Annotated in this window: 438 protein-coding genes, 15 tRNA genes, 2 other RNA genes and 45 pseudogenes (1 of these 500 only partly in view); 231 read left to right on the forward strand and 269 right to left on the reverse strand. The window is 35.0% G+C overall.

Going from position 1 to position 461,373, the window contains the following annotated elements; translation table 11 throughout:
• The first annotated feature begins 74 nt into the window (after positions 1-74).
• Both hemE and ABWU73_RS00010 read left to right on the forward strand, forming a co-directional pair.
• Positions 75-1,016, forward strand: coding sequence for a uroporphyrinogen decarboxylase (gene hemE, locus ABWU73_RS00005; RefSeq protein WP_410529792.1), 942 nt, complete (start codon positions 75-77; stop codon positions 1,014-1,016).
• A 68-nt stretch (positions 1,017-1,084) separates the two neighbouring features.
• Positions 1,085-2,278 carry a pyridoxal phosphate-dependent aminotransferase gene (locus ABWU73_RS00010; protein ID WP_010082012.1) on the forward strand — a complete coding sequence of 398 codons (1,194 nt, stop codon included), beginning with the start codon at positions 1,085-1,087 and terminating at the stop codon, positions 2,276-2,278.
• Between the two features lie 45 nt (positions 2,279-2,323).
• Here the strand turns inward: ABWU73_RS00010 and ABWU73_RS00015 are convergent, their stop codons facing one another.
• Positions 2,324-2,812, reverse strand: a complete 489-nt coding sequence (locus tag ABWU73_RS00015; RefSeq protein ID WP_006280043.1) for a hypothetical protein — start codon at positions 2,810-2,812, stop codon at positions 2,324-2,326.
• Between the two features lie 488 nt (positions 2,813-3,300).
• Between ABWU73_RS00015 and ABWU73_RS00020 the strand changes: the two genes are divergently transcribed.
• The 15 genes and pseudogenes from ABWU73_RS00020 (at position 3,301) to ABWU73_RS00090 (ending at position 15,469) form a co-directional block, all read left to right on the forward strand.
• The gene (locus ABWU73_RS00020; protein ID WP_264329475.1) at positions 3,301-4,515 is read left to right on the forward strand and encodes an MFS transporter; all 1,215 of its coding nucleotides are present in this window, start codon (positions 3,301-3,303) and stop codon (positions 4,513-4,515) included.
• Positions 4,516-4,590: 75 nt separating this feature from the next.
• A complete protein-coding gene (locus ABWU73_RS00025) occupies positions 4,591-5,820 on the forward strand; it encodes an MFS transporter (RefSeq protein ID WP_010962993.1) in 1,230 nt (409 codons plus the stop codon).
• Positions 5,821-5,955: 135 nt separating this feature from the next.
• Positions 5,956-7,176 (forward strand): MFS transporter, encoded by a 1,221-nt coding sequence (locus ABWU73_RS00030; protein ID WP_010081954.1) that lies wholly within the window; start codon positions 5,956-5,958, stop codon positions 7,174-7,176.
• A 40-nt stretch (positions 7,177-7,216) separates the two neighbouring features.
• Positions 7,217-8,494 carry a serine hydroxymethyltransferase gene (gene glyA, locus ABWU73_RS00035; RefSeq protein ID WP_209472475.1) on the forward strand — a complete coding sequence of 426 codons (1,278 nt, stop codon included), beginning with the start codon at positions 7,217-7,219 and terminating at the stop codon, positions 8,492-8,494.
• A 481-nt stretch (positions 8,495-8,975) separates the two neighbouring features.
• Complete coding sequence (locus ABWU73_RS00040; protein WP_264373738.1) at positions 8,976-9,149, forward strand: hypothetical protein; 174 nt, start codon at positions 8,976-8,978, stop codon at positions 9,147-9,149.
• Positions 9,142-9,801 carry a RadC family protein gene (locus tag ABWU73_RS00045; protein ID WP_065094945.1) on the forward strand — a complete coding sequence of 220 codons (660 nt, stop codon included), beginning with the start codon at positions 9,142-9,144 and terminating at the stop codon, positions 9,799-9,801. The genes ABWU73_RS00040 and ABWU73_RS00045 overlap by 8 nt, the downstream gene beginning before the upstream one ends.
• Before the next feature lie 102 nt (positions 9,802-9,903).
• Positions 9,904-10,233, forward strand: a complete 330-nt coding sequence (locus tag ABWU73_RS00050; protein ID WP_265017780.1) for a helix-turn-helix domain-containing protein — start codon at positions 9,904-9,906, stop codon at positions 10,231-10,233.
• Between the two features lie 22 nt (positions 10,234-10,255).
• The gene (locus ABWU73_RS00055) at positions 10,256-10,630 is read left to right on the forward strand and encodes a helix-turn-helix domain-containing protein (RefSeq protein ID WP_007549999.1); all 375 of its coding nucleotides are present in this window, start codon (positions 10,256-10,258) and stop codon (positions 10,628-10,630) included.
• A gap of 303 nt (positions 10,631-10,933) precedes the next feature.
• The gene (locus ABWU73_RS00060; RefSeq protein WP_265017781.1) at positions 10,934-11,065 is read left to right on the forward strand and encodes an ankyrin repeat domain-containing protein; all 132 of its coding nucleotides are present in this window, start codon (positions 10,934-10,936) and stop codon (positions 11,063-11,065) included.
• Between the two features lie 9 nt (positions 11,066-11,074).
• The gene (locus ABWU73_RS00065) at positions 11,075-11,281 is read left to right on the forward strand and encodes an ankyrin repeat domain-containing protein (protein WP_353273299.1); all 207 of its coding nucleotides are present in this window, start codon (positions 11,075-11,077) and stop codon (positions 11,279-11,281) included.
• Positions 11,281-11,349, forward strand: a pseudogene (locus tag ABWU73_RS00070) (hypothetical protein); the annotation flags it as partial. The gene ABWU73_RS00065 and the pseudogene ABWU73_RS00070, both read left to right, overlap by 1 nt.
• A gap of 27 nt (positions 11,350-11,376) precedes the next feature.
• Positions 11,377-12,209 (forward strand): annotated as a pseudogene (locus ABWU73_RS00075) (IS5-like element ISWpi1 family transposase).
• Positions 12,210-12,295: 86 nt separating this feature from the next.
• Positions 12,296-13,127: pseudogene (locus ABWU73_RS00080) on the forward strand (IS5-like element ISWpi1 family transposase).
• 105 nt (positions 13,128-13,232) lie between these two features.
• Entirely contained in the window at positions 13,233-14,114 is an 882-nt protein-coding gene (locus ABWU73_RS00085) for a DMT family transporter (RefSeq protein WP_264373742.1), read from the forward strand.
• 47 nt (positions 14,115-14,161) lie between these two features.
• A complete protein-coding gene (locus ABWU73_RS00090) occupies positions 14,162-15,469 on the forward strand; it encodes a UDP-glucose dehydrogenase family protein (protein ID WP_264711462.1) in 1,308 nt (435 codons plus the stop codon).
• Between the two features lie 27 nt (positions 15,470-15,496).
• Here the strand turns inward: ABWU73_RS00090 and ABWU73_RS00095 are convergent, their stop codons facing one another.
• The 9 genes and pseudogenes from ABWU73_RS00095 to ABWU73_RS00135 all read right to left on the reverse strand — a co-directional run bounded on the left by ABWU73_RS00095 (position 15,497) and on the right by ABWU73_RS00135 (position 26,679).
• A complete protein-coding gene (locus ABWU73_RS00095) occupies positions 15,497-16,633 on the reverse strand; it encodes an MFS transporter (RefSeq protein ID WP_264951477.1) in 1,137 nt (378 codons plus the stop codon).
• 127 nt (positions 16,634-16,760) lie between these two features.
• Positions 16,761-17,813, reverse strand: a complete 1,053-nt coding sequence (locus ABWU73_RS00100) for a threonine aldolase family protein (protein WP_264373745.1) — start codon at positions 17,811-17,813, stop codon at positions 16,761-16,763.
• The gene (locus ABWU73_RS00105) at positions 17,810-18,859 is read right to left on the reverse strand and encodes a threonine aldolase family protein (RefSeq protein WP_265017877.1); all 1,050 of its coding nucleotides are present in this window, start codon (positions 18,857-18,859) and stop codon (positions 17,810-17,812) included. The genes ABWU73_RS00100 and ABWU73_RS00105 overlap by 4 nt, the downstream gene beginning before the upstream one ends.
• Positions 18,843-20,636 carry an ABC transporter ATP-binding protein gene (locus ABWU73_RS00110; RefSeq protein ID WP_265017783.1) on the reverse strand — a complete coding sequence of 598 codons (1,794 nt, stop codon included), beginning with the start codon at positions 20,634-20,636 and terminating at the stop codon, positions 18,843-18,845. The genes ABWU73_RS00105 and ABWU73_RS00110 overlap by 17 nt, the downstream gene beginning before the upstream one ends.
• A complete protein-coding gene (locus ABWU73_RS00115; protein ID WP_264711466.1) occupies positions 20,637-21,626 on the reverse strand; it encodes a phytanoyl-CoA dioxygenase family protein in 990 nt (329 codons plus the stop codon).
• A gap of 4 nt (positions 21,627-21,630) precedes the next feature.
• Positions 21,631-23,307, reverse strand: a complete 1,677-nt coding sequence (locus tag ABWU73_RS00120; RefSeq protein ID WP_264373748.1) for a WG repeat-containing protein — start codon at positions 23,305-23,307, stop codon at positions 21,631-21,633.
• A pseudogene (locus ABWU73_RS00125) lies at positions 23,268-24,473 on the reverse strand (radical SAM/SPASM domain-containing protein); the annotation flags it as partial. The gene ABWU73_RS00120 and the pseudogene ABWU73_RS00125, both read right to left, overlap by 40 nt.
• A 10-nt stretch (positions 24,474-24,483) precedes the next feature.
• Positions 24,484-25,821, reverse strand: a complete 1,338-nt coding sequence (locus ABWU73_RS00130; protein ID WP_264704179.1) for an IS110 family transposase — start codon at positions 25,819-25,821, stop codon at positions 24,484-24,486.
• A gap of 141 nt (positions 25,822-25,962) precedes the next feature.
• Positions 25,963-26,679, reverse strand: a complete 717-nt coding sequence (locus tag ABWU73_RS00135) for an ankyrin repeat domain-containing protein (protein WP_265017837.1) — start codon at positions 26,677-26,679, stop codon at positions 25,963-25,965.
• A gap of 119 nt (positions 26,680-26,798) precedes the next feature.
• Here ABWU73_RS00135 and glpX point away from each other — a divergent pair, with 119 nt between their 5' ends.
• On the forward strand, positions 26,799-27,722 hold the full coding sequence (glpX, locus tag ABWU73_RS00140) for a class II fructose-bisphosphatase (protein ID WP_007302771.1): 924 nt from the start codon (positions 26,799-26,801) through the stop codon (positions 27,720-27,722).
• Between the two features lie 245 nt (positions 27,723-27,967).
• Here glpX and ABWU73_RS00145 read toward each other — a convergent pair whose 3' ends face one another.
• The 3 genes from ABWU73_RS00145 to ABWU73_RS00155 form a co-directional block, all read right to left on the reverse strand.
• A complete protein-coding gene (locus ABWU73_RS00145; RefSeq protein WP_320109414.1) occupies positions 27,968-28,426 on the reverse strand; it encodes a transposase in 459 nt (152 codons plus the stop codon).
• A 10-nt stretch (positions 28,427-28,436) separates the two neighbouring features.
• Positions 28,437-28,733, reverse strand: a complete 297-nt coding sequence (locus tag ABWU73_RS00150) for a transposase (protein WP_265017838.1) — start codon at positions 28,731-28,733, stop codon at positions 28,437-28,439.
• A gap of 326 nt (positions 28,734-29,059) precedes the next feature.
• Positions 29,060-29,989 (reverse strand): patatin-like phospholipase family protein, encoded by a 930-nt coding sequence (locus tag ABWU73_RS00155; RefSeq protein WP_265017839.1) that lies wholly within the window; start codon positions 29,987-29,989, stop codon positions 29,060-29,062.
• On the opposite strand from ABWU73_RS00155, the gene ABWU73_RS00160 reads away from it, so the two are divergent.
• Positions 29,988-30,509 carry a phospholipase D family protein gene (locus tag ABWU73_RS00160; RefSeq protein WP_265017840.1) on the forward strand — a complete coding sequence of 174 codons (522 nt, stop codon included), beginning with the start codon at positions 29,988-29,990 and terminating at the stop codon, positions 30,507-30,509. The genes ABWU73_RS00155 and ABWU73_RS00160 overlap by 2 nt on opposite strands.
• Here the strand turns inward: ABWU73_RS00160 and ABWU73_RS00165 are convergent, their stop codons facing one another.
• From ABWU73_RS00165 to ABWU73_RS00180, 4 genes and pseudogenes are all read right to left on the reverse strand, one after another.
• Positions 30,510-30,728: a hypothetical protein gene (locus ABWU73_RS00165; protein ID WP_265017841.1), complete on the reverse strand. Its 219-nt coding sequence runs from the start codon at positions 30,726-30,728 to the stop codon at positions 30,510-30,512. It abuts the gene before it with no gap.
• A gap of 60 nt (positions 30,729-30,788) precedes the next feature.
• Positions 30,789-31,325 (reverse strand): ankyrin repeat domain-containing protein, encoded by a 537-nt coding sequence (locus tag ABWU73_RS00170; protein ID WP_265017842.1) that lies wholly within the window; start codon positions 31,323-31,325, stop codon positions 30,789-30,791.
• 12 nt (positions 31,326-31,337) lie between these two features.
• Positions 31,338-32,291, reverse strand: a complete 954-nt coding sequence (locus tag ABWU73_RS00175) for a contractile injection system protein, VgrG/Pvc8 family (RefSeq protein ID WP_265017843.1) — start codon at positions 32,289-32,291, stop codon at positions 31,338-31,340.
• A pseudogene (locus ABWU73_RS00180) lies at positions 32,292-32,501 on the reverse strand (tail protein X).
• Between the two features lie 104 nt (positions 32,502-32,605).
• Here ABWU73_RS00180 and ABWU73_RS00185 point away from each other — a divergent pair.
• From ABWU73_RS00185 to ABWU73_RS00200, 4 genes and pseudogenes are all read left to right on the forward strand, one after another.
• Positions 32,606-33,694 carry an IS481 family transposase gene (locus tag ABWU73_RS00185; protein WP_264329420.1) on the forward strand — a complete coding sequence of 363 codons (1,089 nt, stop codon included), beginning with the start codon at positions 32,606-32,608 and terminating at the stop codon, positions 33,692-33,694.
• Between the two features lie 35 nt (positions 33,695-33,729).
• Positions 33,730-34,029, forward strand: a pseudogene (locus ABWU73_RS00190) (IS110 family transposase); the annotation flags it as partial.
• On the forward strand, positions 34,026-34,247 hold the full coding sequence (locus ABWU73_RS00195; protein WP_265017817.1) for a hypothetical protein: 222 nt from the start codon (positions 34,026-34,028) through the stop codon (positions 34,245-34,247). The pseudogene ABWU73_RS00190 and the gene ABWU73_RS00195, both read left to right, overlap by 4 nt.
• Positions 34,248-34,260: 13 nt before the next feature.
• Complete coding sequence (locus tag ABWU73_RS00200; protein ID WP_265017816.1) at positions 34,261-35,274, forward strand: hypothetical protein; 1,014 nt, start codon at positions 34,261-34,263, stop codon at positions 35,272-35,274.
• A gap of 66 nt (positions 35,275-35,340) precedes the next feature.
• Here ABWU73_RS00200 and ABWU73_RS00205 read toward each other — a convergent pair.
• Positions 35,341-35,414, reverse strand: a tRNA-Arg gene (locus ABWU73_RS00205).
• Between the two features lie 151 nt (positions 35,415-35,565).
• On the opposite strand from ABWU73_RS00205, the gene ABWU73_RS00210 reads away from it, so the two are divergent.
• The 4 genes from ABWU73_RS00210 (at position 35,566) to ABWU73_RS00225 (ending at position 38,168) form a co-directional block, all read left to right on the forward strand.
• A complete protein-coding gene (locus ABWU73_RS00210; RefSeq protein ID WP_265017815.1) occupies positions 35,566-36,303 on the forward strand; it encodes an ABC transporter ATP-binding protein in 738 nt (245 codons plus the stop codon).
• Positions 36,304-36,443: 140 nt separating this feature from the next.
• Positions 36,444-36,611, forward strand: coding sequence for a twin-arginine translocase TatA/TatE family subunit (locus tag ABWU73_RS00215; RefSeq protein ID WP_006013840.1), 168 nt, complete (start codon positions 36,444-36,446; stop codon positions 36,609-36,611).
• Positions 36,612-36,737: 126 nt separating this feature from the next.
• Entirely contained in the window at positions 36,738-37,391 is a 654-nt protein-coding gene (locus ABWU73_RS00220; protein ID WP_007302768.1) for an exopolysaccharide biosynthesis protein, read from the forward strand.
• Between the two features lie 114 nt (positions 37,392-37,505).
• Positions 37,506-38,168 carry an exopolysaccharide biosynthesis protein gene (locus tag ABWU73_RS00225; RefSeq protein ID WP_265017814.1) on the forward strand — a complete coding sequence of 221 codons (663 nt, stop codon included), beginning with the start codon at positions 37,506-37,508 and terminating at the stop codon, positions 38,166-38,168.
• Positions 38,169-38,193: 25 nt separating this feature from the next.
• Here the strand turns inward: ABWU73_RS00225 and ABWU73_RS00230 are convergent, their stop codons facing one another.
• Complete coding sequence (locus ABWU73_RS00230; protein WP_265017813.1) at positions 38,194-39,390, reverse strand: hypothetical protein; 1,197 nt, start codon at positions 39,388-39,390, stop codon at positions 38,194-38,196.
• Between the two features lie 319 nt (positions 39,391-39,709).
• Here ABWU73_RS00230 and ABWU73_RS00235 point away from each other — a divergent pair.
• Both ABWU73_RS00235 and ABWU73_RS00240 read left to right on the forward strand, forming a co-directional pair.
• Positions 39,710-40,101: pseudogene (locus ABWU73_RS00235) on the forward strand (recombinase family protein); the annotation flags it as partial.
• Positions 40,102-40,170: 69 nt separating this feature from the next.
• Complete coding sequence (locus ABWU73_RS00240; protein WP_353285527.1) at positions 40,171-41,331, forward strand: recombinase family protein; 1,161 nt, start codon at positions 40,171-40,173, stop codon at positions 41,329-41,331.
• Positions 41,332-41,848: 517 nt separating this feature from the next.
• Here ABWU73_RS00240 and ABWU73_RS00245 read toward each other — a convergent pair.
• The 5 genes and pseudogenes from ABWU73_RS00245 to ABWU73_RS00265 form a co-directional block, all read right to left on the reverse strand.
• A complete protein-coding gene (locus ABWU73_RS00245) occupies positions 41,849-43,345 on the reverse strand; it encodes a collagen-like protein (protein WP_341810250.1) in 1,497 nt (498 codons plus the stop codon).
• 513 nt (positions 43,346-43,858) lie between these two features.
• Positions 43,859-44,014, reverse strand: a complete 156-nt coding sequence (locus tag ABWU73_RS00250) for a hypothetical protein (protein WP_153296799.1) — start codon at positions 44,012-44,014, stop codon at positions 43,859-43,861.
• A gap of 17 nt (positions 44,015-44,031) precedes the next feature.
• A pseudogene (locus ABWU73_RS00255) lies at positions 44,032-45,618 on the reverse strand (peptidase M2); the annotation flags it as partial.
• Between the two features lie 3 nt (positions 45,619-45,621).
• A protein-coding gene (locus ABWU73_RS00260) for an IS5 family transposase (protein WP_156518237.1) occupies positions 45,622-46,385 on the reverse strand; the annotation gives its coding sequence in 2 pieces (ribosomal slippage) (positions 45,622-46,031 and positions 46,031-46,385; 765 coding nt in all).
• A 42-nt stretch (positions 46,386-46,427) separates the two neighbouring features.
• On the reverse strand, positions 46,428-48,269 hold the full coding sequence (locus ABWU73_RS00265) for a hypothetical protein (protein ID WP_341811079.1): 1,842 nt from the start codon (positions 48,267-48,269) through the stop codon (positions 46,428-46,430).
• Between the two features lie 250 nt (positions 48,270-48,519).
• On the opposite strand from ABWU73_RS00265, the gene ABWU73_RS00270 reads away from it, so the two are divergent.
• The 3 genes from ABWU73_RS00270 to ABWU73_RS00280 all read left to right on the forward strand — a co-directional run bounded on the left by ABWU73_RS00270 (position 48,520) and on the right by ABWU73_RS00280 (position 51,445).
• Positions 48,520-48,592: transfer RNA gene (locus tag ABWU73_RS00270), tRNA-Val, on the forward strand.
• Positions 48,593-48,603: 11 nt separating this feature from the next.
• Complete coding sequence (locus ABWU73_RS00275) at positions 48,604-49,515, forward strand: cation diffusion facilitator family transporter (RefSeq protein WP_083250476.1); 912 nt, start codon at positions 48,604-48,606, stop codon at positions 49,513-49,515.
• 52 nt (positions 49,516-49,567) lie between these two features.
• Positions 49,568-51,445, forward strand: coding sequence for a hypothetical protein (locus ABWU73_RS00280; RefSeq protein WP_138264899.1), 1,878 nt, complete (start codon positions 49,568-49,570; stop codon positions 51,443-51,445).
• On the opposite strand, the gene plsY is transcribed toward ABWU73_RS00280, so the two are convergent.
• From plsY to recA, 6 genes are all read right to left on the reverse strand, one after another.
• Complete coding sequence (gene plsY, locus ABWU73_RS00285) at positions 51,436-52,014, reverse strand: glycerol-3-phosphate 1-O-acyltransferase PlsY (protein ID WP_010963004.1); 579 nt, start codon at positions 52,012-52,014, stop codon at positions 51,436-51,438. The two genes, ABWU73_RS00280 and plsY, sit on opposite strands and share 10 nt — an antisense overlap.
• Before the next feature lie 12 nt (positions 52,015-52,026).
• Positions 52,027-53,493 (reverse strand): alanine/glycine:cation symporter family protein, encoded by a 1,467-nt coding sequence (locus ABWU73_RS00290; RefSeq protein WP_155969383.1) that lies wholly within the window; start codon positions 53,491-53,493, stop codon positions 52,027-52,029.
• A 1-nt stretch (position 53,494) separates the two neighbouring features.
• Complete coding sequence (locus tag ABWU73_RS00295) at positions 53,495-54,838, reverse strand: alanine/glycine:cation symporter family protein (protein WP_038199325.1); 1,344 nt, start codon at positions 54,836-54,838, stop codon at positions 53,495-53,497.
• A 22-nt stretch (positions 54,839-54,860) separates the two neighbouring features.
• Positions 54,861-55,631 (reverse strand): CDP-alcohol phosphatidyltransferase family protein, encoded by a 771-nt coding sequence (locus tag ABWU73_RS00300; RefSeq protein WP_015589351.1) that lies wholly within the window; start codon positions 55,629-55,631, stop codon positions 54,861-54,863.
• Positions 55,628-56,320, reverse strand: a complete 693-nt coding sequence (locus tag ABWU73_RS00305) for a phosphatidylserine decarboxylase (protein ID WP_007548750.1) — start codon at positions 56,318-56,320, stop codon at positions 55,628-55,630. The genes ABWU73_RS00300 and ABWU73_RS00305 overlap by 4 nt, the downstream gene beginning before the upstream one ends.
• Before the next feature lie 187 nt (positions 56,321-56,507).
• Positions 56,508-57,575, reverse strand: coding sequence for a recombinase RecA (recA, locus tag ABWU73_RS00310; RefSeq protein ID WP_265024078.1), 1,068 nt, complete (start codon positions 57,573-57,575; stop codon positions 56,508-56,510).
• Positions 57,576-58,199: 624 nt separating this feature from the next.
• On the opposite strand from recA, the pseudogene ABWU73_RS00315 reads away from it, so the two are divergent.
• A pseudogene (locus ABWU73_RS00315) lies at positions 58,200-59,161 on the forward strand (J domain-containing protein).
• On the opposite strand, the gene ABWU73_RS00320 reads toward ABWU73_RS00315, so the two are convergent.
• Both ABWU73_RS00320 and ABWU73_RS00325 read right to left on the reverse strand, forming a co-directional pair.
• Positions 59,129-60,418, reverse strand: a complete 1,290-nt coding sequence (locus ABWU73_RS00320; protein WP_022626401.1) for a bifunctional folylpolyglutamate synthase/dihydrofolate synthase — start codon at positions 60,416-60,418, stop codon at positions 59,129-59,131. The pseudogene ABWU73_RS00315 and the gene ABWU73_RS00320 sit on opposite strands and share 33 nt — an antisense overlap.
• Complete coding sequence (locus ABWU73_RS00325) at positions 60,415-61,005, reverse strand: phospholipid-binding protein MlaC (protein WP_341810253.1); 591 nt, start codon at positions 61,003-61,005, stop codon at positions 60,415-60,417. Before ABWU73_RS00325 ends, ABWU73_RS00320 begins: the two co-directional genes overlap by 4 nt.
• Positions 61,006-61,121: 116 nt before the next feature.
• Here ABWU73_RS00325 and ssrS point away from each other — a divergent pair.
• From ssrS to ABWU73_RS00340, 3 genes are all read left to right on the forward strand, one after another.
• Positions 61,122-61,282, forward strand: a non-coding RNA gene (ssrS, locus tag ABWU73_RS00330) — 6S RNA.
• 19 nt (positions 61,283-61,301) lie between these two features.
• A complete protein-coding gene (locus ABWU73_RS00335) occupies positions 61,302-61,763 on the forward strand; it encodes a type II toxin-antitoxin system RatA family toxin (protein WP_010963012.1) in 462 nt (153 codons plus the stop codon).
• 54 nt (positions 61,764-61,817) lie between these two features.
• The gene (locus ABWU73_RS00340) at positions 61,818-62,522 is read left to right on the forward strand and encodes a DsbA family protein (protein WP_265017807.1); all 705 of its coding nucleotides are present in this window, start codon (positions 61,818-61,820) and stop codon (positions 62,520-62,522) included.
• Positions 62,523-62,551: 29 nt separating this feature from the next.
• Here ABWU73_RS00340 and ABWU73_RS00345 read toward each other — a convergent pair whose 3' ends face one another.
• Complete coding sequence (locus ABWU73_RS00345; RefSeq protein ID WP_006279425.1) at positions 62,552-62,830, reverse strand: DUF2671 domain-containing protein; 279 nt, start codon at positions 62,828-62,830, stop codon at positions 62,552-62,554.
• Between the two features lie 250 nt (positions 62,831-63,080).
• Here ABWU73_RS00345 and ABWU73_RS00350 point away from each other — a divergent pair, with 250 nt between their 5' ends.
• A complete protein-coding gene (locus tag ABWU73_RS00350) occupies positions 63,081-63,728 on the forward strand; it encodes an O-methyltransferase (protein ID WP_010081993.1) in 648 nt (215 codons plus the stop codon).
• Position 63,729: 1 nt separating this feature from the next.
• Here ABWU73_RS00350 and ABWU73_RS00355 read toward each other — a convergent pair whose 3' ends face one another.
• Positions 63,730-64,383 (reverse strand): glutathione S-transferase family protein, encoded by a 654-nt coding sequence (locus ABWU73_RS00355; RefSeq protein WP_010081992.1) that lies wholly within the window; start codon positions 64,381-64,383, stop codon positions 63,730-63,732.
• A 107-nt stretch (positions 64,384-64,490) separates the two neighbouring features.
• Positions 64,491-64,607: pseudogene (locus ABWU73_RS08120) on the reverse strand (WPE palindromic element domain-containing protein); the annotation flags it as partial.
• Between the two features lie 236 nt (positions 64,608-64,843).
• Between ABWU73_RS08120 and ffs the strand changes: the two are divergent.
• The 7 genes from ffs to dnaN all read left to right on the forward strand — a co-directional run bounded on the left by ffs (position 64,844) and on the right by dnaN (position 71,151).
• Positions 64,844-64,933: signal recognition particle sRNA small type (ffs, locus tag ABWU73_RS00365), an RNA gene on the forward strand.
• A 21-nt stretch (positions 64,934-64,954) separates the two neighbouring features.
• Complete coding sequence (dnaX, locus tag ABWU73_RS00370) at positions 64,955-66,556, forward strand: DNA polymerase III subunit gamma/tau (protein ID WP_010963016.1); 1,602 nt, start codon at positions 64,955-64,957, stop codon at positions 66,554-66,556.
• 3 nt (positions 66,557-66,559) lie between these two features.
• Positions 66,560-66,892: a YbaB/EbfC family nucleoid-associated protein gene (locus ABWU73_RS00375; protein WP_010963017.1), complete on the forward strand. Its 333-nt coding sequence runs from the start codon at positions 66,560-66,562 to the stop codon at positions 66,890-66,892.
• A gap of 589 nt (positions 66,893-67,481) precedes the next feature.
• A complete protein-coding gene (locus ABWU73_RS00380) occupies positions 67,482-68,168 on the forward strand; it encodes an acyloxyacyl hydrolase (protein ID WP_265017806.1) in 687 nt (228 codons plus the stop codon).
• 318 nt (positions 68,169-68,486) lie between these two features.
• Positions 68,487-69,380: an RNA polymerase factor sigma-32 gene (locus ABWU73_RS00385; RefSeq protein WP_264329481.1), complete on the forward strand. Its 894-nt coding sequence runs from the start codon at positions 68,487-68,489 to the stop codon at positions 69,378-69,380.
• Positions 69,373-69,870: an invasion associated locus B family protein gene (locus ABWU73_RS00390; protein ID WP_006279310.1), complete on the forward strand. Its 498-nt coding sequence runs from the start codon at positions 69,373-69,375 to the stop codon at positions 69,868-69,870. The genes ABWU73_RS00385 and ABWU73_RS00390 overlap by 8 nt, the downstream gene beginning before the upstream one ends.
• A 123-nt stretch (positions 69,871-69,993) precedes the next feature.
• Positions 69,994-71,151 carry a DNA polymerase III subunit beta gene (dnaN, locus tag ABWU73_RS00395; RefSeq protein ID WP_038199350.1) on the forward strand — a complete coding sequence of 386 codons (1,158 nt, stop codon included), beginning with the start codon at positions 69,994-69,996 and terminating at the stop codon, positions 71,149-71,151.
• 79 nt (positions 71,152-71,230) lie between these two features.
• On the opposite strand, the gene truA is transcribed toward dnaN, so the two are convergent.
• Complete coding sequence (gene truA / locus ABWU73_RS00400) at positions 71,231-71,968, reverse strand: tRNA pseudouridine(38-40) synthase TruA (RefSeq protein WP_010963021.1); 738 nt, start codon at positions 71,966-71,968, stop codon at positions 71,231-71,233.
• A 71-nt stretch (positions 71,969-72,039) separates the two neighbouring features.
• A pseudogene (locus ABWU73_RS00405) lies at positions 72,040-72,162 on the reverse strand (IS630 transposase-related protein); the annotation flags it as partial.
• 119 nt (positions 72,163-72,281) lie between these two features.
• Here ABWU73_RS00405 and ABWU73_RS00410 point away from each other — a divergent pair.
• Together ABWU73_RS00410 and ABWU73_RS00415 are read left to right on the forward strand one after the other, a co-directional pair.
• A pseudogene (locus ABWU73_RS00410) lies at positions 72,282-73,114 on the forward strand (IS5 family transposase).
• Positions 73,115-73,200: 86 nt separating this feature from the next.
• Positions 73,201-74,033: pseudogene (locus ABWU73_RS00415) on the forward strand (IS5 family transposase).
• Between the two features lie 251 nt (positions 74,034-74,284).
• Here ABWU73_RS00415 and ABWU73_RS00420 read toward each other — a convergent pair.
• The 3 genes from ABWU73_RS00420 to ABWU73_RS00430 all read right to left on the reverse strand — a co-directional run bounded on the left by ABWU73_RS00420 (position 74,285) and on the right by ABWU73_RS00430 (position 76,916).
• Positions 74,285-75,043 (reverse strand): cytochrome c1, encoded by a 759-nt coding sequence (locus ABWU73_RS00420; protein ID WP_010963022.1) that lies wholly within the window; start codon positions 75,041-75,043, stop codon positions 74,285-74,287.
• Positions 75,044-75,411: 368 nt separating this feature from the next.
• Positions 75,412-76,641, reverse strand: coding sequence for a cytochrome b (locus ABWU73_RS00425; protein ID WP_006280242.1), 1,230 nt, complete (start codon positions 76,639-76,641; stop codon positions 75,412-75,414).
• Positions 76,642-76,745: 104 nt separating this feature from the next.
• The gene (locus ABWU73_RS00430) at positions 76,746-76,916 is read right to left on the reverse strand and encodes a J domain-containing protein (protein WP_010082675.1); all 171 of its coding nucleotides are present in this window, start codon (positions 76,914-76,916) and stop codon (positions 76,746-76,748) included.
• A gap of 68 nt (positions 76,917-76,984) precedes the next feature.
• On the opposite strand from ABWU73_RS00430, the gene ABWU73_RS00435 reads away from it, so the two are divergent.
• Positions 76,985-78,514 carry an N-acetylmuramoyl-L-alanine amidase gene (locus ABWU73_RS00435; protein ID WP_353285489.1) on the forward strand — a complete coding sequence of 510 codons (1,530 nt, stop codon included), beginning with the start codon at positions 76,985-76,987 and terminating at the stop codon, positions 78,512-78,514.
• 19 nt (positions 78,515-78,533) lie between these two features.
• Here the strand turns inward: ABWU73_RS00435 and ABWU73_RS00440 are convergent, their stop codons facing one another.
• Positions 78,534-78,785, reverse strand: coding sequence for a J domain-containing protein (locus ABWU73_RS00440; RefSeq protein WP_223823149.1), 252 nt, complete (start codon positions 78,783-78,785; stop codon positions 78,534-78,536).
• Positions 78,786-78,954: 169 nt separating this feature from the next.
• On the opposite strand from ABWU73_RS00440, the gene ABWU73_RS00445 reads away from it, so the two are divergent.
• On the forward strand, positions 78,955-79,518 hold the full coding sequence (locus tag ABWU73_RS00445) for a NifU family protein (protein ID WP_022626407.1): 564 nt from the start codon (positions 78,955-78,957) through the stop codon (positions 79,516-79,518).
• Positions 79,515-80,741: a histidine--tRNA ligase gene (gene hisS / locus ABWU73_RS00450; RefSeq protein WP_010963026.1), complete on the forward strand. Its 1,227-nt coding sequence runs from the start codon at positions 79,515-79,517 to the stop codon at positions 80,739-80,741. The genes ABWU73_RS00445 and hisS overlap by 4 nt, the downstream gene beginning before the upstream one ends.
• A 20-nt stretch (positions 80,742-80,761) precedes the next feature.
• On the opposite strand, the gene surE is transcribed toward hisS, so the two are convergent.
• The 8 genes from surE to rseP form a co-directional block, all read right to left on the reverse strand.
• Positions 80,762-81,514, reverse strand: a complete 753-nt coding sequence (surE, locus tag ABWU73_RS00455) for a 5'/3'-nucleotidase SurE (RefSeq protein ID WP_341810256.1) — start codon at positions 81,512-81,514, stop codon at positions 80,762-80,764.
• A 1,295-nt stretch (positions 81,515-82,809) separates the two neighbouring features.
• The gene (gene ffh / locus ABWU73_RS00460; RefSeq protein ID WP_151808007.1) at positions 82,810-84,153 is read right to left on the reverse strand and encodes a signal recognition particle protein; all 1,344 of its coding nucleotides are present in this window, start codon (positions 84,151-84,153) and stop codon (positions 82,810-82,812) included.
• Positions 84,138-85,697, reverse strand: a complete 1,560-nt coding sequence (locus tag ABWU73_RS00465; RefSeq protein ID WP_264329484.1) for a proton-conducting transporter membrane subunit — start codon at positions 85,695-85,697, stop codon at positions 84,138-84,140. Before ABWU73_RS00465 ends, ffh begins: the two co-directional genes overlap by 16 nt.
• A 303-nt stretch (positions 85,698-86,000) precedes the next feature.
• The gene (locus tag ABWU73_RS00470; RefSeq protein WP_264329485.1) at positions 86,001-88,883 is read right to left on the reverse strand and encodes an FAD-dependent oxidoreductase; all 2,883 of its coding nucleotides are present in this window, start codon (positions 88,881-88,883) and stop codon (positions 86,001-86,003) included.
• Positions 88,884-88,928: 45 nt separating this feature from the next.
• Positions 88,929-89,360 (reverse strand): 3-hydroxyacyl-ACP dehydratase FabZ, encoded by a 432-nt coding sequence (gene fabZ, locus ABWU73_RS00475; protein ID WP_010082082.1) that lies wholly within the window; start codon positions 89,358-89,360, stop codon positions 88,929-88,931.
• Positions 89,361-89,364: 4 nt separating this feature from the next.
• A complete protein-coding gene (locus ABWU73_RS00480) occupies positions 89,365-89,916 on the reverse strand; it encodes an OmpH family outer membrane protein (protein WP_209472492.1) in 552 nt (183 codons plus the stop codon).
• Positions 89,917-92,253 carry an outer membrane protein assembly factor BamA gene (gene bamA / locus ABWU73_RS00485; RefSeq protein WP_138264850.1) on the reverse strand — a complete coding sequence of 779 codons (2,337 nt, stop codon included), beginning with the start codon at positions 92,251-92,253 and terminating at the stop codon, positions 89,917-89,919.
• Between the two features lie 8 nt (positions 92,254-92,261).
• Positions 92,262-93,380 carry an RIP metalloprotease RseP gene (gene rseP / locus ABWU73_RS00490; protein ID WP_010082085.1) on the reverse strand — a complete coding sequence of 373 codons (1,119 nt, stop codon included), beginning with the start codon at positions 93,378-93,380 and terminating at the stop codon, positions 92,262-92,264.
• Positions 93,381-93,479: 99 nt separating this feature from the next.
• Between rseP and ABWU73_RS00495 the strand changes: the two genes are divergently transcribed.
• Positions 93,480-93,758, forward strand: a complete 279-nt coding sequence (locus tag ABWU73_RS00495) for a succinate dehydrogenase assembly factor 2 (RefSeq protein ID WP_006279484.1) — start codon at positions 93,480-93,482, stop codon at positions 93,756-93,758.
• On the opposite strand, the gene ABWU73_RS00500 is transcribed toward ABWU73_RS00495, so the two are convergent.
• The 3 genes from ABWU73_RS00500 to ABWU73_RS00510 all read right to left on the reverse strand — a co-directional run bounded on the left by ABWU73_RS00500 (position 93,733) and on the right by ABWU73_RS00510 (position 96,092).
• On the reverse strand, positions 93,733-94,059 hold the full coding sequence (locus ABWU73_RS00500) for a cell division protein ZapA (RefSeq protein ID WP_010082086.1): 327 nt from the start codon (positions 94,057-94,059) through the stop codon (positions 93,733-93,735). The genes ABWU73_RS00495 and ABWU73_RS00500 overlap by 26 nt on opposite strands.
• A 72-nt stretch (positions 94,060-94,131) precedes the next feature.
• Entirely contained in the window at positions 94,132-94,410 is a 279-nt protein-coding gene (locus ABWU73_RS00505) for an HU family DNA-binding protein (RefSeq protein ID WP_010963035.1), read from the reverse strand.
• A gap of 29 nt (positions 94,411-94,439) precedes the next feature.
• The gene (locus ABWU73_RS00510; RefSeq protein WP_012673366.1) at positions 94,440-96,092 is read right to left on the reverse strand and encodes a 30S ribosomal protein S1; all 1,653 of its coding nucleotides are present in this window, start codon (positions 96,090-96,092) and stop codon (positions 94,440-94,442) included.
• Positions 96,093-96,231: 139 nt separating this feature from the next.
• Between ABWU73_RS00510 and trmB the strand changes: the two genes are divergently transcribed.
• Positions 96,232-96,897 carry a tRNA (guanosine(46)-N7)-methyltransferase TrmB gene (trmB, locus tag ABWU73_RS00515; RefSeq protein ID WP_012673367.1) on the forward strand — a complete coding sequence of 222 codons (666 nt, stop codon included), beginning with the start codon at positions 96,232-96,234 and terminating at the stop codon, positions 96,895-96,897.
• Positions 96,898-97,373: 476 nt separating this feature from the next.
• On the opposite strand, the gene ABWU73_RS00520 is transcribed toward trmB, so the two are convergent.
• A complete protein-coding gene (locus ABWU73_RS00520) occupies positions 97,374-98,021 on the reverse strand; it encodes a heme exporter protein CcmB (RefSeq protein ID WP_010963039.1) in 648 nt (215 codons plus the stop codon).
• A 106-nt stretch (positions 98,022-98,127) separates the two neighbouring features.
• Between ABWU73_RS00520 and ABWU73_RS00525 the strand changes: the two genes are divergently transcribed.
• Positions 98,128-98,520: a TraR/DksA family transcriptional regulator gene (locus ABWU73_RS00525; RefSeq protein WP_010963040.1), complete on the forward strand. Its 393-nt coding sequence runs from the start codon at positions 98,128-98,130 to the stop codon at positions 98,518-98,520.
• 296 nt (positions 98,521-98,816) lie between these two features.
• Positions 98,817-99,960: pseudogene (locus ABWU73_RS00530) on the forward strand (transposase).
• Positions 99,961-99,969: 9 nt separating this feature from the next.
• On the opposite strand, the gene ABWU73_RS00535 reads toward ABWU73_RS00530, so the two are convergent.
• Complete coding sequence (locus ABWU73_RS00535) at positions 99,970-100,179, reverse strand: hypothetical protein (protein WP_015589377.1); 210 nt, start codon at positions 100,177-100,179, stop codon at positions 99,970-99,972.
• 131 nt (positions 100,180-100,310) lie between these two features.
• On the opposite strand from ABWU73_RS00535, the gene der reads away from it, so the two are divergent.
• The 5 genes from der to ABWU73_RS00560 all read left to right on the forward strand — a co-directional run bounded on the left by der (position 100,311) and on the right by ABWU73_RS00560 (position 104,835).
• Positions 100,311-101,636 carry a ribosome biogenesis GTPase Der gene (gene der, locus ABWU73_RS00540; RefSeq protein ID WP_341810258.1) on the forward strand — a complete coding sequence of 442 codons (1,326 nt, stop codon included), beginning with the start codon at positions 100,311-100,313 and terminating at the stop codon, positions 101,634-101,636.
• Complete coding sequence (locus tag ABWU73_RS00545; protein ID WP_015589379.1) at positions 101,633-102,154, forward strand: disulfide bond formation protein B; 522 nt, start codon at positions 101,633-101,635, stop codon at positions 102,152-102,154. Before der ends, ABWU73_RS00545 begins: the two co-directional genes overlap by 4 nt.
• Positions 102,129-102,671, forward strand: a complete 543-nt coding sequence (locus ABWU73_RS00550) for a demethoxyubiquinone hydroxylase family protein (RefSeq protein ID WP_006279362.1) — start codon at positions 102,129-102,131, stop codon at positions 102,669-102,671. The genes ABWU73_RS00545 and ABWU73_RS00550 overlap by 26 nt, the downstream gene beginning before the upstream one ends.
• Positions 102,672-103,251: 580 nt before the next feature.
• The gene (gene mraY / locus ABWU73_RS00555; RefSeq protein ID WP_151807633.1) at positions 103,252-104,232 is read left to right on the forward strand and encodes a phospho-N-acetylmuramoyl-pentapeptide-transferase; all 981 of its coding nucleotides are present in this window, start codon (positions 103,252-103,254) and stop codon (positions 104,230-104,232) included.
• A gap of 6 nt (positions 104,233-104,238) precedes the next feature.
• Positions 104,239-104,835 carry a ribonuclease HII gene (locus ABWU73_RS00560; RefSeq protein ID WP_010082329.1) on the forward strand — a complete coding sequence of 199 codons (597 nt, stop codon included), beginning with the start codon at positions 104,239-104,241 and terminating at the stop codon, positions 104,833-104,835.
• Between the two features lie 3 nt (positions 104,836-104,838).
• Here ABWU73_RS00560 and virB9 read toward each other — a convergent pair whose 3' ends face one another.
• From virB9 to ABWU73_RS00575, 3 genes are all read right to left on the reverse strand, one after another.
• Positions 104,839-105,621 (reverse strand): P-type conjugative transfer protein VirB9, encoded by a 783-nt coding sequence (gene virB9 / locus ABWU73_RS00565; RefSeq protein WP_010082330.1) that lies wholly within the window; start codon positions 105,619-105,621, stop codon positions 104,839-104,841.
• Positions 105,622-105,806: 185 nt separating this feature from the next.
• Positions 105,807-106,262 carry an outer membrane lipid asymmetry maintenance protein MlaD gene (locus tag ABWU73_RS00570; protein WP_010082331.1) on the reverse strand — a complete coding sequence of 152 codons (456 nt, stop codon included), beginning with the start codon at positions 106,260-106,262 and terminating at the stop codon, positions 105,807-105,809.
• A gap of 2 nt (positions 106,263-106,264) precedes the next feature.
• Entirely contained in the window at positions 106,265-106,579 is a 315-nt protein-coding gene (locus tag ABWU73_RS00575; RefSeq protein ID WP_007548590.1) for an NADH-ubiquinone oxidoreductase subunit NDUFA12 family protein, read from the reverse strand.
• A 64-nt stretch (positions 106,580-106,643) separates the two neighbouring features.
• Between ABWU73_RS00575 and ABWU73_RS00580 the strand changes: the two genes are divergently transcribed.
• From ABWU73_RS00580 to purF, 3 genes are read left to right on the forward strand one after another with little or no spacing between them, the layout of a single operon-like run.
• Positions 106,644-108,110, forward strand: a complete 1,467-nt coding sequence (locus tag ABWU73_RS00580) for a proton-conducting transporter membrane subunit (RefSeq protein WP_341810259.1) — start codon at positions 106,644-106,646, stop codon at positions 108,108-108,110.
• A 53-nt stretch (positions 108,111-108,163) separates the two neighbouring features.
• Positions 108,164-109,267 (forward strand): rod shape-determining protein RodA, encoded by a 1,104-nt coding sequence (rodA, locus tag ABWU73_RS00585; RefSeq protein WP_264329487.1) that lies wholly within the window; start codon positions 108,164-108,166, stop codon positions 109,265-109,267.
• Between the two features lie 25 nt (positions 109,268-109,292).
• Entirely contained in the window at positions 109,293-110,678 is a 1,386-nt protein-coding gene (gene purF, locus ABWU73_RS00590) for an amidophosphoribosyltransferase (protein ID WP_264329488.1), read from the forward strand.
• A 27-nt stretch (positions 110,679-110,705) separates the two neighbouring features.
• Here the strand turns inward: purF and ABWU73_RS00595 are convergent, their stop codons facing one another.
• The 9 genes from ABWU73_RS00595 to rsfS form a co-directional block, all read right to left on the reverse strand.
• Positions 110,706-111,215: a DNA-3-methyladenine glycosylase gene (locus ABWU73_RS00595; RefSeq protein ID WP_264329834.1), complete on the reverse strand. Its 510-nt coding sequence runs from the start codon at positions 111,213-111,215 to the stop codon at positions 110,706-110,708.
• 60 nt (positions 111,216-111,275) lie between these two features.
• Positions 111,276-112,193, reverse strand: coding sequence for a hypothetical protein (locus ABWU73_RS00600; RefSeq protein ID WP_253303502.1), 918 nt, complete (start codon positions 112,191-112,193; stop codon positions 111,276-111,278).
• Positions 112,194-112,270: 77 nt separating this feature from the next.
• Positions 112,271-113,251: a Holliday junction branch migration DNA helicase RuvB gene (ruvB, locus tag ABWU73_RS00605; RefSeq protein ID WP_010963048.1), complete on the reverse strand. Its 981-nt coding sequence runs from the start codon at positions 113,249-113,251 to the stop codon at positions 112,271-112,273.
• Positions 113,248-113,820 (reverse strand): Holliday junction branch migration protein RuvA, encoded by a 573-nt coding sequence (ruvA, locus tag ABWU73_RS00610; protein WP_010082382.1) that lies wholly within the window; start codon positions 113,818-113,820, stop codon positions 113,248-113,250. The genes ruvB and ruvA overlap by 4 nt, the downstream gene beginning before the upstream one ends.
• An 813-nt stretch (positions 113,821-114,633) precedes the next feature.
• Positions 114,634-115,251 (reverse strand): transposase, encoded by a 618-nt coding sequence (locus ABWU73_RS00615; RefSeq protein WP_265017804.1) that lies wholly within the window; start codon positions 115,249-115,251, stop codon positions 114,634-114,636.
• A gap of 1 nt (position 115,252) precedes the next feature.
• Complete coding sequence (locus ABWU73_RS00620; RefSeq protein ID WP_264329437.1) at positions 115,253-115,582, reverse strand: transposase; 330 nt, start codon at positions 115,580-115,582, stop codon at positions 115,253-115,255.
• A gap of 398 nt (positions 115,583-115,980) precedes the next feature.
• Complete coding sequence (gene tyrS / locus ABWU73_RS00625; protein WP_341810260.1) at positions 115,981-117,231, reverse strand: tyrosine--tRNA ligase; 1,251 nt, start codon at positions 117,229-117,231, stop codon at positions 115,981-115,983.
• Between the two features lies 1 nt (position 117,232).
• Positions 117,233-117,472 (reverse strand): hypothetical protein, encoded by a 240-nt coding sequence (locus ABWU73_RS00630; RefSeq protein ID WP_010963049.1) that lies wholly within the window; start codon positions 117,470-117,472, stop codon positions 117,233-117,235.
• Entirely contained in the window at positions 117,463-117,780 is a 318-nt protein-coding gene (rsfS, locus tag ABWU73_RS00635; protein ID WP_006279567.1) for a ribosome silencing factor, read from the reverse strand. The genes ABWU73_RS00630 and rsfS overlap by 10 nt, the downstream gene beginning before the upstream one ends.
• A 179-nt stretch (positions 117,781-117,959) precedes the next feature.
• Between rsfS and ABWU73_RS00640 the strand changes: the two genes are divergently transcribed.
• Genes ABWU73_RS00640 through ABWU73_RS00650 form a run of 3 tightly spaced genes read left to right on the forward strand, consistent with a single transcriptional unit; the run spans position 117,960 to position 119,822 of the window.
• Positions 117,960-118,577 carry an AAA family ATPase gene (locus ABWU73_RS00640; protein ID WP_022626414.1) on the forward strand — a complete coding sequence of 206 codons (618 nt, stop codon included), beginning with the start codon at positions 117,960-117,962 and terminating at the stop codon, positions 118,575-118,577.
• Between the two features lie 34 nt (positions 118,578-118,611).
• Positions 118,612-119,058, forward strand: coding sequence for an RNA pyrophosphohydrolase (locus ABWU73_RS00645; RefSeq protein ID WP_007548581.1), 447 nt, complete (start codon positions 118,612-118,614; stop codon positions 119,056-119,058).
• Positions 119,055-119,822 (forward strand): TatD family hydrolase, encoded by a 768-nt coding sequence (locus ABWU73_RS00650; protein ID WP_353285490.1) that lies wholly within the window; start codon positions 119,055-119,057, stop codon positions 119,820-119,822. The genes ABWU73_RS00645 and ABWU73_RS00650 overlap by 4 nt, the downstream gene beginning before the upstream one ends.
• A 27-nt stretch (positions 119,823-119,849) precedes the next feature.
• On the opposite strand, the gene mdh is transcribed toward ABWU73_RS00650, so the two are convergent.
• From mdh to ABWU73_RS00685, 7 genes are read right to left on the reverse strand one after another with little or no spacing between them, the layout of a single operon-like run.
• Positions 119,850-120,800 (reverse strand): malate dehydrogenase, encoded by a 951-nt coding sequence (gene mdh, locus ABWU73_RS00655; RefSeq protein WP_264329490.1) that lies wholly within the window; start codon positions 120,798-120,800, stop codon positions 119,850-119,852.
• A 3-nt stretch (positions 120,801-120,803) separates the two neighbouring features.
• Positions 120,804-121,376: an NADH-quinone oxidoreductase subunit C gene (locus ABWU73_RS00660; protein WP_007548576.1), complete on the reverse strand. Its 573-nt coding sequence runs from the start codon at positions 121,374-121,376 to the stop codon at positions 120,804-120,806.
• The gene (locus tag ABWU73_RS00665; protein ID WP_006279574.1) at positions 121,369-121,875 is read right to left on the reverse strand and encodes a NuoB/complex I 20 kDa subunit family protein; all 507 of its coding nucleotides are present in this window, start codon (positions 121,873-121,875) and stop codon (positions 121,369-121,371) included. Before ABWU73_RS00665 ends, ABWU73_RS00660 begins: the two co-directional genes overlap by 8 nt.
• Before the next feature lie 3 nt (positions 121,876-121,878).
• Positions 121,879-122,232, reverse strand: coding sequence for an NADH-quinone oxidoreductase subunit A (locus tag ABWU73_RS00670; RefSeq protein ID WP_006279576.1), 354 nt, complete (start codon positions 122,230-122,232; stop codon positions 121,879-121,881).
• An 18-nt stretch (positions 122,233-122,250) separates the two neighbouring features.
• Positions 122,251-122,619 carry an HIT domain-containing protein gene (locus ABWU73_RS00675; protein ID WP_010082356.1) on the reverse strand — a complete coding sequence of 123 codons (369 nt, stop codon included), beginning with the start codon at positions 122,617-122,619 and terminating at the stop codon, positions 122,251-122,253.
• A gap of 3 nt (positions 122,620-122,622) precedes the next feature.
• On the reverse strand, positions 122,623-122,880 hold the full coding sequence (locus ABWU73_RS00680; RefSeq protein ID WP_006279579.1) for a hypothetical protein: 258 nt from the start codon (positions 122,878-122,880) through the stop codon (positions 122,623-122,625).
• A gap of 16 nt (positions 122,881-122,896) precedes the next feature.
• Positions 122,897-123,655 (reverse strand): hypothetical protein, encoded by a 759-nt coding sequence (locus ABWU73_RS00685; RefSeq protein ID WP_264329491.1) that lies wholly within the window; start codon positions 123,653-123,655, stop codon positions 122,897-122,899.
• Positions 123,656-123,838: 183 nt separating this feature from the next.
• Here ABWU73_RS00685 and ABWU73_RS00690 point away from each other — a divergent pair, with 183 nt between their 5' ends.
• Together ABWU73_RS00690 and ABWU73_RS00695 are read left to right on the forward strand one after the other, a co-directional pair.
• A complete protein-coding gene (locus ABWU73_RS00690) occupies positions 123,839-125,368 on the forward strand; it encodes a UDP-N-acetylmuramoyl-tripeptide--D-alanyl-D-alanine ligase (protein WP_264329492.1) in 1,530 nt (509 codons plus the stop codon).
• A 50-nt stretch (positions 125,369-125,418) separates the two neighbouring features.
• Positions 125,419-126,369, forward strand: coding sequence for a complex I NDUFA9 subunit family protein (locus tag ABWU73_RS00695; RefSeq protein ID WP_012673411.1), 951 nt, complete (start codon positions 125,419-125,421; stop codon positions 126,367-126,369).
• Positions 126,370-126,377: 8 nt separating this feature from the next.
• On the opposite strand, the gene ABWU73_RS00700 is transcribed toward ABWU73_RS00695, so the two are convergent.
• Positions 126,378-126,451, reverse strand: a tRNA-Arg gene (locus tag ABWU73_RS00700).
• A gap of 1,124 nt (positions 126,452-127,575) precedes the next feature.
• Here ABWU73_RS00700 and ABWU73_RS00705 point away from each other — a divergent pair.
• Positions 127,576-128,511: pseudogene (locus tag ABWU73_RS00705) on the forward strand (terminase); the annotation flags it as partial.
• Between the two features lie 22 nt (positions 128,512-128,533).
• Here the strand turns inward: ABWU73_RS00705 and ABWU73_RS00710 are convergent.
• Positions 128,534-129,366 (reverse strand): IS5-like element ISWpi1 family transposase gene (locus ABWU73_RS00710; RefSeq protein ID WP_341811078.1). Its coding sequence is split into 2 segments (ribosomal slippage): positions 128,534-128,997 and positions 128,997-129,366, totalling 834 coding nucleotides; the frame shifts between segments, so codons are not numbered across the junction.
• A 55-nt stretch (positions 129,367-129,421) separates the two neighbouring features.
• Here ABWU73_RS00710 and terL point away from each other — a divergent pair.
• Together terL and topA are read left to right on the forward strand one after the other, a co-directional pair.
• A pseudogene (gene terL, locus ABWU73_RS00715) lies at positions 129,422-129,946 on the forward strand (phage terminase large subunit); the annotation flags it as partial.
• A 276-nt stretch (positions 129,947-130,222) separates the two neighbouring features.
• Complete coding sequence (gene topA / locus ABWU73_RS00720; RefSeq protein ID WP_341810261.1) at positions 130,223-132,673, forward strand: type I DNA topoisomerase; 2,451 nt, start codon at positions 130,223-130,225, stop codon at positions 132,671-132,673.
• Positions 132,674-132,851: 178 nt separating this feature from the next.
• Here topA and ABWU73_RS00725 read toward each other — a convergent pair whose 3' ends face one another.
• Positions 132,852-133,679 (reverse strand): rhodanese-related sulfurtransferase, encoded by an 828-nt coding sequence (locus ABWU73_RS00725; RefSeq protein WP_264329495.1) that lies wholly within the window; start codon positions 133,677-133,679, stop codon positions 132,852-132,854.
• Between the two features lie 129 nt (positions 133,680-133,808).
• Between ABWU73_RS00725 and ABWU73_RS00730 the strand changes: the two genes are divergently transcribed.
• Positions 133,809-135,407 carry an ABC transporter permease gene (locus tag ABWU73_RS00730; protein ID WP_264329496.1) on the forward strand — a complete coding sequence of 533 codons (1,599 nt, stop codon included), beginning with the start codon at positions 133,809-133,811 and terminating at the stop codon, positions 135,405-135,407.
• A gap of 10 nt (positions 135,408-135,417) precedes the next feature.
• Here the strand turns inward: ABWU73_RS00730 and ABWU73_RS00735 are convergent, their stop codons facing one another.
• The 8 genes and pseudogenes from ABWU73_RS00735 to ABWU73_RS00770 all read right to left on the reverse strand — a co-directional run bounded on the left by ABWU73_RS00735 (position 135,418) and on the right by ABWU73_RS00770 (position 142,415).
• Positions 135,418-136,188, reverse strand: coding sequence for an Rpn family recombination-promoting nuclease/putative transposase (locus tag ABWU73_RS00735; RefSeq protein WP_264329497.1), 771 nt, complete (start codon positions 136,186-136,188; stop codon positions 135,418-135,420).
• Positions 136,185-137,732, reverse strand: coding sequence for a group II intron reverse transcriptase/maturase (gene ltrA, locus ABWU73_RS00740; protein WP_265017700.1), 1,548 nt, complete (start codon positions 137,730-137,732; stop codon positions 136,185-136,187). Before ltrA (ABWU73_RS00740) ends, ABWU73_RS00735 begins: the two co-directional genes overlap by 4 nt.
• Positions 137,733-137,769: 37 nt before the next feature.
• Positions 137,770-137,913 (reverse strand): hypothetical protein, encoded by a 144-nt coding sequence (locus tag ABWU73_RS00745; protein WP_173862902.1) that lies wholly within the window; start codon positions 137,911-137,913, stop codon positions 137,770-137,772.
• Between the two features lie 454 nt (positions 137,914-138,367).
• Positions 138,368-138,613, reverse strand: a pseudogene (locus ABWU73_RS00750) (PD-(D/E)XK nuclease family transposase); the annotation flags it as partial.
• Between the two features lie 261 nt (positions 138,614-138,874).
• A complete protein-coding gene (dxr, locus tag ABWU73_RS00755) occupies positions 138,875-140,038 on the reverse strand; it encodes a 1-deoxy-D-xylulose-5-phosphate reductoisomerase (RefSeq protein ID WP_070356952.1) in 1,164 nt (387 codons plus the stop codon).
• An 82-nt stretch (positions 140,039-140,120) separates the two neighbouring features.
• The gene (locus tag ABWU73_RS00760) at positions 140,121-140,618 is read right to left on the reverse strand and encodes a hypothetical protein (RefSeq protein ID WP_182367341.1); all 498 of its coding nucleotides are present in this window, start codon (positions 140,616-140,618) and stop codon (positions 140,121-140,123) included.
• Positions 140,619-140,938: 320 nt separating this feature from the next.
• A complete protein-coding gene (locus ABWU73_RS00765; RefSeq protein WP_006279859.1) occupies positions 140,939-141,640 on the reverse strand; it encodes an ABC transporter ATP-binding protein in 702 nt (233 codons plus the stop codon).
• Entirely contained in the window at positions 141,633-142,415 is a 783-nt protein-coding gene (locus ABWU73_RS00770) for an MlaE family ABC transporter permease (protein WP_015589313.1), read from the reverse strand. The genes ABWU73_RS00765 and ABWU73_RS00770 overlap by 8 nt, the downstream gene beginning before the upstream one ends.
• 583 nt (positions 142,416-142,998) lie before the next feature.
• On the opposite strand from ABWU73_RS00770, the gene rpmF reads away from it, so the two are divergent.
• From rpmF to ABWU73_RS00785, 3 genes are read left to right on the forward strand one after another with little or no spacing between them, the layout of a single operon-like run.
• Positions 142,999-143,181: a 50S ribosomal protein L32 gene (rpmF, locus tag ABWU73_RS00775; protein ID WP_010962967.1), complete on the forward strand. Its 183-nt coding sequence runs from the start codon at positions 142,999-143,001 to the stop codon at positions 143,179-143,181.
• A gap of 10 nt (positions 143,182-143,191) precedes the next feature.
• Positions 143,192-144,229 (forward strand): phosphate acyltransferase PlsX, encoded by a 1,038-nt coding sequence (gene plsX, locus ABWU73_RS00780; protein ID WP_209473375.1) that lies wholly within the window; start codon positions 143,192-143,194, stop codon positions 144,227-144,229.
• Positions 144,222-145,178, forward strand: coding sequence for a beta-ketoacyl-ACP synthase III (locus tag ABWU73_RS00785; protein ID WP_264329457.1), 957 nt, complete (start codon positions 144,222-144,224; stop codon positions 145,176-145,178). The genes plsX and ABWU73_RS00785 overlap by 8 nt, the downstream gene beginning before the upstream one ends.
• Before the next feature lie 20 nt (positions 145,179-145,198).
• Here ABWU73_RS00785 and ABWU73_RS00790 read toward each other — a convergent pair whose 3' ends face one another.
• From ABWU73_RS00790 to mnmE, 4 genes are all read right to left on the reverse strand, one after another.
• Positions 145,199-145,345, reverse strand: coding sequence for a hypothetical protein (locus ABWU73_RS00790; RefSeq protein ID WP_264723884.1), 147 nt, complete (start codon positions 145,343-145,345; stop codon positions 145,199-145,201).
• Between the two features lie 613 nt (positions 145,346-145,958).
• Positions 145,959-146,975, reverse strand: coding sequence for an NAD(P)/FAD-dependent oxidoreductase (locus ABWU73_RS00795; protein WP_264329456.1), 1,017 nt, complete (start codon positions 146,973-146,975; stop codon positions 145,959-145,961).
• 168 nt (positions 146,976-147,143) lie between these two features.
• Positions 147,144-147,231: transfer RNA gene (locus ABWU73_RS00800), tRNA-Ser, on the reverse strand.
• Positions 147,232-147,278: 47 nt separating this feature from the next.
• On the reverse strand, positions 147,279-148,814 hold the full coding sequence (gene mnmE / locus ABWU73_RS00805) for a tRNA uridine-5-carboxymethylaminomethyl(34) synthesis GTPase MnmE (RefSeq protein ID WP_264329455.1): 1,536 nt from the start codon (positions 148,812-148,814) through the stop codon (positions 147,279-147,281).
• A 131-nt stretch (positions 148,815-148,945) separates the two neighbouring features.
• Here mnmE and nuoI point away from each other — a divergent pair, with 131 nt between their 5' ends.
• The 4 genes from nuoI (at position 148,946) to infC (ending at position 152,188) form a co-directional block, all read left to right on the forward strand.
• Positions 148,946-149,428, forward strand: coding sequence for an NADH-quinone oxidoreductase subunit NuoI (gene nuoI / locus ABWU73_RS00810; RefSeq protein WP_174515692.1), 483 nt, complete (start codon positions 148,946-148,948; stop codon positions 149,426-149,428).
• Positions 149,429-149,543: 115 nt separating this feature from the next.
• Positions 149,544-149,759 carry a hypothetical protein gene (locus tag ABWU73_RS00815; protein ID WP_155969049.1) on the forward strand — a complete coding sequence of 72 codons (216 nt, stop codon included), beginning with the start codon at positions 149,544-149,546 and terminating at the stop codon, positions 149,757-149,759.
• On the forward strand, positions 149,756-151,657 hold the full coding sequence (gene thrS / locus ABWU73_RS00820) for a threonine--tRNA ligase (protein ID WP_264329454.1): 1,902 nt from the start codon (positions 149,756-149,758) through the stop codon (positions 151,655-151,657). The genes ABWU73_RS00815 and thrS overlap by 4 nt, the downstream gene beginning before the upstream one ends.
• A gap of 12 nt (positions 151,658-151,669) precedes the next feature.
• A complete protein-coding gene (infC, locus tag ABWU73_RS00825; protein WP_065094376.1) occupies positions 151,670-152,188 on the forward strand; it encodes a translation initiation factor IF-3 in 519 nt (172 codons plus the stop codon).
• Between the two features lie 28 nt (positions 152,189-152,216).
• On the opposite strand, the gene nuoF is transcribed toward infC, so the two are convergent.
• Positions 152,217-153,470, reverse strand: coding sequence for an NADH-quinone oxidoreductase subunit NuoF (gene nuoF / locus ABWU73_RS00830; RefSeq protein ID WP_264329453.1), 1,254 nt, complete (start codon positions 153,468-153,470; stop codon positions 152,217-152,219).
• 19 nt (positions 153,471-153,489) lie between these two features.
• Positions 153,490-153,562: transfer RNA gene (locus ABWU73_RS00835), tRNA-Lys, on the reverse strand.
• Positions 153,563-153,903: 341 nt separating this feature from the next.
• Between ABWU73_RS00835 and ABWU73_RS00840 the strand changes: the two genes are divergently transcribed.
• Together ABWU73_RS00840 and ABWU73_RS00845 are read left to right on the forward strand one after the other, a co-directional pair.
• Positions 153,904-153,979 (forward strand) — tRNA-Ala (locus ABWU73_RS00840).
• Positions 153,980-154,191: 212 nt separating this feature from the next.
• Complete coding sequence (locus tag ABWU73_RS00845; RefSeq protein ID WP_341810263.1) at positions 154,192-155,694, forward strand: magnesium transporter MgtE N-terminal domain-containing protein; 1,503 nt, start codon at positions 154,192-154,194, stop codon at positions 155,692-155,694.
• A gap of 85 nt (positions 155,695-155,779) precedes the next feature.
• On the opposite strand, the gene ABWU73_RS00850 is transcribed toward ABWU73_RS00845, so the two are convergent.
• On the reverse strand, positions 155,780-156,868 hold the full coding sequence (locus ABWU73_RS00850) for an IS481 family transposase (protein ID WP_264329420.1): 1,089 nt from the start codon (positions 156,866-156,868) through the stop codon (positions 155,780-155,782).
• A 115-nt stretch (positions 156,869-156,983) separates the two neighbouring features.
• Here ABWU73_RS00850 and ABWU73_RS00855 point away from each other — a divergent pair, with 115 nt between their 5' ends.
• Both ABWU73_RS00855 and ABWU73_RS00860 read left to right on the forward strand, forming a co-directional pair.
• Entirely contained in the window at positions 156,984-157,289 is a 306-nt protein-coding gene (locus ABWU73_RS00855) for a hypothetical protein (RefSeq protein WP_264329450.1), read from the forward strand.
• A 99-nt stretch (positions 157,290-157,388) separates the two neighbouring features.
• Positions 157,389-157,823: a hypothetical protein gene (locus ABWU73_RS00860; protein ID WP_209472434.1), complete on the forward strand. Its 435-nt coding sequence runs from the start codon at positions 157,389-157,391 to the stop codon at positions 157,821-157,823.
• Positions 157,824-157,893: 70 nt separating this feature from the next.
• Here the strand turns inward: ABWU73_RS00860 and ccmE are convergent, their stop codons facing one another.
• The 8 genes from ccmE to ABWU73_RS00900 are packed head-to-tail and all read right to left on the reverse strand — an operon-like array spanning position 157,894 to position 164,847.
• Positions 157,894-158,286 carry a cytochrome c maturation protein CcmE gene (gene ccmE, locus ABWU73_RS00865; protein WP_174515681.1) on the reverse strand — a complete coding sequence of 131 codons (393 nt, stop codon included), beginning with the start codon at positions 158,284-158,286 and terminating at the stop codon, positions 157,894-157,896.
• Positions 158,270-158,407 (reverse strand): hypothetical protein, encoded by a 138-nt coding sequence (locus ABWU73_RS00870; protein WP_209472432.1) that lies wholly within the window; start codon positions 158,405-158,407, stop codon positions 158,270-158,272. Before ABWU73_RS00870 ends, ccmE begins: the two co-directional genes overlap by 17 nt.
• On the reverse strand, positions 158,404-159,276 hold the full coding sequence (locus ABWU73_RS00875) for a biotin--[acetyl-CoA-carboxylase] ligase (protein ID WP_209472430.1): 873 nt from the start codon (positions 159,274-159,276) through the stop codon (positions 158,404-158,406). The genes ABWU73_RS00870 and ABWU73_RS00875 overlap by 4 nt, the downstream gene beginning before the upstream one ends.
• 4 nt (positions 159,277-159,280) lie before the next feature.
• Positions 159,281-160,666 (reverse strand): NADH-quinone oxidoreductase subunit N, encoded by a 1,386-nt coding sequence (locus tag ABWU73_RS00880; RefSeq protein WP_209472428.1) that lies wholly within the window; start codon positions 160,664-160,666, stop codon positions 159,281-159,283.
• Positions 160,663-162,105, reverse strand: a complete 1,443-nt coding sequence (locus ABWU73_RS00885) for a NuoM family protein (RefSeq protein ID WP_264329448.1) — start codon at positions 162,103-162,105, stop codon at positions 160,663-160,665. Before ABWU73_RS00885 ends, ABWU73_RS00880 begins: the two co-directional genes overlap by 4 nt.
• 3 nt (positions 162,106-162,108) lie before the next feature.
• Positions 162,109-163,956 carry an NADH-quinone oxidoreductase subunit L gene (nuoL, locus tag ABWU73_RS00890; RefSeq protein ID WP_022626390.1) on the reverse strand — a complete coding sequence of 616 codons (1,848 nt, stop codon included), beginning with the start codon at positions 163,954-163,956 and terminating at the stop codon, positions 162,109-162,111.
• 4 nt (positions 163,957-163,960) lie between these two features.
• The gene (nuoK, locus tag ABWU73_RS00895; RefSeq protein WP_010962953.1) at positions 163,961-164,269 is read right to left on the reverse strand and encodes an NADH-quinone oxidoreductase subunit NuoK; all 309 of its coding nucleotides are present in this window, start codon (positions 164,267-164,269) and stop codon (positions 163,961-163,963) included.
• Positions 164,260-164,847, reverse strand: coding sequence for an NADH-quinone oxidoreductase subunit J (locus ABWU73_RS00900; protein WP_010962952.1), 588 nt, complete (start codon positions 164,845-164,847; stop codon positions 164,260-164,262). Before ABWU73_RS00900 ends, nuoK begins: the two co-directional genes overlap by 10 nt.
• A 212-nt stretch (positions 164,848-165,059) precedes the next feature.
• Here ABWU73_RS00900 and ABWU73_RS00905 point away from each other — a divergent pair, with 212 nt between their 5' ends.
• Both ABWU73_RS00905 and ABWU73_RS00910 read left to right on the forward strand, forming a co-directional pair.
• Positions 165,060-165,488: a hypothetical protein gene (locus tag ABWU73_RS00905; RefSeq protein ID WP_010082321.1), complete on the forward strand. Its 429-nt coding sequence runs from the start codon at positions 165,060-165,062 to the stop codon at positions 165,486-165,488.
• 127 nt (positions 165,489-165,615) lie between these two features.
• Positions 165,616-167,532, forward strand: coding sequence for an ATP-dependent helicase (locus tag ABWU73_RS00910; protein ID WP_264329447.1), 1,917 nt, complete (start codon positions 165,616-165,618; stop codon positions 167,530-167,532).
• A 154-nt stretch (positions 167,533-167,686) separates the two neighbouring features.
• Here ABWU73_RS00910 and ABWU73_RS00915 read toward each other — a convergent pair whose 3' ends face one another.
• The 7 genes from ABWU73_RS00915 to ABWU73_RS00945 form a co-directional block, all read right to left on the reverse strand.
• Positions 167,687-167,899 carry a hypothetical protein gene (locus ABWU73_RS00915; protein WP_065094389.1) on the reverse strand — a complete coding sequence of 71 codons (213 nt, stop codon included), beginning with the start codon at positions 167,897-167,899 and terminating at the stop codon, positions 167,687-167,689.
• Between the two features lie 162 nt (positions 167,900-168,061).
• A complete protein-coding gene (locus ABWU73_RS00920) occupies positions 168,062-168,283 on the reverse strand; it encodes a hypothetical protein (RefSeq protein WP_353285491.1) in 222 nt (73 codons plus the stop codon).
• Positions 168,284-168,308: 25 nt separating this feature from the next.
• Positions 168,309-168,461 (reverse strand): hypothetical protein, encoded by a 153-nt coding sequence (locus ABWU73_RS00925; RefSeq protein WP_353285492.1) that lies wholly within the window; start codon positions 168,459-168,461, stop codon positions 168,309-168,311.
• 15 nt (positions 168,462-168,476) lie between these two features.
• Positions 168,477-168,680 (reverse strand): IS5 family transposase, encoded by a 204-nt coding sequence (locus ABWU73_RS00930; protein ID WP_007549940.1) that lies wholly within the window; start codon positions 168,678-168,680, stop codon positions 168,477-168,479.
• Between the two features lie 91 nt (positions 168,681-168,771).
• Positions 168,772-169,938, reverse strand: coding sequence for an aspartate kinase (locus ABWU73_RS00935; protein WP_353285493.1), 1,167 nt, complete (start codon positions 169,936-169,938; stop codon positions 168,772-168,774).
• A gap of 92 nt (positions 169,939-170,030) precedes the next feature.
• Positions 170,031-170,231 (reverse strand): hypothetical protein, encoded by a 201-nt coding sequence (locus ABWU73_RS08125; protein WP_010962949.1) that lies wholly within the window; start codon positions 170,229-170,231, stop codon positions 170,031-170,033.
• Between the two features lie 133 nt (positions 170,232-170,364).
• On the reverse strand, positions 170,365-171,054 hold the full coding sequence (locus tag ABWU73_RS00945) for a hypothetical protein (RefSeq protein ID WP_265017770.1): 690 nt from the start codon (positions 171,052-171,054) through the stop codon (positions 170,365-170,367).
• An 80-nt stretch (positions 171,055-171,134) separates the two neighbouring features.
• On the opposite strand from ABWU73_RS00945, the pseudogene ABWU73_RS00950 reads away from it, so the two are divergent.
• Positions 171,135-171,967 (forward strand): annotated as a pseudogene (locus ABWU73_RS00950) (IS5 family transposase).
• Here the strand turns inward: ABWU73_RS00950 and ABWU73_RS00955 are convergent.
• Positions 171,947-172,750, reverse strand: a complete 804-nt coding sequence (locus ABWU73_RS00955; RefSeq protein WP_265017769.1) for a hypothetical protein — start codon at positions 172,748-172,750, stop codon at positions 171,947-171,949. The pseudogene ABWU73_RS00950 and the gene ABWU73_RS00955 sit on opposite strands and share 21 nt — an antisense overlap.
• A gap of 135 nt (positions 172,751-172,885) precedes the next feature.
• On the opposite strand from ABWU73_RS00955, the gene ABWU73_RS00960 reads away from it, so the two are divergent.
• A complete protein-coding gene (locus tag ABWU73_RS00960; RefSeq protein WP_010082345.1) occupies positions 172,886-174,160 on the forward strand; it encodes an APC family permease in 1,275 nt (424 codons plus the stop codon).
• Positions 174,161-174,373: 213 nt separating this feature from the next.
• Here the strand turns inward: ABWU73_RS00960 and ABWU73_RS00965 are convergent.
• Both ABWU73_RS00965 and ABWU73_RS00970 read right to left on the reverse strand, forming a co-directional pair.
• Positions 174,374-175,326: pseudogene (locus ABWU73_RS00965) on the reverse strand (IS110 family transposase).
• Between the two features lie 320 nt (positions 175,327-175,646).
• The gene (locus ABWU73_RS00970) at positions 175,647-176,090 is read right to left on the reverse strand and encodes a hypothetical protein (protein ID WP_265017768.1); all 444 of its coding nucleotides are present in this window, start codon (positions 176,088-176,090) and stop codon (positions 175,647-175,649) included.
• Here ABWU73_RS00970 and ABWU73_RS00975 point away from each other — a divergent pair.
• Both ABWU73_RS00975 and ABWU73_RS00980 read left to right on the forward strand, forming a co-directional pair.
• Positions 176,081-177,250 (forward strand): IS4 family transposase, encoded by a 1,170-nt coding sequence (locus tag ABWU73_RS00975; protein ID WP_264329432.1) that lies wholly within the window; start codon positions 176,081-176,083, stop codon positions 177,248-177,250. The genes ABWU73_RS00970 and ABWU73_RS00975 overlap by 10 nt on opposite strands.
• A 240-nt stretch (positions 177,251-177,490) precedes the next feature.
• A complete protein-coding gene (locus tag ABWU73_RS00980; protein WP_010962945.1) occupies positions 177,491-178,525 on the forward strand; it encodes an aspartate-semialdehyde dehydrogenase in 1,035 nt (344 codons plus the stop codon).
• 646 nt (positions 178,526-179,171) lie between these two features.
• On the opposite strand, the gene ABWU73_RS00985 is transcribed toward ABWU73_RS00980, so the two are convergent.
• Together ABWU73_RS00985 and ABWU73_RS00990 are read right to left on the reverse strand one after the other, a co-directional pair.
• Positions 179,172-180,497, reverse strand: a complete 1,326-nt coding sequence (locus tag ABWU73_RS00985; RefSeq protein ID WP_341810265.1) for an IS4 family transposase — start codon at positions 180,495-180,497, stop codon at positions 179,172-179,174.
• Between the two features lie 350 nt (positions 180,498-180,847).
• On the reverse strand, positions 180,848-181,348 hold the full coding sequence (locus ABWU73_RS00990; protein ID WP_264329445.1) for a Smr/MutS family protein: 501 nt from the start codon (positions 181,346-181,348) through the stop codon (positions 180,848-180,850).
• A 92-nt stretch (positions 181,349-181,440) separates the two neighbouring features.
• Between ABWU73_RS00990 and rlmB the strand changes: the two genes are divergently transcribed.
• From rlmB to ABWU73_RS01010, 4 genes are all read left to right on the forward strand, one after another.
• Positions 181,441-182,205, forward strand: coding sequence for a 23S rRNA (guanosine(2251)-2'-O)-methyltransferase RlmB (gene rlmB, locus ABWU73_RS00995; RefSeq protein WP_038199241.1), 765 nt, complete (start codon positions 181,441-181,443; stop codon positions 182,203-182,205).
• 79 nt (positions 182,206-182,284) lie between these two features.
• Positions 182,285-183,007, forward strand: a complete 723-nt coding sequence (locus ABWU73_RS01000; RefSeq protein WP_010962942.1) for a Bax inhibitor-1/YccA family protein — start codon at positions 182,285-182,287, stop codon at positions 183,005-183,007.
• A complete protein-coding gene (locus ABWU73_RS01005; RefSeq protein WP_010082343.1) occupies positions 183,008-183,544 on the forward strand; it encodes a cytochrome c oxidase assembly protein in 537 nt (178 codons plus the stop codon).
• A 170-nt stretch (positions 183,545-183,714) separates the two neighbouring features.
• Complete coding sequence (locus ABWU73_RS01010; protein WP_038199239.1) at positions 183,715-184,692, forward strand: quinone oxidoreductase family protein; 978 nt, start codon at positions 183,715-183,717, stop codon at positions 184,690-184,692.
• A gap of 356 nt (positions 184,693-185,048) precedes the next feature.
• Here the strand turns inward: ABWU73_RS01010 and ABWU73_RS01015 are convergent, their stop codons facing one another.
• The 3 genes from ABWU73_RS01015 to ABWU73_RS01025 are packed head-to-tail and all read right to left on the reverse strand — an operon-like array spanning position 185,049 to position 186,104.
• Positions 185,049-185,522, reverse strand: a complete 474-nt coding sequence (locus tag ABWU73_RS01015) for a transposase (RefSeq protein ID WP_250296353.1) — start codon at positions 185,520-185,522, stop codon at positions 185,049-185,051.
• A gap of 49 nt (positions 185,523-185,571) precedes the next feature.
• The gene (locus ABWU73_RS01020) at positions 185,572-185,982 is read right to left on the reverse strand and encodes a transposase (protein WP_151807722.1); all 411 of its coding nucleotides are present in this window, start codon (positions 185,980-185,982) and stop codon (positions 185,572-185,574) included.
• A complete protein-coding gene (locus tag ABWU73_RS01025) occupies positions 185,967-186,104 on the reverse strand; it encodes a hypothetical protein (RefSeq protein WP_209452472.1) in 138 nt (45 codons plus the stop codon). Before ABWU73_RS01025 ends, ABWU73_RS01020 begins: the two co-directional genes overlap by 16 nt.
• 122 nt (positions 186,105-186,226) lie before the next feature.
• Between ABWU73_RS01025 and ABWU73_RS01030 the strand changes: the two are divergent.
• A pseudogene (locus tag ABWU73_RS01030) lies at positions 186,227-187,209 on the forward strand (IS4 family transposase); the annotation flags it as partial.
• Between the two features lie 364 nt (positions 187,210-187,573).
• Entirely contained in the window at positions 187,574-188,899 is a 1,326-nt protein-coding gene (locus ABWU73_RS01035; RefSeq protein ID WP_264339118.1) for an IS4 family transposase, read from the forward strand.
• Between the two features lie 12 nt (positions 188,900-188,911).
• On the opposite strand, the pseudogene ABWU73_RS01040 reads toward ABWU73_RS01035, so the two are convergent.
• A pseudogene (locus ABWU73_RS01040) lies at positions 188,912-189,782 on the reverse strand (IS110 family transposase); the annotation flags it as partial.
• A 216-nt stretch (positions 189,783-189,998) separates the two neighbouring features.
• On the opposite strand from ABWU73_RS01040, the pseudogene ABWU73_RS01045 reads away from it, so the two are divergent.
• The 4 genes and pseudogenes from ABWU73_RS01045 to ABWU73_RS01060 form a co-directional block, all read left to right on the forward strand.
• Positions 189,999-190,406: pseudogene (locus ABWU73_RS01045) on the forward strand (IS4 family transposase); the annotation flags it as partial.
• A 157-nt stretch (positions 190,407-190,563) separates the two neighbouring features.
• Positions 190,564-192,177, forward strand: coding sequence for a hypothetical protein (locus ABWU73_RS01050; protein WP_010962938.1), 1,614 nt, complete (start codon positions 190,564-190,566; stop codon positions 192,175-192,177).
• A gap of 177 nt (positions 192,178-192,354) precedes the next feature.
• Complete coding sequence (locus ABWU73_RS01055; protein WP_022626382.1) at positions 192,355-192,702, forward strand: IS630 transposase-related protein; 348 nt, start codon at positions 192,355-192,357, stop codon at positions 192,700-192,702.
• 167 nt (positions 192,703-192,869) lie between these two features.
• Positions 192,870-193,205, forward strand: a complete 336-nt coding sequence (locus tag ABWU73_RS01060; RefSeq protein ID WP_049973597.1) for a transposase — start codon at positions 192,870-192,872, stop codon at positions 193,203-193,205.
• A 416-nt stretch (positions 193,206-193,621) separates the two neighbouring features.
• Here ABWU73_RS01060 and ubiB read toward each other — a convergent pair whose 3' ends face one another.
• Together ubiB and ABWU73_RS01070 are read right to left on the reverse strand one after the other, a co-directional pair.
• Entirely contained in the window at positions 193,622-195,052 is a 1,431-nt protein-coding gene (gene ubiB, locus ABWU73_RS01065; RefSeq protein WP_070356945.1) for a 2-polyprenylphenol 6-hydroxylase, read from the reverse strand.
• Positions 195,049-195,789 carry a metal ABC transporter ATP-binding protein gene (locus tag ABWU73_RS01070; protein ID WP_038199232.1) on the reverse strand — a complete coding sequence of 247 codons (741 nt, stop codon included), beginning with the start codon at positions 195,787-195,789 and terminating at the stop codon, positions 195,049-195,051. Before ABWU73_RS01070 ends, ubiB begins: the two co-directional genes overlap by 4 nt.
• On the opposite strand from ABWU73_RS01070, the gene ABWU73_RS01075 reads away from it, so the two are divergent.
• Positions 195,781-196,662, forward strand: a complete 882-nt coding sequence (locus tag ABWU73_RS01075; protein ID WP_264329442.1) for a zinc ABC transporter substrate-binding protein — start codon at positions 195,781-195,783, stop codon at positions 196,660-196,662. The genes ABWU73_RS01070 and ABWU73_RS01075 overlap by 9 nt on opposite strands.
• A gap of 232 nt (positions 196,663-196,894) precedes the next feature.
• On the opposite strand, the gene ABWU73_RS01080 is transcribed toward ABWU73_RS01075, so the two are convergent.
• Positions 196,895-197,368, reverse strand: a complete 474-nt coding sequence (locus ABWU73_RS01080; protein WP_250296353.1) for a transposase — start codon at positions 197,366-197,368, stop codon at positions 196,895-196,897.
• 49 nt (positions 197,369-197,417) lie between these two features.
• Positions 197,418-197,828 carry a transposase gene (locus ABWU73_RS01085; protein ID WP_151807722.1) on the reverse strand — a complete coding sequence of 137 codons (411 nt, stop codon included), beginning with the start codon at positions 197,826-197,828 and terminating at the stop codon, positions 197,418-197,420.
• Between ABWU73_RS01085 and ABWU73_RS01090 the strand changes: the two genes are divergently transcribed.
• Positions 197,820-197,948 carry a hypothetical protein gene (locus ABWU73_RS01090; protein WP_353285494.1) on the forward strand — a complete coding sequence of 43 codons (129 nt, stop codon included), beginning with the start codon at positions 197,820-197,822 and terminating at the stop codon, positions 197,946-197,948. The two genes, ABWU73_RS01085 and ABWU73_RS01090, sit on opposite strands and share 9 nt — an antisense overlap.
• Positions 197,949-198,155: 207 nt before the next feature.
• On the opposite strand, the pseudogene ABWU73_RS01095 reads toward ABWU73_RS01090, so the two are convergent.
• The 3 genes and pseudogenes from ABWU73_RS01095 to rpmG all read right to left on the reverse strand — a co-directional run bounded on the left by ABWU73_RS01095 (position 198,156) and on the right by rpmG (position 200,056).
• Positions 198,156-199,380: pseudogene (locus tag ABWU73_RS01095) on the reverse strand (IS4 family transposase).
• Between the two features lie 174 nt (positions 199,381-199,554).
• Positions 199,555-199,830, reverse strand: coding sequence for a helix-turn-helix domain-containing protein (locus tag ABWU73_RS01100; protein WP_264329441.1), 276 nt, complete (start codon positions 199,828-199,830; stop codon positions 199,555-199,557).
• A gap of 25 nt (positions 199,831-199,855) precedes the next feature.
• Complete coding sequence (rpmG, locus tag ABWU73_RS01105) at positions 199,856-200,056, reverse strand: 50S ribosomal protein L33 (RefSeq protein ID WP_010082633.1); 201 nt, start codon at positions 200,054-200,056, stop codon at positions 199,856-199,858.
• A gap of 149 nt (positions 200,057-200,205) precedes the next feature.
• On the opposite strand from rpmG, the gene ABWU73_RS01110 reads away from it, so the two are divergent.
• The 8 genes and pseudogenes from ABWU73_RS01110 to ABWU73_RS01145 all read left to right on the forward strand — a co-directional run bounded on the left by ABWU73_RS01110 (position 200,206) and on the right by ABWU73_RS01145 (position 208,361).
• The gene (locus tag ABWU73_RS01110; protein ID WP_264329440.1) at positions 200,206-201,969 is read left to right on the forward strand and encodes a ribonuclease E/G; all 1,764 of its coding nucleotides are present in this window, start codon (positions 200,206-200,208) and stop codon (positions 201,967-201,969) included.
• 86 nt (positions 201,970-202,055) lie between these two features.
• Complete coding sequence (gene dnaK, locus ABWU73_RS01115) at positions 202,056-203,978, forward strand: molecular chaperone DnaK (protein WP_264329439.1); 1,923 nt, start codon at positions 202,056-202,058, stop codon at positions 203,976-203,978.
• A 79-nt stretch (positions 203,979-204,057) separates the two neighbouring features.
• On the forward strand, positions 204,058-204,342 hold the full coding sequence (locus ABWU73_RS01120) for a BolA family protein (protein ID WP_010962929.1): 285 nt from the start codon (positions 204,058-204,060) through the stop codon (positions 204,340-204,342).
• A gap of 7 nt (positions 204,343-204,349) precedes the next feature.
• Positions 204,350-205,583, forward strand: a pseudogene (metC, locus tag ABWU73_RS01125) (cystathionine beta-lyase).
• A complete protein-coding gene (locus ABWU73_RS01130) occupies positions 205,558-207,105 on the forward strand; it encodes a UDP-N-acetylmuramoyl-L-alanyl-D-glutamate--2,6-diaminopimelate ligase (RefSeq protein WP_264329829.1) in 1,548 nt (515 codons plus the stop codon). Before metC ends, ABWU73_RS01130 begins: the two are co-directional and overlap by 26 nt.
• A 165-nt stretch (positions 207,106-207,270) precedes the next feature.
• Positions 207,271-207,600, forward strand: coding sequence for a transposase (locus ABWU73_RS01135; protein ID WP_264329437.1), 330 nt, complete (start codon positions 207,271-207,273; stop codon positions 207,598-207,600).
• 1 nt (position 207,601) lies between these two features.
• The gene (locus ABWU73_RS01140) at positions 207,602-208,219 is read left to right on the forward strand and encodes a transposase (protein ID WP_209472876.1); all 618 of its coding nucleotides are present in this window, start codon (positions 207,602-207,604) and stop codon (positions 208,217-208,219) included.
• 7 nt (positions 208,220-208,226) lie between these two features.
• The gene (locus ABWU73_RS01145) at positions 208,227-208,361 is read left to right on the forward strand and encodes a hypothetical protein (RefSeq protein ID WP_256437791.1); all 135 of its coding nucleotides are present in this window, start codon (positions 208,227-208,229) and stop codon (positions 208,359-208,361) included.
• 36 nt (positions 208,362-208,397) lie between these two features.
• Here ABWU73_RS01145 and ABWU73_RS01150 read toward each other — a convergent pair whose 3' ends face one another.
• From ABWU73_RS01150 to uvrA, 3 genes are all read right to left on the reverse strand, one after another.
• On the reverse strand, positions 208,398-209,129 hold the full coding sequence (locus ABWU73_RS01150) for a ComF family protein (protein WP_264329435.1): 732 nt from the start codon (positions 209,127-209,129) through the stop codon (positions 208,398-208,400).
• A gap of 121 nt (positions 209,130-209,250) precedes the next feature.
• Positions 209,251-209,718: a hypothetical protein gene (locus ABWU73_RS01155; protein ID WP_264329434.1), complete on the reverse strand. Its 468-nt coding sequence runs from the start codon at positions 209,716-209,718 to the stop codon at positions 209,251-209,253.
• A 181-nt stretch (positions 209,719-209,899) separates the two neighbouring features.
• Positions 209,900-212,695 carry an excinuclease ABC subunit UvrA gene (gene uvrA, locus ABWU73_RS01160; RefSeq protein WP_264329433.1) on the reverse strand — a complete coding sequence of 932 codons (2,796 nt, stop codon included), beginning with the start codon at positions 212,693-212,695 and terminating at the stop codon, positions 209,900-209,902.
• 239 nt (positions 212,696-212,934) lie between these two features.
• Between uvrA and ABWU73_RS01165 the strand changes: the two genes are divergently transcribed.
• Positions 212,935-214,104 carry an IS4 family transposase gene (locus tag ABWU73_RS01165; RefSeq protein ID WP_264329432.1) on the forward strand — a complete coding sequence of 390 codons (1,170 nt, stop codon included), beginning with the start codon at positions 212,935-212,937 and terminating at the stop codon, positions 214,102-214,104.
• 267 nt (positions 214,105-214,371) lie between these two features.
• Here the strand turns inward: ABWU73_RS01165 and ABWU73_RS01170 are convergent, their stop codons facing one another.
• From ABWU73_RS01170 to ABWU73_RS01180, 3 genes are all read right to left on the reverse strand, one after another.
• The gene (locus tag ABWU73_RS01170; RefSeq protein WP_010962923.1) at positions 214,372-214,512 is read right to left on the reverse strand and encodes a hypothetical protein; all 141 of its coding nucleotides are present in this window, start codon (positions 214,510-214,512) and stop codon (positions 214,372-214,374) included.
• A 50-nt stretch (positions 214,513-214,562) separates the two neighbouring features.
• Positions 214,563-215,075 carry a hypothetical protein gene (locus ABWU73_RS01175; protein WP_264329431.1) on the reverse strand — a complete coding sequence of 171 codons (513 nt, stop codon included), beginning with the start codon at positions 215,073-215,075 and terminating at the stop codon, positions 214,563-214,565.
• Positions 215,076-215,170: 95 nt separating this feature from the next.
• Positions 215,171-218,269, reverse strand: coding sequence for a phosphoribosylformylglycinamidine synthase subunit PurL (locus tag ABWU73_RS01180; RefSeq protein ID WP_341810268.1), 3,099 nt, complete (start codon positions 218,267-218,269; stop codon positions 215,171-215,173).
• 99 nt (positions 218,270-218,368) lie between these two features.
• On the opposite strand from ABWU73_RS01180, the gene ABWU73_RS01185 reads away from it, so the two are divergent.
• The gene (locus tag ABWU73_RS01185; RefSeq protein WP_264329429.1) at positions 218,369-221,167 is read left to right on the forward strand and encodes a WPE palindromic element domain-containing protein; all 2,799 of its coding nucleotides are present in this window, start codon (positions 218,369-218,371) and stop codon (positions 221,165-221,167) included.
• A gap of 125 nt (positions 221,168-221,292) precedes the next feature.
• Here ABWU73_RS01185 and ABWU73_RS01190 read toward each other — a convergent pair whose 3' ends face one another.
• The gene (locus ABWU73_RS01190; RefSeq protein WP_250296353.1) at positions 221,293-221,766 is read right to left on the reverse strand and encodes a transposase; all 474 of its coding nucleotides are present in this window, start codon (positions 221,764-221,766) and stop codon (positions 221,293-221,295) included.
• Between the two features lie 184 nt (positions 221,767-221,950).
• On the opposite strand from ABWU73_RS01190, the pseudogene ABWU73_RS01195 reads away from it, so the two are divergent.
• Positions 221,951-222,782 (forward strand): annotated as a pseudogene (locus ABWU73_RS01195) (IS5-like element ISWpi1 family transposase).
• Here ABWU73_RS01195 and ABWU73_RS01200 read toward each other — a convergent pair.
• From ABWU73_RS01200 to ABWU73_RS01230, 7 genes are all read right to left on the reverse strand, one after another.
• Positions 222,762-222,923: a hypothetical protein gene (locus ABWU73_RS01200; RefSeq protein ID WP_264329870.1), complete on the reverse strand. Its 162-nt coding sequence runs from the start codon at positions 222,921-222,923 to the stop codon at positions 222,762-222,764. The pseudogene ABWU73_RS01195 and the gene ABWU73_RS01200 sit on opposite strands and share 21 nt — an antisense overlap.
• A 205-nt stretch (positions 222,924-223,128) precedes the next feature.
• Positions 223,129-225,402, reverse strand: coding sequence for a polyribonucleotide nucleotidyltransferase (gene pnp / locus ABWU73_RS01205; protein WP_353285495.1), 2,274 nt, complete (start codon positions 225,400-225,402; stop codon positions 223,129-223,131).
• Between the two features lie 14 nt (positions 225,403-225,416).
• Complete coding sequence (gene rpsO, locus ABWU73_RS01210; protein WP_353285496.1) at positions 225,417-225,689, reverse strand: 30S ribosomal protein S15; 273 nt, start codon at positions 225,687-225,689, stop codon at positions 225,417-225,419.
• A 12-nt stretch (positions 225,690-225,701) separates the two neighbouring features.
• Positions 225,702-226,040, reverse strand: a complete 339-nt coding sequence (locus tag ABWU73_RS01215; protein WP_231115842.1) for a hypothetical protein — start codon at positions 226,038-226,040, stop codon at positions 225,702-225,704.
• A gap of 7 nt (positions 226,041-226,047) precedes the next feature.
• Positions 226,048-226,536 carry a transposase gene (locus ABWU73_RS01220; protein WP_341810269.1) on the reverse strand — a complete coding sequence of 163 codons (489 nt, stop codon included), beginning with the start codon at positions 226,534-226,536 and terminating at the stop codon, positions 226,048-226,050.
• Positions 226,537-226,585: 49 nt separating this feature from the next.
• Positions 226,586-226,996: a transposase gene (locus tag ABWU73_RS01225; RefSeq protein WP_151807722.1), complete on the reverse strand. Its 411-nt coding sequence runs from the start codon at positions 226,994-226,996 to the stop codon at positions 226,586-226,588.
• Positions 226,981-227,118, reverse strand: coding sequence for a hypothetical protein (locus tag ABWU73_RS01230; protein ID WP_209452472.1), 138 nt, complete (start codon positions 227,116-227,118; stop codon positions 226,981-226,983). The genes ABWU73_RS01225 and ABWU73_RS01230 overlap by 16 nt, the downstream gene beginning before the upstream one ends.
• 122 nt (positions 227,119-227,240) lie before the next feature.
• On the opposite strand from ABWU73_RS01230, the pseudogene ABWU73_RS01235 reads away from it, so the two are divergent.
• Positions 227,241-228,223 (forward strand): annotated as a pseudogene (locus ABWU73_RS01235) (IS4 family transposase); the annotation flags it as partial.
• Between the two features lie 193 nt (positions 228,224-228,416).
• Here the strand turns inward: ABWU73_RS01235 and ABWU73_RS01240 are convergent.
• Positions 228,417-229,356: pseudogene (locus ABWU73_RS01240) on the reverse strand (IS110 family transposase).
• Positions 229,357-229,572: 216 nt separating this feature from the next.
• Between ABWU73_RS01240 and ABWU73_RS01245 the strand changes: the two are divergent.
• Positions 229,573-229,980: pseudogene (locus ABWU73_RS01245) on the forward strand (IS4 family transposase); the annotation flags it as partial.
• A gap of 7 nt (positions 229,981-229,987) precedes the next feature.
• Here the strand turns inward: ABWU73_RS01245 and ABWU73_RS01250 are convergent.
• Positions 229,988-230,531 (reverse strand): annotated as a pseudogene (locus ABWU73_RS01250) (DUF6444 domain-containing protein); the annotation flags it as partial.
• 497 nt (positions 230,532-231,028) lie between these two features.
• Between ABWU73_RS01250 and ABWU73_RS01255 the strand changes: the two are divergent.
• The 4 genes from ABWU73_RS01255 (at position 231,029) to lepB (ending at position 234,842) form a co-directional block, all read left to right on the forward strand.
• On the forward strand, positions 231,029-232,054 hold the full coding sequence (locus ABWU73_RS01255) for a Fe(3+) ABC transporter substrate-binding protein (protein WP_010082338.1): 1,026 nt from the start codon (positions 231,029-231,031) through the stop codon (positions 232,052-232,054).
• A 203-nt stretch (positions 232,055-232,257) separates the two neighbouring features.
• Positions 232,258-233,145, forward strand: a complete 888-nt coding sequence (locus ABWU73_RS01260) for an aspartate carbamoyltransferase catalytic subunit (RefSeq protein WP_006280416.1) — start codon at positions 232,258-232,260, stop codon at positions 233,143-233,145.
• Positions 233,146-233,191: 46 nt separating this feature from the next.
• On the forward strand, positions 233,192-233,323 hold the full coding sequence (locus tag ABWU73_RS01265) for a hypothetical protein (protein ID WP_255317428.1): 132 nt from the start codon (positions 233,192-233,194) through the stop codon (positions 233,321-233,323).
• A gap of 772 nt (positions 233,324-234,095) precedes the next feature.
• A complete protein-coding gene (gene lepB, locus ABWU73_RS01270) occupies positions 234,096-234,842 on the forward strand; it encodes a signal peptidase I (protein WP_007548756.1) in 747 nt (248 codons plus the stop codon).
• Positions 234,843-234,849: 7 nt separating this feature from the next.
• Here the strand turns inward: lepB and hscA are convergent, their stop codons facing one another.
• From hscA to iscU, 4 genes are read right to left on the reverse strand one after another with little or no spacing between them, the layout of a single operon-like run.
• Positions 234,850-236,598, reverse strand: a complete 1,749-nt coding sequence (hscA, locus tag ABWU73_RS01275) for a Fe-S protein assembly chaperone HscA (RefSeq protein ID WP_264329630.1) — start codon at positions 236,596-236,598, stop codon at positions 234,850-234,852.
• A complete protein-coding gene (locus ABWU73_RS01280) occupies positions 236,576-237,028 on the reverse strand; it encodes an iron-sulfur cluster co-chaperone HscB C-terminal domain-containing protein (protein ID WP_319633799.1) in 453 nt (150 codons plus the stop codon). The genes hscA and ABWU73_RS01280 overlap by 23 nt, the downstream gene beginning before the upstream one ends.
• A complete protein-coding gene (locus ABWU73_RS01285; RefSeq protein WP_264329632.1) occupies positions 237,021-237,425 on the reverse strand; it encodes a HesB/IscA family protein in 405 nt (134 codons plus the stop codon). Before ABWU73_RS01285 ends, ABWU73_RS01280 begins: the two co-directional genes overlap by 8 nt.
• Positions 237,426-237,435: 10 nt before the next feature.
• Positions 237,436-237,828, reverse strand: a complete 393-nt coding sequence (gene iscU / locus ABWU73_RS01290) for a Fe-S cluster assembly scaffold IscU (RefSeq protein WP_182319561.1) — start codon at positions 237,826-237,828, stop codon at positions 237,436-237,438.
• A 203-nt stretch (positions 237,829-238,031) separates the two neighbouring features.
• Here iscU and ftsY point away from each other — a divergent pair, with 203 nt between their 5' ends.
• Positions 238,032-238,943 (forward strand): signal recognition particle-docking protein FtsY, encoded by a 912-nt coding sequence (ftsY, locus tag ABWU73_RS01295; RefSeq protein ID WP_253303012.1) that lies wholly within the window; start codon positions 238,032-238,034, stop codon positions 238,941-238,943.
• Here the strand turns inward: ftsY and radA are convergent.
• From radA to ABWU73_RS01340, 9 genes are all read right to left on the reverse strand, one after another.
• Entirely contained in the window at positions 238,930-240,273 is a 1,344-nt protein-coding gene (gene radA / locus ABWU73_RS01300; RefSeq protein WP_353285497.1) for a DNA repair protein RadA, read from the reverse strand. The genes ftsY and radA overlap by 14 nt on opposite strands.
• A gap of 899 nt (positions 240,274-241,172) precedes the next feature.
• Positions 241,173-241,928 carry a putative folate metabolism gamma-glutamate ligase gene (locus ABWU73_RS01305; protein WP_341810270.1) on the reverse strand — a complete coding sequence of 252 codons (756 nt, stop codon included), beginning with the start codon at positions 241,926-241,928 and terminating at the stop codon, positions 241,173-241,175.
• 1 nt (position 241,929) lies between these two features.
• Positions 241,930-242,418 (reverse strand): dihydrofolate reductase, encoded by a 489-nt coding sequence (locus ABWU73_RS01310; RefSeq protein WP_264329634.1) that lies wholly within the window; start codon positions 242,416-242,418, stop codon positions 241,930-241,932.
• The gene (gene folP / locus ABWU73_RS01315; protein WP_209472574.1) at positions 242,415-243,695 is read right to left on the reverse strand and encodes a dihydropteroate synthase; all 1,281 of its coding nucleotides are present in this window, start codon (positions 243,693-243,695) and stop codon (positions 242,415-242,417) included. Before folP ends, ABWU73_RS01310 begins: the two co-directional genes overlap by 4 nt.
• Positions 243,692-243,910, reverse strand: a complete 219-nt coding sequence (locus tag ABWU73_RS01320) for a dihydroneopterin aldolase (RefSeq protein ID WP_022626368.1) — start codon at positions 243,908-243,910, stop codon at positions 243,692-243,694. The genes folP and ABWU73_RS01320 overlap by 4 nt, the downstream gene beginning before the upstream one ends.
• Positions 243,911-244,116: 206 nt before the next feature.
• The gene (locus ABWU73_RS01325) at positions 244,117-244,773 is read right to left on the reverse strand and encodes a CADD family putative folate metabolism protein (protein WP_022626367.1); all 657 of its coding nucleotides are present in this window, start codon (positions 244,771-244,773) and stop codon (positions 244,117-244,119) included.
• A gap of 70 nt (positions 244,774-244,843) precedes the next feature.
• Positions 244,844-244,920, reverse strand: a tRNA-Ile gene (locus ABWU73_RS01330).
• 42 nt (positions 244,921-244,962) lie between these two features.
• Positions 244,963-245,286, reverse strand: coding sequence for a thioredoxin (gene trxA / locus ABWU73_RS01335; protein ID WP_209472576.1), 324 nt, complete (start codon positions 245,284-245,286; stop codon positions 244,963-244,965).
• Between the two features lie 116 nt (positions 245,287-245,402).
• Entirely contained in the window at positions 245,403-246,023 is a 621-nt protein-coding gene (locus tag ABWU73_RS01340; protein ID WP_015589270.1) for a ribonuclease D, read from the reverse strand.
• Positions 246,024-246,203: 180 nt separating this feature from the next.
• Between ABWU73_RS01340 and ABWU73_RS01345 the strand changes: the two genes are divergently transcribed.
• Positions 246,204-246,276, forward strand: a tRNA-Gly gene (locus ABWU73_RS01345).
• Positions 246,277-246,762: 486 nt separating this feature from the next.
• On the opposite strand, the gene ABWU73_RS01350 is transcribed toward ABWU73_RS01345, so the two are convergent.
• Positions 246,763-246,906, reverse strand: a complete 144-nt coding sequence (locus ABWU73_RS01350; protein WP_353285498.1) for a hypothetical protein — start codon at positions 246,904-246,906, stop codon at positions 246,763-246,765.
• Between the two features lie 33 nt (positions 246,907-246,939).
• Here ABWU73_RS01350 and ABWU73_RS01355 point away from each other — a divergent pair, with 33 nt between their 5' ends.
• From ABWU73_RS01355 to ABWU73_RS01385, 7 genes and pseudogenes are all read left to right on the forward strand, one after another.
• A complete protein-coding gene (locus ABWU73_RS01355) occupies positions 246,940-247,305 on the forward strand; it encodes a transposase (protein ID WP_155969141.1) in 366 nt (121 codons plus the stop codon).
• Positions 247,306-247,338: 33 nt separating this feature from the next.
• Positions 247,339-247,983: pseudogene (locus ABWU73_RS01360) on the forward strand (IS630 family transposase); the annotation flags it as partial.
• Positions 247,984-248,055: 72 nt separating this feature from the next.
• On the forward strand, positions 248,056-248,340 hold the full coding sequence (locus tag ABWU73_RS01365; RefSeq protein WP_038198869.1) for a transposase: 285 nt from the start codon (positions 248,056-248,058) through the stop codon (positions 248,338-248,340).
• Between the two features lie 147 nt (positions 248,341-248,487).
• Positions 248,488-248,703, forward strand: coding sequence for an IS3 family transposase (locus tag ABWU73_RS01370; protein ID WP_245836010.1), 216 nt, complete (start codon positions 248,488-248,490; stop codon positions 248,701-248,703).
• Positions 248,685-248,807 (forward strand): hypothetical protein, encoded by a 123-nt coding sequence (locus tag ABWU73_RS01375; protein ID WP_285534504.1) that lies wholly within the window; start codon positions 248,685-248,687, stop codon positions 248,805-248,807. Before ABWU73_RS01370 ends, ABWU73_RS01375 begins: the two co-directional genes overlap by 19 nt.
• Positions 248,788-248,952 (forward strand): DDE-type integrase/transposase/recombinase, encoded by a 165-nt coding sequence (locus ABWU73_RS01380; RefSeq protein ID WP_156768648.1) that lies wholly within the window; start codon positions 248,788-248,790, stop codon positions 248,950-248,952. The genes ABWU73_RS01375 and ABWU73_RS01380 overlap by 20 nt, the downstream gene beginning before the upstream one ends.
• Positions 248,942-249,106, forward strand: a complete 165-nt coding sequence (locus tag ABWU73_RS01385) for an IS3 family transposase (protein ID WP_264329637.1) — start codon at positions 248,942-248,944, stop codon at positions 249,104-249,106. The genes ABWU73_RS01380 and ABWU73_RS01385 overlap by 11 nt, the downstream gene beginning before the upstream one ends.
• 240 nt (positions 249,107-249,346) lie before the next feature.
• Here ABWU73_RS01385 and ABWU73_RS01390 read toward each other — a convergent pair whose 3' ends face one another.
• The 3 genes from ABWU73_RS01390 to rpmE form a co-directional block, all read right to left on the reverse strand.
• Entirely contained in the window at positions 249,347-250,714 is a 1,368-nt protein-coding gene (locus ABWU73_RS01390) for a hypothetical protein (protein WP_264329638.1), read from the reverse strand.
• Positions 250,715-250,797: 83 nt separating this feature from the next.
• The gene (locus ABWU73_RS01395; RefSeq protein WP_006280584.1) at positions 250,798-251,592 is read right to left on the reverse strand and encodes an NAD kinase; all 795 of its coding nucleotides are present in this window, start codon (positions 251,590-251,592) and stop codon (positions 250,798-250,800) included.
• 38 nt (positions 251,593-251,630) lie between these two features.
• Entirely contained in the window at positions 251,631-251,834 is a 204-nt protein-coding gene (gene rpmE / locus ABWU73_RS01400) for a 50S ribosomal protein L31 (RefSeq protein ID WP_007548602.1), read from the reverse strand.
• A 128-nt stretch (positions 251,835-251,962) separates the two neighbouring features.
• Between rpmE and fabD the strand changes: the two genes are divergently transcribed.
• Positions 251,963-252,943 carry an ACP S-malonyltransferase gene (fabD, locus tag ABWU73_RS01405; protein ID WP_264329639.1) on the forward strand — a complete coding sequence of 327 codons (981 nt, stop codon included), beginning with the start codon at positions 251,963-251,965 and terminating at the stop codon, positions 252,941-252,943.
• Positions 252,944-252,982: 39 nt separating this feature from the next.
• Here fabD and gpmI read toward each other — a convergent pair whose 3' ends face one another.
• From gpmI to ABWU73_RS01440, 7 genes are all read right to left on the reverse strand, one after another.
• The gene (gene gpmI / locus ABWU73_RS01410; RefSeq protein WP_264329640.1) at positions 252,983-254,503 is read right to left on the reverse strand and encodes a 2,3-bisphosphoglycerate-independent phosphoglycerate mutase; all 1,521 of its coding nucleotides are present in this window, start codon (positions 254,501-254,503) and stop codon (positions 252,983-252,985) included.
• Positions 254,504-254,536: 33 nt separating this feature from the next.
• Positions 254,537-254,608, reverse strand: a tRNA-Asn gene (locus ABWU73_RS01415).
• A gap of 515 nt (positions 254,609-255,123) precedes the next feature.
• The gene (purH, locus tag ABWU73_RS01420) at positions 255,124-256,635 is read right to left on the reverse strand and encodes a bifunctional phosphoribosylaminoimidazolecarboxamide formyltransferase/IMP cyclohydrolase (RefSeq protein ID WP_264329641.1); all 1,512 of its coding nucleotides are present in this window, start codon (positions 256,633-256,635) and stop codon (positions 255,124-255,126) included.
• Between the two features lie 80 nt (positions 256,636-256,715).
• Positions 256,716-257,615 (reverse strand): methionyl-tRNA formyltransferase, encoded by a 900-nt coding sequence (gene fmt / locus ABWU73_RS01425; RefSeq protein ID WP_264329642.1) that lies wholly within the window; start codon positions 257,613-257,615, stop codon positions 256,716-256,718.
• A gap of 12 nt (positions 257,616-257,627) precedes the next feature.
• Complete coding sequence (gene rplT, locus ABWU73_RS01430) at positions 257,628-257,993, reverse strand: 50S ribosomal protein L20 (RefSeq protein ID WP_006279340.1); 366 nt, start codon at positions 257,991-257,993, stop codon at positions 257,628-257,630.
• Positions 257,994-258,013: 20 nt separating this feature from the next.
• Complete coding sequence (gene rpmI, locus ABWU73_RS01435) at positions 258,014-258,220, reverse strand: 50S ribosomal protein L35 (protein WP_007548610.1); 207 nt, start codon at positions 258,218-258,220, stop codon at positions 258,014-258,016.
• 98 nt (positions 258,221-258,318) lie between these two features.
• Positions 258,319-258,762 (reverse strand): PAS domain-containing protein, encoded by a 444-nt coding sequence (locus ABWU73_RS01440; RefSeq protein ID WP_010962890.1) that lies wholly within the window; start codon positions 258,760-258,762, stop codon positions 258,319-258,321.
• 165 nt (positions 258,763-258,927) lie between these two features.
• On the opposite strand from ABWU73_RS01440, the gene alaS reads away from it, so the two are divergent.
• Positions 258,928-261,597 carry an alanine--tRNA ligase gene (alaS, locus tag ABWU73_RS01445; protein ID WP_264329643.1) on the forward strand — a complete coding sequence of 890 codons (2,670 nt, stop codon included), beginning with the start codon at positions 258,928-258,930 and terminating at the stop codon, positions 261,595-261,597.
• Between the two features lie 186 nt (positions 261,598-261,783).
• Positions 261,784-261,927, forward strand: a complete 144-nt coding sequence (locus ABWU73_RS01450; RefSeq protein WP_153801319.1) for a hypothetical protein — start codon at positions 261,784-261,786, stop codon at positions 261,925-261,927.
• Positions 261,928-262,658: 731 nt separating this feature from the next.
• Here ABWU73_RS01450 and ABWU73_RS01460 read toward each other — a convergent pair.
• Positions 262,659-264,194: a lysine--tRNA ligase gene (locus tag ABWU73_RS01460; RefSeq protein ID WP_010082403.1), complete on the reverse strand. Its 1,536-nt coding sequence runs from the start codon at positions 264,192-264,194 to the stop codon at positions 262,659-262,661.
• Positions 264,195-264,302: 108 nt separating this feature from the next.
• Here ABWU73_RS01460 and ABWU73_RS01465 point away from each other — a divergent pair, with 108 nt between their 5' ends.
• The 8 genes from ABWU73_RS01465 (at position 264,303) to rsmD (ending at position 280,057) form a co-directional block, all read left to right on the forward strand.
• Complete coding sequence (locus ABWU73_RS01465) at positions 264,303-264,599, forward strand: type IV secretion system protein VirB3 (protein WP_007548615.1); 297 nt, start codon at positions 264,303-264,305, stop codon at positions 264,597-264,599.
• 9 nt (positions 264,600-264,608) lie between these two features.
• A complete protein-coding gene (locus ABWU73_RS01470) occupies positions 264,609-267,014 on the forward strand; it encodes a VirB4 family type IV secretion/conjugal transfer ATPase (RefSeq protein ID WP_010962886.1) in 2,406 nt (801 codons plus the stop codon).
• Positions 267,007-269,571: a type IV secretion system protein gene (locus tag ABWU73_RS01475; RefSeq protein ID WP_213863603.1), complete on the forward strand. Its 2,565-nt coding sequence runs from the start codon at positions 267,007-267,009 to the stop codon at positions 269,569-269,571. The genes ABWU73_RS01470 and ABWU73_RS01475 overlap by 8 nt, the downstream gene beginning before the upstream one ends.
• Positions 269,572-269,580: 9 nt before the next feature.
• The gene (locus ABWU73_RS01480; RefSeq protein ID WP_208571613.1) at positions 269,581-271,968 is read left to right on the forward strand and encodes a type IV secretion system protein; all 2,388 of its coding nucleotides are present in this window, start codon (positions 269,581-269,583) and stop codon (positions 271,966-271,968) included.
• Positions 271,965-274,943, forward strand: coding sequence for a type IV secretion system protein (locus ABWU73_RS01485; RefSeq protein WP_265017760.1), 2,979 nt, complete (start codon positions 271,965-271,967; stop codon positions 274,941-274,943). The genes ABWU73_RS01480 and ABWU73_RS01485 overlap by 4 nt, the downstream gene beginning before the upstream one ends.
• Before the next feature lie 89 nt (positions 274,944-275,032).
• Complete coding sequence (locus ABWU73_RS01490; RefSeq protein WP_265017759.1) at positions 275,033-278,764, forward strand: type IV secretion system protein; 3,732 nt, start codon at positions 275,033-275,035, stop codon at positions 278,762-278,764.
• A complete protein-coding gene (locus tag ABWU73_RS01495; protein ID WP_253303722.1) occupies positions 278,754-279,386 on the forward strand; it encodes a hypothetical protein in 633 nt (210 codons plus the stop codon). Before ABWU73_RS01490 ends, ABWU73_RS01495 begins: the two co-directional genes overlap by 11 nt.
• Before the next feature lie 122 nt (positions 279,387-279,508).
• On the forward strand, positions 279,509-280,057 hold the full coding sequence (rsmD, locus tag ABWU73_RS01500) for a 16S rRNA (guanine(966)-N(2))-methyltransferase RsmD (protein WP_182319544.1): 549 nt from the start codon (positions 279,509-279,511) through the stop codon (positions 280,055-280,057).
• On the opposite strand, the gene ABWU73_RS01505 is transcribed toward rsmD, so the two are convergent.
• From ABWU73_RS01505 to ABWU73_RS01515, 3 genes are read right to left on the reverse strand one after another with little or no spacing between them, the layout of a single operon-like run.
• Complete coding sequence (locus tag ABWU73_RS01505; RefSeq protein ID WP_006279274.1) at positions 280,015-280,347, reverse strand: hypothetical protein; 333 nt, start codon at positions 280,345-280,347, stop codon at positions 280,015-280,017. The two genes, rsmD and ABWU73_RS01505, sit on opposite strands and share 43 nt — an antisense overlap.
• 4 nt (positions 280,348-280,351) lie before the next feature.
• Positions 280,352-280,942, reverse strand: coding sequence for a COQ9 family protein (locus ABWU73_RS01510; protein ID WP_010082414.1), 591 nt, complete (start codon positions 280,940-280,942; stop codon positions 280,352-280,354).
• A 6-nt stretch (positions 280,943-280,948) separates the two neighbouring features.
• The gene (locus ABWU73_RS01515) at positions 280,949-282,502 is read right to left on the reverse strand and encodes a Mur ligase family protein (protein ID WP_264329646.1); all 1,554 of its coding nucleotides are present in this window, start codon (positions 282,500-282,502) and stop codon (positions 280,949-280,951) included.
• Between the two features lie 774 nt (positions 282,503-283,276).
• Between ABWU73_RS01515 and ABWU73_RS01520 the strand changes: the two genes are divergently transcribed.
• The 4 genes from ABWU73_RS01520 (at position 283,277) to ABWU73_RS01535 (ending at position 285,250) form a co-directional block, all read left to right on the forward strand.
• Positions 283,277-283,399 carry a hypothetical protein gene (locus ABWU73_RS01520; protein ID WP_007549233.1) on the forward strand — a complete coding sequence of 41 codons (123 nt, stop codon included), beginning with the start codon at positions 283,277-283,279 and terminating at the stop codon, positions 283,397-283,399.
• A gap of 96 nt (positions 283,400-283,495) precedes the next feature.
• The gene (locus ABWU73_RS01525; protein WP_155969176.1) at positions 283,496-283,855 is read left to right on the forward strand and encodes a ferredoxin family 2Fe-2S iron-sulfur cluster binding protein; all 360 of its coding nucleotides are present in this window, start codon (positions 283,496-283,498) and stop codon (positions 283,853-283,855) included.
• Positions 283,856-283,857: 2 nt separating this feature from the next.
• On the forward strand, positions 283,858-284,889 hold the full coding sequence (locus tag ABWU73_RS01530; RefSeq protein WP_264329647.1) for a hypothetical protein: 1,032 nt from the start codon (positions 283,858-283,860) through the stop codon (positions 284,887-284,889).
• Positions 284,873-285,250: a cytochrome c-type biogenesis protein CcmH gene (locus ABWU73_RS01535; RefSeq protein ID WP_010962876.1), complete on the forward strand. Its 378-nt coding sequence runs from the start codon at positions 284,873-284,875 to the stop codon at positions 285,248-285,250. The genes ABWU73_RS01530 and ABWU73_RS01535 overlap by 17 nt, the downstream gene beginning before the upstream one ends.
• Positions 285,251-285,594: 344 nt before the next feature.
• On the opposite strand, the gene ABWU73_RS01540 is transcribed toward ABWU73_RS01535, so the two are convergent.
• Together ABWU73_RS01540 and ABWU73_RS01545 are read right to left on the reverse strand one after the other, a co-directional pair.
• Positions 285,595-285,813: a transposase gene (locus ABWU73_RS01540; protein ID WP_065095234.1), complete on the reverse strand. Its 219-nt coding sequence runs from the start codon at positions 285,811-285,813 to the stop codon at positions 285,595-285,597.
• Between the two features lie 266 nt (positions 285,814-286,079).
• Positions 286,080-286,901, reverse strand: a pseudogene (locus ABWU73_RS01545) (IS982 family transposase).
• 133 nt (positions 286,902-287,034) lie between these two features.
• Here ABWU73_RS01545 and ABWU73_RS01550 point away from each other — a divergent pair.
• The 3 genes and pseudogenes from ABWU73_RS01550 to uvrB form a co-directional block, all read left to right on the forward strand.
• Positions 287,035-287,271: pseudogene (locus tag ABWU73_RS01550) on the forward strand (transposase); the annotation flags it as partial.
• A 42-nt stretch (positions 287,272-287,313) separates the two neighbouring features.
• Positions 287,314-288,077 (forward strand): IS5 family transposase gene (locus ABWU73_RS01555; RefSeq protein ID WP_156518237.1). Its coding sequence is split into 2 segments (ribosomal slippage): positions 287,314-287,668 and positions 287,668-288,077, totalling 765 coding nucleotides; the frame shifts between segments, so codons are not numbered across the junction.
• A 475-nt stretch (positions 288,078-288,552) separates the two neighbouring features.
• Positions 288,553-290,460 (forward strand): excinuclease ABC subunit UvrB, encoded by a 1,908-nt coding sequence (gene uvrB, locus ABWU73_RS01560; protein ID WP_264329648.1) that lies wholly within the window; start codon positions 288,553-288,555, stop codon positions 290,458-290,460.
• A 180-nt stretch (positions 290,461-290,640) separates the two neighbouring features.
• Here uvrB and ABWU73_RS01565 read toward each other — a convergent pair whose 3' ends face one another.
• From ABWU73_RS01565 to ABWU73_RS01605, 9 genes and pseudogenes are all read right to left on the reverse strand, one after another.
• Complete coding sequence (locus ABWU73_RS01565; RefSeq protein ID WP_341811041.1) at positions 290,641-293,466, reverse strand: hypothetical protein; 2,826 nt, start codon at positions 293,464-293,466, stop codon at positions 290,641-290,643.
• 30 nt (positions 293,467-293,496) lie between these two features.
• Positions 293,497-293,718, reverse strand: a complete 222-nt coding sequence (locus tag ABWU73_RS01570) for a hypothetical protein (RefSeq protein WP_264329650.1) — start codon at positions 293,716-293,718, stop codon at positions 293,497-293,499.
• 326 nt (positions 293,719-294,044) lie between these two features.
• Positions 294,045-295,436, reverse strand: coding sequence for a hypothetical protein (locus tag ABWU73_RS01575; RefSeq protein ID WP_265017886.1), 1,392 nt, complete (start codon positions 295,434-295,436; stop codon positions 294,045-294,047).
• Between the two features lie 397 nt (positions 295,437-295,833).
• Positions 295,834-296,554, reverse strand: a pseudogene (locus tag ABWU73_RS01580) (hypothetical protein); the annotation flags it as partial.
• Between the two features lie 77 nt (positions 296,555-296,631).
• Positions 296,632-296,736, reverse strand: a pseudogene (locus ABWU73_RS01585) (WPE palindromic element domain-containing protein); the annotation flags it as partial.
• 117 nt (positions 296,737-296,853) lie between these two features.
• Entirely contained in the window at positions 296,854-298,347 is a 1,494-nt protein-coding gene (locus ABWU73_RS01590) for a DegQ family serine endoprotease (RefSeq protein WP_264329652.1), read from the reverse strand.
• 3 nt (positions 298,348-298,350) lie between these two features.
• On the reverse strand, positions 298,351-299,223 hold the full coding sequence (hflC, locus tag ABWU73_RS01595) for a protease modulator HflC (protein ID WP_010962867.1): 873 nt from the start codon (positions 299,221-299,223) through the stop codon (positions 298,351-298,353).
• Between the two features lie 2 nt (positions 299,224-299,225).
• Positions 299,226-300,260 carry an FtsH protease activity modulator HflK gene (hflK, locus tag ABWU73_RS01600; RefSeq protein ID WP_010962866.1) on the reverse strand — a complete coding sequence of 345 codons (1,035 nt, stop codon included), beginning with the start codon at positions 300,258-300,260 and terminating at the stop codon, positions 299,226-299,228.
• 82 nt (positions 300,261-300,342) lie between these two features.
• Positions 300,343-300,558, reverse strand: coding sequence for a hypothetical protein (locus ABWU73_RS01605; RefSeq protein ID WP_264711420.1), 216 nt, complete (start codon positions 300,556-300,558; stop codon positions 300,343-300,345).
• A gap of 155 nt (positions 300,559-300,713) precedes the next feature.
• Between ABWU73_RS01605 and walE1 the strand changes: the two genes are divergently transcribed.
• The 4 genes from walE1 (at position 300,714) to ABWU73_RS01625 (ending at position 303,673) form a co-directional block, all read left to right on the forward strand.
• Complete coding sequence (walE1, locus tag ABWU73_RS01610) at positions 300,714-302,237, forward strand: actin bundler (protein WP_265017756.1); 1,524 nt, start codon at positions 300,714-300,716, stop codon at positions 302,235-302,237.
• A gap of 441 nt (positions 302,238-302,678) precedes the next feature.
• Positions 302,679-303,014 carry a divalent-cation tolerance protein CutA gene (gene cutA, locus ABWU73_RS01615; protein WP_253303679.1) on the forward strand — a complete coding sequence of 112 codons (336 nt, stop codon included), beginning with the start codon at positions 302,679-302,681 and terminating at the stop codon, positions 303,012-303,014.
• Positions 303,005-303,079: transfer RNA gene (locus tag ABWU73_RS01620), tRNA-Gln, on the forward strand. The genes cutA and ABWU73_RS01620 overlap by 10 nt, the downstream gene beginning before the upstream one ends.
• 18 nt (positions 303,080-303,097) lie before the next feature.
• On the forward strand, positions 303,098-303,673 hold the full coding sequence (locus tag ABWU73_RS01625) for a hypothetical protein (RefSeq protein WP_010962863.1): 576 nt from the start codon (positions 303,098-303,100) through the stop codon (positions 303,671-303,673).
• 15 nt (positions 303,674-303,688) lie between these two features.
• On the opposite strand, the gene ABWU73_RS01630 is transcribed toward ABWU73_RS01625, so the two are convergent.
• From ABWU73_RS01630 to recG, 5 genes are all read right to left on the reverse strand, one after another.
• On the reverse strand, positions 303,689-303,976 hold the full coding sequence (locus ABWU73_RS01630) for a hypothetical protein (protein ID WP_007549783.1): 288 nt from the start codon (positions 303,974-303,976) through the stop codon (positions 303,689-303,691).
• A 227-nt stretch (positions 303,977-304,203) separates the two neighbouring features.
• Positions 304,204-304,902, reverse strand: a complete 699-nt coding sequence (locus tag ABWU73_RS01635) for an IS4 family transposase (protein WP_353285499.1) — start codon at positions 304,900-304,902, stop codon at positions 304,204-304,206.
• A gap of 59 nt (positions 304,903-304,961) precedes the next feature.
• Positions 304,962-305,372 carry a hypothetical protein gene (locus tag ABWU73_RS01640; protein WP_353285500.1) on the reverse strand — a complete coding sequence of 137 codons (411 nt, stop codon included), beginning with the start codon at positions 305,370-305,372 and terminating at the stop codon, positions 304,962-304,964.
• A 116-nt stretch (positions 305,373-305,488) separates the two neighbouring features.
• Positions 305,489-305,674, reverse strand: a complete 186-nt coding sequence (locus ABWU73_RS01645; protein ID WP_264329655.1) for a hypothetical protein — start codon at positions 305,672-305,674, stop codon at positions 305,489-305,491.
• 594 nt (positions 305,675-306,268) lie between these two features.
• Positions 306,269-308,290, reverse strand: coding sequence for an ATP-dependent DNA helicase RecG (recG, locus tag ABWU73_RS01650; protein ID WP_264329656.1), 2,022 nt, complete (start codon positions 308,288-308,290; stop codon positions 306,269-306,271).
• A 296-nt stretch (positions 308,291-308,586) separates the two neighbouring features.
• Here recG and ABWU73_RS01655 point away from each other — a divergent pair, with 296 nt between their 5' ends.
• Positions 308,587-309,384 carry a hypothetical protein gene (locus ABWU73_RS01655; RefSeq protein WP_209472619.1) on the forward strand — a complete coding sequence of 266 codons (798 nt, stop codon included), beginning with the start codon at positions 308,587-308,589 and terminating at the stop codon, positions 309,382-309,384.
• A gap of 12 nt (positions 309,385-309,396) precedes the next feature.
• On the opposite strand, the gene miaA is transcribed toward ABWU73_RS01655, so the two are convergent.
• Complete coding sequence (miaA, locus tag ABWU73_RS01660) at positions 309,397-310,290, reverse strand: tRNA (adenosine(37)-N6)-dimethylallyltransferase MiaA (RefSeq protein ID WP_264329657.1); 894 nt, start codon at positions 310,288-310,290, stop codon at positions 309,397-309,399.
• A gap of 75 nt (positions 310,291-310,365) precedes the next feature.
• Here miaA and ABWU73_RS01665 point away from each other — a divergent pair, with 75 nt between their 5' ends.
• The 5 genes from ABWU73_RS01665 to ABWU73_RS01685 all read left to right on the forward strand — a co-directional run bounded on the left by ABWU73_RS01665 (position 310,366) and on the right by ABWU73_RS01685 (position 313,980).
• Positions 310,366-310,836 carry a hypothetical protein gene (locus tag ABWU73_RS01665; RefSeq protein ID WP_010082479.1) on the forward strand — a complete coding sequence of 157 codons (471 nt, stop codon included), beginning with the start codon at positions 310,366-310,368 and terminating at the stop codon, positions 310,834-310,836.
• 118 nt (positions 310,837-310,954) lie between these two features.
• The gene (locus ABWU73_RS01670) at positions 310,955-311,542 is read left to right on the forward strand and encodes an L-threonylcarbamoyladenylate synthase (RefSeq protein ID WP_006280292.1); all 588 of its coding nucleotides are present in this window, start codon (positions 310,955-310,957) and stop codon (positions 311,540-311,542) included.
• A gap of 17 nt (positions 311,543-311,559) precedes the next feature.
• Entirely contained in the window at positions 311,560-312,381 is an 822-nt protein-coding gene (locus tag ABWU73_RS01675) for an AAA family ATPase (RefSeq protein ID WP_038199127.1), read from the forward strand.
• Positions 312,382-312,454: 73 nt separating this feature from the next.
• Positions 312,455-313,249, forward strand: coding sequence for a hypothetical protein (locus ABWU73_RS01680; protein ID WP_022626354.1), 795 nt, complete (start codon positions 312,455-312,457; stop codon positions 313,247-313,249).
• Positions 313,250-313,317: 68 nt separating this feature from the next.
• Positions 313,318-313,980, forward strand: a complete 663-nt coding sequence (locus ABWU73_RS01685) for a hypothetical protein (RefSeq protein WP_010082435.1) — start codon at positions 313,318-313,320, stop codon at positions 313,978-313,980.
• On the opposite strand, the gene ABWU73_RS01690 is transcribed toward ABWU73_RS01685, so the two are convergent.
• The 7 genes from ABWU73_RS01690 to ABWU73_RS01720 all read right to left on the reverse strand — a co-directional run bounded on the left by ABWU73_RS01690 (position 313,977) and on the right by ABWU73_RS01720 (position 319,167).
• Positions 313,977-315,473: a proton-conducting transporter membrane subunit gene (locus tag ABWU73_RS01690; protein WP_010962853.1), complete on the reverse strand. Its 1,497-nt coding sequence runs from the start codon at positions 315,471-315,473 to the stop codon at positions 313,977-313,979. The genes ABWU73_RS01685 and ABWU73_RS01690 overlap by 4 nt on opposite strands.
• A gap of 114 nt (positions 315,474-315,587) precedes the next feature.
• A complete protein-coding gene (locus ABWU73_RS01695) occupies positions 315,588-315,842 on the reverse strand; it encodes a hypothetical protein (protein WP_264329658.1) in 255 nt (84 codons plus the stop codon).
• 11 nt (positions 315,843-315,853) lie between these two features.
• Complete coding sequence (locus tag ABWU73_RS01700) at positions 315,854-316,225, reverse strand: holo-[acyl-carrier-protein] synthase (RefSeq protein ID WP_010082456.1); 372 nt, start codon at positions 316,223-316,225, stop codon at positions 315,854-315,856.
• Positions 316,222-317,490, reverse strand: a complete 1,269-nt coding sequence (gene proS, locus ABWU73_RS01705) for a proline--tRNA ligase (protein WP_022626352.1) — start codon at positions 317,488-317,490, stop codon at positions 316,222-316,224. Before proS ends, ABWU73_RS01700 begins: the two co-directional genes overlap by 4 nt.
• 102 nt (positions 317,491-317,592) lie before the next feature.
• Positions 317,593-317,940, reverse strand: a complete 348-nt coding sequence (locus ABWU73_RS01710; RefSeq protein ID WP_010962849.1) for a hypothetical protein — start codon at positions 317,938-317,940, stop codon at positions 317,593-317,595.
• Positions 317,937-318,590, reverse strand: a complete 654-nt coding sequence (locus ABWU73_RS01715) for a hypothetical protein (protein WP_209472625.1) — start codon at positions 318,588-318,590, stop codon at positions 317,937-317,939. Before ABWU73_RS01715 ends, ABWU73_RS01710 begins: the two co-directional genes overlap by 4 nt.
• A gap of 412 nt (positions 318,591-319,002) precedes the next feature.
• On the reverse strand, positions 319,003-319,167 hold the full coding sequence (locus ABWU73_RS01720) for a hypothetical protein (RefSeq protein ID WP_162829040.1): 165 nt from the start codon (positions 319,165-319,167) through the stop codon (positions 319,003-319,005).
• A 181-nt stretch (positions 319,168-319,348) separates the two neighbouring features.
• Between ABWU73_RS01720 and ABWU73_RS01725 the strand changes: the two are divergent.
• From ABWU73_RS01725 to ABWU73_RS01735, 3 genes and pseudogenes are all read left to right on the forward strand, one after another.
• Positions 319,349-320,604, forward strand: a pseudogene (locus ABWU73_RS01725) (IS4 family transposase).
• Positions 320,605-321,044: 440 nt separating this feature from the next.
• Positions 321,045-321,572 (forward strand): c-type cytochrome, encoded by a 528-nt coding sequence (locus ABWU73_RS01730; protein ID WP_010082469.1) that lies wholly within the window; start codon positions 321,045-321,047, stop codon positions 321,570-321,572.
• A gap of 1 nt (position 321,573) precedes the next feature.
• Entirely contained in the window at positions 321,574-322,335 is a 762-nt protein-coding gene (locus ABWU73_RS01735; protein ID WP_012673268.1) for an alpha/beta hydrolase, read from the forward strand.
• Between the two features lie 175 nt (positions 322,336-322,510).
• Here ABWU73_RS01735 and trpS read toward each other — a convergent pair whose 3' ends face one another.
• The 5 genes from trpS to ABWU73_RS01760 all read right to left on the reverse strand — a co-directional run bounded on the left by trpS (position 322,511) and on the right by ABWU73_RS01760 (position 327,685).
• Positions 322,511-323,509, reverse strand: a complete 999-nt coding sequence (trpS, locus tag ABWU73_RS01740; protein WP_006280207.1) for a tryptophan--tRNA ligase — start codon at positions 323,507-323,509, stop codon at positions 322,511-322,513.
• 17 nt (positions 323,510-323,526) lie between these two features.
• Positions 323,527-324,096 (reverse strand): nucleotide exchange factor GrpE, encoded by a 570-nt coding sequence (locus ABWU73_RS01745; RefSeq protein ID WP_012673267.1) that lies wholly within the window; start codon positions 324,094-324,096, stop codon positions 323,527-323,529.
• A 61-nt stretch (positions 324,097-324,157) separates the two neighbouring features.
• Positions 324,158-325,144 (reverse strand): polyprenyl synthetase family protein, encoded by a 987-nt coding sequence (locus ABWU73_RS01750; RefSeq protein ID WP_265017748.1) that lies wholly within the window; start codon positions 325,142-325,144, stop codon positions 324,158-324,160.
• Positions 325,145-325,154: 10 nt separating this feature from the next.
• Positions 325,155-325,475, reverse strand: a complete 321-nt coding sequence (rpsP, locus tag ABWU73_RS01755; protein ID WP_006279266.1) for a 30S ribosomal protein S16 — start codon at positions 325,473-325,475, stop codon at positions 325,155-325,157.
• Positions 325,476-325,876: 401 nt separating this feature from the next.
• The gene (locus tag ABWU73_RS01760; RefSeq protein WP_264329660.1) at positions 325,877-327,685 is read right to left on the reverse strand and encodes a peptidylprolyl isomerase; all 1,809 of its coding nucleotides are present in this window, start codon (positions 327,683-327,685) and stop codon (positions 325,877-325,879) included.
• A 331-nt stretch (positions 327,686-328,016) separates the two neighbouring features.
• Between ABWU73_RS01760 and ABWU73_RS01765 the strand changes: the two genes are divergently transcribed.
• Positions 328,017-328,619 (forward strand): cell cycle transcriptional regulator TrcR, encoded by a 603-nt coding sequence (locus tag ABWU73_RS01765; protein WP_010082495.1) that lies wholly within the window; start codon positions 328,017-328,019, stop codon positions 328,617-328,619.
• A 199-nt stretch (positions 328,620-328,818) separates the two neighbouring features.
• On the forward strand, positions 328,819-330,222 hold the full coding sequence (gene rho, locus ABWU73_RS01770; RefSeq protein ID WP_007549497.1) for a transcription termination factor Rho: 1,404 nt from the start codon (positions 328,819-328,821) through the stop codon (positions 330,220-330,222).
• A 166-nt stretch (positions 330,223-330,388) separates the two neighbouring features.
• Here the strand turns inward: rho and ABWU73_RS01775 are convergent, their stop codons facing one another.
• Both ABWU73_RS01775 and ABWU73_RS01780 read right to left on the reverse strand, forming a co-directional pair.
• Entirely contained in the window at positions 330,389-330,865 is a 477-nt protein-coding gene (locus ABWU73_RS01775; RefSeq protein ID WP_006279800.1) for an RDD family protein, read from the reverse strand.
• Between the two features lie 22 nt (positions 330,866-330,887).
• Positions 330,888-331,424 (reverse strand): RDD family protein, encoded by a 537-nt coding sequence (locus ABWU73_RS01780; RefSeq protein WP_264329661.1) that lies wholly within the window; start codon positions 331,422-331,424, stop codon positions 330,888-330,890.
• A gap of 145 nt (positions 331,425-331,569) precedes the next feature.
• Between ABWU73_RS01780 and icd the strand changes: the two genes are divergently transcribed.
• The 3 genes from icd to nth all read left to right on the forward strand — a co-directional run bounded on the left by icd (position 331,570) and on the right by nth (position 334,987).
• Positions 331,570-332,988 (forward strand): isocitrate dehydrogenase, encoded by a 1,419-nt coding sequence (gene icd, locus ABWU73_RS01785; RefSeq protein WP_010082497.1) that lies wholly within the window; start codon positions 331,570-331,572, stop codon positions 332,986-332,988.
• Positions 332,989-333,070: 82 nt separating this feature from the next.
• On the forward strand, positions 333,071-334,327 hold the full coding sequence (locus tag ABWU73_RS01790) for a molecular chaperone DnaJ (RefSeq protein WP_265017749.1): 1,257 nt from the start codon (positions 333,071-333,073) through the stop codon (positions 334,325-334,327).
• Positions 334,328-334,348: 21 nt separating this feature from the next.
• Positions 334,349-334,987 carry an endonuclease III gene (gene nth, locus ABWU73_RS01795; RefSeq protein WP_209472633.1) on the forward strand — a complete coding sequence of 213 codons (639 nt, stop codon included), beginning with the start codon at positions 334,349-334,351 and terminating at the stop codon, positions 334,985-334,987.
• 117 nt (positions 334,988-335,104) lie between these two features.
• Here nth and dapE read toward each other — a convergent pair whose 3' ends face one another.
• A complete protein-coding gene (gene dapE, locus ABWU73_RS01800; RefSeq protein WP_010082500.1) occupies positions 335,105-336,301 on the reverse strand; it encodes a succinyl-diaminopimelate desuccinylase in 1,197 nt (398 codons plus the stop codon).
• Between the two features lie 42 nt (positions 336,302-336,343).
• On the opposite strand from dapE, the gene ABWU73_RS01805 reads away from it, so the two are divergent.
• Entirely contained in the window at positions 336,344-337,600 is a 1,257-nt protein-coding gene (locus ABWU73_RS01805; protein ID WP_264329664.1) for an iron-containing alcohol dehydrogenase, read from the forward strand.
• A 170-nt stretch (positions 337,601-337,770) separates the two neighbouring features.
• Here ABWU73_RS01805 and ABWU73_RS01810 read toward each other — a convergent pair.
• The 9 genes from ABWU73_RS01810 to gltX form a co-directional block, all read right to left on the reverse strand.
• Positions 337,771-337,843: transfer RNA gene (locus ABWU73_RS01810), tRNA-Met, on the reverse strand.
• Positions 337,843-339,135 carry an adenylosuccinate lyase gene (gene purB, locus ABWU73_RS01815; protein WP_010962833.1) on the reverse strand — a complete coding sequence of 431 codons (1,293 nt, stop codon included), beginning with the start codon at positions 339,133-339,135 and terminating at the stop codon, positions 337,843-337,845. Before purB ends, ABWU73_RS01810 begins: the two co-directional genes overlap by 1 nt.
• A complete protein-coding gene (locus ABWU73_RS01820; protein ID WP_138344574.1) occupies positions 339,132-339,365 on the reverse strand; it encodes a hypothetical protein in 234 nt (77 codons plus the stop codon). Before ABWU73_RS01820 ends, purB begins: the two co-directional genes overlap by 4 nt.
• On the reverse strand, positions 339,362-339,595 hold the full coding sequence (locus tag ABWU73_RS01825; protein ID WP_182282649.1) for a hypothetical protein: 234 nt from the start codon (positions 339,593-339,595) through the stop codon (positions 339,362-339,364). Before ABWU73_RS01825 ends, ABWU73_RS01820 begins: the two co-directional genes overlap by 4 nt.
• 6 nt (positions 339,596-339,601) lie before the next feature.
• Positions 339,602-340,156 carry a 50S ribosomal protein L9 gene (gene rplI, locus ABWU73_RS01830; RefSeq protein WP_006279792.1) on the reverse strand — a complete coding sequence of 185 codons (555 nt, stop codon included), beginning with the start codon at positions 340,154-340,156 and terminating at the stop codon, positions 339,602-339,604.
• Positions 340,157-340,163: 7 nt separating this feature from the next.
• Positions 340,164-340,439, reverse strand: a complete 276-nt coding sequence (gene rpsR / locus ABWU73_RS01835) for a 30S ribosomal protein S18 (protein WP_007548890.1) — start codon at positions 340,437-340,439, stop codon at positions 340,164-340,166.
• On the reverse strand, positions 340,439-341,212 hold the full coding sequence (locus tag ABWU73_RS01840) for a 30S ribosomal protein S6 (RefSeq protein WP_010082465.1): 774 nt from the start codon (positions 341,210-341,212) through the stop codon (positions 340,439-340,441). The genes rpsR and ABWU73_RS01840 overlap by 1 nt, the downstream gene beginning before the upstream one ends.
• A gap of 48 nt (positions 341,213-341,260) precedes the next feature.
• On the reverse strand, positions 341,261-344,590 hold the full coding sequence (dnaE, locus tag ABWU73_RS01845; RefSeq protein ID WP_341810304.1) for a DNA polymerase III subunit alpha: 3,330 nt from the start codon (positions 344,588-344,590) through the stop codon (positions 341,261-341,263).
• Between the two features lie 668 nt (positions 344,591-345,258).
• A complete protein-coding gene (gene gltX / locus ABWU73_RS01850; protein WP_253303429.1) occupies positions 345,259-346,581 on the reverse strand; it encodes a glutamate--tRNA ligase in 1,323 nt (440 codons plus the stop codon).
• Positions 346,582-346,795: 214 nt separating this feature from the next.
• Between gltX and ligA the strand changes: the two genes are divergently transcribed.
• A complete protein-coding gene (gene ligA, locus ABWU73_RS01855; protein WP_264329666.1) occupies positions 346,796-348,784 on the forward strand; it encodes an NAD-dependent DNA ligase LigA in 1,989 nt (662 codons plus the stop codon).
• Positions 348,785-348,822: 38 nt separating this feature from the next.
• On the opposite strand, the gene dapA is transcribed toward ligA, so the two are convergent.
• The 10 genes from dapA to ABWU73_RS01905 form a co-directional block, all read right to left on the reverse strand.
• Positions 348,823-349,704, reverse strand: coding sequence for a 4-hydroxy-tetrahydrodipicolinate synthase (dapA, locus tag ABWU73_RS01860; protein WP_264329667.1), 882 nt, complete (start codon positions 349,702-349,704; stop codon positions 348,823-348,825).
• Between the two features lie 9 nt (positions 349,705-349,713).
• Positions 349,714-350,196, reverse strand: a complete 483-nt coding sequence (gene ssb, locus ABWU73_RS01865) for a single-stranded DNA-binding protein (protein WP_155969077.1) — start codon at positions 350,194-350,196, stop codon at positions 349,714-349,716.
• A 67-nt stretch (positions 350,197-350,263) separates the two neighbouring features.
• Positions 350,264-350,337 (reverse strand) — tRNA-Arg (locus ABWU73_RS01870).
• Positions 350,338-350,350: 13 nt separating this feature from the next.
• Complete coding sequence (locus ABWU73_RS01875) at positions 350,351-351,157, reverse strand: hypothetical protein (RefSeq protein WP_264329850.1); 807 nt, start codon at positions 351,155-351,157, stop codon at positions 350,351-350,353.
• A 4-nt stretch (positions 351,158-351,161) separates the two neighbouring features.
• Positions 351,162-351,770, reverse strand: coding sequence for a hypothetical protein (locus ABWU73_RS01880; RefSeq protein ID WP_065094800.1), 609 nt, complete (start codon positions 351,768-351,770; stop codon positions 351,162-351,164).
• 4 nt (positions 351,771-351,774) lie between these two features.
• The gene (locus ABWU73_RS01885; RefSeq protein WP_015589193.1) at positions 351,775-353,214 is read right to left on the reverse strand and encodes a hypothetical protein; all 1,440 of its coding nucleotides are present in this window, start codon (positions 353,212-353,214) and stop codon (positions 351,775-351,777) included.
• Between the two features lie 361 nt (positions 353,215-353,575).
• Complete coding sequence (locus ABWU73_RS01890) at positions 353,576-355,321, reverse strand: type I secretion system permease/ATPase (RefSeq protein WP_015589192.1); 1,746 nt, start codon at positions 355,319-355,321, stop codon at positions 353,576-353,578.
• Between the two features lie 690 nt (positions 355,322-356,011).
• Positions 356,012-356,803, reverse strand: a complete 792-nt coding sequence (lgt, locus tag ABWU73_RS01895) for a prolipoprotein diacylglyceryl transferase (protein WP_264329669.1) — start codon at positions 356,801-356,803, stop codon at positions 356,012-356,014.
• Positions 356,804-356,809: 6 nt separating this feature from the next.
• The gene (smpB, locus tag ABWU73_RS01900) at positions 356,810-357,259 is read right to left on the reverse strand and encodes an SsrA-binding protein SmpB (protein WP_007548863.1); all 450 of its coding nucleotides are present in this window, start codon (positions 357,257-357,259) and stop codon (positions 356,810-356,812) included.
• A gap of 120 nt (positions 357,260-357,379) precedes the next feature.
• Entirely contained in the window at positions 357,380-359,422 is a 2,043-nt protein-coding gene (locus ABWU73_RS01905; RefSeq protein WP_265017750.1) for an ankyrin repeat domain-containing protein, read from the reverse strand.
• Positions 359,423-359,490: 68 nt separating this feature from the next.
• On the opposite strand from ABWU73_RS01905, the gene ABWU73_RS01910 reads away from it, so the two are divergent.
• The gene (locus tag ABWU73_RS01910) at positions 359,491-360,021 is read left to right on the forward strand and encodes a Na+/H+ antiporter subunit E (RefSeq protein ID WP_010962821.1); all 531 of its coding nucleotides are present in this window, start codon (positions 359,491-359,493) and stop codon (positions 360,019-360,021) included.
• Here the strand turns inward: ABWU73_RS01910 and ABWU73_RS01915 are convergent.
• On the reverse strand, positions 360,014-360,430 hold the full coding sequence (locus tag ABWU73_RS01915) for a hypothetical protein (RefSeq protein ID WP_010082489.1): 417 nt from the start codon (positions 360,428-360,430) through the stop codon (positions 360,014-360,016). The two genes, ABWU73_RS01910 and ABWU73_RS01915, sit on opposite strands and share 8 nt — an antisense overlap.
• Before the next feature lie 304 nt (positions 360,431-360,734).
• Between ABWU73_RS01915 and purN the strand changes: the two genes are divergently transcribed.
• Positions 360,735-361,301 (forward strand): phosphoribosylglycinamide formyltransferase, encoded by a 567-nt coding sequence (gene purN / locus ABWU73_RS01920; protein WP_264329499.1) that lies wholly within the window; start codon positions 360,735-360,737, stop codon positions 361,299-361,301.
• 2 nt (positions 361,302-361,303) lie between these two features.
• Here purN and ABWU73_RS01925 read toward each other — a convergent pair whose 3' ends face one another.
• Genes ABWU73_RS01925 through ribF form a run of 4 tightly spaced genes read right to left on the reverse strand, consistent with a single transcriptional unit; the run spans position 361,304 to position 365,376 of the window.
• The gene (locus ABWU73_RS01925; protein WP_264374012.1) at positions 361,304-362,614 is read right to left on the reverse strand and encodes a M16 family metallopeptidase; all 1,311 of its coding nucleotides are present in this window, start codon (positions 362,612-362,614) and stop codon (positions 361,304-361,306) included.
• Positions 362,601-363,941, reverse strand: a complete 1,341-nt coding sequence (locus ABWU73_RS01930) for a M16 family metallopeptidase (protein ID WP_264329501.1) — start codon at positions 363,939-363,941, stop codon at positions 362,601-362,603. Before ABWU73_RS01930 ends, ABWU73_RS01925 begins: the two co-directional genes overlap by 14 nt.
• Positions 363,942-363,970: 29 nt before the next feature.
• A complete protein-coding gene (gene lspA, locus ABWU73_RS01935) occupies positions 363,971-364,447 on the reverse strand; it encodes a signal peptidase II (protein WP_006279329.1) in 477 nt (158 codons plus the stop codon).
• Positions 364,444-365,376 carry a riboflavin biosynthesis protein RibF gene (gene ribF, locus ABWU73_RS01940; protein WP_264329502.1) on the reverse strand — a complete coding sequence of 311 codons (933 nt, stop codon included), beginning with the start codon at positions 365,374-365,376 and terminating at the stop codon, positions 364,444-364,446. Before ribF ends, lspA begins: the two co-directional genes overlap by 4 nt.
• A 68-nt stretch (positions 365,377-365,444) precedes the next feature.
• Here ribF and grxC point away from each other — a divergent pair, with 68 nt between their 5' ends.
• The 5 genes from grxC to ABWU73_RS01965 all read left to right on the forward strand — a co-directional run bounded on the left by grxC (position 365,445) and on the right by ABWU73_RS01965 (position 370,941).
• Positions 365,445-365,783, forward strand: a complete 339-nt coding sequence (gene grxC / locus ABWU73_RS01945; RefSeq protein ID WP_007550037.1) for a glutaredoxin 3 — start codon at positions 365,445-365,447, stop codon at positions 365,781-365,783.
• Positions 365,784-365,898: 115 nt separating this feature from the next.
• Complete coding sequence (locus ABWU73_RS01950) at positions 365,899-366,771, forward strand: hypothetical protein (protein ID WP_264329503.1); 873 nt, start codon at positions 365,899-365,901, stop codon at positions 366,769-366,771.
• An 874-nt stretch (positions 366,772-367,645) separates the two neighbouring features.
• Positions 367,646-368,245 carry a peroxiredoxin gene (locus tag ABWU73_RS01955; protein WP_012673206.1) on the forward strand — a complete coding sequence of 200 codons (600 nt, stop codon included), beginning with the start codon at positions 367,646-367,648 and terminating at the stop codon, positions 368,243-368,245.
• On the forward strand, positions 368,232-369,179 hold the full coding sequence (gene trxB / locus ABWU73_RS01960) for a thioredoxin-disulfide reductase (RefSeq protein ID WP_264329504.1): 948 nt from the start codon (positions 368,232-368,234) through the stop codon (positions 369,177-369,179). The genes ABWU73_RS01955 and trxB overlap by 14 nt, the downstream gene beginning before the upstream one ends.
• 85 nt (positions 369,180-369,264) lie before the next feature.
• Positions 369,265-370,941 (forward strand): ankyrin repeat domain-containing protein, encoded by a 1,677-nt coding sequence (locus ABWU73_RS01965; RefSeq protein ID WP_265017752.1) that lies wholly within the window; start codon positions 369,265-369,267, stop codon positions 370,939-370,941.
• Here ABWU73_RS01965 and ABWU73_RS01970 read toward each other — a convergent pair.
• From ABWU73_RS01970 to ABWU73_RS01980, 3 genes are read right to left on the reverse strand one after another with little or no spacing between them, the layout of a single operon-like run.
• Positions 370,886-371,809 (reverse strand): tyrosine recombinase XerC, encoded by a 924-nt coding sequence (locus ABWU73_RS01970; protein WP_264329506.1) that lies wholly within the window; start codon positions 371,807-371,809, stop codon positions 370,886-370,888. The two genes, ABWU73_RS01965 and ABWU73_RS01970, sit on opposite strands and share 56 nt — an antisense overlap.
• A gap of 2 nt (positions 371,810-371,811) precedes the next feature.
• Positions 371,812-373,191 carry a dihydrolipoyl dehydrogenase gene (lpdA, locus tag ABWU73_RS01975; RefSeq protein ID WP_264329507.1) on the reverse strand — a complete coding sequence of 460 codons (1,380 nt, stop codon included), beginning with the start codon at positions 373,189-373,191 and terminating at the stop codon, positions 371,812-371,814.
• Positions 373,184-374,293, reverse strand: a complete 1,110-nt coding sequence (locus ABWU73_RS01980; RefSeq protein WP_265038569.1) for a PQQ-binding-like beta-propeller repeat protein — start codon at positions 374,291-374,293, stop codon at positions 373,184-373,186. Before ABWU73_RS01980 ends, lpdA begins: the two co-directional genes overlap by 8 nt.
• A 359-nt stretch (positions 374,294-374,652) precedes the next feature.
• On the opposite strand from ABWU73_RS01980, the gene ABWU73_RS01985 reads away from it, so the two are divergent.
• From ABWU73_RS01985 to ABWU73_RS01995, 3 genes are all read left to right on the forward strand, one after another.
• The gene (locus tag ABWU73_RS01985; protein ID WP_264329509.1) at positions 374,653-374,946 is read left to right on the forward strand and encodes a transposase; all 294 of its coding nucleotides are present in this window, start codon (positions 374,653-374,655) and stop codon (positions 374,944-374,946) included.
• A 262-nt stretch (positions 374,947-375,208) separates the two neighbouring features.
• Positions 375,209-375,358 carry a hypothetical protein gene (locus tag ABWU73_RS01990; protein ID WP_285520262.1) on the forward strand — a complete coding sequence of 50 codons (150 nt, stop codon included), beginning with the start codon at positions 375,209-375,211 and terminating at the stop codon, positions 375,356-375,358.
• Positions 375,328-375,579, forward strand: a complete 252-nt coding sequence (locus ABWU73_RS01995) for a hypothetical protein (protein ID WP_022626339.1) — start codon at positions 375,328-375,330, stop codon at positions 375,577-375,579. Before ABWU73_RS01990 ends, ABWU73_RS01995 begins: the two co-directional genes overlap by 31 nt.
• A 106-nt stretch (positions 375,580-375,685) precedes the next feature.
• On the opposite strand, the gene ABWU73_RS02000 is transcribed toward ABWU73_RS01995, so the two are convergent.
• The 7 genes from ABWU73_RS02000 to ABWU73_RS02030 form a co-directional block, all read right to left on the reverse strand.
• Positions 375,686-375,772, reverse strand: a tRNA-Ser gene (locus tag ABWU73_RS02000).
• 31 nt (positions 375,773-375,803) lie between these two features.
• The gene (locus tag ABWU73_RS02005; RefSeq protein WP_010962809.1) at positions 375,804-376,610 is read right to left on the reverse strand and encodes a DUF2163 domain-containing protein; all 807 of its coding nucleotides are present in this window, start codon (positions 376,608-376,610) and stop codon (positions 375,804-375,806) included.
• Positions 376,611-377,046: 436 nt separating this feature from the next.
• Entirely contained in the window at positions 377,047-379,026 is a 1,980-nt protein-coding gene (locus tag ABWU73_RS02010; protein ID WP_010962806.1) for a porin, read from the reverse strand.
• A 207-nt stretch (positions 379,027-379,233) separates the two neighbouring features.
• Positions 379,234-380,055, reverse strand: coding sequence for a 3'-5' exonuclease (locus ABWU73_RS02015; protein WP_341810277.1), 822 nt, complete (start codon positions 380,053-380,055; stop codon positions 379,234-379,236).
• A complete protein-coding gene (gene era, locus ABWU73_RS02020) occupies positions 380,048-380,932 on the reverse strand; it encodes a GTPase Era (RefSeq protein ID WP_010082484.1) in 885 nt (294 codons plus the stop codon). Before era ends, ABWU73_RS02015 begins: the two co-directional genes overlap by 8 nt.
• 250 nt (positions 380,933-381,182) lie before the next feature.
• The gene (cydB, locus tag ABWU73_RS02025; protein WP_010962802.1) at positions 381,183-382,205 is read right to left on the reverse strand and encodes a cytochrome d ubiquinol oxidase subunit II; all 1,023 of its coding nucleotides are present in this window, start codon (positions 382,203-382,205) and stop codon (positions 381,183-381,185) included.
• The gene (locus ABWU73_RS02030; protein ID WP_006280502.1) at positions 382,198-383,604 is read right to left on the reverse strand and encodes a cytochrome ubiquinol oxidase subunit I; all 1,407 of its coding nucleotides are present in this window, start codon (positions 383,602-383,604) and stop codon (positions 382,198-382,200) included. The genes cydB and ABWU73_RS02030 overlap by 8 nt, the downstream gene beginning before the upstream one ends.
• A gap of 227 nt (positions 383,605-383,831) precedes the next feature.
• On the opposite strand from ABWU73_RS02030, the gene ABWU73_RS02035 reads away from it, so the two are divergent.
• The 3 genes from ABWU73_RS02035 (at position 383,832) to ABWU73_RS02045 (ending at position 386,509) form a co-directional block, all read left to right on the forward strand.
• Entirely contained in the window at positions 383,832-383,960 is a 129-nt protein-coding gene (locus ABWU73_RS02035) for a hypothetical protein (RefSeq protein ID WP_341810278.1), read from the forward strand.
• A gap of 660 nt (positions 383,961-384,620) precedes the next feature.
• On the forward strand, positions 384,621-385,241 hold the full coding sequence (locus tag ABWU73_RS02040) for a superoxide dismutase (RefSeq protein ID WP_010082437.1): 621 nt from the start codon (positions 384,621-384,623) through the stop codon (positions 385,239-385,241).
• Entirely contained in the window at positions 385,238-386,509 is a 1,272-nt protein-coding gene (locus ABWU73_RS02045) for a M16 family metallopeptidase (protein WP_341810280.1), read from the forward strand. Before ABWU73_RS02040 ends, ABWU73_RS02045 begins: the two co-directional genes overlap by 4 nt.
• Positions 386,510-386,515: 6 nt before the next feature.
• On the opposite strand, the gene ABWU73_RS02050 is transcribed toward ABWU73_RS02045, so the two are convergent.
• Positions 386,516-386,833: a hypothetical protein gene (locus ABWU73_RS02050; RefSeq protein ID WP_010082444.1), complete on the reverse strand. Its 318-nt coding sequence runs from the start codon at positions 386,831-386,833 to the stop codon at positions 386,516-386,518.
• Positions 386,834-387,024: 191 nt separating this feature from the next.
• Positions 387,025-387,240 (reverse strand): annotated as a pseudogene (locus ABWU73_RS02055) (tRNA-guanine transglycosylase); the annotation flags it as partial.
• 79 nt (positions 387,241-387,319) lie between these two features.
• Here ABWU73_RS02055 and ABWU73_RS02060 point away from each other — a divergent pair.
• A pseudogene (locus ABWU73_RS02060) lies at positions 387,320-387,745 on the forward strand (helix-turn-helix domain-containing protein); the annotation flags it as partial.
• Positions 387,746-387,804: 59 nt separating this feature from the next.
• Positions 387,805-388,893 carry an IS481 family transposase gene (locus tag ABWU73_RS02065; protein WP_264329420.1) on the forward strand — a complete coding sequence of 363 codons (1,089 nt, stop codon included), beginning with the start codon at positions 387,805-387,807 and terminating at the stop codon, positions 388,891-388,893.
• 15 nt (positions 388,894-388,908) lie between these two features.
• On the opposite strand, the gene ABWU73_RS02070 is transcribed toward ABWU73_RS02065, so the two are convergent.
• From ABWU73_RS02070 to ABWU73_RS02080, 3 genes are all read right to left on the reverse strand, one after another.
• Positions 388,909-389,181 (reverse strand): hypothetical protein, encoded by a 273-nt coding sequence (locus tag ABWU73_RS02070; protein WP_341810282.1) that lies wholly within the window; start codon positions 389,179-389,181, stop codon positions 388,909-388,911.
• Positions 389,171-389,434 (reverse strand): hypothetical protein, encoded by a 264-nt coding sequence (locus ABWU73_RS02075; protein WP_007552904.1) that lies wholly within the window; start codon positions 389,432-389,434, stop codon positions 389,171-389,173. Before ABWU73_RS02075 ends, ABWU73_RS02070 begins: the two co-directional genes overlap by 11 nt.
• A gap of 509 nt (positions 389,435-389,943) precedes the next feature.
• Entirely contained in the window at positions 389,944-392,037 is a 2,094-nt protein-coding gene (locus ABWU73_RS02080; RefSeq protein WP_265017746.1) for a hypothetical protein, read from the reverse strand.
• Positions 392,038-392,174: 137 nt separating this feature from the next.
• On the opposite strand from ABWU73_RS02080, the gene ABWU73_RS02085 reads away from it, so the two are divergent.
• Positions 392,175-393,530 (forward strand): phosphomannomutase/phosphoglucomutase, encoded by a 1,356-nt coding sequence (locus ABWU73_RS02085; RefSeq protein WP_264329525.1) that lies wholly within the window; start codon positions 392,175-392,177, stop codon positions 393,528-393,530.
• A 106-nt stretch (positions 393,531-393,636) separates the two neighbouring features.
• On the opposite strand, the gene ABWU73_RS02090 is transcribed toward ABWU73_RS02085, so the two are convergent.
• The 4 genes and pseudogenes from ABWU73_RS02090 to ABWU73_RS02105 form a co-directional block, all read right to left on the reverse strand.
• Positions 393,637-394,365, reverse strand: a complete 729-nt coding sequence (locus ABWU73_RS02090; protein WP_264329524.1) for an Rpn family recombination-promoting nuclease/putative transposase — start codon at positions 394,363-394,365, stop codon at positions 393,637-393,639.
• Complete coding sequence (gene ltrA, locus ABWU73_RS02095) at positions 394,362-395,909, reverse strand: group II intron reverse transcriptase/maturase (RefSeq protein ID WP_006280223.1); 1,548 nt, start codon at positions 395,907-395,909, stop codon at positions 394,362-394,364. Before ltrA (ABWU73_RS02095) ends, ABWU73_RS02090 begins: the two co-directional genes overlap by 4 nt.
• Before the next feature lie 37 nt (positions 395,910-395,946).
• Complete coding sequence (locus ABWU73_RS02100; RefSeq protein WP_173862902.1) at positions 395,947-396,090, reverse strand: hypothetical protein; 144 nt, start codon at positions 396,088-396,090, stop codon at positions 395,947-395,949.
• A gap of 454 nt (positions 396,091-396,544) precedes the next feature.
• Positions 396,545-396,790 (reverse strand): annotated as a pseudogene (locus ABWU73_RS02105) (PD-(D/E)XK nuclease family transposase); the annotation flags it as partial.
• A 210-nt stretch (positions 396,791-397,000) separates the two neighbouring features.
• Between ABWU73_RS02105 and ppdK the strand changes: the two are divergent.
• On the forward strand, positions 397,001-399,736 hold the full coding sequence (gene ppdK, locus ABWU73_RS02110) for a pyruvate, phosphate dikinase (RefSeq protein WP_264329838.1): 2,736 nt from the start codon (positions 397,001-397,003) through the stop codon (positions 399,734-399,736).
• Positions 399,737-400,032: 296 nt separating this feature from the next.
• Here ppdK and ABWU73_RS02115 read toward each other — a convergent pair whose 3' ends face one another.
• The gene (locus ABWU73_RS02115) at positions 400,033-400,527 is read right to left on the reverse strand and encodes a hypothetical protein (protein ID WP_010962761.1); all 495 of its coding nucleotides are present in this window, start codon (positions 400,525-400,527) and stop codon (positions 400,033-400,035) included.
• 205 nt (positions 400,528-400,732) lie between these two features.
• On the opposite strand from ABWU73_RS02115, the gene carA reads away from it, so the two are divergent.
• The 36 genes from carA (at position 400,733) to ABWU73_RS02295 (ending at position 421,573) form a co-directional block, all read left to right on the forward strand.
• Positions 400,733-401,824 (forward strand): glutamine-hydrolyzing carbamoyl-phosphate synthase small subunit, encoded by a 1,092-nt coding sequence (gene carA, locus ABWU73_RS02120; protein WP_264329533.1) that lies wholly within the window; start codon positions 400,733-400,735, stop codon positions 401,822-401,824.
• Positions 401,825-401,938: 114 nt separating this feature from the next.
• Positions 401,939-402,021: transfer RNA gene (locus tag ABWU73_RS02125), tRNA-Tyr, on the forward strand.
• A 4-nt stretch (positions 402,022-402,025) separates the two neighbouring features.
• Positions 402,026-402,096, forward strand: a tRNA-Gly gene (locus tag ABWU73_RS02130).
• 78 nt (positions 402,097-402,174) lie between these two features.
• On the forward strand, positions 402,175-403,347 hold the full coding sequence (gene tuf / locus ABWU73_RS02135) for an elongation factor Tu (RefSeq protein ID WP_353285501.1): 1,173 nt from the start codon (positions 402,175-402,177) through the stop codon (positions 403,345-403,347).
• A 14-nt stretch (positions 403,348-403,361) separates the two neighbouring features.
• Complete coding sequence (rpsJ, locus tag ABWU73_RS02140) at positions 403,362-403,682, forward strand: 30S ribosomal protein S10 (RefSeq protein ID WP_012673184.1); 321 nt, start codon at positions 403,362-403,364, stop codon at positions 403,680-403,682.
• A gap of 9 nt (positions 403,683-403,691) precedes the next feature.
• Positions 403,692-404,414 carry a 50S ribosomal protein L3 gene (rplC, locus tag ABWU73_RS02145; protein WP_006279218.1) on the forward strand — a complete coding sequence of 241 codons (723 nt, stop codon included), beginning with the start codon at positions 403,692-403,694 and terminating at the stop codon, positions 404,412-404,414.
• 2 nt (positions 404,415-404,416) lie between these two features.
• Complete coding sequence (gene rplD / locus ABWU73_RS02150) at positions 404,417-405,031, forward strand: 50S ribosomal protein L4 (protein WP_012673183.1); 615 nt, start codon at positions 404,417-404,419, stop codon at positions 405,029-405,031.
• Complete coding sequence (locus tag ABWU73_RS02155; RefSeq protein ID WP_341810284.1) at positions 405,028-405,315, forward strand: 50S ribosomal protein L23; 288 nt, start codon at positions 405,028-405,030, stop codon at positions 405,313-405,315. Before rplD ends, ABWU73_RS02155 begins: the two co-directional genes overlap by 4 nt.
• Position 405,316: 1 nt before the next feature.
• Entirely contained in the window at positions 405,317-406,141 is an 825-nt protein-coding gene (gene rplB / locus ABWU73_RS02160) for a 50S ribosomal protein L2 (protein WP_015589143.1), read from the forward strand.
• A gap of 3 nt (positions 406,142-406,144) precedes the next feature.
• Positions 406,145-406,429 (forward strand): 30S ribosomal protein S19, encoded by a 285-nt coding sequence (rpsS, locus tag ABWU73_RS02165; RefSeq protein WP_006279181.1) that lies wholly within the window; start codon positions 406,145-406,147, stop codon positions 406,427-406,429.
• 5 nt (positions 406,430-406,434) lie between these two features.
• The gene (gene rplV, locus ABWU73_RS02170; RefSeq protein WP_007549821.1) at positions 406,435-406,782 is read left to right on the forward strand and encodes a 50S ribosomal protein L22; all 348 of its coding nucleotides are present in this window, start codon (positions 406,435-406,437) and stop codon (positions 406,780-406,782) included.
• A 39-nt stretch (positions 406,783-406,821) separates the two neighbouring features.
• On the forward strand, positions 406,822-407,436 hold the full coding sequence (gene rpsC / locus ABWU73_RS02175; protein WP_010962753.1) for a 30S ribosomal protein S3: 615 nt from the start codon (positions 406,822-406,824) through the stop codon (positions 407,434-407,436).
• A gap of 14 nt (positions 407,437-407,450) precedes the next feature.
• Positions 407,451-407,864, forward strand: coding sequence for a 50S ribosomal protein L16 (gene rplP, locus ABWU73_RS02180; RefSeq protein WP_010962752.1), 414 nt, complete (start codon positions 407,451-407,453; stop codon positions 407,862-407,864).
• Positions 407,865-407,875: 11 nt separating this feature from the next.
• The gene (gene rpmC / locus ABWU73_RS02185) at positions 407,876-408,079 is read left to right on the forward strand and encodes a 50S ribosomal protein L29 (protein ID WP_006279350.1); all 204 of its coding nucleotides are present in this window, start codon (positions 407,876-407,878) and stop codon (positions 408,077-408,079) included.
• Entirely contained in the window at positions 408,072-408,308 is a 237-nt protein-coding gene (rpsQ, locus tag ABWU73_RS02190; protein ID WP_007549925.1) for a 30S ribosomal protein S17, read from the forward strand. The genes rpmC and rpsQ overlap by 8 nt, the downstream gene beginning before the upstream one ends.
• 13 nt (positions 408,309-408,321) lie before the next feature.
• Positions 408,322-408,681, forward strand: coding sequence for a 50S ribosomal protein L14 (gene rplN, locus ABWU73_RS02195; RefSeq protein ID WP_006279348.1), 360 nt, complete (start codon positions 408,322-408,324; stop codon positions 408,679-408,681).
• A complete protein-coding gene (rplX, locus tag ABWU73_RS02200) occupies positions 408,681-408,998 on the forward strand; it encodes a 50S ribosomal protein L24 (RefSeq protein ID WP_006279347.1) in 318 nt (105 codons plus the stop codon). Before rplN ends, rplX begins: the two co-directional genes overlap by 1 nt.
• A gap of 6 nt (positions 408,999-409,004) precedes the next feature.
• Entirely contained in the window at positions 409,005-409,538 is a 534-nt protein-coding gene (gene rplE / locus ABWU73_RS02205) for a 50S ribosomal protein L5 (RefSeq protein WP_264329535.1), read from the forward strand.
• Positions 409,539-409,554: 16 nt separating this feature from the next.
• The gene (gene rpsN, locus ABWU73_RS02210) at positions 409,555-409,863 is read left to right on the forward strand and encodes a 30S ribosomal protein S14 (protein ID WP_006279345.1); all 309 of its coding nucleotides are present in this window, start codon (positions 409,555-409,557) and stop codon (positions 409,861-409,863) included.
• A gap of 21 nt (positions 409,864-409,884) precedes the next feature.
• Positions 409,885-410,280 carry a 30S ribosomal protein S8 gene (gene rpsH, locus ABWU73_RS02215; protein WP_007551150.1) on the forward strand — a complete coding sequence of 132 codons (396 nt, stop codon included), beginning with the start codon at positions 409,885-409,887 and terminating at the stop codon, positions 410,278-410,280.
• Positions 410,281-410,296: 16 nt separating this feature from the next.
• Complete coding sequence (gene rplF, locus ABWU73_RS02220) at positions 410,297-410,842, forward strand: 50S ribosomal protein L6 (protein ID WP_264329536.1); 546 nt, start codon at positions 410,297-410,299, stop codon at positions 410,840-410,842.
• A gap of 5 nt (positions 410,843-410,847) precedes the next feature.
• A complete protein-coding gene (gene rplR / locus ABWU73_RS02225; RefSeq protein WP_006279867.1) occupies positions 410,848-411,219 on the forward strand; it encodes a 50S ribosomal protein L18 in 372 nt (123 codons plus the stop codon).
• Between the two features lie 12 nt (positions 411,220-411,231).
• Positions 411,232-411,744 (forward strand): 30S ribosomal protein S5, encoded by a 513-nt coding sequence (gene rpsE, locus ABWU73_RS02230; RefSeq protein WP_010962748.1) that lies wholly within the window; start codon positions 411,232-411,234, stop codon positions 411,742-411,744.
• A 3-nt stretch (positions 411,745-411,747) separates the two neighbouring features.
• On the forward strand, positions 411,748-412,218 hold the full coding sequence (rplO, locus tag ABWU73_RS02235; protein ID WP_006279863.1) for a 50S ribosomal protein L15: 471 nt from the start codon (positions 411,748-411,750) through the stop codon (positions 412,216-412,218).
• Between the two features lie 3 nt (positions 412,219-412,221).
• Positions 412,222-413,550 (forward strand): preprotein translocase subunit SecY, encoded by a 1,329-nt coding sequence (secY, locus tag ABWU73_RS02240; RefSeq protein WP_010962747.1) that lies wholly within the window; start codon positions 412,222-412,224, stop codon positions 413,548-413,550.
• A complete protein-coding gene (locus ABWU73_RS02245) occupies positions 413,547-414,188 on the forward strand; it encodes an adenylate kinase family protein (RefSeq protein WP_007550178.1) in 642 nt (213 codons plus the stop codon). The genes secY and ABWU73_RS02245 overlap by 4 nt, the downstream gene beginning before the upstream one ends.
• Before the next feature lie 59 nt (positions 414,189-414,247).
• The gene (gene rpsM / locus ABWU73_RS02250) at positions 414,248-414,616 is read left to right on the forward strand and encodes a 30S ribosomal protein S13 (RefSeq protein WP_010962745.1); all 369 of its coding nucleotides are present in this window, start codon (positions 414,248-414,250) and stop codon (positions 414,614-414,616) included.
• A 24-nt stretch (positions 414,617-414,640) separates the two neighbouring features.
• Positions 414,641-415,027 (forward strand): 30S ribosomal protein S11, encoded by a 387-nt coding sequence (rpsK, locus tag ABWU73_RS02255; protein WP_015589137.1) that lies wholly within the window; start codon positions 414,641-414,643, stop codon positions 415,025-415,027.
• A 21-nt stretch (positions 415,028-415,048) separates the two neighbouring features.
• Positions 415,049-416,116 (forward strand): DNA-directed RNA polymerase subunit alpha, encoded by a 1,068-nt coding sequence (locus ABWU73_RS02260; RefSeq protein ID WP_012673178.1) that lies wholly within the window; start codon positions 415,049-415,051, stop codon positions 416,114-416,116.
• A 7-nt stretch (positions 416,117-416,123) separates the two neighbouring features.
• A complete protein-coding gene (gene rplQ, locus ABWU73_RS02265; RefSeq protein WP_007550873.1) occupies positions 416,124-416,552 on the forward strand; it encodes a 50S ribosomal protein L17 in 429 nt (142 codons plus the stop codon).
• A gap of 23 nt (positions 416,553-416,575) precedes the next feature.
• Entirely contained in the window at positions 416,576-416,926 is a 351-nt protein-coding gene (locus tag ABWU73_RS02270) for a YraN family protein (RefSeq protein ID WP_012673177.1), read from the forward strand.
• Between the two features lie 41 nt (positions 416,927-416,967).
• Positions 416,968-417,528 carry an ATP synthase F1 subunit delta gene (gene atpH / locus ABWU73_RS02275; RefSeq protein ID WP_010962742.1) on the forward strand — a complete coding sequence of 187 codons (561 nt, stop codon included), beginning with the start codon at positions 416,968-416,970 and terminating at the stop codon, positions 417,526-417,528.
• Positions 417,525-419,066, forward strand: a complete 1,542-nt coding sequence (gene atpA, locus ABWU73_RS02280) for a F0F1 ATP synthase subunit alpha (protein WP_182320407.1) — start codon at positions 417,525-417,527, stop codon at positions 419,064-419,066. The genes atpH and atpA overlap by 4 nt, the downstream gene beginning before the upstream one ends.
• A 9-nt stretch (positions 419,067-419,075) precedes the next feature.
• Positions 419,076-419,570 carry a transcription elongation factor GreA gene (gene greA / locus ABWU73_RS02285; protein WP_007549342.1) on the forward strand — a complete coding sequence of 165 codons (495 nt, stop codon included), beginning with the start codon at positions 419,076-419,078 and terminating at the stop codon, positions 419,568-419,570.
• A gap of 6 nt (positions 419,571-419,576) precedes the next feature.
• A complete protein-coding gene (gene ribB, locus ABWU73_RS02290) occupies positions 419,577-420,221 on the forward strand; it encodes a 3,4-dihydroxy-2-butanone-4-phosphate synthase (RefSeq protein WP_007549343.1) in 645 nt (214 codons plus the stop codon).
• Positions 420,222-420,292: 71 nt separating this feature from the next.
• Positions 420,293-421,573: a M48 family metalloprotease gene (locus ABWU73_RS02295; protein ID WP_265017741.1), complete on the forward strand. Its 1,281-nt coding sequence runs from the start codon at positions 420,293-420,295 to the stop codon at positions 421,571-421,573.
• A 27-nt stretch (positions 421,574-421,600) separates the two neighbouring features.
• Here ABWU73_RS02295 and ABWU73_RS02300 read toward each other — a convergent pair whose 3' ends face one another.
• Entirely contained in the window at positions 421,601-421,930 is a 330-nt protein-coding gene (locus tag ABWU73_RS02300) for a TrbC/VirB2 family protein (RefSeq protein ID WP_155968336.1), read from the reverse strand.
• A gap of 94 nt (positions 421,931-422,024) precedes the next feature.
• Complete coding sequence (fabG, locus tag ABWU73_RS02305; RefSeq protein ID WP_015589136.1) at positions 422,025-422,759, reverse strand: 3-oxoacyl-[acyl-carrier-protein] reductase; 735 nt, start codon at positions 422,757-422,759, stop codon at positions 422,025-422,027.
• A gap of 266 nt (positions 422,760-423,025) precedes the next feature.
• Here fabG and ABWU73_RS02310 point away from each other — a divergent pair, with 266 nt between their 5' ends.
• The 4 genes and pseudogenes from ABWU73_RS02310 (at position 423,026) to ABWU73_RS02325 (ending at position 425,756) form a co-directional block, all read left to right on the forward strand.
• The gene (locus ABWU73_RS02310; RefSeq protein ID WP_353285502.1) at positions 423,026-424,546 is read left to right on the forward strand and encodes an HlyD family type I secretion periplasmic adaptor subunit; all 1,521 of its coding nucleotides are present in this window, start codon (positions 423,026-423,028) and stop codon (positions 424,544-424,546) included.
• A 142-nt stretch (positions 424,547-424,688) separates the two neighbouring features.
• The gene (locus tag ABWU73_RS02315) at positions 424,689-424,982 is read left to right on the forward strand and encodes a transposase (RefSeq protein WP_209473078.1); all 294 of its coding nucleotides are present in this window, start codon (positions 424,689-424,691) and stop codon (positions 424,980-424,982) included.
• Between the two features lie 139 nt (positions 424,983-425,121).
• Positions 425,122-425,602, forward strand: a pseudogene (locus ABWU73_RS02320) (IS3 family transposase).
• Positions 425,592-425,756, forward strand: coding sequence for an IS3 family transposase (locus ABWU73_RS02325; RefSeq protein WP_080717614.1), 165 nt, complete (start codon positions 425,592-425,594; stop codon positions 425,754-425,756). Before ABWU73_RS02320 ends, ABWU73_RS02325 begins: the two are co-directional and overlap by 11 nt.
• A gap of 341 nt (positions 425,757-426,097) precedes the next feature.
• On the opposite strand, the gene ABWU73_RS02330 is transcribed toward ABWU73_RS02325, so the two are convergent.
• Together ABWU73_RS02330 and ABWU73_RS02335 are read right to left on the reverse strand one after the other, a co-directional pair.
• Positions 426,098-428,710, reverse strand: a complete 2,613-nt coding sequence (locus ABWU73_RS02330; protein ID WP_265017738.1) for an ankyrin repeat domain-containing protein — start codon at positions 428,708-428,710, stop codon at positions 426,098-426,100.
• A gap of 160 nt (positions 428,711-428,870) precedes the next feature.
• Positions 428,871-429,734 (reverse strand): annotated as a pseudogene (locus tag ABWU73_RS02335) (integrase core domain-containing protein); the annotation flags it as partial.
• A gap of 58 nt (positions 429,735-429,792) precedes the next feature.
• Here ABWU73_RS02335 and ABWU73_RS02340 point away from each other — a divergent pair.
• Positions 429,793-430,625, forward strand: a pseudogene (locus tag ABWU73_RS02340) (IS5 family transposase).
• A gap of 25 nt (positions 430,626-430,650) precedes the next feature.
• On the opposite strand, the pseudogene ABWU73_RS02345 reads toward ABWU73_RS02340, so the two are convergent.
• The 5 genes and pseudogenes from ABWU73_RS02345 to bioB form a co-directional block, all read right to left on the reverse strand.
• A pseudogene (locus ABWU73_RS02345) lies at positions 430,651-430,878 on the reverse strand (helix-turn-helix domain-containing protein); the annotation flags it as partial.
• 133 nt (positions 430,879-431,011) lie between these two features.
• Complete coding sequence (locus ABWU73_RS02350) at positions 431,012-431,314, reverse strand: hypothetical protein (protein ID WP_265017737.1); 303 nt, start codon at positions 431,312-431,314, stop codon at positions 431,012-431,014.
• Positions 431,315-431,477: 163 nt separating this feature from the next.
• Complete coding sequence (locus tag ABWU73_RS02355; protein WP_353285503.1) at positions 431,478-433,868, reverse strand: ankyrin repeat domain-containing protein; 2,391 nt, start codon at positions 433,866-433,868, stop codon at positions 431,478-431,480.
• A 186-nt stretch (positions 433,869-434,054) separates the two neighbouring features.
• Positions 434,055-435,776: an ankyrin repeat domain-containing protein gene (locus ABWU73_RS02360; protein WP_353285504.1), complete on the reverse strand. Its 1,722-nt coding sequence runs from the start codon at positions 435,774-435,776 to the stop codon at positions 434,055-434,057.
• A gap of 578 nt (positions 435,777-436,354) precedes the next feature.
• Complete coding sequence (gene bioB / locus ABWU73_RS02365; RefSeq protein WP_410541772.1) at positions 436,355-437,305, reverse strand: biotin synthase BioB; 951 nt, start codon at positions 437,303-437,305, stop codon at positions 436,355-436,357.
• 24 nt (positions 437,306-437,329) lie between these two features.
• Between bioB and ABWU73_RS02370 the strand changes: the two genes are divergently transcribed.
• The 7 genes from ABWU73_RS02370 (at position 437,330) to ABWU73_RS02400 (ending at position 444,133) form a co-directional block, all read left to right on the forward strand.
• Positions 437,330-438,466: an aminotransferase class I/II-fold pyridoxal phosphate-dependent enzyme gene (locus ABWU73_RS02370; RefSeq protein ID WP_065095354.1), complete on the forward strand. Its 1,137-nt coding sequence runs from the start codon at positions 437,330-437,332 to the stop codon at positions 438,464-438,466.
• Positions 438,463-439,116: a hypothetical protein gene (locus ABWU73_RS02375; RefSeq protein WP_065095355.1), complete on the forward strand. Its 654-nt coding sequence runs from the start codon at positions 438,463-438,465 to the stop codon at positions 439,114-439,116. The genes ABWU73_RS02370 and ABWU73_RS02375 overlap by 4 nt, the downstream gene beginning before the upstream one ends.
• Positions 439,079-439,774: a methyltransferase domain-containing protein gene (locus tag ABWU73_RS02380; protein WP_264373952.1), complete on the forward strand. Its 696-nt coding sequence runs from the start codon at positions 439,079-439,081 to the stop codon at positions 439,772-439,774. The genes ABWU73_RS02375 and ABWU73_RS02380 overlap by 38 nt, the downstream gene beginning before the upstream one ends.
• Before the next feature lie 42 nt (positions 439,775-439,816).
• Positions 439,817-440,580 (forward strand): IS5 family transposase gene (locus ABWU73_RS02385; protein WP_156518237.1). Its coding sequence is split into 2 segments (ribosomal slippage): positions 439,817-440,171 and positions 440,171-440,580, totalling 765 coding nucleotides; the frame shifts between segments, so codons are not numbered across the junction.
• 92 nt (positions 440,581-440,672) lie between these two features.
• Positions 440,673-441,284: a dethiobiotin synthase gene (gene bioD / locus ABWU73_RS02390; RefSeq protein ID WP_065095357.1), complete on the forward strand. Its 612-nt coding sequence runs from the start codon at positions 440,673-440,675 to the stop codon at positions 441,282-441,284.
• Positions 441,281-442,561, forward strand: coding sequence for an adenosylmethionine--8-amino-7-oxononanoate transaminase (bioA, locus tag ABWU73_RS02395; RefSeq protein ID WP_065095358.1), 1,281 nt, complete (start codon positions 441,281-441,283; stop codon positions 442,559-442,561). The genes bioD and bioA overlap by 4 nt, the downstream gene beginning before the upstream one ends.
• Positions 442,562-442,816: 255 nt before the next feature.
• Complete coding sequence (locus tag ABWU73_RS02400) at positions 442,817-444,133, forward strand: hypothetical protein (RefSeq protein WP_156518013.1); 1,317 nt, start codon at positions 442,817-442,819, stop codon at positions 444,131-444,133.
• A 548-nt stretch (positions 444,134-444,681) separates the two neighbouring features.
• Here ABWU73_RS02400 and ABWU73_RS02405 read toward each other — a convergent pair.
• A complete protein-coding gene (locus ABWU73_RS02405; RefSeq protein ID WP_065095360.1) occupies positions 444,682-446,775 on the reverse strand; it encodes a hypothetical protein in 2,094 nt (697 codons plus the stop codon).
• A gap of 8 nt (positions 446,776-446,783) precedes the next feature.
• Positions 446,784-448,175, reverse strand: coding sequence for a hypothetical protein (locus ABWU73_RS02410; protein WP_065095361.1), 1,392 nt, complete (start codon positions 448,173-448,175; stop codon positions 446,784-446,786).
• A gap of 338 nt (positions 448,176-448,513) precedes the next feature.
• Between ABWU73_RS02410 and ABWU73_RS02415 the strand changes: the two are divergent.
• Positions 448,514-449,298, forward strand: a pseudogene (locus tag ABWU73_RS02415) (IS5 family transposase).
• Positions 449,299-449,306: 8 nt separating this feature from the next.
• Here the strand turns inward: ABWU73_RS02415 and ABWU73_RS02420 are convergent.
• The 3 genes and pseudogenes from ABWU73_RS02420 to ABWU73_RS02430 all read right to left on the reverse strand — a co-directional run.
• Positions 449,307-449,495 (reverse strand): annotated as a pseudogene (locus ABWU73_RS02420) (transposase); the annotation flags it as partial.
• 20 nt (positions 449,496-449,515) lie between these two features.
• Positions 449,516-450,037, reverse strand: a complete 522-nt coding sequence (locus ABWU73_RS02425) for a pyrimidine dimer DNA glycosylase/endonuclease V (protein WP_065095448.1) — start codon at positions 450,035-450,037, stop codon at positions 449,516-449,518.
• A 20-nt stretch (positions 450,038-450,057) separates the two neighbouring features.
• On the reverse strand, positions 450,058-450,954 hold the full coding sequence (locus ABWU73_RS02430) for an Rpn family recombination-promoting nuclease/putative transposase (RefSeq protein WP_264328549.1): 897 nt from the start codon (positions 450,952-450,954) through the stop codon (positions 450,058-450,060).
• 97 nt (positions 450,955-451,051) lie between these two features.
• On the opposite strand from ABWU73_RS02430, the gene ABWU73_RS02435 reads away from it, so the two are divergent.
• The gene (locus tag ABWU73_RS02435) at positions 451,052-451,981 is read left to right on the forward strand and encodes a helix-turn-helix domain-containing protein (RefSeq protein ID WP_065095428.1); all 930 of its coding nucleotides are present in this window, start codon (positions 451,052-451,054) and stop codon (positions 451,979-451,981) included.
• A 49-nt stretch (positions 451,982-452,030) separates the two neighbouring features.
• Positions 452,031-452,942, forward strand: coding sequence for a helix-turn-helix domain-containing protein (locus ABWU73_RS02440; RefSeq protein WP_065095427.1), 912 nt, complete (start codon positions 452,031-452,033; stop codon positions 452,940-452,942).
• 92 nt (positions 452,943-453,034) lie between these two features.
• On the opposite strand, the gene ABWU73_RS02445 is transcribed toward ABWU73_RS02440, so the two are convergent.
• From ABWU73_RS02445 to ABWU73_RS02505, 13 genes and pseudogenes are all read right to left on the reverse strand, one after another.
• Positions 453,035-453,631 carry a hypothetical protein gene (locus tag ABWU73_RS02445; RefSeq protein WP_341810182.1) on the reverse strand — a complete coding sequence of 199 codons (597 nt, stop codon included), beginning with the start codon at positions 453,629-453,631 and terminating at the stop codon, positions 453,035-453,037.
• An 11-nt stretch (positions 453,632-453,642) separates the two neighbouring features.
• Positions 453,643-454,560, reverse strand: coding sequence for a patatin-like phospholipase family protein (locus tag ABWU73_RS02450; RefSeq protein WP_341810181.1), 918 nt, complete (start codon positions 454,558-454,560; stop codon positions 453,643-453,645).
• 27 nt (positions 454,561-454,587) lie between these two features.
• Positions 454,588-454,821 carry a hypothetical protein gene (locus ABWU73_RS02455; protein WP_065095424.1) on the reverse strand — a complete coding sequence of 78 codons (234 nt, stop codon included), beginning with the start codon at positions 454,819-454,821 and terminating at the stop codon, positions 454,588-454,590.
• 60 nt (positions 454,822-454,881) lie between these two features.
• Positions 454,882-455,347 (reverse strand): annotated as a pseudogene (locus ABWU73_RS02460) (ankyrin repeat domain-containing protein).
• Between the two features lie 81 nt (positions 455,348-455,428).
• Entirely contained in the window at positions 455,429-456,373 is a 945-nt protein-coding gene (locus tag ABWU73_RS02465) for a contractile injection system protein, VgrG/Pvc8 family (RefSeq protein WP_065095423.1), read from the reverse strand.
• A complete protein-coding gene (locus tag ABWU73_RS02470) occupies positions 456,374-456,583 on the reverse strand; it encodes a tail protein X (protein ID WP_065095422.1) in 210 nt (69 codons plus the stop codon).
• On the reverse strand, positions 456,580-456,927 hold the full coding sequence (locus ABWU73_RS02475; RefSeq protein ID WP_065095495.1) for a phage tail protein: 348 nt from the start codon (positions 456,925-456,927) through the stop codon (positions 456,580-456,582). The genes ABWU73_RS02470 and ABWU73_RS02475 overlap by 4 nt, the downstream gene beginning before the upstream one ends.
• Complete coding sequence (locus ABWU73_RS02480) at positions 456,927-459,227, reverse strand: phage tail tape measure protein (protein ID WP_065095402.1); 2,301 nt, start codon at positions 459,225-459,227, stop codon at positions 456,927-456,929. Before ABWU73_RS02480 ends, ABWU73_RS02475 begins: the two co-directional genes overlap by 1 nt.
• Positions 459,228-459,327: 100 nt before the next feature.
• Positions 459,328-459,585 carry a phage tail assembly protein gene (locus tag ABWU73_RS02485; protein ID WP_065095401.1) on the reverse strand — a complete coding sequence of 86 codons (258 nt, stop codon included), beginning with the start codon at positions 459,583-459,585 and terminating at the stop codon, positions 459,328-459,330.
• Positions 459,586-459,729: 144 nt separating this feature from the next.
• On the reverse strand, positions 459,730-460,020 hold the full coding sequence (locus ABWU73_RS02490; RefSeq protein WP_065095400.1) for a type II toxin-antitoxin system RelE family toxin: 291 nt from the start codon (positions 460,018-460,020) through the stop codon (positions 459,730-459,732).
• The gene (locus ABWU73_RS02495) at positions 459,996-460,232 is read right to left on the reverse strand and encodes a hypothetical protein (protein ID WP_065095399.1); all 237 of its coding nucleotides are present in this window, start codon (positions 460,230-460,232) and stop codon (positions 459,996-459,998) included. Before ABWU73_RS02495 ends, ABWU73_RS02490 begins: the two co-directional genes overlap by 25 nt.
• A 122-nt stretch (positions 460,233-460,354) precedes the next feature.
• On the reverse strand, positions 460,355-460,861 hold the full coding sequence (locus ABWU73_RS02500) for a phage major tail tube protein (RefSeq protein WP_065095398.1): 507 nt from the start codon (positions 460,859-460,861) through the stop codon (positions 460,355-460,357).
• Positions 460,862-460,872: 11 nt separating this feature from the next.
• Positions 460,873-461,373, reverse strand: partial view of a phage tail sheath subtilisin-like domain-containing protein gene (locus tag ABWU73_RS02505; RefSeq protein ID WP_065095403.1) — the final stretch only. 687 nt of this gene lie beyond the right edge of the window; only the last 501 of its 1,188 coding nucleotides appear in the window; the start codon falls outside the window, past its right edge; the stop codon is at positions 460,873-460,875.

Consider the following 461,373-nt stretch of genomic DNA (forward strand, 5'->3'; position numbering starts at 1 on the left):
TGGAAAGCGGCAAAACAACAATAGCGAAAATTATTAAGAGAAATGAGCCGGGTGGAAGAGTGCCTATCTGGCTAATGCGTCAGGCTGGCAGGTCTCTTCCTGAGTACCGCAAAGCAGTAGAAAATATGAATAATTTTATGGAGATATGCTACAACACAGATTTAGTGACAGAATTGACGTTACAGCCGGTGACAAGATTTGACATGGATGCGGCGATAATTTTTTCAGACATTTTAATAATAGCTGATGTTTTGGGTTGTGACGTGAATTTCGTACGCGGTGTAGGTCCAATAATAAAACCCGTGGAAAGTCCTAAGGAATTGAAGGGTCCACAAGAAATTGAAACTAAAACCTTACCAATTCTAAACGCTATAAAAAAAGTCAGAAGCCAATTACCAAAAGAAAAATCTCTCATAGGATTTGCTGGTGGACCATGGACAGTAGCCTCATACATCATAGAAGGTGGGAGCAGCAAAACTTTTTCCAAAGTATTAAATTTTTATCCTTCGTGTTTGAAGGAAATAATTGAACGAATAACGGAAGTAACGATTATTTATCTAATTAAACAGATAGAATTTGGAGCAGATGTTATTCAGCTATTTGACAGTAATGCTGGTGCGTTATCGGAACCATTGTTTAAAGAATATGTTATCGAACCAACAAAGAGAATTATCTTGGCAATAAAGGATAGATTTTCTGATTTTCCAATAATAGGTTTTCCAAGGTCTGCTGGAAATCTTTATAAAGATTACTGCGAACAAACAGGTGTATCTGCAGTAAGTATAGATTATAATGTTCCAATAAAATGGGCGAAAGCGAATCTAAACATCCCTCTACAAGGAAACCTTGATCCTAATCTTTTAGCCTATAATAAAACGGAAGCAATCAAAGAAGCAAAACGTATAATAGATTGCTTTAGAGATTTACCCTTCATATTTAATCTCGGACATGGAGTACTCCCTGATACTCCAGTTGAAAATATTGCTGCATTGGTAAACCTGGTAAAAAGCTACTAATACAATACACAAAATTCTAGCTTTTTTGTTGTACGGGGTTTATCATTTGAATTTAGCTTCAGTAAGATATGTCAGACCTTGCAAAAAGAATGTCCCTAATAAAACCATCACCTACGATTGCTGTAACTGATAAGGCAAATAAGTTGAAAAATGAAGGAAAAAAGATCTGTGTTTTAGCTGCAGGAGAACCGGATTTTGATACTCCAGATCATATAAAAAAAGCAGCTATTCAAGCAATAAGTGAAGGTAAGACTAAATATACTGCTGTTGATGGAACGCGTGAGCTGAAAGAAGCAATAATTAATAAGTTAAGAAAGGATAATAACCTCGAGTACACGCTTAACCAAATCTGTGTTGGTACAGGTGCTAAGCAGGTGTTATTCAATTTGTTCATGGCAACAATTAACTCTGGAGATGAAGTTATTATTCCAGCTCCTTATTGGGTTTCATATGTTGATATGGTAAGTCTTTTTGGCGGCTTGCCAGTTGTAGTAGAATGCAAACAAAATTTTAAACTGACAGCGGAATTATTGAAAAGCAGGATAACTAAAAAAACTAAATGGTTAATTCTTAACTCACCGAACAACCCTGCAGGAGCTGTGTACACATGTGATGAATTGAAAGACATAGCACAAATATTGCTTGAATATCCACATATGAATGTCGTTACAGACGATATTTATGAGCATATAATATACGACGAAAAGTTTTTTACTATCGCTCAGGTTGAGCCGAAGCTTTATGATAGAGTTTTTGTAGTCAATGGAGTATCAAAAGCCTATGCAATGACAGGCTGGAGAATAGGGTATATTGCAGGTAGAAGTGATGTGGTAAAAGCTATCTCTACGCTGCAGTCTCAAAGCACTTCTAATCCAAATTCGATAGCACAAGCAGCAGCAGCAGCAGCATTAAACGGTGATCATAGTTTTTTGAAAGAAAGAACAAGGATTTTTAAGAGTCGTAGAGATTTTATGGTGAAAGAGCTAAATTCTGCCCCGGGATTATCAGCGTCTGTTCCACAAGGTGCGTTTTATTTATTTGTCTCATGTGAAGGATTGCTCAGTAAAAGCACAAAAAGTGGTAAGATAATAAATAATGATTTAGATTTTACTGAATACTTACTGGGAGATCATTTGGTTGCTGTGGTTCCAGGAATTGCATTTGGTCTAGAAAATTTTATCAGAATTTCTTATGCAACCTCTCAGGAACAATTAGAAATTGGATGTGATAGTATTACTAAAGCGTGCCAGGAGTTAAAATGAAATAGACTATCCATAAGTTGTATATTTTGCCATACTTCGCCAAGGTTATTTTGAATGTTCTAACTTGTGTTTTTCTATGGAAGGCATTTTTATTGATTGAGCAAGTGTCTTTCTAATATTGAATTCCTCATTTTTTTCATTTTGTTGCAGTAAGTTAATGTTATTTATTTTATTTACTAAATCTTTCCCCTTTTCCAGAGTCTTTAAATCACTTTCGTTAATGTGATGTTCATTGTAAAATTCTGCAACAATTTCTTTTCTTTTCGGATAAGTATTTAAAAATTCCGACACCTGATGTTTAGCAACAGCTTGAATAAATTTCTTATTAAATCTTGAATCGTTATATAGATCTTCTAAATTTTCATCGTAGTGTTTTGCTTCATTTACAGCAAGCTTTATTATCTCTTCTATACCACTTAGAAGTTTCCTATACAATTTGTCGTATCTATTGCCTAGCACGTGTGTAGCGAATGTTTGTTCAATGTATTTTGTTATGTAATTTTGCAGCGTATTATCTATCGTGCTTATATTCATCAGCCTGCTTTAATATTATATTAACTATTTTACACATAAAAAGGTTAATATTGAATTAATAGAATACTTCTGAAGTCAAATTTTACTGAAAATTATGGTATTTAAGATATAATTGTCAGCATGAAATAAAAACATAAATAAAATGGATCTTGTAACAAAAGTGAAGCTCAAGATAAAGATGAATAAGGGTAAAATCATAAATATACTTATCATTTGTGGTGTAATTTTTTTCATATACCTTATTCATGAGCCAGTTGTAGATATGGTAGAAAAAATTATAAGTAAAATAAAAGGTCTCTTTTAAAAATAGAAAAAGTGAACTTTTTCCATCATCCAAACTTGAACCTGGAAAATTTAGTTAATGCATAAACTACTTATGTTGGCTATGAGTTCAACTGTATAAAATTCCGGTAAATTAAAATAAGTATTCATAAAAATATTGTTTTCTATAAACAGAGTATCTATAATGCTAGCTTTGGGGTAAAGTATTGCAGAGGAATTTTTTAATCTGGTTGTTGGCGTCACTGTTTTATGCATACCAATATATATTACGCGTAATTCCAAATATTATAATTCCTGAATTGGTAGTAAGGTTTAATATAGGAACAACAGAAATAGGACAATTTTGTGGACTGTATTATGTAGGTTATGTGTTAGCACATATTCCTGTAGGTATTCTTTTAGATAGATTTGGTTCTAAAGTTGTTATACCGATTTGTATTGCATTAACATCTTTAGGTGCTTTACCTTTAGTCAGTTCTAATGATTGGAGTTATTCTATTATTGGAAGAATAATTACTGGTATTGGATCCTCTGCTTCAGTACTTGGACTCTTTAAAATAATAAGAATCTATTACCATAGAGAAAAATTTGCCATGATGTTCAGCATATCGGTTATTATTGGCATTTCAGGTGGTGTATTTGCCACCAAACCATTACATGTCTTACTTGATAAGTTTGGGTGGGATTATTTATTTACTGTGTGTATAATGCTTGGATTATTGCTTGCTTTAACTACCTTTATATCTATACCTAAAGTTGGCACCTCAGACGAAGAATTAAATATTAAAAATTTAAGCAAAGTTATATTTAATAAAGATATTTTATTGATAGGTTTGTTTGGCGGTTTTATGGTTGGACCATTAGAAGGCTTTGCAGATACGTGGTCCGCAACATTCTTGCATGAGATGTACGCTATAGATAGACACATTGCATATAGCATTTCAAAATGGATACTAATAGGCTTTGGCTTTGGGCATTTATTACTTCCTTACATATTAGCAAAAAATCCAACCAAGCACTATGAAATAATAATTTCTTGTGCTATGGCCATGATAATTGTGTTCTTATTACTTTTTATATGCAATATTAGTGAACTCCTGGCATGTATATTACTATTCATTATTGGTCTTGCTTCTGCATACCAAATTGTTTTTACTGCTAAAGTTGTAAGTTGTGTAAAAAACGAAGCAGTAGCAAGTGCAGGATCTGTAGGTAATTCCATAGTTATGAGTTTTGGTTATTTTTTTCACGTCATTATTGCAAATATAATGAATTTTTATTGGAACGGTGAAATTATCGATGGAAAGCCATTTTATGGAACTGATGTAATGGTTAAGTCTATGTTAATAATACCTATATGCCTACTAATAGGAATGATAGGCTTTTGGTTACTTAAAGTTATAAGCTGTAAAAAGAGCTAAGCAGATTTAGATGATTAATATAGTATTGTTTTTTATAACTAAAGTATCTATAATCCTAAATTTTAGCTGAGATTCATGTTGCAGAGGAATTTTTTAATCTGGTTGTTGACGTCACTGTTTTATGCATACCAATATATATTACGCGTAATTCCAAACATAATTGCGCCTGAATTAATAACAAAATTTAACATAAGTATTGCAGATGTTGGCCAGTTTGGTGGGTTATACTATGTAGGCTATACGCTAGCTCATATACCTATTGGTCTTTTCCTTGATAGATTTGGACCAAAGTTTGTTTTACCTGCTTGTACCGTTTTGACATTTACCGGAACACTACCGCTTATATGCTTTGATGAGTGGAGTTATTCAATAATTGGAAGAATAATTGTGGGAATTGGGTCATCCGCTTCGGCAATTGGAATCTTTAAAGTTGCAAGCATGTATTTTGCGCAAGAAAAATCAGCAAGAATGGCCAGCTTATCTATAATTATAGGAATTTTGGGAGGGATATGTGGCGGGTTACCTTTAGACTTCTTACTCGATAAATTTGGCTGGAATTATGTTATCTATACATTCTCAGCATTTGGGTGTTTACTTGCTCTGTTGCTGTTCTTAGTAACGCCTGAAAGCAATGCTCAACAGGAAAAAGTTAGCATTAGAGACTTAAAAAACATACTTTTCAACAAGCATATTATTCTAATTAGCTTTTTTGGTGGACTCATGGTCGGTCCAATGCAAGGTTTTGCCGATGGTTGGGTGAAAGCATTCTTTTTTGAAGTATATAAAATGAATGAAGACTTGGCATCTTCTCTCTCTTCCGTAATATTGATAGGAATGTTAACAGGATCATTCTCTTTGGCTTATTTATTGGAAAAATATAAAAATAAGCATTATGAAGTAATAATTGCATGCTCATTTGCAATGATCGCTAGTTTTCTTTTGCTTTTTACTCAGATTGGTGGCTTGTATGTTGTATTACCTACGCTTTTTATTATTGGCTTCACATCTGGATATCAGGTGGTTACCATTTACAAAGCGATAAGTTATGTAAATAATAACTTAGTAGGCCTGGCTACAGCTGTGTCAAACATGATAGTTATGGTTTTTGGCTATTTTTTTCACACTGGGATCGCAAAAATAGTAGATTTGTGTTGGGATAGAACAATAATACAAGGAAATCCTGTGTATGGTGCTGAATTGCTGATAAAAGCAACATCAGTTATTCCTGTATGTTTGCTGGTGGCTGTTTTTGGGCTCTTATGGTTAAAAAATAAAGATTTTAGAGAAGTTGATTGTAATAAGTAGATAATTTATCGAAGGCTCGTATGATAAAATCGTTAGATGTACTAATTTAAGGCTCTTGTTATTATGAAATATAATACTTTATTTTACTTTGATATTTTTGTTTTAATTGTAATTGGGTTTTATTAGGTGGTAGGTATGTCGAAAAGTAATTTTTTTGTATGGTTGATAGTATCTCTTTTCTATGCATACCAGTATGTGTTACGTGTCATGCCAAACATAATTGCGCCTGTATTAATAACAAAATTTAATATAAGCATTGCAGATTTAGGGCAATTTAATGGTCTCTACTATGTGGGATTTACACTAGTTCATATCCCTGTTGGTCTTTGTTTTGATAGATTCGGTCCAAAAATTGTTTTACCTATTTGTGCTGTCTTGGTATCTATTGGAACATTACCTCTTGTGTGCTTTGATGAGTGGTATTATTCAGTATTAGGTAGAATAATTGTTGGGATTGGCTCGTCTGCGTCAGTAATAGGAGTATTTAAAGTTGCCAGTATGTATTTTCCGCGAGAAAAATCAGCAAAAATGGCAAGCATATCTGTTATTATAGGGCTATTAGGGGCAATATATGGTGGTCTACCAATAGAACTTTTGCTTGATGAGTTTGGTTGGAATTACGTAATTTATATTCTTTCAGGGTTTGGTTTCTTACTCGCTTTATCTTTATTTTTAGTTATTCCTTACAATGCTTACGACTTTCGAAAAGAAAAAATTAGCATGAAGGATCTAAAAACTGTGCTTTTCAATAAATATATCATTCTAATTAGTTTTTTTGGTGGCTTAATGGTAGGTCCACTAGAAGGTTTTGCTGATGCTTGGACAAAAGCTTTTTTATGTGAGGTATATCAAATGGCCGGTGATCTAGCGTCTTCAATTTCTTCTGTTATATATGTAGGATTTGCAGCTGGATTGCTCTCTTTTGCTCACATATTAGAAAAATATCCAAATAGACATTATGAAGTTATTATTGTCTGTTCCTTTGCAATGATTGCTAGTTTCCTTTTACTTTTTACACAGGCTGGCGGATTGTATATTGTATTGCCTGCACTTCTTGTTATAGGTTTCGCTTCTGGATATCAAATAGTAACACTGTACAAAGCATTAAGTTATGTAAATAATAACTTAATAGGATTAACTACAGCTGTGTCAAATATGATAGTCATGGTTTTTGGCTATTTTTTTCACACTGGGATCGCAAAAATAATAGATTTGTGTTGGGATAGGACAGTGATACAAGGAAATCCTGTGTATAGTGCTGAATTGCTGATAAAAGCAACATCTATTATTCCTGTATGTTTGCTGATAGCTGTTTTTGGGCTCTTATGGTTAAAAAAGCAGGATAAGCAGTCTTAAAATTGCTTGTGCATCTTAAAATTAAAGCGAGGTTTGATCTATGATGAGTGTTTTAAAAAAAATCTGTGGCTCTAAAAATAGTTTAAAGTCTTTTGATAACGAGGTTTATCAGTCTATAGAAAAAGAATTACAACGCCAAAAATCACAATTGCAATTAATTGCATCAGAAAATTTTGCAAGCAAAGCGGTAATGGAGGCACAAGGCTCTTTTCTGACTAATAAATACGCAGAAGGTTATCCAGGTAAAAGATATTACTGTGGTTGTGAGCATGTGGACAAAATTGAAAGTCTGGCTATAGAAAGACTTTGTAAGTTGTTTGGTGTTAAATTTGCAAACGTTCAACCTCATTCTGGTTCTCAGGCAAACCAGGCGGTATTTGCTTCACTGCTTACTCCAGGCGATACAATACTTGGATTATCACTGAGTTGCGGTGGGCATCTAACTCATGGTGCGGCACCAAGCCTTTCTGGTAAATGGTTTAAGTCAATTCAATATACAGTGAATAAAGACACTTACTTGCTGGATATGGATGAGATAGAAAAGCTGGCGCTGGAGCATAAACCGAAATTGATCATAGCTGGTGCTTCTGCTTATCCAAGAAAAATGGACTTCAAACGCTTTCGCGAGATTGCAGATAAAGTTGGTGCTTATTTGCTTGCAGACATTGCTCACTATGCAGGGCTTATTGCAGCGGGCGAATATCCATCCCCTGCTGAATATGCACATGTTATGACTTCCACGACTCACAAAACTTTGCGTGGTCCTCGTGGTGGAATAGTGATGACCAATGATGAAGCATTACACAAAAAAATTCAATCCGCAGTTTTTCCAGGATTGCAGGGCGGGCCACTTATGCATGTGATAGCTGCAAAAGCTGTTGCATTTAAAGAAGCATTAGCACCAGAGTTTAAGACTTATAGCAAGAAAGTCGTGGAAAATGCGAAAGTGCTGGCTCAAGAATTGCAAAAGCATGGACTTGACATTATAACCGGTGGCACTGACTCTCATATAGTGCTAGTTGACTTAAGATCGCAGAAATTAACTGGAAAAGACGTTGTAGATAGCCTTGAGAGAGCCGGTATTACCTGTAATAAAAACTCTGTACCATTTGATACAGCAAAGCCGACCATCACTTCAGGGCTCCGTTTTGGCACCGCTGCTGAGACAACACGCGGACTTGAGGCAGAAAATTTTAAAGAGATAGCTGGTCTAATAAATGAAGTAATTCAAGGATTAATCAGCGGAAATAGCTCAAGTGTCGAAAAAGCAGTAAAAGCTAAAGTTGAAAGGATTTGTAGTAATTTTCCTATTTATTAATTTATGTGGTGTCATCCAAGTAGCTGGTAGAAACGAAAAAACTTACTTGACACCCTTCGCCAGCCCTCTTATCATGAAACTGAAGGTATTCATTTATCTTCAATCTGTGCAGATTAAACGACAACAGTATTACGTAATTGGCGTCTTATTTTTAATTTTTTGCACTATGCGCACCCTACGTCTTCACAACATTTCTGGGTTTTTACCTATATAAGCTGAAACGCGCTTATAAAGCGTTTAAGACAGTATAGCACGCCAATTTGCAGGATTAGAGAGTGACAACTAGCTAATACGGGATTTCTTTTGCCTTTTTTTCTGCTTAGTAAATTTCTTAAACATTTAAACTAAGATGAGTTGCATTTAAAAGCAGCTAAATTGCAGTGTTTAAGACTTAAAAAACGCCAATACTGAAAATAGACAATGACTGGGGCTTCTTTTGCCTTTTTTTCGTTTGGTAAATTTCTTAATGTTTGTAGCTAACATGAACAAACATTTGAGAGTAACTTCTGCTAGTAGGGTGTCATCCCAGTGCCCAAGCAACAAGGACAACATTGCAAATTTAGAGTTCAAAAGGGTTATTCCTCGAGAACTACTGCGTCAGAAAGCTGGCGCTGAATTTGTATATAATGTTGATCTTGGAGGTTTTTATGAATAATAGTGAGAGAAAAGAGAAATTAGAAACTCGTATTCTATCAAGTAGAGGTAGGTCTTTACTTGACCATGAGCTACTGGAACGTAATCTATCTGCGTGTGCAGAAGGAAGAGAAGTCGCTAAAAGGCTAATGGAGCTCTTTAGTAGTTTAGGAAGGGTAATTAATGCTGATTTTTATGAGCTAAAAAATGTTACAGGAATGAACGATGGAGCAATAGCAAGTATCTTTTGTCTGAAAGAGATTTTTGATAGGATACTGAAAGGTAAGTTAAAAAAATTGTCAATTCTTGATAATAGAGAAGAGCTACTAAAATACTTTAAAGCAGCAATAGGGCAGTCACGAAAGGAAAGCTTACGAGTAATATACTTAGATCGAAGTGATCATTTAATATATGAGTATATTCAAGACTGTGGAACTATAGACAGAGTACCTCTGTATGTCAGGGAAATAATAAAACAGGGATTACTGATTGATGCAGCATCTGTTGCAATTTCACACAATCATCCAAGTGGAGATATAGAACCTTCAAAGGAGGATGAGGATAACACACTTACATTAGCTGCAACCTGTGAAAATGTAGGAATGAAATTAATAGATCATATAATCGTAACACAGAAAAGCCACTTTAGTTTTTATGACAGTGGTTTATTGTAATCTGTAGACCGGAAGGAAAGTTCTCCAACTTTCCTTCTTTTTTTCACTTTATAAATTAAAAAATTCAATATAAGCTTGAACAGCTAAAATTAGTAATGAAAGGTGGAATTAGGCAAAAAAATAAAAGAGCTTAGGTTATACTGTGGTTTGACACAAACTGAATTAGGAAAAAGAATAGGTGTTTCATATAGACAGATACAAAGGTACGAAAATGGTTCAAATTGCATTTTAGCTAGTAGACTATATGACTTAGCAAAAGCCCTATCGATTGATGTTGCTGATTTTTTTACTGATGTGCATGACGACTCACATGAAGCTTATGATGAGGAGATATTAAAATTAGTTAAAGGATACAATGAAATTAAGAGCAAAAGGTTACGTAGTGTAGTTTATATATTGGTAAAATCTTTTTCTCAAAGTGATAATACATAGTTAATATTATCTGATACGTAAAATGACTATACAACATCCTATCGATAAACAAATAGGGGAAAGAATAAGGAAAAGAAGGCTAATGTGTGGTTTTAGTCAAAGAGACTTAGGAAAAAAGCTTGAAATTTCATTTCAGCATGTACAAGGATATGAAAGCGGAGAGATTAGGCTTGTAGTTGATAGGTTATATAAATTAGCAGAAGTACTATCGGTTGATATGTCGTATTTTTTTACCAAAGCCTCTGAAGATTTACATGATAAGGCCTTCCATAGCGATGTAGGCAGCGAAGAAATATCAAGGCTAGTGAGGGAATATAGAAAAATTGAGGATGAAACTCTGCGTGACATTGTTCATTTAGTGATTAAGGCTCTTGCTAATACAGGCTTTAAAGCATAAATTCTCTCCTTGAATCGTTGAAGAAAACTTAAACTTTCATTTTCTTCATCATTTTGCTTTTGATTTTCTTTCACTTTGATGCGTGTAGTTATACCCTACACAAAGTATAATGTTTTAAAAATAAAAACCTGCACCATAAAATATTGAGATTTAGAATATTAACTTATAAAGTCTTTTCGGCAGTTTTAGTGAGGGTTTATTAGCAAGGATGTTGGAGGTTAGAAATGACTATATCTGAAGGTGTAATACAGGGTATAAGGCATAATGATAAGAACGAGATAGGGGAATGATTTTTTGGTCAAGATGGCTTTGCATCATCCAGCTAAGTTTGATAGCTTAGAAGTAACAAAATTTTTAGTAAATAATAAAGGTGTAAGTTTTAACACTAAAACTAATGACGAAAACAAGCCTATTCATATTGCAGCTGATTTTTGAAATATTGATATTGTAAAGTTTTCTCTTAATCAGGGAGTAGAAGTTGGTACAAAAGGTAAAAACAATTGGACTCCTTTGCATTATGCTACCAATAAAGGATATCTAGGAATTGTAAAGCTTCTAATAGAAAAGCAACAACAAGAATCATTTATTAATAATTCTAAAACTACAGATCAGTCTACTATGCTGCCAAGGAAGGACATTTACCATCTGTAGAATTTCTCATAGAAAAAGGAGCAAGAATTGATATTAGAGGTTGTCCGGAAACAAGTAAAAGGCTATAATATCTGAAATTTTAGTACGGGGTAAAGATGAGAAAAAAGTATCCAACAGATCTAAGCGAAAGGGAATGGGCAAGAATAGAAAAACACTTCAGAGTATCATACAAGAAAGGAGGAAGGCCGCCAAAGTATAGCAAAAGAGAAATATTAGAAGCAATTTTCTATGTATTGCGTACAGGGTGTTAATGGCGGTATTTACCAAATGATTTTCCGCTATGGAAGACTGTGTATGAGCAGTTCAGGCAATGGAAGAAGCAGGGAATTTTTGAGAAAATGAATTATGAAATTACAAAATATAGTAGAAGAAAAATAGGAAGGAATGAGCAGCCGAGTGCCTGTATAGTAGATAGTCAATCTGTAAAGACTACAGAAAAGGGGGGATCAAAGGCTATGATGGAAGTAAAAAAGTAAAGGGTAGAAAAAGGCATATAATTACAGACACTCAGGGTTTTATACTAGGTTGTTACGTAGGCGCTGCTAACGAAAATGATAGAGATGGTATTAAAATAGCATTAAACAATATGAGAACAAAATATACTAAAGTTAAAAAAATGTGGGCTGACATGGGATACCAAGGAAGAAATTTAAAGAATCACATAAAGGAAGAATATGACATAGATATTGAAATTGTTAAAAGGCCTCCATGTAGATTTTGGGTGCACAAAGATACGCCACCTGAGCTACTACCAACAAGAGAACAAGGGTTTAAAGTACAGCCAAGAAGATGGGTTGTAGAAAGGACTTTTGCTTGGGTTAATAGGAATAGAAGGCTATCGAAGGAGTATGATTTACTCACAACATCCACTGAGAATTTCATATACCTAGCTATGAGTAGGGTTATGTTAAAGAGGGAATATGCTTGAATTTACTTGTTTCCGGACAACCTCTTAGAGGTTGTCCGGAAACAAGTAAAAGGCTATAATATCTGAAATTTTAGTACGGGGTAAAGATGAGAAAAAAGTATCCAACAGATCTAAGCGAAAGGGAATGGGCAAGAATAGAAAAACACTTCAGAGTATCATACAAGAAAGGAGGAAGGCCGCCAAAGTATAGCAAAAGAGAAATATTAGAAGCAATTTTCTATGTATTGCGTACAGGGTGTCAATGGCGGTATTTACCAAATGATTTTCCGCTATGGAAGACTGTGTATGAGCAGTTCAGGCAATGGAAGAAGCAGGGAATTTTTGAGAAAATGAATTATGAAATTACAAAATATAGTAGAAGAAAAATAGGAAGGAATGAGCAGCCGAGTGCCTGTATAGTAGATAGTCAATCTGTAAAGACTACAGAAAAGGGGGGATCAAAGGCTATGATGGAAGTAAAAAAGTAAAGGGTAGAAAAAGGCATATAATTACAGACACTCAGGGTTTTATACTAGGTTGTTACGTAGGCGCTGCTAACGAAAATGATAGAGATGGTATTAAAATAGCATTAAACAATATGAGAACAAAATATACTAAAGTTAAAAAAATGTGGGCTGACATGGGATACCAAGGAAGAAATTTAAAGAATCACATAAAGGAAGAATATGACATAGATATTGAAATTGTTAAAAGGCCCCATGTAGATTTTGGGTGCACAAAGATACGCCACCTGAGCTACTACCAACAAGAGAACAAGGGTTTAAAGTACAGCCAAGAAGATGGGTTGTAGAAAGGACTTTTGCTTGGGTTGATAGGAATAGAAGGCTATCGAAGGAGTATGATTTACTCACAACATCCACTGAGAATTTCATATACCTAGCTATAAGTAGGGTTATGTTAAAGAGGGAATATGCTTGAATTTACTAGTTTCCGGACAACCTCTTATTAGTTTTGTAGTAAAATTATATGAGTACATCATATCTATTAAATCAGAAGCTTTATGGATTATAGACTGAGAGTTATTTGTTTGGGGTTATCTGGTTTATACTTAGCTTATTTAGTAGTGTAGCTAATGATACTATATCAAAATATCTAAGTTTACATCTTCAGAGTTTTGAAATAATTTTTTTCCGCTTTCTGTTTACCACTATTACCCTTGTACCTTTTATGTTTTACTATGGAATAGAAGCTTTTAAAACAAGTCAAATATCTATTCAAATAACTAGAGGTGCATTATTGTTTTGTGGAACGGTCTTATGGACCTATGGATTGAGTACTTTCCCCATAGTAACTGCAACGATTATAAGTTTTTCTGTACCATTATTTGTTATACTTCTTGCAATCCCTTTACTAAACGAAAATATAATTTGGCAAAGATGGATAGTAACTATTATTGGTTTTGTTGGTATTGCTATTACTATCAAAGCTCATAGTGAAGACTTTAATCCTAAAATTCTTATTTTTATTGTATCTGCATTAATCTTTGCTATATTAGACATACTTAATAAGAAACTTGTGATAAAAGAGTCAGTAATAAGTATGTTATTTTATTCAGCTCTAACGACAACTATTTTTTCTACTCCACCTTTGTTATTTTATTGGCATATGCCTTCCTTGTTGGAATTAGTATTACTGCTGATTCTGGGAATTAATTCAAATCTAATTTTGCTCTTTATCTTAAAAGCTTTTACTCTTACTGATGCTACTGCACTTGCACCTTATAGGTACATAGAGCTAATAATTTCTGCAATAGTAACATACGTTATATTTAATGAATTACCTGATAAAAGTGCTTTATATGGTACTTTGATATTAATATCTTCAACCTTATTTATAATTTATTCGGAAAGTAAGGCAATTAAGCAAAATAATGTAACAACAAAAGTTTATGACTCTCATTGTTAATGGTATTTATTTTAGATGCTAAGCTATATTTTTAAGGTGATAATAAAATGCACATAACTATTATAGGAGTAGGGTATGTAGGCTTAGTATCTGGTACAATGTTATCGGAGCAGGGCCATAAAGTTGATTGCATTGACATAAATACTGAGAAGATTGAACTTTTGAAATCAGGGAAAATTCCTCTATATGAACCTGGATTAGCAGATTATTTAGAGAATAATATAAAGTCACAAAGGATAAGATTTTTCGATTCGTATTTTCAAATAAATCCCAATACAGAAGTAGTATTTATAACTGTAGATACTCCATCAGACTCCCTAGGAAATGCAAATTTAAAGAATGTATATAATGCAGTAAGTGAAGTTTCTGAGAGAGTTAATCAAGATTGCTTAATAGTGATAAAGTCAACTGTTCCTCCTGGTACTGCAGAAAATATACATAATTATTTATCTAATAAGGGCTATAACTTTGATTTGGGGGTGAATCCAGAGTTTCTCAAGCAAGGCTCTGCAGTATCAGATTTTTTATACCCAGATAGGATAATAATAGGAGTAAAAACTAAGCTAGCTAGGGCAAAACTAGAAGTTATATATAGACCATTTATAGATAAGAATATTCCGTTAATAGTCACTGATACAGTTACTGCTGAAATGATTAAATATGCTTCTAATGCTTTTCTAGCAACAAAGGTTGCTTTTATCAATGAGATGGCAGGTTTATGTGAGCTATTAGGAGCAGACATTGACCTTTTAGCTAACAGTATGGGAATGGACCATAGAATAGGTAAGGAATTTCTCAAAGCTGGTCCAGGATTTGGAGGATCATGTTTTCCTAAAGATTTGTCAGCTTTAATAAGGCTTGCTGAAGACCACAATGTTAAGCTACAAATTTTAAATTCAGTTAAGGAATCTAACTATAATCATATAACAAACATTGCTAAAAAGGTAGAATATCTATTAAATGGAGTCCAAAATAAAAAAATAGCAATATGGGGGCTAACTTTTAAGTCTGGTACTGATGATGTAAGAAATAGCCCAGCTATAGATATTGCACAATTGTTAGTGAATAACAAGGCTAAAATTACTGCATATGACCCAATGGGGATGGATAATGCTAGGCAAGTTCTAAAGGATATAGAGTACGCGGACAATGCTATAGGGGCTGCAAGGGACGCGGAAGCCTTGTTATTGTTAACGGAGTGGAAAGAATTTAAAAATCAAGATTTTGCAAGTTTAAAGAGTATTATGGCTGCACCTAATGTTTTTGATTTCCGTAATTTATTAGATAGCGAGCTGTTACTAAGATATGGTTACCATGTTTATTCCTTGGGTAAAAAATCTATCTACAAAGTTTAACTGTTGAGAAATTTTTTTTACACCGCTTTACTTAGTTTTTTTAAGATCTTTGCTTGATAGTATGGAAAAGCAAACGAGTGCAACAACAGAGCAAATGGAAAAAAATGAAAACATAATACTGTTACCACAGTGCTTAACAAGTACTCCTAAGAGCACGCATGAAAATATTGAACTTGCAATATACCCAAATAATCCTGTTAAGCTTACAATTGCACATACATTATTTTGTGGAGCAATTTCTACAGCTATAACACCTGTCAGTACTTGCACTCCAAATATAAAGAATCCTGATAAGATTGCACCAAGGTTCATAAGAATTATGTTTTGACCAAAGTTCATTGCAATAAAAGTGAGTGCTATACCCAACATGTAAAATAATGCCAGCAAGCTTCTATTTTGAAAGAAGTACATATCACTAATTCTTCCTGTGATTAAAGTTCCAAGGATTCCACCTAAATCATATACACCTGTTATTAGTGAGGATTGTACAAGAGAAATTTGTAATTTATCCCTTAAAATTATAGGAAACCAAAAGAAGATTCCCATTTTTATAATATAAGCACAAAAAGTAGCACAACATAGAAACCATATGGAACTTGTTACCTTGATACCTATTTGAGATTTATGCACCTTATAATAGGTAGTAAAGTTGGCAATTTCTTTGTAATATGCTTTTAATATTATATAAATTCCAAAAAGTAAGCATAAGAGACCAGAGTACAAAAATGCACTCTTTGCATCATACATTTTTATTATACTTGGTAATACAATTAAAGTAATACAAGAACCAAGTTGCTGAGATGCGCTCATAACTCCCCATGATGATGCAATTGAAGAGATGCTAGAGTTTGTAACCATAAACTTGGTAATAGCTGGCCAACCTAACCCTTGTGTCCAAGCTAATAATATTAATGTTAACAGTAATAAAGTTAGATTATTATATGATAAAGTTATACCAATGGTTAATAATCCAGTTGCAATATTGCATAGCCCAAACATAAATAATGGATTATTTTTGGAGTCCATGATTATTCCATTAACAAATTTTGATACTCCATAAAAAAAAGAAAAGCAGGCAAAAAAATAGCTTAATTTTACATGGTCAGTATCTATTAACAGTGGTAGAGCAATTGGTATACTTTGTCTTGATAAATAAAGCAGCATATATCCACAGAAGAATAGTAAATATTGAAAGAAGACAAAGTTCACACCTATTCCCAAATAGCTCTATGCAGATGCTAGCATAATACTATATTGGTATAATATTGTTTGACAAGAAGTTTGCAAACAATTAGTGCAGAAAATTACTTAGTATCTTTCTTATAGCAGATACAGTAGCATTAATATCTTCATAGCTTATATCTCTATGTGTTATAGCTCTGATTTTACCTTTGATGTTAGCCATTCTAATTCCATAATTTGTCATTAGTACGTTTATTAATTCTTGAGTAGATATACAATTAGTACGTAATGAAAAATACGCTATATTAGTTTTATACAGGTCGATATCAATTATAACTTGATCTATGGAGTCTAGGCCTTCTATAAGGTGCTGCATTTTTTTATGATCTTCTTCTAAAGAATTTACATTATTATGTAGAGCATATAAACATGCAGCTGAAATAATGCCAGCTTGGTGCATACCTCCGCCAATTTGAAACTTATAGTACCAAGCTTTTTCAATAAACTCTTCACTTCCAAGCAATATTGCGCCCATTGGAGCACCTAATCCTTTACTAAAATCAATGAATACCGAATCAAAATAACTTGCATACTCCTTTGGAGATATTTTAGTATGAGCACAAGCGTTGAACAGTCTTGCTCCATCTAAATGAGTGAATACGTCATTCTCTTTACAAAGACTTGAGATCTCTTGAATATATTCTAAAGGCCACACAGCTCCACCACCAAAATTTGTCGTTTGTTCGATAGAAACAAGCCCAACTCTCGGAATATTTCTTAAACTAGGACGAGTAATAAACTCAACAATTTGTTCTCCAGTAAATATTCCTCTCGTACCTTTGATGGGCAAAGGAGTGGCATGTGCCTGGGCTGCGATCAAGCCAGATTGTACTATAAGCGGATGTGAAGTTTCATCAAGCAGCAAGTAATCACCAGGTCTTTGAATGTGTACTTTATAAGCAATTACATTGGACATCGTTCCTGAAATCAAAAAGATTCCTGCAGGTTTACCTAATATTTTACATGCGGTTGCCACTAATTCGTTCACAGTTGGATCTTCACATGCAGCTTCGTTTCCAACTTTTGCTTTAGCCATCGCTTCCCTCATTTTAGCTGAAGGGTCAGTGTTTGAATCGCTAAAGAAATCTATTTTTATTCTCATATTAAATTTAACACAACCTCCTTTATAATTTCAGCAGCTTTCATGATGTCTGTTTCCTTTGTGCCAAGATGGGTAACTGCTCTTATATGAGACTCGATCCAAGGAAAAAGCAATAAACCATAAGCTTGGCACTTACTCAAGAAAACCTCATTAGTTACATTTAGTGCTTTTATACTAAAGCTTACTATATTAGTTTCTGGATAAGGTAGTACCAGTTTTATGTGTGGAATTTCTTTAATCTTATCTGCAAACAATTTAGCGAGCTTATTATCTTCTTTAAGCCTAGAGATATTATTCTGTAGTACGTATTTTGCTGCATTAGCACAATACCCTATCTGATGATAACCACTACCTAGCCAAACCTGTAGCTTTTTAGCCCTTTCAATTATCTCTCTTTTACCCATAAGCATTGAACCAAAAGGAGCGCCAAGTCCTTTAGTAAAAGAAAAGCTCATTGTATCCACATATTTAGCATAATCTGCTAAAGCAATATTTGTTTCGATATGAGCATTAAATATTCTCGCACCGTCTAAATGAAGATTTACATTGTGAGCTTTTAAAAAGTGATATAACTCGACTTGTTTTTCAAAAGGATAAATTTTACCATTAAACCCATTTATACTATTTTCTATAGAAACAAGACTCACCTGAGCAAAAATTTTATACCTCGGCTTAGAATTAATAGCATATTCTACTTCATCAACATCTAAGATTCCGCTATTATTTCTAATACAATTAAATACGATATTATTTACTTTTGCATTGCCTGCGCTATCGAAAAAATTAACGTGATAATTATAATGAGTTATTAGTTCATCACCAGGACTTGTTTGACTGGCAATGGCTAATCTATTTGCAAGCATACCGCTGGTTACAAATAATGCTTCTTCTACTTTGAATAATTGTTTGCAATATTCTGATAAGTCATTACAGCTTTTGTCTTCACCATAAGCAAAATCTCCAACAATTGCATTACTTATTGCATTTATAATGTTGGAGCTCTGCAGAGTTGTAGTGTCACTTCTCAGATCAATAATTTTTTCCATCTTCTTTTTCGACATTCAAACAACCAATTTGAGCATTCCAAAGTTCCTTGTAAAGACCTTGCTTAGAAACTAGTTCAGCGTGTTTACCATCTTGGACAATTTTTCCTTTGTTAAATACTATAATTCGATCCATGTGTAAAAGTGTAGAAATACGGTGTGCTATAGTAATCGTAGTTTTATTTTGCATCAGTTTAAATAAACTCATTTGAATTGTTTTTTCTGTTATAGAATCTAACTGACTAGTTGGTTCATCGAGAAATAATATTGGAGCGTTTTTTAAAAATGCCCTTGCTATTATTATTCTTTGTCTTTCTCCTCCAGATAGCTTGATGCCTTTTTCTCCAACTGTAGTTCCATATTGATCTGGTAGAGTCATAATGAAATCGTGAATACCAGCTAGCTTTGCAGCTCTCATTATTTCTTCGATAGTAGATTGAAGTCTACCATATATGATGTTTGCTAAAATAGTATCATGAAATAACAATGGGTCTTGAGGTATTACAGATATTTGTTGCCTCAAAGAACTCTGTGTAACTTCTGATACTATTTGATTATCAATCTGTATATTACCTTTTTTAACATCAAATAGCCTTAGAATTAAGTTTATAAAAGTAGATTTACCACCTCCAGAATAACCAACTAGACCTACCTTTTCGCAAGGATTAATGGTAACTGAAAAATCTTGAAATAATGGCTCCTGACCTTCATAAGAAAAAGAAACATTATTAAACGTTATTCTTCCACTTAATAAATTTAATTCTTTAGCATTTTCCTTATCTTGAATTTCTGGTACAGTAGTCAAGATTGGCAATGCATCTGAAACTTTGCCAAAATGAGTAGAAAATTGGGTAAGATTCCTAGTTAGATGGTTAAGAAACTCTATAATTGATACATTAATTCCAAGTACAAGAGCAATATCTCCTATTGCGATCTTGTTCAATTGATAATCATGAATTAAAAAGTACAAGTTTACTGCTTGGAGTATATCAAATGAATAGCCATATATAAACCAAAGCCAAAAGTATGCCCATTGTAATTTTTTCTCTGCAATAGTTCTTTTCTTGCATATTTGAAAAAATTTGTGTCTCTCATGTGCTTGCTGAGAAAATAACCTTACTGATATAACATTTAAAATACTATCTGCTATACTAGCTATTACTTGTGAATTTTGTTTAGAGTAATTATCAGCTAATTCAGTAAGTACACGAAAGCTGAAAATCGAGACTAAAATAAAAATGTTTACCCAAGTGAATGTAGCGATTGCAAATTTTATGTTTACTAATGATAAGGTATAAATAGCTAAGACTAATGCTATGCTGTAACCGAAAAAACAATCTATAAGCAATCTTATTAACTCTATCACACTATCCATTAAGTTACTGACCTTATGTACTAAGCTTCCAGATAAATTGTTCTGATAATAGGAATGGTCTTGTTGGAGTAGCCTACAAAAAGATATATCAGCTATCTTTTGACGCATTAAGGTAAACATTCGAATGTCAACAAAATAGCCATAGAATCTAAAAGCAGTAGTGATAAGTAATGCCATACCAAGATAAGCGCTTACAGGTAATAAAAGATTTTCAATTACATTACCTTCCTGATATTTTACAGCTGTATCTAGAATATTTTTTACTAAATACTTTCTAAAAGACAAATCAACAGCTACCACCAGGGCAACTAAAGACATTATAAGTACATTAAGCTTGAATTTAGATACTATATTCAAGATGAACATCAATACACATTTGAAGCTATCAACTCTACTTCTGTTCATTTACAATGCTAGCTCCACTACGGTGACTTTTTTATTGAGAAATACAAGTAGTGAAAACCATAAATTTTTGTATATTTTTCCTGAGATGTCTCCAGCATCATGTAGTGCTGATGCTTGATTCAGAATAAGTAGCTTATATAAATCTCGCTTAGCCTCAGTAGTGTCGATCTCAGAAATATTTGTAGTTGTGTCTGTAATAAAGGCTAACCAGCTCTTGATAAGTTCTTCCATGTTTTTTACTTTTATACTTTCCTGGTAGCAAAATAATGACAAGCATTTTCTCAGTATAGATTCTGTTAACTCACCACAATTGAGTATACCAAAAACTGAAGGCTGAGGTTTTGGCACATAGGGAAGATCTTGATCTTTTATAATCCACCTTGTTACATAAGCAAATCTATCTTTAGCATCTGTATTCTTATCACTACCATGCCATAACCGTGAATCAAAAACTATCGCATCTCCTGATGAAATAGGTAGTGACTTAATTTTATAATTTTCTCGGTTATCTGAGTACTGATCAAAAAAATATGGATACCAAAAATCAACTAAAGGTTGTATTTCCCATTTATGACTGTTTTCTATAATTTGTAGTGCACCTGAAGTTTCACTGACATTATTCAAAGCTAACCAAACGGAAAAGTGGTAAGGATCATTAAAACTATAGGAGATGTCTTGATGGAAGGGAACTGCATCTATTAAATCAGCAGTTTTACATATAACATTTGATTTTTTCTGCAGTATCTGACACTGAAGTGACTTTTCAAGGTAATTTTTAATAATTTTATCTAATGCTTGAGATATAATTCTAGTTACTTGAGATAACATGCCCCATCTGCCGGTACAGTTTAAGTAGTCAGAAGTTGAAACACTTAGTTCTTGGGATAGCTTTGATATTTTATTTGTTATATCACTTAAAGACTGAGTTATTAGTTCTAAAGGAACCAGATTTTTGATAATAAAAAAACCATTTTTTTGTAGTATTTTCATATGATTAACACCTGACATCAATGACTGATAAGTAATCTGTTAAAGGTACAACAGAAGAAATTTTGAATCCTTTTACTTGTTTGAGTATTTTTTCCCAATCGCTTAATGTTCTTAGTTTACCTCCTGTTTCAACCATTACATTAATATCTACAGAGCCTCCAGCTGGAGAGCGGTAATCTAAAATAGTTTCTATCAATAAAATACGAGATATTCCTTTGACCAATTTTAAATAAGATAATACTTTATCATCATCATAATGCTGTAGAAAGCAGCAAAAGACACCTAATTCATAATTTGTAGCTGATAGTTCTTCCTGAGTTATAAGTTTGACTTTTAAATTTTCTACTAACTGTCTTGGTACTTTATGTTCGTTATATAGGCCTATAGAACCTTTATTGTGTATATCAGAATAAGCAAGAAATAAAGAATGTACACCAAATAGCAATATATTCTTAGCATCATCTATATTAATTCTAGAATTAAACTCTTTAGTATCAAACCTAGAATATCCTAGCAATGCTTGGTAAAACGCTATTTTCTTATCTTCTGATGCTTCTCTTTCCTTAAAAGATTCAAATGAAGAGATTGACTTCTGTTTTAGTATATCGGCAATCTTTAACCAATTCTTTTCAGCTGCAACTCTCACCCACATTGTTGCAGCTTTAGACAAAAACGGTATTTCCTTAAAGCACTTACCTTTTGATGATAGTTGCCATAAGTCCTTGTCCTTATCGTAATCAATAAACCCTATTTCCCACAACGCCCTTAACAGCCTTTCTAGATTTGGTACGATAATGTTTAACTTTTTAGATAAAACCGGCATAGTTGCAGGTAAAATATTTAACAAATCAAGTTCAATAGCAACGTTTGTTAGGTACGTTTTCCAAAAGGCTGAAAGTTCTGCAGAAATCCTATGCACTTGAGATTCTTTACCTAAATCAAAAATATTAAACTTTACATTTCCGGTAATATCGATTTGTCCTAACACACCTTCAAGAGTTTCAACTTTTGCCATCCCATTATAGAATGCTTCTACCATTTTAAATCTCTGCTGGTAAACAGGATCACCATTAATATCTATATGAAACCAACCATGTTGATCTTCTGCAATAGAATACCCTTTATGAAAAACATTAAGTTTTTTATACCATTTATTATGTACTAACTTTCCATGATGATTAATATGTGTAGCTTTGCCATCCTTATAGACTACAGCGATACCATCCTTAAAATCTCCAACATAATCATATTCCTCCTGATAAATCCTGTTGCCATTTAAATTAATATGAAAACATTTATCATGTCTTCTAACTACACAAGCATCTTCCTGATAATTTCCAATCCATTGATACGACTGTTTGTATACTCTACATCCAGATGAATCAATATGGTAACACCCTGTATCATCTTCTACGGCCGCTCTATTAAAGTAGAATCCAAAAGTTTTTAGAAATCTATGATGATAAACTGCTTCTCCTCTCACATTGATATGATAAGCGCCTATCTGATCATAAACCGGTGCAAGACCGGGCTCATGAAATTTACCAACCTTTATAAACCTATTTTCATACAAAGGATTTCCTAGCAACTCGTGAAACCTCTCACACGGTGAAATTTTAATAGATCTAAGATTATCTTTGATTAATTGATCAAAGGTTTTCTCATGTTGCATGTTTTGCATAATTTGTAATTTAAATAATTTTTTTGTAAGCTTAGGTACTCACTACTCTGCCATATTTCCTCGAGTTTAACCTCATTAACATTACCAAAATTTCCTAATGTCTTACGGAGTTCATCTGGGGCACAGCAAGGACTAAACTTTCCTTCATTGTTTATCCATGCTTCTTTACCTAAAAATGGGCATTGACCACCTGGAGCCAAATCCTTAATACCTTCTTGAGAAAGGATTGTGAAATTTTCTAATTTTATCTTTTTACCATTTGGCAATAGCATATTATCTCTAAGTTCGTATAACCTTCTCACCTCCGTGTTCCATCTACTAATTGCTAACTCATCTCTTCTCATAGATAGATCCTTAATTTCCTCAAAATGTGCCCAAAGATGATGTCCTTTAACTCTATCTATGCCATTTTTTATGGCCATCTTAACTATGTCATAGAGTTCATGTAAATTACTTTCCAAAAATGTTAATTGTAAAGTAACGGTACACCTTTCACCTGTATTGCTAAAGTATTTATCTCTAACTTCAAGAAAAGTTTTTAAATTTTCTGTCACTACTTCCCATTTTGAACCTTTCATGATTCTTTCATGAGTTTCTTTGGTTGCCCCATTCCAGGAAATCTTAACATCAGATAAAATTGGTACCAATAGTTCAGCCCATTTTCTAGCTCCTTTAATAGGAAAAGAACCATTGGTCGTGAGGTTAAGCTTAAGGCCGAACTCATGGCACAAATTGATTATTTCATCAAAGCTTTTGTACATTAAAGGTTCACCCATAGTAGAAGGAATGATTTCCCTTAAAGGTGTGCCAGCTGCTTCCTTAATTACTTTTCTGATAGTTTCTATCGACAGTATCTTAGGTTTTATTCCTTTAGCTTTCTTTTCTTCTTTAACTTTGCTGTATGGTGAAAAACATTCGCACATTATACAAGCAAAATTGCAGTAATCTGGATTAGTATCAAAAGTAATTCTCCAAGGACCGGGTTTAACAGCTACTGATTTGCCTTTCTTTTCAATAGCATCACGGTAAATCTTGTTAAGTTTCTCAATATGCTCACTCATAGAAGGTATATTTCCATTTTCAGTATAAGGATAGCCTTTTTGGGTAAGTTTACTATATAACCCCTGATCTGTAGATAGGATTTGCATTTTTTCTGATAAACTACTCCTAAGAAACTCACTCAACTAACTCTTCTTGTTGAACTAATATGTAGCCAAATTCGCTCGCTTTTTTGATCAAATTTTTTACAGTTCTATCTTTATAGCGTGTTTCATAGTATTCCATTCCTTTTTCTACATATTCCTGTCCGTATTTGAGCATACTATAAAATATGCATGCCATTTTTCTTGCAGTAGCTGTTATTGCTTTTGGTGCTCCTAGTCGTTTTTTCAATCTTCTGTAGTATGCACCCAACGCACTTTTACTATTTCCTACAGAATGAGCAGCTATTCGCAAAGCATTTGCAGCACGGTTAATGACTTTACGTGTTCTTGTGTTAAACACTTTTTCCCCTGTAACTTTATTAGCAGGACTGAGTCCCAACCACGATGAAAAGTGCTTTTCTGTTGGCCATTTACTATGGTTTATACCAACTTCTGAAATTATGGTTTGTATACTTAATACATCAAATCCAGGAATTTTAGTGAAATCCATACCAGTTATTCGGTGCAGTTCCTCATACAAAGCAAAGCTTGGCTTACTTTTGCTATTTTTATTCTTTTGCTTACTTAGCTGTTTGCTTTCACAAGACTTTGTTTCAAACGTTTTATAATAGGCTTCAATATTTCTATCACATTCTGCTATTTTTTCTTGATAAATATTATATAGTTCAAATTCTTGCTTTAGCGTGAATAAGTGTTCCTCTCTATAGTCACCAGCTAACGCTTTTGCAATAGTAGACTGATCATTTTTCATTCGCACGTCCCTGAATTCTGCCAATTTTTCAGAATCTCTTTCGCCTTCAATTATAGCTTCAATGATTTTCATACCAGTTATCCCAGTAATATGACTAATAACCTTGTGTAATTGTATATTCATTTGAATTAATGCCTTCTGCATACGCAGAATATGTGTAGATGCACTTTCAGTGAGATTTTTGCGTTGCCGCACGTAACTGCGCAATACACACATCTGATTATCTGGCCTAAACGATCCATGAAGCAGTCCGTAGCTATGCAGTTGTTGGAGCCATTGGCAATCTTGAACGTCAGACTTCCTACCAGGTACATTCTTTACATGCCGTGCATTTACCAATCTTACCTCGAATTTGTATGACTCAAGTATTTGAAATAAAGGAATCCAATATACTCCTGTTGATTCCATAGCTACTGTTGTAACTTTACACTTTTTCAACCACTGTGCTAAGTTATGAAGGTCTTCAGTAAAGCAGCCAAATTTCTGAACGCGTTGTTCATCTCTTCCTTCAGGTACACACACATAGTGTACAGCTGAACCAATGTCTATTCCTGCTGCATTAGGATTCACTATTTCTAATTTACTTTTTGCTTTTTTCATGGTAACTCCTGCATATAATTTGTAATAGGGAAACGCTTCAGCTTGGAACGGTTGATAGTACAATCTCCTAACCGAGGTAGTCTAAATGACTCCATCAATGATTTGACCGTTCCTTCCAAAACCATGCTTGCATACGGGCACTTAGGCACCATTGAAAATGTCGGTCATAACTGCAAAGGCGCTCCCTGTACAACTATACTTGAAAACTACTAAAAACTTAAATTTGTGTGTTTCTTTCTGATTTGACAGATTTCGTCTGTTCGATGCTGGTATACCTGTCATATACTTTAAAAGTAACTTAACTTTTGGTAGGTCGCCATCTACAGAGGCATTACTCAAAGCCTGAACTTTCTCTTCTCCAGTAAATCTTTTGTTATTCAAGAGTATCTTCATAACTTCAGTGCTCTCATTGTGAGGAGCTGTGTTAAGAACCTCTAGTATTTTCGTATGATCTATGTAATCTAAAAATATCTCAAACTCTTGAACTTTACCTTCATTAACGGCGGTCAACAAAGCATTAGATTTTCTTTCTTGATCAAATTTATCGCTATCCAAAAATATCTTTATAACGTTAGGTTTTCCACCTGATACAGCGTAATCTAATACAGTTTTAGAAGTAGTATCTCCAATATCAATTTTAATATTTGACTTTGCGAGCAATTCAACAATTTTTGGAAATGTATCATAATCATTTAAAATACTGCTTTTCCCTGAGCGGAGAATATCCATAAACAAATCACAAATCTTTGCATCTGTTGGCCCACTTTGTTTTAGCTTCTCACCAAATTCCTGAGCAGCTATATTAGGATTATCAGTTACAAATTTCTTTACATCTTCATAAGTTAAATTACCGATCATATTCAAATCTTACTATTATTGCTATACGCTTATTATATCAACTTTTTCATTATTCAGTCAAGTAATCTTGCAGTATCAAATGGCATGATATATATTGATTTATGATTCTCGAGCAAATGATAGAAGATTTAGCCTATAAGTTAGTGAAAGTAACCGAAGCTGCAGCACTTGCTGCATATAAATTGGCAGGCCTTGGTAATGAAAAAAAGGCCGATCAGGTTGCAGTTGATGCAATGCGTACGGTGCTAAACTCAATGGAAATAAATGGTACAATTGTGATTGGGGAAGGGGAGAGGGACGAAGCACCGATGCTATATATCGGAGAAAAAGTTGGCACAGGAAGTGGCCCTGAGATTGACATCGCTGTTGATCCACTTGAGGGCACTACGATTTGCGCTCATTATAAACAAGGGGCAATGTCTGTTCTTGCTGCAACAAAAAAAGGTAATTTTTTACATGCACCTGATGTTTATATGGAAAAGATAGCAGTGGGAAAAAATCTCCCAGAGGGTGTAGTCTCACTAAAAAATAGGATTGAGAAGAATCTGGACAATTTAGCCAAGGCAAAAGGATGTAAAGCAAGTGATCTTATAGTAACTGTACTTAAACGTGAAAGACATGATGAATTAATAGCAAAAATTAGGAAGCTAGGAGCAAAAGTGAAATTAATAGATGATGGTGATGTTGCAGCCATAGTTTCGCTAATAAATGGCAATCACGATATGTATATCGGCACAGGAGGAGCTCCAGAAGGAGTGCTTGCAGCAGCAGCGCTAAGCTCAATCGGTGGGCAGATAGAAGGAAGATTAATATTTGACACGGATCAATTAAAAGAAAGAGCAAAAAATTTGAATATCACTGACCCAGAAAAAATCTACACCGTGAAAGACATGGCAAGAAGTGAATCAGTGTTCATTGCAACTGGAGTAACAAATGGAGAGTTTGTGGATGGAGTAAAGTTTGGCCAAGATATTTGTCTGACTAATTCATTAATAATATTGCCTGGTAAAGTAATAAAAATACAAACAAAATCAATATCTTAAACATTTGTCATATGCTAATTATAAAATTTTTATAGAAGGAAGATACTTATAATTGTCTTAAAAAAATGAATTTACATATTAATTTTAGCTTTACAACATTTGGCATTAAGTTATAGTTAAGTAGTAATACTAAGAGGTGCTTAATGTTTAGTTCACTAATTGATTTTTTTACTAATACGTCTAAAAAGAAAAGTTCTCAATCTGAAGAAAATAATCATTCTTTCTCTAAGAGCCTGTCTTCAAACTCAAGAATGAGCTAATTTGTGAAGCATAATAGTGATCATATTAAAAAAGATGTTATTTTTTGAAGTGAGAGGAGAATGCTCATAATCCTTACTCATACGTCTAAAATTGGAGAGCCAAGCAAAGGTTCTCTCAACAATCCAACGTTTGGGAATAACCTGAAATCCTGTATCAACTATTTTCTTGGTAATCGTCAATAAACATCCAGTTTCCAATAAGCAGAGGTTTTGCAATTTACCTGTGTATCCTTGATCAGCAAAAAACTTATGTAATGTTGGAGCTTTGCATTTGGCTTGAACAAAAAGATTTAGTGCACCATCACGATCTTGAACACTTGCACTATGAACATCAGCCGCAATAATTAGGCCCACTGTATCTACAACAATATGACGTTTTCTACCCTTTATTTTTTTGCCAGCATCATATCCTCTGGAACCCCTTTTTGAGTAGTTTTTACTGATTGGCTATCTATTATCCCACTGATGGAGTTTCATTCTTACCAATTATCTCTCTTACTTTTTTAACTAGAAAATCATGAATCTCTTGCCATATTCCACTTTTTTTCAATCGCGAATTACAACTATACACTGTTTTCCATGGTGGAAAATCTTTAGGCAGTTGTCTCCATTGACATCCTGTTCTCATCATATAGCAGATTGCGTTAATAATTGTTCTAATACTATGTTTTCTTGGTCTGCCGGTCTTTTTAGGTTCAAAATATAGCTCTATTATCTTCCATTCTTTGTCACTTATATCGCTTGGGTACATTTAAAATATATCTTATAACACACTTCTTAACTCCTTTCTACTTAGTTTGAAGACAGGCTCTTAGATTTTGCTGCTAATTTGCGTTAACTTCTTTAATGTTTTTAAAATTGATGCTGATGGTTAGTACTGGCTAAATTGAACGCTGGTGTGGCAACTGTCAGTAAAAATGCTAATCTCTTGCTCCCTATATTGGATTTAATTTTTTTATTTTTCTTTTCAGTTTTTTGAAGCCATTTTTGAAGTAGTATTTTTGGCTTAGCTTCTTGAAACACTTTTTTGGAGAGGCGATATCCCTTGTTACAGAATTTTTTTGGCATTTCTACGTATCAAGATAAAATATCACAGAATTTATCGACTACTTTTTGGTTACCTTCTATCATTGCCTTTGCCTCTTGCTGAAGAGATTTGATATTTTTTGATGTAATATTATCCATCTCAGCTGATGCTATTTTCAATTGTGATTGTATACGTATATATTTATCAGCTATAACTTGATCAAGTTGGTAATTTACTGCATCTAAACTTGAGGCAAACATCATATTCAGTAATGGCTTGATCCAGCCTATTTTTCCAAATCTTCTTGAATTAACATATTCTATGCTTCTATCTGTTCTTCCAGTACCTATCGATAACAGTAGAATATCATCATTAGGAAATAACCTCTTACCACTTGCATATGCACAAGCCGCTGGATTATTGGCAAAAACCCCTCCATCCACTAATACCATTTCCTTTTGGTTGATTTTAAGATATTTAGGTACAAAGTAAGTAGGTGATGCAGTTGTAGCTCGTAATGCATCTTTCAATTTGATAAAATTTCTATCTTCTTTCCAGCTCTTGAAAAAGAAAGGACGGTTGTTATGAATATCATAACTTGTTATCAGTACCTTACTTAAAGTGTTTTGTAGAGTATCATCACCAAAATATTTTTCTAATATCGATTCGATGTTTTTGTGTGGGTATTGTGCACAATTAAGCCAAGAAAATATTGATCTTCTCAAAAATGAAGACTTAAAAATATATGCTCCGTACTCTTGGTAAAGCTCAACTAAATCATTGGCTGAATATTGGGGATTGCCCTGTTCATCTTTTTTACATAATCCTGCTACAACAATTCCACCGGTTGAAGTACCTGCCATTAAGTCAAAGATCTGGGAAATTGTCTTCCTTGCTCTCTTTTCTATTTCTGCTAAAATTATTGCTGGTATGATGCCCCTTATGCCTCCGCCATCTACTGAAAGGATATATTTAGTCATGTTTAGATATTTATTGATTTTATTAACTTGTTCTCTTTTATCAGGTTGTGTTTCTTGTCCAACTACTACTGTATGTTTCACTCCTGGGGAAAATTGCACCAATCTAATAATTGATTCTGTGGATCATGCTAAAAAATCCGTGTTGGTTCAGGCATACCAATTTACCTCAAAGCCTATTGCTGAGTCCTTGATTCAAGCCAAAAAACGAGGTGTAGAAGTTAAGATAATTCTTGATAAGTCGCAAATTCATTCAAAATATAGTGTCATCAACGAGTTATTTGAGCAAGGTATTAAGATTTATATTGATTTCAAACCAGCAATCGCTCACAATAAAGTCATGATTATTGATAACCAAAAAATTATAACTGGATCTTTCAATTTCTCTGACGCCGCACAGAAAAAAAACGCTGAGAATCTACTAATTATAACAGGAGATCCTCCATTAGTCGAGCAATACATCAAAAACTGGAAGGATCGTCAATTTCAATCTGATGCTTATACGCCATTAATAGAAAATTGATTACTCACATTTTAAGTTGCTAGCTTTAAAATCATCCAACTCTTCAGAAAGATTTTTCACCCTTTCCTCAAGTACAAGAACCTTTTCCATTAAACCATATTCTATTAGCTTATCGTGAAGTTGTACCCTTGAGTCTAACTTGGATAACCACCATATGAATGCTACGGTTTGGATTAATAACGTGATAATTACTGTAATTGGGATTTTTTGATTTTGCATGTTTCTCCTAACTGTGTAATAAAAAACTTTCAACTACTTCTTGTTTCCAGTTACTAAATATTACTGCTCAGATTTGTGTTCCTTTTCAGCATTATAGAGCAAGTGTATAATTTCATCGTATGGTTTATCTTTATTGTGCCGTGATCTTAGTACAGCTACATCTCTTGGATTTTTTCCATCTTTATTTCTGATTGTAGGATTTGCACCTTTCTCCAATAAAAGCCTTATTATTTCTAAATCTCCTCGATATGCAGCATTGTGAAGTGCTGTACTTCCATACCCGTTGATAATATTTACATTAATTCCTTCGTCTATCAAAAACTTGACAACTTCTAAGCATCCTTCTCCTGCAGCATAATGTAATGTAGTAAGTTTAGAAATTTGCATATCTATATCTAATAAATTTTTTACTGAAAACTTCACAATTTCTAAGTTACAATTTTCAGATGCAATCCGCAGTATTGTTTTATAATTGTCTGTAGCTTTTGTTCTCATATAACAACAGGTAATAACAACACATATTATCATTGTTATACACCACCAAAAATGTAGCTTATTTCTTGAGTCTCTATTCATATTCAATACTTTTTTCAACATTAAACACTTGTTTTACTGATTTTCCTTTAACGTTGATGCTGATAACACAGTGTGATAACCTGAACCATCTAATACGTGTTCTGCTCTGTTAACTATCCATTCACCATCTACCGCTTGATTAAAAGCTATAAGATTAAGTTTCGCTTCTGCAAATAGTTCTGGATTACCAGGTATAGTGATATCCAATACTGCATTATTTCGCTTTAGTTGTTTTAATTTAGCATTTGCTGCACTTAGTGCTGATTCTACATTAGAGTAAAGCGTCTGTATAGTATAACTTGGACTACCAGAGCCAACTGTTTCTGATATAGTTTCACCTTTTTCATAGCTATGCCACTTTGCCACTACTGAATTATACTTATCACGTACGGTAAAATGCACTTTCCAGTTAATTGTATCTTGAGGTCTAATAGTCGTTGTTCCTAAAGCTTTTCCTGTGGCTGATTTTGCCATATTCTTTGAAATAAACAATATATACCCACCAGCTAATTTTGCCATTGCTTCACGCTCTGTTGCGATCTTTGTTAACAGACTTATATCACTTTCATCTGCCTGATTAATATGGGGTATCAATACATTCTTAAATTCCTCAGCGACTTTGTATCCATATCCATGTTTTTGGGCTATTTCTTTTACTAAGTTTTCTATGGTAATTTGGCGCCATTCTTTTGATACTTTTGCCTTCAAAGATATTCTTAAATTTGTTGCATGAGCTTTGATTAGTAGAGTCTTAGGTGGACCCTGTATAGTCACTTCGTTGACTGTATATATACCCATTGGAAAGATTCCAAATTCCTTATAACCTAGTGCTATGTTCAATTCATTCGGAATATCTATGTCTTCATCCCTGTAATCAACACACACTTCAACTACATCATCTATTATTCCTGATTCATCTGTAAGGTGCAATGATATAACTCTATCTTTAATTGATTCACATTTATCTATTATAAAATCTGGCTGCATTTATTCCCAGACCTTTAATTTTGACTTTTGTACTGTTTTCTTAATAGTAGGAAGCTTTATCTTTAATCCTGCAGGCAAAAAGCTTCCGTATTCTGCCAAACCTAAGTTCTCTGCTAGTACTAATTCCACTACTCCATCAGTAAATCCGTAATGTTTTCAGCAAATCAGATCTAGCATTTCTCCTTCTTTGGTTAAGTAATATATAGTCATCTATAGCTTTTTAAACTCAAACTAAATTGTAATAGTTCAGACTTGATCTGACAGGCGAACAAAGTAAGATAAAAATATGAATAAATTTTAAAGGAGTGTCAGATATGAGTACAACACAAGAAAAAATACTAAAACCAAAGTTGGGATTGCTAGAACTTGCAAAGCAATTAGGAAATGTATCACAGGCGTGTAAGGTAATGGGATATTCAAGGGATACATTTTACCGCTTCAAAGAACTGTATGAAAAAGGAGGAGAAGAGGCTTTACACGAGATAAGCAAAAGCAAGCCATTATATGCAAATAGGGTATCGGAGGATATAGAAAAAGCAGTAATTGAAATAGCAATAGAATTTCCAGCGTATGGACAAGAAAGAGCAGCAAACGAACTGAAAAAGAGAGGAATTCTCATCTCTGCAAGTGGAATAAGATCAGTGTGGCAAAGAAACGATCTTGAGAATTTCAAAAAGAGGTTAAAGGCATTAGAAGCAAAAGTAGCTCAAGATGGCATTATCTTAACAGAAGAGCAGATAACAGCTCTAGAGAAGGCTAAGGAAGAAAAAGAGGCCCATGGAGAAATTGAAACAGAACATCCAGGATACTTGGGTAGCCAAGATAGCTATTATGTGGGTAATATCAAAGGTATTGGACGAATTTACCAACAAACCTTTGTTGATACCTACTCTAGAGTTGCTTTTGCTAAGCTTTATACAGAAAGGACTGCTATTACAGCTGCAGACCTTCTCAATGATAGGGTGATACCGTTTTTTGATGAACAGAAAGTATCATTGCTACGCATTTTGACGGATCGTGGTACAGAGTACTGTGGCAGACCTGAAAATCACGCTTACCAGCTGTATTTGGGGGTAGAAAATATTGATCATTCTCGAACCAAAGCTCGTTCTCCACAAACTAATGGCATCTGTGAAAGGTTCCACAGAACTATGCAAGATGAATGCTACAATATTATCTTCAGAAAGAAAATTTACACCTCTTTGGCAGAGCTTCAGCTAGATGTAGACCATTGGGTGCATTCTTACAATAGATCTCGACCGCATTCAGGTAAATATTGCTATGGTAAGACACCTATGCAAACCTTTTTTGATAGTATGCATATTGCTTATCAGAAAAATATTGATAGCATTAAACAGGATGCTGATTTTGGTTTTGACTTTGTCAATTCTTCTGTCAGTTAATTCACGCCTGTCAGATCAAGTCTGAACTATTACACATTAACCGTGCTGCAAATGCTTTGCGAATAGCTGCTCATTCTGTAGGAAATAGTAAAAGTGCGTTGGGTGCATACTACAGAAGATTGAAAAAACGACTAGGAGCACCAAAAGCAATAACAGCTACTGCAAGAAAAATGGCATGCATATTTTATAGTATGCTCAAATACGGACAGGAATATGTAGAAAAAGGAATGGAATACTATGAAACACGCTATAAAGATAGAACTGTAAAAAATTTGATCAAAAAAGCGAGCGAATTTGGCTACATATTAGTTCAACAAGAAGAGTTAGTTGAGTGAGTTTCTTAGGAGAAGATGGTATAAGAAATCTTCTAAAAATAATTGAAGAAGGGAAATTATCACTCAGAGAACAACTTCAAATAGATTCTGAGTTTAAAGTCGACTTCAGCAATTCTGATCACAATAAATATCTCTCAAGCTGTGTAATAATTGCACTGCTTAGATCAGCATTAAGTAACACGCCTAATTTGGGAGGGAATAGAGCGGACCAGCAGTAGTGGAGAAACTGCTGTGCTAAATAGCAATGACGTTAGAAAGTGGTATCAACGTATAGCGAGAACAATAAACTCAATCAGTTTTGAAGACTTACAAAGGGATTTAAATAAGCAAAAAACTAGTTTTCAAAGCAAGTGTGGACAAGGTACTGTGTTAGGAAACGCATTGCTAGAGTGTGCAATTCAAAATGAGAATTTCAATGTAATAAAATTACTCTTAGAAAATAGAGTGACCGTTATTAATGCAATCAGTCAAGAAGACAGTTATTACGTTAGCAAAATTGAAGGAGACAAACCTATATTATGCTTTGTTGTCTCTTACACTGATGATGACAATGCTGAGATTCTGAGCACGTTACTGCAAAGTGTTAATGCAGAGCAATCAAAACTAGATCCTGAAAGTGAATTGTACAGATTATATCAACAGTTAAAGGATGATGCATTCTGCACTGCTTCTTCAAAAAAGAATTCTGTAGCAGCAACAGCACTGATACAAAATGATCGAGAAATAATTGTGCCGCATGGATCAGCAACAAATAAGGAACAAGAAACATTCCACATAGAAACAAATAGTGTATCCAATAGTAATAGAAATGTTATTAGTAGACCTGTAGCAACAGTGCTCCCTGTTAGTACTAACGATGATAATCATAATAACAAAAATGAAGCACCTGTATCAACAAGGACTGGCCCAACTGTCACACCAAATAATGATAAGAAAGCTAACGGCTTTGTAGAGGCTCAATTTTCTCCACCACATGAAAAAGAAACTAAATACAAAAAAAGTAAGGAGAGTTTTTACGCCTCATTAAGGAGTGATGTTGTTGGAGTTGTTATTGCAGGATTGTTTGTTGCTGCTGCTGTGATGGTTCCATCTTTAGCTGGTGCATTAGTTTGCAGTGTCCTAGCTATTTTAGTTGTAATAGTAACTGGATTACATGTAAAAAATTTTACACTTCCAAGTTACAGCGAAATGAGAGAAAATAAGGTTGAACCTGTAAATTCAAGTTTGAGAAACCATGCAATCTAGCTCCTAGAATCACTTTTCAAACCAATTATAATTTCTTGATTGTTAAACCACTTTATCAAAATTAAGTGGGACTAGTGCGATTCGAACGCACGGCCTTCGGATTAGGAATCCAACGCTCTATCCTACTGAGCTATAGTCCCATGTCTTCTGCTATTTATGCAAAATTATAGCAAAAAGTCTCGCATTTTTCTAGGCACCCTGTACAATTAATTCACAATAATAAAAAATATTTCTGTATTTCTTGAATGTAATACTGTTATATTTAATAATACGATTCCAATTGAAAGATTAATGCTAGTTAACAATATTAGTTACTTTTATAGTAATCAAGATGGCTTTGCTTTAAGCAACATCAACATTCAAGTGAAGAAAGGAAGTGTTGCCTGTTTACTAGGTCATTCTGGCTGTGGCAAGTCAACAATTCTAAAATTAATCGCAGGAATAGAAAATCCAAAATCTGGAACCATTGTTATAAATGGTAAATTAGTTGCAAGTAACAAAGTGTCAATTGCTATAGAGCGTAGAAATATCGGATTGATTTTTCAGCATTCTGCATTATTTCCTCATAAAACAGTAATAGAAAATATAACTTTTGCTATTTGCAGTACTTCTAAGAAAGAAAAATACCTTACTGCATTGGAAATCTTAAAGCTATTTAATATAGAAAAATATGAAAACATGTACCCTCATGCTTTATCAGGAGGACAGCAACAATTAGTTGCAATAGCAAGAGTAATGGCGCAAAATCCTGATGTTGTTTTGCTCGATGAACCATTTTCTAATTTAGATATACTGCTCAAATATCGAATAAGGCACCATATATTGTCACTTTTTAGAAGCAAAAATATTCCTGTACTCATGGTAACTCATGATCCGCAAGAAGCGTTGAAAGTTGCAGATTTTATTTACGTGATGAAAAATGGTAAAATTATTCAATCAGGAGTTCCTAGCTACATATACCACAGACCTAAAGATGATACGTTAGCAAAATTTTTTAGTGAGCTTCCTTTTACTCTACAACTAAACTAAACTTAATGTTAGGCTAAAACTATTATAAGATAATTAAAAACTCTTGATTTATAATTCAATAAAAGTGATATAATTTATGTATCACTTGGCTTCAGTCAAGTTTTAATACCTAAAAGTTAATATTTTCAACGGAGGTACAAATGAGTTTAGGTCCATGGCAGCTGTTTCTAGTCTTAATAATAATCTTAGTTCTGTTTGGTGCAGGTAGGTTACCACAAGTTATGGGTGATTTAGGCAAAGGCATTAAAAACCTTAAACAAGAACTTAAGGATTCAGAGAAACTATCATCTAATGAACCAGATCGTTAGCTTCCTTATGTTTCGTGACACGCACTAAAGTGCGTGTCATTTGTTTAAACAAGGCTAAAGAATTGAAGAGGTATGATTGAAGTACAGTAATAATTATGTTAGTTAGAATGTTATTAAAGGTTAATCGTGGAAGAAAGTGAGAAATTGACTGAAGATAAAAAATTGGCCTCTGATATTCTAAAAGAGGTTGCAGATACCAATAACAACGATAGTGATAAAGTAACATTGTTCGACATCAAAACAGCTTTACATGAGCGTGGTTTTGGTATTTTAATAATCATCTTCTCTTTACCGCTATCAGTACCTATACCTGTTCCACCTGGCTATACAACCATTCTTTCTATACCTTTAATCTTATTTTCACTGCAGCTTCTATTTGGGTTTGATTCTCCTTGGATGCCTAATTGGCTAGAAAGGAAATCTTTTCAACGTTCAACACTAGCTCTCGTGGTAGAGAAAACTTCACCTATATTAAAAAAAATAGAAAAGTTCATGAAACCAAGAATGTCTTTTATTTTTCTTGGTCCGGGTGAAAAGATTCTAGCTTTTATGATGTTGCTTTGTGCAATAATAATAGCTCTTCCATTACCTTTTACTCACTTCCTTCCTGCAATTGGTATAACTCTTATTTCACTCGGCATTATGGGTAAAGATGGATTTTTATCTACGTTAGGAGTGTTAGTTTCATTCTGTGCGTTATTGGTTACCCTTATTGTAATAGTTAAAGGACCAAAACTTATAGCCGGAACACTTTCTCTTCTTAAAAGCCTTATAACTTAAAAGCTTTACAACACTTTAATAAAAGAATGAAGTACAGCATGAAATGAATAATCGATATTGAAATATAGCAATAACTATGTTAGTTAGAAGTTATATTGTTATTAAAGGGTAACTGTGGAAAAAAGTGAGAAATTGACTGAAGATAAAAAATTGGCCTCTGATATTCTAAAAGAGGTTGCAGATACTAATAATAACGATAATGATAAAGTAACATTATTTGATATTAAAACAGCTTTACATGAGCGTGGTTTTGGTATTTTAATAATCATCTTCTCTTTACCGCTATCAGTACCTATACCTGTTCCACCTGGCTATACAACCATTCTTTCTATACCTTTAATCTTATTTTCACTGCAGCTTCTATTTGGGTTTGATTCTCCTTGGATGCCTAATTGGCTAGAAAGGAAATCTTTTCAACGTTCAACACTAGCTCTCGTGGTAGAGAAAACTTCACCTACATTAAAAAAAATAGAAAAGTTCATGAAACCAAGAATGTCTTTCATTTTTCGTGGTCCTGGTGAAAATATTTTAGCATTTATAATGCTGCTTTGTGCATTATCGATAGCAATCCCACTTCCTTTAACTAACTTCATTCCTGCAATTGGTACAACTCTCATTTCACTGGGTATCATGAGCAAAGATGGATTTCTCTCTATAATGGGAGTATTAGTATCATTGTGTGGGTTATTACTTACTCTTGTCGTAATAGTTAAAGGACCACAGCTTATATTTGGAGCATTTTCTTTTCTAAAAAGCTTTGTATATACTATGATATAACCATAGTATATTTAAACTTAAAAGATCAGCAATTTGCTCGTGAAAGGATTTTAAGACCATAAGATTGTTCTATATGTTTCTTCAGTTCCTCTCTTTCCTTTTTATTGAGTGGATGCTCTGAATAATAAACTTCCCCACTTATTTTGAAAGAAAATGTTACCTTTTTGTTTTGGAACATTACTTTAGCTGATTGAATAGATTGTAGTATATTGCCAATAGATGACTTTAAAATATGTAACTCTGGTGCAATAGGATCATACGGCTTTACACTCAAAGTAAGATATGTATTACTATTTTTGAAATAATCTGACTTAAAATTTAACTCAAATATACAAATATTAGGGTCAGAACCCTCTATACATGCTTGAAGAAATTTATGCACTTGTAGTGGAAAGTTCTTATCCTGTATATTTACAAAAGTACATTCGCAGTTAAAATAACCACTTACAATACTATTTGCTATTTCCACAGCTTTATTAGTATTTTTAGCACAGAGATTAACCTTTGTACCATCAAGCGAAAAATCTAAAATCATCCACTCAGGTTTATGACCATGAACAACTTTGTTTGAATTAAGCAGTAAATCCATGTCACTTCCTCGACGTACAAACATATATATTCGATCTTGATGATGGAAAAAACCCTGCAACTGGTCATCATCTTTAAGTATCTGCTCTACGGCTTCTTGTGACATAAATTCCTTAAATGAAGTATTTATTTGTCTTGGTGATTTCTGTAGAGCAAATGATACGAAACCTTTCTTTTGTACTTTATCAAAGTGATAGACAAATTTTAGAAGTTTGCAATTTATGTGAAATAGTAAAAACAATAAGGATCTTTTATCATACTTAGTGTTATTTTTTATCAGGTATGATCTCATTAACTCTTGAGTAAGGGCAAATCTTGCTACTTCACTGACTGTAGCCTCAAGCTTTGTACAATCAAAGTAGCTAATGAGATAATAGTTAAAAAGAGAGTCAGAGTAACTGGTAAGTATCTTACGTTTTTGTTGAGTGGATCTATCGTCATAATCTCCGTCCTGAAAAAGTTGTCCATTTAAATGATTTTTAAAGCAATGCTGAAAAATGATGCTCAGTTGTTTACCAGAAAGGGAATCTAACCAAGATTGACGTATATTATAATCCTGAAAACGTTCTAGTAAAAGGTTGACCGGAACTTCTAAATCACTTTCCCAGAATTCGTAACTTGGATGAACATTCATACCATATTAAATAAGCTATATTATACATAATATGACAATTCAAGCAAAGATTTTTTGGACATAATTTTTTCAAATCTTGTATATTTAATTAGGGAGAATTTGTGTAAACTAGATAGCTTTCTTAAATGGAACATAAGGTGTGCATTGGTTTAGTTTAATAGAAGTCTCCTAACCTATAAAAAAATTCACAGAAAGAAAAACATGCAAAAAGGGGAATTAACTATTAATTGCCGTTATGAACCTCACAGGTTGGCGGGTACATATTTGGCAAATGCTTATGAACAATTATTGAAATGTAAAACAAAGGAGGTAGAAGAAAATGACAACGGTAAGCTTGTATGCAAGAGTTTCATCAAGACAACAGGCACAGGAGAATACAATAGAGAGTCAGATTGTAGAATTGGAGCGTCGCATTGGTAGTGATGGACATGAGTTATTAGATGAGCATAAGTTTGTCGATAATGGTTATAGTGGATCAAATTTAGAACGTCCTGGCTTAGAGAGTTTACGTGATAGAGTAGCAGAAGGTAAGATTGATAAGATATATATTCATTACCTGATCGGTTATCACGCAAATCTGCATACCAAGCGCTCTTACTCGAAGAGTTTAGAAAAGCAGGTTCAGAGGTTGTTTTCTTAAATCATAAATTTGAGGATAACCCAGAATCTAATATGTTTTTAGGAATTCAAGGATTAGTAGCAGAGTATGAACGTGCAAAGATTATGGAACGTAATCGCAGAGGAAAACTTCATGCAGCTAAAACTGGCCGTATCAGTGTAATGAGTAATGCACCTTATGGTTATCGCTACATAGCAAAACATGTAGGTGAAGGAAGTGCTCAGTTTGAGATTAATGAAGAAGAGGCAAATGTAGTACGCAAAATATTTAATTGGGTTGGTCAAGAAAGAATAAGCATCAATGAAGTTATACGTAGACTTAGCGAGATATCGGTAATAACACAAACAGGAAAGGAACGTTGGAAAAGAAGTACTATCTGGAAGATGTTAAGAAATCCTGCTTATATAGGACGAGCAGCTTATGGTAAAACTAAGGCATGCTCGAAGCCACAAGTAAGGAAATCAAAAAAAGGAACTTGTGGTAAACTCAAAAATGGTCATTTTAGTAATGATAAAGAGAACTGGATTTACGTTCCAGTGCCAAAAATAATCAGTGATAATTTATTTGATTCAGTGCAAGTACAGCTAACTGAAAATAGGCAAAGGGCAAGAGCTCGAGAAAGAAAAGAAACTTTTTTGTTGCGGAGTTTAACAGTATGTCAGCGTTGCCAATATACTTATTGTGGTGTATATAGTAGAAATAAACGTTATTCTTACTACCGTTGTTCTGGCTCCAGGTTTAATGGCAACAGAATATGTGACAATAAATCAATACGCACTGATGTATTAGATGCAGTTATATGGGAAGAAGTCAAGAGTATACTAAAAGAGCCAGATAGGATTGCAAATAAATATCAACGTAGATTGTCAGAGAACAAAAAACCTCTACATAATCAAACACGTGAAAAGCAAGAAAGTAAGTTAAGATTAAGTATAAAAAAATTTATAGATAGCTATGCCAAAGGGTTTATAAGCCAAGAAGAATTTGAGCCAAGAATTACAACAATGAAACAGCATTTAAAAGAAATTGAGGAGGAAAAAGAAAAAGTACTTGATCAAAAGAAATTACAACAAGAATTGAGCCTTGTTACAGATAGCTTGAAAAACTTTTCCTCAAGTGTTGAATCAAAACTTGATCTGGTAGATTGGCAGACTAAGCAAAATATTATTAGAATGTTAATTCATCAAATTGAAATCAATCACAATCACTTGTATATAGTATTTCGCATAAAAAGTCTTGCAAACTTTGATCAAAATAGCCATAATAGAATTATGCAATGTTGTACTAGTCGTACAGACACTGGGATCCAGGAATTTTATTAAGTTAGTAAGCATAAAAGTAGCCGTTTTATGTTAAAATACAACATTTTAATGATTATGAAAAGGCTGGATTCCAGCGGGCTTTGTTGCATCGCTAGCTATGATGGATTAAAGATAAAAAAGATGGAGAATATCAGTAGCTTATTATTCTGGTATTTATAATAAGAACGGTCAGTGAATACCTAAATTTGAGTAAAAGAAATTTCACTACCACTCACTAATCTGGCTAAAATTCAAGAATTTCAATGCTTTAGCTATTTTCAATAGAATTAAATTTATTAATATAAATAATAAATTACTATTCTTAAATTTGATCAGATTGATTGCAAAAAAACAAGATTTTCAATAGGTTGCTTATAATTCTAACTATAGTTAGCCTTTCATAAGTAGCGATGCAACAAAGCCATTCCAGCGTCACGCGCTGGAATGACATTGTAGGGTGTTATCCGAGTCCTTTTTCCGTCATCAGAGGACCATATGACGTCATCCAAGTAGCGTGACTACTTGGATCTAAGCTGTATTACCAAGTCCAATTAAGTGCAGCATCATCACTTGTTGGAGGCTCAAAATACGGTTGTGACATTTCCTCTTGCACAGCTCTTTTAAATTCTGGACTTTGTATGCTTATCTCTGTTACATGCTCTTGTAAGGCTTTCTCAGTAGCTATTTCAGCAGCTGTTGGACTTTTACCATCTGCTCCTGTCTCCCCTTTTAGCCCTTTACCTCCTAAGAACACCTTTGCTGTTTGATCATTTTTGTCACCATACGCTGTGTCAGTAGCATCAAGAAATCCTCCTAATTTATCTACTAAAATTGATTTGTCGCCGTCTTTTGCATCAAATATAGCATTCACGACATCTTTCGCTGCAGCTTTTGTTTTAAGCTCTGTAGCTTTAACAAAAGCAGTCTCTGCAGCAGTTTTAGTGTAAACTTCATCGGCTGGAGCAGCTTTAATATATACCTTATTTGTAAAATCAGGAGAAGCAGTTATAGCATCCACAACAGGCTGTTTTACTACTTCTGTTTTTAGCGTATCTGTAAGTCCTAAAGTTTTAACAAATGCATCATCAACACCTTTTTTGGTATAGATACCTTTATCATCATCACCTTTTGCTAATTCTGGTATTAAAGCATCCACAACAGCTTTTTCTGCAACTTTTGTTCCAAGATCTGCAGTTTTAAGAAACGTGTCATCAACACCTTTTTTAGTATAGATACCATTATCATCATCACCTTTTGCTAATTCTGGTATTAAAGCATCCACAACAGGCTGTTTTACTACTTCTGTTTTTAGCGTATCTGTAAGTCCTAAAGTTTTAACAAATGCATCATCAACACCTTTTTTGGTATAGATACCTTTATCATCATCACCTTTTGCTAATTCTGGTATTAAAGCATCCACAACAGCTTTTTCTGCAACTTTTGTTCCAAGATCTGCAGTTTTAAGAAACGTGTCATCAACACCTTTTTTAGTATAGATACCATTATCATCATCACCTTTTGCTAATTCTGGTATTAAAGCATCCACAACAGCTTTTTTTGCAACTTTTGTTGCAAGATCTGCAGTTTTAACAAACGCAGTATCTGCATCATTTTTAGTGTATACTTTATCGGTAAAATCAGTAGAAGCAATTATAGCATCCACGACATCTTTCGCTGCAGCTTTTGTTTTAAGCTCTGTAGCTTTGACAAAAGCAGTGTCTGCATCAGTTTTAGTGTAAACATCTGCAGTATTAGCTTTGTTGGCTAGATCAGCTGCACCAGCTTTCTCTCCTAGCTCAGCATCGACGTAATTCTTGTCAGCTTTTTTTGCCAACTCATCATTTACATTTCTTTTAGTGTAAACATCTGCAGTATTAGCTTTCTTTCTCAACTCATCATCCACACCTTTTTTAGTATATATACCTTTATCATTAGCACCTTTATTGAGTTCCACTATCAATTTTCCTAAAAAATTTTTGTTAGTTGCAAGGTTTTCTATTGTATCTATTGTACTCAATTTTTCACTCAACGCCATATCACCCTCCATTAATTACAAAAACCATAGCATGCATGAAAATAGTATAATTTTCGTTAATGTTAGATTTTACATAAGATTTCCTTGAAACTTGTTGTTTCAGAATTCTTCTCTTGTCATTCAAGTGTGTAGCAGATGATGTCATTCCAGTCTGGAATCCAGCCTTTATTATGCAGCCACTTATTTAAAGTTAAGTTTTCTGGATCCCAGTGGGCTTTGTTGCATCGCTAGCTATGATGGATTAAAGATAAAAAAGATAGGGAATATCAGTAGCTTATTATTCTGGTATTTATAACAAGAACGGTCAGTGAATACCTAAATTTGAGTAAAAGAAATTTCACTACCACTCACTAATCTGGCTAAAATTCAAGAATTTCAATGCTTTAGCTATTTTCAATAGAATTAAATTTATTAATATAAATAACAAATTACTATTCTTAAATTTGATCAGATTGATTGCAAAAAAACAAGATTTTCAATAGGTTGCTTATAATCCTAACTATAGTTAGCCTTTCATAAGTAGCGATGCAACAAAGCCATCCCAGTGTCTGGGCACTGGGATGACACCGAAGGGGCTACTCGGATGACAAACCCTGTCATTCCAGGGCGTGACGCTGGTTTCCATCCAAGACGGCAGTGCTTGACACTGGAATGACAAGAAGAGGGCACTGCCCTCCTTGTATGTATTAGATATAGGCCGAGTTGTGGTCGTGATAAATGTGATCGCTTGCGCAATCGAACATTTTCACAAAACCATTCTCTAGATAAAGATTATATTCGTGATGTTGATCTGATAATACAATATTATCTTGCTCCCCTGAATTGAAATGACTTGAATCTGACAGCAATTCGTAATTTGGATTATCTATTTTACTAATGCTGTTTATTACTTTGCCATTACCACTTGATATAGCTAAACTATAACTATCACCATCCTTCATTATCTTGATGGACACCTTATCTTCAGGTAACACTATAAGCTTCTTTGTGCCACTATCGTGGATTACGAATTTGCCTTTTTCAAAATAGTATTTGTCTTCCGGCAAAGCACCAACCTTATAATCTGATGTGTGCAGTTTGTTCCAAAAATATAACACAGATTGCTTTTCTGCTCCTTCCGCTCTATCATACAAGGCTTTCACATCATTATAATTTATCGTTACATTTGCCTTATGCTTCCCTTCTGAGTCCTGCTCGTAGCTCTTTTCTATTTTGAGAATTGTGTCTTTTAATACTACCTGTTCTTGCTCTTTCTCCTCCACTGAAGCTGACCTTTTTGCCCTTGTTGGGATTTGTGGCTGATCAGACTGCATTTCACTATTGTCGTTTGATGCAGTTTTCTCTTCAGCAGCTTGTGCAACAACATTAGTAGTACTATGAACTTCTGTCTTAGTTTCACTTACTTGCCCTTTTGGACTTTCGGTTTGTTTCTCTTTTGTAAATATTCTCTGATAGTCCGTGTAGCCTCTATTAGTATCACCGATATCGCCACTGCCTTGATCAAAAGTTATTTTTTTACTTCCATTTCCCATATCTTCAATTTCAACTTGAGGAGAAACAGATGCTAGGAAATCGTTATAACTGTAGTTGTAGTCAGCAGAAAAGAATATTTTCCCTTTGAAATTGTGAAAGTTATTAGACAACATTCCAATTTCTTCATCACCATCAAACAATTTTACTTTAGTGAAATATGTTTGATCTTTTATTCTAACTATTTCACCGCTGGAGTTTCTTTGTATGTGATAATCATTTGGGTCGTACTTTATAGCAAAAAGTTTGCCAGAGCCATATTTCTCTAAGTTTATAAGGCCCACATTTACATGTTTATGGGAATAATCTCTCTTTTCATATTCATGTGCAAATATTGGATCTATGTATCTATATTCATCTGATATATTTGGCATACCTATTGGATGTTCATTTCCATCTTTCGTCACCGGAACAAGCTTATATGTTCCGTCTTTTTCCACTAATTTTAGATGAGTAATACTTTGTGGTAGTTGAAACCTTACATTTGCTCCATGGTCATGAATAAATAGATCACCTTTTTCGGTAATATAAAAGCCCATATTTTTGAATGTATGTAAATTTTCGCCTCCTTGTTTTACAACCGCTTCGTGTACATCGTCGTCTGTCCTATCTGTTCCCTTATTATCCAGTAGTTTTCCTTTTTCTACGATTACTCCATTTGCCTTTTGCTCATCAGAATATTGGGCATGCTCTGAATCCTGATGATTCAAAATTTTGGTACCTCTAAGAACCTGTCTTGAAAGGAGTTAAGCAGCTAATTTAGTAAGCATAGAAGTAATCATATTAAATAAGATATTGTTTTTTGAAGTAAGAGGAGAATGCTCGTAATCCTTGCTCATGCGTCTAAAATTGGAAAGCCAAGCAAAGGTTCGTTCTACAATCCAACGTTTAGGAATAACCTGAAATCCTGTATCAACCAATTTCTTGGTAATCGTTAGCAAACATCCAGTTTCCAACAAACATCGATTTTGTAATTTACCTTTGTATCCTTGATCAGCAAAAAACTTACGTAATGTTGGAGCTTTGCATTTAGCTTGAATAAAAAGATTGGTAGCACCATCACGATCCTGAATGCTTGCGCTGTGTACCTCTGCAGTAATTACAAGACCTAGTGTATCTACAATAATATGGCGTTTTCTACCCTTTATTTTTTTACCGGCATCATATCCTCTTGATCCCCTTTTTGAGTCGTTTTCACTGATTGACTGTCAATTATACCTACTGAAGGTGTTTCATTTTTACCAACCATTTTTCTTACCTCTTTTACTAGCATGTCATGTATTTTTTTCAATTTTCCATTATTACGCCACCTGATAAAATAGTCATACACCGTTTTCCATGGGGGAAAATCCTTTGGTAGCATTCTCCACTGGCAACCACCCCTCATTATATACCTTATTGCATTAATAATTGTTCTGATGTTATGTTTTCTTGGTCGTCCTATCGCTCCTTGTGCAACATAGGGCTCTAAAATTTCCCATTCCTTGTCACTTATATCACTTGGATACAATTTACCCTCCTATTTTTTGCTTACCTCATCATACTCTTTTCTTTATTCCCTTTCAAGACAGGTTCTAAGGAGCAGAGAATCTAAATCTTTTTGGATGTGTCCAGTGCTAGGATGCAACAATTCATTTTCATGTAAATGCGCTTCATCAAAGTATTCATCGCGTTCAACTGTTCTGCCATCTATTAGGGAAGCTTTATAATGACCATTTTCTTTTGTAACTGCCATGTAAGCACCGCCTTCGTATGAAACATTTAAGTTGTGCAATATATCCTCAAAAACGAAAGTTTCTTTAGTTTGGCCTTCAACTTGCTTAAAAAATCCTGATTCGCTCAATAATTCTCCAAGCTTTGTATTTCCGTCATATATAGACAGTGCACCCATATCTCCTTGACCATGAGCTTGCATAGAAAAAATCTTACCTTCTTGTAGATCAATATGATTTGTACCTCTTATCAAGTTTGAATCGATGTTGATCATCTCTCCTAACATCTTTTCTACGTCGATGTTCTTAGTCGCTTTTACTTGTTCTAAGCCAGTGTTTATGGTTTTATCAAGTAAGGTACTTTTTAATTCCTCATATTTGGAGGGAATTGAATAATATTTGTCTGAATACTCTTCGTAAGAAATCTTCCCTTCGCTATATTCTTTATTTATCTTGGGATATTCCATTTGCCTCTGCTCATCCAGATTTTTTAATGCATCATCATAAGCTTTCTTTAAATTTTCATCATACTTTGATAGCATTCTAAAAGCCTGATTTTTATACTCTAGACTGTTTCGGTACTCATTACCTTGTTGGTCAGAGTAAGTTAGTTTATCCTGTCCATCGGAAGTTTTTACTACCTTGAGGAAATGATATTCCTTTGATATATCAAATGTATCATTTGTTGCCCTATTTATAGCACGAGCAACATCATAAAATGCAACGTGTTCTACAGGAGAAAAACTTCCAACGTTTTCTCCATCCATTTTTTCTATATTTGCTTTATAGTAGGATACGTTTTTAATTTCTCCACCCACTATTTCTTGACCAATTGCTATGAAATCTCCTTTTGTAACTTGCAAAGCGTTGAGATGTTCCATTGCAGTTTCTGTATCATTCTCAGCAAGCCAACTTTTGAAGTCAGTATCGTGTCCTTTTATGTCTTTCAAGAAACTTTTTGACTCATCTGAGTTACCTTGACGTAAAGCATCTAGGTAGTCTCTTAATAAACTAGGATCTTTTTCCTGTAAGTACATTATCAACGCATGACCTGTTTTATAAACCAAGCTATTTGCTTCGCTGTCCTTTGAGTATTCTAAACTTAAAATTTTATCTAAATCCAAATTTGCAGCTTCAGTTTTGTCGATACTTGATCCTTGAGAATTGAATTTATGATCTGAATGATGCTCAAAGTAGTCTGCAATTCCTTCCATTAATACTGTAGGTAAAGATTTGCCTCCTGTAGCCAAGTAAGTTAAACCATGTGCAAATTCATGCTGAAGGTTATGAATGCCACCTTGCTGGTAGACGTACATTTCAGCAAAAACGTCAGCTTTCCCTTTGTAGTAACATTTACCACCTTCGTCTCCAAGGTAAGAACCGAAACGCTCGCTTCCGCCAAGGTGAGTGTAATCATCCTTGTCATCAAACATGTAAATTTTAAATGTTTGTTCTGAACTGCCGCGTTCTAACTCGAATGCGTTTTTAAAATTAGTAGCTGTTTCTCTTATCTCACTTTCAATGTTAGCAACTTTACTTGCTCTTAAATTGTGAGAATAAACCTCTACTTTAATATTTAAATCTTCAACTTCTATAACATGTGGCGAATTAAACCCTTTGCCGTTATTGTTGAAATATTCTGCTTTAGTTATATTTTTATTTACTTGTTGACTAATTGTCATAATTTTAACCTCTAATTTGCTGATCTTTCAATATCAAGCATAAAGTAATTTCCCTAAAAAAAACGTAAATCCCTGTATTAATATAATTTATATCTTAATAAATAAAGTATAGATAGTTAACTTAATATGTAAAATTTAGAATATGGCTGAAATTCTATACAGCTATATTCCGGAATCACATTGGACAAGGACAAAAGCAAAGTGGTTTATTGACTTTCATTCCACCAAAGCACTATACTAAAACCACGATGGGTAATTAGCTCAGTTGGTAGAGCACTTGCTTGACGTGCAAGCGGTCGCTGGTTCGAACCCAGTGTTACCCACGTTTTTGTTTATGAAAAGATTTTATATGACAGCAGTGCATAACGGTAAACACTCAGCAGCGCAGTCCAAGCGCTTAATCTATTCCATAATAATAGTTGCGATAACAATGTTTATGGAAATAGTAGGTGGAATAATTTCACATTCGCTTGCTCTATTATCAGATGCAGGGCATATGCTCACTGACCTCTTCGCCTTGGTTTTAAGCTGGTTAGCACATAGGTTTTCAGCTAAGAAATCCGATTTGCAGAGATCATACGGATATCATCGGTTGCAGATAATTGCAGCATTTGTTAATGGTTTAACTCTATTCCTCATTGCAGTAATCATTATAATTGAGTCAATAAAGAGGTTTATTTTTCCAGTCAATGTTGAGTGGAAAGTAATGTTAATAATTGCTACACTCGGTCTTGTCTCTAACATAATAGTCTTTTTTATATTACATAGTAAATGCGAGAGCAATATAAACATAAAAAGTGCTGTACTACACGTTATAGGAGATATTTTAGGTTCTGTAGCTGCTATACTTGCATCTATAATTATCATGCTTACTGGATGGCAAATAGTAGATCCAATCTTATCAGTATTTGTTAGTGTGATAATTCTAAATAGCGGCTATAAAATTCTCAAAAATTCTTGCCATATACTCCTTGAAGGTACGCCTGAGGGTATATCTGCTGAAGAGATAAAAAGTAAGATCACATCAGAATTACCTGAAGTGATAGATGTGCACCACATACATACATGGTCGCTGTCTGATAATTATTTTATAATTACCATGCATGCTAAAATAAAGCAAAATGTGCAGCACACCAATGTTTTATATGAAATAAAAAAAATATTGCTAGATAAGTTCGAGATAGCACACTCTACAGTCGAGATCGAATACGATGAGTGTGCGGATAATAAGATACTTAAACATTGACGTTTTAAATTATTATGCTATTACTAGAGTGTAATGATGTTGAAGGTAAGCTATGATAGGTATTTCTCAAATACAATTTCCTTCAAAGGATTCTAGTAAGCTAAAATTTGTTAGCTACTTTGGAGCTTTTGTCTCGTTAAGCATTATCACTAATCCTGTTAATGTTCTTTTTTCTCTTGGTACTATGTTCTTCAGGTCTGAAATTAAAACTCTTTATATCTACAAAGAAATAAAAACGGCAAAACAGCAAAAAATGAGCAAAAGGGAATATTGGGAAATATTTTTTAAAAACAATACAATCAAGGTAGCAGCCTTCCTCTTGTTTTCTGCTTTCATAACATATCTAACTTTCACTACCACTTTCTTGCTTATTTCGTTACTGGGAACTATACCACTTACAATGCTATTAATTTTATTGCAGAGTGAACTAAGGCCAAAAGATTTTAACCCATTTACGCTGCTTAAAGCTTCTATAAATTTCTTTTTGGAAGGTATAAAAGAGAATTTACGTGGTATGGTTAATAGTTTTGATGTTAAGCTTGAACATTTACTGCCCCATCAATTAAATGATGATATCATTAAAAATATTGATAAATTAAAAGGTAAGTATAGTGAACAAGTACCTGAAGACGTAATCAAAAATGATGAATATATTCAATTCATTGGATATATAAACAATTCATATGAGTTTAGTGATGAGGATAAAGGAAGAGTAATTGCATTTTTAGATGACTTTTGCAAAGATGATCAAAAGCATAGCTCCGGCTTTACAGGTGGGCAGGTTCTGCTTTTAGTTTTAAGGGCTTGCAATGATGGAGACGGAGAAGCCGTTAAGAGTAAAAAGGATGCATTGATTTCTAATTTAATTGATAGCCAAACTTTCTCTAGAAAAGAGCGAATTCCTAACACTTGCTTCACCGGTATTATCTATAGAATGTTAAGCACGCTAGAGGGTATTCATCCTGATCCAGAAATTAGATTTACTCCTCCAAGGGAAATGTTGCTCTCAGAAGCACAAAATAAAGCACGTGAGTTTATGTTAGACAGGTTAAAAAACAAGAAAAACAATAAAGAAATTCTTAAGGCTTGGTATGACGTTCAAAATGGTTATGAAGACGATGAAAGTCAAAAAATAGTTGATGATTTTATTTCAGAAGTAAGTATTCCTTTAATGAGAAAATTATTGAGTATTACTTCTCAATATAGTGAACAAATTGTGCTGACGTTAATGAAAAATATTAGCTCTATAAAGTTAAATAAATTACAATGTTGTGAGCTGGTTCAGCACATGAGAAATAAACTGCAGGAGCATGATTTAGATGACCAAGAAAGTTTACTCGAAAACATCGGAAAAAAAGTATTCTTAGAGCTATTAAATCGAGATCTACTCGAGACAGATTTTTCTCTCAAGGATTCATCTTTGGATGGAGCTAAGAGAATAGCTAATAAGATAATAGAAGAAGAAGTAGCAGAATTTAAATTAAAGGCTGAGAAGACTATTGAAGGTCAGATAATTAGCATGTTAGATGGGTTAAGAATGCTCCCAAGAGAAAAAAGATGTTATAGGGTATATGTAGAACTCAGTAAAAATAACGAAAATGATAAGGAAAAAATAAAGAAAATTTTGCAAGAAAGGTTAAAAGTAACAAAAGCAGCAATGGATGAAATGTTAAAAAAAGGAGCTTCACATAAGCTAGAGTTAGAAATTGAAAGTGTATATGAAGGAAATAAAGATCACGTTACTCAACTTTATGAAAAAATAAGAGAAACAAAAAAGGAATTCATTGAAGATGGTCTTTTAACACCTCAAGAAGTAGAGAATATAACAAAAGCAAAAATCATAGACTTAAACAAAGAGGACAAAATCATACCGTCAAGCAATTTGTCTCGTAGTTTAAGTGTCAATAATTTGGCAGTACATTATCTATAAAATTTATACTCTTTACCTTGCAGAAGATTCACAATATTTCTGTGGTGTTTTAGGAAGACCAGTGCTCCTATAATTAGTAATGTTAAGAACAAATTCCTCTGAAAAAAAAAGGACCATGCTACAGCCGTTGAAGTAGCACTGAGTGAAGCAAGGGAAGAGTATCTAAAGGCAAGAAAGACTATTATCCAAATTATTACGAATACTAAAGTAATATCGATGTTAAATGCTATCAGTATCCCTAGAGTGGTTGCAACGCCCTTTCCTCCACTGAATTTTAGCCAAATAGGAAACATGTGTCCTAAAACTGCTAAAATTGCAGATACATATATATAAAAATCGTTATTATCACAAAATTGTTGTGCTATATAAACGGCAATAAATCCCTTAAAGGAATCCAGAAATAATGCCAAAGCAGCAAGAAATTTATTTCCCGTCCTTGCAACGTTTGTAGCACCAATGTTTCCTGAACCTACTTCTCTTAAGTTTATCCCTTTTATTCTTGTAATGATTAAGCTAAACGGTATTGAACCGAGTATGTAGGACAGTATAAGGACTACATACTTTTCCATTATACCAAGAACCTAATTAATTTTATTATTCCTCAGCCTTTTTAGGTAGCACTGAACTTCATCGTTAATCTGATTACTAAACAGTATAAGCGCTGTCATGTTGATGAGAGCTAAACAAGAGAATAAAGTTCCACCGATATTGGCAATAGCCATTATATCTTTAGAAAGACCAGAGAAAAACGCCACAATTATTACCGCTATGCGGTATATCACTATACTTTTTGCACCGAATAAATATAGCCACCCCATTTCACAACAATATACAAACGAAATTACTGAAGAAAATGCAAACAAAGGAGCAGCTACTGTTAGAAGGATAGGAAACCATGGAGAAACTGTCTCAAATGCTTTGTGAGTAATTAATATTCCCTCACCAACACCTGTTTGGTATGCACCTGTTATTACTATTGTTATTCCTGTTAAACAGCAAATTAACATTGTGTCAAAGCATGGTTCTATCATAGCGACTAGTCCAGTTCTTACTGGTTCTTCATCTTTAGTTGTTGCATGAGTAATTGAAGCAGAACCAACACCTGCTTCGCTGGCAAAGATTGCCCTTTGAATTCCAGCAACAAATGCTCCTACCATCCCTCCGCCAACAGCATTGAAATCTATCATAGTGGAAAATAATATTTTCAACGTATAACCAAGGTTATGAATATTAAATGCAATAATAATAATACAACTAAAGATATATATAAGTGACATAATAGGCACTAGTGCAGAAGATACTCTAGCTATCCTTTTAATTCCGCCAATAATCACTAGAGCAAGCAGCGCAGAAATTATGGAAGAAAGAAACCAAGAGTGACCATCTACCCAACTTGAATAGCCAGATAATATTGAAACCATTTGGTTGGTTTGAAACGCTACACTTCCACCAAGACCTGATAATACAAAGAATACTGCATACATGGCAGCCAGCACAATACCAAGTTTTTTAAATCCAAATTCCTCCAGACCATTCCTTATATACTGAAAGGGACCACTAAACAATTGGTCCTGATCTTCTGTTCTATGTCTAAACGCCAACGTTACCTCAGCAAATTTTGCTGACATACCAAAAAAACCTGTAATCATCATCCAAGGCACCGCTCCTGGTCCACCCATTGAAACTGCAATTGCGACTCCAGCAACAGTTCCAAGGCCTACTGTGCTTGAAAGTGCAGTCATAAATGCCTGAAAATGCGTAATATGACCATCATGGTGATTCGTGTCATATTTTCCACATAAAATAGCAAACGCATGCTTAAACATTCTTATGTTGAGAAATCCAAAACGTAATGTTAGAAACACATAACCAAAAACTAGTAGAAGGATTATAAATGGCACGTAAAGGATCTTGAAAAACAGTACTTCATTCATGAAGTTATTTATTCCATTCAACACAGCGTCATAACTTTCGTAAAAACCTGAAGCAGCGTACACATCATTAAACAATAGGCAAAATAACACCATACAAAGCAATCTATAAATCATGTTAATACCCTTTAGAATTGTAATAAGAATCTATTGTATTCAAAACTTCCCTTCTTAGTAGATATATTGCAACAGCATTTGGAATCATAAGGCACATAAACAAACTGTCACCTAGATAAGATATAAATTCTATATTCTTTGACATACAGCTGATATACACTGAAACCACTATAAGAATTTGGAACGGTATCAGTATTTTTTTACTACCAAATAAATACAGCAAAGCAACTTCACAGTAGTAACAATAAGCTATTATTGTGGAAAATGCAAAGGAAAACATCATTAGCGGAAAAACTAACTTGCTGAACAAGGGCAAAGCTGTTGAAAATATCGAACTAATTAGTGTAATATCACCCACGTTATCAGTGCTATGCATACCAGTGATAATTATCACAATACCAGTCAAAAATGAGATTAATATTGTGTCTATAAGTGGTGCAATCATTGCAACGCACCCAACTTTAATTGGATCTTCTTCTTTTACAGCTGAATGTGCTATAGCTGCTGTTCCGGTACCTGCTTCGTTAGCAAACACTGATCTTCTCACTCCGGCTATTAATCCGCTCAATACTCCGCTTCCTATAGCTGATTTATTGAAGATATCTTGGAATATTATGGATAGAGCATTCAGCAAATTACTTCCGTTTACATAAATTAAATATATACACATACCCACATATAGCACTATCATAATTGGTGCTAAGCTCGTTGAAACGAAAGCAATGCGCTTTATTCCTCCCAATATTACAATAAAGACAAGCAGGGATATAATAATGGATGCGTTGTATTCTAGGAGGTTATTTGATAGTGCTGCTATTTGATTTGCTTGAAATGGTATACCGCCCAAAATCATTGCAATAAGTAGCATAATCGCATAAGTGAAGGCAAGAAATCTACCAGTTTTTGCAAATCCAATTTTTGCAAGCCCGTACTTCATGTAATAAAAAGCCCCGCCAGTTGTATTTTCAGAGCGATAAGTAAATGCAAGCACCACCTCGGCAAACTTTATCGACATACCAAGTATTCCGGTAATTACCATCCAAAAAACTGCACTTGGGCCCCCTATTGTGATAGCTATTGCAACTCCTGATATTGTTCCAAGACCAACTGTTCCTGAAATTACTGTTGCAAACGCTTGAATATGAGTGATTATGCCATTGTTGCTGTTATTACACTTTAGATTGAATAGCGTCTGTATTCCATATTTAAGTAACCTAAAGTTAATGAATTTGAACTGGGCAGTACAAAAGATTCCAGTTGCAATTACCCAAATAATTATAAATGGAATGTTGAATATCTTTATATACAGAAATGAATTTAATAGTTCACTTATCTTCAAAATCATGCAGTTTTCTATTTTTTGTTAGCTAACGAGTTTTATATGTAAAATATATGTAAAACCCGATGCTTATTGGAATAGTAAGTGTATACACTATACCTAAAATTGGTAGAGTCATCCAGGGCTTACTGATGAAAAATACAATAAGTACTCCAAAAAATGACACAAATATATAGGATAGGCTTTTGGGAATATAAATATATTTTGCAGAGAAAGTTGGAATGTGACTTATCGAAAAAAATGAAATGGCCAGAAAGTAACAAGCTACGTTTCTTGTGTTAAAAAATCGCTCTATGAGAAGTAAGTATTCACTCTCATGAGATTGAAAGGTAATAATTATTGGTAACAAAGAAAGTAAAGCACACACTGGAGCTGGAACACCAGAAAAGAAAAATTTTTCCCAGTATGGTTGTTCTGAGTGTAGCGAAACATTAAATCTTGCAAGTCTTATTGATATGCAGATTACGTATATCATTACTAAAATCCAACCTATGACTTTGATTTCGTTTAGCTTCCAAAAATACAAAAGAAATGCAGGCGCTGCACCAAAATTTAGAAAATCTGCAAAAGAATCAAGCTGGGCTCCAAAATCGCTAGTTGATTTTAGAATTCTAGCTATTCTGCCATCCATTCCATCTATTATTGCTGCAATGATGATAAAAATTACTGAGAATTCCCATTGTTCATTAAATGTAAATTTAAGTGAAGTGAGACCAGAACATAAACCCAATAAAGTTATAAAGTTTGGGAATAATTTAGTAATAGGTAAGAATCTACTGTTACTTCCATCGTTATTCATATAACGTCAAAAGTAAGCTTCTCTTGAACGTTTTCCTTATTTAAGTTTGCTATAATTGTTTCACCACCAATAACAGTTTGCCCTTCTGAAACTCTGACTTCTGTATCAGCAGGAACATAGATATTCACTCTACTGCCAAACCTTATAATTCCAAACCTTTCACCTGCTTTTACGTTCTGGGATATTCCTAAATTACAAACGATACGACGTGCAATTAATCCAGCTATTTGCTCCACAATAATTTCTTTCCCCTTTTCGTATTCAATTACAATAACCTGCTTTTCATTTTCATTACTAGACCTATTGCTCATTGCGGATACAAACTTGCCTTTTTTATAACTCATTTCCTTTATCGTACCAGATATTGGTATACGGTTCACATGGACGTTCAAAACACTTAAAAATATGCTAACAAGCGTAAACTTCTTCTCCTCTCCGTTTTCTGCTGATAAAGGATAATTAACTTCTTCAATTTTTGAAATCACACCATCAGCAGGACTTAATATAAGATTCTTATTGTTTGGCACAGCTCTTGCTGGATCACGAAAGAAATAAGTACACAATAATGTCGGAAACAAGCACGTAACGCCAAACCCCCAAGATATAGAGAATGCTATACACGTTACTATAAAGGAAACTACTATAAATGAATAACCTTCCCTGTTTATATTAGGTAAACCAAAACACATAATCTTATTAACAATAACCTATTGTTAACAATTTATCATTTATAATTTCTCATGAAAAGCTTTTTTTAACTGCTTCAGCAAAGTCTTTTTGATACAAGGTAACATTACAGATTGTTATATTAGCACATAGAATTACCGTCATACTGTAACAACCCGTCCAACACAAAATCTAATGCCTAAGTTTAGATCAGAAAACTGATTCTTCTAAAAGTTGCTCACTATCCTCGTCTATTATGATAGAATTATCATGATTTCTGAGTAAATCTCTGATTTTCGTTTCTATTTCATTTGCGACTTCTTTGTTTGTTTTTAGGTAAGTTTTTACATTCTCTCTTCCTTGCCCAAGACGTGTGTTGTTATATGAATAGTAAGCGCCTGCTTTTTCAAGCACACCAAGCTTTGCTCCCATATCTATTATTTCTCCGAGTTTTGATATACCTTCATTGTACATTATATCAAATTTCGCTTCTCTAAATGGAGGAGCAACTTTATTTTTTACAACTTTAACTCTTGTTTCATTACCTGTAATATTTTCTTTGTCTTTTATTACACCAACTTTTCTTATATCAAGCCTTACAGAAGTATAGAATTTTAATGCATTTCCACCCGTGGTAGTTTCAGGATTTCCATACACTACTCCTATTTTCATACGAATTTGATTAATAAATATCAATATACAGTTCGCTTTTGAAACGGCAGAGGTTAGTTTCCGTAGCCCATGACTTAGAAGCCTTGCTTGCAGCCTCATATGTTGATCACCCATATCACCTTCAATTTCAGCTCTTGGAGTTAATGCTGCGACAGAGTCAATAACTATCACATCAACCGCACCAGAACACACTAAATACTCAACAATATGCAACGCCTGCTCTCCAGTGTCTGGTTGTGAAATCACTAAATCATCAGTGCTTACCCCAAGTTTACGAGCATATAAGACATCCAATGCATGTTCTGCATCGATAAATGCGCATGATCCTCCTTTTTTTTGTGCTTCAGCAATCACGTGCAAGGCAAGAGTGGTTTTACCAGAACTCTCGGGGCCAAATATTTCAATTATACGCCCTTTTGGCAGACCTCCAACACCTAGAGCCGAATCAAGCGCAATTGATCCTGTGGATATTGTGTCTATTTTTTCTACAGGGTTTTGCTTCAACTTCATTATTGCACCTTTACCGAATGCTTTTTCAATCTGGCTTATTGCGTTATCTAGCGCTTTTTGTTTATCACTATTTCTTTCTTCTGGGTTACTTGCCATAGATCATTTATTAATTTATATAATTCTCTATGATAATCAAACGCGAATAACCTGCCAAGGTTTTTCTAGTATTTATGTATTATTTCAATGAAAAATATTAACGTTTTCATAAAGCAGATATTTGTTTGCCTTCGTTAGTAACACACTATACTTTAGTGTACGAACGTTGCAATTTGCAGCATAGCAGGTGGTGTCATCCAAGTAGCCAACACTGAAATGACTAAATTCGAAATGGCTACATGAATTTATTGTAAATTACTACCGTATAAGGTGCGATGCAACAAAGCCATTCCAGTGTCAGCTACTTGAATGACACCTCTTAGATGGGTCAGCTACTCAGATCTGCCATGAAAACTGCAACCCTAAATGTTGGAGCACTGTCGTACACTAAGCGCTGTAATGACAATTTTAGTCGCTTCATACACTTATCATGCTAGTCATAACAGAAATAATTTTTACCAAAGATATTTATGAAATAATTGACATAGTTTGGAAATATGTATATTATAGAACATTAATAGTTAGTTAATTTGTAGGTGTAATGTGGCTAGAAATGTTTTGAATGAAAATGAGTACCACGCTTTAAAGCAGTTGTTTTTAACATTTAATATTCAAAAGGAGGATGTGGTAAATTCTGACATTAAGAATATTAAGAAAAAGCTTAGTCAACAATACCGTAAATTATCGTTAAAATATCACTCAGATAAAAACCCAAACAATAAAGAAGCGGAGGAGAAATTTAAGGTTATTGCATTAAATAAGCCATTTTTTGAAGAATTTATAATAGAGCCATTGGAGAAAGGTCTCAATAAAAGAAATAATTTAATAAAAGAATTACGCGGTAAGTTGTGGAGTCGCAGTTATGAAGAATTGCAAAAATACTTAGATGATAAGTGCAGAAATAAACTCTATAATAAGCAGCAGTCAATTAACAATAATGTAACTGCTTATGTAAAATATTCTTCTTATTCAAATCTCTTAGGAGTTCTTTTAGTATCCTTCACATCAATTGCATTTTTAATAATTAATGGTATTTCTTCTAATGTACCAATAGCAGTAGGTTTTCTTGCTCCCTTGTTAGCAGGATCTATTTTAAATCTAGCTGTTAAGAGCATTTATACTAGAAATGGGAAAGAGTTTAATCATCAGACTAATATTTTATTATTGTTTAACTTTGACCAAGAATGCGAAAATTTTTCAAAGAGTGATAGGACTAAATTAAAGTGGCTAAAAAATTCAGTTATTTTGAGCAACACAATCTGTACATCTTTAATGTTTTTCGGTATGGGATTAGATTTAGTTGCCAACGGCTTTGGTATAACTAACTCTATGATGTTATCCGGCTTATTACTTTCATTACCTTCACGCTTTTAATTGTTACTTCACCTATTTTAAATGCTGCAAGTAATTATATTCTCAAAAAGACAGCTATAAATTCAATTGAGGAGCAATTTAAAGGTGATGATCAGTTTATAGAAGTCGATAACGAAAAGCCAAGCAGTACTATGAGCAATCAAAGTTATTTCCCCATCGGTCAGTTAATATCATCAAAGTTAGCTATTCTCCATAGCGAAGTCTCTAGCTAGGAACAATGAGCCACAGATTAGTATGGTTTTGACGTTTTGGGTAGAGGCTTTTAATATGTGATTTGATATTGCATCGCCAATTGATTCACATTCAACTGCTTTTATTCCTATGTTATTGGCTTTTTCCCTAATCAAATTTGTATTTGTTGCTTTAGGTTCAGACTTAACACAAACCGCACATAGTAGCTTGATATATGGCTTTAAGTGCTCTAAGAACTCTTCCACATTTCTGTTACTAGTAACACCAAAAACCATATAAATACCTTCAGCAAAATTATCTTTTACCCACTGAGATAGTACTCTAGCACCATCATTATTGTGTGCACCATCTAAAAATAATTGCCAATCTTTCGGTAGTAGGAAAATTAAATTACCTTCTTTTATAGACTCTAGCCGTGCAGGCCAATAAGTGCACTGTAAACCTGAAGTGATATCCTCTTCTCCAATATCAAATTCATACTTTCCACTTAAAATACTACATGCTGCAATAGCATTGCCTGCATTAATCACCTGATGATCACCCTTTAAAGATGGCAAAGGAAATTCTATTGATTGAATAGCTGATTGAAAAACCATTTTGTTGTTCTTTTTTTTGCAATTCCATTCAAGACCTCCTCTATACAAGGGAGATTTCTTATTTATTGCGTGGTGTTCTAGCGTGTTCACTATAGATTTTTCTTGCGGTGCTATTACGCAAGGAACATTAGGTTTCATTATTCCAGCCTTTTCACCTGCTATAATTTCTACAGTAGGGCCAAGATATTCCGTATGATCAAGTGCAATGGAAGTAATTATTGTTAAAATCGGATTATCTATAACATTTGTTGCATCAAGCCTTCCACCCATACCCACTTCAACTAAAGTTATATCGGCTTTATGACGAGAAAAAGCTAAAAAAGCTGCAATAGTTGCAGCTTCAAACAGAGTGATAGGTTGTTCTGCAATTACTGCACGACATTCTTCTAATAAGCTATATAATTCATTATCGTCGATATAGCTGCCGGCTATCACTATCCTCTCATTAAAACTCACTAAATGTGGAGAAGTGTATGCGTGTACCTTATACCCTGCTGCTTGCATTATATATCTTATAAATGCTAGTGTTGAGCCTTTCCCATTAGTTCCAGCTATATGAATTACGGGAGGCACTTTTTTCTCGGGGTTATCTAGTTTGCTAAGAAAGCCTTTTATGCGATCAAGAGAAAAATCATTCGGCCTGCTACCAAGTGGCTTAGGCCAATGAGGCATATATATCATGGATTGTTATTGCATTTTAATTCAGCTATAACGCTTGCTATGCCATGCGTGTCGATTTTTTCACTAAATTGATAACGTTGATTAATAGCAATACTTATTCCACTCATTACAACATCACTTATCAAGAAAGAACTGTTATTTTTAGTAACTTTAAAATCAATATTTGTAAATTCTTCATCACCGTAAGAAAATCTTATACCAATTAAGCAAGTTTCATCGTCAACTGCTTTTGTACTCATTATGATCATTTCACTATCATGCATGTATTTATATAAAATTTTAACGCACAAACGCGTAAGATACACTTCATACTCTCTTAAAAAATCTTCTTTTTCTTTTTGTTTAACTAAAGCCCAATGTTTTCCTATGACGAATTGCGATATTCCTTTGAGGTTAACATTGTTTTGAATGACCTCCTGAAGCTTTTTTTGCACACATTCCCGGTTTTTTTTATTCTCCTTTGTAGATATACCATCCACTTGTTGCTTCATAGTATGCACAAAAATTTTGTGATCTGTACAATTAGTGTAAGCACTTGAAGAAATTACAATAAAAACAATGATAGTTAAAACTTTAGTAATGTTCATAAGATATATTTATTAGCTATGATACTTAGAATGCAAAGTTTAATAAAGATTAAATAATAATCGCTAGCTTTAATATATCTATAGACACACCTTGTATAAATCATCTACAATTAATTAAGGGTCTGTTCTATGCGTTATGAGTTAAGTTAAATTTCCCGAGCGATAATTTCTAGTCAAGGGAATTGCCTCTGTTAATTTCGTTGAAATTGATACGCGATGCCCACCTTAACTTTAGTCTCAGGAATCTACTAAGGCTGACGGTAGATACGGATCCTATTTTGATTGGTTTAACATTTATGCTTCATCAATACAAAGAACAGGGTGTTTTCCTATGTTTGCCTAATGAAGTATTCCAAATTGTAATTGATGTTGAAAGGTATCCTGATTTTGTTCCTTGGTGCAAAGCCGTTTATATAAAAGAAAAAATTAACAACCAAATGGTTGTGGATCTCCTCGCAGCTTTTCATGGAATTAAAGGTAGATATACATCAGAAGTTACTTCTCTTTCTCCAAGTGGAACAAATGAAGGTTGGATAAAAGCTGTATCATCAAATGGAATATTTAAACATCTATACAATGAATGGCAATTCATTCCCATAGATGAAAATAAAACTATGGTAAAGTTTTATATAGAGTTTAAGTTTAAGTCCAACTCATTTTCCACTTTATTAAACTCAGTATATAAGTATACACAAAGTAAAATAATTGCTGCATTTAAAGATAGGGCTGAAAGCCTTGCTAAACAAAAGTTATCTTGACATTATTAATATAAATGTATAATTTTTTTTAGTAAGTTAAGTGTTTATATTGTAATGATTTTTAGACTATTGTTTTTATTAATTTTCATAAGTGTTAATTCTTATGCAGTTGTTAAGCAAGATTTATCCGATAACCAATACATTCAAAAAAAACCCAATGAAATAACATCAAATGAGCTATTATCGCCATTACCTAATGATAAATTATTAGGAGATCCAAAAGCACCAATTCTAATGATAGAATATGCTTCATTAACTTGTTATCACTGCTCTCTTTTTCATAGGAATGTTTTTCCTAAAATTAAAGAGAAATATATAGACACAGGTAAGATGTTATATATATTTCGTCATTTTCCTTTGGATTACAGAGGGCTAAAGGCTGCAATGCTAAGTCATTGCTACGAAAAACAAGAAGACTACTTTAATTTTAACAAAGCTGTTTTTAACTCAATAGATTCGTGGAATTACTACAATTTAAGTGATTTGACTTTACTACAAAGAATTGCTGCACTAAGCAACTTAAAGCAAGATACATTTAACCAATGCATTAATGATAAGAAAATAATGGATAAAATCGTAAATGATAAATCACTGGCAATTAATAAACTTGGTATCACAGCCACTCCAATATTTTTCATCAAGCTTAACGATGATAAATCATATATAGAGCATAATAAAGTTAAACATGGAGGGTATAAAGAGCTGAAATATTTCACTAATGTGATAGATAAATTATATGGAAAAGCTATAGTGAAGTAATACCACTGTAGCTTACCATATAAAAGACTCTATGCTGAGTCATTGTTTTTCACTACTGTTTGTTGTTTTTTACGCTCAAACTCTCTTTTTTTACTGTGCCAAGTGTAGTAATACATAGCGATTTTATTCTCTATTAATACTATTGTCCCATCATAAAACTGAACCATATCCATAACTTTTCTCTGAGCTTCATCAAAACGTTCTTTATACTTTTCACGATAAGCTGGATTATGTAGTAACATAACCCCTTCATTCTTGTTAGATTTTTTGTTTAACGTTTCAACTTCACCAGCAATAGTATAAGACATATAACCCCCTCTAATTGATTATAAAAATTATATTTTAAAAAGAGAAATGCGCATAAACAATCCCTTTAATTCTAGCATAATAATCGACTGTTTATTATACTAGTTAACTATAGTACGATATATAATAATTTTTGTCACTTAAAATTTTATACTATGAAATAATAACTTAAAATAAATGTTTTTATTATTTTAAACTATATTATTATATTTATAAATTGTGTATGAATTAAGTCTCCCTAATTTATAATATATGCGTAATAATTTTAGTATAAAATTGTCATACATAAGAAATCTATTTGCAAAAGAATATAAAAAAATAGAAGAATATTGTATTCTTGAAAAAAAGCAACATATTCAAATTGGCCCTGAAGAAGGAAAGCTATTAAGTTTATTTATAAAAATCCAAAAAATCAAAAGTATTGTTGAGATTGGCACGTTATACGGTTACTCGTCGATTTGCATGGCAAAAGCTCTACTAAAAGACGGTCATATATATACAATAGAAAATAATCCTCAACACTCAAGAATAGCAAAAAAAAATTTTAGTGCTTTTAATCTAAGTGATAAAATTACTCTAATAGAAGGCGATGCACTGGAAAAAATTAATGAATTATCAGCAAAAGCACCATTTGACATGATATTTATTGATGCTGACAAAAGTAGTTATCCTAAGTATTTAGATTGGGCAGAGTCATACATTAAACAAGATGGGCTAATCGTTGCAGATAACACTCTACTGTTTAACACAGTATTTTTAGAATCGCCTCCAAAAGAAGTATCAGAAAAATCATGGCATGCCATGAGGGAGTTTAATAATAGATTATCAGATGAAAAAAAATATTTCTCTATATTGATTCCAACTGATGAAGGAATGACTGTAGCTTTAAAGCTAACATAAGTTAAAAATCAAGGTCAGCATAATGTTTAGGAGGGATTAAACCAGAAATCCTCTCTAATAATATCTCACGAAAACAAGGCTTTGATTTAACAATGGAGTACCATTCTTTTAAAATTTTACTTTTTTCCCATGGAAAACTACTTACATAATCCATTACGGAAATATGCGATGCTAAAGTAATATCAGCTAAAGTGAACTTATCAGTTGCAAGCCAAACGTTCTTGTTAATTAAGTGTTCGGTGTATTCCATATGGCAAGGCAGGTTATGCTGAGCTGCATGAAGAAATCTAGAGTCAGGGCTGCGGTTAGTAATTACTTTTTCATTCATAATATACTTAGTAACTTCATTGTAAAATTTGTTATCGAACCAATTGATTAGAGCGCGTATTTTAGACTTAATAATAGTGGATGAACCAAGTAATTTGACGTCGCTATTGTAAGTCTCTTCTATATATTCACAAATGGCATTACTATCCGCTATTACAAAGTTATTATCTATTAACACTGGTACTTGCCCGGTTGGATTGATCTCCATAAATTCATTCCGCTTTTCCCACGGATTTTCATACACTAGATCACAGCCTAATTTTTTTTCTTTTAGAAAAGCTCTAACTTTTCGTGAAAATGGACAAAGAGGAAAATGATATAAAATCATAATGTTCCTCTTTTGTTATACCAATATCCTTTTTTTGTTACTCTATGGCTTGACCTACAACTGTACGAACTTTCTTTGTAGTCCACAGAAGTTTGCGTAGCAGGTAGTGTCATGCAAGTAGCTGACACTGGAATCCAGTTCTTGTTATACAATTGCCTAGTGCGCTCATTTACAGTTAAGTTTTCTGGATCCAAGTAGTCAAGCACTGGGATGACATCCTTTTCGGTAAAAATTGCTCTTATATCACAACATTCATACAGCTGTATGCCTAGGCACTGGGATGACATAAATAAGCGCTGAAATGACATAAATAAACATTGGAGTGACAATCTTGTAGTGACTTGCATGACAACTAACTTTTTGTTTACTTCAAAATAGCACTGTAAAAAATTTAACATATCAAATTATAGAGCTAATATAGGATATACCTTGCTAAATAAAAAAAAAAGTATAATATTTTATAAGGTATGCAGGCAAAAACTCTGTAATTTGGTCAGATCAGAAATGAAGCAGCCATATCAGAACCTTTTTGGGTTGCATACCTATTTCATTATTTGTTTTATCCGAGGCTATGAATATAGCATTAAAACATCGTCCTAGTAGCTTCAAAGATCTAGTAGGTCAAGATATATTAGTGCGTGTATTAGAAAATGCTTTTATTTTAAACAAAATCCCACAATCTATACTGCTCTCTGGTAGTAGTGGAGTTGGTAAAACCACCACTGCAAGGATAATAGCTTTATGTTTGAATTGTTCCCTGGGGCCAATTTTTGAACCTTGCGGATCATGTGAAAATTGTCTAGCAATAAAAAATTCAAGCCATCCAGATGTAATTGAAATCGATGCAGCAAGTCACACTAGCATTGACGATATTAAAGTAATCCTGGGAGATATTTGCTATTCACCTATAAGCTCTAAATTCAAAGTCTACATTATAGATGAAGTACACATGCTATCTAGCAGTGCATTTAACGCATTACTTAAAACCCTAGAAGAGCCACCATCTAGTGTAAAGTTCATTTTAGCAACTACGGAAATAAAAAAGATACCAATAACTATTATTGCACGTTGTCAAAGATTTGATTTACACAACATTCCTGTAGCTAAAATAGTGGAACGTTTAAATGATGTTGCACAAAAAGAGAGTTATTCCATTGAAAAGGGAGCATTAGAATTAATTGCACGACACTCTGGAAATTCAATGCGTAACGCCTTGTTTTTGATGAATCAAGCAGTGCTATATAGCAAAGATGGTGCAATATCCACTAAAAATGTGACAGACATACTTGGCCTAGTGGATAAAGATATTATATTTGATCTATTAGGGGCAATATTAGAAGGTGATTTACAGAAAGCTCTATCAGTGTTTGACAAGGCGGTAAAAACAGCAAACCCACTTAGTATTTTTGAAGGTCTATTGCAAACAATTCAGTTAGTATGCCGTTTTTTGATTACAAAAGAGATTGATAATGCAGTTACAGAGCATGAAAAGAATAGGATAAAAGATTTAAGTATAAAGAGATCTTTAATATTTTTTTCGAGATTGTGGAAGATGTTGCTTAAAGGTATTCAAGATATAAAAACTTCAACATGCAACGATGTTGCTGCTGAAATGATGTTAATTAGCCTCTGTTATCTTTCTGATCTGCCTTCTCCGGAACAGGTGATCAAAAAAGTTCTTTCGCAGAATGTAGAGCAAGGAAATAGACAGGGCAGACCTGTTGCACCTTCCCCCTCTGTCATCCAAGTAGCTGACTACTCGGATCCAAAAAAATATGTGGAAAGTAAACAACAACCCCACTCTGTCATCCCAGTGCGTGACACTGGGATCCATGTGGAAAATAAACAACAAAATTACGATTTTGATAAGATTTTGCAACTATTAAGGCGAAGTAACCAAATTTATCTTTACAAACAACTGTGTAATAATCTACAATTAATAGATTGTAAACCTGGATATTTAAAATTAAAAGCTGTATCTAAGTTGGATAGTAATTTTTGCAATGATTTAAAAAATTACTTAAACCAGGTGACTCAGCAAGAGTGGGTTGTTGCAGTTGATACAGGTTATATAAACAGGGAAGTGAGTAATTTAAATTATGCACCTGCAGTTAAGGATATCCTTGACACGTTTAAAGGTGCAAAAGTAGTTAATATAGAAAATAAGGAGTAAGTTGTGGATTTTAGTCAAATAATGAAACAAGCGCAAGAGATGCAAAAAAAGCTTGCAGAAGCTCAAGAAAAATATGTTGGAAAAGAGTTTCAAGGTATTTCTGGTGGTGGCAAAGTTTCTGTATTAGTGGAAGTCATAAAAATAGGTAGCTATAAAGCTAAAAAGGTGAACATAGACTTAGAACTTATGAGAAATGAGGAAAAAGATATAGTAGAGGATTTAGTAACAGCAGCGTTTAATGATGCCGTTAAAAAAGCAGAAGAAGATATGGCGAATGCAACTTCTGATCTTGCAGGTATGATGGGTTTACCATCTGGGTTTAAACTTCCTTTTTGAATTTACTACTGAAGTTTCTTTTAGTGTAAGTATTTTTTTTCTAATATTCCCAACGCTAGTACTTCTTCATATAATGTACCTATACTAGCATAGCCCTACGTCATACCGTGATTCATTCCACAACTGTACAAACATTGCAATATGGCACATAGTAAACGATGTCATTCCAGTCTGGAATCCAGCCTTGCCGTAATCTCATCAAGAACATTGTGTTTTAACATAAAACGGCTACTTTTATGCTTACCAACTTAATAAAATTCCTGGATCCCAGACTGGGATGACAAGAAGATGGTACTTGGATAAGAGGCATTGCCCTCCTGGTAGGCCCAAATTGCAATGTTCGTACAGTTGTGGATTTCTCATCCGCTAACAAGCAGCGAGATGACGAGGTCTTTCGATAGTAAATCTTACCTGTGTTAGCTATACCAAAAAATCAAAAGTCGTATTTATTCATTAATAAAATCTTTGTCTTCTCCTAAAAATTAGTTAAAATGTAGAATATTTTGTGTTATTAAGTTAGCACTTGACTTAACTTTAGTTGTTACTTAGACTGCTAAAGTGGAATTTTAATTTTTTTACGAGGACAATTATGCATTATAAAAAGTTTTTTTCAGCAGCCGCTTTAGCAACGTTGCTAAGTTTATCAAACTCTGCTTTTTCAGATCCTGTTGGTTCAATAAGTGATGAAGAAACTAGTTACTATGTTCGTTTGCAATACAACGGTGAAATTTTACCTCTTTTCACAAAAGTTGATGGTATTACCTATAAGAAAGACAATAGTGATTACAGTCCATTAAAAGCGTCTTTTCTAGCTGGTGGTGGTGCGTTTGGTTACAAAATGGACGACATCAGGGTTGATGTTGAAGGAGTTTATTCATACCTAAACAAAAATAATGTTACAGATGCAAGATTTACGCCAGATACTATTGCAGACAGTGTAACAGCAATTTCAGGGCTAGTTAACGTTTATTACGATATAGCAATTGAAGATATGCCTATCACTCCATATGTTGGTGTTGGTGTTGGTGCAGCGTATATTAGCACTCCTTTGAAAGACGCTGTGAATGATCAAAAAAGTAAATTTGGTTTTGCTGGTCAAGTAAAAGCTGGTGTTAGTTATGATGTAACTCCAGAAGTCAAACTTTATGCTGGAGCTCGTTATTTCGGTTCTTATGGTGCTAATTTCGATAAAAGCGGTGGTGAGAAAGACAAAGGAGGATATACAGTCCTTTACAGCACTGTTGGTGCAGAAGCTGGAGTAGCGTTTAATTTTTAGTCTATCTCAGTCTTGTTATCCCAGTGGGTTTTTTCTTGTCATTCAAGTAGCATGACACTGGGATCTAGAAAAAAGAAATGTGGATTCCAGTGTCAAGGCACTGGAATAACACTATTTGCTATGTGTTTAAGCTATAACGTTTACCATTGTACTGGTAGAATATCATCTAAAGTTACATAATGTTATCCAATTAGCTAACACTGCGGCCTACTGTCTCCAAGAAATTAGATGGAAAATTTGTACTTTTTTCAAATCAAAGCTTGAATTTTTGCTGGAAAATCAATATATTATATGCATGAAGTTTTAATTTAAGTTGTTATGTTGACCCCAATGGCAAGCTTATGTGTCGATAGCAGAACCAATCTCATGCAATATATTGCTAGGGTGCGAAAATTTCCCATGCTGTCTCAAGAGGAAGAAGTACAACTAGCAAAAAATTGGAACCAATACAAGGATATTTCTTCTGCTCATAAATTGATTACCAGCCATTTGAATTTGGTAGTGAAAATTGCAATGAAATTCAAAAATTATGGACTATTGTTGATGGACCTGGTCATGGAAGGGAATATGGGTTTAATGCATGCAGTAAAAAAGTTTAATCCTGATTTAGGGTTTCGTTTTTCAACTTATGCAGTGTGGTGGATTGAAGCTTCAATAAAAGACTTTATATTGAAATCTTGGTCATTTGTGAAAATAGGCACAACGCAAGCACAAAGAAGATTATTTTTTAGTTTACGTAAAATAAAAAAAAGAATTTTACAGTATACAAACAGAGAAACTTTAAATAATGAAGAAATAAAAGCAATATCTAATGAGCTTTCTGTATCCGAAGGAGATGTTATACAAATGAATTACCGTTTGGCTTGTAAGGATCAGTCGCTAAACGATTGCATAAAAATAGGTGATGACTCTAAAAGGGAGTTACAAGATATGATCCCATGTAACTTGGTCAGTCAAGAAGTAACCTATCAGAATCATGAAGAAAAAGAATTAAAAGAAGCAATTTTAAACAATGCACTAGCGAGCCTCAACGAAAGGGCAAGAGACATTTTTATCAGTAGATATTTGTCTGAAAACATTCAAACTCTGGATGAACTTAGTAAAAAATATTGTGTTTCAAGAGAAAGAATAAGGCAGTTGGCTGAGCAGGCGATGGCTAAGGTAAAACAATATATACAATCTGAAAGTTTGAAATTTTGTTTGCATGCGTAGTTTTTTTATATTTCTAATATTTTTTTCGATAGGCGCTTTTGCATCGGTTAGTGATGTACAATTGAAGGAAAAATATAAAGATTGGCTCGTGTATACTGCATTGGAAGATGGAGAGAAAGTATGTTATATTGTATCCTATCCTAAAAAAAAAAGCGAATATTATACAACCAATCGCAAGCCGTATGTAATGGTTAGTTATGTTGATAAAAAAGCAGATGAGGTAAGCGTTACCTCTGGTTTTCAGTATGATAAGGAGCCTGTAGCTCTCAATATCGACAAAAAAATTAAATATACACTGCCCATAATACAGGGAAGTTTTGCGTGGGCAGAGCATACAAAAATAGATCAAGATCTCATTCTAAAAATGAAGCAGGGATTATCAATGGTAGTTAATGGAAAAACAAAAACAGTGACCATTGATGATACTTATTCCCTACTTGGTTTTCAAAAAGCGTATCAAAAAATGCATGATTTATGCCATACAAAGTAAATTATTGTAACAGAATACCCAGCTATAGTATAAACTAGACTACTCTTTCAATGGAAATATAAATAGCACTTTACTTTATATGGGATGTGGATATCATTTAAAATATATTTTTGAGAGTTAGCAATGTCAGAGGTTGCAGGTGTAGATACAGAAATCAAAAAGCAAAATTCTGTGTGCGAGCAGATGCGTTTTAGCGTGAGCCGCACAAGTCTTTTAAATACATTATCCAGAGTAAGTGGAGTGGTTGAAAGGCGTAATGCAATAGATGTTTTGGCGTGTATAAATATCAAAGCACAACACGGCAGCATAAAATTAATGGCAACTGATCTTGACATTTCAATGTTTGCCTCACTTGCTGCAACCGTATTAACAGAAGGAGAAGTAAAAATTTCAGCGCATACTTTACATGACATAGTGAAGAAGTTACCCGCTGATTTGGATGTCAATTTTGAAGTAAACAACCAAGGAAAATTATTGATGTCTTGCGGAAATGCAAACTTTTCTTTACCGAATGTAGTTTCAAGCAGCTTTCCTGCTCTTGAAGAAGACAATTATAAACATGATTTTACTCTACTAAATACAGACCTGATAGACTTATTAACTAAAACAAAATTTGCTGTATCACTAGATGATACAAGGTATAATTTAAATGGAATATATCTACATACAGATGAGCAATTTCTGTACTGCGTTGCAACTGATGGCCATCGTTTATCATGTATAAAGAGGCCAAAGCCTGGGAACATCAATGGCGAATTTGGTGTGATCATTCCACGTAAAACTGTTATGGAGCTGTTAAAAATATTGGACGATTGTAATGAAATTAAAGTAAAACTCTCAGACAGAAAAATCAAGTTTACATGCGGTGAATATATTCTAATATCAAAATTAATAGATGGAACTTTTCCAAATTATAAAGCAGTTATTCCAGCATCTCAAGATAAGCATATGATTATTGAAAGTAAAAAACTTTCAGACGTTATAGATCGAGTTTCCGTTGTTGTATCTGATAAAGTAAAATCTATTAAATTCTCACTACAAGAAAAGCTGCTAACTCTGCATTCAAACTCCCAAGAGTGCAGTGATGCAACTGAATCCATAGAAGTGGACTACAATGAAGCCCCTATAGAAATAGGGTTCAACTCGCGTTATTTACTTGATGTTCTATCCTGCATAAAAAATAAATGTAAGTTTAGCTTAGCCGATGGTAATAGTGCTACAATTATCACTGATGAAGACGATTCAAGTGCATTATATGTAGTAATGCCAATGAGAACTTAAACTCGTCATCTCGCTGCTTGTTAGCGGAATCTGGAGATACCGTGGCGGTATGGCACTTATTTCACTAGCTTTTATTAAATTAGTAATCTATCTTTACCAAATATAAGCCAAAAGGTGGTGCAGTAACTCCAGCGGCACTTCTTTTGCATTGGTTTAATATATTTAGCATTTCTTGCGGATTGGTTCTATTTTTTCCAAATTCAACTAAAGTACCCACAATAATCCTCACTTGGTTATGTAAAAAGGAAATAGCAGATATTTTGATGTGTATATGATTCCCATTTTGTATTATATCGATATCATCAATTGTTCTTATCGGATTTGCGGCTTGACAATCTTTTGAACGGAAACTTGAAAGGTCATGTTTTCCAAGTAGATGTTTAGCAGCTTCACGCATAATATTTACATCAAGTGGGCTAAACACTTGCCATACATAACCCGTCTCCAGAGCGGCAGGAGCATAGCGATTAACTATTCTATATTCGTAATATCTTTTTTTTGCTGAAAACCGTGCGTGAAACGCATCATCTACAACTTCTGCATTAAGCACGACTATAGGAATTGATTTTAAATGATAGTTTATTGCATTCCTTATTCTATAAAGCTCAAATTCCTTTTCCATATCAAAATGAGCAACTTGTCCTAAAGCATGAACTCCTGCATCAGTCCTGCCACCACAGTACAAAGTAACTTTCTCACCACTAAAATTAAATATAGCATTTTCTATCTTCTCCTGGATTGAGTTAGCAGAGTGTTGCTGTTTTTGCCAACCAGAGAAATTACTACCATTATATTCTACCGTTATTTTGTATCGCACTGCATTACATCAAGCTCTATCTAAAATAGTCATTTTCTATCTTAACATAATTTATGGTCAAGCCTACAGTGCTGCCACTCCCATAAAGTAGTTCGTCCAATCTTAAATCTTGCTGCCACTGCTTCTCTGCTTTCTCCTTCGTCTAGCGCCTCCATTGCTTTTTTTCTTAAATCATAACTATATGCTGCTGGCATTCAACCTCCTTATCATTATCTATCCTTATCACATCCGGACTTCTATGAAAAGAGCTATAAGAGGTTGTCCGGAAACAAGTAAAAGGCTATAATATCTGAAATTTTAGTACGGGGTAAAGATGAGAAAAAAGTATCCAACAGATCTAAGCGAAAGGGAATGGGCAAGAATAGAAAAACACTTCAGAGTATCATACAAGAAAGGAGGAAGGCCGCCAAAGTATAGCAAAAGAGAAATATTAGAAGCAATTTTCTATGTATTGCGTACAGGGTGTCAATGGCGGTATTTACCAAATGATTTTCCGCTATGGAAGACTGTGTATGAGCAGTTCAGGCAATGGAAGAAGCAGGGAATTTTTGAGAAAATGAATTATGAAATTACAAAATATAGTAGAAGAAAAATAGGAAGGAATGAGCAGCCGAGTGCCTGTATAGTAGATAGTCAATCTGTAAAGACTACAGAAAAGGGGGGATCAAAGGCTATGATGGAAGTAAAAAAGTAAAGGGTAGAAAAAGGCATATAATTACAGACACTCAGGGTTTTATACTAGGTTGTTACGTAGGCGCTGCTAACGAAAATGATAGAGATGGTATTAAAATAGCATTAAACAATATGAGAACAAAATATACTAAAGTTAAAAAAATGTGGGCTGACATGGGATACCAAGGAAGAAATTTAAAGAATCACATAAAGGAAGAATATGACATAGATATTGAAATTGTTAAAAGGCCTCCATGTAGATTTTGGGTGCACAAAGATACGCCACCTGAGCTACTACCAACAAGAGAACAAGGGTTTAAAGTACAGCCAAGAAGATGGGTTGTAGAAAGGACTTTTGCTTGGGTTAATAGGAATAGAAGGCTATCGAAGGAGTATGATTTACTCACAACATCCACTGAGAATTTCATATACCTAGCTATGAGTAGGGTTATGTTAAAGAGGGAATATGCTTGAATTTACTAGTTTCCGGACAACCTCTAAGAGGTTGTCCGGAAACAAGTAAAAGGCTATAATATCTGAAATTTTAGTACGGGGTAAAGATGAGAAAAAAGTATCCAACAGATCTAAGCGAAAGGGAATGGGCAAGAATAGAAAAACACTTCAGAGTATCATACAAGAAAGGAGGAAGGCCGCCAAAGTATAGCAAAAGAGAAATATTAGAAGCAATTTTCTATGTATTGCGTACAGGGTGTCAATGGCGGTATTTACCAAATGATTTTCCGCTATGGAAGACTGTGTATGAGCAGTTCAGGCAATGGAAGAAGCAGGGAATTTTTGAGAAAATGAATTATGAAATTACAAAATATAGTAGAAGAAAAATAGGAAGGAATGAGCAGCCGAGTGCCTGTATAGTAGATAGTCAATCTGTAAAGACTACAGAAAAGGGGGGATCAAAGGCTATGATGGAAGTAAAAAAGTAAAGGGTAGAAAAAGGCATATAATTACAGACACTCAGGGTTTTATACTAGGTTGTTACGTAGGCGCTGCTAACGAAAATGATAGAGATGGTATTAAAATAGCATTAAACAATATGAGAACAAAATATACTAAAGTTAAAAAAATGTGGGCTGACATGGGATACCAAGGAAGAAATTTAAAGAATCACATAAAGGAAGAATATAACATAGATATTGAAATTGTTAAAAGGCCTCCATGTAGATTTTGGGTGCACAAAGATACGCCACCTGAGCTACTACCAACAAGAGAACAAGGGTTTAAAGTACAGCCAAGAAGATGGGTTGTAGAAAGGACTTTTGCTTGGGTTAATAGGAATAGAAGGCTATCGAAGGAGTATGATTTACTCACAACATCCACTGAGAATTTCATATACCTAGCTATAAGTAGGGTTATGTTAAAGAGGGAATATGCTTGAATTTACTAGTTTCCGGACAACCTCTAAATCGTGAAAAAGAACTGCTCATTAAGTGCTGTTTGCTTAATAAATTTACTGACATTGGTATGGCTAAATTCGAAATGGCTACATGAATTTATCGTAAATTATTACCGTATAAGGTACGATGCGACAAAGCCATCCCAGTGTCAGCTACTCGGATGACACCGTCATAAAGGAACCAGTGTTAGCTACTTGGATGACAACCATTGTGCTTGAGGCAAAATTGACTATCACTTCTTTTTATAGAGCTTGCTCCAAACTTTGTTGTTAGTTAATACAAAAAACACTGTTAAAATTATAAAATACGCCACTACTTTTAATCCAAGTTTATGCCGGCGCTCTAATTCTGGCTCTGCTGCCCATTGTAAAAAATTTATCACATCATACGCCATATTTTCAACTGTGGCTTGCCTTGCACCATCATATTCCACCATTCCTTCAGAAAGTGGTGGCGCCATAGCTAATCTGCCTGTTGGAAAATACGAATTAAAATATAAATCATTTTCATCGTGTTCGCCGTTTTGATAGCCTGTTAACAATGAATAGACATAATTTGCACCATCATGCCTTGCTTTAATAATTAATGATAAGTCTGGTGGGACTGCACCATTGTTGCTTGCTGCAGCTGCTTCTTTTGTATCAAAAGGCGCAATAAAATAATCCGAAGGTACTCCAGGTCTGTCAAACATTTCACCCAAATCATTCGGACCATCTTTAACTTGATAAGAAGCTGCTATTTGTTTTACATCTTCTTCAGAAAAACCGACATCTTGCAAATTACGAAATGCTACCCTATTCATTGAATGACAAGCAGCACAGACTTCTTTATACACTTTATAGCCACGCTGAATTGACTCTCTATCGAAAGATCCGACAATTCCATCAAATTTCCAGTCTATTTTCTTATTTGGTGATGATTTAAATTCTTCTGCAGATATAAGACTAGATAGAAATAACATGCAGAAGATTGCAAATACATTAGATCCCATGCATAACCACTGTTTTAGTAAATTTCGAATTGATGTCATGCAAGTAGCTGACACTGGAATCCAGCTTATTTCATCACTGACATTATGGTTATCATGCACTCCTAGAATCTGTTGTCCATTGCATGATTTGTAAGTATTTTTATACCTGGATCCCAGTGTCAAGCACTGGGATGACAACGGAAGATAGTGGAATGACACTGTGTGTTGTATACAACGTTCATACAATTGTGTACATGATGCTGGAATCCATTTATTTTTTTTCTGGATCCCAGTGTCAAGCACTGGGATGACAAAAGAGGGCTCTGGGATGACAGAAGAGAGCTCTGGGATGACAGAGAATTTTGTAAGAGATCTGCTTTGAATTGACATCACCTCATCTCCGGCACAGAATCACTTAAGGTTTTTGGTGGTTCTTTTGGCTTTTCATACTTACTAAGCAGTGGTAAAACTATCACAAAGTATGCAAAGTAATAAAGAGTAGATAGCCTACTCATAGTGATGTAAGGCTCTTTTACCTCTTGTCCTCCAAGCCAGGCAAGAAGTACAAAATTTATTGCAAAAACCCAAAAAAATTTCTTAAACACCGGGCGATAAGCACCACTTTTAACTTTTGATTTATCAAGCCAAGGTAACAAAAACCACACTAAAATAGACGCAAACATGGTAAGCACACCAGTAAGTTTATCTGGAATTGAACGTAGCATTGCATAAAAAGGTAAAAAATACCACTCTGGCACTATATGTACCGGAGTGACCATAGAATCAGCTTCTATATAATTGTCTGGATGCCCAAGATAATTGGGAGCATAGAAAACAAATGCGAACAAAACTACAAAAAACAGACCAAAAGTTATGCAATCCTTGACTATATAATAAGGATAGAGAGGGATGGTATCCTTATCTGATTTTACCTCCACTCCACTTGGGTTACCAGAGCCAAACCTATGCAGAGCTATCACATGAAGCATAGCTAAAGCAATAATAACAAAAGGCAGAAGATAATGCAGAGCGAAAAAACGGTTAAGTGTTGGGTTATCCACTGAAAAACCACCCCATAACCATATAACTATTTTATTGCCAATTAAAGGTATAGCAGAAAATAAGTTGGTTATAACTGTTGCACCCCAGAAACTCATTTGTCCCCAAGGCAATACATATCCCATAAAGGCAGTTGCCATCATTGCAAAAAATATAAATATTCCAATAAACCACACCATCTCTCTCGGTCTTTTATAAGATCCGTAATATAATCCACGCATTATATGAACATAGACTACCATAAAGAAGAGCGATGCTCCAACAGCGTGAGTGTAGCGTATTAACCACCCGTAATTCACATCTCGCATTATGCGCTCTACACTATTAAACGCATAATCAACATGCGGAGTGTAGTGCATAGCAAGAAATATACCTGTTATTATTTGTAAAATCAGCGCTATACCAGCCAAAGAGCCAAAGTTCCAAGCATAATTTAAGTTTTTTGGCACTTGGTAAGAAGCAGTGTGTCTTAGAAAAGAAAATATAGGCAATCTATATTCTATCCATCCTAATATGCCTTTTTCTTCTTTTATTGTTTCTTTTTTGTTATCTTCCTGCATAACTTAAACCTTTCTGAACACATGTCCATTGCTACTTTTATCTTATTTTTTTATTGTAGCAACTTATCCTTTACGCACAAATAAAAACTTTAAAGCAATATTAATTACCTCTTCAGCAACCTGTCACGTGCTGCGTTTAATTTTTGTGCAAAATATTCCGAGCCTCCTTTATCTGGGTGAACTAATTTCATTAAATTTTGATATGCTTTATTGATTTCATTTTGGTTCGCTCCAGAATCTATTCCTAGCACTTTAAATGCTCCATCTCTGAACATGTTACTACTACCAGACTAGTATGATTTTGTCTTGTAAATTTATTCAACAACCCTATTCTAACTATATAATGAAAAATTATCTACAAAGTGTTTATGAAGATGGTATGAAAATCCAACTATCTAAAGTCAACAAATATTTATTAGTTTTACTGATTACTGTCTCAGCATTTCTCATATCTGGGCAAGTATCCAGTTCAAGCAATATCGAGAATGATTTTCAAAATTTACAAGAAAAATTACCATTATTGAAAGATCAGGATTTGTTATTTTTAGATCCAGCTTCAGCTTTAAATTATGGTGATAGGGCAGGTAAAAAAGTGTTAATGGTTATAGTTCACCATACTGAAACATCAACACTAAAAGGTACAAAAGATACGCTGAATGCTAGAGGATTGTCAGTTCATTTTATTGTCGATAGGGATGGCAGCATCACCTTAATGGTTCCATTAGAGAAAGAAGCATGGCATGCTGGTATTAGTTATGCAAGAGTTAAGGTAGATAGTAAGCTTGAAGAGTTACGGAAGCTTAACAACTATTCTGTAGGTATTGAAATTGTAAACACAGGACTTGAGCCTTTTCCGGAAGAGCAAATGAGATCTGTTAAAGAGCTGATTTTATACCTTATGGAGCGTTTTAAAATTAAAAGGGATATGATATTTAGTCATTCTGAAATAGGAACTATAGTGTATGATCCAGAGCTTGGCTATACAATGCGTAAACCAGATCCACACAAATTGTTTGATTGGGAGTTATTAGAGAAAAATGAAATTGGATTGCACATAAGTGACAGAATAAACCCTAAAGATGCTAAACACAAAATGGGCAAAACATTGTATAAAGCAGGTGATAGAAATGAAGGTATTTTGAAATTAAAACAAAGGCTGAACAGATTTTTCTATAAGATAGAACCTTGGAATGATAAGAAAGGTAATGTAATTTTTCCTGATAATAATGCTGATTACTCAGATGAGTTTGATGAGAATTTTGTATGGGTTATTTATCAGTTTTCAATACATAATTTACCAAGAGAAATTAGAAAAGATCTACCTCTTAAACTAGAACAAGCAGATATATTTCCTGAATTCTTTAGTGAATATAGTCATGGCATTTCTTCTAGTTATCTAACCTTTAGTGAAAAAATTAAATCGACTCTACAACCATGTTTAAGCAAAGTAGATTATGAGAATTTATTATCTTCTCTTGCACAATATGAGAATAACATTTCTCCTGATGCATCTACCACTTTAATGTACAAAATTAAGTTATACTATGATTCTTATTTAAGATATCGCATATGGTCTTCACTCTATAAACCATTTAAGCTTAATGTATTGGAAGAGTTAGAGATTTTAAAGAGTGGAGTGTTATCTTTAAAATCACTAGATAGCTCTAAAGCTGCAGAAGTTTCCAGTTTAATTGATAGCTTTAAAGTAGATATTTCTTTAGAATTTCAGGGTTTTGAAAAACAGTGGTTTCAGGAGTTTAAGAATGCTTGGAGACAAGAATTTATACCTTCCCTGGAAGAACAGATAACATGGACTGCACTACATGAAGCAATATTGGAGTATTTAGAAAAAGCAAAGGAAGAAATTCGTTAAACGAAAACTTTTTTTAAGATCACTTTTTTAACAATTTATCACGTGCCGCATTTAGCTTTTGCGCAAAATATTCCGAGCCTCCCTTATCTGGGTGAACTAATTTCATTAAATTTTGATATGCTTTATTGATTTCATTTTGACTTGCCTCAGGATTCAGCCCCAGTATCTTTAATGCTTCATCCTTGGACATGTTATCACCAGTGTAATTTTCAGTATAACTTCTACTGCTACTAAATTCGTTCAAAAACTTACTCAATATAGAGTTCATCATGAAACTCATATTATTTTTTTTTGTCAGGAAAAGAAAAAATATAACAACGCTAGGCAAGACAAATGTAATTACTATGAATACTAAAAAAAGAAAAAAGATGAATGACATGTATATTTTTTTATCATTTTATGATTAAATAGTAACAATTATAATTGTCATGGTAAATAACATGTTCATCCAGATTGAAGAAACACCAAACCCAAATACGCTAAAATTCCTTCCTGGATTTGAAATTTTAAACGAAGGAGAAACTGCTGATTTTTCAAATGCGAATGAGATAAAAAATTCTAAACTAGCAGCAAATCTTTTTCAAATAGAGCATGTGGTAAGAGTATTTTTCGGTCATGATTTTATTTCAGTAACAAAATTGGATGGAATTAATTGGGATATATTAAAAGTAGAAGTTTTAACTACAATCATGAATCACTTTACTTCTGGTGGAAAAGCACTAGATAAAGAAGAAGTGAATGATCCAGATGAAGAATTTTTTGATAAAAATGATATAGAAATTGTAAATAGAATAAAAGAATTGATGGAAAGTCATATCAAACCTGCAGTTGCTCAAGATGGTGGCGATATCAAATTTCGTGGCTATAAAGATGGAATAGTTTATGTTGAGTTGCAAGGAGCTTGCTCTGGATGCCCAAGTGCTGCAATTACTTTAAAGCAAGGAGTGCAAAATATGCTGAGCTACCACATACCAGAGATTGCAGGTATAGAGACCACACTATGACTAATCAAACGGTTAGAGGAACAAAAGATCTCCTGTTTGATGAATGGTACAAGTTTAAATACATAGAGCAAACAGCAAACAGAATCTCAAGTTTATACGGCTTTTTGCCCGCCCAAACTCCAATATTTGAGTGCACGGAGGTTTTTACAAAAACCTTAGGTGATAGCTCAGACATCATCACTAAAGAGATGTATAGCTTCAATGATAAAGGGGGAAAGAGCATAACTTTACGTCCTGAGTTCACTGCAGCGATTGTCAGGCTACTCATTGAAAAAAAACTGCAAACACCGATAAAATTATTCTCAACAGGACCTGCATTTCGCTATGAAAGACCGCAAAAGGGAAGACAAAGGCAATTTCATCAGATAAATTTTGAGGTTTTTGGCATAGAAGATCCAAAAGCTGATATTGAATTGATATCACTCGCTCAGCACTTACTAACTGAATTTGGCATCAATAAAAATGTAAAGCTGGAAATCAACTCTTTAGGTGATGGTGAAACAATAACTAAATATAGAGAAGCTTTGATCTTATACTTTACAAAGTATCAAAATGATCTATCAGAAGATAGCAAAAATAGGTTGATCAAAAATCCACTCAGAATACTGGATTCCAAGGATGAGAAAGATAAATCAATAATTTCTGATGCGCCTAAAATCAGCAATTATTATACGAAAGAGTCCTCAGATTTCTTTGAACAAATACTAAATGGATTAACAATTCTTGATATACCTTATACCGTAAACAATAAACTAGTTCGAGGTTTGGATTATTATTGCCACACAGTGTTTGAGTTTGTTACAGAGGATTTAGGTGCACAAGGGGCAGTTTTTGCCGGTGGAAGATACGATAATTTAGTATCTTCAGTAGGTGGAAAACACACTCCAGCAATAGGATTTGCAGGGGGTATTGAGCGCATAATGGAGTTAATCAATTATTCTCCGAAAGAAGAGCGACCTATTTACCTAATTCCAATCGGTAGAGAGGCTGAAAAACATGCTTTAACACTTGCAAATGAATTGCGCAGAAATGGTTTATATGTAATCTATGAATATAGCGGAACGCTCAGAACCCGAATGAAAAAAGCAAATCAAGCAAATGCTAAAGCTGCTTTAATCTTTGGCGATGAAGAATTGAGTAGTAAAACTTTAAAGATTAAAAACATGGATACAGGTGAAGAAAAAATAATTGCTCGCGATAACACAATAGAAAATATCTATTAGGAGCAATGCAAATGTTTTTCTCAGTCAGCTATAGAAGAAAATTCGTCTGCACAAGAATTTTTCATAGTATTCAAAGTATTATAATCTGTAAAATCTAATTTTACCGGTGTAATAGTAATAAATCCTTCTTTTATTTTATTTATACTACCACTGCCTGAGTGCTCTCGAGACCAATTTAAGCTAAAAGAGCCATTCGAATTTTCAGTAAAAGTTAAATCCCCATCAATGTTATATTCACCTTGTTCAGCAAATTCTACTCCTTTTACTTTTTCCGTAGCAGGAAAATTTACACTCATCACTATGTTTTTAGGCCAACCAACCTTAACTAGCTTGGCAATAACCTTTGGTGCAAAAACCTTTGTATTGTGCCAGTCTATTTTATCATGATAAACTTGGCTCAGCGCAATAGAAGGTATAGACCTTGCAGCACCTTCCATTACAGCACCAATTGTTCCTGAATAACAAATATCGTCCCCGACATTTGATCCAATATTTACTCCGGACAATATTAAGTCTGGTTTTTTATTCATAACTTTATTTAGCGCAATAATGACACAATCTGCAGGAGTACCAGACACACTAAATTCCCTTTCACTATGTTGTTTTATTCCAATAGATTGTTTCACTGGATAATCAAGAGATCTTGCAGCTCCGCTTCTATCAGTATCTGGTGCCACTATCCATATTTCTGACGCAAAATTCCGTGCAACCTCTTTGAGTAATTTTATTCCTTCACTTCCAAAGCCATCATCGTTTGTTATCAATATTATCATATACAATACTCAGCTATACAGCTCCAAATTATGTAAACCACTGGCTGTAAATAAACTCATGAGGCTTTAAGTTTCTTTGCATAACTGTGGACTGTAACAAAGAACCTGCTGTAAATCAATAGATTTCTTGCACAGGCCATAACTGTCATTACAATAGAAACGAAAAAACTTACTTGACAAACTCCGCCAGCCCCCTTATCATGAAACTGAAGCTATTTATTTATCTTCTCTGTACAGATTAAATGACAAAAAAACTCACGTATCTGGCGTCTCATGTTTAATTTTTTGCACTATGTGCACCTTATGTCTTTATCAAACTTCTACCTACATAAGCTGAAACGCGCTTATAAAGCGTTTAAAACATAAAAAAACGCCATACTTGAAAGTATAATGTAAGTAATTAGCCAACTACGGGGCTTCTTTTGCCTTTTTTTCTGTTTAGTAAATTTCTTAAATATTTATAGCTAAACGACAACCGTCATCCCGCTGCTTGTTAGCGGGATCTAGAGATACCGCGAATGAATCGCGGTATGACGTAGGACTGCTGTCATTCCAGTCTGGAATCCAAAAAAAAGGATGATGTCATCCCAGTGCCCTGACTACTTGGATCCAGTTTTCTTTACAAATTCACAAAAAGTGCTTCATTCTATAACGCAAAACCCATACTCACCAAACCCAATGCATTACTTGCAATTAAGTTTCCTGGATCCAAGTAGTCAAGCTACTCGGATGACACCCTTTTGGATGGAGACCAGTGTCAGCTACTTTCATGACACCATTCTTTTTCCTGGATCCAAGTAGTCAGGGCACTAGGATGACAAGAGAAAGAGGCTACTGGGATGACAGCTACCCTGACAATCGTCATCCCGCTACGTGTTAGCGGGATCTAGAGATACCACGGCGGTATGACGGTTCGCAGCGGTATAGTAACTCGTCATCCCGCTGCTTGTTAGCGGGATCTCTTGTTAGCGGATGAGATACCGCGAATGAATCGCGGTATGACGGTGTAGATAGTATCCCGCTGCTTGTTAGCGGATGAGATACCGCGAATGAATCGCGGTATGACGTGTTGAAACAATCCGATAAGGTAAGCCTCGTCATCCCGCTACGTGTTAGCGGGATCTAGAGATACCGCGGCGGTATGACGTGTTGCTTGGGTCAGCTATAGTATTTCTTAAAATTAATAATAAATTTCTTGGCTAGCAAGAAGCTGTAAATTTTTTTGCGAGACCTAAGCCGCTTTTGATATAGCTAAAGGTTTACTGATGATTTGTCTCATTCCACTACCTGCTGACTTACTTTCTGCTTAGCATATCCATCAAATCAGATTCTTTGAGTTTACTATGGTCAACTTTACTGAACTTATTTACCATAGAGCTCATTTGATTATACTGCTTAATTAGAAGATTAATGTCAGTTACAGTTGTTCCGGACCCCTTAGAAATTCTAAGTCTTCTTTTGCCATTTAAAATATCTGGATTTTGCCTTTCTTTTTCAGTCATTGAGTTTATGATGGCTATATATTTTTTCACTTTATTGTCATCTGGCACACTGCTACTTAGCTTTTTTGTAAATGAACTAGGAATGAATTTCATTATGTTGCTAATGCCATCCATTTTACTCAGAGTTTTTAACATTCCCACTAGGTCGTTTAGGTCGAATTTACCTTTTTTCACTTTCTTTTGTAACTTATCAATTTCTTCCTGACCAACAATCTCAGCAGCTTTTTCAACCAATGAGACAACATCACCCATGCTAAGTATTCTTTTTGCAATTCTATCTGGATAAAAATCATCGAGGTCACTTAATTTTTCACCACAAGCAATAAATTTAATTGGACAATCGGCGATCATTTTCATAGAAAGAGCAGCACCACCACGTGCATCACCATCAACACGGGTAAGAATAATGCCGGTTACACCTATTACCTCATTGAATGATTTGGCAATGTTGACTGCATCCTGGCCTATCATTGCGTCGGCTACTAAAATAACTTCTGCAGGTGAAGCTATTTCCTTTACGGCTTTCAACTCATTCATCATATTATTGTCAATATGAAGCCTGCCTGCAGTGTCTAGTATTAATACATCATAATTATCGTTCTTTGCTGCTGCCAGTGCCCTTTTTGTAATTGTAATGGGCTTCTCATCTATTACTACAGGTAAAGTTTGCACATCTATTTGTTTACCTAGCACTTCAAGTTGTTTCTGGGCAGCAGGCCTATAAATGTCTAAAGAGGCAAGCATCACTTTTTTCTTTTGCTTTTTTAGTTTTAAAGCAAGCTTTCCTGAGGTAGTTGTTTTACCTGCACCTTGTAAGCCCACCATCATAATCACAGCAGGGGGTTTAACTGCTAGATTTAAGTCACTTTTCTCTGATCCGAGAACTGCAACTAAATTATCCTGTACAATTTTAATTATCATTTGTGCTGGAGAAACACTTTTTATGACTTTTTCCCCAATCACTTTATCTTTAATGTCGTTGATGAATTTTTTTGCAACTTCAAGTGAAACGTCAGCTTCAATTAAGGCTATGCGTATTTCACGCATGGCAAGATTAAAATCATCTTCAGAAATGATTGACTTTCCTCTCAGTTTACTAAATACAGAATTTAAACTTTCAGTTAACGATTTAAACATAATAGCATTAGTAGAATACTCATTAAAAAGAGAGAAGAAGCTGAAACAAAACTCACTGAGTTATAACTCAGCACTTCTTTAAGTTTAGTAATATTATTAAAGTATAAACCAACAAGTGGATTAGTCAAGTTTTGCACTACGCTGGCAAACATTTCTCTAGTTTTAGAGACTAACTGATTGAACAGCAAGATAATATAGGGTATGAAAGCTCTAAAAATCCAATCAACATCCATTTTAAAATTTACTCTCGGGTAAAATAACTTGCGTAAAGGAATAAACAATAAAGTGGTACATAGTAATAAATTAAATTGCGACCAAATATTTTTTGTGTTGTACACAAAATCGAAAATCGAAGGTTTATTGTAAATAGGTAAGTAAGGATTGCCAGCGATTACGCATATAAATGCTAAAATAATCATAGTCATTTTGCCTCCTCTCTCTGCTAAAGGTTTTGACTTACTTTTTGCAATAAATAAGTAATAAAGAAACTTTAGCCCCACGCTTAAATGAAGCAGCAAATTTAGAAGCTTATATAAATTTTTATACCCTTTTAAGGCAACAGTGTTCATTTCAATTTCAGCTGTGATATATGATTTACTGATAAATCCAACGGTTCCAGGAAATGCAGCCATTGTAAGTATTGCGATTATAGCACACATGCCTTCCACTGACATCAGTTTACCCACTCCATTAAAACTAATTGTTTTTGTTTGTGAAATAATCGAATTACTGACCACAAACAATAATGATTGATAAACAAGAGAGAAGATTATATGCAGTATCAAAATTGGTATTGCTTTTTCCGAAGGACTGAGCAAACTTCCTGCAATAATCAGCAAGCCCATTTGTCCTACAACGTTATAGCATAAAAATCTGCGAATATTTTGCTCAAGAGAAGCAAATATAATGCTGTAAATTGCAGTGATGGCGCCTACAAGCGCTAATATTTCAGTACAATCTTGCCATAGGTTATAAGTGTGTAAAAGCATCACTAAAAAAGAGACTTTAGTGGTAAATAAAGAGAGATATGTGGTGCCATGTAGCGATGCAGCAGGATATGCATCAACAACCCAAAATGAAAAAGGAAAACAAGCGCAGTTTATCAATAAACCCAAAATTATCAGGTTAGTGCTTTGAAGTGCCAATCCTGCTATTAATATAACTCCAACGAAAAAGTGTACACAAGCGTACCTTATTGCAGGTCCACTATCTCTACAGCTAGCTGCGATAATAAAAAATGCACTGATGGTCATTAATTCACAGAATATTATAACCAATATCATATGTTCAGATAAAACTGCATAAAGTGAACTAATAGTGTAAGCAGCAAAAGATAGCATCTCTGAAAAAGTCAAATTTTGTGCTGGTAGAACAGCTAAAAATGCAACTGATAAAAAAGATATTAGTATGGTACGAAAAGATAAATCAAAATCTAGAATTGGGAGAGACCAATTTACTGCAATGCTCAAATTTTCAGGTAATTTTAGGACTATAACTATTAATACAGTCAGTAGAAGTAACAGTGACGATTTATAAAGTTGCACAATAATTAAAACCAATATGGTTTATGCTATCTCAATATATGAATAAAATCAATTTGCATATTAACCACTAATTAAACTAATTATCATATAATTATATCAGAGTTTAGAGGGTTATAGAGAAACCGGTCAGATTAGGTTTTTAATCTAATCTGACCGATAGCTTTAATAGTGAGGTAAGCTTTAATATAGCACTCCTAATTCATAACGCTACACTCGTGCATAATTTATTTTTAATTTGTGCACGAGCGTTAGTAAATTGTTTACTTTTTGAAATAAAATTTGGCATCACTTTAATATTGAGACTTAGTAAACCTCAGTAGGTCTGCCAGTTGGGCCCATAAGAATTATTTGCTCGCCTTCTCTTAAGTGTCTGCATAAATTAGTGGAGCCGCCGATTTCCAGCACAATAGTGGAAATAATTCCTTTTTTTTTGTCTACTTCAGTGCCGGTTATGGCTATACCTTCTATAGCAAGGTTTGTATTATTGGCTTTTCTGCCATTGGTTTCAAAATTTTGCAATCTAAAGAATTGCCCAGGCTTAAAATTCTTTGCCGCAAGTGGTGCTTTAATCACTATTTCTATCACTTTATCTGTTAAATATTGAACTTTTATGACTTTTGCAGCGAATTGCTCTTTGATTCTATTGAAGAATTCTTTGTTAGCCAGATCTTCAATGCTTGACCACGCATTTTTTTTCTGGCCCACAACATCACACACTGGAATGACAGAAACGAAGCTATTAACTCTATTCAAAAGCTGGGAAATAATAGGGTAGCCGTTCTTAGCACTTGCCATAGCTTTCACGACGCTGCCACTATACGAAGGGTGAAGATCACCAAAAAAGCTGATTGTTTTATTGCCTTGCTTATACACTAATATTCTATCTTTATTTTGCATTTTAGGAGAAAATATTGGGTCTATTTCTTTTCCTGATGAATTCAAATGAGTAAAATACCCATTACTTAATTTAAAATGCTTTTTATCTTCTGTTGCAATAACTGTATTTGGCTCAGTACCTGCTGCTATAAAAATAGAACGTGCTTTTATACGTTTGATTTCGCCGGATTTTGTGTCTATCAGTTTTATTAATTCAGCATGGTTATATTTATCCGTCACAACTTCAACTGGCTCTAAGTTTTCAATAAAGTAAATCCCTTCTGATAATGCGTTTTGCACCTCTTCGCTATTTAATCGATAACTTGGTGAATCTTTTAGCTCTTTTCTATATATAACTTTCACTCCCCCGAGGCTCTGCATTAACTCTAATATTTTTATTTCTCTATTCTCTTTTTTTGCTAACTCTTGCTCTGCTTGGATCAACTTTGCGTGCGATATGAGCTCATTTGCAATTTTGTGTTCTTCTTCTGTCCAATCTTTTTCAACACAGTCCTTTCCATACTTATCAACTAATATCTCATAACGAAGAAGAAATTTTTCTACTTGAATTGGATAATACGCTAAAGCTTCAGTGGCAGTGTCAATCGCAGTAAGCCCCGCACCTATGACAACTATCGGCATACGAACTTGCAGATTTGCTATAGAATCAAATTTAAGAGCGCCAGTCAGTTGTAACGACATCAGAAAATCAGATGCCATGCGTACTCCACGAGCTAGTATGTTTTTTATTTTGATCATTCGTGGCTTACCAGAGCCAAGTGCTAGGGCGATGTGATCAAAACCCGAGTTGAACGCGTCATCAACATTAATCGTGCCACCAAAACGAATGCCTCCATAAAGTGCGAAATGCTCACGTCTTTCCAGCAGTAATCTAATAATCTTTAAGTAATTCTTATCCCACCGAGAAGTAATGCCATATTCTGCCACCCCACCAAACCCTCCTGCCGTGCGTTCACTCAATTTTTCGTGTTTGAAATCTTTAATTAGCTGGAAATTATCGATCAAAGGTTCAATCTTTAGTCCATCAATGGTGATAACGTTATGCCCATCATTCAACAAATGATGAGCTAAATTAAAACCAGCAGGACCAAGGCCTACAACTAGAACGTTTTTTCCGGTGTTTTCTCTTGGCAATGAACGCTGAAAATTTAAAGGATTCCAACGGCTGAGCAGAGAATATATTTCAAATCCGTACGGTAAACTGAGCACATCATCCAGAATCCTTGTTTCAATTGCTGGCACATTTACGGGTTCTTGTTTTTGATATATGCACGAATTCATGCAGTCATTGCATATTCTGTGTCCAGTAGCCGCGCATAATGGGTTATCTATCATCACAATTGCAAGACTTGCTATGCTGTACCCTTCGCTTTTCACCAGATTCATTTCTGATATTTTCTGCTCTAGTGGGCAGCCGTGCAGTTCAACTCTAAGTGGAGACTTTTTGAAAGTATTGTCATCATTAATTAGCCCCTTTGAGCAGCTGTCCTTATTTTGCTTATGACAAAATATGCAGTAGTGAGCATTATCTAGTGCTTTATTCAAACTTACCTTTTTGCTTGTTAGATCAAAACCGTATCGTCTTTTTACTTCATTTGAATACAGCACTTCAACTTTGTCTACTTCTTTTTTAGAAAATGGTATGAGGTTTTCGTGGTCAATTTTTTTATGAATACTGAATAATATACTCTGTTTATTTTTCACTCTCCACGCTGCATATTGTGCCGCAAGTTCTATTTCCTCTTTGTGATTTTCTTTATCTTCAAACCAATGCATCACCTGCTCAGCGAAATTTTTTTCTGTTGTTGGCAAAGTGAGAAAAGGACTTAGTTTGTTAGTAATATTTATATTCGCCACATTAGTGTATTTCTTCAATGCATAGCGTTGGACAAATAACCTTTTGCATTTATATATTACAGCAAAGTCGTTGTGCTTTTTCTTTAGCTCCTCTATTTCTTTTTCAATATTGAAAAGTTTTGCAATAAATCCATCAAGTAAGTACGAAAGGTCTATAATGAGCTGGCTATCTGTCATCCAAGTAGCTGACCGTTCTTCTTGTTTTCTAGATCCCAGTGTCAAGCACTGGGATGACGGGGGGTGACACTGGGATGATGGGAGGTGACACTGGGATGACATCGAAGAAGAAGCTGCTTTTTCTCTTGCTTCAATTAATGAACAAAACAAGCTCTCATCACATGATTTAATATAATTCAAAAATGTCTCATCTAATTTTGTTAATCCATTGCGAGTATATAGATTCGAAAATGAGATTTTGAAATTCAGCTTCATTGCTATACTATAAAGTGTACATGCTGTTTCTTACAGATGAAGATTTTATTTATTTTGCAATACTGCTGAGATTGTTGCTTCTGCAACTTTTTCTTCGCTAACAGATGCAATACACCTAAATTTGTATACACCTAAACACACACTTTGAATGTTAGCTTGAAGAATCAATGTGTCCCCTGGAGTAACTAGCTTTCTGAATTTTGCATTTTCAATGGATCTCAAGTAAACAACTTTATTTTCTATTGTTTCTTTACCTAGAACACATATAGCAGATGCCTGAGCTAGAGATTCAATTATCAAGACTCCTGGCATTATCGGATGACCAGGGAAGTGGCCAATAAAAAATGGCTCATTGAAAGTCACATTTTTGATTGCTTTTATACTTTTACCAGGATCACACTCTATAACTCTATCTACTAAGAGAAACGGATAAGAATGTGGTAGTGTTTTTATAATATCACTGATATTAAATTGCATAAGTCTATTCAATGCCTTTTAAAGCAAATTCAGGTATTTCCTTGTTTATATTGTTTAATACCACATCTGATAAATCAACTTCATCCATGGAGTATAAAACTTGGTTCTTTTTTGAAATAAATAGTACCAAATCTATGTTGTTTTTTTCTGCCGTTTTTTTAGCGACTTCTTTTATCTTGTTAAAAACACTCTCTACTGCTTCTCTATAGCTTTCTTCTAAATGTAACATTTTTTTAGCATAATTATCTCTAACATTTACAGTGTGCTTATTAAATTGTCCTGTCTTTTCCTTTTTTGCTTCTTCTGACAAAAGGTCAAATTCTTCTTTTGATGGCTTAAGTTTTTCTAACTCATTTTCAAATTCTTGTTGTAATCTAGAATTCTGCTCCTTTATTTGTTGTTGTATATTTTGCAGAGCAAGAGATTCATTGATGACTTTGTCACTATCGATAATTGCAGCCTTTGTGTTCTGAGGTTGATATCCTACAAACTTATACCCCACAAATAAGGAAATAATTAAGGCAATAACTGATATAAATAACTGTATATATTTCATTCAAATCCCCGCTTCAATAGAAAATTTAACATTTGGTGATGGTATTATATCATAAGATTCCTTTACTAAAGGAAACCCGAAATCCAATCTAAGTCTACCAAAAGGAGAAAGCATTGAAAAGCCAAAACCTGGTGACACTCTCACAAGCTTGCTATCATAGTATTTCCCTTCATACTTCTTATTTTTATCATCTAAGCCAAAAAGTGTTGCATAGTCAACAAATAGTGAGCCTTTGATACCAGCATAGTCATATAGTTTTGGTAGAGGAAAATCCACTTGCTGTGTTAGATTAAAATAAGTTTTGCCTCCTAATGAGCTTTTATTTTTGTCTTCTGCTCTTGGTCCAATACCGGAAAGGTCAAACCCTCTAATCTCATTACCCCCTTTAAAAAAGTGCTGGCCAATGTTTAGATTTTCATCAGTATAAGAAAAAATATGACCTGCCGCCATCTTAAAGCGTAGCGTTATATCATCGTCAATTTTGCTTAATATAGGGTGCGTATAAAAAGATAAGAATTCAGATTTCAGGAAATTCACGTTTCCTCCCAATCCTGAAATATCCTGACTTAAGCGCAGTAAATACCCTTCTTTTGGAGTATAGAGGTTATCCAGTTTATTATATGCCAACGTGTATCCCACTGATGAAATCTGATGTTTACCTTTTCGGTCCAGTATTATTTCAGAGATATCGGTGTCTTGTCCACCCTTATTATCCATGTGTATATGATTATACTTATAAGAATAGCGAAGGGAATTAGTTAAGTTCTCTGTGACTTTATATGATAACTTTGTAAAAAATCCCATATCGCAACTATCAAAAGTAGTGTTTGGTTTATCTTGTTTTTCATAAAATACACCCATGCCTAGTGACGTATCAGAATCGTTAAAATTATTTTCAACAAACTCTAAATCAGTAGAAAATACGTATTGACTTTTTTCAAGAGCAAAAGAGAGCTCTTTTCCAGTACCAAATAAATTACGGTCTTTGAGGTCAATTTTAATCAATGCTCCACCAGGAAGAGACACACCTCCTCCCAAATACAACGAAGTAGTGTTTTTTTCTTTAACACTTAAGTCAAGATTTACTGCATTATCATTAACTGCATAACTATTTACTTTCACTGTTTCAAAAAAATCACTACTCATTAGTTTTTTACGTGACTTTTGAATCTCAGATATATTGTACGCATCACCTTCTGCTACACTTAGCTTACTTCTGATCACTTTATCTAAAGTGCGATCGTTACCATCAATTGTAATTTGATTTATATAAATCTTTTTACCCGGCAGCACTCTGTAGGTTACATCTACAACATTGTCACGTTGTGCATACTCTGGATTAACTTTTGCAAATATATATCCTTTCTCATTTAAATATTTGTTTATTTTTTCTACTGTATTATTAATTTTAACTCTATTAAATATCTTATCGTTTTCCTCTGTTATAAAATCCAATATTTCTTCTTTTAGGCTCAAATCCTGAATTTCAGTTTCAATATTAACCTCATTATTTCCAAATAAATACTGCTGTCCTTCGTCAATCAAAAAAGTTAACTCTGTTTGATTGTTATTATCAACCTCAACAATTGGTTGAATATTATTTTGAATATATCCTTTAGATGAATAAAAATGATCGAGCAATTCTGTGTTAATCAATAGATATTGCGGTGAATAATGATTTCCGCCTTTAAAAATAGCTCTAAATAACTTACTAAATATGTCATTACTATGTCTTTTGATAACTTGCTCTAGCTCATTTTCAGAAAAGTTTTTGTTGCCTATAAATCTTATATCCTTAATTTTAGAGGTTTTGCCTTCTTTTATTTTAAAAATTAGATTGACTCTATTGCCATCAAGCTTATTCAGGTCATATTCAATTTTAACACCAATCTTACCGTTATTTCTATAAGTAGTGACTAAATTCACTAAATCGTTTTGCAATTTTGTTTCAGTTAAAATAGTTAGCGACTTTGATTGAATCACATTACTTAGCAGCTCTTTGCTGTTAAATAACTTATTGCCTTTTAACACTACCTTGTTAATCAGTGGATTTTCTTGAATTTTTATTACTAAATTTTTTTTATCATCTATGTAAGCATTAACACTAGCAAATAACTTTGTTTTATATAGATCTTTTATAATTGAGTCTATATCATCGTCGTTTATATAATCACCAGATTTTAGTTTTATATAGAACCCTATTGTCTGGTTGCTTACCCTCTCATTACCAATACATTTGACATCTTTCACCTGCACTTTTTCCGCAGTTCCTAAAGCAACAAGCAGGGCAGGAAAAGAAATAAAAACCACTACCAGTATATAAAATAGCTTTTTCATATTTTATTTCAAAAAAGATCCCTAATATCATTTGACATTCCAGTTGCCATAAGCAAAAACAACACTAAAGCACCAAAAATAGCTGCATATTTTTGACATTTCAAGCTTAAATCCCTACGTATAACCGCTTCTATGATATAATGAAATAAATGCCCACCATCTAGCAGTGGTATTGGCAGCAAGTTAATTGCAGCTAAATTAGCTGAAATGATTGCCATAAAATATAGAACCATAATAAATCCCTTTTTAGCTGATTGTCCTGAATATTTTGCGATTTTTATTGGTCCACCTATTTCACTTGCACTCCTCTTACCAACAATAATTTGAAAGATAGCTTTAATCGTTAAGCACATAGTGTGGTAAGTTTCACTTACTGATAAGCTCACAGCCCCAAGAAAAGACGACTGCTTTAATGTATTGACTGAAATAATCCCTATAGTTTCTCTTTCTATTGTGTTGCCAAAAACGTCTTTGTCCTTGATTATTAATGGAGTTAAACTGGTCCTGTGCTTCTCATTATTTCTGCTATACTCAATCTCCATTCTTGTTTTAGGATTCGACATTATCACACGTGAAATATCTTCAAAGTATTTTATTTTATGCTCATTGATTTGTGTAATAGTGTCACCTGGCAACAAACCAGCTTGCTTAGCTGCACTACCTTCGATTACATTTTCAATCACCGGTGGAGTGCGATAATAACCTGCTATGCTAAAAAATATTGTAAAAGCTATAACAGCAAATACCATGTTTGCAAAAGGCCCTGCAAAAACTACTGCTGCTTTTTTATGACGCGGTTTTGTATGAAATGAATACAATTTTTCTTCTTCCGTTAATTCTTGTTGATCAGCTGGGACACTCGCTGCATTAGTATCTCCTAGCATTTTAACATAACCACCCAATGGAACAACGCTTAATTTCCATCTAGTTCCAGACTTATCGTTAAAACCAAAAATTTCAGGACCAAAACCTATGGAAAAAGATTCAACTTTAACTTTGCATGCTTTGGCAACAACATAATGCCCATATTCATGCACGAATACTATGACAGAAATTATTAAAGAAAATGATAAAAAATAATATATTCCATCGCTAAATTGATGGATAAGATTAGAAATTAATTCCACCTGTATATTTAGATCTTAACAAAATGTTAAGTATATTAAAATGCGCCTCGCTTGACAAGTATTTAGTTTAACTTTTAAATTAAAAAAAGTTTAATTGTAATGACAGATACCTCACTACTCAGAAGAAAATTAATATATAGAAGCTGGCATAGGGGTTGCAAAGAAACCGATATACTTTTAGGGCATTTCGCATTGAAATATCTTGATAAATTTTCCTTAAGCGAACTAATCGAATACGAAAAAATAGTTGATCTTGATGATTACGAATTATATTGTTACATAACTCGTAAGACAAACCTCCCTCCTGGCTTGAATAGTCAGATAGTCAATTTAATTGCTTGCTTTATTGAAGCTAATCCTTTATGCACTCAAGATTAGTGATAATCTTATTTACCTTATCTAGTACCTCAGTATATTCTATTCTTTTCTCGTTTCTATACTTTTCGCGCTCTTGATTTACTTCATCTAATCGCTTTGTTAATTCTAAAATTTTATCCTCAAGAATTAGTGCTGCAAGTAAGAAATTTAATGCATCCGAACCCTTACCTCCAGTTTTTTGAGATACAGAACTAACTAACTTGTCAAAACTATTAGCAAGGCGTAATAAATGATTCCCCTTCCCACTTTCGCAAGATATTTTATATGTGTTATTACGTATAACTATTTCTACTACTTGCATATGGTGCTAAAAATTTCTATCGTACAGTATAAACTCAAACCCCTACTTTCATCTTATTTATGGTATAAATTTTTATTCATTTATCAAATCAGATAATTTTTTACTGCTACGAAAATATGTTTTAAAGTATTGATTCTTTGTAAACTTCTGTAACATTAAATGGCTTGTTTCTTTCAAGTTATAACTTCTAACTGAAAAAGAACCAAACCCCCTAATTTCAACTCTATTATGATGTTTCAATGTGCTTGAAAGTATCCCAAAAAATCTATCAACTATAGCTGCTATAACAATCTTATCTAAAAAAGGATGTCTTTTTGCTACCCTCGCTATTATATCAGACTTTGTTGCCATTTATATGAAGCCAAAATAAGTAAACCTTATCACTTAGCAGATAATGCTATGTTATATTCTTCAACACCCAATACTTCAACTTCTATTTTTTCTGATATAGAGAATTTTTTATTCTCTGGTAAATGCTCTTGATCTATTAGAAGGGTTACATCGTTCTCAACTTCAACGACTAGTCCATTATCTTCTCTCTTACCTACAATAACCTGTATTTTATCACCTACCTTAACTTTCTTTATCAGTTCTTCAAGAGGATCATACTCTATTTGTTTTATTCCAAGATAAATTCTTGCCCGATTCACGTTAGCCCTTATTACTTTTGCTTCTATTTTATCACCTACATTATACTTCTTTATCTCATCTGAACCATTTTTAGACCAACTAAAATCTTTCACATATATTGTCCCTTCTACGTTCTCATCTATTTCAGAATCACCGAAAGCAACAGATACATATGAGCCGGTATTATTCTTCACTTCACCAGAAACAATAGAACCAGGAGGATATTTATTGATAAATACTTGCCAAGGGTTGTCTACACACCTTTTCATGCTTAAACTCATCCTACTCTTAGCAATGTCAATACTGAGAATTTTTACATATACTTCTTGTCCCCTTGTTACGAGACTACTAACTGGTAAATTACTCTTAACCCAAGTTATTTCTGACGAGTGCACTAAACCTTCAATTCCAGGTCTAAGCTCAACAAATAATCCATAATCTTCTATGCTTGTTACATAACCCTTATGCACACTATCAACTGGATATTTTGACTCTGCATCTTGCCAAGGGCTATCTTCTAGCTGCTTCACACCCAAGGAAATTTTAGCATTTTCCTTATCTATTTTTATAATTTTAACTTTTATAGTCTGACCACAAGTAAAAACTGCAGACGGATGACTTACCCTACTCCAAGAGATATCTGTAATATGTAACAATCCATCTATAACTCCCACTACATCTGATTCATGAATACCGACAAATACACCGTAATGAGTGATACTTTTTATTTTCCCTTCTATTATATCGCCTTCATTTAAAGATTCTAAAAATTTAATTTTTTCACCAGCGTGCAATTTTTCTAACACCAGCTTTCTTGATACTACAATATTGCCCTGCTTCTTATCCATTTTAAGCACGATGAACTTTTGTTCAGTTTCAATAAGGTGCTTCGCATCTTTTACTTGCTTCAAATCCACATGACTCAGCGGTAAAAAAGCGCTTATTCCGTCACCAAGATCAACAATAAAGCCACATTTAATTGAGCGTTTAATAACTCCGCTTACTTCAGCCCTTGTAACTGTATCTTCTTCCAACTTATTCCATTTTTCGTCCCTAATTGCTTTTTCACGACTAAGAACAACATTACCATGATAATCTTCAATTCTTTCCACATAAACTCTGATTTTCGAGCCAATAATGACCTCATCATTACAACCGAGTTCCTTGATCAGAATTCTCCCGTCAGATTTTAAACCAATATCAACCACAACGTCGTTAGGGTTTATTCTTGTAATTACACCTTCTACCACATCTCCTTCTTTAATTTTGTTAACAAAAGAATCTTCAAACAAGGTATTATCTTGATCCTCAAATTGGCCTTGACATATCTCTTCTATAAATTTGTTTGATGATAGCTTTCTGATAGTAACCGGTAGATTTACGACTGGATTATTATTATTCATACCTTTAACTTAAACTTTATTAGAACTCATATATTATATAATATTAACAATTATTGACAAGTAATTTTTCATTAACTCATTTCGAGAATTGTTTAAGCTATATAAAATATAGTGAGAAAATTATATATGTATCAAGAATATGCTATTTAAGAATAGCAAGTGGATTAGATCGTTCTCCAGAAGGTCCAGGCTAAAACCTGATGTTGATGAAATATTGGAAAAATATTCTATTCAAAACAGCAAGGAATCTATAGAGAAAATTGTAAATTCACAAAAAAGAATATGGGTAGAAATAGGCTTTGGCAACGGTGAAAATATGCTTTACCAGGTGCTCAATGAACCTGATCTATTATTTATAGGATGTGAGCCCTACTTAAAGGGGGTTTCTCGCTTGCTAACAAACATAGAAATACAGAACATAAAAAATATTTTAATGTGGACAGAAGATGCAAGAGAATTGATTGCAAATTTTCCTGATAACAGTGTTGAAAGATTCTTTATTCTCTTTCCAGATCCATGGCCAAAAAGAAGTCACAATAAAAGACGATTAATTAATACGGAATTTTTAAATTTATTAGCAAAAAAAATACTTATAACAGGGGAAATATTCATTGCAACCGATCATCAGGACTATGCAGAGTGGATAGCATCACATATAAAGCAGTGTAACTCTTTAATCTATAGGGAAGACGATTTCACAAGTTATACTCTTACAAAATACCACAGAAGAGCGCTCAAAGATCAGCGTAAAGTGAGGTTCTTTAAAGTAAGTGTTATTAATAATTTGCAGACTATGGATCAATAGAGTTTTTGCATATCTCTTTTACGTTAACTATAGATTAAAAATAATAAAAAAAGAGGGAGAAATAGAGTAAATTCCTTTAACTACTTCTCCTTATGAAGGAATAGACTTCTTGCATAACCCAAACTAAGTAGAAAAAAGGTATCATCCAAGTAGCCCCTTTCTCGTCATGCCGCTGCGAATCGTCATACCGCCGCGGCGCTAACACGTAGCGGGATGATGAGGCTTATCGTCATGCCACCGCGAACCGTCATACCGTCACGGTATCTCTTAGCCGCTAACAAGTAGCGGGATGACGGTTGTCAGGTTAGCTGTTATCCCAGTTTTTGACACTGGGATGACAACGAAGGGCTACTTGGATGACAGGGAAGGATGCTGGAATGAAGGTTTTTCAAATTGTCGATAAACCTAAATCTATAATAACTATTTGCCTTTTTTCTAGGTTATGCAAGAAGTCTACTGAATAACAGTAAGATTTTTCAATCCTGTTCCACAGCAAATTTTAGTGCCATGTGAGTAGTTATGGTGCTGTTAACAATCAAAATAACAAAAACTAAGATGGTGATTAGTAGTGTATAAATATTCAAGGATAAATTTTCAAATTGAGTTAGCATTTTAAAATACACAAAGGTTGGCATTATCATTGGCAAAACAAGAATTTGCGATACTCCTGATGCTAAGTTGTTTTGACCAATCATCAATGCATTTCCAGTAGCTGAAATATTAGTGATTATCAGCGTATTAAATAATAAAGACACTCCAACTGCTATTGAGTGTTCAATACTATTGCCTAGAATTGCAAAGCTGAATATGGAAGAAATTACTGAAATCGGTAACCCAAATAATAACCAGTGAGCGAAAATTTTATAAGCAACTATAAGCCTAGAAGAGAGTGGCTGTACAAAGATTTGCTCTAATATTCCATCATGATAATCAGATGTAAACAAATTATTTGTAGAAATCTGCAAAACAAATGTAGCACATATCCATGTTAATGTTAACATAACTTCTTGTTTATTGTTGTTTTTAAGTGTAAATGAAGATAAACTTAACATTATGATAAAAATACATACTATATAGGTAAAGTTCTTATCATCTATTACTAATTTTTTTACTGAGTCGATCATACTAGGCTTTTAAATGTTTATTATAAATTATAGTGTTTACTTTGAGGTAGTATAATTTTTTGTTCATAAATTATATAGGTTTTATTATTTTTTTGATAATGCAATTATGGAAAAGTTACCAAAAATAAAGTCACCAGAAGATTACACTCCTTCAGAAGATGAAGAATATATGAGCGTAAAACAACTGGAATACTTCAGCTTAAAGTTACAATCAATACTCGCTGAGTTAGAGAAACAAGAACTAGAAGATAATAGTATTGATACATACTATTCTGATGAAGATAGTGGAAACGAGGAATTAATCAAGCGTCGAAAAGATAGAAAAGAAAAAATTAAGGAGGCGTTAGAAAAAATAAAATTAGGCACTTATGGTTACTGCGATGGAACAGGAGAAGAAATAGGAGTCGAAAGACTTAAAGCTAATCCGCTTGCTATATATTGTATTGAAGAGCAAGAGAGAGTAGAAAAAGAAAAGAACGTGTACAACATTAACGATTAATTTACACATAAGTGGTGAGCCCATTGGACTTCAAGAGGAGCAAGAGGCGCTGAAGTATGTTATGCTATAAAGAAAGTGGAAAATTGGACATTCTCAACTTGACTCCTGCAGATTAAAAATTAAGTTGTATCCGTTCAGGCAATGGCGTCAACTTAAGGAAAAATATCAGCGATAGTGTATAAAATTTCTCTCCAAATTTTTTATCATTAAATTATCCAAAGAGTGCAAGGGACAGCACTTTTGTTTCTGTTTTATTTCAACAAAGAAGTCTAAAATGTGTCCTTTTTAGGTGAAATATGCAAAAAGGAAAAAACCTTATTCTACAAATTAAAAATATAATATACTCGAAAACTTTTCAGAAAATCCATTGTGTTGAGTTTTACACGAACAAGAAAACTTCCTTTTTCGACAGTATTTTCTATGATTTTAAAGTTAGTTAAAAAAAGTTTGGGAATAGAATGTGAACTTATGGAGCCATTGACATGTACCCTCAAAGCAAGCTTTTTCTAAAGCAAGATATAAGATTTGCCATACAGGCTTTCAAGAATCTAAGCATCCAAACAGCCTATCAGGATGAACCTGAGTTGGAGAGGCTATAGACTTATTGCAGCAGATGGTTCTGGTATGAGATTACCCAGCTCTGGGGAAATTGTATCCGAGTTTGAACCAAATGGAACAACAGGCACCATTGGCAATTTGTTTGTTGATTTGTGTACTTCGCTGATTTGTAGTGCTCGTCTTGCAGCTTGGAATATAGGTGAACAAACGTTGGCGGCAGAGCAATTACCCGAAGTTATCACTCAAATGCGTTTATTAAATCAAGAGAAATTATTATTTATCTATGATCGTCTTCAGTAAAATTCATTCAGCAGCATTATGATTTGGAAGTAGATTTTATTTTTCGCTTGCAAAAAAGAAATTATAGTAAGCTATGGGAACGCTGGCGAATTAGATTTTGATTTTATATTAGAAAATGAAAAGCTAAAAAATAAAATGAAAGGACAGAAAGTAAGAGTTATAGTGCTGACATTAGCCAACTGAGAAACAGAGTTTTTGACCGAGACTTTGGAGCAAAGCTTATGTGTTAAGGTGGCACATAGAGAAGTGCTATAAACGACTCAAAGTAGGAGCAGAGTTAGAGAATTTTTCTGGAGAGGCTGTATTACAAGAATTTTGGGCAAACTTGGTCATGTGCAATATATTATCGCTTCATATATGTGATGCACAAGGGCCTTGGAACCCAGATCAAATTACTGAGTATCGTTTAAATTTTTCAGTTTTATTTAGTGTAATGAGACAGAAACTCTATCAGGTACTTATTGCGCCAAAAAACTTTCAAGCCCTTTTTAAGTATACGCGCTAAAGTTAAAATCCGACCGGGACAGCCGCAATAAAGTAGATAAGCCTAAACGCCATCATGTCTTTAGGAGAGTTTGCTAATGAAAGTTCTTAAGTTGACGTCATTGACTGTTCCGATTCGTTATATGACATAAGAGCATCATATATTTCATGCAATGTATTTGAGATGTTTTTTTCCATATGTTGATTAATATGCCCATATATTGTCGTCTCTTCCGAACACTCTGTATCTTTATGTATATGATTTTGTTGCTTTAATTCTTCTCTATCTACACTCTCTATTTGCTCTGACACTAGCATAACTACCTCATATTTTACATAACGAAATAAAAAAATTCTAACTGTAGTATGCTTATATAATCTACGAAGTCAATAGTTAAATTGAAAAGTTTCGGTTATAATTTACTTCATATAGAACATGCCCTTGAATTATGCTAAAAATCGCCATAGTAGGCCTACCAAATGCTGGAAAATCGACCCTATTCAACAGATTAATAGGAAGAAAAGCAGCAGTAGTGAGTAACATTCCAGGAGTGACAAGGGATAGGCGAGAGGGAATGGGGAGAATTAGCGATTTGGAGTTTAAAGTTATAGATACAGGAGGATGGAACGACCAAACTAGTTTTTCACTGCAAGTTATTGAGCAAATAGAGTTTTCTTTATCCAGTTCAAACATAATTTTCTTTCTTGTTGACGCAAAAGTGCAAAATGAGCGAAATAAAGAGTTTGCAAAGTGGCTGAAGAGAAAAATAAATAAACCTGTGATACTGATAGCAAATAAATGCGAGAGTCATAAATCCGAAAATGTTGATTATTTGCAGTTTTTTGATTTTCTTGGCCCGGTGTATATCTCTGCCGAGCATAATCTTGGCATGGTTGATCTTTATGATGCATTAGCTGGTGTTATTGAAAATTTTAACGAGAACACTGAGTTACCTAACAATGAACTGAGTAGGCTGAGGATCGCGATCATCGGCCGTCCGAATGTTGGAAAATCAACTTTTTTAAATGGTTTACTTGCAGAAAACAGACTAATAACAAGTTCAGAGCCAGGTACCACACGTGATTCTGTGGATATTACATATGATCATGATGGAGAGTTAATTACTCTAATTGACACTGCCGGAATCCGCAGAAAGGCGAATGTTGTAGATGGCTTAGAATCAAGATTTGTTGAGAAAAGCATGGAATCAATCAAGCGCTCTCATGTGGTAGTTTTAATGCTAGACTCCCTAGTTGGTATTGAGCAGCAGGATTTATCAATTGGTGAAGCTGCAATTAAGGGAGGGAAAGGGATTATTGTTGTTTTAAATAAGTGGGATTTAATAGGTAAGGATGACAGAAGCAGGTTAATAAAATTTGTCAAACAACAGGAAGTAACCAGGTTATTCTTGGAAGTGCCAACTATAACAATTTCTGCGTTAAAAGGCATGCGCTGCGGTGATGTGATAGATAAGTGTCTTGAAGTGAGTGAATCCTTGAACAAGAAGATCAGCACTGCAAAACTGAATAAGTGGCTCATAGATGCTGTAGGAAAACATTCTCACCCTCTTGTAAAAGGCAAAGCAGTTAAAATGAAGTATATCGCTCAAATTGGTACTAAACCTCCAGCTTTTTCTTTGATATGTAACATACCTGAAAGTGTTGATGAAAGTTACAAACGCTATTTAATTAACGATCTCAGAAAAAATTTCTTTGCAGACGGTGTGCCAGTTAGATTGCTTTTGAAAAAAAATAAAAATCCCTATGTAAAATGAATACTCTGCTTTATACTTTCAGGGATAATTTACTTAAAGTTATGTGTAATAATTCCAGAATTCCTGCAATCTTTCTGCTGTCGAGTGCCGCTGCTCTAATTTTTGCATATGTGCTAGAATATTTTTTCAACATGCTGCCATGCAAGTTATGTACATACGAGCGAATAGTTTACTATATCGCCGGATTACTTGCAGTAGCGTGCATGCTTAAAGACAACAAAATTCTAATCTATGCAATGTTTTGCAGCTACCTCATAGGTGCAGTAATATCTTTTTATCATATAGGTCTTGAACTCCACTTATTTCATGATGTTTTAGGTTGTACAGAGCAAGCAAGTGGTAACGTTAGTATAGAAGAGCTCAGAAATAATCTACTAAATCCTAATTACTCTCCATCTTGTGACAGACCTCATTACGTTCTAGGTGTTTCCTTAGCAACATGGAATCTAATTTATCTCATAGTAGCTCTGTTCGTATCAGGTAAGGTGTATTGTGGAGAAAGAAAGAAATCTAAATAATTTAAGGTACAGCAACAATCAGTTCTTGCAACAGGCAATTAGAGTAGATCACGCTGGAGAATATGGAGCTATTTGCATTTATTCTGGTCAAAAATTTATTCTTAAGAAATCTTCTATAATCAATGAAATAATTGAAATGGAAGAGCAGGAAAAAAAGCATTTTCACTATTTTAATGAGAAAATCAAAGAGCAAAAAGTTCGTCCTACTGTTTTGTTGCCTGTTTGGCGTGTTTTAGGAGTGTCGCTTGGCGTTGCAACTGCCATTATGGGCAAAAAAGCTGCTATGGCTTGCACTGCTGCAGTTGAAGAAGTTATCGGGGAGCACTACAAAGAGCAAGTTTCACATTTAGAAGATGGGGAATTAAGAGAAACTATAAGTAAATTTCGCGACGAGGAGTTAGAGCACAAAGATATTGCAATTCAGCACAATGCTGAAAGCGCATTTGGCTACAACATTTTATCATCATTCATAAAAACAGGCTGCAAAACTGCTATTTACTTGTCTAAGTTAATTTAACTAAGCAGCTTTCTTAAAGTGTTTTAAATGTTCTGATAACAACAGAAACCAGGAAGGAATTCAAGTGTAACAATTATTTTATAACTATATTTACATATCACCATTATTAATAAATAATTAGTATTGGTAAATTAAATACATCTAAAGTATAGACTGCAAAGGAGGCAAAAGTGCGTTTTAATTTAGAAGAGGGAAATGCTCTTATGTAATACCTGCCACAGGTTCACAACTGTACGAACATTCATTTTTGAAGGTAAATTGCACAGCAAATGGTGTCATTCCAGTCTGGAATCCAGAAATTTTGCTTATAACTGAGCTGATAAGCTAAAGGTAATTGTCTTACACTAAAACAAACGTTTTTAATTAAGTTGCATAGAACCAGTGTCTGGGCACTGGGATGACACCCCACTGGTGGTCCAAACTACAACGTTCGTACAGTTGTGGATTCCAGACTGGGATGACACCCTACTGATGGGCCCAAATCACAATGTTCGTACAGTTGTGGGTCAGGCTATAGGATGACAGAAGTTGACTTTATTAGCTATAGGTGGTATGACACTTAGTCAATTTAAGTAAGCAGATGATCTTAGCTACAAAAGTATTTTTTACCTCATTTGTTTTTGGGTTTATTCTTTTTCCCTATTTTATAAAGCTTCTAAAAAAAATAAGCAAAGATGGGCAACCAATTAGATCATGTGGACCAGAAAGTCATTTAATAACAAAAAAGAATGTACCACCTATGGGCGGAATAATAATACTGATTTCTTCTTTATTACCAATTTTACTCTGGGCTCAGTTAACACCAGAAATTTTGCTGCTGATATTGATAACTCTATTTTTTGCTCTACTTGGATTTATTGATGATTATTTAAAATTGAAGACAAATCACTATCGAGGTTTAAGTGCAAAAACCAAAATACTTATTCAGTTTATTGTTGCTCTGGTTGGTGTGTTTATACTTAAGCTATACTCTGCTGAATGTTTTACAAAAACGTCCCTATTTAAAGGAGTAATAATAGATTTTGGCTATCTATATGTTCCGTTTGCTGCGTTTGTAATTGTCGGCTCTTCTAATGCTGTGAATCTCACAGATGGTTTGGATGGCCTTGCTGCAACTCAAGTTATCACTTCCTTTGCTTTTTTGGGGCTAATTGCATATATAACTCAGGCAGATATGAATATTACTTTATTCTGCATTGCATTTATAGGAGCTATTCTAAGTTTCTTGTGGTTTAACACACATCCAGCAAAAATATTTATGGGTGATGTTGGTAGCTTGTCGGTAGGTGCGGCTTTAGGGTTAACTAGTGTCCTAATTAAAAGAGAAATGCTTTTTGCCATTATTGGAATAATCTTTGTAATAGAGACTCTATCTGTTATTATTCAGATATCATATTTTAAATATACAAAGTTTAAATATGGAGAAGGAAAAAGAGTTTTTCTTATGGCACCAATACATCATCACTTTGAGAAGAAGGGATGGTCAGAAAATGCAATCGTTATGAAATTTTGGATAATTTCTATTATCTGTTCAGTTTTTACTATAACTTTCTTATTATAAAAACCTATGAAATACCCAGACTTTACATTAGAAAATAAATTATCAGGAGTGATAGCAGGAGTGGATGAAGTTGGAAGAGGTCCGCTAGCTGGTCCAGTAATATCCGCAGCCGTAGTGTTTATTGATAGAAATACAATTATTGATGGAATCAACGACTCGAAAAAGTTGACTCCTCAATGTAGGCAAGTCCTATATGAAAAAATAACATCCGTTGCAAAATTTGGTATAGGAATGGCAAGCGTAGAAGAAATAAATTCATACAATATCTTGCAAGCAACAAAGCTTTCAATGAAACGTGCGTTAATAGACTTGGACCTAGAATTAGATTATGTACTAGTTGATGGTAATCAACCACCTGAAGTGAAATGGCAAGTGAAATCCATAGTAAATGGTGATAATTTGAGTACATCAATTGCAGCAGCTTCAATCGTTGCAAAAGTTACGAGAGATCGGCTTATGCAAGAATTGCATAATAAGCATCCTGAATATAATTGGTATAAAAATAAAGGATATGGGACAAAAGAGCACCTTAACGCTATTGGCCTTTATGGAATTACAGAACATCATAGAAAAAATTTTGCACCCATATCTCGGGCATTATAGCCTTTACCCTTTTTTGAAAGGTATGGTTTCATTAAATAGGCAAACTGTACTCGATCCATTCCTTAAGGTAAACACTGAACTTACCCTTTCGATTATCAGGTAGTTATCAACTGTACGGAAATTTACTAAAGACTCATATCCTGCAGAATCAACCATAAAAACTGCCGGAAAATCAGAGTTTATTTTATTGAATTGTAGATATGTAAATTTTCCGTCATCAAAAACCTTAATTGGTATTATTGACTGACTACCTTTGACGTGCGAGATGGAATAATTAAAATTTAATCCCTTCTTTACAACTTCAATATCATTGATATCAGGAATAATGGTATGACTAGCTTGTTCGAAGATATCACCGTTATTTGTTGTGTAAATCTCATCACTGCTAAATAGTGGATAAAGAAACCTTACTTCATATGCTAATCTTGGATCATCTAGTCCAGTTGCTTCTTCAGCATGAAGTTCAAAGTAATAAACTCTTTTATTGGTAATTATAGTTGCATTAGTATCGGCAATATCATCTATAGGCTTAATAAACAATCTATTACCTTGAGGAAGGAGTTGCCAACCAGTTGAATCACCCATTGAAAGGTTTTGTATTACCTCCCCTGGTTCAAACAATATACTGGACTGATAACCATAAAAACCCGTATACTTATGTATAGCTTGTGGGTTATAATTTATCACCTTTATGTGATTATCTCCAGCTATTGAACGTGGCTCCTGTTTTGCAAGTGCATCACTACCACAGAGGAACAACAGTACGGCAAACAGTAAACCAATCATAATATCAAAATAAATTAATTTTCATTTTATCATTGATAGACATGCACTGCAACTATTAAGGCACTTTCTATACTATAAACCCCAAAGCAAGCGGTAGAAAAGGCAAGAAATAAGGCAAACTCCTTAAATACTTTAGAACTACAGGAGGCTTTACCTGAACGGATATACTTGGAATCCTGCCATTTTCACTTTGTAAACATACCAAGAATTCTGTCCATTATTCCACCCATATTTGCTTCAGCTTGAGTATACTCTATTTTACCACCATGCAAGATTAGTTTAATATCTGATCCAGGTGATATATTAACAAATTTACTGCCAACAACTCCACTGCTAGTGATCAGAGCTGAACTATCAATTGGCAATTTTATGTCTTTGCTTATACACATATCGATTCGTGCTACGTAGGTAGCTTTGTCAAGTGATACACCAGTTATGCTTCCAACATCTACACCAGAGATCTTGACACTATCACCAACTCCTATACCGTTAGCGTTAGCAAAAAGACCATATATTTTATTGCAATCCTTATAGTTTTTCTTTATGTAAGATAGCTTATCAATAGCAAAGAAAATCAGAAAAATAGTGAAAATTAATACAAATAATCCAGCGGTTATTTCAAGTATATTTGACCTTCGCATCTTTAGTTATCAGGACTCCAGCTTTTATAGTAATTTTTCACTTTTTGGTTTGGATAGTATGCATCTTTTGTACCCGTTAAATTAGGAGTATGTTTTACTTTTCTTTTTTTATTATTAACTGGTACTACATTATCAGTATAGTGAAGCCATATATGCCATTCCGGAGGCACTGTTGTAGGCTCAGAGACACTGCTATACATAACCCACCTTTTTCCTTTACTTGATTCATAGTAAGAATTTCCATTTTCATCTCTTCCTACAAATTTATCTTCTCTTCGTAATAGGCGTTTTATTGCGTTACAAATTTTAGATAACATAAGGGTATTAAAACAAAAAGTATTATATATACTAATACTTTAACGATATATTAACAACAATTTAATGCAATTACCAATCTTACAAGTTATTATACCAATAATTGCATCAATGTTTTGCTTTCTTACCAAGAAACACAAGGTATCTTGGTTTATTTCTTTTATTGCAACAACAATCACTCTTATCATTTCATCAATACTACTCATTAAAACATATAAAGGTGAAATTATAACTTATCACCTTGGAAATTGGGCTCCTCCGTATGGAATAGAGTTAAGAATCGACGTGTTAAACTCCTTGATTCTAACTTTGGTGAATTTTATAGCGCTGATTAGCGTGCTTTATAGCTTTTATATTAACGAAAAAGAAATTAGCAAAAACAAAATCACTGGTTTTTACTCTCTATTTCTACTGTGCTTAAGCGGACTGCTCGGGATTCTAGTAACAAACGACATATTTAACCTTTACGTTTTCTTGGAAATTTCATCTCTTTCTTCTTATGTATTAGTTTCAATGGGAAGGGATAAAAAAGCCTTGGTTGCAGCATTTGAATATCTAATTAGTGGAACAATAGGCGCAACATTTTATTTATTTGGCATCGGGCTCTTGTATTCAATGACTGGAACGCTCAATATGTCTGACATGGCTGAAAGAATAGTTCCATTACACGATAACAACATCATAAAACTTGGCACGTTGTTCATTTTTATTGGTCTCTCAATCAAAATGGCACTGTTTCCATTAAGCAGGTGGCTGGTTAATGCATATAGTGAGGCGCCAAGTTTCATTAGCATATTCTTTTCAGGCACAGTGACAAAAGTGATGATATATGTTTTCATCAGAATCTTTTATACTGTTTTTCATCAAAATTTCTTCTTATTTAAACCATCACTAAGCAACGTGATAATTATCCTCGCACTTTGCGCTGTTATATTTGGGTCGATATTTGCAATAACCGCAAAAGACATAAAAAGACTGCTTGCTCACTCTAGTATTAGCCAAATTGGTTATATAATTTTAGCACTGAGTTTTAACTCAAAAACAGGTGTATTTGCAGCAATTCTTCACATAGTAAACCACAGCATAATAAAAACATCTTTATTTATGGCTGCAGGATGTATTTCTTACAAATTTGATACAACAAAAATAGAGAATTTATCGGGACTCAAGAAATCAATGCCTTATACAGCACTTGCGTTCACTCTACTCAGTTTAGCATTAATCGGTGTGCCTTTAACAAATGGCTTTGTAAGCAAGTGGTATATAATGAAAGCAATTATCGAATCTCATGCGTGGATTTCCCTTGTAACATTTGCTGCTGGCTCTTTCCTTGCATTGATATATATGTGGAAGATGGTAGAGAAAATGTATTTTGAAAATGATGCAACGTCACGCACTGGAATGACACCGGACAAAATTAATGATGTGCCATTTCCTATGCTTTTCTGTCTATTGTTTATGGCAGTTTTAACAGTAGTAACTGGAATATATAGCACTCCAATTCGGTTAGTAGTTGAGAAGTTGGTTTTTTGATTTTTATCTTTGTTTCATATTTTACTATACTTTAAGGTTATAAGGTCTTTATTGTGGATAGACTGAAGAAGATTCATTGGTTGTTAGTCATTAACGTGATAGCGCTGTTTTGCGTTGGCATTGTTGTTCAATACTCTTCTGCTGGAGGAAAGTGGGTGCCATTTGCGATTCACCAACTGGTCATATTCTCCTTCTTTTTCCTACTTGCTATAGCTATGTCATTCATAGAGCTAGATTTTTATTTGAAGCACGCCTACTTTTTTTATGTAGCAGCAGTGATTTCGCTATTAGTAGTGAATTTTTTTGGCTCACACATAATGGGTGCAACAAGGTGGATAAGAATTGGATCAATTAGTTTGCAACCATCAGAATTTGCAAAAGTAGGCTTAATACTTGCGCTTGCTCGCTATTTTGATAAGCAGAGTGTATATAAAATGATGGAATTTAAAAGATTGCTTAAGGCACTTATAATTATTTTCTTACCCGTGTTCTTGGTGTTAAAGCAACCTAATTTAGGCACAGCTGTGATAATGTTATTTATAGGGATATCAATTATATTCACAGCAATAATAAAAAGATCTCATTCGGTAATATGTGGAACGCTTGGCATTTTTGCAGTACCGGCTATTTGGCCTTTTTTACGTCCTTATCACAAGCAAAGGATATTGTCGTTTTTGGATTCATCAGTGGATCCACTTGGAATAGGTTATAATGCGCAGCAATCTCAGATAGCTATTGGTTCAGGAGGTTTACTTGGTAAAGGTTTTGTGAGTGGAAGTCAAACTCAACTTGGATTTTTGCCGGAAAAACGTACAGATTTTGCTTTTGCAGTGCTGAGTGAGGAGTGGGGCTTTTTAGGTAGCATGACTTTAATTTTGCTTTATACCTCATTACTTGGCATAATTTTCTCTATCGCTTATAGGTCGAAAAATTATTTTTCTAAGTCGGTATCTATCGGCATTTTCGCCTTTTTTAGCGCTCATTTCTTTATAAACATCGGAATGTCAATAGGCCTCTTGCCTGTGATAGGCGATCCACTGCCATTTCTTTCTTATGGAGGAAGTACAACTGCTGCAAGCTTGATATGCATAGGATTATTGCTGGCAATAAAAGCAGATGAACAACAAAATACTTGTATTTTACCTATGCTAAAGTAAAATTAAACTTTACTTAATAGTTTTTATGCTAGATGAAATGCGTGAGGAATGTGGGGTATTTGGCATAAGCTGCAACCAAAGCGCTGCTTTTAACTCTATACTTGCTCTCCATGCTTTGCAGCATAGAGGTCAAGAGTCTTTTGGCGTAGTAACCAGTAACAACGATAAGCTGCACTCTTATCACTTTCAAGGTCAAGTGAGCAGCGTATTTGATGATATAGATGAAATAAAAAAATCCTTGCCTGGAGATTGTGCAATAGGTCACGTTCGATACTCAACAAGTGGTAGTAAATTTGGAGCGCAGCCCATGCTTGGCAAAAGTAACAAATTTGGGGATTTTGCTATAGCACATAATGGTAATTTAATTAATATTTCTCCGATACGCGAACAATTAATTAAACAAGAGTGCGTTTTTCAGTCAGATATTGACACAGAAGTAGTAGTGCATCTGACAGCAAGGGGTGAAAAAAATAGCTTCTTAGAGAGTTTTATATATGCATTAAAGCAAATACAAGGTGCTTATTCTTTTGTGGCAATCAATCAAGAAGTAGTTATTGGAGTACGTGATCCATCTGGAATCAGGCCTCTTGTTTTAGGGAAGTTAAACGGTTCTTACGTTCTTGCATCTGAAACTTGTGCTCTTGATATAGTAAATGCAGAGTTTGTTAGAGAAATAGAACCAGGTGAGTTAGTCACCATTGATCGAAATGATAATCTAGCTTCAGCATTTCCTTTCCCACAGCAAAAATCAAGTTTTTGTATTTTTGAATACGTTTACTTTTCGAGACCAGACAGCATAATGGAGAATAGGTCCATATATGATATAAGAAAAGAAATAGGAAGAATACTTGCAGAAGAGAGCCCACCAAAAAACAATGTAGATATGGTTGTACCAATACCTGATTCTGGAATACCTGCAGCTATTGGATATGCAAAGCATTCAGGATTACCTATGGAACTGGGAATAATTCGTAATCATTACATAGGAAGAACTTTTATACAACCAACCGCTGAAGTACGTAAAGTTAGAATAAAATTAAAATTCAATGCTAATAGGCACACTTTGAAGGGTAAAAACATAATTTTAATAGATGATAGTATAGTGCGTGGTAGTACGTTAACAAATATAATAGTTATGTTAAAGGATGCAGGAGTAAAAGAAATTCACCTCAAAATTTCAAGCCCACCAATTAAGCATTCTTGTTTTTATGGAATAGATACGCCAGAGTGCAAAGATTTAATTGCTGCAAATAAATCTGTAGAGGAAATTAAGGAAGTTATAGGAGTAAACAGCCTAGCCTTCTTGAGTATTGATGGATTATATCAGGCTGTTAAAGGAGAAGTGCGTAACAATGCTACACCACAATATTGTGATGCTTGTTTCACTGGTGATTATCCAATTGGCAAATAGTCTACGCAAGATCACTGGAGCTTAAGTTTAGAAAATCTTAAACCGCCAAAATTTCTCTTGGCCTTTACTAATTCCGATTCTCGGAGTGCACACATAATCCGGGTTGAGGTGAGATTCATAAACACAAAATTTGTGGCTTATAGTAAGGTCTTGCTTATTATGTTCTTTGGTAATGTTTAATCTTTTGCACAGTATTCCTGGTCCGCCTAAGTTTGCTTCAAGCGGTTCAATGAGCTTTAATCCTCGTATTAACACTGCTGCTGGGAACCCTTCTGTTTCTGTTACAATATTTAAACAGTAATACATTCCATATATAAAGTACACGTATGAAAACCCCGGCATACCAAACATTACTGAGGTTCGATTAGTATAGCCTCTTGCCGCGTGACAAGCTGGGTCATTCATTCCTATATAGGCTTCAACTTCGGTTATTATTCCACTAAAGTTAGAAAATTTCAGCATCTTTCCTAGTAACTCCCCGGCTACAACCAAAGTTGGCCGCTCGTAGAAATTTCTTGGTAGTATTGTGTTGCTCATCATAAAAGTATAAGTTACTTGCAGATGCAAGCAACTTATACTGAATTTTCACTACTTTACCTATTTTGAAGCAGCAGGAGCTTGATGCTTTTGTGATGCGCCGCTCAAGTCTTCTACATTTGTTGAATGCTGCTCCAAAAATTTTACTTCTTCAGAGCTTTGTTGTAATTGTGTTTGTGGCAATTGTGATGCTAACACTTCATGTAAAGGCTTTGCTTCATATTGCCTTCCTACTTTTACTTCTTTATGTGCAGCTAATTGCTCCATAGTAACACCATTACCCTCAATAAGTTCTACGGAGCCATTATCATGAATATTAATTTTAATATTACATTCTTTTCCTTGAGCATTCCACTTTAAAGTCATTTGATATGACCCATTAGCTACTTCATAAATTCTTGTTCCATGTTCATCAACCCGGCAACGTAGCCCCCTTGCTTTACTTTGAGGTAGCAATAATGTAATTGCTTTCACGCCATATTGTTTACACAAATCGTTATTTAGAATGTCACTCATGCTTATTTCTTTTGTATTACTACCTATCGCAATTCTTACGGCAGGCTCAATAATATTATCTTCATTTTTGCTTTCTTTAAGTTTTATAAATTCTATATCATTATTTTCTATATTTTTAGATATCTCTTCTTTAATTTGTTCAGCAATTTTGCCTATAATGTTCTTACCACCATATTTATTCTCATCCCGAGCAGTATATGTACATATACCATTACTATCCTTATGAATATAAGGTTTTGGTTTCTTTTTATTAGTGGTATTAGTAGAAGTGTTGTTCTGCATTATAAAGAACTCATTCCATTCTTCTGCATTATTAAGAGTGACGTATTTAGGTACATTCTCATCTAGTGTTGATTTAGGTACATTTTTAGTATCCGAAATCGAATTATTATCAGAAGGACTGATATTTAGATTAGAAGAAGTTTCAATTAAAGATACAGTTTCAGTGCTATTAGTTAACATATATGCCTCCATTATTTTTAATATATAAATGTTAGCATATAGATACCACGCCAATTAGTCAATATAAATTATGATGTTTAATGTTGAAAGCTCAAATACTCCTTTGCTTGATCGGTTAGAACGCGCCCTCTTGGTGTGCGCTTTACAAAACTAATTTTGATTAAATAAGGTTCTACTGTTTCTTCAATATTGCCAACATCTTCGGATAGCGCAATAGATATGGTGTCAATTCCAACAGGGCCTGAAGTGTTGAATAAAAATCTTAGATAATTCATATCAAGTTTATTGAGTCCCATTTTATCTACACCCAATTTTAGTAATACAGAATCAGCGACTTCATAAGTAATTTTTTTATCATCTTTCACTTCAACAAAATCCCTTATTCTTCTGAGTAACCTCAAAGCAATTCTTGGAGTGCCGCGCGCACGGCAGGCAATTTCCCGTGCTGCATCCTCTTCAATTTCAGCAGAAAGAACTCTTGCGCCTCTTTTTATAATATTAACCAGCTCCTCAAAGGAATAAAACTCAAGATGCAAAGGAATGCCAAAACGATCTCTGAGTGGCGCAGAAAGTAATCCAAGCCGTGTTGTTGCTCCAATTAGCGTAAATGGTGGTAGATCTATCCTTAAAGTGCGAGTAGATGGACCTTCACCTACTAATATGTCCAGGCAAAAATCTTCCATAGCAGTATATAAAACTTCTTCGATGCTGCGATTTAATCTATGAATTTCGTCGATAAATAGAACATCTTTTGCATTTAAAGTGGTAAGCACTGCGGCCAAATCTCCAGCTTTACTAAGTAAAGGACCAGAAGTTGCGCGAAAGCTAACTCTTAATTCTTTAGAAACAATTTGTGCTAAAGTTGTTTTGCCAAGCCCTGGAGGACCATATAATAAAACGTGATCTAAAGCTTCAGTTCTCGTCTGTGCAGCGTTTATAAACACTTTTAAATTTTGTATTAAGTCTTTTTGCCCGACAAAATCATCAAGTTGTTCAGGCCTGATGTTGATATTGCGCACATCTTCAGTATATTCTTTACCGCACGATATTGATTTCATAGTATTGAAAGCTCCTTAAGCGCCATGCGAATAATATCCTTAGTGTCCAGATTTGGCCTGTATTTTTTTATCGTATCATAAGCTTTCATTTTTTCATACCCAAGATTGATCAATGCTGAAAGGGCATCTTCATTAATTGGATGAAAATTATTGTTATTTATTTCTAGTTTACTCACTTTGCCACTCAATTCAGTGATGATTCGATTTATGAGTTTCAGGCCAAGTCCGCTCATCTTGAGTGCTACTTTATCTTCATTCATAATTGCCAAAAATAGCTGTTCTGGAGTTAATTTGCCCAAAATTGACATTGCAGTTTTATAGCTAACGCCGCTTACTTTGACAAGCAACCTCAAGCACTGCTGTTCTTCTTTGCTTATAAAACCATATAGCTGAGCGACATTTTCTCTGTTATTTGCATAGGTTTCGATAAGTAATTTAACTCTACTTCCGATGGAACATGCATTTAAAGTTTTGGCTGAAAGATACACCATATAGCCAACATCATTCACATTCAGGATTATGTGATCACTGCGCACTTCATCAACTATTCCGCTTAGATTTCCTATCATTTTTAACACTATATAGAGTTCAGTTTAAATACTCCTGGATCTTAGGTCAAGCAAACGAACATTATAACAGGGAAACGTGGCTAAAAAACCACTTGACAAACTCCGCCAGCCCCCTTATCATAAACACTGAAGCTATTTATTTATCTTCTCTGTACAGATTAAATGACAAAAAAACTCACGTATCTGGCGTCTCATGTTTAATTTTTTGCACTATGTGCACTCTATGTCTTTATCAAATTTCTGGGTTTTTACCTACACAAGCTGAAATACGCTTATAAAGCATTTAAAACATTAAAAAACGCCAACTTAAAAAATGGATAGTGAATAATTAGCTACCCTAGGGTTTCTTTTGCCTTTTTTTCTGTTTAGTAAATTTCTTAATGTTTATAATTTAGATTAGTTGCAGCTTAAAAGCAGCTGAGTCGTGGTTATTAAGCGTTTAGAATAAAAAAACGCCATACTTGAAAGTATAATGTAAGTAATTAGCCAACCACGGGGCTTCTTTTGCCTTTTTTTTATTTGGTAAATTTCTTAATGTTTGTAGCTAAACGACAACCGTCATCCCGCTGCTTGTTAGCGGGATCTATGTTAAGGTATGACGGTTAAGTAAGGGATCTATGTTAAGAGATACCGCGAATGAATCGCGGTATGACGGTGTAGATAGTAATTCGTCATCCCGCTACGTGTTAGCGGGATCTCTTGTTAGCGGCCGAGATACCGCGAATGAATCGCGGTATGACGTAGGACTGCTGTCATCCCAGTGCGTGGGCTTTGTTGCATCGCTCTTCGGATAGTAGGTAACGCACAATAAATTTATGAAGCTATCTCAAATTTAGCCATACCAATATCAGTGAACTTATTGAGCAAATAGTATTTAACAAGTAGTTCCTTCTCTCTATTTGTCTCAGATTTATTCCTAAAACTAAACCCGAATGTTTGTTTCAGTCGCGAGAAAAAACTTTCTATATAAGATCTTTTTCCATAACTCATCTCTTTTTTCCACTTCTTTATACTATCTTCATCATATGACTTTATGAGCTTGACTGCAGAATTTCTCTCAGCCATATAGTCTAACTTTGGATGCTCTGCTGCGTTGTTTTTCGGAGGAATTTTCGTTTTTATACCATATTGATTACACAGCTTATAGAGCTTTTCTCTGTCATATGCCCTATCTGCATATAGTACTTTTATGACATACTGAAAATCGACTTCTTTTAGCAAATCACAAGCTCCATAGTGATCAGAGTAGACACCGTTACTGTATTTTACAGCTATGGCTTTTTTGCTGTTTGTATTCAACATTACATGCAATTTTCTTGTCTGTTCATAGCTGCGATACTTTCTATCTTCGCTATTTTCTTTGCTATGACCAGGAGTGTTGTTGTATATACTAATTCCTGTACTGTCTATAGCAATTTCGATATCTTCCATATTATTTTCTGCAATCATTGATCTTAATATTGAGTTTCTTAAACCTTCTTGATGATTGTGAATAGCTGATAACTTGCAAATTTTTCCCAATTTGCTCAAGGTATCCTGCTATAAACCCAACTGTTTGCCTCAGGCCTATTCTAAATAAACAAGTTATTATGTGCACCAAAATTACAATTTTATCGCTATAAATATTGTTGCCACCTGGTATTTTTGGACCATTCTCGTACCACTTTTCTATGGCTTCGTTGATATAATGAAAAATATTTCCTCTTTTTTCTAGAAATTTGTTATATTCGCTATGGTTACTGACCCTCATTTTTTGTGGCATATTTTTTCTTTCAAGGTTAAATGGCTATTTTATAATGAATTTTGTCAGTAGCCACCAGATTTTTTCAGTTGCTATGCAACAAAGCCATCCCAGTGTCGGCTACTTGGATGACAAGAAGAGGGTACTTGGATAAGAGGCATTGCCCTCCTGGTAGGCCCAAATTGCAATGTCCGTACAGTTATGGATTCATTCGCGGTATAGATTCCGCTAATGAGTAGCGGAATGACGAATTTGTTGTTTTTCAAATTGTAGGTAAACCTAAGCCACTTTAGCTATATATAATAGAATTTCGCTTTCTACTATCTTTCCAGTTGTTTTATACATAATTCTCGAATTTTGAAAATTTGCTCCATATCTAATTTCTCACTTGTATAAAATTTGTTTTCTTACTTCGAGACCTAATCTACCACAACTTTTATATGGCGTTTCTTTCCTGCAGATAATTTTATAAATGGCTGATCTTTAAAGCTTTCGAAATTTATTACATGATCAATATTGTTTACAACATTATCATTAATCTTGCATCCGTTGCCCTGTATTAAACGCTTTGCAGCGCCTTTTGAAGGTTCAAAACCGGTGTCATGTAGTAGGTCTACTAAGGATATGCCGCTTGCAACTTGTTCTTTTTTTATGATGTAATCAGGAAGTAGTGAGCTATCTTCATTCTCAAAAGCAGAAATTGCAGCAAATTGTGCAAGTTCCGCTTCTTTGTCACCATGACATATTTTTGTCACTTCTGTTGCCAAGACCTTTTTTGCTTCATTTATTTCTTGATCCTTTAAAGACTCTAATTTTCTAATCTCATCAATTGGCACATCAGTGAGCAATCTTAAAAAACGTCCAACATCTTGATCATCAACGTTGCGAAAATATTGCCAGTAGTCGTAAGGCTTTAGCATATTATCATCAAGCCACACTGCTCCACTTTCAGTTTTGCCCATTTTTTTTCCTTGTGCATTTAATAAAAGAGGCATGGTAAGGCCAAATAGCTCAGGTAAATTCAACTTTTTTCCAAGTTCAATTCCGTTTACTATATTTCCCCACTGGTCTGACCCTCCAATCTGCAGACGACAATCATATTTTTTGTTTAATTCAATAAAGTCGTAAGCTTGCAATAGCATGTAATTAAATTCTAGAAAGCTTAAGGTTTGCTCTCTATCCAGCCTGGTTTTCACACTATCAAAACTTAGCATACGATTTACAGAAAAATAAGCTCCTATATCACGCAAAAAATCTATGTATTTTATGTTATCCAACCAATCTGCGTTATTTACTATCATTGCACCAGTCTTGCTGTCATTAAAAGACACCATTTTCTCTAATATTCTCCTTATATTGGATGTATTTTGATTGATGTTCTCTACAGGCAAGATGCTTCTTGCTTTATCTTTGAAGGATGGGTCACCAATTTTTGTTGTGCCACCTCCAAGTAAGACTATCGGCTTATAACCAAATTTTTGTAGGTGACAGAGCATCATAATCTGAATTAGGTGACCAGCATGAAGACTTGGTGCTGTGCAATCAAACCCAATGTATGCAACTATATAATTGCTCTGCAATAATAATTGATCTAGTCCTTCAATGTTTGTGCATTGGTATAGGTACCCTCTTTCTTGGATGAAATTTAAAAATTCAGATGCGTGTTTCATTTTATAAACCCCAGTCTATCCTGTCATTAATGCCGAAGGTAACCCTAATAGAGAAGCCAGTGCCCAGACACTGGAACTTAATTATAAACAAGCACACTATACAACGTTTCCGATGAAATTGCATGAAAAACTGGATTCCAGTGTCAGCTACTTTCATGACACCACTACCTGTGCAGGAGTTGCCTTCAAAATTACAACGTTTGTGCAGTTGTGCACCAGCTATCCAGGCAATCAGTTCCATAACTCTTCTATTTTATAATACTCCCTTACTTCCGGCCTGAATATGTGAACCATTATGCCTTGAAAATTCAAAACTACCCAATTGCCTTCATCCATACCTTCTACATCTATTTTATCATGTGGCTTGAGGCTTTTTATTACGTGCTCAGCTAAAGCTTTAACGTGACGGCTTGAATCACCAGATGCAATAATCATATATTTTGCAATAACGGTTTTATTCTGCACATCAAAAGTTACTATATCATGACCTTTATTTTGATCTATTATCTCTTCAATTGTACTTCTTATCGATTCCATATCGCTAAGCATTGTTTACAGGTTATATGATTCATTTATAATTATATACTCAAAATTTCTAAATATGAACTATTTTCAACGCAACTACTTGTTAAAGGTATTACCTGCATCTATTTTATCATCATGTTTTTAGCATGTACAATGTATATACTTTTTATATAATTGAAAATAGCTTTTTACTAGTATTCATTATGGGCAAGACTCTCATCTACTTAATCGGCTTTCCAGGCAGTGGTAAGTTTACTACTGCAAAGGAACTGTGTAAAATCATTGGTGCAGTAATAGTAAGCAATAATCTATTCAATAATATTATATTTGATATTGTTAAATTACAAAACGCTGAAGTTCCAGATGACCTATGGGAAAAAATTTTTGCAGTTAGGGAAAATGTATTAGCAATACTGGAAAAACACTACGTAAAATCAAAACATTATATATTTACAAATGAATTGATAGAGGGTGATCCCTATGACCAAAGATTATATAACTCAGTGGTAAATTTAAGTAAAAAAATGGACATGGAAATTTTTTCTGTAGTATTACATTGTAATAATGAAAAACTAGTAAGACGTGTCCAATCAGAAGAGAGATATCAGGAAAATAAAATTACTGATCCGGATTTTGCTATAAAGAAAATTGAAGGGAAAAGGCTATTTATACCTGAGGGTTCGCTTGAAATTGATAACTCGAACTTGAGTGCAAAGGAAGTTGCAAAGAAAATTGTTGAAGAGATGAAGAAAGAAAAAAATGGAAAATTAATTAAAACTTCTGTAACAAATCATTTAAAAACAGAGCGTACTCGTGGTTGAGCAGAAAGATAAGTACCGTCCTTGTGTTGGCATAATGCTATTTAACAGACAAGGACATGCCTTTATTGGAAAACGCTTTGATAGCGATTCTTACTGGCAGATGCCACAAGGAGGTGTTGATGATGGTGAGGAACTGGAACAAGCAGCGTTACGTGAGTTGCTAGAGGAGGTTGGTACTAATAAAGTAAAGGTTATAACTAAAAGCAAGGATTGGATATACTACAACTTGCCTGAAGAAGTTATACCAATATGCTGGAATGGAAAATATTCTGGTCAAAAGCAAAGGTGGTTCTTAATGAAGTTTTGCGGAGAGGATGAGGACATTGATATTAATTATACTGGTCATCCAGAGTTCAAAGAGTGGCGTTGGCAAGGTATAGATAGTTTAGTAGCCAGTGCTATATCATTTAAAAAAGAAGTTTATAAAACAGTGATAGAAGAGTTTTCTTCTATAATAAAAGCCTCAACAATAAGCTCATGATAGTAGATTCTCATTGCCACTTGATTTATTTTTCTGACGATGAAATACCAAAAGTAATTTCAAGGGCAGAGCAAAATGGTGTAAAGGTTTTGCATAACATATGCGTAAGCATTGACGATGTTCCTAAGTTATTAAAAATTTCTTCATCCTATGATCAGGTCTACTCCTCTGTTGGTATACATCCGCTTGATGCTGCTATAGAAAACGGTGAGTGTATACATGTTGATGAATTAGTTGAATTTACCAAGAACCAAAAGGTAATTAGTATCGGTGAAACCGGGTTAGATTTTTATAAATCTGACAACAAAGACAATCAGAAAAAAAGTTTTGCATTACATATAGAAGCGTCAAGAATAACTGGACTACCTTTAGTTATTCACACAAGAAGCGCTGATAATGAGATGATCGATATGTTAAGGTCAGAAATGAAAGCCGGTGCTTTTAGTGGAGTAATGCACTGCTTTGCTTCCTCTAAAGAACTTGCTTATCAATCTATAGATTTGAGGTTATATATTTCATTTTCTGGAATTATTACTTTTAAAAATGCGAGCTTACTCAGAGAAATTGCACAAAATGTACCACGCGAGCGTGTTTTAGTCGAAACTGATGCACCATATCTATCACCTGAGCCTTATAGGGGAAAAAAGAATGAACCAGCAATGGTGAAATACGTTGTTGATTGTTTGGCAGAGTTGTGGAATGAGTCACCAGAACAAGTAGCGAAGGTAACCACAAGCAACTTTTTTAGGCTGTTTGAGCTATAAAGAAGCTCTATAAAACCATTAATTTGCTTATGAACCTAAAGATTTCACCAGCTCTCTCACCGAGTTTACAGACTTATTAAACATTTCTTGTTCACTATCATTCATTTTAACTTCTAGGATCTTTTCAATTCCGTTTTTTCCAATAATTACAGGAACACCAATAAACAACTCTTCTACACCATATTCACCATTAAGGTAAGCAGCACATGGTAATATGCGCCTCTTATCTTTTAAATATGATTCTAACATGCATATAGCTGAAGATGCAGGAGCGTAGTATGCAGATCCAGACTTAAGCAGATCAACTATTTCTTTACCGCCATTGCGAGTGCGTTCAACTATTTCATCGACTTTTTTCTGTGTGATAAGACCCATATCGATAATTTGAGTAAGTGGAATTCCAGCAACTGAAGCACAATTGATTAGTGGTACCATAGTGTCGCCATGTCCTCCAAGCACAAAAGCAGATATATCTTCAACTGAGATATTTAACTCACTTGCAAGAAAGTAACGAAAACGGGAAGAATCAAGCACTCCTGCCATGCCAACAATCATATTAGTTGAAAGGTTTGAAAATTTATGCACCACTGAAACCATGGCATCCAAAGGGTTGGTAACCACTATTACAAACGCGTTTGGAGAATATTTTTTAATATTTTCGCCAACCTCCTTCATTACTTTAGCATTGGTTTGCAGGAGGTCATCCCTGCTCATTCCAGGTTTTCTAGCGATGCCAGCGGTTATTATAATTGCATCGGAGTTTTTTATATCTTCATACCTATTTGTGCCAGTAATATTGACATTAAATCCATCAATAGGGGATGATTCTGCTATGTCGAGTGCTTTACCTTGTGGTATTCCATCACTAATATCAAGTAAAACAACATCACCGAGTTCCCTTAGTGCAATCATATGGGTGAGAGTTCCACCGATATTTCCTGCACCGATTAAAGATATTTTTTTTCTTTGTACTGTCATTTTCTACTCCTTTGTATTTACTTTTATGGTTTTACCTTCCCAAGGCGATAAGCTATCAAACATACGAAAATCTTGCGGTAAATCTATAGGATTATACACAACCTTTTTTGTCTCTATATCATATCTTACTTCCTCATAACCAGTGAGAGGGAAATCTTTTAACATTGGATGACCTTTGAATCCATAGTCTGTTAGAATCCTACGCAAATCAGGGTGATCAGAAAACTCTATTCCATACATATCAAACACTTCACGCTCAAACCACAAAGCCGTACTAAATATCTTCGCTACACTTGGAGGCATGTCGCTTTCACATAACTGAAGCTTTATGTGTACTCTAATATTATGCACAATGCTGAGCAGATTGTATATTAGCTCGAAACGCTTCTCTCTATTTGGATAGTCAACCCCAAAAATATCAACTAATAGTTCAAACCTACACTTTTCATCATCACGTAGAAAGAATAGGTGCTTTTCAATTTCATCTAAAGTTGAATATATTACAATAATGCCATCATCTTTTTGAATGCACTCGCATTTGGTCTTTTTTTGTATATACTTTGCAGTTTTATCCATTCCGAGTCCGTTTTATTTTGTTTTGTAGGCATAGCATTCCATATAGCAACGCCTCAGCGGTTGGTGGGCATCCAGGGACATACACGTCAACTGGCACAATTCTATCACAGCCTCGGACTACTGAATAAGAGTAATGGTAATAACCACCACCATTTGCACAACTTCCCATGGAAATAACATACTTCGGGTCTGCCATTTGATCATAAACCTTGCGCAATGCTGCTGCCATTTTATTAGTTAGTGTGCCAGCAACAATCATCACATCTGATTGACGTGGGCTTGCACGAAACATTATACCATATCTATCAAGATCATAACGGCTGGATGCAGTATGCATCATCTCAACTGCGCAACATGCAAGACCAAATGTCATTGGCCACAATGAACCAGACCTTGCCCAATTCATTACATAATCTGTTAAATCACCAAATTTAGTGACAAGAAACCCTTCTTTTTTATAACGACCCCAGTCATCATTAGATAGAATTTGATTTGTCATAAACTACTCCCACTCTAATGCACCTTTACACCATTCATAGATAAAACCTATAGTGAGTATTGCAAGAAATACCATCATAGACCAAAATCCACCATAGCTTATCTTAGATAAAGAAACAGCCCAAGGAAAAAGAAAAGCAATTTCTAAGTCAAATATTATAAATAATATTGAAACTAGATAAAATTTAATGTCAAAATTTTTTCTTGCACTGGATAGTGGATTGAAGCCACACTCATATGTGGAAAGCTTTTCACCATCTGGCTTACTCACTGCAAGAAACATAGGCAATATACCTAAAGCAAAAGATACTACAATTGATACGCAGATAAAGATTACTATGGTTAAATATTCGCTCATTTAACAAAACATATAACACTATGAGTTTACATGCTTTCCTAACTTTTTACCACCTAAAATATGCACGTGAAAGTGTGGTACAACCTGCTCTCCATTTTCACCGTAGTTAGTGACTAATCTATATCCTGTTTTTTCTAGATTATATTTGTGTGCTATCTCTCTTACAGTTTTGAAGAAATCCGCTATTTCCTCTTCAGGAGCTTTTAGAATGAAATCATCATATGAAATATATTGATTTTTTGATATAACTAAAATATGAACTGGTGCGTCAGGGTACTTATCATGAAAAGCTAGTACATTTTCATTTTCATGTACCTTCTCACAAGGTAACTCACCTCTTAATATTTGAGCAAAGATGTTATCGCTATCATAAACTTCATTGCTCATATTTTAAGAGCGACCTTTCCCTCTTTCTTCGTTTTTCTCTACATTAGGTGTAGATAGTGGTTTTATCGCTTCACCAGAAGCATCTTCAAGATTTAAAGAGCTTACAAGTTCCCTTACTTTTACCATGTCCTGCTGTTCTTTCAAAAAGGGTTCTATTCCACTTACCCTTTTTCCAGTAATAACTCCTGGTTGTAAGTGATACATATCCCCAGGAACAGTTAGACTATGATGTCTTTCCTCTATTTTTTTAGCTTCACTCATAATACTCCCCTATAACTTATTTTTGCATTCCACAACTTTGCGACTTACCTGCTTTTATAGCTTCTTGCGCCCATTTTTTCTCACCTGAAGCTATAGTTTCTGAAGGCTGACCAACATCAGACTTCACAACTTTGTCTGATGACTGCTTTTGATTATCATATTCCTTATACAATTTTTCTGCAATACCATACAGCAATTTTAAGTCTGTGTGAACTTTAAATTCTCCACCAGTAATTTTTGCTAGATCTTTAAGGTTACCGTCAACTTTTTGTTTAATTTCTTCAATAGCAAGCTTTTTTATCTCCTCTGGACTCTTTCCTTTATAGTCAGTTTTAATGTCTTCAATTATTTTTTTAACATCAACTTCAATTACAATTTTATTTTCTTCTCTATGTATAGTGATGTTTGAATACTCACTTTTTAGTGCTTTTATTTGTTCATCATTCAAATAAGGTATATCTCCCGTCAGAGTTCTTGACACTAAAAAACTTACCTTTCCTATCCCTTTCTTTTGCTCTGTTATTTGTACACCAAGATCCTTACTAGCCTGTGTGGTTTCTATAGGTGGATCATATTCCCTTTCTTCTTCAGGTACATCTATACCAACAGCTTTCTTTAACGAAACTGTAGCATCATGTTTCATTTCACCCGTTGAAGCAAACGGCTTCTTTATAGGGTAAATAAGTGCTTTAGGCACAAGAGCAAACACCCGACCTGTAGCTTCTACACCTGTTTTAACTGCTCCGCCTATCTTAGCCCAAATAGATTCTGCCATACATACCTCCAAGGTAGTTTCTATAACTAAATACATTTTAATTATAGACGAAAAAATTTAAACTTCTATATCCATTATAAGATAGAATTATAGGGATTGCAACCATTATTTGCACATTGTCTAAAACATGTAGTATTTTCGCTACTTTTATTGTTCAATTTATTATAAAGAATACTCTAAATTATGTTTAAATGGAACACAAATAATATCATTGATGCAACTGGCGGAAGAGACGTAAATGGTTGTAATTGGATACATAGCTCAAATATTTCAACGGACACAAGAAGCATAAAAAAAGGTGATTTATTTATTGCCCTCAAGGGAAAGAATTTTGATGGCCATAATTTTTTGCATGAAGCGTTTTTAAAAGGGGCTGTCGCTGCAATAGTGAGTGAGGGTAAATATAAAAGTTTCCCTCTCATGATTGTACAAGATACCCTGAAAGCTTTGCACGATATGGCATCATACTACATTAGAAATGTTCTTATTGATGCTAAAGTTATTGCAGTTACAGGCAGTGTCGGGAAAACCACTACAAAGGATATGCTGCATACTGTTTTATCGCAATATGGAGTGTCCCATGCAAACGAAGGTAACTTAAATAATAATATAGGATTGCCTTTGACAATTCTGAAAGCTCCAAAAAACTGCCAGTACTTAATTCTTGAAATGGGAATGAATAAAGCTGGTGAAATAAAAGAATTATCAAAAATTAGTAATCCGAATATTGCAGTTATTACCAACATCGAACCTGCACATACTGAAAATTTTTCATCACTATTTGACGTTGCACAAGCGAAGTTAGAAATTCTGTATGGTATGAAAAATAACGGTACTTTGGTTTTAAGCAGAGATAATAAATATTATGATTATCTCTCATCACACGCCAATAGAAATGTAATAAGCTTCGGTAAAGATAAAAATGCTGAAGTTTGTTTACTAAACTTAATAAGAAACGATGAATCTTCTGTCATTTCAGCACTATCTTCTGTCATCCCAGTGCTTGACTACTTGGATCCAGGAAGTTCAATTGCAAATGAGCATATCAGACGGTTGTATAATAAAGACTGGATTCCAGCGTCACGCGCTGGAATGACATCAAACCGAGTTGCTAATAGATTAAGTTTAAAAATCAGGCTGAGTGATAATCAAATTATAAACTGTAATTTACGTGTACAAGGTGAGCATTTTGCTTATTCGCTACTTGCTGTTGCAGCAGTTGTGCAAAGCCTCGGACTTGATTTATCAAAATTACCACTTGCACTTAAGAATTTTAGTGTAGCGAAAGGTAGAGGCAATATTCATAAGGTCAAATGCAATAAAAAATATATACATTTAATTGATGACTCCTATAACGCCAGCCCTGCTTCGATGAAAACTGCAATAAAAACTTTGAGTACATATTCTAATCAGAGAAAAGTAGCTTTGCTTGGTGATATGTTGGAACTTGGTGATGAAAGCATAGAGTTTCATACAGATTTGGTTAAGATTATCACAGAAAATAATATAGATAAAGTTTATACAGTTGGTAAATTTATGTTAGAATTGCATGAGCTTTTGCCAGATAATATAAGAGGCACGCATTTTAATGATTCTAATCAATTGAAAAGTGATTTAGCTAACATTATTCAGAATAATGACGCAATTCTAGTTAAAGGCTCACGAGGAATGAAAATGGATCTTATTGTACGGGAATTCGTAATAAAATATTAAGCGAAATCATTGTATTAATTTACAGTAACAAATTATTAGGAACTTTAATTGTGACAAAACGTGTAATTATTTTTGGTGGAACGGGGTTTATAGGGAAACACATCGTAAGACGCTTGGCAGCAGAAGGATATTTAATAAAGATATTCACTCGTAATCAGGAAAAAGCTGCTTGTTTAAAATTGTGTGGCAATTTAGGACAAATATCAATATTTAAAGGCGATTTTTTTGATGAAAAATCAGTTCTGGAGGGTATGGAAGAATGTGATGTAGCTATAAACTTAGTGGGAATATTATATGAAGCAAAAAAGCACGATTTTTACGCTGTTCACGTTAAAATAGCTGAAAGGATAGCAAAAGCTGCAAAAATGAAAAATGTACCTATGATGATACATTTTTCTGCTATGGGAATAGAAAATAGCAAGTTGTCAAAATATGCCAAAAGTAAATTGGAAGGTGAAAAAGCTGTAACTTCAGCATTTCAAAAAGCAATAATAATTAGGCCAAGCCTTGTATTTGGTAAAGAAGACAACTTCTTTAATAAATTTGCAAGATTAGCAACTATTCTTCCTTTCTTACCACTAATTGGCAATGGAACAACTAAATTTCAGCCAATATGTGTAACAGACTTAGCTGAAGTGGTATATCGTATTATCAGTTTTAATAAGCAAGACAAGAAAATTTATAACATGGGTGGACCAAAGGTTTACTCTTTCAAAAGCTTATTGAAGTTTATTCTGAATGTTACTAACAGAAAGTGTTTGTTGATCAATGTATCTTTTCCAATGGCAAAGTTAATAGCTTTCTTTTTAGAAAATAAAATTATTTCTATGCTGCTAAAACCAATAACCGGAGATACGAACCCTATGCTTACTCAAGATCAGGTGAAAGTTATGATGAATAGTTCAATCGAAAAGTCAGTTGACCTTGAAACAATGAAGGTTCGACCATTAGCAATTGAAAATGTGGTGCCAGAGTACTTGAAGATTTATAGAAAGTATTGATAAAAGAGTGTGCCCGGTGGGATTCGAACCTACGACCCACAGCTTAGAAGGCTGTTGCTCTATCCAGCTGAGCTACGGGCACACAACATATATAAAATGCTTCTTAGTACAAGTGAAGTCAAGTACTTCGTGTGAATATGATGTTTATCTTGCGACACCTTGTCATTGCAGTTGTGTGTCGCGCGCTGCCAAAATTGGATGCGAGAAGTCTATTTATTTTAGAAAATATTATATAGAAACTTACTTGACACCCTTCGCCAGCGCCCTTATCATGATAGTGAAGCTATTGTATTTGCTTTCGCCAATCTGCAGATTAAAAGGTAAGGATTACTTAATGTATCGGCGTCTTATGTTCAATTTTTTGCAGTATATAGATACTGTATGTCTTTACAAAACTTCATCTACATCTAGATTTTTATCTAAATAAGCTGAACGCGCTTATAAAGCGTTACAAGACATCAAAAAATGCCAATACTCGACAGAGATAGTAAAAGACTAGCTAACTCGGGGATTCTTTGTCTTTTTTTCTGCTTAGTAAATTTCTTAAACATTTGCAGCGTAGGTTAGTTGCAATTAAAAGCGGCTGAATCTCGCTTGTCAAGCGTTTAAAACATAAAAAACGCCAATATTTTAAAGCGGATAATAACCACGGGGCTTCTTTTGCCTTTTTTTTCATTTGGTAAATTTCTTAATATTTATAGCTAAACAACAACCGTCATCCCGCTACGTGTTAGCGGGATCTATGCTTTGAGATACCGCGAATGAATCGCGGTATGACGGTGTAGATGATGGTTAAGTAATTCGTCATCCCGCTACGTGTTAGCGGCTAAGAGATACCGCGAATGAATCGCGGTATGACGGTGTAGATGATGGTTAAGTAATTCGTCATCCCGCTGCTTGTTAGCGGCTAAGAGATACCGCGAATGAATCGCGGTATGACGGTGTAATGATGGTTAAGTAATTCGTCATCCCGCTGCTTGTTAGCGGGATCTATGTTAAGGTATAGTAGGGGATCTATGTTAAGAGATACCGCGAATGAATCGCGGTATGACGGTGTAATGATGGTTAAGTATCCCGCTACGTGTTAGCGGGATCTATGTTAAGAGATACCGCGAATGAATCGCGGTATGACGGTTAAGTAGGGTGTCATTCCAGTGCTCCTTTTTTTGTCATCCCAGCGTCACGCGTTGGTTTCAACATTATATCATGAACTTTCTAAAATTCATTGAACTGTGCTTTCAAACGGTAGTGCCGGGGTGTGAGTATAACGATTATCAGTATATAAAAGTCATAGCAGATAGGCTGGAAGCGGCGAGCGCTGGTGAAGTGAAACGAATAATATTCAATATGCCTCCGCGCTCGATGAAGTCCATGTGCATAAGCGTTGCGTGGCCCGCATGGATACTGGGAAACCAACCAACTGCGAGAATAATAGTTGCAAGTTATTCTCAGCGGCTCAGCGAAAAGCACTCGCTCGACACCAGGTGCGTGATGCAGTCTAGTTGGTATAGAGCGCTATTTCCAGAGATAGAACTATCCAAAGACCAGAATACCAAATATAAATTTCAAACAGTGCAGAGAGGATACAGAATCGCAACATCAGTTGGTGGAACACTAACTGGTGAAGGTGGTGATTTTATCATTGTGGACGATCCGCTCAGTTCTGCTCAAGCTTTGAGTGAAACGCTTAGAAAGCGTGCCACAAACTGGTTTGATCAGACTTTAGTAACCAGGCTGAACGATAGAAAAAAAGGAGTCATCGTTCTTGTAATGCACAGGCTACACCAGGAGGACTTAACTGGATACCTTCTCTCCAAGCCAAAAAACATATGGCATCATATTTGTTTGCCAATGATTTCTGAAAATAAGCAGGTTATTTATTCAATCAAAAAGCCAATACCTCCCGTTCCTATCATCCGAGTAGCTCAGCACTGTGCGACCAGGCGATTATATAATAAACCAGCGTCACCTGTAAGGATATTATATTCAAGAGAAGAAGGTCAGTTGTTATATCCCCTCGATGGAGGAAAAGAAGAAGTTGAGATAATAAAAGCTGAACTTGGGAGTTACGCTTTTGCTGCTCAATATCAACAAAACCCTCTGCCGCTTTCAAGTGGTATAATTAAACCAGAGTGGTTGAGAGGTTGTCCGGAAACTAGTAAATTCAAGCATATTCCCTCTTTAACATAACCCTACTCATAGCTAGGTATATGAAATTCTCAGTGGATGTTGTGAGTAAATCATACTCCTTCGATAGCCTTCTATTCCTATTAACCCAAGCAAAAGTCCTTTCTACAACCCATCTTCTTGGCTGTACTTTAAACCCTTGTTCTCTTGTTGGTAGTAGCTCAGGTGGCGTATCTTTGTGCACCCAAAATCTACATGGAGGCCTTTTAACAATTTCAATATCTATGTTATATTCTTCCTTTATGTGATTCTTTAAATTTCTTCCTTGGTATCCCATGTCAGCCCACATTTTTTTAACTTTAGTATATTTTGTTCTCATATTGTTTAATGCTATTTTAATACCATCTCTATCATTTTCGTTAGCAGCGCCTACGTAACAACCTAGTATAAAACCCTGAGTGTCTGTAATTATATGCCTTTTTCTACCCTTTACTTTTTTACTTCCATCATAGCCTTTGATCCCCCCTTTTCTGTAGTCTTTACAGATTGACTATCTACTATACAGGCACTCGGCTGCTCATTCCTTCCTATTTTTCTTCTACTATATTTTGTAATTTCATAATTCATTTTCTCAAAAATTCCCTGCTTCTTCCATTGCCTGAACTGCTCATACACAGTCTTCCATAGCGGAAAATCATTTGGTAAATACCGCCATTGACACCCTGTACGCAATACATAGAAAATTGCTTCTAATATTTCTTTTTTGCTATACTTTGGCGGCCTTCCTCCTTTCTTGTATGATACTCTGAAGTGTTTTTCTATTCTTGCCCATTCCCTTTCGCTTAGATCTGTTGGATACTTTTTTCTCATCTTTACCCCGTACTAAAATTTCAGATATTATAGCCTTTTACTAGTTTCCGGACAACCTCTGAAACGCTATAAAAAATTTCCTGATAATCTCTCGCATATAACACAAAGTTGGGATACTGCGGTTTCAACAAGTAACATGAGCAACTTTAGTGTCTGCACCACCTGGGCAAAAATAGATAATAAATTCTATTTACTCGACGTATATCGCGCAAAGCTTGAGTATCCAAAGCTTAAAGAACAAGTTTTATCACTAGCTGCAAGATGGTCACCACACGCGATTTTGATCGAAGCCAAAACAAGTGGTCAGCAATTAGTACAAGAGCTAAAGACAAACAGTGATTTACCCATTATTGAAATAATGCCACATGATGACAAACTCACTCGATTTTATCAAATTGTTCCGACTATAGAGTCTGGCAAGGTTTTTCTGCCGCACCAAGCAGTATGGCTGAACGATTTTGAGTATGAGATTTTAATGTTCCCAGAAACGCGCCACGACGACCAAGTGGACAGTACCGTGCAATATTTGCAGTGGGTGAGAAACAGTACCTCTAGGGTTACGGCTGTACGGGCATTGTGATTTGAGAGCAATTTCCACAAGGGAGGATGTCATCCCAGCGCTCCTTTTTTTGTCATGCAAGTAGCTGACACTGGAATCTAGCTTCTCGTTGCTGCTGCGATCATATACTATTGTAATGAGCCTTCAAAGTCACTTAAAAATAGCAACGTCCAAAGGTTTTCTGAAAAGGTCCCACAACCCGGTTCGTAAAATTCACAAGAACCATTAAAATATTTTTTTACTTTTCATTGTATATTTCTCAACATATTATCTTTAAGTACTAAAATAATTAACAATATGGCATTATTAATAGTTGAATCACCTGCGAAAGCAAAGACAATAGGTAAATATTTGAGTAAAGAGTTCAAAGTAGCTGCATCCTTTGGACATGTGAGGGATCTTCCAGCAAAAAACGGTTCTGTCGATCCGGATAATGATTTTGCTATAAAGTATGAAACCATTGAAAAAGCAGAAAAGTATATAAAAGAGTTAGTAAAAGCCGCAAGCAAAACATCAGATATATATCTTGCAACAGACCCAGACAGAGAAGGGGAAGCAATGGCTTGGCATGTGATAGAGACATTAAAAGAAAAGAAAGCAATCAGTAATGAAAACAACATTTATAGAGTAGTCTTTAATGAGATAACAAAAAGAGCAGTACAAGAAGCAATAAAAAATCCACGTGAAATTAATATGGATTTAGTGCGTGCACAACAAGCACGTAGAGCTTTGGATTATCTAGTTGGATTTAGTTTGTCACCACTGCTGTGGACAAAATTGTCGGGAAGCAAGTCTGCAGGGCGAGTGCAGTCTGTTGCATTAAAGATTATATGCGAACGAGAAGATGAAATTAGTAAATTTATAACACAGGAGTATTGGAGCATAAAGGCAGAAATGCAAAATAGCAAAGATGAGGCTTTTTTTGCTATGCTAAGCCACTATGACAATAAAAAGCTAGAAAAATTTGATATTAAGAATGAAGAAGAAGCAAAGGACTTAGTCAGGGAGATTGAATCAAGGCAATATGCTGTAAGCACAGTAGAACGCAAGCAAGTTAAGAGAAACCCGCTTCCTCCGTTTATTACTTCAAGTCTTCAGCAAGATGCAGTGAATAAACTGTATTTTAATGTGAAAAGTGTTATGCGCATAGCGCAAAGTTTATATGAAGGTATCGATATTGGTGGTGAAACTGTAGGGTTGATAACTTACATGCGTACAGATGGGTTTCATATTGCAGATGAGGCTATAAACTCAATTAGAGGGTCAATTAAGTCATTATATGGTGATAAATATTTACCGCAGTCTCCTCGTAAATATGTAAAAAAGGTCAAAAATGCTCAAGAAGCACATGAAGCAATTCGTCCAACTGATATCAATAGAACGCCGGGTAGTATTAAGGATTACTTAACGCCAGAGCAATTTAAATTGTATGATTTAATCTGGAAAAGGACCATTGCAAGTCAAATGGAGTCGGCGATTCTTGATCAAGTGGTAGTCGAAATTAGTTCTACTGACCAGAAAGTAATTCTGCGAGCAAGTGGATCAAGTATATTCTTTGATGGTTTTTATAGAGTCTACCAAGATAACATAGAAGCCGAAAATGAAGGCCTGCTACCTGCCATGAAGGAAGGGGAAGCGTGTAAGCTGATTTCAGTTGAGCCAAAACAACATTTCACTCAACCGCCACCTCGTTATAGTGAAGCAAGTATCGTAAAAAAAATGGAAGAAATCGGTATAGGTCGACCATCAACTTATGCAACAATTATTTCGGTATTACAAGATCGTGAGTACGTTTCATTGGATAGCAAAAGGTTTATTCCAAGCAGCCGCGGTAAAATCGTTACTATATTTTTAGAAACTTTTTTTCAGCGTTGTGTAGAGTATGATTTCACAGCACAAATGGAAGAGAAGCTTGATTTAATTTCAAATGGACATGCAGATTGGAAAAAAGAATTAGGCCACTTTTGGGTGCCATTTTTTGGTCATGTAAACTCTGTCAAGCAAATGACGCATGATGAAGTTTTCAGCGGCATTCACGATTTGGTAATCGATTGGTTTTGTTCAGAAGAAGGAAGAAAAGAGGTGAATACGAAATGCCCTGCTTGCTTAGGTGGCATATTGAAATTGAACTTTGGAAAAGCCGGGGTGTTCCTTGGATGTTCTAACTATCCTGAATGCAACCATACAAAAGAAATTACGGGCAGTAACGACAATTCAGAATATCCAAAAAGTTTAGGTATAGATGATATAACAAACCAAGAAGTGATGATCAAAAAGGGTCCTTTTGGACTTTATCTGGAGTTTAATAACGAGTTAAAAAAGAAAAAAACGGTTTCCATACCAAAAGATATAAATGTTAATGAGATTGATCTGAGCACCGCTACTCAGTTACTTTCCTTGCCAAAAGTAATCGGAGAACACCCTGAAACCGGAAAGGAAGTAAAAATAGGCCTTGGACGATTTGGGTACTATATTTTCTATGATGGTAAATACTTTTCTCTTAAGAAAAGCTCCAAAGAGGTGCTGAATACAGAATTGAGCGAAACTGTACAAATTATTGCAAACAGTCCACGCAAAGAGTTAAAATCTCTCGGGGTTAATGAAAAGGGAAAAGAAGTTTTTATCTGCAACGGTAGGTACGGATTCTATATAAAATGCGGTAAAACAAACGTTGCTTTGGGCAAGAGTACAGATATTGAGAGTATAGATCTGGAGAAGGCTTTAGAGTTGATTAAGGGTAAGAAGTAGACTTCTTGCATAACCATTATCTACGTTAAAAATCAGCTTTTTTGTCATTCCAGCGTGTGACGCTGGAATCTAGAAAAAAAGAACCTGGATGCCAGTGTCTGGGCACTGGCATGACACCCTTTCTGGTAGAGGTTGCTCTCAAATCACAACGTGCATACAACTGCAGCAGTATGATGTTTTATTTATTATAGCTATAACACTGAAGTTTACAATCAGAACAAACCACTTGGCCACGTGGAACTGATTTCAGTTTATCAGTTGAAACTTGATTTGAGCAGAATATGCATTTTATTGTGTTGCTTGGAGTAAGTGAGTTATCAACAGCAATTCTATCATCAAAAACAAAACATTCTCCTTTCCAATTACCATTTTTATTATAAGTTTTTTCAAGGTAAGAAAGAATGCCGCCTTTAAGATGGTAAACATCACTAAATCCAAGGCTTTTCATATATGCTGTAGATTTTTCGCATCTAATCCCACCAGTGCAGTACATAGCCACTTTCAGGTCTTTACTCTCAGAAAATGACTCTGTCCACTGAGGAAACTCACGGAAACATTGTGTGTGTGGATTAATTGCATTCTTAAACTTGCCTAATTTCACTTCATACTCGTTTCGTGTATCTATTACTAAAACGTCAGATTGAGAAGTAAAATCATCCCAATGCTCTGGATCAACATATTTACCCTTAAGGGAAATATCAAGATTGCTTACACCAAGATTCACAATCTCTCTTTTTAATTTTACCTTCATCTTGCTAAATGGTTGATATTCTGCTGCACTCTCTTTCCATGTAAGGTCCCTTAGCCTATAATCAGAACGTAGAAAATCGAATATTTTATCAATTGCGTTTCTTTCACCAGATATTGTTGCATTAACACCCTCTTCTGCAAGGAGTATAGTGCCCTTTAACTCAACGTTGTTGCATGCAGCTTTTATTTCGTCTTTCATGTCATAATAATTAGAGAGTTCTACAAAGTGATAGAAAGTTGCAATGACGAAGCTCATGATTATTCACTTATCAACTAAAAACATGATATACAAAATTATAAAGATATTCAATAGTACGGCTGTTAATTACTGGATATCTTCAGTTTTTACATATAACATTTTAATATAAAATATAGATTCAAATTAATGTTTTTAAGAGTATTTAAAAATATATTCTTATTTTTAGTAAGTATATTATTCGTCTGTCCTATACTATCGTTAATATCAATCTTATTTACAGATTCAGCGAATTCCGAATGGGTAATCAGCACACTTTTCCCTGAATATATACTGAGTACGTTAATTTTGATGATAGGAGTGGGGGGAATATCTTTCATATTTGGAGTAATTCCAGCTTGGCTCACCACATTTTTTTCATTTCCTGGAAGTAAAATTTTTGAGATTGCTTTGTTCTTTCCGATATCGATTCCTGGATATATAGTAGCGTTCGTCTATGTAAATACGCTAGAGTTTTCAGGTCCGGTGCAGAGCTTATTAAGAGACATTTTAGATTGGAGCAAAGGTGACTATTGGTTTCCTGAAATAAAATCCCTAGGTGGTGGAATATTAGTAATGGGATTCAGCCTATATCCATACGTTTATATGTTAGTCCTCTCAAGTCTAAAGAATGTTAGTAACTCAGTCACTATTGCGTCAACACTTGGGTTCTCCTCATTGAAGAGCCTGTTTTCTGTCATCATACCCTCCATACGCCCATCAATTATAGCTGGGTTGTCTTTGGTACTAATGGAAGTAATTACAGATTTCGGCACACCACAGTTTCTTGCTATCGATACTTTCACAACAGGAATATATCGCACCTGGTTTTTACTGCATGACAAATATTCAACTACTGTTTTAGCAGTTGCAGAGTTGATTTTCGTTGCAACACTAATAGCTATCGAAAAAAAACTACAAAAAAAAGGAATATCCTACTCTTCAATCAATACCAATTCAGATTATCACAACAAACGGAGTATAAGTGGCACTATACCATTGATCTTTGCTTATCTTATGTGTGTATTGCCGATATTAATAGGTTTTATTTTGCCAATGATTCCGCTCATATATTGGAGCATAGAGAAGGGGTTTTTCATATATGAAGCAAGATTCTATAACATAATAGCAAATAGCGTTAGTTTATCATTCATCACTGCACTAATCTCAATTAGCATTGCAATAATTATTGGATATACGGCGCGTAAAAATAAGGTAATCAATAATGTAGCACGTCTCATTTCTTTAGGCTACGCAATTCCAAATGCAATTATCGCAATTAGCATAATAATATTTTTAAGCAGAATATCCTCTTTCATTACTCAATATATTGTGGAAATTAGCTTGGTAGGAACTATTGGCGCATTAGTTTACTCATATTTATTTCGTTTTTTTGCTATATCTTTCAAGGCGGTAGAGTCAGGGCTCAAAAAAACACCAAATGAAATTGAGTGGACTGCATATACTATGGGTCATGGACCTATTTCCACATGTTTGAATGTTCATATCCCTCTCATCAAGAAGAGTATATTATCGGGATTTTTGCTCGTATTTATGGATACTATCAAAGAGCTCACAGCAACACTTATTATAAGACCATTTAATTTTGAAACTATATCAACTAGAATATATGAACTTGTAAGCGATGAGCGCTATAGAGAAGCTGCCCCATTTTCGTTAATAATAGTTATAATAGGCTTAATCTCTACAATAACCTTATTTACACTTGATGATAAGGATAAAAAATAAACGTAACCGTTCACAGATTTCCACTTAATTCTTCAATCTCACTAATAGAAAGGCCAGTAAACTTGACAATAGTGTTGACATCAACATTATTAGCCAGCATTGCTTTTGCGACTTCAATTTTCCCTTCAATTTTCCCTTCCTCTTTACCAATTTTTTTGCCTTTTTCAGTAGCAAGATCAAGTCTGTATTCAAGAATGGCTTCTTCTTTGCGTAGATCCATTATCCTTTCTTCATAGGCTACTAAATCTTTTTCGTTCCAACGAAACTTGTCTAACTCATCATACGCCAGCTTTATTATTGGTGCTTTTTCTGCTATCTCTTTTAAGTCCTCTTCTGTTGTTTCTTCTGCATATTTAAAAAAGAAACACCACCTTTCTACTATACTTTCTAACTGCTCTACTTTATTTTTTGCGAATTTAGGCAACTCAATAAAGACAAACTGAAAATCTTTTAAGTAATGGCCGTTAGTTTTTATATCACGTATATTGTGAGTAGAAATATAATCAACTTCTTCAGGAAGTAAGTTACAATTTGATATAGCAATAAAGAAGACTTTCTTTAAATCAATGTAGTTGCCAGATTTATCTAATTGTCTTGAGTAGGCTTTAGCGGCATATAATTGAGCGCGTTTTTCGAAGCCCTTGTCTCTAGCGAGCTGGTTAGGTAAGGAAGTAGTATTGCTACTACTCCCTCCCTTAGAAACGCAGCATGCAGGTTTCCCCACACTACGCTTGAGCCCCTTATCTAAGTCCTTCTTTTCTCGAACCGGCTTGTCCTTCATGATTCCTCAGAAAACATCATTCTTAATGGTGACACCAACAGTAGAGAACCTTCTCTTGAGAAAGAGCTTGCTAACATTTTTGTTTGTTTCACTCTTTCATCAAAATACTTTTTCCATTTTAAGTCAAGTGGATTTGCATCCGCCCTGATTTTAACATGTCGTCTGATAGGTATATCAATCAACCTAAGCAGTCTTAAATACCTTATCTCTTTCGGTTTGTTCTTGCATATGGGTGCAGCAAAGACCCATTGGCGTTGTTTCATTACCTTGAAGTAACGATTCTTTATCCAACGTAATCCTTTACGAGGATGTCTTTTCTTTGCCCATTTCCATAGAGCACACATAATTTCATGGTCTATTTTGTTAAAAGCTCTTTTCGCACACACATGGCTGTAGTAATTTCCCCATCCCCTTAATAGGGAATTGAGCAACTTGATTAGTACGGCCTGAGTGTTCGCTATGTTTGCCTTTATCAATGTACGTGCTTTATTAAGAAGTTTCTTAATACTTTCTTTTGAAGGTTTTATAATTAACTTCTTATTATACCTGCGTACATTACAACCAAGAAAGTCAAACCCTGTTGTAATAGATGTAATTTTTGTTTTCTCTTCGGAAAGGATAAGACCTCTCTCCTGAAGAAAGGACGATACTAGAGGTTTTACTTCATTTTCCAGTGCTTCACGTGTGATTCCTGAAATGATAAAGTCATCTGCGTACCTGATTACATTTACTCCACTTCTGATTTTGCTTCTTCTTTTACTGCCAAGTTTACCAAATTGACTTTCCAATGATTTTTCAAGTCCATTTAGGGCTAGACTTGCTAGTATTGGAGAGATGATACTACCTTGTGGGGTACCTGCAGTTGTGGAATACAGAGTTTTTGATTCTAGGAAGCCAGCTTTTAACCAGCTATGAAGAATTTTCTTCTCCATAGGAATATGCTTCATGAGCCATTCATGGTTAATGTTATCAAAACACCCTTTAATATCACCTTCGAGTATCCATTGTAGTTGGTTACGGCTTGCCAGTAACAAGTGACAAGCCACAGTAGCGTCTGCGCAGGATCTTTTTGGTCTAAAACCATAAGAGTGACGATCACTGATCGTTTCAGCTATCGGTTCCAAAGCAAACAAGTATAATGCTTGCATGGCTCTATCTTTTATCGTAGGGATTCCAAGAGGTCTTCTTTTGCCATTAGACTTACTGATGTATATCCGTTTTAGCGGAGAAGGTTTGTATCCTCTTTGTTTTAATAGCTTTATTCCTTGAAATTTTGTGTTGCAAGTTGACCATATTTGACGATCTACACCTGCTGTGTTTTTTCCTTGGTTTTCAGTTACTCTCTTAACCGCCAAAGCTTTGCCGCTAAAAGAGCGTGTGAGAAGGTGTTGTAAAGTTTTCACCTTACCCCATCTGCCTTGTTGGACAGCCTTAACAATACGCCTCTGTAGCCTCATAACAACTTTTTGGCATTTCTTCCAGGGTAACTGGTTCCATGCTTCGGAGTTATTGGTAGGTGCACTTACAGTTGTACTTGTAATCATCTGCTTTCCTACCTTAAGTGGTTAACAAAGTTTCTTGTCATGAGGGACCAAATGGAAGTCTGCTCGTTTTCACGCGAATTAATGTTACAAATTCTATCCATTTCGTTACAAAATGGCATTCGCTTTCTCCATTATCCTTTACCTGCACATCCATCAGCATTCCTTGCGGGTTGCCTGCCATATAGGCGAAAATACAGGCTTATCCTGTTCCTTTTGTCATACAATAGTGGGTTAGGTGGCTTCTCTATACCGGTGGAATTATTATTTGCGTACATCCAGAAATGAAAAATGTAACTCATCCACATTACCTTTTGGTCGGAGCTTATCAGCATCTTTAGCTCTTTAATCGTTACGATACTTATGAAGCTTCACTTACGTTCACCATACCACTAAGCCTAGCCCTCCAACCACATGATGCTTGTAGTTTATGCTTTCTCTCACGATTGAGCATCTTCTTTATCAAGAGGAGGTTCATTGTCCGCGTCGCTCGGCACCAACTGGTTACCCAATTCGCACTGATGCGTAGACTCAGATGGCAAAACATCTGGTTCAATAAGCTTTAGAATCCTTTCAGTTTCTTTCTGAATGAATTCCTCTCCTTTTAAACAATATGACCGAAGGCTTTCAGGTCGCACCATCTCAATTATATACCTGTTCCCACTAGAATCCCTGCAAAGAACATCAACAATGCTTTGTTTATCAGAAGCAATTTCAGGATCCATTATAGTACTGAGGAATTCCACTTCTTGTATAGTATTTATCTCAGTAAACCCTAAAATATCATTCAAAAAATGTATGAGAATATTCTTATTTTTTTCAGTGCCAAATATTTTTTTGAAGGTCAAATCCAGCTTAGGGTCGAGAAACTTAGATAAAGCCATAGCCAAAGTGCTTAAAAATATTAATAATTATACACTATTATTAACAATTATTCAACCATATTTTTGAAGATAGCTATGCCGCCGCGAACCGTCATACCGCCGCGGTATCTCTAGATCCCGCTAACAAGCAGCGGGATGACGAATTACTTAACCGTCATACCGCCGCGGTATCTCGGCATAGATTCCGCTAACAAGTAGCGGAATGACGATTGTGTATCGTGTTTTGCTAAAAATCACAGAATGCAGTCTGGTTACATTACTCTAGCTATACGCAACAACTTTACTTTCAACAATTTTGTGAGCAATAATACGACTTTCATAATCAATATTTATTATATCAGATAGTGAATTAATATCAGTATAACTACCAAAACTTTCCATTGTTGATTCCACTACCTCTACTATTTTTAAAAAGCCGATTCGTGACTTCAAAAATTCATTAACAGCTATTTCATTTGCAGCATTGAGCACAATACTGTTTGTTTGTGGAGCAGAAGAGTTTAACACTGCCATGCTAAGCTTTAGCGCAGGAAAACGCTTATGGTCTGGTTCTTGAAAGGTCAATTTTCCTTGCTTTGTTAAATCTAATTTACGATTTAAAGCTGATCTTTCCGGCCAAGATAGAGCATATGAAATAGGAATTGCCATGTCAGTTTCTGCAAGCACAGCAAAGTTGAACCCATCCTTATAAGTTACAATTCCATGTACTATTGACTCAGGATGCACTATTGCTTCAATTTTATCCGGGCTGATATTAAACAAGTTATGTGCTTCTATTATCTCTAGTGCCTTATTCATCATTGTTGCGCTATCAACCGAGATTTTCTTTCCCATATTCCAAGTGGGGTGACTAAGCGCCTTATCTACCATAACATTTCTTAATTGCTCAAGGCTATAATTTAAGAATGGTCCACCAGAAGCAGTAAGTATGATCTTTTCTACGCATTTGTCGTCATTTTGCAAAATTTGAAAAATTGCATTGTGCTCAGAGTCAATAGGGATTATTTGTACATTTTTTTCTTTAGCTTTTTTGAGTAATAACTTTCCACCGCAAACAATGCTTTCTTTGTTTGCCAATGCAATGACTTTGGTACCGCTTTCTATAACTTCCATAACTGGCCCAAGGCCTGCAATGCCAACTATTGCAACAACTGAGAGATCAACAGGTATGGTAGCAATATTTGTAGCACCAATTGCTATTTTTACATCTGTACCAAGTAAACTTTCTTTCAAATCTTTGTAAAGCCTTTCATCGGAGATAGCAACATATTTTGCATTTAGCAGTTTTGCTTGGTGTGCCAGTAGAGCAAAGTTCGAATGGGCACTTAGTGCTTCCACTTGGTATTCTTCTTTTCTCTTTGAGAGCAAATCTACAGTCTTTTTTCCAACACTTCCTGTTGACCCTAAAACTGAAACCTTTTTCACTAAGACAAACTCATGTTAATTATAACAACAGCAACTTTTCTTATTAGGCCTTCTCGCATACTATTCAGCAGTTTTTAAGCGTTTAACCAAGTTCATGCCCGTGGTCATCGCCAACAGATGGTGAAGGACCAGGTGAAAAAGATTGACCATGGTGATCACCTGCATCATGCATGTCTTGCAAACCATCAGCATTATGAGCCATTTCATTATTGGCATGAGGGTAATCATCTGAGTGAGGTCCCTCATCACCATGAGCCATATCCATTCCTTCTGATGGCATATCTTCTCCACCTCCACCTGAAAAATATTCTGCAAGGCCTTCAAGAAATTTTATGCCAAACATATTACCTGACTTTCCAAACAATGTTACTAGACTACTGCCACTCACCAAACCTTCAAACACGTTACTATAAGCAGCAATTGCTCCTTCATGAAAGTTGAACAACCATTTCATTCCATCGACAACTGTTGAAACAGAGTCACTATGACCAAGACCAAAACCACTTTTCTCACCAGCAGCCTCTTGGTGTTGCTGCTGCGCTTGCCATTCTGCAATGTTTGGACCTTGAGCTTCACTCATAAGTTTTTATTCTCAACCTTAAGTTATTATTTTATCACAAATATTGCAAAATATCAATAGAGCTTTTGAATATAGCTAATACAAACAATTTCTGTCATCCTATATATAGCTAAACTGACTTACGACAATTTGAAAAACGACAAATTCGTCATTCCGCTACTAGTTAGCGGAATCTATGCCGAGATACCGCGAATGAATCGCGGTATGACGTGTTAGCTATAGGATCCAGTTTGAAAAAAATCTGAATTCCAATGTTCACTACCTTTTACAAAGTTAAAACTTAAAAATATGACTGTTAGCAATAGTGTATATATCTTTAGCTATATATAATGAATGAATTTTTTTATATATTCGTTATTAGTATTTTGTATTTCCTGAACAGTTCCATGGGAAATGATCTCCCCTTCATATAATACTGCTATTTTATCAGCTATTTTAAATGCGCTATGAATATCATGTGTAATCGTGATAATTGTAGGGTTAAGATCTCTAGATAATTTTATTATTATCTCGTTTACTATATCTGACATAATTGGGTCCAATCCTGAAGTTGGTTCATCCAAAATAATGATTTCTGGATTGTGTGCAATCGCCCTTGCAAGTGCCACTCTTTTTTTCATTCCACCTGATAGCTCTATTGGAAACATATCTGCTATGCTTTCCTCCAGTCCAACATCATTTAACTTCTCGATTGCTAGCTGTTTTGCCTCCTTTTTGCTGATATTAAAGCGTTTTTTATAATTAAAAGATATATTTTCCCACACTGTAACGTAGTCAAATAAAGCGGAATTTTGAAATAAAACCCCAAATTTATTTTTGCTTTTACTATTTATTTTAACAGACCCTGAGTCTGGAGCAAGCAAGCCGATAATTGTTTTTGTTAATACAGATTTGCCGCTTCCTGAGCCACCAAGTATGACTAATGATTCCCCTTTTAATATATCAAAATTTAGATCTTTTAGTACTGTCCTATCATCAAAAGATAAGCTTAAGTTCAATATTGATATTATGGGGTTACGCATGTATCAAAGTAATCATGTAGTTTGCTAAAATGATCAGTATGGACGATAAAACAACAGTTGATGTTGTAGCAACACCTACTCCTCGTGCACCTTCTTTGCAATGGTAACCGTAATAGCAGCTTGAGACAGAAATTATGGCGCCAAATACAGTTGCTTTTATTAGCCCAGTTATAAAATCATACGTATTAAAGAACTGAGCTGTGTGTTTAATGTATATATTTAAATTGTGGTTAAATTCGAAGACTGCAGTGATACATCCTCCAAATATTCCTATTAAATCTGCACATACTGTAAGTATGGGAAATACTATGATTGACGCTAAAATCCTTGGTGCAATTAAATATTTAAAAGGGTTGATGTTCAAGGTTGTAAGTGCATCTATTTGCTCGGTGATGCGCATTGTACCAATTTCTGCTGCAACTGATGATCCAACCTTTCCTACCATTATTAAGCTGATCAAAACTGGTCCTAACTCTTTAATGATAGTGATCGTAACAAGTTTGGGTATTATCTGTTCTTGGTTAATTAATGGGTCACTCAAGCTACTTTGTAAAACTATTGCCGCTCCTATAAAAACTCCAGTGAGCCCAACAATTGGCAGAGAGAAAAAGCCTATCTCTATAATTTGTCTTGCTATGTTGCTAAAATAATATGGTGGCACAAGGCAGTGGTATAGAGATTGAATAAAAAATATGAATGCACTACCAAGCCTTAACAAAAAATTGATAAAGTACCTACCAATTATTCTAACACTATTTATATCAAAAAAGCTCACTTTGTATTCATTTTAGCTAGAGGTTAGTCTTACTGATTTTATTAAAATTTTTATTAACTTTATCGCAAAGTATAGCTGAGATATGTTTTAAGTTCAACATACTTGATGTTTAAATTTAAAGCTCATATAGCTAACCCAAGAAAGGTTTCCCTACGTCATACCGCCACGGTATCCACAACTGTACGAACGTTGTAGTTTGGGAGCAATTCCCACCAGTGGGCCAGTGCCCAGACACTGGGATCCAGCTTCTATGCAACTTAATTAAAAACGTTTGTTTTAGCGTAAGACAACTACCTTTAGCTCATCAGCTCAGTTATAAGCAAAATTTCTGGATTCCAGACTGGAATGACATCATCTGTTGTGCAATTTACCTTCAAAAATGAATGTTCGTACAGCTATGGATTCATTCGCGGTATAGATTCCGCTAACGAGTAGCGGAATGACGGTTTTTCAAATTGTAGAGCCACTTTAGCTATAGAACTCAATTACATAAGCAAACCTTACTTATTTTACTATCCCTGTTTACTTCCTGTAAAAAACATGTTACTAATGTATTGTATTTTGTAGTAGAATGGAGGAAATTTTGGCAGTTCCAAAAAGAAAAAAGTCAAAGTCAAGGCGTAATATGCATCGTTCTCATCATGCTATTGAGCCTAAGAATGTTGTGGTATGTTCAACAACTGGGGAATTCATGTTGCCTCATAACGTAGCAGTTGATGGCAGTTACAAAGGAAAACGGGTTTTCATCAAGCAACAGGCAGAGTGACTATTATGATATGTTACCTACGGTCAATAATAATATAGTTATTGCACTTGACGCTATGGGGGGCGATTTTGCGCCTCTTTCCGTAATTCAGGGTGCTGGTTTTTTTTTAGACAACCTTGTTGACCCAGGCATTAAAGTTTTTTTTCATATTTATGGAGATAAGGAAGAAGTATCTCCTTTGCTTTTGAAATATAAAAAAGTAAGTAACAATTCTGAATTTACTCATTGTTCTGACAATGTCCTTGCAAATGATAAGCCATCTTTTGCACTGAGGCATCGTAAAGACTCAAGTATGAAAGCTGCCATTGAGGCAGTAAAAAAAGGTAAAGCTTTCGGAGTGGTGTCTTCAGGCAACACCGGAGCATTGATGGCAATTTCCAGATTTATTTTAGGAACATTACCAAACATTTATCGTCCTGCTATTGCCTCTATCTGTCCAACTAAGACAAAAAGCTTCGCTTTGCTTGACCTTGGTGCAAATGTTGATTGTAATGCCGACTCATTATTTCAATTTGCGTTAATGGGTAGTATATTTGCAAAAATAGCATTAAAAATTGACAATCCTGAAGTTGCTTTGCTAAATATCGGCACAGAAGAAGTTAAAGGTAATGACTCAGTGCGCGGCGCTTTTGAGTTGCTTAAAAACGCTCCAGGCATTAATTTCAAAGGGTATATAGAGGCAAGTGAATTTTTAGAGGGTAATATAGATGTGATTGTTGCTGATGGTTTTGTTGGCAATGTAATGCTCAAAACGGCTGAGGCAACCGCTAGTACCTTTATCAATCTAATAAAGCAGGAAGTATTCAATTCGTGGATAGCGAAAATGCTTGTTGGTATATTGTTAAAATCCAAACTAAATAAAGCTTTAACGCGTTTTAATCCCAAAATTAGAAGTGGAGCTATGTTTTTAGGGCTGAATGGTATCATCATTAAAAGTCATGGAAATTCTGATGCTATTTCTTTTGCCCATGCCATAAAATTTGCAGTAAATGCAATTAGTGAAAATTTAAATCAAAAGATAATTAACGGGGTAAGTCATATTGAATAAAAGTTTCATATTAAGCACTGGATCTTACCTACCAAGAAAAATGTTGAGTAACAACGAAATTGCATCGATAGTTGAGACGAGCGATGAATGGATAAGGCAGAGAACAGGAATAGTTCAAAGGCATATAGCAGATGAAGGAGAACTAACGTCAGATCTAGCTGTAAATGCAGCAAAAAGTGCTATAGAAAAAGCTAAAATTTCAGTAGATGAAATTGACTTGATTATAGTTGCTACAACAACTCCTGATAAAACTTTTCCTAGCTGTGCAACGATTGTACAAAGTAAGTTAAAATGTAAAAACGCATTTGCTTTTGATGTACAAGCAGCATGCTCTGGTTTTATATATGCAGTTACAGTTGCTGATTCGCTCATAAAATCTAACAATAGAATTAAATATGCATTGGTTATAGGTGCTGAAATAATGTCTAGGATTGTTGATTGGGAAGATAGGTCAACTTGTGTACTCTTTGGTGATGGTGCTGGTGCAGTGGTGATGAAATCAGAAATGGGTAGAAGCGGCATCATATCAACAAACTTATACTCTGACGGCAATGTGGACATACTATGTACGAACGGAGGGGTATCCTCTACTGGTGATTCTGGAAAAATATACATGAATGGAAGAGAAGTGTTTAAACATGCAGTGGATAAGTTAACAGCCTTAATAGAGGAAACTCTGAAATGCAATAATTTGAAAATTACTGATATTGACTGGCTAATTCCCCATCAAGCAAACATTCGTATTATTGAAGCAGTAGTAAAGAAATTAGATTTTCCTATAGAGAAAGTGATTAATACCGTTGATAAGCATGCAAACACCTCAGCGGCATCAATTCCACTGGCCTTAGACTATGCAATACAAGAATCAAAAATAAAATCAGGAAATCTGGTACTGCTGATTTCAATAGGTGCAGGCCTGACCTGGGGTTCTGTGTTGCTGCACTATTAGACTTCCTGCATTACCTCCTGTCATCCAAGTACCCTCTTTGTCATTCCAGTGCCTCTTTCTCCTGTCATCCCAGTGCCTCTTTCTCCTGTCATCCCAGTGCCCCCTTTTGTCATCCCAGTAGCCCCTTCGGTGTCATTCCAGTCTGGAATCCAGTTCTTATTGTACATTCACCTGGTGTAAAGTTAAGTTTCCTGGATCCCAGTGTCAGCTACTCGGATGACAAAAAAAGGAGCACTGGAATGACAGCAGTCCTACGTCATACCGCGATTCATTCGCGGTATCTCTAGATCCCGCTAACAAGCAGCGGGATGACGGTTGTCGTTTAGCCACAAATATTTAAGAAATTTACCAAATGAAAAAAAAGGCAAAAGAAGCCCTGGGGTTATTATCCGCTTTAAAATATTGGCGTTTTTTATGTTTTAAACGCTTGACAAGCGAGATTAAGCTGCTTTTAATTGCAACTAACTTACGCTGCAAACGTTTAAGAAATTTACTAAGCAGAAAAAAAGACAAAGAATCCCCGAGTTAGCTAGTCTTTTACTATCTCTGTCGAGTATTGGCATTTTTTGATGTCTTGTAACGCTTTGTAAGCGCGTTCAGCTTATTTAGATAAAAATCTAGATGTAGATGAAGTTTTGTAAAGACATACAGTATCTATATACTGCAAAAAATTGAACATAAGACGCCGATACATTAAGTAATCCTTACCTTTTAATCTGCAGATTGGCGAAAGCAAATACAATAGCTTCAGTTTCATGATAAGGGAGCTGGCGAGGTTTGTCAAGGAAGTTTTTCTTTCCCGTGAATTCCCTTTGAGGTTGAATATTGAAAATTAACCGGAGAGTTGTGGATTACTTTGTATATGTCATAACAAGCCATGGCGCTCTCAGCAAAACCATTTAGTATTAATTTTAGTTTGCCTGAATAAATAGCTATATCTCCGATTGCATATATCCTATCTCTACTGGTTTTAAGTGTAGCTGGGTCGACAACTATGCGGCTATGTTCTAACTGTATACCCCAATTGTTTATTGGACCAAGATTCATTGACAATCCAAAAAATGGCAGCAAAAAATCAGCGGATATTTCTTTTTCTTCCTTAGAGGCAATGTTTTTTACTATCACTGTGCTCAATTGCCCATTACCTCCTGCTAGTTCGTGTAATTGATATGGCACTACCAGTTCTATTTTTCCATCAATTTCAAGTGATTCTAATTTATTTCTAGTTTCAGGAGTGCAGCGAAATTCCTTTCTCCTATGTATCACATAAATTTTCTTTGCAACTTTAGAAAGTTCTACAGTCCAATCAGCCGCAGAATCACCCCCACCTGCAATGACTATAGTTTTATCCTGAAAATCAGAAATTTTATTTACACTGTAAAATACAGATTTATTTTCATATTCTAATATACCACTTAAGGGTGGACGGTTAGGTTCAAACATTCCATTACCTGCAGCAATGATAACAGCTTTGCATTTTACCTCTGTACCTATGTTCGTTATGATAGTAAAGTTTTCACCTTCGTTATTTGAAATCTTTTCTACTTTTTGACTTAAATGGTAAATAGGCTTAAATGGCGAAGCTTGCTCCATTAGCTGCTCAATTAATTTTTGGGCAGTAATTACAGGATAACCAGGTATATCGTATATTGGCTTTTCTGGGTAAAGAGCTGTGCATTGTCCTCCTGCTTGATCCAAAACATCTATTATATGACATCTCATATCAAGCATTCCCGCTTGAAAAGCAGTGAATATTCCAACAGGTCCTGCACCTATTATTACTATATCGGTTTTCATATTCAGATGGTGATCTATTTATAGATATTAGCTTTCTTTGCTAACAAGGTCAATTTACAAAGGGATGTATTTTTAAAAGATGTGGCTAGATTAGACAAGATTTCCAGCGTTATGAACCACATAGTCCAAATAAGCTCTCAAAATCAGCTAGCATAGCGAGATGCTGTGCGGACGGAATGGGATTCGAACCCATGGTACGCTCATCACGTACGTCAGTTTTCAAGACTGGTGCCTTAAACCGCTCGGCCATCCGTCCATTTCTTTTCTATCACAACATTTGATTTTAAGCAATCTATAAAAGCTTTACTTGCCCACGCAAAAGTTGCTAAACACACTACTCAATATTTCCTCAACATCAATAATTCCAATCACCGCACCAAGTTCAAATGCAGCAAGCCTCAAATCTTCAGATATCAACTCAATTGGATTATCGATATTAAAACGTTGTAAATGTTCCAGTGCTTTCTTCATGTGATTCCTATGTCTTTGCCGAGTAATCACAGGAGTGTCTCTATCATGCCCAAATTTTTCCTCTGCCTTCTCTTTTATGAGGGAGATCAACTTGTTTGTGCCTATTTCCTTTAGAATAGAAATGGGTAAAAGATCTATGCCATTAATTTTTATATTGTGATTATTGATAACATCGTCAGCTTTGCTCAATACATAAATGGTGTCATTTTGGTCTGATGTCATGCAAGTAGCTGACACTGGTTTCCAGCTTATCTCATCATGAACATTGTTTTCAGCACATGTTTCTAGAATCCATTGTCTATTGCATAATTTGCAAGTATTTTTATATCTGGATCCCAGTGTCAAGCACTGGGATGACACCGTTTGTTGATTACAATATTTGCATAGTTGTGTGTCAACGACAGATGGTATATTGCCTGTGGCTTGATAATTGACATCGTGTCGTTGTTCAAAAGGAAATAGCTCTATTCTTAAATCAGCTTCAAAAGACCTCTTTTTCGCTCGACTTATACCTTCTAATTCTATTGGATCTGAACTTTCACGAATTCCAGCAGTATCAGAGAGAATGATTGGGTATCCGCCAATGTCAATATGAGCTTCAAGTATATCTCTTGTTGTGCCTGCATATTCAGAAACAATAGCAATATCACGCTTGGCTAAGAAATTAAACAGAGTTGATTTACCGACATTTGGTTTACCAGTTATTACAACATGCAAACCCTCACGCAACCTTTCACCCCGTCTATTATCATTTAAATGCTCTTGTATCAACCGCACAAGAGCTCGCACTTCATTATTAATTTTTTCCAATTCATTTTTTTCTGTCCAAACATCCTCTGGAAAGTCTATATATGCTTCGATTTTGGATTGTATCGTTATTAATCTTTGCCTCCAATTGCTGTATAGTCTCTCCAATTCTCCTGATATCTGCTTAATCGCTTGTTTAGCTTGCATTTTCGTCTCAGCATCAATTAAGTCTGCAATCCCTTCTATTTGCGTTAAGTCAAATTTACCATTTAGAAAAGCCCTAAGTGAGAATTCTCCAGGCTTGGCCATAACGAAAACTTTTGATAATTCCTCCAAGATGATTTTTATAACTGCCTTGCTTCCATGCACTTGTAACTCTATAACGTCCTCGCCAGTGAAACTGTTTGGAGCAGGGAAATAGATGATTATTCCATTATCTATCAATTGACTGGAATCATCATATAGATCAACTAAAGTAGCAAATCTTGGTTTAATTTCTTTCTTAATATGAAAATGATTTAAAGCTTTAAGCGCGTAGTTGCCTGAAATTCTAATTACTGCAACTCCTGACTTACCAAATACGGTCGATAAAGCGAAAATAGTTTCATTTGTGTTTGTCATTATTTATATAAACTACTTAGCAATATTACACTTAAGAAACCAAAATACCTAAAAAGTCACCCAGGTGAAAATATTTATTTTGAAAACTGATAATATGATTTATAATGACTGACACAAGTTTTAAATATTTTATGCTCAAGAAATTAGCTTGGTACTGGTCTTTTGTAGAGTTAATTAAAGGGTTTGTTATTACATTAAAATATATGTTTAAGCCAAAGGTTACTTTGAGGTATCCTATGGAGAAGGGCCCTTTAAGTCCAAGGTTTCGTGGTGAGCATGCGTTGCGTAGGTATCCAAACGGTGAAGAACGATGCATAGCTTGTAAATTATGCGAAGTTATCTGCCCTGCTCAAGCAATAGTTATTGAAGCAGAGGAAAGAGAAGACGGTAGTCGCCGCACTACGCGCTATGATATTGATATGACAAAATGCATATACTGCGGACTTTGCCAAGAGGCATGTCCAGTTGATGCAATTGTGGAGGGTCCTAACTTTGAATTTGCTACTGAAACGAGAGAGGAGCTAATGTACAATAAAGAAAAGTTATTGCGTAATGGTGAAATTTGGGAAGACGCAATTGCACTCAGGTTAAAAAAGAATAGACCTTATTATTAATGTTCAGAGCTTATAACCCTGTTATCCATTATGATTTAAGGGCAGTGCCCACTAGGGGTGGTGTCATCCAAGTAGCTGATACACAACTGTACGAACATTTGTTTGCGAGGGCAGTATGTTAAATGTTATAGCCTGTTTTGCCTCAAACACAAAGGTGTCATCCCAGTGCTTGACACTGGGGTCCAGGTATAAAAATATTTGCAAATTGTGCAATGGACAACAGATTTTAGGAGCATACGTTAAACTAATTTCCATTATAAAAATAAGATGGATCCCAGTGTCACGCACTGGGATGACAAAGAGAGGGTTAGACAAAAGGGTCGATAAATGATTAGGATTACTTTTTCAGCCGAACAAAAAGTAAAAGAATACAGTGGTAAAGTTACTGGCTTTGATATATTACAACCGGATGTTTTGAAAGAAGCAATTGCCTTTAAGGTAAATGGTGAGTTGCATGATCTCTCACGTGAAATTGAAGCTGATGCAGAGATAGAGGTGATACAACTGAGTGACGAAGTGGGTTTAGATATAATAAGGCATGATGCTGCTCATATAATGGCGCAGGCAGTGAAAGAGCTATTTCCTAATACTCAGATTACTATCGGCCCAACAATTCAGGACGGTTTTTACTATGATTTTGCTACAGATCGTACCTTCACTACGGACGATCTTACCGCAATAGAAAAGAAAATGAAAGAGATTGTAAAAAGTAACCACAGATTTGTTCGAGAAGTTTGGACTCGCAAGCAGTCAGTTGATTTCTTTAGTGGTATAGGCGAAAAATATAAGGTTGATATTATCTCATCCATACCAGAGGGTGAAAACCTAACTGTTTATAGGCAAGGTGATTTTGTTGACCTATGCCGTGGTCCGCACTCACCATCAACCGGTAGAGTTAAAGCGTTTAAACTTATGAAAGTAGCGGGTGCATACTGGCGAGGTGATGCAAAGGGCCCAATGTTGCAGCGAATATATGGCACAGCATGGAGAAATAAGGATGAATTAAACGCTTATCTTGAGTGCCTCAAAGAAGCAGAGAAACGTGATCACCGCAAAATTGCCAAGGATATGGATTTATTTCACATCCAAGAGGAAGCTGTTGGGCAGGTTTTTTGGCATGAACAAGGATATATTCTATATAATGTTCTTGAGTCTTACATCAGAAAGAAGCTAATAAATAATGGCTATTTTGAGGTAAAAACTCCTATTTTAGTAAGCAAAGAGCTGTGGGAAAAATCTGGACATTGGGATAAGTTTCGTGAAAATATGTTTATTGTTGATGAATCTGAAAGCAAAAAGCTAGCAATAAAACCCATGAATTGCCCCTGTCATGTGCAGATTTTTAATTCTCACACCAGAAGCTATCGTGATTTACCGATACGTATGGCAGAATTTGGTACGTGTCATAGGAATGAAAGCTCAGGCTCATTGCACGGACTGATGCGAGTGCGTGGTTTTACGCAAGACGATGCACACATTTTTTGTATGGAAGAACAAGTGAATTCTGAAACTATAAAGTTTTGTGACCTTTTAAAAGAAGTATATTCAGAGCTTGGATTTAATGAAATTTCTGTGAAATTTTCAGACCGTCCAGATATTAGAGCAGGTAATGATGAAGTGTGGGATAGAGCTGAAAAAGCGCTGCTTGAAGCCGTTAAAGAAGCGGGCTTGAGTTATGAACTGAGCCCTGGTGAAGGTGCATTTTATGGTCCAAAGCTAGAGTTTGTTTTGAAAGATGCAATAGGCAGAAGCTGGCAATGTGGAACATTGCAAGTTGATTTCATTTTACCAGAACGTCTGGGAGCTTTTTATATAGGGGCAGATGGACACAAGCATCACCCTGTCATGTTACATAGGGCAATTCTTGGGACTTTTGAGCGTTTTATCGGAATTTTGATAGAAAATTATGCAGGAAAATTTCCAGTTTGGCTTGCTCCAACGCAACTTGCTATTCTGACCATTACAAATGAAGCTGACGGTTACGCCACAGAAATTAGCAATATTTTAAAAGAACAAGGTGTGAGAGTCAAGACTGATTTGACCAATGAAAAAATTAGTTATAAGATACGTTTGCATAGTTCAAACAAGGTTCCTATATTGTGGATTGTAGGCAAAAATGAAGTTACAAGTAAAACTGTGTCAGTAAGAAATTTAGGATCGGAAAGACAGGAGTCTTTTTCTTTGGAAAAGGCTAATGAATCGCTGTTAAAAAGTATTAATTTGAATTAAGGGAGTTAAAGTTTGCAAGTTAAAAAGAACAATAAAAACAGAATTAATGGATTCATCACAGCTAAGGAGGTACGCTTAGTTGATCATAGTGGTGAAATGGTCGGAATCGTGCTAATAGAACGAGCTTTGGAGCTTGCACAGGGTGTTGGTTTAGACTTGGTAGAAATTGCACCTGATTCAACCCCTCCAGTATGTAAAATTCTGGATTATAGCAAACAAAAGTATGATATAAAAAAGAAAGCAAGTGAAGCAAAAAAGAAACAAAAAACATTAACTATAAAAGAAATTAAACTGGGTCCCAATATTGGTGATCACGATTACGGAACAAAATTGCGTCAAGCAAGAGACTTACTTGCCCACGGACATAAAATTAAAGTCACAATGAGATTTAGAGGGAGAGAGCTTATAAACACTGAAGTTGGACTGGAAAAATTAGAACGGCTAATTCGAGACACTGAAGATATCGCAAAGGTAGAATTGGCACCTAAAAGAGAAGGGAATCAATATTTTTTAGCTCTGGTTGCTAAGTAGCAAGACGGCTTAAGAAGTATAAGTAGAGTTAAACTATCGCTCTCTCTTTGATAACATGGCGAAAATGTCTTATTAATCCTTGAATCGGCCAAGCTGCAGCATCGCCAAGTGCGCAAATTGTATGTCCTTCTATTTGAGTTGTAAGGTCAAGCAGCTTATCTATTTCATCAGGCTTGATATCTCCTGCTACCATCCTCCTCATAATCCTCCACATCCATCCAGTACCTTCACGGCATGGTGTGCATTGTCCACAGGACTCATGCATGTAAAAGTGTGATAACCTCTCTATTGCAGCTATTATATCAGTTGATTTATCCATCACTATTACAGCAGCAGTACCAAGCCCTGATTGTGCAGTTCTTAATGAATCAAAATCCATTTCAATAGTATCACATATAGATTTTGGAATTAATGGCACTGAAGACCCACCAGGTATTACAGCAAGTAAATTATCCCAACCTCCTCGCACTCCACCTGCGTATTTTTCAATTAATTCACGTAATGGAATTCCGAGCTCTTCTTCAACATTACACGGGTTGTTTACGTGCCCTGAAATACAAAAGACCTTGGTACCAGTATTATTTGGTTTACCAAGAGATGCAAACCATTCTCCTCCGCGATTCAGAATATCTGGAACCATGGCTATAGTTTCAACGTTGTTTATTGTGGTTGGGCAGCCAAAAAGTCCAACACCTGCGGGAAATGGAGGCTTCATGCGAGGAAAGCCCTTTTTTCCTTCAATTGATTCGAGTTGAGCTGTTTCTTCCCCACATATGTAAGCTCCTGCGCCCCTATGGATAAACACATCAAGATCATAACCTGATTTGCAGGCATTTTTTCCAATTAAACCTTCTTTATAGGCTTCCTCAAGTGCTTTTTTTAGAACTAAATATTCATTATAAAATTCACCCCTGATATAAATATATGCAACTGATGCGCTGATCGCTTTGCCGGCCAGGAGAATTCCCTCAAGTAACTTATGTGGCTCATATCGCAATATATCTCTATCTTTACATGTACCAGGTTCTGACTCATCTGCATTGACTACTAAATATGCTTTTGGGAGATTTTTGGGCATAAAGCTCCACTTAAGGCCGGTGGAAAATCCTGCACCCCCTCGACCTCTCAAACCAGATTTCTTTACTTCATCAATGATCTTTTCTGATCCTAAATCCAGTAATTCCTTTGTTTTTTGCCAGCTACCACGTTTTTTTGCACCCTCAAGTAGTGGAGTTCCTTTACCATTTAGGTTGGTGAATATTTTGTCTTGTTCTTTTAGCATGTTTTTCAAAATTTGTGAGTGATCCCGACGCGATTCGAACGCGTGACCCACTGATTAAAAGTCAGTTGCTCTACCGGCTGAGCTACGGGATCATTTCATTTTTCAGCTATACTAAACATCAATACAGTTTTTATCCGTTTTAATCAAACTAAAATTTTCATGTGTGGTTAAATAAATTATATAATATACTGCGTTAGTGATAATTTAGTTAAAAAATCTATGAATAATTTAAAAAAATTTCCAAAGGAAAACTTCTTGTTAATTTTCAGTTCACAGATTTATTTGGATGGTGTGACGTATAACGCTAAGGAGACAAAAAAATAGAGAAGTGTGTACACCCTGCAGAATTTGTACACTATTTAGCAATAGCCTAATAGATAAATATTTCTTGCATTTCAGCCTGAGTGATTTATGCTTTAAGCAAGAATTACCTGGGGGTATAGCTCAGCTGGTAGAGCATCTGTTTTGCACGCAGAAGGTCAGCGGTTCGATCCCGCTTGCCTCCACCAGTCTATACAGCTCTAGCCGCCACAAAACCTGTCAAAGCAGCTTATTTTAATCTATGAGGATTTTATACTATTTCCCTGAAAATCTCTATTTCTTTTCGTAACTTTTCTCTACACAAGTAATGTTGGTTATTACAATTGTAATATATACTAACTTAACAATAAATTAATCAATAAATGTTAGAATACTAACAATTAATTTATTGGTAACGCCTATGAGTGGAAAAAAGCATGTTTTTAAGATGATACCTGGAAAAGAGGTGTTTAGAAAAACCCCGACTACAAGGATAAAGTGGCCTGAAGGTAATGATCCTACAATGCCTATTAAAAAAGTTGAGCTTGTATCGCTGGATGATAAAAACGATGTAGTACTAGGCTTATTGCCTATAAAACTTTGCAGCAGTTCTTGCCTAGACAGTTACATATGTCTGGAGGAAGAAAATGAAGGAAATCTGGTAGCCAAAGATTATAAAAGTGATTCTAACTTAGATTATGTAAAAAGTAACCATACATTTGTATATTACGGTAATGAGTTGGCTAAGTTATCATATACAAGAGAGCTTGTGCAGCCTTTCAAAACTATGTGTAGCAGTTCTATTAAATCAAAAAAATTGGAATACAAATATGTAACATGGGAAGATTCAGATACTGGCAACAATAAATATTATTTTTCAGACGAGGCAGGAAATATAATCGATTCACCTGACAATGAGGTATTACAAGACATTATGTTATACTACGGTGAGAGACATATAAGAGATGTGCTACTGTTGCTATCAAACGCGTTTACTAAAGTTTTTATTCAGGGCCTAACAGACGGCCAACTAAAAACTCTTGCCAATACTCTTAGTAACGAGCAACTGCAAAAAATAATTCCTGAACTGAGCTCAAGCCAGTTGCAGGCCTTAGCAGAGAACTTAACAGATGAACAACTCCAAGCTTTAGTGGATCATCTAACCAATCACCAGCTAAAAACCCTCGCTCAGGAACTAAATCCAGAAAAGTTACAAATAATTGTTCCTATTTTAAATGATACTCAGCTTGAAGCTCTAGTGAGAAAATTAAATTCAGAGCAAGTAAAAGAAATTTTACCTCACTTAAAAGTGGATCAGTTCAAAGCACTTATTAAAACTTTAAATGACGAGCAATTTACAGTGCTTGCAAAAGACTTGGCTGAGCACCACTTGACAATACTCTCCAAAGAATTAGAAGGTGATCAGTTGAAAGCTTTAGTAAATAGTCTGCAAGAAGACCAACTGAAAGACTTAGTTAATAAGCTTGATCCTGAGAAACTCGAAGCAATTGCTCAGGATTTAACTGATTCTAATAGGATCCAGATTATCATTAAGTCTTTAGTTGATAACCCAGACAAACTTCAAGCTTTTGCTCGCAATATGTCTAATGAGCAGTTTAAAGAACTTTTGGATAACGTAGGTGCAGAAGAGCTTAAAGAGATTATTCACAAACTGCCTTATGAGAAAGTGACAGCTGTGATTGGTGATCTCAGCAATCAAGATCAGTCTAAAGCTATTATTGATGCATTAAAAGGGAAACTTGATGAACAAAATGAAAAACAAAAGGAAATCCTTGAGCTGATTAAGAAACTTGGAGATTCTGCTGATGAACCTAAATGGGAGGGCCCTCTTCAAAACGCCAATGCTGAACTAATGGTAATGGAAGAGTACTTTCAGACTGGATACGAAGTATTGTTGAGCTAAATATTTATGGGTTTGAAAAGAGCTTTTTATATTTCTATAGTTGATTTTATTTGTAATAGTTCAGACTTGATCTGACAGGCGTGAATTAACTGACAGAAGAATTGACAAAGTCAAAACCAAAATCAGCATCCTGTTTAATGCTATCAATATTTTTCTGATAAGCAATATGCATACTATCAAAAAAGGTTTGCATAGGTGTCTTACCATAGCAATATTTACCTGAATGCGGTCGAGATCTATTGTAAGAATGCACCCAATGGTCTACATCTAGCTGAAGCTCTGCCAAAGAGGTGTAAATTTTCTTTCTGAAGATAATATTGTAGCATTCATCTTGCATAGTTCTGTGGAACCTTTCACAGATGCCATTAGTTTGTGGAGAACGAGCTTTGGTTCGAGAATGATCAATATTTTCTACCCCCAAATACAGCTGGTAAGCGTGATTTTCAGGTCTGCCACAGTACTCTGTACCACGATCCGTCAAAATGCGTAGCAATGATACTTTCTGTTCATCAAAAAACGGTATCACCCTATCATTGAGAAGGTCTGCAGCTGTAATAGCAGTCCTTTCTGTATAAAGCTTAGCAAAAGCAACTCTAGAGTAGGTATCAACAAAGGTTTGTTGGTAAATTCGTCCAATACCTTTGATATTACCCACATAATAGCTATCTTGGCTACCCAAGTATCCTGGATGTTCTGTTTCAATTTCTCCATGGGCCTCTTTTTCTTCCTTAGCCTTCTCTAGAGCTGTTATCTGCTCTTCTGTTAAGATAATGCCATCTTGAGCTACTTTTGCTTCTAATGCCTTTAACCTCTTTTTGAAATTCTCAAGATCGTTTCTTTGCCACACTGATCTTATTCCACTTGCAGAGATGAGAATTCCTCTCTTTTTCAGTTCGTTTGCTGCTCTTTCTTGTCCATACGCTGGAAATTCTATTGCTATTTCAATTACTGCTTTTTCTATATCCTCCGATACCCTATTTGCATATAATGGCTTGCTTTTGCTTATCTCGTGTAAAGCCTCTTCTCCTCCTTTTTCATACAGTTCTTTGAAGCGGTAAAATGTATCCCTTGAATATCCCATTACCTTACACGCCTGTGATACATTTCCTAATTGCTTTGCAAGTTCTAGCAATCCCAACTTTGGTTTTAGTATTTTTTCTTGTGTTGTACTCATATCTGACACTCCTTTAAAATTTATTCATATTTTTATCTTACTTTGTTCGCCTGTCAGATCAAGTCTGAACTATTACATTTTATTTGAAATTTTAAATTTTAATGAGGTAGTTTATATGGCCAATGAACCAAAAATTATAAGTAAAGTTACCCTTGCAAAACCGACAAATTACGAAACGAATAAAGATAAAAATGCGAAAGTTAGTTATACTCATAGTGTTATTGATAAACTGATTGAAAGTATGAATGACGGACTTGTTGTGCAAGTAAATACTAACTTGCATGGAGAACAAGAAAAAGTCAATCAACTGATTGAAGACGTTGGTAATGTAGATAGTGGTTTAGTACAGAGCCTGAATAACTTACAGACAAGAGTAAAAGAATTAGAAGACAATACCACTAGTGAACCAGATTGGGGTTAAACTGGAAAGAGTAATAGTCTCTAGGCTATTACTTTCTCCACATACCATTTCAATGTAGCTGAGTTGATTTTAAAAGTATAATTTTTTATAGAAGTTAATATGAGTAATTACAGTGTAAAAGAAAGCGAAAGCAACTTTGAATTAATAAGCGAAATAGGCGGAGATAACCCTAGAGTAATAGACGACATAGAGGTCAAAATTAAGCCTAAATCTTTTGAGAGCGATAAAGAAAAGAATGCATCGGTCAATTACGTTCACAAAATTCTAGATAAACTAATCGCAGATTTAAACGACACATTTGTTCCTAAATTGAATAATGAGCTGAAGGATCGTCAAGATGAAGTGGATCTATTGTATAAAGATTTAGATAGGCTTGAGATGATAGCTATAGAGGCTGAGAAGGATTATAAAATTTTGGAAGGAAACCTTAACAACCTAAAAGAAGAGGTTGAAAAATTAAAAACAGGAACAATTGGTGGTGATAATATGATGAATGGGAAGCACCAACTCACTCTGATATATTGTAGTAGTTAGGAAAGTCACAGCTTGCTAGCAGGCTGTTACTCTCTCTACATACTATTTCAATATAGCCAGATTAAGGAATCTATTTTAAAACTTTCGGCATATAGTTCTCATCATGTTTTGCAAACACCGTATCTGCAAGAAAGGTATTATTATCAGACATTTTACCTTGCACAACAACACCACTTTTTTCTGAAAACATCGGTGGAAGTATTCCCTGGTATTTTACCACAACGCTTTTGTTAAAATCTGTCATTTGAAAAACTACTTCACTTTCGCTCCGTATCACACTATCTTCAACAACCATTCCACCAACACGGATTGGCTTTTGACTATTTGGTAAAACTATTGCCTCACTTACTGTATAGAAAAATGAGATATTTTCTTTGAGCGTTGTTAAAATAAAAAAGACTATGCAGCTTAAAAAGCAGAAAATTCCTGAAGTTATAAGTAATCGCTTATGTTTCTTCTTCATTATTATCTTTCAGGCTTTCTAGAATTTTTTTACTTTTAGTATAGCAAGAAATGGTAAAAATTAGCTCTCCAACAATCAGCGTGAAACTAATAAGGTAAGCAAAAATTACATATGTATTCATAATGCACTGCCAATAAATAACTCACCTGCATCAAAATAAATTAAGCTTCCATCCTTTTGCTGCAACACCAATTTACCACTTTTATCTATATCAGCAAAAATTCCTTCATACAATTTGTCAGCTAACTTTACACTGATTTGCTCATTCATTTTGAATGCTTTTTTTAACCACATTTCTCTTATAGCATAAAACCCATCAAATAGCCATTGCTTTCTTAGCTTATTAAAATTTATTATTAATTCCTTTAACAGATCTATGTTAGACACAGACTCACCGTAATTGCTAATGCACGTTGTTCCTGGAAGTGGTGCATGACTGACATTAATTCCAATTCCTATAATGAGCCAATTCGAATTGGATCTTTTTTCAAGCAATATTCCACTTATTTTCTTGCCATCAATAAGGGCATCATTTGGCCACTTATACTGGAGATTTAGACCATTTATAAATGACAGTATAGTATTTCCAACAGCAAGAGCAGTAACAAAAGTCAATTCTGTTAATTTGCTAACATCCGCAATTTTATTCACCAAACCCTTCTCTGTCATCCCAATGCCCTCTGATGTCATCCCAGTGCTTGACACTGGGATCCATTCTTCTTTTTTTCTAGATTCCAGCGTCACGCGCTGGAATGACACCGAAAGCTGGCTTTCATTCAGATAATCGTTAAAGAGGTTTATCACCAAACTCGCATAAAAATTACCCTCTGGAGAAACCCAACTTTTTCCGGTGCGCCCCCTGCCTTCTGTTTGTTTATCGGCAATAATAACGGTTTCATTTGATATTCCTTTATCAATTAAATCCAACGCTTCTTTATTAGTGCTTGAAACTTCTTTGTAATGATGAATATGAAAGCCCTCAGGGATCACCTTGTCAGCCCTTTAGTTCAATGAGTGAGTAAAGATCTTCTACATACAAGAAAAGAACGAGGTTGATCAGTGAAGCCACTGAAGTGATAATGAATAGACCCTTAGAATAAGCAACCTTATTACCACTAGCTTTATCAAAATACATAACTTTCATGATATTTAAATAATAGTAGCATGATATCACACTCGCTATTACAAGGATCAAGGACAGGCTGATAAAGCCAGAATTTATTAAACTTTTGAATATAAAAAATTTAGCGAAAAACCCAGCAAGTGGAGGTATTCCCGACATTGAGAGTAACAGCACAGAAAGATGAAATGCTACAATTGGGCGTTTCTTCCCTATACCAGATAAATTTGCAATATCACAATCGTCATCGTCAATTTGTACGAGATATGAGAATAGCCCTATGCTTGTGATGATATATATCACCAGATACATTAAGGCACTATCTGTTCCTGCTTGTGTAAAAATAGAAAGTGAAGCAAATATAAAACCAATGTGACCAATTGAACTGTAAGCAAGCAGCCTTTTTAAGTTTTGCTGACGTAAGGCCCCAAAAGCTGAGATAAGCACAGACAATGCTGAAACGTATAAGAAAATAGGCTGAACATAACTTTTTACATTTACTAACTCTTCATTCATCAATCGAATTAAAAATGTTACAAGTGCAGCTTTTGGGGCCGTAGAAAAAAACGCAGTTACTATGGTAGGTGCACCTTGATAGACATCTGGAGCCCACATATGAAAAGGAGCAATAGCAAGCTTGAAACACAAACCAATTAGGACAAAGACTAACCCAAAAACTATTCCATAAGTTATCTGATGGTTTTGCAAGAATGAACCGAGCTCAGAGAAATTGACTTGTCCTGTATATCCATAAAGCAGCGACATTCCATATAGCATAATGCAGGAAGATAATGCACTGAGTGTAAAATATTTCACTCCTGCTTCACATGAATAAATCGAATCTTTATTAAAGCTCGCAAGAACATACAAAGATATACTCATCAACTCAAAAGCTAAATAAAAAGAAATCAGACTATTTGCTGAAACCAAAGTTATCATGCCAAATAGCGCAAAAAGAATCAGCATTGAAAATTCATACTTATAGTCATATTTTGATAAATTCAGCATCAAAAGTATTAAAATTCCTGTGCTGAGAATTAACCCTTGGGCTGACCTGATGTATAAATTGAGTTTTAACAACGAATTAAAGAGAAAAATTTCATTGTTTTCTGCCGAAAGAATTAAAATAATCAAAGTTACCACTGTGCAGCCAAGTGCTAATAAGTTGATAGTTCTGCGGTTAAATATAATCCCAAGCAGCAGCAACACTAACGAGGAGATAATAGAGAACGTTTCCGGCAATATCTGTATATAATTCATAGCGCATTATATTTGACTAACAAATTTGCCATACATGGCTTCAAATAATTCAGTGCAAGGGTTGGGTAAAATCCAAGCAAAATAACAAACACTGCAAGCAGAATTAAGACAGAAAATTCTATGCTATCCAAACGGTTATTTAATAATTTAGAATAGCTAACCCCCCATATTATTTGCTTACATAAATTCAGCATATAAACTGCGCTTAAAATAGTGCCAAGTGCGATAAATCCTGTAAAAAACCCTATGCTCTTAAACATTCCAACCATAGCCAAAAACTCACCTGCGAACCCAGATGTTCCAGGTAGCCCTATTGAAGCCATTGAAAATAAAATGAACATAAAACCAAATTTTGGCATTGTGTTTACTATGCCAAAATATTTTGCAATCTCCAAAGTTCCAGTTCGAGTATATAGCATTCCAACACATAAAAATAAAGCAGCAGAAATAAGGCCATGACTAATCATTTGAAATATGCTACCCAGTACTCCTTCCTCACAAAATGAAAAGAGGCCAGCAGTAACGATCCCCATATGTGCTATTGAAGAATAAGCTATTAACTTCTTTATATCATCTTGAGCAAACGCAACTAGAGAAGCATATATCACCGCAATAATGCTCAGCACAACAACGAAATTTGAAAAATACAAACTTGCCTGAGGAAGCATTGGAATAGAAAACCTTAAAAATCCATATCCCCCCATTTTAATAAGCAAGCCAGCTAAAATCACAGATCCAGAAGTTGGTGATTGCACATGTGCATCAGGAAGCCAAGTGTGAAATGGAAACATCGGTACTTTTATTGCAAAAGAAATAAAAAATGCAATCCACAGCAATGACTGCACTTCAAGATCAAGGCTTGGCACTAATGTAGCTAATTTTTGTATATTAAACGTTCCAAAAATGTTATAGATGTAAACCAATCCAAGTAGAAATAATAATGAGCCAGTTAATGTATAAAGAAACAACTTAAACGTTGCATATACCCTGTGTTTTCCTCCCCAGATGCCAATAATAAAGAACATTGGTATTAAAACAGCTTCAAAAAACACATAAAAGCTTATAGCATTCAGTGAAACGAAAAAACCGACTACAAAACTCTCAAGCAGTAGAAACAATGCCATATAGGCTTTTAGGGTCGTATAACTCATTTTGCAGTTGTAGAGTATACAAATTACAAACAAGAAAGTTGTAAGCAGAAGGAAAAGCAACGATATACCATCTATCCCTATTCCAACATTTCTAATTGGGTAGCTGACAAACTGAAGGTCCGCATTGTTATAATCAAATTCTATACAAGCTACAATGCTAAGCAAAAATGGAAGTACAGCAAAAAATAGAGCAAGGAATCTTAAGTGTATAGATTGATGATTAATCCTGATTAAGGATAAAATCAACGCTCCTATCAGTGGAAGCAAGAATATACTAAGTAACAACACCTTCTATTTAATTCCAATAATATATAAAGCACCGATTATTAGAGTAACAAACATAATAAATGCATAATCAAATATATAACCAGTTTGTAACTTTATAGAACTTTTTGAACATTCATTAACCAACCTTACAACACCATTTGGTCCAAATGAATCAATAGCCTTAACATCAAACTTCCATAGAAGCCTAGATATAAACCTTATCGGTGCAATTATAACAAACTCATACACCTCATCAAAGTACCATTTATTCTGCAAAAACTTAAGTAAAAATTTACTCTTAATTTGCCTAATTACTTGATATTGGTAAATTAGGTACGCAAGTGCTATTCCACTTAGGCTTGCTAAGGTTGGCAGTAGTTTTATAAAGAAATTATGAACTCCATGCTCATCAATCATCACTAAACTTGATTTCCAAAACGCATTACTAGTTATGTTCAAAATATTTGCTCCCCATATTCCAGAAAATACTGATCCAAAAGCGAGTATCAGTAATGGTATAAGCATAATCTTTGGTGCCTCGTGTATATTAATTTTACTTTGTTTTTGGCTGTGGAACACAAGAAGCAATAACCTCCAAGAGTAAAACGCTGTGAAGAATGCAACAACTAAGCTTATTACAAAAGCAAAGCTATCCGTGCTATAAGCATGTTCAATTATCAAATCCTTTGAATAAAAACCTGCAAATGGGAATATCCCAGAAAGCGCAAGAGATCCAATCCACATGAGAGCGTAAGTGCAAGGGATTTTCTTCCAGCAATTTCCCATTTTCTGAATGTTTTGCTCATGATGCATTGCATGAATCACATTGCCAGCACCAAGAAATAGTAGAGCTTTAAAAAAAGCGTGTGTCATTAAATGAAAAATAGCAACATTGTAAGCAGAAAGCCCACATGCCATGAACATATAACCAAGTTGACTGCAGGTTGAATAAGCAATTATTTTCTTTATATCGTTCTGAGTAATTGCAACGGTGGCTGCAAAAAAAGCAGTGAGTGCTCCAACGATAACTATTAATTCTCGTGCCACATTTGATAACTCAAACAATGGAGAACACTTTGCTACTAAAAATATACCTGCTGTTACCATCGTTGCTGCGTGAATAAGTGCAGAAACAGGAGTTGGCCCTTCCATTGCATCTGGCAACCAAACATGTAAACCAAGCTGTGCAGATTTACCCATACAGCCAATAAAAAGTAATATGCATATTATATGAGTTACTTTGAATTCACAGCAGAATGCCCTAATGTTCTGCGTGCCAAGAAGATCAGTTGTGTCAAAAACTTCAGTAAAATTCAAAGAGTGAAATGTATAATAAATAAGAAAGATTCCAATCAATAGTGCAAAGTCTCCTACCCTATTCACAACAAATGCTTTAATTGCTGCATTATTTGCAGAATATTTTTGGAACCAAAATCCTATGAGTAAATAAGAACATAGGCCAACCCCTTCCCAGCCAAAAAAAAGCTGCACGAAATTATCGCTTACAACCAGCACAATCATGCAAAACGTAAATAGCGATAGGTAAGAAAAAAACCTCGACTTCCCCTTATCATGCTCCATATAACCGATAGAGTAGAGATGTACTACCAGTGAAACGGTGGTAATAACAATAAGCATTAAGGATGAGAGAGCATCCACACTAATTGCCCAATTTACTTTTAAGATGCTCAATGAAAACAAAGGAAATAAACTCAAGTGATAATTTTCAGAGAAGGTGAGAAAAACATACCAAGATAAAACTGCAGATATTCCAATCCCTGCCGTTGTAACTAACTGACTTTTTCTAAAAAGTGCTGCAAATAGCGAACCAAAAAGTGGCAGAAATACTATTAATTTCAGTATATCCATCATACTTTCATTCTTTCATTAAATTTGCTTGTTCAACATCTATATTGCCACGGCTTCTATAATATACAACCAATATTGCAAGCCCAACTCCTGACTCTGCTGCCGCAACAGTCAACACAAACATCACAAAAATTTGCCCAACTATATCATTCATAAAGGCAGAAAAAGCAACTAGATTGATGTTAATCGCCAACAATAATATTTCTATTGATAACAATATATTGATTATGCTCTTACGGTTGATGAAAATACCGCACACCCCAACAGTGAACAAAATAGCAGCAACTATCAAAAAATGATTTAATCCTATTTCCATTCCACTCCTTTTCCAAATTTAGCCTTAACCAATTTTACAGATGAAGATTGCGTCAATTGCTTTAATACATTCTGTTTTTTAACTCCTTTTTTCTTGTCCTGCAAAGTAAGAGCAATTGCACCGACAATTGCAACAAGTAGCAAAATTCCAGAAAGATGAAAAGCGTACATGTAGTCAGTGTAGAGCAAATTACCGATAGCTTTCACGTTATTGGCATTATAGTTTATAACATTACTTATATTCAGCGTTGAGCTGCGGATTACAAAACTGATAATCAAAAAAAACACACCACACAATATAGCACCAAGAGTGAAATGCTTCGCAAAACCCTGGCGCAATCTTATGTAGTCAATATCGAGCATCATAACTACAAAGAGGAACAACACTGCAACTGCACCGATGTATACTATCAGTACCATCATAGCGATGAATTCAGCTCCAAGGAGAATGAAAAGCACTGCAGAGTTAACGAAGGTGAAAATTAAAAATAATACTGCATGCACAGGATTTCTTACACTAATTACGCATACAGCAGATAAAATGCTAAGAATTGCAAAAAAATAAAAGAAAAAAGGCATTGATACTTTAACTGCAACAATAGTTACTAATTTAAAGTGACTATCGTTGTAAAGTCAATATTATATTAAACGTTTGAAAACATTGTACTACAAAGCTCCAGCTCCATTTTAAATTATTATACAGAGCGCTTTCTAAGTGCTTAATCAATACACTAAATCCTTAATTTATCAATATATAATATGTGTATGTTAGTAATTAATGGCGGCTCAAAATGTACAACATATTTGGTTATTTTAAAAGCAACAATAGTTCTAACGCACAAAGTAGCAGACTAGATGGAGAAAGTTATCAATACACCACAAGAGACTATATGACAATTTACTTTAATAACACACTAGCAAGTTTCAGTAGATCATTGAGAGAATTTAAAGAAAAAGCGTATGGATTTATGTATGATATCGGAACTTGGTTGAAAGAAACATATGAAAATCTCACTGAACGACCTGCAACGCATAATCGCTATACCCCAAAAGAAAAACCCCTTGTTGAAGTTGAAGAAATAGAAATGAAGGAACTAAACCGTACATATAAGCCATTCCAAACTCCACTTATCCACCCAACAAGCAGAAGTTCTGGTGCCAATACCTCAAATCAAGTTGTTGTTACTCGACATACACCTGAAACTACTAAAACAAAATAGATGTAAAACCTACGTTTAAATATGTAGTACTTGAGTGAAGCATTCTTTAACTGTTCTATTCAATAAAACCTTTACAATATTTCAATCATAGGTTTAACTTTACGAAGTTATAATCTATAGGGCTACGATGAACGATTATCTCTCACTGCTAAATCCAGAACAACAATCAGCTGTAACTAACATAGATGGACCAGTTTTGATACTGGCAGGAGCCGGGACGGGAAAAACAAGAACGATTACTTCAAGAATAGCACACATAATTAGAAACGGTCACGCTTATTCTGATGAGATATTAGCAGTTACATTTACAAATAAAGCAGCAAATGAGATGGTATCAAGGGTACTTGAGCTAACGGGCACAAACATACCATGGCTTGGCACTTTCCATGCAATTGCAGCAAAAATCTTGCGCCTGCACGCAGAAATTGTGGGCTTAAACCCCAATTTTACAATCATTGGTGTGGATGACCAATTACAGGTAATAAAAAATATTATCAATGAAATAAATCCTGATTACCTATCAGAAAAATGTAAGACCATTATGAATATTATTCAGCAATGGAAAGAGAAGTGCTTATTGCCATCTGAAGTGGAAGATATTCAATCATTTAGGCCAGTATATGTAACTGCACTCAAAGTCTATCACCAGTATCAGGAAAGGTTGAAATTCCTTAATTCTGTCGATTTTGGTGACTTATTGCTATATAACATACAGCTCTTTAATCAAAAGACCGAAGTTCTGTCCTACTACCAAAACAAGTTTAAATATGTTATGGTAGATGAATATCAAGATACAAATGCGATACAATATCTTTGGCTAAAATACCTTGCAAAAGAGCACTCAAATATTTGCTGTGTAGGAGATGATGACCAGTCGATATATAGTTGGCGTGGTGCAGAAGTTGAAAATATTTTGAAGTTTTCTGATGATTTTAAAAATGCAAAAACCGTTAAACTAGAGTGTAACTACAGGTCAACATCCCACATACTTGCAACTGCGTCATATGTTATCAATCACAATAAGACTCGCTTAGAAAAAAAATTGTGGACAACAAACATTGAAGGGGAAAAGGTAAATCTAATAAAATTATGGGATGGGAAAGCTGAAGCAAGGTTCATAAGCGAACAGATATTAAAGCTCAATAAATACAGATTTAGTGACATTGCAGTGCTGGTAAGGGCCACTTTTCAAACTAGAGTTCTGGAAGAGTATTTTATAAAATATTCAATTCCCTACAAGATTATAAGTGGCGTAAAATTCTACGAACGTCAGGAAGTCAGGGATATAATTGCATATTTAAGACTTGTTACAAACAATAACGATGACTTAGCTTTCGAAAGGATAGTAAATCGGCCAAAAAGAAGCATAGGAGCTACAACTCTAAAGAAAATATACACGACTGCTCAGGATAACAAAATTTCTTTTTTTGAGGCAGCAAAAATATTAGTTAATAGTAATCAGGTAACCGAAAGAATTAAACTCTCACTCAACGATTTTTTAAATAAAATTAAAGCTTGGGAAGAAATAGTAAGCGTAAAACCACTGCATGAATTCGTTAAAATCGTAGCAAACCAATCAGGATATATTGAAATGCTTGAAAATGAGGAGGTAACAGGCTTAGCACGAATAGAAAATGTTAAAGAGCTCATCTCATCTTTAAAAAATTTCGATAATGCCACAACTTTCTTGGAGCATATAAGTCTGGTGATGGAAGTGGATAATATGAATAACGATGACACCGTATATGTTATGACTCTTCATGCAGCCAAAGGACTTGAATTCCCGTGCGTGTTTCTACCTGGTTGGGAAGAGGGATTATTTCCTCATCAAAGATCTTTTGATGACAAAAGTGGTAAAGCTTTAGAAGAAGAAAGGAGACTCGCATATGTTGGCATAACCAGAGCCAAAGAAAGGTTAATCATTTCATGTGCAGATAGGAGGGAAATTAACAACCAGTGGCAACTGATGCGCACTTCTCGGTTCATTAAAGAATTGCCAAGAGAAAATGTTGAGGTAATTAAAAGCAACATTGCCTACTGTTGAAGCTATAATTGCAGATAAACATATCTTACAAATCTGAATTACTTTAACTATATGTTTCTCCTGGCAAAAATTCTGTAACCGTTCACACTTAATTCTTCAATCTCATACCAATTTCTATTACATAACAAACAAATAGACAATAGAAGTGAGAAGGTTATACTAAGGCAGTATAATGATGGAGTTTTGGAATGGCATTGGTATCAGGTTGCAATTTTAGCTTACATTGTGCCAATCTTTCTTCAATTGCTGCTCGCATAAATTCTGCCTGTCTTTTAGTTCTGCAGTGCACTATCGCATCATCCACATATCTTTCAAATGGTACTGTTGGGTGATTTTGTTTCATCCATATATCAAATGCATGGTGCATAAATATGTTTGAAATGATTGGGCTTATTGAACCTCCTTGCGGAACTCCTTTTTTCCCTAACTACCTTACTGCCATCTGCTTGCTGAATAGGGGATTTCATCCACCTTTCAACATACAGTATGACCCATTTGCAGTCTGTGTGCTTCTTGATAGCCTGCAGTGCTAAATTGTGGTCCAGATTGTCGAAAAATCCTGTAACATCAACAGCTTTCTTGGTAATCGTATCCTGTCTCCAATAAACAGCGGTTTTGCTATGTATCCTTGATCAGCAAAAAACTTACGTAAAGTTGGAGCATTGTATTTAGCTTGAGTGAAAAGATTTAGAGCACCATCACGATCTTGAACACTTGCACTATGAACATCAGCCGCAATAATTAAGCCCACTGTATCTACAACAATATGACGTTTTCTACCCTTTATTTTTTTTCAGCATCATATCCTCTGGATCCTCTTTTTGAGTGGTTTTTACTGATTGACTGTCAATTATTCCTACTGAAGGTGTTTCATTTTTACCAAACATTTTTCTTACCTCTTTTACTAGCATATTATGTATTTTTTCCAATTTGCCATTACTACGTCACCTGAGAAAATAGTCATACACCGTCTTCCATGGAGGAAAATCTTTCGGCAGCATTCTCCATTGACAACCACCTCTCATTATATACCTTATTGCATTAATAATTGTTCTGATATTGTGCTTTCTTGGCCTCCCTATCTTTCCTTGTGCAACATGTGGCTCCAAAATTTCCCATTCCTTATCACTTATATCACTTGGATACAATTTTCCCTCCTATTTTTTACTTACACTATCATATTTTTTTCCTCATTCCTTTTTAAGACATACTCTTAGACAACTGGACGTCAAGCCTATCCTAGTGCTGCATATCAAGCTCATACTCAGTATGTAAATCTTTGACTAAAGCTACAGCGCATTCTTTTTGAACAATTATACTGATTTTGATTTCAGATGTTGTGATAGCAAGTATTTCTATCTTTTTTTCGCTTAAAACCTTGAGTGTGCGGTGCATCACTTCAGTGTTAGACATAACACCAATACCAATTATTGAAATTTTAGCTACATTATCGTTTATAGCATAATTTTCATTCTTATTCAGTAACTTTTCCATTAAATCAATATCAAATTTGGAGATAACAAAACTTGACCCATGTATCATATCAATTTTAACGTTTGCTCCTGCTATATCTCTTAAAGTACGCAAGTTATTTGCAAGGTTAGTGAAAGTTACAAGAGCTTCATTAGTGCTATAAGTTATTCCAGTAATTAAGTATCTCTCTAGTACATCCCTTTTGTGTAGCACTGTGGTGCCTTCTACTTCCTTAAAAGTGGATAGCACTTGCACTTTAATGTTATGTTTCATTGCAAGTTGTACTGAACGATTATGCAGTATTTTAGCACCAGATGACGACATTTCCAACATTTCATCGTAAGAGATAAATTTGAGCTTGCGTGCCTTTGGAACAATTCTCGGGTCTGCTGTATATATTCCATCAATATCAGTAAAAATTTCGCAAGTTCTAACACCAAAGGCTACCGCGAAGGCAACTGCTGATATATCAGAGCCTCCTCTTCCAAAAGTAGTGATTCTATCATCATTTATACCCTGAAAACCAGCAATGATCGCAGCAGTATAACCCTCAGCAAAAGATCTTTTCACACGTTCAATCTTTATTGTTTTTATTTTAGACTCAGAATAAAAATCATCAGTTATAATTGGTAACTGCCAGGCAAGCCACGATTTAGCATTAACTCCGATCGATTGGAGAGTGATAGCTAATAGACCGCAAGAGATTTGTTCTCCTGCTGAAAGCATAACGTCATACTCTGATAACTCTTGTCTATAACTTAAATTTGAGATTTGCCTAGCCTGAAAAACCATTTGGTCAGTAAATCCTGCAACAGCAGATACAACAACGATTACATTACAACCTTTCTCAATATCGTTTTTTATCAAATTTGCAACTCGGTTTAAATCAGTTAGCGAAGTCCCACCAAATTTTTTTATGATTATTTTGTCCATAGTTACAATATAACTCTCTTCTGAAGAAAAATATAGTTTTTGTAGAGATAGCAGCTTGCAAGCCATTCAGAAAAGGGAAGACAAAGCTATAGCTAACGCGTCATACCACGATTCATTCCATAGCTGTACGAACATTCATTTTTGAAGGTAAATTGCACAGCAAATGGTGTCATCCCAGTGCCTAGACACTGGGATCCAGAAGACTTAATTTCAACCAAGTGGCTGCATAATAAAGGCTGGATTCCAGTGCCAAGCACTGGAATGACACCCTCCCTTGTGGAAATTGCTCTCAAATCACAATGTTCGTACAGCTATGGATTCATTCGCGGTATAGATTCCGCTAACTAGTAGCGGAATGACGAATTTGTTGTTTTAAAATTGTCAGTAAATCTAAGTCAGTTTAGCTATATAGCACGAACTAAACCACTAAGCAGCAGAAGACCTTGCATGACCTCCAAAAAATGTTTTTACTCTTTCAAGATAAGTAAGTGGTTCTGCAGGAATTTCTATCTCGTCTATCTTATAAGATATTGCTGCATCTATGACTTCATCTGTTATTAATTCTCTTAGCCTTTGTTTTATTTGCCCTCTCCGAATATGTTCTCCATAGTCGTTATAAAACTTTACATATAATTCCTTAAACACAAATTCTTTTATAGCATCTCTTGTATAAGAAATGCCATCCTTTACTTCATCACTCACGCTGCTCAAATCCACCCCAGAACTTGGTGAATACAAATTATCAAAATTTTCTTTCAAAACTTTTATTTTATGGTAGTGCTTATCCACATATTTCTCAAGAAATCTTTTAGTAGCATCACTAGCCAACTTTCCTATTGGCTGAGGCTCTAGTTGAGCTGCAAAATTATTTTCCGCTTTAAGACCACTTAATGCATAAATGATACGGTTGAGCATTCCAGGACCACATTGGCGATTACTTTCCTCAAAGCGAACCAGTAATATAGACTTCAATAATTCTATATCTGCATTTTGCTTTCTTGCCGCAATTAAAACTAAATTTATAGCCTGTGTCAATGTCAATCCGGTTTGTGAATCTGCCCAATTTACCCACTCCCCAGTTTCATAACCATCCAATCTTAGATAAGGTTCTATCATTCGTTTTTGCTGACTTGTTAAGAGGTTGTCCGGAAACAAGTAAAAGGCTATAATATCTGAAATTTTAGTACGGGGTAAAGATGAGAAAAAAGTATCCAACAGATCTAAGCGAAAGGGAATGGGCAAGAATAGAAAAACACTTCAGAGTATCATACAAGAAAGGAGGAAGGCCGCCAAAGTATAGCAAAAGAGAAATATTAGAAGCAATTTTCTATGTATTGCGTACAGGGTGTCAATGGCGGTATTTACCAAATGATTTTCCGCTATGGAAGACTGTGTATGAGCAGTTCAGGCAATGGAAGAAGCAGGGAATTTTTGAGAAAATGAATTATGAAATTACAAAATATAGTAGAAGAAAAATAGGAAGGAATGAGCAGCCGAGTGCCTGTATAGTAGATAGTCAATCTGTAAAGACTACAGAAAAGGGGGGATCAAAGGCTATGATGGAAGTAAAAAAGTAAAGGGTAGAAAAAGGCATATAATTACAGACACTCAGGGTTTTATACTAGGTTGTTACGTAGGCGCTGCTAACGAAAATGATAGAGATGGTATTAAAATAGCATTAAACAATATGAGAACAAAATATACTAAAGTTAAAAAAATGTGGGCTGACATGGGATACCAAGGAAGAAATTTAAAGAATCACATAAAGGAAGAATATGACATAGATATTGAAATTGTTAAAAGGCCTCCATGTAGATTTTGGGTGCACAAAGATACGCCACCTGAGCTACTACCAACAAGAGAACAAGGGTTTAAAGTACAGCCAAGAAGATGGGTTGTAGAAAGGACTTTTGCTTGGGTTAATAGGAATAGAAGGCTATCGAAGGAGTATGATTTACTCACAACATCCACTGAGAATTTCATATACCTAGCTATGAGTAGGGTTATGTTAAAGAGGGAATATGCTTGAATTTACTAGTTTCCGGACAACCTCTAAACCGCTTATATAACTTTTAAACTCTTCATCCAACTCATTTAACGGCGTACCATGTTCTTCCTTTAATTTTTTGGCACATTCAATAACGCTTTGCTGAAAACTTCTAGTATGAACGCTCTGACTACTAGTACCCACATCACTTACATTGAACAAAAAGCTTAGCTGCTTTACATTCAAACCCAAAGGTGAAAAGAGTTTTACTGATGGATATTTTATTAACTCAAGAAGTGCTACTGGAATTAGCAGTGCATAATTTAACAATAATAAACCAAAATTAAATATAAGAAACCCACGTAGAGCTGATACCTTTGATGCAATATACAAAAATGGAAGCTGTAGGTAATATATCAAGTGTATACTGAAGAATAAGATTTTGTCCTTTAATTTTATTGTTGGATCTTTATAAACCTCAAACAACATGCTATTGCTATCAATATTGTTGTTTTTAAAGGAGGTATAGTTGTTTATGATCTTCTCTTGCAAGGGAAGAAGCATTTTATTCAGGCAAATAAACGCAGCAATAACAATAAAACCTGTAGCCAAAAATGCTAGTGCAGGGCTAGAAGTGCTTGTAGATAAATAGGCATAAAGACCATCAACAATTAAGTTTTTGTATAATCTTTCAAAGGGACGAACTAGAATCGGGTCAAGGATATAGTTAACAAGAAGATTTAAATAATACACGAGAAACAAAAGTGCAATCAAAAATGCAATAATACTACAAACAACCAAAAATGCTTTTAATCTCGGATTCATAACCCCCTCTTAATAATCTGTTAATATAATCTATTTTAGGAATAAATTGAAAAAAATGCAAGTTTTTATGTTAAAAGATCAATTGAAATTTCTGAGTTTAGGGTATATTGTTAATCTATTTAGATAAGAATTATTGTGTCAAATAAAATAGGTTTTTGGGCTATTTTTGCCTTAGTGATTAGCAGCCAAATTGGCTCTGGAATTTTTATGCTTCCAATTAGCCTTGCTCCATATGGCATGTATAGCCTTATAAGCTGGATAATATCAGGGCTTGGTGCTATATCTCTTGCTTTAGTTTTTGCCTCACTCTGCGCAAAATTTCCGGAAACGGGTGGCCCTCACGTCTATGTAAAGCATGCTTTTGGCCCTGCTGCAGCTTTTTTTGTTGGTTGGACGTATTGGGTGATCTCATGGGTTAGCACAACAGCCGTAATAGTTGTGGGTGTTGGTTATCTTACACCATTTTTCCATGAAGATATTCAAAACGTACATCTGTTTTTAGAGATGTTATTACTTACAATTATTACACTAATAAATTTTAGAGGAGTAGCTACTGCTGGACGTGTTGAGTTTTTATTGACGGTGATAAAAATTTCTGTATTGCTTGTAATACCTATAGCAGCATTGTTTTTTTTTGATAGAAATAACTTCATCATAAGTGAAGAAATATCAAATCTTACAACATCGCAGATTCTTGCCCGTTCTACACTTATTACTCTATGGGGTTTTATTGGAGTTGAATTGGCAACAGCACCTGCAGGGTCAGTTGATAATCCAGCTAGAACAATACCAAGAGCTGTGGTACTTGGAACAATCTCTGTTGCTGTTGTGTATTTTATCAACAATCTTGCAATTATGGGATTAATAAATGGCAATGATTTAGCAAGTTCAAGAGCACCATATGTTGACGCAATAAAAATTATGGCCTCTGGCAATTGGCACTTGATTATTTCTATAACTGCGTTCATTTTTTGTGTTGGTACTTTAAACGCTTGGGTACTAGCTAGTGGACAAGTGGCCCTTGGCCTTGCAAAAGATAAACTGATGCCACAGTTTTTTGCTCAAAGAAACAAGCACGGTTCTCCTTTCTGGGGCATAACAACTAGCTCAGTTGGAACTGCAACTTTACTAATCCTCACTTCAAGCAACAATTTTGCTAAGCAGATCACATCAATTATCGACTTTTCTGTAGTTTCATTTTTATTTGTTTACCTTGCATGCAGTCTTGCTTTTCTCAAAGTTATTGTGCAAGAAAAGAGTTGTTACAAATTTTTAATTGGCAGTATAGCAACAACCTTTTGCTGCTGGGTAATATTTGAAACTTCTGTGAATACCTTGCTGATCGCAAGCTTATTCACTGCAAGTGGCGTACCTCTTTATTTATTTTGGTATCGCAGAGTTTCTGTATAGCAAATGTTATGTATCTGTTCAGCAGAGTGGCAAAATAAGGTAGACGAGAAAAGACAACTATAGGAAGAAATGGGTGTCATGCCAGTGCGTGACACTGGCATCCAGTTCTTTCGCGCAGTTCCATCAAAAACGTTGTAAAGGATTAATCGCTTTCGTGTTTACCAACTTAGTGCCCAATCTGGATCCCAGATACTGTCTCTGCTGTCAAACAAATTATCCAACAAAATTACAATTAAATGGTTGATTATTTTTAAGAATACCAAAAAAGACATGCATTAATTTTCGCATTAACGCAAGAACTATGACTTTTGGACATTTGCCTTTACTTGCTAGACGCTGACAAAACTTTTGAAAATGATTATTATGGTTTTTGACTACTATAGCTGGCATATAAAGAGCTTTTCGAATACGCTCAGATCCTATTTTGCATATGCAACTTCTCTTACTTACTGACGATCCCGATTGATAATGTCCTGGCAGCAAAAGCTGTAAATTGTTTAGCATTGTCAAAGTTATCAACTGATGGCATTTCTGCGACAACAGCAACAGCAGTAAGATATCCTATACCTTTTATAGTCTTAAGGTTTTCCACCATATTTTTTAGATGTGGATAGTTATTTATATGCTCATTAATTTCTTTTTCGAGAACAATAATTTGCTCCTCTATTGCCAAAATTACTTTAGATATAGCTTCTTTGCAACTGGAATGCATATTTTTGTTTTCCAAGCGATTTGTCTGTTGCACCTTATCATCTTTTAGCGATTGCATGCAACGGTAAAGCTCCCTCAAATGCCTCATTTCAGGTGCAATGGGCTTCCAAAGAGCAGGTTTGTTGGCGATACAAAATCTAGCTATCATAGCTGCATCTGATTTATCTGTCTTATTTCTGAGCAGCTCACTTTTGCCAAAAGCTTTCTGGGTTTACTATACTGACATTATGTCCTAAATCGTGCATAAAAGTAGCCAAATCTTCTCCATACCAACTAGTTGCTTCAAGACATAAATGAGTAAGATTTGCTCCATGGCCATTGCACCAAACTACAAGTTTTGCAAAACCATCTTGATTATTTTGAAAGACTTTGTGTCGTTTTTTACTGTCCACTAACAAACAAACATCAAATTTCTTTTTTGAAATATCCACACCCAAAATAGCATTTACTTGCATAAAATTGCCTCCAAGACTATAAATAAACTGAGAGTTTAGACTAACCTTGTAATACGGGATATAATTCCAAAAGATACTGTTCAGTCTTTAACTCTATGGGAGGGAAGCAAAATCTGGCTTAATGGCATTAGTGTCGCATCAGCTTCACCCTCCCTGTGAGGTATTTTAGCTCTAATGCCTCACATCATAAAGATACAAGTGTCACGCACTGGGATGACGAGAAAGGAGCACTGGAATTTTTGTTTCAATATTTGTACATGAGCCATGCATCTGAACAGATACAATGTTATAACTAGAGATAATTTTTAAATGATTGATATTTATGAACTACGACTTTTCTTGTTGTCCACTTGTTCAACATTACCCTTCTCAAGTTTACTATCTACTTCTTTTGTGTGTTCATCATCTATACTAGTTTCATCTTTTATCTTACTAGGGTAATCTTCCTGCGATTTTTTATATGCTTCCATGTTGTCATATATAGGGTTACTGATGATTTCTATTTTTTCAGGTGTGAAAATCCTTGCTAAAAATCTCCTTATTATTGGTATTGACCTTAAGAGATCTCTTAGCTTTGAAGATTCTTGTCTTTTGTTTAGAGACTGTTGGTCTATTTTAGAGGTTTTTACACCATACTTTTTATCATCAAAATTTATTGTAGGCTTTCTTTTATTCGAAAGAACACTTTGGGCCTTTGATCCATAAGTGTTGAAAGTAACACAAAAAAGACATAAAGAACTATTATTGCAAGAAAATGGAGGCAATAATGGATCAAATAGAAAGAGTACTAAATTTAATAAAAGATGAGGATTTAGAAAGGCTAGGAAAATTAAGTGAAGTAGATAAATGTAATACTAAATTGTTGGGCAAGATTATATTTAAAGGTCTAATGAAGTTAATATTAATGGGGCAAAAAACAAGCCTAAGAGTGCTAGAAATGGTAATAAACAGGTGTATAATGGATAAGAATAGCGATAAAAGTACAGTAACATACAGTGGTTTGTCAAAAAGGTTAAAAGTTATAAATCCAGAATATTTTAAGGGAGTATACATTGATTTGATGAGCAAGATTAAAAAGCTATTACCCCAAAAAACATCAAATAACTTACATAAGTTTGATTCGACGATCATAAATTTATCGGGATATCTCATAAAAGATGGGCTAAAAATAGGCGGTAAAAGTAACGACAGTCAAGTTAAAGTGAGTGTAGGATTAAAGGATCAATTGCCGACAAGTATAAGATTTTGTAAAGGACAAGAAGAAAGTAGTGAAGATATAGCATTAGTGAGAGCAATTAATGAAGCTAAAGTTGAAAAAGAGGATATTTTATTATTTGATAGAGGAATCAGAAAAGTTGGAACTTTTGCCGAATTTGATGAAAAGGAGTACAAATTTATCACAAGAGTTAAAGTAGGAAGAAAACATGATGTTATAAGCAGGAACAAAGTTATAAGAGAACAAAAATCGGATGGATCAGAGATTTTAGAAGATATAATAGTTAATCTTTATCGTGCACGAGGTAAAGTGGCAGAAAAGCATGATCTACGGCTAATAAAAATCAGAAATAAAATTGGAGATGAAATATGGTTTTTGACAAACTTGTTTGAAATGCCAGCTTATGAAGTAACAGAGCTATATAGGCGCAGATGGGATATAGAAGTGTTCTTTAAATTTATAAAGCAAAATCTTGGATATAAGCACTTTTTAAGCCATACTATGAATGGCATGAAGGTGTATATTTACATGATTATTATTACGGCTTTGTTATTTCTTGTTTATAAAATCAAAAATAATCTACATGGGTTCAAAATAGCATTACTGCAATTCACATTGGATCTAAATGACTCTTTTATACGTTCGATTGTTTTACTGTCGGGAGGTAATTTACATGCCGTTGATCATCTCATATCACGTTATTTTTGATACTTTCAACACTTATGGCCTTTGATCCATTGGTTCCTTCAGGCCCTTGAGGTGTAGACATTGCAGGTTTAACCTTAGTTTCATCGTATTCCTTACTCATCTTTCATTTCATTATGTAATATTACTAATATTGCATAATAATAGCTAAATTACAATTAATTGCAAGGTAAAAATATTAAAACAATTGTAAATTTTGTCAGTAAAAATATAATAGAACTTTAAAATTAGAGGTTCATCTATATGAGATACAAAATTGCTGTTATTGGAGCAACCGGAAGAGTAGGGCGTGAGGTATTAAGCACGCTTGCTGAATTTCAAGATGAGGCGATAGATTGCGTTATTGCACTTGCATCGAAAAAATCAGAAGGGAAGAAGGTGAGCTTTGGTGACAAAGAGTTAACAGTTTTATGCCTTGAGGATTATGACTTCGTTGGAACTAATGTAGCCATTTTCTGTGCTGGATCTCATGTTTCTGAAGAGTATGTACCAATTGCAACACAGGCTGGATGCATCGTGATAGATAACAGTTCCCATTTTAGAATGAAAGAGGGTGTGCCACTCATTATTCCAGAGATTAATAAAGAAAAAATTATGGAATATAAAAACCACAACATAATATCCAATCCAAACTGTACTACAATACAGATGCTGCTAGTACTACATCTATTACACCAAAAAGCAAAAATAAAGAGAATCGTTGCTTCAACTTATCAATCAACTTCTGGTGCAGGCAAAGCAGCAATGGATGAGCTCTATGACCAGACAAAAAAAATCTTTATGAACGAAGCTAAAAAACCCAAGATATTCTCTAAGCAAATAGCATTCAATTGCATTCCCCATGTAGGAGAATTCATGGAAAATGGCTCTACAGAAGAGGAATGGAAAATGCAAGAGGAGACAAAAAAAATTTTAGAGGAAGATATAAAAGTTACTGCAACTTGTGTAAGGGTACCCGTCTTTATCGGTCACGCTATGGCAGTAAATGTGGAATTTGATCAACATATCACTGAAGAACAAGCTCGTGAAGTGCTAAGTGAAGCCGAAGATAGTGGAGTTTTAGTGTACAACAGGCGTGAAGATAGTGAATACATAACTCAAATTGATGTTGTACAGGAGAATGCTGTATATGTATCGCGTATTAGAAGAGACAATACTGTTGAGCACGGATTAAATATGTGGATAGTGGCTGACAACCTGCGCAAAGGCGCAGCATTAAATATAGTGCAGATTCTTGAGATTTTGATAAGAGAGCATTTGTCAATCAAGTGCATATAGAGCGCACGTACGTTGTAATTCGAAGGAAATTGTATATCACATGGCAGCGCGTGACGCTGGAATGGCTTTGTTGCATCGCTACTTATGAAAGGCTAACTATAATTAGGATTATAAGCAACTTATTGAAAATCTTGTTTTTTTTGCAATCAATCTGATCAAATTTAAGAATAGTAACTTGTTATTTATATTAATAAATTTAATTCTATTGAAAATAGCTAAAGCATTGAAATTCTTGAATTTTAGCCGGATTAGTGAGTGGTAGTGAAATTTCTTTTACTCAAATTTAGGTATTCACTGACCGTTCTTGTTATAAATACCAGAATAATAAGCTACTGATATTCTCCACCTTTTTTATCTTTAATCCATCATAGCTAGCGATGCAACAAAGCCGGCTGGATTCCAGTGTCAAGCACTGGAATGACACCATTTGCTGTGCAGTTTACCTTCAAAAATGAATGTTCGTACAGCTATGGAATAAATCGCGGTATGACGGTTCGCAGCGGTATAGTAACTCGTCACCCCGCTACTTGTTAGCGGCTGAGATACCGCGGCGGTATGACGTAGAAGCTATACTTTTATACTCACCAACTCAGTATCCAATCTGGATCCAAGTAGTCAAGCTATTCGGATGACCATACGCGTCAAGTTAAGAGATTGTGAGCAAATTTAGAGAGGTTAAAGTGGATACTCTAGCCCTTCTACGTTTGTCTTTTAATGAAAATCGCGACCAAGTTATAGTGAGTTTTTTAAGAAATGCTTTTAAACTATTAATTTTGGTTAATACTAAAAATAACTCTCTAACCCGCCTTTTTAGCTCAATAAATGCCTTTGTTAAGCTAAGTTCTGTATTCTTTTTCACTTCTGTGCAACCAACTATGCCGTGAAATATAAGAATTGCGCACAATTTAGCATATAGTTCACATAATACTCTGCATGGCTTTCCTTTTAGCTTATCAAGCCTGATATGGCTTTTATACAATTTAAATAATAACTCAATTTGCCACCTTACTCTGTAAATCGTTAATACTTGCTCAGCACTAATTTTATTTTCTGGAACATTAGTTATAAATATTGACCAGTTCAACAATTTTTGATTTCTTTTAGAGGATGTATATCCCTGCGATCTTGCTAATCTATTAGCTTTCCTTCTTCTGGCCATAGACTGTTCTTCAGTTAGTTTCTGACATATAATTCTTACTCTAATTTTTGCTTCTTTTCCTAACAATACCTCGTTTTCTAAAAATAACTTATCCTCTAAACATTCTAATAACTCCATTTTTTGATTTGTTTCTACATCATATATGTTGGTATCGGATTTATAACGACTTATGAAATAAGCTCCTATTTCATTGATTTGTTTAAAAGAACTTGGCACAAAATAACCGAGATCAGATATTAGCAAATCATTGCTTAATATATTACTTAAATGTTTCCTATATCCCTGGTCTGATCTTACCCCCTCCGTTAAATTAAGTTGGTCTATTATCTGATTCATGTAGTCGAAAACTAATTGTAACTTTATTCCAGACTTAATATTGCTTTCATAGCCACTGTAGCTAGTACCATAACCTTTATACATCTCTTCCATACTGTTAGGTAGAGTAATATAGCTACTGTCCAATAATTTAACACTATTAAATTGCTGTAAGATTTTGCAATCAACTTGCAAGATATTTTTAAAGAGAATCACAGATTCATTATACATCCTTTTCATAAATTCCACTGCTTCTTCAGTAAATCTAAAATCCAAACCTTGTTTTGTTATATCTATCGAGTCCTCGTTTAGTAATTGACACATTGTTTCTACGCTACAATTATCAACTCCTATATTACCCAAGACCATGGCTTTTACGAATGATGAACCTTTTAGCTTTCTCTTTCTTTTTATAAACCTTGTTGTAATTGAGATTTTCTCTGCTTTTTCATTAAAAAATTCTTTGAGCTTTTTTGATAAGCAAGTTATTTTATTCATTGGTTCTCTCACTAAAAGTATATCTGGGAGAACTTATACCTTATTATTCTATCTCTTTCATACCTTTATTTCCTTAACTTGACGCGTATGATTCGGATGACACCCTCATAAAGTGAAATGAGATCCCGCTAACACGTAGCGGGATGACGAGAAAGGGGCTACTCGGATGACACCCTCATAAAGTGAAATGAGATCCCGCTAACACGTAGCGGGATGACGGGAAAAGAGGTACTGGGAGACATCCTTCCTGGTAGACCCAAATCACAATGTTCGCACAGTTGTGCGTCACGCGCTGCCGAACACTGTATGGTTATACAAGAAAAATTAAGGCTTAAAAGGAATTTTAAGTATCAGGACTCAAGGTTTTTATTCCTTCTTAATAAAACATAAAAAGCCCCTTTACCACCATGTTTTTTCGTAGCTTGTTGGTAGTATAGAACCATATACTGGATTTTAGTATCATTTAACCACTTATTTAAGTTATTCTTTATAGTGTCTGTTTTATTTGTTGCACTGCCGTATCCCGTAATTACCAATAAACATCTATTTCCTGCTCGATAATTTTTGATAATAAAATCTATCAATTTACAGTAAGCATCCTCTATATTATAGCCATGCAAATCGAGCTTATCGCTTATAAAATATTTACCCCTATCAATCTTTGATTTTGTGTTGTAGTCAAGACAAAATGATGAGTTACCATTATTGGTATTAAGAAAATTCCCTTGTAAGTCGGAGGTACCTTTATCAACCATAGACTTTATATTTACTTTATGATCAACTTTCAAAGTAACTTTTCTACATTCTATTGGCTTAACATTTTTTTGCCAATCCAACTCATCGTCCGACATAAACGCATTAATCGAATTGTATAATTTTACAACAATATCTAAACATAGTAAAATGTTGCTTATTCTATAAAAACCAGATTTTCAATAATACGATGAAATCGTCAAAAACTAATGAGAATTTTTGGCTGTATGGAAAGCACACCTGCATGTCAGCACTGAAGAATAAAAATAGGCGGTGTATAGAACTGTTAGTAACAGAAAATTTCTATAGAGAACACGAAAAAGAAATTAAGCAATATGCAAATAGTAAGGGCATTAAAGTTCGATTAGTAGAAAACAAAATACTTAATGACGTTTTACCCAAAGGTGCTAACCATCAAGGAATTGCTTTAAATGTTGCCCCTATTCTTTATAACTTAAGCATCGAAGAAGTAGCTGAAAGCTCAAACGACAGTTCTACTATAGTCATTTTAGATCAAGTCACTGACACGCACAATATTGGATCAATTTTAAGAACTTCAGCTTGTTTTAATGTCGACGCATTGGTTTTACCACATAACCATTCACCGAGTGAAAATGCATCTATTGCAAAAGCAGCAAGTGGGGCTTTAGATATTGTTCCGCTAATATACGTTACAAATATAGTAAAAACTATGCAGTATTTAAAAAAGGTCGGCTACTGGTGTTACGGGTTTGATTGCAATGCTAAAGAAAATATAGATGAAATAAAGAGTTTTGAGAAAAAAAGAGTAATTATTTTTGGTTCTGAAGAGAAAGGAATGCGGAGGTTAGTTAAAGAAAATTGTGATTATCTTTTAAAAATCCCAATGTCAAATGCAATTAACAGTTTAAATGTTTCAAACGCAGCAGCAATAGGCCTATATTCTATTTATATTAAAACAAATGCCAGCGCATAGCTGTTTATAATAAAAACACTTGATAAAAATATGGTTTTATATTATAATGTGTTAAGTAATGGATAAAAGGAGTTATATTATGTCTTATATGAGAAATGAACAGGATATTCGCTCTCAAGGCGTTTATTATAGTGCTGGGCTTAGAAGTTACCTAACTAAAGTATATAATTACATGGCTTTAGCTTTGGGCGTCACAGGGCTTGTTGCATTTTTAACAGTATTTTCTGGTCTTTTTCAAGTAATTTATTCTAATCCCGTTCTATCGCTTGTGGTAATGTTATCTCCGGTTGCATTGGTGTTCTACATGTCTTATAGAATTCAACACCTAAGTGCTCAGTCTGCCGTTACTATATTTTTCTCGTTCTCAGTGTTAATGGGGCTTTCCTTATCTTATGTTTTTATAGTTTATACTGCAGAAAATATAGCAAGGGCGTTTTTCATTACATCAATCATGTTTGGCTCTATGGCTTTATATGGCAATACTACAAAAAGAGATCTTACAAGTATGGGCTCTTTCTTGATTATGGGAGTTTGGGGGTTAATCATTGCGTCTATAGTAAATTTATTTCTTGGAAGTAGTCCTCTCCACTTTGCAATATCGTTCATATCAGTAATAGTCTTTACCTTAATGACTGCGTATGATGCTCAAAGAATCAAGGACGTTTATTATAAACATAATGACGGATCAGAAGTTGCTACTACTAAATTGGCAATACTCGGTGCAACTAATCTTTATTTTGACTTTATTAATATATTTCTCAATCTACTCAGGTTACTTAACTTGTTCAACAATAGGGATTAGATGTTTTCCTTTTTAAGGAAAGGCAGTAAGAATTCTATAGTTTTCTTTTTAGTATCTTTAGTTGTGTCGATGATATGTCTTGCATATGCATCGGTACCTCTATATAGCATTTTCTGTAAAGCTACTGGGTATGGTGGCACAATAAGAAAAGTAACTAACACAACAACAAATATAACTAACCAAAAGATCAGGGTCCATTTCAATGCTGATATAATGTCCGATCTACCTTGGGAGTTTAAATCAGAAACTAACTACGTTGACGTAAACATAGGAGAACAAAGTTTAGCGTTTTATTACGCAAAAAATCTATCTGATCAGCCTTCATTTGGTATGGCGGTGTATAATGTTACGCCTTTCAAAGCAGGTAAGTATTTCAATAAAGTTGCATGCTTTTGTTTTGAAGAGCAAATGTTGCTACCAAAACAAAAAGCAGCTATGCCCGTATCTTTCTATATAGATCCTGAGATAATGCTTGATAGTAATACAAAAGATTTGGGCGAAATAACACTATCATACACGTTCTTTAAGCTTAAGTAACAGAATGTTTGCAAACCGTGTCATTTCAGTAATCAATAGGGTGTCATCCAAGTAGCTGACACTGGAATGACAGGAGGTAACGCAAGAAGTCTATTGATTGTGAAAACAATAACTTTGCAAAATATTAATTGTTAGATAACATAATCAAAGTTTTTATCTTAATATTCATCATGGTTAGAGCTATACAAATTAAAAAAACTGGGGGACCAGAAGTATTAGAATTTGTAGATAAGAGTATAGGTGAGCCAAAAGGCGAGGAAGTTTTAGTACGTCACACAACTATCGGCTTAAATCGTTATGATTTAGAGCACAGAAAAGGTACGCGCAAAATTAAAAATTTACCATCAGTGCTTGGGGTAGAAGCAGTGGGAGTTATTGAAAAGCTTGGTAAAAAAATCAGTGATGGATTGAAGGTTGGAGACAGAGTTGGATATTGCACAGCTCCTCCAGGGGCATATTGTGAAAAGCGCATTATACACCAGAAATATCTGATAAAAATTCCAGATGACATATCTGATGAAGTTGCTGCTGCAGTGCTGTTTAAAGGTATGACAGCTCACTATTTAGTTAATCAATCTTATAAAGTTAGGCCTGGTGCTTTCGTGCTAGTTCATGGGGCTAATGGTGGTTTAGGACAAATAATATGCCAATGGGCAAAGGATAAAAAAGGTGTAGTGATAGGTTCTGTAAGCTCTGATGAAAAAATGAAGATAGCTTTACAAAGTGGCTGCACATACGCAATAAACTACAATGATAAAGACTTCGTTTCTAAAGTTATGGAGATTACGCAAAACAGAGGAGTAGGTGCAGTGTATGACCCTATAGGTTACGCTACAAGCAAGCTTTCTTTTGAATCTTTAGGCAGGTTCGGCATATACGTTTCCTATGGGCAGATATCAGGTAACGCTCCTATTAGTTTTTCTTTACTTAGTTCACGTTCGTTATTTGCAACTGGAACCTCAATATACCATTATAAGCATGATAGATTCACATTAGTGCTTACCACAATGGAAATCTTCGAGATGATAAGAAAAAAACTTTTAACTGTACGGATCAATAAAAAATATAAATTTGATGAAATAATTCAAGCACATCGTGATATGGAAAATAGAAAAGCGAGTGGGTTAAATATTATCAAAATCTCTTAAATAAATTAGTAATTTAAACTAACCATTCATTAAGTCATATCAACTAGAACTTCACATATTTAATTCTCCTTTTGGGGGAATTAAAAGCATATAGCTAAACTGACTTAGATTTACCGACAACCGTCATCCCGCTACGTGTTAGCGGAATCTATACCGCGAATAGACTTCTTGCATAACCCAAATTAAGTAGAAAAAGGTATCATCCGAGTAACTGACACTGGTTCCTTTATGACGGTAGTAGCCCCCCTTCTCCTGTCATTCCAGTGCTCCCTTTCTTGTCATCCAAGTAGCTGACACTGGGATGGCTTTGTTGCATCACACTTTATGAGATGGTGATTTATGGTAAATTCATGTAACTATCTCAAATTTAGCCATACCAATATCAGTGAATTTATTAAGCAAATAGCATTTAGTTCTTTTTCTCGATTTATCTCAGATTTATTCCTAAAACTAAATCCGAATATTTGCTTTAATCTTGAGAAAAACCCTTCAATATAAGATCTTTTCCCATAATTTACTTCTTTTTTCCATTCTTTCATGCCATCTTCACCGTATAATTTTATTAACCTAATAGCAGCATTCCTGTCAGACATATAATCTATTTCTGGATGTTCTGCCGCATTGTTTATTGGTGGAATTTTTGTCTTTATATCATATTCGTTACACAACTTATAAAACTTGTGCCTATCACATGCTCTATCTGCATATAGTGCTTTTATGGCATGCTGAAAATCAACTTCTTTTAGCAAATCACAAGCTCCATAGTGATCAGAGTAGACACCGTTACTGTATTTTACAGCTATGGCTTTTTTGTTGTTTATATTCAACATTACGTGCAATTTTCTCGTTTGCTCATAGCCACGATATTTTCTGTCAGTGCTATTTTCCTTGCTGTGTGTTGTTGTATATACTAATTCCTGTACTGTCTATAGCAATTTCGATATCTTCCATATTATTTTTATCAATTCTGCAATCATTTATCTTAATATTAAGTTTCTTAAACCTTCTTGATGCTTGTGAATAGCTGATAACTGCCAAATCTCTTCCTATTTGTTGCAAATACCCTTTTATAAACCCGACTGTTTGTCTTAAACCAATTCTAAAGAAACTGACGATTATATGCACCAAAATCACAACTTTATCACTATAAATATAGTTGCCGCCCTGCATTTTTGGACAATTCTCGTACCAATTTTCTATGGCGTCATTGATATAACAAAAAATGCTTCCTCTTTCTTGGAGAAATTTGTTATATTCATGGCAGTTACTGACTCTCATTTTTTGTGGCATATTTTTTCTTCAACAGTTAAATGGCTATTTATAATGAATTTTGTCAGTAACTGCCAGTTCTTTTCACTTGAGCGATGCAACAAAGCCCACTGGGATCCAGTTTCACCTTGTGATGGTGTCATGAAAGTAGCTGACACTGGTTTCCATCCAAGACGGTGTCATTCCTTACTATTACCCACAAATATAAATGGACTAAAAAGTAAAATATTACAATATTAAAGTTTGCAAATATTGAGGGTGTAAAATGGCAAGTAAAAGTAGTGAATGGGCTAAAAATGAATTTGGAGATAAAAGGTTAACTGAGCGATTAGTAAAGATTGCTGATATGTTTGACAAAATTACCTGAAAGTTAGATTAATCAAGCATGTGAAAGTTGGTCAGAAGCAAAAACAGCATAACGTTTTTTTCAAAATGAGAATGTAAAAGAAAGTGATATTTTAGCTACACATATTAATAAGACGGTTGAGAGAACAAAAGCTCACAAGAGGGTTCTTGTCATTCAAGATACCAGTTACATTGTATATAATAACCATAAAAAAACAAGCGGATTAGCAAATTTGTCCAGTTATGATACTGCAAAAGGTATTATAATGCATACAGCTCTTGCCGTTAGTATAGAAGGTTTGGTACTAGGGATACTAGATCAAAAAGTTTATTCAAGACCTGAAGAAACTGAGAACCTTAAAAAAAAGAGCGATCGCATTGAAGATAAAGAAAGCGTAAAGTGGTTGGAAACTTTAAGAAAAACAAATAATATTATTGATCCAACTCAAACTGAGACTATAACTGTATGCGATAGAGAAGCAGATATATATGACTTTTTTGAGCTTGCACATAATCTTAATTCGGCAGTGCTAGTTAGAGCATGCAGAGATAGAGCAGTAAATAGAAAATCTCGATATCCTGAAAAAGGTGAGCAGAAGTTATGGGCATTTATTAAATCCTCTCATTGTGCAGGTACGGTAGAAGTTGAAGTTCCTGTAAAAGATAATAAGCCAAAAAGAACAGCACGTTTGGAAGTTAGATTTGGAAAGTTTATGATGAATCCATCTAAGAATAATATTAGGCATAAGACGGAAGAACTACCTAAATTACCACTTTATGCAGTTTATGTTGTTGAGAAAACTCCCCTTCCCTTAAAAAAAACCGCTAGAATGGATGCTATTAACGAATCTTTCAGTTAATACTTTCGATGAAGCTGTTGAAAAAATTAGTTGGTATCAACTATGTTTTTTAAAAATTTTTTTATTTGTGTAATTTTGCAAATTATATGGGCAATAAAAACCCGTTTGTCATAGAAATAGAATTTTATATCAAACAGCTACCACAGCAATTTCTGCTTAAGCTAATGAATATGTGCTTTAAGTCTGTGTGGACGCACATATTCATTAGCCAATTTCAGTTACCGTTGTGAAGATTTTTAAGTATGCAAATTAATTGCTTCTTTAAGTCTTGTATTAGCAATTACTATAATTTTACGCATTAGGGCTGTTATAGCCACCATACGCGTCAAGTTAAGGAAATAAAGGTATGAAAGAGATAGAATAATAAGGTATAAGTTCTCCCAGATATACTTTTAGTGAGAGAACCAATGAATAAAATAACTTGCTTATCAAAAAAGCTCAAAGAATTTTTTAATGAAAAAGCAGAGAAAATCTCAATTACAACAAGGTTTATAAAAAGAAAGAGAAAGCTAAAAGGTTCATCATTCGTAAAAGCCATGGTCTTGGGTAATATAGGAGTTGATAATTGTAGCGTAGAAACAATGTGTCAATTACTAAACGAGGACTCGATAGATATAACAAAACAAGGTTTGGATTTTAGATTTACTGAAGAAGCAGTGGAATTTATGAAAAGGATGTATAATGAATCTGTGATTCTCTTTAAAAATATCTTGCAAGTTGATTGCAAAATCTTACAGCAATTTAATAGTGTTAAATTATTGGACAGTAGCTATATTACTCTACCTAACAGTATGGAAGAGATGTATAAAGGTTATGGTACTAGCTACAGTGGCTATGAAAGCAATACTAAGTCTGGAATAAAGTTACAATTAGTTTTCGACTACATGAATCAGATAATAGACCAACTTAATTTAACGGAGGGGGTAAGATCAGACCAGGGATATAGGAAACATTTAAGTAATATATTAAGCAATGATTTGCTAATATCTGATCTCGGTTATTTTGTGCCAAGTTCTTTTAAACAAATCAATGAAATAGGAGCTTATTTCATAAGTCGTTATAAATCCGATACCAACATATATGATGTAGAAACAAATCAAAAAATGGAGTTATTAGAATGTTTAGAGGATAAGTTATTTTTAGAAAACGAGGTATTGTTAGGAAAAGAAGCAAAAATTAGAGTAAGAATTATATGTCAGAAACTAACTGAAGAACAGTCTATGGCCAGAAGAAGGAAAGCTAATAGATTAGCAAGATCGCAGGGATATACATCCTCTAAAAGAAATCAAAAATTGTTGAACTGGTCAATATTTATAACTAATGTTCCAGAAAATAAAATTAGTGCTGAGCAAGTATTAACGATTTACAGAGTAAGGTGGCAAATTGAGTTATTATTTAAATTGTATAAAAGCCATATCAGGCTTGATAAGCTAAAAGGAAAGCCATGCAGAGTATTATGTGAACTATATGCTAAATTGTGCGCAATTCTTATATTTCACGGCATAGTTGGTTGCACAGAAGTGAAAAAGAATACAGAACTTAGCTTAACAAAGGCATTTATTGAGCTAAAAAGGCGGGTTAGAGAGTTATTTTTAGTATTAACCAAAATTAATAGTTTAAAAGCATTTCTTAAAAAACTCACTATAACTTGGTCGCGATTTTCATTAAAAGACAAACGTAGAAGGGCTAGAGTATCCACTTTAACCTCTCTAAATTTGCTCACAATCTCTTAACTTGACGCGTATGGTTATAGCCACCATCTTCTTCTTACCACTTTCAACAAGCTTAGAATAAAAGGCGCCAAGTATAGATTTTGACCTTGTAGCAGCCATAGCGGCTGTAAAGAGCTTTGAACGAACGTTACTTCTACCACCTGTAATCCTTCGGTAACCAACAGCTTTACCACTTTCTTTTGGATGCGGTGCAACTCCGGCAAGACTTGCTACTTCTTTTCTATTTAAGTAACCAAGCTCTGGCATTAAACACAAAAAATCTTGTGATAACTTTTTACCTATTCCAGGAACTGTTTTAAGAATTTTTTGGCGTTGTTGTAATTCGCGGCTTTCATCAATAATCTTTTGTATAGTATCATTGAGTTCGTTTATTTGACTATCGAAAAACTCAATGGTCTTTTGACAGCTTTCTTTTATATGATCATTTTCCGGTGCTTCAAGTCTGCATTTTTCTTGAGTTCTCATTTGCGTAATATCATCACGACGTTGACAAAGTGCAGCCAAAGTTGATTGTTCTGTAGAGGTAGGTACAAATAGAGAGATAGTTCTATGGCGTTCAAATCCATATTGAGCAAGAGCTCTTGCATCTAGACTTTGCTAAAGTTCCGTGAGATAAAATAAAGCTTTTTACTTTACGAGTATTAGCTCGATGCACGGCAATATTTTTGTCGGTAAGAAAATGTGATAAGCCAAGCTCATATTTCCCTGTATTTTCTAAAGTCACTAAAGCATTAGGTAGAATATCTGAAAACTCTTGAAATAATTGTTGCCAACCAGAAGCATTATTATCAAATTCGACAGCATTCTTCTGTTTGTGAATTGCAACGACATTTTTAAATTTTCCGATGTCAATGCCAATAAAATTTTGATAAGATGTAACCATAATAAACCTCGATAGTTTTAGTTAATTTAAGATTGTAAACGGGTGCATATATATGTCCCAAGCAACTATTCAAACGTATCGAGAGATAGGGCTAGCGTACCTTGATACCAACGGTTGTAATACCAATTTCCTTTCGGTCGCGCACGCCCGCTATTCCTAGTGAGCAGGGTTATCTTTCTCTCTTATCTCTTTTATATCACGTTTTTAACTTACAATTGCCTTAGATGGAAAATAGAGATATTACATAAAATTTTAAATCCGGTCTCAAAGTTGAAGAATGTAGGCTTGGAATAGCAGAAAGACTAATGAGATATCTAACAGTTATGAGTATTATTGCTTGGAGGATCTTCTTTATTACATCAATTGCAAGAGCTAACCCAACATTACCATGTACTACCTTATTAGCTGAAGAAGAATGGAAAGTTTTATACGTTAAAATACACAGAAAACCATGTCCAAGTGTAGTTCCCAACATAAAAGAAGCTGTTTCATGAACTTGGAGGCCATTTAGCAAGAAAAAATGACCCAAAACCAGGACCAATTACTCTTTGGAAAGGATATAAACGTCTCTTTGATTTAGCAGAAGGATGGCGACTTGCTCACGAACTTTATATTTGTGGGTAATAGTAAGTTGTTAGGGGGATCTGGAGATACCGCGGCGGTATGACGTAGGGAAATCTTACTTATTATAGCTATAGTTCTACATGAATTACAAAAGTAATATTTACTAGATCTTAATATTTTAGATCTATATTTTAATAAATAATGAGCTGTAATTAGTATGAATAATCCATTTAAAAGTGAGAACTATAAAAAAAATCTCGATTCTCTGATCAAAGCTGTAAAGCTAGGAAATGCAGAGAAACAATATAACAAAACGTTAAGGGATTTATCTCATGCATTAGAAGGTTTTACAGGTGAGGCAAAAGGTATAGCTGAGTTTGTTATATATACTGACTTGAACAATTATGTAGAACAGCCATTAGGTCTTTTTAAAACATTAATGAATAGAATTTTGGGAAAAAATTTTCCAACCAAGAACAGTAGTATAAGTAATTTTGTAAATGATGAGTTGTCAAGTTTCACTTTAGAAACAGCAGCTAAGTATACAAGAATTTTAAAAAAAATTGATCTCTTGGAACAATTAGAAAAAGATTTCAGAAAAAATAATATTTTAAAAGATTCTTTAAATTTAGAACAAAGTGAAAAGAGTCAAGGAAAAGATAGATCACACGAAGTGAGTTTGGAAGGTAGAAAGCAAAAGGAAGGTACTTTTGAGCTGCGAAAAGAAGAACAGCCGAAAGAAAAATTAGGTGGTAATCGCATGAGGCAAATAAAGCGACCAACAACAGCACCTCCGGCTGCTCCAGATTCGAGGAAGGTACGCTTTAAATCAGAAATATCCTCAGATGGAGAAAGCAAGGCAAAGTCTACATCTTCTTTACTAAAAGGAGCTAATAGTTTTAGTATGCCTGATGCTAAGGAAAATCCTTCTGAGGATTCAGGCTATGAAAGTTCATTAGATCAGGGGTCTGAATATGAAGACATATCAAATTATCAAGAGAAAAAGCAAAAGGAAAATCCTTTATATGAGCAGAGAGAAGATTCAGGCTATGGAAGTTCATTAAATGAAGAGTCTGTATACAAAGAGATATCAAATTATCAAGAGAAGAAGAGTAAAATTTTAATAGAAAATTCGCAGAGTTCAAAATCGCCCAAAGAAGAGCCAATTTATGCAACAGTTCCTAAAGAACATATAGAAGCAAAAAGAGAACGTAAGCAGAAACAACAACCTCAATCCCTCGTACCACCAAAACCACCGCAAGTGCCAAAAAAAATGTTTACTACTGGTCAAGAAGTTAGACAAGAATCGAAAGTGGTAATCAAAGATAAACCTGCAGTACCGCCAAAGCCTAAAAATCTAAGCCGTGCTAATCAAAAAGTAAGCACAGAGCCAAAAGTAGTAGGAGTAATTCTTAAAAAATCAGCTGAAAGAGTACCACTAAAATCTGAAAATCAAGACAATAGGAAATCAGCACAAAAAGCTGCTGGTAAGGCGATACCAAAAGTAGCAGCAGCTACTATGAAAGGAGGAGCTAATCGCGAGATGGGCAGTAAAGTAAAGGCATTAAAAGAAAAATTTGAGCAAAATCAAGCAAAAGGAAATGCTAATGTACAGCTTGCTGAAAGCAAAACCACTCCAGCAGCACAAGCGGATATCGGTGTGAAGAAAAAACAATCTCATTCATTTCTAACAGAGAATAAAAGATCTGCAACGAAACACGTAACAGCAAAATCTGATCCAAAATCTCATGTCAGCAAAAATTCCCTTCTCACGCATGCAAATGTAAAGGAAATGGTTGCACAAATTGAGAAAGGAAAAGGAGGAAGATAGTAACATTTGGGAAAAAAACATATGTGTCAAGTCAAGAGATTGTGAGCAAATTTAGGAAATTATAGCTAAACTGACTTAGATTTACCGACAATTTGAAAAACCGTCATTCCGCTAACTATAGTATTTTCAAAAGCGAATGATAAAGGTATAATATGTTTTTTTAAAGTAGGGAAAGCGATGGTATATAGTGTAGATTTAAGGGAAAAAGCAGTGTCTTTGGTAGAAAAAGGAAAGTCAAAGGTTGAAGTTGCAGAGGTTTTTGAGATAGGGATAGCAACACTATATAGATGGCTAAAAAAGAAAGCTACTGGCCAAGGTCTCAAAGCGGTAAAAAGTACTGGTTTTATTCGAAAAATAGATCCAGAAATACTCAAAGAATATGTCAAAAAACACCCAGATCACACACTAGCAGAAATGAAACAAAACCTTGGCTTTGGGATAAGTGCAATTTGGTATAGATTAAGACAGCTAAAAATAACCTTTAAAAAAAGTCACATTCTATCAAGAGCGCAATCAAGAAGATAGGCAGCAATTTATCGATAAAGTCTCAAAAATAGACCACTGTAGCATTTTATATATAGATGAAGCAGGAGTTGATAATAGACTATACCGAGAATATGCACGAGCTCCAAGAGGAGAAAAAATATATGCTGATGTTCCAGGAAAAAAGCGGGAAAGAGTGAGTATAATAGGTGGATGAGAAGTTTATTGCACCAATGACCTTCACAGGAGGGTGTAATAAAGATATATTTAATGTATGGTTAGAGCGAAGATTACTTCCACAATTACAGCGTGATACAACCATAGTTATGGATAATGCTACATTCCATAAAACTCCCAAAACAAAGTCATTAATAGAGTCTTTTGGCTGTCATTTGCTTTATCTTCCAACATATTCACCTGATCTAAATCCGATAGAGCATTGTTGGCACACCATCAAAAGTTGCCTCAGACCTCTAATGCATCAATGTACAGACTTACACCTTTTAGTTGGTAATACCATTTTAGACGTTTATCATTCGTTTTAGAAAATACTATAGTTGAAATAGCGCAGTTACTCACCCCATAAATTTGGTGCTCTCTTTCAATCAAAGGTGTCTTGCTGCTTGAAATGTTTTCTTTGTAAAAATTTGGCTTATCTTTATATCATCTCATTCAAACAGCATTAACATAACTTATGCCTTTTTTGGATGTAGAAATTTTCTAGGAATTGTTTTTTTGAATTCTATGGTATTTTGTTTAACATTGAAACAAGAGGCCAGTGTCACGCACTGGCATGACACCCATTTGTTCCTATAGTTGTCTTTTCTCGTCTACCTTATTTTGCCACTCTGCTGAACAGATACATAAAGAAAGTGGAAAATTGGACATTCTCAACTCGGCTCCTGCAGATTAAAAATTAAGTTGAATAAAAATTGGATTTGACGCAGTTTTTTCCCATAGTTTAAGAAATTAAAAGTTTAACGATTAGAATTATAATTACAAACCACAATAAAAAATAGACTTTTCCATTTGATTTATTTTTAATTTGGATGTTTTCTAATTTTTTATCAGCTATTAGGTTTAATTTTTCTATAAGGCTAAATATCCCTTGGATTGTTTTTACAGGATAAGAACTTCTAATTTTTTCCCTATACCCTATTTTATTTTCATGTTGACTGCTTATCCACGCTTCAACTACTTTCCACATATTGATTTCTGAGTAGATCTTTCTACATGTCCCTTCCAGTAAAATCATAGTTTTCTGCAGCAATAACAATTGTGTTTGAACTTTCATATCAAAATCACCAGTTATTTTTAATAGCTGAGCAAGTAAACTAGCAAATGAAATCTTCTGTATAGGCTGCCCAATAATGGGTTCACCTATTGCCCTGCAAGCTGTGACAAAATTTCTATGCTGTGATGAAACATAACCAGCCCTAAAGTGCATTTTTGCAACGTGATCATAATCCCGATTTAAAAAGCCTTTGAGTATCTCTATAACGTAATAGCATGTCTCACGATCTATTCTACCCATGATTCCACAATCCAGGGCAATAATATTGTTATTACTATCAACCATTAGATTTCCAGGATGCATATCAGCATGAAAAAAACAATCCCTGTATACTTGATTGCAAAACGATTCTATAAGATTGATAGCTATTTGCTTACGATTATTCAGTTTTTCAACTTCGTATATTGGCGTTGCTTCTATCCATTCTAATGTTAAAACCTTTTTCGAAGTTCTATTCCAATCTATTTCAGGTACGTAAAAACCTCTGTCATTTTTTGTGTTTTCCTTTAGTTCCGAAGAGTGAGCAGCTTCAAAACGTAGATCTAACTCTAATCGGCAAATTTCAGCAAAAGTTTTGACTAATTCAATTGGCCTCAGCCTTTTTGATTGTTCGCTAAATTTTTCTGCAATTTCTGCAAGCCAAGAAAGCATTTTTATATCCCTTGAGAATGTTTTCTCAATATTTGGCCTTAAAACCTTCACAGCAACTTCCTTACCCTCAGTTGTAACCGCTCTATGCACCTGAGAAATCGATGCTGCTGCAATTGGCTTTTCAGAAAAGCTTGAAAAAATGTCGCTCAATTTACAATTAAACTCACTTTCTATAGTTTTAACTGCTATTTTATGTGAAAATGATGGCAATCTATCACATATCAATAACAAGTTATTTGTTATATCCTCATTTAAAACATCAGTACGTGATGAGATAGACTGCCCAAACTTAATGAACACCGGACCTAATTTTTCAAGAGCACACTTTAGCTTGTGGCCTTGTATTTTATTTATTGATTTTTTTGATGGTGGAAGTAAATAAGGTAATATATTGTAACGCGTCAGCACCGTAGTTATGTGCAGAAGACGCAAAATATTTTGAATCATTTCGCTGCGTAACTGCTAAATATTTCATTTAGGGTTCTATTTTTCATAATCTCATCAGGCTTGCCTTGGCAATAGATAGTATTATTTATACAAATTATGTAATCTGAGGATGGTAGAGCAGAGTTAAGATCATGAGAAGTCATAAGAATCGATACCAATCGTTTTTTTGCTATTTTATTTATAATATCATAAAATTTAGCCCGCGCGTTAATATCCATTGCACTAACTGGTTCATCTAGAATGATCAAGTCAGGCTCTGCAATTAAACAACGTGCAAGCAGTAATAATTGTGTTTGCCCTGCAGAAATTTCTAACACTTGATTTTTCAAAATGTTACCGATACCAGCCAACTCTATCGTTTCTGTAATAATGGATTGATTTTTCTTTAGTCTTTTCAAGGAGCTATTTAAAAGAAAATATTCAACTGTTATTGGCATCAAATTACTAATACTAAAATTTTGCGGCATGTAGCTAATTTTTGTGTTCTCAGCTAACACAATATTTCCAGTATAATTTTTATTTATACCAGCAATTGCTTTCACTAAAGAGGTTTTACCTCCACCATTTGGACCAAGTATTGTAATTATGTCTCCTCTTTCCATGAACATATTGATATTGTCAAGGATTCTTTTACCATCATATGCGAGAGCAAGATTTTCTATTTTTAGAACACGATTATTGACATTATTCAATTTATTGACAAAATTTAACTTCTTCTCAACGTTTATATGAGACATTTACTGGCTTTTTTTCTATTACTTTCACTTACACTATACTATAATATTGCCTTTTCATCCAATTTAAAAGTTGTAGCTACAATCAAACCTATCCACTCACTTGTAGCTTCTGTTACAGAAGGGATTTTAGAACCGGAATTGCTTGGCTATGCAACATCTGCACATAATTATATATTAAAGCCATCTGATGCGAGTAATTTAGAATCAAGTGATGTTATATTTTATGTTGACGATAACTTAGAGACGTTTGTTCAAACTTTCGCCAAAAATAATAAAGAACTAGTGCAATTGTCAAAGGCAATCAACCTACTTCCTACTCGGCCACATTCATTTTCTAGAAAAATCACTCACATTCAAGATGAAAAAGATTTACACATGTGGCTGAGTCCCGAAAATGCAAAGAGCATGATACTTTCTATAAGTGCAACATTGTCTGACATAGATAAAGGAAATTCCCATCGATACAGTTCTAATGCAACAAAAGCTATAAAAAAAATAGACCAAGAAGTAAAAGAAATCATGAAAGAACTGAATGATTTTAAAAATCAAAAATACATCGTTACTCATGATGCTTATCAATATTTTGAAAAATATTTCGGTCTAAATCATCCAAGCGCTATTCTTTCCATAGAAGAGGATTCTTACATAGGTATGAAGAGTTTAATGAAGCTAAAAAAGATAATGAAGGAAGAAAACGTTAAATGTATATTTGCTCATTCACAGGAAGATAGCATAAAGCCTAACGCCCTTTCTAATGACGCAAAAATGGTAGTTCTTGATCCTATTGGATCAGACATAGAGCCTGGAAAAGATGCATATCTAGCTATAATCAATAGCATTGCACAAAATTTTCAGTCTTGTTTTGTTGAGTAATAAGTTCCCTTTTAGCTTACTGTTTTATTGTTCTACAAATCAAGAAGAAGTGAGTTTACAACAAATGGTGTCATTCCAGTCTGGAATCCAGCTTTTTCATAATCATCAAAACGTTGTATTTTAACATAAAATGGCTGCTTTTATGCTTACTAACTTAATAAAATTCCTGGATCCCAGTGGGCTTTGTTGCATCACACTTTATGAGATGGTGATTTATGGTAAATTCATGTAACTATCTCAAATTTAGCCATACCAATATCAGTGAATTTATTAAGCAAATAGCATTTAGTTCTTTTTCTCGATTTATCTCAGATTTATTCCTAAAACTAAATCCGAATATTTGCTTTAATCTTGAGAAAAACCCTTCAATATAAGATCTTTTCCCATAATTTACTTCTTTTTTCCATTCTTTCATGCCATCTTCACCGTATAATTTTATTAACCTAATAGCAGCATTCCTGTCAGACATATAATCTATTTCTGGATGTTCTGCCGCATTGTTTATTGGTGGAATTTTTGTCTTTATATCATATTCGTTACACAACTTATAAAACTTGTGCCTATCACATGCTCTATCTGCATATAGTGCTTTTATGGCATGCTGAAAATCAACTTCTTTTAGCAAATCACAAGCTCCATAGTGATCAGAGTAGACACCGTTACTGTATTTTACAGCTATGGCTTTTTTGTTGTTTATATTCAACATTACGTGCAATTTTCTCGTTTGCTCATAGCCACGATATTTTCTGTCAGTGCTATTTTCCTTGCTGTGTGTTGTTGTATATACTAATTCCTGTACTGTCTATAGCAATTTCGATATCTTCCATATTATTTTTATCAATTCTGCAATCATTTATCTTAATATTAAGTTTCTTAAACCTTCTTGATGCTTGTGAATAGCTGATAACTGCCAAATCTCTTCCTATTTGTTGCAAATACCCTTTTATAAACCCGACTGTTTGTCTTAAACCAATTCTAAAGAAACTGACGATTATATGCACCAAAATCACAACTTTATCACTATAAATATAGTTGCCGCCCTGCATTTTTGGACAATTCTCGTACCAATTTTCTATGGCGTCATTGATATAACAAAAAATGCTTCCTCTTTCTTGGAGAAATTTGTTATATTCATGGCAGTTACTGACTCTCATTTTTTGTGGCATATTTTTTCTTCAACAGTTAAATGGCTATTTATAATGAATTTTGTCAGTAACTGCCAGTTCTTTTCACTTGAGCGATGCAACAAAGCCATCCCAGTGTCACGCACTGGGATGACATCGTAGGGGTGCTGGCCTGATAACCGTCATCCCGCTACTTGTTAGCGGGATCTAGAGATACCGCGAATGAATCGCGGTATGACGGTTCGCGGCGGCATGACGATAAGGTTTATACCTTGTCATCCCAGTGCTTGACACCGAGATTGATTTATCTTGTCTACCTTATTTTGCCACTCCGCTGAACGGACAATGGCGTCAACTCAAGAGCCTTCATTAGCAAACTCTCCTAAAGACATGATGGCGTTTGGGCTTATCTACCTTATCGCGGCTATACAATCGTCCTGGTCGGATTTTAACTTTAGCGCGTATACTTAAAAAGGGCTTGAAAGTTTTTTGGCGCAATAAGTACCTGATAGAGTTTCTGCCTCATTACACCAAATAAAACTGAAAAATTTAAACGATACTCAGCAATTTGATCTGGATTCCAAGGCCCTTGTGCATCACACATATGAAGCGACAATATATTACACATGACTAAGTTTGCCCAAAATTCTTGTAATACAGCCTCTAAATTTACGCCAGAAAAATTCTCTAATTCTGCACCTATTTTGAGTCGTTTATAGCACTCCTCTATATGCCACCTTAACACATAAGCTTTGCTGATATCTTCCAAAGTAAATTTTACTCGGTCAAAAAGTGAAGTAATCAATACCTCTGTTTCTCCGTTGGCTAATGTCAGCACTATAACTCTTACTTTCTGTCCTTTCATTTTATTTTTTAGCTTTTCATTTTCTAATATAAAATCGAAATCTAATTCGCCAGATGCAATTCGTTCCCATAGCTTGCTATAATTTCTTTTTTGCAAGCGAAAAATAAAATCTACTTCCAAATCATAATGCTGCTGAATGAATTTTACTGAAGACGATCATAGATAAATAATAATTTCTCTTGATTTAATAAACGCATTTGAGTGATAACTTCGGGTAATTGCTCTTCCGCCAACGTTTGTTCACCTATATTCCAAGCCGCAAGACGAGCACTACAAATCAGCGAAGTACACAAATCAACAAACAAAGAAACTCTTGCCAATGGTGGCATTGTGCCTGTTGTTCCATTTGGTTTAAAGCGGCCAAACTCGGATACAATTTCCTCAGAGCTGGGTAATCTCATACCAGAACCATCTGCTGCAATAAGTCTATAGCCTCTCCAACTCAGGTTCATCCTGATAGGCTGTTTGGATGCTTAAATTCTTGAAAGCCTGTATGGCAAATCTTATACCTTGCTTTAGAAAAAGCTTGCTTTGAGGGTACATGTCAATGGCTCCATAAGTTCACATTCTATTCCCAAACTTTTTTTAACTAACTTTAAAATCATAGAAAATACTGTCGAAAAAGGAAGTTTTCTTGTTCGTGTAAAACTCAACACAATGGATTCTCTGAAAAGCTTTCGAGTATATTATATTTTTAATTTGTAGAATAAAATTTTTTCCTTTTTGCATGTTTCACCTAAAAAGGACACATTTTAAACTTCTTTGTTGAAATAAAATAGAAACAAAAGTGCTGTTTCCTGCGGCTTCTGGATAATTTAATGGTAAAAGTTTTAGAGAGAAATTTTATACACTATCGCTGATATTTTTCCTTAAGTTGACGCCATTGGCTGAACGGATACCATATTATGCAGGTTTAGAATTATGCTTTATTCTTACGTTTATGTCTTGGCCCAATACAATCAATAAGTTAAGCAAGTATTCTAAGGAGAACCCTTCGATTTTTGACCTATTGATTTGAGATACTTTAGGTTGATCAATCTTTAGAGCGTTTGCTGCTTTTTTCTGTGTTGTGTACTTCTTACTTATTAATTGTGCAATGACCTTTATTAATTTCAGTTTTGTATCTTCCACATCCCCCAACTCTACTATTATAGGATAACTTAATTGTAAATTTTGCATAATAATAAAATTCCTTATAAAAAAATTACTTTAGTTTTTCTTCTTTAAATAACACATGCCTTCTGACTACTGGGTCATACTTCCTAAACTCCAGTTTTTTGGTGAGCTTTTTTGGATTACGCTTTTTTACATAAAAATAGCCAGTTGATTTTTCTTCACCAGTTTTTGTTATCTTGATTGCAGTGCTGACTAACTTAACGAGCAAAGAAGCATTTTTTTTCGCCATACTTATAATGATATAATAAATTCTATGCGAGTTTATTACGCAAAATACTAAAAGTCAATCGAATAATGCAGATTGCAAAATCCTTGACAATCAACAGTGCATTAAGTAGCATAAAGTTAACTTCAGAATAAAAAGCAAACGGTAAATAAGTGACAAATAGTGGTAAAAGGGTATTATTGATAGAAAATTCTATCTGTTCTAATGAGGTAAGAGTTGCCTTGTCAATTAATAACAAGGTTGTAGAATTTGAACAAGAATTCAAGGAAAAAAAACAATTAAGAGGTAATATATACGTTGCTTATATAAAGCGTATAGAGCCTTCTTTGCAAGCCGTATTTATTGAATATGGGAAAAATAAGCAAGGTTTTTTGTCTTTTTCCGAGATATCTCTAGATTACTTCAACATTCCAGAAAAAGAAAAGGAAACTATCTTTGAGGGCTACTCAAATGACGATTGTATAGAAGAAGCCTCAGCAAATGTTTCTTCAGATTCTGCAGCTAGTAAGAATGTCAACGAATCAGGTAGTGGTTTTGTAAGAGAGGTACCTTTATATAAAAAATACAAATTACAAGATGTTATTTCAGTAAATCAAAAAGTATTGGTTCAGCTAACTAAAGAGGAACGAGGCAATAAAGGAGCTTCATTTACAACATACATAACTTTAGTGGGTAGATACTGTGTTTTCATGCCAAATTCCATGAGTAAAGGTGGAGTGTCTCGCAGAATTGAAGATGCTAATGTCAGAAAGCAGTTAAAGGAGATACTGAGTTCAATAAACTTGCCAAAAAGATCAGGTTTAATAGTAAGAACTGTTGGTTCAGGAAAAAATAAGAAAGAAATTGAGCAGGATTACAATTACTTATCCTCATTATGGCAGAGCATTCAAAAAAATGCCTTCTCTGTAAACGTTCCATCATTAATTTACAATGAAGCAGATGTAATTATGAGATCTGTTCGTGATTTTTGTAGCGATGGTATAGAAGTTATAGTGTCTGGAAAGGAAGCTTTTGAGGCAGTTAGGCAATATGCTAACAATGCACTAAAAGGTAGTAAGTTGCGCTATAGATTGTATAGAGGTTATGCTCCGATCTTTACTTACTACGGAATCGAAGATCAAATTTCTGAGTTATATAGCAATAGAGTAGAATTGCCATCTGGTGGGTCTTTGATAATAACTTTAACTGAGGCGTTTGTTTCAATAGACGTAAATTCAGGAAAGATGACAGGAGAAGATAGCATAGAAGAAACAGCTTATAGAACCAACATGGAAGCAGTACCTGAAATATCAAGACAGGTGAATCTTAGGGGCCTATCAGGATTAATAGTAGTCGATTTTATTGATATGTTGAAATATCAGTATTGCAGAGCTGTTGAGTCTGCTATAAAGCAAGCGTTTAAAGATGATAAAGCTAAAGTTCAATTTAGCTACATAAATGACTTTGGTTTAATGGTATTTTCAAGACAAAGAATTAAACCAAACATACAAGAAATTAATACTACAGAGTGTTTACACTGCAAAGGTACTGGAAGAGTAAAATCAAACGAAGTAATTGTTTCATCAATACTAAGGGATTTACAACATATTGCTAACAAGAATCGAAATAAGTCTTTTGATTTAGTAGCACACAGTGCAGTTATAGCGCACATTTTTAATAACAAACGCAATACAGTTTCTACAATCGAAAAAGAGTTTAATATTACATTGAACGTTAGTATTGATAACAGTTTAGATGTAAATACATTTGTTTTAAAACAAGGAGATGATGTTAATTTAAACGGTTATAAGCCATTACAGAACTCTGGATACCAAATTGGGGATAGCAGCAATGAAGAAGCTGATAATTCAAATAAACTACGAGGCAATTTTTGGCTGACTAAGTGGCTTTCGCGCCTTTTAAGTTCTAATAACTAATTAGAAACCTAAATTGGGCTTGTAATTAATGAGCCCTATACTTATATATTCTTATATCAGATAATATTTACAATGGGGTACTCATCATGGGAAGAGCAATAGGCATAGATCTCGGAACAACAAATTCTTGTGTTGCAATAATGCAGGGCAAAGATACAAAGGTAATAGAGAATAAAGAAGGAGCAAGAACTACTCCATCTATAGTTGCATTTACTTCTTCAGGAGAAAGGTTGATTGGTGCTCCTGCAAAAAGACAAGCAACCACCAATGCAAGTAATACCTTTTTTGCTACTAAGAGATTAATAGGCCGTCAATATAGTGATCCTGAGATGAAAAATCTAAGTGTACCATACAAAGTATTTGCAGCAAAAAGTGGTGATGCATGGGTTAAAACAACTGATAATAAAGAATATTCTCCTAGTCAAATTGGTGCATTTATACTACAAAACATGAAAGAGGCAGCAGAAGCTTATCTTGGAGAGGAAGTAAAAGATGCTGTGATAACAGTGCCAGCATACTTCAACGACTCTCAACGTCAAGCAACAAAAGATGCAGGAAAAATTGCCGGATTAAATGTACTCAGAATAGTAAATGAACCGACTGCTGCAGCACTTGCTTATGGTCTTGATAAGAAACATGGGCACACAATAGTAGTATATGACCTTGGTGGTGGTACATTTGACGTTTCAATACTTGAAATAGGTGATGGAGTTTTCGAAGTGAAAGCAACAAACGGTGATACCCATCTTGGAGGTGAAGACTTTGATAATGGAGTAGTGAGTTATTTACTAGATGAATTCAAGAAAAGTAATGGCATTGATTTGAAAAATGATCCAATGGCTATGCAAAGAATCAAAGAAGCTGCTGAAAAAGCGAAAATTGAATTATCAAGTGCAATGGAAACGGAAATAAATCTACCGTTTATTACAGCTGATGCAAGTGGTCCAAAACACTTAAATATGAAATTAACGAGAGCAAAACTTGAAAGCTTAGTGAATGATTTAATCGAAAGAACTATGGCTCCTTGTAAAAAAGCTCTTGAGGATGCTGGTTTATCTGCTAGTCAAATTGGCGAAGTGGTTCTTGTTGGTGGCATGACTCGTATGCCAAAAGTCATAGAGAAAGTTAAAGAATTCTTTGGCAAAGATCCACATAGAGGAGTTAACCCTGATGAAGTTGTAGCAATTGGAGCTGCAATACAGGCGGGGATCATTCAAGGTGATGTAAGAGATGTGTTACTACTTGATGTGACCCCACTTTCTCTTGGTATTGAAACTCTAGGAGGAGTATTCACTCCACTTATTGAGCGTAATACTACAATTCCTACTAAAAAATCTCAGGTGTTTTCAACTGCAGAAGATAACCAAACAGCTGTTACAATTAAGGTGCATCAGGGTGAAAGAAAACTGGCAGTTGATAATAAGCTACTCGGTCAGTTTAGTTTGGAAGGGATACCTCCTGCTCCGCGCGGAAGGCCACAAATTGAAGTAACATTCGACATAGATGCAAATGGAATAGCGCACGTTTCTGCAAAAGATAAAGCTACTGGAAAAGAGCAAAAAATACGTATTCAGTCTTCAGGTGGTTTATCTGATGATGAAATAAATCGCATGGTAAAAGAAGCTGAAGAAAAAGCGCAAGAAGATGAAAAGCGCAAAAAGTTTATTGAAGTGAAGAATCAAGCGGATAGCTTAGTCCATTCTACAGAAAAGTCTCTGACAGAGTATGGTGATAAAGTTTCACCAGAAGATAAATCTGCTATTGAAAATGCAGTTAACGAATTAAAAGAAGTTAGTAAATCTGATAACATTGATGACGCTGATTCAATACAGCAGAAAGTTACTAATCTTTCTCAATTATCTATGAAACTTGGAGAAGCTATGTATCAAACATCTCAACAAAATAGTGCTGAAAATGGCTTTTCATCAGAAGGAAATCCAAATGATAAAGAGGAAAAAGTAGTAGATTCTGATTATCAAGACATAGATAATAAAGAAGAGAATAAATAATTGTGATCACTTTTCCTGTCATCCGAGTAGCTGACACTGAGATGACAGGAGGAGCATATTGTTGCTTAAAGAAACCATTATGGACATTATTAAGGCAATAGAAGAAAAGATACGCGATTCGATAGATGTAATTGATATCAACATTATCGATGAATCAGCAAAGCATGCTGATCATTATTTTGCTTCATCTTCAACATTACCTTCGCACATTAAATTAATATTAATATCTGACGGCTTTATTGGAATGAGCGTTCTAAAAAGACACAAGTTGATTTATGAGTTATTGAAGGGTGAGATAGAGCTAATACATGCAATTTCTCTTCACTTGTATACGCAAGATGAGTACAATTTAAAAAATAAATAATAAAAATGTGAAGGAAGAGTCTATATTAGTTAAAGCAGGAAGAAAATTTAATGACTATAAAGGTTCCATGAACCCGCCAGTTTATCATTCTTCTACCATATTATTCCCTACTTACAAGGACTACTTAAATGCAGCAAATGGAGAAAGTATATACGATGTAATCAACGATGGTGTTGCAAGGGATTATAGCTACAGTAATGTTGGTACTCCTACTGTTCATTATCTTTCAAATGCACTGGCTGAAATTGAAGGGAGTGGACAAGCGCTTATTTATCCTTCCGGACTATTTGCACTTACTTTTGCTATTCTAACTTTCGCTAAAGCAGGCTCGCACGTTTTAATTCAAGATAATAGTTATTATAGGCTTAGGAGGTTTGCAGAAAATGAGCTACCAAAAAGAGGAACAGAAGTAACTTTTTATGATCCAACACAGGATATAACTGATTTAATTCAGAGTAATACTTCATTGATAATGATCGAGACTCCTGGTTCTGTAACGTTTGAGATTTCGAATATAGAGCATATAGTAAAAGTTGCTAAGGAACATAAAATTGTGACCGTTTGTGACAATTCATGGGCCACTCCTTTGTTATTTAAGCCGCTTGATTATGGAGTTGATGTTGCACTATATGCGGTGACAAAGTATCTAGCCGGTCACTCAGATTTAGTGATGGGAGCTATGGTTGCTGAAGGTGAAACTTTTAAATTGCTTTATGAGAGCTATAAAAATTATGGAGTAACCATTCAATCGCACGACTGCTACCTTACACATAGGGGACTAAGAACACTGCACACACGTATAAAAAGGCACCAAAATACAGCAATGGAAGTGGCAAAGTGGCTAGAAAAACATTTAAAAATCAAAAAAGTTTTGTACCCAGCACTTCCCTCCCATCCTCAACACGAATTATGGAAAAGTTACTTCAAAGGAGCAAGTAGCGTATTCAGTATAATACTGGATAGAGAATATTCATGTGAAGAACTAAGCTGCATGGTTGATCATATGAAAATTTTTAGTATTGGTGCTTCTTGGGGAGGGTGCGACAGTTTGATATTACCAATAGATCGTAGATCTATGTCAAGATCTGTAATGAATTCAGATTATGGTGGAAGTTTCATGCGGATATTTTGTGGACTAGAAGATTCTGAGGATTTGATCTCTGATTTAAATGCTGCACTAGCAAGACTGCCATGTTTGAATATCAAAGCTGGCAGATGAAACTGAGAGAATTACTGCATAACATTATTGATGTTAACTTTGATATTGAAATCAAGGGCGTTACATGTAATCCCAAGAGAGTCAAGGAAGGTTATCTTTTTGTTTGTGTGTCAGAAAGGAGTAAAGAATACGCAACATGCGATACTGGAATCCATATCCTTCCTACTGAATCACAGTGTTACGTACACAACTGTGTAGACGTTGTGATACAAGGGGCCAAGAAAGATGTCATCCCAGTGCTTGACTACTTGGATCCAGAAAATTTAATTGCAAATGAGCACACTAGGCAATTGTATAATAAAAACTGGATTCCAGTGTCACGCACTGGAATGACAGATACTTCGAGCTTTGCAGTGCTTGAACACCCAAACCCTCAAGAAATATACAGCGAAATAGTCAGCAGGTTTTATCAATTCAAACAGCCCAAATATGTTGCTGCTGTAACTGGTACAAATGGTAAAACTTCAGTAGTAGAATTTTGCCGCCAGATCTGGCAAAACTCTGGCTATAATGCTGCGTCTATTGGAACACTTGGAACATGCATCAATAATGGCAGAAAAGGTAATAGCAACAGCCTTACAACTCCAGGTGCAGAAGACCTTTACGCAACATTGCGTGGTATAAGTGTAGAACACTTAGTGTTGGAATCATCAAGTCATGGGATTGATCAATACAGAATCCATGGATTAAAGTTGAGTGCTGCAGCTTTTACTAATTTCTCGCAAGATCATTTAGATTACCATAAAAGTCTTGGTGGATATTTAGAAACTAAAAAAAGGTTATTTTACGAAGTATTACCAGAAGGAAAAACAGCGATTTTAAATGCGGATATAGATGAATACGGCGCATTGCTTAAAATAGCTGAAAAACGCAGTAATAAAGTTGTGACTTATGGAAAAAAAGGCTCTGATATTACTTTATTAGAGCAAACATCAACCCCTAATGGTCAACATCTTACAGTAAAAATTGATAACCAAATTTACAATACATTTTTCCCAGTTTTAGGAAAATTTCAAGCATATAATCTGCTATGTGCAATTGGTATATCTGGATTAAATTACAGAGAAATATGCGTAGAAAAACTCGTTTCTCCACCAGGAAGAATGGAAAAAGTGAAACCTTTTGCATTCGTGGATTACGCTCATACTCCAAGTGCGCTTAAACAAGCCCTATTGTCTTTAAAATGGCATATCAACAAAAAAATAATTCTAGTTTTTGGATGCGGTGGAAATCGCGATCAGACGAAACGTTCAGAAATGGGCAAAATAGCACAAATGTATGCAGATAAAGTAATAATTACAGATGATAATTCGCGTGATGAAGATCCGGCAAAAATTCGCCACGATATTTTGCTACATTGCCCTGATGCACTGGAGATAGGAGGTAGGAGAGAAGCTATAGAGAAAGGCGTAGATATTGCCTATAACGAGGGTATGATTCTGCTAGTTGCAGGAAAGGGAAATGAGAAATTTCAAATTATAGGCAACCAAACTTTTGAATTTAGCGATGTTGAGGTTATTAAAAATCATGCCTTAACATACTGATTTTCGCAATGGGCTTACCTCCGCTAATGTGCGAATATTGAAGCAAAAGTGATGTCATCCCAGTGCTTGACACTGGGATGGCTTTGTTGCATAGCAACTGAAAAAATCTGGTGGCTACTGACAAAATTCATTATAAAATAGCCATTTAACCTTGAAAGAAAAAATATGCCACAAAAAATGAGGGTCAGTAACCATAGCGAATATAACAAATTTCTAGAAAAAAGAGGAAATATTTTTCATTATATCAACGAAGCCATAGAAAAGTGGTACGAGAATGGTCCAAAAATACCAGGTGGCAACAATATTTATAGCGATAAAATTGTAATTTTGGTGCACATAATAACTTGTTTATTTAGAATAGGCCTGAGGCAAACAGTTGGGTTTATAGCAGGATACCTTGAGCAAATTGGGAAAAATTTGCAAGTTATCAGCTATTCACAATCATCAAGAAGGTTTAAGAAACTCAATATTAAGATCAATGATTGCAGAAAATAATATGGAAGATATCGAAATTGCTATAGACAGTACAGGAATTAGTATATACAACAACACTCCTGGTCATAGCAAAGAAAATAGCGAAGATAGAAAGTATCGCAGCTATGAACAGACAAGAAAATTGCATGTAATGTTGAATACAAACAGCAAAAAAGCCATAGCTGTAAAATACAGTAACGGTGTCTACTCTGATCACTATGGAGCTTGTGATTTGCTAAAAGAAGTCGATTTTCAGTATGTCATAAAAGTACTATATGCAGATAGGGCATATGACAGAGAAAAGCTCTATAAGCTGTGTAATCAATATGGTATAAAAACGAAAATTCCTCCGAAAAACAACGCAGCAGAGCATCCAAAGTTAGACTATATGGCTGAGAGAAATTCTGCAGTCAAGCTCATAAAGTCATATGATGAAGATAGTATAAAGAAGTGGAAAAAAGAGATGAGTTATGGAAAAAGATCTTATATAGAAAGTTTTTTCTCGCGACTGAAACAAACATTCGGGTTTAGTTTTAGGAATAAATCTGAGACAAATAGAGAGAAGGAACTACTTGTTAAATGCTATTTGCTCAATAAGTTCACTGATATTGGTATGGCTAAATTTGAGATAGCTTCATAAATTTATTGTGCGTTACCTACTATCCGAAGAGCGATGCAACAAAGCCATCCCAGTGTCAAGCACTGGGATGACACCCTCCTTGGCAAACAATGTTCGTACAGCTATGTGCGTGACGCTGGCGCTGGAATCTAGAAAAAAATAGATCCAAGTAGTCAAGCTACTTGGATGATACTGACTGCTAATTTTTTATGCAAGAGGTCCAATCATTCACCGTTCTTGCAAGTGATAGCACTCTCACTTCTTTTGCACCGGAGTTTAAAATTTCCTGAGAGCAAGATCTTACAGTTGCTCCGGTTGTTACCACATCATCAACTAATATCACGATTTTATTTTCGATAATTTTCTTGTTGCTTGTTTTAAAAGCCTTCTTTAAATTTTTTTCACGCTGTTTAAGTGAAAGACCAGCTTGAGGCGCAGTATGGCGAAGGCGTTTTATTGCAAATGGCGTATAGGATAAATTGGACAACTTACTCAATTCTTTTGCAAGCAGTGCTGCTTGATTATATTTACGTTTAAACAAGCGCATTTTATGTAACGGTATAGGGATTATGATCTCTGCGTTCTGAAATGTATCCTGATTAGCTTGGTGTATCCACTTTGCATAGATTTTTACGTAATTCAAATTATCAAAAAATTTGAAATTTATAATCATGTTTCTACTATGTTGATCATAAGCAAAAACTGATCTTAATACTTTAAACGGTGGAGGATTGATGATGCACTTACCACACGTATAAATATTGTCTAAGATTACTACGCCACAAACATTGCAGTAATGCTTAGTTAGAAAATTGATTTTTTTGTTACATTCACTACACAGATTAAGATTTTCATCAATGATACACTCGCAACTTACGCATACGTTTGGAAATATGAGATTTGTAGCTTTGTTTAGTAAGAGAAGGTTCACAATTCATTAAATATATTATAAAATTTATATAGTATAGCTAAAGTAACTTGTGCTTACACTCTTTCACTTTTTATTTCATCTCAATATAGTTCAAACTAAGCCACTGCTGAAAAAGCAGAACTTATAACTCAGTAGATAAACGCTGATATTTTTCTGGTTCCTGTATTTCACTCAACTTACTTTGCACTTTGTCACAAGCCCACACAAGTGGCGTTATGGTTGACGCGGCAGCCCAAACGATAGCAGCGCAAGCATAACTTACAATCTTGTTAAATACTCTAGCTACTGCATTAGCACAATCTTGCCCAGCACTTAAAAATGCATTTGAATGATCAACTAATGACTTTGTACTTGCTTTTAAACAATAGTCCCCTGTTATTTTTGATAATAACTTAATTGGCAAGTATGACGAATATGCCAGTACTAAACATAAAGGCTGCAATATTATGCTGGCTGCTAAAATAGCACTCAGTGCACACAATGAATACACTTTCTCTGCTCTGTAACCCACGTATTCACAATTATCATTGTTTTTATAATACTTGTTATAATCATCTTTACTCTCAACTCCACAAATTACATCTTTCACAGGTCCTAGCACATTATCAACGTAACGTACAGATTTATAGAAACTATTTTCTGGAACTAGTGTGTTATCTTCTGCTTTCTTAGCAGGTACAACTCCATATTCAACGTACCTTCTAAAGTATCGATATTCTTATCTCCAAATCATAAATATGCAACCTAGCCTAATATAATTAAGAAATAGTTTATAATAAATATGTTTTAAGATGCCTGCCTGTAACACTTTCTGGAATTTTTGCCACTTCTTCTGGAGTTCCAGTAGCAATCACTTCTCCGCCTTTTATTCCTCCCTCTGGTCCGATGTCTATTATATAATCTGCAGTTTTGATAACATGCAAATTATGCTCGATAACTATAACAGTGTTTCCCAGATCGACTAATCTATGAAGTATTTTTAGTAAGTTATTTATATCTTCAAAGTGTAATCCAGTTGTTGGCTCATCAAGAATATACAATGTTCTTCCGGTAAATCGTTTTGATAGCTCTTTAGACAGCTTTATTCGTTGTGCTTCACCCCCAGACAACGTTGTTGACGACTGCCCGAGTTTTATATAGCCAAGCCCCACTTCCTGCAAAGAAATCAACTTTTCTTTTACCATTGGAAGGTTTTCAAAAAAATCACAAGCCTGATCTATCGTCATATCAAGCACATCAGAGATTGATTTTCCTTTATAAGTAACTTCCAATGTTTCACGATTATACCTTCGCCCTTTACACTGCTCACACTTCACATAAACGTCCGGTAGAAAATGCATCTCTATCTTTAAGTGCCCATCACCTTTACAAGCCTCACACCTTCCACCTCTGGTATTAAATGAAAATCGACCTATATTATATCCCCTTGCTTTTGACTCTGGAAGACCTGCAAACCAATTTCTTATATGAGTGAACATACCAACATATGTTGCTGGATTTGACGCTGGAGTTCTACCAATTGGCGACTGATCAACTTCTATAACTTTATCTATATATTCAAGGCCTTCTATTCTATCACACCGACCATACCGTGCAGACGAATGATGTATCTTATGTGCTGAATATTTATATAACGTTTCTATGACTAAACTTGATTTTCCCCCTCCTGATATTCCAGTAACACAAATAAGATTCCCTATAGGAAATTTAACGTTCACATTTTTTAAGTTATTTTCACATGCATTTATTACTTTTATGAACTGAGTTGCTTGCTTTCTTCTCCTTGGAATTAAAATTTTTTTCTCTCCACTCAAATATTGCCCTGTTATGCTCCCCGAATTTCTTTGCACCTGGTCTGGTGTTCCTTCTGCAACAACTTTTCCACCATTTACGCCAGCTCCAGGACCAATATCAATTGCATAATCAGCAGCCATTATTGTATCTTCATCATGCTCAACAACGATTACAGTGTTACCCATGTCTCTCAAGTTTTTCAGTGTAGCAATTAACCGATCATTATCGCATTGATGAAGGCCTATCGAGGGTTCATCAAGCACATACAGCACTCCTGTTAAACCAGAGCCAATTTGCGAAGCAAGTCTAATCCTCTGGCTCTCACCGCCAGAGAGAGTGCTAGATTCTCGATCGAGCGTTAGGTAATTCAACCCTACATTCTTTAAAAATGTTAGCCTCTTGATTATTTCACTTAGTATTTTATTTGAGATTTGCTTCTGTTGTTCTGTTAGCTTGTCTGGCAAATTTTCAAACCACTTAAGGGATTTATCGATGCTGAGCCCTGATATTTCACCTATATGTTTGCTATCAATTTTTACTGTAAGCGCTTCTTTTTTCAATCTATAGCCAGTACATTCTCTGCAGTGAGTGACAGAGCAATATCGCTCAACAAGTGTTTCATCATAATCCATCTGGTTCTCCAAGATACTGATCAAACCTTGAAATTTATTAGAGCCAAAGAGTATCATATCTTTTACTTCTTGATCTATGTTCTTCCACGGAATATCAAGGTTAAATTTGTAGTTTTCAGCCAGTGATAGAATTGCACTTTTTAGAAATCCATAACCTGTGTGCACTTGGCGGAACATTGATCCCACTGGCTTTAAAGCACCCTCAGATATTGAAAGAGTTTCATCCGGTACTATTAGCTTTATATCAACACTTAGTTTTTTACCAAGCCCATTACACGAACCACATGCACCGTAAGGGCTGTTAAAAGAAAATAATCTTGGTTCTATTTCCTCAAGAGTGAAACCAGACTCGGGGCATGCAAAATTCTCTGAAAAAGTCAGAATTTGACCATTTTTATACTCGGAATTATGGTTGTCAGGTAGGTTTACTATTTCTACATACATTAGACCATTACCAAGTTTTAGTGCGGATTCTATACTACTTGGCAGTCGATTTCCTATATCGCCCAATATTGATATTCTATCTGCAACCACAAAAACGTCGTGTTTCTTGTTCTTATCGAGTTTAGGCAAGTCATCTACATTGTACACTTCACCATCTATTTTGAACCTTACGTAACCTTGTCTTTTAATTTCCAATATCTCTTTAAGATGTTCTCCCTTTCTACCACGCACAACAGGGGCAAGTATATATATCTTAGTTTCTAAAGGTAACGCAATTATAGTGTCTACAATTTGAGACACCGTTTGTTTTGTTATTGGTAATCCAGTTGCAGGTGAATAAGGAACTCCTATTCGTGCATATACTAAGCGCAAGTAATCGTAAATTTCGGTAACAGTTCCAACTGTTGACCTTGGATTTTTTGAGATCGATTTCTGGTTGATAGATATTGCAGGAGAGAGACCTGTAATCGACTCAACATCTGGTTTATCCTGAATGTTGAGAAATTGACGCGCGTAAGCTGACAGGCTTTCAACGTACCGGCGTTGGCCTTCTGCATAAATCGTATCAAATGCAAGGCTAGACTTGCCAGAACCACTTAGCCCAGTTATAACAACTAGCTTATTTTTCGGTATATTGACGTCTACACCTTGCAGATTATGTTCCCTTGCGCCCTTAACTCTGATAAAATCGTCCATATTATACCATATAACGTATTAACCATTATAGCCTCAAAATACGTGAATTTATAGTGATATATTGATTTTCTATTGATTTTTTCAACTGTTACGGAAAATTAGGCAGCGTTTGATAAATCGTCATTCCGCTACTTGTTAGCGGCTGAGATACCGCGACGGTATGACGGTTAAGTAGGCCAGTGCCCCATAAGTGTTGAAAGTAACACAAAAAAGACATAAAGAACTATTATTGCAAGAAAATGGAGGCAATAATGGATCAAATAGAAAGAGTACTAAATTTAATAAAAGATGAGGATTTAGAAAGGCTAGGAAAATTAAGTGAAGTAGATAAATGTAATACTAAATTGTTGGGCAAGATTATATTTAAAGGTCTAATGAAGTTAATATTAATGGGGCAAAAAACAAGCCTAAGAGTGCTAGAAATGGTAATAAACAGGTGTATAATGGATAAGAATAGCGATAAAAGTACAGTAACATACAGTGGTTTGTCAAAAAGGTTAAAAGTTATAAATCCAGAATATTTTAAGGGAGTATACATTGATTTGATGAGCAAGATTAAAAAGCTATTACCCCAAAAAACATCAAATAACTTACATAAGTTTGATTCGACGATCATAAATTTATCGGGATATCTCATAAAAGATGGGCTAAAAATAGGCGGTAAAAGTAACGACAGTCAAGTTAAAGTGAGTGTAGGATTAAAGGATCAATTGCCGACAAGTATAAGATTTTGTAAAGGACAAGAAGAAAGTAGTGAAGATATAGCATTAGTGAGAGCAATTAATGAAGCTAAAGTTGAAAAAGAGGATATTTTATTATTTGATAGAGGAATCAGAAAAGTTGGAACTTTTGCCGAATTTGATGAAAAGGAGTACAAATTTATCACAAGAGTTAAAGTAGGAAGAAAACATGATGTTATAAGCAGGAACAAAGTTATAAGAGAACAAAAATCGGATGGATCAGAGATTTTAGAAGATATAATAGTTAATCTTTATCGTGCACGAGGTAAAGTGGCAGAAAAGCATGATCTACGGCTAATAAAAATCAGAAATAAAATTGGAGATGAAATATGGTTTTTGACAAACTTGTTTGAAATGCCAGCTTATGAAGTAACAGAGCTATATAGGCGCAGATGGGATATAGAAGTGTTCTTTAAATTTATAAAGCAAAATCTTGGATATAAGCACTTTTTAAGCCATACTATGAATGGCATGAAGGTGTATATTTACATGATTATTATTACGGCTTTGTTATTTCTTGTTTATAAAATCAAAAATAATCTACATGGGTTCAAAATAGCATTACTGCAATTCACATTGGATCTAAATGACTCTTTTATACGTTCGATTGTTTTACTGTCGGGAGGTAATTTACATGCCGTTGATCATCTCATATCACGTTATTTTTGATACTTTCAACACTTATGGCCAGTGCCCCTATGATGTCATCCCAGTGTCAAGCACATAGCTGTACGAACGTTGTAGTTTAGGAGCAATTCCCACCAGTGGGCCAGTGCCCAGACACTGGTTCTATGCAACTTAATTAAAAACGTTTGTTTTAGCGTAAGACAACTACCTTTAGCTCATCAGCTCAGTTATAAGCAAAATTTCTGGATTCCAGACTGGAATGACACCATTTGCTGTGCAATTTACCTTCAAAAATGAATGTTCGTACAGCTATGTGTCAAGCACTGGGATGACACCATTCTTTTTTCTGGATTCCAGACTGGAATGACACCCCCCTGATAGGCTCAAATCATAATGTTTGTACAGTTGTGGGTTTAGGCTACCTATAAATTCTAAACTGTTGTTACGCACCAAATACACCCCTAGGACCCAAAGTCAGTTTAGCTATATCAGAAAACAGGTTATGTGGAAATCTTAAAATACTTCTTGTTTGCCAAGCAAAATAAATACATTCCTACAAACAAACAGATGCTCAATACTGACGCATAAGAAAACTTAAAAATTAAGTCTCTAGTATATATTGATAGGCATTTACCTGCAGAAAATTTGTATAGTAATCCAACACATACAACGGCACCATCAACCACTGATGCTATAATTAAAGTAATGAAATTTGCCATATGAAAATTCAACTTGGACTTCAATTTTTCAAAAATAATTATGCTTGAGAGAAGAGATACTAAAATTGCAGTATATGAAATCAATATCATCAAATTAAAACTTTGCCATTTAAAAACACAACATAGCGCTGTACACACTATTAAGTTGTACGTAGCTTTGCTTCTGCCATAAAATTCAACCATTGAATTTACAACTAAAGCAGCTCCCACAAATAAGGCAGCACATATCATCAATTTATTTGAAGTGTTGAGTAAAGAAAGACTGATAAACAGGAGTATCGATAAAATAGACATAATTACCTACCCAAAATTAATAACATACATTCATTCTAAATAAACATTACATATAGTAAAAGAGTTATTTAGCATAATAAGAAAAATATTTTATATTAGCATGCCACATCTTTCAGATCTACTTTTAAAACATCCTTTATGTTTAGCACCTTTTTCTCTGTTACTTTGCCAATACATGAATAAACTGCACCTTCAAACAATTCTTCAAACCTCTTCTGATTTTGTGGTGCAATAGTAACCAAAATTCTACTTTGCGATTCAGAAAACATTATTATCTTGTTTATTATGTCTGTATTTTGTATTTTTCCTATTGGCACTAGTGAAAGATCGATTTCAGCACCAAGGTCTCCTGCAATTAGCGATTTTGCCAGAGCAATAACTAATCCGCCTAAGTTTGGTGCAATTGCAGAGGCAATTATGCCATCTTTTATTGCCTGGTTGTAACGCTCATACAACTTCCTAGCGCTCTTTGCATCAACTTTTGGTACGTTGTTATTACCTATTCCACTATATAACTGATATTCAGATCTACCAAGTTCATCAAGTGTTTCTCCAAGCACATATATCAAGTCCCCTGGCATTTTTACATCAAGCGATACCGCATTTTCAATATTTTCTATAATTCCAATTGCTGAGATGAGTAATGAAGGTGGTGCAGAGATTATCACTTTCTCGCCATTTTCATCATATCCCTTGAAGTCATTGAACATACTGTCTTTTCCGGATATGAATGGTGTTTTAAATGCAGTTGCGAAGTCGTAACAAGCCTCTGCAGCTTTCTTTAGTTGCCACAACCTTTCTGGATTATAAGCATCACACCAACAAAAATTGTCGAGCAACGCTAGATGATTTATATTTCCTCCTGCGGCTACATAGTTGCGTATCGCGGTGTCAATTGCACATGCTGCCATGTGGTAGGTGTCAATTTCTCCATAACTTGAGCCAAATCCTTGCGATTTTACAACACCTTTATTTGAAGAAAGGATTGGCCTTGAAACAATAGCTTCACTGCACACTCTTCCCTTGCCCTGCAGTGGTTTCAGCACTGACGACCCTTGAACCTCATGGTCATATTGCACCACTATGAACTCTTTGCTGCAAATGTTTGGTCTGCTCAGCATTTCTTTTAGTTCAATTGCTAAAGAAGGCGAACTTGTTGTCATTCCAGCGCATAGCGCTGGAAGCCCCTTAGACCACGGTTTCGTCTGTAAATGCACTTTGGGATTACCATCATGCAGAAATTCAGTTTCGATGTCCATTATTACTGTCCCTTCAGGACATTTAACAACAGCTTTACCACTCTCATTAAACTCTCCAATCACACAAACCTCCACATCATGTTTTTTCATGATTTGCTTAAACATAGGGAGATTTTCTTCTGGCACTGCTAAGGTCATTCTCTCTTGTGATTCTGATATCCATATTTCCCACGGAGCCATACCATCGTTTTTAAGGAGAACCTTGCTCAAATCAACTTCAAATCCGTCTTTTCCCATTTCACCAATAGACGACGACAGCCCACCTGCTCCATTGTCCGTTATTGCATTATAAAGACCAAGATCTCTTGCTTTTATGACGGCATTGGATAGTTTTTTTTGTGTTATAGGGTCACCAATTTGCACAATCGTTGAAGGGCTGTTTCCCGACAAAGCCTCTGAAGAAAACGTTGCACCGTGAATTCCGTCTCTTCCAACTCTTCCGCCAATAATTACAATCTTATCGCCATTTTTTGGTCCTTTAATGTGTGAAGGTGCATTATTTATATTGCGTGGAATAATTCCAATGCTTCCGACAAAAACTAATGGCTTGCCACAAAATCTATCGTCGAAATATACCGATCCAAGTTGTGTTGGAATACCAGAGCAATTACCAGCAACATTAACACCGTGAATCACTTCTTTCATTATATATTTTGGCGGTAAGATCTCATCAGTGCGCTCTTTATCCCTATGAAATTTGCCTTTTGCTTCTTTGGCAAAGCAAAAGTAATAGGTATTCATTATAGGCTCTGCGCCTTTCCCGAAACCCACTATATCGCGATTAACTCCAAGCACTCCGGTCATTGCTCCACCAAATGGATCAAGAGCTGAAGGGCTATTGTGAGTTTCAACTTTATCTACAATCAAGTAATCGTCATCAAAAATTATTCCTCCTGCGTTGTCGGAGAAAACTGACACGCATATGTCAGAATTTATCTCACGCGTTGCACGCTTAATATAATGAGCATATAGACCGTCTTTTATTTCATCAATAGGGGAGCAAAAAATATTGTGTTTACAATGTTCAGACCAAGTCTGTGCCAGAGACTCAAGTTCAATATCATATGGATTTCTACCAAGTTTTTTAAAGTAATCCTTTATAGCTTTCATTGCTGCCAGCGAGAGCCCTAAAGTGCCATTACCATCGATTCCATCTCTGCTGATTTTCTCAAGTTCTTGGTCACTTACATTTAAATCAACAGATTTAGCCCCATTACTACTTGATATCACTCCAGTGCTCTCTTTTGTCATCCCAGCCTTTTTTTCTGTCATCCCAGTGCTTGACACTGGGATCCATTCTTTTTTTTCCTGGTCACGCGCTGGAATGACACCGGAGTGGGTATTTAATGACTTATATTTACCATAATATTTCCAGCTATAGTTATTATTTTCTTTACAGATAAGTGTGCAATACTCAGTGATGGGGTTGAACTCTTGTTTTATATCATCTTCGGTTGGTAAATCTCCTTGACTTAGAATCAATTTTGAACTTCTTGCTTTGATCTCAATTGGTGTCATTCCAGCGCGTGACGCTGGAATCTGCGTTTTCTCTTTCTGGATCCCAGTGTCAAGCACTGGGATGACAAAAGAAGGGGCTGGGATGACAGGCTGGTCGATATAGCCTTTGCTTATTAAATACTCTCTAACAATTTGTTTCACTGTGTTGCCTACATTATCGGTCATGCCAGGTAGGAAGCTTATTTCCAAGCCCCACTTTGCTTGTGGTTCTATGAAATCATACGGAACTTCTTCAAGGTTTTCATTGTAGGAATAATAACGGCAGTCTTGTATGACTTTATTATAAAATAGCCCGCAAATTTCTTCATATAATTTGGATGGTAATCCTTTGCGTATGTAAATCGAGTAAACGTTGACTAACCATCTGCGGCCAATTTGCTCGCATTTATTTAAAACTTCTATTCTAATGTTTGCCATGTAATGTTATAAAAAATTTTAATATATAATAGCATACAAGCACGTTTATATTTTGAATAATTTCTATACAATAAAATATTGTATTAATTGTTACTGTTAGTGGGAAGAGTTTTTACCGTTAATGTGGATGAATCTCTTTTTGATGTGCTGGTTCAGCACATATTTTCTGAATATGAAAGAGAAAAAATTCCTGAAGTAAAAATCATACTTCCTTGCAAGAGGGATGTGATAGCGCTGCTGAGTGCATTCAAGAATCATAACGCTAAAAAATGCATAATTTTGCCAGAGATAGTTTCGCTAGAGAATATTGATGAGGAAGATTTAATATTAAATCTTGATAGGGTTAAAGTTATCAAGCCAACAAAAAGGACACTGCTACTCATTCAATTCATATTGGAGTGGAATAGAAAAAATAATGATAATTTTCCAATTGATTTAGCTTATAGCCTGCCATCACTGCTTGATAAAATTCAATCTACCCAAACAACGGATTGTTATCAATTTGATGAACATTCAAAAAAAATAGAGAATTTCATAAGCTTACTCACTGAGACTTGGAGTAAAACTTTAAAAGATTTAGAAGTAGTAGATATATTAAAACATAAGAGTGATTACATAAACAATATGATAATCTCTTTACAAAAAGACCAATATATAATCTTTGTTGGAATTGGAAAGGATAAGTCGTTAATTAGGGCTATATATGATCTGCCATTTGGAAAAATAATTTTGCCTAACTTGAATTTGAAAATTAAAGAGAAAGACTGGAAATCGCTTGATAAAAAACATTATCAATATTGCCTGAAAGATCTGCTCGATTATTTAAAAGTGGATAGAAGGGATGTTAGTTTTCTGCCAGAAGCGTGTTCTCCAGTGCCCAGACACTGGGATCCAGAAAACTTAACTTTAAATGAGCGCACCAGGTGGCTGTATAATGAAAACTGGATCCCAGTGTCAGCTACTTGGATGACAGAAGAAAGGGCTGGGATAACAGGAAGTCCTGAGGAATATCTAGATTACGTCTTTGATACAACTGCCGATCTAAGCAAAGTTAGTAGTGGACATGTTGGCAATATTGAAGTCATCACTTGTGATTCCAGAGAGGAAGAAGCACAAGTGACATCATTAATTATAGAAAATGAAGGTTATGAAAACATTTCTTTGGTCGTCTTTGATAAATTACTTGCAGCTCGTATAGCATGTTTATCAAGGCAACACAGTGCCATACCGGAAAATTACCCTTATATAACGCTTCTGCTTTATAGTATCGAAGTTTTGACCTCAAATTGGAGCAGTGTGTCATTACTTTCGCTCCTTAAACATAGGCTAGTGACTTTTGGTTACACTCAAGAAGAGTACACTCGGATTTTATCTGAATTTGAAATAGAGATATTACGCAACTTTAGTACAAATGGTCTGAGCGATATTATAAATGCTATCAATGCCCATAAAAAGCTAAAATACAAAGAAGATATATTACTTATTATCAGTAAGTTAGAGGTTATATTTAATCCTTTACTTCGTTCTATAAATTGCTCTATTTTCGATGTGGTAGCAACTCATTTGCAGTGTATTAATATATTATCTGGTATAAATTTTTCAGAGCTAAATAGTGAAATAGGTAATTTTACCTGTAATTTCTCAAATGCATGTGAGGGTGTAGGAATTAAATGCTCCTTAGAGTTATATAGCCAAATTCTGACCTTATTTTTAGAGAAAGAGTTTTTCTTTGTAGCAAGTGACTTGAATAAATTCAGCTTATATCACAACAAAGTTGTAATACTTGCTGGATTTAATGAAGCGCCAAGCTTTCAAAGTCCGCTTTTGAATGCACTTACGAGAGAAAAATTTAATCTTCCTTCTGCGCAAGAAGAGCAGGGGTATTTTTTTTATACTTTACACAATTTGTTTTGTGCAAGTAAGGTTTATATTACAAGATCGCTAAGCCATAGAAAGCCAATTCTATTGCAGCGTTTGGAAATTCTACTCAAGGAGGGGAAGCAGCCGTATCGTGATTGGCTAAGGATATTAAATACGCCTGAATGTACTGTTCCATGTACTCAGCCTATGCCAAAACCTCAAACCGAAGTTAGAAAAGAAAAAATGCAGGTGATGTCTTGCAGTGCAATAGAAAAGCTAATTCGTAATCCTTATTCATTTTACGTTGAATATATACTGGGTCTTAAACAATTAAGAGACTTGAATTTCAAGCCATCGATATTGGAATTTGGCACTATGGTACACAACATTCTTGCAAGATATTTACGCAACAAAAAATCGCCAATGAGCATTGCACGAAAAGCATTCTCGACTAGTCAGTTTAATTTTTCAAATATGTGGTGGGTAAGACTGCAAAGGATAATTCAATCTTTTGTCGAATTTGATGAAACTCGAAGCAATTATGTTGAGTTGGAAAAGAACTTTTCCTGTCCGATATTTCATATTCCAGCGCGTGACACTGGTTCTTGTGATCAGTATGAAACTGCTTGGATGACAAATAAGCCACAAGAAATTTCACTGATAGCAAGATGTGATAGAGTTGAGTATCTACCAAGTGGGCAAGTGGCAATTATAGACTATAAGCTTGGTACACCACCTTCCAATGAAGAAGTAATGTCGGGATTTTTTCCGCAATTAATTTTACAAGCCTTAGCGGTAGAACATATAACAAAAAGAGAAGTCTCAGAACTTGCTTATTGGAAACTTGATTATGATAAAATAAAAGTTATTTCTATACAAAATTATAGATACAAAATGCAAGAATTAAAAAATGATCTGCCTGGTTTTTTATCTAACTATTTAAGTAATTCCACACCCTTTATTGCCTCTCCATATTTTGATAAATTCCTGAGATTTAACAGCTATAAACAGCTAGAAAGGGTAGGAGAGTGGTTGTAAATGGTGTCATCCGAGTACCTGACACTGGTTTCCATCCAAAAGGGTGTCATCCCAGTGCCCAGACACTGGGATGGCTTTGTTGCATCACACTTTATGAGATGGTGATTTATGGTAAATTCATGTAACTATCTCAAATTTAGCCATACCAATATCAGTGAATTTATTAAGCAAATAGCATTTAGTTCTTTTTCTCGATTTATCTCAGATTTATTCCTAAAACTAAATCCGAATATTTGCTTTAATCTTGAGAAAAACCCTTCAATATAAGATCTTTTCCCATAATTTACTTCTTTTTTCCATTCTTTCATGCCATCTTCACCGTATAATTTTATTAACCTAATAGCAGCATTCCTGTCAGACATATAATCTATTTCTGGATGTTCTGCCGCATTGTTTATTGGTGGAATTTTTGTCTTTATATCATATTCGTTACACAACTTATAAAACTTGTGCCTATCACATGCTCTATCTGCATATAGTGCTTTTATGGCATGCTGAAAATCAACTTCTTTTAGCAAATCACAAGCTCCATAGTGATCAGAGTAGACACCGTTACTGTATTTTACAGCTATGGCTTTTTTGTTGTTTATATTCAACATTACGTGCAATTTTCTCGTTTGCTCATAGCCACGATATTTTCTGTCAGTGCTATTTTCCTTGCTGTGTGTTGTTGTATATACTAATTCCTGTACTGTCTATAGCAATTTCGATATCTTCCATATTAGAGGTTGTCCGGAAACAAGTAAAAGGCTATAATATCTGAAATTTTAGTACGGGGTAAAGATGAGAAAAAAGTATCCAACAGATCTAAGCGAAAGGGAATGGGCAAGAATAGAAAAACACTTCAGAGTATCATACAAGAAAGGAGGAAGGCCGCCAAAGTATAGCAAAAAAGAAATATTAGAAGCAATTTTCTATGTATTGCGTACAGGGTGTCAATGGCGGTATTTACCAAATGATTTTCCGCTATGGAAGACTGTGTATGAGCAGTTCAGGCAATGGAAGAAGCAGGGAATTTTTGAGAAAATGAATTATGAAATTACAAAATATAGTAGAAGAAAAATAGGAAGGAATGAGCAGCCGAGTGCCTGTATAGTAGATAGTCAATCTGTAAAGACTACAGAAAAGGGGGGATCAAAGGCTATGATGGAAGTAAAAAAGTAAAGGGTAGAAAAAGGCATATAATTACAGACACTCAGGGTTTTATACTAGGTTGTTACGTAGGCGCTGCTAACGAAAATGATAGAGATGGTATTAAAATAGCATTAAACAATATGAGAACAAAATATACTAAAGTTAAAAAAATGTGGGCTGACATGGGATACCAAGGAAGAAATTTAAAGAATCACATAAAGGAAGAATATGACATAGATATTGAAATTGTTAAAAGGCCTCCATGTAGATTTGGGTGCACAAAGATACGCCACCTGAGCTACTACCAACAAGAGAACAAGGGTTTAAAGTACAGCCAAGAAGATGGGTTGTAGAAAGGACTTTTGCTTGGGTTAATAGGAATAGAAGGCTATCGAAGGAGTATGATTTACTCACAACATCCACTGAGAATTTCATATACCTAGCTATAAGTAGGGTTATGTTAAAGAGGGAATATGCTTGAATTTACTAGTTTCCGGACAACCTCTAATTCAGCGTTCTCTATCTTTAAAGCTTTATTTTCTGCTTTTAAGTTTTCTATCTCTGCTTTCAGTTTTTCTATTTTTTGCTGTAAATTTTTGCAAAGTTCTAAAAGGTTTACCACATTACCTCACTTTTGCTCTATGATTATCTTTTTAGATCACTTTGTCTACCTTATTCTACCACTCCGCTGAACGGATACCTTGGGTTAGCTATAGCTAACACCACAATTGTACTAACATTGTGATTTGAGAACAACCTTCACCAGAAAGGGTGTCATTCCAGTGTTAAGCACTGGAATGACGAGAGGTAACGCAAGAAGTTTACTCTTAATAAAAACCTGATGATGAATCATTATTACCAAATTTCGGCCTATTTCTGTTGCTGAAACCAGAACGAGGACGAGGAGGCCTCTTATGGTGACTTCCTCCAGGTTTTCTACTAAATGAATTATTGTAATAATTATCCCTGTCATTTGGACCATCTTTCCTTTCCTCGTTGTAAAGCTCACCTTCAAAAAACTCTCCCGTCTCTTGATCAACCCGACGTCTTGACAACTTTGGACACCCACCTTTTTCGAAGTCAATTACTAGTGCTTTGAAAGTATCATCTTGTTTAAGTACGCTCTCTATAGAATCTATATGTTCATTAGCTACTTCACTTATGTGCATTTTTCCTTTTCTGCCATTAAGAAATTCAAGCTCTACAATAGACTTCTCTATTCTTACAACCTTGACATCAACTATAGAACCTTGTTCTAGTTCTGTTATTGAATCAATCATCATACTCTTTGCAATTTCAGCTTCAGTGCCACTCGTAGCAAAAACAGAAACTTTACCATTATCTCCTATTTCAATTTTTGCATTACTTCTTTCACACACGCTGCGTATATTTTTCCCCTTAGAACCTATAGCAGCAGAAATTTTGTCTTTATCTATGTAAAATGATAACATCCTTGGTGCATGGTCTTTGACATCATCACTGTGTTCTGAAATCACTGCATTCATTTTTTCTAAAATATGTAATCTTCCAGCTTTTGCCTGTTCTAAAGATTTTTCAACAATTTCAAAGCTTATACCAGAAATTTTCATGTCCATTTGTAGCGCCGTAACCCCTTCACTAGTTCCTGCTACTTTAAAGTCCATATCACCAAGATAATCTTCATCACCAAGTATATCGGAAAGTATTACATACTCGTCTTTATCTTTGATGAGACCCATAGCAATTCCAGCAACAGGGGCCTTTATTGGCACACCCGTATCCATTAAAGCAAGAGAAGTCCCACAAACTGTTGCCATAGAAGAAGAACCATCAGACTCCAAAATTTCGGACACTACTCTTATTGTATAAGGAAATTCAGACTTATCGGGTAAAACAGGATGAATTGCTTTCCAAGCAAGTTTGCCATGACCGATTTCTCTTCTTCCTGGTGCACGCGCAGCAGAAGTTTCTCCAACAGCAAATGAGGGAAAGTTATAATGCAACATGAAATGCTCACGTCTATCCCCTTCAATATCATCCACAATTTGCTCATCTTGAGTGGTGCCAAGAGCAGTAACAACCAGTGCCTGAGTATTGCCTCTTGTAAATAGTGCAGAACCGTGAGTTTTGGACAGAATATCAACTTCAACTTCTATCTGACGTATCTCATCATGCTTACGACCGTCTATCCTTACACTTTTCTTCCTAATTATTTCACGTACTAAAGATCTTTCAAAGTTTTTTACTGCATACGTAATTAACTTTTCGTCTTTTCCAGTTTCTTTAAGAGTATTCAATATATTCTCTCTGATCGCTTCTAGAGCTTGAACTCGCTCTTGTTTTACTGTTTGCGAATATGCTTTTTCAAAATCTTTACCGTATTTTTCGAGCTCTTGTGTTATATCTGATGCATCAATAGGGGCAAAGCTCTCAGGTTTATTGCCAATTGTATCAGCAAACTCTTTTATGAGCTTAATGACAGGCTTAAGGTGTTCATGGCCAAATTTTATTGCATTAAAAACATTTTCTTCAGAGAGCTCTTTCACTTCTGATTCAACCATTAAAATTGAATTTTCATCACCAGACAAAAACAGATCCAAGCTGCTTGCTTTCATCTCTTGAACAGAAGGGTTGAGTATATAGTTATTATTTTCATCACAACCAACCATCACTCCAGCTATAGTAAAGTGAAAGGGAACACCAGAAATTGCAAGAGCTGCAACAGCACCAATCAATGCTGGCACTTCAGGAGGATTGACTGTATCATAAGTTAATAGATTGCACACCACACTAATTTCATCATGAAATCCTTCTGGGAATAGTGGTCTTATACTTCTATCTATTACTCTTGAGATTAAAGTTTCTCTATCAGATGGCTTGCCTTCTCTTTTAAAAAACCCGCCAGGGATCTTACCCATGGCATAGCTTTTTGCGATAAACTGCACATTTAAAGGTAGGAAATCAACGCTTTCTTCCTTCTTTTTACGTACAACAGTTACTAAAACAGAAGTATCACCGTAATTTACAACTACTGAACCATGAGCTTGGCGTGCTATTTTTCCTGTTTCTAAAGATAAGGCACGACCACCCCACTCTATAGATTTTTTTATAATTTTAAACATATTAAATTCCTCGATTATTTTCTAATGCCTAACTTCTCTATTAATTCCTGATAGGCTTCATTACCAAATTTACGCTTTATATAATTTAAGTGCTTGCGTCTTCTACCTATCAATATAAGTAAACCACGCTTAGAGTGATGGTCATGCTTGTGCACTTTAAAATGCTCAGTTAAGTTACTGATCCTCTCGGTCAAAATTGCACATTGTACAAAAGATGAGCCTGTATCATCTTCTTTAATTGCATACATATTTATCAAACTCTTTTTCTTTTCGGATGTTATCGACATCTAAACCTCATTTTAAATATTAAAAACACGAATAGGTTTCACACAACCATAAATAAAACTGCAGATTGCAATAGGTACACTACCCACCACCGTACAACAAATATCATGATTCTTTAAATTACGCAAGTTATTTAATACAACTTCCTGACCTTTTCTGATTTTCCCCGCATCTTCTAGGGAAATTTCAACTTTGAACATCGATTTTAAAGCCGATTCAATGGGGATGACGAAACTTTTTGTATTACTCCCTGTCACTCCATCATCTTCTGTCATCCCACCCCCCTCTGTCATCCAAGTAGCTGACACTGGGATGGCTTTGTTGCATCGCTCTTCGGATAGTAGGTAACGCACAATAAATTTATGAAGCTATCTCAAATTTAGCCATACCAATATCAGTGAACTTATTGAGCAAATAGCATTTAACAAGTAGTTCCTTCTCTCTATTTGTCTCAGATTTATTCCTAAAACTAAACCCGAATGTTTGTTTCAGTCGCGAGAAAAAACTTTCTATATAAGATCTTTTTCCATAACTCATCTCTTTTTTCCACTTCTTTATACTATCTTCATCATATGACTTTATGAGCTTGACTGCAGAATTTCTCTCAGCCATATAGTCTAACTTTGGATGCTCTGCTGCGTTGTTTTTCGGAGGAATTTTCGTTTTTATACCATATTGATTACACAGCTTATAGAGCTTTTCTCTGTCATATGCCCTATCTGCATATAGTACTTTTATGACATACTGAAAATCGACTTCTTTTAGCAAATCACAAGCTCCATAGTGATCAGAGTAGACACCGTTACTGTATTTTACAGCTATGGCTTTTTTGTTGTTTATATTCAACATTACGTGCAATTTTCTCGTTTGCTCATAGCCACGATATTTTCTGTCAGTGCTATTTTCCTTGCTGTGTGTTGTTGTATATACTAATTCCTGTACTGTCTATAGCAATTTCGATATCTTCCATATTATTTTTATCAATTCTGCAATCATTTATCTTAATATTAAGTTTCTTAAACCTTCTTGATGCTTGTGAATAGCTGATAACTGCCAAATCTCTTCCTATTTGTTGCAAATACCCTTTTATAAACCCGACTGTTTGTCTTAAACCAATTCTAAAGAAACTGACGATTATATGCACCAAAATCACAACTTTATCACTATAAATATAGTTGCCGCCCTGCATTTTTGGACAATTCTCGTACCAATTTTCTATGGCGTCATTGATATAACAAAAAATGCTTCCTCTTTCTTGGAGAAATTTGTTATATTCATGGCAGTTACTGACTCTCATTTTTTGTGGCATATTTTTTCTTCAACAGTTAAATGGCTATTTATAATGAATTTTGTCAGTAACTGCCAGTTCTTTTCACTTGAGCGATGCAACAAAGCCCACTGGGATCCAGTTTCACCTTGTGATGGTGTCATGAAAGTAGCTGACACTGGTTTCCATCCAAGACGGTGTCATTCCTTACTATTACCCACAAATATAAATGGACTAAAAAGTAAAATATTACAATATTAAAGTTTGCAAATATTGAGGGTGTAAAATGGCAAGTAAAAGTAGTGAATGGGCTAAAAATGAATTTGGAGATAAAAGGTTAACTGAGCGATTAGTAAAGATTGCTGATATGTTTGACAAAATTACCTGAAAGTTAGATTAATCAAGCATGTGAAAGTTGGTCAGAAGCAAAAACAGCATAACGTTTTTTTCAAAATGAGAATGTAAAAGAAAGTGATATTTTAGCTACACATATTAATAAGACGGTTGAGAGAACAAAAGCTCACAAGAGGGTTCTTGTCATTCAAGATACCAGTTACATTGTATATAATAACCATAAAAAAACAAGCGGATTAGCAAATTTGTCCAGTTATGATACTGCAAAAGGTATTATAATGCATACAGCTCTTGCCGTTAGTATAGAAGGTTTGGTACTAGGGATACTAGATCAAAAAGTTTATTCAAGACCTGAAGAAACTGAGAACCTTAAAAAAAAGAGCGATCGCATTGAAGATAAAGAAAGCGTAAAGTGGTTGGAAACTTTAAGAAAAACAAATAATATTATTGATCCAACTCAAACTGAGACTATAACTGTATGCGATAGAGAAGCAGATATATATGACTTTTTTGAGCTTGCACATAATCTTAATTCGGCAGTGCTAGTTAGAGCATGCAGAGATAGAGCAGTAAATAGAAAATCTCGATATCCTGAAAAAGGTGAGCAGAAGTTATGGGCATTTATTAAATCCTCTCATTGTGCAGGTACGGTAGAAGTTGAAGTTCCTGTAAAAGATAATAAGCCAAAAAGAACAGCACGTTTGGAAGTTAGATTTGGAAAGTTTATGATGAATCCATCTAAGAATAATATTAGGCATAAGACGGAAGAACTACCTAAATTACCACTTTATGCAGTTTATGTTGTTGAGAAAACTCCCCTTCCCTTAAAAAAAACCGCTAGAATGGATGCTATTAACGAATCTTTCAGTTAATACTTTCGATGAAGCTGTTGAAAAAATTAGTTGGTATCAACTATGTTTTTTAAAAATTTTTTTATTTGTGTAATTTTGCAAATTATATGGGCAATAAAAACCCGTTTGTCATAGAAATAGAATTTTATATCAAACAGCTACCACAGCAATTTCTGCTTAAGCTAATGAATATGTGCTTTAAGTCTGTGTGGACGCACATATTCATTAGCCAATTTCAGTTACCGTTGTGAAGATTTTTAAGTATGCAAATTAATTGCTTCTTTAAGTCTTGTATTAGCAATTACTATAATTTTACGCATTAGGGCTGTTATAGCCACCATCTTCTTCTTACCACTTTCAACAAGCTTAGAATAAAAGGCGCCAAGTATAGATTTTGACCTTGTAGCAGCCATAGCGGCTGTAAAGAGCTTTGAACGAACGTTACTTCTACCACCTGTAATCCTTCGGTAACCAACAGCTTTACCACTTTCTTTTGGATGCGGTGCAACTCCGGCAAGACTTGCTACTTCTTTTCTATTTAAGTAACCAAGCTCTGGCATTAAACACAAAAAATCTTGTGATAACTTTTTACCTATTCCAGGAACTGTTTTAAGAATTTTTTGGCGTTGTTGTAATTCGCGGCTTTCATCAATAATCTTTTGTATAGTATCATTGAGTTCGTTTATTTGACTATCGAAAAACTCAATGGTCTTTTGACAGCTTTCTTTTATATGATCATTTTCCGGTGCTTCAAGTCTGCATTTTTCTTGAGTTCTCATTTGCGTAATATCATCACGACGTTGACAAAGTGCAGCCAAAGTTGATTGTTCTGTAGAGGTAGGTACAAATAGAGAGATAGTTCTATGGCGTTCAAATCCATATTGAGCAAGAGCTCTTGCATCTAGACTTTGCTAAAGTTCCGTGAGATAAAATAAAGCTTTTTACTTTACGAGTATTAGCTCGATGCACGGCAATATTTTTGTCGGTAAGAAAATGTGATAAGCCAAGCTCATATTTCCCTGTATTTTCTAAAGTCACTAAAGCATTAGGTAGAATATCTGAAAACTCTTGAAATAATTGTTGCCAACCAGAAGCATTATTATCAAATTCGACAGCATTCTTCTGTTTGTGAATTGCAACGACATTTTTAAATTTTCCGATGTCAATGCCAATAAAATTTTGATAAGATGTAACCATAATAAACCTCGATAGTTTTAGTTAATTTAAGATTGTAAACGGGTGCATATATATGTCCCAAGCAACTATTCAAACGTATCGAGAGATAGGGCTAGCGTACCTTGATACCAACGGTTGTAATACCAATTTCCTTTCGGTCGCGCACGCCCGCTATTCCTAGTGAGCAGGGTTATCTTTCTCTCTTATCTCTTTTATATCACGTTTTTAACTTACAATTGCCTTAGATGGAAAATAGAGATATTACATAAAATTTTAAATCCGGTCTCAAAGTTGAAGAATGTAGGCTTGGAATAGCAGAAAGACTAATGAGATATCTAACAGTTATGAGTATTATTGCTTGGAGGATCTTCTTTATTACATCAATTGCAAGAGCTAACCCAACATTACCATGTACTACCTTATTAGCTGAAGAAGAATGGAAAGTTTTATACGTTAAAATACACAGAAAACCATGTCCAAGTGTAGTTCCCAACATAAAAGAAGCTGTTTCATGAACTTGGAGGCCATTTAGCAAGAAAAAATGACCCAAAACCAGGACCAATTACTCTTTGGAAAGGATATAAACGTCTCTTTGATTTAGCAGAAGGATGGCGACTTGCTCACGAACCTCATATTTGTGGGTAATAGTAAGATTTGATATGCTGCCAACACTTATGTTCAAATTAAAAATGTCATTTATGATACTAGCCACTTCACGCTTTGAGTTTTTGTAAAATCCGCTGAGTGCTGCAATTATAGACTTAACCCTTGGACCAAATGTATCTGGCGTAACACCTTCTGGTAACTTGCTACTTTTTCTTTTTCTGCATCTCCAACAACGACCATGTTCCAATTACTACATAAGGCCTAATTTCCGGAAGATCAACTTTTTGGTGAACATAAGGTTTTTCGCATATTACAAGCTCTCCTCCGCATTCGCAAATATTAGGCAACTCTATTTTTACTACTTTATCCGCTTCCATTGTGGCATGAAAATTTCCTTTATGCCCAACCTGATCGCCAACATTCCTTTCGCTTTTTGGCTTGTCCTTTTTTATTTTGTATAGCTCTTTTGAGCTGGGCAGGGATGAGTTTTTTGAATTTAAACCGAGCCTTTCCTTTAATTCAGCGTTCTCTATCTTTAAAGCTTTATTTTCTGCTTTTAAGTTTTCTATCTCTGCTTTCAGTTTTTCTATTTTTTGCTGTAAATTTTTGCAAAGTTCTCAAAGGTTTACCACATTAACTCACTTTTGCTCTATGATTATCTTTATTATCTTGCTTTGTCTACCTTATTCTACCACTCCGCTGAACGGATACAATTTACTAAACAGAAAAAAAGGCAAAAGAAACCCTAGGGTAGCTAGTTATTCACTATCCATTTTTTAAGTTGGCGTTTTTTAATGTTTTAAATAGCGCATTTCAGCTTATATTAGGTAAAAACCTAGAAATTTTATAAAGACATAAGGTGCACATAGTGCAAAAAATTAAGCATGATTTACGCCAAATACATTAAGTTTTTTGTCATTAATCCACTGCAGAGATTGCGAAGATAAATAAATAGCTTCAGTGTTATAATAAGGGGGCTGGCGAAGCTTGTCAAGGAAGTTTTTATGATTTATCTAACGAACTTTACACTTGCTAAAGTTGTACCATCTTGGTAACTTTAACTGAAAGAAGTTATTTTTTATCCAATATGAAAAAAGCCTTTATATTCACATCCTTAATAGCAATTATATTGATAGTTATTACTTATTTATACAGAAACGACGGAACTAATGACTCACAAGTGGTAAATGTTTATTCATCGCGCAAAGAAGAATTAGTACGTACTTTGTTTGATGAATTCACGAAAAATACAGGTATTAAAGTACGTTACATCATTGATGATTATTCTCAGCTACTTTCACGAATGGAAAACGGTGGTGAAGCTGACTTATTTTTGACTGCTGATGCAATCAACTTAATTCTAGCAAAAAAAAGAGGACTTTTATCTCAAGTAGATTCAGAGGTTTTAAAAAGTGTTATACCTGCAAGATTTAGAGACAGTGAAGATTATTGGTTTGGTCTTACAAAAAGAGCTAGGATATTGGTTTACAATAAAGAGTCAGTAGACCCTAAGGACTTAAGTACTTATGAAGATTTAGCAAATGAAAAATGGAAAGGAAAAATATTAGTGCGTTCTTCTACAAGTCCATATAACAGATCGTTAATTGCTTTTATGATTGCAAATAATGGTTTTGAAAAGACGAAAGAATGGGTAAGCGGAATTGTGAGCAATATGGCAAGAAAACCAAGTGGTGGTGATACTGATCAAATTTACGCCGTAGCAGCGGGTGAGGGAGATGTTGCAATAGTAAACAGCTACTACTTTGCGAGAATTCTTTCATCAGAAAATAAAAAGAATGTTGCAGACAAGCTAGGGGCTTTTTTTCCTAATCGCAACGATCACGGTGTAATGGTAAACATCAGTGGTGCAGCAGTAACAAAAAACGCAAAAAACAGGGAAAATGCTATAGTCTTATTGGAATTTTTAGTAAGCAAGCAGGCTCAAGAGTTATACGCTAAAAAAAACCAAGAATATCCTATTATTGAAGGCGTTGAAACTTCCGATATACTAAAATCTTGGGGAAATTATTCACAAAGTGATTTGCCTCTAAGTGAACTTGAGAAGCATCTTTTTGAGGCTGTTATGATAGCGGATGAGTGTAAGTGGAAGTAATCCCCAGCGCCACTAAACATTGGGATGAAAGATTTATGCTAATATACCTTACTCTTGACTCGCTGAACTTTTTCTTCCTTCTAACTTAATTTTGACTTTACTATCTTTTTCCGTTCTTTCACCAAAACAATTGCTGCACAAGAAGTCTATTGAAAAAAGGTAATAAGAAAGTAGAATAGGTTCAAGTAGTTGAAAAGGAAACTATGAACAAGAGAAGGAATTTGTTAAACATCTCAGACCTTACAGTCGATGATGTAGAAAATATAACTAAGTTGGCCAACCAGTACCTTAAAAAAGAAGTTGCAAATAGTCATATCTTGGAAAATAAGACAGTAATAAATTTATTCTTTGAAGATTCAACGCGTACACTTGCGTCTTTTGAAATAGCAGCAAAAAGCCTTGGAGCAAATGTTGTAACTTTGCCAATAAGATCTTCTTCTATTAACAAGGGAGAAGATCTAAAAGACATGATCAAAACATTAAATGCAATGAATCCTGATTACATAATAATCAGGCATAAAAGTAGTGGTATCATTAATACACTGGCAAAGTATGTTAACTGCTCGCTAATCAATGCAGGCGATGGAAGTAGTGAACATCCAACTCAAGCTCTTGCAGACTATCTTGTAATCAGCAATCACAAAAAGCAAATAAAGGACCTCAAAGTTGTGATATGTGGAGATATTCTGCACAGTAGAGTTGCAAGATCAAATATAAGATTGCTAAAAATGTTTGGAGCAGAGATAAACTTGGTCGCACCACCAACTTTGATTTGTAAGCATTTTCCTGAAGTAGATTCAGTCCATTATTCATTAATTGAAGGTATAAAGGATGCTGACGTAATTATGCTTTTGAGATTGCAGAAAGAGCGCATGAATAATAGTTCTTCAGAGAAAGAATATTTTTATTTGTATGGACTTGATTCACAAAAGCTATCATACGCAAAACCAGATGCGATTGTTATGCACCCAGGGCCAATAAACAGAGGGATTGAGATTAGCAGCGATGTAGCAGATTGTGTTATTTTACAGCAAGTAGAATTTGGATTGGCAATACGTAAGGCAGTGTTGCACTATTATAGGCCTTGCTAATATTAAAAGATGCTACACAACTAATGCAAAAAGGGGGGGGCATGAAATGACAAGGCTTGTAAATGGTTTGAGAATGGCCATTAAGATGTTAAGGCCGAGGATATGGTGTGGAAGTTTTTACGAAAGCCTGAAGTCAATCAACAACCTTGCAGAACGGCAAATTAGACGGCTATCGTAAAAACAGCTTTTTCACCTGGTCGGAACATGGAGAAAGATTTGTGGAAAGAATGTTGTCGATATTTTTGACATCACGTCTCAATGGCCAAAATCCCTTCCAAAAGTTACGACTGCTTAGTTCTTTATTCATTCTCACAATCCGTGAACGGTTACAACCTAGATTCCAGTGGGCTTTGTTGCATCGCTAGCTATGATGGATTAAAGATAAAAAAGATAGGGAATATCAGTAGCTTATTATTCTGGTATTTATAACAAGAACGGTCAATGAATACCTAAATTTGAGTAAAAGAAATTTCACTACCATTTACCAATCCGGCTAAAATTCAAGAATTTCAATGCTTTAGCTATTTTCAATAGAATTAAATTTATTAATATAAATAACAAATTACTATTCTTAAATTTGATCAGATTGATTGCAAAAAAACAAGATTTTCAATAGGTTGCTTATAATCCTAACTATAGTTAGCCTTTCATAAGTAGCGATGCAACAAAGCCATTCCAGTGTCAGCTACTTTCATAACACCATATTACCTTAACAAAAGCAAATGTTCGTACAGATGTGCATCAGCTACTTTCATCTGCCACCTGCAAATTGCAATGTTCGTACAGTTATGTGTCACACTACTTGGATGACACCGTTGAAAGAAATGAACCGCCTTTTCAAAATTGTTTTGAATAGAGGAATAACATTCACAAGTAAAATTTCATATTACCATTTTTTAATTTATGTATTATAATAAGCTTAATCTATAAGAAAAACAAAGTTGGAAAAGTTGGAAGAACTAAGCAAAAACTGGGTGATAAGAACGGGAAGATTTTTATCTTCATTGTTTTTTTTACTGTTGATTGCGCTATCAATACGTAGTTTTTTATTCGAGCCATTTCATATACCTTCTGGTTCAATGAAAAGCACCCTACTTGAAGGGGATTACATTTTTACTAGTAAATATTCATACGGTTACAGTAAACACTCCTTTCCATTTTCTCCAAACATTTTTAGCGGCAGGATTTTTTATACCCCTCCAAAGCGTGGCGACATAGTAGTTTTCAAACCCACAAGAAATGACAGCATCAGGTTTGTTAAGCGAGTAATAGGAACACCAGGTGACAAAGTGCAAATGATAGAGGGAGAATTATACCTAAATGATCAGAAAGTAAAGCGAAGGCAAATTGAAAGTTTTTTTGATTATGAGTCAAATCGTAACATACCAAGATATATAGAAACGCTTTTAAGTGGCAAGGAACATGAGATTTTGGTAGATGACATTTCTAATAAGCTATCATATAACACTCCGGTTTATTATGTACCTAACGATCAATTTTTCGTTATGGGAGACAATAGAAATAATTCTTTAGATAGTAGGTTTCCTGAAGTTGGTTTTGTACCAATGGAAAATATCATTGGGCGTGTAAGCATAGTTGGTTTATCATTTAAATTAGGAAAGGTCGATTGGTTACCATTTAATTTCAGGTTACCTGTTGCTTTGAGATTAAATAGGGTATTGCACAAGGTTGTGTAAGCTTTTTCTACCTATTTGTTAATTCACACAACTCTAAAGAAGAATTTTCTAACTCGGCGATAGTGTTGTTAATTTCATTCAAGTCATTGCCTTGTAAAGCGTTTTTTGCATTTTGTAATAGGTTTTTCAACTTTTGATCAGTGGAAAGGTTATTATTGTTTTCAACCAAGTGTATGAGTTTATTTCCATTAATTTTAGCACCTGCAAGGGAACGAGTCTTCATATCTTCGTCAAAACTGTTTATTGACTGGTTAACCATATTTTGAACATCAGCTTCACTCAAGCCAAAACTTGAATTTACTTTAACTGTCTGCTCAATTCCAGTAGTTTTTTCTCTTGCAGTAACAGTCAAGATTCCGTCAACGTTAACTGTAAATTCTATTTCAACTCTTGCAGAACCTGCAGGCAGTGGAGGTATACCTTTTAGTTCAAACTGCGCTAGAGATTTGTTATCCTCTATCATTTCACGTTCTCCCTGACAAACATGAATTTTCATTGCTGTTTGCCCATCAATATAAGTTGTAAACTCTTTTATCTCTGAAACTGGTAGTGGTGTATTTCTTGGTATGATTTTTTCAACTATGCCTCCCATAGTTTCTATGCCAAGTGATAAAGGTAGAACATCCAGGAGAATATTCCTATCTTTTGAGCTCGAAGTTAAATCATGAGCCTGCAGAGCTGCCCCAATGGCAACTGCTTTATCTGGATCCACGTCATTTAGTACTTTATTTCCAAAGAGTTTGACTAGTGAATTTTGAACCAATGGTGTTCTAGTTGCACCACCAACTAAAATTACTCCTTTTATATTATCAATTTTAAGATCTATGTTGCTTATAGTACGAGTGACTATATTGATAGTCTTATTGACCAAAGAACTGATTGCCTGCTCGAATTCTTCTCTGGTAATTTCGCACTCAAATGGCTTGCCGTTAACATTAAATTCAAAGATACCTATAGTGTGATTGCTTAGGTACTCTTTCACAGAGCGTGATTCGATAAATAAGGAATTTAGTTGCTTAGCCGTCTTTTCTCTATACTTATCAATCACAATTGAACTCAGCAAATGATCAAAATCATCACCGCCGAGTTTGGTGTCACCACCAACCGCAAGGACTTGAAACACTCCTTGGTGCAATTTCAATATCGAAATATCGAACGTTCCGCCACCAAGGTCATAAACTGCATATATTCCACTGCTATTGTTCTTTTCAATGGAGTAAGAAAGCGCTGCAGCGGTTGGCTCGTTAACGAGGCGAAGAACTTCTATTCCAGCTAATTTTGCCGCATATTTGGTTGCGTTACGTGCTGAATCGTCAAAGTAAGCTGGCACAGTAATCACTGCTTTTTTTACTTCCAGCCCCTTAGACTTTTTTACCCTCTCACATAAAGCTTTTAATATCTCAGCAGAAATCTCAATAGGAGTAAGATACTTTTCCTCTGCGCATTTTATTCTAATAACTTTTTCGCTTTCATGATCTATTTCAAAATTGACGCCTTCTTTATTTAATTCTTCAACACTTTTACCCATTAAACGCTTTATTGAGTAGATTGCATTTTGACCGACATCGTAGCCAGTTTTCAATGTATTATTTTCATATGAAAGAGCAGAAGGCAGCAGTTCTCTTCCTTGTTCATCTTTAAATATCTCCACGTTGCCAGCTTTATTTACCATAGCAATCAAAGAATTGGTGGTGCCAAGGTCTATACCAAAAACTACTTCACTTGAATTTGGTTCAGAAATTTGAATTGGTTGCATTCTTTTTCACCTCCTCAAATGACTTATATAAATATTTCAATCTTAAGACTTGTGTAGCAGCTCCATCAAAATTCTTTACAGCAAAAGTGTTAATTAGGTTTTTAACGCAATCTTTTATTTTTTCATCAATCATCCTGCTTGCAAATTGTAGATCGTCGCAGTCTAGTAAGTACTCTCTTATTTCCATTGATTCATTTAATATTTCAGAATTCGGATGATCCTTTGCCACACCAAAAAGATTCAACAAATGCTCAGCACGTTCTAGTGGTGACTTTAGCACTTGATAAGCTTTGTTGATATTTTCCATGTTTTTGGACTGTCTTTCATTTATATCAGTCTTGCTTAGCTCAATATATTTTTTCTCTAACTCATCAAAGCTGATATTGAAAGCTGGTTCAATTTCAAACAATGCAAAATAGTTGCTAGACATGAAAACTCTCTCCACAACCACATTTTCCTTTCTCATTAGGATTTTTGAAAACAAAACCCGATGAAAATTTTTCTTCTACATAATCCATTTCAGAGCCAAGAATAAACATGACGGATTTTGGGTCGATCAACACTTTAACTTTTTGGCCATCACTACAGTTTTCTTCAATTACCGACTCTAAAGGACGAGTATCATACGCATATTCAATATCATATTTTAAACCAGAACATCCTTTTTGTTTAATTAGCACTCTTATTCCTATTGCTTCTTCTGATTTCTCAAGGTTAGTATGCTTCTTTTGGTCCAATAAATACTTTATCCTTTCTACTGCTTTCGCAGTTATAGTAATAAGTTTTTTATCTTTCTTTATAGCGTTTACTCCTTGATATTCACTCATGCTTTAGTTCTCAATGTCCACCTTTATTTTGTTTACTTTGATAATCATGAATAGCAGCCTTTATAGCATCTTCAGCAAGCACCGAGCAGTGTATCTTCACTGGAGGTAAAGACAACTCTTCCACTATTTGAGTATTCTTTATCTGTGTTACATCTTCAATAGCTTTTCCTTTAATCATCTCTGTTAACAAAGAACTTGAAGCAATGGCAGAACCACAACCAAAAGTTTTAAATTTTGCATCTTCAATAACACCTTTGTCATTGACCTTTATCTGCAATTTCATTACATCACCGCACGATGGTGCACCAACTAAACCAGTACCAACATTTGGATCATTTTTATCCAGAGAGCCAACATTCCTTGGATTTTCATAATGATCTAAAATTTTCTCATTATAACTCATAAAATTACCTATAAACTGCTATTTTACATTATAACATATTTAGGTTAAAAACTAAAGGAAAACAATCGTTTTACGTGATTTTTACTTTCAAAATTCCCGTAAAACGACTGTTTAACTTTACAAATACACATAATACGTGTATTTCTTTACAATCAGCGTCTCTATGTTGTCATTAAGTTTATAATTTAAAAAGGAGTATTCCCTTGAGTTTGTTTAGTAACCTTTATAAAGGCTTGTTAAAAACTTCTTCTCGCTTTAGCGACGGGGTGAAAAGTATTTTTTCTGGCAAAAAAAAATTAGATCAGTCGCTTTTAGATGAGCTAGAAGAATTGCTAATTAGCATGGATATTGGTCATAAAACTTCTAAGTTGATTATCGATAGGCTCACAAGCATCAAGTTTGACAAGGAAGTTGAGTATAATATTATCACGCAGCAATTAGTGAATGAAATAGAAGCTATATTAAATCCAGTCGTGCAGCCGTTAGTTTTGGATAAAAAACCCCACATAATAATGGTATGCGGAGTAAACGGTAATGGTAAAACCACAACTATAGGTAAGCTCGCATATAAATATAAGGAGATGGGAAAGTCCGTTATGCTTGTTGCATGCGATACATTTAGAGCTGCTGCTAGTGAACAATTAAACATTTGGGCAGAACGCTCTGGTTGTTCTATCGTTACTGGAGAGTACGGTAGCGATTCTGCGAGTGTGGCATATAGAGCTGTAAGTCAAGCTATGAAAGATAGCGTTGATGTTGTTCTAATTGACACAGCAGGAAGGCTGCAAAATAATGTGAACCTTATGGAGGAATTATCAAAAATATATAGAACGATAAAGAAATTGGATGACACTGCCCCTCATGACGTTATCTTAGTTCTTGATGCAACTACCGGCCAAAATGCTTATAGCCAATTAGAGGCATTTAGTAAGATGGTCAATGTTACCGGGCTAATCGTAACAAAGCTAGATGGCACCGCTAAGGGCGGAGTAGTAATTGGACTTGCAGAAGCTTATAAGGTAAAGTTACATGCTATAGGAATTGGCGAAAATATAGAGGACTTAAGGGAGTTTACTAGTAAAGAATTTGCTGAAGCATTATTTAATTGTAATTAAAGACTTCTCTTAATTCCCTTACATGACCAAGCTTAATTATCTCAATATCATGAGAAGAATAATTGCCATTTTTAGGCATAATTGCTTTTTTGAATCCTAACTTTTGTGCTTCTTTTAGTCTGAGATCAGCATGCGAGACATTCCTAATTTCTCCTGAAAGTGCAACTTCACCGCAGATTATTGAAGAAGTTGGCAGCGGTAAATTTACTACACTTGAAATAAGGGAAGCAGCAACAGCAAGATCAGCCGATGGTTCCTGTATTTTGAGTCCCCCTGCAATGTTTAGGTATACCTCTTTATCATGCAAAAACATTTTGCAACGAGCATTTAGCACCGCGATGATCATAGCCAATCGATTAATATCCCACCCAACTACTGCCCTTCTTGGGGTTGCCATATTAGTCCCTGCTATTAATGCTTGCACTTCCATTAAAATTGGTCTTGAACCTTCAATTCCTACAAATACGGCGCTGCCAACTACTTCTCTGTCATGGGCCATCAGAAACAATGATGATGGATTATCAACAGGCACAAGTCCTGCTTCAGACATCTCAAAAACACCAATTTCATTTGCAGGGCCAAATCTATTTTTAATAGTACGCAAAATGCGATATTGATTGCTATTTTCACCTTCAAAATATAATACCGTATCCACCATATGCTCCAGAGTTTTGGGTCCAGCTATTTGTCCATCCTTAGTTATATGACCAACTATTAAAAGAGAAACACCATATTGTTTCGCAAGAATAGTTAATTCATGTGCGCAAGTACGAACCTGAGTTACAGTTCCTGGTGCCGATGTAATTCTGCTATCATACATTGTTTGTATAGAGTCAATTACTAAGAATTTAATACTTTTGTTTTCCTTTATTGTTGCTACTACATCAGTTAAAGACACTGTAGATAAAAGCTTAATTTTAGGTTCATTTATCTTAAGACGCTTTGCTCTGAGACTCACCTGCTCTAAAGACTCCTCGCCGGATACATAAAGACATTCAAAAGAGGAAAGTTGCACAACATTAGCTGCAATTCTAAGCAAAAGGGTGGATTTTCCAATACCAGGTTCGCCACCAATTAAAATGCTAGCACCTTGAACGATACCCCCACCAAAAACTCTATCTAATTCTTCTATTCCTGTTAAAAAACGACTTGGAGTGATAATTTCGCTACCCGATAACGTCTTTATTAAAATTGGTGCAGATATACTTCTTTTGCCCGTTTTTACTGCTATTTCCTCAACAATTGTATCCCAATTGTCACATGCGATGCACTTCCCTACCCACCTACCAGTGCTGTGACCACAGGATTGACATACATATACAGTTTTCATCAAAGCCAAAATTATTTTGTTGTAATTGTAATAAAAATTAGCTGAATATGCGAAGTAAATCTATAGCTAACCCAAGAAAGGGTTCCCTATGTCATACCGCGATTCATTCGCGGTATCTCTAGATCCCGCTAACAAGTAGCGGGATGACGAGCTTATCGTCACGCCGCCGCGAACCGTCATACCGCGATTCATTCGCGGTATCTCAAAGCATAGATCCCGCTAACACGTAGCGGGATGACGAGGTCATGCCACCGCGCGAACCGTCATACCGTCACGGTATCTCTAGATCCCGCTAACACGTAGGGGAATGACGAGGTCATGCCGCCGCAAACCGTCATACCGCCGCGGTATCTCTTAGCCGCTAACACGTAGCGGGATGACGGTTGTCGTTTAGCTACAAACGTTAAGAAATTTACCAAATGAAAAAAAAGGCAAAAGAAGCCCTGGGGTTATTATCCGCTTTAAAATATTGGCGTTTTTTATGTTTTAAACGCTTGACAAGCAAGATTAAGCTGCTTTTAATTGCAACTAACTTACGCTGCAAATGTTTAAGAAGTTTACTAAGCAGAAAAAAAGACAAAGAATCCCCGAGTTAGCTAGTCTTTTACTATCTCTGTCGAGTATTGGCATTTTTTGATGTCTTGTAACGCTTTATAAGCGCGTTCAGCTTATTTAGATAAAAATCTAGATGTAGATGAAGTTTTGTAAAGACATACAGTATCTATGTACTGCAAAAAATTAAACATAAGACGCCGATACATTAAGTAATCCTTACCTTTTAATCTGCAGATTGGCGAAAGCAAATACAATAGCTTCAGTTTTATGATAAGGGGGCTGGCGAAGGGTGTCAAGCAAGTTTTTTGTTTCTATTCCCAATGTTATATGGTTATGCAAGAAGTCTAATAGCAAATTTTTAAGTTTCTCTTTAACCAGCGGGCTCGCATGAGGAGAGGAGAGTAAAGGTCCTCTTCCATAGATATCTTCACACTTTTTTCTTCTTCTATAGTTGGCGGACGAGTAAGAAAGTGAATCTTTGGTGCGCCACTAATTATTGCCATTGGTGTTTGCTCCGCCCCTTCTCCCATAACTAAAACAGCAGACGTTGCCAACGCATCAAGAAGATTGACTTGTGTTACTTGCAGTGGTTGATCATAAAGATCTGGCTTGCCTATATAGGAATAAAATGGTTCAAATCCACACCAACCAAGAGCAACGCCCGTAACCCCAAGGCGCATAGGTGTTATGTTACTATCTGTAATCAAAATACCAAGATGTTTTATGCAGTGTTTTGTCTTGAGATAGTTCCATATTGATAGAGCTGTTTTCTGAACATCCTTTGGGTATAAAATATACATTTCATTACCATTTGATTCATCAATACCAGCAGATGGAATTAAGATATTGTCTTTGATTGTTAAATAGATGCCGTAAGAATTATGGTCTACATCAACAATTGCATCAGCTTCTCTTTTGATTAGCTCTTCTTTAGAACAAGCAGTTTTGCAAACCACTTGTTTTTGACAAATAGAAATGATTTTTGATGTGATAGCAAGAACAACTTCCTCTCCTAGCAACTCTGAAACATAGCGATCAAGAACCTGCTCTAATACTTCCCCACATTCAATGCGGTGGGTATAAATTGCTTTAACATGCATATTAACGTATTAGCCTACATATAGTATAATCTTTCGTTTTGGTGAGAATAGTTTTATGCCATCCATCAAGAAGTGTTAAGTTGAAATATACATCACCTTTATAGGGTTTGTAAATTTCTGTCATGATGAACTCTGAAATTAGATTATATTCTAAAAAAAGATGCGCTATTTGTGCTCCACCAATCACAAAGATTTGAGGGTAACTCCAATTACTTTGGATTGACAAAAACTCTTGCATAGAAGAAATAATAGTGCATTTTACTCCTCTGTTAAAACAAGAATTTAATTTGTTACGAGAAAAAACAACAGGGATACGATCCTTTAATATGTTTTGAGACATAGTTTCAAATGTTTTTCTTCCCATAACAATAACTTGTTTGTCAGTCACCTGACGAAAATGATCTAACTCACTTGGATAATGCCAGGGCAATCCATTATTTATTCCAATTACCCCCTTGGGATCAACAGCCATAATTCCGATAACTATCATCCCTGTAAAGCAGCTTGAGCTACAAAGAATCGCATGTGATCACGCACATTATGCACTCGAAGGAAATCAACCTTGTTGTGCAATGCAGATGATAAAGCAATTGTTTCTAAATCTCGGTTAAAGACAGGTTCTGTAGAAAAAGAAGAAATAAATGACTTTCTAGAATGACCAACCAGAACTTTGCAGCCAAAATTTTGTAACGTTTCTATACTGCGTAAAATCTGGATATTCTGGTACATAGATTTGCCAAAACCAATACCAGGATCAATAATGATCGAGCTTTGATCAAAACCTAGGGCAAGTAACCTGTTAATGCTCTTTTCTGCCCAATTATTTATGGTATCAATTGGATCAATGTCACTTGGGATAATGTTGTCACTATGTGGTGGTATGGAGAGTGAATGCATAATAACGATACTACATCCACTGCTAGCAATCGCTTTTAAGGTATTATCATCTAGATCTCCCTTCTGATCGTTTACCCAGGCAATGTTGTAGTGTTCCAAAACATTTAAAATAACGTCTGACCAGAAGCTATCAATGCTGACTTTAATGTCACCAACTTTCATATATTGATTAAGGTCATCAAGCACTGGTTTTAAGCGTGCATATTCTGCTTTTGGAGTTTGTATTGAGGAGCCAGGTCTTGTTGATTGAGCACCAAGTTCAACTATGCTTGCACCATCTGATAACAGCCGCAGTGCCTGCTTGGTTGCTTGATCTGCATCATAATAAAGACCACCATCTGAAAATGAATCAGGAGTAATATTAACAATACCTACAAGCTCTGGTGAAAGCGTAAAACTCCTTAAAAAGCAATCCTTAATGTTAGGGTTAATAGTACCAAACGTTTTGTTAACTACTGCCATGGGACTCAGCATTGCCATCAAGTGAAGCAAAAATGGTCTGTTTATCAATTCTGGGTGAGGAATCTTAAGGTAGGGTGTATCAAGTGTCAGGTCATCCCATAACAAAATATCCAAATCAATAACGCGAGGTGCCCATTTTTCATAGACCTGCGGGCGGCCAATGTCACACTCAATTTGTTTAAGGCCCTTTAACAGCTCTTCAGGAGAAGAAGAACAACTTCCATACACAACCATATTTAGAAATGGCTTATTCCACTGAGGTGGAGCATCATTTGGTAAAATAGCCTTAGTTTCCAGAATAATTGAAGATTTTAAATTTTTAAAATAGCGTTCCTGCAGTAACTGAGCAGCCTTTTGTAAATGGGAAAAGCGATTCCCCATATTTGAGCCAATAGAAATGTAAATCATTCTTGCAACGCATTACGATAAGTAAAGAAAACACCTCCATGCACACTGGGGACAGGTGGTGCAACTTTGTGAATAGTTACGCCTATAGAAGAAATAATAAGCTTTTTTTGCATCACAAGGTTATTAATGGTCCTGTATATATCATGAGTTAAATGCTCGATTAAGTTGAATTGCTTGCTTTGAACGAGAGATTGAATACTCTGAACTACCTCCAAGTAGCATATAGTATCCTCAAGCCGGTCAGTTGTAAGTCCTAAAGGGGGGATTTAAAGGTAAAATCAATATTAACACTAACTAATTGAGAATGATACTTCTCTTCTGCACTATAGCCTAAATGAACCCAAAGCCGTAAGTCAGATATAAGAAGATTACATGCAGACATTGCATTCCAACATCACTGAGTTTAAGCTACTTACAACTACTAACACACGCTAGCATTCATCATTCCATCAAGAAAACCCCACAAGAGCCTTGCTCCCTTTTGAGCACCCTGCATAACTTTATCTTGCTCTTTTTCATCTAGATCTTCAATAAGATTTGCACATTCCTCAGAATGCCATTCATCAGCATGCATATGGACCGTAAAAAATTGAAGAGAACGCTCATCACTTATTGAATAGTGTTTTTTTAAACCTTCAATTTTAGACTTGGAAACCTCTGGAGTTTGACGTTCGTAAGCGTACAAGGCTCCAAGACCTGCTGCAAAACCTGATCTTACAATGTCAAAGTAACCATCAATTAATTCTTGTGTCTCCTTAATCTGTGCACTTTCACGAAGATCAGATCGCGCAACGCCAAGCCCTTCAGCAAAACGTTTCCATAACTCTGGATGATTTTCATCACCTTGTTCCTCTTCTATTAAATTACCAAGTAAAACCTGTCGCATTTTTAGATCTGGGCACAGAAAATGTATACCACTGATGTAACGAGGAAACGCAGCAACGTGGTGATAATATTCTTTAGCATAGGTTTGTAAAGCTTGCAAGCTTAAGCTTCCTGTATTCCATGACTGGTAAAATGGATGATTTAGTAAGTGCAATTCATCTAACTTGTTATTTAGAGACTTAGTAAATTCCATCATTTCCCCCATTACATTAATATATAGTTCATATACTATAGTTTTCTCATTGTTACGATCATGCTAACAATGGTGGGATTGGTAGGACTCGAACCTACGGCCAATTCGTTATGAGCGAACTGCTCTAACCGACTGAGCTACAATCCCTTTTATCAATATTTATAATACACACAAAAGCAAATTTGTCTATTAGCTTATTTCACTATCAACCCAACTTAGCAGATCATTTGTTGCACCAATTTTGCGTGCAATTTCCTTACCATCTTGAAATATAATCAAAGTAGGTATAGATTGAACCCCATACTTACTTGGCACTTCAGTCCCTTCATCTATGTCGAATTTGCAGATCTTAATCTTGCCTTTTCTGTCTTTAGCCAATTGTTCGATACGTGGCATTAGACTTTTACATGGCCCACACCATTCTGCCCAAAAGTCTATCAGAACAAACCCTTTATAGTCAGTGACTTCAGATTTGAAATTTTGATCATTTACCGATGTAATATCATCACTCATAAAATACCTAAATTTTTGTAAAATATAGCGTATCTATTAGCAGTTAATCAACTAAATTCTTACCGCAGAGCTTGAAAAATTGCCCTAAAGTGTTTTGCACAAACAAAAAACTTCTATTACATCTGGTGGTTAAAGATATCCACGTTTTCCCAACCCATTAAGTCTAACTCAATACGAGTAGGAAGAAATTCAAAGCACTTTTGGGCCAATTCTTTTCTATTTTCACGTTCCAGCATTAAGTCTAGCTTTTCCTTTATCCTGTGGAGATACAAAACATCAGATGCAGCATAACTTTTTTGTTTGTCTGTTAAATTTTCATTTCCCCAATCAGAAGATTGCTGCTGCTTATTTAGTTTGGTATCAAGCAGCTCTAAGCACAACTCTTTTAAGCTATGATTATCTGTGTAAGTGCGAACTAAACGTGAAGCTATCTTTGTGCAATAGCACGGAAGTGCCCAAGTTTCCAAGTAATAACGTATTATGCTCACATCAAATCGCGCGAAGTGAAATATTTTAGTTATATTTTTATCCTCTAATATTTTTCTCAAATTTGGCGCTGTATAATCGTTCTTGAGTTGAACTAAGTGAGCGTTGCCATCATTAAAAGAGAGCTGCACAAGGCATAATCTATCTCTGCTATGAAGTAGCCCCATTGCCTCGGTATCAACAGCTATAGACCTTACATCATCTGGTATTGAACTAGCTGGCAAGTCGTCTTTATATAAAAATATTCCCATAAAATTAATACATTTTTTGGCACAATTGAAAACCTATGATAATCAAAAATGAGTCTTAAGTATACGAAAAGATCATAGAAGGAACCACGCAAATTTATGGGCTCTCACATTTTTCGTGTACACGGGGTTTACAAATCGCTGTATATGCCTATAATTAAGTAAATTTAGGTTAATTTAATTGCGGGAGTAGCTCAGTTGGTAGAGCGCAACCTTGCCAAGGTTGAGGTCGAGGGTTCGAACCCCTTCTCCCGCTCTTTGCTTTCAAAATCATTTCGTCAAAAATCCCTTGACAAACTCCGCCAGCCCCCTTATCATGAAACTGAAGCTATTTATTTATCTTCTCTGTACAGATTAAATGACAAAAAAACTCACGTATCTGGCGTCCCATGTTTAATTTTTTGCACTATGTGCACCTTATGTCTTTATAAAATTTCTAGGTTTTTACCTAATATAAGCAGAAATGCGCTTATAAAGCATTTAAAACATCAAAAAACGCCGATTTAAAAAATGGATAGTGAATAACTAGCTGCCCTAGGGTTTCTTTTGCCTTTTTTTCTGTTTAGTAAATTTCTTAATGTTTATAATTTAGATTAGTTGCGGCTTAAAAGCAACTAAATCGCGGTTATTAAGCGTTTAGAATAAAAAAACGCCATACTTGAAAGTATAATGTAAGTAATTAGCCAACCACGGGGCTTCTTTTGCCTTTTTTTTCGTTTGGTAAATTCCTTAATATTTATAGCTAAGAGAGCCCAAGAGAGGTGTCATTCCAGCGCGTGACGCTGGAATCCCAAAAAAAGGATGATGTCATCCCAGTGCTTGACACTGGGATGGCTTTGTTGCATCGCTCAAGTGAAAAGAACTGGCAGTTACTGACAAAATTCATTATAAATAGCCATTTAACTGTTGAAGAAAAAATATGCCACAAAAAATGAGAGTCAGTAACTGCCATGAATATAACAAATTTCTCCAAGAAAGAGGAAGCATTTTTTGTTATATCAATGACGCCATAGAAAATTGGTACGAGAATTGTCCAAAAATGCAGGGCGGCAACTATATTTATAGTGATAAAGTTGTGATTTTGGTGCATATAATCGTCAGTTTCTTTAGAATTGGTTTAAGACAAACAGTCGGGTTTATAAAAGGGTATTTGCAACAAATAGGAAGAGATTTGGCAGTTATCAGCTATTCACAAGCATCAAGAAGGTTTAAGAAACTTAATATTAAGATAAATGATTGCAGAATTGATAAAAATATAGCTCTTTCCATAAAAGTCCGGATGTGATAGGATAAGGGTAGATGATGATAAGGAGGTTGAATGCCAGCAGCATATAGTTATGATTTAAGAAAAAAAGCAATGGAAGCGCTAGACGAAGGAGAAAGCAGAGAAACAGTGGCAGCAAGATTTAAGATTGGACGAACTACTTTATGGGAGTGGCAGCAAAGAAGAAAAGAAACAGGAGACTTTCAATCAAAAAAACTTGGAAATGGGGGTTACAATCACAAAATTACCGACTGGGATACCTTTGCCAAATTTGCCAGAGAACACGGAGGAAAGACTCTATCGGAAATGGCTAAACTTTGGAACAACGTTAGTATCCAAACGATCTATCGAGCCCTTAAAAAAATTGGATTTACGCGCAAAAAAAGACATATGGATACAAGGAAAGAAACGAAGAAAAACGTGCTGAATTTTTGAAAATTATAGCGACAAAAGAACCTAAAAACTTAGTGTATATAGATGAGTCTGGCATTGATAACACCGAACTACGGATATTGCCAGAAAGGACAGCGGTTTTATGCCTTAAAATCTGGAAAGAAAACTCAACGAATCAGTATGGTTGCAGCCTTAAGTGGAAGAAAGATAGTTGTTCCGTTAACCTTTGAAGGCCACTGTAATATGGATGTTTTTAATGGATGGTTTGAGCAATTTTTGACACCGATCTTGGAACCTGGACAGACTGACCTTACCCAGAAAAAGTGGAGAGAAAGAAAAGAGTTTTTTTGGGTAAAATAAAATTTTGGAGGATTAGAAATGGCAAGAGAATATACGGCAGAATTCAAATTGGAAGCTGTTAAGCTGGCAAATGAACAAAGAAAGGTAGGTCAACCAGTTGCAAAAGTAGCAAGAGATCTAGGAATAAGGGATAGTGTATTAGGAAAATGGATGAAGAAATATAACGAAAAAAAGTCAGCGGCAAATGCATTTCCAGATGTAGCACCTTATGACAAAGAGAGATTTGATTTACAGAAAGAGTTAGCAAAAGTAACAAGAGAAAGAGACATTTTAAAAAAAGCCCTGGCCAGTCAAAAAGAGTAAAATATTTTTTCATAAAAGAGCATAGTAAACACTATAAAGTGCAGGAATTATGTAGGGTTTTCTGCTAGTGGCTACTATAAGTGGACTACAAGGAAAATAAGCAGTAGAGAATCAGCAAATAAAGAGTTATTAGCAGATATTCAAAAAATATATCAAGCTTCTAAATGTAGATATGGAGCTCCTAAAATTCATGCTGAATTAAAGGCTTTGGGTAAAAGTTGCAACTTAAAAACAGTGCAAAGTATTATGCAGAAAAATGGTATTCAGGCTATATTGAGAAGAAAATTTAAAATTAAGAAACAACAAACGGACAGTAGCTCCCAATATATTAGACCAAAACTTTATTGTCGATCAACCAAATAAAGTATGGGATTACTTATATAAAAACCAAAGAAGGATGGCTATATTTGGCAACAATAATCGATCTATATTCACGCATGGTAGTTAATGAGCAGTTCAATAAATAAACAATTGGTTATGGACTCTTTATTAATGGCCGTTAACAAGCGTAAACCTGCCAAAAATCTACTATTACATAGTGATCAAGGTTCACAATATACTTCGCAAGGTTATCAATATCTCTTATCCATAAAAAACATAGATGAGTTATAAAGGTTGTTGTTACGACAATTCTGTTGTGGAAAGCTTCTTTAGCTCATTGAAAAGAGAAATACTTATTGATACTTCACAACACTCTGCTCAACAAACTAGAACTGCAATATTTGAATACATAGAAATTTTTTATAACAAACAACGTCACTATTAACTATTGCATTCCTGAGCATTTTGATTCATCATTCTCTTTGTGAAAAACATTCCAAACTTTCTCTCCACTTTTTCTGGGTAAGGTCAGTCAGCTACTTGGATGACAGGGGAGGGAGGTGCTACCCTGACAATCGTCATCCCGCTACGTGTTAGCGGGATCTAGAGATACCGCGAATGAATCGCGGTATGACGGTCTGCAGCGGTATGACGTAGGGCTGCACTAGCTATATCATGCATTTTATTAACCGACACTATAAACAATATCCTTACAATTATGAGATTGAACCACAACTTGCTCAAGCGTTAAGCTGCTGCGTTTAGCGTCTTTACTGTGATTTTCCCCAAGAACATTTGTTCTTTCTCGTTTTATTTCCTCAATGAATTTCCCATTAACATCTTTAGGATCAATCTCTTCTTCAGAATATATAAGGTTAGTGCAATTTGTTTTTCTATAATAATGCACGCCAAGACATATAATTGATAATGCAAGTATACCAGAACCTATAAGTAATGATAATCCTATGTTATTAGTCAAAGGGTTTTGGTAAAATTTTTGTACACCATTAACACCATGTGTTGCAAGTAGCCCTAGAGGAAACGCTATATTTGCAGCAACTACACCAGTAAATAATGCAGTAAATATTGGTCTGTCGTTAATTACTGATTTTATTTTATTAGTTCTAGTAATTACTTTTTCGTCAATGTTAGTGAAGCCTTGTTTAGCTTCCCAAGCATTAAGTACAAAATTTGAATGAGTGCCATTGCTATATTCCAGTCTTACAGATTTTATAGCTTTAGCTTTTGGCTGGTGCTCCAACACCTCAGCTAAAATTTTATCCGCATCTTTTTTTTGAATGGAATGTTCTTCAGTATCTATAAATTGCCTTGTTGCAAAAAATATTGGACCAATTGCAAGCAATGCAGCAAGTGCGATAACTGGTATAGTGATATATTTTGGGCTGTTTGTAAAAAATGCAATAAATTTTGCTTTATCTTGTAAATATAATAAAGCTGCAGATATACTGAGTATAATAGCACTTGCAGTAAAAATTATAAAGCCCTTCTGCTGCATGGAATACTTTGCTCTTGGCAAGAATCTGTTTGTTTTTTTATTTTTTAAAATTGCATCGTCATTTATGTTAAATTTACTATTTGTAAGCAAAGACTTTTTAGAGCCATCTGCTGCGCTTGTGTATGATGGTAGTGAGCCAGTTGGAGGTATACTTGAGCTGTTAGTTCTTTGTAAATCTTCTAATATTTCACTATTCCAAGGTGGACTAAATACTGTCTCTTGAGAAGGTGATCTGCTTAGAGTTGAATTTTGTGGCACGTCAACATGAGTTTCTTCACCTTTTGTTTCTTCTAGGGAAGGAGGTGATACTTGAGTCTCAAGAGTTAACGGATCTCTTGAATTAGCATTGCTGTTTTTTTTCTCTTTAAATTCTTCCTCTAACAAAGCTTCTAAAGCTGTATTTTCATCATTTTTTTTCGGAGTACTTGTCCTAAGTGCTGGTATTGGTAAAATTCCTGGTGTTATCTCGCCATCTTCACTTATTGATGTGGAAGAAATTAATGTTACTGTTTGTTCTTCATTTACTGGTCCAGGCATATTCACTCCAAAATTAATTACTATGCTGCATTGATTACGCTATAGTTATTAAGATATAGTAAATACCAATTTACGGATAATTATTAGTATAGAAATTGTCTATCAAAGATTCTTTCATTCAGAGGGTAATCTTTGTCAAAAAGCAAAGTGATTGTGTTCTCATGGTCTTTTTGTATTTTTATCTGTGATATATCATGAAATTCTTTGTAATCTGATACTACAAGTGCTGGACGGTTTTTTGTGTCGTTAATGTCAATTTGTACGATTGTATCGTTTGATATTAACGCTCCATTCCAATGCCTTGGGTAATAGCTATTGATAGAAGTGAGTGCAAGTAAATTTGAATTTAGCGGCAAGATTGGGCCACCGGCAGAGAAGTTGTATGCAGTGCTGCCTGTGGGGGTAGATAATATTACTCCGTCCCCTCTAAATTTTTCTACTTTTAGCTTATCATTAATAGTAATATTCATCTCTACTATTTGGTTCGCTTTTCTAAAAACGTATACTTCGTTTACTGCTATGTAATGATATCTCTTGCCACTTGTGTCTGTTGCTTCCATTTTTAGCAAAGTTAACTGAGTTGAAGTTGCATGCTCTATATGATCAATTAAATCTTCACTGCAGCTAAAGCATTTATTCATCAAAAACCCAACATTGCCAGTGTTTATCCCATACACATGCATGTTTTTATTTTCTATGACGTAATTGTGCAAAGTGCGTAGCATAAAGCCATCACCGCCAACAACTATCAATAGATCGATTTCGGACTTATTTTCTTCTGTTATATTGATAAAATTAAGTTTCTTTAATAGTTTAGATACTTCCTGCGATTTTGGTGATGGAGAAGCAACATAGCCTATATTTTTGTATTTATGCATGCTTCAGTAAACTCTCTAAAACTTAAAGAGGAGGAGAATTAGAAAATGCTTCCATATTTATCGTTAAACTTAGCTAATTTGCTAGTTTTACTTGCTAACCCGCTTGTCAAACTTCCAGTCCATGCAGGGTGAGTAAGAGGATCTCTATCAAGTTTTACCCTATCTCCCTCCTTTCCATAAGTGGAACGAGTTTCAAACTCTTGACCGTCTGTCATAACTATAATAATTTTATGATAATTCATTGTTGTTTATAAACTTTTAGTCAGTTAATATTCTAGTGAACTTAATTCACTAAGTCAATCATTATTCTAAAATATTGACAAAAAATAAATAAAGTAGTATATTTAATAAGGAATAAATAATAACTATCATGATTTTTGCTTTCCCCGGTCAGGGCTCTCAGTTTGTAGGAATGGGAAAGAGCTTATATAGTGAGTTTTCTGTTGCAAGACAAGTATTTAATGAAGTAGATAGCATATTGGATGGAAAGCTGTCTCATTTAATCTTCAACGGTCCTATTGAAGAATTAACCATTACAGAAAACGCTCAGCCAGCTATAATGGCAGTATCAATTGCAATGCTACGTGTTATGGAGCATGTGTTTGGCAAATCTCTTTTCACTGATCACAATGTTAAATATGTTTGTGGGCATTCAGTTGGCGAATATACAGCGCTGTGTGCTGCAGGAGCGTTAACGCTTGAGTCTGCAATCGAGCTGCTGAAAGTTCGCAGCGAAGCAATGCATGAAGCTTCACTGAAATGTAAAGGCGGAATGGTTGCGTTGCTTGGAGCAGAGATAAATGAAGTGGAAGATATATTGAAATCAGTTCAAATTGACGGAATTTGTGAAATTGCAAACGATAACGGTGGCGGACAAGTGGTTATAAGTGGCACTAGAGAAGCTCTTGAAATGTTACCCGATTTATTCAAAAACTCGAGTGTGAGGAAACTAATTAAATTACAGGTTAGTGGGCCTTTTCATTCATCTCTTATGAAACCTGCTGATGAAAAAGTTTTGGAGTTTTTGAAGGGTATTAAAATAACCTGTCCTATAGTTCCTTTGATATCAAATGTTACAGCTAAAGAGGAGAGTGATCCCAAAGTTATAAAAACTTTACTCGCCAAGCAAGTTGTAAGCAGAGTGAAATGGAGAGAAATGGTTTTGTATATGTCAAGCCGTGGCATTAACAAATTTGTTGAAATTGGCCCTAATAAAGTTTTATCTAATTTGGTCAAAAGAATTGACCAATCTATCAGTACAAAAAATATAGATAGTATTGGTGATATTGACAGCTTCTTTAATGAATCATTAGTACTAACAGCGAAAAATTTAAAAGTTGGATTAAGTTAAAACACATCTATTTGATGTCATTCCGGTGCATAACGCTGCCTAGCTGGAATGACAGAGGGTAATGCAAGAAATCAACGAACTGCCTGTCATTTCGTTTGGTTTTTTAATTCCAAGTAGCTGTAAAATAGTAGGGGCAATGTCAGATAACCTTCCGTCTCTTAGTTTTAGATTATCGCAAGACACAATAAATGGCACTTTATTTAGAGTGTGTGCTGTATGAGGTGTATTATTTTCTTCATCGAACATACATTCCACGTTACCATGGTCTGCAGTAACAATTAATGCGGTGTTGCTTGACTTTTTAACAGCATTCAGCACTTTCGCAAGACAATCATCTACAGCTAGCACAGCTTTCTCGGCTGCTTTTATATTACCTGTATGCCCTACCATATCAGGATTAGCGTAATTTACAACTATCAGTGCGAATTCTTGGGAGTGAATTTTTTCTACAAGCTTTTCTGTGAGCTCGAAGGCTGACATTTCGGGCTGCAAATCGTAAGTTTGAACTTTTGGTGAGGGAATGAGTATTCTTTCTTCACCAGAGAAAGGTTCTTCTTTTCCACAATTGAAAAAGAAAGTCACATGAGCGTATTTCTCGGTTTCGGCGATACGTAATTGTCGTAATTTATTGTCTTCTATTGTTTGTCCTAGAGTATCAGCGAAAGAAGTAGGAGGAAAAATATAAGGAATTTTGAGATCTTCTTTATACTTCATCATACTTAAAATTGAAGAGAATTTTGCTACCTTAGCGTAATCTGTTTTGCCAAGCAAAATACTTGCTAATTGTATCATTCGATCAGCACGAAAGTTAGCCAACAGCACTCCATCTTCTGGTTTTATACCTTGATAGTCACCTATTACTGCGGGCCTGATAAACTCATCAGTTATGTTATTTTGATAATTTTCATCAATCAACGATACTGCATTATCATGACAAGGTGCCTTTGCAAATGCGATAGCCTCATAAGCTTCAATTGTTCTCTCCCACCTGTTGTCACGGTCCATAGCATAGTAACGCCCAGAAACAGTAGCAATTCTTGTGTCATTTCCCTTTATACTCTTTGTAAATTCTTGAATGCATTTTTTTCCTGAATTTGGCAATGTGTCTCTGCCATCTAAAAATGCATGTATCACCACTTTGATTCCATGCTGTGATATTTTATTTGCTAAAGTCGAAATGTGCTTTTGATGCGAATGAACACCACCATCTGATATCAACCCCATTATATGGCATATGCCGTTCTTACTTTTTAGATCATTAATAAAACTTTGTAGATTTACATTGTTTTCTATTGTTCCAATCTCTTGATTAATGCGCTGAAGGCTTTGCATTACTACTCTACCACTGCCAATATTCATATGGCCAACTTCTGAATTACCTATTTGACCACCAGGTAACCCCACATCAGCTCCACAGGCGGATAAACTACATTTTGGATAATTAGAGCTAATGTATTGCCAACAAGGTGGATTTGCGTTGCTAATAGCGTTGTATTTATTATTCTCTATTCCATTTCCCCAGCCATCTAGTATACATAAAACCACTGATTTAATGTTCATATAAAATCAACACTAGAATTTCACAGAGAAAAGCTCCCCGGGCCGGATTCGAACCAGCGACCAATTGGTTAACAGCCAACTGCTCTACCACTGAGCTACCGAGGAATAAACCGCTTTTAATTTACCATGTTGAACGTTGGTTGTAAACGTTTTTTGTATAGACTTTAAGTCCAACTGGTCACAGAAACGAAAAAACTTACTTGACAAACTCCGCCAGCCCTCTTATTGTAGTATTAAGGGTATTTCTGACTCAAAACTTGTTTTTGATCCGCGCGGGTTCAATAACAAAAATTCAGTAAAAAACTTGGAGTATCTATTGGCGGATTACATAAAATTATAGCGGCTGCATGTCTTTTTAATTTTTTCTACATTCAGCCAAATCGCGCTTATTTTAAGCGTTAGCACATTATTACAGCGCCAATTTAAAGTATTAGAGGGTCAAAACTCGCACCACGGGGCTTCTTTGCCTTTTTTTTTATTTGGTAAATTTTTTAACGTTTGTGGCTAAGCGACAGCCGTCATCCCGCTGCTTGTTAGCGGGATCTCTTGTTAGCGGCTGAGATACCGCGAATGAATCGCGGTATGACGGTTTGTGGCGGTATGACGATAAGACACAAAGCCTAATGGAAAAAACTGCGAACGCCAGTGAAAAACATAGCAATTTTATTTTCATTTGCAGCTTTTATCACATCTTGATCTTTCAGCGAGCCACCTGGCTGAATTATAGCTGTAATTCCATGTTTTGCACTTTCTACTATGCTATCTGGGAATGGAAAAAATGCATCTGAAGCAAGCACTGCACCTTTACATTTTTCACCTGCTTTTTTCACTGCAATGTTCACACTATCTATTCTGCTTGTTTGCCCTGCGCCGATGCCAATAGCACAACCATCTTTTGCTATAACTATTGCGTTGGATTTCACATGTTTACATATTTTCCAGGCAAAAATAAGATCTTCCTTTTCTTTTTCTGTTGTAGTGCACTTTGTTACTTGTTCTGCTTTTATTGTGTGGTCATTATTTTCTTGCACCAAAAACCCACCAACAACATTTTTAATTTGGTATTTCACATTTTGTTGGAAAGATTTATGAATAATCACTCTTAAATTTTTCTTTCTTTGTAAAATTTTTAGTGCCTCATTGTTTACCGATGGTGCTATCACTACTTCCAAAAATATCTCGTTTAATTTTTCTGCTAGCTTTAAATCTATCTCCCGATTTAAGGCAACTATGCCACCAAAACTGCTTACTTCATCACATGATAGAGCCTTTTCATATGCCTCCAAAGCATTATTACTAACAGCAGCGCCACATGGGTTATTGTGCTTTATTATCACTGCTGCAGGCTCTTCGAATTCAGAAGTTATGTTAAGTGCGGACTCTATATCTACTATATTATTATAACTCAACTCTTTTCCATGTAGTTTTTCCAACGGATATTCTGTAAATTGATTACTATAAAATGCAGCTTTTTGATGGGGATTTTCACCATACCTGAGTTCTTGTACTTTATGCCCATATAGTGCGAAAAACTCTGGCAACTCATTATTTTTACTCTGGGATAAAAACCAACTGTGAATATTAGAATCGTAGTGTGCAGTGAGAGCAAATGCTTTGGTTGCTAAGTGTTTTCTATATTCCAATGTTGTTTTATTGTTATTTTCTATCATCTCAGCTTTCAGTGCTTCATAGTCTTGAATGCTAGAAATAACTGAAGTAAAACGAAAGTTTTTTGCTGCAGCTCTAATTAACGCCACCCCGCCGATATCAATTTGTTCTATAATTTGCTCTTCATTTGAGCTGCTACTTACTGTCTCCCAAAATGGGTATAGGTTAGTTATAAGCAGGTCTATTGGCTCAATTTCTAGATCTTGCACTTCCTTTTTGTGCTTTTCTCGATCATAAAGTATTCCTCCATGAATTTTAGGGTGTAAAGTTTTCACTCTACCACCCAGTATCTCTGGAAATTGTGTGTAATCTGAGACCTCTTGTGTTTTTATTCCTGCACTAGATAGCGTTTTATAAGTATTTCCCGTTGAAAGAATTTCTATTTGTTGCTGCGTTAAAAACGATGCAAGATCAATTATATTCGTTTTATCGTATACTGATATTAAAGCTCTTTTTATTTTCATTTTTATATGGAAAGTTTTTTAAGATTATATCTAAGAAAAGGAAATTTAGCTATTACATTTCTACACTAATTTAAAGCAGTCTATTCTATAAATTTTTTTACCATGCTTGATTTCAAGCCACGAATAAAATCTTCAATACTGCAAGGATTTCTTCCTTCCATTTGTACAACTTTAGGAATTAAAGTGCCACCTTTTAAACTTATGTGCATATTATCGTTAACAATCTCACCTTGTTCTGAAGCGAAAGCTTCAAAGTCAGCATCAAGTATCCTGATACGTTTATTCTCTATCTTGATAAACGCTTTTGGGTAAAACGCTTTAACCTTTCTATAAGCAACTTCACAGGCATCACTTGCATAAATTTTATAGTCTTCCACTTTGTCAGCGTAACATGCATCGTTATCGTTCTGTTTTAAGAGAAGCTGTTTTTCAATTTCGTTTAGCACTTCCAGCAGTAAATCACTGCCTAGCTTAGATAATTTATCATGCAATGTCTTGTAATTATCGTTCTTTTCGATAAGAAATTTTTCCTGTTTTAAAATAGGGCCGGAATCTAATCCTTCATCCAATTGCATAATGCTAACCCCGGTTTCTTGATCTCCTGCTAAAATTGTGTGCTGTATCGGGGCTGCACCACGCCACCTTGGTAGTAATGAAGGATGAATATTAATACAACCATATTTAGGAATATTCAAAATTTCTCTTGGAAGTATCAATCCATACGCGGCAACAACTGCAACGTCTGGTTTGAAATTTCTAAATTTTCCTTGCTCTGCCGAAAACTTTAGAGAGATAGGAGTACATACCTCTATGTTACTTTCTTCAGCGATAACATGTACTGGAGATTTCGTTGGCTTCTGTCCACGCCCTGAAGGTTTTGGAGCCTTGGTGTATACTGCCACCACTTCGCTCTTTGATTTCAGTAACAAGCTCAGAGAATTAACAGCAAATCCTGGTGATCCCATGAAAATAATTCTCATGGTGTTTTTGCTTTAAGAATTCTCCGCTAATTTACCACTTACAGTTTCTACTAATTTGGCAAAATCATCCTTATAATTAACTGCCATCTCAGCAAGAATTTTTCTATTTAAATCAATGCCGGCAAGTGTAAGACCATGCATAAACCTACCATAAGTAAGCCCATGCTCTCTTGCTGCTGCATTAATACGTATTATCCATAAGCTACGGAAATCACGTTTACGGGTTCTTCTGTCTCTATAAGCATATTGCAGTGCTTTTTCAACTCTTTGTAATGCAATTCTATAACAACTTTTTGCGCGCCCTCTATAACCCTTTGCCAGTTTCAATATTTTTTTATGACGAGCGTGAGTAGTGACTCCACGTTTTACCCGAGCCATTTTATTTTACCTCCATTTTGTTAAATACCGTAAGGCATATGAAGCTTAACTATACGCGAGTCAGATTTACCAAGAATCGTTGTACCGCGCTGATTACGAATATTAGATTTACTTCTCTTTACCATGCCATGCCTTTTGCCTGACTGAGTAGAAATAACTTTACCCTTAGCTGTAAGGTGAAAGCGCTTTTTCACAGAAGATTTGGTTTTTAATTTTATTTTCTTCATATTCCAAATAAATTTACAAGCACTACTATTGAGTTCTTTAATAGTAATTAAGCATTAGTATAAATAATTTTATTAAAGAATCAAATTAAAATTGTATATTAAAGGAGTTTAAAAGTAATTACGCCCAATATGTGTGTTATACCTTCTTTATTCCCAAGTGGCAACAATACTTGCCTCATTTTAACACTTTCACTTTCTTCCTCTTCATTGATCGGGCATTTACTCTCTATTACAGTATCAAGTTTATCAATAACTGCATCTATTTTATATAGTCGCAAAAATGGTGCATCAATTGCATACTTATTATCAATGCGCGTCTTTTTCTCAAAACCATAGAATTCAACAGCCTTTTCTCCTGCATTTTCACAAATATAACCTTGATCCTTGACTTCAATGACAAAACAATGCTGCCATGATTCCATTATTTCTGCAGTGTCTATTTCATGCCTTTCTGGCCAATCTCTGTCTGATCCTTTTATGTCATTCCAGTGTTGAGTCACCACATTTGCTATTCTTTTTTCTTTGCCTACATAAATTTCCATTCCAATTTCCACATATAAAACACAGATATGAGGTAAATTTATCGTGAATATATTGATTTTTTCTTACCACAAGGTGCATGTCACTAGAAGTTCTGAGATCTAGAGAGTGGTATTGATTTTATTTCCATTACAACTTATTATTTATAGATAACCTCAATAAAAACGATGAAGCTAAACGAAATCAGAGAAAGATTTATAAAATTTTTTGTAAATAATGACCACGAGCAGGTTTCTTCTTCTCCTTTGATTCCAGAACATGACCCAACGCTCATGTTCACAAATGCTGGTATGGTGCAGTTTAAAAATATTTTTACTGGTGCTCAAAAAACTGAAATGAAACGTGCTGTCTCAAGTCAAAAGTGCCTAAGAGCAGGCGGTAAACACAATGATCTGGAAAATGTTGGCTATACAACTCGGCATCACACATTTTTTGAAATGCTCGGAAATTTTAGCTTCGGTGATTACTTTAAGGAAACTGCGATAGAATTTGCGTGGGAATTTATCACTAAAGAGTTATCTCTTGATAAAAACAGACTATCCATAACCGTCTACCATACTGATGATGAGGCGTACGAGATTTGGCGTAAGATAAGTGGCTTTTCAAGTGATAAAATCATAAGAATTACAACGGATGATAACTTTTGGAGTATGGGAAGCACTGGTCCGTGCGGTCCATGTTCTGAAATTTTTTATGACCATGGGAGTCCTAATTTACAAGAGGGCGATAGAATTGTTGAAATCTGGAATCTGGTATTCATGGAGTTTAACAAAGATGAAGAAGGTAATTTACACAAATTGCCAAAAAAATGCATCGATACTGGAATGGGCCTTGAAAGAATAGCGGCTGTTATGCAAAACGTCCATGATAACTATGATATTGATCTATTTTCTGCTCTGATAAGTAAATCACAAGAGTACTGTGGAAGAACGGAAAATAAAATAGCGCATAAGATCATAGCAGATCATCTTCGCGCGGCTGCATTTCTCATCGCAGAAGGAGTGCTTCCTGGAAATGAGGGCAGGAATTACGTATTACGCAGATTAATTAGGAGAGCCACACGTTATATTCACCTGCTTGGATATAATGATTCCCTACTCCATCGTATTTTTCCAGTGTTGATAGATAGCACGAGTTCGGCTTATATGGGAGCTGAATTAGTCAGAGCTAAAAGCTTAATAGAAACGACGTTAAAATCAGAGGAAGAAAACTTTAAAGACACTTTGATGAAAGGTATCAATCTCCTGGAGAAATTCACTACAGATTTAAAATCGGGCGATACTTTGCCTGGAGAATCAGCGTTTAAGCTATATGACACCTACGGATTTCCTTTGGATATTACACTTGATATTTTAAAAGAGAAAAAAATAAATTTTGACCAGAAGGGTTTTGATGATGCAATGGGAGAACAAAAAGAGAGAGCACGTGCTAAATGGGCTGGATCTGGTGAAAAATCTGTTGAGCAAGTATGGTTTGATTTGATCAATAAATTTGGCAAAACAAAATTTGTTGGTTATGAGTTCAATGAAGTAAGTGATGCGAAAATACTAGCTATAGTTTCCTCTAAAAATGAAGTAATTGATTCTGCAAAGGAGGGAGAAAAGATAACCATTATACTTGATAAAACACCTTTTTATGGCGAGTCAGGTGGACAAGTGGGAGATACTGGAAGTTTTATTGTCATCTCAGTTGGGCCAGCGTCACGCGCTGGAATGACACAAGACCTAGGTGTAATCACAGTGGAAAATACCAATAAGGTTAATGACCTATGTTTGCACAGATGCATAGTTAAATTCGGTTCAATTTGTAAAGGTGACACAGTTACAGCAAGCATAGATAAGGAAAGAAGGCAAACCTTAAGGAGAAATCATTCAGCTACACATCTTCTGCACTTTACACTCAGAAAAATTCTAGGTGATCATGTCACTCAAAAAGGTTCCCTAGTTGCACCGGATAAGTTACGATTTGACTTTAGTCATAACACTCAAGTTACTCAGGATCAGCTATTCTTAGTAGAAGATATGGTAAACTCTCTAATCAGAGAAAACCTTTCCACGTCTACAAAAATTCAGAGCATGAATCAGGCAATAGACGAAGGAGCTATGGCGTTATTCGGCGAAAAATATAGCGATCAAGTAAGAGTAGTGAACATTGGAGATTCAAAAGAGCTATGTGGTGGCACGCACGTTGAACATACTGGAGAAATCAGTTTATTTAAGATAGTAACAGAAAGTTCTGTTGCTTTTGGAGTGAGGAGAATTGAAGCTTTAACTGGTCAGGAAGCAATCAATTATGTACGTGATAATGAAATTAACTTAAAAAAAGTTGCAGAATTCGTAAAAGCGCCAGTGAGTGAAATAACAAGCAGGTTAAGTATTTTAAGTCAAGAACACAAAAAATCCGAAACCAAAATAAAAAACCTATATAAAAAGCTTGTGAGTGCAGAGAATATAAAAAGCACCGAAATAAATGGAATAAATTTTATAAGCCACACTTTCACTGATATTCCAGCAAATGTAATAAGAGAGTTTGTTTTGCAGCAACAAAAACCAAAAACGGTAATAGCTTTTACGGCAACAGAAAAAGATAAAACAGTCTTGATTATTAAAGTAAGTAAAGACTTAATCAATAAGATTAGCGCAAAAGAACTAATATCCATAGCAGTTAAAAAGAACTGTGGTGGGAATGCTGAACTTGCACAAACAGGCTGTGATAGCAATAAAATAGATGATGCCATTACAGCCATTTATAGCAAAATAACAGCTTCTAAGCACTCTACGTCATACCACCACGAACCGTCATACCGCCGCGGCGCTAACAAGCAGCGGGATACTTAACCATCGTCTACACCGTCATACCGCGATTCATTCGCGGTATCTCTTAGCCGCTAACAAGAGATCCCGCTAACAAGCAGCGGGATGACGAATTACTATGCCGCCGCGAACCGTCATACCGTTGCAAACCGTCATACCGCGATTCATTCGCGGTATCTCTTAGCATAGATCCCGCTAACAGGTAGCGGGATGACGGTTGTCAGGCTAGCTGTCATCCAAGTAGCTCGACTACTTGGATCCAGGAAAAAGAATGGTGTCATGAAAGTAGCTGACACTGATTCCTTTATGATGGTGTCATCCCAGTGCCCAGACACTGGGATCCAGGAAACTTAATTGCAAGTAATGCATTGGATTTGGTGAGTATGGGTTTTGCGTTATAGAATGAAGCACTTTTGGTGAATTTATAAAGAAAGCTGGATCCCAGTGTCAAGCACTGGGATGACAAGGTATAAACCTTATCGTCATGCCGCCGCGAACCGTCATACCGCGATTCATTCGCGGTATCTCAGCCGCTAACAAGAGATCCCGCTAACAAGTAGCGGGATGACGGTTGTCGTTCAGCCACAAACATTAAGAAATTTACCAAATGAAAAAAAAGGCAAAAGAAGCCCCGTGGTTATTATCCGCTTTAAAATATTGGCGTTTTTTATGTTTTAAACGCTTGACAAGCGAAATTCAGCTGCTTTTAATTGCAACTAACTTACGCTGCAAACGTTTAAGAAATTTACTAAGCAGAAAAAAAGACAAAGAATCCCCGAGTTAGCTAGTCTTTTACTATCTCTGTCGAGTATTGGCATTTTTTGATGTCTTGTAACGCTTTATAAGCGCGTTCAGCTTATTTAGATAAAAATCTAGATGTAGATGAAGTTTTGTAAAGACATACAGTATCTATATACTGCAAAAAATTGAACATAAGACGCCGATACATTAAGTAATCCTTACCTTTTAATCTGCAGATTGGCGAAAGCAAATACAATAGCTTCAGTTTCATGATAAGGGGGCTAGCGGAGTTTGTCAAGGAATTCTTATTAAAACTAAAGAGCTCAAATGAAAGGAGGTAAACTCTAAAGTATACATTTAGTAGCGCTTTCTATGAGAGAAATCGTATTACCTATTCCGTAAAGCTTTATGAAAGATCCCATTCTTGGACCGGTTTTTTGGCCAAGTAACGTTTCATATAATAGCTGAAACCAGTCACGTAAGTTGGTGTAATCATATTTTTTTCCAATAGAAAATACCTGAGATTGAATTTCTTCAGCAGTAGCAGTTGTAGATAGAGAATGTAAAGTGTCCTTCAAATCTAGTAACGCTGCTTTTTCTTTTTCATTTGGAGTTTTATATGATTTTGTTGGCTTGATAAAATCGTGATAATACTTTACTGCAAAGTCTGAAAGTCTATCAAGCATTTTATTATTTTCTGGTGTAACGTTTGGTGCATAAGAGGATATAAAACCCCATAGGATCTCTTTGTTTTCAGCATTACAAGCTGCTGCTAGGTTTAAAAGTAGTGAGAAATTTATGCCTGAAGTTTCTATACTGGGAACATTGCCCTGGTGAATGTGCCAAGCAGGATTATTTATATCCTTTTCTTTGTTCTCATGATAACGCTTTACAAATTCTAAATATTCATCAGTTGATTTTGGTATCACATCAAAATATAAACGTTTAGCTTTTTTAGGACTCTGAAAAATGTACAATGCTAAGCTCTCTGTTGGTGCGTAAGTTAGCCACTCTTCAATTGAAATGCCATTTCCTTTTGATTTTGATATTTTCTTTCCTTCTTTATCAAGAAAAAGCTCGTAGCAAAACAGAAGTGGTGGCTTTTCTCCAAGTATTTCACATATTTGACTTGAAAGCACAGCAGATGGAGTTAAATCTTTTCCGTGAGCTTCGTAATTTACTCCAAATGCGGCCCACCTCATTCCCCAATCAGGTTTCCATTGCAGTTTACATTTTCCTTTTGTCACTGGAACTTCTATTTTTTCCCCGTTTGGGTCTTCATATGTGATTGTTCCTTTCTCTGTATTTGTTTCAATTACTGGAACTTGTAAAACTTGAGAAGTTTTTGGGCATATTGGCAAGAATGGACTATAAGTCTGCTGTCTTTCTTCCCGAAATGATGGAAGCATTACGTCCATCACTTTATCATAATTTTTCAGTAAGAGTAAAAGTTTTTCATCGTAAACGCCAGATTTATAACACTCTGTTGCACTCCTGAACTCGTATTCAAATTCAAACATATCAAGAAATTTACACAACAATGAATTCATATGATGACCATAACTCTGATGAGTGCCAAATGGATCAGGTATCATAGTCAATGGTTTATTTAAGTGCTCTCTTAGCATCTCTTGATTTGGCACATTATCTGGTATTTTTCGCAAACCATCCATATCATCTGAAACTGCAATGATTTTGGTTTTTATACCAGGAGCTATTTTTTTTAATGCATTTACAATAACTGTAGTGCGGAAAACCTCTCCAAAGGTTCCTATGTGGGGTAAACCAGAGGGTCCATAACCAGTTTCAAATATTATTTCTTTTTTATTAGGAAACTCTTGCAATATTTTTTCTGCTTCTTGAAATGGCCAATTTGTCATTATCGGGATTAAATAATGTATCTTAACTTAAAGTGCTACTAGTTTCAATGGATTTTTAATATAATGATATAGTATTAGTGTTAGAGCTATTATTAGAAGGTTAAAGATATGTCCACAGGTAGTATACAAACAGATCAATTATTTAAAGGTCTTACAAGACCTGCAATGCTCTTTGGTGTGAGTTATATGTTTGCAATATTAAACGTCCTGATTTGCATGCTAATTTTCATTAATTCAAATGATTTAAGAGTGATTCTCTTAATGTTACCAGGTATACATGGACTTGGTTATATAGCTTCTGCAAAAGAACCGTTGTTTATTGAATTATTTATGGTAAAATTGGGAAAGTGCTCGAAATGTTTAAATCGTTTTTACCATGGAGCCAATTCTTATGATATTGCTTAACGTTGTGTGATGCTGAGGTTTAGGGCTATTCAATCAAAGAATAAATCTACTCTGAACAGGGAAGTTCACGCTGCTGAATTTATTCCTTATTCTTGCTATTGGAATAGCACAACCTTGATGACAAAAGAAAATTGGTTGGTTAAGGTTATAAAATTAAGTGGTTTTGCATTTGAAACTGCCGATGACGAGGATTTAGTCATACAGAACAACATCAGGAATCAGATGCTAAGAAGCATTTCATCTCCGGCATTTAGTTTGTATTTTCATACTATCAGACGTAAGAAAAATATTTTTTCTGATGAATTTGCAAGTCAAGGTTTGCCGAATTTTTTCGCTAATCACGTAAATCTAAAATGGAGAGAAAAACACGCAACAAGGCAATCATTTATTAATGACCTATACATTACGATTATCCGTAGAGCGGACACAAAAGGAGTAGAATTTTTGTCACATCTACTAAAAAAATTCGGACATGTAACTTCAAAACATGCTTGGGAAAGTGATATACGTGCCACGTATGAAGATTTAGAGGAAACGACAAATCGTGTAGTGACAAGCCTTAGAAATTATTCGCCTAAAATTCTTGGAGTAAAAGAAACTCCAGATGGTTTGTTCTGCGAAATAATGGAGTTTCTATCTAGAATCGTAAATTGTGGCTTCGTTACAAATACGCTTTTTCCGCTAAGAACTGAAATATCAAGATACTTACCAGTACATAGGTTATTCTTTGGCCGTAAGATGATACAGGTTGTGACTCATAATGAGAGTAAATATGCTGGAATAATTAGTATCAAAGAATATGGAAATCATACTTCTGCAGGAATGCTTGATTCGTTTTTACAACTTCCTTACGAGTTTATAATTACGCAATCTTTTCAATTTATAAACAGGCAAATGGCGATTGGAAAAATGCAGATACAGCAAAATCGAATGATACAGTCTGCAGATAAAGCTATTTCTCAAATAGCAGAAATTTCTCAAGCGCTTGATGACGCAATGAGTGGTAAGATTGCGTTTGGTCAACATCACCTGACTATTTTATGTATAGAAAAAAGTCCTAAATCATTGGATAACGCTCTGTCGTTGGTAGAATCAGAGCTTTCTAATTGCGGTGTTTACCCTATACGTGAGAGAGTTAACCTTGAACCAGCATTTTGGGCGCAAATTCCTGGTAATTTCGATTATATAGTGAGAAAAGCTACAATAAGTAGTCTTAATTTGGCTGGATTTGCATCTCAACATAATTATCCTACTGGTAATAAATTCAATAACCACTGGGGAGATGCCGTTACAGTTTTTGACACGACATCTGGTACTCCATTTTTTTTCAACTTTCATATAAGGGATGTTGGACACACTATGATAATTGGCCCAACTGGTGCTGGTAAAACTGTTTTAATGAATTTCCTGTGTGCCCAAGCGATGAAGTTTTCTCCAAGGATATTCTTTTTTGATAAAGATCGCGGTGCAGAGATTTTCTTAAGAGCACTTAGTGGTATCTATACTGTAATAGAACCAAGAACTAAAACAAATTTTAATCCTTTACAACTTGATGATACCTCTGATAATAGAACATTTTTAATGGAGTGGATAAAGTCTTTAATTTCGGTATATAATGATAAATTTACTTCAGAAGATATTGCACGAATTAATGATGCAATTGAAGGAAATTTTAAATTAAGAAAAGAAGACAGATTCTTGAGAAACCTCGTACCGTTTTTAGGGCTTGCAGGTCCTGATACTCTAGCTGGGGCAATATCTATGTGGCATGATAATGGTTCTCATGCTGCAATATTTGACAATAAAGAAGATTTGCTAGATTTTTCACGAGCAAGAGTATTTGGTTTTGAGATGGCTAGCTTGCTCAAAGATCCTGTTGCTCTTGGACCGGTCTTGATTTATTTATTTCATAGGATTAGTATATCTCTTGATGGCACTCCATCTATTATCGTTCTTGATGAGGCATGGGCGTTAATAGATAATCCAGTTTTTGCACCCAAGATAAAAGACTGGTTGAAGGTACTGAGAAAACTAAATGCTTTTGTGATTTTTGCTACTCAGAGTGTTGAGGATGCAAGTAAAAGTACTATTAGCGATACGCTTGTACAACAAACAGCGACACAGATTTTTTTACCAAATCTGAAAGCTACTAGTGTCTATCGGGATGTTTTTATGTTAACTGAACGTGAATATATATTAATTAAGCACACAGATCCGAGTACTAGATTCTTTTTGGTGAAACAAGGAGTCAATGCTGTAGTAGCTAGAATAGACTTAAAAGGCCTGGATGATATAATCAACGTATTATCCGGACGTGCAGAAAGTGTTCTATTGTTACACGATATATTAAATGAAGTTGGGGACAACCCAAAAGTATGGTTGCCTATATTTTATCAGAAGGTAAAAAATGTTTAAGACTAAGCTGTCATTGCTATTAATTGCGATATTTTTACTAAATATAGACTTTTTACTCTCATATCCAGTGCTTGCAGATGGAGTAAGTGGTACTGACAAGACAGAATTTGTTAGCAGATTTAATTCCACTGGCAGTTTTAGTCGTGCCTCTAATCCTGATTGTGGAGCGTTTAAAACAGCTGCAGCACTTGCTGGAATAGCGATTGCTGTTGGCGCAATATTTACTGGCATTGTTTTGATCGTTTCTTCTGCTGGTTTGTTTACCGCTCTTGTTATTGTTGGAATGATAGCTGCAATTGTTGGAGTCTGGAAAGCGATAGGAGGGCTTGTTGTTTGTGAACATAGTTTTGTTAAACACCCAGTTGCACGTGATCATGATGGAAAATACAAAAATTTTAAATTAGAAGACACAGGTTATAGTGGCTGCACCAATGAAAATTACCAAACAGAAGAGGAATATTTTTCTTGTTTGCAAAATAAAGCTCGGGAAGACGTGAACAAAAAAGATTATGACGGGAAAAGAGCAGAAAAAGAAGCCTTAAATTCTAACGTTCAGGAGAGTACAGAGAGTTATTACTGGCCAAAAAATGGTGTGCAATACAGTGAATATATAGAAGTATGTCATCGAAACCCTTTAACTTTTGGTAATCTTTTTAATAAGGTAGACTTTAATTCCAGAGGAAAACCTGGATACATAGACTTTGATGTCAGGGAGAAAGACACTGGATACGTAGATGGGTCATGGTCCTCGAAGGTTGATGGTGGTCTGGAATGTAGAGTTCTCAAAGCAGGACAGAGCGAACCCATACATGGAGCTACATTCAAAGCAGTGAGAAAAACGGGCAGATTATGTGTGGAGTTAGCCAGTGTTAGCATGCTTGGTATCGAAATGACTCCTTGGCCGCAAGGGGTTGATATGGGGTGCACGGAATTGCCACCTGACCCACTTGCTCCTATGTGTGAAAAATCTGTGATGATATTCAAAAATAAAGATGGTACAGGAGAGGAAAAAGTTCCTATTGGTAATAATGATGACTATAAAACTATTATCAGATCTAAAGAAAAAAGACTCAACGGACAAGGGGGGAAAATTTTTGTAGGTTATGATAATGCTGGCTGTTTTAGCTCGTATGTTTCTGAAGCTTGTTATAACCAGGCAGGGAGTAAATCATTAGCTCCTATTCCCGTAACTTCTATGATAGTGCAATGCATTAAGGAATCGTTAGATAATTTAGTTGCAGGTAAAGGTGCACCAAATGGTGAGAGTTTTATATCTGTAGCACAGAAAAGGCTGAAAAACACTGTAACTGCTGTTTTAGTTTTAGCTTTAATACTGTTCTCTATAAAAGCCATGTCTGGTGGAGTTCAGAGGCCTCAAGAAATGTATATGTTGATCATAAAATTCGCTTTAGTGATTTACTTCACAACAGGCAGTACCATGTCTCATTATTATGGAGAATTAACTCGTCTCTCAAATGGTTTGTCAGAGATAGTGCTAAAAGCATCATCTGAAAGTAAAGGCATATGTAATTATAAAGCAGGTACAGATTATGAATATACTCGTGCAGGAAAGAGGGTATCTTACAGTTATCTTGCACCTTGGGATAGGCTTGATTGTAGAATTTTATTTTATTTAGGTGCCCCTTTAGATGGAATTGGTGGCAAAATTGGTACTGGAGGTGTTGCAACGTTAGCAGTCTTGCTTGGTGCTGCTCCTGTCTTATTAGTTGCAGGTTCGGTAATCGGTATTATTTTTGCTGGTGGACAAATTTTAGTAGCTCTTGTCTGTATATTTATGGCCGTTCTGATGATGATGGTTATTTTGTGGCTGTGCTATGTATTTATTTTATCTCTAGTTGCTTTAAGTGTAATCATCATTTTATCACCTTTGTTCATTCCTATGGTTTTATTCCAACACACCAAAGGATATTTTGAAGGCTGGGTGAAAGAGTTGATTACCTATAGCTTATACCCGGTTATCCTTTTTGCGTTTTTGTCCTTTATGTTCATAGCATGTGATAAAATCTATTTTAAAAATTTAAATTTTGAACTGGACGAGTCATATAAAAATGAACAACCGGACAAGTCATATGAAAAGAAACAAGCAGAAATCTCATATAGTAAGAAAAAACAGTGGTTTAAATTGAAAGATGGGGAATGTGATAAAAATGAAACTACTCTTGCATGTATGATGCAAAATTATAGCTTTAAAAAGAGCAGCATACTTGGTCTATTCGACTTTACATACATGGAGTTTGGCAGCTCTCTCATCGGAGAATTATTAAAATTGTGTTTAGTATTATTCCTCTTTTACCACTTTTTAAACATTCTTCCTGGCATGGCTGCTGAACTTGCTGGTAACCATAGAGCAGCACTTGGCTCAGGTCAGACACCTGGACAAATGGTGGGCAAAGCTTTATCTGCTGCCAAAGCTGCTGCTGGGGGTGTTGCTGGAGTTGCTGGTGCTGCTGCTAAGAAGTTGAGTGGTGGAGACAAGAGTAAATCTCGAGGTTCTGGTTCTAGTAGCTCCGAGAGTGTTAACAAAAGCACTGAATGAGTTGGATTTATGCTAAAATTTTTGCTGATAATACCGTTTTTTTTTCTGTCAGGCTGCGGGGAACATCACTGTATTAAGCCAGAAAATTTATCAGGTTTGCGTGAAAAACTAGATATAGTGTCAACAGAGCAGAAATGGGTTGATTCTGGTGTTAATATCTCAGATAGAATAAGAGTAACAGAGATTGATATAGTGCCTAGTAAGGTTAATTTTTGTCCTAAGCAGTATGCAGATTTTGCAATTGGGCCTGGGAGAAATGACGTTGCATTACCATTTGCACTTAAAAAAGGCGATACGATAAGCTTTAGTGTGATTGGAAGTAAAGTGTGTAAAGATAAAGAGAGTGAGACAAAAATCAGGTATTTGAAAATCGACGAAAAGTGTAGCGAGCAAGAAACGGAACATTTTGCACATGTTTTAAATCAAGAGAAATGCCAAGGTGGCAAGGATGGGATATGTCCTAATAAATATATAATAGGCGATGCGCAATGGTTGAGTGGAAGAGAGTACTGGTTTTCGAAGTTAGATCAAGATGAAAGAAAAAAGGAAATTGAAAATATTATTAACTCTATAAAACAAGGAGAGAATATAGATTGCAGTAAGCTTTCAGAGAGCAGTGCAAGTAAGATAGATACGCACATTTTAAATTCACTCTGTAGACGTATATGTAAATTTTCTTCTGGTCGTAGAGGCGAGGATTGCGTGTATATTGAATATAATAATATAGAAATTGAGCTATTCAATGCTTTAAATTCTAGTGGTGAATCTGTTGTTGCTGAAATTATTAGTAACGTATTAAAGGGAAAACAGGTAAAAACTGACATTACATTTCTAAAAGTTGGTATGGATAATGAAACTCTTGAACACATTCCAGGTGGTGGTTTATGTACTAGTTGTGATCATAAGATGGAGAATGACCATCAAATACCAAGTTTAACTTTTAGTCTATGTAGCAGAAATGACAAGAGCTGCTACAATACAAATGACAAAGGCGGGTTCAACATAAGAGTAACGAAGAACCATAGTCTGGAAAATAGCTTGTATATAAGTGTTTCCGATAAATTCCCTGAGCATAAGCCTGGTGAAAATCAAGCGGATATATCTGTAGATATCAGCAAAGTTCATGACATGGAAAACTTGAAAGGAAAATTAAAAGACAAAACAGGCACCATATATTACGGAATAAGAGACCATGGCTGCGATTACAAAAATGAAGGTCAATTTAGTATTAACCTAACAACTAAAGAGCCACCTACAAAAACTTTTAGTGCAATATATAATTTCTTTGATGAAAAAGTGAAAACTGCATTTTTCGGCTCTAATTATAAAGACCCTAACGCAATTCACTCTGATACTAGTCCTGTAAAGTCTCTTTACGAAAGTTTTATAAAATCAAGCAGAACAAATACCATTAGATCTACTATAATATCACTATTAGTACTATATATAATCTTATATACTCTTTATTACTTTTTTGGATTAACTCATATTTCTATATATGAGTTTTTAATTATATGCGTAAAGATAGGAATCATCGCCCAGCTATTGCAGGATAATAGCTGGGACTTTTTTTATAACAACGCATTCTCTATATTTATTAACACTCCAAAACAACTAATAGAAATAGCAAATTTTAGAGGCACTACTTCAAATGTTTTTGAGTTTCTTGATTTGCCGCTCAATAGGTTCTTGTCATCGCATTCAGTATTGTTAATAGTATCTCTTATATTTTCTGGCCCTTTGGGCATTGTATCTTTTTGCTTGGTGATTTGGGGTTTAATCACAGTGAGCTTATCTATTTTTAATGCCTTATTTTCTTTTATTACATCTATAGCAATAGTTGCGTTATTGCTTTCTTTAGCACCTATTTTTATTATTTGTCTTTTATTTGCGTATACTAGGCAGATGTTTCACAACTGGGTTAAAAATTTAGCAAGATTTGCGATTCATCCAGTAGTGCTTTTAATTTTTATATCACTGATAAGCCAGGTTATGGATTATATTGTGTATTCAGTATTTGATTTTGAGGTCTGCTCTACATGTATACTTAATATTAACTTAAAGATTTTTAACCCTTGTATTTTTTATGGTTATGCTTCCAAATATACACCTAATATTACCGCTATGATGGCTTTTGTTATTTTGGGACACGCTATGAAAGCTTTAGTTGAAGCTTCTTCGACAATATCTGACTCGTTGTTTGGTGCTTATGTAGCAAGCGAACCTGGAAGACAGTATCAACAAAGCTTAATGGGAACAGTAGGGTTAGATGAACAAAGCGTTCAAAGAAGAGAAAGAGGAGGTGCTTCTCAACAGTCAGGTACGTCAAGACCTCAAATACCACAAGGGACTCAAAGGTCAACGCCTCAGATACCACCACCAGGAAGACAGCAATGATAAGTAAAAGATCACTATTGTTGATACTGTGTCTTGCAATCACTGGTTGTAACATGGATTGTGTCGAACCTGGGTTGCAGAGCAGAAACACTAGTGTTAACGTGGATGTTCCAGTTCATAAAGCTGGTGAAGAAGTTAAAATTCATTGGGTTGATTCTGGTCAAGTAATTAGTAAGGGTGAGGAAATCAAATTCACCCTCGATGGATCAGTAAATTTTTGCCCTTTTAAAGAAGACAAAAATCCAAGGAAAGTACTTGTGCCAGCTAGCTTTTGTGCTGATGGCTCAGAACCAAATTATAGTAAAGCTGCAAATATTAACGATGTGCCTAATAATTATGGCGTTGATGAAAAAGGCGTAAATAAAAACGAATTGTGCGGTGGTAAAGGATTTGGCAGCAATAGACGTTATGTAGACACTGGAATTAAAGTAAATCCTGGTGATAAGTTAAGCTTTAGCTTAGTTCCCAGAAAAATAACAATTGATTATGACAATCCAGGAGGGAAAGGTATCAGCTTTGATGACAATTGTTATAGAGCTGAAGAAGGAGGTGAAAAAGTGTCAGCAAGTGAAATATTGAATGTTAGCAAGCAAGAGGGAGAGGAATTTTTTTGTGAGGGCAAGGATGGAAAGAGAAATAAAATAAAATTTTTACCTCTTGATAAAACAAAAGCAAAGGAAAGCAAAGTGCTAGTTGGCAATGGGTACACTCCATATGATAATAAGGTACATTTTAATAAAGGTTATGTTAAAAACAACGAACCATGGATACATGGCTCGCTGTTCGATTTACGCCGAGCTAAAATAGGATTGAATGAGTTATGTGATGGAAAAAACTGTAGTTTGGATGAGAAAAAAAAGTACAGTTCTTATGAGCTTAATTGTTACTATCAGAATATATGCTATACTAGAAAAGGTATATGGAGCTATGATTCAGGTCGAGCAGGAGAACGGAACTGTGTCTCCTCTATAAGGTATAAGAAGTACGATAAAGGAAATAAATGTGATATGTATTCTTATCTAGAAAAAATGGAAGGGAATGTTAAAGCAGGTAGTTTTACTGAAGATGATAAATCTTGGGCTGAGGCTCTTGTTGCAAAAATTGGTGATCTTGGTGATCAAGATACTGATAAAGGTATGCAATGTCTTCCAGATAATGAAGTAGGTGCAAGAAAGGATAATGTGTGTTCGCAAATTAGTGACAATTTCGAGGATTTTTCTCTGAAATTAAATAGTGACTATGCAGTAAATGACAATGTAAAATATGGTAGTAGTGTGATGCTTGCTATAGCAGATTATGGTTACTATGGAGCTAATAGGGGCGGGTACTATGTTAAAGTGACTAGATCGTGTGAATATATCAATGGTGAAAAACTGTATGTGTATTTGGGTGATAACCCGCCAGGGGATCCATCTGCTCCAAAGACTAATGATTTCAAAAAAGTAGAGCACTTAGATAAAACAAAGGATAAGGTATATTATATAATAGATGGAGGTCTTTTAACAGATGAATGCAAAGACAAAAAACCTATAACAGATGAATGCAAACCTAAGAAGATATATTTCGGCATCAATGTAAGCAACGTAGAGAAAGATGACATTACGGACAAAAATGGCAAATATTACGAAAACAATAAGTATAGTGTAACTTTATTTGTCAAAAGAAAAATTAATGATTTTATTTCATCGAATGTAAACGGGGTATTTAAATTTATAAAAGAAGAAGTAATTGGGGACAGCGTTAAAGATTCATACAAAGGATATGCAAGAGGTCTTCTTCAGGGGGTAAGAGCTTTACTTACTCTATACGTTATATTTACTGTCATTGGCTATATGCTTGGAACAATACAGCTAAGTAAATTTGATTTCATTGTAAGGATGTTCAAGATAGCATTTATAGCTTTTGCCTTTAGCGATAGAAGCTGGGAACTCTTTGGTACAACTTTATCCAGACTTTTTGTAGATGGTAGCACTTATTTAGTTGATAGCTTTTCTGGCTATATAGGGGAAGGGGGGAGAAAATTTGCATTCTTAGACTTGACAGCAGGAGTATTATTCACAACAGAAACTTGGCTAAAGTTTTTATCGTTGATGCTCTCTGGTCCTTTTGGCTTTATTGCATTTTTGGCAATACTCTGTGCTACTTTTATGTTCTTAAAATGCATTATTAGCGCTACGTTTAAATATGTAATATCTACTGTTCTAGTGGCGTTTTTACTGTCATTAACACCTTTATTTATCGTATTTATTCTATTTCAAAAGACTAAACCCTTGTTTGATAATTGGATAAAAACGTTGGCTCATGTTTCATTAGAACCAGTCATTTTATTTTCATTTTTATCTCTTTTAAATCAGTTGATGTATTCAGTTTTATATAACCTCACAAATTTTTCTGCATGCTATCAATGTTTAATTAGCGTAAATTTCTTATCGTATGATCTGTGCTTGATGAAATCAATACTGCCTCTTGGATACAGTCCTGGCACTAGCGTTGATGTTGCACTCAGTACCGGAGAAAGGGCTGGTGGACACTTTGCAGCATTACCTATAGACCTAATCCAGGCGTTTATATACCTCATTATTGCCGGTGCAATGGAAGCTTTTGTTTCTATATCGGAAACTATGGTACAAACACTATTTAGCTCTGGTTATGGAGTTACTGGCGGTGTTGGTACAGTTGCTAAGAGCGCATCGCAAGCTATGCTGTCAACCGTTGGCCTTGATGATAAGACCCAAAGTATGATACAGAGTATCAAGCAGAAAATGAGTGAAGATCGGGGAAAAATTGAGGCTAAATTACCTAACACACCAAAGCAACCAGACAAAAAAGAAGATTCTAAAGGAAGTTCTGATAAAACAACGAGTGATAGACCTAAAACATTAAAACAATCAGATCAGCAAAAAAATTCTGATGAAACAATAAGAAGTGATCCTAGTGCTAAAGCTAAAAACAAGGAAGAAAATGGAGAGGAGTAAGATATAAATGATATTATGGAGTAACTAATTAAAAAGATATTTTAAGTAAAGTTTTAGAAATTTATTCTGTATTTGGAAAAAGTTTAGATATGCAATCACGTTTAGGCAAATGTTGGTTTAGGGTATTACTTCTTGCAGCTTATGTGCTGATCACAGGTTGTAGTAAAAACGATATGCCTTTTCCAAGGTGTATATCTGCTGACTATTTTGGTCCTAAACCTATTGCAGTAAGCGCTCATTTTTCAAGCGACCACGATGCGTTTATTCCAGGAGATGGAGAAGTTATTGATCCTGAAACTGGCGAAATTAATTATGGTTTTCACCATAACCAAGTGGTGAAGTGGGAGGATACCGGACTCGAAACCAATGGAGATAGTTTAAAAGTGCGAGTTAATGGTGCATGGACATCTTGGAGTAATAATAACAAGAAGGAATCTAAAAAAGGCAGTTATACCTTACAAAGCTTGGAGCAGTTAAAATATGCAACTAAATTTGAAGGTAAACAAAGTGATAATAGTTTACCTAATTTTCACTTAGTTTGTAATGATTATAAACCTAGCATACAAAAATTTTCAAGTAAGTCTGATACAAGTTGCACTGTAAATTGCAAGTGCATTAATGAAGATGATAGCGCAAATACAGTATCACGTGGTGCTCCATGTTGGTTTACCAATGGTCATGGTGCTTATCTTTTGTTTCAAACGGGGAAAGATGATCCTAACGAAAATCTAAAGTTAATGCGCGATCCTCAATATCCTACTGTACATCTAGGTTATAACTCCACAGCAGAGGGCGACAATGGATTTTTTACTTTAGACAGAGATAACACTAAATTAAAGGACAGAAATTGTAATGAGTTGAAGTTAAAAAAGGGATGGAAAATATATGTAAAAATATTAGATAGATATTACTTAGATAATGTAGGTGGCTACTCTTTTGAGTTCTTAAGTGGAGTGCAGCAGCCAAGTAGTTTTGGGTTTTTTGATTACATTTATAACTATCTAAAATGTGTATTATTGATTAACGAAAATTGCAAAGAACATTTTAATAGCAATGATCCTGCAGTTGCACAAGCTATGTTCGAAAATATAGCTGAAAAAAGTACGAGCTTTCACAATTTTGTTCTTTCCTTGCTTGTTCTATTTGTAATGATTTCATCGCTTCTTTATCTTTTTGGCATGATACGAGAAACTAAGCATGATATGCTCATCAGAATGATGAAAATCACTCTAGTAATAGTGCTTATATCTCCTGGAAGTTTTAGATTTTTCTATGATCATTTTCTTGTTTTATTCGTTAAAGGTCTTGAACAATTGATAAGTGTAATTACTAACTTTGCTCCCAACATGAACACCGGAAGTATTGCTCAAGGAGATGAAGCTAAGTTGTTTAGCTTCATAGAGGACATGTTCAATAAATTTTTTGCTTATTCTGTTTGGAAAAAGTTTGCAGCGTTTTTACATTACCAAATGTGGGCAAGCCTTCTTATGATACCGGCAATTTTCATAGGGATTGTACTATACTTCTTGTTGTGCTTGTATGCTTACATAATATTTCTCTCTGGCTTTATGGGTATAGCTTTTCTTATAGCTATCATGCCACTGTTTCTAATTTCTATTTTATTTTCACCGCTGAAAAGTCTATTTGAAGGTTGGATAAAATTCTGCATCAGTTTTTGTTTACAATCGATTATGATATTTACTCTCTTGTCATTGTTGGCTTCAATGATAATGAACACCTTTTATAGACAACTAGGTTTTACTGTATGCTACAATAAATGGTTCGAGGTAAAGTTATGTGCTCCAAAATGGGTGTTTGGCGGTTTTTGTATCGTTGATAAGCAGTACTTTGGTTGGACCCCAGGGCAAATTTTTGTACCTTACACTCTTGGAGAAGCTTCTTCTCTTAACATAGATAAAAGTATAGAAGGTATAGAAAAGATAAGCAGAGAAGGTGGTACAATAAAATTTACTGGTGGTGCTGGATATATCCCGCTTCCACCAGATTACCCTAAAGATAAAAATGGTGAACATATAAAAGGGTTTCGTTATATAGATTATCCTTTCTTTAATCCAATTCCTGGAACTAAAGATAATCCAGCAGACCACTATATTGCAGAAAGTGATATGGTAGTTAGTAATGGCTGTAGTGAAAAAGATCTAGTGCGCTTAACAAATAGTTTATCTCATGCATCAGAGAGGGCTGACATTATATTACTGATCAACAATATAGAGAAAAGGATAGGTGATGTTAGTGAAATAATAAAACGCTACTGTCAAGATATAAATAAATGCAATAGTTATAGGGAAATAATTAATGAAATAAGATCTTTAGTGCGGAGTGCGGTAGAAAAACAAGGTTGTAGAATACTGAAACTTCATGATTTATATAAGGATCCCAACAGTGAATACTGTCAGAAATGTAAAGATTGTGAGGATTGCAAAAATTATCAAGAAAATAGCGATTACCAAAGGGTGCAAGACATACAGAGAGGTTATTTAATCAATGCAGGGGAAATCTTTGTGTTATTCTTGCTTTCATTTTTAATGTTCTCCTTACGCGAGTTCGTACAACAAATGGGCTCAAGTATAGCTGGTGGTGGATTCAGCGTTTACAATATATCTAGAATGTATGAAGCATCGCCTTTGGTTGGCATAATGGAAGGATTAAAACAGCATTATTGGCAAGACGCAATTGGTGGAAAACTAGAATCTTTAGGTAATTGGGCTACTCATTTACCGGATAGATTAGCCGGAGGTACAGCTAATCTACTGGGTAGGATACCAAGAGTTGGAGGAGTGCTGAAATACGCTATTGATGTGCCACGTAAATTTGTAGGTGCTACTATTGAAGCAACGAAGTTTGCAACATCGCCTGAAAATGATGTTGATAAGCTCGAGGAAAAAATTTACAGGGCATTTGGAGTTGATAAGGAAGATATTACACACAGAAGGATCGGTAAATATTTAGATTATTATAAAGGATACGTAGGATCACATTTGGGCTATACAATAGAAGATGCTATGAAGTTTACTTGGGAGCATGGTCTTGACTCTATAGGAAAGCATGGCTATGATCATAACCTACTCTATAGAGCAAAAGAATATAGGCGAGATTTCTTAGAGAAGCTTCATGATTACACTATCGGCCGTAAGAGAGAACCAGAAAAAGACAATCCTGATCAATCAAATAAGGTAGAACGAGAGTTAGGCACGGAACTAGTAAGAGATAACCATGATCAGCCACTAGAAGAAGGCGACCCTCTTCGACTACGAGGGGGAGGTCAGCCAGATAAGGTAGTACGAGAACTAAGCACAGAACAAGAAGACAAGCCTAATCAACTACAGCATGATCAGCCAACAGAAGAAGATAAGCCTGATCAATCAAATGAAGTGACACGAAATTTAGGCACGGAACCAAAAGGTTCAGATGAAATTGATGATTTTGGATCTGCTTTTGAAGGTATGGAAAAACGTGCTGAAAGAGAAGGCAGAAGAAATCAAGATAAAGTTTACAACCTCTCACCACTTTTTGAAATGAACACTCCAGAAGCTGTAGAAAAACGTGCTGAAAGAGCTAGAAGAAAAGAAGAAAGAGATCGAAAAGACGAAGTTTATAATCTTAAGCCTTTATTTAAAGAACCAAAAAATCCAGAAGAGTACGTTAAGGCACTTTTTGAAATGAATACCCAGGAAGCTATAAAAAAACGTGCTGAAAGAGAGGAAAAAAGAAATCGAGAAGACAGTAAAAGGAAATTACCGGAACCAATGAGGAAACCAGATGCAAAAGGAGATGAGAAGAGGATTGAAGATGAAGACTAATAAAAATTTCAAAGGCCTTGATTATTATAAATTGCAGCAAGACAAAGATGGCAACATAAAGTTAAATGACTACGACGACATTTTAAATGCGCGTAGGGCAAGGGTAGACTTGTTGCGGGATAACACATCACTTGACAAGGATGTCAATTTTGCTAAATTGAATAAAGCTTTGAGTGAGAAATTTGTAGATAATCATGGTTTATTGTCTGAATTTGATAAGGAAGACAAAGAGATTGCACAAGAAAGGCTTAAGATGTCTAATATTTTAGACAATCTTGATAATCTTGCAAACATTAAAAGTGAAGAGCTATTAGAGGTTAGTTTATTGCTATCAGACCTTAGCTTCATAGAGAGAAATGTTGTACTAAATACCGATCAGAATTCTGATCTTACAGAGTTTAAAAGTCTATTTATCGAAAAAAAGGCATCTGGTAAAGAGTATAGTGAAGAAGAATGTAGAGGCTTTCTTGATAATATAGATAAAATCAATACTATAATTAAGTTAGAGTTAGAAAGCAGAATTGAAGGGCTAAATCATGATGAAAAAAATGATCATGATGATTTACAAGATGAGATTGGTCAAGCAATTAATGCAGCAGGCAAATCAGAAAAAGATAACTGATGAGTCTTGTGTTTGTGTTTTTCTTACAAGCGACTCGATAGCTTCTCTCTATTAAACTGCTAAAGCCATATTGACATTAATCATATAGTATAAATAATTAATTATTTTGGAGCTTATTTAATATGCTACGCATCATTGCAGGCAAATATCGCGGAAGAAAAATAACTACAGGTAAGCATTTAGCTGCACGGCCAACTATGAGTATTGTCCGAGAAGCAATATTTAATATGCTTTCCTCAAGAAAACCTATTTATAACTTGAATGTACTTGATTTATTCTGTGGTAGTGGTTCTTTTTCATTTGAAGCGCTTTCTCGCGGCGCTAAACATGCATTCATGGTGGATTCAGATTATTACAATTTGCAACTGCCTAAAAAAACAGCAGAAGATTTTGGAATTACGAACAATGTCACGCTAATTTGTTGTAGTGCTAACAAATTGCCACAACCTATTTCAAAGTGCGATGTAGTTTTTATAGACCCACCTTACAATAGCAATCTAGTTGAATCAACGTTGAATGGACTAGCTCACTCAGGCTGGTTAAGTGATGATGCATTGATAATTCTAGAGATTAGGAAAAACGAAGATTTTGAGTGCAATAAAAACTTCAGTATAATCTTGGAACGCACCTACGGTATAGCGAGAATAATTTTTCTTTCTCTATTAACTTGAACTTGCATATACTTTTCATTGATGAGTTCCAGTTCTATTTTCGTCAAGTTTCCGGAGAAATTACTTATTCTGTACTGCCCTAGATCAAAATTTTTATTAAATTCAGAGTCTATTAAATATTCATGTGCTTCTTCAATAAATTTATTTTCTTTTTCTTCGTAACTGGTGTATTTTGTTGTACCATTATTATCCTCACGATAAACTAAATGTTCTTTATGATCAGCATGAATATTTTTATTTTCACAAACCTTTTCAGGATCGTGCTCAAGTACTTTTCTACCAACAATCAATAGCTTATAAGAAATTTCCTATGATTCCTTTTAAGCGAGTTTTGAATTTTTGAAATGTCATGACATTGTTGATACGGTTATCAAGAAACGATAAAGTATCCACAAAATCTTCTGAATAATCATTGATAAAAAAAAGTATCGTACTTAAGTACACTCCAGCTAATATTGCTCTTTTTGTATAGTAGTTAAAATCTGTTGATTGGTCATGAATGCCATACCAAATCGCACTAATAGTTCTGTATAAAAGTTTACTAGAAAAATATGTATTTTTTGGTGATACGGAGAATGATAAAACATTTTTTAAAAGTTCTCTATAATTCGGTAGCTTAGCATAGTTTGAAAGGTGTATTTGAATAGCTAACTTTACTCGCTCTCGCACTTTCATATCTTCTAAATTAGAATTTCTTAATTCAGCTTCCATTGAGCTATTTAAGTCCTCTGCTATGTGCTCCAAAGCGCTATATATTCCATTCTGAAATTTGCAAAAGCTATTAGCTAGATTAAGGTCAGTGCACACCTTTAATAGGGTTTCATCGCTTATCCCTTCAAATGGAATAACCCTAATTAGCTTATCTATTATTAACTTTTGTTCCACGCAACATCATACTAAACAGCATGTGTGATTGTACCTGAGATTTTCAAACATTCTACAAAATGCTTCACCACGTTCCTCGAAATTTTTCCATTGATCAAAAGAAGCACACGCGGGAGAAAGTAATATTGTTACTTCTTCTGCGCTATTTAAGGCCTCTTCAAAAGCCAATCTGAATGCATCTTCTAGATTGCAACATTTAACATAATCTACTTTATTCTCCATAACATTTGCAAAAGCTTCGGTTGATTCTCCAATAAGAAAAGCTTTTCTAACCCTTGTAAAATGCTTGCTTAATGATTCTATTCCACCTTTTTTGCTTCTTCCACCAGCGATCCAATTTATGTTTTCATAAGATAAGATCGCCTTTTCGCTCGATTTTGCATTAGTTGCTTTGCTATCGTTCACGAAAAACACATTTCTTATTTTGCCAAGCAGTTCATTCCTATGCCTCAGTCCTGAAAAGGACTTGATTCCATTGATAATAGTGTTGCTATCTACTCCAAGTACCTTACATACGGCATATGTGGCTGCTATGTTTTCTGCGTTGGATATTAGGTTTATTTTCACGTCGCTTACTGATAAGCTATGATTCTCTAGTTTTAACGAGATCTTCTGGATCCCAGTGCCCCTTTTGTCATCCAAGTAGCTGACACTGGGATCCAGATAATTTCGATCTATACCAGTAATCTGTTCACTATAATCAAGCAAATTGTTACCTGCCAATGATATTAGATCTCTTGCACCACCCTCTGTCATCTGAGTAGTTGGCAATGGTTTTTCTTTTCTGGATTCCAGCGTCACGCGCTGGAATGACATCGGGGAATATGTTACTGAGATTGGAATTTTGTCTCCAGTGAATTTGTTGAATATATCAGCAGTAATCTCATTGTCACATCCTATTACGGCAACCTCACTACCGTTTATCAGTTTTAATTTAGTTGCTATGTAGTTCTCCATACTTCCATGCCTATCTATGTGATCTGGTGTAATATTGAGCAGTGCTGAAATGTCCACGTTAATTTCATTCATCAACTCCAATTGAAAAGAGGAGAGTTCGATTACATAAATTTCTGCATCTCTTTCTAGATCCAAAACAGGAACGCCTAAATTTCCACCAATAGCTACTTTTTTCCCTGCAGATTTTAATATGTGCCCTATTAGTGATGTAGTGGTTGATTTACCATTTGTTCCTGTGACGCCTATTACCTTCTGGTTCGTAGTTTTAGCTTCAAGAAATAGCTCAATGTCTGATTTTATTTTGCAATCAAATCTCCTTGCAAGTTTTACTATCCAATGTGGCTCTGTTGGCACTCCAGGGCTTAAAACCAATGCACTGATCTCATGCCAATTGTATTCCTTGGGATGAATAAAATTACATTTTTTATACATCATTTTTGCATTTGCTATTTGCTCTTCATGATCATCCCATGCATATATTCTTGCACCACTCTTTGTTAGAGCGTTAATGGCGGATAAACCAGTTTTACCAAGACCAAAAACCGCAACGTTTTGATTTTTGTATTTGTTTAGTTGCACTGCTAGATAACTTATGCGAATCATTTTATAAAGATATCGTACAAACTACAACAGACTTCTTGCGTAGGTTATAACTGTCATTCAATAGAAACGAAAAAACTTGCTTGACAAACTCCGCCAGCCCCCTTATCATAAAATTGAAGCTATTGTATTTGCTTTCGCCAATCTGCAGATTAAAAGGTAAGGATTACTTAATGTATCGGCGTCTTATGTTCAATTTTTTGCAGTATATAGATACTGTATGTCTTTACAAAACTTCATCTACATCTAGATTTTTATCTAAATAAGCTGAACGCGCTTATAAAGCGTTACAAGACATCAAAAAATGCCAATACTCGACAGAGATAGTAAAAGACTAGCTAACTCGGGGATTCTTTGTCTTTTTTTCTGCTTGGTAAATTTCTTAAACATTTGCAGCGTAGGTTAGTTGCAATTAAAAGCAGCTGAATTTCGCTTGTCAAGCGTTTAAAACATAAAAAACGCCAATATTTTAAAGCAGATAATAACCACGGGGCTTCTTTTGCCTTTTTTTCATTTGGTAAATTTCTTAATATTTATGGCTAAACGACAATCGTCATCCCGCTGCTTGTTAGCGGGATCTCTTGTTAGCGGCTGAGATACCGCGAATGAATCGCGGTATGACGGTTCGCGGCGGTATGACGGTTCGCGACGGCGTGACGATAAGCTCGTTATCCCGCTGCTTGTTAGCGGCTAAGAGATACCGCGGCAGTATGACGGTTAAGTGGGGTGTCATCCCAGTGTCAGCTACTCGGATGACAGGAGAAGGAGGCTACTTGCATGACACCATTCTTTTTTCTGGATCCAAGTAATCAGGGCACTGGGATGACAAGAAGAGGGCACTGCCGTCATAAAGGAACCAGTGTCAGCTACTCGGATGACAACAAAGAGCTACTTGGATAACAAGAAATATAGGTACTGGAATTGTAAAGAGTTTGCAAATATTAGTTATTACCTGTAGGATATAAAGAAATTAGTAAGGATTTTAATAGGAATAATATGCCATCTGTTACTTTTATTTTACCTGATGGGAGTAAGAAAAGTTATGAAGCTGCAGAGGGAGAAACTCTGCTCAATTTAGCCCATAGAAGTGATCCAGATCTGCTTGAAGGTGCATGTGAAGGCTCTCTTGCTTGTTCTACATGCCACGTGATTGTTGATCCAAAATCTTATGATGCTGTAGAAACGCATAATCCCATATCTGATGAGGAAAATGATATGTTAGACCTAGCTTTCGGCTTAACAGAGACATCAAGACTTGGGTGCCAAATAAAAATCACAAAAGATATCGACGGCTTGTGTGTAACCATACCAAGGGGTACAAGAAATATATCATTGGATAAACAGGGGAGTGATTAGCTATGCGTAAGATTTTTATCTATATTATCATCTCTTTACTTTTGTTTATTCCTGTAGCGTATAGTGGTTTTTGGTATTTTTCTGCATGTAAGGTAAAAAATCTTTTAGCTGAAACAATACTATACATTAACGACGAAAAATTTGATATTTCACATGATTTTAGTGGATTTCCTTCTAACCTAATTTTTCGTGTGACAAACCCAAAATTTTCCAATGAGCAATTAACCATCTCATCTGATGCTTTATTGATAAAAAATAGATTGTTTGATAAATCAGTATATATCTACATACCAAGCAATGAAGTCAATATTGCTGTTCATGGTGATGAGAAAAAGAATATAAAATGCCACACAAACGATAGCAGCCACTTTGTTGTTAGACTAAACGATTTACCATCTTCATTGCGATTCAACAGCGTGATAGACTATATAGATACACTTCGTTACGAAGATTATGGATTAAAATGTGATGTTTCAGAAAATCAGCAAAGTGTTATAACTGAAGTGAATGATAAAAGTAATTACATTCAATTTCACCTCGATAAAGAACCAAGTGGAAATACTAAACTAGGATTTGATTTTTATACTTATCGGTATAAAAATACTGCAAGTCCTGAAAGTTACCTTAGTATCGACACTAAATTTGATTACGAATTTGTAAACCACATCTCAGCTTCCAGAGTTAATTTCAACATAGAGAAATTTTTAATTCAAAGTAATAATTTTTCTCTTGCTGCAGATGGTGGAGTGCAAAATTATAATTTGGTTACGTCTTCATTTAAAGACAAAATCAACGTGGCTATATCAAATTATAAAGAATTAATCTCGTTTATGATTGGTGACTCAAAAACTTCAGATGCGTTTGAAAAATTAATGTCTTTCTTATCAGAAAAAACAACTGATGACAGCGTTCAATTTTCAATAAAGTACGATGATGATGTAGGGTCAAGCTTTATTGGAAAGTTATCCATCACTGATTTTATGAACCAACTCAGTAAAATAATCCAATTAACCAAGAATGAGAATAGTAATTAGCTTACTTTTCATATTGATATTCCACTCAGGCGTAAACGCTTTTACTCTGGATAATAAACTCAGAGATAAAAGCATGGAAAAACGAGCAACCAGTTTATTTGAAATAATAAGGTGTCCAATATGTTCTGGCGAATCATTGTCTGAATCTGGATCTCAGATCGCGTATGATATGCGAGAAGCAATTCGTAAAAAAATCAATGATGGATACACTGATGAAGAGATAATCTCAGAGTTAAAAAATTCTTACGGCAATTCAATTATAATCGTACCACCTAGCACTTACATTTTGTGGTTTATTCCACTTACAACTCTGCTTATTGGGTGTTTTTTAATACAAAGATACATCAATACAACCACTTAAACCTTTTATATATAGCTAAAGTGACTTAGGTTCTCTAATTGCACATAAGTCAACAATAATTTTCACACAAATCAAAACAGCATATCTTCTCCATAATCCTTGGTAATTTTACATAAGTTAAAAGTAGCATATGGTTCTCTCCGCGGTCTGAGATGACAATAAATTTGTCAAGCCGCATTATACTTGTTAGGCGGAAGTGGACGGCAACATGTTTACCACGAAGTCTAACTAAGTTCTTGCTTGTCCCTTCCATCGGCATTGCTATCTTTATTTTCAATAAAATTATTGTCCTATGCTCTTTTGATGTTTATTGATAATAAAATTCTGTTTTATCAACCAACATCCTATGCATAATTACAGCTAATTTTCTTGCTACTGCTACAATTGCTTTTTTCATTCCTTTTTTCTTCGCAACCCCAGTTTTTTAATTTAAATGTCCTCTTGGTAACTGTAAGCATTGTTTGTGCAGCTTCATATAACATACTTCTACATTCCGCTGGTCCCATCTTTGATATGCTGCCATGCCGATCAACTTCTCCAGAAGAATATTGCCTTGGTGTCAACCCTATATACCCCCTTACTATTACCCACAAATATAAATGTTTGTTGCATAGCTCTTAATGGCATAACTTTTGCTTGAAATAACTGTTTATATGGTGCAATTTACAGCTTTTAGTTGCTAAAATTATAACTCTTAGTTTAATAATTTTAATCTAATAAGCTTTCAGGTTAATAAAATTAAATTATTTGAGTAAATACAATACTATGTTTTTATTTGTGGGTAATAGTAAGATATACCCCAGTTGCGGATTAGCCAACGAAGTAAAGCTTAGAAATGCAGCGGCTGCATGGAATATGAAACAAGCGTAGAAAAAATGTGTACCAAAAAATTTATCGGTGATCTGTGGCGAGTATGCTCAATCTCAAATTTGTTTTTCAGAGAGCCAAAAACTGTCTCAATAATCGATCTTTTTCTTAACAAAATCTTCTCATTTAGCGCCATTAATGAGTTTTTCATACCCTTTTTTATACTGGTTACAAGCTTTAACCCTCTATCGAATAATTCGTGAAAAAGATCTTTTTTGATATATCCTTTATCTCCAAACAATAATCCAGTCAATTTCTTAGTTAAATTTGGCACAGGTATCAACGTTGCCTTTTATCACCGTAACCCCTTGAATTTCGCCAGTTTCATTGATTACTAGATGTACCGAAAAACCACCCATAAGTAGTCTTTCCAATCTTTGCCAACCCTTTGAAAACTTTGTTTCTCGAGGTCCTTTTTGGATGGCAAACAGCGATAGATGTTGCATCTATGTACGAAATCCCTGTCACTTTTGACTGTTCGCAAAACCATTGCATTAAGAGCGCTAAATACCATAAAACCCGCGATTTTAGCCTGATAAACCTACTATAGGATGGCAATTTTGGAAACGCTGATTCGTATAATAATTTCAAATAATGCACATAGAAAATTTTAAAATTGTCGCACTTGATATAGCAATATTATGGTAAAAATCTCTGAATGCGTAATCTCTGGCGTCCTGGTTGGTTTTTTGCCACTTGGTAGAAGTTTTTCTGCAAAATTTTCATCGACTGTATTGCAAAAATCATCGACTATACAAAAGATTTCTGTTACTTTCTCTTTCATTGGTAACCTCCTATTTTAGGAATGAATATCAAATACCTCGGAGTTTACCCTATTTCCTTACCTTTTCTATTTTTTCTAATTTACAACTGGGGTTAGCAGTGCTGTGAGAATGGTTGAAAGCGCAAAAGAAAACCTCTCGGAAGTTAAAAATATACTGGTCGATGCAGGTTATACAGGAGAAAATTTTGCAACTCAAATAAAAACGATTATTGGAGCAACTGTAGAAGTAATAAAACGAAGTGAATTACATTCCTTTGCTGTATTGCCACAAAGATGGGTTGTAGAGCGATCTTTCGCTTGGTTAGAAAAATGCAGACGATTGTGGAAAAATTGCGAGCGAAAACTTAGAACCTGTCTTGAAAGGGAATAAAGAAAAGAGTATGATGAGGTAAGCAAAAAATAGGAGGGTAAATTGTATCCAAGTGATATAAGTGACAAGGAATGGGAAATTTTAGAGCCCTATGTTGCACAAGGAGCGATAGGACGACCAAGAAAACATAACATCAGAACAATTATTAATGCAATAAGGTATATAATGAGGGGTGGTTGCCAGTGGAGAATGCTACCAAAGGATTTTCCCCCATGGAAAACGGTGTATGACTATTTTATCAGGTGGCGTAATAATGGAAAATTGAAAAAAATACATGACATGCTAGTAAAAGAGGTAAGAAAAATGGTTGGTAAAAATGAAACACCTTCAGTAGGTATAATTGACAGTCAATCAGTGAAAACGACTCAAAAAGGGGATCAAGAGGATATGATGCCGGTAAAAAAATAAAGGGTAGAAAACGCCATATTATTGTAGATACACTAGGTCTTGTAATTACTGCAGAGGTACACAGCGCAAGCATTCAGGATCGTGATGGTGCTACCAATCTTTTTATTCAAGCTAAATGCAAAGCTCCAACATTACGTAAGTTTTTTGCTGATCAAGGATACAAAGGTAAATTACAAAATCGATGTTTGTTGGAAACTGGATGTTTGCTAACGATTACCAAGAAATTGGTTGATACAGGATTTCAGGTTATTCCTAAACGTTGGATTGTAGAACGAACCTTTGCTTGGCTTTCCAATTTTAGACGCATGAGCAAGGATTACGAGCATTCTCCTCTTACTTCAAAAAACAATATCTTATTTAATATGATTACTTCTATGCTTACTAAATTAGCTGCTTAACTCCTTTCAAGACAGGTTCTTAACACTAGCCTACAAATGGTCGTTCTTTCCTTCATTTCTCTTCTATTGAGAAGATTTTAAACAGGTTCTAAATCTTTATTTTAAAAATGTCATATTGACCACCGGTACCTGAAAATACTATTCCAATTGATCAGAGCTATCCATTTCCTTAATTTTTGTAACGTTGTCATAGGAGTACTATAATTTAGTATCAACTATGTTTTATTGTTTTTGCATCTAAAAAAATTTAGCTTATTCAAGCAGCATTTTGCCTTTTTTTGGATGTAGGGATTTTTAAGGAATTGTCTTCTTGAATTCTATGGTATTTTGTTTAGCATTGAAACAAGATTCCAGTGTCAGCTACTTGCATGACATTGTTGGTTAATGTTTTATGGCTTTACGATAGCTATACAACTTATCTTAAAAGCAATATAGTGTTTACTATACAATGAATCAAAGATAGTAAGTAAAGTCTATGGAATTTCAAATCGCTACACATTTTCAACCGGCTGGGGATCAACCACAGGCAATCGATAGCTTAATTGCAGGGCTAAATAGCAATAAAAGAGATCAGGTTTTGCTTGGAGTTACTGGTTCTGGGAAAACTTTTACTATGGCAAATGTTATTGCAAGGACAAACAGGCCTGCATTAATTATGGCACACAATAAAACTTTAGCAGCACAGCTTTATGAGGAAATGAAAGGATTGTTTCCCCATAATGCTGTTGAATACTTCATTTCTTATTATGATTATTATCAACCTGAAGCCTATTTACCACAAACTGATACTTATATCGAAAAAGATTCTGCAATTAACGAAAGAATTGAGATGCTGCGTTATTCCACCGTCTGCTCCCTTTTGGAGCGCAGGGATACGATCGTAGTTGCCAGTGTTTCCTGCATATACGGTCTTGGTTCGCCTGAGAGCTACCGCAGCATGATCATACCGCTTAGTGTTGGAAATAAAATTCGTATTAATGATTTCCTGAGCAACTTAACTGATCTTCAATACAAGCGCTCTGATGCCAGGTTTGAGAGAGGATATTTCAGAGTGCGCGGCGATATTGTTGATATATTTCCTTCCCATTATGAAAATAAAGCTTGGCGTTTATCGTTATTTGGCGATGAAATAGAAGAAATTTCTGAAGTTGATGCTATAACGGGCAATGTTACCAAAGGCGTAAATAAAATCACCATTTTTCCAAATAGCTATTACATAACCCCACGTGAGGCTTTGTTGCAGGCAATTGAACTAGTCAAAAAAGAGCTGCATGAACGCTTGGATTATTACTACTCGCGAAACAAGATTGTTGAAGCAAAGCGCCTCGAGCAACGCACTAATTTTGATATCGAAATGATGAGAACAACAGGAATATGTAAAGGTATTGAAAATTATTCGCGTTATCTCTATGGAATGGAAGCTGGGGATCCACCACCTACTTTGTTTGAATATTTACCCAAAGACGTAATTTTATTTGTTGATGAGAGTCATGTCACCGTTCCTCAGGTTGGTGCGATGTACAGTGGTAATGAGGCGCGTAAAAAGAAATTGATCGACTATGGCTTCAGGCTCCCTTCCGCTTTTGATAATCGTCCATTAAAATTTGAAGAGTGGGAGGGAGTTAGGCCGCAGACTGTTTACATTTCAGCCACTCCCGGAAAGTATGAGTTGGCAAAGACCAGTAATGTATTTATAGAGCAAGTTATCCGTCCAACAGGGCTTACGGACCCAATCTGCATTGTAAAACCAATAGAGAGTCAAATTGATGATGTAATTCATGAGGCACAAGTGACAATAGGGAAGGGATTTTGTGTTTTAATCACTACATTGACGAAAAAAATGGCTGAAAATTTAGCTGAATATATGAGTGAATTGAATATGAGAGTGAGTTATTTGCATTCTGATATTGCTGCGCTGGAGAGAATAGAAATTATATACAAATTGAGATCTAAAGAAATCGATGTTTTAGTAGGTGTTAACTTGCTGAGGGAAGGTCTTGATATTCCAGAGTGTGGGTTGGTTGCAATTTTGGATGCTGATAAAGAAGGATTTTTGCGATCGGAAACTTCATTAATTCAAACGATTGGTCGTGCTGCGCGTAATGCTGAAGGTAGAGTAATTTTGTATGCAGATAAAATCACTGGTTCTCTGGACCGTGCATTAAGAGAGACCGAAAGAAGAAGAAAAAAACAAGAAGAACATAATATATTGCACAATATTGTCCCAAAGACTATAATAAAACCTATATCAAACACCTTACAGGAGAGGGCAATAGCAGAACCGAAAGTAAATACTAATAAGGATGATTTGAGAAAGCAAATGATAGAGCATGCTAAAAATTTGGAGTTTGAAGAAGCAGCAAGAATAAAAAAATTATTGTAAGGTTAAGTAATATATGATGCTATGGGCATAGCATGAAAGTGTAAATAATTTTATTGATATCTTTATATTAATACTTTTTAAACATTTAGTACCATGCAATACTTACAATGGACAAGAAAAACCAACACCAGTGCTCTCAGGGTCAGCTAATAAAACACTTAGGTGGCTGAGAGCAGTGGATTAGGTACGACTGTTAACTTTTTTCTCCTGCAAGTATTGCTCGATCTTAGTAGCATCCATTTTAGTTCTAACAGTGGAAGTACTGGAGTTCGATGAGACTGACGACCTACCACTAGCTTCTAGTTCATCTTCATCACTTCCAGTATCACTAGTCGATTTTTGTGAAGACGATCCTGAATAACAACCACTATCTGCAAAACTTGTAGAAGCGTTACCACCAACTTTTTGTAAATCTGAGAGTAGTTGCTTTCCCTCCTTCTCAGGAGAAGAAAGGAGTAAGTTTAGCTTCTTTCTCCCACCAGGAGTATACAGCAAGTATTTTAACTGTGCATCCTCAAGAGAGTTGGAATCTAGTTTCTTCTGCAGCTTAGGACAAAGAAATGGGCGTAGTTCCTTCTTCTCGTCATTAGTAAGAGGTTTTTCTTGAGAAGAAGCCACTTTTGAGAGTGAAGAATTACGGTGAAGCCATTTTGCTAATTTGTCACGAAATGAACGGTGTGACATATTTTTAGGTTCTACACGAGAACAAATAAGTAAGGATATTATATTGCCTGCCTCAGGAGAGAAAGGTTTGGATATTTGCTCTCCCTCAGGAGACAAAAGTAAGGGTAATCGCTCCTTCCCTTCAGGAGAAAGAACTAAAGGTATCGTCTTTTGCCCCTCAGGAGAAGGTGAAAACAGCAGCTCTTTTCCCTTAGGAGAAAAAAGTGAATGCAGTTGTTGTTTATTCTCAGAAGAAAAAAGCGAGCATAGTTGCTTATTCCCCTCAGTAGAAAAAAGAAAGTCTAGTAGGTTTTCCTGTTCACGAGGATCCGAAATCGAGGATAACTGCTTTCCCGCCTCAGAAGAAAGAAGTAAGGGTAGTTGCTTCTTCCCTTCAGGAGAAGAAAAATAATCTAGAAAACACAAAAAAGCTTTTACTGTTTTATTACTAGCACAAGTAGAAAAATCCGCAAGTGGCAGTGACTGTGGCCGCTTATTGTCTACGGGAGGATTTAGATCTTTCCTTGATTCAGATATCCCTGGAACAGTACTAGTAGTGATAGAAGAATTCGACTGTGGCCGCTCAAGCGACTCGAAACCACTATCTTTAGAAATTTTAGAATTACGGTCCCCGGGCACATTTGGCTTGCTTACGGCATCTTGTGGCAAGGGTTCTGGAATACCACCAAAAGACGTGTTCTCTAGAGACTCTAATATACTAGATTGTCGTACCTTTGATGGAGTGCTACTACCTGAAAACGAATTACTTTCTGACCCTTTCCGGCTACTCGGAGATTCACTCTGTGGCTTTGCTTTAGAACACTCATCGTTACTTTCTAGATCACTTTCATCAGTAACTTGCTGTTTTTCAGGTTCCTCATTAGAAGCCACAGAATTTAAGGACATTGAATCATTCCATGCTGTAGGAGAAGGAATCGATGATGATCTTTTCTGATCCGGAATATTAGCCTCTGTTAGCGTACCTTCACCAGCACTTAGATCTCTAGATATCCCTGGAACACCACAACTAGTTGTAGCATAACTCAGATCTGTCAATGGCCTATCACTCGTTCTAACTGAATTTACATAATTGAGCAACCGCGGTCCTTCTTCTCCTTCTTCTCCTTCTTCTTTTTCTGATCCTTGCCTGGGAGAATCCTTTGATGCTACACTCTGACTACACGTGGGAGACTCCAATTCCATATTTGACAGTTCAGTCGATGGTGATCGCGACAATGCTCGAAAACGAAGCTCAGGGTCAATGGACAATTCATGGTCTTTGTTGATTACAGAGTTTTTTATTATTTTGGTTATCACACAGTGAGAAATGTATGGATTGGAAAAGTCTATGCCATATACCTCACTGCTTCCATTCACTGATAATTTTGCTTGAGTTTTACTATTAAGATCACCAAGCACAACATTATTAAATGTATAATTTAGTTTAAGAGCTTCTTCGTGTGTTAATAATCTAGCTCCTTTATCATCTAGTATAACAGGCACAAGAACTGAGGCGTCTTTCCTACCTAAAGGAGGAGCAAGTATAAAACCATCTATCATCACTTTTGTCACCGAATAAGTAGATCTTATTATCATATTTTTAAATGACTTCACACTATGATCAACATCATTGCCAACTCCAAGGTCCATACCTGTAAGCCATGCCTTATACCGTGTTACACTATCAATAAAACGAGCGTTATCAAAAACATCTTTGATATATACACTATTGTCTTTATCATTAACCTCTAAAGGCTTCTTAGGAACATTTTTATATCTTTCTCTCATCCTTGATAAAAACTTATTCTTAAATTGCTGACTTAATTCTTTATTATCAAATTTAGAACAACACAAATATTTTCCCTTATTAAATGGTACAGTTGTACTGCTAATTTGCATATCTTCTCGAATATCTTTTGCAAGTGAAGAAGCCAAATGAGACTTTAGATTGAAAATTACGCCATCATCTACAGGTGTTACAAACTTAATACTACCTTGTTTATCTACGAACCAATCTCCTTTATAGTTCTTAAGTGGAAAAGATTCAACATCTTTATAGTTTTCAAACGGAAAAGAATTAACATCAAAAATTAGCTTAGCTGTATCCAATATTTCTGCTTTATTACCTTTTTCAATGCCGTAGAATTCACGTATTATCTTCCTTTTTATACTGTCCAGATATCTTCTACACTGATACGTACCCATACTCTTATCAAATGAGACTACAATATAGTCCTCCTTGCCCTTGCTTTGCAGCTTAAAATTAGTTTTAACTGTATTAGAAAAATAATTATGTACATTAAAAGCACTAACCAATGCGCTTACTGTTTCTCTATTAGGCATACCAACCTCCCCATTTTTAAATTACAACAACTATCTTTTATTACTGCTACCAACCCCACTAGAGCTTGATCCACTAATAGAACTGCTAGGCTGATTAGACTGACGTAGCTTCTCTCGTACGTCCTTAAGTGCATCACGATGATCATCAAACCTTGCTCCTTCGATTCGCAGCAATCTCCCACCACCTGGACCTGGATTCTCACGTTTCCACTTTTCAGCATCAAAACCTTTTTTATCATTACCGCTATGCATATTGCCTCCTAAGTAAAAATATTATGTAACTAATATACTAAAAATAAAATTAAGTGCAAGCACTTTTTTATATTTTTTTTCAAAAAATTTCATTCACTCTTTTTCACAAAACACAAATTTCAAGATTCCAGCGTCACGCGCTGGAATGACAAGTCATTGGCAACCCTAAGTTCCCTACGTCATACCGCGATTCATTCGCGGTATCTCAAGCATAGATTCCGCTAACACGTAGCGGAATGACGAACTGTCGACATCTATCTATATGCCCCTGGATTCCAGTACTGGAATGACACCCTTTTTTGTCATCTAAGTATTAGCTATCCCCACTATGGTGTCTTTCCTACTGACTGACCTTCTGCACATTTCTCAACTTTTACATCATTAGTCAATCCTCCTGGTGGTCGAGCATTACTTACAGAACCTTCATTCTCAGCACCATTCCAAGTACCCATGTTAGTAAAATCAAATCCACAATCAGCAACAGAACTTTTAACGGATTGCTCTGAAGCCTTTCTGTCAGACATAGATTTTGGGATAGGTTGGTTCGAAGCTTTTTCGTTAGGAACAGAGCCTTGAGTAGGTTGGTTTGGAGCTTGCTTATTATTATTTTCATCGTGGTTTTTCTTTCTTTTCTTACTACTATCGCATCCATAAACCTCTTTTCTCCCCTGCCCCGTCCCCGTCGTATTCGTTGCAGTCTTTGGAGCAGGTGGACACACCTCTTTCTCCGGCTTCGCTTTCTTCTCTTCTTCCACTTTTGGTTTTACCTCGCGGATCTCCTCCTTTATAACCTCTTTAGGCATTAGTTCTTTCATAGGTTTTGGTAAAAGATCAAGTTCTGGCTTGCTCAGAACAACTGGCCTTACAAATCCTGGTGAAATTTCAAAAAGGAAAACTGGCACTTTAGGCTTTTCTCTTTCATCTACCTTTATTTCTACGTCTTTATGAACTTCTTTATTTTCTTCCTTTAATGATGTTTTTTCTGCTTTTTTATCTTCTTTTTCTGTAGATGCCGCTACCGCAGCCGCCAACTCAACTCCAAACATCTCTGCGAACATTGTAACAATCCATCCGACAACGGCCATTTGTAACCTGAGTTTCAGATCTTGCAATGCAGTTAATCTTTCTAACGCCCTTGCAAACTCTTCTTCTGATAACTCACCACTGCCTAATTTCTCCTGCAATTCTTTTATCTCTTTGTCCAACTTCTGATTGAAACTTAAATCGCGTGCAAAAATCTTCTTGATTAACTCCTTAAGCTTATCACGCAAAAACTTCATTATCGCAGCAATCAGGTTTTTTTCTTTCTTCTCCTTGAGCATTTGGTAGATTTTCGGATCATCTACATCTACTTCAAAAAGGGTAAAGAGAGATTCAAAGAAATTCCAGAAATCTCCGAGTACTCTTCCTTTTTCACCAGTGAAGTAATCCTCATCATCACCTTCTCCGATATGTAGCTCTGCTTGAGATGATATTTCATCGATACAACTAAAAGCCTGACGCTCACACTCGAGCCTCCTGAGCAAATCTTGTCTGGTAAGCTCCTCTATGGCTGCTTTTAGTTCATTTAGCTTCTGCTCTGCAGAGAAATCTTGCTCCCTGATTTTTCCTTGGAAGATTGAGCTACCGTTTCCGTTATTATCTGAAAAATTTTCCATTATTTTTGCCTCCTCAATAAAATTACTGCCTTTGTTGTTACCTGAAAAGCTTTCCACCATTTTTACTTCCTTCATAAAACTTAATAATTTAATTCTACAGTACTAAATATTTAAGAACTATTAATGTAAAGATGTCAATAAAATTATTTACATTTTTACACTATATATATATATTATATCATGTGCTATTTAACCTTTCAATAATATTTTTTATTTTTACTGCTTCTTCAAACTCTAGCATGCGCTTTTCTTAAATTATCCTTATTAATATTTGCTTTTGCCTCTATCCCACTTTTTCTTGTAAAGTATTTGATATAGATTTTATTATACTCTTTGGCATAACATTTGCAACATACTTTATCTATAAATGGAAATTATTATACTTGCAGCTAGACACAATTTGAAATAATTTACACTATAAAGTTAAGGAACGAGATCCCAGATACAAGTGTCTGGGCACTGGGATGACAGGAGGGGGGGTTGGAATGACACCAGTATGGTTATTAATTGAATAAATAACCTCCTTATTTTCAGAAATCATTGGCAAACAAATGTGATGCCATATGTTTTTTGGCTTAGATAAGAGGTGCCCAGTTAAGTCTTCCAGGTGGAGCCTATGCATCACAAGCACAATTACTCCTTTTTTTCTATCGTTGAGTCTCGTTACTAAAGTCTGATCGAACCAGTTTGTGGCACGTTTTCTAAATGTTTCACTCAAAGCTTGAGCAGGGTTAAGCGGATCATCCACAATAATAAAGTCACCACCTTCACCGGTTAATGTTCCTCCAACTGATGTTGCGATTCTGTATCCTCTCTGCACTGTTTGGAATTTATATTTAGTGTTCTGGTCTTTGGATAGTTCTACCTCTGGAAATAGTTCTTTATACCAATCAGATTGCATTATGCACCTGGTATCGAGCGAATGTTTTTCACTAAGCAACTTAGAATAACTTGCAACTATTATTCTTGCAGTTGCCCAGTATCCATGCGGGCCACGCAACACTCATACATATGGACTTCATTGAACGCGGAGGCATATTGAATATTATGCGCCTTACTTCGCCAGCATTCGCTGCTTCCAGCCTGTCTGCTATGACTTTTATGTACTGATAATCATTATACTCACATCCCGGCACCACTGTTTGAAAGCACAGTTCAATGAATTTTAGAAAGTTCATGTTAGACCTCCTATAGTATCACCCAAGTAACCCCTATGGTGTTATCCAAGTGGCCGACACTGGTTCCTTTATGACGGCGTCATGCAAGTAGCTGACACTGGAATCCAGTTTTTATTATACAGCTGCTCAATGTGCTCATTACAGTGAAGTTTCCAGTGTCTGGGCACTGGGATGACATCCTTTGGTTTTTTATATGGTTATGCAAGAAATCTAGTGTAGATTTTAATTTATTTTATAAGATTGAAGTGTTACAGTAGCGAGCTTACAACACTACTGTTTTGTAAATTTAGTGAATAAAATTACTTCTTTAACTTTATTGAAGCGAAAAATTGATTTCCATTGCGGTAAATGAGCAACATTATTGAATCTTTACCGTTTTTCTTTACTGCTAAATCAACTTGTTTTTGAAAATCATTAGTATTTTCTATATCGGTTCCATCTAATTGGATAATAATGTCTCCTTTTTTAATACCACGCAACGTGGCATTACTGTTACTATCTACATTGGTAACTATCACACCTTTTGTAGGTACATTATTTTTACTTTCTTTTGATTCTTTTGGCAGATTTGAAACAGTTAAACCGGTTACATAATCAGATGTTGATTTATTTTCTTCTTGATTGTTATCTTGGCCATCATTTGTAGATTCTCCGATCACAACTTTAATATTAACCTCTTTGCTCTTTCTAAGTAACTTAACTTGCACTTTTTTCTCAGGTCCAGCTCTTGAAACCATTTGAGGTAATTGTGTCATTCTATCGATTTTTTTACCGTCAAATTCTAATAATATATCACCTACTTTAATCCCACCTTTTTCTGCAGGACTATCCTTTACTATACTTGCAACCAATGCGCCTTTTATATCTTTTAAACCTAAGGACTCAGCAAATTCTTTCGTTATAGGCTGAACTTGCACACCAAGCCAACCATGTTTTATTTTTTTGCCACTTTTTAATGTGTCAATAATTGACATAGCTAAATTAGATGGTATGGCAAAACCTATACCCACGTTGCCGCCAGACTCAGATGGAGAATAGATAGCAGTATTAATACCTATAACTTTTCCATTTAAATCAAATAACGGTCCTCCAGAATTACCCCTATTAATTGCAGCATCAGTTTGAATAAATTCATTCATAGTGCCAATACTAATGTCCCTGGACCTTGCAGATATAATTCCTGTGCTTACAGAGCCACCCAAACCAAATGGGTTACCTATTGCCATAACCGTATCACCAACCCTTGCTTTATCAGAATCACCAAATGCAACAGAAGAAAGATCTTTATCAGAATTAATCTTAAGCACAGCAAGATCAGTTCTTGCATCATAGCCTAAAACTTCTGCTTTGAAATAAGTATTATCGTTCATAGTAACTGTGATATCTTGGGCGTTTTTAATAACGTGATAATTTGTTACTATGATTCCACCTTTATCTATAATAAACCCAGAGCCAAGCAACACCACCTCTCTGTTAACACTAGGGCCCCTATCCATAAAAAACTGATCAAAGTGCTCAAAAAACTCTCTAAAATCATCAAAAAAATTATTTCCTGGCATAGATGGAACTCTAGTTTTGCTGTTATTTTCTTGTTTGATGATTTGTTCGCTTGAAATATTTACAACCGCAGGAATGAGTTCTTCCACTAAATCGGCAAGTCCTTGATTACAGTTGCATGCAGTAGTGCTAGCATCAACGACCTTTTTTGCATTCCAATCAAACATATTAGCATACGAAGAAAACGCAATTAGAAAATATGCAAATATAGATAAAATAAATGCCTTACTTTTCATAAATTATTTCCATCCTTTATTTAAAATATCTAAAAAATTATTATTTGGTGAAAGTACAAATTTAGTATTATTTTCGGCAAATGATTTACTGTAAGCGCTCATAGAGCGATAAAAGTTAAAGAACTCTTCATCAACCTTAAATGCCTCATTATAAATTCTAGTTGCTTCAGCATAACCACGGCCCCTTATTTCGTACGATTCTTTTACTGCACTGGAGATAATTTCCCTTTTTAATTTATCAGCTTTTGATCTAACTTCCTGCCCAGCTTGCTCTCCTTCTGCTCTAATTTCTTTTGCTTCTTTTTCCCTTTCAGTTTGCATACGGCGAAATATTGCAGAACTATTTTCTTCTGGTAAATCTGCTCTCTTAATTCTTACATCTATTATTTCTATGCCAAATTTTTCAGCTTCAGAATAAACTCCACGCTGAATCAATTGCATAACCTCTGATCTTTTTTCATTCAACAAACTAATCAACGAGAATCTGCCTATATTTTCTCTTATGTGTGCTTCTATAACTGGATACAATCTTCTAACCAGCCCTGATTCATTCCTCACAGCCTGGTAAAAAGTAACAGGATTTGTTATTTTATATTTTGCATACGCATCTACTATAATACGTTTTTGATCCGCTGTTATCACTTCCCTTGGGATCTTATCAGGACTTAAATCTAAAACTCTTTTATCAAGAAACTCTACACTATTTATGAATGGCAACTTAAAATATAAGCCACTTTCCCTAACATCCCTTACAACTTTACCCAGTTGTATAACTATTGCTTGCTTTGTTTCTTGCACAACAAATATTGAATTAAATAAAACAATCAATAAAACAACAAATACAGAAACAAAAACAATTTTAATATTACTACTCATGGTTATTTTCCTAAATTTGTAAGAGGTAAATAAGAAAACATACCTTTCAGATCATCAGTTACAACAACTTTGTCTACCTTACTGAAAATATTTTCCATAGTTTCAAGATAAATACGATTCTTAACGAGAGAAGGATTCTGTCTATATTCCTCATAAAGAGATAAAAAGCGATTTGCATTACCTTTTGCTTCATTTATTATTTCATTTTCATATGCTTGTGCATCTAATTTTATCTTTATCGCTTCACCCTTTGCTCGAGGTATAATATCATTATTATAAGCATATGCTTCGTTTATAGTACGCTCTTTGTCTGCACGAGCACTTTGTACATCTCTAAACGAACTGATTACTTTTTCTGGTGGATCAATTTTTTTCATTTGAACAGATAAAATCTCTATACCCATTTGGTATCCATCAAGAATCTGCTGCAATAGAATTCTAGTATCTCTAGAAATTTCTGGTCTGCCTTGACCAAGTGCAAAAGAGATCGTATTTTTACCTATTATTTCTCTCATGGCACTTTCAGCAGCATTTTTAACACTGAAACCGGGTTTGTAATCCCGCACTTTGAATAAATAGTCCTTAGCATCTCTAACGCGCCATTGAACCTCGAAGTTAACGTTGACTATATTTTCATCTCCAGTTAGCATCACGCCTTCACCGCGATCTGTATCTCGCCCATAAGAACTACTTACCCCAATTTCTTCACGATTTACTTCCTTAACGTTCACTTTAAAAACCTTGCCAATAGGGTAGGGGAAGTGATAACGCAAACCAGGTGTTTCTGTATTAGAATATTTACCAAAGGTAAGTTCTATACTTTCTTCACTAGGATGGACAATATAAAAGCCAGTGCAAGCATAGAACAGCAAAATAATGAAAATGATGAAATAAGGTTTTTTGCCCCTGTTTCTGGTTAATCCATTAAGAAAGAACCTTATATCAGATACAGCTTTACTTAAAATATCTTCATTATTAGGAGTTTTGTTCCCTACCGGTTTCTTTCCCAGATTCCAAGGATTATTATCATCAAACATAATGATTGATTCTATAATTAATACGCTAATATTACTTCTTTAATAAGAAAATGCAAACATAAATTGCTATTTTATTTACAAATTAATCATCAGGATGGAAAACATGATCGTACACTTCCTTTTCTCTATGTAATATGGTCGACTCTATGGAATTTTCTGGCTTTTTTTTGAATTCTTTGTTGTCACTCTTTAAGTGCACTACGTCTTTGTGAAAATGGGAATTATACCTAAATAGTAAAGCTATTATTATTAAAGTTATAATAGCCAAAAAGATGAGTGTTCTTTTTCTATACTTCATAAATGCTGCAGCTTCTTGACCTAATTTTCTATGTTACCACAAAACACGTCAAGCGAAATTATTTGAAGACAAATAAATACTGGCAATCAATTTAACACTAACTTAAGAATCAAGGAATACAATTATAATATATTTAATTAATAGTGAGGTTTAAAATGTTACATAATGAAAAAAATTCAAATTCTGTTGGAACTCAACAAAACCAACCAGAAGATAGTTTTGATTTGAATAAAACGATGCAAAATCTACCAAATTCAGATATTGCTAATGATCACAAGAAGCTAAAAGAAAGAATGACTGACCTGTTAAAAGGAGATACAGAATTCTCTAAGATGAAACAAGGAGATAAGATTCTTGTAGTAAGTACAGCAAGTGGGTTATTTACGGCAGTACTACCACTTTTGGCAGTTGGTGCAACACTTGCTATACCGGGTGCTATAGTTGGTCTTGCTTTATATTTCGCTGTAAAAGTCGCTGTAAAAGCAGTTCAATCTGGATATAAAGGGCTCAAGTGGTCAGCAGAAAAAACAGTTGATGGGGCGAAATATACTGCTGGGAAAGTTAAGGACGCATCAACATACGCTGCCGGAAAAGTTAGAGATGGTGCTATGCATGTTAAAGATAAGGTGAAAGAAGGTTATGAACATTCAGTAGATTCACTGAAAAAAGGCGCTAGTTTTGTAGGCGAAGGAGTGGCAAATAAGTTCCATAAGGCATCTGGTGAGACGGACTATTTAGATAAGATAAAAAGGTTTACTCCAGATGCAATTAAGAAATCTGACGAAATAAGAAATGATATGAAAGCAATTTTTGCTGATAAAGGAAATAATTCTGGGTTAGTGAAAAATATACTTTCTGGAATATCGTCAGAAATTGATTTAAAAATGGCAGAGAAGGCAAAATCAGGGGAGATTGAACATACTTCTGGATGGCAAGTACAGAAAGAATTCATTAATAATTTAAATGAAAAAAGCTTGCATAACTTGTTAACACAAAGGTCATTACCTAAAGGTAGTTATTTCATCGACAGTGTTTTCTCTGAACATCACGATGAAATTAAGAAGGTTATTAAAGAATGTAGAGAAAATCATTTGTACTCAAGCGTAAGCAATATGTTTGACAGAGCAGAGAAAAAAGCTAACAGGCCTTCTGTCAAAAGTTTAACTAGGTCTGTGTCATCATCATTCTCTTCACTGGGAAGAAAAGGCTCTGAACAATCTAACAGCTTGTCAAAAAGCAATTCACTAAATTCTATAGGAACTGAAAGTACTGCTACTGTCTCTGATTCAGATTCTCAGAACTTTGCAACAGTCCGTAGAAGCAATTCATCTAGTAGCTTAACTCCTAAGCTTACTCCAGTTGCTCCACCAGAACTACCTAGAAGCGCCTCATTGACTAACTTAAATGGACAAAGTTCTTTCAGTGAAGATGTTCTCAGTGATCCTATTGTGGAGCAAAACCTGGATAGTTTGAGTAACAGAACTCTCACTCACAGTAATTCTACTGATAGTGGAATGGGTTCTGGTTCTTCTACGCTAACAAGAAAACAAGTTCTTCCTTTAAAAGAAGAATTTGACAGAGAACTCGAAGAAAAGTTGGCAAAACGACGCGCATCTCTAGATCAACCTAGTGCAGAACCTGTCAACTCAAGAGCTACAGCAACTCCAGGAACAGTGTAATAAGTAAAACTTCTACCTTCTCCAAAAGGATGTTACTCAATGAGTAACGTCCTTTTTTTGTTTTTAAACTATAGAAAAATCCTAGATCCCAGCGGTATGCGTACAACCGTATGAACATTGTGATTTCTCTGCTAGGAAAGGTGTCATCCGAGTAGCTGACACTGGGATCCAGGAAAGTTTGCTTGTTTACAAGCAAACTAGCATAGAAAGTGGTTACAACGTTTTCGATGAGATTATATGGAAAACTGGATTCCAGTGTCAAGCACTGGAATGACATCACAGGGGCACTGGGATGACACCTTTACGTTTGAGGCAAACTAGCTATAACACTTAACATACTACCTTTGCAAACAAATGTTCATACAGTACGCGCTGGCGTTATTTTCTCTTGATGAATAAATCTCGGTAGAGTATAGTAGCAATGCATTTATGTAGCTACTAATGAATAATTTAGTTTTGGTTTATACAACTTTTTCAAATTTTGAGGAGGCTAAAACTGTTTCTGAAGAATTGTTAAACGAGAAATTAATTGTATGTGTAAATATATTTCCTGAAGTGAATTCTCTGTATTTATGGAAGGGTGAAATTAACAGTAGTTGTGAAATAGTAGCAATTATGAAAAGCAAAAATGATCAAGTTGATAAAATTGTAGAAAAAATCGAAGCAATGCATTCTTATGATCAGCCAGCTATTGCTGTGATGCCCATAGAAAAAGCAAATAAATCTTTTACTAATTGGGCTAATAGTGTTATTGATGTAAGTAGTATTGGGGTGTAGCCAAGTGGTAAGGCAGCGGTTTTTGATACCGCCACGCGAAGGTTCGAATCCTTCCACCCCAGCCATATTGAAGTGGGTGTGAAATGATATCACTTTTCTATAAATTAAGATTATTGAATTATATATTAGGTAGTCTAAAAGATATAATTGTGAAACTGTTTCTCTTCACAATGTATCTTTACACATTCAGCATTGTGCTCATGTTTCTCAGCAATGGTTTTTGGTATGCTGTAGAATTTTGCTCTTTCAAAAATGCGTTTTACCGTTTGTTTCAATATTGCAAGTGGTATTATGAAAATAGGGAAGATCTCGGTTACGGAATTTCTATTCGAATATTAGTGGCGTTTCTTACTCCGCATTTTCTCTATAAATTATTACTTGGCACAGGCTGGAAGTCCTTTTTAAAGGAAAAGATAATACAGATACTCAACACAAGAAGAAAAAAGGGTAGTGAGTTCAGTAACAGTAGCAAACCAAGTGGCAGTAGTTATAGTGATAAGAATAATTACAGCAATAACAGTGGTAACAATGAGCGTCAAGCTCAAGATGCAAAGCGAAAAGTAAACATGATAAAGCAGCTATTAATCAAAGATATAGAGGCAACTATAGATAGGAGATTGAATTATATTTTTTTCGGTAAAAGGAGTAAACCTCATTAAGTATATAAAAAGGCTTTATCTAGTAAGGCTTTTTAAGGTTGGCTGTATTTTATTTTTTACGTATACCGGATCACAATCAGCCAATATACATGTGTGCACAAAATCTTGACTAAAGTCTGATAACCAAGAAATTGCCTTACGTTTTTCTACCAAGCTTTCTGTTTTTTTGCAGTGACTTGCTGCATCAATCATTGCCTGCGCTATTACTGATTTCCACAGCAAATAATACCTTTGTATATCATCTGACGTACTATTTGTTTCATAGTGGTTAAAAAATTCTTTAAAATTGAAGTTGTTTGACATAATGATACCTCTTTGGATTGAAATTTGAAATGATTTGAGTTTATGTCGCCACAGCAGATTCCGCTAACAAGCAGCGGGATAACGAATTACTTAACCGTCATTACACCGTCATACCGCGATTCATTCGCGGTATCTCGCTAACAAGCAGCGGACCGTCATACCGCCGCGGCGCTAACAAGCAGCGGGATGACGGTTGTCAGGCCAGCGCCCCATAAGTGTTGAAAGTATCAAAAATAACGTGATATGAGATGATCAACGGCATGTAAATTACCTCCCGACAGTAAAACAATCGAACGTATAAAAGAGTCATTTAGATCCAATGTGAATTGCAGTAATGCTATTTTGAACCCATGTAGATTATTTTTGATTTTATAAACAAGAAATAACAAAGCCGTAATAATAATCATGTAAATATACACCTTCATGCCATTCATAGTATGGCTTAAAAAGTGCTTATATCCAAGATTTTGCTTTATAAATTTAAAGAACACTTCTATATCCCATCTGCGCCTATATAGCTCTGTTACTTCATAAGCTGGCATTTCAAACAAGTTTGTCAAAAACCATATTTCATCTCCAATTTTATTTCTGATTTTTATTAGCCGTAGATCATGCTTTTCTGCCACTTTACCTCGTGCACGATAAAGATTAACTATTATATCTTCTAAAATCTCTGATCCATCCGATTTTTGTTCTCTTATAACTTTGTTCCTGCTTATAACATCATGTTTTCTTCCTACTTTAACTCTTGTGATAAATTTGTACTCCTTTTCATCAAATTCGGCAAAAGTTCCAACTTTTCTGATTCCTCTATCAAATAATAAAATATCCTCTTTTTCAACTTTAGCTTCATTAATTGCTCTCACTAATGCTATATCTTCACTACTTTCTTCTTGTCCTTTACAAAATCTTATACTTGTCGGCAATTGATCCTTTAATCCTACACTCACTTTAACTTGACTGTCGTTACTTTTACCGCCTATTTTTAGCCCATCTTTTTGAGATATCCCGATAAATTTATGATCGTCGAATCAAACTTATGTAAGTTATTTGATGTTTTTTGGGGTAATAGCTTTTTAATCTTGCTCATCAAATCAATGTATACTCCCTTAAAATATTCTGGATTTATAACTTTTAACCTTTTTGACAAACCACTGTATGTTACTGTACTTTTATCGCTATTCTTATCCATTATACACCTGTTTATTACCATTTCTAGCACTCTTAGGCTTGTTTTTTGCCCCATTAATATTAACTTCATTAGACCTTTAAATATAATCTTGCCCAACAATTTAGTATTACATTTATCTACTTCACTTAATTTTCCTAGCCTTTCTAAATCCTCATCTTTTATTAAATTTAGTACTCTTTCTATTTGATCCATTATTGCCTCCATTTTCTTGCAATAATAGTTCTTTATGTCTTTTTTGTGTTACTTTCAACACTTATGGCCAGCGCCCCCATGATGTCATTCAAGTAGCTGACACTGGTTCCTTTATGACGGCAGTGCCCCTATGGTGTCATCCCAGTGCTTGACACTGGGATCCAGGAATTTTGATTGGACACTGGGTTGGTAAGCATAAAAGTGTTATGTAAAATACAACGTTCTTGATGGGATTGCATGAAATGCTGGATCCCAGTGTCTGGGCACTGGGATGACACCATAGGAGGCTGCTTGGATGACAAAAAAAGGAGCACTGGAATGACAGCAATCTACGTCATACCGCGATTCATTCGCGGTATCTCAGCCGCTAACAAGAGATCCCGCTAACAAGCAGCGGGATGACGGTTGTCGTTTAGCCATAAACATTAAGAAATTTACCAAATAAAAAAAAGGCAAAAGAAGCCCCGTGGTTATTATCCGCTTTAAAATATTGGCGTTTTTTATGTTTTAAACGCTTGACAAGCGAGATTCAGCCGCTTTTAATTGCAACTAACTTACGCTGCAAATGTTTAAGAAATTTACTAAGCAGAAAAAAAGACAAAGAATCCCCGAGTTAGCTAGTCTTTTACTATCTCTGTCGAGTATTGGCATTTTTTGATGTCTTGTAACGCTTTATAAGCGCGTTCAGCTTATTTAGATAAAAATCTAGATGTAGATGAAGTTTTGTAAAGACATACAGTATCTATATACTGCAAAAAATTGAACATAAGACGCCGATACATTAAGTAATCCTTACCTTTTAATCTGCAGATTGGCGAAAGCAAATACAATAGCTTCAGTTTCATGATAAGGGGGCTGGCGGAGTTTGTCAAGGAAGTTTTTTCGTTTCTGTGGGCTACCTGGTTTTCCTACTGAAATTTTGAAAAATGTAATCTACTCCTATATTCAAATATATCAAGCAGTAATTCAAAATCAGCCATTGCGCCTTTTGCGTTATTATACGCGAGATTGAGCAGCTCTTTGTCCTGATATAAATCAGCAAATTTAAATTCCATACATCCTGATTGTTTTGTGCCTAAAATATCTCCACTGCCTCTTAGCATCATATCCCTTTCAGCAATGTAAAATCCATCTTGTGACTCACACATGATCTTTAACTTTGAAGATGAGCTTTTACTTAAATTATCGTATAATAATACACAAAAAGATGGCTTGTTTCCTCGCCCTACTCTGCCTCTTAACTGATGCAATTGTGATAACCCAAATTGCTCTGCATTTTCTATAATCATGATGGTTGCATCTGGCACATCTATACCAACTTCTATCACAGTGGTTGCAACAAGCAGAGAAAATTCATTCCTTTTGAAGGAAAACATAACTTGATCTTTCTGCTCCTGAGTCAATTTTCCGTGTATTATCCCGACTTTATCAAGAAATGTTTTTTGTAATTCCTGAAAACGCATCTCTGCTGCAGCAATATTGGTCTCTTCGTTTTCTTCTATATATGGACAAATCCAATATGCTTTTTCGCCCCTGTTTATAGCACCTTTTAGCTTTTCAATAACATCTGGCACCCTACTAATGTTCATAGTTACAGTTTTTATTGGCAATCTGGATTTTGGTTTTTCTTTCAAAATTGAACATTCAACGTCACCATACATAGCTTGCTGCAAAGTTCTTGGAATGGGAGTTGCAGTAACGAAAAGTATATCGGCATTTTCTCCTTTTCCTACCAAGCGATTTCTCTGCATCACTCCAAATCGCTGTTGCTCGTCTATGACTGCAAGCCCTAAATTTTTAAATGTAACGTTAGCTTGAAATAGTGCATGAGTGCCAATCACTATATTTAAAACACCACTTGCAAGTTCGTTCATGATAATCTTTCTTTCCTTGCGCGAAGTTTTACCAGTAAGCAGCGCAACTTTTATATCGGTACAGGATAAAACTTCCTCAATCCAATTATAATGTTGCTCCGCCAAGATAGTAGTCGGTGCCATTAGAGCTGCCTGCATGTTGTTTTCTACCACATTTATCATCGCAAAAAGTGCAACTACGGTTTTGCCACTACCAACATCACCTTGCAGCAAGCTTATCATGCGATACTTGGATTTTTGTCTCTCTGAGATCTCATCTATTGCACGAGTTTGATCATTTGTTAATTGAAACGACAATTCATTTAAAACTTGCTCTTTGTATTTACTCAATATTATAAATTCTCTTCCCCTTTCTTTCACATGATTTTTTCTTGCAAGTTTCAGCGCTAGCTGATACGCAAACAATTCATCATAAGCAAGCCTTTTTCTACAAACCTCAGCTTCCACCAATGAGCTTGGTCTGTGCAACTTTATGATGCTTTCCCTCCAACTTAACCATTTTTTTTGCTTGATTAATGTATCATCTATCCACTCTGGTAAATCAGGCAATTCCTTTAGATTAGAGCTTATTATGTTCCCAATGCGCTTATTGGTAATGCCACGGCATAATTGGTAAACTGGCTCTATGCAAGCTATTTCTTTAAATTGGTTGATGTCAAGCGACACGTAATCTGGATGAGTAATTTGCCAATGTTCAGCAAACTTTTCGAGCTTGCCACTGATGATTACAGAAGCTCCAGTTGGAAATAGTTTATATAAATACTTAACTGAGTAATTAAAAAAGACTATGAACATATACTGACTCTCACTTTCAACGACTATTTTATATGGTCTACCTCTAAAAGTGGGCGACTGATGCTCATAAACTTTTGCAATGAAAGTTGTAAATTCTCCAACTCGAGCATCAGATAGTAACTTGCTTCTATCCACATAACTAAGTGGCTTATAAAACAGCAGATCCACCACCTTGTCCCCACCACAAAGTTTAGGCAATATTGCGGAATGGAACTTAGGTATATTCTCCAGCCTGCTATTTAGAAAAATCTGATTGCTCATTGAGATTCATACATGTGTAAAACTGTTATAGAGCCTTTTTAAAATCTTGTCACCTTATGGTCAGGTATGCACTATAGCTAGCACAGCTCTCTAACGTTATACCGCGATTCATTCGCGGTATCTCAGCCGCTAACACGTAACGGAATGACGAATTTGTTGTTTTTAAAATCGTCGGTAAGCCTAAGTTACCCCTAACTATATTTGCTATCATAGGGCTTATAGTAGGTATTTTATTAACTTATTAATCATTTTTATGTATTATTATACCATTAGCAGTCTATATCAAGGTATTAATGATGAACAGCTCTACACCAAAAGAAAAGGAAAATCCAATAGTTACACTAAGAGCTCAAGCAGAAAAGTTTGGTTTTAGCAGGTTGAGGGCTGGTAAAGATAATGCTGAAGCGAATTCTGGTGCAACTATGTACGTAGATCTTCCAAGAATGAAACTTGTTATTCAGAACAAAGTTATAACAAAAGAGCTTGTTGATGAATTATATAATAAACATACCAACCTCATTTCAAATGACAAAAATAAGTACCGCCAATTTGTAAAACAAGTTTTTACAGAGCTATTTGAATATGCTGAAGCAGAAGTTCCAAATGATTCTATTCTAGAAGAACTAATCACTAATTGTAACCAGGCTGCTTATGTGGGTGCATTGTATGGTAAAGGAGGACCTATCCTTCATTTAGCTGAAACATATGGGTTATTGTTTCAGTCTAATCATGTAACACATATTAATTGTAGTGATCCAAGTCATGCGGCAATCAGAATTGAAGAAAAAATTGCAGTTCGCACTTTTGCAGAACTGGAAGAAGAATTATGTAAATTGGATAGCTCGCTAGAATTCACACTTAAGTCTCAAGGTGACAAAGATGTAACATATGAAGATGGTAAATTGTCGCTCACTGTTCCTCGAAAATTGAGAGATTACAAAATTGATGGCAGAAATTTATTTGATGTCATTAAGGAGTATTTTTACGAATTCTGCGAGAAGCTAGGATTTAAGTTGAAAATAGAGCATGACTTGGATAAGCAACTGAAAGTGAACAGTGTAGAGTCACTTACCCACGATAAGGGTAGGACTTAGCCTTGATAATGATTAAGATATCTCAATCTCTGTAAGCTTATTTGCACAATCAATTACTTTAGAACTCGGAAATTGATTTTTAAACCAAGTATACTGACGTTTCGCGTAGTGTCTTGTATTGGTTTGAGCAATCTGTATCGCTTCGTCTAAAGTAATCTCACCTTTCAAGTACTTTATAATTTCTGGCACTCCGTGTGCTTTCATAGCTGGCAAATGTGGGGCTAGGTTCATGTTAAGTAGCTTTTTTACTTCATCAATTGCTCCATTTTCAATCATTTTGATAAAACGAGAATTTATTTTTTGGTATACATCCTCACGTTTAGGCAAAATTGTATATATCTTAAAATTATTGAATAAAGGAGGCTGTCGATTTTTCTGCCATACGAAAATCGACTTGCCAGTTTCAGTGATAACTTCAAGTGCCCTTGAAAGGCGGTGCGAGTCATTCATGAATACTTTACCTTGAATCCTTGGATCTTTGCTTAGCACTAATTTGTAAAACTCCTCTTTACTTAAATTTTTCCTTAATTCGCTTACATTTTTCCTTACTTTCTGACTTATTTGTGGCATTGATGATAAGCCTTTGATTAAACTGCTGATGTAAAGCCCGCTTCCTCCAGTGATGATAGGTATTTGAGCATTTTCTAATGCGTGATTAACTTCTTTTTCTAAATCCTCTAACCATAGACCCACGGAATAATTTTCTTTTGCTGAAACATAACCATATAATTTATAAAATTCTTCTTGCTTTAGTGGTTGAGCAGTAATTATGGGAATTTCTTTGTATACCTGCTTTGAATCACAATTTATTATACTAATATTTCCATATTTTTCTCTCAGGTTATCGCATAATTCTGATTTACCTGAGGCCGTAATTCCTGTAATAATTACTATATTATTTTTCATTTATATTAATTTAATTAACATATGATAAAGTGTAGTAAAAGTTTGGATTCTACAATCTAAAGTTTGGAGATTTTTATGGCAGAAAACAACGACAATAATTCATTTACTAAGCGTTTCACAAACAGGACTCCTGGCGGTACAGGGGAAGGTTTTTCCAGTAAGTATTCGTCTCAAAACACCAAAGAACGGGCATTAGGGGAAAAAGGAAAAATTTCTGAATTAGCAGGCAAAAAAACCGAATCCAAGGAAGCTTTTTCTGAAAGTGGCGGCATAAAAAGTAAAAGCAGAACTGTCAATGAAAGATCTTTTGCTGATGCAACAAAAAGAAGTAGGTCAGATCTTATATACTTAGTCCGTGGTAAAGATCGTGGAAAATCAGCGTGGCATTATGTATTAGTTGATAAAGAGAAAAGAGAAATGTTTCTAGCAAAAAGCAGAACTGGCTCTATAGATGTTGCAGACTATGGAGAGATTTTGTATTCAGGATGGGGAGAGGATCCACCACAGGCAATAATTGATAAAGTCAATGAAGAGTTTGGGTTGTAGCAAATCTGCATAACAAATGGTAAGCTGCGTTGCATTACGTTTACAAAAACTAGCAGTTACTATATAAGATACAGTGCAACAAAACTGATCTAGTTGTTATGAATAAGTTTTTAGCTATATGGTATCTAAAATAATAAATGCAATACAGAACAATTTATTAGTGTGTTTTCCAACAGAAACAGTGTATGCTCTTGCTTGTAATGCACTAGATAATGAATCTATAGGAAAAATATATCAGATAAAGAAACGCTCTCAAAATAAACCACTGTCTATATTTGTTAGTGATATTTACAATTTGACAAAAATAGCAAAGGTAAAGGAAAGATATATTGATTTAATAAACCACTTTTCTCCTGGACCAATTACCTATATTTTACCACTTAAAAACAACAACATATTGCCAAACGAATTCTTTAAAGATAGTATAGGTATCAGAATTCCTGAGCATCCTATTGCAATTTCAATACTAAACAAACTGAAAGTTCCAATAGTTGCAACTAGTACAAATATTTCAGGAAAAGAAAGTGTATGTAAGGCAAACGATATACCACAATCCATTAAGCAACATTTATCTGTAGTGATTGAAGATGACGAACTAGTTTCTGGTATAGAATCTACTATTATTGACTTAACCGAAGATAAGATTAAGGTTTTAAGGGAAGGTGCAATTTCATTACAAACAGTAAACAACGCATTTTCAAACTAAAATCTATAGGAGAAAGAATGAAAAAAGTAATAGGCCACAACCAAGCCAAAAAAAAAATAATGAACAACTTATCTGTTCAGTCTTGGCTGATCTGTGGTAAAAAAGGTATAGGAAAAGCAACACTTGCAAAATCCTTCTCCAATTGGTTACTCATAAAAAACTATAATGAAGTAGCATTGGACTTACACATTGTTGAAGGTGATACTATCGGAATAGAAAAAGTCAGAGAAATGAAAAACTTTCTACACTTAAGTCCCATTCAATCAGAACACAAAATAGCTATAATAGATAGCTTAGAGGCAATGACTAATAACGCTAAAAACGCAATATTGAAAATATTAGAAGAGCCGCCAAAAAATTCTAAGATATTTATAATTAGCCATAAGCCATATGATATACAAACCACTATCCGGTGTAGGTGCTTTCAGCTAAATTTACTCCCATTAACTTATGATGAAACAAAGCAAGTTGCTTCATCTCAATGTAAATTTGATAATCAAACGTTTGACGAAATGATTACTTTATTTCCTGGAATGCCAGGAATGATAATAAATACAATAAGTAGTGATGCTTATGAAGCATACAAATGCTTTTATAAATTTCTTCATGATTTAAAGAATCCCAATATGATTAATAAAGTAATTAATAGCGAAATCGAACTAGAACTAGCATCATATATAATTCAGGCCTTCATTTTAGAAAGCATAAAGAGAGAGGTAAATGGTGTTGAAATTCTGCTAAGTCAGTGGAAAAAAATAGATGAACTTTTCGTTGCCGCAAAGCAACTCCACTTAGATAAAAAGCATGTTTTAGCTAATGTAGTTAATATCATGACATAAGTTTACAAAGTATAATACTTTTAACATAAATTCATGATAAAATTCTGTTAATTTAATACTCGAAGTATATAATTTGACTGATAATAAATTAACTGTATGGCAATCAATAGAAGTTTTGACGAAAGCCATATTGAACATGCAGAAAAAATTAAGCTTAATTAAGAATATAGCTTCAGATCAAGACATAACCCTAGAAAAAGGAAAGGAGTTGTTAAGTGGCATTTATGAAGCAAATTTTAAGCTAAACAAGACAATCAATATAGCTACTTTGCCAAAAATTGGCTATCATATGCTAAATGGTGAGCTTGTTGTACGTAATCATATTACGGAAGAGGAAGTAAAGATTCCTGGAGATTTTCATTACCTTAAAGTCGTAAAATCCGATCATGATAATTATAAATTAACGTTTTGTAATTTTTTAGGTAATGAGTTTTTTGAATATAAAAAGTATGATCCACAATATTCTGGTATTTCAGATGAATATAAATTTGTGGATTTTGGTAGTGTAAAAAAGACTCATAATCTAAAATTTAAGGAATACATTGGTCATGCACCTAAATTTTTTGCTGCAGAAGGGCCTATTGAGCCTGGATCCCAAAACCATGTAATTGATCTATTTGAGCTAGTCAAAAGTGGTAAAGGTAGAAAAGTGGGAACCTTTGCTGATGAATTTGGTTATTTTGATGATCAAAATAAATTACATTATTATAATTATCACAAAAGTGTAGAAAGTAATACTTATGATCCTGAAAATTTCAGTGTAAAAATGATAAATATAGATGTGAGCAAAATCGATAAATTCTACCTCATTGCAGAACAAGGTGATATAATCATTCATCCTATTTGGGAAAATTTAGACATATTTTAAAGTTTTTTTTAGAGTATCTAAGCTTATTGTTATTATAATGATCCGATTAGGTCTGGTAGTATTGTGTTATGGAAGATAAATTGCTTGAATCAGTAAAAAACAAAAGTTATTTCAGTAAAGCAGTCGAATGGTACTGCCATAGGTATCTGTTTTGTGTAGCAGAAAGATCTTGGATGGCATTAATAGTATCGCTTCTCCTAGTATGCTTATGTTTATTAACATTAAACATATACCTGTTATTTCCTATTAAAAAAGATTTAAATTTTGTGAAGTATATGAACCACACAGAAGATGAGTTCTCTGCAATGCATAAGCTTAGTTTCAGTAAAAAGGAAGATGAATACACTTCCACAGCGAGGTACTTAATAAGTAAATACATTGAAATATACGAGTCCATTAAGATCGTTGAACCGAAGTACCAAGAAAATTTTATAAGAAACAATTCTATACATAAAATCTATCAAGGCTTTCAGGAAAAAACGAATAATGAAGCTGGTAATTTGTCTTTATCTAAAAGAAAAATCGCCAACATAAATGTAATAACATTATCTATTGATCGATCGACCAAGGACTTAGTTACATTTGCTGGAAATGCTACTGTAGTTTTTACAACCGAGCAAAATAAGGAGGATACTGTGGAGATTAGCTTCACTTTGTCGAATATAAAAGCAACTCTGGCTGGTATAATACCATTTAAATTTATTGTTAATGGTTATAAATACAGATTTTAAAATATTACTTGGTAGCTAAAAAAAATAACCAAAGTGCACATAGCAGTAATAACTGGAGGTAAAACTAGAAGAATTGGTGTTTTTTTAATAAAGTAATTCTGAGAAGGTTTTAAGAAAAAGGCGTTGTAAATTATCGGTAAAAAGTACAGAGCGTTGAGTATAGTACTAACAATTAACACTAGAGTTACAAACACAGAAAGTATTACATTGCCAGAGTTGAAAACAGCTTGAAAAATGAGAAATTTACCCCAAAAAGTCGGAGCAGGCGGCACCCCTATCATAGACAATGCACCTATAGCAAATGCTGTCATGCTAATTGGCATACTGCGTCCTATACCGTAAATCTTATCTATATATTTCTCACCTGCTCTCGTTATTATTGCTCCGGCAACGAAAAACAAAGTGATTTTTGCAAATGCGTGGCAAACTAATTGAAAAATTGCAACCCTCATGCTGAGATCACTAAAAATTGAAGCGAATAATATAATATACGACAATTGAGAGATGGTAGAGTAAGCAAGCAATTTCTTTAATTCTTTTTGCTTTAGTGCAATCAATGATGCAGTAATAATAGTAAATCCAGCAGCGTACGGAAGCCACCCTCCAGCAAACCAATTTTGCTGCACAAAACGTTGCATATTATCGACGCCGAAAGTGTATAATATAACTTTTATGATGATGAAAACTCCGGATTTCACAACAGCAACAGCGTGCAGTAGTGCACTCACAGGAGTTGGTGCAACCATTGCTTTTGGTAACCAAAAATGCATTGGCATTAATGCAGCTTTTCCTATTCCGTAAATCAGCATAGCAAAACACACTGCAATGAAAGTGATGAGTGAAGTATCAAATTTGAATATTCCACCGCTTACAAAGTCTAAAGTATGAAATTCATGATATAAAAGGCCTATTGCAGGAAAAAATAATACCAAAGAAGAGAAAAATAGCACGCCAAAGTAATAGCGTCCTGCAATCATTGATTCATTTGTTGAGTTGTAAGTAACCAGAGGGTATGTACTAATAGTTAGAAGCTCATAAAAGACAAATGTAGTGAGCAAGTCTCCAGAAAAAGCAATAAACATTGCACAGCCAATCGATATTGAAAAAAAGCATAGAAAACTTGAGTGATTGCTATCAGCATAGTTATTCTGCATATAACATATTGCATATATACTGGTCAGCACCCATAAAAACGATATTAATAAACTGAATATTACTCCGGTAGACTCTAGCTTTAAACTAATGTGCAAATTATTACCAAAATCCATGAGAATAAATTGAGAATGATCACCATATACCCAATATAAAGTGCACAGACACGTATACGTAAACAGAAGTACAGAAGAAGTGACAGTAATACTATTGTTCACTCCGGGCCATTTACCAGTAAAAAAAATAACTAACGCACTTAAAAGTGGAATCAACGCAGTAATTAATAAATAATTCTCAGTAATTGAAAATGGTAAGGAAAGAGACGTTAAAACACAGTCCATTAAATAATTCATCTTTTTGTTTAGGTAAAGCTAGAATTATACTAAAATCATAGAAAAACCGCTATGTTTTTTTGGCAAACTAGTCGTTTGTGTATGCTATAGCTATACTGCGATTCATTCCACAACTGTACGAACATTTGTTTTTGTTAAACACAACAAAGATGTCATCCCAGTGCCCTGACTACTTGGATCCAGGAAAGTTTGCTTGCTCACAAGCAAACTAGCATAGAAAAACGTTTTCGATGAGATTGCAGAAAACCAGTGTCTGGGCACTGGGATGACAAAGGAGGACAGTGTCAAGCACTGACCATTTGCTGTGCAGTTTACCTTTAAAAATGAATGTTCATACAGTAAGCCATAAGATGACAAAAGAGTAAACTTTATCTGTGTGAGCTATAGACGCAAATTACAACAAATGCAGTAGCGTAATCTCCATCGTCACTTAAAGAAAGATGAATTTTGGAGATAAAATCCTTGCTAACGGTAAGATATGGCTTGCCTCTTACATCATTGTATATTTCTATATCTTTCATTGTAATACCCTGACCACTACCTCGTGCTTTAACAAAAGCTTCTTTTGCTGCAAAGCGTTTAGCAAAATACCTTGCTCGCATTTCTTGACTATTATACTTTCTACTTAGCTCTATTTCCTTTTCAGTGTAGATTCTATTGAGAAATTTTTCCCCGTATTTTTGTAATATTCTCAATATTCTTGGTATATATACTATGTCAGTGCCGATACCGTGTATCATTTTGCGCTAAAGTGATTTATTGCTTCCTCAATCTGCATTTCCTTTACCTCTCCAGTTGCTCTATTTTTTACTTCAACTATATTTTCACTTACTGCTTTCTTTCCGACAATTATTTGCCACGGCAAGCCTATCAGATCCATTCTAGAAAATTTTACTCCTACACTCCCTTCCGTATCATCGTAAAGCACTTCATCGCTCTTCAAAGCTTTGTATATTTTATCTGCAGCCTCCGTTACTTTCGTTTGTAAATTGATTAAACCAATTCTGAAAGGAGCTACCTCCTCCGGCCAGATAATTCCCTTATCATCATGAAAAGCTTCTATTATCGCACCAACAAGTCTTGAAACCCCAATGCCATACGAACCCATATGTATATTGACATTTTTTCCATCTTGAGAAGTAACACTTGCCTTCATAGGCTTTGAATATTTGTCGCCAAAATAAAAAATATGCCCTATTTCAATACCTTTACTAACATTTAACTGCTCTTGTGATATAGGGCAAGTCTCAGGATCATGCATATCATCTGCAACTGCGTATATACTCTTTAAACTTTCAATATCTTCACTCTCTAGTAGTTCAGAAAATTTATTGTCATAATATAAAGTGCTCTCACCAGTGTTTGCCAATATATGAAACTCGTGGCTCAAATTTCCTCCAATTGGCCCCGTATCAGCTCGAACTCCAATTGGAGTAAATCCCATGCGTTTGAAGATTTTTATGTAAGTTTTGTACATCAAATTATATGAATTCAGTGCACCTTCGTAATCTACATCAAAACTGTATGCATCCTTCATCAAAAATTCCCTGCCCCTCATAACACCATAACGTGGTCTTACCTCATCACGGAATTTCCATTGAATTTGGTATAAACAAAGTGGCAAATCTTTGTAACTTTTTACCACATCTCTAATTAAATCAGTTGCTATCTCCTCATGCGTTGGACCAAAAAGCATATCTTCCTCATGTCTATCCTTTATGCGTAGCATTTCCTTACCGTAATCATCGTAACGCCCTGATTCTCGCCAAAGACTTGCTGGTTGCACACAAGGCATTAATGCTTCAATAGCACCGGATTTGTTCATTTCATCTCTGATAATATCTTCAATATTCTTAAGCACTAAGAGACCAAGTGGTAACCACGTATAGATGCCAGATGCTATCTGCTTTATTAAACCTGCACGCAAAGAATATTGATGGGAGATAATTTTAGCATGGGCAGGCTTTTCCTTTAGAGTTGGCAGGTAATATTTGGATAAGCGCATATAATAGATCTGATTGTATTAAGTAATCTTAATACAATCAGACCTGTAGGTAAACTTATTTTGAAAAGGAAGGGAAGTGCATGGCTGACCATTTCATAGTTATCATAGTCCTTGTACAACATTTTCCTTTTGGCATCGCAACGCTTTTCCACCAAACTGTGCTATGCGATCCTCAACAGAAAGAGGAGGTGAATCTTGCACCTCATTATCCACTGAGTCAACATTATTTACTTGTGGTGAATCAACACACGAACTTGGCGGTACCGGTGACTCCTCTTCACTATCTGAGAATTGCATGACTGCTGCTCTCTCCTTAAGTCTCTTTGTCCAATCTGAATCATTATCATCCGACTTCTTTCTCTCTGCTTGCTCCCTATCTATTCTTGCAGCAAACTCTTCTGGTGTTTCTTTTTTGTCAGTGCCCCCACTACTTTCTAATTTTGCTTTCAATTCATTTGTAAAATTTTGTTGCTGCCCACTCTTTTTAACGTAGTACCTCCTCTTATCTGTTCAAACAGAGTAGAATGATTATTATTCTCAGGTTCACCAGCCTTCTTCGGTGCATCATTCTTAGGTTGCTCCGTACGCTTGGAAGCTGTAAAAAAATGCGGAGGCGGAGGTGGTAGTGCAGCATCTTGTGGCAATGGAGGAGGTGGCGGCGGTGGTACACTGACACTTGGATTTGGTTGTGTTCCAAACGTTACTGGAGGTGATTGAGGAGTAGGTACATTTGATTTATTCTCCAGATTAGTACAATTTTTACACACAAATTTTTGTGGTTCTTGAGATGGAGTATGGCCGAATTTCTGTCCATTAAGACCTACTTCTTTCTTATTATCATCTCTAGAAATAGCCAGTTTAACAAGATATGTCACTGAAATAAGTGCAACAACCGTAGAAACAGCAAAAATTGCTAAAGGAACTGCTGCAATAGGACCAGAACCAGAAACTGCTATAATAACATAAGGAAGATATTGACCAGATATGAAACTAAATATAGATAATAATGAAACAGCAATTAAAGGTTTCCATATAGTCTGCTTAGTTTTAGTAAGCTCCTGACTATCTTTTAGCAATGAAGAATTATTGGATATCATCATTTCTTTGCCTCACTTGTTAACGATAATTTAATAATAACCCAATTAATAATTTCTGTCAATAATTAATTATGAAAAACAAAGTTGCAATTTGAATAGATAAGCTATAAGTAATATACGACCAGCAATAGCCATACAATAGACTTCTTGTATAACCCACACTAAGTAGAAAAAAGGTGTCATCCAAGTAGCTGACACTGCTCTCCTTTGTCATTCCAGTGCTTGACACTGGAATGACACCGAAGGGGCTACTGCCGTCTTGGATGGAAACCAGTGTCAGAACTAGTTAACCATGGGGCTTCTTTTGCCTTTTTTTCCATTTGGTAAATTTCTTAAATATTTATGGCTAACATGAAGCTAAGTACGAACTTTGTTAAACATAACAAATGGTGCCATTCCAGTGCTCCTTTTTTTGTCATCCCAGTGCTTGACACTGGGATCCAGTTTTCCATATAATCTCATCGAAAATGTTGTAACCACTTTCTGTGCTAGTTTGCTTGCTTACAAGCAAACTTTCCTGGATCCCAGTGTCTGGGCACTGGGATGACATCATAGGGACACTGGGATTACACCCTGACAATCGTCATCCAGCTACTTGTTAGCGGCTAAGAGATACCGCGAATGAATCGCGGTATGACGGTTCGTGGCGGCATGACGATAACCTCGTCTCACTGCCATTAAGTTAAGGAAAAAAGATAGATTTTATGGGATAATGATGTATACCAATAAGTTTAAAGGTAGTATGAGTAAAAAAGGCAGTAATAAAATTTATTCAAAATGAATTGGCAAGTCTAGAATTTATAGAATCCCATAAATCATCTTCAAAAGATTTTATGAGAAAGAGGAAGTTATCTTTTATTGACATATTTATCTTAATTTTAAGAAAAAGTGTAAAGTCGCTGCAAGTAATACTAAACGAATTTATTTTATATAGGAAAAAAGACTATACCGTTACTGCTAGTGCTTTTAGTCAAGCAAGAAAAAAAATGAAACACAGTGCATTTTCAGAAATTAACGAAGGTGTGGTTTCCTTGTACTACCAAGACCAAAAATTTAAAACTTGTTTTGGCTTTAGAGTGTTAGCTCTTGATGCCTCCAAAATCATTTTACCAACAAGCGTTGAAATAAAAAATGAATTTGGCTCAAGAAAAATACGTAACCAAAAACCAAAAGATTTAGGTGATTATGCAAGTGCAACCTTTGCGGTTTGTTAAGATGTGCTAAATAATGTTGCCATAAGGTCAGTGTTAGATAGAGGTAACACTCATGAAATTAACTTAGCAGATGAAATGCTTAAAGTTGTAAATACTAATGACTTACTGATTTGTATATTTATCTTATAAATTTCTTTCTAGCCTTACAAAAAGAAAAATTGCTTATGTCATTCGATGTCCCAGATCATCTTTTAATGAAGTGAATGCTATGTTTGAAGAAAAAAGCCCATCTAGTGTTGAGGTTACCATATGTGCTCAGCGTAAGATAAAACAAGAAAATAGTGGAATAACGCTTCAAAGTGGTACTGCCATCTGGTGAAATTGAAGTGTTAGCTACATCATTAATGGATGAACAAAAGTTTCAAACTGGAGGATTTAAGGAGTTATATTTTTTACGCTGGGGAGTTGAGACATTTTTTGCAAAACTCAAAGGAAGACTAAGTCTAGAAAATTTTACAGGAAAAAGTGTTGAGTCTGTTAAACAGGATTTTTGGTCAGCTATCTTTATTAGCAACCTAGAAAGTGTTATGACAGAAGATGTAGAAGAAGCGTTGAATATGGACTTAACCGATGATAAGCTTAAGAGGAGCATTAACAAATCTGTCTCATTTAACGCGATCAAAAACTTGGCTTTCGACATTTTTGCTACGGAATCAGATACTGACTGCATTATGGATCAATTATCAAAGCTATTTTTGATGAACACTTTGGCGGTAAGAAAGGGAAGGAAAGTTGATCGTCATAAGGTACCTTATCTTCGTTCGTTCAATTACCAAAAAAGGGTTAGAAAACACATATTTTGACTAGAGGTAGTATTCATATCTTCTGATAATAACTGGGTAGCTTATTGCCATAGCTCCTGTAAAATGACTTCTAAACAAACTATTTCTTAAGTAATTTACACTTCAGAGTTTATCTGCTTTAAAGTTTACTCTATTCTGTTTCAGTATTTGTCATAAATCCTTAATTATTTCTGACTTTTTAGTTCAGTTTTTAACCATTCTTTCCTTAACTTAATGGCAGTGAACCTCGTCATCCCGCTACTTGTTAGCGGGATCTCTTGTTAGCGGCTGAGATACCGCGAATGAATCGCGGTATGACGGTTCGCGGCGGTATGGACGTAGGAAAACCTTTCTTGGGTCAGCTATAGAGACTCTCATCTTTAGCGAGCTTCAAGGTAATTGGTTGCTATTTGCGAAAATATTCGCATAATTTAAGTAACATTACTTAATAAAAATTAACTATGGAGCTTAATAAGATTGCAGCATCGATTTTACTTTCTGGGCTAATCATTATGATAGTTAGTAATGTAGTTGATATGCTTTACAGTCCAGAAGAATATAAGATTGAACACCAAACGATAGTAGCTGCTGGCAGCAATGAGTTCCAGCAAAAAATCGAGCAAGTGGCGCTTGATATTGGAGCGCTCATGCAGAATGCTAGCTTTGAGAAAGGTAAATCAGCAGCAAAAAAATGTATAGCCTGCCATAGTTTTGAGAAAGGTGGAATGAATAAAGTAGGACCAAACTTATGGAACATAGTTGGAAATAAAAAGGCCCATCTTGGTAACTCATTCAATTACTCAAAAGCAGTGCTTGAAAGAGGTGGAAAATGGGGGTATGAGGAGCTATTTGCCTTTTTAAAGAACCCAAAAGCCTATATAAAAGGTACACGTATGGCATTTGCAGGTATTTCCAATCCACAAGAAATTGCAGATCTAGTTAGTTATTTGCATCAATTGAGTGATAGCCCGGTTGCTTTGCCAAAGTAGTATGGATTATTGTAAATTGTTTGATGGAAATAATGGTCACATAGCATATCGAAAGCTACAAGGAAAGAAAGCTTCTGTAGTTTTTTTCGGTGGATTTGCATCCAATATGGATGGAACTAAAGCAACTGCTATTTACAAATTTTGCCAAGAAAATGACGTAGCACTTGTGCTATTTGATTATTTTGGTCACGGTCATTCAAGTGGTAATTTTATTGATTACACGATAAGTGATTGGCAAAAAAATTGTGCTAAAGTAATGAGTGAATTAACTAGCGATAAACAAATAATTATAGGTTCAAGTATGGGAGGATGGCTGATGTTGCTCACTGCCCTTCAATTTCCAGAAAAAATTGCAGCACTAATTGGTATATCGTCTGCTCCCGATTTTACTGAAGATTTGATATTCAAGCAATTGTCAGGCAAGCAAAAAGAAGAACTAGATTCTAAAGGTGTAATAGATTTTACTTCAGAGCATTGTACATACAAAATAACTAAAAATTTGATCGAAGATGGCAGAAAGAACCTTCTTTTAAACAAAAAGACAATAGATATAAACTGTCCTGTGCGCTTGCTGCATAGCATTAATGATAAAGATGTTCCTTATCAAACTTCATTGAATTTAGCTGAAAAAATTAAGTCAACCGATGTTGAAGTACACTTAATAAAATCAGCAGAGCACAATATGTCTGACAATCATTCACTGGAAGTTTTATTTAAGACCATTAGAGAATTTTGTAACCAGACTGCATTCTGTGATTTTTAGCAAAACACGATTTTTCATTTGAGCTTTCTTCAACTTAAAATAAATACAGAAAATTGCTGCCTATAGCTAAACTGACTTAGATTTACCGACAATTTGAAAAACCGTCATCCCGCTACGTGTTAGCGGCTGAGATACCGCGGCGGTATGACGGTTCGCACCATCACACTTTGGAACCTTACAGATATTGAGCAAATCCAATAATATCCTTGATTTCTTTTATATTATGGGTTGCAATTTCTGCTGCTTTCTTTGTGCCTTTTTTTAATATTTCATGTAAATGGAATTGGTCTTTTAAAAGATCATTCATTTTCTCACGTATGGGTGATATAACACTGATAATTAAATCAGCTAACTCTTTTTTGAAGTGCTTCATGTCATGTTTGTTCACTTCTTCACATACTTTTTCTGCATTTACATTACTAAGCACTGAATAAATGTTTATCAAATTGCTTATTTCTGGTCGGCACTTTAAAGTAGCAAAGCCTAGAATTGAATCTGTTTTTGCTTTTTCTATTTTTTTGACAATTAAGTCATCCGTATCATCAAGGTTAATGCACGAATGTTCTGAAGGATCAGATTTACTCATCTTGCTTGTGCCATCCCTTAAGCTCATTATCCTTGATGTGCAATCCAAAGTTAAGATTTCAGGTACGATGAAATAATCCAGCTTATAATGATTGTTAAAAGCTGATGCAATATCACGTGCAAGCTCCAAATGCTGTTTTTGATCATCACCAACAGGAACGTATTTAGTTTGATACAACAATATATCTGCAGCCATAAGTACTGGATAACTATATAATCCAAGAGAGGCTTTTTGTTTATCGCTGCCAGCTTTATCTTTAAATTGAGTCATGCGATTAAGCCAACCAATTGGTGTATAGCATCCAAGCAGCCAGCCCAGTTCTGCATGACCACTAACTGTGGACTGACTAAAAATAATGGACTTTTCTGTATCTATTCCGCATGCAATATAAGCTGCTGCTGTTTTGAAAATATTACTTTTTAATTCACTTGCGGGAAGCTTATTTGCTGTGATTGCGTGTAGGTCGACAATACAAAAAAGAGATTTGTATTTATCCTGTAAGTCTATCCACTGTTTGATTGCACCAAGATAATTACCTAAATGTAGTACGCCACTTGGCTGGATACCTGAAAAGACAATACTTGTCATTATACATTTACCTCATGCTAATCGCTTCCACAATCAGCAGATTTCTTAGAAAGAATAACCATTGCAGGACGGAGCAACCTATTTTTGATAGTATAACCAGTTTGTAGTACTTCTACAATGGTGCCAGGCTTTTTTTCATTGTCTTCTCTTTCCACAACAGCTTGGTGTAAATTACTATCAAAAAGCTCACCAAGTGGATCTACTTCCTCTATTCCATGTTTTTTTAGATCATTTATAATTTTTTGATAAGCTACTTTAATCCCCTCATGAACAGGATCACCGTCTTTCAAAATTTCCATTACTCTTTTTAAATTGTCGCACGAGTCGATCATATCACGTGCAAGTTTTGTGACTGCGTAGTCACTTGCATCGCTAATTTGCTTTTGCATTATACGTTTGACGTTTTCATTATCTGCAACAGCACGGCGTAAATGATCTTCAAGCTGAACTGCACGTTCTTTTAATGTATTGAGATCTTCATTTAAATCATCAGTTTGCTTATGGTTATCACTTTGTTGGTCGTCACCTTTCTGCCTACTTACCATATCAGCAAACTTCTTCTTTTTCTCCTTACTGCTATCTGACATATCATTACCCTTAAGAATCTAATAAATATATAACAATTAATCTGAAAATATCAAGCGCCAGCTACATTCGTCTTTCTATGCTCGCATTTAAAAAGTTAATTAAAGTAGTTTTATAAAAAGAATCAGAAAAAGTACTAATATCATTTTGTGCCATATTAATGTAGTGTCTAGCTTTTTCCATAGAAAGCTGAATGGCATTATGGTGATTAATATAGTGTAATGCTTGGTCAAAATTGTGTCTAGCTGAAGAAAAGCATTTTTCCCAGAATTTTTGCTCTGCTGGACTGCCCTTTTCGTATGCTATAATAGCAGGTAAGGTGACTTTACCTTCGAAAAAGTCTTTTCCGACTTGCTTTCCAGAAGTGCCTTGATTAGCAGTATAATCGAGCATATCATCAACTATTTGAAATGCCATACCAAAATTAAAACCAAAATTCTTTAGCCTCTCTGTTTCGTCATTTGTTGCACCAGATACTGTTGATGCAGCTTCACAGCATGCAGAAAATAAAGATGCTGTCTTTTCTCCAATGATATCAAAATAATTTTCCCTGACTGTGTGGGGGTCAAAGCGTGCTGTCATCTGCTTTATTTCACCCTTCACAAGTAAATGCGATGCTTTAGATAAAATAGAGAGAATATTTAAATTTCCACACTCTATAAGCCATCTAAATGCTAGAGTCAACAATAGATCACCAACTAAAATGCTTGATTTATTTCCCCAAATCTTATTCGCTGTTTTAACTCCATGGCGTGCCTCACTTTCATCGAGCACATCATCATGAAGTAAAGTAGCATTGTGTATAAACTCTACCGATGCAGCAACGTTGATCCTATTCTCCCCAGAATAGTTTAGCATTTTACATATAATAAAAACTAGTTTAGGCCTTATTTTTTTTCCACCTGACCTAACAAGATGAGATATAATATCAGTAGCAAGCTTAACATCTTCATCATTGACATTTTTGAAGACAAAGTCATTCATAGCTGACAAATCAGAAGATACAATATCGTCTAATTTATCGCTGTTTGTTAAATCAGTATTTAGCATTTTAAGAGACTTATGCCTCTTGCCCTTGTGCTTTCTCGTTCTCTACTTTCTTCTTTTCTGTTTTCTTTGGTTCTGTTTCTAAAGTTACTATGCCTTTTTTGATAAACCACAGTACTCTTTCAGTTGCCTGCGCGCCTACACTTAGCCAATGTTTTAATCTATCAGCTTTCACCACAACACGATTTTTATTGTCTTTTGGTAACATTGGATCATATTGTCCTATTTTCTCAATAAAACGCCCATCTCTTGGTGCTCGTGAATCAGCTACAACTATCCTATAAAAAGGGCGTTTCTTTGCGCCAAACCTCGCCAACCTTATTTTAACTGCCATGTTAACCTTTATTCATATATTAGCCACAATTTTATACAATGAGCCGTTTTAAGTCAAATGAATTATACAACTTTTGCACCTTATAATATAATTACCAATAATGTAGGGCAGTGCCGGGCGCACAGCTATACGAACATTCATTTTTGAAGGTAAATTGCACAGCAAATGGTGTCATTCCAGTGCTTGACACTGGAATCCAGCCTTTTTTTAATCATTAAAACGTTGTATTTTAACATAAAACGGCTACTTTTATGCTTACCAACTTAATAAAATTCCTGGATCCCAGTGTCTGGGCACTGGGATGACATCCTTTCTAGTGAAGATTGCTCTCAAATCGCAATGTTCGTACAGTTGTGTGTCTGGGCACTGGAAGCGTTTGAAGCAACTTATAAGATTTTTGACTATATATCATCAAGTATAGCGTGATTAACTTCGACTTTATACTTTGATTCCAGATAGCTAATTAATTGCTCTTTTAGCGATATCATCACACGTTTTCCGGTGTCAAGCGTGTTTAATTTGCCATTTGATGAATGCATTTCTTTTAGAACACCTATTATAATTTCATTATTGTATTGAATAGGATCTGTCACTGAACCAGTTGTTTTCATATTGAAAATCTCTTCTACAAAAGAAAAGGGGTAGTTTTGTTGATCCACTTTATTGCGGTGCATCTGCTGACCTTTAACTAATTCCACACCTTGAATTTCTTCCAAATCTGTTTTTTCTCTTAGTTGAACTGCAACCTCTTGCCCGAATTTAAACATTCTTTCTTTTATAAACTCACTATGCCAAAGCTCTACCGCTAATGCCTTGCCTTCTTCAAAACTTTGCAATTTGGGTGGAAAGATATCGACGATTTTTACACTAACAACGGCGTCCCCAACGCCCTTAAAATAACCTTTCTGATCCTTTTCTCGCGAAAAAATGAAAGAAATCAAATCACCAGAATCTCCTACGTTATTACCGCTTTGATCTTTTCCACTCGCATCTACTGGACCAATAGTTTGTATAGGTAAATTATATTCACTCAATATTTCTTCAATTTCTGAACCATTGTATATCTTATAGTTCACTTGGTTTATGAAATCATTGACTCTTTCAAAAGACTTTTGGTTAGTTAGAACTGACTTTATGTCTTTTTTTAAATCAACTAAGTCTTCATCAGAGATTTGATGCGCACTTTCCACTTTTACTATGTGCCAACCAAAACTGCTTGCTAAAACTTCACTTACTTCACCTACTTTAAGAGCAAATACCTTCTCTCTCACGTCTTCTGGTAAAAAATCCTTAGTTATATTATTTACTCTAGTTTCCTCAAGTTTTGCTTTGCCAAACTCTTCTACTATCTGTTCAAAGCTTGTTTTACCCTCCTCAAATGCTCTTCTTGCTGTCTCAGCTTCTTCTTTGGTAGAAAATATTGCATTGAATATATCTCTTTGATTTTTAAGTTCTTGTTGTTCTATTATACCATCAACTTCTTCATCTGAGATCTTGATTTGATCTTCAAAATACTTTTGGCCTAGGGAAATATATTGCGCAGTTCGATACTCAGGATAATAAAAATGGGATTTATTTCTTTCGTACAAATCAAGTAAGGCTTGATCATCTGGTTCAGGAATGTTTGTAACTGCATCTTCAGTTATTTTAACAATATCAACTACTCTAGTTTGGTAGCGACTTTTGTATATCTGCTCATCAATTTTCTCGCCAAAAGTTACTGGATAATTATCTTTAAATAATGAAGTCATGAACATCATTGCAGGCAGGACTTTCTCTAGCTTTGCTATATACTCTTTCTCTGTCATATGCAGGTCATTTAGCGTTTCATAGAATTTATTTTTGTCAAATTCACCTTTATCATTTTGAAAGTATTTGGTGTTTTTAATATGGTTTTTTATAGATTCTTCTCCAACTGTCAACCCCAGCTCACTAGTTAGGTTAAACAATAGTTTTTGCTCTATAAGTGCGTTAAGCAAATCATATTTCAGCTTTTTTACTTGTTCTCTACTCGCATCAGATCCAGAAATTTGTTTTCCATAATTTTGATATAGCGACTTATACTCATCTGACGTTATAACTTCTTTTCCAACCCTAGCTACCTCTTCTTTTTCATCATCACCTGATAAAAGGTTGCCAATTCCCATGAAGATTAACAAGCAAGCTAAAAGGACAACGGTTACTTTAGTGAAAAAATTTTTAACATTCATTTTAAACCCAGTTAATTAATGATTAATTATAGAATAGTGATAATTTAATGCTTGTAAACCTGTTGCTTTATTAGCTAATATATATAATATTACAATATATTAACTTAAAATTTAACTCTCTAATCTTAAATAGGAACATATGTTTAACTGAGTTATACTATACCTTAGGAAGGGGAAATATTTTGTTTGAAATATGCTTAAAGGTAAGCGCATTTAATTAACTTAAGAGGTGGGAAGTGACAAACAAAAAGTTATTGAATGACAAAATTAATGCTTTTTTAGTTTTAATAGTTTATATTTTAGCTCTGTATAACAGTAAGGGATACTTTAAATGGGAGATGCTTTTTTGATGTCAATGGAATCTTCTAAGGGCAATAACGATAGAAATAAACAGTTTCTAGTGCAAATAGCTGCTTGGTTAGTAGACAACACTGGTTTAACTTTTAATCAAATAGCACAATGTTGCAGATTGGCCCTTGAAGAAGTACAAGACATAGCTGATGAGGAAATAGAAGTAGAAAAATATAACCCTATTATTTCTGGAATAATTACTGAAAAAGAAATCGATGATTGCAAAAAAAATCCAAATCGTGTACCAAATTTGATTATAAAAAATATAAAAAAAAGGAGTAAAGCGATTGGTAGCATTCTTGGCTTTGCCTCTACGGCAAGACGTAGAGATAAACCTGATGCGATTTATTATTTAGTAAAAAAATTTCCTATCTTGGACAATAACGTTATAGCTAAATTAATTAGTACAACAAATTACACAGTTGAGCAGGTAAGAGATGGATCTCATCATAACATGCAAAATATAAAACCCCAAGATCCTGTACTACTCGGCTTATGTAGTCAAGAAAATTTAGAAGCAGAAGTGGAAAAAGCAAAAGTAGAAGAGGAGAAGCAAGAAAGGTTAAAAAAATATAAAGAATAGCTATTGAAAATCCTCAAATTTTTGTGTTTTGTTAACATTAAATTAACTTGACTTGCTAGTGTTTATTAGTATAATGTAAGTAAAGTACGGGGTTTAATGATAATTAAGCTTAATACGCACTGAAACTAACTCAGCCTAATTTATTATCTTATAGTCACATTTTAGGTTAGTAAGCATCAATTAAAATTTTTGGAGGATTATGACAACAATCAATGAAGATGTTTTGGCAAAAGGAAAGGTTACAGCTCAACCTGAAAAAAGTGAGCAAATTTACAATAACGATACAGTAAAACAGATGGTCAATGAAGGTACTGAGAAAAACAGAAAAACATTAGATCTGAGCGAATTAAAAGAGAAAACAGCAGAAGAATTGTTAGAGTTAGCTGAAGAAAGAAAAATTTCAACTAACGGTAAAAGCAATGGTAGAATGCTAAAGCAGGAAATAATATTCAGCTTAATGAAAAAAATGAGTGAAGAAGGAGGCATAACCACAGGGAGTGGAATAGTGGAAATATTGCCTGATGGTTTTGGTTTCTTACGTTCAGCAAGTGCAAATTATGCCCCAAGTACCGATGATGTTTATATTTCTAACGGGCAAATAAAGAAGTTTAATTTACGTACAGGAGATATGGCATATGGAGAAATAAGGCCACCTGGTGATAAAGAGAGATATTTTACTTTAACTAAGGTTCAAAGTATAAACTCTACTGAAGTAAGTGAATTAAGAAAGTACGTCCATTTTGATAATTTGCTTCCTCTTTATCCTGAGGAAAGCATAGTACTTGAGTGTAATAATGGTGATGATAAAAAAGGCTTAAGCATGCGTGCTATAGATATAGTAGCTCCTCTTGGAAAAGGGCAAAGAGCGTTAGTAGTTGCTCCACCTCGCACAGGAAAAACTGTATTGCTTCAGCAAATGGCTAACTCTATAGCTATAAATCACCCTGAAGTAGAATTAATAGTGTTACTTATAGATGAAAGACCTGAAGAAGTAACAGATATGATACGTTCTGTAAAAGGTGAGGTAGTAAGTTCTACATTCGATGAGCCTGCTTACCGTCACGTACAGCTTGCTGAAATAGTAATAGAAAAAGCTAAAAGAATGGTTGAGCATAAAAAAGATGTGGTAATTCTACTTGACAATATTACTAGACTTGCACGTGCTTATAATGCGGTTATTCCTTCGTCTGGGAAAGTTCTAACTGGTGGTGTAGATTCAAACGCACTGCAGAGACCAAAACGCTTTTTTGGAGCAGCTCGTAATATTGAGAATGGGGGTTCTTTAACTATAATCGCCACAGCTCTTATAGAGACTGGTTCAAAAATGGATGAAGTTATTTTTGAAGAGTTTAAAGGTACAGGAAATGCTGAGATCATACTTGATAGAAAACTTTCTGATAAACGTATATTTCCAGCTATTGATATTACAAAATCCGGAACAAGGAAGGAAGAGCTATTAGTTGATAAGGCTATACTAAATAAAATATGGGTGGTGCGTAGGATACTCAATCCTATGGGACCCGTTGAAGCAATGGAATTTTTACGTGACAAACTACTTTTAACAAAGAGCAATGCTGACTTTTTTAACTCCATGAATCACTAAAAGTAAGCCAGTTATGATGGATATGCTGAGCAAAAAGTAAAACGCTCTTATAGCTAAAATAATTTGGATTTACCAAAATATATTTATAGTTAAGTTGGCAATTTACCTTAAGTTAGCGCGTGACACTGGAATGACACCCTTGGTGGCAGACAGCTAAAGGAAAATATCAACTAGGTTTATAATCTATCACTACCGTGTTTGCAATTTTGTCGTGAAAAGCTTGTTTATGTTCATCACCTACTGCACATACTAAAACTAAGATTAGTATAGCTAAGAATAAAATGGGATTACAAAGTGATATGCAATAAATTATAAAAAGAGCTATAGTCCTTTTCATTGCTTGCATTGTAGTGATTGACTCAAATGTATCTTTGTCTTTTACACGCATGCTAAATAACAAGTGTCCTGGAGTGCCGCCAAATTTTACTAGCATGAATATATGAAATATACATGGTATCATTAAAAATAAAGAAAATACAATCGTGGTGATTACAATTATTGCACCCATGATCCCTTGTATTGCGTGTGTAAGTGAGAAACCCACCGCCATTAAACCAAATGGTATTGCGATAAATAAAATACAATCAACTATAAATGCTAGAGTACGTCTTGTCATCGTTGAGTAGTTTACTTTTTTATCCATGTACTACCTATAAAGAAAAATATCAACTAGATTTATAGTCTATCACTACTGTTTTTGCAATTTTATCGTAAAAAGTCTGTTTGCGTTGATCAAATACTGCAAACAAAAATAAAATTAGCACAATTAAAAGATATGGAAAAGTATAACCATGATAATGCAGATGAAGCAAAAAGCGAAAAATAATCCAGATGCTTCCCTTAGAAATACATCTTATTGTTGCTTGCATAAGGGTAACATTTGTAAATGTATTAGCATCTTTAATATGCATACCACACAATAGTTTTCCTGGGGTACCACCAAGTTTTGTTACCATTAATATTTTGGATATTGTTAGTACTAATGTTGCGACCACTGTAGAAACTATAAATGGTATTTCTGTTGCTAGTTGTGCAAGTTCCTGAAAAGAGTCTTTATCTTGATCTTGTAATGATACGATGAATACACCATAGATAAAACCGAAGATAAAATGAGGGGAAAATATGATGAGGTCAAGTATTTCTGCTACAATACGCCTTGTAAATCCTACATAATTTACTTTAACATTTATTTCAGTATTCATAACCCCACCTATATTTCATAATATCATCATATGATATAAAAATACGTTATTAAATAACCGTAAATATACTAACTTGGGTAATATTAGCTACTTGTGCCACTCTATTATTTAAATTAATATTAAATCATTTATAACTAGGGAAGTTATGTCAACACTAATCACAGTTGCATATGGCGACGGTATCGGACCAGAAATCATGGAAGCGGTGCTGTCGATATTGCGCGAAGCAGAAGCGGAAATCTCAATAGATATTATTGAAATAGGGGAGCGTGTTTACAGTAAAGAATGGTCTCACGGAATTTCTCCAAGTGGTTGGGAATCAATTGAAAGGACAAAAATATTATTAAAATCTCCGACAACAACTCCTCAAGGTAAAGGGCACAAAAGCTTAAACGTTGCACTCAGAAAAAATCTAGGGTTGTATGCAAATATCAGACCATGCATTTCATATCATCCTGTTATAGAAAATAAATTCGATAAGTTTGATATCGTAGTGATACGTGAAAATGAAGAGGACGTTTACACCGGAATAGAGCATAGGCTCACTGGTGACTCTTACCAATGCACTAAAATTATTACTAGATCTGGCTCAGAGAAGATATGCAGGTACGCTTTTGAATATGCAAAAAAACACAACAGAAAAAAAGTAACTTGCCTGACTAAAGATAACATCATGAAAATGACTGACGGAACTTTCCATGCCGCGTTTGATCGCATTGCAAAGGAATACCCAGATATAAAGGCAGAACATTATATAGTTGATATTGGAATGGCGCGTGTTGCAACAGAACCGGAGAATTTTGATGTTATAGTAACCGAGAACTTATATGGCGACATATTATCAGATATAGTCGCACAAACCTCTGGATCTGTGGGGCTTGCCGGAAGTAGCAACATCGGGAATGAATACGCAATGTTTGAAGCAGTGCACGGTTCTGCCCCTGATATTGCAGGAAAAAACATAGCCAATCCTTCTGGTCTTTTAAATGCTGCAGTGCATATGCTAATTTACATAGGTCAAGTGGGTACTGCAAAACTAATCTACGATGCATGGCTCAAGACTTTGGAGGATGGAATACACACTGCCGATTTATATAAGGAGAAAAGAAGTAAACAGAAAGTTGGTACAAAAGAATTTGCAGAAGCTGTTATAGACAATCTAGGAAAAAAACCGAAAACATTATCTGAGCTTATAATTGGCAGTGATCCAAATAGTAAAGTGGATAAAATACAGGATAATTATGAACAGGATTATAAGATTAAAAAACTAGTGGGTAGCGATATAACGCTTGCCTGGAGTAAGCCGGCTGACTTTGACCAAATAGTGAAGTTGTTTGAAACAAGTAATCCGCAGATTATAGCAATATATTCAAAAGGCCTTGCGATTTGGCCAGGAAGTTCAAAGTCTTCAAGTGACCAAATAACCTGCAGGTTCATTGCAAATAATGAAATTACAAATAGTGATGTGAATAACTTGCTAATCAAATTTGAGGAACATAATTTTGATGTGGTGAGAATGGATAAGTTGTATTTGTATGATGGGAAAGAGGGTTTCTTCTCTTAGTGGTTGCTTGATATTTTTATGCTTGTGTGAAACATTAAATATATTATACTAATAGTATTGTGTATTTATGTGAGGTGTAGTAATGAGTCAACATTTTAAGTTAACTGGTCAGGAGTTTTATGATAATAATGATCTGTTTAACGTACTAGAGATAAAAGCTGAACAAATTGTAGGTAAGGATTATCAAGCTCTTAGCAAGTTTCTGAAAAAACAATATAATAAATTGATACTTGTAAACCATCCTGACAAAGGTGGAGACAAAAATAGATTTGATCAGATTTATAAAGCTTATCAAGAGCTAAAAAAGTACATTGAACCTTTAGAGTCAGGAAATCCTTGTGTTAAAGTCAGTGTTGGTGCTGAAAGTAATGGACGTTTAACAGCACGTGAATTTCATTATAGAAAGAAGCTGTTCGATACACTAGGGATTGGTGAAGAAGCTATAGGTAAAGATTTTGATGAATTGACTTCTATATTAAAAAAGAATGATAGTGCGTTTGAAGAGGATGTGGAATACTGTTTTTCAGGAGATATTTATGGCAGTTTTTTTAGGCCGTCAGACCCTGGCGAGCTTAATAAACGCTTATCAAAACCTAGTATACGGCTATTTCTTTATATTTCTCCTCTAAAGGAAAAAAAGAACCTAGTAGATGAGGATAAAAAAGAATTAGCGTTAAGATTTATAGAACGTAAAAATGCCTTACTATTTATTCGGACTCTTAGTGTTCTACCCTTAGGCCTGTTAACTACAGTTACTATAGGTTGCTATTTTTCATGGTGGATCATAGCATTTAACATCGCTATTAGTAGAGCCTTTGGTTTATTAGTGAATTATTATATGGAAAAGTATAAAAATTCAGAAATTTCCACTGATGAATTCATAAGTAAAATGAACTATATCGCGCTAGGCAGTAAGCTTCTTATCAACTATCCTTTAGCTGCTTTTTCTGTTTATCTACTTACAACAAATTTCATTGCTAATAGATTAACTGTTGGTGGAACCATACTTGGTTCACTATTGTTATTGGCAGTATTAATTGAAATGTTAGCTCCTGTTTTCTCAAAAGGCTGTGAAATATATGCTGAAAAGCACACAAAAGATTTACTAGAAGAGGATCCAAGAGATAGGGTACAAAAGGAAACTGACCTGTTAGGATGGTATGATCCACGAAAACTGTTAATGCCAATTGTTATGCCTCTTATTAAAAAGTGTTTTGCGGAAGTGGCAAGCGAATTTGCTGAGAGGAATTTTGATGAGGTAAAAACTGATATGTCTGATGTTAATGCTGAAGGACTATCTAAGCCTAAAGGAATTGAATTTGCACAGCAACCAGTGTAGTATAAGCTTTTAGCTCTATGCATGGACTCAAAAAAAGTAGAACTGATATTTGAAAAATTCAAGCAATCAAATCCTGCACCAAAAATAGAGCTGAATTATACCAATGATTTTACGTTATTAGTTGCGATAGTTCTATCAGCGCGAACAACTGATATAAGCGTTAATAAAATTACAAAGGAGCTATTTAGTATCACTGATACGCCAGAAAAAATGCTGAGTTTTGGGCAGAGTGAGCTAAGAAAATGCATAAGCAGTATTGGTTTATATAATTCCAAAGCAAAAAACATAATCGGGCTCAGCAAAATATTGATTGAGAGGTACAATAGCAAAGTGCCTACTGATTTCGATGATTTGGTGTCTTTGCCGGGAGTGGGAAGAAAGAGCGCTAATGTGTTCTTAAATTCGGGGCTTGGCATTCCAACATTGGCAGTTGATACTCACGTTTTTAGAGTGAGCAATAGAATCGGGCTTGTGAAAGAAAAAGATGTGTTTAAAACAGAACAATCTCTTTTAAATGTGGTTCCCAAAAAATACCTGCTTTATGCTCATCATTGGCTAGTTTTGCATGGTAGATATGTTTGCAAAGCACAGAAACCTTCGTGTGAAACGTGCATAATTCATGATTTATGTGAATTTGAGTGCAAAAGGTATAAAGTCTAGTATTTCTTTTTTTGTCATCCAAGTAGCTATAGAAACGAAAAAACTTACTTGACACATTTTGCTGGAATGATACAAGTTATTATTCAAACAACAGTTATGCAAGAGATCTGATTACATCTAAGCTAACAATGGACCACTAGATATATTACTAACTACGTTGACCTGATTCAATATTTTATTAGTGGGATTGAAATAATTTTCTATAAATTCCTTATATATAGCTGTTAACTTGTGTATATCGTTTACTGATACGCATTCGTTTATCTGATGTGCAGTTTTGTTGATTATACCAAATTCAATCACTGGACAAACATCTTTGATAAACGCAGCGTCAGATGTGCCACCACTTGTGCTAAGTATAGCATCAATGTTGGTAACCTTACTTATTGCATCAAGCATAATATCAGTATTTCTATCGGGAGTAGAGAGGAAAACGTCCCTGCTGCTATGCATAGAAAGTTTATAATCGTTAGTTACACTGGAGCATATTTCATCAATCAGCTTATATAAGCCACCCGGTGTTTGTTCATTGTTATATCGAATGTTAAAACGTGTAGTTGCTGAGCCAGGTATTAGATTGCTAGTATTATTTCCAACATCGATAGTAGTAACTTCGCAATGTGAAGGCTGAAAATATTTATTACCATGATCAAAAGTAGTATTTTTTACCTTACTCAATATCGATATTACCTTATATATTGGATTGTCTGCTAGGTCTGGGTAGGCAACGTGCCCTTGTTTTCCATGGCAAATTAATTCAAATGTTACAGAACCTCTTCTGCCTATTTTTATGGTATCACCTAATTTCTCACTACTGGTTGGTTCGCCAACCACACAAAAATCTATCTTTTTCTGCTTATTTTTCATCCATTCCAAAACTGCCTTTGTTCCATATTCTTCCATGCTTTCTTCAGCACTGGTAATCAATGCACTTATTGAACCATTGAACTGAAACTTCTCTGCAATCAAATTTACCATAGCAGCAATAAATGCAGCTACTCCGCTTTTCATATCAGCGGCCCCTCTTCCATATAGCATTCCATCCCTCACTTCTGGTTTAAATGGACCAAATGCCCAATCTTTTAACTGACCCGGTGGTACAACATCAACGTGCCCAGCAAAGCACAAATTTGGTACTCCATTTATATATTTCGCATAAAGATTTTTAACTTTATCACCAAATTCTAAAATCTCACAATCAAAGCCGCTCTTCTTGAAGATTGTTGCTATATACTCTATTGCCCCGCTGTCTTCTGGTGTTATACTCTCAAAAGAGATCAATTTCCTAGTTAGCTCTACAGGGTCAATTTTCATGTCAATCTTAAAATACTTATACTGCTATATTGTAAACACTCTATGCACTATTTAAAACAAATATTACATCAAACCGAACAAACTTTTCTAAGGGAAGTAATAACAGATTACCACCTTGCTGATGATATCTATGAAATATGCACACAACACGGAAATGACATCTTTCTAGTTGCAGATGAAAATACAGCAAAACTTTTAAACAAAAACGTATTTAATAAAATTTCTCATTTAATTATTCCAACCCCACCTGCCATTCCAGTGTCACGCGCTGGGATGACATCAAGTAGAGAAATGACACCAAGCAGAGCTGCCTCTCTTGAAACCGTAAATCTAGTGAGAAACAAAGTAAAAGACAGTGACTTAATAGTTGCATTTGGTAGCGGCACCGTTAACGATATCTGCAAATATGCAAGCTACCTCGAGAAAAAAGATTATATATCCTTTCCAACAGCCGCTTCTATGAATGGATATACATCCGCAAATGCTTCAATATTAGTAAATGGATATAAAAAATCGTTCAAAGCACATCTTCCAAGAGCAATATATATAGATATAGACATACTTGCCAATGCGCCACTGCGCCTCACATTAAGCGGATTTGCAGATTTCATTTGTCGTTCAACAGTTCAGGCTGACTGGCTACTATCTCATTTGTTGCTTAGCACAGAATACAATGAATTACCTTTTACACTTGTTCGCGATTTGGAGCAAATTTTGCTAAGAGAGTATACGGCGCTTACTAAAAGAAGTAGAAAAGTGGTCCTATTACTTATGGAAGTTCTACTAATTTCAGGACTTGGAATGGTAATATCAAAAGGCAGCTATTCTGCAAGCCAAGGAGAGCATATGATAGCTCACGCAATGGAAATGGTAACAAGAGATCATTCCTTACTACATGGCGAAAAAATTGCTGTTACGACGATTACCATGGCTAATTTGCAGGAAAAGATATTATCAATACAAAACCCGATTATCAAACCGACCACTTTAGATGTAAAACATATAACTCAGTGCTTTGATAATATCGAATTTGTAAGAACTTTTGAACAGAAGCAAATTATGCAGCAAAAAATCCAAGAGATTATTTGTAAAGAATGGCATAATATTTCCAGTTTAATTAAGCAAAATTTACTACCTGCAAAACACCTGCAAAAAATATTTGAAGATCTATCAATTCCACACTTACCAGAGCACCTCAGTTGGAATAAAGAACAATATTGTAAAGTGGTCGATCTTGCGTTTACAACAAGAGATAGATTCACCTTTCTTGACTTAGCTAACTGCATAGAAGAAAGTTAAGTTTTGTAGTGAAATTCTGTCATTTAAAGAGATCATAGGCCAAAAGCTAAACCCTTTTCACAATCTCTTATCCATTGTCTCCTCACCTGAGTGGATATACAACTCATTCCAAGTAACTGACACTGGGTTTCACCAATAGCACTGCTTTGCTAAACATAGTTTAGTTCGAGTGGCTGAGGAGGGACTTGAACCCCCGACCAAGAGATTATGATCCTCCTGCTCTACCAACTGAGCTACTCAGCCTAATTAAAAACCTTATTATACACACGATCTATATGTTTCGTATAATACTTCAAATCAAACAAAGATTCAAGTTTTTCCGAGTTAATAACCTTAAGTAAGGGTTTATCTTGTTTCAATTCGGCCAGAAAATCACTGTTGTTTTGTTTCACTTTCATTGCATTGCTCTGAACAATTTTATACGCCTCTTCCCTCGCCAAACCACTATTTACTAACTCAAGCAATACACGCTGTGAGAAAACTAAACCTTTTGAAGAATTTAAGTTCTTTTCAATGTTTTCCTTATTGATCACCAATTTATCTATCAAATCTGTTAATCGCACTAAAGCAAAATCCATTGTTATACAAGCATCAGGAGCAATGCATCTTTCCACAGACGAGTGTGATATATCACGTTCGTGCCACAATGCAACATTTTCTAACGCAGGAAAAACATAACTGCGTATTAAACGTGAGAGTCCAGTCAGATTTTCACTTAAAATAGGATTACATTTGTGTGGCATAGCAGAGCTTCCCTTCTGCCCAGTGGAAAAATGCTCAGAAATTTCGCCGATTTCAGTTCTTTGCAAATGACGAATTTCAACAGCAACATTTTCTATTGAACTTGCAATTACTCCCAAAACTGAAAAGAACATGGCATGTCTATCACGAGGAATGATTTGAGATGATATGGTTTCAGGTATGAGTCCCATTTCTTTCGCTACATATTCTTCAACAAACGGATCAACATTTGCAAAATTGCCTACTGCACCTGATATTTTACAAATTGAGATCTCTTTTTGCGCGCTAATTAATCTCTGATAATTGCGTTTAAATTCAGCATAAAATCTGGCAAATTTTATTCCAAGAGTTGTTGGTTCTGCATGCATTCCGTGACTGCGTCCAACACAAACAATATCTTTATAGTCCTCAGCTTTTTTTTTCAATGCTGCAAGTAAATTTTTTAGATTCTCGAGCAAAATATCACAGGACTCTTTCAGTTGCACCGCAAGGCATGTATCCAAAACATCAGAACTTGTCATTCCATAATGAAGATAACGAACATCAACTCCCGCTTTTTTAGCAATATATGTCAGAAAAGCTATAACATCATGTTTTACAATGGATTCAATTTCGTTGATACATTCAACATCAAATTCAATAGCACCAGAGAGGTTCTCAGCAATATTATTCGGAATCACTCCTAACTTTGCTTGAGCTTCACACGCTAATTTTTCTATTTTAAGCCATATATTAAATTTATTATTTTCCTCCCAAATGGAAGACATTTCTTTTCTGCTATAGCGGGGAATCATTTTTGATTTATTCCAATAATGGTGTCATTCCAGTGCGTGACACTGGAATCCAGATATAAAAGTATTTGCAAATTATTCAATGGACAACGGATTCTAGAAGCATAAAATAATGTCCATGATGAAATAAACTGGATCCCAGTGTCACGCACTGGGATGACATGAGGGAAGCACTGGGATGACACCAGCTTAGCCATGGCAGAAATTTCTTTACGGCTATAGCGTGGGATCATTTTTGATTTACTCCAATAATGGTGTCATTCCAGTGCGTGACACTGGAATCCAGGTATAAAAGTATTTGCAAATTATTCAATGGACAACGGATTCTAGAAGCATAAAATAATGTCCATGATGAAATAAACTGGATCCCAGTGTCACGCACTGGGATGACATGAGGGAAGCACTGGGATGACACCAGCTTAGCCATGGCAGACATTTCTTTACGACTATAACAAGGGATCATCTTTGATCAGCTATCATCACCATCAGTAGCTTCTTTATTCGCATCTTGCTCTGCCTCTTGTTGCTCAGACTTCTGATTTTGCAATTTTACTTGCCTTAGCTCATTTGCATCTGTTTCGGATTTCACGACGTATATAGTAATTGGTACTACTACTTCACTATGTAATTCTACGTTTACTTGGTATTCACCCAAGTTTTTGATGCTTACTCCACCAAAAGATAAACTACGGTGATCTATCACATGTCCTTCTTGTAGTAAAATTTTCGCAATTTCACGTGTTGTTACAGAACCAAAAATTTTACCATCCTCTGAAGCTTGCTTTATTAATACCACAAACTTATCATGTAGTGACAACGCAAGCTCTTTTGCTACATTTAATCTTTTTATATTCTCTTCTTCCAGTAATAAACGTTGCTCCTCTAGCTTTGTTAAATTTTCCTTGGTAGCTTTCACCGCTTTTCTTTGTGGAAAAAGAAAATTACGTGCATAACCTGGTTTAACTTTGACAACTTCACCAAGCTTACCTAAAGTCCTTATATTTTCCTTTAAAATTATCAACATAAATTACCTAAACTTTTTTAGTACAGTAAGGAATAAGAGCTAAAAAACGTGCCCTTATGATCGCTAAGCGTAACTTCCTTTGTTTTTTTGCACATACGCCTGTTAATCTTCTAGGTAATATCCTACCATAGTCAGAGGTAAACTTGGATAATAAATCTATATTCTTATAATCTATGTCTTCATCTTTAGACGCAGCAAGAGGGCAAACTTTAGAACGCCTAAAGCCAGTCCTATTATTTACAGATACGTAAGAATTATTAAAACTATTTCGTCTTTTCATCATTATGCGCTTTGCTCCTCAATTTGTTTATTCATCATATGAGATTTACCTTCAAAAATTTTATCAACCTGCACAGGAAAGTGGCGAATAACGTTCTCATTAAGTTTCATTCTACGCATAAATTCATCCAGAATGCTTGCAGTAGAACTTATGCACATTATACAATAATGACCGCTCTTCATTTTATTTTTGTGATATGCAAAATCCAAAAGACCCCAATGTTCATACTTGATTAATCCTGATGCTTCAATGTTTTTCAAAAGCATTTCCAACGCTTTGCTCGATTGAGTTGGACCGTTTATTCTAAAATCTTTCAAAATATCTTGAAAAATCTTTATTAGATGTTCTGAAATATTTCTCTTCAAAGCATTTACTGCGTTATGGATAAACGCACTTTTAGTACTGCCTCCTAGAAATTTTGTAAAATCTTGCGTTATTCCTAAATCTTTTAGGTCATCTTTCAACTCTTTATCGATTTTTGACTTCACTTCTTTCAAATTTGAAAGATCTTCTTCTAATTCAACCCATAAAATTTTTGTAAGATCTTCCAAGAAGTCAGAGTAAGCAACTAGACTTTCTTTAATGTCCTCAGCACGCACTTCTAACTCTTGTTTTGTAAGCTTGTCATTTCCTTTTTTCAGAATATCCCTGATTTGCTGGAACATAATATCTGCTTTAATATTTTTCAATGAAACAGCTAGCTCTTGGACCATCTCCTCTACTTCTTGCTGTAACAATCCTTGTTGTGCTATAAAAGTAAATTCATAAAGATTCACTATATCTTCCTTTAATACCGATTAAATATTTCATTATATAAAGCTTTTTTATATAAGCAAGTTATTTGTATTAATTTCTACGCCTTTAATCCAGCTTAAATTAGATATTTCATAAATTACTTGAGGAGCAATTGAGTATGCACCTGGTAATAAGATGCTCACTTTATGTTTTTCGAGAAGAAGTTTTAGCATTATTTTGGTTCTGCCTTCATCTTTCAATATTGTGTTTAATTCCATAGCGGCTTTTTGCGAATCCGTGCACTCAGTGGTGAGAACTAATTCTTTTATTGTAGAAGTGACTCTTTTTGTAAACTCAGATATATCCTTGCCTGCTAATCTTGTTGTATTTTCCGAAGCTTCAAGATCAATTATCACAAATGTTCCTGGTGAAAATAAATCTCTTTTTTCTTCTATTATTTCATTATTATAGAATGCTATTTCAGAAACGTTATGGGGATCAGAAAGTGTGAGGATAACAAACCTTCCACGCTCTGAAGTTCTCATACGTGCATTTAATATTACCCCAGCAGTTTTTGCTGTTCTATTTTCTCCGATAAACCCAATATTTAACTTTTCCAGAAGAGTTCTAAATTTTTCAAGCGGATGATTAGTTAAATAAAATCCTAGTGAAAATAACTCATGTTCTAATTTTTCCTCTTCATCAAAATCTTCCACATTCTCAAGTTTCGGTTTGAGGACATCAAGACTACCAAACAAAGCAGCTTGACTTGATTCTCTATCCTGTTTGTTTTTATTTGCAAAGTAAATCAGCGTGTCCATTGACTCATATAGCTGCTTTCTGTTCTTATGCACGCTATCGAATGCTCCGGATTTAATCAGGCTTTCTAGCGCTCTCTTATTTATTATATGACCTGAATTTTGAATGAATTCCCATATGTCCTTACAAGCGCTTGAACGTACGTTCACTATTCCTTCCGCTATAGAAAAACCAACATTCCTCAAGGCAGCAATACCATAACGTATGCGTTCATCCTCTATTGAGAATTCAGCTTGAGACTTGTTTATATCAGGTGAAAGAACGGTAACGCCACTAAACTTTGCTGCATGATAAAATAAATTCAGTTTATCTCTATCATCAATATTCAGATTCATTAGTGCTGTAAAAAATTCTAATGGATAATTAGCTTTAAGGTAAGCCGTTTGATAAGATATCACCGCATATGCTGCAGCATGAGATTTATTGAACCCATAACCAGCAAATTTTGCAACAAGGTCAAAGATATAACTTGCCCTGTCATAATCAACGCCATTTTTTGTTGCCCCTTGGACAAAAAGTTCACGTTGTTTATCCATCTCTGCCTTAATTTTCTTACCCATGGCACGTCTTAGCAAATCTGCTTCTGCGAGACTATATCCAGAGAGAATACGCGCTATTTCCATCACTTGTTCTTGGTAAATTATTACCCCAAATGTCTCTTTTAATACTTCCTCAAGTAACGGATGAATATAATCTGGCTTTTCAAGGCCATGCTTTCTTGCAACATAAGTTGGAATGTTATCCATAGGTCCTGGACGATAAAGGGAAATTAAAGCGATAATATCTTCAATGCAGTCCGGTTTTAGTTTAATTAAAGCTTCTCTCATTCCCGAACTTTCAAGCTGAAACACTCCAATTGAATCACCGCTTGAGAGCATCTCATAGGTTTTTTGATCATTCAAAGGAACTGAAGAAATATCGATCTTTTTTTCATCACGATTAATTAAACGACACACATGATCTATTAGCGTTAGCGTACCAAGTCCAAGAAAATCAAATTTTATTAGCCCAGCTTTCTCCACATATTTCATGCTGTATTGAGTGATTGGCAGAGCCGAATTTGGATCGTAGTACACAGGAACAAAATTTTCCAACTTTTGATCACATATTACAATTCCAGCAGCATGAGTTGAAACGTGACGATATATTCCTTCGAGCCTTAGCGATATATCAAGAAGCTTTGCAATTACCTCATCACTATCCCGCTCTTTCTGCAGGTTTTGATCAAACTCTATCGCTTGTGATAAAGTTACAGGATTTACTGGATTAAATGGAACCATTTTAGATATTTTATCCACTTGAGAGTAAGGCATTTGCAATACTCTACCAACATCACGCAATACTGCCCTTGCTTGCAATTTTCCAAAAGTGATTATTTGAGCAACATAACCGTACTTTTTCTGAACATAATCAATAACCAGGTCCCTTTTCTCTTGGCAGAAATCGATATCAAAGTCAGGCATCGATACACGATCAGGATTCAAAAATCTTTCAAATATTAGGCCAAACTTTATTGGATCAAGGTCTGTAATCTGCAAGCCCCAAGCAACAATTGATCCAGCACCAGAGCCTCTTCCTGGACCAACTGGAATGCCATTTGCTTTGCTCCAACGAATGAAATCAGAAACTATCAAAAAGTAGCCAGCGTAGTTCATCGAAGTTATCACACTCAGTTCGTAATTCAGCCGATCGTAGTATTGTTTAAGGTCTATGTCTGTCTCATTCGCAATACGGAATTCTAATCCTGCAACTGCCTGCTCCCTCAGTTCTTCATTCTCAGTTTTATTTTCTCGACAAGGAAATTTAGGCAAAATAGGCTGCCTGCTTCTTGGCATGTAAGAGCACCGCTTAGCTATCACTAAAGTGTTATGAATTGCTTCGGGAATGTCGCTGAACAGCTCCTCCATTTCTGCCACAGACTTGAAGTAATGCTCGGTAGTTAACTTCTTTCTGTTATTCTCCAGGGCATAACTCCCCTCCGATATACACGTTAATATATCATAAGCCTCATAGTCAGACCTATTTGGAAAAAACACATCGTTCGTTGCAACTAGTGGTATATTGCGCTGATAAGCAAAGTCTATCAAAGCTTCTTCAAGCTCTAGCTCTTTATTCAGCCCATGACGCTGCAATTCAACATATAAATGACCATTGAATGCTGAAAGCAGTTTTTCAACCGTTTCTTTATCTTGCCCCAACAATGGTTGAGCCAAACATCCACCGGTTAAAGCGATCAGACCCGTACTTAAATTCAATAGCTCATCAAAATCAACGTAAGGAATATCGCTGTTATTCTTGCGCTTTCTAAAAGACTCACTCACCAAAGTGACTAAATTAGTGTACCCTTGCTCATTTTTTGCAAGCAATAATATAGGTAAATTTTGTTCTGAATGTTTAACTATAATATTGCATCCTATTATTAGCTGTATTCCCCTACTTGCCGCATATTCTGCAAACTCAAGTGAACCAAATAAATTACCTGAATCAGTAATTGCAACCGCTGGCATTTTATTTCGCAAACAAAGGCCGATCAGCTCCTCAATTTTAACCGAGCTTTCAAGCAGCGAATAAACACTATGAACACGTAAGTGTATGAACATAAGAAACTTTAGATCAACAAAAAAGGATAACATTAATTTACTCATGAGAACATAATTTTCATGAGAACAAAAGCCTATAAAATTCTAAAATTAAAATACAAAAACTTACTTGACAAACTCCGCCAGCCCCCTTATCATGAAACTGAAGCTATTGTATTTGCTTTCGCCAATCTGCAGATTAAAAGGTAAGGATTACTTAATGTATCGGCGTCTTATGTTCAATTTTTTGCAGTATATAGATACTGTATGTCTTTACAAAACTTCATCTACATCTAGATTTTTATCTAAATAAGCTGAACGCGCTTATAAAGCGTTACAAGACATCAAAAAATGCCAATACTCGACAGAGATAGTAAAAGACTAGCTAACTCGGGGATTCTTTGTCTTTTTTTCTGCTTAGTAAATTTCTTAAACATTTGCAGCGTAGGTTAGTTGCAATTAAAAGCGGCTGAATCTCGCTTGTCAAGCGTTTAAAACATAAAAAACGCCAATATTTTAAAGCGGATAATAACCACGGGGCTTCTTTTGCCTTTTTTTTCATTTGGTAAATTTCTTAATGTTTATGGCTAAACGACAACCGTCATCCCGCTGCTTGTTAGCGGCTAAGAGATACCGCGAATGAATCGCGGTATGACGTAGGGATTGCATTAGCTATAATTCTTTAGTTTTCACTTTTCTTTTAACCTTGCAATGATATTTTCTTTGCCGATAAAAATTAATAATTTAGCGAGCTCTGGTCCTGTTTCTGTTCCTGTTAAAGCTAAGCGCAACTGCATAAATAGGTCTTTTGCCTTTATATCTACTGTGTGCCGAATAGTTGTGACCCACTCTGATAATGTGTTTTCATTATAATCGTCTTGAGGCAATGTATTGAGCGCGATTTTTATAAGCTCCTTATCAAGAATCACAGGCTCTATATCGGATTTGCATATTTTCCACCACTTGGCCACCTCAGAAAACCTTTCTATATTGTTCTTTATAAAATACCAAAACTCTGAGGAGTCCACTCCAATTTGATTTAAACGTTCTTGTATAATTTCAAATGGCATTTGTTGCAGCACTTTGCTATTTAGCTTGTATGCTTCACTCAAGCTAAATTGCGTACATGCTGAGCTAAATTTTTTAATGTCAAATGAATCAATCAAAGATTGCATACAGGCGCAAGCTTCAATTGGATTGGATGTTCCAAGCTTCACTAAATAACTAACTAGTGCCATCGGTTCAATTTCATCTTCTTTTATAGATTTAATGTCCAGCACGCCGGTTCGCTTGGATATTTTGCTATCATCAAAATGTAGCAGAGAAAGGTGAGCAAATGTAGGGATTTTCGCTTTTAATGCTTTAATCATTTGGATTTGCACTGCGGTATTAGTTACATGATCTTCCCCGCGTACAATATGAGTTACATTAAAGTCAACATCATCAGTAACAGAAGGTAACATGTATGTGTAAATTCCATCTTCTCTTTTTACCACAGGATCGCTGATGTGACTTGTTGCAATATTTATTTCACCTTTAACTTCATCATTCCATTTAACAACTTCATTTCTATCCAACTTAAATCTAAAATGTGGTCTTCTTCCTTCTTGCTCATAACTAATTTTCTCTTGCTCAGTTAGAAGTAACGCGCTTCTGTCATATACAGGGGGAAGTCCTTGTTTTAACTGCAATTTTCGTTTAATGTCTAACTCTTCTCTTGTTTCATAGCATGCATAAATATGCCCTTCTTTTATTAACTGCAAAAACACCTCATTGTAACGCTCAAAGCGCTCTGATTGCTTGAAACTTGCATCCCAATTGATACCAATCCATTTCAAATCTTGTATGATATCATTTATATATTTGACATCTGAACGCTGAAGGTCAGTATCATCAAAACGGAGTAAAAATTTTCCATTTTGATTGCGTGTGTACATCCAACAAACCAAGGCAGTTCGTACGTTTCCTACGTGGAGGTAGCCAGTTGGGCTTGGAGCGAATCTTGTTAGCATTTAAATAGCAATATTGTTTACTCTAATTTATTTTAATTTTATATAAATATATGGCTAGAGCAAGCGAGATCTGCTAATACAATTGAGCAAGAGAAGAATAAGTATGGCTATAGCATTGTGGCACCTTTGATATTTGATGGATTAAGACCATATGATAAATTCAAGAAAATTCACAGCTTGACGGCAAAGGCTAATGTAGCATTATATTGGTATCATGACTAACTTAGAAAAGATGAGAGAAAAACTGCAAGATCAAATAAATTATCATAATGTTTTGTATCACCAAAAAAATAAGCCAGAAATAAGTGATGCTGAATATGATGAACTGAAGAAAAAGTTAGCTGAAATAGAGCCAGAAATTTATGCAACACAAGATAGTGTTGGTGCTCCACCTGATGAGAGGTTTTCTAAGGTGGAACATCAAGAACCTATGCTTTCCCTTGAGAATGCTTATGATGAACAAGGTGTAGAGAAATTTTTGTCTAAAATAAAGAGGTTTTTAATTGAGGACAAAATAGAGATATTATGTGAACCAAAAATTGATGGGTTGTCGTTTTCTGCAATTTATGAGGATGGAAGATTTGTTAAAGCTGCAACTCGAGGTGATGGTTTTGTAGGGGAAGATGTCACTCACAATGTTGCAACAATAAAAGGCTTTCCTAAGTTTTTGCAAGGTGTGCAAGGAAGACTAGAAGTAAGAGGTGAAATATACATCAGTAACAGCGACTTTTTAAAGTTAAATGAAAACGATGAATTTGCCAATCCTCGAAATGCAGCCGCTGGTTCTCTAAAGCAATTGGATGCAAACATTACAGCAAGCAGACCTCTTAGATATTTTGCTTATTCTTTGATTGGTGGAGCAGAGAAAAGTCAAAGTGAGGTACTAAATAAGCTTGAGGCACTTGGTTTTTGCGTAAATGAGCATCAGTCCTTAACGAGTAGTTTAGATGGAATGCTGAAGTTCTATAATGAAGTCTATAACTGTCGCTATAACTTGGATTATGATATTGATGGAATAGTCTATAAAGTAAATGATTTGGTACTACAAAATCGTCTAGGGAATACTCACAAAGCACCGCGCTCAGCACTTGCATACAAGTTTTCTGCGGTTTATGCAAAAACAAAGTTAAACAAGATATTTATACAGGTGGGCAGAACAGGGGTTTTAACTCCAGTTGCAGATTTAGTGCCAGTCAATGTTGGTGGGGTGCTAGTTAGTAGAGCAAGTCTGCATAACCAAGATGAGATAAAACGTAAAGACATAAGAGAGGGAGATATTGTAACAATCAAAAGGGCAGGGGATGTAATTCCCCAGATCGTTGAAGTAAGCAGAGATTCTCGTCTTCCAAATACACCTGAATTTGTGTTTCCTGAAGTATGCCCTGAATGTGGTAGTAAAGTACGTCAGGTTGAGGGAGAGGCTGCAGTAAGATGTCCTGAGGAATTTGCCTGTAAAGCTCAAATAATAGAAAAACTAAAGCATTTTGTATCGAAAGATGCATTTGACATTGTTGGCCTTGGTGATAAGCAGATAGAGTTTTTTTACGACCTTGGTCTGATAAAACAAATTCCCGATATTTTTACTTTAGAAGAAAGATTGGATGAATTTAATCTGGAAGAACAGTCTGGTTGGGGCAAGAAATCAATAGCTCATTTATTAAATGCTATACAAAGCAGAAGGGTAATAACTCTAGATAGGTTTATATTTTCTTTAGGTATTAGATTTATTGGCCAAGTTGCAGCAGAATTGCTTGCAGATTATTATGTTTCTTATTATAATTGGTATAATTCGATGATTGAACTGTCATCAGATAATACTGAGCTAGTCAGTATAGACGGCATAGGAAAAAAAGTGGCTGAATCTTTGGAATCATTTTTTTCTAAGGAACATAACATCAAAATGTTAAATGATCTTACTGCTTGTCTTCAAATTCTTCCTGTGAGCTCCAACTCTAGTAACTCTGTTTTAAATAATAAAATTATAGTGTTTACTGGTAAGCTACTTGCTATGAGTAGAGGAGAGGCAAAAGTAAGAGCCAAAACTCTAGGAGCAAAGGTCAGCTCACATCTTTCTGCTAAAACTGACTACCTAATTGCAGGAGAAAAACCAGGATCCAAATATAAAAAGGCAGTGGAATTAGGTGTAGAAATTTTAGATGAAGACCAGTGGCATAAAGTGGTAAGTTTGGGAGTGTTCAAATGAAACTTGGATTGTATATTAAATCAAAGTTGCAAGACTATTTAGAGAGTAGCCAATTCTTTCCATCCAAGAATCATTTTATTGACTTGCCTCAATTTTTCAACAGAAGGCAAGTCTTCTGTGCTGAGTGGTAGGCGGACAGTTTGATGTTCTATAAGACCAATATCATGCAAAAGTGCTTTAGTAGGTATTGGGTTGCTGGCAGTAAATAACGCTTCGCAAGCCTGTTGCCAGATATCTGCCTGAGGGTTCCTGCCATTGAGGCACTTCTTAACATATTCATGTGCTACATATGGCCAAACATTGGAAGCAACGGAAACCAGGCCAGCCGCACCATAAGCGGCCATATCGGATATCATATTATCATCTCCACAAAAGACCTCAATATTTGGTGCAACTTTCTTATACTGAGCTAAAGTATCAACAGTGCCACTTGAATCTTTGATAGCCCAAAATTTTTCGTGGCTGGATAAGTTGCGTACAGTTTCAGCGTGAAGATTTATTCCTGCTCTTGATGGAATATTGTAAAACATAACCGGCACATGTGCTTTCTCAAGCAGCTTTTCAAACCATAAAGTCTGCCCCATAATTCCGGGCTTTGCATAAATGGGAGTTGTCATTAGATAGCCATGAATAGGCATACCCTTGCAAAAATCAAGCCATTCAAGAGTCTGATATAGATTCACTCCTGGTACGCCAATTATAATTTTTGTATTTAATTTTAGCTCACATACAAATTCAACTAACTCGCGTTTTTCAGAATCAGTAAGCGATAGGCCTTCACCTGTGCTACCCAGCAACACTACGCCATTTTCAGCTTTAACTTGCATTGTCAGTAAACGCTGCAAACTGCTATAATCTATACTATCTCCATTGCAATTAAAAGGAGTAACACAAGCAGTCCATAAAAATGTAGATTTCAATTTAAATTGTTAAAATGGTATTTCATCATCGAGTAGTTCATCTTTTATATCGTTGTCAAAACTTTCGTGTTTATCTTTTTGTCCTGTTTCACCTTGTTTGTATTCACTTGGCTTGTAATCAGGATTTGGTGCACTATTTCGTGAATCCAAGAGAGTAAGAGCGCTATTAAAATTATATAGAACCACCTCTGTTGTGTATCTTTCACCACCGTTTTGGTCAGTCCATTTTCTAGTTCTCAAAGAACCTTCAACATAAACTTTACTGCCTTTACGTGCAAAATCTTTGACGATTTTTACTAATCCTTCACTAAAAATTACGATATTATGCCACTCTGTCTTTTCAGAGCGCATACCGGAAAGTTTGTCAGTCCAACTTTCAGACGTGGCTATTGAAAAACTTGCCATTTCTTTTCCATTTTGTGTAGTCCTAATTTCAGGATCTTTTCCTAAATTACCAACTAGTATGACTTTGTTTATGGTACCACCAGACATAATTATGCTCTAAATAAATCCTTTTATTATCTTATGTGAAAATACTATTGTCAAATTTAATTAAAAGTGCGCTTGGAGGGATTCGAACCCACGGCCTTTGCCTCCGGAGGGCAACGCTCTATCCAACTGAGCTACAAGCGCATATATATTTAAGTTATTTAATAGATAAGCCATCCAAGTCAAATTTTTGTTTTGGATAAAGCGTAAACATAATACTCCCATATCCAAAATATACATTTTGAGAATCATTCGCATGCTTTTTTATTGCTTTTTGATCTACGGTCCATACAAAAGTTACATAATTTTCAGTGACTGAGTGCACTTTTAAATCCTTAGTGTTTATAAACAACTTTCCATTTACCCATATTTTCCATGTATCGAGAGAAAGATATAAAATTGAGTCTAAACTCACTACCTTACAGTTGAAATTCTCCTCTTTCGCAGCTTTTGAAGACCATAAATTGAACTTTTCCATTTCATGAACCATTTTATTAACTGGCTCTTCATCAAAAAAAATGCTTTTTACGTTACTATATTGTGACAAAACGTCAAAGTCACTTTCCACTGCTTCTCTTATTATATCGTCCCGATCTGTATAGCTTAGTTTTTGATTGTTGATAAAGAAACACTCTTTTGCACGCAAATTTGCTATATCAATAAAATCGTCGATTTCTTGATTGCCAACTTTAAGAATACTTTCAAAATATCTTTTTTCTATCATCATTCCATACTGAGAATGATGACAAACCATTTCATCATTACCTTGTTTTTCTATATATACGCATAAATTTCCACTATTTAATCCTAATATTTTATGCTCAATAAAATCTTCATTGCCAATATATTGTCGGCAAGAATACTCCTTACAAATTTCTATGCTTTCTATGATATCTTCACAACTGCAATATGCATTAACATTGGAAATGAGTAGCGTAAAAATAAAAAACAGCTTTATGTTCATCACCTTATCTACTTAATATAGTATACCAATCAAAGACTATATTAGCTCTCACTATCTCTATCATATTACCATTCAAAATCTGATTCATAGTTGCAGCATCAATATTTCTCTGCTTATTTAAAATAAGAGATTTGATCATAACATAACCGGGCAGATTTGGAATAGACTGTAGAAATAAAAAAATATGCTTATCGCTGATTGAGCTTAAATTTAGGACCACTTCACTTTTTATTACTTTTGTGCGTTCACTTTTGTTGTGGAGCTCAACTTCTTCGGGTATAGAAATTGATATTTCAGGTTCTAATATATAGTACTTTTTATATAACTTGCTAAGCTCGAAATTTAAATTTGCAATGTATCTGCTACTATGTAAATTTGAAGAAGAAATTTTTTTCCATAAATCTAGGTTTTTATTTAGAACAACTTCCTTTTTTTGAATTCCAGTAATCTGTAAATTAATAGAACGTATTTTATCAATCGCAATTTGGTTTTTATTATAAATCTTTTCGTTATAGATAACAACATATGTTAATAACCCTATTAATCCAACAGATAATAACAAATACGATATAAACTGAATTGTAGCTTTTCTTTTTAATTGAGAGATAGTCATTAATCTACATTGCCTCTCCTATTTCAACATCAATAGATAGATTTTGCTCTTTAGCAGCAGGTAAGCTAGAAATATTAATGTCATAGGTACGAAAATTATCGTTTAAATTTTTTCGTAGTTTCTCGTATTGATGAGAAATATTTTTACCGGATTGAAAATTAAACTTTAAAGTTGTGGTAATATAACTTTTTGCCTCATTATAATTCCATTCAAATGATCGAAGCTCTATACCTGGTATTTTTAACTTTTCTACATACTTAACTTGTGTAAGAGGAGAGTATTCTATTTTTGATAAAATATTATTGATATTAATAAAATCATAAATTTCATCTATTTTTTTTACATTATAGCTTTGGCTAAGTTTTGTTAATTGGTTATTTAAGGTGTTCTGCTTTGCTGATAAATTATCAGCGACATTGAAATTTGAATACAAATTTAGTAAACAAAGGGTGTTTGTTATAACTAAAACCAGGGCGAAGTATAGAAAAATTCGAGGAGAGTTTAAATAAAGGTAATTGAATAGATAAAATTCTTTAGTTTCCTTTGTATTAAAAATAGCTGCTAATTTATTCTTAAAGCTATGAAACAAAATTATGGTATCGCAAAAGTTATCTTTTTCACTTATAGCTAGTTCTGCTCCTAATAGTTTGCCTAACTCATATGGAGTTAATATGTTCACACTGTTCTCTGAAAAATTTATGACTGATAAACTAGCTTTGATATCTTCTGACACTATGATACAAAGGTCGATAGGGTTATTTTTTTCAAACCCAAACTTAGTTAAGGATCGAATAGTATCTTGCACTTCCTGATATATTCCACCAGCGATAATTCCTGGTAAATTATCATTAGTAAATGATGTTAAGCGCGTAAATACCATTTTATTCTCTTTAAGAACCACTTGTCTATAGCCTCCCGTTTTAGTTGCAGCAACTATAATTTTCCAATTATTAGGATCTTTATGTAGAATCTTTTTTGTTATATTACTTATTTCTATAGGAAACATTAATATTCCCTTAAAGTTGGAGCCTATCTCAATAAACACATTCAACCAATATTCTACTAAATGCTTTGCTTTTGATGAAACAAGAAGATAGCACCAGTTTTGATTGAATTTGTTTGGCTTCTCAACCAAAAAAACTGAACTTATGTCATTATTACGAGAAAAATGCTCCATCTTTGTTTTTGCTGATAGATAGGCACTAATCTTGTTTGCCCTTGTAATAAACTGTAGCGAGTAATTTTGATCTGCATGATTAAGCACCAGGTATAAAGGTGCTTTTTTATCTGACGAAAGACATGAAATTAAATCGGAAACTGCTTTATCGTTTTTGCCCTTAACAAAATACCTTTTATTTAAAGTATTATTTTTAAAATATAGTAACATTATGCCTTCTTCTCCAATAGAAAGCATAAACTTACTTTTGGATTTTGAACTAAACATATTAACAAAGCATATACTTATCTAGAATTAAAAAGGCAATTTATTGAAATTCATTAAACGTTAGAGGGAAATATTGTTATAAATTTTCGCAGCAACATTATTTATATTATAATTTTTTTATAAAATTACCACTAATATTAAGTTATTTAGATAACAAATTAAGAAAATTCATTAAGACGAATTTGTTGTTTTTCAAATTGTAGGTAAACCTAAGCCACTTTAGCTATATCTGCCGATTGACTTTAATTAATAAGAGTTATTAATCTATTTACTATTCTTGTAATATTATTTCTAATGGTAAAGAAATATATATTTTTCTGGAACAGTTGTTATTTCAGATACAGAATTTATTGTAAGTAAACTAACCATTTGCTGAAGAGCGCTCATCTTCTGTGGTACTTGATGATGGAGCAACTAATTTGCTCAAAATCTCATCTTTTGGTCCCATAGCGTAAATGACACCATCTGACATGAGGATCACCTTATCAACTACGGACAATAACGGTAGCTTGTGAGTGATGATAACAGTAGTAGTATTTTGTTTTCTTGCAATGCCAATTGCATTAATTAAGCATGCCTCTCCATTGCTATCTAAGTTAGCGTTTGGTTCATCAAGTACTAAAAGTTTTGTGTGACCATAAAAAGCTCTGGCAAGTCCAAGAAGCTGTTTTTGGCCGCCAGAGAGCGTTACTCCTCCAGGACCTCCTATTGTTGTATCATATCCATTTGGTAAGCTTAGTATTAGTTCATGTATTCCTGCAATTTTTGCTGCTTTGATTATTTCTTCAGGATTTGGATCTGGCCTCATGCGAGCAATATTAGCTTTGACACTAGTGTTAAATAACTCAATATCCTGAGGTAAGTAGCCAACATAATTACCAAAATTTTCTCGATTCCAAGTATATACATCAGCGCCATCTAGTCTGACTACACCAGATATTGGCTTCCATACACCAACAGTTAATTTTGCGATAGTGGATTTACCAGAAGCACTTGCACCAATAACACCAACTACATCTCCAGGATCTATAATGAATGATATTCCTTTTACTGTCGGCTTATTGCTTCCATAAGGAGTAAAAAATACTCTATCAAATTCCAATTTTCCTTCAGGTTCTGGTAGAGCCATCGTTTGCTCTCTTTTTGGCGATGTTAATATAAGTCTTTGTAGCCTTCCATATGACATTCTAGCCTGATTTAAAAACTTCCAAGTATGAACCGCAGCGTCAAATGGTGCTAATACTCTACCCATTAAAATTGAAGCAGCGATGATGCTACCGGCAGTCTTATGAGCTGTGATTGCAAGTAATGCACCTGTTCCAATTACTGATATTTGCAGAGTTGAGCGCAAAAACTTAGTGATTCCAGTAATTACATTAGAGCGATTTTGTGCTTTAATTTGCATTGCTCGATTCTGATCATTTCGTTTACACCAATCAGAGACTATGAATTCTGACATGCCCATAGCTTCAACCACTTCTGCATTTCTTGTTGCAACATCTATAGCATTGATATTCCGTATAGTTTCTTCGTTGGTTTCTTGTAATATTCGTTTAGTGGCAAGTTCATTCCATATTGCCATAGAGACTAATATAATAATTCCAGTAATAGCTATAAACCCCGTGGAGGTATGTATCATGAAAATCACAACAAGGTAAATTAACGACCATGGAGTATCAAACAGTGAGAATATACCATTTCCTGTAATGAAATTTTTTATCACTCCGAGATCTCGTATTGCTTCACCACTTGAAGTTGAGCTCTGCACTGACGTTAGCCTGATTGACCTTACTATCAGATCTGGTGTTGCAGTTTTATCGATCCAATCACCTATTTTTGCCATGGCTAAATATCGACAAGTTTCAAGCATTGCAGAACATGCAAATGCAGATAAAGTGATAATTGTCAGCATAGTTAGTGTTGATACACTTTCGCTCGATATCACCCGATCAAGCACTTGAGAGGTATAAAGTGGTAGGAATAACATTAATAAATTGATTCCCGCACTAAACCAAAAGATAAACCAAAATGCACTTTTGCATTTTTCTAGGCAAACATATAGAGTACTTTGCTTCAATTCTTTTTTTATTGATGGCGTAATTTCCACAATCTTCCTCTTAATTTGATTACATGCACCATATACAATTTTTATTACAAAAATATTAATAACGGTAGTTAGCTTACTTTAAGTGAGTAAAATATTAATATATGTGAATAGGAAATATAAACAATGGTAAAAAGAAGTATAGTTAATATTTCCTTCGTTGCCTATAGCGAAGCTACGTCATACCGCGATTCATTCCATAGCTGTACGAACATTCATTTTTGAAGGTAAACTGCACAGCAAATGGTGTCATGAAAGTAGCTGACACTGGGATGGCTTTGTTGCATCGCTACTTATGAAAGGCTAACTATAATTAGGATTATAAGCAACTTATTGAAAATCTTGTTTTTTTGCAATCAATCTGATCAAATTTAAGAATAGTAATTTGTTATTTATATTAATAAATTTAATTCTATTGAAAATAGCTAAAGCATTGAAATTCTTGAATTTTAGCCAGATTAGTGAGTGGTAGTGAAATTTCTTTTACTCAAATTTAGGTATTCACTGACCGTTCTTGTTATAAATACCAGAATAATAAGCTACTGATATTCTCCACCTTTTTTATCTTTAATCCATCATAGCTAGCGATGCAACAAAGCCCACCGATTCATTCTACTGCAACGCAGAAAATTCGTACAATTGTGCATAATGTGGGGCTTCTGGCTACATTTTTCTATTGAACTCACCTTTTCTCTATGTGACAGATTTCGTATTAAATTTTAAATTTAATGCGCCTAGATATACAAGCATTCCTAGCAAAACCATAGGTATAGAAAGCAACTGCCCCATAGTTAAATCAAGCCACAAATAGCCAATTTGATAGTCTGGTTCGCGAAAAAACTCAACGAAAAAACGTGCTATTCCATACCACATAACTGCAATACCAGTTAACGCACCGTGATACAGTCTTATTCTAGTTAAGAAAAACAGTGAATTTGCAACTGCAAAAAGTAGCAGTCCTTCAAAAAGTGCCTCATAAAGCTGGCTTGGATGATGCAGCAAATTATCACCACTCTCTGGAAATACCATACCCCATGGCATAGTTGTAACTCTGCCAAATAACTCTCCGTTTATAAAATTGCCTATGCGACCTAAAAATAAACCTATGGGAACTCCGCAAGAAACTAGGTCCAGTGCATAAAATATAGGAATGTTATATCTTCTGCAGGAGATTATTACTGCAAGCAAAACTCCTATAGCACCGCCATGAAATGACATCCCTCCTTCCCAGGTCTTCAATATCTCAATAGGGTTGCTTATATAAAGAACTGGATCATATATCAATACGTAGCCAAGTCTACCTCCAAGGATAATACCTACAATAGTGGCTGTTAATAACGAATCGTAAAAATTCTTAGTAAATATTTTTTGGTCATCTAGCTTATGTAAATACCAATATGCAAACACTATACCCAAAACGTAGGCTAAGGAATACCAATATATAGAAACAGGACCGATGCTGAAAATTACTGGATTTAAAGACATATTTTGCTATAAATTATTCTTAGACAATCTACTTTTTTCACGATCCCACTCTCTCTGTTTTATGGTTGCTCTCTTATCGTAGAGTTTTTTTCCTTTTACAATGGCAATTTTAGTTTTTGCAAATCCTTTATCGTTAAAATAGACCGAAAGCGGCACAACAGTTATCCCAGCAGTCTTGATTTGACCAATTAGTTTATTTATCTCCTTTTTATGCAAGAGTAATTTACGTTCCCTTTTTGGTTTATGATTTTTTCGGTTCGCAGCTTTATATTCTGCAATATGCATATTGTGCAGCCATACTTCGCTATTCTTTTCAACAACGTAGGCGTCGGAAATATTTACTTTTCTTTCTCTTAGCGATTTAACTTCACTGCTTAATAAGACCATACCCGCTTCAAATTCTTCTAAGATGAAATATTCAAACCTTGCTTTCCTATTTTCTGCAATAACTTCCATATCTAAAGATATCTTTAAGCTTCAATATATTACAGAGTTTTTGACTTAATTCATAATAAAACAGTTATCCCAATAAATATAAGGTGCCAGGCTAGTCTGATAGCAACAGGATAACAAAAATCAAGTAAGTGCTTTTTCTGTCTCTCTAGGCACAAGTTCCTTTACTTCTTTCATTTCAGTTTTAGGCTTTGACATTATATATTGACCAGCACCAACTATGAGCGCAGATCCTGCAGCTAGCCCAATTATTGCTGGTACAGATAGGGCAGTAGCAAATGCAAGTGCAACACCAACTATCACTGCAGTTACAAAACACACAACAATACCTTTTACAATTGCATTTTTTGCAGACTGTTCTTTTTCTTTCATAATTGCATTTTTTCCAATTTGTTTTTCTTCCTTTTTCTCTGGAAGCTGCATTACATCTTTATTTTCAGTAAGATCCTTTGGCGTTTTTTTATTCTCATTTTTTAACGTTTGCTTTTTTTCCGCTTCCTCTAAAAGCTGAATTATACCTTGATCTTTAGTGAGGTCTCTTGGCGTTTTTCCATCAACATCTTTTAATGAAGGGTCTGCTCCAGCTTCTAGCAGAACTTTTACTATACCTTCGTGGCCATTTTTAGCAGCAAGATGTAAAGGAGTACGTCTATCACCATTTTTTGCCTTAACCTTTGCTCCTTTTGCGATTAGAGTTTTTACTATATCTTCGTGGCCATTTTCAGCAGCAACATGCAAAGGAGTCCATCTATCAGCATCCTTTATATTAACATCTGCTTTCTCAACTAGAATTTTTACTACCTCTATGTGGTTATTTTCAGCAGCAAGATGTAAAGCAGTACATCTATCATCATTTTCTGCATTAACCTTTGCTCCTTTTTTGATTAGAATGTCTACTACATCTTTATGGCCCTTTTTGGCAGCAAGATGTAAAGGAGTCTTGTCCTTAATACCTTTTGCATTAACATCTGCTTTCTCAACTAGAATTTTTACTACCTCTATGCGGTTCTCTTTAGCAGCAATATGTAAAGGAGTATATCTTTTATTATTTTGTGCATTAACCTTTGCTCCTTTTTTGATTAGAATGTCTACTACATCTTTATGGCCCTCTCTGGCTGCAAGATGTAAAGGAGTCTCGTCCACAATACCTTCTGCATTAACATTTGCTCCTTTTGCAATGAGAGTTTTTACTACATCTTCGCAGCCCTCTCTGGCTGCAAGATGTAAAGGAGTACATCCATCATCATCTTTTGCATTAACGTTTACTCCTTTATTTAATAGGTTTTTCACCTCCTCCTCATTATTATGTTTAACAGCTGAATGCAAAGCTTTGATGTTCTCTTGTGCCTTTAATAGAGCTCCTTTTACCACTTCATGGCCTTTTTGAGAAGCAAATGTTAAAGGAGTCCATTTATAATGATTTTTCGCATTAACATCTGCTCCTTTTTCAATTAGAGTTTCTACTATATCTTCGCGGCCATTTGCAGCAGCAAGATGTAAAGGAGTCCACCTATCACTATTTTTTGCATCAACGTTGATTCCTTCTGCTTTTGATAGAACTTGTACTATCTCTTTGTGGCCATTTGTAATAGCAAGATGTAAAGGAGCCCATCCTTTATCATTTTCTGCATTAACATTTGCTCCTTTTCCAATTAGAGTGTTTACTACATTTTCGTGGTTCTTTTCAACAGCAAAATGTAAAGAAGTCCATCCATCACCATTTTTTGCATCAACAATTGCTCCTTTTCCAGTTAGAATGGTTACTACATCTTTGTGGCCATAGTGAGCAGCAATATGTAAAGGAGTAATTTTATTATCATGTTCTGCATTAATATCTGCCCCGTTTTCAATCAGAGCTTTTGCTACATTTGCATAGTTCCAATAAGAAGCAAGATGTAACAATTTGACTTTCTTAGAATTTTGACCACAAGATATAGTAAATATGTAATTTATGCCAGATCCACTATCGTTGTCAGGTTTACTCTTTTCCCACTCTTGACATAAATCTGGATCTTCTTCTTGTAACTTAGCTTTTATTTTTTCAACTATATTGTCCTTGCTCAAATCTGAAAGGTCATTTATTTTTTTTAATATTTCCATAAATTTGTCATATTTCATAACTTCCTCACTTAAAAAACATAACTTAGTTGTTATATCTTTCAACATAGAAGTCAAGAACCTAAATATTCGTTATTATCTTTCCTTAAAGAGTCATTTAAGTTATATTACAGACTATGAAAAACCTCAACTTTAGGAAGGAAATCAAGTTTTTTTCTCTGTCATTTATAATTTTATTTGTTCTATGGACTGTATTGTCTGGTTATTTTGAGCCGTTTTTTATTTTTTGTGGAGTGTTTTCCTCTATATTCACATCGTTTATCTTTAGAAGGTTGATAAACGCTGAAAGAGCTCTTAGCCAGATTTTAAATAGTACGAGTAGACTGTCGTTTTATAAGTTAGTAAGTTATATACCATGGTTAATGTACCAAATCATTTTATCAAGTGTTTATGTAACAAAAAAGGTGCTACAACTCAAATCTAAGCTTGAGCCAATCATTATCCTAAGAAAATGCAAAGGGCATAATGATGAAAGCATTGCGTTATTTGCCAATTCAGTCACAATCACTCCCGGAACTTTAACTATCAATGTTGAAAGTAAGCAGAAAACATATTTCTCTACCATGTATTTGATAGATAAAGATCTTGAAAGCGGCATTTCTGAAATAGAAAATAAAATCTTAAAAATACTACGTTCAGTTAAGTAATTGCTTTAAATAAGTTAACAGCATCCTTATATTCCCTTACAAGACTTTCAAGCATTTCTTTTGGAAGGCTATTGTTAACAATAGAACATAAATAATTATACAAATCTTCTAACCTTAATACGTTATTTCTCTTCTTGCTGTTGAATTTATACGGAAAAATACCTTCCATAACTTCAATAGTAGTAGCCTTGTTTAAAAATACATTTTCACTTGTCACGCTTATTCTTGCTAAAACAGTGTTAATTTCAGGTTCGTCACTCGTATAAAAATCTGATAGCTGAGTTATTCTAATAACGTACAAAGTTACTATTTTTGACAAGCAATTATCAGCATATTCACAATTTTTTATTACCTCCCACTGAGTAACCTGAGATTTACCTATTTTTGCATTGTTCGGTAATTTACTCATTGAACTTTCTCCATTTAATCCAGTGTAATAAATTATACTAATACTTTGTTAAATAAATAATAACGCGATTACAAAAATATATACTTATAGTGGTATATTATACAAAAATAGCACAATATCTAAGCATTAAAGCTAGTTTTAGCTGGGTACATGGGGCTATTCGTTATTTTGTGTTGTCCAGTGAGGTCCAAAATTAGAGGTCCACTTATATAAAGAGTTTAGTCTGCCTTCTTTGCTATAAAATAAGTTTTCCTTTTGAGCTGTTTTGTTAGTATTAACTAAATTCTAAACTAACTGTGCTATAATGAAAAAGATAAAACTCGGAATACTAATTTCAGGTAGGGGGTCGAATATGCAGGCCTTAATAGAAGCATGTCAAGATCAGAATTTTTCCGCAGAAGTTGCATGTGTTATCACAAATAATAGCGAAGCTGCTGGTCTGAAAATAGCAGAGCAAGCAGGAATCTCAGCGTTTATTGTTAAAGATAAACCGCTTGATGCTGGTAAAATTCACGAAATACTTGTTCAACATAAGGTTGATTTAATTTGCCTTGCAGGGTTTATGAGAATTCTCAAAGCTGATTTTCTGAGTAAATGGCATAACAAGGTGATAAATATTCATCCCTCTTTACTTCCGTCTTTTAAAGGTCTAAACGCTCAAGAGCAAGCTCTAAAAGCAGGTGTAAAAATTACAGGTTGTACTGTACATTATGTCACTCCTGAAGTTGATGCTGGAGCCGTAATTGCTCAAGTTGCTGTGCCAGTGCTACCAGCTGATGATATTCAAAGCCTCTCAGAACGCATTCTAGCTGAGGAGCATAAGTGCTATGTAAAAGCAGTAAGATCAATAGCAGAAAGTATTAATTATTGATCTTAAGTGTTTCTTCCAACTTCAACAAAAAATAAATTTTCTGGTTCCAGCAAAGAACTTGCCAGTTCGTTTACTTTCTCTAATTTAACGTCATTAATGACATTCGCATAATTATTTATACGGTTAACATCACGATCATTTATCTGCATATCATCCAGCAGCATTGCTGTATTTATGTTATTGGACAGGCGAAGGACAAGATTATTTACCAAGCCAATTTTTGCATCCTTGAACAATTGTTCGTCAATTCCTTTCTTTTTTATCCTGCTCAATGTATCTCTTATTGCAGATATGGATTGACTGGCAGTAGAGCTATCAGTACTTAAACCCCCAGCTATAATATTTCCATGCGTATAACTGGCCATAGAGGCACTAATACCATAAGTAATTCCAAGATTTTGCCTTAGTTCTTTCATCAGCACTGAATTCAGCCCCATACCACCAAGCGCATTAACCAAAACTTGAGCATTATAGTAGTCTGGATCTTCATAAGCTATACCTTTTTGAGCAAAAAGTATCACACTCTGTGGTATATCCATAAAAATATTCTTACTTTCTGCAGGACCAAAATCATTTTTCACAGGTATTTTTCTAACTTTTGATCTTTTTGACGGCAATTTAGATAAATATTTATCTAATAGCGTAATAATTTCTTCTTTTTTTGCACAACCAGCAACACTGATAACTATGTTATCTTTAGCAAAATTACGCTTTATGTATGTTAAAACATCGTCTCTAGTAATGCTCACTCTAGTGTCAAGAGTACCGTACATACTTTTTGAGTAAGGGTGTTTTTTAAACAACAACGTATTCAATTCTTCTACAGCAACAAAGCCAGGATTTTTTTCAAGATTATTAAAATCAACTTTGGCTTTCTCGAAAACTCTATTCAACCCTTCAGGGTCAACTTTAGGACGCATTATAGTATCGCTCAGTAATGAAATTGCTTCCTCTAGATTGTCAGACAAAGTATTTAATGAAACCCTAAATGCTTCTAAATCAGCAATAAAATTTAAACTAATCCCTTTATCTTCAAGCTTTTTCGCAAAATCTTTGGCATCATTTTTTCCTGCCCCTTCTTGAATTATAAGAGAAGTAAACCAGGTAAGTCCCTGTTTTTCTGCATTCTCATACACATAACCTGCATCCTTGAATGATATATTTAGTGAAACTTTTGGCAAATCATGATTTTCTACAAATAAAAACTTAAATCCTTTACGGGTAGTGACCTCCTCTATATTTAGGTTACCACTTGCTTGTAAATTAAAGCCTAGACAGAAAAAAAATAGAAATATAATTTTACTTATTCTCATTATTATCTCCTTTTGGTAATAAACGACCAATTAACTTATTAGCAGAAAAAATAGCACGGATTTTATTATTTACATCCTCTAGATTGACATCATTAATCTTGCTATATGAAATATCTATTTCATCAAGTGGAATGCCAAGTGCTAGGTGCGGCACATAAAACATTGCTATATGAGTTAAGTCAGATAGATTATCAAACTGTGCTGCTTTGTATCTATATTTTGAGCTTTGTAATTCCTCGCTCGTCACCCCTTTAGATACGAAGCCATTAATAGTATTATCTAACTCTCTTTCAACAATATCTAAATTAGCGCCACTTTTTGGAATTATCATAATATCAATGTAGCCATCACTAAAAGCTAGGCTATTATAATAAGCAAACACTGATACTGCCACATCTTTATCTAAAACCAAATCTTTATACAGTTTGCTGGATTTGCCGCCACCTAAAATGTCAACCGCTAAATGAGCAGCAGAGGCTTCATTTATGTGATCAAATAAGGGAACACGATAACGAAAATATAAAACTGATTCTTTTACTTCAGTGCTCTCTAAGGTCACCGATAGACCTGCGTTATGTACTGGTTCCTGATTAGGGTAATGCCTAATTATAGGCTTAGCTTTAATTTCGCCATATTTTTCTTCTGCTAATTTCACTACTTCATCAAGTTCCACATCACCCACAATCAGTAATATTGCATTGCCGGAGTGATAATAGTTATCATGAAACCTCGTTATGTCATCCAAATTGTAAGTTTTGATATCGCTCTCCCAGCCGATAACAGACCTACCATAGCCAGTACGGTAAAATGCACTATCCATTTCTTCCCATAACAAGTTATGAGGTTGGTTATCAAATCTCATTTTTCTTTCTTCCAGTACAATGTTTTTTTCTCTATCTATTTTGTCTTGAGTAACATTAAAGTTTCCCATTCTATCTGCTTCAACTTCCATTGCCAGTGGTAAATCTTTTTTGGGGACCAACTCATAATAACAGGTATATTCTTTAGTGGTAAACGCGTTAAATTTAGCCCCAATGCTACTCATAGTGGCTTCTATGTCTTTAAACTTTCCTGTAGTTTTAAACATTAAGTGTTCAAAGTAGTGAGCCAATCCTGCTTTGCCGATTGGATCATCCATTCCCCCAACTTTGTATATTACTGCATGTAAAACGGCTGGAATCCGATGATTAGAAACAACATAAACATCTAGTCCGTTACTGAGTTTAGTATATTTTATGTTGTGCTCTATGTTTAAAGCATTCGAAGAAATTGGGTAAGTAAAAAAAAGTACAGGTAGTATAAGAAAACTAAAAAACTTATGAAGCATTATTTCGACCTAATATAAAAACAATTATTTTATTCCTCATTTTGTTTAGAAATAAGCATATCGTATATATACCACTTATATAACAATGTAAACATTCCACAAACTATAGATAAATCTGCTAAATTAAAGGCTGGCCAATACCAATCATCAATATGAAAATATATGAAATCATATACAGCTCCCCAATAGATCCTATCAACTACGTTTCCGATTGCTCCACCAATCATCAGAGAAAAACCAAGGTAAGTTGACTGATCGTCAGACTTGTATATCAAATATGCAAGTATACCAATTATTAGTATTGAAAATGCTGAAAAAAAGAAACCGCCATGTGGTAAAGCGCTACACATTCCAAAACTAATACCTGAATTCCAAACTTCAACTAGTTTTATAAAACTAGCGATCTCAATTGATTCTCCTTCATCAATCAATGAGTTTATGTACAATTTGCTCGTTTGGTCAATCAATACTATAATTAATATAACAACTAAGCATAACTTTTTCATAAATTTGCCTTTAACCTATAAACTTTAAGTATATCATAATTTATCTGTTTTGTTAACTCCTCAATACTATGGAATTTTTTTTCTGACCTTATGAATTTTAAAAGTTGTATATTGACTTTATGACTATATACGTCTTCATCAAAATCGAATATGTGCATTTCTATTATAGGCTTTTTCAGATCCTTAAAAGTAGGTCTCATACCAATATTGACTACTCCATATAACCAATTTGGATTACTATCAGGAAAAGTCACTCTAGCGTAATATGTGCCAAACTTAGGTTTTATCATGCAATCTTCTATAGGAATATTTATGGTTGGAAATCCTATTTCTCTACCTCTACATGCACCTTTTGTCACAACACCAGAAACTTGATAAGGCCTGCCGAGCAATTTATTAGCAATTTCTATTTCGCCCCTTTGTACATACTCCCTTATTGAAGAAGAAGAGCAAATTTTGCCGTCAATTGTTAATGGCTCTAATTTAGTCAAAGAGTATCCATATATTTCAGAATATTTCTCTAGAGTTAATATATTACCCAATCGTTTATGACCAAAAGTGCAATTTTCTCCGACAATTATGTGTTTAGCGCCATATTTATCTATTAAAATCTCACTGATAAAGTCATCGCAGCTAACCTCAGAAAAACCTCTATTAAAATTAATAATATATAAGTAATCTATACCATAGCTGCTGATTAGTTCCTTTTTTTGTTCTTGGTCTATTAACCTAAAATTGTTTCTACCAAATAAAACAGTTGATGGGTGAGGCTCAAAAGTTAAAACTGCAGAGGGTAATCCTCTTTCTTGTGCTACCTTCTTTAGAGTAGAAATTGCAAACTCGTGTCCTAAATGAATGCCATCGAAATTTCCGAAGGTTAGTGCTATATTATTTTCTATTCCTTGCTCACGATTATAAATAATTTTCATACAATTTGATGTTTTTACATGTTTCTTATATATAATAACTATATTTTAGTAAGCTACGGAGATAAATTGTGAAAAATGTTGTGATATATGTAAAGAAGGGCTGTCCATACTGCATAAGGGCAAAGGATTTACTAGATAAAAAAGGTGTGAAGTATGAAGAAATTGATGTGCTCAAAAACTCAGATCTATTTAACGACATAAAATCAAAGTATAACGTTAGAACAGTTCCACAGATTTTTATCAACGATAAGCACATTGGGGGGTGTGACAAATTGATGGATCTTGAAAAAGAAGGAAAGTTGGATGATATGCTAAATAATAATGACAATCACACTGATGTCACAACCTACACAAACAGCAATGATGAATGTGGAGAGTGTGTTATACCACATGATGATTTTATGTAACTTTTTATCTTGTTTTGTCGTGTAATACGTAAATGAAAACTAGTATGCTCACTTTAAACAATTCTTAATGAATTAAAAATACAATTCATTCAGTGAGTTTTTTTAGTGGGAAAAAATGACAAAAAATATTTCAATTATTAGCAGAAACTTAATTAGTATCGAATTAGTTAACAAACAAGATTTAGAGAATTTCATCAAGATTTTCACAGTGCTTGATAAACATATAGCAGCTAAAACACTTTTTACAGAAGAAGTGAGAATAGAGTATAAACAACACAACGGCATAGAAGTTGTTGAATTGCTAAAAGATACAGACTTTACATATCATGAGGTTGAAAATGTATTGAACCACCTGAGTAAACATGGAATGAAGGTGCCCAGCAGTGTTATAGCACACACCCTTTTTGCTGCATACAATCATGCACTTGAATTTAAGGATGTAGCATTTTCCTTTTCTGAAGGCTCTTCACAATTTAACATCAGAGTGAGTAAGAACACCTTCATAATAACTCCTATGAGTGAGGAGAATTTGGAATTGAATTCACAAAGTAGCAAGAAATTAATAGAGTCACTAAAGAGCGAAAAAAGTATTTATGATTGTATAGCAGAAGAAAATACCATTAAAGTTATAGTGCATTCTGAAATGCATCAAGCTATAAATTTGATTATAAAGTCACTGATAAAGTCTCGCCTTTTAGCAAAAGAGGAAGAAGGAAAATTCAAAGAGAAATTGAGACAACTTGCTTTTAAGGATCAAGCTTTTGTTGAGTATTCTAGCATCAGAACCATCAATAGGTATCCACATAATCATCCTCTGAGGAAGCATGAAAGTGTTACTAAGGATATAGAAAATATTTTATGTGATTTCATAACAAATGAGAACAGCGAGTTTGCTATAGAGCGACTAAATAGGCTGAGCTCAGCAGTTTCTCCGGATACTCCAAGAATCATCACTAAAACTATAGATAAACTTGTTAAGTTTCACTAAGGTATACGAGAGCCAATAGACTTCTTATATTACCTTCTGTCATCCAAGTAGCTTGGCTACTTGGTTCTTTTTTTGGGTTCCAGCTATGTACATAGCTGTATGAACATTGTAGCCGTTATTCAAGTAGCCCGCAGAAGCGAAAAACTTACTTGACAAACTCCGCCAACTCCCTTACCATGAAACTGAAGCTATTTATTTATCTTCTCTGTACAGATTAAATGACAAAAAAACTCACGTATCTGGCCTCTCATGTTTAATTTTTTGCACTATGTGCACCTTATGTCTTTATAAAACTTCTAGGTTTTTACCTAATATAAGCTAAAATGCGCTTATAAAGCATTTAAAACATAAAAAAACGCCAACTTAAAAAATGGATAGTGAATAACTAGCTACCCTAGGGTTTCTTTTGCCTTTTTTTCTGTTTAGTAAATTTCTTAATGTTTATAATTTAGATTAGTTGCGGCTTAAAAGCAACTGAATCGCGGTTATTAAACGTTTAGAATAAAAAAACGCCATACTTGAAAGTATAATGTAAGTAATTAGCCAACCACGGGGCTTCTTTTGCCTTTTTTTTGTTTGGTAAATTTTTTAACATTTATAGCTAAACGACAACCGTCATCCCACTACTTGTTAGCGGGATCTAGAGATACCGCGAATGAATCGCGGTATGACGGTTCGTGGCGGTATGACGGTTCGCGGTGGCATGACGTAGAATTTTATACTCACCAACTCAGTATTCCAACCTGGATTGTATCTTATCGGTAAAAAAGAAGAGCTATTTTAGGAAGTTTTTATAGGACTAAAACCAAAGAAAACTTGCATATAAGTTTATCAAGATGTAAAATTAAAGTTATTTTGAAAGAATAGGTTAATTATGAATCTTGTAACAAAATCTGCTATCGATTTTACTGCTTCATCTGTTCTCTCTGACGGAGAAATTGTTGATGATTTCTGTCTGAGTAAGCGCATAAAAAATAAGTATGCTGTCCTTTTTTTCTATCCACTTGATTTTACTTTTGTTTGCCCAACTGAATTGATATCGCTCAATAATAGAATAAATGAGTTTGCAAAGCGTGGTGTTGAAGTGATAGGAATAAGTGTAGATTCAAAATTTTCACATTATAAATGGCGAAACACTCCAGTTAATGATGGTGGTATTGGAGAGATTAGCTACACTTTAGTGTCTGATATCAAAAAGTCTATATCAAGAGACTATGGGGTCTTATATGATGACTCAATTGCGCTGAGAGCAACTTTCGTTATTGATGATAAATTTATTGTACGTCATCAATCGATAAATGATTTGCCTTTAGGGCGTAATATCGATGAATTCGTTAGAATCGTTGATGCAATTAAACATAATGAAGAGCATGGTGAGGTGTGTCCAGCAGGGTGGAAAAAAGGTAAGCCAGCAATGCAGGCAAGCGATGAAGGAGTAGCTGATTATCTAAACTCATATAGTGAAGAATTATAAGTTTAGTACAAAAGTTCTTATTATTGGATCCGGGGCAGCGGGTTATGCTGCTGCTATATATGCAGCACGTGCAAACTTAGAGCCAATTGTAGTAACGGGAATGCAGCCTGGTGGTCAGCTTACAATTACTACAGATGTTGAAAATTATCCTGGTTTTGTTTCAGTACAGGGTCCAGAACTAATGGAGCAAATGAGGTTGCATGCAGAAAAGGTTGGAGCAAAAATAATAGATGATGAGATAAAAAGCGTTGAACAACTTGAGGACTTTAATGAGTATAGATTTAGATCTTCTGGTAATATCAATGACTACTATTCAGATGCAATTATCATTGCATCTGGTGCGCAAGCGAAGTGGCTTGGTTTAGAAAGTGAAAAGAAATTTCAGGGTTATGGGGTTTCAGCTTGTGCGACTTGCGATGGTGCATTTTTTAGGAATAAAGTTGTAGCTGTGATTGGTGGTGGAAACACTGCTGTTGAAGAAGCAATATTTTTAACTCGATTTGCCAAAGAAGTGATATTAATACACAGGCGTGATAAATTAAGAGCGGAAAAAGTAATGCAAGATAGGCTCTTTAAAAATGATAAAATAAAAGTAATGTGGAACCATACCGTAGAGCAGATTCTTGGAGAAGAAAATCCAAAAAGGGTTGCTGGTATTGCGATTAAATCAGCAGAGATCGATAAAACCCAAGAATTAAAAGTGGATGGAGTGTTCATTGCAATCGGGCATGCACCAAATACGGGTATTTTTAAAGGCTTTGTTGAAATGGATGAGCAGGGTTACATCATTACAAAACCTGGAACAACTTTAACTAGTAGGGCAGGAGTGTTTGCTGCAGGTGATGTTCAAGATAAGGTATATCGTCAGGCAGTAGTTGCAGCAGGAACAGGATGCATGGCTGCGCTTGATGCAGAAAAGTTTTTAGAGTCGTAGTTAATTCTAGGATTTTGAATAAATCGCTTGCAATTTTCCTTTTCTTTTTCATAATTATATTAGTAAATTATTAGGTAGGTTTAATATGCTTTATGGAGGGGATGGGATAAATACTAATGGTTATAGATATAATCAGACAACTTCAAGACAGCTCGATGAACCAACACAAAAGTTATTTAAGGCTATTGATAACGAAAACCCGGAAGCTTTTAAACAAGCTCTGAAAGAAGGTGCGGATGTTAATGCGTTTGATAAGGAGGGCATGACACCTTTGATGTCTATTGTCAATGTCTGCGCTGTCAGCGGTGATGGACAGGCTACGTTAGAGAAAATGGCTAAATTGCTTATACAAAACAGAAGTATCAATATTAATGCTCAGAGTAAGCAATCTGTGTCTACAACACGGACGAGATATGATCCTAGTACACAAAGTGAAATATCAGAATTTATAACAACATCTAATATGCGCAAAGACACAGCTTTACATATTGCTTGTCAAGTTGGGGCTAAAGATGTGGTAAAAATATTGCTCACGCACCCAGATATAAAAACTGATATCAAAAATTATGAATATAAAAGCCCTGAAGATTGTATTGTAAGAGGATTTGAGCGCGTAATAAAATTAGAATTTAAAAAAGCACAAAAAGCAAACGAGTTGTTAGGTGCTCTTTCTAGCAGAAACATTTACCAAGCGAAAAGACCATTAAATCAAGAGTTTAACCCTAATTGCTGGAAAAGAAGCCGAAATGAAGAAATAGAAACGCCGCATAGCTTAATTATTCAATCATGTTTACAAGGAATAACATCAGATAACAAAGAAGTATTGACAAAACTTTTAAAACATAAAGAGCTAGATTTTAGTCAAATAAAGCCAATACAAGCTATAGAGCAAAATTCGTGGGTGAAGCAAATAATTGAACAAGCCATTACAGAGCGATTAACCGCTACTATTAATAAAAAAGATTTAGATGATGTAAAAAAATTAGTAGAAGATAATTGCTTCATGAGTCATGCAATTGTTACTGCTGCATTGAGGGGTGTTAATAATCCAATCGAATCTATTACAAATTATCTAAATGAAAAATTTCCTGCAAATACATTACAACCTTTGGCAAGTACGAATGATATACCGGTAGGTTCTGAGCAAGTTATACAAGAACTTAAAGGTGAACTTGAAAGAACGAAAGCTCAACTCATAGAAAAAGAACGAGAGCTGGATAGGGTCGTACGCGAAAGAACGAGAGGCATTAACAAAATTTCACAGTTAGAAGAAGATTTAAGGCAGGAAAAATCGGCTCAAAAAACAAAAATCAATGATCTAAATAGTGAAGTAACTCGACTTAATAGAATTGTGTATGGAAGAGCAAGCGACACTGTCGAAATTTCACGATTAAAAAGAGATTTGAAACAAGTAAGGGAAGAAAGAGATAGGCTTTCATCAGAAAATAGACTGCTCCGTAGTAATAAAAACGAAAAATCCTCGCAAGCAATTTCTCCTGGTAAAAAACAAAGCAACTACGCTTCTGCTTCTTTTGTGTTGTCTGGAGCGTTTGCTGTTGGTGCATGTTTAGCAGTTTTATACGGTTATCCAGTAATAGGTGCTTGTCTTGCAGCAGTTGCACTTGTTCTTCTTTTAGTAGGATATTTTTTATACAAAGGAGATGAAAAAGACATAGGACCTGGTAGTGCCACAGATAATCCTCAAGTTACAAGGGTTTTGGCTTCTTCTCCAAACTCTGTTGGAAATTCTTATACATATTAAAAACATCTTGATAATTGAGGTGAGTGTAAACTTGAGTGGTCTCAAGACTCGAATGACCAAGCAGTTGTTGTATTGATCTTATATCAATATCTTCCTGAAGCAAATGAGTAGCAAAACTATGACGAAATGCATGTGGAGATAAAATTTCTGGCAGATTTAATATTCTCCTTATTTTCTGCAAACGATTGGCCACATAAGTTCTTCCCAATTTTTTTCCTCTTACTCCCACAAAAAGATGTTGTGCTTCATCAAGGTAAGGACAGGCTTTTACATATTCTTGTATACATTTTTTTACTACTGGGAGAATGAATACCTGCCTTTGTTTATCTCCCTTACCTGTTACTATTAAACTTTCATTGTTAATATCACTAACCCTAAGGTTCAACGCTTCACTGATTCTTAAGCCTGTACCATATAGCAGGACGATAATTGCAATTTCTCTTTTTACCACCCAAGGTTCACCCAGGTCGGATAGTTTCATTTCTTTCAATAAAGTTTTTATATTAGGTATGGATAATGCTTTGGGCAGAGTTCTTCTCTGAATTGGCCTTGATAAGGAAAATACAGCTTCATTGTCTATATTGTGGTTATTTTTTATGTACTTGAAGAAATTTCTGATTACTGAGAGTGCTCGAGTGTTGGATCTTGCGTTTACACCTCTTGCGTAACGAGAGGTAAGCCAACTTCTTAACTCAGGTATGCTTAAATTTTTCAGAGTACCAACATTTACTTCTCCACCAATGTGAGTATTTAGGAAACTTATAAGATCCTTCAAGTCCCTCATGTATGATTCCAAAGTGTTTTGTGAATAAGATCTGTTGCACCTCAGCCACTCATACCATTTTTCAATGATCGAACCGAGGTCCACAATTATTTTTTAAAGAAAGCATCGATGCACGCATCTCGAAAGGCTTCATTTATATCAGGATGAGAGTGACAAATTCTGTATATATCCTCTGCTGCTGCGCCATATGCCATTGCAACCGCTGCTTCATTGATTAGCGTATCAGCGTATGCTCCTATGATATGCACACCTAGTATTGTATCTGCTCTGCTACAAGTCAGCACTTTCACGAATCCTTCAGCATCATCAGTGATTTTTGCTCTGCCGTTTGCAGCAAATTGACATTTACCAACTTTGTACTTACGGCCAGCATTTTTGAGTTCCTCTTCGGTTTTACCAATCGAAGAAACCGCAGGGTGAGTGTAAATGACAGATGGTATGATTCCATAATCAACGTGAGGTGACTGTCCTGCTATTATCTCTGCAACTGCCACTCCTTCTTCCTCTGCTTTATGAGCAAGCATTGCTCCACCAATCACATCACCAATAGCAAATATTCCTTTCACATTAGTTTCATATCTGTTGTTAACTTGAACGAAACCGCGATTATCTTTTTCTATTTTTTCATCAATACCAAGATTCTCAGTGCATGGTTTGCGTCCTGCTGCCACCAATACCTTATCCGCTTCTATAGTGTTTGTTTGATTATCTTTTACAGAGCAAACTTTCATACTCAAAGAATTACTACTTTGTTTTATCTCCTCAACTTTAGTGCTAAGTAAAAATTTTATTCCTTGTTTTTGTAGACTAGAAAGTAGAGACTTACTTAATTCTCCATCCATTGCTGCAGCGATTCTGTCAAAAAATTCTACTACAGTGACTTCAGACCCTAGCCTCCTCCATACAGAAGACATTTCAAGCCCTATTGCCCCGGCTCCGATTACGACAAGTTTTTTTGGTACTTCAGTTAAAGATAATGCACCAGTTGATGAAATAATATTTTTCTCATCGATATTAATTCCTGGCAAAGAAATAACATCAGAACCGGTTGCAATTACTATATTTTTTGTCTTCAGCACCTTACCTTCAACTGAAACTTCAAGATTACCTTGGTCAAAAGAAGCAAGCCCATTGATTTTAGTGATTTTGTGAAGGTTAAACAGATATTCTATACCTTTTCCAAGTTCCTGAACTCTGGCGTCCTTATAGCCTAGCATTTCTTTTAAATCGAAACTTGCGTCCTTAATTTTTATGCCAAGCTTCGACAGATCATTTTTCGTGTGAGCATACTGATAGGAAGAATGGAGCAATGCTTTGGAGGGTATGCACCCAACCCGCAGGCACGTACCACCAAAAATGCTATTTTTATCTATGCAGGCAACTTTCAATCCAAGTTTTGCAGCAGCGATAGCACACTTATAGCCTCCTGGGCCACCACCTATAACAATTAAATCATAATCAGTCATAAAAAACAAACCTATTTTCTAAAGAATAAACACCTTTTCCCTCAGTTGTTACATATATCTTATTGCGAGTAAACACTGGAGTGTGAAACACATTACCAGGTACTTTGACTACCTTTCCTGCACTTTCAGATCCCGGAAAAGCAAACATTGAACCTTTATTGCTTGTCACCCACAGTGTATGGGCATGCATAATTGGAGCAAACAATTGCGTATTTTCTATTAAATCAGATGCCCAGACTGTTTCTCCATTTTTTATATCCAGGCCAATTATTTTATCGTCTTTAGTAACTATAAAAATTCTTCCGCCTTCTTTTTGTTTCTCTGCAGGAATAAGAGGACTATAATATGACTCAATGTCTGATACACTTTTTACTTGCAGTGACTTTGACCATAAAATATTTCCTGATTTCACGTCAATGCTATAAATATAAGAATTATTTGTAGCTATTAAAGTATCGCCAAGCACTCTCGGTGTAGTAGTTACATCTGTGAGCTGTGTATCCAAAAGGTTTGTAGCCAATTTTTGGCTCCACAATTTTTTACCGTCTTCATTAAAAGCTATTAACTCACCATTTGAAAATGGTGCTATTATTTTATCATTAGAAATTGCTGGCGATATGGAATACAAACCTCGAACCTCATTGATACCGTTTTGATAAGTCCAAACGGAGCTGCCATCTTTTATATCAAACACGTACAGATAATTATCAATAGTCAATACTGCCAATTTATTATTTATTACTGCTGCTTTCCCTCTTACTGGAGCTCTCAATTCTTTTTCCCACTGAATCTCGCCGGTTTTTGCATCTATTGTGTGTAGAACGTTATCCACTATAAAGAAAACGTTTCCTCTGTGACGCAATAGGCTCATGTTACTAATTTTTTTTCTGTGTGAGGGGTGTAATTTCCAATTCATAGCCTTTGAGTTATCAATATCAAAGGAATATAAAGCGCCGTGCTTGTCTGATAAAATAACGCTATTTTCTGTAAGCACTGGAGCTACATATCCTTGAGATAGTTTTTTATCCACTAGACTTATTCTCTCGCTTGCCATTGTGTAACTGCTACACAATAACATTATCATGACAATTATTACTTTCATTATTTATTGAAAACAAGATTCATTAATATACATCTTAAGAACCTTAATTACAACGGAAATGTTCTTGCTGCATGTTAAAAACGTTGATTTATGAACGAAATATTATATTATTATGTGAGATAATGTATACTCTTAGAGGTAGTACACCTCATCCACTATGCGGCAACGTGCATAGCTGTACGAACATTGAGATATAAAAGTAATTTATACCAAGAAGAAAGATGTCATCCAAATAGCCTCTTTTCCTGTCATCCCAGTGCTTGACACTGGGATGGCTCTGTTGCATCGCAACTGAAAAAATCTGGTGGCTACTGACAAAATTCATTATAAAATAGCCATTTAACCGCTTAAGGAAAAATATGCCACAAAAAATGAGAGTTAGTAACTGCCATGAATATAACAAATTTCTAGAAAAAAGAGGAAATATTTTTCGTTACATCGATAAAGCTATCGAAAATTGGTATGAAAATAGTCCAAAAATGCAGAGCGGCAACTATATTTATAGTGATAAAGTTGTGATTTTAGTGCATATAATCGTTAATCTTTTTAGAATTGGCTTAAGACAAACAGTCGGGTTTATAAAAGGATATTTGCAACAAATAGGAAGAGATTTGGCAGTTATCAGCTATTCGCAAGCTTCAAAAAAAACTTAATATTAAGATCAATGATTGCAGAATTGATAAAAATAATATGGAAGATATCGAAATTGCCATAGATAGCACAAGCATCAGCATTTATAACAACACACAGCAAGGAAAATAGCGCTGACAGAAAATATCGTGGTTATGAACAGACAAGAAAATTGCATGTAATGTTGAATATAAACAGCAAAAAAGCCATAGCTGCAAAATACAGTAACGGTCTGATCACTATGGAGCTTGCGATTTACTTAAAGGAGTTAATTTTCAGCATGCCATAAAAGCACTATATGCAGACAGAGCATATGACAGACATAAACTCTATAAATTGTGTGATGAATGCGGCATAAAGACAAAAATTCCTCCAAAAAAACAATGCAGCAGAGCATCCAAAGTATGGCAGAGAGAAATGCTGCAATTAGACTAATAAAGTCATACAGCGAAGATGGAATGAAGAGGTGGAAAAGGCAAACAAACTACGGAAAAAGATCTTATGTAGAAAGTTTTTTCTCGCGACTGAAACAAACATTCGGGTTTAATTTTCGGAACAAATCTGAAATTAATCGTGGGAAGGAACTGCTACTCAAGTGTTATTTGCTTAATCAATTTACTGACATTGGTATGGCTAAATTTGAAATGGCTACATGAATTTATCGTAAATTACCACCGCATAGTTGTAACATTGTACCATATTACAATGTTCGTACAGTTGTGTGCGCGACCGGGGGTTTTATACTATTCTAGAAGTAACATACGGAAAAGGGGGGATTCGAACCCCCGACATATTTTCATATGTGCACGCTTTCCAAGCGTGTGCTTTAGACCACTCAGCCACCTTTCCATGCTTATTCATAATATTGAAAATTGTACTGCTAAACAATATAAAAACCTGGTATATAGGGTTCACCACGAAAATTCACAGTATTGTTAAACTTGCTTCTGCAAGTTGGAAATGTTTTATCGCAACCTGCGAGTATTGAATATTTATCTCCAGCAAAAATTTGGTATGGAGGCGAAGTAAACAACGTAACTACTTTATTTTTATATTCTTTTACTACACCTTCAAACGCTATTGAGCCAAAGAATTTTACTACTCCGTGCTTATAATATTCATCACTCTCAGTTAAATTCGTGTCTTCAAATCTTCTTTCGTCTATTACTTTAGTGATTGTACTTATTTTACTAAATTTTTTAGTATCGGCTTTACATTTATCATCGCAAAATTGTGCTCTGCATGCAGGAGAGTATAATTCTGCTATGCTTCTCTCAAGCTTTGCTGAAAGCCCTCTAATTTCAACAATAAATCTTCCACTACTTAATGTCACTTTACCAAAAATTCCTGAATGTAGATTCATTGTTCCCTGGGTCAAGTCTTTATAATTCACAAGAAATATTTCAATATTTGCAAAGTCGTACTTTCCTGATAAAACATCTTCTTCTTTAATATCAGCACTATTTAATATCCCTTCAATTTCTAGATTATCAGTTTTCAAATCGCTGTTTAATATTATACTACTGGCTGTAAATCCACTTGAAGATTTATAGAGTATATTATCAATATTTAAATCTTCATCATAGTCAGTGAATCCCATTACTTCTCCACCTGCGAGCTTTAATTTCCAGCACGTAGCGGTGGTAAGTAATTCTCCAGCTAAATGATTTTTTAGTGTGGTTTGCATAGGGGCCTCCTGCTTAATTGATTAAATTTGAAAGTAGCTATACGGCCAGTAGAATAAGGGCAGTGTGTTCTTTTCTCATCATCTAAGTAGCCATAAAGCGTCATTCCGGTGACCATAGGGTGTCATTCCAGTGCTTGACACTGGAATCCAGGAAATTTTGCTTGTAAGTAAGCAAACTGATTTGGTGAGCATAAAAAGTGGCTGATCTTATGCTGAATAAACGCTTTTGATGAAGTTGCATGGAAAGCTGGATCCCAGTGTCTGGGCACTGGGATGACATCCTTCTTGGTGGAGTGTCCTCAAATCACAATGTTCGTACAGTTGTGTGTCACGCACTGGGATGACAGGAGAGAGGACACCATATGTTTATTTGATCGACAAATAAACACTAACAGACAAGAATACACCACAGTTAACTGTGGTGTGTACTGGCTGGTTAGAAAGAAAACTTCACACCAGTAAGAAGGAGAATTCCTTGGTTAGAAGGTACATCAGCATCAGACTCATCTTTCAGCTTACCTGTTTCGTTAGTCATAAAATAATGGAGAGCTGCGTAAGGAACAAATTTGCTCTTACTGCATGCAGGAGACAGATCATATTGAACGCCAAGTGCACCATCATGAAGCATATCTTTGTCATTCATTCTGCTGCCAAAATACGTCAAACTTGTGTAGATATTCTCATGTTGATACCCAGCTCCTACAGTCCAATACATGGTATCTATACTATCTTTACCAAATTGAGCTTTCAGCCCTTCCACTCTTTTGCCATCAGTAGCATCTTTACTATCAATTTCCGTATAGGTATCACCAATTAATTTTTTAATACCCTTCGGTTGACCAGATTTGCCCAAGTATGCAAAAGAGGCAGCAAACTTTACGCCTTGATCTTCATTAATCTTATAATCAGCGCTTACACCAAAATTAACACCCATCAGGTCATTATACTCCACAAATTCCTTATAAAGATGCTTATCTTTACTTGGTTGCTTTGGAAAGCCATATTCACCAACTGCAGAAGTTTTAACTTTTATGTTATGTTTATCAAAGTCATATTCATATGATGCACCAGCACTTACTATGTGCTCATAGTCTGGGCCGACATGCTTTATCGTTTCCTTATGTTCTATCTTACCGCCTTTATCTTCTGAAACTGTTTCTTTTACAGTAAACAAACCACTATCATAACGAGGTGAGTAGCTGATACCAAATCTTGCGCCCATATAATTTGGTGAGTAGTAGGCAACTCTAAATGGCAGTGTAGTCATAACGCCTTTGTTATATTTCCCTGCCATGCGGAAAGAGAATTTTTCACTTTCACTCGAAAAACTTTCAGTGTAAAGACGTGGTGTTACATAAAATGGAAAGCTAGCAGCGCTTCCTTCTAAGTTCACTTTTCTGAACCAGTCACTATCTGCAGCTCCGTCAACAGTCGCAATTCTTGTTGCATCAAGCCTCATCAGAGCCTCAGGACCAAATTGGTAACCAAGCTTCACGTCACCATATTTTGAGTTAACAAACACATGCGCACTTCTGCCTTTTGCAGCATAAACACCCTGTGAAGCTCCCTTACCTTCGGTCACTGGAACATGAAACTGCACGTCAGCACCATAAAGAAGACCTAAATCTTCATTCTTATTTTCTGCTCTGAGGTGCAATATCGCGTCAGCAATCATACCCATATCGTTGCTGTAATCACCAATATTTCCTATTCCTTCATAGAATATTGGATTTGCTCCTCTTGTTATATCTGGAGTGGCATTATAATACTCTGTAGATCTGTTTGGCATAACGTTATAACGTTTATAATCTGCGCCACTTGGTCCAGCTTTGCCATAACCTTGAGCATCAACAACACCACCAAAAGTTATTCTTAAATTACTTTGCCCTTGATTGGTATCGATAATATCAACTCCACCAACTGAAACAACAGGACTTGCCTTACCTTTTTCCTCTGTATTTTTGTTAACAACTTTTATATCCTTCTTTACATCTTTAGCTTCAACTTTAGCATTCTTAGTTTTAGAACGCTTAGTTTTTGAAACTTTACCTTTTTCTATATTAGAATTCTTAGCGTTTAGAGCTTTCGCTTTTGAATCCTCTATAAGCTTTGCTTTTTTCTCATTTGCTAGCCTGATCTCCTCTTTTTTCTTCTGCTCGGCTGCTAATCTTAGCTCCTCTTTTTTCTTAAGCTCTTCAGCTTTTTTTCTTGGATCAGCATTACATATTCTGTCCATCTTTTCTTTCAGTTTTTTATTTGATGTTTTCATAACTTCCACTTTTCCAGAAGTTTTTGTGCTCTCTTGCTTTTTTATTTCCTTCATACTCTCATCAGGAAAGTCAGCTGCAAAACTGCTGAAAGAACATAAAGTTAATAAAGAAACTAGAGCAGTTCTAGTATACATAGACTTTTTCATGAAGTGCCCCCAAAAAATTTCGAAATCATATCTTAAATGTAAATAGTATAAAAATGTTGAAAATTCAACTTAAAGCAACCTTATAACGAAAATAAAAGTAAAATGCAATACCTTAAAAGCAACTTTCTTAATATGCTCAACGTGTATATTAACCAAAATTTAGTACAGAGGTTCGCTTGTTAGTGCATTATAACTCGACTATTTATTCTATGGAAGTAAAATTTTTCCACCACAAGTTATTTGCCATTCTTCTTTAAATTTCTTTAGGTATTCTTTTTTTTCGCACTCTAAAAGTAGCTCTTCCACACTTTTGTTGTAGCTTTCAGTAGTAATCCTTCCCTGATGATGCATGAACCTTAAGTAAATCAAATAAGTGTTAATTACATCTGTTTCACAATAATCTCGAATCTCTTGTATCTTGCCGCTATCGTATAAGTCCATAACTTGTGACCCATCAACTCCAATCTTACCAGGAAGATTAAATGCTGCACAAACTTCGTTCATTTTTACTCTCGCAGAAGCTCCAAAATCAGAGAGGGATTCAAGCAAATCACAATGCCAATCACTTCTATATCTCTGATTGTAACTATTCCACTTATCGCCAGCTTTATGAAAATATTCTGCTTGAATGCCATGGACCATAGCACGATACTTCAGCACTGGTATATCAAAAGTGCGTCCGTTGAACGAAACTAATCTTGGCTTTTTCTCTGATATGTAGTTAAAAAATCCTTTCACTAGCTCCTTTTCACTGGAATTTAGTGTGCCTCCAGATCTTATTTCTTGCAGTGTGAACACCTCATAACCACTCTGGTAGCTTATATTGCAAAGTAAAAAACTAATAACTACAACAAGGTGAAAAGGCTGACGCAGAAAAGAGTTTTGCCCGTTTGTTATTTCAAGATGATATTTTGTTAATGCATCCCTCTTCTCTTCTACACTACTATCATCACTAATATTGAGTAAATTTTTGCAGGAATTTACATCTGGTATAGTTTCAATATCAAATACCAATAAAGAATTAAGCATTGCCTATATACTCCTCCGGACGGTCGATCCAAGGTCGCACTTTCACAAATAAAAAGAGGTGTACCTTGCACTCAAATAATTTTTCTAGTTCAGCACGCGCTTCGATATTAATTTTTTTAATATTACTGCCATCTTTTCCTAGTACTATTTTTTTATGACTATCTTTCAACACAAATATGATCTGTTTGATGACTAAACTCTTATCTTTTTTTTCCTCAAATTGTTCAGTTATAACAGCTGTAGAGTATGGCAATTCTTCACGCAAGTTCAAGAATAATTTTTCTCTCGTAATTTCTGCTGATAAAAAATTTGTCGAGGAATCGGTTATTTGATCTTCTTCATAAAACCAGGGGCTCACCGATGCAACTTCAGACAAGTAATTCATCAAATCAGAAAGTCCATCATTCTTTAATGCTGATATCATAAAAACCTTTTCAAATTTATAAAGCAAATTCAGATGCTCATGCGCCATCTTTAATTCAGGCCTTTTTACCAAATCAGTTTTATTGATAACCAAAATGCATCTGCCTTTTGTGCGCTGCAGCCGCATAAATATAGTCTTAATTCTTTCTATATTTTTCAAATAATTGCTTACATCAACAAGCAACAAAGTGATGTCACTATCCTTAACTGCCGACCATGCAGATTTGACTAAAGCTTTTTCAAGTTTTGTTTCTGCTGAGAAAATTCCTGGGGAGTCAGTAAAGACAATTTGTGTGTTGTTGCATGTTGCAACACCCCTTATTTGCGTCCTTGTTGTTTGCACTTTAGGGGTGACAATTGCAATTTTCTTGCCTATGATGCTGTTAATTAATGTAGACTTCCCAGCATTTGGTAAGCCAGCTATGGTTACAAATAAGCATTTTTGTTCTTTCACAAAGAAAATTATAAAGAAAACTGAATGCCCGCGTCAAGCTACTTATATGACAAGAAGGATGACAGAACCCTTTTTGGTTAGCATGCAAAAAGGAAAAAAACTTATTCTACAAATTAAAAATACAATATACTCAAAAACTTTTCAGAAAATCCATAGGAGGGTTTGCTAATGAAGGTTCTTGAGTTGACGCCATTGCCTGAACGACTGCTTGATTTAAGGGTAACGTTTTAACCATAAGGTCACTAACTCCTTAATATGTGTGTTCATAATTTGATTTTCCACGAAAGACATAATAGCAATAACCAGTGTAAGTTAAAATGATTGGTAAAAGCGGTATTATAACAATGAGCATTAAAGATAAACTTGGCCCAGAAGCGGCTGCATCCAGAATGGTATATTGAAAAGGTATAATCCATGGGTAGATACTAATTCCTAAACCTAAATATCCCATAAAAAAAATAGCAATACTGAGAAAGAATGGACGGTACTCCCGTTTAGTATTCTGAAGATCAAACCACAGCATGAAAAATAGCCAAGATGTGAGTAATGGAATAGAAAATAAATAATAAAAATTTGGCATGCTAAACCAAAAGTTTTTAATACGTTCATTTAAAAATGGTGTCACTACACTCACTAGTCCCATGAAAATACCTACAAAACCAAGCGTATAAGAAGCAACCTTGCGTGCCCATTCTTGTGTTATATTTTCTGTCTTCATTATGAGCCATGTAGAACCTAAAAGTGCATATCCAAATATCACAGCAATGCCTGTCATTACACTAAAAGCACTTGCCCAATCAAATTGGCCACCAGAAAAGTTGCGTCCGTTTACTTCTACACCATGTATAAATGCACCTAAAATCATGCCTTGGCAAAATGCAGCACCAAGTGACCCAAAATGAAAGGCATAATCCCATAATCGCCTGTATTTTCCTTCTGCCTTAAAACGAAACTCAAAGGATACTCCGCGCACTATAAGGCCAAGCAGCATAATAATGATTGGAATATAAAAAGCAGGCATTAATATTGAATATGCAAGAGGAAAAGCAGCAAACAACCCTCCACCACCCAATACCAACCATGTTTCGTTTCCATCCCAAAATGGTGCAATTGAGCTTATCATGTGATCACGGCATTTATCTGACGGTGCAAAAGGAAGTAAAATACCAATACCTAAATCAAACCCATCCATTAAAATATACAGTAAAACAGCTATGGCAATTAGTAATCCCCAGATTAGGGGTAAATTAATTAAGGAAGAAAAATCAAACATGATTGTTGTCCTTTCCAGATGTACCAGCATCAATCACTGAAGCTCCAATACCGTGTTTATAAAATTGCTCTTCTTCTTTAATGACAGGAATTCCTTTGTATATAAGTTTCAGAATATAGTAACTACCTGCTCCAAATATAAGGGTATACATAACGATAAATGCAATCAAAGACCATGCAACCTGAGGACCGGTAATCGCAGATGAAAATGATTCAATTGTGCGCATAATTCCATATACAGTGTAAGGTTGACGGCCAATTTCAGTAGTAAACCAACCTGCAAGTAACGCTATGAACCCAGACGGCATCATTGATATCCACCATCCATGTAAGAAACAACTTTGGAATAATTTGCCACGAAGATACTGTATAACACTTACTGACCCAATTATGATCATTAAAATTCCAACTCCAACCATTATACGGAAGGACCAGAATACCCATACTACAGGTGGTCTATCTTCTTTTTTCCATTCCTTTAATCCTTTTACTTCTCCTAAAAAATCATGTGTTAAGATCAAGCTGGCAAGATTAGGAATTTTTATCTCGTAGTGATTAATTTCATTTTGCTGATCCGGATAAGCAAATAAAAGTAAGCCAGCCCCTTTTTCGGTTTCCCATATACCTTCCATTGCAGCAATCTTAGCAGGTTGATGCTTTAGTGTATTTAATCCATGCCTATCTCCCATGAACAGCTGAAATGGTGCAGCTAAAGCTACCATAATGGTTGCCATACCAAGCATAATTCTTGCTTGAGGAGCATGTCGTTTTCTCCAAAGATAAAATGCTCCTACACCACCAACCACAAAAGCTGTTGTAAGATAGGCTGCTGTTACCATATGAATAAAGCGATAAGGGAAAGAAGGATTAAAAATAATCTCTAACCAATTGGTTGGATATAGGAGACCATTCTCACCAATCGTGAATCCAGCGGGTGTTTGCATCCAACTGTTGGCCGCAATAATCCAAAAAGCTGAAATAAGCGTTCCCACTGCAACAATACAAGTAGAAGCAAAGTGCATACGAGAACTTACTCTATTCCATCCAAATAGCATAATACTCAAAAAAGATGCCTCCAGAAAAAAGGCTGTTAAAACCTCAAAGGAAAATAGAGGGCCGAGAACATTGGCTATGCGGTCAGAAAAAATCGACCAATTGGTACCAAGTTGATATGACATTACAACTCCAGATACCACTCCCATGCCAAAAGCAACGGCAAAAATCTTGATCCAGAATTTATAAACATCACGGAAACGTGTATCACCAGTCTTAAGCCAACACCATTCCAAAAAGGCTAGAAAACTTGCAAGCCCGATCGTGAAAGCAGGAAATATAATGTGAAAGCCTATTGTGAAGGCAAACTGAATTCGAGCTAATAATAAAGGATCAAATTTAAACATTTTACCTAATACCCATGTATTACAAATAATAGCCAAATCTGCCTATAATTCAATCCATTTTTTCACAAAATTGACCTTACCCAGAAAAAGTAGAGAGAAAGTTAAGACGTTTTTGTCATGAGAATAAATTGTGCAGGAATACAACTGTTCTCCCTTGTCATACCGTCACGGTATCTCTAGATCCCGCTAACACGTAGCGGAATGACGATTGTCAGGCCAGCGCCCCTATGATGTCATCCCAGTGTCCAGACACTGGGATCCAGGTTGCTCACAAGCAAACTAGCATAGAAAGTGGTTACAACGTTTTCGATGAGATTATATGGAAAACTGGATCCCAGTGTCAGCTACTCGGATGACATCATCCTTTTTTTGGGATTCCAGCGTCACGCGCTGGAATGACACCTTCCGTATAAACATTAAGAAATTTACCAAGCGGAGAAAAAGGCAAAAGAAGCCCCGTGGTTGGCTAATTACTTACATTATACTTTCAAGTATGGCGTTTTTTTATTCTAAACGTTTAATAACCGCGATTCAGCTACTTTTAAACCGCAACTAATCTAAATTATAAACGTTAAGAAATTTACTAAACAGAAAAAAAGGCAAAAGAAACCCTAGGGTAGCTAGTTATTCACTATCCATTTTTTAAGTTGGCGTTTTTTTATGTTTTAAACGCTTTATAAGCGCGTTTCAGCTTATGTAGGTAGAAATTTTATAAGACATAAGGTGCACATAGTGCAAAAAATTAAACATGAGACGCCAGATACGTGAGTTTTTTTGTCATTTAATCTGTACAGAGAAGATAAATAAATAGCTTCAGTTTCATGATAAGGGGGTTGGCGAAGGGTGTCAAGTAACTTTTGCATTTAATCCATTTCTATGGCTTATATAATAATCGTTATTGTAGTATAATTTAGAATAATGCAATAGATACCTAAATGTTTTAGCTATTAATTATATGTTGCACAAAAGCATATATTGCCCTACCATCCAAGTAGGTTAGAAATAAAGAGGTTTTTATGAGTTTTACTTTACCTGAATTACCATACGATAAAACAGCTTTGGAGCCTTATATATCTGCAAAAACCTTAGATTTTCATTATGATAAGCACCATAAAGGATATTTAAATAAACTCAATGAGCTAGTTGAAAATACGGATTATCAACATGTAAAAATTGAGGAATTAATAACAAAAGTGCATGGTAATAGCGGCAACTTGCCTATATTTAATAATGCAGCACAAGTTTGGAACCATACTTTTTATTGGAATTCAATGAAAAAAAATGGTGGTGGTAAGCCTAAAGATGGTAGTCTTCTAGCAAAAAAAATTCAAGACGATATCGGTGGCTTTGATAAATTTTATGAAGAATTTTCGAGTCATGGAGTAAGCCAGTTTGGCAGTGGATGGGTATGGTTAGTGCTCGAAAAAGGTAGGTTAGGAAAGCTCAAAATCACCAAGACTCCAAATGCAGATTTGCCAATAATTTATGGCCAAGTGCCACTACTCACTATGGATGTGTGGGAGCACGCCTATTATTTAGATTGTCAAAACCGTAGAATTGACTACATAAAAGTTTTCCTTGATCATTTGATTAATTGGGATTTTGCAGAAGAGAACTTAGAAGAATATATGAGATGAATATACCCCGGGTAACAAAATTAGATAATGGTCTGCGCATAATAACTGAGCAGGTGCGTGATATTGATTCCGTAGCTTTAAGCATACGAGTTGGTGTTGGCAGTAGAGCAGAAAGTGCAAAGCAAAATGGAATATCCCATTTTTTAGAACACATGGCTTTCAAAGGGACGAAGACAAGAACTGCCTTTGAAATTGCAAAAGCTTTTGATGACATAGGTGGAGTTTTCAACGCTAGCACCGGTAGGGAAAGCACCACCTATTATGCAAAAGTCCTCAAGAAAGACATAAAAACTGGTATTGATATATTAATAGATATATTGATAAATTCCACGTTTCCAGAAGATGAATTGGAACGTGAGAAGGGTGTTGTAATACAAGAGATTTTTCAAACTAATGATTCACCAAGTGACATTATTTTCGACAAATATTTTGAGGCAGCTTATAAAGACCAACCATTTGGTAGGTCAATCTTAGGCACGCAAAATACTGTAAAATCTTTTACTCGAGGAGATCTAGATAATTACATAAATGAGCATTACTTTGGTGAGAATATGCTATTTGCCGTTGCAGGAAATGTTGAACATGAAGAAGTTGTTGCATTAACCAAAGATTTTCTCTCAAAGATTCATTCTAAAAAGCTGAAAAAAAGCCAAAATGCGAGCTGTACTGGTGGTGAGTATTTAGAACATCGTAAATTAGATCAGGTACACTTGCTAATTGGTCTACCTAGTGTTTCTCGCCATGACGATAAATATCACACGTTTCAAGTGCTTGATTCTATATTAGGGAGCGGAATGTCATCACGTTTATTCCAGGAAGTAAGGGAAAAGCAGGGATTAGCTTACTCTGTTTATTCATTTAATTCCAGCTATACTAATACAGGAATGTTTTCCATTTTTGCTGGTACAGACAGTAGTAACTTAGATAAGCTTTTAAAATCTATAACGACAGAGTTGAAGAAGTTGTCTACAGATGATCTGAAGGAAGAAGAAGTAAATAGAGTGAAAGAGCGAGTAAAATCCCAAATTTTAATGTCACGCGAAAGTGTTAGCTCACGTGCTGAAACATTGGGACACTACTACGGTAACTATAATAGGTACATCAGTAAAAATGAATTAATAGAAAAAATTAGTGCAGTTACCACTGCTAACGTAAAAAAAGCAGCAGAAGAATTGTTATCTCAGCATGAAAAAACCACTCTAGCTGCAATTGGAGAAATTGAATCATTGCCAAGTTACGATAAAGTGGTTTCTATGCTTAAAGCTTAGTGTACTTTAATTATGTTGCTTAAGCTCACTAAAAAGTTCAATGAACGGTTGCAAAATCCTTTCTATAAAAAGTTTGCTTTCTGGTTCATCGCGTATATTACTTATCAGTTTATTCAAAGTTTTCTCGCTGTTTCGTAAAAATAAATAGCTTTCTACTGCTTGCACACCAGACAAGACAGTCAAAATTCCTCCTATCACTAGACAAGCAGCTATAGCAGGTACGGTACCCACTGCAATTGCAGTTGCGATTAATGATAACCCAGCTAAGAATGTAACGGCTGAAACGCAAAACGCTATTTGATGTTTTTCTTTATTGTTAACCATAAATACCTCACAAAAACTATATTTTTAACATACCAGTGTTGTCATGTATTGTCAAGTTTTTAAAGAAGATTAAAAAATGCAACGCACATGTGCAAAAGACGCTAACTATGGATTAGCCAAAGAAGAAAGAGTAGGAAGAGGAAGGCTTTTTCTGTTTTAGGGAATATAAAATAAGCGTAGAAAAATATGAACTAGGTGTATAATTCACAGTGTAGTGGTATCTCACTAATCCAATTATTTTTCTCCCGATCTAGCCTATCATCTAATATAGCCTGCCTTATTGATGCCATTAACTTATTCATAAAGAAAATATTATGAATGGTAACGAGCGTGTAAGCCAGGAGCTCTTTAGCTTTCAGTAAATGGTGTATATAAGCTCTTGAATGTTTTCTGCAGGTAAAGCATAAACTGTAATAGTTCAGACTTGATCTGACAGGCGAACAAAGTAAGATAAAAATATGAATAAATTTTAAAGGAGTGTCAGATATGAGTACAACACAAGAAAAAATACTAAAACCAAAGTTGGGATTGCTAGAACTTGCAAAGCAATTAGGAAATGTATCACAGGCGTGTAAGGTAATGGGATATTCAAGGGATACATTTTACCGCTTCAAAGAACTGTATGAAAAAGGAGGAGAAGAGGCTTTACACGAGATAAGCAAAAGCAAGCCATTATATGCAAATAGGGTATCGGAGGATATAGAAAAAGCAGTAATTGAAATAGCAATAGAATTTCCAGCGTATGGACAAGAAAGAGCAGCAAACGAACTGAAAAAGAGAGGAATTCTCATCTCTGCAAGTGGAATAAGATCAGTGTGGCAAAGAAACGATCTTGAGAATTTCAAAAAGAGGTTAAAGGCATTAGAAGCAAAAGTAGCTCAAGATGGCATTATCTGTAATAGTTCAGACTTGATCTGACAGGCGAACAAAGTAAGATAAAAATATGAATAAATTTTAAAGGAGTGTCAGATATGAGTACAACACAAGAAAAAATACTAAAACCAAAGTTGGGATTGCTAGAACTTGCAAAGCAATTAGGAAATGTATCACAGGCGTGTAAGGTAATGGGATATTCAAGGGATACATTTTACCGCTTCAAAGAACTGTATGAAAAAGGAGGAGAAGAGGCTTTACACGAGATAAGCAAAAGCAAGCCATTATATGCAAATAGGGTATCGGAGGATATAGAAAAAGCAGTAATTGAAATAGCAATAGAATTTCCAGCGTATGGACAAGAAAGAGCAGCAAACGAACTGAAAAAGAGAGGAATTCTCATCTCTGCAAGTGGAATAAGATCAGTGTGGCAAAGAAACGATCTTGAGAATTTCAAAAAGAGGTTAAAGGCATTAGAAGCAAAAGTAGCTCAAGATGGCATTATCTTAACAGAAGAGCAGATAACAGCTCTAGAGAAGGCTAAGGAAGAAAAAGAGGCCCATGGAGAAATTGAAACAGAACATCCAGGATACTTGGGTAGCCAAGATAGCTATTATGTGGGTAATATCAAAGGTATTGGACGAATTTACCAACAAACCTTTGTTGATACCTACTCTAGAGTTGCTTTTGCTAAGCTTTATACAGAAAGGACTGCTATTACAGCTGCAGACCTTCTCAATGATAGGGTGATACCGTTTTTTGATGAACAGAAAGTATCATTGCTACGCATTTTGACGGATCGTGGTACAGAGTACTGTGGCAGACCTGAAAATCACGCTTACCAGCTGTATTTGGGGGTAGAAAATATTGATCATTCTCGAACCAAAGCTCGTTCTCCACAAACTAATGGCATCTGTGAAAGGTTCCACAGAACTATGCAAGATGAATGCTACAATATTATCTTCAGAAAGAAAATTTACACCTCTTTGGCAGAGCTTCAGCTAGATGTAGACCATTGGGTGCATTCTTACAATAGATCTCGACCGCATTCAGGTAAATATTGCTATGGTAAGACACCTATGCAAACCTTTTTTGATAGTATGCATATTGCTTATCAGAAAAATATTGATAGCATTAAACAGGATGCTGATTTTGGTTTTGACTTTGTCAATTCTTCTGTCAGTTAATTCACGCCTGTCAGATCAAGTCTGAACTATTACAGGGTTATCAATTGCAGCTTTATACGTCATTGCTACTATAATCCCCACTCCTGGAACAGTAGTTAACAATTTACAATCATCGTCTTTTTCACCTTGTTCTGAAAGCATTTTGTCAAGCTTTCTTAATGACTTTTCTATTGCTTCCAAACTACAAACTAACGCTTCAATTGAACTCCTACTGATTTCATCCAAATTATTTATTGCCTCTTGTATTCTTAAAGCGAAAGTTTCAAATTTTGATCCTTTACCGACCATGTATCTTCAACAACCCTCTTATTGTTCCAATAACCTGCTGTTTGCTACACATTAGCTGTCTTCTGCTTCCAAGCGCTATTTTAATTTGACAACTGATTTTACTAACACTTCTCATCATCTGCGCTATACCCCTCGCATCGTTTTTATCATTCTTATTGATTCTTGCAGACAACGCTGCTGCCATATGCCTTGCATCTACACAAATTACTGGTAATCCAAAACTCCTTAACTCTTTGCACATTGATATTGACAACTATCCGCTTTCTATTCCTATGGGTTCGTATTTTTTGCCTTGGCTAATCTGCTATTGCCTTACTTTCGCTTGCAACAACTTCTTCCTTAACAACTTTTCCTTTCTCATCAACGATACTTATAAAAGTTTCTTTTAATGAGATCGCTATAATATTTCATGACCTACTGTAAAAGTTTAAATTATTTTTGAAGAACCAATTCATTGAATTTGTTACTTCGTGCTAAAATAATGGAGTATGTCTCTCCATCATTCAATAGCAATTACAGTATGTTTAGCTATAATTTGAAAAACAAAAATTCGTCATTCTGCTACTAGTTAGCGGGATCTAGAGGTACCGCGGCGGCATGACGTAGGATTGCTGTCATCCCGCTGCTTGTTAGTGGCTAAGAGATACTGTGAATAAATCACGGTATGACGGTTAAGTATCCCGCTACGTGTTAGCGGCTGAGATAACGCGAATAAATCGCGGGATGACGTGTTGCTTGGGTCAGCTATAGAAGCAAAACTCATCATTTTGAAAGAGGAGGAGATTTTTCCGGACCCTCAGCAGGGATTGATTTTGGATCTGATAATTCTGTATTTACCTTGATTGGCTCTAATGGAGTTTTCTGCTCTTCCGGTTTATCATCTGGAATTGGAACAGGCCAATCCATAATGTTTTGCGGTATAACTTCTGCTTCTTTAGCTTCTTTTTGACCTGTTGAAGATGATGCATCAACTCCTGCATTTTTGGTAACTTCTTGTTTTAGTTGTTTATTTTCTTCTTGTAATTGCTTTAAATTTTTCTTTAACTCGTCAATCTCTCTTATTTTTTGTTTTAATTGTTCAGATATAGTTAGTTTGTCTCTAGTCAATTTTTTGTTTTCTTGTCTTAACCCACTAGCTGTTCTGCTTGAGTTGTTGTTTACAGCTTGTATACCTTGGTCTTGCTGCTGCATGCTTGTTCCTCTACTTTCATATTCAACTTCAGTTTGAGTTGATGTAGCTACCTGACCTTTTTCCTGCTGTAATATGTTCTGCAGTTGCTCTAGACTCTCTTTGACAGATGCCAGCTCTTCCTGTGTACACGTTAACATCCCTTCCTTTTCCTTAAGTTGATATTGAAGTTTTTCTATTTCCCTCTTCGTATTTTCTTCGCTTAGCTCATCTGCAAGTGATCTTCCAGGTTCAAGTTGTCGAATTTCCCTCTCTAAATCTTCCTTTTCTCTCTGTAATTCATTTAATTCTTTAGACAATTGGCTCGCCGTTTCAGCCAATGTATTGTTTTCCTTTTTTGTTTCCATTAACTGTTCTGCCAACTGCTTTTTATGATCATCCTTTAAACCTTCCACTATTTTCTTCAGGTCATTCTCCAAATTTGCATTCTTTTCCTTTAGTACAGTTAAATTAGCTTCACTTTGCTTCAATTTTCTCTGTAATTCTTTATTTGCCTCATTTGTTTCACCTTCCTTATCTTTCAACTGATCATTTAAGTTCTTTATTACATCATTTTTATCCTGTAGTTCTTCCTCTTGTTCCTTTATTCTTTGACCTCTTTCAAATATCGCTCGCTGTTGTTCATTGACTTTATCTCTCAAGGAGTCACGTTCTAATCTTAGATCCTCAAGCTGCTTTGCCTGCACTGCAAAATATTTAGCAAATGTTTCTTTTTCTTCCTCTAATTCCTCAACTTCATCTTTTAATCCTTCTTGCTCATACTCTTCTTCATCACCAGACATATCATCCTCAAATATTTCATCTTCATCACTAAATTCACTGCTGGTGGATATAGAACTTCTACGTGAAGAAGGTGTGCTAGGAGAGGAATACCCACTGCTGCTTGGTGTAGGTGACTGTGGTGATATATGTAGATCTTTTGTAAATATTTCCTCTGCTGGTACTTGCTGATCGTCTACACTCTTGGATATGCCAGTAAAAGCTTGATACAGAGTTTTTCCGTTGATAAAAACTTCTTTATTTTGTCCAACTAACTTTAATACTTCTTCTGAACTCGTTATTCCTCCAAATTTTGGCTCACCAATAACACTCTGTATACCACCAGAATCCAATTTTACGGTCATGCTACAGTCTATGCTGTTACCTTCAGAATCCTTAGCCTGCCAATTAATGGTCATTTCACATGAGCTTGAACCAGTAAAATCATAGTGCCTTTCGCTGCCTTTTTTGGTTGCAGTTATTTGACTATCTTTCCCTAAAGATATGTTATAAACCTTACCTTCACTGCTGGTCCTTAAAATATTGCTAATTTCTATTGGTTTTTCTTCATTTTCAAATCTAATTTTGAAGTCATTATCCTTTGTTGGATACACTAAGAAATTTTGACCAGGCAGAGACGACTTAAGTTCTTTATGCATTGCGTCTATTGATTGCTCAAATTTTTGGAACTCCTTTTCCCACTTTAAATTTATCTGTCCTGTAATGTCCTCATCTTTGCGTAAAGGACCAATAAAGTACCAGATTAAATTTTCTTCCTCCAGTCTTTTGATAAAATCCTGAAGATCGTTGCAAGATTCAATGACATTTAAAGTATCATTTTTCTTTTGTTCATCTACATCTAAACTTTGACTTTCAGCTATAAATACATTTTCGTTTTCCTCTGGCATAATTTTACACTTTTAGAAATATACTATAATATTAACAACTTTAATTAAAAAATCAACTAATTATGTGGGTAAATGAAGAAGAAACTTGAGCACTTGTCCATTATGTTATATAGTAGTTACTCCTTAAGCAGTGCAGTATGGACAATACCATTATAAGAAAATACGATATTAGAGGTATAGTAGGCAAAGACTTGCAGATTAATGATGGGTACGAGATAGGTAGAAAGTTTGGCCAAACCGTAGCTAGTGTTTGTGTCGGCTACGACAGCAGAATAGATTCACCAGGTATAGAAAGAGAATTAATTAGGGGCTTAACTTTATCCGGTGCAAATGTTATACGCGTTGGACTATGCTCTTCACCTATGCTTTACGCTGCAACACAAATCACACAGGCGGATCTTGGTATCATAATAACTGCCTCTCATAACCCCAGCGAATATAATGGCTTTAAATTTTTTAGTAATAAAAAAGTCTTCTCAGATCAAGAAATGAAGGAAATTATAAGCAGTCCAATTAAAAACAGCACAAGAATTGGAAGCTTAATTAACATAAATATATATAGTGAGTACATTAGCATATTAAAAAGTGCAGTGAAGAACGATACTACACAGAAATTAAAAATAGTCTGGGATTGTGGAAATAGTCCAGCAAGTGGAATTATAAGGTATATTGAAAAGATCTTGCCTGGTCATACGCACATCGTAACCAATAACTCTATAGATGGGGCATTTCCACTGCATGATCCAGATCCCATAGAGGAAAAAAATCTTGCTCAATTAATTGACATTGTGAAGGAATATGGATGTGATCTTGGCATTGCGCTAGATGGCGATAGCGATAGGGTGCGCTTAATTGATGATAAAGGCAGTGTTGTTTCCAATGACCATTTATTTATAATTTTTGCACGTGAAGTGTTGGAGGAATATCCAGAAAGCAAAGTTATTGCTAACGTAAAAATGAGTATGAAAGTGCATGATTTTGTTAGCAAGTTAGGAGGGCAAGTTATCACCTGTGCTACTGGACATTCACTAGTTAAGAAGAAGATGGTAGAGGAAGAGGCAAAGTTTGCTGGTGAATTAAGCGGGCACTTCTTCTTTTCTGAGCTAAGTTTTGATGATGGGCTATATTCTGCTGTTAAAGCAGTTGACATTTTGCTTAAGAAAAACCAAAGCCTATCTCAGGTGATTGAGGATTTACCGAAGTTATATATCACTCATGAAGTGAAGATTGTAGTGAAAGATGAGAAAAAGTTTCAAATAATTGAGTCAATAAAGAAAACACTGGAGCAGCAAAATATTGTATTTTCAGATCTTGATGGTGTTAAGGTAACCGATAATAAAGGTTGGTGGCTTCTTAGGGTATCAAATACGCAAAACTGCATTACAGCAAGATGCGAAGGAGAGACTTTAGAAGGTTTTGAACTTACTAAAAAGGTTTTGTTCCATTACATTGATGAAGCAAGGTCTTTAAATTGTAGCTACTCACAGAAATAAATTTGATTTATAAAATTGGCATGAAAGTATAAAGATAAATAGGCTAAATGTACTTATCATCTGGTCAGGCTGCAGCATTATTTCGTGTAACCGTTTGCGGGTCCACTTAATTCTGCAATTCTTTGATCTCACTCATGGAGAGGCCAGTAAACTTAACAATAGTGGTGACATCAACATTATTAGCTAGCATTGTTTTTGCAACTTCAATTTTTCCTTCCTTTTTAGCATCATCAAGTTTTTGTTCAAGAACAGCCCGTTCATCACGAATACGTTTTATTTCCTGTTCGTAGGCAATAAATTCTTTCTCTGACCAGTTGAATCTATTTAGTTCTTCATATGCCTTTTTAATTATTACATCACTACCTATTATCTTTTCCAATTCTTCTTCGCTAGTTTCATCTGCATATTTAAAATAATAGATCCATTTTTCAACTATACTCTCCAATTGGTCTTCTTTAGTTTTAGGAAATTTTGGTAACTCAATAAATGTAAAATAAAAATCTTTTAAATCATGTTCATAGCTATCTTTGTCTAACATTACATGATCTGACTTATACTCAGATTTATTAGGAAAGAGAATACAATCAGCAATAGCTATAAAAATGATTTCTTTAAGATCCTGATATTGATCACCTTTATCAGCTTGCCTTGAATAAGCTTTAGCAGCGTAATATTGAGCGCGTTTTTCAAAGCCTTTAGTTTTGGCAACTTGGTTAGGTAAGGAAGTAGTATTGCTACTACTCCCTCCCTTAGAAACGCAGCATGCAGGTTTCCCCACACTACGCTTGAGCCCCTTATCTAAGTCCTTCTTTTCTCGAACCGGCTTGTCCTTCATGATTCCTCAGAAAACATCATTCTTAATGGTGACACCAACAGTAGAGAACCTTCTCTTGAGAAAGAGCTTGCTAACATTTTTGTTTGTTTCACTCTTTCATCAAAATACTTTTTCCATTTTAAGTCAAGTGGATTTGCATCCGCCCTGATTTTAACATGTCGTCTGATAGGTATATCAATCAACCTAAGCAGTCTTAAATACCTTATCTCTTTCGGTTTGTTCTTGCATATGGGTGCAGCAAAGACCCATTGGCGTTGTTTCATTACCTTGAAGTAACGATTCTTTATCCAACGTAATCCTTTACGAGGATGTCTTTTCTTTGCCCATTTCCATAGAGCACACATAATTTCATGGTCTATTTTGTTAAAAGCTCTTTTCGCACACACATGGCTGTAGTAATTTCCCCATCCCCTTAATAGGGAATTGAGCAACTTGATTAGTACGGCCTGAGTGTTCGCTATGTTTGCCTTTATCAATGTACGTGCTTTATTAAGAAGTTTCTTAATACTTTCTTTTGAAGGTTTTATAATTAACTTCTTATTATACCTGCGTACATTACAACCAAGAAAGTCAAACCCTGTTGTAATAGATGTAATTTTTGTTTTCTCTTCGGAAAGGATAAGACCTCTCTCCTGAAGAAAGGACGATACTAGAGGTTTTACTTCATTTTCCAGTACTTCACGTGTGATTCCTGAAATGATAAAGTCATCTGCGTACCTGATTACATTTACTCCACTTCTGATTTTGCTTCTTCTTTTACTGCCAAGTTTACCAAATTGACTTTCCAATGATTTTTCAAGTCCATTTAGGGCTAGATTTGCTAGTATTGGAGAGATGATACTACCTTGTGGGGTACCTGCAGTTGTGGAATACAGAGTTTTTGATTCTAGGAAGCCAGCTTTTAACCAGCTATGAAGAATTTTCTTCTCCATAGGAATATGCTTCATGAGCCATTCATGGTTAATGTTATCAAAACACCCTTTAATATCACCTTCGAGTATCCATTGTAGTTGGTTACGGCTTGCCAGTAACAAGTGACAAGCCACAGTAGCGTCTGCGCAGGATCTTTTTGGTCTAAAACCATAAGAGTGACGATCACTGATCGTTTCAGCTATCGGTTCCAAAGCAAACAAGTATAATGCTTGCATGGCTCTATCTTTTATCGTAGGGATTCCAAGAGGTCTTCTTTTGCCATTAGACTTACTGATGTATATCCGTTTTAGCGGAGAAGGTTTGTATCCTCTTTGTTTTAATAGCTTTATTCCTTGAAATTTTGTGTTGCAAGTTGACCATATTTGACGATCTACACCTGCTGTGTTTTTTCCTTGGTTTTCAGTTACTCTCTTAACCGCCAAAGCTTTGCCGCTAAAAGAGCGTGTGAGAAGGTGTTGTAAAGTTTTCACCTTACCCCATCTGCCTTGTTGGACAGCCTTAACAATACGCCTCTGTAGCCTCATAACAACTTTTTGGCATTTCTTCCAGGGTAACTGGTTCCATGCTTCGGAGTTATTGGTAGGTGCACTTACAGTTGTACTTGTAATCATCTGCTTTCCTACCTTAAGTGGTTAACAAAGTTTCTTGTCATGAGGGACCAAATGGAAGTCTGCTCGTTTTCACGCGAATTAATGTTACAAATTCTATCCATTTCGTTACAAAATGGCATTCGCTTTCTCCATTATCCTTTACCTGCACATCCATCAGCATTCCTTGCGGGTTGCCTGCCATATAGGCGAAAATACAGGCTTATCCTGTTCCTTTTGTCATACAATAGTGGGTTAGGTGGCTTCTCTATACCGGTGGAATTATTATTTGCGTACATCCAGAAATGAAAAATGTAACTCATCCACATTACCTTTTGGTCGGAGCTTATCAGCATCTTTAGCTCTTTAATCGTTACGATACTTATGAAGCTTCACTTACGTTCACCATACCACTAAGCCTAGCCCTCCAACCACATGATGCTTGTAGTTTATGCTTTCTCTCACGATTGAGCATCTTCTTTATCAAGAGGAGGTTCATTGTCCGCGTCGCTCGGCACCAACTGGTTACCCAATTCGCACTGATGCGTAGACTCAGATGGCAAAACATCTGGTTCAATAAGCTTTAGAATCCTTTCAGTTTCTTTCTGAATGAATTCCTCTCCTTTTAAACAATATGACCGAAGGCTTTCAGGTCGCACCATCTCAATTATATACCTGTTCCCACTAGAATCCCTGCAAAGAACATCAACGATACTTTGTTTTTTAGAGGCAATTTCAGCATCTTGAATAGTGCTGAGGAATTCTATTTCTTTTACTTCATCTTTGCCAGTGAACCCCAAAATATCATTGAGAAAGTGAATGAGGATGTCTTTATTTTTTTCAGTACCAAAAATACGCCGGAACGCAACATCATTCTTGGGGTCGAGAAATTTAGAAATAGCCATAAAAAAATTTTTAAATGTATCTTTATATTATATATTCTTATTGATAATAATTCAATAATTTGTCATCTTTTTTGTTAACTTTACTGATGTTGCCAGAAGGAACGTTGTTGCCAAATTTTGTAAAATTTATTATCCTAAGGTTTCAAGTTCTCACAGGTTTATTAGAGCTATATGTACAATGTGTTTATCAGTGAAAATCAGGAGAAAATGATGGGGGAAAAGTTAATACATTACTTTAGCCAGGGTAAATGCGAAGGCAATGCAGAAATGAAAAATCTGCTGGGAGGAAAGGGGGCAAATTTAGCAGAAATGTGCAATGTTGGTGTTTCTGTTCCACCTGGTTTCACAATTTCTACCTCTGCTTGCAAAGTCTATTATCAAGACAATAGATCTTCTGTTATCCAAGTAGCTGACTACTCGGATCCAGAAAAAAATGTGGTCACGCACTGGAATGACATATGTAGTGAAATCAAAAACTACATGGCGATGCTCGAAAATGACATCGGTTGTAAGTTTGGGGATTTAAATAACCCCTTATTGGTTTCAATACGCTCTGGTAGTGTTAGTTCAATGCCGGGCATGCTTGATACTATTTTAAATGTTGGTCTAAATGATGAAACCGTTGTTGGGCTTGCAAAAAAAAGTGGCGAACGTTTTGCTTACGATAGCTACTGCCGTTTCATCATGATGTACTCCAATGTTGTACTACAGCTTGATCATCACCTATTTCAAGATGTTGTTGATAATAAGCAGCAAAAGAGTGGAGCAAAAAGCTTAGCTGATCTTGATGTTGATGTTTTAAAAGAAATTGTTAACAATTTCAAAAGGATAGTACATGAAAAAACAGGAAAACATTTTCCGCAGAACGTTGAAGAGCAATTGCTCAGCTCAGTGAATGCAGTATTTGCTTCTTGGAAAAATGATAGGGCTGTTTCCTATAGAAAAATACATAATATTCCTGAAAACCTTGGAACAGCGGTCAACGTGCAAGCAATGGTTTTTGGTAATTTAAATGATAATTCTGCAACTGGTGTGATATTTACACGAAATCCTTCAACTGGAGAAAAAAAGCTTTTTGGTGAGTTTTTGGTTAATGCTCAGGGTGAGGATGTGGTTTCTGGTGTTTATACTCCTATGCCAATTGACGGAGAGCAAAAAAACACCATGGAGAAGTTGCTGCCAAGTGTCTACCGAGAATTATGCGCGGTATGTGAAAAACTTGAAAGGCATTATAAAGACATGCAGGATATCGAATTTACTGTGCAGGACGGTAAGTTATGGATTTTGCAGACTAGGTCTGGCAAGCGCACGGCTGAAGCTGCTATTCGCATAATAGTTGATATGATAAACGAAGGAACGATTACAAAAGAAGAAGGAATATTGAGAATTGATCCAAAAACCTTTGACAATTTATTGCATCCAGTTCTTGACGTTAAGAGCGATCAAAAAGTAATAGGGAAGGGACTGCCGGCTTCTCCAGGGGTTGCTTCTGGATATGTAGTGTTTAGTGCAAGTGATGCTGAAAAAGCTGCAGAGCAGGGCAAAAAAGTGATTTTAGTAAGGTCAGAAACGAGTCCTGAAGATATTAATGGAATGAATGCTGCAAGTGGCATAGTAACAGCACGGGGAGGAATGACCTCGCATGCTGCTGTTGTAACCCGTGGAATGGGTAAGCCATGCATTTGCAGTGTGAGTGGACTTTATATCGATAAAGATGGAACTTTCTTTTCTGTAGGGGATACAAAAGTAAATAAAGGTGAACCAATTACCATCAACGGAGGAACAGGGGAGGTTATGCTTGGCATTCTTCCTACAATTTCACCTGAATTATCGCAAGAATTCAAAACGATAATCAACTGGATAGATAAAATCAAAACGATCAAAGTGAGAGCGAACGCTGATACTCCAAAAGATGCAAAAATTGCAAAAGAATTCGGTGCAGAAGGTATAGGCTTATGTCGCACAGAACATATGTTTTTCGCTAGTGATAGAATCGAATTCATTCAAAAATTGATAATAGCTGACGATGAAAATGAAAGGGCAAATGCGCTCATTAAACTAGAAGAAATGCAAAAGTCTGATTTCAAAGAAATATTTTCTATTATGGAGGGCAGGGAAGTCACTATACGGTTGCTTGATCCACCTTTGCATGAATTTTTACCCAATGATCAGTCTACTATAGAAAAAATTGCCAAATCACTTAGTAAGTCAGTTGAGTCAGTAAAAAATAAAATAGCACAGTTATCAGAAAAGAACCCAATGCTTGGCCATCGAGGTTGTAGACTTGCTATTTCTCATCCTGAAATATATAGCATGCAGATTAGGGCAATACTTAGTGCTGCAAGTGAATTAAAGAAAGAAAAGAAGATAGAAGTGGAGCCTGAAATCATGATTCCTTTTATCATGAGCGAGAAAGAATTTATTCTGATATGCGAGCTAGCAAAGAAAGAATCCTCTGTTATCTCAGCTGGGATCCAGACGCAGATTCCAGCGTCACGCGCTGGAATGACATCAGACAAGGCTTATTCAATTGGAACGATGATAGAACTACCAAGAGCAGCACTGATTGCTGATAAATTAGCAAAACATGCAGAGTTTTTTAGTTTTGGCACTAATGATTTAACGCAAACAACCATGGGACTTTCAAGAGATGATTCAGTTAATTTCCTTGATTCTTATAAGGAAAGCAACATATTCGAAAACGACCCATTTGAAGTGCTGGACATCGAAGGGGTAGGGGAGTTAATCAAGATAGCCATTGAAAGAGGCAAAAAAACCCGAAAAGAAATAAAACTGGGTATATGTGGAGAGCATGGAGCAGATCCAAAATCTATAGAGTTTCTCATCGAATCAGGGGTAGATTATGTTTCATGCTCACCCTATAGAGTACCGATTGCAAAGTTAGTGGCAGCACAGTTTAGTGTTAGATCTAAATTTGCTAGGTAGGTATAGTGGCAGTGTTGGCTACTCATATGGTTTGAGCCCACCAGAGGGTGTCATTCCAGCGCGTGACGCTGGAATCTAGTTTTTATTATGACCTTCTGGATCCCAGTGTCTGGGCACTGGGATGACATCCTCCCTAGTGGATTCAAATCACAATATTCGTATAGTAAGCACTGACCACTTTTGCTTCAATATTTGCGATGCCCCTGAACAGATACAATTATTCTATTATCAGGAGGATGCCATTAATCGCTTTATATAATGCTACTTGTAACACTTATGCCCTGAACGGAGACAGTTTAGGCTGTTATGCCTGGCGGCTTTGTTGGAATAAGTTTTTCAACACTGCTAACAATAAAATTGATTGTATCGTCAGCTACCTTATCGAATTTATCATTTATCTCTTTTCCTATTTCTTGATTTTTAACATATTCGTGTAGAGCTAAAGCAGTTATAGCTGCACATGCTGCAATTAAGCCAGTTTGTGCTATAATGAATAGTGATAATCCTCCTACGAATATAGATGTTAATCCAATAGCCAGGTTTATAATTTTACTTTGTGTTGTTTGTTGCGTCGCTTGGCTTTGATCTGCCTGTTTATCCTCTAAAGCATTCGATATTGTTTTTAAGGCAACTTTTATCGCTATTGCTGCAACTGAAACCATAATTAGCCCTATAGCTATTTTTGCTAAAAGAAGAATCGACGGTAGCATCATTACAAATAATAGCGCGCCAATTCCTCCAGCTAACCACTTCTCATTTATTTTTTTTGATTGATTTGTACCAGTGTTCATTATTACCCTCCACTTTACTTATGATTTACCTATATCTAATACGAAATATGAAGGTAGTCAACTATATATTTTATATGAAAGATTGTATTAAAAGTTTTTCATGTTATTTTTTGCTGCTTCGTGGTTAAATTTGGAATTTTAGAAAGAGTTACGTATTATTTGAAATTCTTGTATACTGTTTTGAATCAGTTAAATAGATAATGAAGTGCAGGACGCAGTTTTAATTTTACAAGATGGTAAATGCTTTTGGGGAAAATCAATAGGTAAAAAAGGTAAGTGCATAGGTGAGGTCTGTTTTACCACTGGTATGACCGGTTATCAGCATACTATAACTGATCCTTCTTTTGCCGATCAAATTATAACGTTCACTTTTCCTCATATTGGTAACGTTGGAATAAACCATAAGGATAATGAAGGAAAGAAAATTTTTGCAAGTGGTGTGGTTATGCGTGAACTTTCTTCTATGTCCCACCCTTCTTCATATATCAGTTTAAATGATTGGTTAGAGAAAAATAACGTGATTGGGATATCAGGAGTTGATACTAGAGCTTTAACGAGACATTTGAGAGAACATGGATCTCAAAATGGAATGATATGCTCATCGAGTAAGGCGCATGCGTTGGACAAATTGAAGGAATACAAATCTGTAAATGGGATAGAAATAACCAATAAAGTCAGCTTGCATAGTAATTTTAAAAGTGACCTTAATGCAAAATATAGGGTTGTAATCGTTGATTTTGGCGTAAAAATCAGTATAGTTTCACGCTTAATAGAACTTGGTTGTACAGTTGAATTAATCAGACCAAGCACAGGTTTTGCTCAAAAAGTGTTGAGTATGAATCCAGATGGTATAGTGCTTTCAAATGGTCCTGGTGATCCGCAAGAAATAGGAGAAAGTGTAGTTTCAGAAATAGACATTATTATAAAATCTAAAATACCAATTTTTGGCATATGCATGGGCCATCAATTACTTGCGATTACTTTGGGGGCAAAGACCATCAAGATGGATATAGGTCACCGAGGGAGTAACCATCCAGTTTATGATGTAATTAGTGGAAAAGTTGAGATCACTAGCCAAAATCATGGTTTTGTTGTTGATTCAGCTTCTCTTCCAAGTAATGTTGAAATTACTCACATTTCTCTATTTGATAATAGTGTAGAGGGAATAATGATGAAGGATTACCTAGTCTTTTCTGTGCAATATCATCCAGAAGAAGCGCCAGGTACGCATGATTCGCATTATTTGTTTAGGCGTTTTATTGGCAATATTGTGTTATATAAAATGAAATCTGCATGATTTTAATCAGGGTAGGTTTTATTGCTTGATTTTTTAATTTTAGGCGTTTAGTATTAAATACAATAAGAGCTTAAGTTAAGATGCTAAAATAGTATTCTCTTAACAAATTTTTGCGGAGGAGTGACCGAGTGGTTAAAGGTAACAGACTGTAAATCTGTCCGCGTGAGCGTACGTAGGTTCGAATCCTACCTCCTCCATTGTGCGGGTATAGCTCAATGGTAGAGCTCTAGCCTTCCAAGCTAGTGACGTGGGTTCGATTCCCACTATCCGCTCTTTTTTTTGTTGTATTTTTATAAAATCAACATATTATTTATTGATGTATTTGTATTTTAGGTAGAAAAGTTTAAATTATGACAGCAATAGTGGAAGCATTTGGAAAGCCGCATGTAAATGTGGGAACAATAGGACATGTGGATCATGGGAAGACGACGTTAACAGCGGCGATAACGAAGCATTATGGAAATTTTGTAGCGTACGATCAGATAGATAAAGCGCCAGAAGAAAGGAAGAGGGGGATAACGATAGCAACAGCGCATGTTGAGTATCAGACGGAAAAAAGGCATTATGCACACGTTGATTGTCCTGGACACGCTGACTATGTAAAGAACATGATAGTAGGTGCAGCACAGATGGATGCGGTGATATTGGTAGTGTCGGGGGTTGATGGGCCAATGCCACAAACGAGAGAGCATATATTGCTGGCGAAGCAGGTAGGTGTTGGATATATCGTGGTGTATATAAATAAAGCTGATGTTGCTGATGCTGATATGATAGATTTAGTAGAAATGGAAGTGAGGGAATTACTGAGTAAATACGGATTTCCAGGGGATGAAGTGCCTGTGGTGGTTGGTTCAGCGCTCAAGGCGCTGGAGGATGACAGCAGCGAATATGGAAAGAAATCAATAGATAAATTGATGGAAAAGTTAGATGAATATGTAGCGGTTCCACCAAGGCCTGTGGATTTACCATTTTTATTGCCAATCGAAGATGTATTTTCGATATCGGGGCGAGGAACAGTGGTAACAGGAAGAATAGAGAAGGGAGAGATAAAGACGGGAGAAGAGATAGAGATAATAGGTCTGAAAGCGACGCAAAAGACGATATGCACAGGTGTTGAGATGTTTAAGAAGTTGCTGGATAAGGGAAGTGCAGGACTCAATGTAGGAATATTGTTAAGAGGAACAAAAAGAGAAGAAGTGGAGAGAGGGCAAGTATTAGCGAAACCGGGGACGATAACACCGCATAGAAAGTTTAAGGCGGAGGTTTATATATTAAAGAAAGAGGAAGGAGGAAGGCATACACCATTTTTTGCGAATTACCAGCCACAGTTTTATTTAAGGACAACGGATGTAACTGGGAGCATAAAATTGCTAGATGGGAAGGAGATGGTAATGCCAGGAGATAATGTGAGTGTAGAAGTAGAATTGCAAGTACCGATAGCAATGGATAAGGGATTGCGTTTTGCGATAAGAGAAGGCGGTAGAACTGTTGGTTCTGGTGTTGTTTCTGAAATTTTGGAGTGAGTGTAGTAACTAAGATGAAGCAAGATATATATATTAACATTAAGGCTTTCGATTGTTCTTTATTGGAGGAGTGTGTTCGAAAATTTGTTGATGAATTAAAGCGGTCCAGTGCAAAATTATCTGGTCCGATTGCGTTGCCAAGGAAAGATTCTAAATTTATTGTTAATAGATCTCCTCACGTTGATAAAAAATCTCGTGAACAGTTTGAAATGAGAACTTCTAGGCGTTTGATTGTTTTACATGATCTTACTCCTACTATGATGCAGATGCTTACAGGTTTATCTTTTTCTGCTGGCGTAGAAGTGGATTTAAAAGTCAAGGAAGTTAAGGTTTAGGAGAAGGAAATGAAGAGAATAAATTCGCTGAGGAGAATTGGTTTACTAATGATGAATATTGGTCATACTGCTATGTATTCTGACAATAGTCGCATGGCTGTAACTTTATTGCATCTCAGCGAAACTTATATTATTGATATAAAAGGACAAGATAAATGTGGCTATAATTCAGTCATTTTAGGCACAGGAGATTTTAAAAATATAGCAAAACCTCAGTTGGAATATTTAAAGAAAAAGGGTATAAATAATAAATGTAAGTTATACGAAAGTAGATTAAATGACCTGTCGGGAATAGAATGTGGTAAAAAAGTGGGAATCAATCATTTTGTGGTTGGTCAATATCTTGATATTACGGGTTATTCTATAGGTAAAGGATTTGCTGGTGTGATGAAGCGGCATAATTTCAGTGGGCTTAGGGCATCTCATGGTGTTTCTATTGCTCACAGATCACAAGGTTCCACTGGCCAATGTCAGGATCCTGGTAGAGTATTCAAAGGAAAGAAAATGGCTGGTCATTTAGGTAACAGCAGGATAACTGCACAAAATATGAAGATATTATCCATTGATCATGAAAATAGTATAATTGCTGTGAAGGGTAATAATGTTCCTGGGTTTAAAAATTCCTATGTTTTTGTAAGAGATGCAGTTAAAAAATCTTTACATAAAGATGTTCCTTTTCCGGTAGGTTTACTGTTAGATGTAAATGATGATGCTAGTAATTTGGTAAGTTAGTTATGGAATGTAATTTAGTTAATCTATCTAATGATAATGTAGGTACTGCTCAGCTCAATCCTTTGATATTTTCTGCTAAGCAAAAATTGAGTATTTTGCATGATATAGTGAGATGGCAATTAGCGAAGAGAAGAGCTGGTACTCATAAAACAAAAGGTATTAGTGATGTCTCTGGTACAACAGCTAAACCTTATGGTCAAAAACGTACCGGTAGGGCAAGACAAGGGAGCTTGCGATCTCCTCAATTTAGAGGTGGTGGGATTATTTTCGGCCCTGTTGTGAGGAGTCATACTTATTCTCTTAATAAGAAGGTACGCAAATTTGGTTTAAAAATTGCTTTATCTCTAAAGTATTTAAATAATCAAGTAATTATTCTGGATAATTTAAATATTGATGTGAAGAAAACGTCTGAAATGTGTAAATGTATTAAAAATTTTAAATTTTCTTCCTTTTTGATAGTTGGTGATTATGGAGATGATTTGTTGCGTGCGGCTAAAAACTTGCACTATGTAGACTTAATCAAACCTATTGGGTTAAATGTTTTTGATATATTGAATCACGAATGCGTGATGTTGACAAAGGATACTTTAAAGCATCTTGAAGGTAGATTGTTATGATCAAATATAATAATATAATAAAATCTCCTATAATTACAGAAAAGGCCTCTTTTTTGAGGGAGAAGTTTAATAAATATTCTTTGTATGTTTTTGTAAATGTAAATAAGCGTCAAATAAAGTTGGCAATAGAGTCTCTATTTGATGTTAAAATTTCTTCTATAAATGTTGTTAGAATTAAGCCTAAATATAGGCGTTTTAGGGGTATGGTTGGTTGTGAAAAACAGAAAAAGAAAGTTTATTTTTCTTTGATGGATGGTCAAAAATTAGATATAATGAGCGTTTAGTATGGGTATGAAATTTTTTAATCCTGTTACTCCGTCTTCTCGTGGGACTGTGTTAGTAAGTAAAGTTGGTTTATCAAAAGATGAGCCAGAAAAGTCTCTTACATCCGGTAAAAAGTCCAGTGGTGGAAGAAATAATCATGGTAGAATTACAACTCGTCATAGGGGTGGTGGTCACAAAAAGAAGTATAGAGTGATAGATTTTAAGCGTAATAGAAGTGGTCAAGGTATAGTTGAAAAAATAGAGTATGACCCAAATAGAAGTGGGTTTTTGGCGTTAATATCATATAAGGAAGATGATATTAAGTCTTATATATTAGCTCCTCAAGGTATGAAGCCAGGTGATGTTGTTACAGCTGGGAATGATGCTGATATTTTGCCAGGGAATTGTTTACTACTCAAGCATATACCTGTTGGTTCTTTCGTTCATAATGTTGAGCTGAAGCCAGGTAATGGTGCTGCGATTGCTAGAGCTGCTGGTTGTTATGCACAAATCGTTGGTCGTGATGGCCAATATGTTTTATTACGACTCAGGTCTGGTCAAATTAGGTTGATTTTATCTTCTTGCAAGGCTACTATTGGTGTAGTATCTAACCCTGACCATAAGAATAGAAAGTTGGGTAAAGCTGGGAGAAGTAGGTGGCTTGGGATTAGACCTACTGTACGTGGAGTTGCAATGAATCCGGTTGACCATCCTCATGGAGGCGGGGAAGGAAAAACCTCTGGTGGTCGTCATCCTGTTACTCCTTGGGGTGTTGCAACAAAAGGAAAGAAAACTCGAAGGAGAAATAAATCTAGTGATAAGTATATAAAACAATTGAAAGGTTAGTTTATGAGTAGATCTGCATGGAAGCCTCCTTTTTGTCATCCTTCTATATTAAAGTCGGTGAATAATGCTTTAAACAAGGGGTTTGTTAACATGGCTATAAAAGTTCATTCCAGGGCTTCTGTAATTCTTCCTAATTGTTTAGGTTTAAAGTTTGCTGTTTATAATGGTAAGGATTACATTCCTGTGAATGTTAATGATCAGAATATGATAGGTCATAAGTTTGGTGAGTTTTCACCCACTCGTAAATTTACTGGGCATAGTGGTGATAAAAAGGCGACAAGAAGGTAATTGATATGAAAAACAGAGATGTAATAGTTAAAGCTGGTTCTAGGGTTTTAAAATCAACTCCTCGTAAATTGAATTTGGTTGCTGGTTTAGTACGTAATAAAAAAGTTTCTTTTGCCACTGTGCAATTAAGATTTTGTGAAAAGAAAGCTGCAGGTCTTATAAGGAAGGTATTAAATTCTGCGATTGCTAATGCTCAAAATTATGGATTGGATATCGATAATTTATATATAAAAGAAATTTTAATAGGTAAGTCTCTTACTTTGCGTAGGGTATGTCCAAAAGCTATGGGTAGAGCTAATAGAGTTAGTAAACGTTATAGTAATATAACTGTAAAATTGGGGGAAATTATATGATTCATAAAAATAGAAAATTAATAAGGAAAGTGCAAAAATATGGGAAACGTTAATCCTAAAGGATTTAGGTTAAAAATAATTAATACTTGGTCATCTATTTGGTATGCTGAGAAGGGTTATAAACAAGGGTTGCATCAAGATTTATCTATTCGCAGTTATATAAATGAATCTTTTAAGCATGCTGGTGTTTCTAAAGTAATTATAGAGCGTACGATCGATTTGGTATCTGTAATAATACATTCTTCTAGACCTGGAGTGATAATAGGTAAGAAAGGCTCGGATATTGAGAAGATAAAGCAAAAGATAGCTGAAAAAGTAAAAAATAATGTGGAAGTGAATGTAGTAGGGGTTAAAAGGTCTGAAATAGATGCAGTTTTAATATCAAACAGCATTGCACAGCAGTTAGAAAAAAGGGTTTCATTTAGAAGAGCGATGAAAAAAGCTATTCAAAGTTGTTTGAGGATGGGTGCTAGAGGTATTAAAGTAAGTTGTTCTGGGCGCCTTGGCGGAGCTGAGATAGCTCGTACTGAGTGGTATAAAGAAGGCCGTTTGCCTTTGCATACTTTACGTGCTAATATAGATTATGCTTTTGCTGAAGCAAAAACTATATATGGCATCATAGGAGTTAAGGTCTGGGTTTATATTGGTAACTAATTAGGTATATTGAAATGTTTATTCCTAAAAAAAGTAAATATAAAAAAGTATTTAAAGGACGAATTAAGGGTAACACGAAAGGTGGTAGCACATTATCTTTTGGAGATTATGGTCTAAAGGCTATGGAAGCAGGTAGGATTCAATCTAAGCATATTGAAACTGCAAGGCGTGTAATATCTAGAACATTAAAACGCTCTGGTAAAGTGTGGATAAGAATTTTTCCTGATACCCCTGTTAGTAAAAAGCCGGCGGATGTGCGTATGGGTAAAGGGAAAGGTAGTGTTGAGTTTTGGGTATTTAAAGCTAAGCCCGGTAGAATGTTGTTTGAAATTAGCAGTGATGTTCCCATGCATTTAGCAAGATTGGCGCTTGAAAAGGCAACTGCTAAGCTTCCTATGAAGTGTAAATTTGTATCTAATCATAATTAAATGGAGTTGCAATGGATATAGCTGACATTGAATCGAGGTCCTCGCAAGAATTGCATGAAATTCTTGTGAATTTGAGAAAAGAGTTTGTTAATTTGGTTTTTCAAAAGAAGCTGGGCCAGTGCAACAATATTTCGCGTTTTAGCTTAATAAGAAAGAGCATAGCTCGTATTTTAACTACATTAAATAAAAGAAGAAGAGAGGAAAAGAATGCCTAAAAAGGTTTTTTGTGGTACTGTAACTAAGGCTAAGTGTGATAAGACTGTAAAGGTTTCGGTATTACAAGTGTATAAGGATGAGCTGTATAAAAAGGTTATAAAAAAATACAAGAAGTATACAGCACATGATGAGAATAATAGTTGTAAAGAAGGGGACAAGGTTTTAATACAAGAACACAAGCCTATTTCTACTACTAAAAAATGGGTTATTGTTAATAGCTCACATTGAATAGGATATTTATATGATTCAAAAAAATACATTGTTGGAAGTAGCTGATAATTCTGGCGCGCGTGCAGTGCTTTGTATTGGTTTATTGGGTGGTAGAAAGTCTGCATCTATAGGTGACACAGTTATTGTATCTACTAAATCTATTACTCCAAGAGGGAAAGTTGAGAAGGGAAAAGTATATAGAGCAGTTGTGGTGAGGGTGAAAAGCCCTATTAGGAAATCTGATGGTTCTGTAATTCGTTTTTCTAGCAATGCTGTAGTTTTGATTAACGATCAAGGTGAACCACTTGGCACTCGGGTGTTTGGTCCGGTAAAAAAGTTATCATCTGGTTCTTTTATGAAGATAATGTCATTAGCTGTTGAGGTTTTATAATGAGTGCTAAAATAAAAAGTGGTGACGACGTTATAGTTTTAACTGGTAAAGATAAGGGAAAAATTGGTAAGGTAATCAAAGTTATAGCACGTGATGCTAAAAAGAAAGTAATTGTTTCTGGAGTGAATGTGCATAAGAGACATACTAAACCAAAAGCTGGTAGTAGTGGTGGTATATTAAATAAAGAGTTAGCTATTGATATATCCAACGTTGCAACATTGGACCCTAAATATAAAACTCCAACTAGAGTGGGGTTTAAGGTTATAGACGGTAGAAAAGTGCGTTTTGCAAAAGTTTCTGGAGAAGTGATAGATTAGGTTGATATGTTTAAAGAGTTGTATAAAGATAGCATAGTAAAGTCCTTGAAGGATAAGTTTAATTACGGCAATATAATGCAAGTGCCTAAACTTGTCAAGGTGTGTATCAATATGGGCGTTGGAGATGCTGCTACAGATAGTAAAGCAATAAATGAACCACTTGATAGCCTATATTTGATTGCTGGGCAGAAGCCTTTATCAGCTTTTGCAAAAAAATCTATTTCTGGCTTCAAGATCAGAAAAGGTGCTACAGTAGGTTGCAAAGTAACTTTGCGTAGAGATAAAATGTATGAGTTTTTAGAAAGATTGATATATATTGCTTTGCCAAGGGAAAAAGATTTTAGAGGATTTAGTGTGAAGCAATTTGACGGTAATGGTAATTTTTCCTTTGGTATAAAGGAACATATCTCGTTTTTAGAAATAGACTATGATAAAATAAGTAAAATTAGAGGTATGGATATTAATATTATAACAAGTGCAGTTAGTGATAAGGAAGCAAAGGAATTATTACTGGCTCTTAAATTTCCTTTTTTTGATTAATTGAGAGGAGAAATATATGGCAAAAAAATCTATGATAGAAAGAAATCTTCGCAGAATAAAGTTGTGCGATCAATATAAAGAAAAAAGAGAAAAATTGAAATCTATAATAAATAATAAGAATTTGTCTATTGTAGAAAGGTTTACAGCTCAAAATAAATTAATTAAAAAATTGCCTAGAAATTCTTCTAAAACCAAAATTAGAAATAGGTGTGCTTTAACTGGGAGACCAAGAGGAGTATATAGAAAATTTGGTTTATGTAGAATTGTTTTGCGTGATTTATGTTCTTTTGGGCAAATTCCAGGAGTTACAAAGTCTAGTTGGTAAATATAATATAAGGAGTATATTGTGGCGTTATCTGATAGTATTGGTGATTTTTTAACAAGGATACGTAATGCTCAATTGGCAATGCATAGGGCAACAAGGGTACTATTTTCTAAGATGAATTCTTCTATATTGGAGATTTTAAAAGAGGAAGGGTATATCCTTGATTATGAAAAGCAAGTTGTAGATAATTTACCTTCTTTCATTGTAAAATTGAAGTATTATGAGAAGTCACCTGTAATTAGTGACATAGTTAGGGTGTCAAAGCCTGGTTGTCGTCGTTATTCTAAGTATAAGGACATTTCTAAAGCATATAATGGTCTTGGTATTTTTATTATATCGACACCCAAAGGAGTGATGACTGATTATAATGCACATAAATTAAAGGTTGGTGGAGAAGTTTTGTGTCGTGTGTTTTAAATAATAGGAGAAATTCATGTCTCGTATAGGTGCTGCTCCTATCAATATTCCTGCTGGTGTTTCAGTTGAATATAATAATGGTAGTATGTTAATAAAGAGTGCTAAGGCTGAAAAGGAAGTTAGCTTGATCAGGGATGTTGTGTGTCAGATTATTGATAATCAGCTATTGCTTTTTGTTGATCAAGATAAAGATAATTATGATAAAATAAAGCCTATGTGGGGCACTTATAGGAGTAATATTAATAATATCATTAACGGCATGGTTGATGGTTTTTCTGTTAATCTTGAGATTAACGGTGTGGGATATAAGGCAGAGTGTGATGGTAAGTATTTGACTTTATATCTTGGTTATAGCCATAATGTTAAATATAAAGTGCCTAAAGATGTTGAGATTAAGTGCATAAAGCCAACTCACTTAGTAGTTAGTGGTATGGATAAGCAGAAGGTCTATATGGTGGCGTCTGATATATGCAAAATTAGAAAATATGATCCTTATAAAGGTAAGGGTGTTGTAATAAAAGGCAAATTTATGCTGCGTAAGGTTGTAAGTAAAAAGAAGTAATAAAAATGAAAAGATCGTATAATTTTTTAAGTAATTCTGAAAAAAGGAAGTTACGTAATAGAGCGAAGCTTGACAAGAGCGCTGAACGTTTACGTATATCCATATTTAAATCTAATAGGCATTTTTATGTCCAGTTAATTAATGATGTAAAAGGAATAACTCTCACTTCAGCTTCTACTTTGGATGCTAAAATTAAGGATGTATGTAAAGGGAAAGTCAACGCTGAAACTATAAAACAGGTTTCTTCTTTAATGGTTGAGCGTCTGTCTGGCATGAAATTAGAGCAGCAGCTTACGTTTGATCGTGGAGCATATAAATACACAGGATTAGTTTCTCAATTTGCTGAGGCTTTAAGAAGTTCTGGATTTGAATTTTAGAAGGTTTTGAATATGGCTATAAAGAATTTACAAAATAATAATGATTTATCAGAGCTTTTAGTTTCGGTACGAAGAGTGACAACGGTTACCAAAGGTGGTAGAAGATTTTCATTTTCAATTTTGGTTGTTGTTGGCGATGAGAAGGGTAGGGTAGGGTGTGGAATAGGTAAGCACGCAGAAGTTGCTGAAGCAAGAGTCAAAGCTGTAAATGCTGCAAAGAAATCAATGATTAGAGTGTACTTGCGTGAAGGTAGAACTTTGCATCATGATATTAAAGCTAAATTTTGTTCTGGTGAGATAGTTTTAAGAACCGCAAGAGCCGGAACAGGTATTATTGCTGGTGGAGCGATTAGATCAGTTTTTGAGGTGTTAGGTATAAAGGATGTGGTAGCTAAATCCACTAGATCAAATAATCCTCATAACGTTATATGTGCGGTGTTTAAGGCTTTTGATAGTATGTTATCTCCTCGTCAGGTAGCAAGCAAAAGAGGCAAAAAGATTAGCGAGATAGTTGGAAACAGGTAAAGTATGAATAATGCTGTAAAATTAAACTCTATATTTACTAAATTATCTAAGAAAAAGAAGCCTAAGTTGCTGGGTAGAGGTATCGGTTGTGGTAAAGGTAAAACATCCGGTAGAGGGCATAAAGGGCAGAAGGCTAGAAGTGGAGTTTCTATAAATGGTTTTGAGGGTGGACAACAGTCTATATATACTCGTTTGCCTAAAAGAGGTTTTAAGCCTATACGTAGGAGCATATACTCTATAATTAATGTTGGCGATATACAGCGCTTAATGGAAGCTAAAAAAATAGTGAAAGACTCTGTTATAGATAAGGAGAGGCTGTATAAATTAGGTTTTATAAAGTCTATTAAGGATAAAATTAAACTTCTTAATAAAGGTAAGTTGAGCGAAAAATTTGTGTTTCATGTTGATTTTGCGTCAGAAGCTGCAAAAAAATCTGTAGCTTCAGTTGGTGGTAGTGTGGAAATACTATCGTAAGTCATGGGCAATAAATCAGCATTTAATAGCTTGGATCCTACGTTGTTATATAAAGGCGATTTATTAAAGCGTATATTTTTTACGCTAATAGCTTTAATTTGCTATCGCTTGGGTACTTATGTGCCTATTCCTGGAATTAATCTTGATGTAATTAATGATATATTTCCCAAAGATGGCTCAGGCGTTTTTGGAGTATTTAATTTATTTTCTGGTGGTGCATTGGCTAGAATGACAATTCTAGCATTGAACGTTATGCCATATATAATGGCTTCTATCATTATTCAGTTACTTTCTTCTGCGATTAAAGGAATGAAGGAAGTTAAGAATGATGGAGAGTCAGGCCGTAGAAAGATGAATTCTTATATACGCTATCTGACCATAGTAATTTGTGTATTTCAATCAATTCCAATTTTGGTTGGATTGGAAGGGATGAATAGGGAAGGGGTATTGGTTGTAATCGAACCTGGTGTTATGTTTCGTACAATAGGTGTTTTCAGCCTTTTAGGTGGAACTATGCTTTTAATATGGCTTGGTGAACGAATCAGCGCTAGCGGTATAGGCAATGGTATCTCATTAATCATTTTCACGGGTATAATATCAGAGTTACACAGCGCTTTGTCATCTTTGTTAACGTTAAATAAAAACGGTAGCGTATCGTTATTTATTATCCTTTTTGTTTTGGTATTGTTTTTTTTGCTGCTACTCTTAGTCATTTTTGTAGAGTCTTCTTATAGAAAGGTTATTGTTCAACATCCTAAAAAGCAATTTAAAAGATTACATAATGACGATTTTACTTATATTCCATTGAAGATTAATTTATCTGGTGTAGTACCAACCATTTTTGCTAATGCAATTTTATTGACACCTATTTCAATTGCAAATTTCTATAAGGGGCACGCTTTTTCTGATTTTATTTTGAATTACTTTATGGCAAATAAAGTAGTATATATTGTAGCCTATTTGGTGCTGATAGTATTTTTTAATTTTTTCTATACCAATTTTATATTTAATCCAGAGGAAAACGCAGATTTTCTTAAAAAAAATGGTGGTTTTATACCTGGTAGAAGGCCTGGGAAACATACTTCTGATTACCTTCAAGATATAGTTTTTAAGTTGACATTCATTGGCTCTGCGTATTTGGTAGTCATATGTACTGTACCTGAAGTTATGAGATATTATTATGATATACCATTTATTTTTGGTGGGACGAGCTTACTGATTATAGTGAACGTTATTACTGATACTATTATGCAAATACAATCTTATATTTTTTCAAATAGGTACGACAACTGGATAAAGAAATATGAGTCTAAAACGAGGAAAGTAAGATGATCATTACGATTTTTGGTCCTCCAGGTTCTGGTAAAGGTACTCAGTCAAGCTTGTTAATAGCAAAATATAATTTAAAATTAATTTCAGTAGGGGATTTATTAAGGAATATTATATCTAGCAGTAGTGAGTTAGGTAAAAAAATAAAGGGTACCGTGGAATCTGGTAATTTAATTCAAGATGAAATTATATGTGGATTATTACGTGACCAGCTTGCATTAGTGGATGATAATTGCTTATTAGATGGTTTTCCGAGAAATTTAAACCAGGCTCATTTTTTGACTCAAGTTTTGCAAGAAAAATATAATAGGGATGTTGACATTGTAGTTGAGCTGCAGCTTGACGATAATATTGCAATCGATAGGTTAAAAAATCGTCTCGCGTGTTTGGACTGTAAAAGCATATATAGTGTATCTTCTTTTAAGAGTACTACTTGTGCTAAATGTAAAAGTACGAGGTTAGAGAAAAGAATTGATGATGCTGATATGTCTGCAATTAATAAGAGAATAAGTGAATATCACCTTCAAATGAAAGGTTTACGCGAGTATTATAAAGGCAAATTATTAACAATTGACGCTAATTTGAGTGTTGATGAGGTAACGCAAGAGATTGAAAGTAAAATTTCTTGTAATTTGGTTTGACTCTGAGTTGTTTTATGGTATAAATTAAGAGTTGTTATTAATAAAGTATCGAGGTACCAGTGGCACGTATTGCAGGCATAAATATTCCAGTGAGGAAATGTGTTCCTTTTGCATTAACTTATATATATGGTATAGGTATTGCTACTGCGAATGTAATTTGTCACGCTTGCGAAGTTGATAAGCGCAAACGTGTTTCAGAATTACGAGATGAAGATATAGAAAAGATCAGCGGTTTCATTAGACAAAATTATGTTATAGAAGGTGAGCTCAGAAAAGAAGTGGCTATGAACATAAAATCTTTAGTGGAAATGGGATGCTATAGAGGGGTGAGACATAGAAAAGGTTTACCTGTGAGAGGGCAAAGGACTCATACTAATGCTAAGACTCGTAAAGGTAGATCTCGGTTGCCTATTGCTGGGAAAAAATAAAATTTATTATTATTGTGAGTTTTAATGAAAAAAGTCAAAACGGTTAGTAAGAGTAAGAAGGAGTTTATTACTGGTGTTGTCCATATTCGTGCAACTTTTAATAATACTTTTGTAAATGTAACTGATGTTCATGGTAATACGCTATGTCAAACTTCTGTGGGTGCATGTGGTTTTTCAGGTTCGAGAAAATCCACACCTTATGCTGCAGGTAAGGCTGCGGAGTCTGCTGCGAAGAACGCAATGGAGAGATTTGGTATGAAGGTTGTCTCTGTAATAATTCGCGGCCCTGGCTTTGGTACCGAAGCTGCGGTTAAAGCACTTCAGAGCTGTGGGTTGACTGTGACTTCAATTGCAGATAAAACCGCAATTCCTCATAATGGGTGCAGGTTAAGAAAAAAAAGAAGAGTATAGGATATTTGAAAAGGTTGTTTTATGTATTATAATAATGATGTTTCTCTCTGTAGCAATTTAGATAAATTGATTAAACCTAGTTCAGTTAAGGTAATATCAGATGATTCAAGTGAAAAAAGTGATATAGTGCTAGAACCGTTGGAAAGTGGTTTTGCTTTAACATTAGGCAATGCATTAAGACGTGTAATGTTATCTTCTCTTAAAGGTAGTGCTGTTTATGGAATAAAAATTGAAGGTGTAACTCATGAGTTCACTTCAATTCAAGGGGTGAGAGAAGACGTAACTGATATAGTATTAAATATGGGTATGTTGAGGTGTAAATTAAATGGTGCTTCTAATAAATGCTTAAATTTAAACGCTAAAGGGCCTTGCCAGGTATTAGCTGGGATGATAGAAACTGATGATCAATGCTCTATTGTTAATAAAGATTTGTTAATATGTACGCTGGGGCAAAATGTGGAGCTTAACATGACCATATATGTGGCTAGCGGAAAAGGTTATCTTCCTGTAACTAAATATAAAGAAAATGAACTTTTGAAGCTTATGAGTGAACAGGATTTAATTGGTTTTATTCCAGTTAATGCTTTGTATAGCCCTGTCAACAGGGTTTCGTACAGGGTAGAGAACAGTCGTGTTGGCCAAGTGACTGATAAGGATAAGCTGATATTGTCAATTGAAACTGATGGTACAATTTCTCCGAGTCAAGCTGTTGACTCTGCTGCAAGAATATTACAGGAGCAACTTCAGCCCTTTATTAGTTCTGATGTAAGTTATAAAAAATCGCAGGTTTCTTCGTCTAGTGGTGCTAAAGATTTGGGTTATGACCCTGTCTTATTGCGTAAGGTAGATGAAATGGAATTATCTGTCAGGTCTCATAACTGTCTGAAAAACGAAAACATCACTTATATAGGTGATCTTGTACAAAAGACAGAAGGTGAAATGTTAAGAACTGCTAATTTTGGCAGAAAGTCTTTGAATGAGATTAAGGCAGTTTTGACTAATTTTGGCTTGTCTTTGGGTATGAATGTGCTAAACTGGCCACCTAAGGATATAGATGAGTTGGCTAAACAACATACTGATGAAGATTAGGTGATATATGAAACATGGAATAAAAAAACGTAAACTATCTCGTTGTACTGAACATAGATTATCGACGTTAAAGAATCTATCTATCTCATTAATTAACCATGAGCAGATTGTAACTACTTTACCAAAAGCTAAGGAACTTCGTCCATATGTCGAAAAGTTTATTACAATTGCTAAGAATAAGAATACTTTACATGGTAGAAGACTTTTGCTTTCACGCCTTCATAATAGTAAGTTAGCAGTTGATAAGTTATTAAACGTCTTAGCCAGCCGTTATCAAGATCGTAAAGGTGGGTATTCTAGAATAATAAAATTTAGCACTCGAAAGGGTGATTGCGCTTCAATGGCAGTGATAGAACTGGTTGATAGGGATATTGCAGCAAGAGGTAAGGTTTATAGTAAAAATAAAGAAGGAGGCAAAGTAGTTACACAAAGTTAATTGTTATCATAATTGTTCTTCTTGTGGTAAGTAGGTTACGCTACTTTGTAGGTTACTTTGGCGAGTTATTAGTTTTAGTATATTTAAAACTGAAATGGTATAATGTTATAAAACGCCGTTACCGTTGTAAGTTCGGTGAAATTGACTTAATTGTATCTAAAAAAAAGGAGCTGATTTTTATAGAAGTTAAAACAAGTTTACTTGGAAAAGAAATACCGATATCTCATCTTCAATGTCAGTCTATTATAAATTCTTCTAAGTATTTCTTAAGTAAAAACCTTAGTTTTTTAGATTATTCAGTCAGATATGATTTATATTTTCTTTCCTTAAAGAGAAGACCTGTTTATATAAAAAATGCTTGGATTGAAGAATGAAAGATTTGTAGCTGAATTAATTTAGATTTACTGGATTTAATATGAAAAAGACCCAATACAATAATTTAGTTTCATCTTACGCTAGAGTGCTATTTCATGTCTCAGGAAGCAGGTTAGGTATTATAAGGAAAGAAGTAGAATTTTTGTTGGCTTTTTTTAAGGATCAACGTGATGTTTTTGTGTACCTATCTCATCCTATGATTTCTTTTGCACACAAAAAAGAAGTGATGCTTTCTATAAATGAGCACTTGAGTGAGAATTTAGTAAAATTTATTATGGTTATATTTGCAAATAAACGCTCTAGTTTATTGATCCTTATATTAGAAAAATTCTTAAGTCTTGCAAGAGAAAATGAAAATGAATTCGAAATTACTATAAAGTCAGCAGAAACTTTAAAGGAATCTGATATAAAAATAATTACTGAATCTTTGAGCTTTCTTGGTAAAATAATAAAAGTAAGCAATGTGGTTGACCCTTCTATACTAGGTGGCTTCGTAGTTAGGTATGGTTTTAATTTGATCGATGCTTCGCTAAAAAGTTACTTGGATAGGTTAGTTGACTTAAGTAAAATGGAAATATTAAAAGTAAGGAATTTTGTATGAAGAACAGTATGAATGTTTCTGAGATAGCAAGTATAATAAGAGAAAAGGTTGAGACGTTTGATAATCCTATAAAGCGGGAAAATATAGGTGAAGTAATTTCAGTAACAGATGGTATCGCATTGGTTTATGGGCTGGAAAAAGCAAAATTCGGTGAAAAGGTATTTTTTGCAAGTGGTGTAGAAGGAATAGTTCTCGATTTAGATCATAATACGGCTGGAATAGTTGTGCTTGGTAATGACCGTGATGTGAAAGAAGGGGACGTTGTAAAATGTAGTGGTGATGTTGTGCAGGTGCCTGTAGGGCATGAATTGTTAGGGAGAGTTGTAAATGCGTTGGGCCATCCTATGGACGACGGTGGGGAAATTAGAGCCAAAAACAGAATGGATATAGAATCTAAAGCGCCAGGCATTATTGATCGTAAGTCTGTGCATGAGCCACTGCAAACAGGAATTAAAATTATAGATTTGCTAATTCCAATAGGTAGAGGGCAGCGTGAATTAATTATTGGTGATAGACAAATTGGTAAAACTACTATTGCGCTTGATACTATTATCAATCAGAAGAAGATTAACGATGAGGTAAACGAAAATCAAAAAGTTTACTGTGTTTATGTTGCTATTGGGCAAAAAATTTCAACAGTAGCAAAAGTGGTAAATAAGCTGAAAGAAAGCGGAGCATTAGAGTATACAACTGTAGTTGTGGCTAGTGCATCTGACTGCGCGCCTATGCAATTTTTAGCACCTTATGCTGGTTGCACTATTGGGGAATTTTTCCGTGACAATGGAATGCATTGTTTGATTATATATGATGATTTATCTAAGCATGCTGTGGCATATAGGCAGATGTCTTTATTGCTCAGACGTCCTCCTGGTCGTGAAGCTTACCCTGGAGATATATTCTATGTACATTCTCGCTTGCTTGAAAGAGCTGCTAAAATGTCTGATAAAAAAGGGCAGGGTTCTTTAACTGCTTTGCCAATTGTCGAAACTCAAGCTGGTGATGTATCTGCATATGTGCCAACAAATGTTATTTCAATTACCGATGGGCAGATCTTTCTTGAGTCTGAATTATTTTATAAAGGATTTCGACCTGCAGTAAATATAGGTTTGTCAGTTTCACGGGTTGGTTCTGCTGCACAACTAAAGTCTGTGAAGAAAGTTGCTGGTTCTATAAAGCTAAGCTTAGCTCAGTATAGAGAATTAGAAGATTTCGCAAAATTTGGTTCTGATCTTGATGCTAGTGTTCAATTATCCTTGAATAAGGGTAAATATCTTGTCGAGTTATTAAAGCAAAAACAACATTTACCTATGTCAATAGAAGAGCAAGTAGTGCTGATGTATATTTTTTCTAACCTATATAATCAGTTAAGTAAAATACAAATAAGTTACATTAATAAATTTGAACATGATCTTATTAATTATTTTCATACTGTACACCCTGGGGTTTTAAAAAAGTTGTCAAATGACATGAGTGATGATATAAAAGGTGATATTTTTAACATTGTGAGTAATTTCGTTACTCAATTTAATTGCGTTTAGGTGGTGATTATGGCTTCATCCATTATTAATAAATTTCCTATGACGAGGGAAGGTTTTGAGAATATGCAAGCCGAACTTGAAAAATTAAAGGAAGAAAAACCTTCTGTGATACAGGCTATTTCTGATGCTCGTGATCAAGGTGATTTGTCTGAAAACGCAGAGTATCATGCAGCACGGGAAAGGTTAGGTTTTATTGAAGGCCGTATAATGGAGATAGAAAGTAAGCTCTCACATGCGGAAGTAATAGAAGTAAAAAATTTGTCTGGTGATTCAGTAATGTTTGGTGCAACTGTGACATTAAGCATGTTAAGTGATAATAACGGTGAAGTGGAATATGTTTATAAGGTTGTAGGCGAATATGAAGCTGATGTTTCAAAGCAGTTAATATCTACTAGTTCACCACTTGGGAGTGCCTTAATCGGCAAAAAAGTCGGTGAATATGTGGAAGTGACAGTGCCAAATGGAGAGAAATTGTATAAAATAGTTAAGATTGAATTTAAGTAAATTATTATGGTACAGGCCACTTATGCTTCAATGAGTCTACCAGGTATTTCTTCTGTGGAAGATGTATTAGAGGATGCTCGTTCCGGTAAATTATTCATTTTAGTTGATGATGAAAATAGAGAAAATGAAGGCGATTTGATTGTCTTAGCTGAGAAAATAAAGCCGGAACATATGGCTTTTATGGTTAGGTACGGTACAGGGGTTGTTTGCTTAGCAATGACTAAATTTCACATGAAAAGGTTGGGCCTTAATTTCATGGAAAAGAAAAATATTGGTGAAAATCATACCGCATTTACTACATCAATTGATGCACGTTATGGCATTACAACCGGTGTTTCAGCAGAGGATAGAACGAAAACTATACATGCTGCTATCAACAAGGATGGTACTCAGGATGACATCATAACTCCAGGTCATGTTTTTCCTGTAATTGCACATAAAGGTGGGGTGGCACAACGTGCTGGTCATACTGAAGCGAGTGTTGAAATGGCGAAGTTAGTAGGGTTTGATCATTCAGCAGTTATTTGTGAATTAGTGAATGATGATGGCTCTATGATGCGCTTACCTCAGTTACTTAAATTTGCTGAACAACATAAAATTAAGTTAACTACCATCGACAAACTTATCAGTTACGTTAAAAATTTAAACTAGCGTTTATAAATTTGTATAATTTAAGTGTTAAAATATAGAATTTCTATAAATTATACAAGCACAGAATTTTCATGTTTAGAGTTGCTAAGTTTTTGACCTTATTGTTCTTTTTTGCATATTGTAATAATGCTTACTCTATTAACATTATTAGAGATAGTGAAGTGGAAGCAATAGTGAAAGAGCTAGCGCAACCTTTATTTTCTGCTGCGGATATTGATCATGAGCAAATAAAAGTTTTTATAATTAATGACAATTCGATTAATGCTTTTGTAATTAACAATAACAGTATTTTCATTCATTTAGGACTTTTACAATATTCGGCTAAACCTTATGTCCTGCTTGGTATATTAGCACATGAGATTGCTCACATATCTGCTGGTCATATATTGCAAATGAGTAGTGCTATGGGTTATTTTCAATCGATAGCAATGATTAGTTATATGGTAGGATTAGTTTCTAGTATTATCATTAACCCTCAGGTTGCTGGTGCAATTTTGCTTAGTGGTGTAGCGTTTAGTTCAAGGCTATTTTTTAACTATTCTCAAGAGCAAGAAAGTGTAGCAGATAGCTATGCTTTAAGGTATCTTGATGAATCTGGCTATGATAATTCAGGTATGAAAGAGATTTTTGATTATTTTAAAAGTATTGAGCATGAGAACACCGAGGAATATTTCCGCACTCACCCACTTAGTGAGAAACGTATATTTGCTGTACAAAATTATAAGGTTAAAAACAACGTAAAACCAATTTTTGCGGATAAGTTACTAAAGTTTGAGCGTGTGGTTGCCAAGCTAGACTCTTTCTTTGCTCCTATTCATGTGTTATCTAATAAATATGAAAATAATTCTGAGTATGTAAATGCTATAGTTTGCTATAGGCAAGGAAAGATAGAAGAGGCTATTGCTAAAGTTAATTCATTGATTCAAGAGTCACGCAATGACCCATACCTATATGAATTAAAAGCAGAAATGCTATACAAGGCCGGAAATTTAAGTGAAGCAATAAAAATGTATGAGGAATCGCTTAGGTATTTATCTGAGAAAAACAGTTATTTAGTGAAACTTGCATTATCTCATACTTTATTATTACACGGTGATGCAAAAAAGGCGATTTTTTACCTGGAGCAGATTTTGAATGTAGAACCAGATAACGCTTTTGTCTGGAAGTATTTAAGAATTGCATATAAATGTGAAGCTGATACGGCAATGCATTATTTTGCCTTGACAAAAAAGGCTTGTATTGAAGGTGATTTAAAGCAATTTACAAAATATGCTGAGCTAGCTGTTAAAACTTTACCAAAAGATAGCCCTTATTTGTTGCAAGTTGAAGATATGAAGCGGTTTAATGGATAACAAAAAAGCATTTCTGCACTTTTTGGATTATTTTTGTCCACACTTTTCCAACATAGTTTTTGCTTCATCGCTTACGTTGGGCATAATTTTCGTTATGATAGTTTTAGCGCCAAAAAATACACCACAGAACATGCCAAGAGCAAAGAGGGCTGGCCACGGCATCCTGCCAAATATTGCAAGCAAAGCTGCACCAATTATTACTACCGTCATAAGTGGACCGCCTATCCCCCAAACATAACCAATAATATTGCATATTACTTTAGTTGTGTCATCCATATCAGGGTCAGCTGCATAACCTGAGAAAGAGAAAAGCAATACTACGCAAAAAACACTAAAAAATTCCATTATAGAGCTCATTTTTTTGCCTCTAAGTAATAAATTAACCTAAACCTAAACCTACACATTTTTTATTTTGAAGTAAAAATTATAATTTGTCCATACATAAGTGTTGCTACATAAATAACCCACCATTAATATTGAGCACATGCCCTGTTATATATTTTGCTTCATCACTTGCTAAAAACAAGACCCCTGCTGCTATTTCTTCCCCTGTTCCCATTCTTTTCATTGGAATATTATCTAATATTTTTCCCTTTTGTCCTTCATTTAAAACTTCAGTCATTTTAGTATCTATAAACCCAGGAGCAATACAATTTACTGTTATATTACGACTTGCAACTTCTTTTGCTATGGATTTGCTCATAGCTATTATTCCAGCTTTAGACGCCGCATAATTTGCTTGCCCGGCGTTTCCTGTCAGCCCTATTATTGAGGAAATATTTATAATTCTTCCCCAATTATTCTTAATTAGTTTTCTGCATGCTTCTCTACTCAGCTTAAATGTAGAGCTCAAGTTAATATCAATTACTTTTTGCCATGCTTCATCTGTCATTCTCAATAATAAACTGTCTCGCGTAATACCCGCATTGCATACGAGCCCGTCAAAGCCTTCCATCAGCTCACTTGCTCTATTTATTAGTTGATTTACTTCCTCAGCATTTGATAAATCACAAGGGAGTACATGCATGTTTTTTTCATATTGTTTAGCAACTTCTTCGAGCACTTCTTTTTTTGTGCCAGAAATACATAAAGTTGCTCCGGCTTTGTGCATAATTTTTACAATTGCTTGCCCTATTCCGCCTGATGCGCCAGTAATCAGGAACTTTCTGCTTTCCAATTTAAGCATAATAACTTTATATTATCTTAATTCCTAACAGAATATTGACTAGTTGGCAATAGATTTCTTACATAATATAAGTAACTCAGATATTCACAAAATAAAGAAAAAGTTATAATAAAGTTAAACGTCAAAAAATTTTAAAAACATAGTTGATGCAGGAATTGTTACTAAATAGTTTATTCTGGTGCTCTACAGTCTAAATGGAATGCTTAAATTATAGATTCTTTGTTTTTGTGTGTTATCTTGAGTTAACACAAATTCACAGTAGTATTATGATAAGTAAGTTAAAAAAGCTTAGCGCTGGATTTTCTTTGAAAGGCTTGATTGGCCATGGTGATAATATAAATATGCAAGGAGCAAAAAATAAAAAGAAGAAGTACCCAAAATTTTTGGATAAGACGTTTGCATTGATTGATGCAGTGATAAATTTTATTTTAAAACGCGAAAGTAATAACGTAAATGAAGTCCTGAAAGTAACATGGGGACCACTATTTTTTGGTCTGGTAGTAATACTCATCTTTTTTGGGATAGGTGGTATTTGGTCGGCTATAGCTCCAATTGACGGTGCGGTGCATGCAAGTGGAGAAGTTATTGTATCTTCAAATAGAAAAATAGTTCAACACTTGGGCGGAGGAATAATAAGCAAAATTTTAGTAAAAGAGGGTCAAGCAGTTAAAAAAGATGAGCCTCTAGTTTTGTTGAGTGATGTTAACGAGAAGGCGAATTTAAGTATCATCAAAGAGAAGCTCTTATCATTTTTAGCAACAGAAGCAAGGCTTCTTGCAATCAGAGTAGATTTGGACACGCTCGAGTTTCCTGATGAGGTTAAAAAATTATCTCACGATGAACTTGTAAATAAAGCGATAAAGAATCAAGTAAAGTTGTTCAACTCTCAGAGAAAGAGCATATTGGGAAAAACAGACATACTGCAACAACGTATAAAGCAGTTAAATGATGAATTAGCGGGGCTAAACTTTCAACTAAATGCAGCTCATAAGCAATATGACTTGATAACTGAGGAGTTGGAAACAAAAAGACAATTACTTGATAGTGGCCATATAAGCAAACCACACATTTTAGCTTTAGAAAAGCAGTTTGCTGAAATTGAAGGCAGAGTTGGACATTACCGTTCTGCAATATCTCAAGTGCAGCAAAAAATTGGAGAGAACGAATTAGAAATTATAAACGTGAGAAATGATTCTCAAGAAAGAGCAAACGCTGAACTTAAGGAAGTTAGTACGTCTATTGCAGACTTGAAAGAGAGACTGATGGTTGCTGAAGATTCATTAGCACGTACAATAATTAAATCGCCTCAAGATGGGATAGTCACAGATATAAGATACCATACTGAAGGTGGTGTTATACAATCTGGAGTTCCGATCATGAGCGTAGTGCCATCGGATGATGACCTAATAATAGATGCTAAAATTCAGACCAGAAACATAGAAGAGATACTGTCAGCACAAAAGAAAGATAGCAACATAGTCTCTATTGATGGGCTAGAAGGGCTAAAGGTTAAAGTTCGTTTAAGTGCTTACAGTGCACGTCGTTTAAGTTTAATTAATGGTATAGTAAGCAATATTTTTCCCGATGCCCTTGATGATCCAAGGCTAGGGCGTTATTATTCAGTACGTGTAGTGATACCAAAACCAGAGCTTGCTCAGTTTAAAAACGTATACCTATACCCTGGTATGCCAGCAGAAGTGTACATAGTTACTCAATCTCGTACTCTTTTATCATTCTTGTTTACGCCTATAATTGCAACAGTCGATAGGTCTTTTATAGAAAGGTAGCTCACTCGTTAAAGTAGTAGTGAAAGTGCCGTAATAAAATTTAGGTACATAATTAGACAATAGGCTTCTTGACCTTACCCAGAAAAAGTGGAGAGAAAGAAAGGAGTTTTTTCGGGTAAAATAAAATTTTGGAGGATTAGAAATGGCAAGAGAATATACGGCAGAATTCAAATTGGAAGCTGTTAAGCTGGCAAATGAACAAAGAAAGGCAGGTCAAACAATTACAAAAATAGCAAAGGATTTAGGAATAAAGGGTGGTTTATTAGGAAAATGGATAAAGAAACACAACGAAAAAAAGTCGGCAGCAGATGCATTTCCAGGTAGAGGTAACATGGCTCCTTACGACAAGGAGAGGTTTGATTTACAAAGAGAGTTAGCAAGAGTAACAAGGGAAAGAGACATTTTAAAAAAAGCCCTGGCCAGTCAAAAAGAGTAAAATATTTTTTTATATAGTAACTGCTATAAAGTACAGGAATTATGTAGGATTTTCTGCTAGTGGCTACTATAAGTGGACCACAAGAAAAATAAGCAGTAGAGAATCAGCAAATAAAGAGTTATTAGCAGATATTCAAAAAATATATCAAGCTTCTAAATGTAGATATGGAGCTCCTAAAATTCATGCTGAATTGAAGGCTTTGGGTAAAAGTTGCAACTTAAAAACAGTGCAAAGTATTATGCAGAAAAATGGTATTCAGGCTATATTGAGAAGAAAATTTAAAATTAAGAAACAACAAACGGACAGTAGAGTCGTAGCTCCCAATATATTAGACCAAAACTTTATTGTCGATCAACCAAATAAAGTATGGGTAACTGATATTACTTATATAAAAACCAAAGAAGGATGGCTATATTTGGCAACAATAATCGATCTATATTCACGCATGGTAGTTAATGAGCAGTTCAATAAATAAACAATTGGTTATGGACTCTTTATTAATGGCCGTTAACAAGCGTAAACCTGCCAAAAATCTACTATTACATAGTGATCAAGGTTCACAATATACTTCGCAAGGTTATCAATATCTCTTATCCATAAAAAACATAGATGAGTCATAAAGGTTGTTGTTACGACAATTCTGTTGTGGAAAGCTTCTTTAGCTCATTGAAAAGAGAAATACTTATTGATACTTCACAACACTCTGCTCAACAAACTAGAACTGCAATATTTGAATACATAGAAATTTTTTATAACAAACAACGTCACTATTAACTATTGCATTCCTGAGCATTTTGATTCATCATTCTCTTTGTGAAAAACATTCCAAACTTTCTCTCCACTTTTTCTGGGTAAGGTCAATACCTTTAAGCCCAACACCAAGCTCGAGAAAGTAGAAAGTGTGGAGCAGCCTATTCAGTCTTCTTTGAATCTAACATGAAAGGCTATGCACAAAAAACTATAAGCGTCCAAGTAATTTTTTAAATAAGATAACTCCTTTAGAATATCTCTTAAGCTATTAACTTAACATCACCATAGGATTTAAAACATTCCCCAAAAAATGTTAAAGCTATTTTAGTAAAATACTCAAAACTTGACCCTAAGCAACTTTGAGTTCATGCTCCTGGTACTCTTGCTTTACCTTCCTGCATAATCGCTTTTGGAGGAAATATATTACTGGATGAAGAACTCACTATATCACCACACTTTAAACCTTTTACCGCTGCTTTGACTCCTTCTGAGACTTTTTTAGATAGACTAATTGTTTCAAAAGATTGACAAAGTTTTCCAGACTTTTCAAAATATCCCTGTTTAATAGCATCGTAGACCCAATATCCACCAAGCGAGCAATTCTCACCTAATTCTTCTTTACAATTTTTGAACTTTTCCAGTATTTCCTTTTTGTTACTAACTTCTACTATTATTTTATCTTGCTTGTCAGGGTACAAATTAACTTCTAATTCTCCTAAACTAGTAGAGAAAGTTAACACTATATTACTATTGTCTGCAAGATTAGTGTAATGCCTTATGCCATTTTCCGTTATAATTTCTACCTCACTTTTACCGATCTTTACTATATCTCTTCCGTATTCTATTTTTCCTTGAGTTAACCCTAAGCTCCTTGCCCCATCTGTTATCTTTGCGACATCTATTATGCTATCCTCTGAATACTCTAAGTAGAAAGTAGAGTTGTCCATTTTTGCATCTTTTAACTTACCATTAGTTGCACCTCTAACAACTTCCATAAACTTGAGAGTAAGATTTGCACAACTTCCATGAGCTTTTATCATATTAGTTTCATGATCTTCAAATTCTAATTCCAGTGTATTGAGCACATACATACTATCTACAACATACCACACCGCTCCTTTTGATACTAATTTACATATTATATCACTAGCAACCTTGGAGTTCTTTTCTAATTCACTAATCTCTTTTATTCTTTTCATCACACAATCCATAAAGTTATACTTATCTTCATACATCTTTCCATATAGCTTTCCTTGATGAGGAAAATTAAACCTTATTCCAGACTTTATAGCTTCGTTTACAACTTGTTCTAATTGATTCATGTCTTGCGCTTTACCTACTTCATCTAAAAACACTTCTAACTTTGCCTGCTGGTCTAGTATTAAATTATCCCATAGAGTCCTAGATTTAAGCAGATGCTTTTCACTATCTAACCCTTTGAAATCTTTTATTCCTGCTGCCAGCAACAATCTTTCTGCTTCTTTACAACAAGTTTCATCACTATGAAAAACATCTCTGATATATTGAAAGATTCGTAACTTCCCTTTATTGTTATGAAGGCTTAAAACTCTCTTTAAGTCTTGAGTACCCTTGCGTTCATTCAAAAACTTTTCTAATACAGTAAGACCTTTACTTAGAGAAGAAGGGTTATCTTTGTCAACACCACCAAGAATACAGTCTAATTCTTGCTGCAACCTTTTGTGATCCTCAGTTAAAAGATAACCTTCAGCATAGTAGTTACAATTATCAATTGCTATGTCTAGTGAGGTCTTTCCTTGTTTATCACATATATCAGATCTAGCTCCACTATCCAGAAGTGAAGAGATGAGATCATTGTAATCAGTGCTTGCAATACAATGTAAGGGTGTTTTTCCTTCATTATCCTGCTCATTAAGATTAGTTCCTTTTTCCATAAGAGAAGCTATACTATTAGGTCCAGTAGCATAATGCAAGGGTGTCTTTCCTCTATCATCCTTTACATTAGGGTTAGCTCCTGCCTTCAAAAGTAAAGCTACAGAATCGTCATATTCTTTTTCTACCCCAGCTATACTTGATATTATGTGTAATACTGTTAATTTAGATTCTCCTCTTCTAAGATTAAGGACTTTTTCTAGATCTTGATTATCTCCATTGTCTTGTAAAAAATTTCTAAGTCTCACAATATAACCATGTTCATTATAATCACCTTCATCACTAAAAGACAGGTATGCTTGGAGGATACTGAATAATTCTTTATTTAATTCTCTTTGACTTGGTGTTAGACCAGATATGCCAGCAAGCCGTATATGCATTAAGCTATTGAATATATCTCCTCCAACAATATCAACTAAAGAATGATCATCACGACATAGCAATGAGTATTTAAGTGATTCATATTCATCATCCCTTTGCTCTTTTCGAAACTGTTTTAAATTATCACTTTTGGTTAGTTTTTCTAAGTACTTTAGGATTCTATTTTTATTTCCCAATAAAAAATCTACTCCCTTTTCCATTAAAGCACATACTGCTTCTTTATGACCATTTTCGGCAGCAAGAAATAATGGCGTCAACCCCTTTTTATCTATTATATTAATTTCTGCACCTTTTTCTAATAGAGCATCCATTGTCTTTATATGACCATTTTTAGCAGCCATATGCAATGGAGTACGCTTCATTCTATCCACTTCATTAACCTTTGCATCTGCGTTTATTAAGATTTTTACTACCTCTGCGTGACCTTCTTCGGCAGCTAAGTGTAACGGAGTCACCCTGTCTAGATCTACTGCATTGACCTTTGCATCTGCGTTTATTAAGATTTTTACTACCTCTGCATGACCTCCTTCGGCAGCTAAGTGTAACGGAGTCATCCTATCTAGATCTACTGCATTGACCTTTGCACCTATTTCCAATAGAGTCTTCACTGCCTTTATATAACCATTTCCAGCAGCGATATGCAATAGAGTACATCTCTCTGCGCAATTGTTTATCCAATAATTCACATTAAAATTAAAATTTTTCCACTCTTTATACGTGGTTGGATCTATTGCTTTTAACTTCTCTTTTATTTTTTCAATTATGTTATCCCTATTTAAATCATTGTCAGAATTTATTGCACTTAATATTTCTGTAATAGTTCAGACTTGATCTGACAGGCGTGAATTAACTGACAGAAGAATTGACAAAGTCAAAACCAAAATCAGCATCCTGTTTAATGCTATCAATATTTTTCTGATAAGCAATATGCATACTATCAAAAAAGGTTTGCATAGGTGTCTTACCATAGCAATATTTACCTGAATGCGGTCGAGATCTATTGTAAGAATGCACCCAATGGTCTACATCTAGCTGAAGCTCTGCCAAAGAGGTGTAAATTTTCTTTCTGAAGATAATATTGTAGCATTCATCTTGCATAGTTCTGTGGAACCTTTCACAGATGCCATTAGTTTGTGGAGAACGAGCTTTGGTTCGAGAATGATCAATATTTTCTACCCCCAAATACAGCTGGTAAGCGTGATTTTCAGGTCTGCCACAGTACTCTGTACCACGATCCGTCAAAATGCGTAGCAATGATACTTTCTGTTCATCAAAAAACGGTATCACCCTATCATTGAGAAGGTCTGCAGCTGTAATAGCAGTCCTTTCTGTATAAAGCTTAGCAAAAGCAACTCTAGAGTAGGTATCAACAAAGGTTTGTTGGTAAATTCGTCCAATACCTTTGATATTACCCACATAATAGCTATCTTGGCTACCCAAGTATCCTGGATGTTCTGTTTCAATTTCTCCATGGGCCTCTTTTTCTTCCTTAGCCTTCTCTAGAGCTGTTATCTGCTCTTCTGTTAAGATAATGCCATCTTGAGCTACTTTTGCTTCTAATGCCTTTAACCTCTTTTTGAAATTCTCAAGATCGTTTCTTTGCCACACTGATCTTATTCCACTTGCAGAGATGAGAATTCCTCTCTTTTTCAGTTCGTTTGCTGCTCTTTCTTGTCCATACGCTGGAAATTCTATTGCTATTTCAATTAGAGGTTGTCCGGAAACAAGTAAAAGGCTATAATATCTGAAATTTTAGTACGGGGTAAAGATGAGAAAAAAGTATCCAACAGATCTAAGCGAAAGGGAATGGGCAAGAATAGAAAAACACTTCAGAGTATCATACAAGAAAGGAGGAAGGCCGCCAAAGTATAGCAAAAGAGAAATATTAGAAGCAATTTTCTATGTATTGCGTACAGGGTGTCAATGGCGGTATTTACCAAATGATTTTCCGCTATGGAAGACTGTGTATGAGCAGTTCAGGCAATGGAAGAAGCAGGGAATTTTTGAGAAAATGAATTATGAAATTACAAAATATAGTAGAAGAAAAATAGGAAGGAATGAGCAGCCGAGTGCCTGTATAGTAGATAGTCAATCTGTAAAGACTACAGAAAAGGGGGGATCAAAGGCTATGATGGAAGTAAAAAAGTAAAGGGTAGAAAAAGGCATATAATTACAGACACTCAGGGTTTTATACTAGGTTGTTACGTAGGCGCTGCTAACGAAAATGATAGAGATGGTATTAAAATAGCATTAAACAATATGAGAACAAAATATACTAAAGTTAAAAAAATGTGGGCTGACATGGGATACCAAGGAAGAAATTTAAAGAATCACATAAAGGAAGAATATAACATAGATATTGAAATTGTTAAAAGGCCTCCATGTAGATTTTGGGTGCACAAAGATACGCCACCTGAGCTACTACCAACAAGAGAACAAGGGTTTAAAGTACAGCCAAGAAGATGGGTTGTAGAAAGGACTTTTGCTTGGGTTAATAGGAATAGAAGGCTATCGAAGGAGTATGATTTACTCACAACATCCACTGAGAATTTCATATACCTAGCTATAAGTAGGGTTATGTTAAAGAGGGAATATGCTTGAATTTACTAGTTTCCGGACAACCTCTTACTGCTTTTTCTATATCCTCCGATACCCTATTTGCATATAATGGCTTGCTTTTGCTTATCTCGTGTAAAGCCTCTTCTCCTCCTTTTTCATACAGTTCTTTGAAGCGGTAAAATGTATCCCTTGAATATCCCATTACCTTACACGCCTGTGATACATTTCCTAATTGCTTTGCAAGTTCTAGCAATCCCAACTTTGGTTTTAGTATTTTTTCTTGTGTTGTACTCATATCTGACACTCCTTTAAAATTTATTCATATTTTTATCTTACTTTGTTCGCCTGTCAGATCAAGTCTGAACTATTACAGCTACAGAAACTGACATTCAATTACACGAAGATATTAATAAAGATAGCGAAGATCTTCAACCTATAAGTGAAAGCAGCGAAAAAGCCCAAAATGATTCAGTAGAAACCACTGTAGAACCAACTTCCGTCGATAGAGCTGACAGCCCATCTTCCGCTGAACCATGTTTTAATGGTGATGCTGCAGACAAAAACCTATCAGCAAAAGCACTGCAACAAAGGCAAGCAATCATATTTGGTAGTGTTGGTGCGGTGTTATTGGTAAATTGTGTTGCATTGTATATCATGAAAATGCCTGTAGTAGCAGCGGTTGTGGGAATAGTTGGATTAGCGTGTATAGGTTTTGCGCTGTATAATATCATAACCAAGCTCGAGAAAGTGGAAGATGTAGAACAACTGGATCCACAAAATCTTAAAGCTAGTGGTATGCTTGAAAGATCATAAATATCAAGATAATTTCTTTAGAAAATCTCTTAAGCTGTTAACTTAACATCACCATGAAATTTTGAACATTTCCATTTCACCCTAAGCACGGCTTACTGTTTCTTCGAGACTTGGGGCTCTTCTTCTTTCTTTACGCTCTATCCAAGAACTCTTTTTTGTTTGGCCATTAGATTGACTCATAGCCTCAGAACGTATCAATTTTCCAGACCTTTCAAAATAGCCTTGTTCAATAGCATTGTAGACCAGATACCCACCAAGCGAGCAATTCTCACCTAATTCTTCTTTACAATTTTTGAACTTTTCCAGTATTTCCTTTTTATTACTCACTTCTACTATTATTTTATCTTTATCTTGTTTGTCAGGGTACAAATTAACTTCTAATTCTCCTTCACTGGTGTAGAAAGTCAATGCTATATCACTATTATCCGCAAGGTCTGTGTAATTCCTTATACCATTTTTCGTTATAATTTCTACCTCACTTTTACCGATCTTTATTATATCTCTTCCGTATTCTATTTCTCCTTGAGTTAGCCATAAACCCCTTGCTCCATCTGTAATCTTCGCAATATCTATTTTGCTGTTCTCTGAGTATTCTAAGTAAAAAGTAGAATTATCCATTTTTACATTTTTTACTCTACCATTAGCTGCACTTTTAACAATTTTCATAAACTTTAAAGTATTATTGATATACTTACCACAAGCTTCTTTCACATTGGTTGTGTGGTCTTTAAATTCTGACTCCAGTGTATTGATTACATCTATACTACTTAAGTTATGAAACACTGCTCCTCTTGATAACAATTTATATACTATATCACTAGTAATTTCTATCTGATTTGCAATTTTAGAACTCTCTTTTAATGCACTAATTTTTTTTATTACATGATCTGTAAAATTACATGCATCTTGGTACGCCACTTTATCTGGACGAATAGGAAAGTTAAACCTTATTCCAGACCGTATAGCTTGGTCTACAACTTCTTCCAGTTGTTTCATATCTTGAGCTCGATGTACTTTATCAAAAAATTCATTTAGCTTCTTCTTCTGGTCTGGTATTAAATCATCCCATAGGGTCCTGGATTTAGGCAAACATTTTTCCCTGCTATAGTCTTTTTGGTCAGTTGCTCCTGCTTTCAAAAGTAAGTCTTCTACTTCAGCAGCAGCTTTAGAAACAAAAAAAATATCTCTGGCATGTTGCAACACTATTGACTTTCCTTCTTCATCACGAAAATTTAAAACCACTTTTAGATCTTGGTCACCCTCATGTTTATCCAAAAACTCTTTTAGATTTTTAACTGTTTTAGCATGGGAACATTCGCGCATTATACCATGTAATTCTTCATTCAACCTCTTTTGATTATCAGTTGGAAAGTATTTTTTAATATGGTATTGATGATTATCAATTGCAATTTGTAGTGGGGTTTTCCTTGTTTCATCAAGTACATCGCACTTAGCTCCATTCCATAGGAACGATTCTATACTGCTGCTATAACCAAGGCCAGCAGCATAATGCAAAGGTGTTTTCCCTTCAATATCCTGTGCATTAGGATTAGCTCCTGCTTTTATAAGGTAACCTATACCATCACCGCTAGACCCAATAGCAGCATAATGTAAGAGTGTCTGTCCTCTATCATTCTTTATATTAGGATTAGCTCCTGCTTCTATGAGTAAACATGCAGCAGATACATATTCTTCGGCTAACCTCCCTCCATATTCTACAGCCATACTTACTACTGCATGCAATACTGTCAATCCAGATTCTCCTCTTTTAAGGTTAAGAACAGTTTTCAGATCGTCCTTATTTCTTTCTAAAAATCTATGAACTTTTGAACTATAGCTATAACTATCCCTACCACCAGTATCTGGAGATCCGCTGAGAATATTTAATAATTTTTTATTTAACTTCTTTTGATTTTCTGTTAAATCAGATTCATCACAAAACCATGCATGCATTAAATTAGTAGTACATAAACCTTTAGCAGAATCTATCAAAGTATCAATACCATGTGTGAAGAAACATTCTCTGATCAATTCATGCTCATTATCCTCTAGGGACCACTTCTTTTCTTCTAGCCAATCTTGCCATTCTTTCAATTTTATCGACACGTCCAAATTTTCCCATGTTAGCTGTTTTTTGAATTCTTCCCATTCTAGCTGTTCCTCTCCTCCCTCAAGTTCTAGCCGTTTTTCCCATCTTTTCATCTTTAGGTATTCTTCCCATTCTAGTGGCTGTTCTTTGAATTCTTCCCATTCTAGCTGGTTCTTCAATCCTTCCGATTCTAGCTGTTCTTGGAACCTTTTCAGCTTTAGGCGTCTTTTAAATTCTTTCTGTTCGCTCAATTTTTCCGACACGTCCAAATTTTCCCATGGTGACTGTTTTTTGAATTCTTCCCCTTTTTCCTGTTCTAACCATTTTTCATCTCCTGGATTTGTTTCAAAAGCCTGCTTAAACTCAATATCTTCATTTGACATGCTTTCCCTCTGATCTATCAAAAATATTACGTATAATACATAGCACAAATAAAAGCTAATGCAAGAATAATTTTTCTAACCTTTGTATTCTTTAGCTTGACACTCCCATAAACTTCACTGACATTGACCTCCGACCCTGCTATGCTTCTACTTGTTAATTAGCTATGCAACAAAGCCTGCCTGATGCTATACTTTCCATCCATTCCCAGTTATGCCTTGCTCTTCTCTCGTCTCATCCATTTTAGTACTAGGCTTTGAGATCATATATGTAATACCACCAACCGCTAGCGCCACTGTTGTGACTGCAACCACTGCTATTACTACAGGTATTAATCCAGCTGCAACTGTTCCTGCTGCAAAAGGTGCCACTACTATAGCAGCGCCTAATACCGCGGTTGAACAACAGGGGAAAATACTTGCTCTAGGAGCATTTTCGTTTGCATCCTTTAAATTTTTTAAATCTGCATTTGATAAATAAGAAGCTACTTTCTCACTTACTTCTAGAGGTAATTCTTTATCATTGTAAAGTCCAGAGTATTTAGTAATTACTATGCCACCGTCATCTATTAGACCTCGTCTTTTTATCCCTTCATCGAATTTATTCTTTATTTGGCCCCCGAAAATAGGAAATTCTCTTTTACAATCAAGGTTACTCAATGCGTTTTCAATTTCATCATTTATCACATAGCTAGCCATTTCATTTGTATCAGCTTTGAGTAAGTCAAGGTACGAAATATCTCTATCGTCAAATCTTCCCACTATTTTATCTTTAATTTCATCTTTGCATTTATCCCAATAAGTAGAATATGTACCAGTCAAGTAATCTGGTTTTTGTGTGCTAAAATCTTGTATTAATGTTTTCTGGATTAGAACTTCAGCTGTATCTTTCTTGCCATACTCAAAAGCCAAACTTAAAGGGGTACATCCACACTCTACCGCTTTAACATCTGCTCCTTTTTCTAATAGAGCCTCTACTACATCTTTATGACCATTTCGAGCAGCCTCATGTAAAGGAGTACATCCGTCATTATCTTTTTCATGAACATTAGCCCCTTTTTTTAATAGAGCCTCCACTACATCTTTATGACCATAATGAGCAGTAAAATGTAAAGGAGTCCGCCCATTATTAGTTTTCTCATGAACATTAGCCCCTTTTTCTAATAGAGCCTCTACTACATCTTTATGACCATTTCGAGCAGCCTCATGTAAAGGAGTACATCCGTCATTATCTTTTTCATGAACATTAGCCCCTTTTTCTAATAGAGCCTCTACTACATCTTTATGACCATTTCGAGCAGCCTCATGTAAAGGAGTACATCCGTCATTATCTTTTTCATGAACATTAGCCCCTTTTTTTAATAGAGCCTCTACTACATCTTGATGGCCCTTGGAACTAGCAAAAAGTAAAGGAACTGCTCCATTATCCTGTTTTTCATCAACATTAGCCCCTTTTTTTAATAGAGCCTCTACTACGTCTTTATGACCACTATAAGCAGCAAGGTGTAAAGGAGTATATCCATTATTATCTTTTTCATGAATATTAGCCCCTTTTTCTAATAGAGCTTCTACTACATCTTTATGGCCATTGCGAGCAGCAGAATGTAAAGGAGTCTGCCCATTATTAGTTTTCTCATGAACATTAGCCCTTTTTTCATCTATAAAATACCTAACCAAATTTATACGGCCATTTTTAGCAGCTAGATATAATAATGTAATTCCCAAAGTACCACTCCCATTTTGTACGTTGAATTGATGATCTGGATCAAAGCCCTTCTTTCTCCACCTTTGGCATTCATTTTCATCTAGCTTTCCTAACTCATTTTTTATTTTTTCGAATATATCACTCTCATTTGAGTTATAGCAAGTGCCTATTAGCATTTCTTCAAACCTTTCCAGCTCTAAAGACATAACCCACGCATTTTAGTAGTAACATAATTGATATCACACACCTTAATAAGAAAGTCAAGAGTTTATATATTTCTTTATTAAAGTTGCTGGTAGTTATTTTAGTTTGCTGCGGCTTGATCAACAAGGTAGAAACAATAATTCAATGGAAACATACTACAAACTAGCGTCACAAAAATCTTAAATATTTACTTTCCCCAAAACCGCAAAAAAGTACCTACCTTTGCGAGAACAATTTAAATAAAAGCGGCGTTGTGAAAATAGAAACTTGAAATTTCTATAACAAAGTTAAGCAAATTGGTTCGTATATAAATTTAGTAAAAATAGGCTAATGTAGCTGCTTTTATGGTATAGTAGAATTATTATATAGAAAAGTTCGCACGTATTGAGTGATAGTCCAATCCATCCCAAAACAAAAAGCTCTCACCGCTCTTGGTTTTGACCACTGGAAATGGTTGATTTGCTTGAGATTTTAATAATATATAATGCTAAATTAATGGTAATATATCCAAGAATGAAAAAAATTTTAGGCAAAATTATAATAAGAAATAGATCTTTTTTCTGTCAATGCAGAAATTCCTTTAATTTCCTATATGAAGTTTTCGTAACCCCAATCTTTGAAATAGGTGATTGTCTTGCTCAGGTACTGGATTTTGAGCTGTAAGTAGCTTTTCACCGTAAAAAATTGAATTAGCACCTGCAAGGAAACACAATGCTTGCAATTCATCTGACATTTTTTCTCGCCCAGCTGATAAACGTACATAAGATTTTGGCATCATAATTCTGGCTATTGCAATAGTACGAACAAAATCAAACGGATCAACGTCGGCCACATTCTCAAGTGGAGTTCCAGGAATTTTTATCAGCATATTAATTGGTACTGATTCTGGAGGATTATCCAAATTAGCAATGAGAACTAGCATTTTTATTCGATCCTCATTAGTCTCACCCATACCAAGAATACCACCACAACAGACCTTAATCCCAGATGCGCGTACGTGTTCTAACGTTTTTAAGCGATCTTGGAGAATACGTGTAGTTATGACTTTATGATAATATTCTTCAGATGTATCAATATTATGGTTGTAAAAATCTAAGCCAGCTCCCTTTAGCATATTTGCTTGGTAATCTTTTAACAACCCAAGAGTCACACACGTTTCAAGGCCCAATTTTTTCACCTCTTTGACCATTTCGCAAACAATTTTTAAATCTTGATCACGTGGACCACGCCAAGCTGCTCCCATACAGAAACGACTACTTCCAGCCTCTTTTGCACATTTTGCTGCTTCAATTACCTCAGCAATTTCTAACAAAGGCTCTTTTTGTAACCCGGTGTTATAGTGTGCTGATTGGGGACAGTAAGAACAATTTTCTGGGCAGCTACCTGTTTTAATACTTAAAAGTGTACTAATTTGCACTCCACTAGGATTAAATTGCTTCCTATGTTCTGTTTGTGCTGTATAAATTAGCTCAGGAAATGGAAGATTAAAGATTTGTTCTGCCTTGGCAAAAGCCCATTCTTCTGTCATAATTTAACACCTCTTAATAGATAGGTTATGTATAAACCATATGAAAAATATCATAATATACTAAAGAGTAAAAGAAAATATCGCCAATTGCCAAAAGCTATCCTGGAGAGTTTTATCAACTTTTCTACCAACGATTACCTTGGCCTAAGTCAGTCAGAAGTACTATTTGATGCAGCAAAGCTCTCTGGAGTACAGCTTGGAGTAGGATCCACTGGTTCTCGGTTGCTTTCAGGTAATAAAAAAATATTTGAAGACCTTGAGAAGAGGATTGCCCAAGACAAAGGAACTGAGTCAGCTCTTATCTTTAATTCAGGTTTTCAGGCCAATATAACGGTTCTTGCAAGCTTGTTAGATCAATCAGTGTTGGGTAACAAGCCTATTGTCTTTTTTGATAAATTAAATCATGCAAGTTTATATCAAGCTGTATTTTTAAGTGATGCTGAGCTTGTACGGTATCAACATAACGATATGAATCACTTGAGTAATTTACTTATAAAATTTAAAAATGACTTAAGATCGAAGTTCATTGTTACTGAAACAATTTTCGGTATGGATGGAGATATTGTATCAATAGAGGAAATCTTTGCTCTTAGTAAAGAATATGAGGCTTTTCTGTATTTAGATGAAGCACATGCAACAGGCATTATTGGTCGTAATGGATATGGCTTATCTACCTACATTAACCTTCAGAAAGTTCCACATCTAGTCTTGGGTACTTTTAGTAAAGCTTTAGGGTGCTTTGGTGCGTATGTTGCTTGTTCTAATGTTATAAAGAATTACCTAATCAATAAATGTCCAGGGTTTATTTATTCAACCTCTCTTTCTCCAATGATAATTGGTGCAGCAGCCAAAAGTTGGGATTTAGTAAAACATTTTACTAATCAACGCCAGACTTTATCCTTTAAGGCTGCAAATTTAAGAAACAACCTGCAAAATCTTGGATTTAACACAGGTGATTCAGTTACACACATTATACCAATAGTTCTAGGTGATGAGGATACTGTAATGAGTGCAAAAGAAAAGCTTTTGAAACAAGGGTTGGTTGTTTCTGCTATACGTCCACCTACTGTTCCTTCTGGAACATCAAGATTACGTATTGCACTCAATGTGAATCATACTGAAAGCAACCTAGACTATTTAGTGCATGTTCTTCAGCAAATATGAACTATTACTTTGTATTTTGTCACGGTTGGGGATTTGATTATAAGTTCTTTCAACCTCTTATAAATAAATATTTTTCTAAAATTCCTTACTATTGTTTAGATCTTGGTTATTTTGGAGAAGAAAACCTAAACTTACCAGAAGATGGTGCACTTATTGGTATTGGACATTCTCTTGGACTAATAAAACTAGCTTCCTTAAATGTAAAGTTTAATGGACTTATCGGTGTACAAGCTTTTATCAATTTTTTAGGATTTGATTTACGATTACACAAAAAACGCAAGTTAGAGTTGAAAACGATGATACAGCACTTTCGAATGGATCCAGTAGATACCCTGATGTCCTTCCATAAAAAATGCGGCTTAAACTACAACTCTTTCAATCGGTTAAATAAAGCAAAACTAATGCAGGATTTAGAGCTACTCACCACAGTACATCAGCTACCACGCACATCACTATTAATATTAGGTGCAACAAATGATACAATCGTACCCCAGGAACTTATCTATGATAACTTCAATAAAGATGTTAAAGTTGTTATGCATAGCAGAGGTTACCATAGTCTAGGGTTATGCGAATATCATTTTGTGTACGAGCAAATTATAAGTTTTTGTAATGGAATTACAAAAGAGATACATACAGGACAATTTTAGCAGAGCAAGCTCGTCTTATGATAATGTAGCTTTTATTCAAAAAGAATGTGCTGCAAAGTTAATCAATTTGTTAAAAAGTTGTTTTCCTGAATTTCATCCACGATCTATTTTAGATTTGGGTACAGGTACAGGCTACATTCCAGAAATTTTGTTTAGTTTCTTTCTGCAAAGCAAGTTCACTTTAAATGACATATCACCTAGTATGTTGGCAAAAACAAAAGAAAAATTAGCAGTATATAAGGAAGTTGCATTCATCTTAGGCGATATGGAAACACTAGACTTTGGCTTTCACGATCTTACCATTTCAAACCTAGCACTTCAATGGGTGCGCAATTTAAAAAAGATGATAAAGAAATCATACAATAGTTCAAATGTCTTTGTTTTTTCGTGTTTACTGGATGGTACATTTAATGAATGGTCTAGAGTCTTTACAAAATCCTTATTACCTGCACCAACTCATCAGTATCCATCTAAACAAGAATTAGAAAGCTATTTACTTCACCTGAAACCAAAAAAATATTTTTTCGACTCGCAAGAATTCACATTGTGTTTTCCAAGCGCAAGTGAATTTATTAGATACCTTAGGAATCTAGGAGCAAATCAAAGTAGCCAAGCAATTTTTTTTCCTGATCTAAGAACCTGTCTTGAAAGGGAATAAAGAAAAGAGTATGATGAGGTAAGCAAAAAATAGGAGGGTAAATTGTATCCAAGTGATATAAGTGACAAGGAATGGGAAATTTTAGAGCCCTATGTTGCACAAGGAGCGATAGGACGACCAAGAAAACATAACATCAGAACAATTATTAATGCAATAAGGTATATAATGAGGGGTGGTTGCCAGTGGAGAATGCTACCAAAGGATTTTCCCCCATGGAAAACGGTGTATGACTATTTTATCAGGTGGCGTAATAATGGAAAATTGAAAAAAATACATGACATGCTAGTAAAAGAGGTAAGAAAAATGGTTGGTAAAAATGAAACACCTTCAGTAGGTATAATTGACAGTCAATCAGTGAAAACGACTCAAAAAGGGGATCAAGAGGATATGATGCCGGTAAAAAAATAAAGGGTAGAAAACGCCATATTATTGTAGATACACTAGGTCTTGTAATTACTGCAGAGGTACACAGCGCAAGCATTCAGGATCGTGATGGTGCTACCAATCTTTTTATTCAAGCTAAATGCAAAGCTCCAACATTACGTAAGTTTTTTGCTGATCAAGGATACAAAGGTAAATTACAAAATCGATGTTTGTTGGAAACTGGATGTTTGCTAACGATTACCAAGAAATTGGTTGATACAGGATTTCAGGTTATTCCTAAACGTTGGATTGTAGAACGAACCTTTGCTTGGCTTTCCAATTTTAGACGCATGAGCAAGGATTACGAGCATTCTCCTCTTACTTCAAAAAACAATATCTTATTTAATATGATTACTTCTATGCTTACTAAATTAGCTGCTTAACTCCTTTCAAGACAGGTTCTAAGGAAGATCGTAAAAACCTATACTGGCAAGATTAATGTTACCTATAAAGTATTTTTTGGAATTTTAAGTAGATGCAGATCTTTGTAACAGGAACAGATACCGACGTTGGTAAGACTACTATAAGCAGTTGGCTCTGCCTACACACTGGGTATTCGTATTTCAAACCCATCCAGACTGGAAGTACTCTAGGTACAGATAGTCATCAAATGAGCAATTTGACTAACGCCAACGTTTATAAAGAAAATTTTGTTTATAAAAGACCCCTATCTCCCCACTTGGCAGCTTCGCTGGAGAATGATAGCATTAATATCGATAGGATTAGCTTGCCCAAAACACATAACTTAATCGTAGAGGGTGCTGGAGGAGTTTTAGTTCCAATCAATAAAACCACACTAATGGTCGATTTAATCAAAAAACTCGCCATTCCAACAATTCTAGTTGCAAGGTCTACACTTAGCACAATTAATCACACATTGCTCAGCTTAGAAGCGCTACGTGCTAGAAATATTCCTATTTTGGGGATAATCTTAAATGGACTACCCAATCAAGATAATCTTGAAGCAATAGAATTTTATGGTAGAGCACAGGTGTTAGCATCAGTACCCAAACTGCAACAAGTTGATAGAGAACATCTGATGCAAATACCACTCTCAAATCGATTAAAAGCTATCTTGGAACAATGAATTTAAGCGAACGTGACAGAAAAATCATATGGCATCCTTTTACGCAAGAGAAAGTAGCCAAATTTCCAATTGCAATTAAGAAAGCTCATGGGTCATATCTTTATGATGAGAATAATAAACCATACCTCGATCTGATTTCCAGTTGGTGGGTAAATCTGCACGGTCACGCTCATCCCAAGATTGCTCAGGCTATATATGAGCAAAGCATGACTTTAGAACATGTAATTTTTGCAGGATTTACTCATGAGCCTGCAGTAACGCTTTGTGAAAAGTTAAAAACTCTACTACCAGATAAATTATCCAGATTTTTCTTTTCAGACAATGGTTCAACTACTGTTGAGGTAGCACTAAAAATGGCCTATCAGTACTGGTGGAATCAGGGTAACCGTGAAAGAACTACTTTTCTGAGTTTTGAAGGAGGGTATCATGGAGATACATTTGGCGCGATGAGTGTAGGCGTTAAGTCCGGCTTCCATGACGCATTTTCAAATCTGTTATTTTCTGTCTTAACAGTACCTTTTCCAGAAACCTGGGACGAAGATGAAAAAATAGAAAATAAAGAGGAACATTCTCTTAAAGTACTAGAGGGTCACTTACGTGCTGGTTCTCGTAAAATTGCTGCATTAATTCTAGAGCCTTTGGTGCAAGGAGCAAGTGGCATGAGGATGTGCTGTCCAGAGTTTGTTAGAAAAGTTGTCAATTTGGTACGCCAGCATGGAATTTTGATAATTTGTGATGAAGTTATGACCGGCTTTGGCCGTACTGGTACTTATTTTGCTCTTGAACAAACTCAAATTGTACCAGATTTTTTATGTATTTCTAAAGGATTAACAGGAGGTTTTCTTCCACTTGCTCTCACAATTACTACCGAAGAAGTTTACTCAGCATTTTTAAGTGAACATTTTACTAAAGCGTTCGCTCATGGTCACTCCTACACTGCCAATCCCCTGGGTTGTGCAGCCGCAATTGCTTCTTTAGACTTGTTAGTTAAACACGATACCATGGAGTCAATTAAGAGGATTCATAGTATACATAAAAAGGAATTAGCAAATTTGTCTGAAGCTTGTAAGAACGTCGAGCGTGCACGTGTGACTGGTACAATAGCAGCTTTTGATGTTCATGATGCACAAACACTAAAGATAAAATTTTTAGAGCAAGGACTTTTAATAAGGCCACTTGGTAATTCAGTTTACTTACTACCGCCTTATTCAATAAGCACTTTTGAGCTTGAAGAAGCTTATAATAAGATCAGAAATATTCTCAGGATTTTTTCATAGTGACTTTACCAGACCACGCGATTCCAAGAAAAAATCTTCTCGCGCTAGCTGCTTTTTGTTGCTAGAAATGGTTGTATCAATTAAGTTTTTATTGAAAATTACTGGTAAATTAATAGTGATTTCGCAAAAAAGTTAAGGCAATTTTTATGATTGGTTTTTTATAAAAAAATGTTGCTTTGTGGAAATATTCAAGTAGTTATATATACAGTGGTGTTTCACTGGCTTAAGCGATATGACAATGTAGGAGGGCTTATAATGGAATTTAATTCAGGGGGTATTGGTGAAGATCCTTTAACATGTCAAAATGTTAAAAATCTTTCACTCAAAGAAAATAGTATAAGTAATCTAAAAAAAATAGGTAAGGAAAATAGTGAATCAGCAGCAATTAGTGTTGCTAGAATCGGTGCAAGTGTTGAAAAAAAAATTGCTGCAAGAAGTTATCCTTACGCAAGGAAGACTAAAACTCGAATTAAAAATCTTTCACCCAAAAGAAATGGTATACATAATCTAGATTTAAACAGAATAGGTAAGGAAAATAGTGAATCAGCAGCAATTAGTGTTGCTAGAATCAATGCAAATGCTGAAAAAAAACTGCTGCAAGGAAGTAGAAATCCTGCTATGAGATTGAATAATAAAATTGAAGAGATTTCAGATAAACGAGATCAGCTAGAGCGAGAATTGGAGGGAAGTAGCAATGCTGCTATAGAGTTGATTAATAAAGTGGAAAAGTTGAAGAAAAAGAGTGATAAAGTTAAGGAGCTTAATGAAAAAGTTTTCTCAATCGAGGCAGAAAGAAACACCCTAAAAGATCAGATTACAAAGATACAAAATGAGTTAGCACGAAAGGAAAGTGAAATTGGTAGGTTTAATGATCAGGTCAGTAAAAGCAATCAGCAGATTGAGCAGCTTAAACAACAGTTTAAGGAAAAGGAAGAACCGAAGTCTGTCAGAAATCTAGAGCAGTTGCAGAACATATCAGGGCGGAATAAAATTGAAACTACAGTACCTGAAAATAGTGCAGAAAGTGAACTTAATTCTACTCGGTTGACAGAATTTGAAGGAAATAACACACATGTACAAGCTTCTGCTACACCTGCTGAAACGGTAACTTCAACGAATGTAAAAAATATAGTAAAAGTTCCTGTTATGCTGGAAACTCCATCTGATAAAAGCGGAAGTCAAAAACTTGTTTCTGTTCAACAAGAAATGTCTTCGGTAGCTAACGAAAGCTCTGGACAAGTGAATAGTTCTCAAACCAATGGCATGCAGCCTAATAATTCAAGCAATGGAAGTATTCTTGTAACACAAAGCGTACAAAAAAATAAGTGGCCTACCACAGCTACATGGAAATTAGCGATAGCTGGAGTGCTTGCAGGAATTGCTGCATCAGTTGCATATTTTACTTTCAGTGCTAGTTTGCTGGTAACAGGAGTAATATCAGGTGTTGGAGCTTGTTGTCTGGTTGCTGCTGCAATTGTATGTTATTGTAATAAACTTTCAAGTTCACTTGAAAAGATTAGCATCGATAAAGTTGCAGTCAATGGATATACTGCAGCAGCAAGTTGTGAATAAATACAGTGGTCTATTGTTGAATAATTTGCTATGATTGTTCAATTATTAACAGATGAAAGCTTGGTAGTCCAACTCATCCCAAAAAAACTTCTTCTCACGTTCCTTGATTTTAACCACTGGAAATAGTTGTTTTATTTAAATTTTTAGTAAAATATATTACTAGATTAATATTAATTCATTTGATATGAGAAAGAAAAATTGAGGCAAGTCTATAGTAAAAATAGATACCTGTTCAATTTTTCATCTTTTTGCATAAAGTACTAAAAACTAGACAAATTATATTATATTTAACCTATCTTAGCCTTACAACTTTGCCTATGTGACCACTTTCTACCAAGTTGCTAATAGATACTAAATTAGGCAATCTTTTTTGTCAGTAAATTTATTTGACCTGATAAGGCTGGCTTTAGCTTAAGAAGATATAAAATAAGCCCTATTCTTCAAGAATCTTATTTTTCTCCCTTCAACCTTACCTACACTCTCTGGACTTAATATGTATGTTTCACTATAAGCACATCCAAACCCTGAGCACTTCCATTGGTAAAAGATCATCTATAAAACTGTCCTAAGTTATCTCTTACGTTAAGAACATCCCTAACCGATATTAGAGTATCTGGTCCTCGCGCACCGTTATTGAATACAGCATATGATAAAACCATTTGATCTCCATCAGTAATACGTTCGCATCCTCCACATTGTGTATATCGTTGTAATTGTCGATTCGCTTCTGCACTTTTTTGTCGTATCTGCCCTGCAGTTCTAGCAAATTTTAGCTCTATCCCAATTGGATGAGTATCATCTCTTTCCACAAATCTTGACAACACTAGATCTATTCTTCCCCCTCTTTCTAATTGAAACTCAATAATTACTCTAGCAGGATTGCCAAGAGTATAAAATAACCCATGTAATACAGCTTGAAATTCAGCTTCACTCGTTACCAATGCTTGCCTTAACGGAAACAACACATTAGAAATTTCCTGAAATAATTCCGTATGCCTATTGACATCTTGCCAGCCGGTATTCATCATTACACTTGCAGCTCTGTGTACTTGTCCAACACCACCTATTCGTAAAAGATCACCTTGGAAATGCCCAAGATAATTTCTTGAATAATCATCAGGTGACTGAAATGGTGTTAAAATAACGTTTACTTGAGGATTATCATCAATCATTTCACACAATACTTCATGCACTCTAGCACCTTGCCAATGTGGACGTAATAGATCTAAGGCCATTACTGGAAATTGGTGACGCAATATTTGACGGATGTTAAGCACAACTAGTGAGTTAATACTTAGTGCAAACAGAACCATGGTCAAAGCTCTCTCTCGAACATTTATTCTTGCAATTCTTTGTCCTTGCTGGCCTAGCATTCTATCATCATTATGGTAATTGAATAGATATTTTGTTACTCTTACCAAATCTCTCCCTATCCGAGCAGTACCTTTTTCAAATGCAATACTTGCAAACGCAAACCTAGATGTGTAGGAAAATGGGCTAGAACCAGGTACTGCACGTGTGCAAGAGGCTGGATATAATAAATAGTTTTCTACATCTCTTGCAACCTCTCTCTCAGTAGGATTAAGTAATCTTTTTATCAAAGAAGGTTCTTGCTCTAAAAAGTGTTCTGCATCAAGCTGCAGACGTTGAGCATTATGGTTAAAGTTTAGCCCTACACAAACAGCATTTCTTGACGAAGTATGAGCAGATACAGATGAAATGGGACAGTTTCTAACATAACCCCTAGCTTGTTCCAACGCTTGTCCAGCGTGTTCTTGACCTGCTTTGAGCTCAATTATAATGGGAACTGAATTATTTAATTTTTCCTGACCACGCACAAGCAAAGTAATATCTGCATATCCTCTTCCTATAAGTAATTCTAGGTAGATATCAGCCATAGCGCGGTACCTAAAATTTACTAAAAATCCGGATAAAAAACCATGATCGTCAGACTCACTATCAAAATTCAATTCTTGGCGATATGCATCGTAGACATTGACGATGTATTGTAAAATTCTTCTAATGTCTCTTCTTACTTCTTGACTGTTATTATTTGCTAACCCATTTGCTCGATCTAATAAGTTGCCTTGCTGCATGATTGGAGCAATTTCTCTAAAATTATCGATGGGAGATGCATGATTTCCATTAAAATCTCTTCCTTGAGGAAAAAATACACACTCTTCTCCCCGCTGAAATATTTTATATTCTTCCCAAGCCAGATCTTCCTGTAAGTGCTGTAGCTGATTTTCTTCTATCCATAGCCTTTCTTCTTCACTGAATCTTGATCCAGGACTGTTCTCATTATCAGCAATAGTGTAGCATCTTACTATTCTCATGCCATCTTCATCTACGTCATTAGTTAGAACAGCAATTTTTAGATTTCCTTTCCCATTATCATAATTATCAAAACGAAAGTAAATTCTTTCACCATTTGCAATATCAGGGTCAAAATCTATAATACCAGAATCAAATGCAGTAGCAAACATACCGAAGAAGAATGCAGGAAAAAAACGACTCCTACCAACCGAGTGTAAAAAAGATGGACACTGGTCTAAAAAAAGTCCAACTTTTCTATTTAGCTCATCACAATCTCCATTTAACAAATCTTGAATTAATTCAGTATCTTCATCATTATTTCGCATAAACACTCCTAATTATAACTACGACTAGCCACACCACTAACACCAGCACTTTCTAACACGGTCTGTGGATCACTGAAACCACTACCTTCAGGAGACAAATGCACAGACTTCCCTAGCTGAGAAAATAACCCCTCTGCTAACTTGCTATAGTCGATGCCATCTTTCATACCTGACACATAAACCGTTTTTAGATCATTAGTGATACCATCTTTAAATAATTTAAAATCCTTATCTGAACAAAAATCTTTGACAAATTGCAAAATTTCCAGTATTTCACGCTTCTTTACAACGTTACTACTGCTATTATCACGTTGCCAATCAACAATTAACCCTGCAAGCACATCTGTTATCGGATCTATGTTCTTGGAAAATTTAACCACAGCTTTTTTATGCTCATCAAAAAGATCGCATTTCCAAAGATTCACAATAATCATTCTTGCCTTAATTTGAATATCTATTTCAGGATCTTCTAACATCAAATTTGAAAGCGAGGAAAGGAGAAACGCGTAACCACAATGTGAAAGTATTTTCTTCTCCTCAGACACTAAAACTTTTTCCTGAGACAAGTGCTTTACTACATATTGAACTGTATCAACGAACCCGCACTGTATTAATGTGTTAAGAGGTTGATACATAACTCCTTTGCCTTTATTTGATAACTCAAGTAATAATTTATGCTTTATTGGATCAGTGATTATTTCATGCAGAAGAAAATCTAAAACGGTAGCAACATTATGGTTAGCTTGAATAGCAGATAAATTAGCAACAGCTTTAACCATCAGGTTATCAATCTTTTCCTTTCCTTCCTGATTTATACGACGATAGAAGTATTCTACTCCTTCACTCCACTTGAATTCCACAGCTTTATTAAAACCCTCTACTGCATTATCATGCTTTTTAAATTCTCCAGATTTTTTATCAATCCAAAAGCTAAGTACAGGATCTTCACTATTCATAGCATTTAACAATTCATTTCTGACATATTTGCGGTTGTTAGTTGCAGGCCTGCCATTATCATCTACTTCTTCGGAAGAGAAGCCACTTTTGTAAGACTCAAGTTGCTTCTGAAATAGTGGATGAATTTTATCTGTCATACAGTACCTACAAGCCATATTGTATCTGCAAAGTGGATTCTTTACTTCATCTATTTCTTCTTCAGTTAACATTCTTCCTAGAGTAGCAGTGTTTAACCTTGCACTTGACCAACAATTCTCATCACGAAATACGTTATATAAGAACTGTAATTCATCATCTTTTAGATATTCTACCTCTCTAGTGTAGGTTTTTACCCATTTTTCAATAGCTAAACGCCTTCCGGCAGCAATATTAGAATCTGGATGTTTAATGATATTCTGCAATTTCTTAAGTATTGTAGCATGGCGATCTGTCCATCTTGGCATTGTATCCTCCATATAGAAATATTTACTGCATTATGCAAAAGTTAGAATCAAATAGCAACACTAAAATTATCAAGGACAAGAAAAATTTTATGAAAAATATTTTTTATATTTAAATATCATCTATTTTGCGCTTAACTGATGCGTAGAATTAGTGAGAAAATCAAATAGGCCATAGCGAGAATAGCGGAAGAGTTAGATGTAGGCTTTAATATATTAGACTAATGGATAAAGAAGTATAATAAGTTGAAAAGAGCTCTAAGGGAGTTACAGTACTTAGAACCTGTACATGATCTCAAGAAAGGAATAAACTAAGAGATAATGTATATAAGTTAGGATATATGAGGAGTTTATACCCAAGTGATATAAGTCGGGAAAGATTTGAGATTATGTTACCAGATCTAGAGTCCTGTAGAAAAAAAACAAAACCAAGAAAACTTGATTTGTATGATGTATTTTGTGGAGTGTTATACGTTCTGAAAAGTGGTTGTCAGTGGAGAATGCTACCAAAAGAGTTTCCAAAATGGCGCAATTGTTACGACTATTTTAAGAAGTGGAGTGAAAAACCAGATGCAGATAAAGAAAGTGTTCTGGAGCTGGTGTTAAAAAAAAATAGTTGGCGTGGTCCGACAAAACAATGGTCGGAAAGAAAAAACCAGCTTCTGCATAATTGATGCACAGAGTGTAAAAAATGCAGATACTGCTGAAGAAAAAGGCTATGATGCAGGCAAAAAGATTTCAGGAATAAAACGCCATATTGAAGTAGATACGCAAGCATGCAATTTATATAACAACAGCAGAGATAACTGACCGTAGCAGTGCTGTGAGAATGGTCGAAAATGCAAAAGAAAACCTCTCGGGAGTTAAAAATGTACTGGTTGATGCAGGCTATACTGGAGAGAATTTTGCAACTCAAATAAAAACGATTATTGGTGCAACCGTTGAAGTGATAAAAAGAAATGAATTACATTCCTTTGTTGTATTGCCCAAAAGATGGGTTGTGGAGCGATCTTTTGCTTGGTTAGAAAAATGTAGAAGATTGTGGAAAAATTGTGAGCGAAAACTCAATACTAGCCTACAAATGGTCGTTCTGGCTTTCACTGCCTTACTTCTGAAAAGATTATGAACAGGCTCTTAGGCTTTTTCCTTAGGTTTTGAAATTTCAGCTTTAGGAAGACCGGTAGACTCAGCTATTAATTCAACAGATACACCTGCTTTAAGTAGGTTTTTTGCAACTTCAATTTCTCTTTCTTTTCTACCTTGCTCTTCCCCAATTTGGATGCCTTCCTCCCTGCCTTTTTCATGGCCGATTTGGATAGCTTCTCTATTTATGACTGATCAGACTATAGCATTCTGTCTAGCAACCAATCTGGTGCTTCTCTGCCTTTTTCCCACTTGGCAAACTTCATCTTTTCTTTTAAGTAATACTCTCTATAGGCTTCTATTGGATTACTACATTTATATCGATCAGGTAACGCTTGTGTAAAAGCTTGTATATCAGCTGATTGAAAAATTAGCAAATCCTTATTATTATCACACCAATCTATAACTTCTTCAGATTTATGCGTTCTTTTATATCGCCAGGTGTACTCTTTACATAATTCTTTTCCATATCCTATCAACCAATTAAAGTTTCCTTTTGAGTGTCTAGCCCATAGAGAACAAGGGTGGTTTTTGTGAGTAAGTTTATATGGAACTTCTATATTTTGGTTTGTGATACTGACAAAAGGATTTGGCGCTTTTAATGCGATTGAAAAAACACTACTAAGTAATTGAGCAGTTTCTAATGGCATTTTCACTATGTGCTTATCGCATAACATTCGTGCTGCAATTACTGGGTTTTCATCTAGTACAAAGATGTTCATCTAGGTGTCAAAAGATAAAATCAGATTAAGTCTTTGACTTCGTTAACTGTAAGACCAGTAGTTTGAGCTATAATATCAATAGAAACACCTGCTTTTAGTAGATTCTTTGCGACCTCAATTTTCTCTGCTTTTCTGCCTTTTTCATGTCCGATAAGGATGCCTTCTTCTCTACCTTTTTCAGTAGCATCATCGAGTTTTTGAGCAAGGACAGCCTGTTCATCACGAATACGCTTGATTTCTTGTTCATAGGCAATGAATTCTTTTTCTGACCAGTTAAATCTATTTAATTCTTCATACGCTCTTTTAATTATTAGATCACTTCCTATTATTCTCTCTAGCTCTTCTTCACTAGTTTCATCTGCATATCTAAAGAAGTAGACCCATTTTTCAACTATACTTGAAAGCTGATCTTCTTTGGTTTTTGGAAATTTAGGCAACTCAATAAATATAAAATAAAAATCTTTAAGATCGTGTTCATTAGTGTCTTCATCGCGAATAGTGTGCTTTGATTTATACTCAGACTTATCAGGAAATAAAATACAATCTGCTATAGCAATAAAGATAATTTCCTTAAGGTCATGATATTGATCGCCTTTGTCAGCCTGTCTTGAATAGGCTTTAGCAGCATAGTATTGAGCACGTTTTTCAAAGCCCTTAGTTTTAGCGACCTGCATTTCGACTATGACTTGCAGCCCATTTTCATCCCTACAAAGAACATCAACAATGCTTTGTTTTTTAGAAGCAATATCAGGGTCTTGAATAGTACTTAAAAACTCTATATCCTGTATTGCACTTTTGCCAGTGAAGCCAAGAATATCATTAAGAAAGTGAATAAGGATATCTTTATTTTTTTCAGTGCCAAAGATGCGCTTGAACGATATATCATTTTTTGGATCGAGAAACTTCGAAAGAGCCATGACGGGTTAACCTAGAAAACATTAATAATTATACACAATTTTGAAGAAATGTTCAACAATTTTGATTTATGTTAACCTGTATAATATTTATTTCTGTATGGCAAAGCATACTACTACTATCTCTCTAAGATACCAAATAGCACAAAAAGTAAGAAACTGGAGGTTAAAGCGAGGATATACTCAAAGAGATTTAGCGGGAAAAATCGGAGTAACGTATCAAATAGTACTACAATATGAAAAAGGAACACGAAAAATTTCAATTGGGAAGTTATACGCTATGGCAGAGGTATTATCAATTAATATTAAGGATCTTATTCCTGTATCAAATGAAAAAATCTGTTTTGAAGATGAGGGAGAGGAAATATTAGATTTAGTAAGGAAATATAAAAAGATTAATGATCAAGAGTTACGTAGGATGTTTTGTTTATTAACCAAATTTGTTCAAGTTAGTGAGAAAAGTAGTAGAAAATCGGAAAAAATAAAAATTGCAAATGGTCTGGTTAAAGCAGGAATTTCTGTTGATATTGTTTCACAAGCAATTGGCCTCTCTGCTGATGAATGTATTGAAGAAAAAACAGGTTCTATCTACTACAAAATAGGAAAGAAGATAAAAGAATGGAGGCTAGTGAGAGAGTATACTCAAAAAGATTTAGCAGAGAAAATGAATACAACACGTCATGAAATAAGCAACTATGAACAAGGAAGGACTGCTGTTCCACTTGATAAATTATATGAAATGGCAGAAGCGTTATCGATTAATATTACAGATCTACTAATAGAGAAAGATGAAGGTAGTACAGTGGAAAATGAGCTGCTTGATTTGATTAAAGAATACAAAGAAATTGAGAGCCAAGAACTACGTAATGCACTAATAAAATCTCTGTTTGAGGGAATACGTATTTGTGAGGAGAAAGTGAGAGAGATAGAAAGGATTAAAGTTGCAAAGGATCTAGTAAAAGGGGGAATTTCTATTGATATTATTTTGCAAGCGGTAGGTTTATCTATTGATATGGTTTTAGATGGATAGCTCGTAAAAAAATTATAGCAATAAAGTTTTTTCTTAAATGGAGGTATATATGTTTATTTCTGCAAGTAATGTTAGTCCTATAAGCTACAAAATAGGGCAAAAAATAGAAGAGTGTAGATTAATGCAAAGGTGTACTCAAGCAGAGTTGGCAAGTAAGATCGGGCTAGCATATCAAGAAGTAAACAGCTATGAACAGGGATATATCGTTATTCCAATTGAAGTACTATATATAATAGCAAGAGTATTATCAGTTGATGCTGTAGATCTATTACCTAAACCAATAACAGTAAGAGAGCATGAAGATGAAGACGAAGAAATACTCTATCTAACAAAAATATACGAGAGTCAAAAGTTAGGCAAAATAGTACCTTCATTAGTCAGGTTTGTTCATATTAGCGAAAAAATTAATCAGGAAGAAGCAAAGTTGGAAATAGCAAAAAATCTAGTAAAAGAAGGAGTTTCAGTTGACATAATTTCCCAAGCAACCGGCTTATCTATTTACGAGTATAATGATACAGAACAAGAAATTTACACTGATTCTATATATTACAGAATAGGGCAAAGAATAAGAGAATGGAGATTGATAAGAAGATATACTCAAAAAGATTTGGCGGATAAAATTGATTTAACGCTCAAGGAAATACACGAATATGAAAAAGGATATACTGCCATCTCATTTGATAAATTATATGAAATAGCAAGAGCATTATCAGTGAATATTAAAGTTCTACTGCCTAAAACAAGAGAAAGCAAAAAGCTATTGAGTTTAATGGATGAGTACAGAGAACAAGAATCATTAGATGCATTAGTCAAATCTCTATCTGAAGATATGAAAAGCGGCAAGGAAAAAGTTAAAAAAGCAGAGAAAATCAAGATTGCAAAAGATCTAGTTAAGGCAGGTATTGCGATTGAGATTATTGTGCGAGCAAGTGGTCTAACTGTTGATGAGTTGAGTGAGTGATGAAGTAACAACTTGAATTCTGGATTAAAAACAGAGGTACTCAGAAATAATATATTAAGATATAAGCAAAAGTAATTGTTTATTTAATAAATCTATTTACCATCTCTGAAAATTTGCTTAGATTTCGCTTGTTCAACAGATACCTCTTCTAGTTTTTCTGGCTCATCTTCAGATCTTACTGCTAATTTGCGTTGTTTGATAACTTTCTTTAACGTCTTCACAGCTATAAAATTAATACTGAAAACACATGCAGAAGTTACCGCTAATGCTGGCAAGGGAGCTAAACTGAATGTTGGTAAAATTGCCACGATTGTAGCAGATGTTAGTAAAAATGCTAGTCTTTTGCTCCCGATTATCTTGTTTTTCTTGGACTTTATGGGGTTTAGGCTTTTTATTTTCCCTTTTAGCTTTTTGAGACCATTTTTGAACATTTTTCCCCTTTTTGAATCCTTCTCTACGTGTTTAGTTTTGAATACTTTTATTTTCCACTTGTTATCTTTTTCGATATTTTCTGCTTTAGAGGTTAATTCAACTTTTTTCTGCCATAGCGTAGGTTTCATCACAATTTCAGGGCTTAGCGGTTTCGGCTTATCGTTAGCTTCTTGAACTTTTTTATGTTTTTTCGGCAAAGCTATATTCTTTAAGCCCTTTTTCGCTTTTTTATATAAGTTCTTTATCTTGCTTGGCATTTTTACGTGAATTAAGATACGATATCGCAGAATTTATCTATTAATTCCTGGTTGTCCTCTATCATTGTATTTGCCTCTTGCTGCAGATATTTAATATTTTTAAATGTAATATTATCCATCTCAGCTGATGCTACTTTCAGTTGCGATTGTATTCGTATATATTTGTCACCTATTACTTGATCAAGCTGATAGTTTATTGCATCTAAACTTGAAGAAAACATCACATTCAGTAGTGGCTTGATCCATCCTATTTTTCCAAATCTCCTTGAATTAGCTATGCTTCTATCTGTTCTACCAGTACCTAGTGATAACAGTATAATCTCATCATTTGGAAACAATTTCTTACCACTTGCATATGCACAAGCCGCAGGATTATTGGCAAACACCCCGCCATCCACTAATACTCTATCTATCTGGTCAATTTTTAGATGTTTTGGTATGAAATAAGTAGGTGCAGCCGTTGCAGCTCTGAGTGCATCTTTCAGCTTAATAGTACCTTCTTTCCAGCTTTTAAAGAAAAATGGGCAATTATTCTGAATGTCGTAACTGGTAAGCAGTACATTATTTAAAGTGTTTTGTAGAGTATCATCACCAAAATATTTGTCCAATACAAATTCAATATTTTTATATGGGTATTGTGCACAGTTAAACCAAGATAATATTGATCGCCTAAAAAATGAAGACTTGAAAATATATGGTCCATACTTTTGGTAAAGCTCAACTAAATCATTGGCTGAATATTGAGGGTTTCCTTGTTTATCTTTTTTACATAATCCTGCTACAACAATTCCACCGGTTGAGGTCCCTGCCATAAGATCAAAGATTTCTGCTACCTTTTTTCTTGATCTTTTTTCTATTTCTGCTAGTATTATGGCTGGTATTATTCCTCTTATGCCTCCGCCGTCAACGGATAAAATATATTTAGTCATTGTGAAATGAAAATTTAGATAAAGATGTTAAGATTTAATTTTCCCGCTTAAGACTTGTAATTTAAACTCATCAAGTTCCTCAGAAAGATTTTTTACCCGTTCTTCCAGACGATATACCGTAACGGTCAATCCGTTGTTCTGCTCTATAAATTTATCATGAATGTGAACCCGTAAATCCAGCTTGGCAAGCCACCAAATTGTTGCTATGGTCTGTATTACCATCGTTACTATTACTGTGATTGGAATCTTTTGATTCTGCATGTTTCTCCTAACTGTGTAATAAAAAACTTTCAACTACTTCTCGTTTCCAGTTACGAAATATTACCGATCAGACTCGTGTTTCTTTTCAGCATTATAGAGCAAGTGTATAATTTCATCGTATGGTTTATCTTTATTATGCCGCGATCTTAGTACAGCTACATCTCTTGGGTTTTTTCCATCTGTGTCTCTAATGTTAGGGTTTGCGCCTTTTTCTAACAAAAATTTAATTATCTCTAGGTTACCTTTGTATGAAGCTGCATGTAATGCTGTCCATCTTTCATATTTTTCTGTGTTTATATCAACTCCTTTTTCTATTAAAAATTTAACAATCTCCAAACATCCTGCACCAGATGCATAATGTAATGCTGTTAATTCGGGAATCTGTGTATTAATATCTAATAGATTATTTGCTGAAAATTTTACAGTCTCTAAGTTACAATTTTCAGATGCAATCCGCAGTATTGTTTTATAATTGTCTGTCGCTTTTGCTTTCGTATAGCAATAGGTAATATACTACTGTTGCTATAAACCACCAAAAGTATAGCTTATTTCTTGCTCATGTTTAACACTTTTCTTAACATTGAATATTTATTTTACTGATTTTCGTTTAACATTTACTGATAGATGCTGATAATGCAGTGCGATAACCTGAACCATCTAACAAATGTTCTGCTCTGTCAATTATCCATTCACCGTCTATATCTTGATGAAATTCTAATAAGCTAAGTTTCGCCTCTGCAAATAGTTCTGGATTACCAGGCATAGTGATATCCAACACTGCATTATTTCGCTTGAGTTGTTTAATTTTAGCATTTGCTGCACTTAGTGCTGATTCTGCATTCGAATAAAGCGTTTGTATAATATAACTTGGACTACCAGAGCCAACTGTTTCTGATATAGTTGCACCTTTTTCATAGCTATGCCATTTTGCAATCACTGAGTTGTACCTGCTTACGGTAAAATGCACTTTCCAATTTATCGTGTCTTGAGGTCTAATAGCTGTTGTTCCTAAAGCTTTTCCAGTTGCCGATTTTGCTTTGCCTTTTGGAATAAAAAGTATATATCCGCCAGCTAGCTTTGCCATTGCTTCACGCTCTGTTGCGATCTTTGTTAACAGACTTATATCACTTTCTTCTATTTGGTTAATATGTGGAATCAACACACTTGCAAATTCTTCTGCAACTCTGCATCCATATCCGTGCTTTTCTGCTATTTCCTTAACCAAGTTACCCAGAGTAATTTGATGCCATTCTTTTGATACTTTCTCCTTTAATGATAGTCTTAAATTTGTTGCATGAGCCTTTATTAGTAAGGTTTTAGGTGGACTCTGCACCGTAATTTCATTAACTGTATATATACCCATAGGTACTACTCCAGTTTCTCTGTAACCCAGAGCGATATTTAATTCATTCGGAACATTTAAGTTTTCATCTCTGTAATCAACATGTACTTCAACTATATCATCTATAGTTCCAGATTCATCGGTAAGGCGTAACGATATAACTCTATCTCTAATTGATTCACATTTATCTATTACAAAATCTGGCTGCATTTATTCCCACACCTTTAATTTTGACTTTTGTACTGTTTTCTGAATAGCAGAAAGCTTTATCTTTAATCCTGCTGGCAAAAAGCTTCCATATTCTGCCAAACCTAAGTTCTCTGCTAGTGCTAATTCCACTACTCCATCCGTAAATCCGTAATGTTTCCAGCAAATCAGATCTAGCATTTCTCCTTCTTTGGTTAAGTAATATATAGTCATCTATAGCTCTTCAAACTCAAACTAAACTCAACTTTTCTTGGTAGTCCATTAGGTAAAAAATACATCTGCTTTTCTTCTAACCTAGTAATTACAAATTGTCCTAAAATATTACCTAAACTATCTACTAAAACATGTGGTTTTTCAGCTTCTTTCATATTCTTTAGTTGATTTAGCCCGTTGAGATTATGCAGATGAATCGTTCCTTCTAAATCTATATTTTCTATATCTTGGCCGATATTTTGTAATAGTGGCGTATTTTCAATACACTCAATCGTGCTCCAACGATTTTCTCTGTTATACTTTAAACTTGTAGGAGCAAATTTATACGGACCAAGAGATAACATCAATAAAATGTCTCTACCGTATCAAATAAAACATCACGTGACTTTTCTCTTATCCTTTTTATTACTTCATCTGCAAGGCTACGGATATCTTGATTTGGCTCTGCTTTAATGCTGATAGTGTAATTATTAGTGATGTTCTGAGTTTTATTTTGTTCTTTATTTTCAAATTTACTCCTTGCAAAGTCAGCAAGTATCTTATCGTTTTCTGTGGACTTTTTCTCCTCAATAAGGCTTTTGCTTCTAAAGCTATTCTGATTTCTATTGGAAAATTCTTTAATTATACTGTTACCTAGCAAAGGATTTCCACTATTGAGAATATTACTCTTTAGGGGAGTATGTACTGCTTTTATTTCAGTAACAATACTTTTTCTTTTTTCAAATTCTTTCAGTGGACTATTTTCAGCAAATATGCTACTAACTGTATCTCCTATCCATGAAAAAGCTTTCCCTATAGGTTTAATGAGTGATTTCCAAAAGCTAGAGAAAAAGTCTTTTACCTTTTGCCAGTTAGTGATAACAAGAGCTGCACCAGTGATAAGACTTGCTATTAAAAGTCCAACTGGGTTACTCATTACAGCGAGCGTTACTGCTCTTAGTCCTGTTATTACTGCAGGAAAAACTGTAGCTGATAAAAATGAAAATGTTGCAATTATTTTTGTCCTTAAACCGAGAACTGTACTTGCTAAAAAAGTAAATCCATAACCTAAGCCCACTACTAAGATTTTCAAACTTATTAAAGCTGCTATAGTTCCCATGATTGCTGTAGTTAAGGTTGGATATTTTTCTGCAAATAAAGCTATGCTCCTAGTTTTTTCTTGTAAAAATTCGGCTATAGATTTTAAAGTAGGCAGCATTACTGAACCCAGATTCATACCAACTTCAGCTATTGAATTTCGAAGAAGTCGTAATTTATTGGCTGTAGTGTCTGCACGATTTTTAAATTCTTTTTGCAGAGAGCTTCCATACTTTTCTGTATTAGCCAATAACTTTATTGCATCTTCGTATTTATTAAAACTTCCAGCTAATAATGCAATATCATCTTGATATTCCTGACCGAAAAGTTTCATAAGGACTGTAGAACGTTCCTGGTTATCCATTTTCTTTAGAGTTTGAAAAAAGTAGAGTAACGCTTCTTCGCCGTTTTCGCTTATTCTTTGTACTATTTCTTCTGCAGTTATTCCCATTTGCTCTAATGCTGCTTTAAAATCCCCTCCTTGTTCTTCAGCAGTCTGAAGTTTACTAAGTAGAGCATTTATAGCAGTTGCAGCTTTTTCAGGTGTTTTACCTAAGCTAATGAAAGCATTTGCTAAACTACTTGTTTTCTCGATATCCAAACCAAACTGCTTTGCAGTACCACCAACTATTGCTAGAGCTTCAACCATATCTCTTGCTTTAGCAGCAGTGTTATCTGATAAGTGGTTGATCACATTACCAACATGTTCCATTCTACTAACATCAATTCCATAAACGTTAGAGAGTTTAGCTATAGAATCACCTGCTTGCTCTGCAGACATATCAAATGCTGTAGACATTTTTGCCACTGTTTCTGTAAACATAAAAAGATCTTCTTTCTTGATACCAAGTTGACCACCGCTTGCAGCTATTTGTGCCAGTTCTGCCGCTGATAATGGTATAGTATGTGACATCTCTTTCAACTTCTTGGCAAATTTAGTTGCTTCATCCGTTCCTTTTTTAAAATCTACCACTTTTGTAACATCAGCCATAGCACTTTCAAAGTCAATCGCAACTTTAACTGGAGCTGCAAGCGTTAGCCCTAGTCCAATAGTCTCTATAATTTGTAACTTAAAATGTGCTTTACTTGCTAAAACATTTTGGTGACTACGTATTGCAGATCCAAGCTTACCATACTTACCTTTTAGTACTTCAATAGAAGAACCAAGTTTATATTGATCACTTACTAATGACTTAATATTTCTTCCACTTTTCCTTACTTCTTCATTGAATGAATGCAAGGCATCTCTCTTTCTTAAGTATGCCTCTTTTGCTTTTGTTGCAGAAAACTTAGCTTTATCAAACTCAGCTTTTAAAGTTTTGCTCGGTTTCTCTATCGCTTTCATTTGTTTAGCTAAAGATTTTACTTGATCTTCAAAGCCCTTCCATGATCTCCTGCTAGTCAAAACATCACTACCCAACTGCTTAAACTTTGATACTGATTTTAAAGATGAATCAAGCTTTCTTATATTCTCACCAAGACGAGTAAGTTGACTACTACTTCCCTTTATTACAGTACTGAAACTGCCATCCAAGATTGCTCCGATTTTTATAGATAACGTTGACATTTCGCTGCTTCATTCCATAGGATAAATTCATTAATTTCCATTTCAAGTAAAGGCTCAATTCCACTACCAATAATAGAACTAAGCGTGATTACTTCTGACCTCAAGTCTTTTGGATAATTGGTGAAAAAAAATCTTTTAATACTTCTTGCACTTTCACATAGTCTGCAATATCTAACTCTTCAATCGCTTCTTTTGCAACTAATGTCAGATTGGCAGTCAAAGTTACTTCCTTACTCAGATCACTACCATTAAGTCTCTCAATAGCTAGATAATCTCTAACTTTTGGACGTCTAATGGTAAGTTCTGAGACAGAAATACCATCAACTGTTATTGGGTTATTAAGTGTTATAGCTTGCATATTTCTCCTTAAAAAGTTAATTAAATAAAAGTCTGCTTGGCTTTTACATAACTAATTTTTTTATTATGATTGTGGTTCTATTACGCTTGTGCTTTATTGAAGTCCATTTTTCTAAATTTTTTCAATAAAAAAGTTAAAATATATTTAATGTCTACGCAGTATCTTTCTAGCCTTCTCGTAAATTGTATCTCTATGTCCTATTGTAACTATGGTTACTTCATATTTTGCAGTGTTGACATGATATATAGTACGGTAATCACCAACCCTTAGTCTTCTGCATCCCTTAAGACTATGGTGTAGCACTTCACCAAGATTAATAGGATCAACTGTAAGCCGCTCTTTTATTGCACTTATAACCCTTGATCTTACTGTTTTCGGAAGACTTGGGAGATCTCTTTCGAGAGCACTGTCTAGGAAGATAATAGTGTATCCCAATCTACGTCCTCACTTTTAGTCTTTTTTGCACCTTCAATATCATACTCATCAGCAACTGCAGATAATAAAATGTCCTCCTCTTCAAGCTCAATTGCTTCCCTGATTAACCTTTCTGCCAGTTCTTGAGCAGGCTGCTTAGTGAGCTTGGCCAGTTCAGCAAGATGCTGTGAAGTTTCTTTGCTAAGAGCTACATTAGTTCCAAGATTTGCCATATACTTTACTAAAATCCACCACTATGATTATTTTATAATGTTTTTCTAAACTTTTCAATAAAAAAAGCGTTCAAAATATATGCTTTATATTTTAGCATTTTTGTTTAATTTTATCAACCATATCAAATCCCTAAAACCGTTTGTAGAAAGGCCATCTGATCAACACCATTTATCTTTCTAATCATATTTTCAGCATCGATTTCTATTAATTCATTACCACCGATAGTAAGTTTATAGTAATGGGCAGCTACAGTGCATTTGAGAGTTGCTTTTTCAGCAGGTTTCCAGTTACCAAAGTCAAATTCTTTAAAAATGCCTCTTAAATTGATTATTACTGCTTCAATATCATTACTTCCACTACCTTGCATTCCACCTCTGAGCGTCAAAGATACCGAATTTCCATTTATCAACCCAAATAGCCGAAAGAGCTCTGTATCGTATTCAGAAAAAGTAAAGTCTGCTTCTAATTTCTCCATGCCCATGTCAATATTTATTGGAATATCCATACCACCAGCTCTATATTCATCTGTTTTTATGGTAAGTTTTGGCAAGGTTATTTCATCTATTTTTCCTGCATAACCCCGGCCATCAACAAATACGTTAAAATTTCTCAGTATTTTCGGTAACACTTTACTTTCTCCTAACTTATTACACTATTATTTACAAGATGAGACCTGAATATTATTTGCTCAGCCGGATATGGCGGTGTAAACTCAAAATCAAAATACACTTTTCCGCTTGCAATATTTGCCGGTGTATTGAGTTCGGGAGTTGCATAACATTTTCCGCTGATAATTGCTCCTTGTGCTTTTAAATTGGCCAAATAAGAATTCACCCCCTCAATCACATCATCTATATAAGTTTTAGTGATATTGCGATCAACTGCCCATAAATGAGCCCTAAGTAAACTATCGTTAATTAAATCTGCAGTTCTTCTCACTGATAAAAAAGCCCATTTTGAGTCATTTGAACATGTTCTATTTCCCCAAAGCCTATAGCCATTTTGATGAATTATCGTTGTTACTTCATTTTCATTCAAGTGGTTTGCTCTACAATTTGTATTACCGAGCGTAAAATCAATAGGCCTGCTTGTGCCAATAATACCGTTTATTTCTTTATTTGAAGGTGAGTGCCAGAAGCC

This window comes from Wolbachia endosymbiont (group A) of Andrena helvola, assembly GCF_964028415.1.
In the GTDB taxonomy this organism is placed as follows: domain Bacteria; phylum Pseudomonadota; class Alphaproteobacteria; order Rickettsiales; family Anaplasmataceae; genus Wolbachia; species Wolbachia pipientis.

Coding starts and splice junctions, on each gene's coding strand:
- ABWU73_RS01925 (WP_264374012.1), bottom strand. CDS start 362,614: ATGAGAATAAGTAAAATTATATTTCTATTTTTTTTCTGTCTAGGCTTT.
- rpsO (WP_353285496.1), bottom strand. CDS start 225,689: ATGTCGATAACATCCGAAAAGAAAAAGAGTTTGATAAATATGTATGCA.
- ABWU73_RS01715 (WP_209472625.1), bottom strand. CDS start 318,590: ATGATGATATCCAATAATTCTTCATTGCTAAAAGATAGTCAGGAGCTT.
- hscA (WP_264329630.1), bottom strand. CDS start 236,598: ATGCAACCAATTCAAATTTCTGAACCAAATTCAAGTGAAGTAGTTTTT.
- fabZ (WP_010082082.1), bottom strand. CDS start 89,360: ATGCAATTTAATATCAGTGATATTATAAAAACACTACCACATTCTTAT.
- ABWU73_RS02410 (WP_065095361.1), bottom strand. CDS start 448,175: ATGCCAAGATGGACAGATCGCCATGCTACAATACTTAAGAAATTGCAG.
- ABWU73_RS00390 (WP_006279310.1), top strand. CDS start 69,373: ATGCGTAGTTTTTTTATATTTCTAATATTTTTTTCGATAGGCGCTTTT.
- ABWU73_RS01765 (WP_010082495.1), top strand. CDS start 328,017: ATGGGAGATGCTTTTTTGATGTCAATGGAATCTTCTAAGGGCAATAAC.
- rpmC (WP_006279350.1), top strand. CDS start 407,876: ATGGATATAGCTGACATTGAATCGAGGTCCTCGCAAGAATTGCATGAA.
- ABWU73_RS00760 (WP_182367341.1), bottom strand. CDS start 140,618: ATGAGTGAAGCTCAAGGTCCAAACATTGCAGAATGGCAAGCGCAGCAG.
- ABWU73_RS00525 (WP_010963040.1), top strand. CDS start 98,128: ATGGAAAAGTTACCAAAAATAAAGTCACCAGAAGATTACACTCCTTCA.
- ABWU73_RS01390 (WP_264329638.1), bottom strand. CDS start 250,714: ATGCCTGGACCAGTAAATGAAGAACAAACAGTAACATTAATTTCTTCC.
- ABWU73_RS02100 (WP_173862902.1), bottom strand. CDS start 396,090: ATGGCAGGCAACCCGCAAGGAATGCTGATGGATGTGCAGGTAAAGGAT.
- ABWU73_RS00735 (WP_264329497.1), bottom strand. CDS start 136,188: ATGAAGGACAAGCCGGTTCGAGAAAAGAAGGACTTAGATAAGGGGCTC.
- ligA (WP_264329666.1), top strand. CDS start 346,796: ATGACTAACTTAGAAAAGATGAGAGAAAAACTGCAAGATCAAATAAAT.
- glyA (WP_209472475.1), top strand. CDS start 7,217: ATGATGAGTGTTTTAAAAAAAATCTGTGGCTCTAAAAATAGTTTAAAG.
- rplF (WP_264329536.1), top strand. CDS start 410,297: ATGTCTCGTATAGGTGCTGCTCCTATCAATATTCCTGCTGGTGTTTCA.
- ltrA (WP_265017700.1), bottom strand. CDS start 137,732: ATGATTACAAGTACAACTGTAAGTGCACCTACCAATAACTCCGAAGCA.
- ABWU73_RS01475 (WP_213863603.1), top strand. CDS start 267,007: ATGTTTAAGACTAAGCTGTCATTGCTATTAATTGCGATATTTTTACTA.
- ABWU73_RS00855 (WP_264329450.1), top strand. CDS start 156,984: ATGGCCAATGAACCAAAAATTATAAGTAAAGTTACCCTTGCAAAACCG.
- ABWU73_RS00350 (WP_010081993.1), top strand. CDS start 63,081: ATGCGTAATAATTTTAGTATAAAATTGTCATACATAAGAAATCTATTT.
- dnaN (WP_038199350.1), top strand. CDS start 69,994: ATGTCAGAGGTTGCAGGTGTAGATACAGAAATCAAAAAGCAAAATTCT.
- ABWU73_RS00025 (WP_010962993.1), top strand. CDS start 4,591: ATGTTGCAGAGGAATTTTTTAATCTGGTTGTTGACGTCACTGTTTTAT.
- ABWU73_RS01965 (WP_265017752.1), top strand. CDS start 369,265: ATGCTTTATGGAGGGGATGGGATAAATACTAATGGTTATAGATATAAT.
- ABWU73_RS01460 (WP_010082403.1), bottom strand. CDS start 264,194: ATGACAAATTGGCCATTTCAAGAAGCAGAAAAAATATTGCAAGAGTTT.
- rpsJ (WP_012673184.1), top strand. CDS start 403,362: ATGAAGCAAGATATATATATTAACATTAAGGCTTTCGATTGTTCTTTA.
- ABWU73_RS00045 (WP_065094945.1), top strand. CDS start 9,142: ATGAATAATAGTGAGAGAAAAGAGAAATTAGAAACTCGTATTCTATCA.
- cutA (WP_253303679.1), top strand. CDS start 302,679: ATGAATAATTTAGTTTTGGTTTATACAACTTTTTCAAATTTTGAGGAG.
- ABWU73_RS00340 (WP_265017807.1), top strand. CDS start 61,818: ATGATTTTTAGACTATTGTTTTTATTAATTTTCATAAGTGTTAATTCT.
- purF (WP_264329488.1), top strand. CDS start 109,293: ATGCTAGATGAAATGCGTGAGGAATGTGGGGTATTTGGCATAAGCTGC.
- ABWU73_RS01100 (WP_264329441.1), bottom strand. CDS start 199,830: ATGCAAAATTTACAATTAAGTTATCCTATAATAGTAGAGTTGGGGGAT.
- walE1 (WP_265017756.1), top strand. CDS start 300,714: ATGTTACATAATGAAAAAAATTCAAATTCTGTTGGAACTCAACAAAAC.
- dnaE (WP_341810304.1), bottom strand. CDS start 344,590: ATGTTCATACACTTACGTGTTCATAGTGTTTATTCGCTGCTTGAAAGC.
- ABWU73_RS00245 (WP_341810250.1), bottom strand. CDS start 43,345: ATGGCGTTGAGTGAAAAATTGAGTACAATAGATACAATAGAAAACCTT.
- ABWU73_RS00975 (WP_264329432.1), top strand. CDS start 176,081: ATGGAGGCAATAATGGATCAAATAGAAAGAGTACTAAATTTAATAAAA.
- ccmE (WP_174515681.1), bottom strand. CDS start 158,286: ATGAAGAAGAAACATAAGCGATTACTTATAACTTCAGGAATTTTCTGC.
- ABWU73_RS02360 (WP_353285504.1), bottom strand. CDS start 435,776: ATGTCTTTAGAGCTGGAAAGGTTTGAAGAAATGCTAATAGGCACTTGC.
- ABWU73_RS01670 (WP_006280292.1), top strand. CDS start 310,955: ATGGTATCTAAAATAATAAATGCAATACAGAACAATTTATTAGTGTGT.
- ABWU73_RS01570 (WP_264329650.1), bottom strand. CDS start 293,718: ATGCATAGCGGTAATGATAAAAAAGGTTTTGATGCTGAAAAGTGGAAA.
- ABWU73_RS01745 (WP_012673267.1), bottom strand. CDS start 324,096: ATGTCAGATAGCAGTAAGGAGAAAAAGAAGAAGTTTGCTGATATGGTA.
- ABWU73_RS00915 (WP_065094389.1), bottom strand. CDS start 167,899: ATGCACCATGCATTTGATATATGGATGAAACAAAATCACCCAACAGTA.
- ABWU73_RS00100 (WP_264373745.1), bottom strand. CDS start 17,813: ATGAGAATAAAAATAGATTTCTTTAGCGATTCAAACACTGACCCTTCA.
- rpsE (WP_010962748.1), top strand. CDS start 411,232: ATGGCTATAAAGAATTTACAAAATAATAATGATTTATCAGAGCTTTTA.
- ABWU73_RS01165 (WP_264329432.1), top strand. CDS start 212,935: ATGGAGGCAATAATGGATCAAATAGAAAGAGTACTAAATTTAATAAAA.
- ABWU73_RS00505 (WP_010963035.1), bottom strand. CDS start 94,410: ATGGCAACAAAGTCTGATATAATAGCGAGGGTAGCAAAAAGACATCCT.
- ABWU73_RS01995 (WP_022626339.1), top strand. CDS start 375,328: ATGGCAGAGAGAAATGCTGCAATTAGACTAATAAAGTCATACAGCGAA.
- ABWU73_RS00135 (WP_265017837.1), bottom strand. CDS start 26,679: ATGATCGGTAATTTAACTTATGAAGATGTAAAGAAATTTGTAACTGAT.
- ABWU73_RS01910 (WP_010962821.1), top strand. CDS start 359,491: ATGAAAAACCTCAACTTTAGGAAGGAAATCAAGTTTTTTTCTCTGTCA.
- ABWU73_RS02470 (WP_065095422.1), bottom strand. CDS start 456,583: ATGACTATATATTACTTAACCAAAGAAGGAGAAATGCTAGATCTGATT.
- pnp (WP_353285495.1), bottom strand. CDS start 225,402: ATGTTTAAAATTATAAAAAAATCTATAGAGTGGGGTGGTCGTGCCTTA.
- ABWU73_RS00265 (WP_341811079.1), bottom strand. CDS start 48,269: ATGACAATTAGTCAACAAGTAAATAAAAATATAACTAAAGCAGAATAT.
- ABWU73_RS01070 (WP_038199232.1), bottom strand. CDS start 195,789: ATGTCTCATATAAACGTTGAGAAGAAGTTAAATTTTGTCAATAAATTG.
- icd (WP_010082497.1), top strand. CDS start 331,570: ATGTCAACACTAATCACAGTTGCATATGGCGACGGTATCGGACCAGAA.
- ABWU73_RS00660 (WP_007548576.1), bottom strand. CDS start 121,376: ATGGATAAAACTGCAAAGTATATACAAAAAAAGACCAAATGCGAGTGC.
- cydB (WP_010962802.1), bottom strand. CDS start 382,205: ATGTTTGATTTTTCTTCCTTAATTAATTTACCCCTAATCTGGGGATTA.
- ABWU73_RS01820 (WP_138344574.1), bottom strand. CDS start 339,365: ATGATCCCACGCTATAGCCGTAAAGAAATTTCTGCCATGGCTAAGCTG.
- ABWU73_RS01685 (WP_010082435.1), top strand. CDS start 313,318: ATGGAAGATAAATTGCTTGAATCAGTAAAAAACAAAAGTTATTTCAGT.
- ABWU73_RS00110 (WP_265017783.1), bottom strand. CDS start 20,636: ATGAACAGAAGTAGAGTTGATAGCTTCAAATGTGTATTGATGTTCATC.
- hflK (WP_010962866.1), bottom strand. CDS start 300,260: ATGTTTGATGATAATAATCCTTGGAATCTGGGAAAGAAACCGGTAGGG.
- ribF (WP_264329502.1), bottom strand. CDS start 365,376: ATGAAAATTATTTATAATCGTGAGCAAGGAATAGAAAATAATATAGCA.
- ABWU73_RS01255 (WP_010082338.1), top strand. CDS start 231,029: ATGAAAAAAGCCTTTATATTCACATCCTTAATAGCAATTATATTGATA.
- ABWU73_RS01015 (WP_250296353.1), bottom strand. CDS start 185,522: ATGTTGAATATAAACAACAAAAAAGCCATAGCTGTAAAATACAGTAAC.
- ribB (WP_007549343.1), top strand. CDS start 419,577: ATGGTACAGGCCACTTATGCTTCAATGAGTCTACCAGGTATTTCTTCT.
- ABWU73_RS00870 (WP_209472432.1), bottom strand. CDS start 158,407: ATGAATACATATGTAATTTTTGCTTACCTTATTAGTTTCACGCTGATT.
- rpsN (WP_006279345.1), top strand. CDS start 409,555: ATGGCAAAAAAATCTATGATAGAAAGAAATCTTCGCAGAATAAAGTTG.
- plsX (WP_209473375.1), top strand. CDS start 143,192: ATGTTACCTACGGTCAATAATAATATAGTTATTGCACTTGACGCTATG.
- ABWU73_RS02440 (WP_065095427.1), top strand. CDS start 452,031: ATGTTTATTTCTGCAAGTAATGTTAGTCCTATAAGCTACAAAATAGGG.
- hflC (WP_010962867.1), bottom strand. CDS start 299,223: ATGAGTAGTAATATTAAAATTGTTTTTGTTTCTGTATTTGTTGTTTTA.
- nuoL (WP_022626390.1), bottom strand. CDS start 163,956: ATGATGGATATACTGAAATTAATAGTATTTCTGCCACTTTTTGGTTCG.
- ABWU73_RS01010 (WP_038199239.1), top strand. CDS start 183,715: ATGGTTAGAGCTATACAAATTAAAAAAACTGGGGGACCAGAAGTATTA.
- ABWU73_RS01035 (WP_264339118.1), top strand. CDS start 187,574: ATGAATAAAATAACTTGCTTATCAAAAAAGCTCAAAGAATTTTTTAAT.
- ABWU73_RS01190 (WP_250296353.1), bottom strand. CDS start 221,766: ATGTTGAATATAAACAACAAAAAAGCCATAGCTGTAAAATACAGTAAC.
- ABWU73_RS00535 (WP_015589377.1), bottom strand. CDS start 100,179: ATGCTAGTGTCAGAGCAAATAGAGAGTGTAGATAGAGAAGAATTAAAG.
- ABWU73_RS00030 (WP_010081954.1), top strand. CDS start 5,956: ATGTCGAAAAGTAATTTTTTTGTATGGTTGATAGTATCTCTTTTCTAT.
- ABWU73_RS00990 (WP_264329445.1), bottom strand. CDS start 181,348: ATGTCGGACGATGAGTTGGATTGGCAAAAAAATGTTAAGCCAATAGAA.
- fabD (WP_264329639.1), top strand. CDS start 251,963: ATGATTTTTGCTTTCCCCGGTCAGGGCTCTCAGTTTGTAGGAATGGGA.
- ABWU73_RS01120 (WP_010962929.1), top strand. CDS start 204,058: ATGGACATTATTAAGGCAATAGAAGAAAAGATACGCGATTCGATAGAT.
- uvrA (WP_264329433.1), bottom strand. CDS start 212,695: ATGGACGATTTTATCAGAGTTAAGGGCGCAAGGGAACATAATCTGCAA.
- rplD (WP_012673183.1), top strand. CDS start 404,417: ATGGAATGTAATTTAGTTAATCTATCTAATGATAATGTAGGTACTGCT.
- ABWU73_RS01985 (WP_264329509.1), top strand. CDS start 374,653: ATGCCACAAAAAATGAGAGTTAGTAACTGCCATGAATATAACAAATTT.
- ABWU73_RS01730 (WP_010082469.1), top strand. CDS start 321,045: ATGGAGCTTAATAAGATTGCAGCATCGATTTTACTTTCTGGGCTAATC.
- ABWU73_RS02015 (WP_341810277.1), bottom strand. CDS start 380,055: ATGCTTAATTCTTTATTGGTATTTGATATTGAAACTATACCAGATGTA.
- ABWU73_RS00015 (WP_006280043.1), bottom strand. CDS start 2,812: ATGAATATAAGCACGATAGATAATACGCTGCAAAATTACATAACAAAA.
- ABWU73_RS00435 (WP_353285489.1), top strand. CDS start 76,985: ATGAAAAATTATCTACAAAGTGTTTATGAAGATGGTATGAAAATCCAA.
- ABWU73_RS01520 (WP_007549233.1), top strand. CDS start 283,277: ATGACACCATTCTTTTTTCTGGATCCAAGTAATCAGGGCACTGGGATG.
- rplX (WP_006279347.1), top strand. CDS start 408,681: ATGAGTGCTAAAATAAAAAGTGGTGACGACGTTATAGTTTTAACTGGT.
- ABWU73_RS01340 (WP_015589270.1), bottom strand. CDS start 246,023: ATGGGAATATTTTTATATAAAGACGACTTGCCAGCTAGTTCAATACCA.
- ABWU73_RS00670 (WP_006279576.1), bottom strand. CDS start 122,232: ATGAGCGAATATTTAACCATAGTAATCTTTATCTGCGTATCAATTGTA.
- ABWU73_RS00880 (WP_209472428.1), bottom strand. CDS start 160,666: ATGAATTATATACAGATATTGCCGGAAACGTTCTCTATTATCTCCTCG.
- ABWU73_RS00500 (WP_010082086.1), bottom strand. CDS start 94,059: ATGCAAGTAGTAGAAATAGTTATACGTAATAACACATATAAAATATCT.
- ABWU73_RS01655 (WP_209472619.1), top strand. CDS start 308,587: ATGAACAGCTCTACACCAAAAGAAAAGGAAAATCCAATAGTTACACTA.
- thrS (WP_264329454.1), top strand. CDS start 149,756: ATGATTAGGATTACTTTTTCAGCCGAACAAAAAGTAAAAGAATACAGT.
- ABWU73_RS02295 (WP_265017741.1), top strand. CDS start 420,293: ATGTTTAGAGTTGCTAAGTTTTTGACCTTATTGTTCTTTTTTGCATAT.
- ABWU73_RS01950 (WP_264329503.1), top strand. CDS start 365,899: ATGACAAAAAATATTTCAATTATTAGCAGAAACTTAATTAGTATCGAA.
- ruvB (WP_010963048.1), bottom strand. CDS start 113,251: ATGAAATCAATATCGTGCGGTAAAGAATATACTGAAGATGTGCGCAAT.
- fabG (WP_015589136.1), bottom strand. CDS start 422,759: ATGCTTAAATTGGAAAGCAGAAAGTTCCTGATTACTGGCGCATCAGGC.
- ABWU73_RS02080 (WP_265017746.1), bottom strand. CDS start 392,037: ATGCCAGAGGAAAACGAAAATGTATTTATAGCTGAAAGTCAAAGTTTA.
- ABWU73_RS01605 (WP_264711420.1), bottom strand. CDS start 300,558: ATGAAGTATAGAAAAAGAACACTCATCTTTTTGGCTATTATAACTTTA.
- ABWU73_RS00425 (WP_006280242.1), bottom strand. CDS start 76,641: ATGCAGGAAGATAACAAAAAAGAAACAATAAAAGAAGAAAAAGGCATA.
- ABWU73_RS01140 (WP_209472876.1), top strand. CDS start 207,602: ATGGAAGATATCGAAATTGCTATAGACAGTACAGGAATTAGTATATAC.
- ABWU73_RS02310 (WP_353285502.1), top strand. CDS start 423,026: ATGATAAGTAAGTTAAAAAAGCTTAGCGCTGGATTTTCTTTGAAAGGC.
- ABWU73_RS01285 (WP_264329632.1), bottom strand. CDS start 237,425: ATGAGTGAATATCAAGGAGTAAACGCTATAAAGAAAGATAAAAAACTT.
- ABWU73_RS00010 (WP_010082012.1), top strand. CDS start 1,085: ATGTCAGACCTTGCAAAAAGAATGTCCCTAATAAAACCATCACCTACG.
- ABWU73_RS00420 (WP_010963022.1), bottom strand. CDS start 75,043: ATGGGATCTAATGTATTTGCAATCTTCTGCATGTTATTTCTATCTAGT.
- radA (WP_353285497.1), bottom strand. CDS start 240,273: ATGAAAACTGTATATGTATGTCAATCCTGTGGTCACAGCACTGGTAGG.
- ABWU73_RS02115 (WP_010962761.1), bottom strand. CDS start 400,527: ATGAACACTGGTACAAATCAATCAAAAAAAATAAATGAGAAGTGGTTA.
- nuoK (WP_010962953.1), bottom strand. CDS start 164,269: ATGGAAATAGGATTAAATCATTTTTTGATAGTTGCTGCTATTTTGTTC.
- recG (WP_264329656.1), bottom strand. CDS start 308,290: ATGAGCAATCAGATTTTTCTAAATAGCAGGCTGGAGAATATACCTAAG.
- uvrB (WP_264329648.1), top strand. CDS start 288,553: ATGGAATTTCAAATCGCTACACATTTTCAACCGGCTGGGGATCAACCA.
- ABWU73_RS01080 (WP_250296353.1), bottom strand. CDS start 197,368: ATGTTGAATATAAACAACAAAAAAGCCATAGCTGTAAAATACAGTAAC.
- ABWU73_RS00185 (WP_264329420.1), top strand. CDS start 32,606: ATGAGTACAACACAAGAAAAAATACTAAAACCAAAGTTGGGATTGCTA.
- ABWU73_RS01440 (WP_010962890.1), bottom strand. CDS start 258,762: ATGGAAATTTATGTAGGCAAAGAAAAAAGAATAGCAAATGTGGTGACT.
- ABWU73_RS00510 (WP_012673366.1), bottom strand. CDS start 96,092: ATGAATAATAATAATCCAGTCGTAAATCTACCGGTTACTATCAGAAAG.
- ABWU73_RS00150 (WP_265017838.1), bottom strand. CDS start 28,733: ATGTACCCAAGCGATATAAGTGACAAAGAATGGAAGATAATAGAGCTA.
- ABWU73_RS01355 (WP_155969141.1), top strand. CDS start 246,940: ATGCCACAAAAAATGAGAGTCAGTAACTGCCATGAATATAACAAATTT.
- tuf (WP_353285501.1), top strand. CDS start 402,175: ATGACAGCAATAGTGGAAGCATTTGGAAAGCCGCATGTAAATGTGGGA.
- ABWU73_RS01020 (WP_151807722.1), bottom strand. CDS start 185,982: ATGCCACAAAAAATGAGAGTCAGTAACTGCCATGAATATAACAAATTT.
- ABWU73_RS01025 (WP_209452472.1), bottom strand. CDS start 186,104: ATGACACCATCACAAGGTGAAACTGGATCCCAGTGGGCTTTGTTGCAT.
- ABWU73_RS01280 (WP_319633799.1), bottom strand. CDS start 237,028: ATGTCTAGCAACTATTTTGCATTGTTTGAAATTGAACCAGCTTTCAAT.
- ABWU73_RS01875 (WP_264329850.1), bottom strand. CDS start 351,157: ATGAACATAAAGCTGTTTTTTATTTTTACGCTACTCATTTCCAATGTT.
- rpsR (WP_007548890.1), bottom strand. CDS start 340,439: ATGATGAAAAGACGAAATAGTTTTAATAATTCTTACGTATCTGTAAAT.
- rplP (WP_010962752.1), top strand. CDS start 407,451: ATGTTTATTCCTAAAAAAAGTAAATATAAAAAAGTATTTAAAGGACGA.
- ABWU73_RS01395 (WP_006280584.1), bottom strand. CDS start 251,592: ATGCATAAATACAAAAATATAGGCTATGTTGCTTCTCCATCACCAAAA.
- nth (WP_209472633.1), top strand. CDS start 334,349: ATGGACTCAAAAAAAGTAGAACTGATATTTGAAAAATTCAAGCAATCA.
- ABWU73_RS01700 (WP_010082456.1), bottom strand. CDS start 316,225: ATGATACACGGTATCGGCACTGACATAGTATATATACCAAGAATATTG.
- ABWU73_RS00295 (WP_038199325.1), bottom strand. CDS start 54,838: ATGATTTTGAAGATAAGTGAACTATTAAATTCATTTCTGTATATAAAG.
- fmt (WP_264329642.1), bottom strand. CDS start 257,615: ATGAGAATTATTTTCATGGGATCACCAGGATTTGCTGTTAATTCTCTG.
- ABWU73_RS01265 (WP_255317428.1), top strand. CDS start 233,192: ATGACAAGGCTTGTAAATGGTTTGAGAATGGCCATTAAGATGTTAAGG.
- ABWU73_RS02090 (WP_264329524.1), bottom strand. CDS start 394,365: ATGAAGGACAAGCCGGTTCGAGAAAAGAAGGACTTAGATAAGGGGCTC.
- ABWU73_RS01085 (WP_151807722.1), bottom strand. CDS start 197,828: ATGCCACAAAAAATGAGAGTCAGTAACTGCCATGAATATAACAAATTT.
- ABWU73_RS01385 (WP_264329637.1), top strand. CDS start 248,942: ATGAGTTATAAAGGTTGTTGTTACGACAATTCTGTTGTGGAAAGCTTC.
- ABWU73_RS00380 (WP_265017806.1), top strand. CDS start 67,482: ATGCATTATAAAAAGTTTTTTTCAGCAGCCGCTTTAGCAACGTTGCTA.
- ABWU73_RS01230 (WP_209452472.1), bottom strand. CDS start 227,118: ATGACACCATCACAAGGTGAAACTGGATCCCAGTGGGCTTTGTTGCAT.
- ABWU73_RS00160 (WP_265017840.1), top strand. CDS start 29,988: ATGTTTAGATATTTATTGATTTTATTAACTTGTTCTCTTTTATCAGGT.
- atpH (WP_010962742.1), top strand. CDS start 416,968: ATGAAAAAGACCCAATACAATAATTTAGTTTCATCTTACGCTAGAGTG.
- ABWU73_RS01825 (WP_182282649.1), bottom strand. CDS start 339,595: ATGATCCCTTGTTATAGTCGTAAAGAAATGTCTGCCATGGCTAAGCTG.
- ABWU73_RS00580 (WP_341810259.1), top strand. CDS start 106,644: ATGCAATTACCAATCTTACAAGTTATTATACCAATAATTGCATCAATG.
- ABWU73_RS02370 (WP_065095354.1), top strand. CDS start 437,330: ATGTATAAACCATATGAAAAATATCATAATATACTAAAGAGTAAAAGA.
- ABWU73_RS01365 (WP_038198869.1), top strand. CDS start 248,056: ATGGCAAGAGAATATACGGCAGAATTCAAATTGGAAGCTGTTAAGCTG.
- ABWU73_RS01590 (WP_264329652.1), bottom strand. CDS start 298,347: ATGAAAAGTAAGGCATTTATTTTATCTATATTTGCATATTTTCTAATT.
- ABWU73_RS01000 (WP_010962942.1), top strand. CDS start 182,285: ATGTCTTATATGAGAAATGAACAGGATATTCGCTCTCAAGGCGTTTAT.
- ABWU73_RS01690 (WP_010962853.1), bottom strand. CDS start 315,473: ATGGACTGTGTTTTAACGTCTCTTTCCTTACCATTTTCAATTACTGAG.
- ubiB (WP_070356945.1), bottom strand. CDS start 195,052: ATGATTCAAAATATTTTGCGTCTTCTGCACATAACTACGGTGCTGACG.
- ABWU73_RS01260 (WP_006280416.1), top strand. CDS start 232,258: ATGAACAAGAGAAGGAATTTGTTAAACATCTCAGACCTTACAGTCGAT.
- ABWU73_RS01075 (WP_264329442.1), top strand. CDS start 195,781: ATGAGACATTTACTGGCTTTTTTTCTATTACTTTCACTTACACTATAC.
- ABWU73_RS02315 (WP_209473078.1), top strand. CDS start 424,689: ATGGCAAGAGAATATACGGCAGAATTCAAATTGGAAGCTGTTAAGCTG.
- rsmD (WP_182319544.1), top strand. CDS start 279,509: ATGCTACGCATCATTGCAGGCAAATATCGCGGAAGAAAAATAACTACA.
- ABWU73_RS01055 (WP_022626382.1), top strand. CDS start 192,355: ATGGTATATAGTGTAGATTTAAGGGAAAAAGCAGTGTCTTTGGTAGAA.
- ABWU73_RS00300 (WP_015589351.1), bottom strand. CDS start 55,631: ATGAATAACGATGGAAGTAACAGTAGATTCTTACCTATTACTAAATTA.
- rpsC (WP_010962753.1), top strand. CDS start 406,822: ATGGGAAACGTTAATCCTAAAGGATTTAGGTTAAAAATAATTAATACT.
- ABWU73_RS02005 (WP_010962809.1), bottom strand. CDS start 376,610: ATGCAAACCACACTAAAAAATCATTTAGCTGGAGAATTACTTACCACC.
- rplC (WP_006279218.1), top strand. CDS start 403,692: ATGAAGAGAATAAATTCGCTGAGGAGAATTGGTTTACTAATGATGAAT.
- ABWU73_RS01005 (WP_010082343.1), top strand. CDS start 183,008: ATGTTTTCCTTTTTAAGGAAAGGCAGTAAGAATTCTATAGTTTTCTTT.
- rplB (WP_015589143.1), top strand. CDS start 405,317: ATGGGTATGAAATTTTTTAATCCTGTTACTCCGTCTTCTCGTGGGACT.
- ABWU73_RS00345 (WP_006279425.1), bottom strand. CDS start 62,830: ATGTCTTATACTATTGCTGGTGAAGTTGAAACGTTAAACAAAAAATCT.
- ABWU73_RS01350 (WP_353285498.1), bottom strand. CDS start 246,906: ATGAATTTTGTCAGTAACTGCCAGTTCTTTTCACTTGAGCGATGCAAC.
- ABWU73_RS01630 (WP_007549783.1), bottom strand. CDS start 303,976: ATGTCAAACAACTTCAATTTTAAAGAATTTTTTAACCACTATGAAACA.
- ABWU73_RS00985 (WP_341810265.1), bottom strand. CDS start 180,497: ATGAATAAAATAACTTGCTTATCAAAAAAGCTCAAAGAATTTTTTAAT.
- ABWU73_RS01885 (WP_015589193.1), bottom strand. CDS start 353,214: ATGTTTAGTTCAAAATCCAAAAGTAAGTTTATGCTTTCTATTGGAGAA.
- greA (WP_007549342.1), top strand. CDS start 419,076: ATGGCTTCATCCATTATTAATAAATTTCCTATGACGAGGGAAGGTTTT.
- rplO (WP_006279863.1), top strand. CDS start 411,748: ATGAATAATGCTGTAAAATTAAACTCTATATTTACTAAATTATCTAAG.
- dnaK (WP_264329439.1), top strand. CDS start 202,056: ATGGGAAGAGCAATAGGCATAGATCTCGGAACAACAAATTCTTGTGTT.
- ABWU73_RS00155 (WP_265017839.1), bottom strand. CDS start 29,989: ATGACTAAATATATCCTTTCAGTAGATGGCGGAGGCATAAGGGGCATC.
- ABWU73_RS00685 (WP_264329491.1), bottom strand. CDS start 123,655: ATGGCAGAATCTATTTGGGCTAAGATAGGCGGAGCAGTTAAAACAGGT.
- ABWU73_RS01515 (WP_264329646.1), bottom strand. CDS start 282,502: ATGATTCGCATAAGTTATCTAGCAGTGCAACTAAACAAATACAAAAAT.
- ABWU73_RS02430 (WP_264328549.1), bottom strand. CDS start 450,954: ATGGCTCTTTCGAAGTTTCTCGATCCAAAAAATGATATATCGTTCAAG.
- ABWU73_RS02010 (WP_010962806.1), bottom strand. CDS start 379,026: ATGAAAAAGTCTATGTATACTAGAACTGCTCTAGTTTCTTTATTAACT.
- ABWU73_RS00620 (WP_264329437.1), bottom strand. CDS start 115,582: ATGCCACAAAAAATGAGGGTCAGTAACCATAGCGAATATAACAAATTT.
- ABWU73_RS01225 (WP_151807722.1), bottom strand. CDS start 226,996: ATGCCACAAAAAATGAGAGTCAGTAACTGCCATGAATATAACAAATTT.
- ABWU73_RS00690 (WP_264329492.1), top strand. CDS start 123,839: ATGTTTAAATGGAACACAAATAATATCATTGATGCAACTGGCGGAAGA.
- rplQ (WP_007550873.1), top strand. CDS start 416,124: ATGAAACATGGAATAAAAAAACGTAAACTATCTCGTTGTACTGAACAT.
- ABWU73_RS01495 (WP_253303722.1), top strand. CDS start 278,754: ATGAAGACTAATAAAAATTTCAAAGGCCTTGATTATTATAAATTGCAG.
- ABWU73_RS00130 (WP_264704179.1), bottom strand. CDS start 25,821: ATGAAAAAAGCAAAAAGTAAATTAGAAATAGTGAATCCTAATGCAGCA.
- ABWU73_RS00640 (WP_022626414.1), top strand. CDS start 117,960: ATGGGCAAGACTCTCATCTACTTAATCGGCTTTCCAGGCAGTGGTAAG.
- ABWU73_RS00095 (WP_264951477.1), bottom strand. CDS start 16,633: ATGCTGCTTTATTTATCAAGACAAAGTATACCAATTGCTCTACCACTG.
- secY (WP_010962747.1), top strand. CDS start 412,222: ATGGGCAATAAATCAGCATTTAATAGCTTGGATCCTACGTTGTTATAT.
- rlmB (WP_038199241.1), top strand. CDS start 181,441: ATGAAATCGTCAAAAACTAATGAGAATTTTTGGCTGTATGGAAAGCAC.
- ABWU73_RS00570 (WP_010082331.1), bottom strand. CDS start 106,262: ATGCGAAGGTCAAATATACTTGAAATAACCGCTGGATTATTTGTATTA.
- lgt (WP_264329669.1), bottom strand. CDS start 356,803: ATGTCTTTAAATCCAGTAATTTTCAGCATCGGTCCTGTTTCTATATAT.
- rplV (WP_007549821.1), top strand. CDS start 406,435: ATGAAAAACAGAGATGTAATAGTTAAAGCTGGTTCTAGGGTTTTAAAA.
- virB9 (WP_010082330.1), bottom strand. CDS start 105,621: ATGATTGGTTTACTGTTTGCCGTACTGTTGTTCCTCTGTGGTAGTGAT.
- ABWU73_RS00955 (WP_265017769.1), bottom strand. CDS start 172,750: ATGAATCCGAGATTAAAAGCATTTTTGGTTGTTTGTAGTATTATTGCA.
- ABWU73_RS02040 (WP_010082437.1), top strand. CDS start 384,621: ATGAGTTTTACTTTACCTGAATTACCATACGATAAAACAGCTTTGGAG.
- ABWU73_RS00980 (WP_010962945.1), top strand. CDS start 177,491: ATGAGATACAAAATTGCTGTTATTGGAGCAACCGGAAGAGTAGGGCGT.
- ABWU73_RS00055 (WP_007549999.1), top strand. CDS start 10,256: ATGACTATACAACATCCTATCGATAAACAAATAGGGGAAAGAATAAGG.
- ABWU73_RS01775 (WP_006279800.1), bottom strand. CDS start 330,865: ATGGATAAAAAAGTAAACTACTCAACGATGACAAGACGTACTCTAGCA.
- ABWU73_RS00320 (WP_022626401.1), bottom strand. CDS start 60,418: ATGATATATATGCCTCATTGGCCTAAGCCACTTGGTAGCAGGCCGAAT.
- mraY (WP_151807633.1), top strand. CDS start 103,252: ATGATCTTAGCTACAAAAGTATTTTTTACCTCATTTGTTTTTGGGTTT.
- ABWU73_RS01470 (WP_010962886.1), top strand. CDS start 264,609: ATGCTGAGGTTTAGGGCTATTCAATCAAAGAATAAATCTACTCTGAAC.
- lpdA (WP_264329507.1), bottom strand. CDS start 373,191: ATGACTGATTATGATTTAATTGTTATAGGTGGTGGCCCAGGAGGCTAT.
- dnaX (WP_010963016.1), top strand. CDS start 64,955: ATGAATATAGCATTAAAACATCGTCCTAGTAGCTTCAAAGATCTAGTA.
- ABWU73_RS01175 (WP_264329431.1), bottom strand. CDS start 215,075: ATGTCTATTTTATCGATACTCCTGTTTATCAGTCTTTCTTTACTCAAC.
- ABWU73_RS01450 (WP_153801319.1), top strand. CDS start 261,784: ATGACGGTTGTCAGGCTAGCTGTCATCCAAGTAGCTCGACTACTTGGA.
- folP (WP_209472574.1), bottom strand. CDS start 243,695: ATGATTTACATTTCTATTGGCTCAAATATGGGGAATCGCTTTTCCCAT.
- ABWU73_RS02350 (WP_265017737.1), bottom strand. CDS start 431,314: ATGATATTATACAGCGCAAAACCTATACACGCTAATCCAACTATTCCC.
- rplE (WP_264329535.1), top strand. CDS start 409,005: ATGTTTAAAGAGTTGTATAAAGATAGCATAGTAAAGTCCTTGAAGGAT.
- topA (WP_341810261.1), top strand. CDS start 130,223: ATGGCATTATTAATAGTTGAATCACCTGCGAAAGCAAAGACAATAGGT.
- ABWU73_RS00730 (WP_264329496.1), top strand. CDS start 133,809: ATGTTTTTAAGAGTATTTAAAAATATATTCTTATTTTTAGTAAGTATA.
- purN (WP_264329499.1), top strand. CDS start 360,735: ATGAAAAAGATAAAACTCGGAATACTAATTTCAGGTAGGGGGTCGAAT.
- ABWU73_RS00790 (WP_264723884.1), bottom strand. CDS start 145,345: ATGTACAATAAGAACTGGATTCCAGACTGGAATGACACCGAAGGGGCT.
- ruvA (WP_010082382.1), bottom strand. CDS start 113,820: ATGATAGGAAATCTAAGCGGAATAGTTGATGAAGTGCGCAGTGATCAC.
- trmB (WP_012673367.1), top strand. CDS start 96,232: ATGCTATTTAAGAATAGCAAGTGGATTAGATCGTTCTCCAGAAGGTCC.
- ABWU73_RS01980 (WP_265038569.1), bottom strand. CDS start 374,293: ATGAAAGTAATAATTGTCATGATAATGTTATTGTGTAGCAGTTACACA.
- ABWU73_RS00290 (WP_155969383.1), bottom strand. CDS start 53,493: ATGATTTATAGATTGCTTTGTATGGTGTTATTTTGCCTATTGTTTAAT.
- ABWU73_RS01735 (WP_012673268.1), top strand. CDS start 321,574: ATGGATTATTGTAAATTGTTTGATGGAAATAATGGTCACATAGCATAT.
- ABWU73_RS02035 (WP_341810278.1), top strand. CDS start 383,832: ATGATGTCATCCCAGTGTCCAGACACTGGGATCCAGGTTGCTCACAAG.
- ABWU73_RS00040 (WP_264373738.1), top strand. CDS start 8,976: ATGAACAAACATTTGAGAGTAACTTCTGCTAGTAGGGTGTCATCCCAG.
- recA (WP_265024078.1), bottom strand. CDS start 57,575: ATGGCAAGTAACCCAGAAGAAAGAAATAGTGATAAACAAAAAGCGCTA.
- ABWU73_RS01565 (WP_341811041.1), bottom strand. CDS start 293,466: ATGCCTAATAGAGAAACAGTAAGCGCATTGGTTAGTGCTTTTAATGTA.
- ABWU73_RS02325 (WP_080717614.1), top strand. CDS start 425,592: ATGAGTCATAAAGGTTGTTGTTACGACAATTCTGTTGTGGAAAGCTTC.
- ABWU73_RS00935 (WP_353285493.1), bottom strand. CDS start 169,938: ATGGACAAAATAATCATAAAAAAATTTGGTGGGACTTCGCTAACTGAT.
- ABWU73_RS02065 (WP_264329420.1), top strand. CDS start 387,805: ATGAGTACAACACAAGAAAAAATACTAAAACCAAAGTTGGGATTGCTA.
- ABWU73_RS00545 (WP_015589379.1), top strand. CDS start 101,633: ATGAATACTCTGCTTTATACTTTCAGGGATAATTTACTTAAAGTTATG.
- ABWU73_RS01780 (WP_264329661.1), bottom strand. CDS start 331,424: ATGAATACTGAAATAAATGTTAAAGTAAATTATGTAGGATTTACAAGG.
- rsfS (WP_006279567.1), bottom strand. CDS start 117,780: ATGCTTAGCGATATGGAATCGATAAGAAGTACAATTGAAGAGATAATA.
- ABWU73_RS01675 (WP_038199127.1), top strand. CDS start 311,560: ATGAAAAAAGTAATAGGCCACAACCAAGCCAAAAAAAAAATAATGAAC.
- ABWU73_RS02405 (WP_065095360.1), bottom strand. CDS start 446,775: ATGCGAAATAATGATGAAGATACTGAATTAATTCAAGATTTGTTAAAT.
- ABWU73_RS01535 (WP_010962876.1), top strand. CDS start 284,873: ATGAGAATAGTAATTAGCTTACTTTTCATATTGATATTCCACTCAGGC.
- ABWU73_RS00240 (WP_353285527.1), top strand. CDS start 40,171: ATGAGTAATGCACCTTATGGTTATCGCTACATAGCAAAACATGTAGGT.
- der (WP_341810258.1), top strand. CDS start 100,311: ATGCTAAAAATCGCCATAGTAGGCCTACCAAATGCTGGAAAATCGACC.
- rplT (WP_006279340.1), bottom strand. CDS start 257,993: ATGGCTCGGGTAAAACGTGGAGTCACTACTCACGCTCGTCATAAAAAA.
- gpmI (WP_264329640.1), bottom strand. CDS start 254,503: ATGAACATTAAATCAGTGGTTTTATGTATACTAGATGGCTGGGGAAAT.
- ABWU73_RS01805 (WP_264329664.1), top strand. CDS start 336,344: ATGCACTATTTAAAACAAATATTACATCAAACCGAACAAACTTTTCTA.
- ABWU73_RS02260 (WP_012673178.1), top strand. CDS start 415,049: ATGTATTATAATAATGATGTTTCTCTCTGTAGCAATTTAGATAAATTG.
- ABWU73_RS01955 (WP_012673206.1), top strand. CDS start 367,646: ATGAATCTTGTAACAAAATCTGCTATCGATTTTACTGCTTCATCTGTT.
- ABWU73_RS00795 (WP_264329456.1), bottom strand. CDS start 146,975: ATGAAAACCGATATAGTAATAATAGGTGCAGGACCTGTTGGAATATTC.
- ABWU73_RS00430 (WP_010082675.1), bottom strand. CDS start 76,916: ATGTTCAGAGATGGAGCATTTAAAGTGCTAGGAATAGATTCTGGAGCG.
- ABWU73_RS02085 (WP_264329525.1), top strand. CDS start 392,175: ATGGACAATACCATTATAAGAAAATACGATATTAGAGGTATAGTAGGC.
- rpmG (WP_010082633.1), bottom strand. CDS start 200,056: ATGGCGAAAAAAAATGCTTCTTTGCTCGTTAAGTTAGTCAGCACTGCA.
- ABWU73_RS02425 (WP_065095448.1), bottom strand. CDS start 450,037: ATGAACATCTTTGTACTAGATGAAAACCCAGTAATTGCAGCACGAATG.
- ABWU73_RS01665 (WP_010082479.1), top strand. CDS start 310,366: ATGGCAGAAAACAACGACAATAATTCATTTACTAAGCGTTTCACAAAC.
- bioD (WP_065095357.1), top strand. CDS start 440,673: ATGCAGATCTTTGTAACAGGAACAGATACCGACGTTGGTAAGACTACT.
- ABWU73_RS00335 (WP_010963012.1), top strand. CDS start 61,302: ATGCTTCATCAATACAAAGAACAGGGTGTTTTCCTATGTTTGCCTAAT.
- ABWU73_RS00120 (WP_264373748.1), bottom strand. CDS start 23,307: ATGCAAAACATGCAACATGAGAAAACCTTTGATCAATTAATCAAAGAT.
- ABWU73_RS01480 (WP_208571613.1), top strand. CDS start 269,581: ATGCTAAAATTTTTGCTGATAATACCGTTTTTTTTTCTGTCAGGCTGC.
- rpmI (WP_007548610.1), bottom strand. CDS start 258,220: ATGAAGAAAATAAAATTAAAAACCAAATCTTCTGTGAAAAAGCGCTTT.
- ABWU73_RS01905 (WP_265017750.1), bottom strand. CDS start 359,422: ATGTTGAAAGATATAACAACTAAGTTATGTTTTTTAAGTGAGGAAGTT.
- dapE (WP_010082500.1), bottom strand. CDS start 336,301: ATGAAAATTGACCCTGTAGAGCTAACTAGGAAATTGATCTCTTTTGAG.
- ABWU73_RS02355 (WP_353285503.1), bottom strand. CDS start 433,868: ATGTCAAATGAAGATATTGAGTTTAAGCAGGCTTTTGAAACAAATCCA.
- ABWU73_RS01640 (WP_353285500.1), bottom strand. CDS start 305,372: ATGGAGGCAATAATGGATCAAATAGAAAGAGTACTAAATTTAATAAAA.
- ABWU73_RS00480 (WP_209472492.1), bottom strand. CDS start 89,916: ATGAAATATATACAGTTATTTATATCAGTTATTGCCTTAATTATTTCC.
- ABWU73_RS01880 (WP_065094800.1), bottom strand. CDS start 351,770: ATGACTATCTCTCAATTAAAAAGAAAAGCTACAATTCAGTTTATATCG.
- ABWU73_RS00170 (WP_265017842.1), bottom strand. CDS start 31,325: ATGTTGAAAAAAGTATTGAATATGAATAGAGACTCAAGAAATAAGCTA.
- atpA (WP_182320407.1), top strand. CDS start 417,525: ATGAAGAACAGTATGAATGTTTCTGAGATAGCAAGTATAATAAGAGAA.
- ABWU73_RS00595 (WP_264329834.1), bottom strand. CDS start 111,215: ATGAGCAACACAATACTACCAAGAAATTTCTACGAGCGGCCAACTTTG.
- ABWU73_RS00575 (WP_007548590.1), bottom strand. CDS start 106,579: ATGTTATCTAAAATTTGTAACGCAATAAAACGCCTATTACGAAGAGAA.
- ABWU73_RS00860 (WP_209472434.1), top strand. CDS start 157,389: ATGAGTAATTACAGTGTAAAAGAAAGCGAAAGCAACTTTGAATTAATA.
- rplR (WP_006279867.1), top strand. CDS start 410,848: ATGAAAAGATCGTATAATTTTTTAAGTAATTCTGAAAAAAGGAAGTTA.
- ABWU73_RS00645 (WP_007548581.1), top strand. CDS start 118,612: ATGCTATTTAACAGACAAGGACATGCCTTTATTGGAAAACGCTTTGAT.
- ABWU73_RS00060 (WP_265017781.1), top strand. CDS start 10,934: ATGGCTTTGCATCATCCAGCTAAGTTTGATAGCTTAGAAGTAACAAAA.
- bamA (WP_138264850.1), bottom strand. CDS start 92,253: ATGAAAAAGCTATTTTATATACTGGTAGTGGTTTTTATTTCTTTTCCT.
- ABWU73_RS02450 (WP_341810181.1), bottom strand. CDS start 454,560: ATGACTAAATATATTTTATCCGTTGACGGCGGAGGCATAAGAGGAATA.
- surE (WP_341810256.1), bottom strand. CDS start 81,514: ATGATAATATTGATAACAAACGATGATGGCTTTGGAAGTGAAGGAATA.
- rpsQ (WP_007549925.1), top strand. CDS start 408,072: ATGCCTAAAAAGGTTTTTTGTGGTACTGTAACTAAGGCTAAGTGTGAT.
- ABWU73_RS00275 (WP_083250476.1), top strand. CDS start 48,604: ATGAAAAGATTTTATATGACAGCAGTGCATAACGGTAAACACTCAGCA.
- ABWU73_RS00325 (WP_341810253.1), bottom strand. CDS start 61,005: ATGAACATTACTAAAGTTTTAACTATCATTGTTTTTATTGTAATTTCT.
- alaS (WP_264329643.1), top strand. CDS start 258,928: ATGAAGCTAAACGAAATCAGAGAAAGATTTATAAAATTTTTTGTAAAT.
- ABWU73_RS00440 (WP_223823149.1), bottom strand. CDS start 78,785: ATGATGAACTCTATATTGAGTAAGTTTTTGAACGAATTTAGTAGCAGT.
- ltrA (WP_006280223.1), bottom strand. CDS start 395,909: ATGATTACAAGTACAACTGTAAGTGCACCTACCAATAACTCCGAAGCA.
- mnmE (WP_264329455.1), bottom strand. CDS start 148,814: ATGACAAACACAAATGAAACTATTTTCGCTTTATCGACCGTATTTGGT.
- ABWU73_RS01525 (WP_155969176.1), top strand. CDS start 283,496: ATGCCATCTGTTACTTTTATTTTACCTGATGGGAGTAAGAAAAGTTAT.
- ABWU73_RS02435 (WP_065095428.1), top strand. CDS start 451,052: ATGGCAAAGCATACTACTACTATCTCTCTAAGATACCAAATAGCACAA.
- ABWU73_RS01760 (WP_264329660.1), bottom strand. CDS start 327,685: ATGAATGTTAAAAATTTTTTCACTAAAGTAACCGTTGTCCTTTTAGCT.
- ABWU73_RS01915 (WP_010082489.1), bottom strand. CDS start 360,430: ATGAGTAAATTACCGAACAATGCAAAAATAGGTAAATCTCAGGTTACT.
- ABWU73_RS01220 (WP_341810269.1), bottom strand. CDS start 226,536: ATGTTGAATATAAACAACAAAAAAGCCATAGCTGTAAAATACAGTAAC.
- ABWU73_RS00560 (WP_010082329.1), top strand. CDS start 104,239: ATGAAATACCCAGACTTTACATTAGAAAATAAATTATCAGGAGTGATA.
- ABWU73_RS00850 (WP_264329420.1), bottom strand. CDS start 156,868: ATGAGTACAACACAAGAAAAAATACTAAAACCAAAGTTGGGATTGCTA.
- ssb (WP_155969077.1), bottom strand. CDS start 350,196: ATGTCTGGTGGTACCATAAACAAAGTCATACTAGTTGGTAATTTAGGA.
- tyrS (WP_341810260.1), bottom strand. CDS start 117,231: ATGAAACACGCATCTGAATTTTTAAATTTCATCCAAGAAAGAGGGTAC.
- ABWU73_RS00765 (WP_006279859.1), bottom strand. CDS start 141,640: ATGCGTAACCCCATAATATCAATATTGAACTTAAGCTTATCTTTTGAT.
- ABWU73_RS00845 (WP_341810263.1), top strand. CDS start 154,192: ATGAGTGGAAAAAAGCATGTTTTTAAGATGATACCTGGAAAAGAGGTG.
- ABWU73_RS02485 (WP_065095401.1), bottom strand. CDS start 459,585: ATGCAAGCTATAACACTTAATAACCCAATAACAGTTGATGGTATTTCT.
- ABWU73_RS00165 (WP_265017841.1), bottom strand. CDS start 30,728: ATGCAAAATCAAAAAATCCCAATTACAGTAATTATCACGTTATTAATC.
- miaA (WP_264329657.1), bottom strand. CDS start 310,290: ATGAAAAATAATATAGTAATTATTACAGGAATTACGGCCTCAGGTAAA.
- rpsP (WP_006279266.1), bottom strand. CDS start 325,475: ATGGCAGTTAAAATAAGGTTGGCGAGGTTTGGCGCAAAGAAACGCCCT.
- ABWU73_RS00090 (WP_264711462.1), top strand. CDS start 14,162: ATGCACATAACTATTATAGGAGTAGGGTATGTAGGCTTAGTATCTGGT.
- ABWU73_RS01465 (WP_007548615.1), top strand. CDS start 264,303: ATGTCCACAGGTAGTATACAAACAGATCAATTATTTAAAGGTCTTACA.
- purB (WP_010962833.1), bottom strand. CDS start 339,135: ATGATTCCCCGCTATAGCAGAAAAGAAATGTCTTCCATTTGGGAGGAA.
- ABWU73_RS01130 (WP_264329829.1), top strand. CDS start 205,558: ATGAAACTGAGAGAATTACTGCATAACATTATTGATGTTAACTTTGAT.
- ABWU73_RS01490 (WP_265017759.1), top strand. CDS start 275,033: ATGCAATCACGTTTAGGCAAATGTTGGTTTAGGGTATTACTTCTTGCA.
- ABWU73_RS02455 (WP_065095424.1), bottom strand. CDS start 454,821: ATGCAGAATCAAAAGATTCCAATCACAGTAATAGTAACGATGGTAATA.
- ABWU73_RS02245 (WP_007550178.1), top strand. CDS start 413,547: ATGATCATTACGATTTTTGGTCCTCCAGGTTCTGGTAAAGGTACTCAG.
- rpmE (WP_007548602.1), bottom strand. CDS start 251,834: ATGAATTATCATAAAATTATTATAGTTATGACAGACGGTCAAGAGTTT.
- ABWU73_RS00520 (WP_010963039.1), bottom strand. CDS start 98,021: ATGATCGACTCAGTAAAAAAATTAGTAATAGATGATAAGAACTTTACC.
- mdh (WP_264329490.1), bottom strand. CDS start 120,800: ATGACAGTACAAAGAAAAAAAATATCTTTAATCGGTGCAGGAAATATC.
- ABWU73_RS00470 (WP_264329485.1), bottom strand. CDS start 88,883: ATGAAGCTGAATTTCAAAATCTCATTTTCGAATCTATATACTCGCAAT.
- hisS (WP_010963026.1), top strand. CDS start 79,515: ATGACTAATCAAACGGTTAGAGGAACAAAAGATCTCCTGTTTGATGAA.
- rho (WP_007549497.1), top strand. CDS start 328,819: ATGACAACAATCAATGAAGATGTTTTGGCAAAAGGAAAGGTTACAGCT.
- ABWU73_RS00280 (WP_138264899.1), top strand. CDS start 49,568: ATGATAGGTATTTCTCAAATACAATTTCCTTCAAAGGATTCTAGTAAG.
- proS (WP_022626352.1), bottom strand. CDS start 317,490: ATGCGCTTATCCAAATATTACCTGCCAACTCTAAAGGAAAAGCCTGCC.
- plsY (WP_010963004.1), bottom strand. CDS start 52,014: ATGGAAAAGTATGTAGTCCTTATACTGTCCTACATACTCGGTTCAATA.
- ABWU73_RS00725 (WP_264329495.1), bottom strand. CDS start 133,679: ATGAGCTTCGTCATTGCAACTTTCTATCACTTTGTAGAACTCTCTAAT.
- ABWU73_RS01790 (WP_265017749.1), top strand. CDS start 333,071: ATGAGTCAACATTTTAAGTTAACTGGTCAGGAGTTTTATGATAATAAT.
- ABWU73_RS00675 (WP_010082356.1), bottom strand. CDS start 122,619: ATGAGCAATGAAGTTTATGATAGCGATAACATCTTTGCTCAAATATTA.
- ABWU73_RS00385 (WP_264329481.1), top strand. CDS start 68,487: ATGTTGACCCCAATGGCAAGCTTATGTGTCGATAGCAGAACCAATCTC.
- hemE (WP_410529792.1), top strand. CDS start 75: ATGCGTCAGGCTGGCAGGTCTCTTCCTGAGTACCGCAAAGCAGTAGAA.
- ABWU73_RS02030 (WP_006280502.1), bottom strand. CDS start 383,604: ATGTTTAAATTTGATCCTTTATTATTAGCTCGAATTCAGTTTGCCTTC.
- ABWU73_RS00230 (WP_265017813.1), bottom strand. CDS start 39,390: ATGAATGTTCATCCAAGTTACGAATTCTGGGAAAGTGATTTAGAAGTT.
- ABWU73_RS00105 (WP_265017877.1), bottom strand. CDS start 18,859: ATGGAAAAAATTATTGATCTGAGAAGTGACACTACAACTCTGCAGAGC.
- ABWU73_RS00305 (WP_007548750.1), bottom strand. CDS start 56,320: ATGTGTTTTGGTTTACCTAATATAAACAGGGAAGGTTATTCATTTATA.
- ABWU73_RS00815 (WP_155969049.1), top strand. CDS start 149,544: ATGTTAAATGTTATAGCCTGTTTTGCCTCAAACACAAAGGTGTCATCC.
- ABWU73_RS02045 (WP_341810280.1), top strand. CDS start 385,238: ATGAATATACCCCGGGTAACAAAATTAGATAATGGTCTGCGCATAATA.
- ABWU73_RS00600 (WP_253303502.1), bottom strand. CDS start 112,193: ATGTTAACTAATAGCACTGAAACTGTATCTTTAATTGAAACTTCTTCT.
- ABWU73_RS00680 (WP_006279579.1), bottom strand. CDS start 122,880: ATGAGTGAAGCTAAAAAAATAGAGGAAAGACATCATAGTCTAACTGTT.
- ABWU73_RS02445 (WP_341810182.1), bottom strand. CDS start 453,631: ATGCCAAGCAAGATAAAGAACTTATATAAAAAAGCGAAAAAGGGCTTA.
- rpsS (WP_006279181.1), top strand. CDS start 406,145: ATGAGTAGATCTGCATGGAAGCCTCCTTTTTGTCATCCTTCTATATTA.
- ABWU73_RS00210 (WP_265017815.1), top strand. CDS start 35,566: ATGCTAGTTAACAATATTAGTTACTTTTATAGTAATCAAGATGGCTTT.
- gltX (WP_253303429.1), bottom strand. CDS start 346,581: ATGCTAACAAGATTCGCTCCAAGCCCAACTGGCTACCTCCACGTAGGA.
- ABWU73_RS00175 (WP_265017843.1), bottom strand. CDS start 32,291: ATGCAGCCAGATTTTATAATAGATAAATGTGAATCAATTAAAGATAGA.
- ABWU73_RS01575 (WP_265017886.1), bottom strand. CDS start 295,436: ATGGTGGAAAGCTTTTCAGGTAACAACAAAGGCAGTAATTTTATTGAG.
- ABWU73_RS00630 (WP_010963049.1), bottom strand. CDS start 117,472: ATGGAACTGATTGCCTGGATAGCTGGTGCACAACTGCACAAACGTTGT.
- ABWU73_RS00215 (WP_006013840.1), top strand. CDS start 36,444: ATGAGTTTAGGTCCATGGCAGCTGTTTCTAGTCTTAATAATAATCTTA.
- smpB (WP_007548863.1), bottom strand. CDS start 357,259: ATGGAAGTTATTGCAGAAAATAGGAAAGCAAGGTTTGAATATTTCATC.
- bioA (WP_065095358.1), top strand. CDS start 441,281: ATGAATTTAAGCGAACGTGACAGAAAAATCATATGGCATCCTTTTACG.
- rpsK (WP_015589137.1), top strand. CDS start 414,641: ATGAAAAAAGTCAAAACGGTTAGTAAGAGTAAGAAGGAGTTTATTACT.
- ABWU73_RS02475 (WP_065095495.1), bottom strand. CDS start 456,927: ATGTTATCTCTTGGTCCGTATAAATTTGCTCCTACAAGTTTAAAGTAT.
- ABWU73_RS01180 (WP_341810268.1), bottom strand. CDS start 218,269: ATGGCAAACATTAGAATAGAAGTTTTAAATAAATGCGAGCAAATTGGC.
- ABWU73_RS00650 (WP_353285490.1), top strand. CDS start 119,055: ATGATAGTAGATTCTCATTGCCACTTGATTTATTTTTCTGACGATGAA.
- ABWU73_RS00615 (WP_265017804.1), bottom strand. CDS start 115,251: ATGGAAGATATCGAAATTGCTATAGACAGTACAGGAATTAGTATATAC.
- ABWU73_RS01485 (WP_265017760.1), top strand. CDS start 271,965: ATGATAAGTAAAAGATCACTATTGTTGATACTGTGTCTTGCAATCACT.
- ABWU73_RS00115 (WP_264711466.1), bottom strand. CDS start 21,626: ATGAAAATACTACAAAAAAATGGTTTTTTTATTATCAAAAATCTGGTT.
- ABWU73_RS01750 (WP_265017748.1), bottom strand. CDS start 325,144: ATGCTAAATACTGATTTAACAAACAGCGATAAATTAGACGATATTGTA.
- ABWU73_RS01050 (WP_010962938.1), top strand. CDS start 190,564: ATGAATAATCCATTTAAAAGTGAGAACTATAAAAAAAATCTCGATTCT.
- nuoI (WP_174515692.1), top strand. CDS start 148,946: ATGCTCAAGAAATTAGCTTGGTACTGGTCTTTTGTAGAGTTAATTAAA.
- ABWU73_RS00945 (WP_265017770.1), bottom strand. CDS start 171,054: ATGATAGAACCTTATCTAAGATTGGATGGTTATGAAACTGGGGAGTGG.
- rplN (WP_006279348.1), top strand. CDS start 408,322: ATGATTCAAAAAAATACATTGTTGGAAGTAGCTGATAATTCTGGCGCG.
- ABWU73_RS02400 (WP_156518013.1), top strand. CDS start 442,817: ATGGAATTTAATTCAGGGGGTATTGGTGAAGATCCTTTAACATGTCAA.
- purH (WP_264329641.1), bottom strand. CDS start 256,635: ATGAAAATAAAAAGAGCTTTAATATCAGTATACGATAAAACGAATATA.
- ABWU73_RS02480 (WP_065095402.1), bottom strand. CDS start 459,227: ATGTCAACGTTATCTATAAAAATCGGAGCAATCTTGGATGGCAGTTTC.
- ABWU73_RS02465 (WP_065095423.1), bottom strand. CDS start 456,373: ATGCAGCCAGATTTTGTAATAGATAAATGTGAATCAATTAGAGATAGA.
- ABWU73_RS01135 (WP_264329437.1), top strand. CDS start 207,271: ATGCCACAAAAAATGAGGGTCAGTAACCATAGCGAATATAACAAATTT.
- ABWU73_RS02380 (WP_264373952.1), top strand. CDS start 439,079: ATGGAATTACAAAAGAGATACATACAGGACAATTTTAGCAGAGCAAGC.
- lspA (WP_006279329.1), bottom strand. CDS start 364,447: ATGAAAAAGTTATGCTTAGTTGTTATATTAATTATAGTATTGATTGAC.
- ABWU73_RS01530 (WP_264329647.1), top strand. CDS start 283,858: ATGCGTAAGATTTTTATCTATATTATCATCTCTTTACTTTTGTTTATT.
- ABWU73_RS01380 (WP_156768648.1), top strand. CDS start 248,788: ATGAGCAGTTCAATAAATAAACAATTGGTTATGGACTCTTTATTAATG.
- ABWU73_RS01310 (WP_264329634.1), bottom strand. CDS start 242,418: ATGATAGTTATCGGAATTATGGCTGTTGATCCCAAGGGGGTAATTGGA.
- ABWU73_RS00355 (WP_010081992.1), bottom strand. CDS start 64,383: ATGATTTTATATCATTTTCCTCTTTGTCCATTTTCACGAAAAGTTAGA.
- ABWU73_RS00900 (WP_010962952.1), bottom strand. CDS start 164,847: ATGCCTTTTTTCTTTTATTTTTTTGCAATTCTTAGCATTTTATCTGCT.
- ABWU73_RS00665 (WP_006279574.1), bottom strand. CDS start 121,875: ATGACAAATCAAATTCTATCTAATGATGACTGGGGTCGTTATAAAAAA.
- ABWU73_RS02070 (WP_341810282.1), bottom strand. CDS start 389,181: ATGGTCGGTAAAGGATCAAAATTTGAAACTTTCGCTTTAAGAATACAA.
- nuoF (WP_264329453.1), bottom strand. CDS start 153,470: ATGCTAAAAGAACAAGACAAAATATTCACCAACCTAAATGGTAAAGGA.
- trxA (WP_209472576.1), bottom strand. CDS start 245,286: ATGAGTGATGATATTACATCGGTAAATGATCAAAATTTCAAATCTGAA.
- ABWU73_RS02375 (WP_065095355.1), top strand. CDS start 438,463: ATGAACTATTACTTTGTATTTTGTCACGGTTGGGGATTTGATTATAAG.
- ABWU73_RS00745 (WP_173862902.1), bottom strand. CDS start 137,913: ATGGCAGGCAACCCGCAAGGAATGCTGATGGATGTGCAGGTAAAGGAT.
- ffh (WP_151808007.1), bottom strand. CDS start 84,153: ATGTTTAAATCGTTAACTGAAAGTTTAAATTCTGTATTTAGTAAACTG.
- ABWU73_RS02300 (WP_155968336.1), bottom strand. CDS start 421,930: ATGAGCTCTATAATGGAATTTTTTAGTGTTTTTTGCGTAGTATTGCTT.
- ppdK (WP_264329838.1), top strand. CDS start 397,001: ATGGGGGAAAAGTTAATACATTACTTTAGCCAGGGTAAATGCGAAGGC.
- rplI (WP_006279792.1), bottom strand. CDS start 340,156: ATGTTGATAATTTTAAAGGAAAATATAAGGACTTTAGGTAAGCTTGGT.
- trpS (WP_006280207.1), bottom strand. CDS start 323,509: ATGACAAGTATTGTCTTTTCAGGTATCCAGCCAAGTGGCGTACTACAT.
- ABWU73_RS00495 (WP_006279484.1), top strand. CDS start 93,480: ATGACAGATACCTCACTACTCAGAAGAAAATTAATATATAGAAGCTGG.
- ABWU73_RS00445 (WP_022626407.1), top strand. CDS start 78,955: ATGTTCATCCAGATTGAAGAAACACCAAACCCAAATACGCTAAAATTC.
- ABWU73_RS00905 (WP_010082321.1), top strand. CDS start 165,060: ATGTACAACATATTTGGTTATTTTAAAAGCAACAATAGTTCTAACGCA.
- ABWU73_RS02050 (WP_010082444.1), bottom strand. CDS start 386,833: ATGGTTAACAATAAAGAAAAACATCAAATAGCGTTTTGCGTTTCAGCC.
- iscU (WP_182319561.1), bottom strand. CDS start 237,828: ATGAGTTATAATGAGAAAATTTTAGATCATTATGAAAATCCAAGGAAT.
- ABWU73_RS01305 (WP_341810270.1), bottom strand. CDS start 241,928: ATGCATGTTAAAGCAATTTATACCCACCGCATTGAATGTGGGGAAGTA.
- ABWU73_RS01325 (WP_022626367.1), bottom strand. CDS start 244,773: ATGGAATTTACTAAGTCTCTAAATAACAAGTTAGATGAATTGCACTTA.
- ABWU73_RS02495 (WP_065095399.1), bottom strand. CDS start 460,232: ATGGCAAATCTTGGAACTAATGTAGCTCTTAGCAAAGAAACTTCACAG.
- ABWU73_RS00910 (WP_264329447.1), top strand. CDS start 165,616: ATGAACGATTATCTCTCACTGCTAAATCCAGAACAACAATCAGCTGTA.
- ABWU73_RS01625 (WP_010962863.1), top strand. CDS start 303,098: ATGATATCACTTTTCTATAAATTAAGATTATTGAATTATATATTAGGT.
- ABWU73_RS02155 (WP_341810284.1), top strand. CDS start 405,028: ATGATCAAATATAATAATATAATAAAATCTCCTATAATTACAGAAAAG.
- ABWU73_RS01930 (WP_264329501.1), bottom strand. CDS start 363,941: ATGCTTCATAAGTTTTTTAGTTTTCTTATACTACCTGTACTTTTTTTT.